Annotated in this window: 304 protein-coding genes, 1 tRNA gene, 7 pseudogenes and 1 riboswitch (1 of these 313 cut by a window edge); of the genes and pseudogenes, 120 read left to right on the top strand and 192 right to left on the bottom strand. The window is 69.0% G+C overall.

The genetic code is table 11. From position 1 onward, the window contains the following. Nucleotides 1-408, bottom strand: a pseudogene (locus QSK36_RS14280) (IS982 family transposase); the annotation flags it as partial. 410 nt (nt 409-818) lie between these two features. Next, nucleotides 819-976, top strand: a riboswitch (cyclic di-AMP (ydaO/yuaA leader). A gap of 94 nt (nt 977-1,070) precedes the next feature. On the opposite strand from QSK36_RS14280, the gene QSK36_RS14275 reads away from it, so the two are divergent. Continuing rightward, nucleotides 1,071-1,613, top strand: coding sequence for a C40 family peptidase (locus tag QSK36_RS14275; protein ID WP_221264620.1), 543 nt, complete (start codon nt 1,071-1,073; stop codon nt 1,611-1,613). Nucleotides 1,614-1,704: 91 nt separating this feature from the next. On the opposite strand, the gene QSK36_RS14270 is transcribed toward QSK36_RS14275, so the two are convergent. Further along, entirely contained in the window at nt 1,705-2,742 is a 1,038-nt protein-coding gene (locus QSK36_RS14270) for a helix-turn-helix transcriptional regulator (RefSeq protein WP_183544764.1), read from the bottom strand. Between the two features lie 94 nt (nt 2,743-2,836). Here QSK36_RS14270 and QSK36_RS14265 point away from each other — a divergent pair, with 94 nt between their 5' ends. Further along, the gene (locus QSK36_RS14265) at nt 2,837-3,235 is read left to right on the top strand and encodes a VOC family protein (RefSeq protein ID WP_183544761.1); all 399 of its coding nucleotides are present in this window, start codon (nt 2,837-2,839) and stop codon (nt 3,233-3,235) included. A gap of 173 nt (nt 3,236-3,408) precedes the next feature. Here the strand turns inward: QSK36_RS14265 and QSK36_RS14260 are convergent, their stop codons facing one another. Beyond that, nucleotides 3,409-3,669, bottom strand: a complete 261-nt coding sequence (locus tag QSK36_RS14260; protein ID WP_285782722.1) for a helix-turn-helix domain-containing protein — start codon at nt 3,667-3,669, stop codon at nt 3,409-3,411. A 781-nt stretch (nt 3,670-4,450) separates the two neighbouring features. Here QSK36_RS14260 and QSK36_RS14255 point away from each other — a divergent pair. Continuing rightward, the gene (locus tag QSK36_RS14255; RefSeq protein WP_285782721.1) at nt 4,451-5,755 is read left to right on the top strand and encodes a CE1 family esterase; all 1,305 of its coding nucleotides are present in this window, start codon (nt 4,451-4,453) and stop codon (nt 5,753-5,755) included. 212 nt (nt 5,756-5,967) lie between these two features. Continuing rightward, entirely contained in the window at nt 5,968-6,819 is an 852-nt protein-coding gene (lgt, locus tag QSK36_RS14250) for a prolipoprotein diacylglyceryl transferase (RefSeq protein ID WP_285782720.1), read from the top strand. Here lgt and QSK36_RS14245 read toward each other — a convergent pair. From QSK36_RS14245 to QSK36_RS14220, 6 genes are all read right to left on the bottom strand, one after another. Continuing rightward, a complete protein-coding gene (locus tag QSK36_RS14245) occupies nt 6,814-7,830 on the bottom strand; it encodes an alpha/beta hydrolase (protein ID WP_285782719.1) in 1,017 nt (338 codons plus the stop codon). The genes lgt and QSK36_RS14245 overlap by 6 nt on opposite strands. Then, complete coding sequence (locus QSK36_RS14240; RefSeq protein ID WP_285782718.1) at nt 7,827-8,987, bottom strand: glycoside hydrolase family 68 protein; 1,161 nt, start codon at nt 8,985-8,987, stop codon at nt 7,827-7,829. The genes QSK36_RS14245 and QSK36_RS14240 overlap by 4 nt, the downstream gene beginning before the upstream one ends. 117 nt (nt 8,988-9,104) lie before the next feature. Beyond that, nucleotides 9,105-10,064, bottom strand: a complete 960-nt coding sequence (locus QSK36_RS14235) for an ROK family protein (RefSeq protein ID WP_285782717.1) — start codon at nt 10,062-10,064, stop codon at nt 9,105-9,107. 5 nt (nt 10,065-10,069) lie between these two features. Continuing rightward, the gene (locus tag QSK36_RS14230; RefSeq protein ID WP_183544747.1) at nt 10,070-10,894 is read right to left on the bottom strand and encodes a carbohydrate ABC transporter permease; all 825 of its coding nucleotides are present in this window, start codon (nt 10,892-10,894) and stop codon (nt 10,070-10,072) included. Then, complete coding sequence (locus QSK36_RS14225) at nt 10,891-11,859, bottom strand: carbohydrate ABC transporter permease (protein WP_285782716.1); 969 nt, start codon at nt 11,857-11,859, stop codon at nt 10,891-10,893. The genes QSK36_RS14230 and QSK36_RS14225 overlap by 4 nt, the downstream gene beginning before the upstream one ends. 6 nt (nt 11,860-11,865) lie before the next feature. Next, nucleotides 11,866-13,221: an ABC transporter substrate-binding protein gene (locus QSK36_RS14220; protein ID WP_183544743.1), complete on the bottom strand. Its 1,356-nt coding sequence runs from the start codon at nt 13,219-13,221 to the stop codon at nt 11,866-11,868. A 142-nt stretch (nt 13,222-13,363) separates the two neighbouring features. On the opposite strand from QSK36_RS14220, the gene QSK36_RS14215 reads away from it, so the two are divergent. Continuing rightward, entirely contained in the window at nt 13,364-14,425 is a 1,062-nt protein-coding gene (locus QSK36_RS14215; protein WP_183544735.1) for a LacI family DNA-binding transcriptional regulator, read from the top strand. Nucleotides 14,426-14,505: 80 nt separating this feature from the next. On the opposite strand, the gene QSK36_RS14210 is transcribed toward QSK36_RS14215, so the two are convergent. Both QSK36_RS14210 and QSK36_RS14205 read right to left on the bottom strand, forming a co-directional pair. Then, on the bottom strand, nt 14,506-15,120 hold the full coding sequence (locus QSK36_RS14210; protein ID WP_183544733.1) for a histidine phosphatase family protein: 615 nt from the start codon (nt 15,118-15,120) through the stop codon (nt 14,506-14,508). A 101-nt stretch (nt 15,121-15,221) separates the two neighbouring features. After that, the gene (locus QSK36_RS14205) at nt 15,222-16,454 is read right to left on the bottom strand and encodes a PEP/pyruvate-binding domain-containing protein (RefSeq protein WP_285782715.1); all 1,233 of its coding nucleotides are present in this window, start codon (nt 16,452-16,454) and stop codon (nt 15,222-15,224) included. Between the two features lie 74 nt (nt 16,455-16,528). Here QSK36_RS14205 and QSK36_RS14200 point away from each other — a divergent pair, with 74 nt between their 5' ends. From QSK36_RS14200 to QSK36_RS14190, 3 genes are all read left to right on the top strand, one after another. Further along, nucleotides 16,529-16,924 carry a DNA-binding protein gene (locus tag QSK36_RS14200; protein ID WP_285782714.1) on the top strand — a complete coding sequence of 132 codons (396 nt, stop codon included), beginning with the start codon at nt 16,529-16,531 and terminating at the stop codon, nt 16,922-16,924. Further along, on the top strand, nt 16,921-17,556 hold the full coding sequence (locus QSK36_RS14195; protein WP_285782713.1) for a transcriptional regulator: 636 nt from the start codon (nt 16,921-16,923) through the stop codon (nt 17,554-17,556). The genes QSK36_RS14200 and QSK36_RS14195 overlap by 4 nt, the downstream gene beginning before the upstream one ends. A 65-nt stretch (nt 17,557-17,621) precedes the next feature. Beyond that, the gene (locus tag QSK36_RS14190) at nt 17,622-19,376 is read left to right on the top strand and encodes a glycoside hydrolase family 15 protein (RefSeq protein WP_285782712.1); all 1,755 of its coding nucleotides are present in this window, start codon (nt 17,622-17,624) and stop codon (nt 19,374-19,376) included. Nucleotides 19,377-19,405: 29 nt separating this feature from the next. Here QSK36_RS14190 and QSK36_RS14185 read toward each other — a convergent pair whose 3' ends face one another. Continuing rightward, entirely contained in the window at nt 19,406-19,771 is a 366-nt protein-coding gene (locus QSK36_RS14185) for an FtsX-like permease family protein (RefSeq protein ID WP_183544723.1), read from the bottom strand. 154 nt (nt 19,772-19,925) lie between these two features. Here QSK36_RS14185 and QSK36_RS14180 point away from each other — a divergent pair, with 154 nt between their 5' ends. The 3 genes from QSK36_RS14180 to QSK36_RS14170 all read left to right on the top strand — a co-directional run bounded on the left by QSK36_RS14180 (nt 19,926) and on the right by QSK36_RS14170 (nt 23,040). Then, a complete protein-coding gene (locus tag QSK36_RS14180; protein WP_285782711.1) occupies nt 19,926-20,870 on the top strand; it encodes a sensor histidine kinase in 945 nt (314 codons plus the stop codon). Next, the gene (locus tag QSK36_RS14175) at nt 20,834-21,478 is read left to right on the top strand and encodes a response regulator (RefSeq protein WP_183544719.1); all 645 of its coding nucleotides are present in this window, start codon (nt 20,834-20,836) and stop codon (nt 21,476-21,478) included. Before QSK36_RS14180 ends, QSK36_RS14175 begins: the two co-directional genes overlap by 37 nt. Before the next feature lie 212 nt (nt 21,479-21,690). Then, nucleotides 21,691-23,040 carry a dihydrolipoyl dehydrogenase family protein gene (locus QSK36_RS14170; RefSeq protein ID WP_285782710.1) on the top strand — a complete coding sequence of 450 codons (1,350 nt, stop codon included), beginning with the start codon at nt 21,691-21,693 and terminating at the stop codon, nt 23,038-23,040. Between the two features lie 144 nt (nt 23,041-23,184). Here QSK36_RS14170 and QSK36_RS14165 read toward each other — a convergent pair whose 3' ends face one another. Next, nucleotides 23,185-23,595 (bottom strand): DoxX family protein, encoded by a 411-nt coding sequence (locus tag QSK36_RS14165; protein WP_183544715.1) that lies wholly within the window; start codon nt 23,593-23,595, stop codon nt 23,185-23,187. 444 nt (nt 23,596-24,039) lie between these two features. Between QSK36_RS14165 and QSK36_RS14160 the strand changes: the two genes are divergently transcribed. Next, nucleotides 24,040-25,497 (top strand): MFS transporter, encoded by a 1,458-nt coding sequence (locus QSK36_RS14160; protein ID WP_285782709.1) that lies wholly within the window; start codon nt 24,040-24,042, stop codon nt 25,495-25,497. A gap of 515 nt (nt 25,498-26,012) precedes the next feature. Here QSK36_RS14160 and QSK36_RS14155 read toward each other — a convergent pair. From QSK36_RS14155 to QSK36_RS14145, 3 genes and pseudogenes are all read right to left on the bottom strand, one after another. Beyond that, nucleotides 26,013-26,483 carry a hypothetical protein gene (locus QSK36_RS14155; protein WP_285782708.1) on the bottom strand — a complete coding sequence of 157 codons (471 nt, stop codon included), beginning with the start codon at nt 26,481-26,483 and terminating at the stop codon, nt 26,013-26,015. 121 nt (nt 26,484-26,604) lie between these two features. Further along, nucleotides 26,605-26,700: pseudogene (locus QSK36_RS14150) on the bottom strand (peptide-methionine (S)-S-oxide reductase MsrA); the annotation flags it as partial. A 160-nt stretch (nt 26,701-26,860) separates the two neighbouring features. Next, complete coding sequence (locus QSK36_RS14145; protein ID WP_285782707.1) at nt 26,861-28,717, bottom strand: serine hydrolase domain-containing protein; 1,857 nt, start codon at nt 28,715-28,717, stop codon at nt 26,861-26,863. Nucleotides 28,718-28,884: 167 nt separating this feature from the next. Here QSK36_RS14145 and QSK36_RS14140 point away from each other — a divergent pair, with 167 nt between their 5' ends. Then, a complete protein-coding gene (locus QSK36_RS14140; protein ID WP_285782706.1) occupies nt 28,885-30,033 on the top strand; it encodes a sensor histidine kinase in 1,149 nt (382 codons plus the stop codon). Further along, nucleotides 30,011-30,664 (top strand): response regulator transcription factor, encoded by a 654-nt coding sequence (locus QSK36_RS14135; protein ID WP_285782705.1) that lies wholly within the window; start codon nt 30,011-30,013, stop codon nt 30,662-30,664. The genes QSK36_RS14140 and QSK36_RS14135 overlap by 23 nt, the downstream gene beginning before the upstream one ends. A 417-nt stretch (nt 30,665-31,081) precedes the next feature. On the opposite strand, the pseudogene QSK36_RS43705 reads toward QSK36_RS14135, so the two are convergent. The 4 genes and pseudogenes from QSK36_RS43705 to QSK36_RS14115 all read right to left on the bottom strand — a co-directional run. Beyond that, nucleotides 31,082-31,207, bottom strand: a pseudogene (locus QSK36_RS43705) (peptide-methionine (S)-S-oxide reductase MsrA); the annotation flags it as partial. 26 nt (nt 31,208-31,233) lie between these two features. Beyond that, nucleotides 31,234-31,650: a PIN domain-containing protein gene (locus QSK36_RS14130; RefSeq protein WP_183544704.1), complete on the bottom strand. Its 417-nt coding sequence runs from the start codon at nt 31,648-31,650 to the stop codon at nt 31,234-31,236. After that, entirely contained in the window at nt 31,626-31,937 is a 312-nt protein-coding gene (locus tag QSK36_RS14125) for a hypothetical protein (protein ID WP_285782704.1), read from the bottom strand. Before QSK36_RS14125 ends, QSK36_RS14130 begins: the two co-directional genes overlap by 25 nt. 277 nt (nt 31,938-32,214) lie before the next feature. Further along, complete coding sequence (locus tag QSK36_RS14115; protein WP_285782703.1) at nt 32,215-33,162, bottom strand: SDR family NAD(P)-dependent oxidoreductase; 948 nt, start codon at nt 33,160-33,162, stop codon at nt 32,215-32,217. Between the two features lie 109 nt (nt 33,163-33,271). On the opposite strand from QSK36_RS14115, the gene QSK36_RS14110 reads away from it, so the two are divergent. Beyond that, the gene (locus QSK36_RS14110) at nt 33,272-33,937 is read left to right on the top strand and encodes a TetR/AcrR family transcriptional regulator (RefSeq protein ID WP_285782702.1); all 666 of its coding nucleotides are present in this window, start codon (nt 33,272-33,274) and stop codon (nt 33,935-33,937) included. 173 nt (nt 33,938-34,110) lie between these two features. On the opposite strand, the gene QSK36_RS14105 is transcribed toward QSK36_RS14110, so the two are convergent. Together QSK36_RS14105 and QSK36_RS14100 are read right to left on the bottom strand one after the other, a co-directional pair. Continuing rightward, nucleotides 34,111-34,629, bottom strand: a complete 519-nt coding sequence (locus QSK36_RS14105) for a type II toxin-antitoxin system RelE family toxin (protein WP_079315502.1) — start codon at nt 34,627-34,629, stop codon at nt 34,111-34,113. A 3-nt stretch (nt 34,630-34,632) separates the two neighbouring features. Then, a complete protein-coding gene (locus QSK36_RS14100) occupies nt 34,633-34,941 on the bottom strand; it encodes a type II toxin-antitoxin system prevent-host-death family antitoxin (protein WP_183544696.1) in 309 nt (102 codons plus the stop codon). Nucleotides 34,942-35,117: 176 nt separating this feature from the next. Here QSK36_RS14100 and QSK36_RS14095 point away from each other — a divergent pair, with 176 nt between their 5' ends. After that, a complete protein-coding gene (locus QSK36_RS14095) occupies nt 35,118-35,729 on the top strand; it encodes a DUF4240 domain-containing protein (protein ID WP_285782701.1) in 612 nt (203 codons plus the stop codon). Nucleotides 35,730-36,007: 278 nt separating this feature from the next. Continuing rightward, entirely contained in the window at nt 36,008-37,429 is a 1,422-nt protein-coding gene (locus QSK36_RS14090; protein ID WP_285782700.1) for a recombinase family protein, read from the top strand. A 544-nt stretch (nt 37,430-37,973) separates the two neighbouring features. On the opposite strand, the gene QSK36_RS14085 is transcribed toward QSK36_RS14090, so the two are convergent. Then, the gene (locus tag QSK36_RS14085; protein WP_285782699.1) at nt 37,974-38,960 is read right to left on the bottom strand and encodes an NAD-dependent epimerase/dehydratase family protein; all 987 of its coding nucleotides are present in this window, start codon (nt 38,958-38,960) and stop codon (nt 37,974-37,976) included. A 196-nt stretch (nt 38,961-39,156) separates the two neighbouring features. On the opposite strand from QSK36_RS14085, the gene QSK36_RS14080 reads away from it, so the two are divergent. Further along, nucleotides 39,157-39,588 carry a MarR family winged helix-turn-helix transcriptional regulator gene (locus tag QSK36_RS14080; protein WP_285782698.1) on the top strand — a complete coding sequence of 144 codons (432 nt, stop codon included), beginning with the start codon at nt 39,157-39,159 and terminating at the stop codon, nt 39,586-39,588. A gap of 214 nt (nt 39,589-39,802) precedes the next feature. Here QSK36_RS14080 and QSK36_RS14075 read toward each other — a convergent pair whose 3' ends face one another. From QSK36_RS14075 to QSK36_RS14050, 7 genes and pseudogenes are all read right to left on the bottom strand, one after another. Beyond that, nucleotides 39,803-40,312: a hypothetical protein gene (locus QSK36_RS14075; protein ID WP_285782733.1), complete on the bottom strand. Its 510-nt coding sequence runs from the start codon at nt 40,310-40,312 to the stop codon at nt 39,803-39,805. An 85-nt stretch (nt 40,313-40,397) separates the two neighbouring features. Further along, a pseudogene (locus QSK36_RS14070) lies at nt 40,398-40,946 on the bottom strand (integrase core domain-containing protein); the annotation flags it as partial. Between the two features lie 209 nt (nt 40,947-41,155). After that, nucleotides 41,156-42,646 (bottom strand): ArnT family glycosyltransferase, encoded by a 1,491-nt coding sequence (locus tag QSK36_RS14065; RefSeq protein ID WP_285782697.1) that lies wholly within the window; start codon nt 42,644-42,646, stop codon nt 41,156-41,158. A gap of 54 nt (nt 42,647-42,700) precedes the next feature. Beyond that, nucleotides 42,701-43,596, bottom strand: a protein-coding gene (locus QSK36_RS14060) for an IS5 family transposase (protein WP_502883310.1) whose coding sequence is annotated in 2 segments (ribosomal slippage) — nt 42,701-43,182 and nt 43,182-43,596 — 897 coding nt in all. Because the reading frame shifts where the segments join, the coding sequence is not laid out codon by codon here. Nucleotides 43,597-43,781: 185 nt separating this feature from the next. After that, nucleotides 43,782-44,114 (bottom strand): tetratricopeptide repeat protein, encoded by a 333-nt coding sequence (locus QSK36_RS43485; protein WP_352240236.1) that lies wholly within the window; start codon nt 44,112-44,114, stop codon nt 43,782-43,784. Between the two features lie 120 nt (nt 44,115-44,234). Then, entirely contained in the window at nt 44,235-44,567 is a 333-nt protein-coding gene (locus QSK36_RS14055) for a hypothetical protein (protein ID WP_285782696.1), read from the bottom strand. After that, nucleotides 44,564-44,782 (bottom strand): hypothetical protein, encoded by a 219-nt coding sequence (locus tag QSK36_RS14050; RefSeq protein WP_285782695.1) that lies wholly within the window; start codon nt 44,780-44,782, stop codon nt 44,564-44,566. The genes QSK36_RS14055 and QSK36_RS14050 overlap by 4 nt, the downstream gene beginning before the upstream one ends. An 82-nt stretch (nt 44,783-44,864) precedes the next feature. On the opposite strand from QSK36_RS14050, the gene QSK36_RS14045 reads away from it, so the two are divergent. The 3 genes from QSK36_RS14045 to QSK36_RS14035 all read left to right on the top strand — a co-directional run bounded on the left by QSK36_RS14045 (nt 44,865) and on the right by QSK36_RS14035 (nt 45,965). Then, on the top strand, nt 44,865-45,116 hold the full coding sequence (locus tag QSK36_RS14045; protein ID WP_183544674.1) for a GntR family transcriptional regulator: 252 nt from the start codon (nt 44,865-44,867) through the stop codon (nt 45,114-45,116). Between the two features lie 238 nt (nt 45,117-45,354). Next, nucleotides 45,355-45,510 carry a hypothetical protein gene (locus QSK36_RS14040; RefSeq protein WP_285782694.1) on the top strand — a complete coding sequence of 52 codons (156 nt, stop codon included), beginning with the start codon at nt 45,355-45,357 and terminating at the stop codon, nt 45,508-45,510. 20 nt (nt 45,511-45,530) lie between these two features. Continuing rightward, nucleotides 45,531-45,965, top strand: coding sequence for a type II toxin-antitoxin system VapC family toxin (locus tag QSK36_RS14035; protein ID WP_285782693.1), 435 nt, complete (start codon nt 45,531-45,533; stop codon nt 45,963-45,965). A 20-nt stretch (nt 45,966-45,985) separates the two neighbouring features. On the opposite strand, the gene QSK36_RS14030 is transcribed toward QSK36_RS14035, so the two are convergent. Together QSK36_RS14030 and msrA are read right to left on the bottom strand one after the other, a co-directional pair. After that, nucleotides 45,986-47,422: an SMP-30/gluconolactonase/LRE family protein gene (locus tag QSK36_RS14030; RefSeq protein ID WP_285782692.1), complete on the bottom strand. Its 1,437-nt coding sequence runs from the start codon at nt 47,420-47,422 to the stop codon at nt 45,986-45,988. A 463-nt stretch (nt 47,423-47,885) separates the two neighbouring features. Further along, nucleotides 47,886-48,548 (bottom strand): peptide-methionine (S)-S-oxide reductase MsrA, encoded by a 663-nt coding sequence (msrA, locus tag QSK36_RS14025; RefSeq protein ID WP_183544934.1) that lies wholly within the window; start codon nt 48,546-48,548, stop codon nt 47,886-47,888. Between the two features lie 134 nt (nt 48,549-48,682). Here msrA and rarD point away from each other — a divergent pair, with 134 nt between their 5' ends. Both rarD and QSK36_RS14015 read left to right on the top strand, forming a co-directional pair. After that, on the top strand, nt 48,683-49,588 hold the full coding sequence (gene rarD / locus QSK36_RS14020) for an EamA family transporter RarD (protein WP_183544668.1): 906 nt from the start codon (nt 48,683-48,685) through the stop codon (nt 49,586-49,588). Between the two features lie 75 nt (nt 49,589-49,663). Beyond that, entirely contained in the window at nt 49,664-50,491 is an 828-nt protein-coding gene (locus QSK36_RS14015) for a TIGR03621 family F420-dependent LLM class oxidoreductase (RefSeq protein WP_285782691.1), read from the top strand. Nucleotides 50,492-50,493: 2 nt separating this feature from the next. On the opposite strand, the gene QSK36_RS14010 is transcribed toward QSK36_RS14015, so the two are convergent. Further along, on the bottom strand, nt 50,494-50,967 hold the full coding sequence (locus tag QSK36_RS14010) for an RrF2 family transcriptional regulator (protein WP_285782690.1): 474 nt from the start codon (nt 50,965-50,967) through the stop codon (nt 50,494-50,496). A gap of 78 nt (nt 50,968-51,045) precedes the next feature. Here QSK36_RS14010 and QSK36_RS14005 point away from each other — a divergent pair, with 78 nt between their 5' ends. Then, on the top strand, nt 51,046-51,789 hold the full coding sequence (locus QSK36_RS14005; protein WP_285782689.1) for an SDR family oxidoreductase: 744 nt from the start codon (nt 51,046-51,048) through the stop codon (nt 51,787-51,789). Nucleotides 51,790-51,800: 11 nt separating this feature from the next. Here the strand turns inward: QSK36_RS14005 and QSK36_RS14000 are convergent, their stop codons facing one another. The 19 genes from QSK36_RS14000 to QSK36_RS13910 all read right to left on the bottom strand — a co-directional run bounded on the left by QSK36_RS14000 (nt 51,801) and on the right by QSK36_RS13910 (nt 71,416). After that, complete coding sequence (locus QSK36_RS14000; protein ID WP_285782688.1) at nt 51,801-52,772, bottom strand: hypothetical protein; 972 nt, start codon at nt 52,770-52,772, stop codon at nt 51,801-51,803. 26 nt (nt 52,773-52,798) lie between these two features. Next, a complete protein-coding gene (locus QSK36_RS13995; RefSeq protein ID WP_182898150.1) occupies nt 52,799-53,794 on the bottom strand; it encodes a polyprenyl synthetase family protein in 996 nt (331 codons plus the stop codon). Nucleotides 53,795-53,805: 11 nt separating this feature from the next. Continuing rightward, a complete protein-coding gene (nuoN, locus tag QSK36_RS13990) occupies nt 53,806-55,359 on the bottom strand; it encodes an NADH-quinone oxidoreductase subunit NuoN (protein ID WP_139574094.1) in 1,554 nt (517 codons plus the stop codon). Next, the gene (locus QSK36_RS13985) at nt 55,359-56,864 is read right to left on the bottom strand and encodes an NADH-quinone oxidoreductase subunit M (protein ID WP_183544660.1); all 1,506 of its coding nucleotides are present in this window, start codon (nt 56,862-56,864) and stop codon (nt 55,359-55,361) included. The genes nuoN and QSK36_RS13985 overlap by 1 nt, the downstream gene beginning before the upstream one ends. Continuing rightward, entirely contained in the window at nt 56,864-58,705 is a 1,842-nt protein-coding gene (nuoL, locus tag QSK36_RS13980; RefSeq protein WP_183544932.1) for an NADH-quinone oxidoreductase subunit L, read from the bottom strand. Before nuoL ends, QSK36_RS13985 begins: the two co-directional genes overlap by 1 nt. A 66-nt stretch (nt 58,706-58,771) precedes the next feature. Next, a complete protein-coding gene (gene nuoK, locus QSK36_RS13975) occupies nt 58,772-59,068 on the bottom strand; it encodes an NADH-quinone oxidoreductase subunit NuoK (RefSeq protein ID WP_139574092.1) in 297 nt (98 codons plus the stop codon). Further along, nucleotides 59,065-59,979, bottom strand: a complete 915-nt coding sequence (locus QSK36_RS13970) for an NADH-quinone oxidoreductase subunit J (RefSeq protein ID WP_285782687.1) — start codon at nt 59,977-59,979, stop codon at nt 59,065-59,067. Before QSK36_RS13970 ends, nuoK begins: the two co-directional genes overlap by 4 nt. Beyond that, a complete protein-coding gene (gene nuoI, locus QSK36_RS13965) occupies nt 59,972-60,487 on the bottom strand; it encodes an NADH-quinone oxidoreductase subunit NuoI (protein WP_139574090.1) in 516 nt (171 codons plus the stop codon). The genes QSK36_RS13970 and nuoI overlap by 8 nt, the downstream gene beginning before the upstream one ends. Further along, the gene (gene nuoH / locus QSK36_RS13960; protein WP_285782686.1) at nt 60,474-61,835 is read right to left on the bottom strand and encodes an NADH-quinone oxidoreductase subunit NuoH; all 1,362 of its coding nucleotides are present in this window, start codon (nt 61,833-61,835) and stop codon (nt 60,474-60,476) included. The genes nuoI and nuoH overlap by 14 nt, the downstream gene beginning before the upstream one ends. Beyond that, on the bottom strand, nt 61,832-64,228 hold the full coding sequence (locus tag QSK36_RS13955) for an NADH-quinone oxidoreductase subunit G (protein WP_285782685.1): 2,397 nt from the start codon (nt 64,226-64,228) through the stop codon (nt 61,832-61,834). The genes nuoH and QSK36_RS13955 overlap by 4 nt, the downstream gene beginning before the upstream one ends. Then, nucleotides 64,225-65,511, bottom strand: a complete 1,287-nt coding sequence (gene nuoF, locus QSK36_RS13950) for an NADH-quinone oxidoreductase subunit NuoF (protein WP_183544652.1) — start codon at nt 65,509-65,511, stop codon at nt 64,225-64,227. The genes QSK36_RS13955 and nuoF overlap by 4 nt, the downstream gene beginning before the upstream one ends. Continuing rightward, nucleotides 65,508-66,182 (bottom strand): NADH-quinone oxidoreductase subunit NuoE, encoded by a 675-nt coding sequence (gene nuoE / locus QSK36_RS13945; RefSeq protein ID WP_285782684.1) that lies wholly within the window; start codon nt 66,180-66,182, stop codon nt 65,508-65,510. The genes nuoF and nuoE overlap by 4 nt, the downstream gene beginning before the upstream one ends. After that, nucleotides 66,179-67,495, bottom strand: a complete 1,317-nt coding sequence (locus tag QSK36_RS13940; protein WP_285782683.1) for an NADH-quinone oxidoreductase subunit D — start codon at nt 67,493-67,495, stop codon at nt 66,179-66,181. Before QSK36_RS13940 ends, nuoE begins: the two co-directional genes overlap by 4 nt. Before the next feature lie 49 nt (nt 67,496-67,544). Beyond that, nucleotides 67,545-68,210: an NADH-quinone oxidoreductase subunit C gene (locus tag QSK36_RS13935; protein ID WP_285782682.1), complete on the bottom strand. Its 666-nt coding sequence runs from the start codon at nt 68,208-68,210 to the stop codon at nt 67,545-67,547. Continuing rightward, complete coding sequence (locus QSK36_RS13930) at nt 68,207-68,758, bottom strand: NuoB/complex I 20 kDa subunit family protein (RefSeq protein WP_079315518.1); 552 nt, start codon at nt 68,756-68,758, stop codon at nt 68,207-68,209. Before QSK36_RS13930 ends, QSK36_RS13935 begins: the two co-directional genes overlap by 4 nt. A 2-nt stretch (nt 68,759-68,760) precedes the next feature. Then, nucleotides 68,761-69,120 (bottom strand): NADH-quinone oxidoreductase subunit A, encoded by a 360-nt coding sequence (locus QSK36_RS13925; protein WP_079315519.1) that lies wholly within the window; start codon nt 69,118-69,120, stop codon nt 68,761-68,763. Nucleotides 69,121-69,122: 2 nt separating this feature from the next. Continuing rightward, on the bottom strand, nt 69,123-69,281 hold the full coding sequence (locus QSK36_RS13920) for a hypothetical protein (RefSeq protein WP_161627966.1): 159 nt from the start codon (nt 69,279-69,281) through the stop codon (nt 69,123-69,125). Continuing rightward, on the bottom strand, nt 69,278-70,531 hold the full coding sequence (locus tag QSK36_RS13915) for a geranylgeranyl reductase family protein (protein ID WP_285782681.1): 1,254 nt from the start codon (nt 70,529-70,531) through the stop codon (nt 69,278-69,280). The genes QSK36_RS13920 and QSK36_RS13915 overlap by 4 nt, the downstream gene beginning before the upstream one ends. Before the next feature lie 162 nt (nt 70,532-70,693). After that, nucleotides 70,694-71,416, bottom strand: coding sequence for a demethylmenaquinone methyltransferase (locus QSK36_RS13910; RefSeq protein WP_285782680.1), 723 nt, complete (start codon nt 71,414-71,416; stop codon nt 70,694-70,696). Nucleotides 71,417-71,517: 101 nt separating this feature from the next. On the opposite strand from QSK36_RS13910, the gene QSK36_RS13905 reads away from it, so the two are divergent. Beyond that, entirely contained in the window at nt 71,518-72,765 is a 1,248-nt protein-coding gene (locus QSK36_RS13905; RefSeq protein WP_285782679.1) for a hypothetical protein, read from the top strand. Here QSK36_RS13905 and QSK36_RS13900 read toward each other — a convergent pair. Next, nucleotides 72,762-72,971, bottom strand: a complete 210-nt coding sequence (locus QSK36_RS13900) for a DUF4229 domain-containing protein (protein WP_183537532.1) — start codon at nt 72,969-72,971, stop codon at nt 72,762-72,764. The genes QSK36_RS13905 and QSK36_RS13900 overlap by 4 nt on opposite strands. Nucleotides 72,972-73,230: 259 nt before the next feature. Here QSK36_RS13900 and QSK36_RS13895 point away from each other — a divergent pair, with 259 nt between their 5' ends. Continuing rightward, nucleotides 73,231-73,452 (top strand): BldC family transcriptional regulator, encoded by a 222-nt coding sequence (locus QSK36_RS13895; protein ID WP_079315524.1) that lies wholly within the window; start codon nt 73,231-73,233, stop codon nt 73,450-73,452. Between the two features lie 112 nt (nt 73,453-73,564). Here the strand turns inward: QSK36_RS13895 and QSK36_RS13890 are convergent, their stop codons facing one another. Both QSK36_RS13890 and QSK36_RS13885 read right to left on the bottom strand, forming a co-directional pair. Then, nucleotides 73,565-73,801: a hypothetical protein gene (locus tag QSK36_RS13890; protein ID WP_030506849.1), complete on the bottom strand. Its 237-nt coding sequence runs from the start codon at nt 73,799-73,801 to the stop codon at nt 73,565-73,567. 9 nt (nt 73,802-73,810) lie between these two features. Beyond that, nucleotides 73,811-74,815, bottom strand: coding sequence for a hypothetical protein (locus tag QSK36_RS13885; protein ID WP_285782678.1), 1,005 nt, complete (start codon nt 74,813-74,815; stop codon nt 73,811-73,813). Nucleotides 74,816-74,940: 125 nt separating this feature from the next. Between QSK36_RS13885 and QSK36_RS13880 the strand changes: the two genes are divergently transcribed. After that, nucleotides 74,941-75,246: a PLD nuclease N-terminal domain-containing protein gene (locus tag QSK36_RS13880; protein WP_285782677.1), complete on the top strand. Its 306-nt coding sequence runs from the start codon at nt 74,941-74,943 to the stop codon at nt 75,244-75,246. A gap of 58 nt (nt 75,247-75,304) precedes the next feature. Here the strand turns inward: QSK36_RS13880 and ccsB are convergent, their stop codons facing one another. From ccsB to QSK36_RS13850, 6 genes are all read right to left on the bottom strand, one after another. Further along, nucleotides 75,305-76,264 (bottom strand): c-type cytochrome biogenesis protein CcsB, encoded by a 960-nt coding sequence (gene ccsB / locus QSK36_RS13875; RefSeq protein ID WP_285782676.1) that lies wholly within the window; start codon nt 76,262-76,264, stop codon nt 75,305-75,307. 3 nt (nt 76,265-76,267) lie between these two features. Next, nucleotides 76,268-78,028, bottom strand: coding sequence for a cytochrome c biogenesis protein ResB (gene resB / locus QSK36_RS13870; RefSeq protein WP_285782675.1), 1,761 nt, complete (start codon nt 78,026-78,028; stop codon nt 76,268-76,270). Further along, nucleotides 78,028-78,759, bottom strand: coding sequence for a cytochrome c biogenesis CcdA family protein (locus tag QSK36_RS13865; protein ID WP_139574076.1), 732 nt, complete (start codon nt 78,757-78,759; stop codon nt 78,028-78,030). Before QSK36_RS13865 ends, resB begins: the two co-directional genes overlap by 1 nt. Beyond that, nucleotides 78,752-79,369, bottom strand: coding sequence for a TlpA family protein disulfide reductase (locus QSK36_RS13860; RefSeq protein WP_285782674.1), 618 nt, complete (start codon nt 79,367-79,369; stop codon nt 78,752-78,754). Before QSK36_RS13860 ends, QSK36_RS13865 begins: the two co-directional genes overlap by 8 nt. Before the next feature lie 76 nt (nt 79,370-79,445). Then, nucleotides 79,446-80,186, bottom strand: coding sequence for a histidine phosphatase family protein (locus tag QSK36_RS13855; RefSeq protein WP_285782673.1), 741 nt, complete (start codon nt 80,184-80,186; stop codon nt 79,446-79,448). Nucleotides 80,187-80,198: 12 nt separating this feature from the next. Beyond that, nucleotides 80,199-81,107, bottom strand: coding sequence for a LysR family transcriptional regulator (locus tag QSK36_RS13850; protein ID WP_285782672.1), 909 nt, complete (start codon nt 81,105-81,107; stop codon nt 80,199-80,201). A 201-nt stretch (nt 81,108-81,308) separates the two neighbouring features. On the opposite strand from QSK36_RS13850, the gene QSK36_RS13845 reads away from it, so the two are divergent. After that, nucleotides 81,309-82,202 (top strand): EamA family transporter, encoded by an 894-nt coding sequence (locus QSK36_RS13845; RefSeq protein ID WP_285782671.1) that lies wholly within the window; start codon nt 81,309-81,311, stop codon nt 82,200-82,202. A gap of 83 nt (nt 82,203-82,285) precedes the next feature. Here the strand turns inward: QSK36_RS13845 and QSK36_RS13840 are convergent, their stop codons facing one another. Genes QSK36_RS13840 through QSK36_RS13815 form a run of 6 tightly spaced genes read right to left on the bottom strand, consistent with a single transcriptional unit; the run spans nt 82,286 to nt 88,827 of the window. After that, complete coding sequence (locus QSK36_RS13840) at nt 82,286-83,269, bottom strand: ABC transporter ATP-binding protein (protein ID WP_183538723.1); 984 nt, start codon at nt 83,267-83,269, stop codon at nt 82,286-82,288. Then, nucleotides 83,266-84,222, bottom strand: coding sequence for an ABC transporter ATP-binding protein (locus tag QSK36_RS13835; RefSeq protein ID WP_285782670.1), 957 nt, complete (start codon nt 84,220-84,222; stop codon nt 83,266-83,268). The genes QSK36_RS13840 and QSK36_RS13835 overlap by 4 nt, the downstream gene beginning before the upstream one ends. Further along, the gene (locus QSK36_RS13830; protein WP_285782669.1) at nt 84,215-85,183 is read right to left on the bottom strand and encodes an ABC transporter permease; all 969 of its coding nucleotides are present in this window, start codon (nt 85,181-85,183) and stop codon (nt 84,215-84,217) included. The genes QSK36_RS13835 and QSK36_RS13830 overlap by 8 nt, the downstream gene beginning before the upstream one ends. Beyond that, nucleotides 85,183-86,211, bottom strand: a complete 1,029-nt coding sequence (locus QSK36_RS13825; protein ID WP_183537543.1) for an ABC transporter permease — start codon at nt 86,209-86,211, stop codon at nt 85,183-85,185. The genes QSK36_RS13830 and QSK36_RS13825 overlap by 1 nt, the downstream gene beginning before the upstream one ends. After that, nucleotides 86,208-87,908: an ABC transporter substrate-binding protein gene (locus QSK36_RS13820; RefSeq protein ID WP_285782668.1), complete on the bottom strand. Its 1,701-nt coding sequence runs from the start codon at nt 87,906-87,908 to the stop codon at nt 86,208-86,210. The genes QSK36_RS13825 and QSK36_RS13820 overlap by 4 nt, the downstream gene beginning before the upstream one ends. Before the next feature lie 16 nt (nt 87,909-87,924). Beyond that, entirely contained in the window at nt 87,925-88,827 is a 903-nt protein-coding gene (locus tag QSK36_RS13815) for a proline iminopeptidase-family hydrolase (RefSeq protein ID WP_285782667.1), read from the bottom strand. Between the two features lie 142 nt (nt 88,828-88,969). On the opposite strand from QSK36_RS13815, the gene QSK36_RS13810 reads away from it, so the two are divergent. Beyond that, nucleotides 88,970-89,875: a FadR/GntR family transcriptional regulator gene (locus tag QSK36_RS13810; RefSeq protein WP_285782666.1), complete on the top strand. Its 906-nt coding sequence runs from the start codon at nt 88,970-88,972 to the stop codon at nt 89,873-89,875. Here the strand turns inward: QSK36_RS13810 and QSK36_RS13805 are convergent. The 8 genes from QSK36_RS13805 to QSK36_RS13770 all read right to left on the bottom strand — a co-directional run bounded on the left by QSK36_RS13805 (nt 89,853) and on the right by QSK36_RS13770 (nt 99,002). Then, a complete protein-coding gene (locus QSK36_RS13805) occupies nt 89,853-91,235 on the bottom strand; it encodes a leucyl aminopeptidase (protein ID WP_285782665.1) in 1,383 nt (460 codons plus the stop codon). The genes QSK36_RS13810 and QSK36_RS13805 overlap by 23 nt on opposite strands. 89 nt (nt 91,236-91,324) lie before the next feature. Beyond that, complete coding sequence (hemL, locus tag QSK36_RS13800; RefSeq protein WP_285782664.1) at nt 91,325-92,620, bottom strand: glutamate-1-semialdehyde 2,1-aminomutase; 1,296 nt, start codon at nt 92,618-92,620, stop codon at nt 91,325-91,327. A 45-nt stretch (nt 92,621-92,665) separates the two neighbouring features. Further along, complete coding sequence (locus QSK36_RS13795; protein ID WP_139574070.1) at nt 92,666-93,310, bottom strand: bifunctional DNA primase/polymerase; 645 nt, start codon at nt 93,308-93,310, stop codon at nt 92,666-92,668. Nucleotides 93,311-93,431: 121 nt separating this feature from the next. Further along, nucleotides 93,432-94,418 carry a porphobilinogen synthase gene (gene hemB, locus QSK36_RS13790; protein ID WP_285782663.1) on the bottom strand — a complete coding sequence of 329 codons (987 nt, stop codon included), beginning with the start codon at nt 94,416-94,418 and terminating at the stop codon, nt 93,432-93,434. Between the two features lie 67 nt (nt 94,419-94,485). Continuing rightward, nucleotides 94,486-96,075 carry a bifunctional uroporphyrinogen-III C-methyltransferase/uroporphyrinogen-III synthase gene (locus QSK36_RS13785; protein ID WP_183537550.1) on the bottom strand — a complete coding sequence of 530 codons (1,590 nt, stop codon included), beginning with the start codon at nt 96,073-96,075 and terminating at the stop codon, nt 94,486-94,488. Further along, entirely contained in the window at nt 96,072-96,944 is an 873-nt protein-coding gene (gene hemC, locus QSK36_RS13780; RefSeq protein ID WP_221263893.1) for a hydroxymethylbilane synthase, read from the bottom strand. Before hemC ends, QSK36_RS13785 begins: the two co-directional genes overlap by 4 nt. Before the next feature lie 35 nt (nt 96,945-96,979). Beyond that, complete coding sequence (locus QSK36_RS13775) at nt 96,980-98,278, bottom strand: glutamyl-tRNA reductase (RefSeq protein ID WP_285782662.1); 1,299 nt, start codon at nt 98,276-98,278, stop codon at nt 96,980-96,982. 25 nt (nt 98,279-98,303) lie between these two features. After that, nucleotides 98,304-99,002 (bottom strand): redox-sensing transcriptional repressor Rex, encoded by a 699-nt coding sequence (locus tag QSK36_RS13770; protein ID WP_139574065.1) that lies wholly within the window; start codon nt 99,000-99,002, stop codon nt 98,304-98,306. Nucleotides 99,003-99,195: 193 nt separating this feature from the next. Here QSK36_RS13770 and QSK36_RS13765 point away from each other — a divergent pair, with 193 nt between their 5' ends. After that, a complete protein-coding gene (locus QSK36_RS13765; RefSeq protein ID WP_182898128.1) occupies nt 99,196-99,444 on the top strand; it encodes a glutaredoxin family protein in 249 nt (82 codons plus the stop codon). Nucleotides 99,445-99,563: 119 nt separating this feature from the next. Then, nucleotides 99,564-100,658 (top strand): serine hydrolase domain-containing protein, encoded by a 1,095-nt coding sequence (locus QSK36_RS13760; protein WP_285782661.1) that lies wholly within the window; start codon nt 99,564-99,566, stop codon nt 100,656-100,658. 16 nt (nt 100,659-100,674) lie between these two features. On the opposite strand, the gene QSK36_RS13755 is transcribed toward QSK36_RS13760, so the two are convergent. After that, a complete protein-coding gene (locus QSK36_RS13755; protein WP_285782660.1) occupies nt 100,675-102,312 on the bottom strand; it encodes a hypothetical protein in 1,638 nt (545 codons plus the stop codon). Between the two features lie 289 nt (nt 102,313-102,601). On the opposite strand from QSK36_RS13755, the gene QSK36_RS13750 reads away from it, so the two are divergent. The 3 genes from QSK36_RS13750 to QSK36_RS13740 all read left to right on the top strand — a co-directional run bounded on the left by QSK36_RS13750 (nt 102,602) and on the right by QSK36_RS13740 (nt 104,977). Continuing rightward, nucleotides 102,602-103,141, top strand: coding sequence for a sigma-70 family RNA polymerase sigma factor (locus QSK36_RS13750; protein WP_225898202.1), 540 nt, complete (start codon nt 102,602-102,604; stop codon nt 103,139-103,141). A gap of 155 nt (nt 103,142-103,296) precedes the next feature. Continuing rightward, nucleotides 103,297-104,052 (top strand): DUF5667 domain-containing protein, encoded by a 756-nt coding sequence (locus tag QSK36_RS13745; protein ID WP_285782659.1) that lies wholly within the window; start codon nt 103,297-103,299, stop codon nt 104,050-104,052. 55 nt (nt 104,053-104,107) lie between these two features. Then, nucleotides 104,108-104,977 (top strand): HAD family hydrolase, encoded by an 870-nt coding sequence (locus QSK36_RS13740; RefSeq protein ID WP_183537557.1) that lies wholly within the window; start codon nt 104,108-104,110, stop codon nt 104,975-104,977. Between the two features lie 71 nt (nt 104,978-105,048). Here the strand turns inward: QSK36_RS13740 and QSK36_RS13735 are convergent, their stop codons facing one another. Then, entirely contained in the window at nt 105,049-106,512 is a 1,464-nt protein-coding gene (locus QSK36_RS13735; RefSeq protein ID WP_285782658.1) for an MFS transporter, read from the bottom strand. 126 nt (nt 106,513-106,638) lie between these two features. On the opposite strand from QSK36_RS13735, the gene QSK36_RS13730 reads away from it, so the two are divergent. Further along, a complete protein-coding gene (locus QSK36_RS13730) occupies nt 106,639-107,637 on the top strand; it encodes an Lrp/AsnC family transcriptional regulator (protein ID WP_183537559.1) in 999 nt (332 codons plus the stop codon). A gap of 7 nt (nt 107,638-107,644) precedes the next feature. Here QSK36_RS13730 and QSK36_RS13725 read toward each other — a convergent pair whose 3' ends face one another. The 12 genes from QSK36_RS13725 to QSK36_RS13670 all read right to left on the bottom strand — a co-directional run bounded on the left by QSK36_RS13725 (nt 107,645) and on the right by QSK36_RS13670 (nt 118,815). Beyond that, the gene (locus QSK36_RS13725) at nt 107,645-108,679 is read right to left on the bottom strand and encodes an alpha/beta fold hydrolase (RefSeq protein WP_183537560.1); all 1,035 of its coding nucleotides are present in this window, start codon (nt 108,677-108,679) and stop codon (nt 107,645-107,647) included. Nucleotides 108,680-108,772: 93 nt separating this feature from the next. Continuing rightward, the gene (locus QSK36_RS13720) at nt 108,773-109,663 is read right to left on the bottom strand and encodes a lysophospholipid acyltransferase family protein (protein WP_285782657.1); all 891 of its coding nucleotides are present in this window, start codon (nt 109,661-109,663) and stop codon (nt 108,773-108,775) included. Nucleotides 109,664-109,673: 10 nt separating this feature from the next. Further along, nucleotides 109,674-110,726: an NAD-dependent epimerase/dehydratase family protein gene (locus QSK36_RS13715; RefSeq protein ID WP_183538487.1), complete on the bottom strand. Its 1,053-nt coding sequence runs from the start codon at nt 110,724-110,726 to the stop codon at nt 109,674-109,676. 71 nt (nt 110,727-110,797) lie between these two features. Further along, complete coding sequence (locus QSK36_RS13710; RefSeq protein WP_018654693.1) at nt 110,798-110,896, bottom strand: 30S ribosomal protein bS22; 99 nt, start codon at nt 110,894-110,896, stop codon at nt 110,798-110,800. A gap of 155 nt (nt 110,897-111,051) precedes the next feature. Further along, on the bottom strand, nt 111,052-111,255 hold the full coding sequence (locus tag QSK36_RS13705; RefSeq protein ID WP_030456159.1) for a helix-turn-helix domain-containing protein: 204 nt from the start codon (nt 111,253-111,255) through the stop codon (nt 111,052-111,054). 312 nt (nt 111,256-111,567) lie between these two features. Further along, nucleotides 111,568-112,344: a phosphatase gene (locus QSK36_RS13700; RefSeq protein ID WP_139574054.1), complete on the bottom strand. Its 777-nt coding sequence runs from the start codon at nt 112,342-112,344 to the stop codon at nt 111,568-111,570. A gap of 42 nt (nt 112,345-112,386) precedes the next feature. After that, nucleotides 112,387-113,550, bottom strand: a complete 1,164-nt coding sequence (locus QSK36_RS13695; protein ID WP_183537562.1) for an acetoin utilization protein AcuC — start codon at nt 113,548-113,550, stop codon at nt 112,387-112,389. A gap of 90 nt (nt 113,551-113,640) precedes the next feature. Continuing rightward, complete coding sequence (locus QSK36_RS13690) at nt 113,641-114,825, bottom strand: ABC transporter permease (RefSeq protein ID WP_182898116.1); 1,185 nt, start codon at nt 114,823-114,825, stop codon at nt 113,641-113,643. Next, complete coding sequence (locus tag QSK36_RS13685; protein ID WP_285782732.1) at nt 114,822-115,481, bottom strand: ABC transporter ATP-binding protein; 660 nt, start codon at nt 115,479-115,481, stop codon at nt 114,822-114,824. The genes QSK36_RS13690 and QSK36_RS13685 overlap by 4 nt, the downstream gene beginning before the upstream one ends. Nucleotides 115,482-115,561: 80 nt before the next feature. Then, a complete protein-coding gene (locus QSK36_RS13680; protein ID WP_183537565.1) occupies nt 115,562-116,959 on the bottom strand; it encodes an efflux RND transporter periplasmic adaptor subunit in 1,398 nt (465 codons plus the stop codon). 127 nt (nt 116,960-117,086) lie between these two features. Then, on the bottom strand, nt 117,087-117,881 hold the full coding sequence (gene proC / locus QSK36_RS13675) for a pyrroline-5-carboxylate reductase (RefSeq protein ID WP_139574049.1): 795 nt from the start codon (nt 117,879-117,881) through the stop codon (nt 117,087-117,089). A 97-nt stretch (nt 117,882-117,978) separates the two neighbouring features. Continuing rightward, nucleotides 117,979-118,815, bottom strand: a complete 837-nt coding sequence (locus tag QSK36_RS13670) for an NAD(P)H-binding protein (protein WP_285782656.1) — start codon at nt 118,813-118,815, stop codon at nt 117,979-117,981. A gap of 80 nt (nt 118,816-118,895) precedes the next feature. Here QSK36_RS13670 and QSK36_RS13665 point away from each other — a divergent pair, with 80 nt between their 5' ends. Beyond that, a complete protein-coding gene (locus tag QSK36_RS13665) occupies nt 118,896-119,867 on the top strand; it encodes an AraC family transcriptional regulator (RefSeq protein WP_285782655.1) in 972 nt (323 codons plus the stop codon). A 40-nt stretch (nt 119,868-119,907) separates the two neighbouring features. Here the strand turns inward: QSK36_RS13665 and QSK36_RS13660 are convergent, their stop codons facing one another. Together QSK36_RS13660 and QSK36_RS13655 are read right to left on the bottom strand one after the other, a co-directional pair. Further along, entirely contained in the window at nt 119,908-120,642 is a 735-nt protein-coding gene (locus QSK36_RS13660; RefSeq protein WP_285782654.1) for an ABC transporter permease, read from the bottom strand. Continuing rightward, nucleotides 120,639-121,367: an ABC transporter ATP-binding protein gene (locus QSK36_RS13655; protein WP_285782653.1), complete on the bottom strand. Its 729-nt coding sequence runs from the start codon at nt 121,365-121,367 to the stop codon at nt 120,639-120,641. The genes QSK36_RS13660 and QSK36_RS13655 overlap by 4 nt, the downstream gene beginning before the upstream one ends. 85 nt (nt 121,368-121,452) lie before the next feature. On the opposite strand from QSK36_RS13655, the gene QSK36_RS13650 reads away from it, so the two are divergent. The 7 genes from QSK36_RS13650 to QSK36_RS13620 all read left to right on the top strand — a co-directional run bounded on the left by QSK36_RS13650 (nt 121,453) and on the right by QSK36_RS13620 (nt 130,418). Then, entirely contained in the window at nt 121,453-121,923 is a 471-nt protein-coding gene (locus tag QSK36_RS13650; protein ID WP_285782652.1) for a hypothetical protein, read from the top strand. A 189-nt stretch (nt 121,924-122,112) separates the two neighbouring features. After that, nucleotides 122,113-123,978 carry a molecular chaperone DnaK gene (dnaK, locus tag QSK36_RS13645; protein WP_139574045.1) on the top strand — a complete coding sequence of 622 codons (1,866 nt, stop codon included), beginning with the start codon at nt 122,113-122,115 and terminating at the stop codon, nt 123,976-123,978. Next, nucleotides 123,975-124,616: a nucleotide exchange factor GrpE gene (gene grpE, locus QSK36_RS13640; protein ID WP_285782651.1), complete on the top strand. Its 642-nt coding sequence runs from the start codon at nt 123,975-123,977 to the stop codon at nt 124,614-124,616. The genes dnaK and grpE overlap by 4 nt, the downstream gene beginning before the upstream one ends. Before the next feature lie 113 nt (nt 124,617-124,729). Beyond that, the gene (gene dnaJ / locus QSK36_RS13635; RefSeq protein WP_183537571.1) at nt 124,730-125,899 is read left to right on the top strand and encodes a molecular chaperone DnaJ; all 1,170 of its coding nucleotides are present in this window, start codon (nt 124,730-124,732) and stop codon (nt 125,897-125,899) included. A 4-nt stretch (nt 125,900-125,903) separates the two neighbouring features. Further along, the gene (locus QSK36_RS13630) at nt 125,904-126,251 is read left to right on the top strand and encodes a heat shock protein transcriptional repressor HspR (protein ID WP_139574042.1); all 348 of its coding nucleotides are present in this window, start codon (nt 125,904-125,906) and stop codon (nt 126,249-126,251) included. Nucleotides 126,252-126,274: 23 nt separating this feature from the next. Then, nucleotides 126,275-128,866, top strand: a complete 2,592-nt coding sequence (gene clpB / locus QSK36_RS13625) for an ATP-dependent chaperone ClpB (RefSeq protein WP_285782650.1) — start codon at nt 126,275-126,277, stop codon at nt 128,864-128,866. Between the two features lie 160 nt (nt 128,867-129,026). Then, nucleotides 129,027-130,418, top strand: a complete 1,392-nt coding sequence (locus tag QSK36_RS13620; RefSeq protein ID WP_285782649.1) for a hypothetical protein — start codon at nt 129,027-129,029, stop codon at nt 130,416-130,418. Between the two features lie 305 nt (nt 130,419-130,723). On the opposite strand, the gene QSK36_RS13615 is transcribed toward QSK36_RS13620, so the two are convergent. Next, nucleotides 130,724-131,263: a YfgM family protein gene (locus QSK36_RS13615; protein WP_285782648.1), complete on the bottom strand. Its 540-nt coding sequence runs from the start codon at nt 131,261-131,263 to the stop codon at nt 130,724-130,726. A 163-nt stretch (nt 131,264-131,426) separates the two neighbouring features. Between QSK36_RS13615 and QSK36_RS13610 the strand changes: the two genes are divergently transcribed. After that, the gene (locus QSK36_RS13610) at nt 131,427-131,825 is read left to right on the top strand and encodes a hypothetical protein (protein WP_285782647.1); all 399 of its coding nucleotides are present in this window, start codon (nt 131,427-131,429) and stop codon (nt 131,823-131,825) included. A 154-nt stretch (nt 131,826-131,979) separates the two neighbouring features. On the opposite strand, the gene QSK36_RS13605 is transcribed toward QSK36_RS13610, so the two are convergent. Both QSK36_RS13605 and QSK36_RS13600 read right to left on the bottom strand, forming a co-directional pair. Then, entirely contained in the window at nt 131,980-132,630 is a 651-nt protein-coding gene (locus tag QSK36_RS13605; RefSeq protein WP_183537575.1) for a TetR/AcrR family transcriptional regulator, read from the bottom strand. Between the two features lie 201 nt (nt 132,631-132,831). Continuing rightward, the gene (locus QSK36_RS13600; protein WP_240808871.1) at nt 132,832-133,920 is read right to left on the bottom strand and encodes a CapA family protein; all 1,089 of its coding nucleotides are present in this window, start codon (nt 133,918-133,920) and stop codon (nt 132,832-132,834) included. 118 nt (nt 133,921-134,038) lie between these two features. Between QSK36_RS13600 and QSK36_RS13595 the strand changes: the two genes are divergently transcribed. From QSK36_RS13595 to QSK36_RS13585, 3 genes are all read left to right on the top strand, one after another. Then, on the top strand, nt 134,039-134,482 hold the full coding sequence (locus QSK36_RS13595; protein WP_139574036.1) for a Fur family transcriptional regulator: 444 nt from the start codon (nt 134,039-134,041) through the stop codon (nt 134,480-134,482). 69 nt (nt 134,483-134,551) lie between these two features. Next, nucleotides 134,552-136,000, top strand: coding sequence for a catalase (locus tag QSK36_RS13590; protein WP_285782646.1), 1,449 nt, complete (start codon nt 134,552-134,554; stop codon nt 135,998-136,000). A gap of 210 nt (nt 136,001-136,210) precedes the next feature. Beyond that, nucleotides 136,211-136,912, top strand: a complete 702-nt coding sequence (locus QSK36_RS13585; RefSeq protein ID WP_285782645.1) for a DUF6082 family protein — start codon at nt 136,211-136,213, stop codon at nt 136,910-136,912. Here QSK36_RS13585 and QSK36_RS13580 read toward each other — a convergent pair. Both QSK36_RS13580 and QSK36_RS13575 read right to left on the bottom strand, forming a co-directional pair. After that, on the bottom strand, nt 136,909-137,115 hold the full coding sequence (locus tag QSK36_RS13580) for a DUF397 domain-containing protein (RefSeq protein ID WP_285782644.1): 207 nt from the start codon (nt 137,113-137,115) through the stop codon (nt 136,909-136,911). The two genes, QSK36_RS13585 and QSK36_RS13580, sit on opposite strands and share 4 nt — an antisense overlap. 63 nt (nt 137,116-137,178) lie before the next feature. Then, on the bottom strand, nt 137,179-138,036 hold the full coding sequence (locus QSK36_RS13575) for a helix-turn-helix domain-containing protein (protein ID WP_139574032.1): 858 nt from the start codon (nt 138,034-138,036) through the stop codon (nt 137,179-137,181). Between the two features lie 514 nt (nt 138,037-138,550). On the opposite strand from QSK36_RS13575, the gene QSK36_RS13570 reads away from it, so the two are divergent. The 5 genes from QSK36_RS13570 to QSK36_RS13550 all read left to right on the top strand — a co-directional run bounded on the left by QSK36_RS13570 (nt 138,551) and on the right by QSK36_RS13550 (nt 141,847). Next, nucleotides 138,551-138,757, top strand: a complete 207-nt coding sequence (locus QSK36_RS13570) for a hypothetical protein (RefSeq protein ID WP_182898102.1) — start codon at nt 138,551-138,553, stop codon at nt 138,755-138,757. Nucleotides 138,758-138,876: 119 nt separating this feature from the next. Then, the gene (locus tag QSK36_RS13565; RefSeq protein WP_285782643.1) at nt 138,877-139,383 is read left to right on the top strand and encodes a SigE family RNA polymerase sigma factor; all 507 of its coding nucleotides are present in this window, start codon (nt 138,877-138,879) and stop codon (nt 139,381-139,383) included. Next, nucleotides 139,380-140,210 carry a hypothetical protein gene (locus QSK36_RS13560; protein WP_183537580.1) on the top strand — a complete coding sequence of 277 codons (831 nt, stop codon included), beginning with the start codon at nt 139,380-139,382 and terminating at the stop codon, nt 140,208-140,210. The genes QSK36_RS13565 and QSK36_RS13560 overlap by 4 nt, the downstream gene beginning before the upstream one ends. 75 nt (nt 140,211-140,285) lie before the next feature. Continuing rightward, a complete protein-coding gene (locus tag QSK36_RS13555) occupies nt 140,286-140,837 on the top strand; it encodes an HD domain-containing protein (protein WP_285782731.1) in 552 nt (183 codons plus the stop codon). A gap of 101 nt (nt 140,838-140,938) precedes the next feature. Further along, nucleotides 140,939-141,847: a Rieske (2Fe-2S) protein gene (locus QSK36_RS13550; protein ID WP_139574030.1), complete on the top strand. Its 909-nt coding sequence runs from the start codon at nt 140,939-140,941 to the stop codon at nt 141,845-141,847. Between the two features lie 73 nt (nt 141,848-141,920). On the opposite strand, the gene QSK36_RS13545 is transcribed toward QSK36_RS13550, so the two are convergent. Genes QSK36_RS13545 through QSK36_RS13535 form a run of 3 tightly spaced genes read right to left on the bottom strand, consistent with a single transcriptional unit; the run spans nt 141,921 to nt 143,770 of the window. Further along, a complete protein-coding gene (locus QSK36_RS13545) occupies nt 141,921-142,166 on the bottom strand; it encodes a DUF8836 family protein (RefSeq protein ID WP_205830246.1) in 246 nt (81 codons plus the stop codon). 6 nt (nt 142,167-142,172) lie between these two features. Then, the gene (locus QSK36_RS13540; protein WP_182898433.1) at nt 142,173-142,922 is read right to left on the bottom strand and encodes a sulfite exporter TauE/SafE family protein; all 750 of its coding nucleotides are present in this window, start codon (nt 142,920-142,922) and stop codon (nt 142,173-142,175) included. A 59-nt stretch (nt 142,923-142,981) separates the two neighbouring features. Further along, nucleotides 142,982-143,770: an ABC transporter ATP-binding protein gene (locus tag QSK36_RS13535; protein ID WP_079316427.1), complete on the bottom strand. Its 789-nt coding sequence runs from the start codon at nt 143,768-143,770 to the stop codon at nt 142,982-142,984. 71 nt (nt 143,771-143,841) lie between these two features. On the opposite strand from QSK36_RS13535, the gene QSK36_RS13530 reads away from it, so the two are divergent. Then, nucleotides 143,842-144,567: an Rv1486c family protein gene (locus QSK36_RS13530; RefSeq protein WP_502883311.1), complete on the top strand. Its 726-nt coding sequence runs from the start codon at nt 143,842-143,844 to the stop codon at nt 144,565-144,567. Between the two features lie 18 nt (nt 144,568-144,585). On the opposite strand, the gene QSK36_RS13525 is transcribed toward QSK36_RS13530, so the two are convergent. The 4 genes from QSK36_RS13525 to QSK36_RS13510 form a co-directional block, all read right to left on the bottom strand. Continuing rightward, nucleotides 144,586-145,494, bottom strand: a complete 909-nt coding sequence (locus QSK36_RS13525; protein WP_285782641.1) for an LLM class flavin-dependent oxidoreductase — start codon at nt 145,492-145,494, stop codon at nt 144,586-144,588. A gap of 40 nt (nt 145,495-145,534) precedes the next feature. After that, the gene (locus QSK36_RS13520; protein ID WP_285782640.1) at nt 145,535-146,626 is read right to left on the bottom strand and encodes an NAD(P)/FAD-dependent oxidoreductase; all 1,092 of its coding nucleotides are present in this window, start codon (nt 146,624-146,626) and stop codon (nt 145,535-145,537) included. A gap of 85 nt (nt 146,627-146,711) precedes the next feature. Beyond that, a complete protein-coding gene (locus QSK36_RS13515; protein WP_285782639.1) occupies nt 146,712-147,176 on the bottom strand; it encodes a MarR family winged helix-turn-helix transcriptional regulator in 465 nt (154 codons plus the stop codon). A gap of 64 nt (nt 147,177-147,240) precedes the next feature. Continuing rightward, the gene (locus tag QSK36_RS13510) at nt 147,241-147,762 is read right to left on the bottom strand and encodes a MarR family winged helix-turn-helix transcriptional regulator (protein WP_221263817.1); all 522 of its coding nucleotides are present in this window, start codon (nt 147,760-147,762) and stop codon (nt 147,241-147,243) included. 124 nt (nt 147,763-147,886) lie between these two features. Between QSK36_RS13510 and QSK36_RS13505 the strand changes: the two genes are divergently transcribed. After that, on the top strand, nt 147,887-149,149 hold the full coding sequence (locus tag QSK36_RS13505) for an amidohydrolase family protein (RefSeq protein ID WP_183537585.1): 1,263 nt from the start codon (nt 147,887-147,889) through the stop codon (nt 149,147-149,149). 45 nt (nt 149,150-149,194) lie between these two features. Here QSK36_RS13505 and QSK36_RS13500 read toward each other — a convergent pair whose 3' ends face one another. Together QSK36_RS13500 and QSK36_RS13495 are read right to left on the bottom strand one after the other, a co-directional pair. Continuing rightward, nucleotides 149,195-149,818, bottom strand: coding sequence for a response regulator (locus QSK36_RS13500; protein ID WP_183537586.1), 624 nt, complete (start codon nt 149,816-149,818; stop codon nt 149,195-149,197). Continuing rightward, nucleotides 149,815-150,990, bottom strand: a complete 1,176-nt coding sequence (locus QSK36_RS13495; protein WP_285782638.1) for a GAF domain-containing sensor histidine kinase — start codon at nt 150,988-150,990, stop codon at nt 149,815-149,817. The genes QSK36_RS13500 and QSK36_RS13495 overlap by 4 nt, the downstream gene beginning before the upstream one ends. 125 nt (nt 150,991-151,115) lie before the next feature. Between QSK36_RS13495 and QSK36_RS13490 the strand changes: the two genes are divergently transcribed. Genes QSK36_RS13490 through QSK36_RS13480 form a run of 3 tightly spaced genes read left to right on the top strand, consistent with a single transcriptional unit; the run spans nt 151,116 to nt 153,540 of the window. Continuing rightward, the gene (locus tag QSK36_RS13490) at nt 151,116-151,778 is read left to right on the top strand and encodes an SDR family NAD(P)-dependent oxidoreductase (protein ID WP_285782637.1); all 663 of its coding nucleotides are present in this window, start codon (nt 151,116-151,118) and stop codon (nt 151,776-151,778) included. Continuing rightward, nucleotides 151,775-152,908, top strand: coding sequence for an S-adenosylmethionine:tRNA ribosyltransferase-isomerase (locus QSK36_RS13485; protein ID WP_285782636.1), 1,134 nt, complete (start codon nt 151,775-151,777; stop codon nt 152,906-152,908). The genes QSK36_RS13490 and QSK36_RS13485 overlap by 4 nt, the downstream gene beginning before the upstream one ends. A 41-nt stretch (nt 152,909-152,949) precedes the next feature. Continuing rightward, nucleotides 152,950-153,540: a hypothetical protein gene (locus QSK36_RS13480; RefSeq protein WP_182898093.1), complete on the top strand. Its 591-nt coding sequence runs from the start codon at nt 152,950-152,952 to the stop codon at nt 153,538-153,540. 72 nt (nt 153,541-153,612) lie between these two features. Here QSK36_RS13480 and QSK36_RS13475 read toward each other — a convergent pair whose 3' ends face one another. Both QSK36_RS13475 and QSK36_RS13470 read right to left on the bottom strand, forming a co-directional pair. Further along, nucleotides 153,613-154,581 (bottom strand): lysophospholipid acyltransferase family protein, encoded by a 969-nt coding sequence (locus tag QSK36_RS13475; RefSeq protein ID WP_285782635.1) that lies wholly within the window; start codon nt 154,579-154,581, stop codon nt 153,613-153,615. After that, entirely contained in the window at nt 154,578-155,312 is a 735-nt protein-coding gene (locus QSK36_RS13470; RefSeq protein WP_183537592.1) for a GNAT family N-acetyltransferase, read from the bottom strand. The genes QSK36_RS13475 and QSK36_RS13470 overlap by 4 nt, the downstream gene beginning before the upstream one ends. A 199-nt stretch (nt 155,313-155,511) precedes the next feature. Between QSK36_RS13470 and serB the strand changes: the two genes are divergently transcribed. Next, nucleotides 155,512-156,735 carry a phosphoserine phosphatase SerB gene (gene serB, locus QSK36_RS13465; protein ID WP_285782634.1) on the top strand — a complete coding sequence of 408 codons (1,224 nt, stop codon included), beginning with the start codon at nt 155,512-155,514 and terminating at the stop codon, nt 156,733-156,735. Between the two features lie 4 nt (nt 156,736-156,739). Here the strand turns inward: serB and QSK36_RS13460 are convergent, their stop codons facing one another. The 5 genes from QSK36_RS13460 to QSK36_RS13440 all read right to left on the bottom strand — a co-directional run bounded on the left by QSK36_RS13460 (nt 156,740) and on the right by QSK36_RS13440 (nt 163,179). Next, nucleotides 156,740-158,872: an FUSC family protein gene (locus QSK36_RS13460; RefSeq protein WP_285782633.1), complete on the bottom strand. Its 2,133-nt coding sequence runs from the start codon at nt 158,870-158,872 to the stop codon at nt 156,740-156,742. Continuing rightward, complete coding sequence (locus tag QSK36_RS13455) at nt 158,873-159,358, bottom strand: SixA phosphatase family protein (RefSeq protein WP_285782632.1); 486 nt, start codon at nt 159,356-159,358, stop codon at nt 158,873-158,875. It lies immediately after the preceding gene. 169 nt (nt 159,359-159,527) lie between these two features. After that, nucleotides 159,528-161,861 carry a sodium-translocating pyrophosphatase gene (locus tag QSK36_RS13450; RefSeq protein WP_285782631.1) on the bottom strand — a complete coding sequence of 778 codons (2,334 nt, stop codon included), beginning with the start codon at nt 161,859-161,861 and terminating at the stop codon, nt 159,528-159,530. Between the two features lie 519 nt (nt 161,862-162,380). Beyond that, the gene (locus QSK36_RS13445) at nt 162,381-162,809 is read right to left on the bottom strand and encodes an ATP-binding protein (protein ID WP_183537596.1); all 429 of its coding nucleotides are present in this window, start codon (nt 162,807-162,809) and stop codon (nt 162,381-162,383) included. A 19-nt stretch (nt 162,810-162,828) separates the two neighbouring features. Then, nucleotides 162,829-163,179: an STAS domain-containing protein gene (locus QSK36_RS13440; protein WP_030506779.1), complete on the bottom strand. Its 351-nt coding sequence runs from the start codon at nt 163,177-163,179 to the stop codon at nt 162,829-162,831. A gap of 145 nt (nt 163,180-163,324) precedes the next feature. Between QSK36_RS13440 and QSK36_RS13435 the strand changes: the two genes are divergently transcribed. Next, complete coding sequence (locus tag QSK36_RS13435) at nt 163,325-165,859, top strand: DEAD/DEAH box helicase (RefSeq protein ID WP_285782630.1); 2,535 nt, start codon at nt 163,325-163,327, stop codon at nt 165,857-165,859. Between the two features lie 158 nt (nt 165,860-166,017). On the opposite strand, the gene QSK36_RS13430 is transcribed toward QSK36_RS13435, so the two are convergent. The 9 genes from QSK36_RS13430 to QSK36_RS13390 all read right to left on the bottom strand — a co-directional run bounded on the left by QSK36_RS13430 (nt 166,018) and on the right by QSK36_RS13390 (nt 175,888). After that, entirely contained in the window at nt 166,018-167,940 is a 1,923-nt protein-coding gene (locus QSK36_RS13430) for a hypothetical protein (RefSeq protein ID WP_285782629.1), read from the bottom strand. 282 nt (nt 167,941-168,222) lie between these two features. Then, a complete protein-coding gene (locus QSK36_RS13425) occupies nt 168,223-168,612 on the bottom strand; it encodes an Rv3654c family TadE-like protein (RefSeq protein ID WP_285782628.1) in 390 nt (129 codons plus the stop codon). Continuing rightward, a complete protein-coding gene (locus QSK36_RS13420; RefSeq protein WP_352240207.1) occupies nt 168,609-169,184 on the bottom strand; it encodes a TadE family type IV pilus minor pilin in 576 nt (191 codons plus the stop codon). The genes QSK36_RS13425 and QSK36_RS13420 overlap by 4 nt, the downstream gene beginning before the upstream one ends. A 29-nt stretch (nt 169,185-169,213) precedes the next feature. Further along, the gene (locus QSK36_RS43700) at nt 169,214-169,351 is read right to left on the bottom strand and encodes a DUF4244 domain-containing protein (RefSeq protein WP_239104879.1); all 138 of its coding nucleotides are present in this window, start codon (nt 169,349-169,351) and stop codon (nt 169,214-169,216) included. A gap of 873 nt (nt 169,352-170,224) precedes the next feature. After that, a complete protein-coding gene (locus tag QSK36_RS13410) occupies nt 170,225-170,980 on the bottom strand; it encodes a type II secretion system F family protein (RefSeq protein ID WP_285782627.1) in 756 nt (251 codons plus the stop codon). 276 nt (nt 170,981-171,256) lie between these two features. Then, complete coding sequence (locus QSK36_RS13405) at nt 171,257-172,006, bottom strand: type II secretion system F family protein (RefSeq protein ID WP_285782626.1); 750 nt, start codon at nt 172,004-172,006, stop codon at nt 171,257-171,259. Then, nucleotides 171,994-173,154, bottom strand: a complete 1,161-nt coding sequence (locus QSK36_RS13400; protein WP_285782625.1) for a TadA family conjugal transfer-associated ATPase — start codon at nt 173,152-173,154, stop codon at nt 171,994-171,996. Before QSK36_RS13400 ends, QSK36_RS13405 begins: the two co-directional genes overlap by 13 nt. Before the next feature lie 14 nt (nt 173,155-173,168). Next, the gene (gene ssd / locus QSK36_RS13395; RefSeq protein ID WP_139574007.1) at nt 173,169-174,257 is read right to left on the bottom strand and encodes a septum site-determining protein Ssd; all 1,089 of its coding nucleotides are present in this window, start codon (nt 174,255-174,257) and stop codon (nt 173,169-173,171) included. A gap of 854 nt (nt 174,258-175,111) precedes the next feature. Then, the gene (locus QSK36_RS13390) at nt 175,112-175,888 is read right to left on the bottom strand and encodes a Fic family protein (protein WP_285782624.1); all 777 of its coding nucleotides are present in this window, start codon (nt 175,886-175,888) and stop codon (nt 175,112-175,114) included. A gap of 262 nt (nt 175,889-176,150) precedes the next feature. Between QSK36_RS13390 and acs the strand changes: the two genes are divergently transcribed. The 4 genes from acs to QSK36_RS13370 all read left to right on the top strand — a co-directional run bounded on the left by acs (nt 176,151) and on the right by QSK36_RS13370 (nt 180,664). Beyond that, nucleotides 176,151-178,127, top strand: coding sequence for an acetate--CoA ligase (acs, locus tag QSK36_RS13385; RefSeq protein WP_285782623.1), 1,977 nt, complete (start codon nt 176,151-176,153; stop codon nt 178,125-178,127). Between the two features lie 251 nt (nt 178,128-178,378). Beyond that, nucleotides 178,379-178,882: a phage holin family protein gene (locus QSK36_RS13380; protein ID WP_285782622.1), complete on the top strand. Its 504-nt coding sequence runs from the start codon at nt 178,379-178,381 to the stop codon at nt 178,880-178,882. Continuing rightward, on the top strand, nt 178,872-179,792 hold the full coding sequence (locus tag QSK36_RS13375; RefSeq protein WP_183537603.1) for an alpha/beta fold hydrolase: 921 nt from the start codon (nt 178,872-178,874) through the stop codon (nt 179,790-179,792). Before QSK36_RS13380 ends, QSK36_RS13375 begins: the two co-directional genes overlap by 11 nt. Nucleotides 179,793-180,277: 485 nt before the next feature. Next, on the top strand, nt 180,278-180,664 hold the full coding sequence (locus tag QSK36_RS13370) for a DUF309 domain-containing protein (protein ID WP_285782621.1): 387 nt from the start codon (nt 180,278-180,280) through the stop codon (nt 180,662-180,664). Nucleotides 180,665-180,863: 199 nt separating this feature from the next. Here the strand turns inward: QSK36_RS13370 and QSK36_RS13365 are convergent, their stop codons facing one another. From QSK36_RS13365 to nth, 6 genes are all read right to left on the bottom strand, one after another. Then, nucleotides 180,864-181,496, bottom strand: a complete 633-nt coding sequence (locus QSK36_RS13365) for a response regulator (RefSeq protein WP_285782620.1) — start codon at nt 181,494-181,496, stop codon at nt 180,864-180,866. After that, entirely contained in the window at nt 181,493-182,596 is a 1,104-nt protein-coding gene (locus QSK36_RS13360) for a sensor histidine kinase (RefSeq protein ID WP_182898076.1), read from the bottom strand. Before QSK36_RS13360 ends, QSK36_RS13365 begins: the two co-directional genes overlap by 4 nt. Before the next feature lie 3 nt (nt 182,597-182,599). Further along, on the bottom strand, nt 182,600-182,794 hold the full coding sequence (locus QSK36_RS13355) for a hypothetical protein (RefSeq protein WP_285782619.1): 195 nt from the start codon (nt 182,792-182,794) through the stop codon (nt 182,600-182,602). Nucleotides 182,795-182,879: 85 nt separating this feature from the next. Further along, a complete protein-coding gene (locus QSK36_RS13350; protein ID WP_285782618.1) occupies nt 182,880-184,070 on the bottom strand; it encodes a MarP family serine protease in 1,191 nt (396 codons plus the stop codon). Between the two features lie 88 nt (nt 184,071-184,158). Next, the gene (locus tag QSK36_RS13345; protein ID WP_183537607.1) at nt 184,159-184,833 is read right to left on the bottom strand and encodes an NUDIX hydrolase; all 675 of its coding nucleotides are present in this window, start codon (nt 184,831-184,833) and stop codon (nt 184,159-184,161) included. Nucleotides 184,834-184,911: 78 nt separating this feature from the next. Beyond that, nucleotides 184,912-185,649: an endonuclease III gene (nth, locus tag QSK36_RS13340; protein ID WP_030506762.1), complete on the bottom strand. Its 738-nt coding sequence runs from the start codon at nt 185,647-185,649 to the stop codon at nt 184,912-184,914. 342 nt (nt 185,650-185,991) lie between these two features. On the opposite strand from nth, the gene QSK36_RS13335 reads away from it, so the two are divergent. Further along, on the top strand, nt 185,992-186,672 hold the full coding sequence (locus tag QSK36_RS13335) for a Crp/Fnr family transcriptional regulator (protein ID WP_030506761.1): 681 nt from the start codon (nt 185,992-185,994) through the stop codon (nt 186,670-186,672). A gap of 7 nt (nt 186,673-186,679) precedes the next feature. On the opposite strand, the gene QSK36_RS13330 is transcribed toward QSK36_RS13335, so the two are convergent. From QSK36_RS13330 to QSK36_RS13310, 5 genes are all read right to left on the bottom strand, one after another. Next, nucleotides 186,680-187,501, bottom strand: a complete 822-nt coding sequence (locus QSK36_RS13330) for an MBL fold metallo-hydrolase (RefSeq protein ID WP_406540417.1) — start codon at nt 187,499-187,501, stop codon at nt 186,680-186,682. After that, nucleotides 187,498-188,322 carry an NUDIX hydrolase gene (locus QSK36_RS13325; protein WP_285782617.1) on the bottom strand — a complete coding sequence of 275 codons (825 nt, stop codon included), beginning with the start codon at nt 188,320-188,322 and terminating at the stop codon, nt 187,498-187,500. Before QSK36_RS13325 ends, QSK36_RS13330 begins: the two co-directional genes overlap by 4 nt. A gap of 93 nt (nt 188,323-188,415) precedes the next feature. Further along, nucleotides 188,416-188,877 carry a RidA family protein gene (locus tag QSK36_RS13320; RefSeq protein WP_183537610.1) on the bottom strand — a complete coding sequence of 154 codons (462 nt, stop codon included), beginning with the start codon at nt 188,875-188,877 and terminating at the stop codon, nt 188,416-188,418. Then, nucleotides 188,877-189,029 (bottom strand): Sp36 family protein, encoded by a 153-nt coding sequence (gene sp36 / locus QSK36_RS13315; RefSeq protein ID WP_076440089.1) that lies wholly within the window; start codon nt 189,027-189,029, stop codon nt 188,877-188,879. Before sp36 ends, QSK36_RS13320 begins: the two co-directional genes overlap by 1 nt. A 37-nt stretch (nt 189,030-189,066) precedes the next feature. Then, complete coding sequence (locus QSK36_RS13310; protein WP_285782616.1) at nt 189,067-189,990, bottom strand: slipin family protein; 924 nt, start codon at nt 189,988-189,990, stop codon at nt 189,067-189,069. A gap of 228 nt (nt 189,991-190,218) precedes the next feature. On the opposite strand from QSK36_RS13310, the gene bagA reads away from it, so the two are divergent. Together bagA and bagB are read left to right on the top strand one after the other, a co-directional pair. Further along, nucleotides 190,219-191,259, top strand: a complete 1,041-nt coding sequence (gene bagA, locus QSK36_RS13305) for an ATPase BagA (RefSeq protein ID WP_285782615.1) — start codon at nt 190,219-190,221, stop codon at nt 191,257-191,259. A gap of 70 nt (nt 191,260-191,329) precedes the next feature. Next, entirely contained in the window at nt 191,330-192,442 is a 1,113-nt protein-coding gene (gene bagB, locus QSK36_RS13300; protein ID WP_183538514.1) for an ATPase BagB, read from the top strand. Between the two features lie 48 nt (nt 192,443-192,490). Here bagB and QSK36_RS13295 read toward each other — a convergent pair whose 3' ends face one another. Further along, nucleotides 192,491-192,787 carry a WhiB family transcriptional regulator gene (locus QSK36_RS13295; RefSeq protein ID WP_139573991.1) on the bottom strand — a complete coding sequence of 99 codons (297 nt, stop codon included), beginning with the start codon at nt 192,785-192,787 and terminating at the stop codon, nt 192,491-192,493. Nucleotides 192,788-193,045: 258 nt separating this feature from the next. On the opposite strand from QSK36_RS13295, the gene QSK36_RS13290 reads away from it, so the two are divergent. Then, a complete protein-coding gene (locus QSK36_RS13290) occupies nt 193,046-195,295 on the top strand; it encodes a transglycosylase domain-containing protein (RefSeq protein ID WP_285782614.1) in 2,250 nt (749 codons plus the stop codon). A gap of 142 nt (nt 195,296-195,437) precedes the next feature. Here QSK36_RS13290 and QSK36_RS13285 read toward each other — a convergent pair whose 3' ends face one another. After that, nucleotides 195,438-195,893 carry a GatB/YqeY domain-containing protein gene (locus QSK36_RS13285; protein WP_182898069.1) on the bottom strand — a complete coding sequence of 152 codons (456 nt, stop codon included), beginning with the start codon at nt 195,891-195,893 and terminating at the stop codon, nt 195,438-195,440. A gap of 80 nt (nt 195,894-195,973) precedes the next feature. Between QSK36_RS13285 and QSK36_RS13280 the strand changes: the two genes are divergently transcribed. Then, a complete protein-coding gene (locus tag QSK36_RS13280) occupies nt 195,974-196,906 on the top strand; it encodes a metallophosphoesterase (protein WP_285782613.1) in 933 nt (310 codons plus the stop codon). 35 nt (nt 196,907-196,941) lie between these two features. Next, nucleotides 196,942-197,018: transfer RNA gene (locus tag QSK36_RS13275), tRNA-Pro, on the top strand. Between the two features lie 478 nt (nt 197,019-197,496). On the opposite strand, the gene QSK36_RS13270 is transcribed toward QSK36_RS13275, so the two are convergent. Beyond that, nucleotides 197,497-199,701, bottom strand: a complete 2,205-nt coding sequence (locus QSK36_RS13270; protein WP_285782612.1) for a hypothetical protein — start codon at nt 199,699-199,701, stop codon at nt 197,497-197,499. 110 nt (nt 199,702-199,811) lie between these two features. Further along, nucleotides 199,812-200,504: a DUF3800 domain-containing protein gene (locus tag QSK36_RS13265; RefSeq protein ID WP_285782611.1), complete on the bottom strand. Its 693-nt coding sequence runs from the start codon at nt 200,502-200,504 to the stop codon at nt 199,812-199,814. Between the two features lie 1,187 nt (nt 200,505-201,691). Here QSK36_RS13265 and QSK36_RS13260 point away from each other — a divergent pair. Continuing rightward, nucleotides 201,692-202,795: a hypothetical protein gene (locus QSK36_RS13260; protein ID WP_285782610.1), complete on the top strand. Its 1,104-nt coding sequence runs from the start codon at nt 201,692-201,694 to the stop codon at nt 202,793-202,795. Nucleotides 202,796-202,937: 142 nt separating this feature from the next. Here the strand turns inward: QSK36_RS13260 and QSK36_RS13255 are convergent, their stop codons facing one another. The 4 genes from QSK36_RS13255 to QSK36_RS13240 form a co-directional block, all read right to left on the bottom strand. Continuing rightward, the gene (locus tag QSK36_RS13255; RefSeq protein ID WP_285782609.1) at nt 202,938-203,741 is read right to left on the bottom strand and encodes a DUF5677 domain-containing protein; all 804 of its coding nucleotides are present in this window, start codon (nt 203,739-203,741) and stop codon (nt 202,938-202,940) included. Nucleotides 203,742-203,915: 174 nt separating this feature from the next. Continuing rightward, nucleotides 203,916-204,152 carry a helix-turn-helix domain-containing protein gene (locus QSK36_RS13250; protein WP_285782608.1) on the bottom strand — a complete coding sequence of 79 codons (237 nt, stop codon included), beginning with the start codon at nt 204,150-204,152 and terminating at the stop codon, nt 203,916-203,918. Continuing rightward, the gene (locus QSK36_RS13245) at nt 204,149-205,240 is read right to left on the bottom strand and encodes a DNA-methyltransferase (RefSeq protein WP_285782607.1); all 1,092 of its coding nucleotides are present in this window, start codon (nt 205,238-205,240) and stop codon (nt 204,149-204,151) included. The genes QSK36_RS13250 and QSK36_RS13245 overlap by 4 nt, the downstream gene beginning before the upstream one ends. Next, nucleotides 205,237-205,665, bottom strand: coding sequence for an XF1762 family protein (locus QSK36_RS13240; protein WP_285782606.1), 429 nt, complete (start codon nt 205,663-205,665; stop codon nt 205,237-205,239). Before QSK36_RS13240 ends, QSK36_RS13245 begins: the two co-directional genes overlap by 4 nt. 344 nt (nt 205,666-206,009) lie before the next feature. Here QSK36_RS13240 and QSK36_RS13235 point away from each other — a divergent pair, with 344 nt between their 5' ends. The 7 genes from QSK36_RS13235 to QSK36_RS13205 all read left to right on the top strand — a co-directional run bounded on the left by QSK36_RS13235 (nt 206,010) and on the right by QSK36_RS13205 (nt 215,579). Continuing rightward, nucleotides 206,010-207,293 carry a hypothetical protein gene (locus QSK36_RS13235; RefSeq protein ID WP_285782605.1) on the top strand — a complete coding sequence of 428 codons (1,284 nt, stop codon included), beginning with the start codon at nt 206,010-206,012 and terminating at the stop codon, nt 207,291-207,293. Between the two features lie 242 nt (nt 207,294-207,535). After that, nucleotides 207,536-208,996, top strand: a complete 1,461-nt coding sequence (locus tag QSK36_RS13230; RefSeq protein ID WP_285782604.1) for a conjugal transfer protein TrbL family protein — start codon at nt 207,536-207,538, stop codon at nt 208,994-208,996. Further along, entirely contained in the window at nt 208,993-209,931 is a 939-nt protein-coding gene (locus QSK36_RS13225; protein ID WP_285782603.1) for a PrgI family protein, read from the top strand. The genes QSK36_RS13230 and QSK36_RS13225 overlap by 4 nt, the downstream gene beginning before the upstream one ends. Further along, a complete protein-coding gene (locus QSK36_RS13220; protein WP_285782602.1) occupies nt 209,928-211,679 on the top strand; it encodes a VirB4 family type IV secretion system protein in 1,752 nt (583 codons plus the stop codon). The genes QSK36_RS13225 and QSK36_RS13220 overlap by 4 nt, the downstream gene beginning before the upstream one ends. A 5-nt stretch (nt 211,680-211,684) precedes the next feature. Further along, nucleotides 211,685-214,063: a type IV secretory system conjugative DNA transfer family protein gene (locus QSK36_RS13215; protein ID WP_285782730.1), complete on the top strand. Its 2,379-nt coding sequence runs from the start codon at nt 211,685-211,687 to the stop codon at nt 214,061-214,063. Continuing rightward, nucleotides 214,060-214,896, top strand: a complete 837-nt coding sequence (locus QSK36_RS13210) for a replication-relaxation family protein (RefSeq protein WP_285782601.1) — start codon at nt 214,060-214,062, stop codon at nt 214,894-214,896. The genes QSK36_RS13215 and QSK36_RS13210 overlap by 4 nt, the downstream gene beginning before the upstream one ends. A 287-nt stretch (nt 214,897-215,183) precedes the next feature. After that, nucleotides 215,184-215,579: a C40 family peptidase gene (locus tag QSK36_RS13205; protein WP_285782729.1), complete on the top strand. Its 396-nt coding sequence runs from the start codon at nt 215,184-215,186 to the stop codon at nt 215,577-215,579. A 211-nt stretch (nt 215,580-215,790) separates the two neighbouring features. Here QSK36_RS13205 and QSK36_RS13200 read toward each other — a convergent pair whose 3' ends face one another. The 14 genes from QSK36_RS13200 to fxlM (QSK36_RS13135) all read right to left on the bottom strand — a co-directional run bounded on the left by QSK36_RS13200 (nt 215,791) and on the right by fxlM (QSK36_RS13135) (nt 236,711). Beyond that, nucleotides 215,791-217,524: an IS1634 family transposase gene (locus tag QSK36_RS13200; RefSeq protein WP_285782600.1), complete on the bottom strand. Its 1,734-nt coding sequence runs from the start codon at nt 217,522-217,524 to the stop codon at nt 215,791-215,793. A 304-nt stretch (nt 217,525-217,828) separates the two neighbouring features. Then, a complete protein-coding gene (locus QSK36_RS13195) occupies nt 217,829-224,164 on the bottom strand; it encodes an ATP-binding protein (RefSeq protein WP_285782599.1) in 6,336 nt (2,111 codons plus the stop codon). 68 nt (nt 224,165-224,232) lie between these two features. Next, nucleotides 224,233-226,122, bottom strand: coding sequence for a DUF5677 domain-containing protein (locus QSK36_RS13190; protein WP_285782598.1), 1,890 nt, complete (start codon nt 226,120-226,122; stop codon nt 224,233-224,235). A gap of 170 nt (nt 226,123-226,292) precedes the next feature. Beyond that, the gene (locus tag QSK36_RS13185; RefSeq protein ID WP_285782597.1) at nt 226,293-226,778 is read right to left on the bottom strand and encodes a hypothetical protein; all 486 of its coding nucleotides are present in this window, start codon (nt 226,776-226,778) and stop codon (nt 226,293-226,295) included. Nucleotides 226,779-227,186: 408 nt separating this feature from the next. Further along, nucleotides 227,187-228,209, bottom strand: a complete 1,023-nt coding sequence (locus QSK36_RS13180; protein WP_285782596.1) for a DUF932 domain-containing protein — start codon at nt 228,207-228,209, stop codon at nt 227,187-227,189. A gap of 130 nt (nt 228,210-228,339) precedes the next feature. Then, entirely contained in the window at nt 228,340-228,900 is a 561-nt protein-coding gene (locus QSK36_RS13175) for a hypothetical protein (protein WP_285782595.1), read from the bottom strand. A 248-nt stretch (nt 228,901-229,148) separates the two neighbouring features. Continuing rightward, nucleotides 229,149-229,358, bottom strand: coding sequence for a hypothetical protein (locus QSK36_RS13170; RefSeq protein ID WP_285782594.1), 210 nt, complete (start codon nt 229,356-229,358; stop codon nt 229,149-229,151). An 88-nt stretch (nt 229,359-229,446) separates the two neighbouring features. Continuing rightward, nucleotides 229,447-230,886: an ATP-binding protein gene (locus tag QSK36_RS13165; protein WP_285782593.1), complete on the bottom strand. Its 1,440-nt coding sequence runs from the start codon at nt 230,884-230,886 to the stop codon at nt 229,447-229,449. 59 nt (nt 230,887-230,945) lie between these two features. Then, nucleotides 230,946-232,028, bottom strand: a complete 1,083-nt coding sequence (locus QSK36_RS13160; RefSeq protein ID WP_285782592.1) for a DUF4192 domain-containing protein — start codon at nt 232,026-232,028, stop codon at nt 230,946-230,948. 72 nt (nt 232,029-232,100) lie between these two features. Further along, complete coding sequence (locus QSK36_RS13155) at nt 232,101-232,406, bottom strand: hypothetical protein (protein ID WP_285782591.1); 306 nt, start codon at nt 232,404-232,406, stop codon at nt 232,101-232,103. After that, complete coding sequence (locus QSK36_RS13150) at nt 232,403-232,837, bottom strand: hypothetical protein (RefSeq protein ID WP_285782590.1); 435 nt, start codon at nt 232,835-232,837, stop codon at nt 232,403-232,405. Before QSK36_RS13150 ends, QSK36_RS13155 begins: the two co-directional genes overlap by 4 nt. Before the next feature lie 38 nt (nt 232,838-232,875). Further along, entirely contained in the window at nt 232,876-233,274 is a 399-nt protein-coding gene (locus QSK36_RS13145; RefSeq protein WP_285782589.1) for a hypothetical protein, read from the bottom strand. Nucleotides 233,275-233,940: 666 nt separating this feature from the next. Continuing rightward, nucleotides 233,941-234,684, bottom strand: coding sequence for a hypothetical protein (locus QSK36_RS13140; protein WP_285782588.1), 744 nt, complete (start codon nt 234,682-234,684; stop codon nt 233,941-233,943). A 710-nt stretch (nt 234,685-235,394) separates the two neighbouring features. Beyond that, nucleotides 235,395-236,711 carry a methyltransferase, FxLD system gene (gene fxlM / locus QSK36_RS13135; protein WP_285782587.1) on the bottom strand — a complete coding sequence of 439 codons (1,317 nt, stop codon included), beginning with the start codon at nt 236,709-236,711 and terminating at the stop codon, nt 235,395-235,397. 941 nt (nt 236,712-237,652) lie between these two features. Here fxlM (QSK36_RS13135) and QSK36_RS13130 point away from each other — a divergent pair. Next, entirely contained in the window at nt 237,653-239,410 is a 1,758-nt protein-coding gene (locus tag QSK36_RS13130; protein WP_285782586.1) for a serine/threonine-protein kinase, read from the top strand. Between the two features lie 36 nt (nt 239,411-239,446). Here the strand turns inward: QSK36_RS13130 and QSK36_RS13125 are convergent, their stop codons facing one another. The 3 genes from QSK36_RS13125 to QSK36_RS13115 all read right to left on the bottom strand — a co-directional run bounded on the left by QSK36_RS13125 (nt 239,447) and on the right by QSK36_RS13115 (nt 241,799). After that, nucleotides 239,447-239,677 carry a hypothetical protein gene (locus QSK36_RS13125; RefSeq protein ID WP_285782585.1) on the bottom strand — a complete coding sequence of 77 codons (231 nt, stop codon included), beginning with the start codon at nt 239,675-239,677 and terminating at the stop codon, nt 239,447-239,449. Nucleotides 239,678-239,784: 107 nt separating this feature from the next. Continuing rightward, complete coding sequence (locus tag QSK36_RS13120; protein WP_285782584.1) at nt 239,785-240,345, bottom strand: GNAT family N-acetyltransferase; 561 nt, start codon at nt 240,343-240,345, stop codon at nt 239,785-239,787. Between the two features lie 23 nt (nt 240,346-240,368). Beyond that, a complete protein-coding gene (locus tag QSK36_RS13115) occupies nt 240,369-241,799 on the bottom strand; it encodes a helix-turn-helix domain-containing protein (protein WP_285782583.1) in 1,431 nt (476 codons plus the stop codon). A 265-nt stretch (nt 241,800-242,064) separates the two neighbouring features. Between QSK36_RS13115 and QSK36_RS13110 the strand changes: the two genes are divergently transcribed. The 7 genes from QSK36_RS13110 (at nt 242,065) to QSK36_RS13080 (ending at nt 249,846) form a co-directional block, all read left to right on the top strand. Beyond that, a complete protein-coding gene (locus QSK36_RS13110; RefSeq protein WP_285782582.1) occupies nt 242,065-242,619 on the top strand; it encodes an ATP-binding protein in 555 nt (184 codons plus the stop codon). 217 nt (nt 242,620-242,836) lie between these two features. Beyond that, on the top strand, nt 242,837-243,091 hold the full coding sequence (locus QSK36_RS13105; protein ID WP_285782581.1) for a DUF397 domain-containing protein: 255 nt from the start codon (nt 242,837-242,839) through the stop codon (nt 243,089-243,091). A 181-nt stretch (nt 243,092-243,272) separates the two neighbouring features. Further along, entirely contained in the window at nt 243,273-243,455 is a 183-nt protein-coding gene (locus QSK36_RS13100; protein ID WP_036325216.1) for an FxLD family lanthipeptide, read from the top strand. Nucleotides 243,456-243,537: 82 nt separating this feature from the next. Continuing rightward, the gene (locus QSK36_RS13095) at nt 243,538-245,571 is read left to right on the top strand and encodes a lantibiotic dehydratase family protein (protein ID WP_285782580.1); all 2,034 of its coding nucleotides are present in this window, start codon (nt 243,538-243,540) and stop codon (nt 245,569-245,571) included. Continuing rightward, nucleotides 245,568-246,641, top strand: a complete 1,074-nt coding sequence (locus QSK36_RS13090) for a lanthionine synthetase C family protein (RefSeq protein WP_285782579.1) — start codon at nt 245,568-245,570, stop codon at nt 246,639-246,641. The genes QSK36_RS13095 and QSK36_RS13090 overlap by 4 nt, the downstream gene beginning before the upstream one ends. Nucleotides 246,642-246,692: 51 nt before the next feature. Further along, nucleotides 246,693-248,744, top strand: a complete 2,052-nt coding sequence (fxlM, locus tag QSK36_RS13085; protein WP_285782578.1) for a methyltransferase, FxLD system — start codon at nt 246,693-246,695, stop codon at nt 248,742-248,744. Between the two features lie 4 nt (nt 248,745-248,748). Then, entirely contained in the window at nt 248,749-249,846 is a 1,098-nt protein-coding gene (locus QSK36_RS13080; protein ID WP_285782577.1) for a hypothetical protein, read from the top strand. Between the two features lie 68 nt (nt 249,847-249,914). Here QSK36_RS13080 and QSK36_RS13075 read toward each other — a convergent pair whose 3' ends face one another. Both QSK36_RS13075 and QSK36_RS13070 read right to left on the bottom strand, forming a co-directional pair. Further along, complete coding sequence (locus QSK36_RS13075) at nt 249,915-250,451, bottom strand: NUDIX hydrolase (RefSeq protein WP_285782576.1); 537 nt, start codon at nt 250,449-250,451, stop codon at nt 249,915-249,917. Nucleotides 250,452-250,655: 204 nt separating this feature from the next. Next, a complete protein-coding gene (locus QSK36_RS13070) occupies nt 250,656-251,162 on the bottom strand; it encodes an AAA family ATPase (protein ID WP_285782575.1) in 507 nt (168 codons plus the stop codon). A gap of 176 nt (nt 251,163-251,338) precedes the next feature. Here QSK36_RS13070 and QSK36_RS13065 point away from each other — a divergent pair, with 176 nt between their 5' ends. The 13 genes from QSK36_RS13065 (at nt 251,339) to QSK36_RS13005 (ending at nt 262,220) form a co-directional block, all read left to right on the top strand. Beyond that, nucleotides 251,339-251,833, top strand: a complete 495-nt coding sequence (locus tag QSK36_RS13065; protein ID WP_285782574.1) for an NUDIX domain-containing protein — start codon at nt 251,339-251,341, stop codon at nt 251,831-251,833. Between the two features lie 482 nt (nt 251,834-252,315). After that, nucleotides 252,316-252,834, top strand: a complete 519-nt coding sequence (locus QSK36_RS13060; protein ID WP_285782573.1) for a hypothetical protein — start codon at nt 252,316-252,318, stop codon at nt 252,832-252,834. Between the two features lie 65 nt (nt 252,835-252,899). Continuing rightward, nucleotides 252,900-253,634, top strand: a complete 735-nt coding sequence (locus QSK36_RS13055) for a hypothetical protein (RefSeq protein ID WP_285782572.1) — start codon at nt 252,900-252,902, stop codon at nt 253,632-253,634. A gap of 19 nt (nt 253,635-253,653) precedes the next feature. Continuing rightward, the gene (locus QSK36_RS13050) at nt 253,654-254,289 is read left to right on the top strand and encodes an SAF domain-containing protein (RefSeq protein WP_285782571.1); all 636 of its coding nucleotides are present in this window, start codon (nt 253,654-253,656) and stop codon (nt 254,287-254,289) included. 6 nt (nt 254,290-254,295) lie between these two features. Next, complete coding sequence (locus QSK36_RS13045) at nt 254,296-255,039, top strand: CpaE/TadZ family protein (protein ID WP_285782570.1); 744 nt, start codon at nt 254,296-254,298, stop codon at nt 255,037-255,039. Next, entirely contained in the window at nt 255,036-256,349 is a 1,314-nt protein-coding gene (locus tag QSK36_RS13040; protein ID WP_285782569.1) for a TadA family conjugal transfer-associated ATPase, read from the top strand. The genes QSK36_RS13045 and QSK36_RS13040 overlap by 4 nt, the downstream gene beginning before the upstream one ends. A gap of 155 nt (nt 256,350-256,504) precedes the next feature. Beyond that, nucleotides 256,505-257,179 carry a type II secretion system F family protein gene (locus QSK36_RS13035; RefSeq protein ID WP_285782568.1) on the top strand — a complete coding sequence of 225 codons (675 nt, stop codon included), beginning with the start codon at nt 256,505-256,507 and terminating at the stop codon, nt 257,177-257,179. Next, on the top strand, nt 257,176-258,045 hold the full coding sequence (locus QSK36_RS13030) for a type II secretion system F family protein (RefSeq protein ID WP_285782567.1): 870 nt from the start codon (nt 257,176-257,178) through the stop codon (nt 258,043-258,045). The genes QSK36_RS13035 and QSK36_RS13030 overlap by 4 nt, the downstream gene beginning before the upstream one ends. A gap of 21 nt (nt 258,046-258,066) precedes the next feature. Continuing rightward, nucleotides 258,067-258,279, top strand: coding sequence for a hypothetical protein (locus QSK36_RS13025; RefSeq protein ID WP_161627956.1), 213 nt, complete (start codon nt 258,067-258,069; stop codon nt 258,277-258,279). Beyond that, on the top strand, nt 258,276-258,650 hold the full coding sequence (locus tag QSK36_RS13020; RefSeq protein ID WP_285782566.1) for a TadE/TadG family type IV pilus assembly protein: 375 nt from the start codon (nt 258,276-258,278) through the stop codon (nt 258,648-258,650). The genes QSK36_RS13025 and QSK36_RS13020 overlap by 4 nt, the downstream gene beginning before the upstream one ends. Beyond that, nucleotides 258,647-259,078 (top strand): TadE/TadG family type IV pilus assembly protein, encoded by a 432-nt coding sequence (locus QSK36_RS13015; RefSeq protein ID WP_285782565.1) that lies wholly within the window; start codon nt 258,647-258,649, stop codon nt 259,076-259,078. The genes QSK36_RS13020 and QSK36_RS13015 overlap by 4 nt, the downstream gene beginning before the upstream one ends. Next, nucleotides 259,075-259,494 carry a pilus assembly protein TadG-related protein gene (locus QSK36_RS13010; RefSeq protein WP_285782564.1) on the top strand — a complete coding sequence of 140 codons (420 nt, stop codon included), beginning with the start codon at nt 259,075-259,077 and terminating at the stop codon, nt 259,492-259,494. Before QSK36_RS13015 ends, QSK36_RS13010 begins: the two co-directional genes overlap by 4 nt. After that, complete coding sequence (locus QSK36_RS13005; protein ID WP_285782563.1) at nt 259,491-262,220, top strand: AfsR/SARP family transcriptional regulator; 2,730 nt, start codon at nt 259,491-259,493, stop codon at nt 262,218-262,220. Before QSK36_RS13010 ends, QSK36_RS13005 begins: the two co-directional genes overlap by 4 nt. Nucleotides 262,221-262,243: 23 nt before the next feature. Here the strand turns inward: QSK36_RS13005 and QSK36_RS13000 are convergent, their stop codons facing one another. Together QSK36_RS13000 and QSK36_RS12995 are read right to left on the bottom strand one after the other, a co-directional pair. Then, nucleotides 262,244-263,131 carry a phosphotransferase gene (locus QSK36_RS13000; protein WP_285782562.1) on the bottom strand — a complete coding sequence of 296 codons (888 nt, stop codon included), beginning with the start codon at nt 263,129-263,131 and terminating at the stop codon, nt 262,244-262,246. A 69-nt stretch (nt 263,132-263,200) separates the two neighbouring features. Then, nucleotides 263,201-264,586, bottom strand: coding sequence for an NsdA family TPR-like regulatory protein (locus tag QSK36_RS12995; RefSeq protein ID WP_285782561.1), 1,386 nt, complete (start codon nt 264,584-264,586; stop codon nt 263,201-263,203). A gap of 214 nt (nt 264,587-264,800) precedes the next feature. Between QSK36_RS12995 and QSK36_RS12990 the strand changes: the two genes are divergently transcribed. From QSK36_RS12990 to QSK36_RS43695, 7 genes and pseudogenes are all read left to right on the top strand, one after another. Then, a complete protein-coding gene (locus QSK36_RS12990) occupies nt 264,801-265,403 on the top strand; it encodes an ATP-binding protein (RefSeq protein ID WP_285782560.1) in 603 nt (200 codons plus the stop codon). A gap of 404 nt (nt 265,404-265,807) precedes the next feature. Further along, nucleotides 265,808-267,886, top strand: coding sequence for a methylation-associated defense system DNA methyltransferase MAD2 (gene mads2 / locus QSK36_RS12985; protein WP_285782559.1), 2,079 nt, complete (start codon nt 265,808-265,810; stop codon nt 267,884-267,886). Nucleotides 267,887-268,096: 210 nt separating this feature from the next. Then, on the top strand, nt 268,097-269,503 hold the full coding sequence (mads5, locus tag QSK36_RS12980) for a methylation-associated defense system restriction endonuclease subunit S MAD5 (RefSeq protein ID WP_285782558.1): 1,407 nt from the start codon (nt 268,097-268,099) through the stop codon (nt 269,501-269,503). Between the two features lie 2 nt (nt 269,504-269,505). Next, the gene (gene mads6, locus QSK36_RS12975) at nt 269,506-273,600 is read left to right on the top strand and encodes a methylation-associated defense system protein kinase MAD6 (RefSeq protein ID WP_285782557.1); all 4,095 of its coding nucleotides are present in this window, start codon (nt 269,506-269,508) and stop codon (nt 273,598-273,600) included. Continuing rightward, nucleotides 273,597-275,180 (top strand): methylation-associated defense system protein MAD7, encoded by a 1,584-nt coding sequence (gene mads7 / locus QSK36_RS12970; protein ID WP_285782556.1) that lies wholly within the window; start codon nt 273,597-273,599, stop codon nt 275,178-275,180. Before mads6 ends, mads7 begins: the two co-directional genes overlap by 4 nt. Before the next feature lie 10 nt (nt 275,181-275,190). Then, the gene (gene mads8, locus QSK36_RS12965) at nt 275,191-280,560 is read left to right on the top strand and encodes a methylation-associated defense system ATP-binding protein MAD8 (protein WP_285782555.1); all 5,370 of its coding nucleotides are present in this window, start codon (nt 275,191-275,193) and stop codon (nt 280,558-280,560) included. 159 nt (nt 280,561-280,719) lie between these two features. After that, nucleotides 280,720-280,812, top strand: a pseudogene (locus QSK36_RS43695) (transposase); the annotation flags it as partial. Nucleotides 280,813-281,154: 342 nt separating this feature from the next. Here the strand turns inward: QSK36_RS43695 and QSK36_RS12955 are convergent. The 5 genes from QSK36_RS12955 to QSK36_RS12935 form a co-directional block, all read right to left on the bottom strand. After that, complete coding sequence (locus tag QSK36_RS12955) at nt 281,155-282,384, bottom strand: restriction endonuclease subunit S domain-containing protein (RefSeq protein WP_285782554.1); 1,230 nt, start codon at nt 282,382-282,384, stop codon at nt 281,155-281,157. After that, complete coding sequence (locus QSK36_RS12950; protein WP_285782553.1) at nt 282,384-283,811, bottom strand: N-6 DNA methylase; 1,428 nt, start codon at nt 283,809-283,811, stop codon at nt 282,384-282,386. The genes QSK36_RS12955 and QSK36_RS12950 overlap by 1 nt, the downstream gene beginning before the upstream one ends. An 83-nt stretch (nt 283,812-283,894) precedes the next feature. Beyond that, nucleotides 283,895-284,080: a hypothetical protein gene (locus tag QSK36_RS12945; protein ID WP_285782552.1), complete on the bottom strand. Its 186-nt coding sequence runs from the start codon at nt 284,078-284,080 to the stop codon at nt 283,895-283,897. A gap of 475 nt (nt 284,081-284,555) precedes the next feature. Further along, nucleotides 284,556-285,239: a DUF2637 domain-containing protein gene (locus QSK36_RS12940; RefSeq protein ID WP_285782551.1), complete on the bottom strand. Its 684-nt coding sequence runs from the start codon at nt 285,237-285,239 to the stop codon at nt 284,556-284,558. A gap of 218 nt (nt 285,240-285,457) precedes the next feature. Then, nucleotides 285,458-286,810 carry a tyrosine-type recombinase/integrase gene (locus tag QSK36_RS12935; protein WP_502883305.1) on the bottom strand — a complete coding sequence of 451 codons (1,353 nt, stop codon included), beginning with the start codon at nt 286,808-286,810 and terminating at the stop codon, nt 285,458-285,460. Nucleotides 286,811-287,726: 916 nt separating this feature from the next. Between QSK36_RS12935 and QSK36_RS12930 the strand changes: the two genes are divergently transcribed. Next, nucleotides 287,727-288,869 (top strand): serine hydrolase domain-containing protein, encoded by a 1,143-nt coding sequence (locus QSK36_RS12930; RefSeq protein WP_285782550.1) that lies wholly within the window; start codon nt 287,727-287,729, stop codon nt 288,867-288,869. 282 nt (nt 288,870-289,151) lie between these two features. Here QSK36_RS12930 and QSK36_RS12925 read toward each other — a convergent pair whose 3' ends face one another. Continuing rightward, complete coding sequence (locus tag QSK36_RS12925) at nt 289,152-289,673, bottom strand: ATP-binding protein (RefSeq protein ID WP_182898067.1); 522 nt, start codon at nt 289,671-289,673, stop codon at nt 289,152-289,154. A 141-nt stretch (nt 289,674-289,814) separates the two neighbouring features. Next, nucleotides 289,815-291,278 (bottom strand): RICIN domain-containing protein, encoded by a 1,464-nt coding sequence (locus QSK36_RS12920; protein ID WP_221263832.1) that lies wholly within the window; start codon nt 291,276-291,278, stop codon nt 289,815-289,817. Between the two features lie 683 nt (nt 291,279-291,961). On the opposite strand from QSK36_RS12920, the gene QSK36_RS12915 reads away from it, so the two are divergent. The 3 genes from QSK36_RS12915 (at nt 291,962) to QSK36_RS43475 (ending at nt 293,348) form a co-directional block, all read left to right on the top strand. After that, the gene (locus tag QSK36_RS12915) at nt 291,962-292,162 is read left to right on the top strand and encodes a hypothetical protein (protein ID WP_183537684.1); all 201 of its coding nucleotides are present in this window, start codon (nt 291,962-291,964) and stop codon (nt 292,160-292,162) included. A gap of 248 nt (nt 292,163-292,410) precedes the next feature. Next, a complete protein-coding gene (locus tag QSK36_RS43480) occupies nt 292,411-292,767 on the top strand; it encodes a MerR family transcriptional regulator (RefSeq protein ID WP_352240182.1) in 357 nt (118 codons plus the stop codon). Beyond that, entirely contained in the window at nt 292,758-293,348 is a 591-nt protein-coding gene (locus tag QSK36_RS43475) for a hypothetical protein (protein WP_352240180.1), read from the top strand. The genes QSK36_RS43480 and QSK36_RS43475 overlap by 10 nt, the downstream gene beginning before the upstream one ends. Before the next feature lie 251 nt (nt 293,349-293,599). Here QSK36_RS43475 and QSK36_RS12905 read toward each other — a convergent pair whose 3' ends face one another. Then, nucleotides 293,600-294,751 carry an acyl-CoA dehydrogenase family protein gene (locus QSK36_RS12905; protein WP_285782549.1) on the bottom strand — a complete coding sequence of 384 codons (1,152 nt, stop codon included), beginning with the start codon at nt 294,749-294,751 and terminating at the stop codon, nt 293,600-293,602. A gap of 87 nt (nt 294,752-294,838) precedes the next feature. Between QSK36_RS12905 and QSK36_RS12900 the strand changes: the two genes are divergently transcribed. Further along, nucleotides 294,839-295,525, top strand: a complete 687-nt coding sequence (locus QSK36_RS12900) for a winged helix-turn-helix transcriptional regulator (protein ID WP_285782548.1) — start codon at nt 294,839-294,841, stop codon at nt 295,523-295,525. A gap of 153 nt (nt 295,526-295,678) precedes the next feature. Here the strand turns inward: QSK36_RS12900 and QSK36_RS12895 are convergent. The 6 genes and pseudogenes from QSK36_RS12895 to QSK36_RS12870 all read right to left on the bottom strand — a co-directional run. Next, a pseudogene (locus tag QSK36_RS12895) lies at nt 295,679-295,877 on the bottom strand (response regulator transcription factor); the annotation flags it as partial. Then, nucleotides 295,874-297,100 (bottom strand): sensor histidine kinase, encoded by a 1,227-nt coding sequence (locus tag QSK36_RS12890; protein ID WP_285782547.1) that lies wholly within the window; start codon nt 297,098-297,100, stop codon nt 295,874-295,876. The pseudogene QSK36_RS12895 and the gene QSK36_RS12890, both read right to left, overlap by 4 nt. Before the next feature lie 2 nt (nt 297,101-297,102). Then, on the bottom strand, nt 297,103-297,600 hold the full coding sequence (locus QSK36_RS12885; RefSeq protein WP_285782546.1) for a hypothetical protein: 498 nt from the start codon (nt 297,598-297,600) through the stop codon (nt 297,103-297,105). A gap of 115 nt (nt 297,601-297,715) precedes the next feature. After that, a complete protein-coding gene (locus tag QSK36_RS12880; protein ID WP_285782545.1) occupies nt 297,716-298,735 on the bottom strand; it encodes an ABC-2 membrane transporter-related protein in 1,020 nt (339 codons plus the stop codon). Next, nucleotides 298,732-299,634: an ABC transporter ATP-binding protein gene (locus QSK36_RS12875; protein ID WP_183537691.1), complete on the bottom strand. Its 903-nt coding sequence runs from the start codon at nt 299,632-299,634 to the stop codon at nt 298,732-298,734. The genes QSK36_RS12880 and QSK36_RS12875 overlap by 4 nt, the downstream gene beginning before the upstream one ends. Before the next feature lie 230 nt (nt 299,635-299,864). Further along, on the bottom strand, nt 299,865-300,950 hold the full coding sequence (locus tag QSK36_RS12870) for a DUF418 domain-containing protein (RefSeq protein ID WP_285782544.1): 1,086 nt from the start codon (nt 300,948-300,950) through the stop codon (nt 299,865-299,867). A gap of 242 nt (nt 300,951-301,192) precedes the next feature. Here QSK36_RS12870 and QSK36_RS12865 point away from each other — a divergent pair, with 242 nt between their 5' ends. Then, on the top strand, nt 301,193-301,687 hold the full coding sequence (locus QSK36_RS12865) for a hypothetical protein (RefSeq protein ID WP_285782543.1): 495 nt from the start codon (nt 301,193-301,195) through the stop codon (nt 301,685-301,687). 80 nt (nt 301,688-301,767) lie between these two features. Here QSK36_RS12865 and QSK36_RS12860 read toward each other — a convergent pair whose 3' ends face one another. Then, on the bottom strand, nt 301,768-302,238 hold the full coding sequence (locus QSK36_RS12860; protein WP_285782542.1) for a hypothetical protein: 471 nt from the start codon (nt 302,236-302,238) through the stop codon (nt 301,768-301,770). Between the two features lie 193 nt (nt 302,239-302,431). Beyond that, entirely contained in the window at nt 302,432-303,139 is a 708-nt protein-coding gene (locus QSK36_RS12855; protein WP_285782541.1) for a hypothetical protein, read from the bottom strand. 212 nt (nt 303,140-303,351) lie between these two features. Here QSK36_RS12855 and QSK36_RS12850 point away from each other — a divergent pair, with 212 nt between their 5' ends. After that, on the top strand, nt 303,352-304,686 hold the full coding sequence (locus QSK36_RS12850) for a hypothetical protein (RefSeq protein ID WP_285782540.1): 1,335 nt from the start codon (nt 303,352-303,354) through the stop codon (nt 304,684-304,686). Nucleotides 304,687-304,909: 223 nt separating this feature from the next. Here QSK36_RS12850 and QSK36_RS12845 read toward each other — a convergent pair whose 3' ends face one another. From QSK36_RS12845 to QSK36_RS12835, 3 genes are all read right to left on the bottom strand, one after another. Then, on the bottom strand, nt 304,910-305,776 hold the full coding sequence (locus QSK36_RS12845; protein WP_285782539.1) for a DUF6745 domain-containing protein: 867 nt from the start codon (nt 305,774-305,776) through the stop codon (nt 304,910-304,912). 692 nt (nt 305,777-306,468) lie between these two features. Further along, complete coding sequence (locus tag QSK36_RS12840; RefSeq protein ID WP_285782538.1) at nt 306,469-307,068, bottom strand: sugar O-acetyltransferase; 600 nt, start codon at nt 307,066-307,068, stop codon at nt 306,469-306,471. A gap of 247 nt (nt 307,069-307,315) precedes the next feature. Further along, nucleotides 307,316-307,921 (bottom strand): TetR/AcrR family transcriptional regulator, encoded by a 606-nt coding sequence (locus QSK36_RS12835; protein ID WP_183537698.1) that lies wholly within the window; start codon nt 307,919-307,921, stop codon nt 307,316-307,318. Nucleotides 307,922-308,059: 138 nt separating this feature from the next. Between QSK36_RS12835 and QSK36_RS12830 the strand changes: the two genes are divergently transcribed. Further along, nucleotides 308,060-309,508, top strand: a complete 1,449-nt coding sequence (locus tag QSK36_RS12830) for an MFS transporter (protein ID WP_285782537.1) — start codon at nt 308,060-308,062, stop codon at nt 309,506-309,508. Nucleotides 309,509-309,621: 113 nt separating this feature from the next. On the opposite strand, the gene QSK36_RS12825 is transcribed toward QSK36_RS12830, so the two are convergent. The 5 genes and pseudogenes from QSK36_RS12825 to QSK36_RS12810 all read right to left on the bottom strand — a co-directional run bounded on the left by QSK36_RS12825 (nt 309,622) and on the right by QSK36_RS12810 (nt 316,624). Beyond that, on the bottom strand, nt 309,622-310,482 hold the full coding sequence (locus tag QSK36_RS12825; protein ID WP_285782536.1) for a TIGR03619 family F420-dependent LLM class oxidoreductase: 861 nt from the start codon (nt 310,480-310,482) through the stop codon (nt 309,622-309,624). 33 nt (nt 310,483-310,515) lie between these two features. Continuing rightward, nucleotides 310,516-310,709: pseudogene (locus QSK36_RS43470) on the bottom strand (TOBE domain-containing protein); the annotation flags it as partial. Nucleotides 310,710-310,718: 9 nt separating this feature from the next. Beyond that, nucleotides 310,719-311,315 carry a class I SAM-dependent methyltransferase gene (locus QSK36_RS12820; protein ID WP_183537702.1) on the bottom strand — a complete coding sequence of 199 codons (597 nt, stop codon included), beginning with the start codon at nt 311,313-311,315 and terminating at the stop codon, nt 310,719-310,721. A 98-nt stretch (nt 311,316-311,413) separates the two neighbouring features. Further along, nucleotides 311,414-312,538 carry a HupE/UreJ family protein gene (locus QSK36_RS12815; RefSeq protein WP_183537703.1) on the bottom strand — a complete coding sequence of 375 codons (1,125 nt, stop codon included), beginning with the start codon at nt 312,536-312,538 and terminating at the stop codon, nt 311,414-311,416. 141 nt (nt 312,539-312,679) lie between these two features. Continuing rightward, complete coding sequence (locus QSK36_RS12810; protein ID WP_285782535.1) at nt 312,680-316,624, bottom strand: metallophosphoesterase; 3,945 nt, start codon at nt 316,622-316,624, stop codon at nt 312,680-312,682. A gap of 367 nt (nt 316,625-316,991) precedes the next feature. On the opposite strand from QSK36_RS12810, the gene ypfJ reads away from it, so the two are divergent. Next, nucleotides 316,992-317,876, top strand: coding sequence for a KPN_02809 family neutral zinc metallopeptidase (ypfJ, locus tag QSK36_RS12805; RefSeq protein ID WP_183537705.1), 885 nt, complete (start codon nt 316,992-316,994; stop codon nt 317,874-317,876). 113 nt (nt 317,877-317,989) lie between these two features. Then, a complete protein-coding gene (locus QSK36_RS12800; protein ID WP_183537706.1) occupies nt 317,990-318,652 on the top strand; it encodes a DedA family protein in 663 nt (220 codons plus the stop codon). A gap of 109 nt (nt 318,653-318,761) precedes the next feature. Here the strand turns inward: QSK36_RS12800 and QSK36_RS12795 are convergent, their stop codons facing one another. Further along, nucleotides 318,762-319,796, bottom strand: a complete 1,035-nt coding sequence (locus tag QSK36_RS12795; RefSeq protein WP_285782534.1) for a lysylphosphatidylglycerol synthase transmembrane domain-containing protein — start codon at nt 319,794-319,796, stop codon at nt 318,762-318,764. Nucleotides 319,797-320,027: 231 nt separating this feature from the next. On the opposite strand from QSK36_RS12795, the gene QSK36_RS12790 reads away from it, so the two are divergent. Both QSK36_RS12790 and QSK36_RS12785 read left to right on the top strand, forming a co-directional pair. Next, a complete protein-coding gene (locus QSK36_RS12790) occupies nt 320,028-321,017 on the top strand; it encodes a sporulation protein (protein WP_285782533.1) in 990 nt (329 codons plus the stop codon). 259 nt (nt 321,018-321,276) lie between these two features. Further along, entirely contained in the window at nt 321,277-321,600 is a 324-nt protein-coding gene (locus QSK36_RS12785) for a hypothetical protein (protein ID WP_183537709.1), read from the top strand. A 905-nt stretch (nt 321,601-322,505) separates the two neighbouring features. On the opposite strand, the gene QSK36_RS12780 is transcribed toward QSK36_RS12785, so the two are convergent. Together QSK36_RS12780 and QSK36_RS12775 are read right to left on the bottom strand one after the other, a co-directional pair. Further along, nucleotides 322,506-322,874: a hypothetical protein gene (locus tag QSK36_RS12780; RefSeq protein ID WP_183537710.1), complete on the bottom strand. Its 369-nt coding sequence runs from the start codon at nt 322,872-322,874 to the stop codon at nt 322,506-322,508. A gap of 136 nt (nt 322,875-323,010) precedes the next feature. Further along, a complete protein-coding gene (locus tag QSK36_RS12775; protein WP_182898049.1) occupies nt 323,011-323,484 on the bottom strand; it encodes a hypothetical protein in 474 nt (157 codons plus the stop codon). A 650-nt stretch (nt 323,485-324,134) separates the two neighbouring features. Between QSK36_RS12775 and QSK36_RS12770 the strand changes: the two genes are divergently transcribed. From QSK36_RS12770 to QSK36_RS12760, 3 genes are all read left to right on the top strand, one after another. Then, entirely contained in the window at nt 324,135-325,052 is a 918-nt protein-coding gene (locus QSK36_RS12770; RefSeq protein WP_285782532.1) for a hypothetical protein, read from the top strand. Nucleotides 325,053-325,459: 407 nt separating this feature from the next. After that, nucleotides 325,460-325,939, top strand: coding sequence for a hypothetical protein (locus tag QSK36_RS12765; RefSeq protein WP_285782531.1), 480 nt, complete (start codon nt 325,460-325,462; stop codon nt 325,937-325,939). A gap of 279 nt (nt 325,940-326,218) precedes the next feature. Continuing rightward, nucleotides 326,219-327,067: an arginase family protein gene (locus tag QSK36_RS12760; protein WP_285782530.1), complete on the top strand. Its 849-nt coding sequence runs from the start codon at nt 326,219-326,221 to the stop codon at nt 327,065-327,067. Between the two features lie 16 nt (nt 327,068-327,083). On the opposite strand, the gene QSK36_RS12755 is transcribed toward QSK36_RS12760, so the two are convergent. The 4 genes in view from QSK36_RS12755 to QSK36_RS12740 are tightly spaced (at most 13 nt apart) and all read right to left on the bottom strand, a layout consistent with a single transcriptional unit that may run on beyond the window. Further along, complete coding sequence (locus QSK36_RS12755) at nt 327,084-329,906, bottom strand: DUF5682 family protein (RefSeq protein WP_285782529.1); 2,823 nt, start codon at nt 329,904-329,906, stop codon at nt 327,084-327,086. Further along, nucleotides 329,903-331,018 (bottom strand): ATP-binding protein, encoded by a 1,116-nt coding sequence (locus QSK36_RS12750; RefSeq protein ID WP_285782528.1) that lies wholly within the window; start codon nt 331,016-331,018, stop codon nt 329,903-329,905. The genes QSK36_RS12755 and QSK36_RS12750 overlap by 4 nt, the downstream gene beginning before the upstream one ends. 13 nt (nt 331,019-331,031) lie before the next feature. Beyond that, a complete protein-coding gene (locus QSK36_RS12745; protein WP_285782527.1) occupies nt 331,032-332,561 on the bottom strand; it encodes a VWA domain-containing protein in 1,530 nt (509 codons plus the stop codon). Continuing rightward, on the bottom strand, nt 332,558-332,855 hold the end of the coding sequence (locus QSK36_RS12740; protein WP_285782526.1) for a hypothetical protein. Its footprint extends 1,136 nt past the window's final position; 298 of the gene's 1,434 nt are visible here — the last part of the coding sequence; its start codon lies off the right edge, out of view; the stop codon is at nt 332,558-332,560. The genes QSK36_RS12745 and QSK36_RS12740 overlap by 4 nt, the downstream gene beginning before the upstream one ends.

Genomic DNA, 332,855 nt, shown 5'->3' with positions numbered 1-332,855 from the left:
GCCGGCCAGGTCGCTGCGTTGGGTGGTCTGGCGGGAGCGGCCGCATTCGACCGGGGTGGAGTCGACCACCCACACGTCGTCGCTCCATAGTGAGGTATCGCGGCCGAGGATCCCGATCAGGTGGGTGATGAGGGTCGCTGCGGCCCGTAGCCGTTTGTTGTAGCCGGACTGGGTGGGCTGGTACGGGAACATGGCGAGCAGGTGCTCACGGGCGTAGCGCAGCCACCGGCGTTCGGAGGTGAAGCCGAGCAGCGCTGATAAGACGGCCATCGTGACCAGTTCGGCGTCGCTGAGGGCAGGCTGGATGCCGATCGGGGGACGTCCGGGAGCCAGGTCCGGGAAAGCGATCAGGTAGTCGTCGATCTTCACGTACAGTGCGGTGGCGAGGGTGTCTAGGTCTTTCGTCACAAATCGATCTTGGACACCCTCGCTTCATGTCCGCAGGCAGTTCGCGAACCTCAGCCCTTGGAATCAATCATCTAGACGACCAGCGCCTCCTCGCCGCCCGGTCGGCGCAGGTCATCCCTGCGAGCCGTTCGCGGTCTACATGCGCGCGCCCGGTGACCCGGTGACGCTTGACGAGTGTGACGAGCGCCACATCCTCCCTCCCATAACCACCGTGACCTGCGGTTTTGTGCTTTTGATCCTTTTTACGTGATCCTTACCCTTTTGGTGCCCTTTGCGGCGATGTGGGGCAACTTGGTAGTTTCCTTGCCCTACGACGGGGTCCACGTGACGCCGTCGTTACGAACCCGGCCCGGCCGTGTTCGAGACGACCATCCACTGTCACCGTCGCCACGTCCTCTCCGCCCCCCTGGGCGCCGGTGATGCCGAATCCGTGCAGCAAGGAGGCTCGGAGCCGGGGAACCAATCGACCTTCGACGAAGGTCTGGGGTGAATCGGCGCGCCAGCGCCGTAGGGCGACTTCCCTGCCCGAATCCGTCAGCTAACCCGGTAGGCGCAAGCGGAAGACCCTAGGGAGAGATCCCCTGTTTACCAACTCCACCACTCTGCTCCGCATTGCCTGCGTCACTTTCGGTAGCGCAGCGCTCGCCGCCTCCACAGGAGCATTGAGCGCACTCCCCGCGGCCGCCGCGTCGGCGACGGCCCCGCCCTCGGCTTCGACGGTCATCCCACCCGAGCCCCCCGCTACGGTGACCACCCCGTACAACGGCGAGGCTCCCACGGCGTCCACGGCGTCCACGGCGAATGACTCCGCGAACACGAAGCTCACCAAGTCGGCCCGCCAGCAGGAGAAGGCCGATCACGCCATCAAGGTGGCGAAGAAGCACCTCGGCGATCCGTACATATGGGGCGCCACGGGCCCACGGGCGTTCGACTGCTCCGGGCTGGTCCAGTTCGCCTGGCGCAAGGCCGGCGTCAAGCTCCCGCGCACGACGTGGTCGATGCTCGACGCCGTCAAGAAGAGGGTCTCCCTGGCGCATCTCAAGCCCGGCGACCTCATCTTCACCAGTGGCGGCGGCCACGTGGGCATGTACATAGGGCACAAGAAGGTGATCAGCGCTCCCCACAGCGGCGCGGTGGTCAGCGTCGACAAGCTCAACGGTTACTGGAGGAGCAGCTTCCTCGCCGCCGTACGCCCCGGCGTCTGACCCTGGGCCGCGGAGACATCCTCGCCGGAGATGCCCCGAGGCGTGCCGCCGCCCGGGGCATCTCCGCCGAGGGCCGACCAGGAGCCGGAGACTACGCGTCCTCCCAACTCACGCGCCGGCCGACTGTGCCCGGCGCGGGCGGGACCCTGCGGGCGGAGGCCGCGAGCCGGTCCGCGAGCGCGGCGACAAGGCCGCGGAGCTCGTCCGGTCGCTCGATGACGAACGGCCGGTCGAGCGACGCGAGCACCGGAGGCAACCAGTCGAGCCGCTCCGCTCGCAACTCGACGCGGAGCCAGCCCTCGGTCTCGGGATCCGCGCCTTCCTCGGACGGGGACTCCTCCACGGTCGCGACGCCGGCGGGAAGCCGGACGCGGATCTGCTCGACCGTCCCCTGGATCCGCAGGACCACTTCGTGCCGATAGCGAGCCTTGGCGAACCCTGACAGGACGTGCTGCGCCGGATCGAGCCCGGCGGGCGGCTCGAACGAACCGGGCAGGATCCTCGCGTCCGCGATGCGATCCAGCCGGAAGGTTCGATCCTCGCCGATCGCGGGATCCGCGCCCGTGACATACCACCGGCCCGAATGGGCGACGAGCCCGTACGGATGCAGCGTGCGTTCGCTGCGCCGGCCGTCGGCGGCGGCGTACCTGATCGAGATCGGCCGGCGATGGCGCACCGCATCGGCGACGGAGAGCAGGACCGCGGTGTCCGGGGCGGCGAACTCGCCGGGCGGAGCCGTGAAGGCGAGGGATTCGAGCACGGTGTCGAGCCTGTGGGCGAGCCGCTCGGGCAGGACCCGCCGGATCTTGGCCGCCGCCGTCTCACTCGCCGTGTCCGTCGTCGTCGTCAATCCTGACCGGCGGCCGGCGACCAGGCCGAGCAGCACGGCGAGCGCTTCGTCGTCGCTCAGCATGAGCGGAGGCATGCGATATCCGGGGGCGAGCCGATACCCGCCGTAGCGGCCGCGCACCGACTCGACGGGCACGTCGAGGTCGACCAGGTGGTCCACGTACCGCCGCACGGTGCGCTCGTCGACGCCGAGCCGGTCGGCGAGCTCGGCCATCGTCCGAATGCCACCCGACTGCAGCAGCTCCAACAGCGTGAGAACGCGATGAGTAGGTCGAGCCACGTCACACAACCTAGTGAAAATACTGGGCCGTTTCTGTCCGGTATCCGCCCTAGTGTGCCATCGGAGAACGACCCGACGAACCAGGGAGATCACCATGGACTTCGTATCGATCCGCATCATCACGGACGACGTGGCGCGCCTCGTGGACTTCTACGAGCGAGCCACGGGAGTGGAGGCCAGTCGGTTCGGCGAGGACTTCGCCGAGCTCAGGACGGCCTCCGCCACCCTCGCGATCGGCAGCACCCGCACCGTCACGCTCTTCGCCCCCGGCGCCGCCCGGCCGGCCGGCAACCGCAGCGTGATCATCGAGTTCCTCGTCGACGACGTGGACGGCGTGCATCAGAACCTGTCCGGCTTCGTCGAGGACTTCGTCAAAGAGCCCACCACGATGCCTTGGGGCAACCGGTCGCTCCTGTTGCGTGACCCCGACGGCAACCTCGTCAACTTCTTCACCCCTGTCAGCCCGGCGGCCATCGAGAAGTTCGCCCGCTGACGACACCGTTATCGCCCCGGCAGACGCCCGCGCTCTTTCCCCAGGCCGTCTCCACCCGGTCGCGGCGCGTGGCCGCCCCCGCGCCGCCCCGGGTCCTCCCGTAGCTCAGGTCGAACGGCTACGGGACTTCTCCGGTGCCGCACCCTTGGGTGATCCGAAGGCTCGGCATCGGGTCAGCGTTCGGGGCCGCGGACGCCTTCAAGCAGAAGCGTGACGTGCCTACGCCGGCCACCGGCACCGGTCATGTTCGCCATGGCGCCACGGGTGATGAGGACGAAGTCATCGGCGTGGAAGTCTTCACGAAGGCGACCGGCGTCGACCGCGCGCTGCACGATGCGTTGGCCGGTGATCGCCGCGAGTGGCGCTTGCTTGTCGGCGAAGTGCCGGTAGAGGGTGCCGACGCCCAAACCGGCACGCTCGGCGATCTCGTCCATCTGTCGCCACCGTCCGTCCGGGCGCAGGCGGCGAAACGGGCGGTCTCGTCGCCGGCGGTGCGAAGTCATCGACCATGTAATTTTCATCGCCGCGCCAATGGCAGCGGCGGCTTCTTCCCTGTTCAGAACCGAAGGAATGGACGGTTAGAGGCGAGGGACTCTCGATGAGATCGCAAGATCCTTGACAGATCTCATGACTTCATATTTGCTCCGCCTCACCACCACCTCCAGTCGCCCGGCAGAGAGGAGCACTTGGTCGCCCCCGTCGCTGTTAGCGCTAACATATCGTCGGCTCAATGCCAGGCGGAATTTGCTGGAATCGGCAGAGCCCGGCACAAGCCGCCTTCTGTCTGGTGTTCACCAGATCAGAAGGCGCTTGTCGAGATCCCGCCACGTTCTCCATCAGACACGTTCTCCATCAGAACCGCCGAGGAGAGAAGGCGGCCGGCGCCGTGCCAACGCTGACGGACCTCTGAACTCACCTTGCTTTTCACGGCAGGGAAAAGGGCGAGCACGCGCACGCCGACGATGGTCGGCCGCCGCGCTCCTCCGGGTCGACTGACGGTGGGCTCACTTAGCGTTCGAATCCGTCCGGGGAGGCCGCTCGGCCGGCATGACATGCCGGCCGCGGACGCCCCACCGGATAAAGGAAAAACCACTTGCTTCCCTATCGACGTATGTCGATTTTCGAACGGCAAAGGGAGTTGCGTTTAAGTTGAGACAGAGATCCATCTTTACCGCTATCGCGGCCGCCGCGCTTCTCGTCCTGACCACGGGACGCATGGCACTGAGCGACAGCCTCGGTGCAACCACGCCGTCCTCGGCCAGCGCCGTCGCAGCGGCGACCGCCGGATGCGGCAAGGCCCCGACGCTGAGAAGCGGTTCACAGACGATCACGACCAGCGGCAAGAGTCGCAGCTGGATCCTGAGGATTCCCGACAACTACGACAACAGCCACCCCTACCGGTTGATCTTCGCGTACCACTGGTTGAACGGCACCGCCCAGATCGTCGACTCGGGCGGATCGGACGGAGCCGTCTGGGCCTACTACGGGCTCAAGCAGCTCTCGAACAACAGCACGATCTTCATCGCGCCCCAGGGCATCAACAACGGCTGGGGCAACACCAACGGTGAAGACCTGACCTTCACCGACGACGTGCTGAGGCTGGTCGAGGGCGATCTCTGTGTCGACACGACGCAGCGCTTCGCCATGGGATGGAGCTACGGCGGCGCGATGAGCTTCGCGGTCGCGTGTGCCCGTCCGACGATCTTCCGTGCGGTCGCGGTCTACTCCGGCGCGCAGCTCAGCGGGTGCAACGGCGGCACTCAGCCCGTCGCGTACATGGGAATTCACGGCATCCACGACTCGGTGCTCAACATCTCCAACGGACGGTCGCTGCGTGACAGGTTCGTCACGAACAACGGCTGCACCCCCATGACCCCGCGAGAGCCCGCGCAGGGCAGCCTGACGCACATCATCACCGCCTACTCGGGGTGCCGGGCCGGATACCCGGTCGTCTGGGCCGCGTTCGACGGGGACCACACCCCCTCCCCGAACGACGGGTCCACCTCGACCAGCGGCGCCAGGACCTGGACCTCGGGAGAGGTGTGGAAGTTCTTCACACAGTTCCAGTCCGGTCCGACGACGTCTCCGTCTCCTTCTCCCTCCCCGTCGTCGTCGCCCTCCTCGTCCCCGTCGGCGTCCCCGTCGGCGTCCCCGTCGGCGTCCCCGTCGGCGTCCCCGTCGGCGTCGCCCAGCGCCGGATCGGGCGCCTGCCGCGTCAGCGCCACCGTGAACGCCTGGAACAACGGCCTGACCGAGAACTTCACCATCACCAACACCGGCTCCTCGGCCGTCAACGGCTGGTCGCTGGTCTTCACCCTCCCCAGCGGACAGACCATCACCAACGGATGGAACGCCACCTACTCCCCCACCAGCGGACAGGTCACCGCGAAGAACGTCAGCTACAACGGCTCGCTGGCCCCTGGAGCCTCCACTGATATCGGCTTCCAGGCCACCCACACCGGCAACGCCGCCAAGCCCACCGCGTTCACCCTCAACGGAAGCCCCTGCACCGTCGCCTGATCGGCAAGGATGACCGGGGGTGGCGCCCGACCGGGCGCCACCCCCGGCCCCTCTCCGGCGACAAGACCCGCAACCGAGGCAAACCGTCCCTTACCGCGGTCCAGCTTCGCCAGGCATCAGAGGAAAGAGCCGCAGGGGGCTCCGCCCCCTGCCACTTTGCGATCGGGTCACGAAGGCGGCCAAGTGGCCTCACCTTGACTAGCCTCACCGGCATGCCCCTTGCCTCGGTGCCCAGCCCTTCCCAAGGGGTCTGGTATCTCGGATTCATCCCGATCCGGGCCTACGCATTGTGCTTCATCGTCGCGATCGTCTTCGGCACCTGGCTCAGCGAGCGCCGCTGGCGCGCCCACGGCGGCGAGAAGGGCGCGATCAGCGACATCGCGGTCCCCGGGGTGATCTTCGGCCTGATCGGTGCTCGCCTCTACCACGTCATCACCGACTGGCAGACCTACTTCGGCCCGCGCGCGGTCAAGGAGCCCTACCGTGCGCTGTTCATCTGGGAAGGCGGGCTCAGCATCTGGGGCGCGGTCGCCCTGGGAGGCGTGGGCGTGTGGCTCGCCTGCCGCCGCCGGGGGCTGTCCCTGGCCGCCGTGGCCGACACGGTCGCGCCCGGCATCGCGTTCGGGCAGGCGATCGCCCGCTGGGGCAACTGGTTCAACCAGGAGCTGTACGGCAGTCCGACCACGTTGCCGTGGGGCCTGGAGATCGACCAGGCGCACGGCGGCGAGCCAGGGGTGCTCTACCACCCGACGTTCCTGTACGAGTCGCTGTGGGACGCGGCGCTCGGTTTCGGTCTGATCCTGGCCGGCAGGCGATTCACGCTGCGCCACGGCCGCCTGTTCGCCCTCTACGTCGCCGGCTACACGTTCGGGCGGTTCTGGATCGAAGGGCTGCGGATCGACCCGGTGGGCGGGGTGGACCACGCGGTGACGCTCCTGGGGCTGCGGATCAACCAGTGGACCTCGATCGTGCTGTTCATCGGCGCGCTGGTCTATCTCTGGGCGACTCGCCGCGGCGCTGCCGAGCGCCCGGCTGAACGCACTGATGCCGCTGCTCCCTCATGACCGCTCGGTCGCCGGGCCGACCGTGAGCCCTGCGGCCAGAGCGTCGAGCATGCCTTGGCGGAACGCGCGCATGGAGGGCACGGTCGCGTGGTGGTCGAAGTCGGCGCCGTGGTACATGCCGGGCTCGACGACGAGGTCGACCGGCACGCCGGCCGCTCTCAGCCGTTCGGCGTAGCGCAGGTTCTCCGAGTAGAACAGGTCGAGGTCGCCGACGCCGATCCACGCGGGCGGTAGGCCACGGAGATCCTCCCGGCGACTCGCCGCGGCATAAGGGCGGGGTTCGGCGACGCGCGGCCCGCGACCGAGATAGCAGGTCCAGGCATAGGTGTTGGAGCGCGGCGTCCATCCGATCCTGCCGCGTCCCCGATGGTCGCGCACCAGTGCCGTACGGTCGTCCAGCATGGGGTAGAGGAGCATCTGGAACGCCACCGGCAGCCCCTGGTCGTGCGCCTTCTGCACGACCGAGGCGGCCAGCCCGCCGCCGGCGCTCGCTCCGCCCACCGCGACGCGCGCACCGTCCACGCCGAGCGCGGGGGCGGCGTCGTGCAGCCAGCGCAGCGCGGCGAAGCAGTCGTCGAACCCGGCGGGGAAGGGGTGCTCCGGAGCGAGCCGATAGCGTGCGCTCACCACCACGATCCCCAGGTCGCGGGCGATGCGGCTGCACAGTTCGTGGTCGCTCTCGGGGTGGCCGAGAATCGTGCCGCCCCCGTGGACCCACAGCAGCGCCCCGCCGGGGCGCCGGGGCCCCGGCGACTCGTACACGAAGGCGTCCCGTCCGCCGGGGACGTCGTGCCGCGCGACCGCCACTCCCGCGACCGGGTCCGTCGTGCGGCGCGAGCGCCGCCGGGCGAGGGTCAGGCTCAGCTTGCCGATGATCGGGCGCGGCAGCCACAGCGCAGGTGTCCTCAGCTCCGGCGCGACGGCAGACAGTGTGTGGTGACGACGCGCCGCGGCGGCAGCGACGGCGGACGCCGCGAGCACTCCCGCCGCCGCGCCGCGCGACGTGCTCAACGCCCTGCTCCCGTGGACACGGGAACGACCACAGAGGTGGCGTCCTCGTGCAGGGTGAGTTCGAGAACGGGCGCGATCGTCCCGCCGAAGGCGGCCCTCGCCTCGGCGGGCTCGGCCGTCCACGGATCCGGCCCTCCGATGGAGCGGTAGTTGAGGAAGCTCACGACCTTCAGGTCGGGCAGGACCAGCCAGGCGTACGCCTGGTCGGGCTCCTCCGCGGGGTTGCGCAGCACGAGCCCCGAGCCGTTGAGCGGCGTGTACGGCCCGGTGAGGCTGGGGGCGACGAAGCCGTAGAGCCCTGTGGGCGCGCTTCCCGGCGGGTGGAACGAGTGACGATGCGTGCAAAAGAAGAGGTAGTACGACGACCGGTGCACCACGATGTGCGGCCGTTCGATCTCGTGGTTGACTCCGTCGGCCACGAGAAGAGGCGGCCGCAGCGACCAGCCGCCCGGTGTCCCGGCGGCGAGGGCCACCGCGCCCATGAAGGCGTGGTCCGCGTCGGCGGACGCCGCGACGGACGCGGCGACGAGCAGGTAATCGCGCCCGTCGGCGGGATCGCGGAACCAACCGGGATCGCGGAAGGCCTTGATCCGCCCGGGCCCTCCCTCGATCTCGTCGGCCGGCAGGTACGTCACGCCGTCCGAGCGGAGGACCTCCCGGTGCTCGGCGGCCTGTTCCAGCAGGACCCGGCCGTCATCGGTCACCAGCCGGGCGCGGGCCTCGACGACGGTCTGGGCGAACGTCGGCCGGGCCTCCCCTCGCCGGCCCGCGGCCGTGTAGAACACCGACACCGTCCCGTCCGGTCTGCGGACCGCCGATCCCGACCATTCGCGGCTGCCCGGCGAGGCTCCGTCGGCGAAGGCGTGGCCGAGGTCGGTCCAGCCGTCGCCGTCCCTGGCCAGCAGCCGGAGGCGGGCGCGGTCGTGACGCTCCTCGGGGTGGCCGAGGGCGGGTGCGGAAAGCGCCATCCACAACTCGCGGCCCCGCACCACGGACGTCGAGCCGTCCTCCTCCTGAATCGGCCACAGATCCCAGACGTCGTCGTGGGGCAGCACGCGCGGCGGTGCCGGAAGGCCGACGACCGGTGCCGTCGTCGCCGCACCGCCGGCCGGCGCGGCGAGGTGCCGCCGCGTCCAGCGCGCGGGCTCGCCGTTCACGCGGTCCCCCCGTCACGTCGCCGTCCGCCGGTGAGCGCCTCGTACGCGCCGGACCGGGTCTCCGGTCCGGGCGTGCCGTCTCGCCGCCCCCATGAAGCCATTCGAAGAACCTCCAACTCAGTCGCGCGGGGCGTTTCCCGGCGCGTCACAGAAAGCGTCACCAAAACGGGGTGAATTCGGCGCGGGCCGCGCCGCGCGTGCGAGTTCCACGGCTCCGACCACCCCCGAGCGGTCGCCGAGGGAGGGGCCGGTGACGTACTCCTCCATGGCCGCGGGGCCGGCGGGCACCGGCGCCCCCGGGTAGCCGGCGGCGAGGGTGAGCAGCCGCGCCCGCACGGCCGGAAGCAGCGCTGGGTGCTTGGCGACGCCCCCGCCGACGACGATCCGCTCGGGCGACAGGGCGTAGGTCAGGTTCATGACGGCGAGGGCGACGTACTCGGCCTCGAGTTCCCAGGCCGACGGATCGTCCAGGTGCTCGGCCGGACGCCCCCATCGCCGGCGCATCGCCTCACCCGACGCGAGCCCTTCGAGGCAGTCGCCGTGGAAGGGGCAGCTCCCCGCGAACGGGTCCCTGGCCGGGTCGTGGGGGATGCGGATGTGGCCGAACTCGGGATGAAGGAGTCCGTGCACGAGCCCGTCGTTCACCACCGCTCCCACGCCGACGCCGGTGCCCACGGTCATGTACGCGAACGTGCCGAGCCCCGCGCCCGCTCCCCGCCGCCATTCCCCCAGCGCCGCGGCGTTGACGTCCGTGTCCAGGCGGACGGGTACGTCCAGCGCGGCACGCAAAGGGGAGACGACGTCGACGTTCGCCCAGCCCGGCTTGGGCGTGGCCAGGATGCGGCCGTACGTCGGCGAACCCGGTCGCACATCCACCGGGCCGAAGGTGCCGATGCCGAGCGCGGCGAGCGGTCGACGGGCCTCGAAGAACCGCACCGCGGCGCGGATGGTCGTCTCCGGCGTACTAGTGGGGATCACTTCGGTCGCGAGAACGCCCCCTCCGGCGTCGGCGACCGCGCACACCCACTTCGTCCCGCCCGCTTCGATCCCCCCGTAGAACGGAGGAAATCCGTCCATGCGCGTCATCCCTTCAGGGAGCCCTGGAGCAGAGCCGTGACGAAGCGGCGCTGGAAGACGAGGAAGATCACGAGCGTGGGGGTCAGGATCAGCAGCGACCCCGCGCATAGCAGTGGCATGTCGGTTCCCCACTGCCCCTGGAAGGCGCCCAGGGCCCCGGACATCGTCCGCTTCAACGGGTCGTCGACGAGGACGATCGCCAGGAGGAACTGGTTCCAGGTCCACAGGAACAGCAGGATCGCCAGGGACGACAGCGCGGGCATGGCCAGCGGGACGTGGATGCGCCAGAAGAGCTGCCACACGTTCGCGCCGTCCATCCGCGCGCTCTCGGACAGCTCGTCGGGCATGTTGACGAAGTGCGCCCGCATCCAGAAGACCGCGAACGGCATGAACAGCCCGATGAGCGGCAGGATGATGGCCCACCGGGTGTTCAGCAGCCCCATGTCGCGCACCTGGTAGTACAGCGGCGTGATGATGCCCTCGAACGGCAGCGTCAGCCCGAGCACGAACGCGAGGAACACCAGGTTCCGTCCCGCCATCCGCAGGTGGCCGATGGCGAAACCCGCCAGCGTCCCGAGGAGCAGCGAGACGGGAACCACGCCGAGCACGATGAGCGTGCTCGATTTCACCAGCTCGATCATCCGCGCGGCCTGGAACGCCTTGACGAAGTTGCCCCACTGCGGATCGCGCGGCCACTCCAGGCCCGAGGGGTAGCTGCCGGACGGGTGCAGGGCGGTGACGAACAGGCTGACGAACGGCATGAGCGTGACCGCCATCAGCAGGACGAGCAGCAGCCTTGCGGTCCAGGTCTCCCGGCGTCCGACGATCATGAGGACCTGTCCTTGGTGAGCCACTGGATGGGAAGGGCGACGAGGATGACGAGCACCATGAGCACGACGGCCAGTGCGGACGCCATGCCCACCTGCCGCTCCGAGAAGGCCAGGTAGTAGATCTCCAGCCCGGGGACCATGGTCGCGTTCCCCGGTCCGCCCTGGGTGGAGACGTAGACGATGTCGAAGCTGGCCAGAGCCGCGATCACGGTCACCGTGATGCAGACGCCGATCTCCTGCCGCAGGCTGGGCACGGTGATCGAGACGAACTCGCGCAGCGGCCCCGCTCCGTCCATCCGGGCGGCCTCGTACAGCGCCGGGTCGATCTTGCTCATGCCGGACAGCAGAAGGATCGTGCACAGGCCGAGCAGCACCCACGCCCCGATCACGCCGACCGCGGGCAGGGCCGTGGAGAAGTCGCCCAGCCACGCGCGTGCCACGCCGTCGAGGCCGACGTACCCGAGCAGCTGGTTGACCAGTCCGGTCGACGACAGCACCCAGCTCCACGCGATGCCGGCGGCGACGAGCGGGATGACCTGCGGCAGGAACAGGACGGTCCGCGCCACCAGCGCGAGCCGGCTCGCGGCGATCCGGCGGATCGTCGAAGCGATCGCCAGACCCAGCACGACCGGGATCACGCTGAAGAAGACGATCAGCTTGATCGCGTTGAGGATGGAGGCGAACAGGTCGGGGTCGGTGAACACCCTGGCGTAGTTGCCCAGTCCGGCCCAGGTGGACGGGCCGATGCCGTCCCAGCGGTACAGCGAGTACTGGACGGTGAGGGCTATCGGCCGTAGGACGAAGACCGCGTAGACGATGAGCGCCGGAGCCACGAACAGCCAGCCGACCCAACTCGGCGTGCGGAACCCCGCCGCGCGGGCGGGGCTCCGCTTCCTCGTCACGGCTGCCGGCCCGGGGCGGGTCGCAGGGGGATCGACCGCGCTGTCGGGAGTCGGCCGTGTCATCGGTGCTCAGCTCCCCCCGACCTGGCTCGTGTAGTCGCTCTGCACCGACTTCAGCAGCTCCGCGGGGTTCTGCTGACCGGCGACCAGCTTCTGCAACTGGGGCGTCCAGCTCTTGGCGTAGATCGCGCCGGTGGCGTTGGCGATGAAGTCCATCGAGCCGTTGTCCTCGGCGATCTTCGCCCCCGCCTCCAAGGTGCTCGCCGTGACCGTGCCCTTCGCCACCTCGGGCATGGGGGCGTCCGCCGGGCCCATGGGGTGCGACCCGCCGACCTTCACGCCGATCTCACGCGCCTTCGGGTCGGTCGCCACCCAGTTGAGGAAGAACGCCGCGCAGTCGGCGTTCTTCGCCCTGGAGCTGATCCCGTAGGTGAGGGGCGCCGACATCGCGGCCTGCTTGCCGCCCTGCTGCACCGGCGGCATCAGGAAGAAGCCCACGTCACCCGGCATCTGCTTGTCGAGGTTCCCCGACTCCCAGTCGCCGTTGAACATGAACAGGCCCTCGCCCTTGATGAAGCGGCTCATCATCGTCGCGTAGTCGACGGCGTTGACGTCCTTCCAGAAGTACCCGGCCTTGATCCACTTCTCCAGGTGCTGCGTCGCCTGGAGGTTGGAGGGGGTGTCGATCGTGGCGCCCGGCTTCTGGTAGATCCAGTCGTTGATCGGCTTTGCGGGACCGTACGCGGCCATGAGGTCCTGCAGGGGGAAGGCGAGACCGCCGGTGGCCCCGCCGTTGAACTGGGCGATCGGGGTGATGCCCGCGCTCTTGGCCTTCGCGAGCGCGTCGTCGAGTTCGGCGAGGGTGGCCGGCGGGGACGACATGCCGATCTTGGCGGCGAGCTTCGTGTTGTAGAAGACGCCGGTCATGCTGAAGTTCAGCCCCATGGCGTACAGCGAGCCCTCACCGCGGGTCTTCCCGCCGGGGGCCATGCGCATCTGTTCCAGCTGGGAGGCCGGCCAGGAGTCCCAGCCGAACGCCTTCGCGTAGCCGTCGAGGTTCTTCAGCAGGTTGTTCTTCACCAGCTCCGACACCTGGGGAAGCCGCATCAGGTCCGGCGGATCGTCGGCGAGGACGCGCGGCGCGTTCTGGGTGATCACCGCGAACTGGTCTTCGCGGATGTTCCATTTCACGTTCGGGTGCTGCTTGGAGAACTCGGTGCTGAGCTCCTTCGGCAGGGGGAAGCCGGTCTCGACATAGGCGTTCAGCGTGACCGGCGCCGTGCCGCAGGTCGGCGCGGCCGCCAGGGACGCGCCGGTGGCCTCCGGCTGGGGGGCGTCGCCGCCGGGCGCCCCGCAGCCCGCCGCCAGCGTTCCCCCCATCACGACCGCGAGCGCGGCCCCGTTCCAGCGAGTTCGACGCGACATCTGCGTCTCCTTGATTGCTCGGGGACTCGCCGGCACACACCGGACGCCCCAGGACTCAGGTTTGCTAAATCGGATTAGCAGTGCGATAGTCTCATCACACGAGTCGCGGGGTGTCAACCCCCACATCGCAGGAGGTCATCCGGTGAGCCCACGACGGGTCACGCTGGCGGATGTCGCCAAGATCGCCGGCGTCTCGCCGACCACCGCGTCGCTCGCGTTGTCCGGACGCGGCCGGGAGTTGCGCATCTCTCAGGATGTCGAGCAGCGCGTCCTCAAGGCCGCGGCCGAGTTGCAGTACCGGCCGAACATCGTATCCGTAGGCCTGCGAACTGGGACAACTCGGACTATTGGCTTTGTTTCGGACACGGTCGCCACGTCGCGGCTCGCCGGCGACATGATCAAAGGAGCACTCGAGGCCGCGCGGGAGCGCGGCTTCATGCTGTTCATCGGTGAGACGGAGGGAGACGCCGAACTCGAGCGGCTCCTGCTGCAGGCCATGCACGACCGTCAGGTGGACGGGATCATCCTGGCCGCGATGTACACGAGAACCATCAGGGTGCCGAAGGGCATGGCGGTCGCCCCCGCCGTCCTGCTCAACGCGCTCCCCAAACAGCCGTCACCGCTGCCCTCGGTCATCCCCGACGAGATCGAGGCCGGACGCGTCGCCGCGAGGGCTCTGCTCGACGCCGGCCATCGCGAGGGCATCCACCTGATCGGCGCCGGCCCCGGGCGGCGCAACGTCCCGCCGGGCGGAAGTGTCGCGGCCGTCGAACGGCTCATCGGCATTCGCGAGGTGCTCGCCGAGGCGGGGGTCAAACCGGCGGGCGGCCACGTCACCCCCGACTGGCAACCGGAGTACGGCCTCGCCGCGACCCGGGCGCTGCTGCAGAAGGAGCGTCCGCGGGCGTTGATCTGCTTCAACGACCGGCTCGCCCTGGGCGCCTACCAGGCACTCGACGACTTCGGGCTCAAGGTGCCCGCCGACGTCTCCGTCGTGTCCTTCGACGACCACCCCATCGCCTCGTGGATGCGTCCCCAGCTGACGACGGTGGCCCTCCCCCACTACGAGCTCGGCCGCAAGGCCGTCGACGTGCTGTTCACGGAGATCGGCCGTGACCGTGAGGACGACGGCGGGGAGGGCGAAGTGCATCGCGTGCCGATGCCCATCCGCCTCCGGGAGTCGGTCGCGTCGCCGGGCGCCTGACCGGCTGACCACGGCCGGCCTGGGCCAGAGCGGCGTCGCCCCGGCCCAGGTATGAGTCCGTACGGGCAGCAGGAGCCGCCTCAGGGCCGGATGCCTGCGGGGAACCCGGTCCAGCGTAGGCCGGGCGGGAGGTGGCTCATGTCGTTGAACATCACGATCGTGGGCGGCAGCCCGTCGCGGTACTCGATCACCGTCAGCGCCGTGTTGGCGCTGTTCAACCCGAGCCACCGGGATGGCGGCGCGTCCAGTGCGTGCCGCACCAGCCACGCGATCGGGTAGGCGTGCGTGACCAGGACCTCGTGTGTGTCGGGCCGGGTCCCTTGCGTGGTCGGGTCGGGGACCTTCGCGAACCGGGCGATCAGGGCCTCGGCGAGCCTGTGGCCCGAGGCCGCCTCGGTGTCGTCGTAACCGTCGAAGAAGCCGGCCCAGGACGGGGGTGTCTCGGCCGGGCCGGGGACGTAAGGCACGTGGTCGACGAGTTCGGCGGCCTCGGTTACGGGCACGTTCGGTAGATGACGGGCGAGTTCGTGCGCGCTTGCTACGGCCCGTGGGAGCGGAGAGTGCCACACGGCGTCGACCGGTACGCCGGCGAGCCGTTCGCCCAGCAGGCCTGCCTGCCGGCGCCCGATGTCGGTGAGTTCCCCGAACGCGTCGGCCGCGCCGTGGCGTGCCAGGTAGAGGCGTCGAGTTGTCATGCGTCGTCAGGGGCGGTCCGTGCGGACCGTTTCCCCTCTCCTTCCGATCGGTACGTGTGGGTTCGGCGGCGGACGCTTCGCCCGGGGACGGAAGTGATCAGTCACGCGTTCGTCGCCGTGACGGTGCCGGTGGCGCCGTCGACGGTGATTACGGTGTCGTCGCGGAGCCTGCTCGTCGCGTTCGGAATGCCGAGGACGGCGGGGATGGCGTGCTCTCGAGCGACGATCGCGGCGTGCGAGAGCACGCCTCCGGTTTCGGTGACGACGCCGGCGGCGATGCGCAGCAGCGGCGTCCAAGCAGGGTCGGTGAAGGGGCAGACGAGGATGTCGCCCGGGCGCACGCGCGCGAAGTCGCCGGGACCACGGACGATCCTCGCGGTGCCGGTCACGGTCCCGTGGCTGCCCGGCGTTCCGGTGAGTGTGGCGGCTGGGATGTCGGAGGCGCCGGAATGCGACGTCGGTGGTGGGGGTGCGGCGGTGACCGGCCGCGCCTGCAGAATCCAGATGCGGCCGTCGGCGATCGCCCACTCGATGTCCTGCGGTCCACCGAGTGCGGCAGCGATCTGTTTGCCCAGCCTGGCCAGCTGTGCGGCGGTCGCGTCGTCGACCGTCGGCTGGTTCCGGGCAGCGGTGGGCACGTCGCGGATGACGAGCCGCGTGCCGCGCCGGTCAAGGCGCTTCTGCTTGTCTGCGACGGTGCGGGCGACTGACCCGTCCTCGGCGACGCGGTAGGCGTCGGGGGTGACCTTGCCCTCGACGATGCTGGGGCCGAGGCCCCAGGACGCCTCGATCCGGGTCGCGTCGTCCGGGTCCGCGGGTGTGAACATGACCCCGGACACCTCGGCGTCCAGATGGCGTTGGACGATGACGGCCATCAAGAGATCGTCGGACGGTTGGTCGTCGCGGCCGGAGGCGGCCCGGTAGGCGATGGCACGCGGGGAGAACAGCGAGGCCCAGCAGGCACGCACGGCCTCGGCGACCGCACCGACTCCGTGCACGGCGAGGAAGCTCTCGTGCTGACCGGCCGCCGACGCCTGACCGGTGTCTTCCCTCGCTGCCGATGATCTCACCGCCACGGGTGGGTCGCCGATCTCGTCGAGCGCGCGTCCCAGCGCGTCGATCACGGCCGCGCGGACCGGGCGGGCCTCGATCGTCCGCCGCACCGCGTCGACGTCGTCCGGCTCTCCGGCGAACCGCCCGAGGTCCAGGTCGCGGACAGCGGCGAGGTAGGCGGCGAACGGGACGACGAAGCCGTCAGGAACCGGCAGACCCGCACGGAGCAACGCGCCGAGTGCGCCGGCCTTGCCCCCGCAGGTATCGGCGACTGCCTCCATGAGGGGTACGATCACCCGCTCCACCCTTCAACAGAAGATTGACAACAATTTGTTGATTGTGCATCCTGAAGCGCATGGATCGCAAGCACGACATGGCTCACGGCGTGCACGCCGACCACGTCCAGGCCCAGCGTGAGCGGGACGCGCGCGAACGTCTTCTGAGCGTGGGCGCAGATGAGATCGAGGCCCGCCCGTGGCGTCCCTCACCCGCCCCGCTGTCGGCGGTCGACCTCGCGCATTTCGCCGTCTGGCGCAACGCCGAGCTGGACCCGGAGGACATCCTGAGCGCGCTCGCCCTCCTGCCCGCCGCACGAGCCGAAGTCGAAGGACTCGAATCCGCCCTGCTGTTCATCGCCCGGAGCGCAGGTCTGACCTGGGCGCAGATGGCGCACGTGATGGGGTTCAACTCCCCGCAGGCATGCCAGCAGCACTACACCCGCCTGGCGGCACGACAGGACGCCGGCTCGTGACGCGGGACTCTTCGCGCAGCCTCCTGGTCCTGCACGCCGTTCGCATCACCGGGTTCGCGGACACTCCGGTGATCGCTCGCCGGTACGGACTCGATGCGGACACGACGAAAGAGGTGCTGCGCGACGCCGAGGCACGTGGCTGGGTCGAGCACACCGCCTTCGCCGGCACCGGAGGCTGGTCGTTGACCGAACCGGGCCGGACCGAGAACGAGCGCCTGCTCGTGGCCGAGCTCACACGCGTCGGCGCCGCCGACGAGGTCCGGGACGTCTACCGCAGGTTCCTCCCACTGAACGCCCTCCTGCTGCAAGCCTGCACCGACTGGCAACTCCGGCCCACCGCCGGCGATCGGCTCGCCGTCAACGACCACTCCGATCCCGCCTGGGACGCCGGAGTGCTGCATGAGCTCGCCTGCATCGACCGGGCGCTCACCCCGCTCGCAGACCGGCTCGGCCGCGTCCTCACGCGGTTCCGCGGATATGACACAAGATTCACCACAGCCCTGGCACGCGCCCAAGCCGGGGACGGCGCCTGGGTCGACCACACCGACGTGGACTCCTGCCATCGCGTCTGGTTCGAGCTCCACGAAGACCTCATCGCCACGCTCGGCCTCGACCGGCACGCGGAACCCTGACCCCGCTGCGGGGCCCTGGCCCGCTCCCCCATAGGTGGCGACGGCCGGCGAGTAGCGTGGTCCACATGCGGATCGAGGACTACGCCCTCATCGGGGACACGCAGTCAGCCGCCCTCGTCGGTCGCGACGGATCGATCGACTGGCTCTGCCTTCCCCGGTTCGACTCCCCCGCATGCTTCGCCAAGCTCCTCGGTGACGAGTCCAACGGGTTCTGGCGGCTGGCCCCCACCGGGCATGAGATGGCCACGCGGCGCGCGTACGTCGACGACACGCTGATCCTCGAGACCATTTGGGAGACCTCCACGGGGACCGTCAAGGTCATCGACTTCATGCCTCCCCGGCACGTCAACCCCTCCCTGGTCCGGATCGTGGAGGGCGTGTCCGGGACGGTGGACATGACCACAGAGATCAGCATCCGGTTCGACTACGGCAGGATCGTCCCCTGGGCCCGCCGCTTCGACGGCCGCCTCCACGCCATCGGCGGGCCCGACTCGGTCTGGATCGCCACTCCCCTCCACCTGGAGGGCAGCGGCGACCGGCACACCGGCACCTTCACGATCGCCGCAGGGCAACGCCGGTCGTTCGTGTTCACGTGGCACCCCTCACACCAGCCGGAACCCCGCGGCATCGATCCCAGCGAGCAACTCACCGAGACCAACCTGTTCTGGGAGGAGTGGGTCTCCCGCTGCTGGCTCCCGGGCCGCCACCGCGCCGCCGTGGTCCGCTCCCTCATCACGCTCAAGGCGCTCACCTACAGCCCGACCGGCGGCATCGTGGCGGCTCCCACCACGTCGCTGCCCGAGCATCTCGGCGGGGTGCGTAACTGGGACTACAGATATTGCTGGCTGCGCGACGCCGCGATGACGCTCGACGCCCTGACCGAATCCGGATACGTCACCGAGGCCGGCGCCTGGCTTGACTGGCTGCTCCGCGCCATCGCGGGCCGTCCGGAGGACCTCCAGATCATGTATGGCGTGGCAGGCGAAAGGCGCCTGCCGGAGCAGACGCTCGACTGGCTTCCCGGGTACGAAGGCTCCCGGCCGGTGCGGATCGGCAACGGCGCCGCCGGCCAGCTTCAGCTCGACGTCTACGGCGAGGTGCTCAACTGCTTCTACCGGGCCCGGAAGCTGGGGATGCCGCCTCACGACTACGCCTGGACCATCGTCTGCCGGCTGATGGACTTCCTGGAGCACAGCTGGGCCCAGCCCGACGAGGGCCTGTGGGAGGTACGCGGCCCCCGGCGGCACTTCGTCCATTCCAAGGTCATGGCGTGGGTGGCGGCAGACCGGCAGGTACGGGCGATCGAAGAGCTCGGCCACACCGGTCCCCTCAAGCGCTGGCGGGCCATGCGGGACCGGATCCACGCCGAGGTCTGCGACAGGGGCTTCGACCGCGAGCGCGGCACGTTCACCCAGTCGTACGGCTCTCGCGAACTCGACGCGGCGCTGCTCCTCATCCCGATCGTCGGTTTCCTGCCCCCTGAGGACCCCCGGGTCACCGGCACGATCGACGCGATCGAACGTGAGCTGATGACCGACTGCTTCGTGCTGCGCTATCCGATCTCCGAAAGCAACGACATCGACGGCCTGCCCGGAGCCGAAGGTGCCTTCCTCCCCTGCAGCTTCTGGCTGGCCGAAGCGCTCAACCTTGTCGGCCGCAAGGACGAAGCCATGGTCCTGTTCGAGCGGCTGCTGGCCCTCACCAACGACGTGGGCCTGCTCTCCGAGGAGTACGACCCCGTCCAGGGGCGCCATCTGGGCAACTTCCCTCAGGCGTTCACCCACCTGCACCTGATCCATACAGCCCTGGCGCTCTGCTAGTGATGCCGGAACGTTCACTGGCTTGACGCTCACGCGAGCTCGGATCGGAGGATCTCAGCCACGGAGCGGTGGGCGCCGAGGCGGGATGGGACGGCGGTGAGCCCTGCCACCACAAGCGGGGTCCCGAGCAACACGAGGAGCAGCCACCCTGGCGGTGGGACGGTGAGAACTCCGTGTCTGAAGATGTCGCACAGGTAGATGCCCGCAGGGATGCCGACGACGGCACCCGGCAGCGCGGGGAGCAGCTGTGCCGCTGACAGTCCTGCGCTGACCTGTCCAGGGGTCGCGCCGAGAGCGCGCGACAGTGCCGATGAACGCCTGGCGTCGAGCTTCGTCGCCCAGGTAATGGCGATCATGTTGATGGTCGCGAGAACGACCAACGTGATCGTGATCATCACCATCATCTGGTTGATCCGGTCGATCCGCGGATCGTCTACATCGTGGGAGAAGTGACGGGCCAGATAGGAATCGTGGACGGCCCTGAACGCATGCGGAGGCTGCGTTCTGGTCGCCGCGCCGGCCGGGCTGGTGCTCTATGGGCTGGGGGCCATGGTCGCGCTCGGCCCAACCGGGTCGCAGGCGCCGGATCTTCCAGCGCCTGCGGCCCCTGCGGCGCCGTCCGCTCCAGGTCCCGCTCTGCCGGCCGAGACGCACTCCGAGGGCCTCATCCACTGGCTGGCCATCCCGCTTCACCCCGGCAGCCTTACCGCGTGGCTGGCCATCCCACTGGGTCTGGCGATAACCGCACTCGGGCTGTGGGCCGGCCTGCGAATGCTGCCCGCGTACGGCGTGTTCGCCCGCTCGATGCTGGGACCGACCCGCCAAGCCGAGCTGGCGCTACGGGTCCGGCACCTGGCCCGGACCCGGTCCGACGCCATCGACACCGGCGCGGCCGAGATGCGCCGGATCGAGCGGGACCTGCACGACGGCGCGCAGGCCCGGCTGGTGGCGATGGGAATGACCCTGGACGCAGCCTCGCAGCTGCTCCACACCAGCCCCGCGGCTGCCGAGGCACTCCTCGCCGAGGCGAAGGATTCCTCCGTCAAGGCGCTGGCCGAGCTGCGTGACCTGGTCCGCGGCATCCACCCGCCGATGCTGGCCGACCGCGGCCTGTCCGACGCGGTCCACGGACTGGCTCTGGACATGCCGCTGCGGGTCCATTTCGCCGGCGAGCTACCCGGCCGTCCTCCTGCACCGGTCGAATCGGCGGCCTATTTCGCGGTCAGCGAGCTGCTGGCCAACGTGTCCAAGCACGCGGGGGCCGATCAGGTGTGGATCGACATCAGCCATGCCGGCGGGATGCTGCGGATCGGCGTCACCGACGACGGCCGCGGCGGTGTCGACCCCGCCCGCGGCACCGGCCTCCGCCGCGTCGAGCGGCGCCTTGCCGCGTTCGACGGCGTTCTGGCCGTCAGCAGCCCGCCAGGCGGGCCTACCATGGCGACCATGGAGATCCCGTGCGCGTTGTCATCGCCGAAGACCTCTTCCTCCTGAGGGACGGTCTGACCCGGATGCTCGAGGCGCACGGACTGCAGGTCGCTGCCGCCGTCGACAACGGGCCGGATCTACTTGCCGCCGTGACAGCGGACAAGCCCGACGTAGTCATCGTGGATGTCCGGCTGCCCCCGACCTTCACCGACGAGGGACTGCGGGCTGCGCTGGAAGCCCGGCGCCAGATGCCCGGGCTGCCGGTGCTGGTGCTGTCGCAGTACGTCGAGCAGTTGTACGCCCGCGAATTGCTGGCCGGCGGCACCGGCGGCATCGGTTACCTACTCAAGGACCGGGTGGTCGACAGCGCCCAGTTCGTCGACGCGGTGCGCCGGGTGGCCGGCGGCGGTACCGCGATGGACCCGGAGGTGATCGCCCGCCTGCTGGCACACAACTCCGGCGATGGCGCCGTCACCGCACTCACCCCGCGCGAGCGCGAGGTGCTCGCCCTGATGGCAGAAGGCCGCTCTAACGCGGCGATCGCTGCGCAAATGGTCATCACCGAGCGGGCCGTCGCCAAGCACACCGCGTCCATTTTCCTCAGGCTCGGCCTGCAGCCCTCCGACGATGACAACCGGCGGGTCCTCGCCGTCCTCGCCTACCTCAACCGCTGACCCCGCGCGCGATCGCCGGAGCCGTGAAGACCACGTCAGACGCGGCCTACTCGAGGCATCGAGTCGAGAGGTGTGTCGAGCCCCTGGACCCGGGTAGGGCACAGCACGGTCACGGAAAGTCAGCGCGCGAGCACTTTCGCGCAGCAGCGTCGGGCGATTGGTGCCGTCAGCGAATAACACCCGATCGAACGGGATAACCAGAAGGATGGATCATGAAGAAGTCCTTTGACGTCGTCGTGATCGGAACAGGGGAAGCCGGCTCAGCGGTGGCCATGCGATGCCGGGCGGCCGGCCGGAACGTGGCGATCGTCGATTCCCGGCCCTTCGGCGGTACCTGTGGGCTGCGCGGCTGTGACCCCAAGAAGGTGTTGGTGGGAGCGGCCGAGATCATCGATCGGAAACGTCGCATGGAGGGCCGAGGCGTTGCTGGGGACCTGCGCATCGACTGGCCTGAGCTGATCCGTTTCAAGGCCACGTTCACAGACCCCTTTCCCCGGCAGCGAGAGGATGGCTTCGTCCAAGCAGGGGTGGAACCCTTCCACGGGCGTGCACGCTTTCTTGACCGGCGTTCGATCGAGGTTGGCCAGGACGTGCTCGAAGGCACTCACCTGGTCGTAGCAGTCGGCGCGTGGCCGGCCAGGCTGGGCATCCAGGGCGAGCACCATCTCACCCGCAGCGACCAGTTTCTCGACCTGCAGGAGTTGCCTCGACGGATCGCGTTTGTCGGAGGCGGTTACATCGGCTTCGAGTTCGGGCACATCGCGGCCAGGGCCGGGGCGACAGTCACGATCCTGCACGGAGGGGTTCGACCGCTCAAACACTTCGACCAAGACCTCGTGGCGCGGCTATTGGAGCGCACCCGTGACCTGGGCATCGACGTTCGGACTGGTACGAAGGTCACGGGCGTCGAGGGAGCACCGGGAAGCTTCAAGGTCACGGCCCTGACGGATTCGGGGCCTGAGGTGTTCGAGGCGGACATGGTCGTCCATTCGGCTGGTCGCGCACCCGAGGTGGACGATCTCGATCTGTCCGCCGCGGGGGTCGAGTTCGATCGCCGTGGGATCCGGGTCAACGGCCACCTGCAGAGCGTCTCGAACCCGGCGGTGTACGCGGCGGGTGATGCGGCCGACAGTGGAGCTCTGCCCGAGACGCCCCTCGCTCAGTACGAGGGCGGCCTCGTTGCCGAGAACATCATGGAGGGCAACCAGCGTACGGCGGACTACCTCGGCATGGCGAGTGTGGTCTACTCGATTCCCGCACTGAGCGCGGTGGGGATGACCGAGGAGGAAGCCCACGCCAAGGGCCTGACGTTTACCGTCAACCAGGCGGATACCTCTGGCTGGTACTCAGCGCGGCGGGTCGCCGAGCCGACGTCGATGTACAAGATCCTGATCGAGAAGGACAGCGGCAGGATTCTCGGAGCTCACCTCTTGGGCCCGGAGGCTGACGAATTCGCGAACGTCTTCGCTCTTGCCATCCGAGCGGACGTCCGCGCTGACGCGCTGAAGCACGCGCTGTTCGTCTACCCGACCCAGGCCTCCAACATGGCATGGATGCTGTAGTGCCCGATCTCGGGCGGGCGGGTACTTCCCGCGCGCTCTATGGCCAGTAGCGACGGCGGGACCTGGTGAACTTGGCCGGATCGTGGTCGTGCCATCGGCGCAGTTCGGTCGAGATCGCCACATCCCTGCTCTCGGTGGGGAGTGTCATCGCTGGGCCTCGCGACCCCGCCGCCACAGGCTGTCCGCAGCGAGGGCTCCTCCCCCGCTATAGGCGATGGCGATGGTGGCAGCCGCGAGTGCCAGAACGAACTCGTAACCGCCTTGGGATACCCAGAAGCCTTTGCTTGCGTGAACGAAGACGATCGCCAACAGCATGTCGAGCACAAGTAGCGTGCCGAACACCGGCAGCAGCAGCCCGAGCACAAGAGCCACGCCTCCGACCAGTTCGAGAGTCGCGGCCGCCAAGGTCGACACCCCAGGCAGGGGTACATGGGCCGACTTGAAGAACGCGGTCGTAGCGTCGATACTCGTGAATTTCTCCCATCCGTGCGCGATGAAGATTATGCCCACGATGACCCGAGTGATCAGCAGCGCGACCGGCTGAACCTTCTCCATCACAAAAGTATCCCTCTCGTTGAACGCTCGTAGCGGTCCAGGGGAAATGACCCACATGGCTACTTCGCAAGCGGAGGGCCCTCAACGGCAACACAACTTCACGTTATGCCCAGCTCAACAGCCGCACAACCCAGCCCGGTTAATGATCCATCCAAGGTCGTCAGCTTGCCTGCGTATGCCGCCGAGCAACCACGTGGGAATTTCGCCGATCGCCTATGGGGAGATCCACCGAGCGTCATCACGCCTTCTCGCTCGCGGGAACAGCCACGACGGTGGTGCGGGAAGCACCCTCGATGCCGGGTCGCCTAAGGATTTTGAGTTCGCAAGGAAAGGTTTGGCTCGGTGCGGTTTTATGGGGACAGCTCGATACGATTCTATGGGTGGCAGTAGTAAGCGGCACTGTACGGTGCCGTCGCGAGACGGATGTAATGGTGCGTTGCTCCGGTGCCTGACCAGATGAGTGGCGGCGCCCCTGCAGGCGGGGCGCCCGGCGAGCATGGGCAAGATCCTTCGGACCCCCGCCGATGGAAAGCCCTGGCCGTCTGCCTGATCGCCGGTTTCATCACATGGTTGGACATCAGCATCGTCAACGTGGCGCTACCCTCTATCCGCATCGCGTTACACGCCTCGCCGAGTGACCTCCAGTGGGTCGTTTCTGGATACGCGTTCGCCTTCGGGTTGCTGCTGATACCCGCCGGGCGGTTCGGCGACGCACACGGCCGGCACAACGTATTTGTCTTCGGCATGGTCCTTTTCGCGTTGGCCAGCGCCGCGGCGGGAGCAGCCTCGGGACCGGCTTGGCTGATTGTGGCCCGGGTCGCACAGGGGGCTGCTGCAGGTGTGACCGCCCCGCAGATCACCGGCCTGATCGAGCAGCTTTTCCAGGGCGCGGAACGAGGGCGGGCGTTCGGACTGCTGGGCGCCACGATGAGCTTCTCCACGGCAATCGGCCCACTGCTGGGCGGCCTGCTTATTCAATTCACCGGCCAAGCGGCGGGCTGGCGCCATGTCCTGCACGTCAGCATACCGATCAGCATCACCGCCATGATCTTGGCGTGCCGATACGTACCCAGGAAGGAGGTTTTAAAACGACATCGAGAGAGCATGGATCCTGTTGGAGTTTTAATTCTTGCCGCCGGCATATTTCTTCTGCTATTACCGCTTGTGGAAGGACGGGAGTGGCAGGGACAGACCAAGTGGCTGTTGGCGTTGGCCGCGTCCGTCGTACTGGCCGGGTTCGTACGCTGGGAGCGTTGGCACGGTCAGCGACACACTCCCACAGTTGATCTTTCTCTGTTTCGTAGAGGCTCATATGCCATGGGTGTATTGCTCGCGGCGCTGTATTTTGGCGGATTCACCGCAATCTTCTACATCGTCACTCAATACCTGCAAGAAGGCCTGCATTATTCCGCTCTGCGCGCAGGTTTGCTGAGTGCGGCGTTCGCGCTGGGATCAACATTCAGCGCCGCACTGAGCGGTCGACTCGTCAGCCGATTCGGCCGCCTGCTCGTCGCATTCGGACTGGTGCTGGTCACGGTTGGATTGGGCGCCACGGAACCCGCCATCCTGCTGGCTTCCGGCCAGAACGTGGCCTGGGTGATCGCAGCACCACTGTTTTTCGCAGGGCTGGGCAACGGCCTGATCGTCTCGCCAAACCAGACACTCACCTTGTCAGCGGTGCCGACCGCCGAGGCCGGCCTTGCCGCCGGCGTGCTTCAGACAGGACAGCGAATCGGCGCCTCCGTCGGTCTTGCGGCGGTGGGTTCGGCTCAAGGCATCTATGCGACGGCGTTCCAGCACGCCCTACTGGTTAACGTCATGTTCGTGCTGGCCGCGTTAACCGTGGCTCTTGTTGACGTATTCGTGGAGCGCCGAGCCAACCGGCGATTGGGCTACCGCTGAGTGAGGGGCCGCGTGGGAAGAGGTCGTCCAGGCCAGTCGCGCACCAGGCCGAAGGGGCACCTGCGTTGACACCGGTGCCGCCGAGGCCGCAGCAGCCGTTGGGCGCCTTGAAGAGGTGTTGCCGGTGGTAGCGATTCTCTTCAGGCAGTAAATCGGCAAGCAAACGGATCACGCATCCGTGTCTTTCGGGTGGCGAGGCGAAGCGTAGATCAACCACACGGTGCGCGTCCCGTCGTCGATGACATACCGGACGCGGCCTCCACTTGTTATTCCCACTGTTCGAGAGCCTTGCCGTTGTGGCGATGAACCGCGAGGTCGCCACGGAGACGATGCTGGCGCTCGTGATCGGCTCGCGAGCGAGGATCTGCGCGCAAGTCCTCAAGACAGCGCCGCGTGTTGGCCAGGGCGTGCCTGCATAGTTCCTCCCACCCCCTTGCCGCATCACTGGTGGCGAAGCGGAACGTCCCACTCATCGCCAGGTGGAGGAACGGTGACGCGATCCCCACGTTTGGGACTCATACAGAGACTTCAACCGGTCCGAAGTCTCCGCTCGTCGGCTTACGCGCATCGGCGAACTCCGCTGAGTCCGCCTTGATCCGAGCCGTCGCCCGCCAGCCCACGATCACTTCTTCGGCCCTGTCGTCCAAGTCCAGTTCTGCAGCGTCGGACAGAGCTTCGACCAGTTCGAACGTGAAGCTTCGCAGTTCGTCCGTGGTGAGGTGGCGGACCCAGGGGAAAACCTCAGGCATCGCGATAGCCAGTGTCCTGGCTGTCGGATCATGTTTGAGGAGCGCGAGGAACAGGCGGGACGCCGTCGCGAGCGTCCGGTCTCGCTGCTCCTCGCGGTGTGCAGCCGTTAGATAGAAGTCCGGCGCATCCCGATGAGTGACACGTACTCGCCCCAGACGCGTCGCACGCTCCGCGACCGCTCGCGGGTTCCTCGACAAGTCTGAGAACGTCACCGACTCTGCATGGCTCGCGCTCATATACTCATCATACTCAGAACGTGTTCTGATATACGTGTGCCCGGCTAGAGGCGGCTCTGCCCCTCGGTAGGCACTGGGCCAGCCGGGCGACCGAGGGCCAGGGTCAGTCAGTTACCGCAGGTCAGGCTTCGCCGGCGGTCAGGCCGACGGGGCAGCTGACGCCGGTGCCGCCGAGGCCGCAGTAGCCGTTGGGCGCCTTGAAGAGGTATTTCTGGTGGTCCGACAACGACGTCAGCGCCCACTCCGGAAGCCCCCGCCCCGCATGGCAACGACTCCTCGGCGACATCGGGGCCGGGACCGTCGACGCCATCGTGTGGCGGCACGTGGACAGGCTCGTACCAGAGCCTGCTGAGCCAGGCGGTCGAGTGATCAAGTGATCACAGGTGCCAGCCGAGCAAGTTCCAGTGCTGGCAGAACCAGAGGAGGGCGAGCAGTCCCGCCAGCACGACCACCTGGTGGCCACGGGCCAGGACGCCCGCGCGCCGCCAGGCCCTCACGGTGGTGGCGATCGCGGCGACGGTGAGTGCGAGGACCAGCAGCGGCAGCACCAGGAGGACCTGGACGTTGGTCGGCACGCCGTACAGGATGCTCGTGTCGCCGGTCAGGACCAGCGTGAACAGCACCACGAACACCAGTCCGACCGCGGCGGCGAGCCCAGTCAGGACACGCCCGGCGCGCCAGACACGCGGTACGGGACGCTTCTTGGCCCGGCGGACCACAGCGGCCACCGGCAGGCCGAGCACGGCGGTCAGGGCGGTGACGGCGAACAGCAGGACGATGACGACATTGACCGGCGGGGTATCCCACCAGGGGACGCGTTGGTAGGCGGGGCCGTCCGTGGCCACGTACGCGACACCGCTCCCGCCGGTCACCAGCGCCAGCCGCTGTGTGCCGCCGTCCTGCTGATACAGCCCGGGCCCCAGCGGGCTCCACGTCGAGCCCCTGAAGGTGAGCTTCCCGCCCTCCACCCGCAGCTGGGTGGAACTGGTCAGGGCGACCACCTTCTCGATGCTGGACTCGGCGGACCGGGTGAGCTTGTAGAAGCCTTCAACAGGCATGACGGAAGCACCGCCGTCGGGCACGGCGCGCTTTCCGGGCAGGAAGCGGTCGAAGAAGGCGGGAATGATCTTGGTAGTGGCGTCGCCCCCGCCCAGACTGTTCGTGGAGACGAACAGGCCGAGGTCGGCGTCGGGTACCAGCAGCAACGCGCTCTGGAAGCCCTCCCAGCCGCCGTCGTGCATGATCACGCGATGCCCGTTGAGCGTCTGCTCCTTGAACCCGTGGGCGTACCCGTCGATGCGCGGATCGGCCGCGAACGTCCGCCGGTGCATGAGCCGGGCCGTCGGCTCGTCGAGGATGCGCTGGTCGCCGAAGCGTCCGTCCAGCAGGTGGGCGATCATGAAGTGGGCCATGTCGTTCGCGGTGGCACTGATCGACCCGTCGGGAGCGAGGTTGTCGAAGACGAACGGCTTGCGCCGATACGCCCCGCCCTCGTAGTCGTAGCTGCGCGCCAGATCCGCGGCCAAGGGGGCGGGGACGGGCTCGGCGGCCGTGCTGTGCCGCATCGCGAGCGGGTCGAGGATGTGGTCGCGCACGTACTCGTCATACGGCTGCCCGCTCACCCGCGACACGATGTATCCGGCCAGCGCCGCCCCATAGTTCGAGTACGCCGACACCTCGCCGGGCGGGCGCACCCGCGCGGGCACGTTGTCGGCGAGATAGTCCTCCAAAGGCGGCACGTCGTCCTTGCTCCGCGACCCCACGCCGATCGTGCGGTCCTCGAACCCGGCCGTGTGGTCCATCAGGTCCTGCAGGGTGATCGGCCGGGGGTAGGTCGCGGGGATCCGGAACGCGGTGAGGTAGCGGTTCACGTCCGCCTTCAGGTCCAGCTTGCCCTGCTGAACCTGCTGCATCACCGCGGTCCAGGTGAACAGCTTGGTGATCGAGGCGATCCGGACCATCGAGGTGTCCGGGTCAAAGGGCCTGCGGTTCTCGACGTCGGCCAGTCCGTACCCCTTGCTGAAGAGCACCTTCCCACCGCCCACCACCGAGACGACCGCGCCCGGCACGTGGTTGGCCGCCAGCCCGTCCGCCATCGCGGCGTCGAAGAAGTCCGCCAGAGCACGTTCGTCCGGAACATCGGTAGCTGCCGCGGCAGGGGAGGCGACGCAGGGCGGCACGAGGATCATCAGCGCCGCGCACGCCGCGACGAGCATCGAACGGAAGACATACACGGGAGGACTCCTGACCTTGTCGAGGCCGTCCACGATGCGGCCGGCGAGGGTGCGGCCGCATCGCCATCGCGGCCATAGGCGTCTGCGACGAAAGTCGGAGACCGCCCGGCGTCCGGCACCGACGCCGGTATGAGGTGGCGCGCCGCCGCCCTGGCTACGCTGGACCGATGCTGTCGTACCGCGCGGCGCTTCGGCGGGTGGCCGCGCTCGGGCCACACGCGATCAGCGCGGCCTCCGTGGCGCTCTGCCTCTTCCTCACCGTCCTGGCAGTCAAGACGCCGTGGGCGCCGCTGCCGCGACCCGTCATCGCCGCCGCCGGGCTGGCAGGCACGGGTGCGGTGTGGTTCCGGGGCCGGTGGCCGGTCGCGGTGGCCGCCGTCGGGGCGGGCGCGTACGTGCTGTCGGGCAATCCGGGGCCGCTGCTGATCAGCCTGTTCTCCGGCGCGGGCACGCGTTTCCTGGCGCTGGCGGCGATCGGCATGGCGGGGTTCCTGGCCCAGCAATGGGTGGACGGCGGCCGGTTGGGCACCGACGCGCTGATCTCGGCGATGACCGCCGTCGGGGTCACGCTGGCGGCAGGGGCGTACGCCACCACCCGCCGCGAGCTGACCCGATCGCTGCGCGAGCGCGCCGAACGCGCCGAGACCGAGCAGCGTCTGCGCGACGAGCAGGCGAGGTCCGCTGAACGCGGCCGGATCGCCCGGGAGATGCACGACGTGCTCGCGCACAAGGTAACGCTCATCTCGCTGCACGCCGGCGGCCTGGAGGTGAACGCGAGCGCAGGGCCGGAGCGCGTCGAACGGGAGGCGGCGCTGATCAGGGTCAGCGCGCAGGAGGCGCTCGAAGAGCTGCGCAAGATCCTTGGCGTGCTGCGCGCCGGGCCCGACGATGACGACGGCTTCCCCGACCTGCGGCGGCTGGTGGACTCCTGGGTATCAGCCGGCGGGACCGTCACCCTGCACGGCGATATCGGCACGTGGCCACCGGAAACGGCCAGGGCCGCGCATCGCCTCGTCCAGGAGGGCCTGACCAACGCGCACAAGCACGCCCACGGGGCCCCGGTCACGGTCACGGCGACCGGAAGCAGGGAAGACGGCGTCACGATCGTGGTCGCCAACGGACGATCGACCCAGCCGAGTTTGGAGACCGGCGCCGGGGTCGGTCTGGTGGGCCTGGCGGAGCGTTTCCGACTGATCGGCGGAACGGTGCGCGGCAGGCCGGACGATGCGGGAGGCTGGCGTCTTGAGGGCCGGCTGCCGTGGCACGCCGCGGACGCATCCCCAAGGGAATCACATGATCAGGACACTGCTGGTTGACGACGAGCCACTGATCCGTGCGGGGCTGCGGTTCATCATCGAGTCCGCACCCGACGTGGAGGTCGTGGGCGAGGCCGAGGACGGCAACCAGGCCGTCGACGCGGTCCGCCGCCTGGGGCCCGACGTCGTCCTGATGGACGTCAGGATGCCCCGGTACGACGGCCTGGCCGCCACCGGGGCCATCCGCCGGCTCGCCCGGGCACCCGCGGTGATCATCCTTACCACGTTCGACAGCGACGAGCACATCTTCACCGCCCTGGAGGCGGGAGCCTGCGGGTTCCTGCTCAAGGACACCTCGCCGCACGACCTGATCCGGGCGATCCGTCTCGCGCACGGCGGCGACTCGATGCTGTCCCCGCAGGTCACTCGGCGGCTGATCCACCGGCTCACCACCGACCAGCCCATACGGCGCCGCCGTGACGCGCTCGCCCGGTTGGAGGCCCTGACCGTCCGCGAGCGCGAGGTGCTCACCGAGGTCGGGCTCGGCCGCTCCAACACCGAGATCGCAGCCCGCCTCAACATGAGCGAGGCCACGGTCAAGAGCCACATCTCCCACCTGTTCGACAAGCTCGCCGTCACGAACCGCGTACAGGTGGCCATCGCCGCCTACCGCGCCGGCCTGGTCGACTGACTCAGCCCAGCCCAGCCACGATCTCGCGCCCACCGGCCCCGTCTGTTCGTCCAGCTCGCGCCGCAGCTCGTTCAGAGTTTCCGCGGCTACCGTCATGCAAGCCCGGCCACGAGCTCGGCCTGGGTAAGCCGATGGCCCCTCCGCGTCGCGTACCAATCTCCCGGCCTGTCGTCCGCTCGGCTGCGCCAGATCGACCAGCCGGGGAAGCCCGCTACCAGCTCCTAAAACTCTCTTATGCACAGCAGGTTACAGAGCCGAGTTCGGCGTCGCCCGCGTCAGCATCCGTAAGGTGACCGCCGAGCTCCGCGAAGACGGCTTCATCGTCACCACCCCATGCATGGGCTCATTCGTGGCCCCGGACAAGAACGAGACCTCCGAGCATGCCTGACAGCCACCCGGAGGTCTCAGCAATCCCGGCTACTCCTCCGAAGAGGTCGTCAGCCCAGTCGGGCACCAGGCCGAAGGGCCACCTGCGTTGACACCGGTGCCGCCGAGGCCGCAGTAGCCGTTCGGCACCTCGAAGAGGTATTGCTGGTGGTAGTCGAATCGCTGGCACAATAAATCAGCGCTTACACGCGTACGAGGCGAACCGCCTTACCACAGAGCTTGCTCATGTCGTCCTCGTCCGAGGTGAGGATGATGACGGGCCGGGTGGAGCGAAGAGCCGTGGCGGCCACGACGGCATCGATCGCGTACTTGTGGCCGTGAAAACCGCTCTCACGGAGCAGGTCCAGCGCGTGAACGGAGACCTCCTCAGTCACCGGCTCGACACGCAACCGGGACAGGTGCCAGCGCAACCGATCGTTTGTCACCCGGCCGTCGAAGGCCTCGATAGGCGTCAGGGCACTGATGGCAACGCGGAAGTCGTTGTTCTGCGCCTCTCGGACAATCGCCGTGACTCGCTGGTCGGCCGCACACCACTTCGAGAGCCCCTCGGAGCCAAGGATCACCGTCCCCGCACTCAGCTTGCTTCGTGCGCGTGCCATCCACGCTCCTCCTGTAGCTCCGGAGCGGACTTCACGCTACGGAACAGTTGCTCAGCCTCGTCCCGCAGATGCTGTGGGATGGGACCGCACTCGTTCTCGTTCGCCTGCAGGGCCTCCTCCAGCAGGTCCCGCTCAATCTGCCGCTCCACAGCGGCATCAACATAGGCCGAGAACCCGCGTGCGCCGACACGCTCCTTGATCGCGCGGATGTTGCCGGCCCGCAAGGAGACGCTCACCTTGGCCGCGGGCCCTTCCCTTGGCGGGAAGGCTTGCTCAGGCGTACTCATAGCGACAGTTTACTACTTCAAGTAGCAAATCGCTGGCATCAGAAACCTGAAACCTCCGAGTAGCGCCACGCCGCTCGGAGGTCTCACGATCCCGCTACTCCCCGCTGGAGGTCGCCAGGCCGACGGGGCAGCTCAGATCGGTGCCGCCGAGGCCGCGGTAGCCGTTTGGCCCCTTGAAGAGGTATTGCTGGTGGTAGCGGTTCTCCTCGGGCGATAATTCGCGGCCGAGCTCCACCCGCTTGCGCCGCGACGAGCCGGCGCCTCCTACCGGCGCGGGCTACATCGTGATGGCCGATCCGGAGGGAAACGAGTTCTGCTTGGACTGAACGACGGGGAACTTCACCCCGGTGAGGTCTTCGGAGACGGCCCACAGCCGCTGCTGGACGGCTACCTCGTACGACTGCGGGCTGGAGGTGACCAGCCGGGGGTGGCCCATGACCTCGAAGCGTCCGCCGGGACCGTAGTACTGGCCGCCGAGCACGGCGGGGTCGGTGGCGGCGCGCAGGGTCGGCAACGCGCCCATCGCCGGCGTCTGGGTGATCAGCGGCGCGAGCCAGGTGAGCGGAAGCCGGAGGGCGGCGGGGGTGTTGCGGGCGAGCTCGGTGCTGGACATGCCGGGGTGCGCGGCCACCGCGACGGTGGTGCCGTGCGTGGCGAGCCGGCGCTGCAGCTCGTACGTGAACATCAGGTTGGCCAGCTTGGACTGACCATAGGCGGCGACCCGGCTGTACGACCGCTCCCACTGCAGGTCGTCGAAGTGGATCGCGGCCCGGATGCGGTGGCCGGTGCTGCTGACCGTCACCACGCGCGAACCGGGCACCGGCAGCATCAGGTCCAGCAGCAGCCCGGTGAGCGCGAAGTGGCCGAGGTGGTTGGTGCCGAACTGCATCTCGAAGCCGTCCCGGGTGGTCTGCTTCGGCATGTACATCACGCCGGCGTTATTGATCAGCAGGTCAATCCGGTCGAGCCGGGACCGCAGCGCCGCCGCCGCGGTCCGGACGGAGTCGAGCGAGGTCAGGTCCAGCGCCTGCACGGTCACGTCGCCGGTCATGCGGGCCGCGGCCTGCTCGCCCTTCTCGACGTTGCGCACGGCGAGCACCACGGACGCCCCGCGCTCGGCGAGCGCCCTGGCGGTCTCGTACCCCAGTCCGGTGTTGGCCCCGGTCACCACGGCCACCCGCCCGCGCTGGTCCGGAATGTTCGCCGTCGTCCACTTCTCGCCCATGTCAGACTCCCAACTAACTAACGTACCGAGGGTATCTTGCACCGGCGACACTAAGGTACCTCCGGTACGTTGTCAACGTACCGGAGGTACCTTAGCTAGGCTGGCAATCGTGACTTTCCAGCGGGCGCGAACCGAAGAGCAGCGGGAGATCCGCCGACGGGCGATCCTCGACACGGCGTCGGCGATGCTCAACGAGATGCCCGTGGCCGCGGTCACCCTGAACGAGCTCAGCCGCCGGGTAGGCCTGGCGAAGCCGAACGTGCTGCGCTACTTCGAGTCTCGCGAGGCGGTGCTGCTGGAACTGCTGGACCACTTCCTGCAGGAGTGGCTGACGGAACTGGCGGGCGAGTTGGCCGTCGGCATTGACGAAAATCTACCCATGGCCGAGCGAGCGGCAGCGGTGGCCGAGATCCTCAGCCGCTCGCTCTCCGGCCGAGTGGTGCTGTGCGACCTCTTCGGCGCGCAGGGCAGCGTCCTGGAACACAACGTCTCCGTCGAGGTCGTAGCACGCTACAAGCGCGCCTCCCTGGACCGCCTGACAACCATGACCGCCCTGATCCAGAACTACCTGCCGGAGCTGGGCGAGAACGCAACACTGTTCAGCCTGCAAACCATGGTCATGGCCGGCGCGCTGTCGGCGTACAGCACACCCCCACCCAGCCTGCAGGCGGCCTACCAGGCCGAGCCCGACCTGGCCCGCTTCCACTTGGAGCTGAAGGACTCCTTGAAGCTGGCCCTGACCACAACCCTCCTGGGCGTGCTACCCCGCCGCTGACCTGCCTTGCACTGGACAGATCCTGGAGCCCGACCTCGGTCGGGACCAGGCCCATCGGGCAGGCGGCCCACCCGGATGGGTCACCTAGCTTGACGCTGGTGCCGCAGTAGCCGTTGGGCACCTTAAAGAGGTATTGCTGGTGGTAGCGGTTCTCTTCGGGCAATAAGTCGCCGCTAGCGTGGCTTGGACCGGAAGTCAGCCCAAAGGTCGACCGCCTGCTGCAAGTCGAGAGCGGCGACGTCTTCGCGAGACATACCGACGGTGTAGATCAAACGATCCGCGAGCCAATCCGGCACCGGCTCCCTGGGAGGCGGTTGCTCGACGCGAACGTGATCGGCCAGCGCGCCCAGGCGTTCGATGATCTGACCAAGCTGCACTACCTCGGGACGGCCCTTTCCAGCGGCACGGACCCTGGCTGTCGCCTCGGCGTACACCTCGGCGTCGGCTCTTTCCCCGACAGCCCATACTTCGCAGATCTCGATCGACTTGTCCTCGGTGATGCGGTAGACGACCCGCCAGGTGTTACGCCCGACCACGAGCTTGCGAAAGCCGGTCAGCTCCCCGCCCAGTGGATAGCCGGCCTCCGGATTGTCCAGCAGCAAAAGGATCTTCTTGAGCACCTTCGGCACGGCATCCGGACCGATTCGCCGCAGGTCATCAACCGCCGGGGCCGTGAAGACGACGTCCGACACGGGCTACTCGTCGTCCGGCAGCGCGGCCAGCGACTCCCGCGTGTGCCCGAAAGCGGAGAGCACGTCGTCGAGTGGGACACGCTCTCCGGTGTCGGTGACCGAGCGTGCGAGCACGAGCGCCAGATCTCGGAGGTCGGCGGCGGCCTCCTCCAACTCTTCCAGGCGACGAATGCTGACGACCGCGGCCACCGGCTGATGCCGACGGGTGACCACCAGATCGGTCCCACGCTCAGCGTCGGCGACCAGACGGGCCACCCCACGCTGAGCCGCTTCTGTGACACTCAACTCGGCAGCTTCGTGCAGCACGGTCATGCAACTACTGTACAGCAACCTGTACAGAACAGGCAGGAGATGCCCCGTCGTTCGGCGATGGCGATCACGGACGCCGGACCGCATATGGGCGGCTTGCGCACCTCCCGGATGTGCACTGCTCACGGTGACTGCTTCCGCTGAACTATGGCGTGAACGCCGTGCCATTATCGCTTCTCGTGGACGAGGACCGATTCTGGGAACTGATTGAGCGTTCCGACAGAGAAACACGCAGCAGGAAGGAGCGCCTGGTCTGGCTGAACACCCGGCTCTGCCAACTCTCCGCCGACGAGATCATTGATTACCACATGTGGTGGGAACTCAATGCGAACCGCGGCTGCACATGTGATATGTACGCGCTGAGCTGTTACCTGTTACGACGCGAATCGACTGACGGCTTCGAATATTTCGTCTATTGGCTCATGAGCTTGGGCCGAGAGGCGTACGACCAAGTCGCCGATTGCCCGGATCGCGTCATGGAACTGCCGCAGGTCGTACACCTCCTCGACCTGAAGCGACGCTGGTTTGCCGAACGACGTCGCGGCTTCCCGTGGTCCGACGAGGAGTACCCGGCCTTCGAACTCCTTGCCTATGTAGCGCATGACGCCTATGAGCAGGTCACCGGCAAGGCTGTGGACGATCTCTATGCCGCCGCCGAAGCCAGAGGAGTCCAACGTGGCTTTCCGCTCCTGGCGGCCGAATTCAGCGAGGCAGACTGGGATATCGCCGATGATGCGGAGGTCGCCCGCAGGCTTCCCAGGCTGGCCCGCTACCTGACCGGCCCTAACTGACCTCATGGGTTCCGCAACTACTGATTACAGACGCGCTCGCTGAAGCACGGGCGCGGGCGATGCAGGCGCGGTTAGGGCTGCCCCTCTCCGCACCCACCGATACCGCGGAACCTCCGACCGATGCGCGTCAGCTTGAATTCGATCCCGTCGTTGCCCCTCGTCATCTTCCCGAGGGGCAACGACTGACAATCCTGCCGGCCGACTGATCAGGCTTCGTCGGCGGTCAGGCCGACGGGGCAGGAGACGCTGGTGTCTACGAGCGTGTATCTATGTGACCCATGCGGAGAGCTGCGATCTACTGCCGAATCAGCCAGGACCGTGCAGGCGCCGGACTCGGCGTCACCCGCCAGGAAGCCGACTGCCGGACACTGATCGAACGCCGAGGCTGGCAGGTCGCCGACGTCTACTCCGACAACGACGTCAGCGCGTACTCCGGCAGCCCCCGCCCCGCGTGGCGACGACTGCTTGAGGACATCGAAGCCGGCACCGTCGACGCCATCGTCTGCTGGCACGTCGACAGACTGACACGATCCCCACGCGAACTCGAAGACGTCATCGACCTCGCCGACCGTCGCGGCATCGAACTCGCCACCGTGACCGGTGAGATCGACCTGGCCACCCCGACCGGCCGCCTGATCGCCCGCATGCTCGGGGCCGCCGCCCGCCACGAGGCCGAGCACAAGGCCGAAAGACAAAAGCGCCAGCGACGACAGAGCGCCGAGGCCGGCAAGGTGTCCGGTGGCGGGATGCGCCCATACGGCTACGCCGAGGACCGGGTAACCATCATCGATGAAGAGGCCCAGGTGATCCGCGAGGCCGCCCGCCGGGTGTTGGCCGGCGAATCACTGGCCAGCGTGTGCAAGGACTTTGAGCAGCGGGATGTGAAGACCCCTTCCGGGCGTCACTGGATCCCCACCACGTTGCGCCGTCTGCTGGCGTCAGCCCGAATCAGTGGGCGAAGGGAGCGCACGCCTCGCAGCACCTACCAGACCACCCGCCCTCTGCTGGGCGAGATCGTCGCCGACGCCGTCTGGCCCTCGATCATCAGCACCGTCGACTCCGACCGGCTCCGTGCACTGCTCAGCGATCCCGCCCGCGACTACCGCCGCCAGTCCGCCACCGGACGCTCCTACCTTCTGTCCGGCATCCTGCGCTGCGGCCGATGCGGACACCGAATGAACGGCCGCCCACGGCAAGGCGTCCCCCGGTACGTCTGCCCGAACGTGCCCGGCAGCGGCTCATGCGGCGGGATCGCCACCAACACCGCCCGCACCGACGACCACATCCGCGACATGCTACTGACCGCCCTCGACTCCCCCGCCCTCGCCGAACGCATCCGCCACCAAGGCGGCGACGATGACGACCTCGCCGAGGCCGTACGTGCCGACGAGGAGCTACTGGAAGAACTCGCTCAAGCCTGGGCCAGCCGGGAGATCAGCCGCAGGGAATGGATGGCCGCCCGCGCCCCGATCGAACTACGCCTGGACAAAAGCAGGGCACAACTGGCCGGCCTCTCCCGAACCTCACCCCTGATCCCCTTCATCGGCACCGCCCAGGACATGCTCACCAGGTGGCAGGCCATGAACATCTCCCAGCGACGCGCCATCGTCACCGCGGTCATCCGCACCATCACCGTCGCCACCGCCAACCCACGCAAGAAGTGGGACCCCGACCGATTCACCATCGAATGGATCGCCTAAGCCGCCACCGGGCGGCGCTCCGACTGCTGTTCCCCCACCAGCCGGAACACCGACGCCACCCGCTCCAACACCGCCAGATCCTCAACCACCGGCGCAAGCCCCTGCGCCGCCCGAGACGCCGCCACCCGCGCCCGCATCTCGTTCACCCACACCCGCCACCAGGCGCCCACCCCACACGACGCCACCCCTACGGCACCGCGCTCCCAGATCCTCCCTCCGCCGCAAGCTCGCCTCCCCTCTCGCTCCTTTCAATCGATGATGGGACCAAGAATGCGACCAGCACCCAGAACGAGGACACCACCCAGCCGGACACCACCAAGACGTCCAAGAGATCCCTCGCGGGGCAGCACGTCCCCAGCGTCCCCACCTGAAGCGCCTCAGCCGAGGGCGTTCACGCAGATAAAAGGCAGCGGGTTGCCGGGTGGGGCCAAATCACGTTCGCAGAACCTACGCGCAAGATCGCAAACTGGGGCCAGATCAGACGTGAAACTGGGGCCGTATCCATGGCGAGGGCGGTGAGACAGCGGCGCGCGAGGTCGTCACCTCACGAGAAGCTCATCTCCGCCAGACCTTTCTCCACCGTCACGTCAGGCGAGTAGCCCAGTTCCCTCCGCGCGGCGGTGATGTCGTAGGAACGGTCACGGCCGGTGAAGCTCACCAGCCAGTTCGTCAGCGGGGGCGCCGTCTTGCGGCGAAGCAGGCGTGTTGTGCGGTCCATCATCGCGGCCATGGGCGCCGCCATCGCCAGAGGGACGCTGCGGCTCTTGGACAGATCCACGCCGCGGGTCGCCAGCAAGGGGATGAGGAAGTCTCGAATGGGCATCGGCGTGCCGTCCGTCACGTAGAACACCCCGCGGTGGCGGCCCCGTGTGAGCGCGAGGATCGCGGCACCGGCCAGGTTTTCGACGTGCACGAAGTCGACGATGTGCTTACCGTGATCGATCCAGGCGAACCGTCCCGCCTCGGCGACCATGACCATTTCGTTGATCGTCTTCATTCCGCGACCCCAGATGAACGGCGGGCGGAGCACGATCAGCTCGGTCTTCTCGCTGTGGGCTTTCAACAGTGCGCGCTCGGTGGCCAGCTTGACCCGGCTGTAGGCGATGTTCGGCCGGCCTTCCGGCGTCGACTCGTCGACGACGGGACGACGTTGACTGCCCGTGGAGACGGACGCGGCGCTGATGAGCACGAAGCGTCGCACCCCGGCCGCGACGCTCGCGGCGTGCAGGGCGACGGTCGGCATGTGATTGGCCTGTTCGAAGAGCGAGTCGGGCCCCCAGAACTCCATGTGAGCCGCGACGTGCACGACCGCGTCGGCCTCGCGCAGCTTGGCGAGCCAGATCGGCGCCGGGGAACCGGCCCGGCCGAGCTCGGCGAGATCGCCAGGAACGGCATCGGCTCCGGCCGCACGTACCCGCTGAATGCTCGAGCCCGATCTGGCAAGCGCCATGACTTCATGTCCTTCGGCGACGAGGCGATGGACGAGAGCGCCGCCGACGAAACCGCTGCCGCCAGTCACAAAGACCTTCATGCTTGCACTCCTTGTGATTGAGTACGCACTTCTCGTGCGCATCCGGTTGTCCGTGCCGCTCGGCACGCGATCCTGACCGCCCCTTCCAGATGCATAGCCATCTAATAGTTTGGTATCAATGCATCTACGTCTATGCAACCTCCCGTACGATGGATGTGTCAAGTGGAGGTGGGCGATGCCGCACGCGAGGAAGAGCGTGACCGCAGCACAGGTCGCCGACGAGTTCAGTCGTACGGCGAAGGTGCTCGTACGTCACTTCAACGAGCGTCTGGGCGAGCATGGGGTGTCGACACCGAGGTCGCGCCTGGTGGTGGAGGTGGCACGTTCGCAGCCGCTTCGGCTCACCGAGCTCGCTCTCGCGGTCGGTATCGCCCAGGGGACCGCATCCACCCTGGTCGACGCGCTCGTCCGTGACGGACTGCTCGAACGCCAGACCAGCACGGACGACCGCCGGTCCGTACTCCTTCGAGTGACGGCGCAAGGGGCCGCACTGGCCCAGGACTGGACGGCCGGCTATGAACTGGCGGCGGAAGAGCTGTTCAGGCCACTCACCCCCGAGCAGCTGTCGACGCTGGTCGACTTATTGCGGACCCTCAGCGCCGACGAGGCGTCGCCCGCCGGCGGCTGAAGAAGACATCCGCGCAGGAGTCCCCCGCTATGTGTGTCCCAACGTTCCCGGCAGCGGCTCATGCGGCGGTGTCGCCACCAACACCGCCCGCACCGACGACTACGTCCGCGACATACTGCTGACCGCGCTCGACTCTCCCGCCCTCGCCGAACGCATCCACCACGACGGCGGCGATGACGACAACCTCGCCGACGCCGTACGCGCCGACGAGGAACTACTGGAAGAACTCGCCCACGCCTGGGCCAGCCGTGAAATCAGCCGCAGAGAATGGATGGCCGCCCGTGCCCCGATCGAACTGCGACTGGACAAGACCCGCGCCCAGTTGGCGAGCCTGTCGCGCACCTCGCCCCTGATCCAGCGTGCCGTCAACGATGACCTGCATCAGCGATGCATCGATGCGGAGGGTGGCGCGTTTGCCGGCCAGTGGCAGGCCGACGCCGATCAGCTTGCCTGCGACGTTGACGCATCCGGAGCCGGTGACCTGCCGGTCGATCTCCACGACGGCGTCGGCGGGCAACGGGCCCAGCGGCAGGGCGGTGGCAGGCGACGGTCGGCCGGGGCGCCCGCCCTGGGTCATCAGCCGGGCCAGATCGCCCTCGGTGAGGAGTACCGGATGGGTCTTGAGAAGCTCCTGTCCGGAGAAGACGTGCATGGTGGTGGCCGAGACCCAGACGGTCACCTGTTGCCCGGCCCGCGGGCGTCCCAGCCAGATCTGCCGGAACACCACCCGCAGGGACGGCCGCGGGTGCGGGTGTGGTGTTCACGTCCTCGGCATCGGCTTGGTGACCCGTCCCCGTGAATGGGACGGGCAGGGCTGCGAGGTCGGCGGGCAACCGCAGCGGCACATCCGCGTCGGCGGGAGCCGGTGCCGATCCGCTTGTGAAGCGGCTGGCCGGGGTGGCCATGTCCAGGGCCTGGTGCGGGCGGACGGTGTTATAGCTGCTCACCCAGGCGTCCAGTGCGGTCTGCGCGTGCTGGAGGCTGGCGAAGGCGCCGTGGGCGGACAGGAACTCCGTCCGCACGGTCTTGTGCCAGCGCTCGATCTTCCCGGTCGTCGTCGGGGAACGGGGCTTGGTGTTGCGGACGGTGATGCCGTTCTCCCGGCAGACCCGCTCGAACAGCACCTCCGTCGGGCGCGGCTTGGTGAACCGGCCGGTGAACTGCTTGCCATTGTCCGTCAAGACCTCCTCCGGCACACCGAAGGTGCGCATCGCCTGCGCGAAGGCCCGGCAGACCGCCCGCCCGGACGCGCGGACCACCAGGCGCGCGATGACGATGAACCGGGAATGGTCGTCGATCCCGCTGATGAGCTTCAGCTCCCGCCCGTCGGCCAGGAACACCCCGCCCATGACGTCCAGCGTCGCGCGGGGTCGGCCAGCCGGCCGGGCTGCGGCTCTTCGGCCGGTCCCGGCCGGCGCCGCCCGCGCGCTCCCAGCCATCCGAGACGGAACGCCAGACGATGGAAGACAACATCGGCCAGGACGACGACTAGAGCCTGTATCAAAGCCTCTCGCGACCGGGAGATGCCGGGGCAGGATTGTTCTCGGACGAAAGGCCGGGCGATTCGTCAGCTGATGGTTCGGAGTCCGGGCCACATCGCGGTCCACGACGACTTCAGGCCGGTGCAGACCGAGACGGCCTTGCCCTGCTCACCGTTCGGAACGCCCAGTCCGTTGTCGATCCGGGCCACGTCCTGGCAGCCGACGAAGAACCTGCTCCAGCCGGCGGGCCGCCAGTCGCCGACGTGGACGACGACGGTGCGTTGAGCCGGTGGCGGACCCCATGACCAGTACGAGTTGTGACCGGAGTAGATGGGGGGCAGTTCCGATCCGAGCAGGTCGAGTGCGCTCGCCTCGCTGTAGTCGTTGGTCAGGATCACCGCACGGGCGCGCTCGTCGGCGGGCAGGGCTGCCACCGCGCCCTTGACCGTGGAGACGAACGCCGGCCAGCCGATCTGGTTCGCGGTGTCCTGCACCGTGGCCGGAAGGGTGCTGGCGGCATAGGTGGCAAGGGGCAGGACCGGCAGGGTCAGGTACGCGAGGAGCAGACCCGAGACCAAGGCGGCGGCGGTGAAGATTGTCCCCTTGATGCTGGCGTGGCCGCGTACGAGCCAGCGGTCGACGACGATCGAGCCCGCGGCCATGTACGCGGCCGCGGTGCCGATCGCGTAGTAGGGCTTGCCTCCGGTCGCGACGACGAGGACGAGCGCGATGGGGCCCGCGATGCCGATCGCCCGCCACGGGACCGCGTTCCTCGAACGCAGGAGCCAGACCGCTCCGGCGAGGCTCACGGTGAACAGGATCGGACCGGTGAAGAGCCAGAGCAGCGGCACGATCTGGGCGCGGTTGTCCGCCGCGTACCCGGCGATGCGCGAGGCCATGGTGAGCTGGGGCCAGCCGTTCATCGCCTGCCAGACGATGTTCGGCGCCCAGAACAGAAGAGCGATCCCGATGGCCGCCCACGGCCACGGTGAACGGACGACGTCCCAGCGCCGGGCGGCGAGAAGGCCCAGCGCCAGCCCCGCGGCCAGGAACAGCAGGGTGTCCTTGTTCTGCAGCCCTATCCCGGCGGTCAGGCCCACCGCCAGCCACAGGCGCCGGTCGGCACCGGCGAGAAGCCGGACCGCCAGCCACAGGATGAGCGCCCAGGCAAGCAGGTCGAGACCTGTCGTGGTGTCCATGTGGCCAGCGGCGAGATAGCCGGAAACGGTGGCCGTGACGGCCGCCAGGAACTGCGCCCGCCGAGACCCGCCGAGGTCGCGTGAGATGAGCGCCACGAGGACGACGACGAGCGCCGCCTCCACGGCCGGCAGCACCCGGACCGCGGTCGGCGAGACGCCCAGCAGGCCCACCGAGGCGGCGGATAGCAACGGGGTCAGCGGCGGCTGGTCGACGTAGCCGAAGGCGGGATGCCGGCCCGCCACGACGAAGTACATCTCGTCGCCCAGGAAGCCGTAGGCGCCCGAGAACGCCAGCAGTAGAGCGACTACCAGACCAGCCATCAGGACCACCGGCCAGGGGACGACGAAGGACCGGGTGCGCTGGGTGATGTCCGGCATTGTCACAGTGTGATCGCGCTACCGCCACGGCGCTAGAGCCTGTATCGAAGTCGGTCAGAGCCATTCGTTGATCGCAGCGATGATGATCGTGGCTTCGTAGCGGACGGCGAGTTTGTCGTACCTGGTGGCGACAGCGCGGTGGCGTTTGAGGCGGTTGATGCCGCACTCCACCGCGTGGCGCCGCTTGTACATCTCGGGGTCGAAGGCGGGAGGCCGCCCGCCCTTGGAGCCTTTGGCGCGGCGGTTGGCGTCCTGGTCGGCCTTGCTGGGGATGGTGGCCTTGATCCCACGCTGCCGCAGGTAGACGCGGTTGGCCGCGGAGGTGTAGGCCTTGTCGGCCAGGACACGGTCGGGGCGGGTGCGGGGTCGCCCCACGCCCAGGCGGGGCACCCGGATACCGCCGAGGACCGCGGTGAACTGCGGGCTGTCACCGCGCTGCCCGGCGGTCAGCACGATAGACAGCAGCTTCTGCCCCTGCTCGCAGGCCAGATGCAGCTTGGTGGTCAGCCCGCCACGAGAACACCCCAGCCCGTGATCGGCCGGCTCGGTGCCGCCCCTGCCGCCGGGCGGCTCAGCTTGAAGATCCCCCTTTTCCGCGCCCCGGCGGCGTGCTGCTGCGCCCGGGCGATCGTGGAATCGACGCTGACGTTCCAGGTGATGCGCCCGGCCGCGTCCGCCAGCGCCTGCAACGTGGTCGGGATCTGCTGCCAGATGCCGTCTCGCTGATAGCGCCGAAACAGCGCATACACCGCTGACCAGGATCCGTAGCAGGCGGGCACATCCCGCCAGGGCGCGCCGGTCCGTACCCGCCAGCGGATCCCGTCGATCAACTGCCGCTTACTGAACAGCGACGGCCGCCCCGACCGTGTGGGCGCCGGCAGCAACGGCTCTAGTACCGCCCACTGGGCATCGGTGAGGTCGAACCGCCTCGTCACCGCTAAGGTGGCCAACGAGGTCTCCGGTTTCAGGTTTGTCTTGGTCGATCAACCAATTACCGGAGACCTCTTACGTTGTCGATCTACGACCTCTCCGACTCCCCGACGACACACCTCAAACCGACCCACACCCCACCGCGGACTTCGATACAGGCGCTAGAACGACACGGTCCGACTCGCCTAGATTGCCGCCGTAATGACTACTTCAATCGGGAACGGATACGCTCAAGTTTAGTGCGCACACTGCGAATAAGAGCATGGTCAGGCTCGAAAAGCCGTTCGCATTTGACTAGCGTCGCTTCATACAGCCGAATCGCCTCATCCAAGCGTCCCGCTGCTTCATAGGCGGCCGCGAGATTGTGCCCGCTGGTCAAAGCATCGGAGTGTTCGGCACCCATGGTCCGTTCCCACGTCCTCAGTGTCGCCTCATGTAGTCGGATCGCTTCGTCTATGCGTCCCCCCGCCTGGTAAGCGACCGCGAGGCTGTTGCGGGTGCCCGGGTCCACTTGGCACCGGACTACCCGGGGCGCCATCGGACGAGGTTGCTGTACAGCAATAACGCCTCACGCGGTGGCACCTCACCGGCGCCGCCCGAGCAGCTTCCCTCGTCGCCTACGAGGCTCTTGCCTTTCCCTTGAGGCAGAAGTCCGGGATCAACGGGCTGAGCCCATCAGGATCCGCATCCACCAATAGCGGGCTTCGTAGCCTCTCCAGCCGCCGGTGTATGTGTGCTCGGGCGCGTCAGACTGGATGACCTTGTGGACCTGGTAGATGCCGCCGACACAGATCAGCTCGTAGACAACTGCCTGACAGCAGCAGGTGTGGTCGACGACTCGGTAAGGGCCGCGCGGCTGGTCCTGCCACTCCAGCCGTTTCCGGCTCCGTAGCGCGATGCCTGGATGGACCGCGATGCCCGGGCAGTCCCACTCTGGAAACTCCACCAGATCGCGGGCCAGCCGACGCGGCCCTCCCTGCACCGCCGTCATCGCGCCGCCGGCCGGACCATCTGTTCGTCCAGCTCGCGCCGCAGCTCGTCCAGAGTCTCAGCGGCTACCGTCATGCAAGCGCCGGCCACGAGCTCAGCCTGGGTAAGCCGATGGCCCCGCCGCGTCGCGTACCAGTCTCCCGGCCTGCCATCCGCTCGGCTACGCCAGATCGACCAGTCGGGGAAGTCCGCTATCAGTTCCTCACGCTCCGTCATGTCCCGCAGGCTAGCCTAAATATAGCTGTCTATAGCTATGAGCTTCTATGCCTCTCCTGGAGCTACTACCTACAGTTGCCGAGTGATCGACTACGACCCGACGCGACCCAAGTGGGTGCAGATCTACGAGGTCGTACGCGCACGCATCGAATCGGGCGAGTACCCGCCCCGCTACCTCATCTCCGAGGTCCAGATGGAGGGCGAGTTCGGCGTCGCCCGCGTGACCATCCGTAAGGTGACCGCAAAGCTCCGCGAAGACGGCCTCATCGTCACCACTCCGGGCATGGGCTCCTTCGTGGCGCAGGACAAGAACGAGACCTCCGAGCAGGTCTGAACTGCCACCCGGAGGTCTCAGCAATCCCGGCTACTCCTCCGAAGCGGTCGTCAGCCCAGTCAGGCACCAGGCCGAAGGGTCACCTGCGTTGACACCGGTGCCGCCGAGGCCGCAGTAGCCGTTGGGCACCTTAAAGAGGTTGCTGGTGGTAGCGATTCACCTCAGGCAATAAGTTCTCCTCACCGCGCTCTGTGGCATCTCACTGGCTGCGGGCAGGTCGGCGCCTACACTTGGCAGCATGGACTCGGACAACGAGGGCTGGGCCGACATCGAGGAGCCCCTCGACGCGCCCGCGCTTCCACGGCATCTCGCCGCGCTCGGCGGCGCGCTACAAGGGCCGGCAGACCTCGGCGTCCATCATGACCGGTACCTCACCTATCCTCAGCAGGAGTAGTCCGACGGAGCGATCACCGCGTGATCCTCTGCGACACGGGACCCCTCGTCGCGGCATTCAACAGGGCGGACAAGGATCACGCCCGCTGTGTCCGGTTTCTGGCGCAGAATTGGGCCAGACTCGTTGTGCCGTCGCTCGCGGTGACAGAGATCTGTCGTCTACTCTCCGATCCGGTCCGTCGCGGCAGCCCCGCTCTCGCGGCCGAGTTCTGCGCTGCCATCGCCGACGACGAACTCCGCGTGATCGAGGTGACGCCTCACGACTATCGGCGAATGTCCGAGCTGCTCGCGGCCTACGCCTCGCTCCGCCTACAGGCTGTGGACGCCTGCGTGATAGCTCTTGCCGAGCGCTTCGACCTTCGCCAGGTCGCCACGCTGGATCAGCGCGACTATCTCGTCGTTGCCCCTCGTCATCTTCCCAAGGGGCAACGACTCACGATCCTGCCTGGCGACTGATCAGCTCTCAGGGGAAAAGGTCAGTACGGCCAGCCGGGGACGTTCAGCCGGACGCGGTAGAGGCCGAAGTTGCCGGTGTTCCCGCCGCGGGATGGTGTGCCCGAGGTGATGTACAGCGTCCGGCCGTCCGGGCCGCCGAAGGCGACGTTGGTGGTGTTCAGTCCGGCGGCGATGGTGCCGAGCTGTACGCCGGACGGCGCGTACACGTGGACCTTGCCATCGTTGAAAGAGGCCTGGTAAAGATTGCCGGCACAGTCGACGGTCGCGCCGTCCGAGCCGGTCAGGGACGCGAAGTCGGCGCGGGGGCCGACGCTGCCGTCGGGGTTGACGGGCCACTTGTAGATTCGGCCCGTGCCGTTGCCGCCGACGTAGAGCGTCTTGCCGTCGGGGGAGAGCACGATGCCATTCGGCTGCCGGATGGTGTCGTCGATCAGCGAGACGACGCCGTTTTTGACCCGGAACACGCCGGTGCGGCCGGACATCTGGTCGGGCCGGTTGGCGCGCTGGAAGTCGGGGTCGGTGAAGTAGACGGTGCCGTCGGCGCCGACGGTGAGGTCATTGGGTGAGTTGAAGGCACGGCCTTGGTAGGAGGAGGCGACCACGCCGCGCGTCAGGTCGGGCAGGCTGAAGGAGGAAATGCTGCGCTGGTCGTGGGTCGCGGCCAGCAGGGTGCCGCCGTCCCGGCTGAGGGCCAGGCCGTTGCTGCCGGCGTCGGGGATGAGGGTCTGGAAGGTGTTCGGCTCGGTGTACCGCAGAACGTCCGATGGCTGGACGCCTTCTGGCCCGGTGCCGTCGCGCATGAGCGACAGCAGCAGGGTCTGGGTGGTGGCGTCCCAGACCGGGCCTTCCAGGAAGTTGAACCCGTCCCGGATCTTGGTGGCGGTCACCGACGATGCCGGCAGCGGGTTGGGGTAGGTCGTGCCTGGCGTGCACGGTCCGACCCCGGGGCGCGGCATGCCCGGCGTGGTGGTGACGGTCGGCGTCGGCGTCGGCGTCGGAGTGGCTGTGACCGTGGGGGTGGGGGTGGGGGTGAGGGTCACGGGGCCGCTGCATATGGCACCGTTGAGCCAGAAGGTGGTGGGTACGGGGTTGGCGCCGGTGAGATTCGCGGTGAATGCCATGCCACTGGCCGTGGCGTTGGTGGCGATGAAGCCGTTGTAGGACATGCTGGTAGCGGTCACGTGCGCGCCGGACTGCGTCCAGGTGGCGTTCCAGCCGGACTCGATTCTCTGGCCGGAGTCGGGGAAGTCGAATTCCAGCTTCCAGCTGCTGATCGGGTCGCCGAGGTTGGTGATGGCCACGTCGCCTTGGAAGCCGCCGCTCCATTGGTTGACGATTTTGTAGGTCACCTTGCATGCGGCGGCGGCCGCAGCCGGCGTCGTCACCGTTGCGACTCCACCGGCGGCGACCAGCGCGGCCAGTCCGGTGGCCGCGACGGTGGCGAGACTTCGTCTCATCAGGAAGTCCTTTCGCGAACGACGACGGGCGACTGCCGCCCGTGTCAGGGTGCCGACCGGGGCCGGGAGGCCACCGGCACGCACGCGGCGCACCGCTGGCCCCGCGTCCCGAAATTAAGCGACTAAGTGGGCGGTCGCGATCGGTCGCCCGGTGCGGCGTTCGCCATGCGAGACGCGGTGTGCTCACCTTTGTTGCGGTGGCCGGTCGTGCACCACGCCGGTGGCCGCCTCGGCCTGGGTGAACGCGACCGGCCGCTCATCCGGCGAGCCGATCGGCGGCCGAAAGGAGCCCAGGCCACGGCGCTGAAACGTTCAGTCCGCGTAGAACGCGCCGCGCGTGCATCGGGGGAACATGCAGCGGTCCGGCCTTGTAGTGGAGGTTCTCGCCGAAAACAGCTCTGGCCCTCAGTCGGCATCGGGCTAGCCGGGCGACCAAGGGCCAGGATCAGTCAGTTACCGCAGGTCAGGCCTCTCCAGAGGTCAGGCCGATCGGACACGCGACGCCTGTGCCTCCGATCCCGCAGTAGCCGTTTGGCACCTTAAAAAGGTATTGCTGGTGATAATCCTCGGCGAAGTAGAACTCGCCCGCGGGAGCGATCTCAGTGGTGATCTCGCCGTACCCGGCCTTGGTGAGCACCTCCTGGTACGCGTCCCGGGACGTCACGGCCGCCTTGGCCTGCTCGGGGCCATGGGTATAGATGGCCGACCGGTACTGCGTGCCGACGTCGTTGCCCTGGCGCATGCCCTGTGTGGGGTCGTGGGCCTCCCAGAACACCTTGAGCAGTTCCTCGTACGACACCTCGGCCGGGTCGAAGACCACCCGGACGACCTCGGTGTGCCCGGTCAGGCCGGTGCAGACCTCCTCGTACGTCGGGTTCGGCGTGTGGCCGCCCGCGTAGCCCGCGGCGGTCGAGACGACCCCGGGGGTCTGCCAGAACTTGCGCTCGGCGCCCCAGAAGCAGCCCAGCCCGAACTCGGCGATCTCCGTACCCTCGGGGTACGGCGGCGCCAGCGGCCCGCCGAGCACCTGGTGGCGGGTGGCCACCGGCATGACCTCGGCACGGCCCGGCAGGGCATCCGCGGGGTCCACCATCGTCGTCTTGTCTGTGCCGAACAGCCAGCCCATCACGAACCTTCCTTCCGCTCTGCCATCACCAACCAGACACCCCGCGGCCTTGTTCCTGACATAAGCGCCTCTAAACCTCAGGCGTAGAGACCCTTATTTGTGCTGAATCTAGGTAAGCAGCGAAGATGGGCTTCATGCCTGATACGCGCCGCGGTGTCCTATATGGCGTCGCCGCCTACACCATGTGGGGTCTGTTCCCTCTCTACTGGCCTCTGCTCAAGCCGTCCGGCGCCGTGGAGATCCTCGCCCACCGGATGGTCTGGTCACTGGTCGTGGTGGTCACGGTCCTCGCCGCACGCCGCCACTGGTCGTGGATCCGCACGATGACGCGCCGCCAGCTGATCCTCCTGGCCCTCGCGGCCGTCACGGTCTCGGTCAACTGGGGCGTCTACATCTACGCCGTCAACACCGGCCACGTGGTGGAAAGCGCGCTCGGCTACTTCATCAATCCCCTGGTCAGCGTGCTGTTCGGAGTGCTGATCTTCCGGGAGCGGCTGCGCCGATGGCAGTGGATCGCCGTCGGGCTGGGCGCGCTCGCGGTCCTCATCCTGACGCTCGACTACGGGCGCCTCCCCTGGATCGCCCTTGTGCTCGCCGTCAGCTTCGGCACGTACGGCCTGATCAAGAAGGCGGCGGGGGTGGGCAGCGCGGAGAGCCTGACCGTCGAGACGCTCGTGCTGCTGGTGCCGGCCCTCGGCTACCTGATCGTCCTGCAGGCGAACGGCACCGGGACCTTCGGCAACCACGGTCTCGGCCACGCACTGCTGCTAGTGGCGGCCGGCCTCATCACCGCGGTGCCGCTGATGCTCTTCACGGCCGCCGCGCTGCGGGTTCCGCTCACGGTCATCGGCCTGCTCCAGTACATCGCGCCGGTGCTGCAGTTCCTGTGCGGTGTGCTGATCGCCCACGAGACGATGCCCGCCAGCCGTTGGGCCGGGTTCGTGGTCGTCTGGCTCGCGTTGAGCGTCTTCACCTGGGACAGCGCCCGCTCCGCCCGTACGTCTCGGCAGGAGCGTGCGGCCGCACTCGAGACCGTCTGATACGCCCCCCGGAGTAGGGCGTCCACCTCCGGCGGGAGGACGACGAGACCGGCAGGAACGGCGAGGATCGGCGGCATGAGCAAGGAATTCCGTTTCGGGATCGTCGCCGGCCTGGCCCCCGACGCCGCCGCGTGGACGGCGATCGCCCGCCGGGCCGAGGACCTCGGCTACTCGACCCTGCTCGTCCCCGACACGCTGGGGACGCTGCCGCCGCTGCTCGCGATGACCGCGGCGGCCACCGTCACGACGACGCTGCGCGTGGGCACGTTCGTGCTGGCCGCGCCTTACCGCAATCCCCCGCAGCTCGCGCACGAGCTCGCCGGGCTCGACTTCCTGTCCGGCGGACGGCTGGAGGTCGGCGTGGGGGCCGGCCGCGCCGCCGCCGAGGAGGATGCCCGGGCGCTCGGCATGCCGTACGGCACGGCGGGCGAGCGCGTCGCGCTGGTCCGTTCGGTCATCGGCGAGGTGCGGGCGGCCTTCGCCGGAAGCAGGACCACCGTGCAACGCCAGGGGCCGCCCATCCTCGTGGCGGGGGCCGGTCCCCGCATGCTGGCGCTGGCCGCGGAGGAGGCGGACATCGTCGCGCTCGCCGTACCGGCCGACACTCCGGAGGAGGGCCTGCGCGGGCCCGCCGGCACGCTGCGGGAGATGGCCGGAGCGAGGTTCGACGACATCGAGCTGAGCATGAACCTGCTCCAGATCGGCGACGAGCCGCCCCCGTGGGTGCCCGAGGGGCTCAGGACCACGTCGGCGGACGCCGCCGCCGTGCTGCGCGGCTCCCCGCGCGAGATGGCCGACACGCTGCTGCGCCGCCGCGACGAGCTGGGCCTCTCCTACATCACCGTCAACGGCTTCTTCGCCGACGCCCTCGCGCCCGTCGTCGAACTCCTCGCAGGCCGCTGACGTCAGCGTGTGGTCGACAGGCGTGACCGGGTGCGGGCAGGCGCCCATGCGGGCAGCTCGGCGAGGATGTCGGCGAGGGTGACCCCTGTGAGGCTGCTCCGCCACGCGCGGTGCGCCTCCGCCATCTTCTCGGCGATGACGCAGATGCGCCGGCAGTCCTCGGGGGGCAGCGCCCCCCGTCCCTGCTGGCGGATCTCGCGGCACTCGTACGGCGAGGAGGCGCCGTCGACCGCCTCGACGATCTGCAGCATTGTGATGTCGGAAGCCGCCCGCGCGAGCCGGAATCCGCCTCGCGGGCCCGTCATCGCGGTCAGTACACCGGCTCTGACGAGCGCCTGCAACTGCTTGGCCAGGTAGGGCGCCGGAACGTCGTAGAACTCCGCGAGCTGTGCCGCCGACGCGGTGGCTCCCGGTTCGAGCTGCGCCAGCGTGGCGGCGCAGTGCAACACCCACTCGGTGCTCGCAGGCAGCTTCATGCCCTCCAGTGTATTGGAGACATTGCGGATCTATTTTGTCCGAGATAGCATGCGAGGCGTCTAGCGAAGGAGAAAACCATGCGCATCGCAGTCGCCGGCGCCACCGGGAACATCGGGAAGCGCACCGTCGCCGCCCTCGAACGGGACGGGCACGACGTCGTACGCGTCAGCCGGTCCCTCGGTGTGGACCTGATGACGGGCGAGGGGCTCGACAAGGCCCTGGACGGTGTCGAGGCGGTCGTGGACGCGATCAGCTCGAACGCGATCGACCGGGACGAGTCGGTGGCGTACTTCGGCACGACCACCAGGAACCTGCTGGCCGCCGAGGAGCGGGCGGGCGTCCGCCACCACGTGCTGCTCTCGATCATCGGCATCCACCGGGTGGAGGGCAACGCCCACTACGCCGGCAAGCGGGAGCAGGAGCGCCTGGTGTCCGCCGGTTCGGTGCCGTGGACGATCGTTCCGGTCGCGCAGTTCCACGACTTCGCCGAGACGGTGGCGGGGTGGACCGAGCAGGACGGCGTCGCCACGATCGCACCGCTGCTGATCCAGCCGATCGCGCCCGCGGACGTCGCCGACGTGCTCGCCGAGATCGCGACCGGTGAGCCGCGGGGCCGCTACACCGACGTGGCCGGTCCCGAGCCGCAGGACCTCGTCGACATGGCCCGGCGCACCCTTGCGGCACGCGGCCGGACGGTCAAGCTCGTGCCGACCTGGTCAGGGCTCTTCGGCACGGCGATGGCCGGCGACGTGCTGCTGCCCGGCGAAGGCGTCCGCCTCGCGCCGACCACCTTCGACGAGTGGCTCGCGGCCCAGCGATAGAGCCGTGCGTGCTACCCCAGGGCCGCCTCGGCCCTGGCGTACGCGGCCGCGGCGATGCGCGGCAGCAGTACGGCGGGGTCGGTGCGCGGCTCAGGGAACTGGTTCGGAATTCGCACCTCTAGCACGTAACGCGGTGTCTGCACCACCTCGACCCACTGCCAGACGGCGACCTTTCGACTGCCGGTGATGCGGAAGGCGAAGGACCTGGTGCCCAGCGGCGGCACGGGGAACGGCTCCACCGCTCCGGTGCCCGCCCGACCCCCCGTCAGCTTCCGGCAGGATTTCACACCGCTGGTGTCCGCCAGGTGTTCCAGCATGGCGGCAGGCCCGGTGACGACGGACTCGCCGAACACGAGTGGGTCGGTGCGCCGGCGCGACTCCAACTGTGTCGCGGCGATCCGCACGCCCCGCTGGTCGAAGTCCCGCAGCACGGTGTTCCACGTTCCCGAAGTCCACTTCTCGCATGAGGAGGGCCCCTCCAGGGGGCTGCCCATCATCCGGAGTCCAATGAACAGCGACGCGTCGTCGACGGGGGCCGGAAGGCCGACCACCGCCCCCGGAGCCGCGTCCGATTCGTGCGCCGAGCCGAAATCCGTGAGCAGCGCCGACAGCAGGCGCGGATTCGCACCTCCCGTGCCCGGATTGGGCACCGGGATCGCTTCGCCCTTCTTCACGACCCAGGAGAGGAACGTCTGCGACACCGATGGGATGGGGGCCGGTCGTTCCTCTGCCGGCGCAGGCGAACCCGGCTCAGGCGAACCCGGCACGGGCGAAGCCGCCGCGGCGACGGCGTCGCACAGGGCTTGCGCCGAGCCCTCTCCCTCGCCCTCCCCACACGTGAGGACCTGGTCCTTGTCCACGATGACGGCGTCGGCGGGCGTCGAATGCGCCGGCGTCGGGATGGCGGATGTACCCGCGTCCGGCGTGCCGCCGCAGGCCGTCGCCGCCAGGAGGCACAGGGCCGCCAGCCGGGTGATCTTCACCCGGCCAATGATCCCCTACGGAGCGGTCAGCCGGTGCGCTCGACGACGTAGTCGCACAGGGCGATGAGGGCCGTACGGGCTGGGATGTCGGGCAGGCCGGCGAGGGCCTCCTTGGCCCGGTCGATCCAGCGGATGAGCTCCTCACGGGCCTGCTCCATGGCCCGGTTGGCCCGCAGCAGCGTGAGGGCCTCCTCGACGTCCTCCTCGGCCACGGGCCCCGACAGCAGGGTGCGCAGCCGGGCGTCGGCGGGGTCGTCGGAGGCCAGGGCGTACAGCACGGGGAGTGTGTGGACACCCTCGCGCAGGTCGGTGCCGGGGGTCTTGCCCGAGTCGGCCGTCGGCGCGGCCACGTCGATGAGGTCGTCGCCGAGCTGCCAGGCCACGCCGATCGCCTCGCAGGCGTCGGTCACGCGCTCGACCACATCGGCGGGAGCGCCGGCGAGCATGGCCCCGAAGCGGCCCGAGGTGGCGATGAGGGAGCCGGTCTTGTCGGCCAGCACGCTGATGTAGTGGGCGATCGCGTCGCGGCCCTCGGCGGGACCGATCGTCTCGCGGATCTGGCCGCGCACCAGGCGGGAGAACGTACGCGCCTGGATCCGGATGAGCTCGCTGCCGAGGTCGGCGAGGATCTCCGACGCCTGGGCGAACAGGTAGTCGCCGGTGAGGATGGCCACGGTGTTGTCCCACCGGGCGTTGGCGGACGGGGAGCCCCGGCGCACCGGGGCCTCGTCCATCACGTCGTCGTGGTAGAGCGTGGCCAGGTGGGTCAGCTCGATGACGACGGCCCCGGGCACGACGCCCGGGGCGTCCGGGTTGCCGAACTGGGCGGCCAGCAGCACGAGCATCGCCCGGAAACGCTTGCCGCCCGCCTCGATGAGGTGCCTGGACGTCTGGGTGACGAAGGCGTCCTCACTCTCGACCGACGAGCGCAGCAGCTTCTCCACCGCCGCGAGCCCGCCTGCGAGGTCGTCGGCCAGCCGCTCGTCGACGAGAGGAATGTCCACAACGGGCGGCGCGGCCATACGGAGATCTCCTATCGGACGAACAGGGACTGTGCAGCCGTGTGCGCGAGGTCCAGCACGGGCTGGGGGTACACCCCGAGAACTACCGTAGCCAATGCCGCGATACCGACCACAGCCGCAGTCCCCCGTGAGGGCAGCACGACGGACGGACCGTCGGCGGCCGGGTCGCTGAAGAACATGAGCACGATCACACGGACGTAGAAGAACGCGGCGATCGCCGAGGCCACCACACCGATGATGACCAGCGGCGTGGCGCCGTTGGCGACGGCCGCCTGGAAGACCGCGTACTTCCCGAAGAACCCGCTGGTGAGCGGGATGCCGGCGAAGGCCAGCAGGAAGAACGCGAACGTCCCGGCCAGCAGCGGCGAGCGCTTGCCGAGCCCGGCCCAGCGGGACAGGTGCCACGCCTCACCGCCCGCGTCGCGCACCATCGTGACGATGGCGAACGCGCCGACCGTGGTGAAACCATACGCCACCAGGTAGAACAGCAGACCGGACAGCGCCGAGGTGTTCTGCGCCCGGGTGGTGCCGGTGGCGATGACGCCGATGAGCAGGAAGCCGCCGTGCGCGATGGACGAGTAGGCGAGCATCCGCTTGATGTCGGTCTGCGTGATCGCGAGGATCGCGCCGACCACCATCGTGAGAATCGCCACACCGTAGAGCACCGGGCGCCAGTCCCAGTCGAGACCGCCGAGGCCGACCCAGAACACCCGCAGCAGCGCGCCGAAGGCGGCGACCAGGGTGCCGGAGGCCATCAGCGCGGTGATGGGTGTGGGCGAGCCCTGGTAGACGTCCGGCTTCCACGCCTGGAACGGCGCGGCACCGATCTTGAACAGCAGGCCGACGCCGAGCATGGCCGCGCCGATGTAGAGCAGCGTGTCCTGGCCGCCGACCGAACCCAGCGCCTGGTTGATCTTCGCGAGGTCGACCGACCCGGCGTAGCCGTACAGCAGGGCCGTGCCGTACAGGAAGAAGGCCGAGGAGAACGCGCCGAGCAGGAAGTACTTGACCGCGGCCTCCTGCGACAGCAGGCGGCGGCGCCGGGCCAGGCCGCACAGCAGGTACAGCGGCAGCGACATGACCTCGAGGGCGACGAACGCCACGAGCAGGTCGTTGGCCGCGGGGAACAGCAGCATGCCGCCGACCGCGAACAGCAGCAGCGGGTAGACCTCGGTGTGCGCGGCCCGCTCGACGAGCGACTGCTCCTCCTCGGCCGAGCCGGGCACGGCCGCCGCGGAGCCGACGAAGTGCTCCTCGTCCTTGATGAGCAGCACGCTCACGAAGGCGAGGATGAGGATCGTGCCCCAGATGAACAGGGCCGGGCCGTCCACGGCCACCGCGCCCATCGCGGCGGGCTTGGTGGGCACGCCCTTGACCGCCTGCCAGACGGCCAGCGCGAACGCGCCGGCCAGCGACAGCAGCGTGAGCGGCAGGTGGATCGCCGAGCGCAGGTAGCGCGGGGCGAATGCCTCCACCAGCACGCCGACGATCGCCGCGCCGAAGACGACGAGTATCGGCGCCAGCAGGGCGTACTCGATACTCGGCGCCTGAATGGTGCCGTTCACTACTGGCCCTCCTGAGCAACGGGTACGGCCGGCTTCGGGTCCGTGACGGAGACGCTCGACAGCGTGTCCTTCACGGCGGGATTGATCACGTCGAGCAGCGGCTTGGGATAGAAGCCGAACACCAGCAGCAGCGCGACGAGCGGCGCCACCACCCACTTCTCCCTGGCGTTGAGGTCGGGCAGCGACTTGACCGACTCGGCCGTCGGGCCGTTCATCGTCCGCTGGTACATCCACAGGATGTAGATCGCGGCGAGGATGACGCCGACCGTGGCGATCACGGCCGGGACGACGTAGCGCTGGTAGGTGCCGGTCAGCACCATGAACTCGCTGACGAACGTGCTGAGACCGGGCAGCGAGAGGCTGGACAGACCGGCCACCAGGAACGTCCCGGCGAGGATCGGGGCCACCTTCTGCACGCCGCCGTAGTCGGCGATGAAGTGCGAGCCCCTGCGGTAGATGAGGAAGCCCGCGATCAGGAACAGCGCGCCGGTCGAGAAGCCGTGGTTGACCATGTAGAGCGTGGCGCCCGAGCCCGCGCTGGTGGTCATCGCGAACACGCCCATCGCGATGAAGCCGAAGTGCGACACCGAGGTGTACGCGATGAGCCGCTTCATGTCGGTCTGCCCGATGGCCACGATCGCGCCGTACACGATGCCGATCACCGACAGCGTGATGACCAGCGGCGTGAAGAACTTCGCGGCGTCGGGGAAGAGCTCGAGGCAGAAGCGCAGCATGCCGTACGTGCCGACCTTGTCCAGCACGCCGACGAGCAGGACGGCCGCGCCGGCCGGGGCCTGGGCGGCGGCGTCAGGCAGCCACGTGTGGAACGGCCACAGCGGCGCCTTGATCGCGAAGGCGATGAAGAAGCCGAGGAACAGCCACTTCTGCGTCGTCACGTCCTGGATGGTCCCGACCAGGTCGGAGAACATGAACGTGCCCTTGCCGGCGATCGAGTAGAGCGCGATCACCGCCACCAGCATCAGGAGCCCGCCGAACAGCGAGTACAGCAGGAACTTGACGGCCGCGTACGACCGCTGCGCCCCGCCGTACGACCCGATCATGAAGTACATCGGGATCAGCATGGCTTCGAAGAAGACGTAGAAGAGGAAGACGTCGGTCGCCGCGAAGACGCCGATCATCATGGCCTCGAGCACCAGCAGCAGCGAGAAGTACGTCCGGACCGAGCGCTTGCCGGCCTCGGCGTCGTGCCAGGAGGCGAGCACCACGATCGGCACGAGGATCACCGACAGCAGGATCAGCACCAGGGCGATGCCGTCCACGGCGACGCCGTAGTGGACGCCGAACGCGGGGATCCAGTCGTACGTCTCGGCGAACTGGAACTTGTCGCCGTTCGGGCTGAACTGGACCGCCATGGCGACGGTCAGCGCCAGCACGATCAGCGACACCACGAGGGTGAACTGCTTGGCGAGCTTGTCGTTGCGGACAAGGGTCACGCCCAGCGCGCCGAGTACGGACACGCCCATCAGGGTTGAAAGCCAGGGCATCACAGGTTCCCTACGACGAGCCAGGCACCGGCCAGGATGGCGGCGCCCAGGAATATCGACAGCGCGTACGAGCGGACGAACCCGGTCTGGACCCTGCGCAGGCGCCCGGACGTGCCGCCGATGCCCGCGGCCAGGCCGTTCACCAGGCCGTCGACGCCGCGGTTGTCGAAGAACACGGCCAGGCGGGTCAGCCACTGGCCGGGGCGCATGAACAGCGCCTCGTTCAGGGCGTCGCCGTACAGGTCACGACGGGCGAAGGCGGTGAGGAACGAGCCGCGCGGGGCGACGGCGGGCACCTCGGCCCTGCCGTACTTGACCCAGGCGAAGGCCGCGCCGACCGCGACGAGCGCGAGCGTGACCAGACCGGTGAGGCTGAACGGGTGGAACGACGGCATCTCCTCCGGCGCGCCGACGGCCGGCGAGAGGAAGGTCATGAACCGGTTGCCCAGCACCAGGAACGCGCCCAGTCCGATCGCGCCGACCGACAGGATGATCAGCGGCCAGGTCATGACGGCGGGCGACTCGTGCGGGTGGGCCGTGGGCTCCCAGCGCTTGGTGCCGAAGAACGTCATGAACACCAGGCGCGACATGTAGAAGCCGGTGATGCCCGCGCCGAGCACGGCCAGCCAGCCGAGGACGGCGTTGTGCTCCATCGCGGTCTCGATGATGCCGTCCTTGGTGAAGTAGCCGGACAGCAGCGGGAACCCGATGATCGCCAGGTAGCCGATGAGGAACGTCACGAACGTGACCGGCATGACCTTGCGCAATGCGCCGTACTTGCGCATGTCGACCTCGTCGTTCATGGCGTGCATGACCGAGCCCGCGCCGAGGAACATGTCGGCCTTGAAGAAGCCGTGCGTGATCAGGTGGGCGATCGCGAAGGCGTAGCCCGCCGGGCCGACGCCCGCGGCGAGCACCATGTAGCCGATCTGCGACATCGTCGAACCGGCCAGCGCCTTCTTGATGTCGTCCTTGGCGGTACCGATGATCGCACCGGCGAGCAGCGTCGCGACGCCGACGATCGTCACCACGAGCTGCGCGGTCTCGGCGCCCTGGAAGATCGGGCCGGACCGGACGATCAGGTAGACGCCGGCGGTGACCATGGTCGCGGCGTGGATGAGGGCCGAGACCGGGGTCGGGCCCTCCATCGCGTCGAGGAGCCAGGACTGCAGCGGGAGCTGCGCCGACTTGCCGCAGGCGCCGACCAGCAGCAGCAGGCCGATCGCGGTGAGCGTGCCTGAGGACGCCTTCGAGGCGTTCGCGAGGACGTCGTTGAAGGCCAGCGTGTGGAACGTCGCGAAGATCGTGAAGATGCCGATCAGCAGGCCGAAGTCGCCGACGCGGTTGACGATGAACGCCTTCTTGGCCGCGGTCGCCGCCGAGGGCTTGTGCTGCCAGAACCCGATCAGCAGGTACGACGCGAGGCCGACGCCCTCCCAGCCGACGAACAGGGCCACGTAGTTGTCGGCCAGCACCAGCAGGAGCATCGCCGCGACGAACAGGTTGAGGTAGGCGAAGAACCGCCGCCTGTTCGGGTCGTGCGCCATGTAGCCGATCGAGTAGATGTGGATCAGCGAGCCCACGAACGTGATCAGCAGGCAGAACGAGATCGACAGCGGGTCGACCAGCAGGCCCACCTTCGCGAGGCCCGGGATGAAGTCGTACAGCTCGATCCCGCGGCGGCGCTCGCCTGGGGCGAAGCCGAGCAGCTGCGCGAACGACAGCGCCGCCACCACGAAGGACGCGACGGCCATGAGCACGCCCAGCAGGTGGCCGAACTTGTCGGTCCTCCGGCCGCCAAGCAGGAGGACCGCCGCTCCCACCAGGGGCAGAGCGATCATGAGCCAGGCTGCTCCGATCGCTCCGCCGGAGTGCTGGATGATCTCAGCGGGTTCCACGGCCACCTCTTAGTACTTCAGCAGGCTGGCGTCGTCCACCGACGCGGACCTGCGGGTTCGGAAGATCGTCACGATGATGGCCAGGCCGATGACCACCTCGGCGGCGGCCACGATCATCACGAAGAACGCGATGAGCTGGCCGTCGAGGTTGCCGTTCTGCCGGGCGAAGGTGACGAACGCCAGGTTGCAGGCGTTGAGCATGAGCTCGACGCACATGAACACCACGATGGCGTTGCGCCGTACGAGCACGCCGACGCCGCCGATGGCGAACAGCAGCGCGGAGAGCACCAGGTAGTGCGTGGTCACTTGCCGTCCTCCTCGCTCAGGGGCTCCCTCACGGACTCACCGCGCGGGCGGACGACCGGGACCGCCACGACAGCGTCCTCATCCATCGGCTCGGTGTCGGGGCCGCCGTCCCTGGCCTCCTCGGCCACGGTGGGCGTGCTGTGCCCGTTCGCGCGCAGCGCGGCCTCCTCCTGCTCCAGCACCTGGGCGACCTCAGGAGACAGGATGCCCTGGGACTCCTCGTACCGGGCGATGTACCGGTTGACCGACAGCGGCGAGACGGACCCGTCGGGCAGCAGCGCCGGCATGTCGATGGCGTTGTGCCGGGCGTAGGTGCCGGGGCCGGGCAGCGGCGCCGGGTTCTTGCCCGTCCTGCCGAAGGTGACGAAGCGCTGCCGGGACAGGTCCTTCTGGGTCGGCTTGGCCTCGGTGCGCTCCCGGTGCGCGAGCACCATCGCGCCGAGCGCCGCGGTGATCAGCAGCGCCGAGGTGACCTCGAAGGCGAACACGTGGCGCGTGAAGATCAGCTCGGCCAGGGAGGGCACGTTGCCCGCCTGCGTGGCTGCGGCCAGGCCTTTGGGCGAGCCGACGACCGCGTTGCCGATGCCGAGGCCGAGCAGGACGGCGAAGCCGACCCCGCCCACGATCGCCCAGAACCGCTGTCCCCTGATCGTCTCCACGAGGGAGTCGGACGAGTCCACGCCCACGAGCATGAGCACGAACAGGAACAGCATCATGACCGCGCCGGTGTAGACGATGATCTGCACCGCCGCCAGGAACGGAGCGTCCTGGACCGCGTACAGCACCGCCAGCGAGAGCATGACCACGCCGAGCATGAGGGCCGAGTAGACGGCCCTGCGGCTGAAGACGAGTCCGAGCGCGGCGATCACCGAGACGATCGCCAGCACCCAGAACGTGATGGACTCACCCATTGCTTCGACCCAACCGGTAGTAGTCCTCTTCGGTCTCGCCGAGGCGCATCGGGTGGGGCGGCTGCTCCATGCCCGGTCCGAGCGGCGCGAGGAGCATCTCCTTGGTGTAGATCAACGACTCGCGGCTGGAGTCGGCGAGCTCGTACTCGTTGGTCATCGTGAGCGCCCGGGTGGGACACGCCTCGATGCACAGCCCGCAGAGGATGCAGCGCAGGTAGTTGATCTGGTAGACGCGGCCGTACCGCTCACCCGGCGAGAAACGCTCCTCGTCGGTGTTGTCGCCGCCCTCGACGTAGATGGCGTCAGCCGGGCAGGCCCAGGCGCACAGCTCGCAGCCGACGCACTTCTCCAGCCCGTCGGGCCACCGGTTCAGCTGGTGCCTCCCGTGGAAACGCGGCGCGGTGGGCCGCTTCTCCTCCGGATAGTTGACGGTCACCGGCTTTTTGAACATGTGGTGGAAGGTGACGCCGAATCCCTTGATCGGGTTCAGCCAATCAGTTGCTCCCACTGGTCACCTCCTTGGCGGCGTCGGAATTGAGACGCGCGGCGGGCACGACTCCGTGGTAATGCGGGGCGTCGAGCGGCGGCACCGGGAACCCGCCCGCGGCGGGCTCCTCGCGCAGCTGCTCGAACTCCTCCTCGATCGCGGCCGCCTTGGCCTCCCTGCGACGCTGGTTGACCGTGTCGAACCGCAGCCAGATCGCGAAGGCGCCGATGATGACGACCGCGCCGATGGTCAGGATGATCGCCCGGTCGGCCTCGGGCATGCGCAGCGCCTTGAACGTGGCGGCCAGCAGGATCCAGGCCAGGTTGACCGGGATCAGTACCTTCCAGCCGAAGGCCATCAGCTGGTCGTACCGGACACGCGGCAGCGAGGCGCGGACCCAGACGAAGAAGCCGAACGCGATGACCAGCTTGATGAAGAACCACAGCATCGGCCACCAGCCGGAGTTCGCGCCGTCCCACAGGGAGATCGGCCACGGGGCCCGCCAGCCGCCGAAGAACAGCGTGATCGCCATCGCCGAGACCGTGAAGACGTTCACGTACTCGGCGAGCATGAACATCGCGAACTTCAGCGAGGAGGAGTACTCGGTGTGGAAGCCGCCGACCAGCTCGCCCTCGCCCTCGGGGAGGTCGAAGGGCACGCGGTTCGTCTCGCCCAGCATCGTGATCGCGTAGATCAGGAAGGACGGGATCAGCGAGACCACGTACCAGGACGGCGCCGGGATGGACAGCCCGAGGATGTCCCAGGTGCCGCCGCTCGCCTGCTTCGCCACGATCTCCGAGGTGGACAGCGTGCCCGCCTGAAGGAACACCGCGACGAACGACAGACCCATCGCGATCTCGTACGACACGACCTGGGCGGCCGAGCGCAGGCCGCCCAGCACGGCGTACGGCGAGCGGGAGCCCCACCCGGCGAGCACGACGCCGTAGACGCCGATCGAGGCGGTGGCCAGGACCAGCAGGACCGCGACCGGCAGGTCGGTGAGCTGCAGCGGCGTCTTGTGGCCGAACATCCACACCATCGGCCCGAACGGCACGACGGAGAAGGCCAGGAAGGCCGGGACGGCGATGATGACCGGGGCCAGGAAGTAGATCACCTTGTCCACGGTGCGGGGCATGAGGTCTTCCTTGAGGCCCATCTTCAGGCCGTCGGCCACCGACTGCAGCAGGCCGAACTTGCCCGCCCGGTTGGGGCCGTAGCGGTGCTGCATGCGCGAGATGAGCTTGCGCTCGGTCCACACGCCCAACAGCACGCCCAGCATCAGGAACACGAAGATCGCGACGGCCTTGATGATGCTGATCCACAGGGGATCGTGGCCGAAGTCGCTCAGCGTGGGTCCGGGGTTGTTCACGAGACGCTCCCGATCGTTACGACGTCTCCGGCGACCGCGCGCAGGTCGCGCGTGACCGACAGGCCGGCGGAGTTGGACGGCACCCACACGACCCGGTCGGGCAGGTCCGCGACGCGCACCGGCACGACCACGTCGTCGCCGATGGTGATCTTTCCGCCGTCGACCGCGCCGATCTCCGCGGCGGTGGCCTCCGACAGCAGCGCCGCCGCCGTGCGGGCGGTCCCCGCCAGGTAGGGCTCGCCGTCCTGCAGCCGGCCGTCGTCGAGCAGCAGGTGCCAGGTCGCCAGCACGGCCTCGCCCGCCTGCGGCTCCCTCACCGGGCGGCCGGTGACCGCGGGCGCGGCCGGGCGGGTGCCCTTCCAGGCGCCGAGCGCGGCCATCTCGCGCCGGGCGGCGGCGGGCTCGGGCAGGCCGAGGTGGACGTCCATCTGATCGGCGATGGAGGCGATGGCGCGCAGGTCGCTCATCAGGCCGGGGACGGCCGTGGCCACGCCGAACGAGCGGCCCCTGCCCTCCCAGTCGACGAACGTCCCGGACTTCTCGGCCACCGCGGCGACCGGCAGGACCACGTCGGCCCGGTCGGTGACCGCGCTGGCGCGGATCTCCAGGCTGACGATGAACGGCGTGTTCTCCAGCGCCGCCAGGGCCCTTGCGGGGTCGGGCAGGTCGTAGGGGTCCACGCCCGCCACGACCAGCGCGTCGACCTCGTCGTTCAGCGCGGCCTCGATGATGCCGGCCGTGTCGCGGCCGGGCGCCTCGGGCAGCGAGGCGACGCCCCACACCCTGGCGACCTCCGCGCGGGCCGTCTCGTCGTCGGCCGGGCGGCCGATCGGCAGCAGGCCCGGCAGGGCGCCCGCCTCCAGCGCGCCGCGCTCACCGGCCCGGCGCGGCACCCAGGCGAGCCGGGCGCCCGTGGCCTGCGTGAGCCGTACGAGCGCGGACAGGGCGCCGGGGGCGGTGGCGAGCCGCTCGCCGGCGAGGATGATCGCGCCCGCGGGCAGCAGGTCGCCGCCGATGAGGTCGCCGAGCGCCTCGGCCTCGGCGCCGGGCAGCGTGCGGATCAGCGTGCCCTTCATCTTGGCCAGGCCCGGCGTGGCGAACGGCGCGAGCGAGTAGACCTTCAGGCCCCGCTTGCGCGCCGCCTTGCGCAGGCGCAGGAAGACGATCGGCGACTCCTCCTCGGGCTCGAACCCGGCCAGGAGCACGGCCGGGGCCGTCTCCAGGTCGGCGTAGGAGACCTCGATGCCCTTGCCGGCCACGGCGTGGACGAGGAACCGCGTCTCCTCCTCGGAGTGCGGGCGGGCCCGGAAGTCGATGTCGTTGGTGCCGAGGGCGATCCTGGCGAACTTGCTGTAGGCGTAGGCGTCCTCGACCGTGAGCCGCCCGCCGACCAGCACGCCGGCCTTGCCCCGGGCCTGCAGCAGGCCCTCGGCGGCGACGGCCAGCGCGTCCGGCCAGGAGGTCGGGACGAGCTTGCCGCTCTCGTCACGGACCAGCGGCGACCGCAGGCGGTCGGGCGCGGTGGCGTAGGTGAAGGCCCAGCGGCCCTTGTCGCAGTTCCACTCCTCGTTGACCTGCGGGTCGTCCCCGGCCAGGCGGCGGGTGACCTTGCCGCGGCGGTGGTCGGTGCGCAGCGAGCAGCCCGACGCGCAGTGCTCGCACGCGCTCGGCGTGGAGACCAGGTCGAACGGGCGGGAGCGGAACCGGTAGGCCGCGCCGGTCAGCGCGCCCACCGGGCAGATCTGGATGGTGTTGCCCGAGAAGTAGGACTGGAACGGCTCGCCGTCGGCGACGCCCACCTGCTCCTTGGCCCCGCGATCGAAGAAGTCGATGAGCGGGTCACCGGCGATCTGCTCGGAGAAGCGGATGCAGCGCGCGCACTGGATGCAGCGCTCGCGGTCGAGCAGCACCTCGCTCGACAGCGGGACGGGCTTTTCGAACGTGCGCTTCTGCTCGACGAACCGGCTCTCGCCCTGGCCGTTCGACATGGCCTGGTTCTGCAGGGGGCACTCGCCGCCCTTGTCGCAGACCGGGCAGTCGAGCGGGTGGTTCAGCAGCAGCATCTCCATCACGCCGCGCTGGGCCTTCTCGGCCACCGGCGAGGTGAGCTGCGTCTTGACCACCATGCCCTCGGCGACCTCGATCGCGCAGGACGGCTGTGGCTTCGGGAAGCCGCGGCCGTTGCCCGCGTCGGGGATGTCGACCAGGCACTGGCGGCAGTTGGCCGCCGGTGAGAGCAGCGGGTGGTCGCAGAACCGGGGGATCTGGATCCCCAGCAGTTCCGCGGCCCGGATGATCAGCGTCCCCTTGGGGACGCTGATCTGGAAGCCGTCGATGGTCAGGGTGACCATGTCCACGACCGGCTGCTCCGGCTGCGTCGTCTGAACTGTCACTTGGACCCCCACACCGTGGAAGCGGCGGGATCGAACGGGCAGCCGCCGATCTCGAAGTGCTTGAGGTATTCGTCGCGGAAGAGCTTCACCGACGAGTGGATCGGGCTCGTCGCGCCGTCACCGAGGGCGCAGAACGCGCGCCCGAGGATGTTGTCGGCGATGTCGGTGATCGTGGCCAGGTCCTCCTCGGCTCCCTGGCCCTTCTCCAGCCGCTTGAGCACCTGCTTGAGCCAGTAGGTGCCCTCACGGCAGGGCGTGCACTTGCCGCAGGACTCGTGCGCGTAGAACTCGGTCCAGCGCAGGACGGCCCGCACCACGCAGGTCGTCTCGTCGAAGATCTGCAGGGCGCGGGTGCCCAGCATCGAGCCCTTGGCCCCGACCGACTCGAAGTCGAGCGGCACGTCGAGGTGCTCGGCCGTGAAGATCGGCGTCGAGGAGCCTCCCGGCGTCCAGAACTTCAGCTCGTGGCCCTCGCGGATGCCGCCCGCCATGTCGAGCAGCTCACGCAGCGTGATGCCCAGCGGGGCCTCGTACTGGCCCGGCCGGGTCACGTGGCCCGACAGGGAGAAGATGCCGAAGCCCTTGGACTTCTCGGTGCCCATCCCGGCGAACCAGTCGGCGCCGTTGGCGATGATGCTCGGCACGCTCGCGATCGACTCGACGTTGTTGACCACCGTCGGGGAGGCGTACAGACCGGCGACCGCAGGGAACGGCGGCTTGAGCCGGGGCTGGCCGCGGTAGCCCTCCAGCGAGTCGAGCAGCGCGGTCTCCTCGCCGCAGATGTACGCCCCGGCGCCGCTGTGCACGACGAGTTCCAGGTCGTAGCCCGAGCCGAAGATGTCCGTCCCGAGGTAGCCCTTCTCGTACGCCTCCCGGACCGCGGCCTGCACCCGGCGGATGACGTGGAGCACCTCGCCGCGGATGTAGATGAACGCGTGGTTGGCCCGGATGGCGTAGGACGCGATGATCACGCCCTCGACCAGCGCGTGCGGGTTGGCCATCATGAGCGGGATGTCCTTGCAGGTCCCCGGCTCCGACTCGTCGGCGTTGACCACGAGGTAGTGGGCCTTGCCGTCGCCCTGCGGGATGAAGCCCCACTTCATGCCGGTCGGGAAGCCCGCACCGCCACGGCCGCGCAGGCCGGAGTCCTTCACCGCCTGGATGACGGCGTCGGGGTCCATGCCCAGCGCCTTCTTCGCGGCCGCGTACTCGCCGTACCCGTCCAGGGTGAACGAGTCGGCCCGGTCCCAGTTCCTGGTGAGAACAGGCGTAAGGGTAGTCACTTCTGCTCGCTCCCCTCGGCCTTGGGGGCCTCCCAGCCGTTGGCCTTGGCGACCTTCAGGCCCTCCAGCGACGGGCCGGCGGCCGACGGGCCGTCACCGGCCTGGCCGTCGGGCAGCCCGGCGAGGACCCGGGACGCCTCCTTGAACGTGCACAGCCGGCGCGGGCCGCGGGTGGGCGAGACCTCCGTGCCGGCGCGCAGGTCGTTGACGAGCTGCTTGGCCGACTCCGGGGTCTGGTTGTCGAAGAACTCCCAGTTGACCATCATGACCGGCGCGAAGTCGCAGGCGGCGTTGCACTCCAGCCGCTCAAGCGTGATCTTGCCGTCCGCGGTGGTCTCGTCGTGGCCGACGCCCACGTGCTCGCTGAGCTCTTCCCAGATCTGGTCGCCGCCCATTACCGCGCACAGCGTGTTGATGCAGACGCCGACGTTGTACTCGCCGGCCGGCTTGCGCTTGTACATGGTGTAGAAGGTCGCCACGCCGACGACCTCGGCCTTGGACAGGCCCAGCATCTCGGCGCAGAACTCCTGGCCGTCGTCGGAGACGTAGCCGTCCTCCGACTGCACCAGGTGCAGCAGCGGCAGCAGCGCCGAACGCGGCCGGGGGTAGCGGCCGATGATCTCCTTGGCGTCCGTCTCCAGACGCTCGCGGACCTCGGGCGCGTAACTCATCGGTCCACACCTCCCATGACCGGGTCGATCGAGGCGACCGCGGAGATGACGTCGGCGACCATGCCGCCCTCGCACGTCGCGGGCACCGCCTGCAGGTTCGTGAACGACGGGTCGCGGAAGTGGACCCGGTAGGGCCGGGTGCCGCCGTCGCTGACCACGTGCGCGCCGAGCTCGCCGCGCGGCGACTCGACCGAGGCGTACGCCTGGCCGGCCGGCACCCGGAAGCCCTCGGTCACCAGCTTGAAGTGGTGGATCAGGGCCTCCATGGAGCTGCCCATGATGTGGGCGATGTGGTCGGGCGAGTTGCCGAGACCGTCGGGGCCGAGCGCGAGCTGCGACGGCCAGCCGATCTTCTTGTCCTCGATCATCACCGGGCCGCTCTTGAGCGGGCCGGACAGCCGGTCGAGCGCCTGCTCGATGATCTTGAGGGACTCCTCCATCTCGGCCATGCGGACGAGGTAACGGCCGTACACGTCGCAGGTGTTCTGCGTCGGCACCTCGAACTCGTACGTCTCGTAGCCGCAGTAGGGCTGCGACTTGCGCAGGTCCCACGGCAGGCCGGCGGCGCGGAGCATGGGCCCGGTGACGCCCAGTGCCATGCAGCCGGTCAGGTCGAGGTAGGCCACGTCCTTGGTGCGCCGCGTGTAGACCGGGTTCGCGTCGAGGAGCTTGCGCATCTCCTTGATCCGCCCCGGCATGACCTTGAGGAACTCACCGATCTTGTCGACCGCGCCGGCCGGCAGGTCGACGCTGACGCCGCCCGGCCGGACGTACGCCATGTTCATCCGCAGGCCGGTGATGTACTCCATCAGGTCGAGCACCATCTCGCGCTCGCGGAAGCCGAACAGCATCGGCGTGGTCGCGCCCAGCTCCAGGCCGAACGTCGCGATCGCGACCAGGTGCGAGGAGATCCGGGTGAGCTCCATCGTCAGGACCCGGATGGCCTGCGCCCGGTCCGGGATCCTGTCGGTGATCCCGAGGAGCTTCTCGACGCCCATGCAGTAGGCGGTCTCGTTGAAGATCGGCGCGAGGTAGTCCATGCGGGTGACGAACGTGACCCCCTGGGTCCACGTCCGGAACTCCATGTTCTTCTCGATGCCGGTGTGCAGGTAGCCGATCACCGTGCGGGCCTCGGTCACGGTCTCGCCGTCGAGGGTCAGCACGAGCCGGAGCACGCCGTGGGTCGACGGGTGCTGCGGGCCCATGTTGACGACCAGGCGCTCGTCGGCCGACTCGCTGACGGTCTTGACCAGCTCGTCCCAGTCCTGACCGGCGACGTCGTAGATCCGGCCCTCGGTCTCGGTGGTGCTCACGACGCTCTCCTCGCTGCCCTCGTCCACTCGTGCAGGTCGCCGCGGATGCTCACGAGTACGACCTCCTCCGGTCCGGCGCGGGGACCTCGGCGCCGCGGTACTCGACCGGGATTCCGCCGAGCGGGTAGTCCTTGCGCTGCGGGTGCCCCTCCCAGTCGTCCGGCATCTCGATCCGGGTCAGCGCCGGGTGGCCGTCGAAGACGATTCCGAAGAAGTCGTACGTCTCGCGCTCATGCCAGTCGTGCGTGGGGTAGACCTGAACCGTGGAGGGGATGTGCGGGTCGGCGTCGGGGGCGGAGACCTCCACCCGGACGCGCCGGTTGTGCGTGATGGAGCACAGGTGGTAGACGGCGTGCAGCTCAGCGCCGGTCTCCTCGGGGTAGTGGACACCCGAGACCCCGAGCGACAGCTCGAACCGCAGCGCGGCGTCGTCGCGCAGGTGCCGCATCACCTCGGGCAGCCGCTCGCGCCGCACGTGGAAGGTGATCTCCCCGCGGTCGACGACCACGCGCTCGATGGCGTCGGCGAACGCCGGCTCCAGCGCGTCGGCCACCTCGTCGAAGTACGACCCGTACGGCCGGCTGCTGGACAGCTTCGGCGGGCGGCGGACGACCAGGCGGTTGTAGCCGGAGGTGTCGCCGCTGTCCTTGACGCCGAACATGCCCTTGCGGGCGACGGGCTCCTCGGGCAGCCCGGGCAGGTTCTCGGTGGTCACTTCCCGGCCCCCTGGTCGATCAGCGGCAGCGTGCGCAGCGCCTGGAGCTCCAGCTCTTCGATCTGCTTCTCGCGGTGCGCGCCGAACTTCATGTTCTGAATCTTGTCGTGCAGCTTCACGATGGCGTCGATCAGCATCTCCGGGCGCGGCGGGCAGCCGGGCAGGTAGATGTCGACCGGCACCACGTGGTCCACGCCCTGCACGATGGCGTAGTTGTTGAACATGCCGCCGCTGGAGGCGCACACGCCCATCGCGATGACCCACTTGGGCTCGGCCATCTGGTCGTAGATCTGGCGGAGGACGGGCGCCATCTTCTGCGACAGCCGGCCGGCCACGATCATCAGGTCGGCCTGCCGCGGGGACGCGGAGGCGCGCTCCATGCCGAAGCGGGCCAGGTCGTGCTTCGGGCCGCCGGTGGCCATCAGCTCGATGGCGCAGCAGGCGAGACCGAAGGTCGCAGGCCAGACGGAGTTCTTCCGGGCCCAGCCGGCCACCTGCTCGACGGTGGTGAGGACGAACCCGCTCGGGAGTTTCTCTTCAAGACCCATGGCTAATCCCAATCGAGGCCGCGACGCCGCCAGACATAGGCGTACGCCACGAGAACGGTGACGATGAACAGCACCATCTCGACGAGCCCGAACACGCCGAGTTTGTCGAAGGCCACCGCCCACGGATAGAGGAAGATGATCTCAATGTCGAACACGATGAACAGCATCGCGGTGATCATGTACTTCAGCGGGAAGCGGCCGCCGCCGACCGGCTGCGGAGTGGGCTCGATGCCGCACTCGTAGGCGTCCAGTTTCGCGCGGTTCCAGCGCTTCGGCCCGGTGAAGGGCGCGATGCTCACGGAGAACACGGCGAATCCCGCCGCGAGGACCGCGAGCACCACGATCGGCACATACAGCTCCATGGCTACATGTCCTCGCTTACTCGGTGAATTTGGGCGATCACGAGAATGCCGGAGAGCGCGGCCGGCCGGGCGGCCGTCTTCGGGGCCGGCGGCGATGTGCGCGTCGTCTCGGTCATGCGGGCTTCGGTCATGCGGGTTCGCGTCATGCTGGCTTCGGTCATGATGGCGGAGCCACCTTCGACAGGGCGTTGATTATGCGGTCGGGGACGTCGCCCCGCCGGTCTGTGAGATTAGCGAGCAGCTTGAAGGCGAATCTCATCAGGGTGGGATGGGGCATCCCGTGCCGGGTGGCGAAGCTCATCACTCCCGGCCTCCCGATCGCCTCGACGAACAGGCGGCCGAGGGTGAAGTATCCCCCATAGGCGTCTTTGAGGATACGCGGGTAGGCGAGTAACACGCGCTCACGCTGGGCGGGCGTCGGCCGGGACAGCGCCTGGACGATCACTTCGGCCGCGGTCCTGCCGGTCTCCATGGCGTACGCGATGCCCTCGCCGTTGAACGGGTTGATCGATCCGCCCGCGTCGCCCACGAGAACCAGCCCGCGGGTGTAGTGCGGCTGCCGGTTGAAGCCCATCGGCAGCGCGGCGCCCCTGATCGGGCCCGTCATGTTCTCTTCGGTGAAGCCCCACTCCGTCGGTGTGTTCTTCATCCAGCGCCGCAGCAGGTCGCGGTAGTCGATGTTCTTGAACGCCTCGCTGGTGTTCAGCAGGCCGAGACCGACGTTGGAGGTGCCGTCGCCGACGGGGAAGATCCAGCCGTAGCCGGGGAGCAGGCGGTCGCCGTCCCACAGCTCGAGCCACGTCTCCAGGTAGTCGTCGTCGTGCCGGGGGCTCTTGTAGTAGGTGCGCACCGCCACGCCCATCGGGCGGTCCTCGCGCTTGTGCAGGCCCATCGCGAGCGACAGCCGGGTCGAGTTGCCGTCGGCCGCCACCACGAGCCGCGAGCGGTAGGACACCTCCTCGCCGTCCGCCTTGGCCGTCACGCCCACGACGTGGCCGCTGCGCTCGTCGAGCACCGGCCCTGTAACGTTCACGCCCTCGCGCAGCCGGACGCCCGCGCGCTCGGCGTGCCTGGCGAGGATCTGGTCGAAGTCGGCGCGAGTGCGCACGAGACCGAAGTCGGGGTAGCTCGACAGCTCGGGCCAGTCGAGTTCGAGGCGCACGCCGCCGCCGTAGACGCGCAGACCCTTGTTCCTGACCCAGCCGGGCGCGTCGATGTCGACGCCCATGGCGACGAGTTCCTTCACCGCACGCGGGGTCAGCCCGTCTCCGCAGACCTTCTCGCGTGGGAAGCGCGTCTTCTCCAGCAGCAGCACGTCGAGACCGGCGCGGGCGAGGTGGAAGGCCGTCGTCGCACCCGCGGGACCCGCACCGACGACGATGACGTCGGCGTCGACCTCTCTCCGCGTCACGCGGGCTTGCTCGCTCACGGGGGACCTGTCCGTTCCAGGGAAGGAAGGCCTCGAATTGGTTTAGACCTTCGTGCCTTTGTGAACAACTTCACAAACTGTCGCGCCGCAGTCTAACCCCTATCCGGCGCGCAGTGTCAGAGGGGTATGGCCAAGCACGTCTCATCACGCTTTGACCGCCCGGTGCAGGGCCACGATGCCGAGCGTGAGGTTGCGCCAGGCCACCTTCCGCCAGCCGGCCTCCTGGATGATCCCCGCCAGCGCCTCCTGGTCGGGCCAGGCCCGGATCGACTCGGCGAGGTACTCGTAGGAGTCGGGGTTCGAGCTGACCATCCGGGCCACCGGCGGCAGCAGCTTCATCAGGTACTGCGAGTAGACGAGGTCGAACGACTTCGGCGTCGGCCGGGAGAACTCGCAGATCACCAGCCTCCCGCCCGGACGGGTCACCCGCAGCAACTCGCGCAGCGCCTGCCCGGTGTCGGCCACGTTGCGCAGGCCGAAGGAGATCGTCACCGCGTCGAACGTGTCGTCGCGGAACGGCAGGCACAGCGCGTCGCCCGCGACGAACGTCACCCCGCGCACGCCCCCGCCGTACAGGCCGGAGCCGCCGCGCCGCTCGACGCCGGTGCGGAGCATGCCGAGCGAGAAGTCGCACGCGATCGCCCGCGCCCCGAGCGCGGTGAACGCGTCGGTCGAGGTGCCGGTGCCCGCGGCGAGGTCGAGGACCAGTTCGCCGGGCCCCGCGTCGATCGCCGCCGCGGTCGCCTTCCGCCACAGGCGGTCCTGGCCGAGCGAGAGGACGTCGTTGACCAGGTCGTAGCGCCGGGCCGTGCGATCGAACATCGCGGCGACCTCGTGCGGCTGCTTGTCCAGCGATGCGCGCGTCATGCACGCAAGCCTAGGCCGCGACGGGCGTGCCCCCTCATCGCCGCCACCGGATGAGCGGAACGTAGTTCATCGATTACGCTGCGTCTGCTAGAAATTGGGGAATGCGCGTCACCACCGCACTGCTCCCAGTCGCATCGCTCGTCACATGCGCCGCCGTCATCCCCGCCGTCCCGGCGTCCGCCGGGACGCCGCAGCCCCGCGTGGTCTCGGAGAACCCGGTGAACACCACTCCGCACGTGCTGGACGGCATCGTCACCGCGTTCGCGCTGGTCGGCCGCACCGTCGTCGTGGGCGGCGAGTTCAGCGCGGTCCGCGAGGCCCGGGGCGGGGAGGACCTGCCGCGGGCCAACGTCTTCGCCTTCGACCTCTACACCGGACGCGTCCTGCGCGACTTCGCGCCGGACCTCGACGGGCCGGTGGCCGCGCTGGCCGCCGGTCCCGGCGACACGGTCTATGTGGGCGGCGCGTTCGGCGCTCCCTATCGGGGCCTGGCCCGCCTCCGCGTGTCCGACGGCGCTCCCGTCGAAGATTTCTCCGCCCCCGTCTACGGCGGGGAGGTCACCAGCCTGGTCCGGCTGGGCGGCGCGCTCTACGTCGGCGGCGACTTCAGCAGGATCGGCCGCAGCCCGCGCACCGCACTGGCCCGCGTGGACGCCGAGACCGGCGCGGTGGACCCCCGGTTCACCGTCACGCCCGGCGACGGGCGGCGCGGCGATCCCCGGATCTACGCGATGGCGGCCGTCCGCGACCGCTTAGTCGTGGACGGCTCGTTCACCACGCTCGACGGCCTGCGCCGCCCGCAGCTCGGCGTGATCGACCTGACGACCGGGCGGGTGGCCAACTGGCGCACCGAGGCGTACGCCCCGGCGTGCAAGCCGGACTTCCCGTCGTACGTGCGGGGGCTCGACCTGTCTCCCGACGGTCGTTACTTCGTGGTCGTCACGACCGGCGGGCCGGCGCCGCGCACGTCCAAGCTGTGCGACTCCGCCGCCAGGTTCGAGACGTACGCGAAGGGCGAGGCGGTCCGTCCGACCTGGGTGAACCTGACCGGAGGGGACTCCCTGTACGCGGTCGCGGTCACGGGGTCCGCCGTTTACGTGGGCGGACACCAGCGCTGGCTGGACAACCCGCGGGGCGCCGACACGGCCGGTCCCGGAGCGGCCCGCCGGCCCGGCATCGGGGCGATCGACCCGGTCACGGGCAGGGCTCTGCGCTGGAACCCGACGCGGGAAAGGGGAATCGGGGTAAAGGCCTTCCTGACCGTAAAGACAGGTCTTTTGGTGGGAAGCGACACGACGGAGCTCGGGCATGAGTACCATGCCCGCGTCGGCATGTTCCCGACGACCTAGTTCTTCCCCGCCTCACGCCGTTTCTCGGCGATGCGCTCGCTCACCGCGTCGCGCTGTTTGGTCAGCAGCACGTAGCTGGCCAGACCGCTGACCAGGACCGCGAGCAGGAGCAGCGGGAACGACCGCAGGCCGACGAGATACAGGACGCCGAGGGCCACGGCGAACAGGCCGAGGCGCGAAAGGGTGTAAACGACAACCGGATGCACAGCGTCGAGGTTACGTCACTCTCCCGACGCGCCGGTCTCTCTTCGCATCTGCTGCGGGCACTGCTAGTGTTCACAACAAGGCGCTTTTGTAAAGAAACACCCATGAGCGCCCCAAAGAGGCTCTATCATATAACAATCGGGCACTGAGCCGGTAACAACCCGTGATCTTCTGCGAAAACCACGGATAAATCAGGCTTCGCTCGGCACACTGGTTACCTGTCCGCCCGCTGCAGGACGCGGGACGCGAGGGGGAGAGATTGTGGAGAGTAGCAGCGAGCGACTGCTGACTCCTGGAGAGGTTGCCGCTCTCTTCAGGGTCGACCCGAAGACCGTGACCCGTTGGGCCGCGGCCGGGCGTATCAGCAGCATCCGTACCCCCGGGGGGCACAGGCGATTCCGTGAATCGGAAGTGCACGCCCTCCTTCGCGGTGAGGACGTCCTCACGGCCGAACGGCCGAACGGCGACTCCCCGCGAGTCTGACGCAGTACCAGCACCAGGTGATCCTGCGCGCTACCCGGACGCCGCAGGGTCACCGGAGTCAGCCCCACGTCGAGTCTGCGTCCCGGCCTGTCCTGCTCCCTTGCCGGGTACGTCAGTCCTGCTCCGCCTTGAAGGCCAGGAACGCCTGCTCCAGCGCGTCGTCGCCCTCACGCCAGCGGCGCCGCCGCTCGGCGTCCTCCTCTTCGGTGATCGACTCGGCCAGCCAGCGTTCGTAGTCGGGCTCGCCAGGAGCGACCTCCACGTACGCGTTGCCGATGAGGCGCCCGTCGTCGGTGGTGAGTGACCTGGGCACGCGCAGCGTGCCGTCGCCGAGCCGGATCACGTACATCCGAATCACCTAGATTCCGTAACGCCGGTTGAAGAAGAGCATGACGTTGAGGGCGGCCCGCGTGTCGCCGCCCAGCATGTCGACCAGGGCCGGACGCTGCCGGGACGCGATCGCCGCGAACGCGTCGGCGAAGAACTCCTTGCACCCCAGGCCGCCGGGCTGCCGGTGGAACGACGAGGCGAACAGCGGCAGGCACTCCTCGTAGAGCGCCGCGAACTCGGGAGAGTCCGAGACCCACTCTCCCGGACCGGCGTCCACGTCGTCCAGCGCGTGTCCGACTTCGTGCATCATCACGTCGGGCGTGGGCGACGGCCGGTCCCCCACCACGATCTTGCGGTCGCCGTACGCGCCGGCGCAGATGTCCCAGGTGGCCCGCCCCGACGGCAGCGGCGCACCGCGCAGGTAGCCCATGTCGTCCAGGTCGGGCACCCCGCCGCGCCCGACGTAGATGCCTTCGAGCCCGATGGCGAGCTTGGTCTTGAGCTGCTCGGGCAGGCTCGCCAGGCTGTCCACGGCCCGTACGGCGTCGGCGGAGGGCGGCCCTTCGGCGGCGTCCCACTCGCGGTACAGGATCCGCTCCAGCGGCCCGCAGTGCCGTCTGCCGTCCCGCAGGTCGGGCGCGTCGGGAGAGTGGGGCGCGGCCCGCGTCGGGAGGTCGTCGAGCTCGAAGTCCCGCCAGGTGTAGTGCGGCCGGTCGTCCGCCACGGGCGCCGTCACGGTGTGGACCCGATCCACCGGCTGCTCCGGCTGCTCCGGCGGCCATCCGGTCCAGTCGGCGCCCCACTGTGCACCCCACTGCGCATCCCACTGTGCGCGACGGCCCTGCGGCCGTTCCGCGGACCGTTCTGTGGGCCGGTCCTGGGTCCGCTCCGCCGTACGGTCGGCGGCCCGGTCGGAAACACGATCGGGAGGGCGTTCGGGGAGGTCAGTACGGCGGTGGGAGGACCAGTAGGGCCCTCGCTGCCACCACCGCGACCCCCGCCGGTGGCGGCCCCTGTCGCCCGGCTCCGCCATCGCACCCCTCTGTCAGGCTCCACGTTCCCGGCATGCCGTGTACCGGTCCACCGTACGATGCCGGGCTGCCCCCGTCACCCCGAAGGCCGACACGATCAGTCACCGGTATGGCTTACCGTGTGGGCATGCCTAGCGTGATTATCGGCCTGGCGCTGCTTGCCCTCTGGCTTTACTGCCTGTTCGACGTGATCACGACCCCCGAGGAGGATGTGCGCAATCTCCCCAAGTTCATGTGGGTCCTTATCGTGATCTTCTTGGCGGACGTGGGCGCGCTGACCTGGCTCCTCGTGGGTCGCCCCCGTGCCCGGCACGCCATGTACGCGGCGGGTGGCGGCGGCCGGTGGACCCAGAGCGCCGACGTGCCCCGCGGCCCCGACGACGACCCCGAGTTCCTGCGCAGCCTGGAGCGGCGCCTGCGCGACGAGGACTAATCCTCCCCCGGACGCCGCCCGTCCCCAGGCGCCCCTCTCCCCCGGGCGCCGCCCGTCTTTACTTGGGCACGTCGGCGTAGGAGTGCAGTCCCGAGAAGAAGATGTTGACGCCGACGAGGTTGAACAGCAGGCAGGCGAAGGCGACCAGCGAAACGATCATCGCGGCCTTGCCGCGCCACCCGGCCGTCGCCCGGGCGTGGAGATAGGCGGCGTAGACCACCCACGTGACGAACGCCCACACCTCCTTGGGGTCCCAGCCCCAGTAGCGGCCCCAGGCCCGGTCTGCCCACAGAGCGCCGGCGATGACGGCGAAGGTCCAGATCGGGAAGGAGATGACGATCGCGCGGTGCGCGACGCGCTCCAAGCCCTCCCTGCTCGGCAGCACCGACGGCCGCCCGTCCTTGCGGATCAGGTAGAGGATCGCGCAGACGCCCGCCAGGATGAACAGCCCGCTGGCCACGATCGCCGCCGTGACGTGGATCGCGATCCAGTAGGAGTGCAGCGCGGGCATCACCGGGCCCGCCTGGACGTGCAGGAACAGCACGGCGAAGCCCAGCCCGAGCGCCGCGGTCACGGTCACGAACGCGCCGAGGAAGCGGATCGGCTGGCGGATCAGCAGCGCGAGGAACGCGGTGACGGCGGCGAAGCAGATGGCCACCACGAACTCGTACATGTTGGCCCACGGCCACCGGTCGACGGCAATGCCGCGGGTGAGGATGCCGCCGAGGTTGCCGGCCCACGCGATCCAGGTGAGGACCACGCCGATCGTTCCCGCCCGGACCGCCCACGCGGCCGGCTGCGGGCCTGAATCCTCCGCCGTGTCCCCGGTCGTGTCCTCCGGCAGCGCGGGACCGCCCGCGCCGACCAGCTGCCGCCGGCGTACGGCCACGACCGTGCGGGCCCGGCCGAATGCGAGATCCAGCGCGTAGCAGATCATCGCGGCGAGATACAGCAGGACGGTGGCCAGGATGAGCTGGTCGCTCAGCGTGGCGAGACTCTCATTGACCTCGGCGGGCATCACTCACTCCTCGTCCGGGCGGGCGCCCGGCGCAGCGTTTCCGGTGGGCGCGTCCGGCGCGACGTGCCCGGTGCTCCCGGGCTCGTCCGGCTCGCCGCCCCGATCGCCGCCCTGGTCACCCGCGGGCGGGTCGCCGCCGTCCGGTTCGCCGACGGACGGGTCGCCGGCGGACGGGTCGTCGGCGAGCGGGTCGCCGCGCAGGGCGGTGACAATCTGGGTGAACTCCTCGGCGAAGGCCGCGCCACCGCCTTCGGTGCGGGTCAATCCTCCCACCGTGACCGTCCCGTCCTTCACCCGCACCCAGACGCGGCGGCGGCGGATCGTGAGAGACAGCACGAGCCCGATCACCGCGGCGGCCGCCGCCAGCAGGGCGGGCTCCCGGCCCGGGTCGTAGGTGATCTGGAGGCTGATCCACTCCTTGACGCCGGTGAACTGGATCTTCCCCGCGCCGTCGGCGAGTTCCTTGGTCTCGCCCACGGTGAGCGGGGCCGGTTGGGCCGACATCTTGCCGAGCGGCTTCAGGTTGGTGGTGTCGAGCTGGTACACCGACTGCGGCTGCCCCGACTTCAGGCCGAGGTCGCCGCCGAACGGGAAGACCTGCACGGTCGGGTTCGCGGCTCCCGGGAAGATCGACACCCAGGCGTCGCCGTTCGGCACGGTCGTGGGCAGGAAGCGCGCCAGGAACCCGAGCTGGGTCGGCTGGGCGTCCGGCACCTTGATCACGCACTCGGACGTGTACGTGGCCTGGTCGTCGGCCAGGCACGGCACCGGGCCGTCGTAGGCCACCTGACCATTGCCGTCGGTCACCCGGAACGTGGGGGCGTAGCCGTGCCCGATCAGGTAAGTCAGCGTGCCGTTCACGTCCAGCGGATCGTTGACCTTGAGGTCCACCTCGCGCGGCGCGGCCGTCGGCGAGTCCTGCACGGTCAGCTTGGCAAGGTAGTCGAGCGGCTGGCCCTGCTTCTCCCCCGCGGCGACGTAGCTGGCCTGGAAGTCCTTCAGGGTGAAGGAGAACGGCTCAAGCGACTCGGCGGTGACCCGGCTGCCGGGCATGAAGCGGTCGTATGCGGCCACGGCGTTGGAGAAGCCGTCGCCCTCCACCACCAGCACGTTGCCGCGGTAGCCGAACAGGCCTCCGGCGCCGACGGCGAACAGCAGCACGAGCAGCGCGACGTGGAACAGGAGGTTGCCCGTCTCGCGGAGGTAGCCCTTCTCGGCCGACACCCAGCCGTCGCCGGTGACCACCCGGAACCGCCTGCGCCTGAGCGCGGCGGCGGCCTCCTCCAGCGTGAGCCCGCCCTCGAACGCCTCGCTGTGCGGCAGGCGCAGGAGGTTGCGCGGCGCGGCGGGCGGGCGGCGCCGGATCTCCTTGATGTGCGTCAGCGCGCGCGGGAACACGCACCCGGCCAGCGAGATGAACAGCAGCAGGTAGATCGCGGCGAACCAGGGCGAACTGAAGACGTCGAACAGCCAGAACCGGTCGAGCCACTTCGCCTGGGTCGGGTTGTTCTTGAAATACTGCGCGACCCGGCCCGGATCGACGCTCCGCTGCGGGTAGATGGACCCGGGGACCGAGCCGAGCGCGAACAGGAACAGCAGGATCAGGGCCGTGCGCATCGAGGTGAGCGTGCGCCAGGTCCAGCGCATCCAGCCGACAGGGCCCAGGCCGACGGGCTTCGTCCGCTCCTGTGCCTGCTGCTCGGCCCGCTCCTGTGCCGTGGGCTCGTCCCGTACGGCGGAGGCGAGATCGTCGGGGGCGCTCATCAGATCACCGGCCTGAAGCCGCCGACCCACACCTGGAGGTGGACGATGATCTCCGACCACTGCCCGGTCACGAGCAGCACGCCGACGGCCACGAGCATCGCGCCGCCGACCTTGGTGATCAGCGGGGTGTGGCGGCGCACCGCCTTGAACGTGTGGAGCGCCTTCCGGTAGGCCAGCCCCGCCAGCACGAACGGCAGGCCGAGGCCCAGCGCGTACGCGAAGGCGAGGGCGGCGCCGCGCAGCGCGCTGCCCTGGTTCACCGAGAGCGTCATCACCACCGCCAGCGTCGGGCCGATGCACGGCGTCCAGCCGAGGCCGAAGACGACCCCGAGCAGCGGTGCCGTAGCGATCCCTGCCGCGGGAAGCCGATGGATGCGCACGTCACGCTGGAGGCCGGGGACGATCCCCACGAAGGCCAGCCCGAGCACGATCGTCACCACGCCGAGAACCCTGGTGATCACGTCGGCGTTGCCGTGCAGCGCCGCGCCGAGGCCGCCGAACAGCGCGCCCCCCAGCACGAACACGACCGCGAACCCGAGCACGAAGAGCGCGCTGCCGAGCACCATCCGGCCCCGCTTCTGGTCGCCACTCATGCCCGTGACGTACGACAGGTAGCCGGGGACCAGCGGCAGCACGCACGGCGAGACGAACGACACGAGCCCGGCGACCGCCGCGATCGGCGCGGCCAGCAGCAGCGACCCGGTCGCGACGGTGCTGCCGAGGTCACTCATCGGTCACCTTGGTGACGGCCGACAGCAGGTCGTCGTACTTGACCGCGCCGAGCGCGCGGGCGGCGATGCGGCCCTGGGCGTCGATGATCAGCGTGGAGGGGATCGCGGCGGGCGGCACCGTGCCCTGGAACTGCAGCAGCACCTTGCCGCTCTGGTCGTAGATGCTCGGGTAGCCGGGCTTGACCGCCCGGTCGTACGCCTGCGCGGACGCCTCGAGGTCCTTGAAGTTGACGCCGAGGAACTCCACGCCCTTGGACTTGGTGGTCGCCGCGATGTCCTTGAGCGTGGGCGCCTCCGCCCGGCAGGGCGCGCACCAGGAGGCCCAGAAGTTCAGCACGTGGACCTTGCCCGCGGTCAGCGAGGCCGTGCCGCCGTCGAGGGTCTGCCCCTCGATCACGGGCGCCTTGTGACGCTGCGCGGCGGCGAAGAACTCGACACGGCCGTCCCCCGCGACGAAGCGCGTGTCGCCGGAGCGGGGCTGGGCCGCCTGGCCGCCCGCACAGCCGGCGAGGGCCGTCGCGGCCACGGCCGCGGCGGCGAGCGCGGTCAGACGCTTGGCGGTGGCGCGGTTGGCGGTCACGCGGTTGGCGGACAGGCGCTTGGCGGACACGGGAGGAGGATCTCCTTGTACTACAACCGGTAGAGCTGTAAGCCTACCGACCGGTGCGGGTGCCCCGTTCGCCGGGTCACACGCCGGGGACGGATCGCGGTCCGGGCGTCTCCTCGTCCTCCGAGCCCGCCCGAAGGGCCTCCGGGAGCGCCTCGTCGGCCTTGTCGAACAGCGCGGCCTCACCCTGCGGCGGCGCACCGGCCCTGAGCAGCGCCCCCGCGGGCTCGCTGTAGCCGACGCTGATGAGCCGATCGCCCTCGAAGGTCAGGCTGGTGAGGCTGGCGAGCGCGCACTGGCGGCGGCGTGGGTCATGCCACAGCCGCCTGCCCTCGGCCGCCAGCCGGATGATCCAGATGGGCAGCTGGTGGCTGACGAGCAGTGCCTCGTGGCCGCGCGCCGCCGCCCGCGCGTCGTCCACGGCCGCCTTCATGCGCGCCACGACCTCGGTGTACGCCTCGCCCCATGACGGACGGAACGGGTTCCTGAAGTGGCGGTAGGAGCGGGGGTCGCGGAAGACGTTGTCGCTCCCGGTCATCCGCAGGCCCTCGAAGACGTTGCCCGCCTCGATCAGCCGCTCGTCGGTCGCCACTTCCAGACCCAAGGCCAGGGCGGCCGGCGCCGCGGTCTCCTGGGCGCGCTCCATGGGCGAGCTCCACACCGCGACGATGTCCCTGCCCTCGACGGCCTTGGCGACGACCTCGGCCATCCGGCGGCCGGTCTCGGACAGGTGGTAGCCCGGCAGCCTGCCGTAGAGGACCCCACGGGGATTGTGAACCTCACCGTGCCGGAGCAGGTGAACGATGGTCATCTCTGTCATGACCTGGACAGCCTACCCGCCGAGCAGCTCTGAGCACGCGGAGCGGAGCGCGTCGGCGGCGGCGCGGATCGCGGGACGCCGGGCGGCGTCGGTGCGCCAGACCGCGTAGATGCGCCGCACCGGCGGCGGCTGGACGGCCAGCACGGCGACGCCCTCGGGCAGCGGTCCCCGGCCCAGCCGGGGGATGAGCGCGCAGCCGTGGCCCTCGGCGACCAGCGCGAGCTGGGTGGGGTACTCGTCGGCCATGCAGACGATCCGCGGCTCCCGCTCCTCGGAACGCAGCAGGAACACCAGGAAGTCGTGACACACCGTGCCGGGGGTCGAGCTGATCCAGTTGTCGCCGGCGAGGTCGCTCAGCCGCACCCGGTCGGCGTTCACCAGGGGGTGGTCGGCCGGCACGACGACGTCGGCGACGTCGTCGAGCAGCGCCGTGCGCGACAGGCCCTCGGGCAGCGCCATCGGCCGGTTGAGCCAGTCCTGCAGGACGGCGAGGTCGAGGTCGCCGCGCGCCAGTTCGCGGATCTGCCGCTCCGGCTCCCTCTCGTAGACGAGCAGGTCGAGATCGGGATGCTGCCTCTTGAGTGTGGTCAGGGCGCGCGGCACGATGCCCCGGGCCGCGGTGGGGAAGGCGGCCATGGTCAGCCTGCCGACCACCGCCCCGCGCAGCGCCTCGAAGTCGGCCTCCGCCGTCTCCACGAGCGCGAGGATGCGCTCGGCGTGCTCGGCGAGCAGCCCGGCGGCGTCGGTCAGCTTGACGCCGCGCCCGTTGCGCTCGATCAGGACGGCGCCGGTCTCCCGTTCGAGCTTCGCGAGCTGCTGGGAGATCGCCGAAGGGGTGACCATCAGCGCCTCGGCCGCCGCGCCCACGGAGCCGTAGACCGACACGGCGTGCAGGGCCTTCAACCGGTTCAGGTCCAACATGTAGACAGTCTAAACCGTGCTGCTTAGAAAAACTTGTTTGCGCTCAACTGTTTAGCGATGCGACGATATAGACATGCGAATCTTCAACAAGCTCTTCACGAAGCCCGCCCGTTCCGAGCAGACCTCCTATCTGGAGACCCTGGCGAGGCAGGCCAGGCAGACCCGCGAGCGCCGTCCCTCGCGCTGATCTCCCGCTGATTCATGCGCCCCCGCCACCTGGCCCTCGCCGTCGCGCTCGCGGCCGTCTGGGGCGTCAACTTCGTCGTGATGCAGACGGGCCTGAAGCACTACCCGCCGCTGACATACGCCGCACTCCGGTTCCTGCTGGCCGCCTTCCCCGCCGTACTGGTCGCCGGAGGGCCGCGCGTGCCCTGGCGGTGGGTGCTGGCCACCGGCGCGTCGCTGGGCGTCGCCCAGTACGGCCTGCTCCTGCTCGGAATGCGCGCCGGGATGCCCGCGGGGCTGACCTCCTTGGTCATCCAGGTGCAGGCGGTGTTCACCGCGCTGTTCGCGACCGCTCTGCTGGGCGAACGGCTCGGCCCTCGGCGGATCGCCGGGATGGCGGTGGCCTTCGGCGGCCTCGGCCTGATCGCGGCCGGTGTCGCCGCGAGGTCGGGGGCGATCCCCTTCGGGGCGTTCCTGCTGTGCGTCGGCGCGGCGGCCGGGTGGGGCCTCGGCAACGTCGCCACCCGCAAGGCCGCGCCGCCCGACTCCCTGCGGTTCATGGTCTGGGTCAGCGCGGTCTCGGCGCCGCCCCTCCTGATGCTTTCCCTGGTGACCGAGGGACCGTCCTCGCTGACGTCGTTCACGGCGGAGGGCGTGGGGGCCGTGCTCTACACCGCGTTCCTGTCCACCCTCGGCGGCTTCGCGGTGTGGGGGTGGCTGCTGGCGCGCTACGACGCCTCGGTGGTCGCGCCGTACAGTCTGCTCGTGCCGGTCTTCGGCATCGCCTCCGCCGCGCTGTTCACCGGAGAGCCGATCTCCCCTCTCACGGTCGCCGCGGGCGCCCTCATCCTCGCCGGGCTCCTGTTCGCCAACTCACGCCCCCGTACGGCTCCCGCCTCCGAAAGGCACCCCCTCCCCGCCTCCCGCTGACCCGACCGGGATCCACCACGGGCACCTGGCGGTGCACGTGCCCTTCCCTTTCGAGGTGGATCTCGATCAGCTGGTGAAGTGAGTCAGACCCCGGCGGCCTGGGCGGCTCCGGGGACATCCGGGAAGTGACAGGCCACCTGACGGCCCGCGACCGGGCGCAGGGCCGGGCGTTCAGTACGGCACCGCGCCTGCGCCACGGGACACCTCGGGTGAAAGGAACAACCGGCCGGCCGGTCGATGGGACTCGGGACGTCCCCGGTGAGCACGACGCGCTCGCGGCGGGACGCTCCCGTGCCGTCGTCGATCTCCGGCACGGCCGACAGCAGGGCGTCGGTGTAGGGATGCGCGGGCGCGGCGTAGAGCTCCTCCGCCTCGGCCACCTCCACGACCTCGCCCAGGTACATCACCGCGATCCGGTCGGACACGTGCCGCACCACGCCGAGGTCGTGGGCGATGAAGACGTACGTGAGGCCCAGCTCCTCCTGCAGGTCGGAGAAGAGGTTGAGCACCTGGGCCTGCACCGAGACGTCCAGCGCCGAGACCGGCTCGTCGGCCACGACCAGCGCCGGGTTCAGCGCGATCGCCCGCGCGATGCCGATGCGCTGGCGCTGCCCTCCCGAGAACTCGTGGGGATAGCGGTCGAGGTGCGCCCTGGTCAAGCCCACCAGGTCGAACAGCTCGGCGACCCGCTTCCTGATCGCCGCCGCGTCGCCGTACTCGTGGATGCGCAGCGGCTCGGCGACGGCGTCGCCCGCCGTGCGGCGCGGGTTCAGCGAGGCGTACGGGTCCTGGAAGACCAGTTGCATGGCGGGACGCAGCGGGCGGAGCGCGCGGCGCGACAGCGTGGTGATGTCCCGGCCCTGGAACTCCACGGTGCCCGACGTCAGGTCGGTGAGCCTGACCAGGCAGCGGCCGAGCGTGGACTTGCCGCACCCCGACTCGCCCACCACGCCGAGCGTCTCGCCGCTCCGGACCTCCAGCGAGACCCCGTTCACGGCCTGTACGGCACGGCCCCGGCCGCCGCGGAAGTGCTTGACCACGTCCGTGGCCTTCAGCAGGGTGCTCAACGCGTCTTCTCCTCTTCCGGCAGCCAGCAGGCGTCCAGATGACCGGCGGTCCCGCTCAGCGGCGGCGCCTCGGCGCACGCGGCGAAGCGGTGGGCGCAGCGGTCGGCGAACGGGCATCCCTGCCCGGCCGCACCCGGCGTGCCGGGAATGGTGGGCAGGCGGCGCACCCGGGGGCCGCTCACGCGCGGCACCGAGTCGAGCAGCCCCCACGTGTACGGGTGGCGGGGGGCGTGGAAGACCTCGGTGCGGCTGCCGCGTTCGACGGCCCGCCCGCCGTACATGACCAGGACCTCGTCGGCGATCTCCGACACCACGCCCATGTCATGAGTGATCATGACGACGGCCGAGCCGTGGTCGGCGCGCAGGCGGCGCAGGAGGTCGAGGATCTGCGCCTGCGTGGTGACGTCGAGCGCGGTGGTCGGCTCGTCGGCGATGAGCAGCGCGGGATTGCAGGACAGCGCCATCGCGATGACGGCGCGCTGGCGCATGCCGCCGGAGAACTCGTGCGGGTAGGCGTCCACACGCTGTTCCGGGGCGGGAATGCCGACCTCGTCCAGGAGCTTGATCGCGCGGTCGCGGGCGGCCCGCCTGGACACCTTCTCGTGTGCGCGGACCTGTTCGGCGATCTGCCAGCCGATCGTGTAGACCGGGGTGAGCGCGGTCATCGGGTCCTGGAAGATCATGGCGATCTCGCGTCCCCGGATGGCCCGCATCTCGGGGTTCTTCAGCGCGAGCAGGTCACGCCCACGGAAGACGACTTTCCCGGAGATCGCGACCCCCGGAGTGCGAATCAGGCCGAGCACGCCGAGCATCGACACGCTCTTGCCCGAGCCTGACTCTCCCACGACGCCCAGTACCTCGCCGGGCCGCACGGAGAACGACAGCCCGTCCACGGCCGTGAAGCCGCCGAAGCGGATACTCAGGTCACTGACCTCGAGCAGTGGTTCAGGCACGGCGCACCCTCGGGTCGAGCCGGGCGTACAGGACGTCCACCACGGCGTTGGCCAGCACGACGAAGAAGGCGGCGTACAGGACCGTGCCCATGATCACGGGCAGGTCGAGGTTCTGCAGCGCCTGGTAGGTGAGCTTGCCGACCCCGGGCAGGCCGAAGACCACCTCGGTCAGCAGCGCCGCACCGCCGACGAGCGCCCCGAAGTCCAGGCCGAACAGCGACACGATCGGGATCAGGGAGCAGCGCAGCGCGTGCCTGATGAGGATCCGCCGCTCCGACAGGCCCTTGGCCCGGGCCGTGCGGACGTAGTCCTCGTTCAGCGCGTTGATCAGTTCGCCGCGCAGCAGCCTGGCGTAGATCCCGGCGTACAGCAGGGCCAGCGTGAGCCAGGGGAGGAGCAGGTGCAGCGCCCATTGGCCGACGCCCTGCGAGAGCGGCGCGTACCCCAGTGGCGGCACCCACGAGAACACCGAGCCGTGCAACTGCTTCTGGGTCACCAGGTTGACGACCTCGCCCAGCCAGTAGACCGGCAGCGAGACACCGAAGACACCCAGCAGCATGACCAGCGGGTCGACCAGGGTGCCGCGCATGGCGCCGGCGAGGGTGCCCATGCCCACCCCGAGGACCATCCAGATCACCGCCGCGCCCACGACGAGCGAGAGCGTGACCGGCACGGCGTCGATGATCTGCGGGATCACCAGCGTGCCCCGGTTCACGAACGAGGTCAGGTCGTGCGAGACGAACAGGTGCTTCATCATCAGCGCGTACTGCACGGGCAGCGGCCGGTCGAACCCGAACGACGCCCGCACCTGGGCCAGCGTGGCCGGGTCGGCGTTCTTGCCCGCGATGCGGGCGGCGGGGTCCACGCCCGGAGTGGCGAAGAAGATCAGGAAGACCAGCACGCTGATCGCGAACAGCACGAGGACGGCGGCGCCGAACCTGCGCAGGATGTAGCCGATCATCAGGCGCCTCCCCGCAGCCGGGCGTTCGGGTCGAGCGCGTCGCGCACGCCGTCGCCGAGCACGTTGAGCGCGACGGCGGTCAGCCCGACGCACAGGCCGGCCCCGATCGTGATCGCCGGCCGGGTGTAGAGCAGGGCGAGGCCGTCGTTGATGATCGTCCCCCAGCTCGCGTCGGGCGACTGCACGCCCACCGACAGGAACGACAGGGCCGACTCCGTCAGCATGTTGAGCGCGGTCATCAGCGGCAGGAACACCACGACCGTGGGCAGCACGTTCGGCAGCACCTCGCGCCGCATGATCCGCAGGTCGGACGCGCCCAGGCCGACGGCCGCGTGCAGGAACTCCTTGTTCCGCAGCGCGATCACCTGGCCGCGCAACGGCCGGGCGACGTACGGCACGTAGATGAGCGCGATGATGACGACGGGGAGGGCGAGGCTGCCCGCGTCGATGTGGATCGGCCCCATGTGGAGTCCGCTGGTGAGCAGCACCACCGACAGGCAGATCGCCAGCAGGTACACGGGGAAGGCCCAGATCACGTCGAAGAAGCGGGAGAGCACGGCGTCGATCCATCCGCCGAAATAACCGGCGAGCACGCCGAGCACGGTGGCGAGCACGCAGCACAGTGCGGCCGAGGACAGTCCGATCATGAGGCTGTTGCGGCCGCCGTACAGGAGCCTGGCCATCACGTCGCGCCCCTGGTTGTCCGCCCCGAGGAAGAAACTGCCCGGATTCCAGGTCGGGCCGATCGGGGTGACGCCGAGGCCGAGGCCCTCGGTGCTCTGGGCGAGGACCGGCACCCGCGCGCCGTTCACGACGGCGGTGCCGGAGGCGTTGGACGTGAAGGGGTCGGTGTGGGCGATCGAGCCGGCGTACACAGGAGCGAGGGCGCAGGCCAGCACGATGAGCACCAGCCCGGCCGCCGCGATCACCGCGGAGCGGTTGCGCGCCAGCCGGCGCAGCGCCTGCCGCCACGGCCCGGCGGACGGCCTCGCCGCCCGCGGGGCCACGGTCTCGACGGCGGCGGTCACTTGACCCACAGCTGGTCGAGCAGCGCGTGGAACTGCGCGTGGAACTGGTAGTCGCCGACGTTCTTGGACACGAAGTCGATCTGCTTGGGGTTGAACAGCGGGATGATCGGGCCCTTCTGCATGAGCTCCCTGTCGATCTCGCCCCAGAGCTTGCCCGACGCCGCGGGGTCGGTCTGGTCCAGCTTCATGGCCTGGGCGATCTTGGCGTCGGCGTCCTTGTCGCAGAAGCCGGAGATGTTGATGCTGGAGTCGCTGCCCGGGTGGTACGACGCGCAGGAGAGCAGGACGTTCAGGAAGTTGGAGGCCGCCGGGTAGTCCGCGTACCACTGCGAGACGCTGAGCTGCACCTTGTTCTTGCTGTTCTGGATGTAGGTGAACTGGATGTTGGTCGAGATGACCTTCACCTTGGCCTGGTAGCCGATCTGCTCTAGGACGCTCCTGGCGTACTCGCCGATCTGCTTGCTCACGTCGTCGTCGGCGACCACGATGGACACCTCCTGGCCGACCGTGCCCGACTGCTGCACGAGCTGCTTGGCCTTGGCCAGGTCCTGCTGCGGGAAGTCGCAGAAGTCGGCATGGCCGGGGAAGGACGGCGGCAGGATGGTGCAGGCCGGCTGCGCCAGATTCGCCCCGCCGAACATCTTGACCAGCGCGTTCTTGTCGAACGCCCACTGGAGCGCCTGCCTGGCCTCCAGCTTGTCGAACGGCGCGAGGTTGACGTTGACCGGGATGTACCAGAAGGCGGCGAGCGGGCTGACGTGCGCCTGCTGCTCGTACGACGTGCCGATCTCGGTGAGCCGGTCGGCGGGCAGCGGGTCGAAGATCCAGTCGGCCTGTCCGTTCTCGACCGCGGTGACCGCCGCTTCGGAGGTGAGGCCGTAGCTGTAGTCGATCTCGTCGGGATATCCCTGCGGCTGCGCGTCCCGCGACCACTCCGTGAAGTTCGGGTTGCGCACCAGCTTCATCAGCTGGTTCGGGTTGTACGACTCCACCTTGTACGGCCCGGTGCCGGGGATCGGGGTGGTGCCCTGGTCCTTGGCCGGGGTGCCCTTGGGCAGCACGAAGGCGTGCGGGAGGGCGAGCTTCTGCAGGAACTCCGAGTCGGGCGCGACCAGGTTGATCGTCACGGTGTTCGCCGCCGCGTCGGCGACCACGCCCTTGCCGAGGGTGCAGCCCGCGGGCTTCTTCACGCATTCGGCGGCACCGACGATGCCGGAGTAGAAGGTGCCGGACGTGGGCCCGGAGACCCGGAAGATCCGCTGGAACGACGCCACGACGTCGTCGACCGTGACCGGGTCGCCGTTGCTGAACTTGACGCCCGTGCGCAGCTTGAAGGTGTAGGTCTTGCCGTCCGCGCCGACCTGCGGCATCTCCTCGGCGAGGTCGGGGACGATGTCGTACGCCGCCTTGCCGCCGACCTTGCGGAAGGACACCAGGCCGTCGTAGAGGGCCTGGAAGATCTGCCACTGACCGTTGCTGTAGTTGATGTGCGGATCGAGGGTGCCGTCGCCCGCCTTGGCCAGCAGGCGGAGCGTGCCTCCCTTGTGCTGCTCCTGGAACCCGGCCGCGGCCTGGGTGGTCTGCCCGGTCGTGCCGGCCCCCGAGGCGGTGGCGGCGCCGTCGTCGCCGCCTCCCGAGCAGGCGGCGACGCCCGCGGCCAGCAGTGCGGCGCCGGCGATGGCGGTGATGCGCTTCATCTGGAGTCCCTCACGATCAGTCGGTGAAGTCGAGGAAGTCGCCGACGATCTGGAGGTAGCGTTCTTCCTCCTCGATGTGCGGCATGTGACTGGAGTGCTCGAACAGCTCCCAGCGGACGTCGGGGATCCGGTCCGCGAAGGGCTGGACGGTGCGAGGGGTCGCCTCGTCGTGCCGACCGGAGACGAGCAGGGTGGGTGCGGCGATCCGGTCGAGCCTGTCGACGACGGACCAGTCCTTCAGCGTGCCGACGACATGGAACTCGCTCGGCCCGTTCATGGTGTGGTACACCGTCGGGTCCGCGGCGGTCTTGGCGTCGCTGGCGAGCACCTCCGGCGGGTTGGGCACGATCGTGCAGACGTGCCGCGCGTTGAACACCTTCTCGGCCGCCCGGTACTCGTCGCTGTCCGTGGTGCCCGCCGCCTCGTGCTCGCGGAGGGTGCGCTCCACGTCCGGCGGCAGCGCCGACCGCAGCCGGTCACACTCCTCGCGCCACAGCCGCATCGAGGCGGGTGAGTCGGCGACGACCAGGCCGCGCAGCCCGGACGGCGCGCGCACGGCGTGCTCGGCGGCGAGCATCCCGCCCCAGGACTGCCCGAGCACGTGGTAGCGGCCGGCGATGCCCAGGTGGGCGAGCAGGTTGTCCAACTCGTCGAGGAAGAGCCCGACGGTCCAGAAGCCGGCGCCCTTCTCGGGCAGATGGGTGGAGAGCCCGACGCCGATCTGGTCGTAGTGCACGACGGCCCGTCCGCGCTCGGCGAGGCGGGCGATCCGCAGGGTGTAGTCGTGGGCCGCTCCCGGCCCTCCGTGCAGCACGACGAGGGGTGCCTTGGGCGCCGCCAGGTCGCCGGTCACGCGATACCAGGTATGCCACTCACCGAAGGGCGCGAGGCCCTGCGCGGTCGGTTCGGGGATGGCCAACGCACAGCTCCGAGGGAGACGGGGTGGAAGAGATGTCGCCAGATGGGACAGATGTCCGTTGTGTGGACAGCATATGGATAAATGGCCTGGACACAAGACCTTTTTTGGAATCCGCTGGTTGGGTAAGGTGCGGATCACCGCTGTGCCCGCGAGAAAGGACCTTTCCCTGACTTCCCGGACCCCCGCCGAGGACCCGTCGCCCGCGCATCGCGAGCCCCCACGGCGCATCCCCCCACAGGAGCCCGGCGCCGACTCCCCCACAGACGACCTGTCCCGCGTACTCGGCCAGGTGCTCGACGGCGGCCGGTCGTCCGATGTGCTCGGCCCGGTCCGCGTGCCCTCGGTGGCGACCGAGGTGGCCGACCGCCTCATGACCGCCGTCGCGATCGGCGACTACCTGCCCGGCCAGCGCCTGCCCGGCGAGCGCGAACTGGCGGCCCTGCTCGATGTCAGCCGGGCCACGATCCGCGAGGCCATCGGACGCCTGCAGGCCGTCGGACTGATCGAGATCAGGCGCGGCCGCACCGGCGGGGCCTACGTCCGCACCGGCTGGACCGAGGCGACCGCCGCCGCCGTCAGGCGTACGCTCGTGCCGCGCTGGCCCGAGCTTGAGCAGCTCTTCGACCTCCGGGGACTGGTCGAGGGCATGGCGGCCAGGACCGCCGCGCGGCGCCGTACGGACGAGGACCTGGCGGCGATGCGGGCCGCGCTCGACGCGTACGCCGGGGCGGCCACCCTACGCGAGGAGCAGGAGGCCGACGCGGCGTTCCACGCGGCCGTGGTGACGGCCGCGGGCAACCCCCAGATCAACGCGCTCAGCCGCGACCTGCTCATGAGGGTCAGCCTCGGCTTCCCCACGGAACCGTACGGCGACGACGACCCGGAGGCCTACCAGCAGGCCCTGAGCGAGCACCGCGCGCTGTACGAGGCGATCTCCGCGAGGGACGCCGAAGGCGCGGGGTCCATCGCGGAGCGCCACTTCACCATGACCGCGGACGTGATCCGGACGATGTTCGAACGCGGACTCAACGACTCTCGAGATAGCTGATCAGGGTCCTGACCATCGCGCCGGTGGCCCCCACGGGGCCCAGGTCGGTGGCCCTGTCCAGGTAGGCCGTGGCCGCGAAGTCCAGGTGCGCCCACGGGACGCCGCCGGCGAAGTTCTCCAGGAACAGCGCGGCCAGGATCACGTCGGCGTGCTCGCCGCCGTCGTTCTTGAAGTCGGCCACGTCGGACCTGATCCGCTCCAGGTACGGCCGCCACAACGGCATCTCCCACAGCGGCTCGCCCTGCGCCTCGCCCGCCGCCGTGAGCGCGCCGAGCAGCGCGCGGTCGTTGCCGAGCACGCCGGTGATGTCCTCGCCGAGCGCGTGCATGACCGAGTAGGTGAGGGTGGCCACGTCGATGATCGCGTCCGGCCGCCGCTCGGCGAGGTAGGCCAGGGCGTCGGCCAGCACCAGCCGCCCCTCGGCGTCGGTGTCGGCGACCTCGGTGGTGACGCCGTTGCGGTGCCGCAGGACGTCGCCTGGGCGCGTCGCCGAGCCGCTGACCATGTTCTCCGCCGCCGGGACCACCGCGACCACGCCGGTCGGCAGGCCGAGCCTGGCCGCCGCCCGGACCACCGCGAGCATCGTGGCGCCGCCCGCCATGTCGCTCTTCATCGTCGACATGGCCTTCAGGCTCTTGATCCCGAGGCCGCCCGCGTCGAAGGTGATGCCCTTGCCCGCCAGGCCGACGACACCGCTCTTCCCGTCGCCGGGGTAGCTCACCTCGATCAGGCACGGCGGGTTGGCGCTGGCCGCGCCGACGCCGAGGATGCCGCCGAAGCCGCCCTCGCGCAGTTCGTCGGCCGCGAGGACGCGGGCGTCCAGCCCCGCCTCCTCGGCCATCTCCACCGCCCGGCGGGCCAGGGTCATCGGGACCAGGTCGCCGGCCGGGGTGTTGACCAGGTCGCGGGTGAACGTCACCGCCTCGGCCACCACCTCGGCCCGCGCGACCGCCTCGGCGTCCTCGGGACCCAGCAGGAGCAGCCGCTCGACGGCCCGGCTCTCCGGGGCGCTCTTGTAGCGGTCGAAGCGGTAGCCGCCCAGGCGCACGCCCTCGACCACCGCCCCCGGGTGCGGCAGGGCGACCGCGACCGTGGCGAAGTCCGCCATCCTGGGCGCCGCGTGCCCCACCGCCCGCCGTACGGCGCGTTCGTCGGCGTCCGGTTCGAGTCCGACGAGCAGCACGGCGCCCGCATGGAACGGGTCTCCGGCACGCCGCGGCAGCAGGAGCTCCTCGCCCGGCCGTCCGGCGAACCCGGCGAGCTGGATCTCGATACCGAGACCGGGGGCGGCGGACGCGGGCAGGACGAGGAGGTCGGCACCAACCTCTGCGGGCGCGTGCGGGGAGAAGGACACCTCCACGAGGCACTCCTAACGGGGGAAGTTCAAAATGGTCCGTTGAGTGAACCATAAAAACTTCCCCGTTGGCCACAGTGGATGTGCGCCGTGACTCAGACCCCGGCGGCCTGGGCGGCGGCCTTGGCGGCCAGGGGCAGGGCCTCGGCCACCCGGGTGAGCGCGTCGTCGTCGTGGGCGGCCGACAGGAACCACGCCTCGTACGCCGACGGCGGCAGGTAGACGCCCTGGTCGAGCATGCTGTGGAAGAACGCGCGGTACGCGTCGGTGTTCTGCGTCCGGGCCGAGTCGAAGTCGGTGACCGGGGTGTCGGTGAAGAAGATCGAGAAGAGGTTCCCGGCCCGCTGGAGGCGGTGCGGGACCCCGGCGGCGGCCAGCGCGTCGGAGGCGGCCCTGCCGATGACCAGCGCGGACGCGTCGATCCTGTCGTACACGTCGTCGTCGCAGGCGTCCAGCGTGGCCAGCCCGGCCGCGCAGGCGAGCGGGTTGCCCGACAGCGTGCCGGCCTGGTAGACGGGCCCCTCGGGGGCGAGGGCGGCCATGACCTCCGCCCGCCCGCCGAACGCGGCGGCCGGCAGACCGCCGCCCATGACCTTGCCGAACGTCATGAGGTCGGCCTCGACGGGGTCGAGGCCGTACCAGCCGGAGGCGGACACGCGGAACCCGGTCAGCACCTCGTCGATGATCAGCAACGCGCCGTGCTCGGTGCACAGCTCGCGCAGGCGCCGGTTGAAGCCGTCGGCGGGCGGCACGACGCCCATGTTCGCCGGGCACGCCTCGGTGATCACGCAGGCGACCTCGAACGTGCGGAACGCCTCCTCGACCGCCTCGACCGAGTTGTACGGCAGGACGATCGTGTCGGCCGCCGAGGCGCCGGTGACGCCGGGGGTGTCGGGCAGGCCGAAGGTGACGACCCCGGACCCGGCCGAGGCCAGCAGCGCGTCCACGTGCCCGTGGTAGCAGCCGGCGAACTTCACGACCTTCGCCCGCCCGGTGAAGCCGCGGGCCAGCCGTACGGCGGACATGGTGGCCTCGGTGCCGGAGCTGACCAGGCGGACCTTCTCGACGGGGGCGACCCGGGAGACGATCTCCTCGGCGAGCAGGACCTCGCCCTCGGTCGCGGTGCCGAACGAGAAGCCGCGCGAAAGGGCCTCCTCCAGGGCCTCCACGACGGCGGGGTGGCGGTGGCCGAGAATCATCGGGCCCCAGGAGCACACCAGGTCGACGTAGCGGTTGCCGTCCACGTCGGTGATGTACGGCCCCTCGCCGGAGGCCATGAAGCGGGGCGTGCCGCCCACGGCGCCGAAGGCGCGCACCGGCGAGTTGACGCCGCCGGGAACGATCCGGCGGGCGCGGTCGAACAGGTCCTCGGAGGTCTGCGTGCGAGTCACGCCCTCCAGATTACGGGCCCACCCGCGCGGAGCCCCTACCGGGAACTACTCGCAGAAGTCGGCGAGCAGGTCGAGCACGCGCAGCGGGTCGGGCAGCGGACGCCCGTCGGGCGGCCTGATCCAGCTCACGACCCCGCCCGAGGGCGTGGTGGACGGCGGCGCGAGCACGTAGCTGTCCCGGCAGTGCCAGCGCAGCCCCGGCGTGCTGTCGATCGTCTCGGGTCCCGCGTCCAGGCTGCAGGACCACCACTCGTCCTCGTCCTCGGGCGCCCCACGCGTGGCCACGAAAAAAAGCACCCGGTCGCCGTTCTCGGCGACCGGGCCCGTGTCGAAGCCTGCGGCGTCCATGGCGGCCAGGGCGGGACGGCCCGCCGAGGCCGGTACGTCGAACACGTCGAACACCCTGCCGGTGGGCAGGATCACGTTCGCGTCCGGATCCTGTTTCCACCACCGCGTGAGCAGCGCCGTGTCCGTCGTGGCCTGCATCTGCCACGCGGGCGACAGCGGGTGCATGCCGGGGTCGGGACAGCCGACCCGGTCGCAGGAGCACGCCCTGCCTCCCTCGCTCAGCGGGTGGGCGCCCATACAGCTCGCCCAGCCCAACTGCGCGTACTCGAGCACCGACGTCATCTTGCGCGGCGCGTGATGCGCACGCCGTTTCGCACGTCGGGCCAGCGGTACCCCCACCATGGCGCTCCTCCCCACAAGCGTCACACCCGCTGCCCTCCTGCGATACGCAAGATGCTCGCGGTACGTACCTGATAATGCCTTCTGCCCGATTGCGGCTTGGCAGGACCCCCCTGATGAGGTGTCAGGATAGTCCGCGGGCGACCTCGGTGGCCCAGTAAGTGAGGATCATGTCGGCACCGGCGCGGCGGATCGCGATCAGCGACTCCATGATCACCCGCTCCCGGTCGATCCAGCCGTTGGCCGCCGCCGCCTCGACCATCGCGTACTCGCCGCTGACCTGGTAGGCCGCGACCGGCACCTCGACGGTGTCGCGCACCTGCCGCAGGATGTCGAGGTAGGCGAGGGCGGGCTTGACCATGACGGCGTCCGCGCCCTCGGCCAGGTCGAGGCGCACCTCGCGCAGCGCCTCGCCGATCGGACCGGCCGGGTCCTGCTGGTAGGCGCTCCGGTCGCCGAACTGCGGCGCGCACTCCGCGGCGTCGCGGAACGGCCCGTAGAACCCGGAGGCGTACTTGGCGGCGTACGCCAGGATCGGGATCTCGGCGAAGCCGGCGGCGTCGAGGGCCGCCCGGATGGCGCCCACCTGGCCGTCCATCATGCCGCTGGGCGCGATCATCTTGGAGCCGGCCGCCGCCTGCGCGACCGCCGCCGACGCGTAGCGCTCCAGCGTCGCGTCGTTGTCCACCTCGCCGTCGGCCGTCAGCAGGCCGCAATGGCCGTGGTCGGTGTACTCGTCCAGGCAGGTGTCGGTCATCAGCACCAGCGCGTCGCCCAGGTCGGAGGCGAGGTCGCGCAGCGCCACCTGGACGATGCCGTCCGGGTCGTCGGCGCCCGAGCCCCGGGCGTCCTTGTGCGCGGGAATCCCGAACAGCATGATCCCGCCCACGCCGGCCTCGGCCGCCTCGTGGGCCGCCTTACGCAGCGACTCGCGGGTGTGCTGGACGACCCCGGGCATGGAGCCGACCGGCTGCGGCTCGGCGATGCCCTCCTTGACGAACATCGGCAGGATGAACTCGGCCGGGTGCAGCCGCGTCCCCGCGACCATCCGGCGCATCGCGGCGGTACGGCGCAGCCGCCGGGGCCGCGCCACCGGGTATTGGGCGTTCACAATGGTCTCCCCGCTCCGGATCGCGCAGGCCCGCCGGATGTCCCCGGCGGGCCGCATGCGAATCAGTTCATTTCACGCGTCGCCGCGCGCCCCTGCGCATCTGGGACGGACGACGGGGCACCTCGCCCGCCGAGACGGCGGCGTGCCGCATCTTGGCACCATAGTCCGCCAGCGCGGCGGCGAGAGCCGAAGCGGACGGCTTGTCGGCCATCACGTCGACCCGCAGGCCGAACTCCTCGGCCGTCTTCGCCGTCTGCGGACCGATGACCGCGATCACCGTGACGTTGTGCGGCTTTCCCGCGATGCCGACGAGGTTCCGCACGGTCGAGGACGAGGTGAACAGCACGGCGTCGAATCCGCCGCCCTTGATCGCCTCGCGGATCGGGGCGGGCGGCGGCGCGGCGCGCACGGTCCGGTAGGCCGTCACGTCGTCGCACTCCCAGCCGAGCTGGGTCAGCCCCGCCACCAGCGTCTCGGTCGCGATGTCGGCCCGCGGCAGCAGCACCCGGTTGATCGGGTCGAGCATCGAGTCGTACGGCGGCCACTCGGCCAGCAGGCCCTCGGACGACTGCTCGCCCGTCGGCATGAGGTCGGGCTTCACGCCGAACTCCACCAGCGCCCGCGAGGTGGCCTCGCCCACGGCGGCGACCTTGAGCCCGGCGAACGCCCGGGCGTCCAGGCCGTACTCCTCGAACTTCTCACGCACCGCCTTGACCGCGTTGGCGCTGGTGAAGGCGACCCACTCGTAGCGGCCGGTCACCAGGCCCTTGATGGCGCGGTCCATCTGCTGCGGCGTGCGCGGCGGCTCGACGGAGATCGTCGGCACCTCCTCGGGCACCGCGCCGTACGAGCGCAGCTGCTCCGACAGCCCCTTGGACTGCTCCTTGGTGCGCGGCACGAGCACCCGCCAGCCGAACAGCGACTTGGTCTCGAACCAGGACAGGCGGTCGCGCATGCCGACGGCGTCGCCCACCACGACCAGCGCGGGCTCGGTCATCCCGGCGTGCTTGAGGTCGGGACCGAGCCGCCCGAGCGTGGAGACCACCGTGTACTGCTCGGTGGTCGTGCCGTCGCTGGTCACCGCCACCGGCGTCGAGTCGGGCTTGCCGCCCGCGATCAGCGCCTTGCTGATCGGGACCGCGTCCGCGACGCCGTTGTAGATCACCAGCGTGCCCTCGCACGCGGCGTGCTTGGCCCAGTCGTCCACCTGCGCGGCGTCCACGATGCGGAACTCCGGCACCGACGCCGCCGGCGGGATGCCGGCGTACGTCAGCACGGCCGTGGCCGGCGGCACGCCGGGCACGATCTCGAAGTCCACGTCCGCCTTGGCACAGGCGGCCACCTCGTCGGTGACGGAGGAGAAGAAGGACGGGTCGCCCGAGCACAGCCGCACGACCGTGCGGCCCGCCTTGGCGGTCTGGATGGTCTTCAGCGACACCGAGTTCTCCGCCGCGTCGGCGGAGATGTCCACGACCTCGGCGTCCTCACGGCAGTGGCGCAGCAGCGCGCCGTACGCCTGCCGGTCGAGCACGACGACGTCCGCCCTGCCCAGCAGGTCGGCGCCGCGCAACGTGAGCAGGTTCTCGTCACCGGGGCCGGCGCCGACGAAGGCGACGAACCCGGACCGGGTCTGCGTGCTGTGATTCGCGGGGCTCAACGGGCCTGCTCCCCCATCAACGTGTCGGCCCCCTCGGCGATCATGGCTGCCGCGAGTTCGCGGCCCATCTCCACGGCCGTCGTAGAGGGTCCGGAGGCGGACTTGCGCACCGACCGTGCGCCGTCGACGGCGACGACGGTGGCGGTCAGATTGAGAATGTGCCCGTCACCGGAGGCGAAAGCACCTACCGGGGCCGCGCAACCGGCCTCGAGGGCGGCGAGCACCGAGCGCTCGGCGTCCACCGCGGCCCGCGTCGGCGGGTCGTCGACGGCGCGCAGCAGCTCGATGAGATCGTCACGGTCGGCCAGGCACTCGACGGCGAGGGCGCCCTGCCCGGGAGCGGGCAGCATCTCGTCGACCTCGAACACCTGGGCGATCTCCCCGTCCCGGCGGATCCTGACCAGCCCTGCGGCGGCCAGCACGATGGCGTCGAGCTCGCCCGACGTCACCTTGCCGATGCGGGTGTCCGCGTTTCCCCTGATGGGGACGTAGTCGAGATCCGGCCGGAGCAGGCGCAGCTGGGCCACCCGGCGCGGTGAGCCGGTGCCGACGCGGGCGCCGGCTGGCAGGTCGTGCAGCTTGACCGGGCCGACGAGCGCGTCGCGCGGGTCGTCCCGCAGGGTGATCGCGGCCATCGCGATCCGCTCGTCCGGCTTGGTCGGCAGGTCCTTCAGCGAGTGGACCGCGAAGTCGACCTCGCCGGCGAGCAGCCGGCCGCGCAGGTCGTTGACGAACACGCCGGTGCCGCCGAGCTGGGTCAGGTGGGCCCGGGACACGTCGCCGAACGTGGTGACGCCGACGAGCTCCACCTCCCGGCCGGTCAGGGCGGTCAGCCGGTCGGCGACGATCTGCGACTGCGTGGTCGCCATCAGGCTCTTGCGGGTGCCGAGCCGCAGGGGGACGGTCACTGTTCCACCTCCAGGCTCGCGACGGCTTCGGGCTTCTTCGGGTCGAGGCCGAACAGCTCGCGCAGCGCCTCCGCGTACTGGTCGCCGCCCGGGGATGCGGCCAGTCGCTTGACCCGTACGGTCGGCTCGTGGAGCAGCTTGTCCACGACCCGCCGCACAGTCTGGGTGATCTCGTCGCGCATCCGCCCGTCGAGGTCCGGCAGGCGGGACAGCAGCCGGCCCATCTCCGTCTCGACCACCCCGGCGGCCTTGCTGCGCAGGGCCACGACCGTGGGGGTGACGAGCGCGGCGCGCGCCGCGTCGAGGTAGGCGGCGACCTCCTCGGCCACGATGCGCCTGACCTCGCAGATCGCCTCGGCCCTGCCGCCGTCGGAGACGTCGTCGCCCACGCCGTCCTGCTGCATCGACTTCAGGTCGACCAGCGTCACGCCGGGCAGGTCCCGTACGCCGGGGTCCACGTCGTGGGGCAGCGCGAGGTCGAGGATGAACAGCGGCCTGTCGCGGTCCCCGATCGTCTCCGGAGTGATGGTGCGGGTTCCGGCGCCGACGCAGGAGATGACCAGGTCGGCCTCCGCCAGCTCGGCGGGGACATCGGCCAGGTCCGCGGCCCGCCCGCCGACCGTCTCCGCGAGCCGTTGCGCCCGCTCGCGGGTGCGGTTGGCGATGACGATGTCGGTCACGCCCGCGCGGGACAGCGTCGCGGCGGACAGCGAGCTCATCGAGCCGGCGCCCACGACCAGGGCCCGCCTGCCGGTGATCGGGCCGAGCACCCGCTCGGCGAGCGTCAGCCCCACCCCGACCAGCGACGCGCCGGCCCGGTCGATGCCCGTGTCGGCGTGCGCGCGCTTGCCCACGCGCAGCGCGTGCTGGGCCAGCTCGTTGAGCGTGGTCCCGGCCGTGCCCTCCTCCTGCGCCAGGCGCAGCGCGGTCCGGATCTGGCCGAGGATCTGCCCCTCGCCGATCACCATGGAGTCGAGCCCGCAGGCGACGGTGAACAGGTGCTGGACCGCCCGGTCCTCGTAGTGCACGTACAGGTGCCGCGCGAGCATCTCCTGCGGCAGGCCCGAGTGCGCGGCGAGCATGTTCGTCACCGCGGTGACGCCGCCGTGGAACCGGTCGACCACGGCGTAGACCTCGACGCGGTTGCACGTCGAGACGACCAGCGCCTCGGACACGTTCTCGTCGGACTGCACGTCGTGCAGCAGCTTGACGAGCGCGTCCCCGCTGACCGTGACACGTTCGAGCAGCGCGACCGGCGTGGTCCGGTGGCTCAGGCCGACGACGAGGACACTCATGAGCTCGCTCCGATCGATGGCTCACTCACATGACCACCCCGTCCGGCCACTCCTCGGCCATGATGGGCCCTCCATTAGCCTTGCGCTGCTCGTGGAACGCAAGTATCTGCAGTTCGATGGATAAATCGACTTTACGGACATCCACGCCGTCAGGCACAGCCAAGACGACGGGGGCGAAGTTCAAAATACTGGTGACACCGGCCGCGATGACACGGTCGCAGACCTGCTGCGCCGCCGTGGCGGGGGTGGCGAGCACCACGATCGAGACTCCGCGCTTCTTGATCACCGACTCCAGCTCGTCGGCGTGCTCGACGACCAGACCCGCGATGCGATCGCCCACGACGTGCGGATCCGCGTCCAGCAGGCCCGCGATCCGGAACCCGCGCGAGGCGAACCCGCCGTAGTTGGCCAGCGCCCGGCCGAGGTTTCCCACGCCGACGATGGCCACGGCCCAGTCCTGAGTGAGACCAAGCTCACGCGATATTTGGTAGATGAGGTACTGCACGTCGTAGCCCACGCCCCGGGTGCCGTACGACCCGAGGTGGGACAGGTCCTTGCGGAGCTTGGCGGAGTTCACCCCGGCGGCGAGCGCGAGATCCTCCGAGCTCACCGTCGCCGTGCCCCGTTCGGCCATCCCGTTGAGTGCGCGCAGATAGAGCGGCAACCTCGCCACCGTGGCGTCGGGGATGCCGCGGTCGCGGGCCTGCGGGATACGGCGGATCACTTGCCGGGGCTCCAGGGGGACGGACGGCCGGTTGCGCCCCCGGCCGCATAGCGGATGCGACGGATGAGTACCAGGCTAGTGCCTTTGTGAAGCTATGCACAAAGTCGATCGTGCGGCTTCCCTCGCACTCAAGGGTCCCAGGAGGGGGCGGCGGTCTCCATTCCGGGCCGGAGGGATCGCGATAATCGAGAGCATGGCCCCTCGAGACCACCGGATCACGCTGCTCGGCAAGCCCGGCTGCCATCTGTGCGACGACGCCCGAGCGGTGATCGAGCGCGTGGCCGCAGAGCTGGGCGTCCCCTGGGAGGAACGCGACATCACCGCCTCGCCGGAGGACCAGGCCGAGTACTGGGAGATGATCCCTGTCGTGCTGATCGACGGCGTGCAGCACGACTACTGGCGGGTCAACGAGAACCGCCTCCGCGAGGCCCTGCAGCGCTGAGGCCGGAGTCGTCGCGGCCACCCTGATCCGGCTCAGGGTCGTCTCGTCCGGACGGATGAGCCCGACCTTGGTCAGTGGGGACGATGCCGGGCTCGTGAACCGCTGCGAACCTCCTGCTTATGTCCTTACGAGCACTGAGCGCGGCGATCGCGGGATCCATCGCGATCTCTCTTCTGCCCCTGCCGGCGGCGGCAGCCGAGAACCATCCAGCGTTACGCCAGGCCCTCCGGCAACTGACCACCGGCGACGACGTGCCGGGAGCGCTGGCGGAGATACACGACCGGCACGGAGACGTGACGATCACCAGTGGGGTGCGGGACACGGTCACCGGACGACCGGTGCCGGCGAACAGCAGGTTCAGGATCGGCAGCAAGACCAAGACGTTCGTCGCCACTGTGGCGCTCCAGCTCGTCGCCGAGGGCAAGATCGAGCTGGACGCGCCCGTCGACCGTTACCTGCCCGGCCTGCTGGCGCCCGGCATCACCGTACGCCACCTGCTCCAGCACACGAGCGGCGTGCCCGACTATCTGGCGCTGCTGAACCCCGCCGACATCGTGGCCCACCGCTACGACCACTGGAACCCGATGGACCTGGTCGAACTCGCTCTGCGGCACCCCTCGGAGTTCCCCGCGGGCACCGACTGGAGCTACTCCAACACCAACTACCTCATCGTCGCCCTGATCATCGAGAAGGAGACCGGCAACACCTACGGCGCGGAGATCCGCAGGCGCATCCTGCGCCCGCTGCACCTGAACGCCACCTCCGTCCCCGAAGACGCGCTCGGCATTCCCGGCCCCCACCCCAGCGGATACCTCAAGACCGGCGAGGGCCTGCTCGACATCACCCGCCTCAACCCCACGGTCGCCGGAGCCTCAGGCGGGATGATCTCCAGCGCGTCGGACCTCAACCGCTTCTACGGCGCCCTGCTTGGCGGCCGCCTGCTGCGTCCCGCCGAGCTGAAACAGATGATGACAACCCGTCCGACAGGCCCCGACGGCAGCGGCTACGGCCTGGGGCTGATGAGCACACCGCTGCCCTGCGGTGGAGTGCTCTGGGGCCACAGCGGCGACATGCTCGGCTTCAGGACCAGCGGCGGGGCGACCCTCGACGGCAGGCAGATAACGGTGATGACCAACCTGTACCGCATCGACGGCGTCCACAACGCCGACCTCGACTCAGTGGTCACCGCCGCCCTGTGCGAGACCCCCTCATGATCGAGGGGGCCTGGGTTTAGAGGATCTGGCGGGTGGGGAGGGGGACCACCTTGGCGGCGTTGACGCTGAGCTCGATCACGTTGGCCGCCAGCACGTACCTCACCCGCTCGGTCGCGAACCGCTCCATGTGCGGCTGCCGCTGGTGCTCGCCGTAGCCGACCTCGTCCCGGTAGAGCTCGTAGACGATGCGCTGGAGCGGGGCCGACTTGACCGCGTGGCAGACGAACAGCAGCGTGTCGGGCTCGTTGCGCTGGACGGCCTCCACCGTCTCCTCCGCCAGCTTGTCGAACGCCTCGCCAGAACCGTCGAGCAGCGTGAAGACGGTCAGCAGGCCATAGATGCCGGGGGCCGGCTTCACCGAGCCCCCCTGACCGGCGGGCCGGCCCGCCTGCTGCGGCCCCTGCCCGCCGCTCTGGCTGCTCATGGCCGGGCGGGACCTGCCGCCGAACCCCACGCCGAAGCTCGCGGCGAGGTCGGCCGGGTCGGGGACCTCCGCCCCGGGATAGAGGGCCCCCGTGGCGGGCATCGCCCGGTCGGGCTCGGCCGGAGACGCCGCGGGCATGCCGTACTCGGGCCGGCGGGGCTGGCCGTACTGGTCCGCGGCGAGAAGCTGGCCGGTCGCGGGCCCGCCGAACTCGTCGGCGGGCGAGGGACCGTCCGAGGGCCGCATGCGGGCGGCGTAGTCGACCTCGCCCTGCTCTCCCGCCCGGTATTCGGCCACCAGGTCGCCGAGCCCGGAACGGCGCGGCGCCCCCGGACCCCCGGCCCCCGGACCTCCAACTCCCGGAACCCCCGCCGCTCCCGGCATCCCGGGGGGAACCGCGCCCGGTCCGGCGGGGCGGCCGCCCTGGGCTCCGCGCGGCGGCGCGGGCGGCCCGGAGGGCGCGGAGGGCACGCGGGTCTCGGCCCGCAGGGCGCTGTCGGCCCGGCCGCGCCGCCCCTGCCACTCCTCCTCCGGGGCCTCGTCGTCCTCGCCCTCGTCGTCGTACGGCGCGAGCGGCCGGGCCACGGCGTACCAGACGCCTCCGGCGGAGGCGGCCAGCGCCGCGACGACGACCAGTCCCGGGAGCCCGAACTCGAGCACACCCGAGACCGCCATTCCCGCCGGGGCGAGCACGACGGTCGCGTTCATGTTGTCGACGTCGTACTCGTCACCGTCCCGCCAGGCCATCACCGCCATGGCGAGGCAGAGCAGGAGCATGAAGACCACCAGGCCGTGGACGCCCCGCAGCAGCCACTCCGGCCAGAGGTCCCAATGGGTCGGCCCGTCGGGCAGCGACTTGCCGAAGCCCGCGGTGACGACGGGGTCGAGCACCATGATCACCGTGCCCACGACCGTCAGCGCGGCGCCGAGGAGCCAGCCGGCGAAACGGGCGCCGCCCTTCTCCGCGAGGAGCTGGATGACGCCGATCGCCAGCCAGATCGGCGCCAGCAGCGAGCCGGTGATCTGGTAGACCCGGAACGTCACGGGCCCGAACCCGGTGAGATGGCCGACGGCGATGGCGCCGAGCGACAGCGCGAGCGCGCCCGTGGCGATGCTCCACGCGATCAGCCAACCGGCCGGCTCGTCACGGAGACGCCCGACGAGGACGCCGGTGGTGATGCCGGCGAGCAGTGCGCCGGCGAACGCGAGGAGAGCGACGAGGACTTCCATGGTGGCTCCCATGCTGCCGGACATCGGCTTCCCACCGGTAGCCGGTCACCCTGTCCGGGAATATCACCACCCGCGTCTCCACTCCTGAAGTCGATTCCTCCACCCGAACGGATTGTGTAATCTCCCGTTGATTTCTAGAGTGTTCGAGCACGCCGACTCCCCTTCCCCCATGGGATAACGGATGCCGAACACGTGGCCGTTGGCCGGGCTTTCCCCTCCGGTCGCAGCAGGAGCAGCGCAACCCGCGCGTTCCGCCGATCTCTCCGATCGCGAGCACGAGCACGACGAGATGCGAAGCCTCGTGCTGCGCGCCAAGACCGGCGACAGCGAGGCGTTCGGCATGCTCTACGACCACTACCTGGAGCTGGTCTACCGGTACGTCTACTTCCGGGTCGGCAGCCACGCGCTGGCCGAGGACCTGACGAGCGAGACGTTCCTGCGGGCGCTGCGGGGCATCGCCGAGTTCACCTGGCAGGGCCGCGACTTCGGCGCCTGGCTCGTCACGATCGCCCGCAACCTCGTCACCGACCACTACAAGTCGGGCCGCAACCGCCTCGAGGTGACCACCGCCGAGATACTCGACACGCCCCTGGACGGCCCGCACATCCCCGAGAACGCGGTCGTCACGAACATGGTCAACGAGCGCGTGATGCAGGCGATCAAGCAACTCGGCGCGGAGCAGCAGGAATGCGTGATCCTGCGCTTCCTGCACGGGATGTCGCTCGCGGAGACGGCGGTGATCATGGGCAAGAAGTCCGGGGCGATCAAGGCGCTGCAGTTCCGGGCGATCAGGGCGCTCGCCCGGGCGCTCCCCGACGATCTCGGCTGAGACCCCCGTAACCATTACCCATACCCCATCGTTGGGCATGTGGCAGGTCGGATCTTCAGGAGGATCTCGCGGGCCGGCCGGGAGGTGACGAACGCTTCCCAGGCCCCCGCGAGCAGATCTCCGCTGGCGTCAAGCGGGGGATGGCGGGAGCGGTGATGGGCTGGTGGCGACCCTCGCGCCGTGCGGGCGGCCGGTCGTCGGCCCGCACCCGCAAGGACGCCGGTCGCCGCTTCCCGCTGCGCGGCCGGCCGTCGGCCCGCACCCGCGGGGTCGCCGCACGTGTGGCCGGCCTCCGCTCCCTGCTGGGCGGCGGCCCGAGGCCGGAGTTCCGCGAGAGGCTGCGGGCCGATCTGATGCGGGCACACGCCGCCGAGCGCGCCGCGGGCAGGCACGCGGTGGGAAAGCACGCGGCGCCCCCCGCCACACCCCCGCGGCCCCGCCGGTCCCTGCTCGTACGGCTGCGCCCCCTGCTGGTGTTCTGCGTGCTGCTTGCGGGGATGTTCGGCACCGGTGTGCGCACCTACCACGCCGTCCCCGGCGAGGTGCTGTATCCGCTGAAGAGGATGGCGGAGTCGACGGTGCTCGACCTCGCGTACGACGAGGAGGAGCTGGCGCAGCGGCAGATGGTCGCGGCGCGGCAGCGGGCGGCCGAGACCGCCTCACTGGTGGACACGTCGACCCCGGAGCGCCGCCGGCTCATCGGGCAGACGCTCGACGACATGGAGACGACCACCAGGGCCGTGCTGAGCCGCGTCGCCCGTCAGGGGCGCGCCGACGGCGAGGCGCGCGAGTTCGCCCGTGAGCAGCGCCATCTCGTGGAGCCGCTGCTGCCGAAGCTCGACCGGGAAAATCGCGACAAGGCCAACCAATACCTGAGTTATATCGATTCGTTCACCGGTTCCGGACGTTGACACGTCATGTCCCGCTCCCGTTCCGTACACTCTCCGACGGTTAAGCTGATGAGTCATGAGGCGGCTATTGCGACGGCGGGAAGAGGCGGAGATCGCCGGCGAGGTGGCGGCCGCCGCGGCGGTGTCCGTCCCCGAGGTCGTCCCCGACCTCACGGCGGCGGCGTTCTTCGACGTCGACAACACCATGATGCGCGGTGCCTCGATCTACCACTTCGCCCGGGGGCTGGCGGCGCGCGGCCTGTTCACCAGCCGTGACCTCATGAAGTTCGCGCTCGGGCAGGCGTGGTTTCGCGTGCGGGGCAACGAGAACCCCGAGCACATCGCCAAGGCCAAGGAGATGGCCCTCGCCTTCGTCGCCGGGCTGAAGGTGGACGAGGTCGTCCGGCTGGGCGAGGAGATCTACGACGACGTGATGGCCGACCGCGTGTGGCAGGGCACCCGCGCGCTGGCCCAGGCACACCTGGACGCCGGGCAGCGGGTGTGGCTGGTCACCGCCACGCCGGTGGAGCTCGCCCGGGTCATCGCGCAGCGGCTCGGGCTCACCGGCGCGCTCGGCACGGTCGCCGAGACCGCCGACGGCGCCTACACCGGAAGGCTCGTCGGCGACCTGCTGCACGGCCCGGCCAAGGCCGAGGCCATCCGGGCGCTGGCGCGCCGCGAGGGCCTCGACCTGGCCCGTTGCTCGGCCTACAGCGACTCGGCCAACGACCTGCCGATGCTCTCCCTCGTCGGGCGCCCACACGCCATCAACCCCGACAGCGAACTGCGCGAGCACGCCAGGGAGAACGGCTGGGAGGTCCGCGACTTCCGCACGGGCAGGAAGGCGACGATGATCGGCCTGCCGATCGCCGCGACCGCGGGGGCCATCGCGGGCGGCGTCGCCGCCGGGATCGCCCTGCGCCGCCACTACCGCTCCGTTCTCTGACGCCGTCGCTTCGCTCACTTACACCGTCGCTTCGCTCTCTGACGCTGTCGCCTCGCTCTCTGACCACCCGGTCAGTGGCCCGCGGACTCCGCGGAGGACTCGCGTACACCCATCAGCACGGCCGTGACGGCCGTGACGACGACGAGCGCCACGGCGATCCACAACGTGAGCTGGATCGCCCCCAGGGCCGCGCTGCCCGCGTCCACGTGCGACCGGACGTCCGCGGTGAACCTGTGGAGGAACGCGGTGCCGAGAACGGCGACACCGAGGGTGCCGCCGAACTGCTGGACCGCGTTGAGCAGGCCGGCGGCGGAACCGGTCTCGTGCGCCCGCACCCGTGACAGGGCCGTGGTGAAGAACGGGACGGTGAACAGGCCGTTTCCTGCTCCGCTGAGCGACAACGCCGCGAGCAGGGGCCAGGGGTAGCCGTCGGCGGGTGCGGCCCGGTAGACGGCGACGGCGCAGACCAGCCCGGCGAGCAGAGCGGCGAGCCCGACCAACATGATCTTCGCTCCGTGGCGGGGCACCAGACGGGCGCCGGCCCACCAGGAGGCGACGGCCAAGGCGGCCGACCACGGGAGCAGGGTGAGCCCGGCGGTCAGGACGTCGCTGCCCAGCCCCAGCTGCACCTGCAGGACGATCGCCACCATCAGCCCGTTCATCACCGAGAAGAACAGCGTGGAGGTCGCCAGCGCGGCCGGGAAGGCCCGGTCGCGGAACAGGCTCGGTTCGATCAGCGGGCTGCGGCCCCGCCGGGCGCGGTGACGCTGGTGCCACCCCAGGACCGCGAGGACGACGACGCCCGCGGCGAGAGCGATCCAGACCCAGGCGGGCCAGCCGGCGGCGTCGCCCTGGATGAGGGGATACACGATCAGGCCGGTGCCGAGCACGGCCAGCCCCGTGCCGGGCAGGTCGATGCGGGGAGGGTGCGGCGACCTGCTCTCCCGCAGGGCCGGCGCGATGGCCAGGACGACGGCGGCGAGGGGGACGTTGACGAGGAACGCCGCCCGCCACGACAGGCCGAACAGGTCGACGCGGGTGAGAACGGCGCCGAGCACGGGCCCGCAGACGGCGGCCAGGCCCATCACCGGCCCGATGGACCCCATGGCCTTGGCCAGTTCGTCCCCCTCGAACATGGTCCGGATCAGTCCGATGGTCTGCGGAATGATGAGCGCGGCCGCCGCTCCCTGGACCGCACGTGTGGTGATGAGCGTTCCCGGACCGGTCGCACAGGCGCAGATCGCCGACGCCAGCGCGAAGAGGGCGACCCCGGCCGCGAACACCCGCTTCCGGCCGACGAGATCTCCCAGGCGGCCGCCGGGCACCAGCAGCACGGCGAAGGGCAGGGTGTAGGCGGCGCTGAACCACTGGATGTCGGACTCGGCGCCGCCGAAATCGCCGTGGATCACCGGCGCGACCACCGTCGTGATCGTGGCGTCCAGCAGGTTCATCGCTTCGGCGACCAGCAGCGCGAGCAGGGCCGCCCACCGCCGTCGATATGCCGTCGTGACGACGGTGTCCTCCAATACGGGCATGACTTGTCCTTCCGGGTCGCGTCGTGGGCACGCAGCAGCCTGAGGCGTACGAATGGGACGTTCCAGCCAGAGAGCCGAATTTGCGGATTTCTTCCATCAGCGGCGCAACGGCGAGAGAATCCGACGATGCTGGATGAACTTGACCGGGGTCTCGTCCATGCCCTGCACGTCGACGGGCGAGCACCGTTCAGCCGGATCGCCGAGGTCCTCGGCGTGTCCACCCAGACCGTGACGCGGCGTTACCGGCGGCTGCGCGCCGAGGCCGGGCTGCGCGTCGTCGGCCTGCCGGAGCAGGACCGCACCGGCCAGGCGCAGTGGGTGGTGAGGCTCACCACGACCCCCACGGCGGCTCAGGCCCTGGGGCACGCGCTGGCCCGGCGTCCCGACACCTCCTGGGTCAAGCTGGCCTCCGGAGGCACCGAGATCTTCGCGATCGTCCACGCGGCGGACGACAGCCGCCTGTCACGGTCGCTGCTGCTGCACGACATCCCCCGCACGTCCGGGATCACGGCCGTCTCGGCGCACCTGCTGCTCCACACCTATCTGGGCGGTCCGACCGCCTGGCGTGGACGGCTGCGGACCCTCAGCGACGAGCAGCAACAGACACTCGTGAGACCCCCCGCGACCGGTCACCTCGACCAGGTGAGCCTGACGGACGGCGACCGCGCCCTCATCGACGCCCTGCGCCACGACGGCCGCGCCGGCTATGCCGGACTCGCCGCGGCCACCGGCTGGTCCCCGGCCACCGTGGCGCGCCGCCTGGCCGAGCTTCGCGCCTGCGGAGCCGTCTTCTTCGACGTGGAGATCGACGTCGCCGGCTACGGCGTCACCGCCCAGGCCCTGCTGTGGATGGCCGTCGCGCCTGCGCATCTGGATCAGGTCGCGGCCACCCTGGCCACCCACGACGAGCTCGCCGTCGTCGCGGCCACCACCGGCGCCACCAACCTGCTCGCCCACGCGCTCTGCGCCGGCCCCGCCGACCTGCACCGCTACCTGACCCGCAAGCTCGGCACGCTCGACCAGATCCGCACCCTGGAGACGGCCCCCGTCCTGCACACGCTCAAGGCGGCCGGACATCTCACCCCCGTGGCCGCGCGGCCGGGGTTCCGCCCGGCACGCACCTGAACGGCGGTCAGGCCGCGGACCGGCCCGGCGGGAGGCTCGGTGCGGCCCGCTCGATCAGACCGGCCAGCTCCCGGTTCACCAGCTCGGGGCGTTCGAAGCCGATCATGTGCCCGGCGCCGGGGATCCGGACGAACCGGGCGCCGGGCAGCGCCTCGGCGATCCGGCGGCTGTGGGCTAGCGGGGTGAGCCGGTCTCGCTCTCCCACCATGACCAGCGTCTGCGTCCGCTGGAGCGCCTTCAGCGCGGCGAACTTGTCGTGCACGCGGAAGTCGCGGAAGAACCCGACCATGACCTCCGTCGGCGTCGCCGCGGCCATCGCGTTCACCAGCCGGATGTGCCGGCGGCTCGCCCCCTTGCCGAAGGCCACGTACCGGGTCACCGGCAGGTTCGTCCAGTCCTTCACGCGGGGCCGCGCGTCGATGACCGCGGCGCGGGCCAGCATGTTCTCGAACAGCAAGGGCGTGACGCGGGGAGCCAGCCGCCCGAGCGGCCCGGGGAGGCCGAAGGTGGTGGCGTCGAGCCCGCCGGAGGAGGTGCTGAGCAGCGCCGCGCCGGCCACCCGCGACTCGACCAGGGCGGGGTGCCGGTCCGCGAGCGCCATGATCGTCATGCCGCCCATCGAGTGGCCGACGAGGACGACGGGCAGCCCCTCCGGCACGGCGGCCTCGATGACGGCGGCCAGGTCGTCGCCCAGCCGGTCGATCGTGCACGCCTCCAGCGCCCCGGCCGAGGAGTCGCCGTGCCCGCGCTGGTCGTAGAAGACGAGCGTGCCCAGGCCCGCCAGGGCCTCGCGCTGGAGCTGCCAGCACTGCCGGTTCATCAGCCAGCCGTGCGCGAAGACGACGGCGCGGCGGGGATCGGGGTGGTCGTCGATCTCCACGGCCAGGCGGACCCCGTCGTCGGTCGTGACCGTCGTCCGGCGCCCGGACGCGCCGTCCGGAGTCGCCGCGGCCTTCGCCCGTCGGGTCCGGATGCGTCGCGCGGTGCCGATCGCCAGGCCGAGGGCGAGCCCGGCGAGGGCGGCGTTCCGCCCCTTGCTCATGGTGCTCCTCCGGGGGTGAGAGTGAGCACACCATACCGACCAGTAGGTCTCTTTGTTAGATCCAGCACCCAATAAGTTGCGGGCAGCGTGGTGTCACAGCACGATCGGGGGAAACGCCGGGCCCCGGCGCAGCCGCAGCGCGTCGAGCTGCCGTTGCACGGTCTCCCGGACGTGGTCGGTCAGGTCGAAGACCAGCATGGGGTCGTCGGCCTCCTCCGGGGCGTACTCGTCGGTCCGGATCGGCTCGCCGAACTCGATCAGCCACTTGGACGGCAGCGGAAGCAGGCCGAGCGGCCCGAGCCAGGGGAACAGCGGCGTGATCGGCAGGTAGGGCAGGCCGAGCAGCCGGGCGAGCGCGGGAAGGTCGCCGATCTTGGGGTAGATCTCCTCCGCCCCCACGATGGCGCACGGGACGATCGGCACGCCGGCCCTGATCGCCGACGCGACGAACCCGCCCCGGCCGAACCGCTGGAGCCGGTAACGCTCGGAGAACGGCTTGCCGATGCCCTTGAAGCCCTCGGGGAAGACGCCGACGGCCTCGCCCTTGCGCAGCAGCCGGTCGGCGTCCTCAGGGCAGGCGAGCGTGTGCCCGGACTTGCGGGCCAGGTGCCCGAGCACGGGAAGCTGATAGACCAGGTGCGCCCCGAGCAGGCGCAGCGGCCTGCCCAGCTCGTCGTGCACCGCGACCTGCAGCATGAGCGCGTCCAGGGGCAGCGTGCCGGAGTGGTTGGCCACGATCAGCGCGCCCCTGTCGGCCGGCACATTGCCGAGCCCAAGGGTCTCGGCCCTGAACCAGTGCCGGTAGAGCGGGCGCAACGCCTCCAGCAGCACCTTCTCGTTGAGCTCGGGGTCGAAGCCGAACTCGTCGATCTCGTACTCGCCGGTGACCCTGCGCCGCAGGAACGCGAAAAGCTCGGCGAGCCGCCCGTCGGCCGTGCTCCCCTCCGTGCTTTCGTCCGTACGCCGGCCCTGGAAGTCGTCCATCAACGTCCTGTCACGAAGAAGTCGGCCGGACGAAATCGGCCAGCCAGTCCACCAGGGCGCGCGGCAGGTCGCCGGGACCGCCGCGCGACCTGATGAAGTCGTCGAACGCCGCCGCCGTGCTGTACTTCGGCCGCCAGCCGAGCTCGGCGGCGAGCCTGGTGGTGTCCACCGCCCGGCCGTGGCTCATGAGCGCGAGCTGCTCGGGCGAGAAGTCCACCAGCCGCGCGCCCCGGGCGAGCCCGCTGACGAAGCGGAAGGCGGGGGACGGCATCGGGATCACCGGCCGGCCCGTACGCCGCGCGCACTGCGACAGCAGCAGGACGCCGTCGCCCGCGACGTTGAACACGCCCGGGTGGTCGGCCCGCGCCGTACGGCACAGCACCTCGACGGCGTCGTCCTCGTGGACGAACTGCAGCCGGGGATCGAAGCCGAGCACGGTGGGCAGCACCGGCTGTGAGAAATAACTCGTCAGCGGTGAGTCGACGCGCGGCCCCATGAGAGTGGCGAACCGCAGCGTCGTCGTCGTCACGTCGGGCCGGCGCCGGGCGAAGCCCCGCACGTACGTCTCGACCTCGGTGGCGTCCCTGGCGTACCCGGAGTGCGACACCTCGACGGGCTCGGTGTCCTCCGTGAACACGGCGGGAGCGTGCGGCGAGGAGCCGTACACGGCCGTGGTGGACCGCACGACCACCCGGCGCACCGTGGCGGAGCGCTGACACGCCGCGAGCAGCTGCATCGTCCCGATGACGTTGTGCTCCTTCATGGCCGGCCGACCGCCGCCGGTGCCACTCACCCGGCCGCCGCCGGGGCCGCTGACCAGGCTGAGGTGCACGACGGTGTCGACGTCGGCGTCCCTGATGACCTTGATCAGGTCGGGACTGCGCAACGCGACCCGGACGAACTCGGTGCGGCCGAGCACCGCGCCGTCCTCCCCGGCAGGGGATGGCGGCGGCGCCGTGTCCACGCCGATGACCCGGTCGATCTCCGGGTCGGCCGCGAGCGCGATCGCCACACGAGCGCCGATGTGACCGGAGACACCGGTGACCAGCACAGTACGAGTCATCGACGCCTCGCCGGGGGTGTGCGTGTTCACGGTCGCCCGGTCCCTGAGGACCGGTGCGCGCTCCGTCTCGGCTACTTCTTGTTGCGCCGCTGGATGCGGGTCTTCTTCAGCAGCTTGCGGTGCTTCTTCTTGGCCATGCGCTTGCGGCGCTTCTTGATCACAGAGCCCACGGGACCCCCAGGTGAAGGTGTGACTGTCAGACCGGCGCGCGAGCGCACACCGGCTCAACAGACTACCGGCGATCCGTGGTAGATCGCTCCCCCGGGGGACCCCGCGTCGGCCGGGAGTCGGCCACGCCGCCGTCAAGCGTGGTCGCCTGCGTGGTTCACCCTGCTTCGATGAACGCGTCCCGCAAGTAGTCGTGGACCGCCTGCTCGGGCACTCTGAAGGACCGGCCGACACGGATGGCCGGTAACTCCCCGGAGTGCACGAGCCGGTACACGGTCATCTTGGACACCCGCATGACGGTCGCCACCTCGGCCACCGTCAAGAACTTCACCTCGCTGAGAGGTCTTTCGCCTGCACCCATCGGACGCCTCTTCCGCACGTGTTTCCGGGTTATCCCCACTGGTGCCATTGCTCACGCACGTGTACTGCCGTCAGCGTAAGTCCGGACTCCGAGTAGGCAAACCCCCCATTCCATCAATCAACGGAGCCGTGAGCCGTCAAAATCGGGAAAGTCGCTGGCAGCAGCCGGGCCGTGCCCCTCGCCTCAATCTTGGAACGGACCAACTTCTCTCACATTAGAGTCGCCCAGGCACACAAAAAAGTTGGCAAACGGTCGACACAGAGGCGCAAAAACGGGCGCGAAATGCCCGGTTTGGGAGGTCCGGAAGGGGAGTCAGAGGCTGCGCGCGACCCGGGCGAGCAGGTACGCCGTCAACGGAGCGTAGAAGCGGGGAAGCACATTGTCATCCAGGGGGACGGTGACGGCGATCTTCCCCTCGGCCTCGCCCACGAACAGCGCGGGGTCGTTGCTGTCGGCGAAGCCCACGGTCTCGACCCCGGCCTCGCCCGCGGCCCCCGCCCAGCCGTGGTCGGCGATCACGAAGTCGGGCCGCTCCTCGGCGAGCATCGCCTCCATCGGCGCCGCCTCGTGGGTGTGCACGAACGTGCCCCGGTCCTCCAGCATCGCCACGCCGTCGAGGTAGCGGATCCGCCTGCGGCGGCCGAGACCGCCGACGTACGTCCACCCCTCGGCCGGGAAGAGCAGGGTCGCTCCGTTCTTCGCGAGGAACCGCGCCAGCGCGAGGTGGACGGTGAGCAGGCCGGTGGGGTGACCGGTGGCCAGCACGATCCGGGGCGCGCTGCGCCGCAGCACCTTGGCGATCCGCTCGCCCATCTCCTCGACGGCGTCGATGGTCCGCTCGGGGTCGATGGTGTCGGGGCCCTCGCGGTGGCCGGGATCGGCCGTCACCCCCGCCTTGTCGGCCATGAGCGCCAGCACCTCGCGGTAGGACCACTCCCCCTCGAAGGTGAGCCCGAAGAGGTAGTGCGGGTCGCGCAGCGCGAGCGACCGGTAGTGGTCGAGGTTGTTCTCGCGGCTGGTCGCCACGTCACCCGCGATGGCGGTCCTGACGAGGTGTTCGCGCAACTCGGCTCGGGTGGGAGGGGTCACGACAGGTACAGCGCTCCTCGGCTCGGCGTGATTCCGTACTTCTCAGGGCATGGGGTCCAGGCCGTGGAAGGGGAACACCGCCTTCCTGGTCGCGATGACGGCCCGGTCGACGGCGTCGGCTGGATCGTACCCTTCCGAAATGTCCCGCCATTGCGGGTGCCGCCCGTCGGTCATGGTCAGGGGTGGTATCTCTCCGGTGCGCTTCTCCACGTACGTCCGCCAGGTCGCCGGTGTGGCGGTCGACGGCTCGACGGGGCGCCCCAGCGTCTCGGCGATCAGATGCGTCCACGCCCGCGGCACGACCTGCACCAGTTCGTATCCCCCGCCGCCCACCGCGATCCACCGGCCGCCGGCGGTCTCGTGGGCCAGCCGGTGCAGCGCGGCGTACGCCGTGCGCTGCCCGTCCAGGCTCAGCATGAGATGGGCCAGCGGGTCGAGGGCGTGGCTGTCGCAGCCCTGCTGGGTGACCAGGATCTGCGGCGCGAAGGCGCGCAGCAGCGGCGGGACCACCGCGTGGAAGGCGCGCAGCCACCCGGTGTCGCCGCATCCGGCCGGCAGCGCCACGTTGACCGCGGTGCCCTCCGCGCCCGTCTCCTGCGGGAAACCGGTGCCGGGGAACAGGGTGCGCGGGCTCTCGTGCAGGCTGATCGTGAGCACCCTCGGATCGTCGTAGAACGCCGCCTGCACGCCGTCGCCGTGGTGCACGTCCACGTCCACGTACGCGATCCTCGTCGCGCCCTGCGACAGCAGCCACGCGATGGCGACCGCCGGGTCGTTGTAGACGCAGAAGCCGCTGGCGGCGCCGGGCATGGCGTGGTGCAGCCCGCCCGCGACGTTGACCGCGTGCTCGGCCTCGCCCGTCCACACCGCCCTGGCGGCGGCCAGTGACGCGCCGGTGACCAGGGCGGACGCCTCGTGCACGCCCACGAAGGCGGGGTTGTCCTCGGTGCCGAGCCCGTAGCGCAGGTCAGGGCGGCCGTCCTTGGAGACGTTCTTGACCGCCTCGATGTAGTCCCGGTTGTGCACCAGCGCGATCTCGTCCTCGGTGGCGGGGACGCAGCCGGTCATCTCGGCGCCGTCGAGCACGCCCAGGTCGCGGGCGAGCGCCATGGTGAGCTCCACGCGTACGGGCGCGAGCGGATGGCCGGGCCCGAAGTCGTACGAAACCAGAGCGTCGTCCCAGACGACCCGCACCGCCTGACTCATGCCGCGACGGTACCGCACGGGTCGTCACCGGCGTTCATCCGGGCGTCACACGCCCGATCAGTCCGTACCCCGTTCAGTCCCATACCCCGTTCAGTCCGTACGCAGCGCGACGACCGGGTCGAGCCTGGCCGCCCGCCGGGCGGGGGCGACGCCGAAGAAGACGCCGACGGCCGCGGAGACCCCGAAGGCGAGCACGATCGACCACCAGGTGATCGACGCGGGCACCGGCGAGACCGCCTGGATCAGCAGCGCCCCGCCGACTCCGGTCAGGATGCCGATCACGCCGCCGATCGTGGTCAGCAGCACGGCCTCGATGAGGAACTGGCCGAGGATGTCACGGCCCCGGGCGCCGAGTGCCTTGCGCAGGCCGATCTCCTTGGTGCGCTCCCTGACGCTGACCAGCATGATGTTGGAGACCCCGACGCCGCCGACCAGCAGGGAGATCCCCGCGATGGCGGCCAGCACGCCGGTCAGCATGCCGAGGACCGTGCCGATCGTGCCGAGGAGCTGGGTCTGCGTGACGGCCGAGAACGTCTCGCCCGGGTAGCGGGCGTCCAGCGCGGCCACGACCCGCCGCCGCAGCGGTTCGATCTCGTCCGGGCCGGAGGCGCCGACGGCGATGCCGTTGATCCTCGGCAGCCCGATCAGCCGCTGGGCGGTGGTGACCGGCAGGTGCACCTCCTGGTCCCGCGCCACCCCGAACGTGGATCCGACGGTCTCGTAGACGCCGATCACCCGGAACCGCACCCCCGCGATCGTGACCTGGCGGCCGATCGGATCGACGTCCCCGAACAGCTTGGCCGCGACCTCCGAGCCGAGGATCACCACGCGCCGCCGCGTGTCCACGTCGGTCTCGGTGAGATAGCGGCCCCGGCGCAGCGGCCGGTCGAAGACGTGGGGCATGTTCTCGTCGGTCCCGGTGAGCGTGGCGAACACCTCCACGCGGCCCACCCGGACCGGCTCGCCGGAGTTCACCGCGACCGTCACCTTCGACGGGTCGCCGACCACGCGCCGCACGTACGCGACGTCCGACAGGTCGAGGCGGCTCTGCGTGGGGGCCGCGCCGAGCCCCACCTGGCCGGGGACCACGAGGATGATGTTGCTGCCGAGCCCCGCGATCTCCTTTTCCACGGCGTTCTTGGCCCCGGTGCCGATGGCGACGAGGATCACGACCGAGAGCACGCCGATGATCACGCCGAGCATGGTCAGCATGCTGCGCAGCCGGTTGACCCGCAGCGCCTCCACCGCCATCCGCAGCGCCTCGGCGGTCCTCATGTGTCGCGCTCGATCCGGCCGTCGCGTACGTGGATCTGGCGGCGGGCCCGGGCGGCGACCTCGGCGTCGTGGGTGACGAGGACGACGGCGACGCCGCCCTCGTTGAGCCGTTCGAGCAGGCCCATCACCTCCTCGCCGTTGCGGGTGTCGAGGTTGCCGGTGGGCTCGTCGGCCAGCAGCACCCGGGGATCGCCCACCAGCGCCCGGGCGATCGCCACCCGCTGCTGCTCGCCGCCGGACATCTGGGACGGCCGGTGCGTGAGCCGGTGGCCGAGCCCGACCGCCTCCAGCGCCGCCCTGGCCCGCTCCCTGCGCTCGGCGCGGGACACGCCCCGGTAGACCAGCGGCAGCGCCACGTTGTCGAGCGCGGACGTGCGGGCCAGCAGATGGAAGGACTGGAACACGAAGCCGATCGTGCGGTTGCGCAGATCGGCCAGTCCGGCGTCGTCGAGCGCCGCCACGTCCACGCCGTTCACCCGCAGCGTGCCGGAGGTCGGCCGGTCGAGGCAGCCGAGCAGGTGCATCAGCGTGGACTTGCCCGAGCCGGACGGGCCCACGATCGCCGCGAACTCCTCTTGCCCTATGCGCAGGCTCACCCCGCGCAGCGCGTCGACCAGCACCCCGCCGTCCAGGCGGTAGGAGCGGGTGAGGCCGATCGCCTCGAACGCCGGGACGGGTGCGCCGGCCGCCCCCGGTGTCGCCGCCGTGGCGGGCCCGCCGGCACGCTTGTCGCGGCTCACGACAGCGACTGGCCGGGGCGTACGGCGTCGGCGCCCTTGACGACCACCCGCTCACCGGGGGACACCCCGCTGAGGATCTCCACGACCGCGTCGCCCTGCGCGCCCAGCCGGACGACCCGCCGCTCGGCCCTGCCGCCGCGCACCGCCCACACGATCGTCTCCCGGCCGCTCGTCACGATCGCCGACGCGGGCACAGCGGTGGCGTTCTCCGACCGGCGTACGGCCAGCCGCACCACGGCGCTCATCCCCGGCTTGGGCGCGGGGGCCGCGCTGCCGTCGTCGTAGGCGCCCCGGCCCAGGCGCAGCCGTACGGGATAGCTGACCCCGCCGGTCGCGCCCTCCTTGGGGGTGACCCCCACGCCCGTCACGCTGCCGGTGTACGTCGCGCCGGTCACCGCGTCGAACTCGACCTCGGCCGATGTGCCCCTGCGCACCAGCAGCACATCGGTCTCGTCCACGTCGGCGGACAACGTGAGCACCGACACGTCGGTCACCGTGACGATCGGATCCCCTGCGGCCACCGGGACCCCGGTGGCGATCGTCCCGCCGGAACGGCCCGCGGGAGCGGCCGCCGCGGCTCCCGCCTGACTCGCCAGCCCCGCCGGCAGCTGCGAGACCAGCGCGCCGAGGCCGGCCGCGCCCGCCGCCGGGGACGCGCCGCCGAGCGTGACCACGCCGCCGAACGGCGCCCTGACGACCAGGGCGTCCACGGTCTGCTCGGCCGCGTGCACGGCCGCCCTGGTCTGCGACCTCGACGCGGCCCGCAGGGACGCCATGGACGCGCTCAGCCCGCTCATCCCCGCGCTCACCTGGCCGCTCACCTGCGACAGCGTCTGGTCGAGCGAGCGGGTCAGCCCGTCGAGCACCTCGCCGAGCGCCCGCCGCTGGGCCCGCTGACGCTTGTCCGCGGCGTCGATGGCGGCCAGCAGCCGTGCCCTGGTCGCACGGTCGCCGATCGACCTGGCCGCCTTCCTGGCCTGGGCGAACGACCGGGCGACGTGCGCGTCGAGCGAGCTCGGCAGCCGCGGGCGCGGCAGCCGTACGCTGACCGGAGCGCCGCCCGCGCCGCCGAAGGAGACCGGACGGGCGGCCTGCCTGTCGGCCTTCCGCGCGGCGGAAAGTTGCTGCCTGGCCTGCGGAGAGCTGATCCTGGCGAGGATCTGGCCCTTCTTCACCGTGTCGCCGTCCTGGACGTACAGGCGGGCGACCGTGCCGGAGGCGGGGGCGGTCAGGGTCGCCGTCGCACGCGCGCCCACCGTCGCCGGGGCCTCGACGACCTCGCTGACGGTGGTTCTGGTGACCACCGCCACCGGGGCTTTCTGTGGTTCTGAGGACGTGCACCCGGCGGCGAGCAGGACGGCGAGAAGCGGGACGACCCCGCGACGAGACGTCACCCGCCAATCGTAAAGCGATGGTCATCCGCCGTCCCGGGAATGCGGTCGGCACAGGGAATACCGGTCAGCACAGGGCATCAGCGCGGCAGCCGGGGCACTGTCCGCGAACCGGGATGAGCGTCTTGTGTCAGCCGGCGGCGAGACGGCGGCTGCGCTCGCAAGCCGCCTCGATGGCGTCGAGGAACGCGGCCCGCACCTTGTGGCGCTCCAGCTCGGCGATGGCGGAGATCGTGGTGCCTCCCGGCGAGGTCACGGCCTCGCGCAGGATCACCGGGTGCTCCCCGGAGTCGCGCAGCATGATCGCGGCGCCGACGATCGACTGGGTGACCATGTCGAGGGCGGCGGCGCGCGGCATGCCCAGCAGGATCCCGGCGTCGACCATGGCCTCGACCAGGTAGAAGAAGTACGCCGGGCCGCTGCCGGACAGGGCGGTGGCGGCGTCCTGCTGCGACTCGGGGATGCGCAGCACCTTGCCCACCGGGTTGAGCAGTTCCTCGGTGCGCTTGAGGTGCTCCTCGGAGGCGTGCGCCCCGGCCGAGATGACGCTCATGGCCTCGTCCACCAGGACGGGCGTGTTGGACATGACGCGGACGACCGCCACGCCGTCCCCGAGCCTCGCCTCCACGAACGCGGTCGTGATGCCGGCGGCCACCGAGATCACCAGCCGGTCGGCGGCCACATGCGGGGAGATCTCGGTCAGCAGCGCGCCCATGTCCTGCGGCTTGACCGCGAGGATCAGAGTGTCGGCCAGCTTGGCGGCCTCGGCGTTGCTCGCGACCCGCACGCCGTACCGCTCGCGCAGCGCCTCGGCCCGCTCGGGCCTGCGGGCCGTCGCCACGATCTCGTCCGGCCGCAGACCGGCGCGTACCAGCCCGGAGAGCAGGGCCTCGCCCATCTTTCCGGTCCCGAGAATCGCGATCATTCCTGCACCTCTTCTGGGCTTCGCCGGGATCTCCCCGCAGCTTACCGACCCCGCCGGACGGAGCCGAATGCGCTGCCCCACGCGCTGGCGGAAAGGGTCAGTTCCAGTGTCCTGCGGCGGCGGTCTCGGCGACGTAGTCCTCGAACCGCCTGGGCGGCCGGCCGAGGGCGTGTTCCACGCCGTCGGAGGGCGCGGCGCCCCGCCCGTCGCGGATGTTCGCGAGGAGGCCGGTGAGCAGCCGCGCGACGTCGGGCGGAACGCCGTTCGCGACCTGGCGCTCCACGAAGACCTCGGGATCGACGTCGACGTGCCGGATCGTACGCCCCGTGGCCCTGCCGATGAGATCGGCCGCCTCTCCGAAGGCGACGGCCCGCGGGCCGGTCAGATAGTAGATCCGGCCGCTGTGGCGCTCGTCCGTCAGTGCCGCCGCCGCGACCTCGGCGATGTCCTCGGCGTCGACGAACGGGGTGCGACCGTCGCCGGTGGGCAGGGCCAGGGTTCCGGCGAGGATCCCCTGCCGCCAGAAGGCCTCGCTGAAGTTCTGCGAGAACCAGTCGGGCCGCAGGAGGGTCCAGCCGACGCCCGACTCGCGCACGGCCTGCTCCGCGGACTTCAGAGGGTGATCGTCACCGGCCTCGCCCACGCCGTGGGCGGACAGCAGCACCAGCCGCCGCGCGCCCGCGGCCACCGCCTCGGCCACGAGAGCGGGGACGCGCGCCCGGCGGTCCAGGCCCGGCCGCAGGTCGGGCTCGACGATGTAGACGGCGGCGGCCCCGTCGAGCGCGCGAGCCCAGGTCTCAGGTCTGCCCAGATCGAAGGCGACGTCCCCGCCGGTGCGGGACGCCGCGCTCACCCGAATACCGGCGGCCTTCAGGTGCCGGACGACGCGGCGACCCGTTTTGCCGGTGCCGCCGAGAACGAGAATCTTCTCCATGCCTCCAGGAAACCGGGGGAAGCGCAGACGATCCATGGGAGAACGTCGTCCATCCATTTGTGATCGTCTACCGTGACGGCATGGACGTGCTGAGCGACCTGCTCCACCGGGCTCACGCCAGGAACGCTCTGGTCAGGCAGTTGATCCAGCGGCCGCCGTGGGCGCTGGCCTTCACCGGTGCCCCTCCTCTCACCGTCGTGGCCGCGCTCGGCGGCCACGCGTCGGTCCGGCTCGACGACGCCGGCGTCGCCCCGGTGCGCCTGGCTCCCGGTGACATCGCCCTCATCGGCGGCGCACACGCGCACACGATCGCCGACAGTCCGGCCACCCCGCCGCAGGCCGTGATCCACGGGGAAAGGAAACACGTCGTCGGCGGAGGCGAGGGGGCGGCCGGGGTGGGGGCGGCCGGGGTGGGGGCGGGCGTGCAGCGGAGTCTGGGCCCGCGCACCTACGGCGACGGCCTGCCCGGGGCCACGATCATGCTCAGGGGCGCCTGCGAACTGCGCGGCGAGGCCGGCGCCCGGCTGCTGCGCATGCTGCCGCCGCTGGCGGTCGTGCCGGCCGGGCCGCGCACCCGGGCCGCCCTGGATCTGCTCGCCACCGAGGTCGCCCGCGACGAACCGGGCCAGGACGCCGTCCTCCACCGGCTGCTCGACCTCGTGCTCGTGCTGGCGTTGCGGGCCTGGTGCGCCGGGCCGGAGGCTCCGCTCCCCTCCTGGCACCGGGCGCTGGCCGATCCCGCCGTCGGCGAGGCGCTGCGCCTGCTGCACGACCGTCCCGCTCATCGGTGGACGGTCGCCGAGCTGGCCGCCGGGGTCGGCATGTCCCGCGCCGCCTTCGCCGCGCGCTTCAGGAGCATGGTGGGCGAGCCCCCGCTCACCTACCTCACCGGCTGGCGGATGACCCTGGGAGCCGATCTGCTCGGCGACACCGATGCCACCGTCGCCGCCGTGGCCCGCGAGGTCGGCTACGAGGACGCGTTCGCCTTCAGCGTGGCGTTCAAGCGCGCCCACGGGGTCAGTCCCTCGGCCTGGCGCCGCCGAACGCGCTGAGCCCATGCCCAAGGCGTACGGCGGCACGCAGAGGGTTCGCTCAGGAGGTTCGGCGCCGCAGCGTGGCGGCGCCGAGCAGAAGGGCCAGCACGGCCGACCCCGCCACCACGACGACGTCGCGCCAGAACTCGCCGCCCGGGTCGGCGTCCGCGACCGCGTGCGCCATCGCCTCGATCGCGTACGACATGGGCAGCACGTCCGAGATCCATTCCAGCGCGGTCGCCATCTGCTCACGCGGCACGAGGATCCCGCCGAGCAGGATCTGGGGGATCATCACGAGCGGCATGAACTGCACGGCCTGGAACTCCGTACGGGCGAACGCGCTGCACAGCAGGCCGAGCGCGGTGCCGAGCAGGGCGTTGAGCAGGGCGACGAGCACCAGCGGCCACAGCGGGCCCGGCAGGTCCAGGCCCAGCCAGGTGAGGGAGACGGCCAGCGCCAGCGCCACCTGGGCACACGCCGCCAGACCGAACGCGAGGCCATACCCGAGGAGGAGGTCGAGCCGGCCGAGCGGCATCGCCATGAGCCGCTCCAGCGTGCCCGACGTGCGCTCGCGCAGGGTCGCGATCGAGGTGATGAGGAACATCACCAGGAAGGGGAAGACGCACAGCAGGATCGGCGCCCAGCGGCCGAACGACCGCTCGTCGTCCATCACGTAATAGAGCAGGATCATCACCAGCGTCGGCACCAGGACCATCAGCGCGACCGTCCGCCGGTCGTGGCGGAGCTGGGTCATGATCCGCCTCGCGGTGGCGAGGGTGATCGCGAAACTCATGCCGCCGCCCTCTCCTCGATCAGGCGCAGGAACGCCTCCTCCAGGTCGGTCGTGCCCGTGTGCGCGCGCAGGGCGCGGGGGGTGTCGTCGGTGAGGATCTCCCCCTGGCGCAGCACGATCAGCCGCTCGCACCGCGCGGCCTCGTCCATGACGTGGCTGGAGACCAGGATCGTGGTGCCGCCCTCGGCCAGGCGGTGGAAGAGCGTCCACAGCTCCTGCCGCAGCACGGGGTCGAGCCCGACCGTCGGCTCGTCCAGCACGAGCAGTTCCGGACGGCCGAGCAGGGCCACGGCGAGCCCGGCGCGGCCCAACTGGCCGCCGGAGAGCGTGGACCCGAGCTGGTGGGCGGCGCCGGCGAGCCCCACCTCCGCCAGCACCCGCTCGGGGTCGTCCTTCGGCGCGCCGAGCACGGCGGCGAAGTAGCGCAGGTTCTCCAGCACGGTCAGGTCCCGGTAGACCGCCGGGCTCTGTGTCGAGTAGCCGATCCTGCGGCGCAGGCCCGCACTCCCGGCCGGCTCGCCGAGCACCCTCACCTCGCCGCCGGACACGATCTGGACGCCCACGATCGCCCGCATGAGCGTCGTCTTGCCGCAGCCGCTCGGCCCGAGCAGGCCGGTGACCTGCCCTCGCGGCACCTCGAAGGTGAGGCCGTGCAGGACCTCCGCCCCGCCCCTGGCCACCCGCAGATCCCGTACGGCGATCGCGGGATCCGATAAATTCATCATGCGTTGAAATTAGCCCCCTGACGGGGGTGCGTCAACGCGCAGCCGGCCGGTCGAACCGGGGGCTCTTTACAGCCGTGTAAGGGGCATGAGAAAGCTCTGGCTCGTGGCCCTCCTCTTCCTGGCGGTCGCCTGCGGAGGGACCTCCTCCACCTCGGCATCACCCGAGCAGCCCGAGGGCTCCCCCTCCGGCGCCGGGGCCGATCACAGCTCACCCGCACCGGCCTCGCCGGCCGGCACGGCACCGTCCGGCGCGCCATCTCCCGTGACCCCGGCCGGCCCCACCCTGAACCCGCGAAAGGTGCCGTGGGAGAGCGCCACCCCCACGGAGGACGGCAGGTCCCTCGACGTCGTGTGGTGGTCCGGAGTGGAGCCCTGCAACGTGCTCGACCGCGTCGACGTGACCGAGACCGCGCGCGAGGTCACCGTCACCCTGTACGAGGGGCAGGACCGGCGCTCGCCCGACGCCGTCTGCATCGCGATCGCGATCATGAAGACCACGAAGGTGCAGCTCAAGGCCCCCCTCGACGGGCGGAAGGTCGTGGACGGCGCGAAGTAGACGATGCCCTCGTCCGGAGGCCCCGGCCCCGGACGAGGCAGACAGGACAGTTCACACAAGTTCGCGATGACGGAATGAAATCCGCGCGCTCCAGGGTTGAGCCCCATAGACTCAAGCTGTTTGACAGACCCCTCGGCGGGGCTAGTATTTGAGTCTGACCGACTCAACTTTGACTACAAGGACGTACTCATGGCACGTGCGGTAGGTATCGACCTGGGGACGACCAACTCCGTCGTCTCGATCCTCGAGGGCGGCGAGCCCACGGTCATCGCGAACGCCCAGGGCTCGCGGACCACGCCGTCCGTGGTCGCGTTCGCGAAGAACGGCGAGGTTCTCGTCGGCGAGGTCGCCAAGCGGCAGGCGGTGACCAACGTCGACAGGACCATCCGCTCGGTCAAGCGCCACATGGGCACGAACTGGTCGATCGAGATCGACGGCAAGAAGTTCACGCCCCAGCAGATCAGCGCGTTCGTCCTGCAGAAGCTCAAGCAGGACGCGGAGGCATACCTGGGCGAGAAGATCACCGATGCGGTGATCACCGTCCCGGCGTACTTCAACGACGCCCAGCGGCAGGCCACCAAGGAGGCCGGCCAGATCGCGGGCCTCAACGTGCTGCGCATCATCAACGAGCCCACCTCCGCGGCCCTGGCCTACGGCCTCGACAAGGAGAAGGACCAGACCATCCTGGTCTTCGACCTCGGCGGCGGCACCTTCGACGTGTCCCTGCTCGACGTCGGCCAGGAGGACGGGCACGGGTTCGTCGAGGTCAAGGCCACCAGCGGTGACAACCACCTCGGCGGCGACGACTGGGACCAGCGGGTCGTCGACGAGCTGGTGACGCGCTTCAAGAACGCGCACGGCGTGGACCTGTCCAAGGACAAGATGGCCCTCCAGCGCCTGCGCGAGGCGGCCGAGAAGGCCAAGATCGAGCTGTCGGCCCAGACCGAGACCACGATCAACCTGCCCTACATCACCGCCTCCTCCGAGGGCCCGCTGCACCTGGAGGAGAAGCTGACCCGGGCGGAGTTCCAGCGGATCACCGCCGACCTGCTCGAGCGCTGCAAGGGCCCCTTCCACCAGGTCATCAAGGACGCGGGGATCAAGATCTCCGACATCGCCCACGTGGTCATGGTCGGCGGCTCCACCCGTATGCCGGCCGTGTCCGACCTCGTGAAGGAGCTGACCGGCGGCAAGGAGCCCAACAAGGGCGTGAACCCGGACGAGGTCGTCGCCATCGGCGCCGCGCTCCAGGCCGGTGTCCTCAAGGGCGAGGTCAAGGACGTCCTGCTGCTCGACGTCACCCCGCTCAGCCTGGGCATCGAGACCAAGGGCGGGATCTTCACCAAGATCATCGAGCGCAACACGACGATCCCGACCAAGCGCTCTGAGGTCTTCACCACGGCCGAGGACAACCAGCCGTCGGTGCAGATCCAGGTCTACCAGGGCGAGCGCGAGATCGCGGCGTACAACAAGAAGCTGGCCACCTTCGAGCTGACCGGCATCGCCCCGGCCCCGCGCGGCATCCCGCAGATCGAGGTCACCTTCGACATCGACGCCAACGGCATCGTGAACGTCTCGGCGAAGGACCTCGGCACGGGCAAGGAGCAGTCGATGACCATCACCGGCGGCTCGGCCCTGGGCAAGGAGGACATCGAGCGCATGATGCGCGAGGCGGAGTCCTACGCCGAGGACGACAAGCGGCGCCGCGAGGAGGCCGAGGTCCGCAACAACGCGGACGCGCTGGCCTACCAGACGGAGAAGTTCCTCCGCGAGAACGACGAGAAGGTCCCGGCCGACGTGAAGACCGAGGTCAACGACTCGCTCGCCGAGCTGAAGAAGGCGCTGGAGGGCACCGACATCCCCGCCATCCGCACCGCCGCCGAAACGCTCGCCACGGTCAGCCAGAAGATGGGCTCGGCCATCTACGCCCAGTCGCAGGCCGGCGCCGAGGGCGCCGCACCCGGCGCGGACGCGGAAGGCGCCCAGGCGAAGGCCGACGAGGACGTGGTCGAGGCTGAGATCGTCGACGACGAGCGGGAGGGCGGCCGCAAGTGAGCCCGCGTGAGAACGGCTCCGAGGAGGAGCCGGTGATCCGCGACAACCGCAAGATCGACCCGGAGACCGGCAAGGTCCGCGAGTCCGCCGAGGACGCGCCCGAGGGCGCCCTCGGAGACCAGGGCACGCAGACGGCGGCGGCGCCCGCCGAGGGGTCCGCGACGGACCTGCTCGCCGAGCGCACCGCCGATCTGCAGCGGCTCCAAGCGGAGTTCAGCAACTACCGCAAGCGGGTCGAGCGCGACCGGATCGCCGTCAGGGAGCAGGCCGTCGCGAGCGTGCTCACCGAGCTGCTGCCCGTGCTCGACGACATCGGCCGCGCCCGCGACCACGGCGAGCTCACCGGCGGCTTCGCGAAGGTGAGCGAGTCGCTGGAGGCGGCCGTCGGCAAGCTGGGCCTGACCGCGTACGGCACGAAGGGCGACCTCTTCGACCCGACCGTGCACGAGGCCCTGCTGCACAGCTACTCGGCGGAGGTGACCGAGCCGACGTGCGTCGAGATCCTCCAGCCGGGTTACCGGATCAACGAGCGGATCCTGCGCGCCGCCCGCGTGGCCGTCGCCGAGCCGAGCGAGGAGGCGGCGGCCGAGGAGACGGCGGCCGGCTCCGGCGAGTCCGGCGGACCGGACGAGAACTGAAACCGCGGAGGTCTCTCCCGATCGGCGAAGATCGGGAGAGACCCGCGAGGGCACCCGCGACGACAGCCGCGGGAACACTGAATCACTCCCCTTTCGTGCGAAGGAAGCAATAGATGAGCACCAAGGACTACTTGGAAAAGGACTACTACGCCGTCCTTGGTGTGCCCAAGACCGCGAGCGCCGAGGAGATCAAGAAGGCGTACCGCAAGCTCGCCCGCCAGTACCACCCCGACGCCAACCCGGGGAACAAGGAGACCGAGGAGAAGTTCAAGGAGGTCTCCGAGGCGTACGACGTGCTCTCGGACGTCAAGCGGCGCAAGGAGTACGACGAGGCGCGCACGCTCTTCGGGTCGGGGCTCGGCGGCTACGCGGGCGCGGGCGGGCCCCGGGCCGGCGGCGGCTTCAACTTCGATCTCGGCGACCTGTTCGGCGGCTCGGGGTCGGGCGAGCGGATAGGGGATCTGTTCGGGGGATTGTTCAACCGGGGCGGAGCGGGCACGCGCACGACCACTGCCCGGCCACGGCGCGGCCAGGACGTCGAGTCGGAGGTGACGCTCGCCTTCGGCGAGGCGGTCGACGGCACCACCGTGTCCCTCCGGCTCACCAGTTCGGCCGCCTGCACCGCCTGCGGCGGCACGGGGGCGAAGGCGGGCACCACCCCACGGGTCTGCCCGACCTGCGAGGGAACCGGGGCGGCCAGCCGCAACCTCGGCAACTTCGCCTTTTCCGAGCCGTGCCGCGACTGCCGCGGCCGGGGCCTGGTGGTCGACGACCCCTGCCCCGTCTGCGAGGGCAGCGGGCGCGGCAAGAGCACCCGTACGATCCAGGCCCGCATCCCGGCCGGGGTCGGCGACGGCCAGCGCATCAGGATCAAGGGCAAGGGCGCGCCCGGTGAGAACGGCGGCCCGGCCGGCGACCTCTACGTGCTGGTCCACGTCAAGCCGCACCCCGTGTTCGGGCGCAGCGGGGAGAACCTGACCGTCACGGTCCCCGTCACCTTCCCCGAGGCCGCGCTCGGCGCCGAGATCAAGGTGCCGACGCTCCGGGGGATGCCGGTGACCCTGCGCATCCCGGAGGGAACGCCCAACGGGCGGACGTTCCGGGTGCGCGGCCGGGGGGCCTCCCGCAAGGACGGCACGAAGGGCGACCTGCTGGTCACCGTCCAGGTCACGGTGCCCCAGAACCTCGACGACAAGGCCCGCGCGGCCCTCGAGGAGTTCAGGAACGCCACCGAGGGCCAGGACCTTCGCGAAGAGCTGATCAAGCAGGCCAGAAGCGAGTGAGCCGATGGATGCCAGTTTTTTCGACATCTCCGACGACACCCCCGTCTATGTGATCTCCGTAGCCGCCCAGCTGTCCGGGCTGCACCCGCAGACGCTCCGCCAGTACGACCGGCTCGGGCTCGTCAGCCCCGGCCGTACGGCGGGGCGGGGGCGGCTGTACTCGACCAGGGACATCGTGCTTCTGCGCGAGGTCCAGCGGCTCTCCCAGGAGCACGGCATCAACCTCGCCGGCATCAAGCGCATCCTCGAACTCGAAACCGAGAACATGCGCATGCGCGAGGAGGTCACCCGGCTCAGGGGTGAGCTCACGATGTTGCGGGCACTGGTCCGCTACGAACTGCCACCTGCCTGATCGGCGAAACGAGGCATTCATATATGGACTACAAGTTCACCCAGAAGAGCCAGGAGGCCCTGTCCGCGGCCGTCCGGCGCGCCGCGGCCGACGGCAACCCCGAGGTCGCGCCCGCGCACCTGCTGACGACCCTGCTGGGGCAGAACGGCGGCATCGCCGGGTCGCTGCTGCAGGCCGTCGGCGCGGACCCCCGGCAGCTGCGCGCCCAGGCCGAGGAACTGCTCGACCGGCTGCCGAAGGCGCAGGGCTCCACCGTGAGCGCGCCGTCCAGCTCGCGCCAGCTGCTGACCGTGCTCAACACCGCGGCGCAGCGGGCCAAGCAGCTCGAGGACGAGTACGTCTCGACCGAGCACCTGCTGGTCGGGCTCGCGACCGACGGAGGACAGGTCGCCGACCTGCTGAAGGCCGTGGGCGCCACCCCCGACGCGCTGCTGGAGGCGTTCGAGAAGGTCCGCGGGCACGCGCGGGTAACCAGCGAGACGCCCGAGGACACCTACCAGGCGCTGGAGAAGTACGGCGTCGACCTCACCGAGGCGGCGAGGGCGGGCAAGCTCGACCCGGTGATCGGTCGCGACGGCGAGATCCGCCGGGTCGTCCAGGTGCTGTCGCGCCGCACCAAGAACAACCCCGTGCTGATCGGCGAGCCCGGCGTCGGCAAGACCGCCGTGGTGGAGGGCCTCGCCCAGCGGATCGTCGCGGGCGACGTGCCCGAGAGCCTGCGCAACAAGCGTCTCGTAGCGCTCGACCTCGGCGCGATGGTCGCGGGCGCGAAGTACCGCGGCGAGTTCGAGGAACGCCTCAAGGCCGTGCTCACCGAGATCAAGGAGAGCAACGGCCAGATCGTGACGTTCATCGACGAGCTGCACACGATGGTCGGCGCGGGCGCGGCCGAGGGCGCGATGGACGCGGGCAACATGCTCAAGCCCATGCTGGCCCGCGGCGAGCTGCGCATGATCGGCGCCACCACACTCGACGAGTACCGCGAGCGCATCGAGAAGGACCCGGCCCTGGAGCGGCGGTTCCAGCAGGTCTACGTCGGCGAGCCCACCGTCGAGGACACGATCGCGATCCTGCGCGGGCTCAAGGGCCGATACGAGGCCCACCACCAGGTGCAGATCTCCGACAGCGCCCTGGTCGCCGCCGCGACGCTCTCCGACCGCTACATCACGGCGCGCTTCCTTCCTGACAAGGCGATCGACCTGGTGGACGAGTCGATGTCGCGGCTGCGCATGGAGATCGACTCGCGGCCGGTGGAGATCGACCAGCTCCAGCGGAGCGTGGACCGCCTGAAGATGGAGGAGCTCGCGCTCGCCAAGGAGACCGACGAGGCCAGCCGGCAGCGCCTGGAGAAGCTCCGCGAGGAGCTGGCCAACCGCCAGGAGGACCTCAACGCCCTGGTCAGCCGGTGGGAGCGGGAGAAGGCCGGCCTCAACAAGGTCGGTGAGCTGAAGAAGCAGCTCGACGAGGCGCGCGGCGCGGCCGAGCGGGCCCAGCGCGACGGCGACTTCGAGGCCGCGTCGCGGCTCATGTACGGCGACGTCCCCCGCCTGGAGAAGGAGCTCGCCGAGGCCACCAAGGCCGCCGAGACCGCGGAGGCCGAGGCCGAGCCGATGGTGAAGGAGGAGGTCGGCCCGGACGACATCGCCGAGGTCATCTCCTCGTGGACCGGCATCCCCGCCGGGCGGCTGCTGGAGGGCGAGACCGCCAAGCTGCTGCGGATGGAGGACGAGCTGGGCGAGCGCCTGATCGGCCAGCGCCAGGCCGTCCAGGCCGTCTCCGACGCCGTACGGCGTGCCCGGGCCGGCATCGCCGACCCCGACCGGCCGACCGGCTCGTTCCTCTTCCTCGGCCCGACCGGTGTCGGCAAGACCGAGCTGGCCAAGGCGCTCGCCGAGTTCCTGTTCGACGACGAGCGGGCCATGACCCGCATCGACATGAGCGAGTACAGCGAGAAGCACAGCGTGGCCCGTCTGGTCGGCGCGCCGCCCGGCTACGTCGGCTACGAGGAGGGCGGCCAGCTCACCGAGGCCGTGCGGCGCAGGCCGTACACCGTGGTGCTGCTCGACGAGATCGAGAAGGCCCATCCCGAGGTCTTCGACATCCTGCTGCAGGTGCTCGACGACGGCCGGCTCACCGACGGGCAGGGCCGCACGGTCGACTTCCGCAACACGATCCTGATCCTCACCTCGAACATCGGCTCGCAGTTCCTCGTGGACCCCACGATGGAGAACGGGGCCAAGCGCGAGGCCGTGATGAACGCGGTGCGGGCGTCGTTCAAGCCCGAGTTCCTCAACCGGCTCGACGACATCATCGTGTTCGACGCGCTGGGCACCGAGGAGCTGTCGCAGATCGTGGACCTGCAGGTGGCCCGGCTCGCGCGGCGCCTGTCGGACCGGCGGCTGAGGCTGACCGTCACGCCCGCCGCCCGCGACTGGCTCGCGCTGACCGGCTACGACCCGCTGTACGGCGCGCGCCCGCTGCGCCGCCTGATCCAGTCGGCCATCGGCGACAAGCTCGCCAAGGAGCTGCTGTCGGGGGCCATCAGGGACGGCGACGAGGTAATCGTGGACTTTGACGAGGCAGGTGACACGCTGACGATCCAGCCCGCTCGGTAAGGTCTTCCCCACCATTGGGGCAAGCGCGCCCCGCTCTTTCCCCTCGCTGCTACGTTCGGCGTTCGTCGGACTACCGTACGCGATCAGGGGGACGTGGATGTCCAGGACATCACGAAGTATTCGAGGGCGGTGCGTTGCGCTTGCGGCGGTCACTGCCGGAGTGAGCTGGCTGACCGGGGGCCCGGCGATGGCGAAGGACGGCGCGCTCGCCGACGCCTGCCGGGCCCAGAGCAACGACATCACCGGCCGCGACGTCACCGGCCATGACGTCACCGGCCGCGACCTCACGGGAGGACTGACCACCCTTCCGGCGGCGGGCGTGCTGAGCATCGCCGACATGGCCGGAGCGGCCGCCGGTCAGGGGCGCAACTCGCTTCCCAGCGGCCCTGCCACGGTCGCCCGGACCGTCCCGGGGCCCGCGGCGCTGCCGGCCGTGCCAGGCCCACGTACGCTGCCGGGCACGATGCCCAGCGCGGCAACCGGCGCGGCGACCGGTGCGGCACCCGGCGTGGCCAAGGCCGCCCCCGCCGCCCCCGCCGTTCCCGGCGGCACGACGGCACTGCCCGCACCGGCGGGCGCGAAGACGCTTCCCGCCGACGCCACGACCCTCTCGGCGCCCGCGAAGGCGGTCTCCGCCCCGGTGCACAACGCCGTGGCGGGCGCCACGGCCGTCTCCGAACCGCGCCGCGCGCCCGCCGTTCCCGCGGCGGACGCCAAGACCCTGTTCCCGGCCAGGAGCACCGTGCCCCTCCTCGCCGCCGCACCCGCCAAGCCCAGCGCCGCGAACGCCTGCGCGCCCCAGGCGCTGCGGACCGCGCCGGCCGCCCAGGAGCGGGAGCACCCCGTCGCGCAGGGGCATCAGAAGAAGAGCCACCGGCATCCCAAGCCGCAGGACGAGCAGGCGGGCTCGGCGTCCCGGGGCGACTCCGCCCAGGGTTCCGTGCCGCAGAAGCCGGGCGCACAGAAGCCGGGAGCGCAGAACTCGGGAGCGCAGAAGCCGGGCGCGCAGAAGCCGGAGGCGCGGAACCAGGGCACACAGGGTGCTTTCGCACCCCAGGGCGAGTTCCACAGCACCAGTTCGCAGAGCGGTGCGTCGGGCCAGAAGCAGAGCACGCAGACCTTCCTGGTGAAGGACCGCCGCCACCGCAAGGCGCACCACCCCCACAAGCAGCCCGGGGTCGTGGCGCCCGCCCAGGCCGCCGACCGGAGTGCCAAGCAGAGTGCCGGCCAGGCGGCCCCGCAGGCGGGTCAGGCCGGCCGGCCCATGACCGGCACGCGCAACGCCTCCCTGCCGGAGGGTGAGCGCAAGAAGGGGGCCAAGGACAAGCGTCAGCGGAACGACGACGCGCGCGGGCGGGGGACCGCCGCGGCCGTGCAGCCCGACGCCGCGGACGGCCGGCACGTGCCGCGACTGCTGCCGCGCGAGTACCCCAAGGCGGCCTCGCGCCAGCAGAACGGTGACATCACCGCCCCGGCCGCCCTCACCAAGGCGACGGGCACGCGCGCGGTGACCGATTTCGCCACCGCGACCGGCAAGAAACTCCTGCCGTAACCCCCCATCCGCCGCACGACGCGCAAGGACGGCGGCCTTGCGGCCGACGGCCCGGGTTCGGCGACCGGGCCGCACGAGGAGCGAGTCCGCCGGGCGGGGAGAGAGGCGAGCACCGGCCGGCCGGGGTGATCGGCGTCGCCCCGGCTCCCCCGCGGCTCCCATCCGGCCTCGTCCGCCGGAATACCGAAGACAGCGAAACCGAAGACAACGTGACCAAGGGGCCGTGATCCACGGCCCCTTTTCCCATGCCCTCACACCACCTGACCGGGTGGGACCCTCAGCCGTATCCGGGGTGCTGAGAGGACTCAGCGGGAGACGTCGAGGAGGGCGTCGAGGTCGTCCTCCGGCAGGCCGAGATCGACCCGGATGCGGTAGCGAGTGCGCAGCAGCGAGTCGCGGATGCCCGACCCCGTCGCGCCGCAGGCGCGGATGCCGTCGGTGGCCCACTCGTGTGCCGCGTCGAGGTCGCCGTACGCCACGAGCGTCTCGGCGACGGTCAGCGCGGTGGCCGGGTTCCAGTCCCCTGACCTGACCGCGGCGATCAACGCCCTGGCCTCCTCGGGCCGGTCGAGTTCGAACAGCGTGTCGGCGATGCCCGCACGCGGGTCCACCGGCACCTCCCCGCCGTCCTCCAGAGCGCTCTGGTAACGGTCGAGGGCGGTCGCGGGCTGACCGGCCTGGCGCCACTCCTCCGCGGCGAGCACGAGGATCGCCGCCCTGGACATCTCTCCCGACTCGTACCCCTGGGCCAGCGCGTCGAGGCGGCGGGCGAGGGCACCGTGGTCATCGAGCAGCAGGGCCTGTTCGAGCAGTCGGTCCACCTGCTCATTTGTCACATGTGCCACAGAGCCGAGGCTACCGATCCCGGCCTGTTTTCGCAGGGCAACACCAGGCATTGCCGAAGCAACAGTTAGTACACGTTTGGCTACTATGCGCTTTTCTCGGCAGATAGTCGGGCATATCGCAGCATGCCTGTGCCAATCGAAGCTCGGCGAGGAGCGTTACAGCATGTCCAAGCGGGTGATATTGACTCTCGCCTCCACAACGGTGCTCGCCGCCGTGGTTCCGGGTTTCGCCGGCTTCGTCACGGCCCAGTACGAGGCGCTCGACCAGGCCCGCGCCGAACTGGCCCGGCTGCAGGCCAAGCTGCAGATGATGGAGCTTAGGGTCGAGCCGGCGGCGACTCTGCGATGCCGCGCCGGCGCGACCGGGAAGAGACAGCCGAGCCTGACGGACGAGGACGACACGCGGGAGCTGACGATACCGCCGCGCACCCGCACCAGGTCCTGGGAGAACACCGCCTACGTCCAGGGCACCGCCACACCGGGGCTGTGGCCCTCGATCGGCGTCCCCCGCGCCGTACCCGGCCCGCAGGCGCCGGGCGATCCCCGCCGCCCGCACGAGTGAGCCGCCTCCTGAGTGAGCCGCCCCGCGGATAAGCCCGCACGGACAAGCCCGCACGAGCACCGCCACCCGCCGCGAGCCGCTCCGCCCGCCTCCGGCGGGGGGTGGATGCCCCGCCCGCCTGCGGCAACACCCCGCGCCACGAGGGCGCGCGTCGTCACCCGCGTCGCGAGACGGCGGAGGCGAGCTGGCGGGACAGATATCCGCGGACGAGCTGTTTGGCTTCGGCCACGATTCCGGGGTCGCCGTTCGGGTCGTGCCGGAAGGCGAGCTTCAGCACCGCGTCCCCGGCCTCGACGGCGACGAGAATGGCACGATCCAAATCCTCACTGTCCGCCAGCCCGAATTCGGCGAACAGCAACGCGCGCAGCCGTCCGGCGATCACGGTGTTGTTGTCGGCCACGGAGTCGAGGAGGTCGAGATCGAAGACCTCGCCGAAGTGCAGCGAGCGGAACCCGGGCACACTACGGTGCATCTCGACGTACTCGTCGATGATGGCGTCGACGGCGTCCCACCAGCCGGCGTAATCCTCGACCATGAAGCGACGCCCGACCCGCGCGACGAACAACTCGACGTTGCGCCGCGTCAGGGCCTGGCTGAGCGCCCGCTTGTCCGGGAAGAACTGGTAGACCGAGCCGATCGCCACCCCGGCCCGCTCGGCCACCCGGGTGGTCGTCAGCGCGTCGTACCCTCCCTCGTCGAGCAACTCGGCGCAGGCGTCGAGCATCCGCTCCACTCTGCGGGCGCTGCGACGCTGCGAAGGACGCCGCCGCAGCGGCTCATCGGGATGCGACGAGCGCGGCGACATTCCCTCACCACCCCCACGGGCCCATTTCTCGGCGGCGGCACAGGTCTCTACGGCAGCACAGTGCTCGACGGCGACAGCGGGGCCGCCTGCTTCCCTCACGTACCGGCTGGACACCCACTCATCTTGCCTGTTTCACGCGCCGTGGTCAGCGCTTATCGACCAGTCGTCTGATTTGCGGCAAGAATCCCCTCGCACCCGCCGTCAGGAGTCGGCGGGTGCGGCCGACAGGCCGGTGCAGCCGCGCAGCGCACGGTACGCGCCGAGCGCCTGCTGCTTGGCGCCGCCCGTCACGGGAATCGGCACGCCGCCGTTGATCCGGGCGGGGGTCCACTGGTCCTTGAGCACCTTCCTGCCGTTGATCGTCAGGGTGAGCACACCGGTCGTCCCGGTGTCCGGGCCCCAGTTGTAGAAGGCGAAGTTGCCCAGGCCGTACTGCACGTACGCCTGGCCGGAGTAACCGCCGCCCAGCAGGATGTGCGCGTGGCTGCCCACGATCACATCGGCCCCCGCGGCCGCGAGCTTGTCCGCCAGGCTCCGCTGCACCGGCGTCGGGCACTTGACCAGCTCGGTGCCCCAGTGCAGGAACACGATGACGGTGTCGGAGTTCTTGCGGGCCTGCCGTACGGCACGCAGGAGCCGGGGCTCGTTCTTCGCCGAGGCGAGCCCGCCCTTGTCGCCGGAGGCGGTCCACGCCTGGATGAACTGCTCGTCGAGCACCTGGGTCGCGCCGATGATCGACACCCGGTTGCCGTTGACCGTCCTGCGATAGGGCCGGTATGCCTCGGTCTCGTTCGCGCCGATGCCGATGACGGGGAACTTCGAGGACCTGATCGCGGCGAGCGTGTCCCGCAGGCCGCTCTCCATGTAGTCCATGCCGTGGTTGTTGGCCATCGTGACCACGTCCACCCCGGCGGCCTTGAGCGCGGCGAACGCCGTGGCCGGGGCGCGGAAGGTGAACTGCTTGCCCGGCGCGGGCGTACCGGCGGTGGTGATGGCCGTCTCGAGGTTGAGCGCGGTGAGGTTGGATTTACGCAGCACGGCGGCGATCGGGCCGAGCGCCGTACGGGGGTCGGCGTTGAGCCGGTTGCGCAGGACGCCCTCGAAGTGCACGTCGCCCGCGAAGGAGATCGTGAAGGGCCGCCGCTGCGGCTTGGGAGACGGCGTCGCGGTCTTGACCTCCGGTTGCGACGCACCGGGGACGGGCTCGCTCTCCGCCGGGCTGCACCCCGCGACGAGAAGGGGAGCCGCGAGGAGGGCGAACAGGGACAGGGCGAGGGGCTGACGTCTCACGGCACCCGAGCATGCCATCTTCCGCCGGCATCCGGGGAGCCCGTGGGAGATCCTGGGGCAAATAACTGGGAGAGTTCCTTTACTTGAATCGTTCAAGTTTGCTGCTAACGTGGGGGCTGTGGACGACGCCGGGCGCCTTCGCCAGGCCGGACTGAGGGTGACCGCGGCCCGGCTGGCGATCATGCAGACCGTGAGCGGAGGCGACCACCTCGACGTGGAAGCCATCCATCGCGGTGTGTGCGAACGCGTCGGCCAGGTGTCCCTGCAAGCCGTCTACGACTCGCTGAACGCGTTGCAGCGCGGCGGACTGCTCCGCCGCATCGAGCCCGCGGGCAGCCCGACGCGGTACGAGACGCGGGTGGGCGACAATCACCACCACCTCGTCTGCCGCAGTTGCGGAAGAGTCACGGACGTCGACTGCGCGGTGGGGCACGCGCCCTGCCTGGAGCCGGCGTCGGACGCCGGCTACCTGGTGGACGAGGCGGACGTCATCTACTGGGGCCTGTGCCCCCCGTGCCGGGCCGAGGCCGGCAGCGCCCAGCCCGACTCCGCCCACGTCTGAGTCTCGCGTCCCTGCTTTCCGTTGCTTTCCGCACGCAGGTTCCGTGAAGTGACCCCGGAGGACAGCCCCATGACCGACAGGCCCATCACCACCACTGACACCGGGATTCCCGCTCCCAGCGACGAGTTCTCCCTGTCCGTCGGCCCCAACGGCCCGCTGCTGCTGCAGGACCACTACCTGATCCAGAAGATGGCCCACTTCAACCGGGAGCGGGTCCCCGAGCGCGTGGTGCACGCCAAGGGCGGCGGCGCGTACGGCGTGCTGCGGATCACCGAGGACGTCAGCCAGTACACCAGGGCCAAGCTGTTCCAGAAGGGCGAGGAGACCGGGCTCTTCCTGCGGTTCTCGACCGTCGCCGGCGAGCTGGGCAGCGCCGACACCGTACGCGACCCCCGCGGCTTCGCGATCAAGTTCTACACGGAGGACGGCAACTACGACATCGTCGGCAACAACACGCCGATCTTCTTCATCCGCGACCCGTCGAAGTTCTCCGACTTCATCCACTCGCAGAAGCGCCGCGCCGACACCCACACACACGACCACAACATGCAGTGGGACTTCTGGACGCTGTCGCCCGAGTCGGCCCACCAGGTGTCGTTCCTCATGACCGACCGCGGCACGCCGCGCTCCTGGCGGCACATGCACGGCTTCGGGTCGCACACCTTCCTCTGGTACAACGCGGCGGGCGAGAGGTTCTGGGTCAAGTACCACTTCAAGACCGAGCAGGGCATCGAGAACTTCACCGACGCCGAGGCCAGGGCGCTGGTGGCGGAGGACCCGGACTTTCACATCCGCGACCTGCACACCGCCATCAGGAACGGCGACCACCCGGCGTGGAAGGTCAACGTCCAGATCATGCCGTTCGAGGACGCGGCGGACTACCGGTTCAACCCGTTCGACCTCACCAAGGTCTGGCCGCACTCCGACTACCCGGAGATCACCATCGGCCGGTTCGTGCTGAACCGCAACCCGGAGAACTACTTCGCCGAGGTCGAGCAGGCGGGCTTCGAGCCGGCGAACCTGGTGCCGGGTGTCGGACCCTCTCCCGACAAGATGCTCCAGGGCCGCCTGTTCTCCTACCCGGACGCACACCGCTACCGCATCGGGCCGAACTACCTGCAGCTTCCGGTCAACGCGCCGAAGGTGCCGGTGCACAGCTACAACCGCGACGGCCAGATGCGCTACCGCAACCCGGGCGACCCGGTCTACGCGCCGAACAGCGTCAACGGCCCCGCAGCCGACCCGTCGCTCTACGAGGGCGAGAACTACCAGGTCACCGGCGAGATCATCCGGAGCGCCCACGCCAGGCACCGCGAGGACGACGACTACGTCCAGCCGCGCGCGCTGTGGGAAAGCGTGCTCTCGGACGTCGACCGCGACCACATGGTGAGCAACATCGTCGGCCACGCCTCGGCTCCCGAGGTCACCGCCGACATGAAGAAGCGCGTGGCCGACTACTGGACCAACATCCACAAGGACCTCGGCCAGCGCGTCGCGCAGGGGCTCGGCGTCGCCTGACCCCCTTCCCCTCACGTACGGCTCGCGCCCCTTTCCGGGCGCGGGCCGTACGCGCTTGTTCGTTTCTCCTGGACCGCGGCACTTACTTCCAAGTGCCTGTCCGATGAGGAATTGTCATGGCATTATTGCGAGGTGTCACGACTCCGTCGTCGCAGCACTCACGCGCCGGTCCACCTGCTCTCAATAACGGTGACGGTGCTTACCGTGCTAGTGGGAGCAGCGCTGACCATCGCCTCCCCCGTCGCCATGAGCAAGATCGCTGCCTCCACGGATGTGGACTGGGAGCAGCTCAGCTATATCGGACAGACGTACGGGGCCGCTTCAGCGATTTTTTCGGCCCTCGCCCTCACAGGAGTCGCAGTCTCCCTGATACTGCAGGCCAGGCAGGCCCGCGCGGCAAGAAAAGAAATTGAACGGAACCACCATTTCCAGTTGATGGAAATGGCCATCAACGATCCCGAGCTTCTCACCTGCTGGGGCGCCACCAGCTCAGAACGTGGGGCGCGAACATTACGGCAGCGACTCTACTTGAATTTGATAATCTCTTACTGGGAGATGATGTATGAGGTCGGGGAAACCTCTACTCGGATGCTTCGGTCGCACGCACGAACCGTGCTCTTTTCCCAGCGATTGGGATACGACTTCTGGACGGACACACGTATGGCTCGCCTCGAAGTCGCAAACAACGCACGTCAGCGCCGGTTCTGGAAGATCCTAGACGAGGAATACAGAACTATCCGATTTCCGCGTGTCATTCCTTCGGAGACAATCCAGCCTCGTCGCAACAGGCCGTCACCCTCAGCCCTTGCGTCAATAGCCGTTGTAGCAGCCACCGTCATCTGCTGGACGATAGGGATGTCCAGGAAGAAGAAGGGCCTGGCCGCCGGACAGGTCGGCCAGGCCAAGGACTAGAGGTCGAACTCGCCGTCCTTCACGCCGCCGATGAACGCGTCCCATTCCGCGGAGGTGAAGACGAGAGCGGGACCGTCCTGGTTCTTGCTGTCGCGCACACCTACGTGGCCGTCGGGCAGTACGGCCACTTCCACACAGGCGCAGTTGTTGGCGCTCCGGCTGCTCTTCCACCAGACGGCGCCGGACAGCTCACTCGAGTTCATGGACAATGTTTTTCTCCCCCCGGAAATCATGTCGCGCGGGTTTCCGAGGCGGTCTAGAGCTGGCTAACGCCAGTGACGGACAGTTTTCTCCAAGAACCGGCGGGAGTCGTCCACGTCGAGGGCCTTCGTCTCCAGGTAGTCGAATGCCACCTCGTACCGGTAGACGATCGCCTCGTCCTCGACCAGACGCCCGCCCAGGAGTGCCTCCAGGTACACGACGTCGTGGAACTCGGGCACCTTGAGGTGGCAGAACGCCCCGGTGTTGATCGGATGGTCCGCGTCGAGCGGCAGGATCCGCAACTCGACGTTCGGCAGCTCTGACACCTCGATCAATCGCCTGAGCTGTTCCCGCATCACCTCGTGGTCGCCGAACCGGCGCAGCAGGACCGACTCCTCCAGAACGGCCGAGATGGCCAGCGGGCTCTCCGCCCTGAGAACCGCCTGCTGGCGCGCCATCCGAACCTCGATCCGGCTGCGGACGCCGCCCGGCGCCTCAAGGGTGCTCCGTTGTCCGCTCTCCATCATGGCTCGGACGTACGCCTCTGTCTGGAACAGACCCGGCACCACCTGGGGTTCCCAGTCGCGTGCCGCCGTGGCCTCGGCCTCCAGGCCAAGGAACGTCGTGTATTCCTTGGGCAGGGAGTCGCGGTAATCCTCCCACCAGCCCTTCCGGGTCGCGTCCCGGTGCAGGGCGAGCAGCTCTTGGCGTTGGCGGGAATCTACCATGTAGATCACCAAAAGTGCCTCAACATCGCTCGTGCGAGGCGAGGTGCGCGCCGTCTCGATTCTGCTGATCTTCGCTGCCGACCAGCCGAGCCGGGCGGCGACCTGGTCGCCCGTCAGATCGGCACGCTCGCGTAACCGGCGCAGTTCCTGCCCCAGCCGACGGCGGCGGACGGTGGGACTGCCGTGCTCGGGCACCCCTGCCGACCTCCTTCATCCGGTGAATCCGGTGGTTGCGGTGGACGCACGGATGGTGGGCGCGCCCTGACGGATCGGGCGCGCGGATGAGGGGCGCCCTGTTCGAAGATTACCGCGCCCGCTCGTGCAACTTGCACCGTAATTTGCAGCGTATCCGCACAAGATTCTTGCGGATTTCTTTTCGTCAAGTATTGCAGGGCATTGCGTCCTGAGTCACGATCGATGCGGGAAGGGTCTTCCGGAGTGTGGGGGCGCCGGCGGTCGCCGGCGAAATACTCCGAGACCCGCTTCCCCATCCGGGGCACGCGCCCGGCGAGGGGCGCCGGCCGCTTCGGGTGCACGTGAAAACGGGAGGCATCCGGGCCAGCGGGATTTCGACATTCGGCGGGCGTCGCGGCGCTCGCATGGCACAGCGAACACCGAATAGGCCGTTCCGGGGATGGGACGCGCCTCCGTATGACGAATTCAGGACGACAAGATCTCCGCTTGGCACCCCTCCGAAAGGAGTCTCCTGGTGAATCCCCCCGGTGCCGCCTGGTTATCACTGATCAAAATCCGGATGACGATGGCCGACCTGGCGCTGTGCGCCGACCAGGACAGGTGGGCGCGCGAACTGAAATGGACCGTGAGCCGCACCGGCTTCGGCGCCCGCCACTACCGCGACCCCCGCTTCGACCTCGTACGCGAACTGGAGGAGGTCGGCCGCCTCTTCACCGTCTGACGCCCAGTCCACCGTCCGACACCCTCTTCACCTTCTGACGCTCCGCGAGAACCTCACAGGTTCGCCATAGGTCCCGGGGTGGGTTCGCATCTAAGGGTGCGACACCCCGAGGAGACCTTGTGAACGACGAGCAGCGACGCGACTTCGCCGAGTTCGTGGCGGCACGGTCGGACAGTCTGATCAGGCTCGCCTACGTCCTGACCGGCGACCAGCACGCCGCCGAGGACCTGTTGCAGGCGGCGCTGACCAAGACCGTGAGCCACTGGCCGAGGATCCGCGACAGCCCCGAGGCGTACGTGCGCCGCGTGATGTACCACGAACAGGTCGGCCGATGGCGAAGTCCCCGTTGGGGCCGGGAACGGACCACGGACACGCCCCCAGACCAGGCGGTCGGCGACCGGACGGCCGACGCGGACACCCGGCTCACCCTGCAGCGGGCCCTGCGCGCCCTTCCGCCGCGCAAGCGCGCGGTGCTGGTCCTGCGCTACTACGAGGACCTCCCCGAGTCGGAGGTCGCCAAAATCATGAATTGCTCGGTCGGAACCGTACGCAGCCAGACCCATCACGCCATCGCGCGGCTGCGTGAACTGATCGGAGAGCCCGTCACCCTGGAGGCCTGGAGATGAACGTCGACGAGCAGACGATCGGCGCGGAGCTGCGCGCGATGGCGGAGGCTGCCGGGCCGGTGAACCCCCAGGCGCTGACCGCGCGTGCCGTACGCGGGTCGGGGCGGCGCCGTCTCACCTGGTCGCTGGCGGGCGCCGTTGTCGCCGCCGCCTGCGTCGGGGGCCCGCTGGTCGTGCTCACGGGAGGGCCGGGAACGACCGTGGCGACGCCGGTCGACTGGCTGCCGGCCAACACCCCGGCACAGATGCGACTGGTGCGGGAGTGCATGCCCGCCGGCGGCCCGGTGCACAGCATGGACAGCCATCTCCGCGTGCCCGGGCAGGGCGACGTACGGGACTTCCGGGTGCTGGTGGAGTACCGCGACGCGGTCGGTGAGACCGCGCTCGCCGGCAGCCTCAAGGGCTTCGTGCTGTGCACCCCGCAGAAGTACCCGCAGTTCGCCGACCGGGCGGTGTTCCACTACTGGGGCAAGACCCAGCCCGGTCCCCTGACCGTGTACATGTACGAGACGCAGACCGACTCGCACACGCTCAAGGACGACCACTTCGACGACGACACGTTCCGGGTGGTCGCCGGCCGGGTCGGGCCCGGGGTGGCCCGCGTCGAGATCGACTGGGCGGACGGCCGGCGCGGCGACGCGGCGGTCGCCAACGGTTATTTCATCGGCAGGGTGCTGGGGCGGGGGCGAACCGAGGACGACAGCGTGCTGGACAGCCCTCCGGTCACCGTGACCGCATACGACAAGGCGGGACGCGTCGTCGGCCGGGAGAAGGGCGTGCGTTTCATGGACCTGACGGCGCCCGGCCGAGCATCCGCTACGAGCTGATCGTGACCGGTTAGGCTTGCGCGCGTGACGACCGCGCTCATCCACGAACGGCTCCAGTCCCAGCTCGCCTTCCACATGGAGATCGACAAGCTGAAGCGCGTCATCCGCCGGAACACGCTGCTGGACGGATCGCGCCGTGAAAACGACGCCGAGCATTCCTGGCATCTGGCCATGATGGCGATGACGCTGGCCGAGCACGCGCCCCCGGGAACCGACATGTCCAGGGTGGTCGCGATGCTGCTCGTCCACGACATCGTGGAGGTCGACGCCGGCGACACCTTCGTCTACGACCCGGTCGCGGTCGAGGGGCAGGCCGCCCTCGAACGTGCGGCGGCCGACCGGATCTTCGGGCTGCTCCCGGAGGACCAGGGGGCGCGGCTGCGCGGCCTGTGGGACGAGTTCGAGGAGCGGCGCACACCGGAGGCGAGGTTCGCCAGGGCGCTCGACCGGCTCGCGCCGATCATCGCCAACCACCACAACGAGGGCGGCACCTGGTCGCTCTACAAGGTGACGGCCGGCCAGGTCATGGAGAAGGTGCGGCTCGTCGAGGAGGGGTCTCCCACGCTCGGTCAGTACGCCGCGGAGCTGGTCGCCGGCTCGGTCGCCCGGGGTCATCTGGCGCCGTGATCGGGAGCCTGCCGGCCCGAAACTCGCATATACCGTCTCATGCCTGTCCATGTTCACACCTGTGACGCGGGGGTACGTGATCCCCTGTTAGGGGGCGAGACATGGAAGAGACGACCAGGCCGCGTGCGGGCCGTACGGCACGGAGGGTCCCTTCGGCAGAGCTCCTCGACGGGCTCGAGCGGGCCACCGTGCTCGACCGGCCGATCACCGTCATATCCAAGAAGGTGCGCCGCAGACTCGGCCCGGGCAAGCTGCGAGACGTCCTGCACGGCGTGCCCATGGGACACCCGCTGCACCCGGCGCTCGCCGTGACGACCTTCGGCTGCTGGCTGTCGGCGAGCGTGGTGGACATGACCAACACGGGCTCACGCGCGGCGCGGACGCTAATCCTGGCGGGACTGGGCACCGCCGTTCCCACAGTGGCGGCCGGCCTCACCGACTGGTCCACCCTGCACCGCGAACAGCAGCGCGTGGGCCTGGTGCACGCCATGACGAACGCCGCCGCGGCGCTCTGCTACACGGGCTCTCTCTTCTTACGGGTGACGGGACGCGAACGCGCCGGGCGCATGCTGGCGTACGCGGGACTCGCGGCGGCCTCCGCGGGTGCGCACCTCGGCAGCCACATGTCCTATCGCCAGGCCGCCGGGGCCAACCACGCGGAGTCGGTCAGCCACCTCATGCCGCTCGGCTGGCACGACCTGTGCGCGCTCAAGGACCTGCCCAACGGGCGGCCGGTCCGGCGGCGGCTCGGCTACATCGACCTTTTCGTCCTGCGCCTCGGCGACGACGTGAGCGTGCTCGCGGACAACTGCTCCCACCTCGCCGGCCCTCTCCACCAAGGGCGGGTCGCCATGGAGGAAGGCCAGGCCTGCATCGTCTGCCCGTGGCACGGCAGCGCCTTCCGAATCTCCGACGGCCGGGTCATGCACGGTCCCGCGACGTCGCGCCAGCCGGCCTTCCAGACCCGGCTGCGGCAGGACGGCGTCATCCAGGTCCGTCCCGCGGAGTAATCCCACAGTGACTCACCACAGTGACTCACCACAGTGACTCACCACGGCGGCGCGTTCCGCGCCCGGGCCCGGGTCAGCCGGTGTCCGGGCCGCGGTCGTCGGCGGGATGTTCGACCAGCGCGAGGACACGGTTGGACATGAACCTCGCGGTGCGGACGGGAGTGCCCGCCCGCGTGACCTCGGTGACCTCGACCACTCCGCGGCCCGTCGTGATCTCGATCCGGCGGCCCGCCCTGGTCGCGACCACCTCGTAGGTGCGCGGGGTGCCCCCCGCATCGATGACGATCTCCACCCGGTCGCCCTTCACAAGGGCAGACATACCCTTTCAGGACACCAGCTTCACTATCGCCACGATTCCCACGACAACAATGAATCCCCGCAGCAAGGGTGCGGGCAGCCGGCGGCCCAGGCGGGCGCCGAGGAAGCCGCCGACGGCAGAGCCGAGCGCGACCATCAGCACGGCGGCCCAGTCCACCGGCGCGATGAACGCGAACAGCACCGCGGCCGTGGCGTTGACCAGCAGCGACAGCAGGTTCTTCGCCGCGTTCACCCGTTGCAGGTCCTCGTCGAGGAAGCTGCCGAGCAGGCCGATCAGCACGATTCCCTGGGCGGCGCCGAAGTAGCCGCCGTACATGCCCGCGCCCAGGACGCCCAGCCACAGCCACGGCCCGCCGTGAGGGTGCGGCCTGCGCCGTACGGCCAGCCACTCGTTGATCCTCGGCTGGAACACCACGAGGAGGCAGGCGACCGCGATGAGCACCGGGACGATGACCTTGAACGCCTCGGCGGGCAGGCGCAGGAGCAGCACCCCGCCGGCGAGCGAGCCGATCACGGACGCGACGCCGAGCCGGAGCAGCCGCTCGCGCTGCCCCTTCAGCTCGGCACGGTAGCCGAGCACTCCAGTCACGCCGCCGGGCACGAGGCCGACGTTGTTGGACACGTTCGCGACGATCGGCGGGAAGCCGACGGCCAGCATCGTCGGGAACGTGATGAGCGAACCCGATCCCACGACGGCGTTGATGGCCCCGGCCCCGACACCGGCCGCGAAGACCGCGGCCGCCTCCCACGGCGTCACTCGCACCTCTCCCTCGTACGGCTATCCGCCAAGGGTAGGCGCCGGGCTCCGCGTGGAGGTCAGAGGGGACGGGCGTACCAGCGGCCCTCCTGGCCGCGGTCGAGGTGCAGCGGCACGCCGAAGGTCGCGGACAGGTTCTCCGGCGTCATCACCGAGTCGATCGGCCCCTGGTCGACCACCGAGCCGTGCCGCAGCAGCAGCACGTGCGTGAACCCGGCCGGGATCTCCTCGACGTGGTGGGTGACCAGCACCATCGTGGGTGACTTCGGATCCCGGGCCAGCGCGCCGAGGCGGCGTACGAGGTCCTCGCGGCCCGCGACGTCGAGCCCGGCGGCGGGCTCGTCGAGCAGCAGCAGCTCGGGGTCCGGCATGAGCGCCCGGGCGATCTGCACCCGCTTGCGCTCGCCCTCCGACAGCGTGCCGAAGCGCCGCCGGATCAGGTGGGCGCAGCCGAGCTGGTCGATGAGCTCGACCGCCCGGGTGACGTCGTGGGAGTCGTACTCCTCCGTCCACCGGCCCAGGATCGCGTACGACGCGGTGAGCACGAGGTCGATGACCTTCTCGTCCGGCGGGATGCGCTCCGACAGGGCCGCGCTGGCCAGGCCGATCCGGGGCCGCAGGTCGAACACGTCCGTCTGGCCGAGCCGCTCGCCGAGGATCTCCACCGAGCCCTCGGACGGGAACAGCAGCGATGCGGCCACCTGGAGCAGCGTCGTCTTCCCCGCGCCGTTGGGCCCGATCACCACCCAGCGCTCGTCTTCCCGGACGCTCCAGTCGATGCCGCGCAGCAGGGCGGCGCCGTCCCTGCGGACGGCCACGTCCTGAAGCTGAAGCACCTGACCGCCCATGTGGGCCCCCTCCCGTGGTTCGCTGAGATAAAACTATGGCAGTCCGACCACATATCGTGGATCGGGTGCGCATCGATTCACCGATCTCCGCCACGCTCGTCGCCTGGGGCAATGCCTGGCTCGGGGGACACGTGAGTCTGGAGCACGCCCTCGACCGCGTCGAGCGCGAGGCCGGGCCCCAGGTGGTGGCGGCGGATGACGTCGAGACCCCCTTGCTCGCCTACCTCGTCGATCGGCGGATCGAAGGCCTCGGCGCGTTCCGGCTGGCCCTGCCGGTGCCCGGCGACCCGCTCGGGCTCACCGGCCCGCCCGCCTTCAACGGCGCCGCGATCGACGCGGGCCAGGCCGTCGTGGCCGTGCTGTCCGGCCGGTGCCTCGGTCTCGTGCCGTCCGCCGACAGGCGCGGCTCGTCGTACTCCGGAATCCGCTGGACCGTGGCCGAGGCGTCGGCCGTCCCGCCCGACGTGCCGTCGCTGGCCGAGGCGGAGCAGGCGCTGCGGACCGCCATGATGGCCGCCACCGAGGCGCTGCTGGGCGTGGGCGGCCCGGCGCAGGGCTTCCCGGCGCCGGACACGCTCGACCGCGCGGGCGAGGCCCTCGCCCCTGGCTATCCCGGCAGGGCGCACCGGGTCGGCGCCCTCGCCGCCCGGCTGTCGGCCGCGCTCCGCCTCGCCGACGAGCGGGGGCTCACCTCCGGGCAGGTCGCCGCACGCGGGCAGGCCCTGCGCGACCTCGACCGCGCCGTACGGCGGGCCAGGGTGGCCGCGCACAACGCGATCGTGGAGTCCCAGGTCTGACGTGCGCCCGGACCGGGTTCACCGCTTGGCGATCGCCTCGCGGACGGCGGGCACGACGTCCTGGGCCCAGCGGGCCAGGAGGGTGAGGTCGGGGGCGCCGTGGTCGGCGAAGAAGAGCGTGAAGCCCGACGCGCCGTGCTCCAGCACGGCGCCGGTCAGCTCCTCGACCCACTGGCCGGCGGAGCCGCCGATCCAGCGGCCCTCCGAGTCACGGGTGGCGGGCAGCGGCCGGTCGGTGATGCGGCCGGGGAAGTTGAAGACCGTGCGGATCTCGCGCGGATCGCGGCCGACGGACGCCGCCGCCTCGTCGATGACCGGCCGCGACGTGCGGTAGCGCTCGCTCAGCCAATCGGCCGCGTGGCCGGGGATCCAGCCGTCCGCCACCCGGCCGGTGGCGGCCAGGGATTTGCGGCCGACCGATCCGGTCCACACGGGCGGCGCGGGTACGGGGGCCGGCTCGATCTGGTTCACCTGGTAGTGCTTGCCCTGGTAGGTGACCGGAGGGCCGCCGCCGGACAGCAGCTTGACCAGGACGATCGCCTCCTCGAAGGCGTCCACGGCGTCGCCGGGCGTCAGCCGCGGCACCCCCATGTCGGCGATGCGATCCCACAGCCCGCCCGCGCCCATGCCGAGCACGACCCGGCCGCCCGACAGCGCCGACAACGACGTCACCATCCTGGCCAGCATGGGAGCGGGCCGGGTCGGCAGGTTGGTGACGTTGGCGAAGCCGGCGATGTGCTGCGTACGCCCGAGGATGAAGCCGAGCGCGGCGTAGGCGTCCACACGTCCGCCGAGGTAGGGATGGTCCGACAACGTGAAGATGTCGAGTCCGTCCCGGTCGGCCTGCTGGACCATGCGCAACAGCTCGGGTATGTCCTCGATGCCGGAATGCGCGCCAAACCCGAAGACGACGTCATGTGCTGACAACGTTCTGCCTTTCTGTATGCGGACAGGCGTTTCGTCCATGTCAGGCGGCACCGAACTGCTCGGTGAAGCGGCCGGTGAACAGGTCGGCCCCCTTGTACGCCGAGACGGTCTCGGCCGGGACGACGACCGGTCCGTCGGGGCTGGGCAACTGGCCGACACCGCCACGCGGGCCAAGCGGGAGCAGGATCATGGGGTAGGGCAGCGGCCGGTAGGTGGCCTCCGGCTGCTCGCCGCGCAGCTGGGCGACGATGTTGCGGGCCACCACCTCGGCGTGCTGCATCGCGTACCCGGCCATCTTGGCCTCGGGGACGTCGGTGATGTCGCCGATGGCGTAGACGTGCTCGTAACCGTGGACATTGAGGGTCTCGGTGACGGGAACCCGTCCCTGCGGCGTACGCGTCGTCAATCGGCCGTCGGCGAGGTAGTCGCTGTTGACCCGCACGCCATGGGCGCGGAACCAGATGTCGGCGGTGATCTCCTCCCCACCGGTCGTTGTGACGGTGAAGGTCTCCGCCTGGCCGGGTTCGGTCACCGGAGGTGCGGTCAGGCCGGCGCCCAGCCGCAGGTGGATGTCCAGGCCATCGAGCTGGCGGTGCAGTTCCTGGCGCATCTCCTCGGGGAAGGCGGCCAGCAGTCGCTCGGCGGGGTCGACGATGGTCACGTGCTTGTGCGGCCAGACTTCCTTGATCTCGCCGGCCAGTTCGAGACCGACCGGCCCGGCGCCGAGGATCAGCACCCGTTCGGCGCCGGCCAGTTCCTTGTGGGTCCGGCGCAGGTCGTCCAGGACGTCGTCCATTGAGTCGGAGGCGGGTTTGGCCGGGTAGGTGTAGCTCGAACCGGTGGCCAGGACCAGGTAGTCGGTCTCGACCCGCCGGCCCGAGGCCAGGGTGACGCCGCCGGGGTCCACCGAGACCGCGCGCTCGCGCACCACCGTGCCGCGCCTGAGCCACTGGTCGTAGGGGAAGAACATGGTGCCCGCCCAGTCCGGCTGGGTCAGCGCCCGCAGGGAGCCTGCCGTGTTGACGAACGCGTCCCGGGGGTCGATGAGGACGACGTCGGCCTCGGCGTCCAGCGCCTTCGCGAGCGCGGAACCCCCGTAGCCTCCGCCGACGACCGCGACTGTACGACTCATCTTTCACGCTCCAACGCAAGAAATGGATGCAGTTCGTACTACGAACCATATTAGTTCGCAGTACGAACTGCAACCTTTCTCGTGTTCAGTGCGTGGAGTCCGGCTCCATGAAGACGCTGGGGACCTTGTTGTCCGTCACGACACGGCCGAGCAGGGCGGCGAGCGCGTCGCGCTCCGCCGGCGCCAACCCCGAGACCAGTTCCTCGATGCGGCGGCAGGTCTCGGTGTAGAACTCGTCGGCCAGCTCGGCGCCCTCCCCGGTGAGCGCCACCCGCACCGCCCGGGAGTCCTGGGGGTCGGGAGTCCGCTGGACCAGTCCGTTGCGCTCGCTGCGGTCCACCAGACCGGTCAGGCTCGACTTCGCCAGGCCGAGCATCGCGCCCAGTTCGCTCATGCCGTAGGGCTGCGCCATCAGGACGCACAACAACTGGCCCTGCTGCTGGGTGAGGCCGTACTCGCGGGCGGAATTCGCGTACACGGCGTTCACCAGGAATGTGGATCGCACCAGTGCGGCCACCGTCCCGATCTGGACGCCGACATCCTTACTCACCGGTCCAGAGTAACCAATTCGCGAGACGAACTACCGCTTCCGCCGAAGCATGCGGAGGGGACGGCTATCGGGACGACTGGATCGGGGCGGCGGCCCGGTCCACGTTGTCGGCCACGCGCCGGAGCAGCCGGATCAGTTGCTCCGCCTCCTCGTCGGTGAGACCGGACAGCGCGTCCCGCTCCCCCTGCACCAGCGCGTCGCGCACCAGGTCGAGCCGGTCCCGCGCCAGGTCGGTGACGGAGAAAAGGCTGCCCCGCCGGTCACGGGGATTGGGCTGCCGGCGCACCAGACCGTCACGCTCCATCCGCGACAGCATCTCGGCCATCGTCGGCTGTTCGACCCGCGCCAACCGGGTCAGGTCCTTCTGCGACAGCGGGCCGCCTTCTGCCAGTGTCAGGAGCACCGCGGCGTTGGCCATGCTCAGCCCGAGAGGGCGCAGCCGCAGCTCATGAAGGCGGATCACCTTCCTCGACGAGCTGTTGATCCAGAAGGCGACATAGCGCTCCGGAACCCACCGCTCCTCCTCGCCCTCCATCGGCGCCTCTCTCCCGATCGACCTGGCGTCCGGCATGGGCACGTGACGCATGTCCCGCGGGCACCCGTCCGCCGCCCGGCAAAAGGCTACCGACACCGTACGCCCTCGTTGCATAGGGCCCTATGTATCTGTTTACATAGGGCCCTATACATCAGCTCGGCAGACTGGACGAACCATGAAGACAGCCATCGTCAACGCCCGGGTGTTCGACGGCGAGAGGCCGATCGGCCCCGCCGGGGTGCTCGTCGGCGACGGGCGAATCCTCGCCGTGGGAGGGGACATGCCCTCCGACGCCGAGGTCGTCGACGCCGCCGGGGCGACCCTCCTCCCCGGCCTGATCGACGCCCACGTCCACACCAGCGAGGACTCCCTCGCGCTCGCCCTGACGTTCGGTGTGACGACGGAACTCGAGATGCAGGGCGGGCACACCCGGCACAGCCGCGCCCACATCGAGGACGACGACACGCTCGCCGACGTCCGCTCCGCCGGCTTCGGTCTCACGGCGCCGGGCGGGCATCCCAGCGAACTGGTCCCCGAGGACTTCGACATCCGTCCCTTCATCGGGCGCGGCGGCCGGGCGTCCGGCGGGGACGGCGCGCCGGATGACCGGTGGCAGGCCGGCCCTCCCCCGGAACCGCACGTCACCACCCCCGAGGAAGCGGTGGCGTGGATTCCTCGCCTCGTGGCTTCGGGCTCGGACTACATCAAGTTCATGGTCGACGACGGGACCGTCGAGGGGCACCCGGGCCTTCCCATGCTCGACCAGGCGACACTGGACGCCGGCGTCGCCGAGGCCCACCGGCACGGGATGCTCGCCATCGCCCACGCGCTCACCGTCGACGCCACCCGCATGGCGATCGAGGCGGGCGTGGACGGCCTCGCCCACCTGTTCATGGACCGCCCGCACACCCCCGAGATCATCCGGATGATCGCCGGCTCCGGCGCCTTCGTCGTCGCGTGCGTCTGCCTGAACGCCTCGCTGATGGGGATGACCGGCGAGGCGCTGGCCGACGACCCGCGGGTGAGCAGGCGTCTCGACGACCGCTGGGACAAGACCCTGCGCGGCAGCTTCAACAGCTACCCCCAGGGCAGGCTCGACGACGTGCTGGCGTCCGTGGCGGCCCTGCACGAGGCCGGTGTGGACGTCCTCGTCGGCACCGACACCTCCATCCCCGTGCCGTTCCTCGGCGGGCTGGCCCACGGCGCGAGCGTGCACCACGAACTGGGATTCCTCGTCCGCGCCGGTCTCACCCCGTCCGCGGCGCTCCACGCGGCGACCGCCGCCACCGCCCGGCGGTTCCGGCTGGACGACCGCGGGCGCATCGCCCCGGGGCTGCGCGCCGACCTCCTCCTGGTCGACGGCGACCCCACCACGGCCATCGGCGACACCCTGAACATCCGGGCCGTCTGGCGGCGCGGCGCCCGGCTGGCGGGGTGAGCGGGCGGCTGGCGGGGTGAGCGGGCGGAGTGAGCCGGCGGACGCTCAGGCCAGGCCGTGGCGCACCGCGTAAAGCGCGGCCTGGGTGCGGTCCTGCACGCCGAGCTTCATGAGCACGTTGGAGACGTGGGTCTTCACGGTCTTCTCCGCCACCACGAGCTCGCGGGCGATCTCCCGGTTCGAACGGCCGGCGGCGAGCAGTCGCAGCACCTCGCGTTCCCGGTCGGTCAGCGCGGACCCCGCCCCGTCCTGCTCGCGGTCCGCCGGGCCGGCCAGCATCGCCTCGGCCGCCTCCGGTGCGAGCAGGACCTGCCCGCCGTACACGGCCCGGATCGCCTGCACGAGGGCGCCGGGGTCCACGTCCTTGTAGAGGAAGCCCGCCGCGCCCGCCCGCATCGCCGGAGCCACGTCGCCGCGGTCGCTGACCGAGGTGAGGACGATCACCCGCACGTCCCGGCCGGACAGCTCCGCGAGCGCGCCGAGGCCGTCGAGCACCGGCATCTTCAGGTCGAGCAGCAGCACGTCGGGGGCGAGCGCGCCGGTCATCTCGACCGCCTCGGCGCCGTCGGCCGCCTCCCCCACGACGCTGATGTCCTCCTGGATCTCCAGGAACGTACGCAGGCCCTGCCGTACGACGGGGTGGTCGTCGGCGATGAGCACGCGGATCACGCGGGCACCTCCAGTCGTACGGTCGTGCCGCGGCCGGGCGCCGAGGAGACCGTCAGTGTGCCGCCGACGGCCTGGGCCCGGTCGCCCATCGACGGCAGCCCCAAGCCGTGCACGCCCGCCTCATCGAAACCGGCGCCGTCGTCGGACACCTCCAGCACCAGCGCGTCCTCCCGATGCGCGAGCCGTACGTCGATGCGGGCGGCCCTGGCGTGCCGTACGGCGTTGTGCAGCGCCTCCTGGGCGACCCGGAGCACGGCGACCTCGATCTCGGGCGCCAGGTCGAGGCCGCGGTCGCCCGGCGGCTCGCCCTCGGTCGTGAAGGCGACCGTCATGGGGTGCAGGCGGTCGAGGAGGGCCGCCTGCTTGCGCAGGCTCTCCACCAGGCCGTGCCGGTCCAGCTCGGCCGGGCGCAGCTCCACGATCACCGCGCGCAGCTCGGTCAGCGCCTCTCCCGCCATCCGCTCGACCCGCTCGATCGCCTCGGCCGCCCGCTCGGGGTCCGTACGCGTAAGCGCGGCGGCGGCCCGCGCGGTCAGCCGTAGCGAGAACAGCTTCTGGCTGACGGCGTCGTGCAGCTCGCGGGCCATCCGGGTGCGTTCCTCGACGACCGTGAGCTCGCGCCCCCGCTCGTACAGCCGGGCGTTGGTGATCGCGATGGCGGCGTGCGCCGCGAACAACGTCAGCAGTTCCTCGTCGGCCTCGTCGAACCCGCCGGGCGTCCGCTTGTTGGACAGGAAGATGATCCCGAGGACCGTGTCGCCGTCCGTGATCGGCACACCGAGGAAGTCCTTGAGGATGGGGTGGGCCTTCGGCCACCACTCGAACCGGGGATCCCTGCGGATGTCGGGCAGCCGCACCGGCGTCCCCTCGCGGAGCATCGCGCCCAGCATGCCGTGCTGGCGCGGGGTGGGCCCGATGGCCTCCCACTGCTCGTCGGAGATGCCCTCGGCCACGAACTCGGCGAACGCGCCGTCGTCGTCCGGCACGCCGAGCGCGGCGTACTTCGCGTCGAGCAGCCGCGCCGCGGACCGCACGATCACCTGGAGGACCTCGCGGACCGACAGGTGGCGGGTGACGGCGAGCACGGCCGAGCTGACCGCGTGCAACACCGCGTCGCGGTCCCGCACGGAGGCGGCGGCGGGGTCGGCGGCGGGGTCGGCAGGCTCGGGCACGGGACACAGACTAGGACCACCGACGAAGGGCCCGCGTCGGCCGCAGGACCTAGACCCAACTGCCGAGCGACGGCCGGACCTCGGTCCGATGTGCACCTGACGTGCTGATTTCTAGCGTGAAGCGCATGAAGCACGCACTCATCACCGGAGCGTCGCGAGGGCTGGGACTCGCTCTCGCCAAGGCGCTCGCCGCCGACGGCTGGTCACTCCTCCTCACCGCGCGCGGCGAGGAGGACCTGATGTCGGCGGCCTTCGACCTCGGCGCCCGGGCCATCCCCGGAGACGTCGCCGACCCGGCGCACGTGGCCAGGCTCGCCGAGTCCGTGCCCGAGCTGGACCTCCTGGTCAACAACGCGAGCGGGCTCGGCCCCGCCCCGATGCCCAGGCTCGCCGACTATCCGCTGGACGCGCTGCGCGCGCTGTTCGAGACGAACGTGATCGCGCCGCTCGCGCTGGTGCAGGCGACGCTGCCCGCGCTGCGCAAGCGGCGGGGCGCGATTCTCAACATCTCCTCCGACGCCGCCGTCGAGGCGTACGAGGGCTGGGGCGGCTACGGCGCGACCAAGGCCGCCCTCGACCAGGTGTCGAACGTCCTCGCCGCCGAGGAGCCCGACGTGGCGGTCTGGTGGGTGGACCCGGGCGAGATGCGCACCCGCATGCTGGCCGACGCCGTGGGCCCGGAGGAGGCCGGGGCAGCGCCGCCGCCCGAGAGCGTGGTCCCGGCCCTGCTGCGCCTCGTGGGCACCCGCCCCGCCCCCGGCCGCTTCACCCGGGGAGAGCTGGAATGACCGCCAGGGACCCCCACACCGCCGTCCCGACCCGGACCGAGCCCCCCGCGAAGACCGCCCCCGGCCCGGCGAACGGCCCGGACGCGACGCCGGCCGGGGTCAGGCCGTACGGCGCGGGGGGATCGTTCGAGTTCGCGCTGGCGGCGCCGCTGGAGGCGCACGAACCGCCGGAGGCGCGCGGGCTGCGCCGCGACGAGGTCAGGTTGCTGGTGTCCCGCCGTGACACCGGCGAGGTCACCCACCACGTCTTCGCCGACCTGCCGTCGCTGCTGTCCCCCGGCGACCTGCTGGTGGTCAACAACTCCACCACCCTGCCCGCGGCGGTGCGGCTCGACCGCCTGGCCGTCCACTTCTCCGGCCGCCTCGCGTCCGGTGAGTGGCTGGTCGAGCTGCGCCGCCGTACGGCGACGGCGACGGCGCCCTACTCCGGCGCCGCGCCCGGCGAGTGGCTGCCGCTCCCGGGAGGTGCCACGCTGCGCCTGCTGGCGCAGGAGACGCCGCGCCTGTGGCGTGCCCACCTGGACCGCGACGTGCTCTCCTACCTCGCCGCGCACGGCGTGCCCATCCGGTACGGCTACGTGGGGCGCGACTGGCCGCTCGCCGACTACCAGACGGTCTTCGGGGTCGAGCCGGGCAGCGCGGAGATGCCCAGCGCCGCCCGGCCGTTCACCCCGGAGCTCGTCACCGACCTGGTCAGCCGGGGGATCGGCGTCGCGCCGATCACACTGCACACCGGGGTCGCGTCACCGGAGAAGGACGAACCGCCCTATCCCGAGTGGTTCTCGGTCTCCCCGTGGACGGCACGGCTGGTGAACATCACCCGCAAGCACGGGGGCCGGGTGATCGCCGTCGGCACGACCGTCGTACGGGCTCTGGAGACCGCCGCACTCGACGCCCACGCCCCGGGCCCGGTGCGGGCGGCGTCGGGCTGGACCTCGCACGTCGTCACGCCGGCGGGAGGCGTGCGAGCGGTGGACGGCCTCGTCACGGGCCTGCACGAGCCCCGCTCCAGCCACCTGATGATGCTGTCGGCGATCACCGGGACCGGCGTGCTGGCCCGCTCGTACGAGGCGGCGCTGGAGGAGGGCTACCTCTGGCACGAGTTCGGCGACAGCCATCTCATCCTCTGATACGTGATCAAACCGTGATCTCGATCGTCAAGGCTGACCGCATGCGTACCCTCATCGGCAAGCCGACCGCGCTGCTGGCCGTGCCACTGGCCGCGGGCGCGCTGGTCGCGTCCGGCGCGCCCGCCTCCGCCGCGTCGTCGGCCGCGTCCACCGCGTCCACCTCGTCCACGGCGGTCGCAGCGTCCGCGGCGTCTGCGGCGACCACGGCTGCCTCGGCGCCCGTCCGCATCCAGATCAGCTATCCCTACAGCGTCCGTGCCGGGCGCGTGGTGTCGTTCAAGGTCAGGCTCATCAACAAGCTCAGGACCAAGACCGACGAGATCTTCCTCGCGGTCAAGTTCCCCAAGAACGTCACCAAGACCCGGATCTACGTCCCGCACGGCTCCAACTACCACGAGCACTGCACGCGGGAGCGGACCCGCGCGCTGTGCGTGCTGCCCGGTCTCAAGAAGGGCAACAGCTACACGTTCTGGGCGAAGGCCCAGGTGAGCGGGTCCGCCCGCGGCAAGCTCTACGGCTACTTCGGCGGCGCGGTCGTCGACACGTCGACGAACACCGACCCCAGGGAGCTGCTCAGCGAGTTCGGCGACAGCATCGGCTGGGTGAAGTCGAAGAGCTCGATCTACCGCTGAAATCCGTCCAATCCACCACGGCGCCCGCCCGGCCTCGCCGGGCGGGCGCCGTCGATCGTGGGACGGCCCCCGTCAGGCCGCCACGGCCTGCTCCTCGGGCTCCATGAGCCCCGTCCTGACCTGAGCCTCGGCGATCCGCGCCAGCGCCGCCCGCGCCTCCCTCCGGTGAACCGGCCCGCCGTACGCGGCCGGACGGTCCGGCCGAACGGCCGGAAAGACCGTCACCTCCGCGACGAGGTCCCTGGTGGAGACGATCCGCAGGACGGACGCGAGCAGCGTGTCGTCCCCGACATACGACGGCCGAGTGGAAAGGGCGGCCCGCTCCCGCTCCCCCGTACCTCCATGAACCGCAGTGCCTCGGTCGGCCGCAGTGCCCTCCAGGAAACGCAGCGCCAGCGGCCGCACGGGCACCCCCGCGTCGAGCGCCGCCTGGAACACCGCGGGCCGGAAGCGCCCCATCTCACGCCCGCACCACGTCGTGCCCTCGGGGAACGCGGCCACGCTCTCGCCGCGCCGCAGCGCGGCGGTCATGTCCGCGACGACCCCGGGCAGGGCGGACAGCCTGTCCCTGTCGATGAACAGCGCGCCGCCCCCGGCGGCGAGCGTGCCGACGATCGGCCACCTGCCCACCTCCGCCTTGGCGAGCGGGCGGCAGGCGAAGGTCGCCGTGATGACCAGGGGGTCGAGCCAGGAGACGTGGTTGCCGACGAGCAGGGCGGGCCCGTCCTCCTCCGGCACGGCTCGCGCCCGCGCCGAACCCCCGATGCAGGAGAACCCGCGGCGCGTCACGATCCTGATGCCGAGGGCCCGCAGCAGCAGACGCGACCACCGCGTCGTGACCGCCCCGCGCCGCGCCGTACGGCCCAGCGCGAGCGCGATCGGCAGACCGGCGAGCAGCACGGCGGCCGCGCCCGCCAGCCGGGCGGCCCGCCGCAGGGGGCCGGCCGTACGCGCCTGCGCGCGCAGGCACACGTCGGGCGCGCAGGGAGACACCGGCAGCCAGGCGGAGGAGGCCGCCGGCAGGTGCGCGACGGCGCTCACCGCGTCTGTCCCAGGAAGTGCCGCAGGTAGCGGGGGTCGGCGTCGGCCACGGAGAGCAGCACGAAGAAGTCCGCGGTGCCGAAGTCCGGATCGTGGGCGGGAGCGCCGCAGATCCACGCGCCGAGCCGCAGGTAACCGCGCAGCAGCGGCGGCAGCACGAACCGGTCGGGGCGGGGCACCCCGGCGTCGCGCCAGGGCGTGTGCGGCGTGACGCGATACTCCTCGGGCCCCAGCTGGACCCGGTCGACGACTCCGGCGGCGACCGCGCCGCCGTCGTCCAGGGGCACCGAGCAGCAGCCCGCAAGCCAGGCGTGGCCGCGACTGGTCATGTAGTGCGCGATTCCGGCCCACATCAGGGCGACGACCGTGCCGCCGCGGTGGTCGGGGTGCACGCACGTGCGCCCGGCCTCGACCAGGTCGCCGCGCAGGCCCTTCAGCGCGCCGAGGTCGAACTCGGAGTCGGAGTAGAGCCGGTCGGAGCGGCGGGGCGGCAGCAGGCGGTAGGTGCCGACCACCGTGTCACCCTCGCGGACGAGGAGGTGGTCGCAGTACGCGTCGAGCGGTTCGGCGTCGAGCCCGCTCAAGGGGGAGTCGAGCCGGGCGCCCATCTCCCCGGCGAACACTTCGTAGCGCAGGCGCTGGGCGGCACGCAGGTCCGCGGCGCTCTCGGCGAACCCGACGGTGTAGCGGCCGGAGCCCAGGGAGTGTTGAGACTGCAGAGAGATCGTCATGCGCGTCGCGTCCTTCCTCGGGGGGTGTCGGCCACGATGAGGCGGACGGCGCAGGGCGTCCCGGACTGGCCTGCTTCGCGGCCCACCACCATGACGACATGCGGAAATGACAGCGGAGCCTCAGGGCGGGGGCATGAAGGCGTCCGCATCGTGAACCTCGTGCGCGCTCATGACAAGCGGCGCAGTAACCTCAAACAACGTGAACCAGCGCACGCTCCTGATCACGCTGACCGGTCCGGATCGCCCGGGCGTCACCTCGCGGCTGTTTTCCGTACTGGCCGGGTTCCCGGTCGTCGTGGCCGACGTGGAGCAGGTCGTCATCCGAGGCCGCCTCACCCTGGGCGTACTCGTCGCCTACGCCGGGGGGCCACCCACCGGCACCGGAGGCACGATCGGCGGCCTGTGGACGGCCGTCGAACAGGTCGCCGCCGACCTCGACATGGACCTGGAGATCGCGACCGGCACGATCTCCAAGGAGAAGCGACGACGCGGACGACTGCACGTCACCGTCCTGGGCGCGCCGCTGCTGCCCGCCGCCATGGCCGGGATCTCCGGCCGGATCGCGGCGAGCGGCGCGAACATCGACAGGATCGAGCGGCTGTCGAGCTATCCGGTGACGTGCATCGAGCTCGCCGTGTCCGGCGCCGACCCCCAGGCGATGCGCGCGGAACTGGCCGCGGAGGCGGCGGCGCAGCAGGTGGACGTGGCCGTGCAGCGCAGCGGCCTGCACCGCCGCGCCAAGCGTCTCATCGTGATGGACGTCGACTCGACGCTGATCCAGAACGAGGTCATCGAGCTGCTGGCCCGGCACGCCGGATGCCTGGACGAGGTCGCCCGGGTCACCGACGAGGCCATGCGCGGCGAGCTCGACTTCGCCGAGTCGCTGGTCAGGCGGGTCGCGCTGCTCGAAGGGCTGTCGGAGGAGGTCTTCGAGAAGGTCGTCAAGGAGGTCGTCCTCACCCCCGGCGCGCGCACGCTGGTGCGGACCCTCAAGCGGCTCGACTACCGCTTCGCCATCGTGAGCGGCGGCTTCACCCAGATCACCGACTCCCTGGTGGCCGACCTCGGCATCGACTACTCGGCCGCCAACACCCTTGAGGTCGTCGACGGCCGGCTCACCGGCCGGGTCGTCGGCGAGATCGTGGACCGGCCGGGCAAGGCCCGCGCGCTGGAGCGCTTCGCCGCCGAGTCGGGCATCCCGCTGAGTCAGACCGTCGCGATCGGCGACGGCGCCAACGACCTCGACATGTTCGCCGTCGCCGGGCTCGGCATCGCGTTCAACGCCAAGCCCATCGTGCGGCAGGCCGCCGACACCGCGGTCAACGTGCCCTACCTCGACTCGATCCTCTACCTGCTCGGCATCTCCCGTGAGGAGGTCGAGGCGGCCGACGCCGAGGACGGCATGCCGCCCGCCATGGCCTGAGACCTCAGGGCCTGTTCGCGAAGGCGCCGGCCGCCGCCGCGCACAGCCGTACGGCGTCGGCGTCCAGCGAGCGCAGCGCTTGGTCGACGGCGGCGGTGCGCAGCAGTGCCAACCCCGAGCCCGGCTCGGTGGCGTTCGCCTCCAGCTCGCTGAGGCGGCGCTCGGCCTGGGCGCCGACCCACACGGCGTCGTCCGCGAGCCCCCGGCTCACCTCCGCCGCCGGCTCGTACGGCTCCCGCCCCCGCACGGCCTGCGCGGCGGCCCGCAGATGGTCGGCAACGGCGTCCAGGACGTCGGGGACAGGCCCGGCGCCGGTGGGCTCGTCGCGCAGCACCGAGATCAGCGTCAGCAGGTCGTCGCGGACCCGCTGGGCGGCCTCCAGGGCCTCGTCGACGGCCTCGGGGGCCGTGCCGCCGGGTTCCTTGGCGATGTAGCGGAGCGCCCCCGTGACCATCTCGGCGTCCACCGCGGCCTTCCTGATCCGCTCCTCGGCCCGCTCGGCGCCCGCCTTCCCCCTGGCCAGCTGCGCCAGCGTCCGGGCGACCGCCGCGTGCGAGTCGAGCATCCGGCCGACCCGCTCGGCCAGCCGTTCCGTCTCCCCCCGCGGCCACAGCAGCCGCGCGCACGCGATGGCGATGACGCCGCCGACGACGGTCAGCACGACCCGCGACTCGGCGATCCGCGCGGTCTGCGGCACCTGGAAGTCGAGCAGCAGCAGCACGCACATCGTCATGAACGTCGCCCAGTAGGCCTGGTGCGTCGGGGCCAGGCCGAACGCCAGCGCGGCCGACACCCCGATCAGCGCGACGAGCGTCCAGTGACCCGGCGCGATGTGCAGGATCGCGGCCGAGACCAGACCGCCGGCCGTGCTGCCGCCCACCCGCGCCCACACCTTGGCCCGCGTCTCCCCGTACGTCGGCTGGATGGTGACCAGCACCGCGATCACCAGCCAGTGCGGGAACGCGGGTTTGAAAAGCACGATGACGATCGAGGCGAAGGCGGTGCCGAGCACGACCCGCAGGGCGTGCCGCACGCGCGGGTCGTCGAAGGCGAGCGACGGGGGAACCGCCAGCGTGGCCAGATCGAGGCCGGGCGCGCACAGGCGGTGGGCCGCCTCGGTGGAGCCGTCGAGCGCCTCCTGGATCCGCCCGGCGCTGTGCGCGATCTGCCGGAGGAGGACGAGCACGACCATCTCGCGCTCGCCGCCGGCGGCCCGGTCGCGCAGCCGGTCCACCCGATCGCCGAAGTCCACGGCGGGCACGTGCTCGGGCGGGCACTCGGCCAGGTAGGCCCGCAGCGACGCGGACAGCGAGCCCAGGAGGTCGCCGAGCCCCGCGTCGTCCGCCGCGCCGGGCGCACGCCGGGCCAGCGTGTCGCACAGCCCCCGCAACGCGATGATCTCGTGGAACACCCGGCGCAACGCGAGCGCGACGTCCTCGGCCGCCCTCGACCGCTCCCACCGGACGCGGCGGGCCCGGGCCATGCGGACCTCGGCGATCGCGTCGGCGGCCTTCCTCCGGCGCTCGTCCCACTCCTCCTGGCCCACCGCGGGGTCGGCCACGGCCTCGACCAGCCCGGCCAGGATGTCGGCCGTCTCCCCCAGCATCGTGACGACCGGGCGCGTGCGCCGCCACGGCCAGGGCAGGGTGAGCAGGACGGCCGCCAGCAGACCGCCGAGCAGTTGCAGGCCCGCGTGCGGCACGGGGTCGAGCGGCAGCGGGTTGGCGGCGGTCAGCAGCAGCGTGAGCGCCGGGGTGACGCCGATCGGGCGCACCAGGCCGCCCAGCCCGGCCAGGGCCGAGGCGACCAGGACCATGAGCCAGCTGCTGCCCGACAGCAGGATCCCCAGCGACGTCCCCACGCCGACCGACAGCACGACGCCGAGCAGGTAGGGCGTGCGCATGCCCGCGGGGTTCGCGATGGTCCGCGCCGCGACCAGCCACGCGCCGAGGCCGACCGTCGCACCGCCCGCGGGGTGCCCGATGAGCAGGCCCGTGAGCAGCGGGATCACCAGGCAGGCGGCCCCGGTCAGGCCGAAACCGAGCGCGAGGCGTGGATCCTCCAGCCTCGGCGCCCTGGCGAGCACGACGTTCCTGAGCGGCAGGCGCTTCTTACTACCCGCCTTGCCGGGCCGCAATCAGGTGCGGCTCACATGGATCAGCCGTCCGGTGCCGGGGGCGACGTCCTCCCACGGCACGTCCAGCTCGATCACCGCGTACGCGCCGGGCGGGAAGCCGTCGAGCCTGGCGTCGGTCAGGGCGGCGACGAGCTCGTGCACGCCCGGGTTGTGGCCGACGAGCACGACCGACGCGATCTCGCCGTCCGTACGGCGCAGCACGCCGAGCAGGTCGTCGGGGTACGCCTCGTAGATGTCGCGTTCGATCTCGACGGGGGCGTCGAGGCCGAGCAGCTCGGCGGTCCTGCGGGTGCGGACCGACGGCGAGCACAGGACGAGTCCCGGGGTGAGCCCTGAGGTGAGCCCGGGGACCAGTCGCCGGATCTCCTCCCCGGCCGCCCGGGCGTCCCGTTCACCGCCGGGGGTGAGCGGACGTTCGCTGTCCGGGAGGCCGGGCGCGTGGCCGGCCTTGGCGTGCCTGACCACGACGAGCGTCCGGACGCTCATGGCATGGCCCAGACAGCGAGGCCCACGATCACGGCGATCATCACCGCCATGGTCAGCAGGATCAGCGCCAGCGTCCTGCCCCCGTTCGGCTTGTCCATAAGTGCTCAGTGTATGGAGAAGGTCCCCCGCTCCATGAGCGAGGGACCTTCGGGCCGTGTTGCGAGCCGCGTCAGTGGGCGACGGGCTCCGTGGCGCGGGAGGCCTCGTCGGCCTCGCCGGACGGGGCGATGCCCGTGGCGCGGCGCTTGGAGACGACCACGGCGCCGACCACGATCGTCACCGCGACGACCGTCGCGGTGACGCGGACCGCGACGTTGTCGGCGTACGCGACGACGGCCGGGGCGATCAGCAGCGCAACCAGGTTCATCACCTTGATCAGCGGGTTGATGGCCGGGCCCGCGGTGTCCTTGAACGGGTCGCCCACGGTGTCGCCGATCACGGTGGCGGCGTGCGCCTCCGAGCCCTTGCCGCCGTGGTGGCCGTCCTCGACCAGCTTCTTGGCGTTGTCCCAGGCGCCGCCGGAGTTGGCGAGGAACACCGCCATCAGCGTTCCTGCCGCGATGGCACCGGCCAGGTAGGCGCCGAGCGGCGCGTATCCGAGCGCGAAGCCGACCGCGATCGGGGTCAGCACGGCGAGCAGGCCGGGGGTCGCGAGCTCGCGCAGCGAGTCGCGGGTGCAGATGTCCACCACGCGTCCGTAGTCCGGCAGCTCGCTGCCGTCCATGATCCCCGGCTTGGTGCGGAACTGCTCGCGCACCTCGTACACGACCCGGCCGGCGGCGCGGCCGACGGCGCTGATCGCGAGGCCGGAGAACAGGAACACCACGGCCGCGCCGACGATGAGGCCGACCAGGACGTTCGGGGCGTCCACCGACAGGCTGAAGTTGGCGAACGAGCCCAGGGCGTTCTTCACGCCCTGCGACGCCTTGGCCAGCTCGCCCTCGACCGCGGTGCGGAACGAGCCGAACAACGCGGTCGCCGCGAGCACGGCGGTCGCGATCGCGATGCCCTTGGTGATGGCCTTGGTGGTGTTGCCGACCGCGTCCAGGGAGGTGAGCACGCGGGCGCCCTCGCCCTCGACGTCGCCCGACATCTCGGCGATGCCCTGGGCGTTGTCGGAGACCGGGCCGAAGGTGTCCATCGACACGATCACGCCGACCGTGGTCAGCAGGCCGGTGCCCGCGAGGGCCACGGCGAACAGCGCCACGGTCACGTTGCCGAAGCCGAGCAGGAAAGCGCCGTAGACCGCGCCGCCGATCAGCAACGCCGAGTAGACCGCGGACTCCAGGCCGACCGAGATGCCGGACAGGATGACGGTGGCGGGACCGGTGAGCGAGCTCTCGCCGATCTCCCGCACCGGACGCCGGTTGGTCTCGGTGAAGTAGCCGGTGAGGATCTGGATGGCGCTGGCCAGGACCAGGCCCACGAGCACCGCGCCGATGGCGATCAGGCGCGGGTCGGCGGTGAGCGCGGCGACGTCCGCGGAGGCGCCGGACAGTTCGGCGAAGCTCGACGGGAGGTACGCGAACGCCGCGACGGCCACCAGCACGGCCGAGATGGCGGCGGAGATGAAGAAGCCGCGGTTGATGGCGGCCATGCCGGAACGGTCGTTGGAGCGGGGAGCCGTGGTGAAGATGCCGATGACGGCCGTGATCACGCCGATCATCGGGACGATCAGCGGGAAGACCAGGCCCTCGGTGCCGAACGCGGCCTTGCCCAGGATCAGGCTCGCCACCAGGGTGACGGCGTACGACTCGAACAGGTCGGCGGCCATGCCGGCGCAGTCGCCGACGTTGTCACCCACGTTGTCGGCGATGGTGGCGGCGTTGCGCGGGTCGTCCTCCGGGATGCCCTGCTCGACCTTGCCGACCAGGTCGGCGCCGACGTCGGCGGCCTTGGTGAAGATGCCGCCGCCGACACGCATGAACATCGCGAGCAGCGCGGCGCCGAAGCCGAACCCCTCGAGGACGTTCGGCGCGTCGCCCTTGTAGACCAGCACGACGATCGCGGCGCCCAGCAGGCCCAGGCCGACCGTGAACATGCCGGCGACGCCGCCCGTGCGGAACGCGATGCGCATCGCGGTCCTCTCACCCGACTCGCGGGCGGCGGACGCGACGCGGACGTTTCCGCGTACGGCGAGCCACATGCCGATGAAACCGGTCAGCGCGGAGAACACCGCACCGACGACGAAGAAGACGGACCGGCCGATGCGCTCCCCGGTCGAGCCCGCCGGGAGCAGCAGAAGCAGGAACGGAATGATGACGACGAATATCGCAAGCGTCCGGAACTGCCGCGTGAGGTATGCGGCGGCGCCCTGCTGCACGGCACGCGCGATGTTCTGCATTCGCTCGGTGCCCTGCCCGGCGGCGAGCACCTCGCGCACCAGGCCGCCCGCGACGGCCAGAGCGAGCAGAGCCACGACGGCGACGACTATGACAAGGGTGAGATGGGAACCGTTCAACGCTACCGCTGCGCTCTCGCCAGCGGCGTGATAGGCAGACATCCGTCCTCCTCGGCCAGACGGGTTTCGGTCCTGCCCGGACGGCGCCGACGATCCGACTGGCCGTGCGGCGCACTTCCGGGCGGTTGGCAAGTGCCGCTTCCGGTTGCATCCGCAATACCTTGGCCGGTGCCGGGAGTCTACGCAGCGACGCCACGGATATGAAGGCCCTCGTGCCCCGTAATCGAGGCGGCGTCCAGTAATGGACGAACATTTGCACCGCTATGAACGTGCTTTGACCAGCGGAGTCAGGGGCGTGGCGGCGATGGTCGCCCTGGTTACGGTACTCCCTTGTCCCTTGTTTCGGGCCGTCCGAAATTAGGCCGGGTATAGCAAAAGATCGAGTGTCACGCCGGGGGCGACACTCGATCTGCTCGAAGGTCTCGCCTCGAAGACCTCACCCCGAAGGGTCGTCGAAGGTCGTCGAGGTCCTTGAAGGTCCTCCTCGGATGTCCCCGGAAGCCCTCGGCTCTCTTCTGAGGCTCTGGGATCTCTTTCGGAGGTTCTCTGAGGCTTCGCAGGTCAGAGGGCGGCGATGCCTTTGGGCGACGCGGGCCAGCTCATGCGGATGCGCATGCCCTTCGGCCCGGGAAGCACCTCGACGTCGTCGGCCAGCCCCGCGATGACCGCGATGCCCAGATTGTCGATCTCGGGCATGAGGTTGTCGTTCGCCTCCAGCACCTGGGGCGTCACGTCCTCGCCCGGGGCGGCGTCGGTGACCGTCACCTCGAAACGCCCCGCGTCATCGCGTAACTCGATGCGTACCGGCTCCCCCGGGCAGTGGAGGCGGTGCGCCTCCACAGCCCGCGAGCACGCCTCTCCGACGGCGAGCCGCACCTCGTCCAGGATCGCCTCAGCCACTCCCGTGCGCCGGGCGATGGCCGTGGCGACCAGCCGGGCCGTACGCACGTGGGCGGGCAGAGCGCTGAACGTCAGCTCGACGGTGGCCATGTTGCTGAGTCCTCGGCCGTCACTTGTCCCGGCCGTGGGCTTCCTTGGCCTCCTCGACCGAGGCGTAGATCCCGAAGACCTTCGTCAAGCCCGTGATGCGGAAGATCTTCAGGATGCGCTCCTGCGTGCAGACGAGCTCCAGGGAACCGTCGTGTGCCCGCACCCGCTTGAGGCCGCCGACCAGCACGCCAAGGCCTGTCGAGTCGAGGAAGTCCACCTTCTCCATGTTCACGAGCAGGTGGAAGTTGCCCTTGTTGACCAGGTCGATCAGCAGCTCACGCAGTCTGGGCGCGGTGTAGACGTCGATCTCACCCTCGACATCGACGATGGTGAGATTGTCCTCGGAATGGTGGTCCAACTTCAGATCCACAGATCCTCCAGCGCCTTACTTGCGTAGGTCTCGATACAGGTCATGCATCCTGGTAGTCCAGAGGCACGACCCGATGCGCGGCATTCAACCACGCTACGACTCCGTGTCTATACGAAATCACGACTCCGGGCGACTCTCCCCGCAGATGCCAAACTGGAAACCAGTGACTCCGACTTCTTCGTCCTCTGCCCGAACAGGCGACCTTCTCACCCGTCTGCTCGCGGTTCCCGCACGCCGGGGGCGCGTGACTCATGTGGAGCATGTTCCAGCACGTCAGGCAGGTGAGGCAAGGTGGCCGGAATGGGCCCCTGACCTGCTGGTCTCGCGACTGCGTCTGCAGGGGGTCTCCGGCCTGTGGGAACACCAGTTTATGGCCGCCGAGCTGGTTAAACGTGGCCAAAACGTGATCATTGCCACAGGGACCGCGTCCGGGAAGTCCCTGGCCTACCTGGTGCCGGCCATCACGGAGATCTTCTCCGGTGGCACCGTGCTGTATCTCACCCCGACCAAGGCGCTCGCCGCCGACCAGCTCAGGGCCCTGCGCAAGCTGCGGCTGACGCAGGTGCGCGCCGCGACGTACGACGGCGACACCCCGCCCGAGGAACGCCGGTGGGTCCGCCAGAACGCCAACTACGTGCTGACCAACCCGGACATGCTGCACAGGTCGATTCTGCCCCGGCACTCGTCCTGGTCGTCATTCTGGCGGCGGCTACGGCTGGTGGTCGTGGACGAGTGCCACGGCTACCGGGGCGTCTTCGGCTCCCACGTCGCCCAGATCCTGCGCCGGCTGCGCCGGGTCGCCGCCAGATACGGCTCCTCCCCGGTGTTCCTGCTGGCGTCGGCCACCGCGAGCGACCCCGCCGCCGCAGGAGTGCGTCTGACCGGCCTTGAAATGGCCGAGGTGACCACGGACGCCTCCCCCAGGGGTTCGACCACCTTCGCCCTGTGGGAGCCGCCTCTGACCGATTTACGCGGGGAGAGCGGGGCCCCGGTCCGCCGTACGGCCACGGCCGAGGCGGCCGACCTCCTGGCGGACCTCGTGATCGAGGACGTGCGCACTCTCGCGTTCGTCCGCTCCCGCCGCGCCGCGGAGGCCGTGGCCCTCACCGCCCGCCGCACGCTGGAGGAGGTCGAGGCCCTCCTCGACGCCGGGCCCGCGCCGTACGGGGAGTACGCCGAGGGCGTGCAGGAAGAGGTGAGCCGCCCGAACGACGGCGGAGCTTTCGACGGCGCTTCTGGCGAGGCCTTCGACGGGATCGGCGGGCGGGGACGGTCCTCCGCGGCGGCCACCGAGAGCGGAGAGCCGGCTGAGATCGACGCGGGGCTCCGGACAGATCGTGGAGGAGGGCGGCTGGCCGACCGGGTGGCGGCCTACCGGGCGGGCTACCTCGCCGACGACCGGCGGGTGCTCGAAAAGGCCCTGCGCTCGGGCGAACTGACCGGCCTGGCCACCACCAACGCGCTCGAACTCGGCGTCGACGTCTCAGGGCTCGACGCGGTCCTCATCGCCGGATGGCCCGGCACCCGCGCCTCGTTGTGGCAGCAGGCGGGCCGGGCCGGCCGCGCGGGCCAGGACGCGCTGGCCGTGCTGATCGCGCGTGACGACCCGCTGGACACCTACATCGTCCATCATCCGGAGGCGGTGTTCGGACGGCCGGTTGAGGCCATCGTCCTCGACCCCGACAATCCGTACGTGCTGGCGCCCCACCTGTGCGCGGCCGCCGCGGAGATCCCGCTGACCGAGGACGACCTGGAGATCTTCGGCCCGGCGGCGCGGGGCGTGCTCGACGACCTCGTGAGCCAGGGACTGCTGCGCAGGCGCCCCACGGGGTGGTTCTGGACGAGCCGGGACCACGCGGCCGACCTGGCGGACATCCGCGGCTCTGGCGGTGCGCCGGTGCAGGTCGTGGAGGCGTCCACCGGTCGCCTGCTGGGCACGGTCGACGAGCCGTCGGCGCACACCATGGTCCATCACGGAGCCGTCTACCTGCACCAGAGCGAGACGTTCGTGGTCGACGTGCTCGATCTGGACGCGGGGGTCGCCCTGGTCACCGCCGCCGAACCGGACTACGCGACCTTCGCGCGGGACGTCACCGACATCCGGGTGATGGAGTCGCTGCGTTCGCGGCCCTTCGGGCCCGGCACTCTGCACTTCGGCTCGGTGGAGGTCACCCGCCAGGTCGTCTCGTACCTCAAACGGCGCACCCAGACCGGGGAGGTCCTCGGCGAGGAGCCGCTCGACCTGCCGCCGCGCACGCTCTGCACACGCGCGGTCTGGTGGACCCTGCCCACGCCCGCACTCGCCGACCTCGTCGAGCCCGGACACGCTGTGGATCTCGGCGGGGCCGCGCACGCGGCCGAGCACGCCTCGATCGGCCTGCTGCCCCTGTTCGCGACCTGCGACCGCTGGGATATCGGCGGCGTGTCCACCGAACTCCACCCCGACACCGGCCTGCTCACGGTCTTCGTCTACGACGGCCACGACGGAGGCGCGGGCTTCGCCGAGCGCGGGTACGCCCGGGCGTCCGACTGGCTGACGGCGACGCGGGAGGCGATCGCCTCATGCGAATGCGAACGCGGCTGCCCGTCCTGCATCCAGTCCCCCAAGTGCGGCAACGGCAACGAGCCGCTCGACAAGGCCGGAGCGATCCGCCTCCTCGACATCCTCCTGGGCGCCTGACCCGGCGCGCGGAACACGTCAGGCTGCGGACGGACCCTCCCAGCGGGCGGGCGGGCATGCACTCGCATCACGCCCGCCCCACGAGGCGAACAGAGGCAGCCGGAGCCGGCAGGCACCGAAGGCACGCGTCCCAGTAGGCGCCGGGGAACACGCGACCGTCAGAGGTCGCGGCGGCGGCCGGGGTAGGGGCTGTCGTCGTCCTCCGTCCAGACGTCCGGCTCGGGCTGGCGGAGGGGCCGTTCCGGTATCTGGCCGTTGACCGCCGCACCCGCGGGCACCGCCGGCACAGGGACCACCGGCACTGGGACCACCGGCACAGGGACCACCGGCATCTGCCCGGGCAGCGCCACCGGAGACAGCGATACGTGCGCGGGGGCCGTCCGGCCGCCGTCGACCCCCCGTGCCGTCAACGGCGGAAGCGACGCCAGCCGGTCCAGCGCAGCCTGCACAGGCGGCTCGCCTTCGGCAGGGACGGCCGAGGTCGAAAGGTCACCGGACGACGATCCGGGGAAAGCCGCGCCGGCGACGGCGGAGTCCGCGGAGGCGCCGTTCCACGGATCGGTTTCGGAAGCAGAGTCGGTGGAAGCGCCGTCCTCGGCTGTGGGGGCAGCGAAGATCGCCTCAGCCGCGGATGTCTCGCCAGGGCTGGTCTCGGCGGTAGGGCTGATTTCAGTGGCAGGGACGGTCTCAGCGGTAGCCGGCGGCTCCTGCCGGTCCGGCCGGTCGAGAGAGGCGGTCAGCTCCTGATCGGACAACGAGGTCTCCGTGTCCGTGCCCGTGGTCGCGCCGGCGCCTGGGATGGTGCCCGTACCCTCGGTCATCGAGGAGACGGCGCCCAGGCGAATTTCGGTGTCGGCCTCCGTCTCCGGGAGATTCTCGCGGGCCTTCGGCCTGGCCAGGATTACGGAGGGACGTCGTACAGGCGCGTTCCCCCGGGCCTTCGCCGTGGCGGCGCCGCTGAACGCGGCCGCGCCACTCGCCACCGTGGCGGCCTCAGGCGGGGCACCCGTTTTTCCAGGCACCGGCCGCGGCTGCGAGCCTCCGGACCGTCCTTCGCCCGCGCTGTCACTTGTCAGGCCCTTGCGGCGCAGCCAGGCGCCCAGGTTCGCGCCCGTGAGCAGCAGGACGACGGCGAGCGCGACATAGACGCCGAAGCTCAGCCCGCCGAGCGGCAGGAAGGAGGACTGAGCCGTCATCTTCGGATCGTCGGTCTTCTCCGGGACGACCACCGGCTCGGTCTGGTCACTGCCACCGTTCGCCTCCGGCAGCGTGAGCTCGGTGTCCTTCGGCGGCTCGGTGTCCTTGGGCGTGGTGTTCTGCGGCAGTGCCGGTTCCGGGTTCGGCACGGCGGTGGACTGATGCGTCTTCGGAGTCTTGGCGGCGGGCGACTTGACCGTCGACTGGCCCGGCTTCCTCGACGGCGACGGGGAGGGGCTCGGGGACGCCTTCGGCGCGGGAACGGTCACGTACGCGGCCGCGGAGCGCTGAGATGCCACGGTGCCGCCGGTGCCGTCCGAGCGGAACGCGCGGACGGAGACGTCGACCTTCTGTCCGCCCATGCCGGCCGGAAGCGCGAGGCTCGTCTGACAGGTGGAACCGGAGCAGGCGGAGTCGACGGAGACGGAACCGGACCTGCCGGCCTTGACCGAGGTGATCTCGTACGACTGGAGATCGGGCTCTGCGCCCTTCGCCCAGCTGACCAGGATTGTCGAGGGGTTCTTGAGCCGTGCCTCGACCCCTGAGGGAGCCTCCGGCGGACGGCTGAGCACGAAGGTGGAGGTGGCGTAGGTCTTGTGTGTGACCTCACCGAACAAACTGACCGTGAACGTGCCGTTGGGGGCGTCACCGGGGTCGAAGGATCCGCTGATCGTCTGGTTCGCGCCGCCGGAAGCGATCTTCTGCCGGGATACGGAGGGGCCCTCGACGTACAGGGCCATGCTGACCTGGTACCAGTCCGTCTGCGCGGACACGGCCACGGCACCCGATGATTTGACGACCGCCCCGTCCGCGGGGGACAGGATCTCGGCGTCGGCCGCGTTCGCCGGTGCGGCGCCGATCATCGGCGTGGACGCCAGAGCCATCAAAACGATCATCGCCGTTGTGCCCAGCCTACGAACCCTGGTCACGACGCATCCCTTCGTGGAGAACCGTCCGCCCCGGCTACCTCGGCCGAATACGCACGGCGACTGAGAGTACGCGGCACTTTACGCCAGCCGTCCGCTCTTAGACCGAATGTCTAAGAAGTCGTGATTCTATTGCGACACAAGTGGTCTCACTTTACGGAAGATCAGAAATGCGCCATATGCCCGATCGCGCTAGTAGCGGCTGGTAACGCCTCATCGCGGCTCGACGGGTGTCAGCGGTTATGCGGCGGCGCCGACCGGACCGGCCGATGCGGAGGCGGTGGCCGTCGCGGGGCCGAGGAGTGGGACCACGAACCGCACGGTTACCGCGACCTCGGCCACACCGTCCGACAGCGAGCACGACCGCAGAGACGCGCCGTTGGCGACCGCGATCGCCTGCGCACGGTCACACGCCTCATCCGGGACCGCCAGCGCCACGCGAGCGGCCCCGAGCGCGCCGAGGTCGGCGGCGCTCTGTGCCCGGTGCCGCGCGACGCGAGCGACGCCCACCTGGACGACGACCATCGCCACCGCCCACACGGCGGTCATGAGGGCGATCGTCCAGATGGTCGCCGAGCCGCGCTCCCGCCTGGAGCGCGTTCCGCCCTCGCATGCCTGAAATCTCCTCATTCGCGTGCCCCCGCTCCCGCGATCCGCGCTCCTCCGATTCCTTCGAGTTCAGGGCGACTGCGTTCAGGGCGACTGCCGGCCGCGTTCATATGGCTTCGGAACCGCTCGTCATTCGCGTCCGCCTGGTCTCGGAGCGACGAGGTCCTCCCGAGGCCCGCAGACCGGGTCGCCTCCGCAGCCGCCGACAGCGACGGAAGGACGCCGGGTTCGGTGGCGGAGACGGCGGCGGCCCGGAGGCGAGCCGGCGGGAGCGGCGACCTGAAGGGCGGCCGGACGGTCGCGATGACCTCGACCCGGGTGGTGTCCGCTCCCACTCGGATGGACACCATGGCACCCTCCGGAGCCAGTCGCAGGACTGCCGCGCTCACCTCCTCGGCCGCCTCGCCCCGTGCGGCGGCGCGTGCACCGGCCCGGGCCGCGTCGACGCATCGCAGTTGCGCGCCCACGATCGTCACCGCCCACAGTGAGGCGGTCAGCACCACCACGAGGGCCGGAAGTGCGACAGCGGTCTCCGCGGTCACCGAGCCTCGCTCCCGCCGGGGCGGCACGTCCACCACACGCCGTCGCGGCATCCAGGCACAGCGGTGCACCACCGGGAGCCTCAGGCGGCCAGCTTCAGCGCCTTCTGGATGAGCGCGGCGAGCATCGACCTCACTTCGGCGCTGGTGACCACCTTCCAGAGCAGTGCGGCGAACCCGCAGGCGGCTATCGTGCCGACGGCGTACTCCGCGGTGGACATACCCGCGTCGGCCCTCGTTTCGGCCTGCACCGCCCACCGAACGCTCAGCTCTCGAGCTCGGTACGAGGCCCGGGCGACCGATCGCCGCAGCGCGGCGGACGACCTCCGCAGGGCGTCGCCCATCGCCAGCGCGGCGTTCCAGAGCCGAGCACCCCGACGCCCGGCACCTTGACGCCCGGCACCCTGACGCCCGGCACCTTGGGCCCCCGGCCGTCCCGCCCTTGAGAGGACGGTCAGGACGCTGACAGCGAGGACGTTTCCCACCGCGGTCACGCCGGATCGGCGGCGGCCACCTTCCGTCCGCAGGCCGCCTTCCGTCCGCAACCCGCCTCCCGCCCTGTGGCCGGCAAGCGCCCACCCGCCGTCGACCGCGCGCTGTCCCAGACGGCCGGACTTCGGCCCCCGCCCGGACCGCGTCGACGACCCGGCGGCTTCGGAAGCGCCGAATCCTGCCCACCGGCCGAAGCGGGTGAACACGGACGTGCGCCCGGAGCGGCCGAGCAGCGCCCTACGTGCCGAGCGCACGAGCCTCGCCCATCGTGCCGGCCGCGCCCTGTGACGGCCCACAGCGTCACCGTCTCGCCGCCGGAGGATCGCGCTCGTCTGATTCCTCCGGCCGGTCGCGGCGTGCTTGCTCATCGGTCCTCCTGACCCGCTCGGGGCGGCCCCTCCGCCCGTGCTGGGACCAGGCTGCGGGATCACGGACGGAGGAATTCGGGCCGAGCACGGTTCTGTGGACAAGAGCCCTGCCGCCGCAGTTGTCCACAACCACAGCGCCCTCATCTGTGGATCGACGACCAGCGATTGTGGAGCTTCTGAACCCTTTGCCCCGCCTGCTGTCCACAGGTGTGGATGAGACTGTCCACAGGTTGTTCATGGCAGGAGGATCTGGCCCGCCAGACCCGCGACCATGGGGATGATCCCCAGGAAGACGAAGGCCGGCAGGAAACAGAGCCCGAGCGGTGCGACAGCGTGGACACCTACCCTGCGCGCCGCGGCCGAGGCCGTCGCCTGAGCCGTACGCCGGGCGTCGTCGGCGAGCCGGGTGAGGACGTCGGCGACCGGCGCACCGCTCTGGGCAGCCCGGATCATCGTTCTGGCCAGGGCGGCGAGCGCCGGTTCATCGGACAGAGCGGCCCACGCCTCCTCGGGAGGAGCGCCCAGGCGCATCTGAGCACCGGCCCACGAGAGCCGCTCGCCCACCGGGCCCGCGATCGCGACGGCGGTCGTCTCGACGGCCCCGCTCATCGGTTGTCCTGCCCGGAGACAGGCGACGATCAGATCGACGGCGAACGGAAGGTCGGCCCCCATACGCTGCCGGCGGCGCCTGACCTCGGCCGGTTCCCTCCTGCGAACGGCGACGAACAGGCCGATGGCCGTCACCGTCCCCGCGCACGCCCCCACGAGACCACCGAGAAGCAGGAACAGCGCGAATCCCACGGGTGCCGCGACGGCCACCCCTCGACGTGACGCGCTCGCGCCCATCGGCGCGGCGCCTGGTGATCCCCGTGCCGGCGCCTCCGACGCCGCCGACGACGCGATGGCGTTCAGCCGCAAGGCCGGCGAACGAGCAGCCGGCCACGTCAGCATCGCCAGCGTGGTCAGGAGCCCGGCCAGTACGGCGATCATGTCTCGCCCCCTTTCCAGCGTGACAACCGTCTCCAGCAGGACAACCGGCGCCGCTACCTGCGACGACGGGCGTCCTCTCCACCACAGGCGACACCCGCCGCCCCCGCCACGTGACGCCCACACCTCGCGACAGCCGCCGGCACCACTCGCGGCTTCGACCCGCGACGTCCCCGGCACGCGTCCGATCAGGGCCGTCCGGCCCCCCCGCGTGTCCGATCGGGACCGTCCGGCCCCGGCACCGGCTCGCCACCGCACGTCGGCGACGGCGCCGTCCGATCACGGCACCGTCAGCTCCTCCGCTCGGGTGACGAGCCTGCGGGTCCACCAGACGCCGGCGGCGTCGAGGACGAGCCCGACGACCAGGCAGACGAACCCCGCCGGGCTGCCGAACAGGAACGCCAGCGGATCCATGCCGAGCCCTGCGGCCATCAGCAGGCCGAGCACGGGCAGGCCCGCCAGCATCCGGGCGGTCGCCCGAGGTCCGGAGAGCTGGGCGGCCACCTCCTCTCGATGGGCCTGCGCCTCCCGCAGAGACGCGCACGCCCGTTCCACCAGTGCGGTCAGGCCGCCGCCCACGGCCACGCTCACCCGCCAGCACGCGGCCAGCCGGACCAGTCCCTCGCCCCCGCGCGCGGGCGCGGCGTTCAGCAGGGCCGCGGCGACGTCGCCGCCATCCCGGGCGGCGGCGACCACCGGGGCGAGCGCGGCCGGATCGGGTGGGCTGACCGAGGAGACCGCCCGAGCGAGGGCGTCGCCGGGGGTCCTGCCCGCCGACAGCTCGGCTGCCAGGCTCTGGCACAGCTCGATGGACGCCGTACGCCAGGCCGCCGCCGTCGCCCCTGGCCGTGGACGGCGGGTGAGTACGACCCAGAACCTGCGCATGTCCCTTGACCGCCGACTCCGCGTGAGCGACGCCAGCCGTGTCGTCCCGGCATCCGGCCCGGCCCACACCCAGGCGGCGAGGGCGGCGGCGAGCATCGCGACCAGCCCCGTGACCAGCCCGCCCGGCGGCGTCACGACGGCCACGAGGCCGGGCAGCGTGCTCGTAGCGCCTCGAAGGACGGGCCCCGGCACGCCCGGCCGTCCGGATCGAAGGTCAGGGCCGGAGCCGCCGTCACCAGGCCGGACGAGCCGCGCTCGAGCACGCAGATCTCCGAAACGCGGCGGCGGCCTCCGCTGACCTCCCGCACGAGGTGGATGACGATCTCGAGCGCGGCGGCGATCTGGCTGTGCACCGCCTCCCGCGACAGCCCCGCCGCACAGGCCAGAGCCTCCAGCCGCGCGGGCACGTCGGCGGCGTTGTTGGCGTGCAGCGTGCCGCAGCCGCCCTCGTGACCGGTGTTGAGCGCCGCCAGCAGATCGACGACTTCCGCTCCTCGCACCTCGCCCACCACGAGGCGGTCGGGCCGCATCCGGAGGGCCTGCCGTACGAGATCGCGCAGCCCGACCCCGCCCGCGCCTTCCAGGTTCGGCGGCCGGGCCTCCAGCCGTACGACGTGAGGGTGCAGAGGCTGCAACTCGGCTGAGTCCTCGACCAGCAGCAGACGCTCCGCGGGACCCGCGAGGGAGAGCATGGCGCTCAACATGGTCGTCTTGCCGGTGCCGGTTCCTCCGGTGACCAGGAACGCCAGCCGGGCCGCCATGATCGCGCGGAGCACGGCGGCTCCGCCCTCCGCGGCGAGCTCCTCCACCGTGAACGCCCGTCGTGACGGCAACCGCAGCGACAGGCAGGTCCCCTCCGCCGCGATCGGCGGGAGGACCGCGTGCAGGCGCACGCCGCCGGCGAGCCGGGCGTCCACGTAGGGGCAGGCGTCGTCGAGGCGACGCCCGGCCGCCGCGGCCAGGCGCTGGGCAAGCCTGCGGACCTCGTCGTCTCCCGGAAACGTCACGCCCGTCCTGCGCAGGCCGTCCCCGTCGTCCACCCACACCTCGCGCGGCCCGTTGACCAGGACGTCCGTGACACCCGGCTCGGCCAGCAGGGCTTCGAGCGGGCCCGCGCCGATGAGATGGGCGCGCAGCGTTCGAGCGACGGCCAGGATCTCGGCGTCGCCGAGCACGGCCCGCTCGGCGCGCAGGGCCGCCGCCACCTGGGCCTCGCTGGGGGCGGCACCGGTCTGCGACAGCCGTACGCGCACCGCCTCGACCAGATCCGCCCCGACCCCGGTAACGGTCACCGGTCCTTGGCGGGTCACGGGCCACCCGCCCCGGCGGACGGCCGGCCGGTCCTGCCGCCCTGGGAGAGCCCGCCCAGGAGGGACTCGAGCAGCTCACCGCAGAAGCGGCCCAACGGGGAGCGGCGCAGCGGCGGCGGGTCTCCCCGATCCAGTGTCTCCACGAGTCCGCGCGTCTCCGGGAGCACACCCGCGCACGGGACCGACAGAGAGGCCGCGACGACCTCCGGATCGAGCGTCCCGGCGCGCATCACCAGGCGCAGGTCGCCGGTTCCCGGTCGGAGCAGCGTCACCGTCTGGGCCGCCGCGAGCGCTCCTCGCAGGTCCGCGGGAACGACGACGATCGTCGCGGCGGCCCTGGCGAGCGCCTCAGCCTCGCCTTCGCCGACGTGCCGGGGCAGGTCGACCACGACCAGGTCGCAGCCGCGCTGCGCGGCGTCGAGCACGACACGCATCGCCTCACGGGGGATGCGCACCGGCTCGCCGCGATGCGCCGACAACACCGTGAGCTCCCCGAAGGTGGGCAGCGCCTCCTGGAGGGCGGCGAAGCTCACCCTGCCTTCCCTCCCGACGACGTCGGGCCAGCGGGCGCCCAGCGCCTCCTCCTGACCGAGCAGCACGTCGATGCCCCCGCCGAGCGGGTCGGCGTCGACGAGGAGCGTGCGCAGCCCGCCGCGGGACGCCGTCAGCGCCAGGGACGCCGCGAGGACGGTGGCACCGGCGCCGCCCTTCCCTCCCGCGACGCACAGGACCGTGCCGGCCCTGGTGGCGGGCTCGGCGGCGTCGCCGAACTCCTCCACGAGAAGCCGCTCGGCCTCGGGCAGTTCCAGCACGGTGTGCGCCCCGACCGCGACGCACCTGCGCCACATGTCGGGGTCGTCGGCGGTCCGCGTCACGACGACCACGTTCTGCCGGGGCGGCGGACCCGTGGCGGCCAGATCGTCGGCCAGGTCACTGCCGACCACGACCAGCGGAGCCCGAATCCAGTACGGCCGGGCGTGGGCCGCCGCGTGGGCCACGTCGAGTTCGACGCCCGCGGCGGCGGCGATGCGGAGCAGATCGTCGAGGAGTTCCTGATCGTCGGTTATGGCCAGTGGGCGTGGCATCGGTGTCTCCCTGTCGTCCCGGACGACTCGGCATTTGGGAGGACCACCATGCGAGAGGCCGCGACCGGCGCGGGCGAGCGAACCGCGTTCTGTGGACGAAGCGCGGCCTGTGGACAAGACCGGGCGGTTCGGGTCGTCCCCTATTGGCCACAGGCGGGTTGATCGAAGAAAAAGGGCGACCCCCGCCGGGGGGGAGAGCGGGGGTCGCCTAGCGGTCCGGCTCTGGGGGGGTAGAGCCGGTCCCGTATTACAAGAAAGCTTTAAACAAGGGACCACGACATGGCAAGGGTTCCAACGCCATCAAGCCAGGCACGTCGTTCCGTATGGAGAGACACACCGTATGCTGCCTGATCACGAGAGGTACGTCGAGAACCCTCTCCAATCTGAGTAAAATTTTTTCCCAGAGTCAGTGTGGCATGTCGACAGGCGCGGTCGCAACGGGTACGGGCGACGGCCACGAGGAGTCACCCCTCCCCGCTCTTCATGCCGACATACGGCACCAATGGGGACAGAAGTGCAGGAATGACCCAAGTGACTCGGTAAAGCTCTTGGACGTAGGGGTTTCCATCTCGGGGAAACGGACGTAAAAAGGGATTACGGACCTGCGGGTCCGTGTACGGCATCGGGTACCCACGCGCGACCAGCCGCGGGAGGCGTGTCGAGACGGGCTTGACCCGCTCCGACAAATTCAGGTGCACGCTTGGTAACCCGGTGACACGTACCGGCGACGGCGTTCCACACCAGGGACGCCGTCTGCTTTGTCCGCACCGGCGCCGCGCCTGGCGGCCCGGCACGGCCCCGGCGGACCGCACCCGCCTGCACCGGCGCCGCGTACGGCGGCACGCAAGGGCGGATCAGCGGGACATGGCCTCGCAGATCGCCGTCGTCTCGCGGACGCCGTGGACGACCGCCGACGCGCAGTGCCTCACCCAGGTCCCGACACCCTCACTCGTGCCCTTGAGATACGCCCTGAGGCCCTCGGCGTACGCGTCGCCGAGGTCGGCGTGGCCCACCTCGACGGCGGCGAGCGACTTCGGATCGAGGCCGAGGTCGACCAGCGTGAGCCGCTCCGCGGCGCGGGCGACCAGGCCGTCGGCCACGCCGAACGGACGCAGCACCGCCAGCTCCGCGTGCACGATCGCGGCGAGCACGAGGGCGGGCGCCCCGGTGGAACCCGTGACCAGCCCGGCGAGGGCCGACATGCGGGCCGCGGTCTCCTCCGGTCCGGGCGCAGGGCCGAGCCCCAGCGGATCGGCGGTCGTGGGCGCGGTCCGGGGCCTGCCGGGGTCGGCGGTCATCCCGGCGGCCGCCAGCGCGTGCAGCCGGGCGAGGACCTGCCGCGGCGCCGAGCGCCACGTCGAGGCCAGCCGTCCGAGTTCGGCCGAGGCGCGCAGCGCGCCCTGCACGACGGGATCGGTCACCTCGCCCATGCGCAGCGGCTCGAGCGGCACGTCGGCGCCCTCGATCGCGGCGGAGGCGCGCGCGCCACGCAGGGCCGACTCGGCCGACACCTCGGGACTGCGCCGGCGCAGCACCCGGTGCCGGTAAAGCCGGTCGACGGCCTCTCGGGCCTCCTGTACGGCCTCGGGCACGCCGGGCAGCCCGGCGATCACAGCCAGGGGATCGCTCACAGCCCCCGACCATACCCGCCGGTAGAAGGTCGTTCGCCGAGGAGGTACGGCCGTTCAGCGCACAAAGGCGACACCGGTCTCGGCGACTTCCTCACCTATCGCTAAGTTGGCAGGTTATAGGGCGGTAACCGGACAAAACGCCCCCACCCCGATTACTTGTACTTGACACCGCTCGCCTGGTGAAGTGGGACACGACATACCCCAGCTTGGCCGAGGCGGCCGAACGAGAGACAACCTTTTAGACGCTGTGAAGGAGTACGGAGTGGCCACCGAGACCCCCGGTCAGGAAACCCAGGAGACGCTGTCGAACCTGCTGAGCGAGACGCGCCGGTTCGAGCCCCCGGCGGACCTGGCCTCGGCCGCGAACGTCACGGCGGACGCCTACGAGGAGGCCGCACAGGACCGGCTCGCCTTCTGGGAGCGCGCCGCGGAGCGGCTGACGTGGGCGGAGCGCTGGGACACCACGCTTGAGTGGGAGCCGCCCTTCGCCAAGTGGTTCGTCGGCGGCAAGCTGAACGTCGCCTACAACTGCGTCGACCGCCACGTCGAGGCCGGCCGGGGCGACAAGGTCGCCTACTACTGGGAGGGCGAGCCGGACGGCGACAGCCGTACGATCACCTACGCCGACCTGCAGAAGGAGGTCGCGAAGGCGGCCAACGCGCTGCAGGAGCTGGGAGTGCGCAAGGGCGACCGGGTCGCGGTCTACATGCCGATGATCCCCGAGCTGCCCATCACCCTGCTGGCCTGCGCCCGGATCGGCGCGATCCACTCGGTGGTCTTCGGCGGCTTCTCCGCCTCCGCCCTGAAGAGCCGCATCCACGACGCGGACGCGAAGGTCGTCGTCACCGCCGACGGCGGCTTCCGCCGCGGCGCGCCCAGCGCGCTGAAGCCGACGGTCGACGAGGCGGTCGCCGAGTGCCCCGGCGTCGAGCACGTCGTCGTCGTACGCAGGACCGGCCAGGACGTCGCAACCACCGAGCGGGACGTCTGGTGGCACGACCTCGTGGACCGCCAGCCCGCCGAGCACGAGCCGGTGCCGCACGACGCCGAGGACCCCCTGTACATCCTCTACACCAGCGGCACGACGGGGAAGCCGAAGGGCATCCTGCACACCACCGGCGGCTACCTCACCCAGGTCGCCTGGACCCACCACGCGGTCTTCGACCTCAAGCCCGACAGCGACATCTACTGGTGCACAGCCGACATCGGCTGGGTCACCGGGCACTCCTACATCGTGTACGGCCCGCTCGCCAACGGCGCGACCAGCGTGATCTACGAGGGCACCCCGGACACCCCGCACCGCGGCCGTTTCTGGGAGATCGTGCAGAAGTACAAGATCACGATCCTCTACACCGCCCCCACCGCGATCCGTACGTTCATGAAGTGGGGCGACGACATCCCCGCGAAGTACGACATGTCGTCCCTGCGGGTGCTCGGCTCGGTCGGCGAGCCCATCAACCCCGAGGCGTACGTCTGGTATCGCGAGCACATCGGCGCCAACCGCTGCCCGGTGGTGGACACGTGGTGGCAGACGGAGACCGGCGGCATCATGATCAGCCCGCTTCCCGGCGTCACGGCCGCCAAGCCCGGCGCCGCCATGCAGCCGCTGCCGGGAATCTCCGCCGACGTGGTCGACGACCAGGGCAACTCGGTGCCGAACGGCGGCGGCGGCTTCCTCGTGGTCCGCGAGCCGTGGCCGTCCATGCTCCGGACCATCTGGGGCGACGACAAGCGCTACGTCGACACCTACTGGTCGCGGTTCGAGGGGATGTACTTCCCCGGCGACGGCGCCAAGCGCGACGAGGACGGCGACCTGTGGCTGCTCGGCCGGGTGGACGACGTCATGCTCGTCTCTGGGCACAACATCTCCACGACCGAGGTCGAGAGCGCGCTGGTCAGCCACCCGAAGGTGGCCGAGGCGGCCGTCGTTGGCGCCACCGACCCGCTGACCGGCCAGGCCATCGTGGCCTTCGTGATCCTGCGCGGCAGTGCGGAGGAGAGCGACGACATCGCCGCCGTGCTGCGCGCCCACGTGGCCAAGACGCTCGGCCCGATCGCCAAGCCGCGGCAGATCCTGGTCGTGCCCGAGCTGCCGAAGACCCGCTCCGGCAAGATCATGCGCCGGCTGCTGCGCGACGTGGCGGAGAACCGGTCGCTCGGCGACGTCACCACGCTGACCGACAGCTCGGTCATGAACCTGATCGCGGAGAAGCTGCCCAGCGCCAAGAGCGACGACTGATCACGAGCCGCCTGATCTCGTGAGGAAGGCGTGGACGAACGGCGTCCACGCCTTCCGCGTCTCCGCACGGGCCACGGTCCGGCGCGACGAGGAGCGTACGGATCGCCTGAGCCGTCATATTCGGACCGTCCGCGGGCAGGTCTCCGCGTGTCGCGTCCTTCGAATCGGGTTATCCACAGGCAAGGGGCTTCAGTGCAGGTGCGCGGGCGGGCACGAGATGATGTTTGATAGTCGCAGATAGGAGATCGCTCATGCCCGAGGACGAATCGCTCGGTGCGCTGGTCGCCCAGGCGAGCCATCACATCTCGACCCTCGTACGGTCGGAGATCGAGCTGGCGAAGGCCGAGCTCAAGTTCGACGCGAAGCGGGTCGGCATGGCCGCCGGGCTCTTCGGCGCCGCGGCCTTCATCGGGCACCTGTGCCTGATCCTGGCCTCGTTCGCGATCGCGTACGCCCTCGTGGCCGTGGGGCTGGCCACCTGGCTCGCGTTCACGATCGTCACGGTGTTCTACCTCCTGATGGCCGGGTTGCTGGTCCTCGTCGGCTACCGCCGGCTCAAGGGGCTGACCGGCATGAAGCGCACCAGGCGGAGCCTGCGCGGCCTGGCGGGCCCGGAGGAGGCGGAGGAGGAGCTGCCGGAGAGGATCCCGGCCCCCACCACGCCGCGGTCCGAGGCCCCGGCGCCGCCGCCGTACACGGGCCCGACCGCCGGGCAGGTGGGCGCCCACCGGGAGTCCGTGAGCGATGCCGGTTGACGAGACGCTGATCGAGCTCGACGGCCCCTGGACACACCGGGTGGTGCACGCGGGCGGTGTGCGGTTCCACGTGGCTGAGGCCGGGGACGGGCCGCTCGTTCTGCTGCTGCACGGGTTCCCCCAGTTCTGGTGGACCTGGCGACACCAGCTTCCGGCGCTGGCGGAGGCCGGTTACCGGGCCGTCGCCGTCGACCTGCGCGGTTACGGCACCAGCGACAAGCCGCCGCGCGGCTATGACCTGCCCACGCTGGCCGTCGACGCGGCGGGCCTGGTGCGCGCGCTCGGCGAAACGAGCGCGATCGTGGTGGGCCATGACTGGGGCGGCCTGCTGGGCTGGACGATGAGCGTCCTCGATCCGAAGGTGGTGCGGCGGCTGGTGCCGGTGTCGGCGCCGCATCCGCTGCGCATGCGCTCCGCGCTTTTCACCGACCCACTCGGGCAGCTCAAGGCCAGCCGCTACGCCCTGGGATACCAGCTCCCCTTCCTGCCGGAGCGGAAGCTGACCCGCAAGGGCGGCGCCGCGGTCGGCAGGCTGGTCGAGAGGTGGGCCGGGCCGCAGTGGCCCGGCGACGGCGTGACGCGGGTGTATCGGGAGGCGATGCGGCTCCCGACCGTGGCGCACTGCGCGCTGGAGTACTACCGCTGGTTCGCCCGGTCCCAGCTCCGCCCTGACGGCTTCCGCTATGCCCGCCAGATGCGCGCGGAGATCGAGGCGCCGACGTTGCAACTGCACGGCGCGCTCGACCCGTGCGTCCTGCCGCGGACCGCCCAGGGCTCCAGCAGGTTCGTGGCCGCGCCGTACCGGTGGCGGCTGATCGAGGGCGCCGGGCATTTCCCGCACGAGGAGCGCCCCGAGCAGTTCAATGCCGAGCTCATCGCCTGGCTCTCCGACCCCGAACCCGACCGCTGAACCCAGCCACTGAACCCGGCCACTGAATTCGACCGCTGAACCCGGCCACTCGACCCGGCCACTCGACCCGGTCGCTGAACCCGCCCGCTCGACCTGACCGCTCGACCTGACCGCTCGACCTGACCGCCGAATCCGACCCCGAGCCCGCGGCTGAACCCGGCCGCTGACGTGCCGTCCGGCGCCGGATGCGACCCGCCGTCGCCGGTCTCACACACCCTGATCGCCCCCAGTGCGGCCGCCCGGCTGCCGGATCGGTACCCGTGATCTTGTAGAAGATAGTAGAAATGTGCCCTGAAGTGGCTCAACTTCCTGGTTGATCTCCGGGTGATCCGGGAGTCGCCGGGGTGCTTCGGCCGCTCAGAACCGCCCACGCGCCCTGCGGAGAGACCATGCGTGACCGTGACGAAGCGGGTCGCCCCCGTAATGCACGCCCCCGCGACGAGTACGGCAGGCCGCTCCCCAGAGGCACAGAGGGAGTGCCCCGGGTGCCGGACGACTACGCCCCCGCCGCCGAGGAGGCGCTGGAGGAGGCCAGGAAGCTGCTTGCGGCGGGCCGGCCGTTCCACGCCCACGAGGTGCTTGAGGCCCGCTGGAAGACCGGCCCGGCCGAGGAGCGCGAGTTGTGGCAGGGGCTCGCCCAGATATGCGTCGGCCTGACGCACATCCAGCGCGGCAACCTCTCCGGTGCCGCCGCCCTGCTGACCCGCGGGTCCGCCAGGCTCGGCGCGTACGGCTCCACCCGGCCCTACAGGCTGGACCTGCGGGCCCTGGCCATCGAGGCCGACGCGGTCACGACCGCCATCGACGAGGGGAACGCCGACGCCGGCTCCGCCATCGCCGCCATCCTCGCCCGCCTGGCCCCCGCGAAGTAGCGAGGCCGCCCGTCAGCGGTAGCGGTGACGCCGGGGTGCGGAGGCGTGGTGCGGCGGGCAGGGCTGCTGACCATATGGCTGCTGCGGCGGTCAGGGCTGCTGACCAATAAGGCTGCGGCGGCGGTCAGGGCTGCTGGCCGATAAGGCTGCTGCGGACTGTGGAACCGGGCACCGGCTGCGCGATGCGCGGGAGACGCACCTAGAGCAGCCTGTCGCGCGCGTAGGCGGCGGCCGCCGTACGGTTGCGGACGCCGATCTTGGCGAAGGCGTTGTTGATGTGCGTCTTCACGGTCGTCTCCGCGATGAAGAGGGCCGAGCCGATCTCCGCGTTGCTCAGCCCCCCGGCGACGAGCCGCAGCACCTCGACCTCCCGCACGGTCAGCCCGTCGGGACAGGCCACGACCGGCGGCGGCGCGGAGCGGGACAGCGCGTCGACCAGCCGCCGGGACACCGCGGCCGAGAACGTCGACTGCCCGGCGGCGGCGGAGCGGAGGGCGGCGGCGATCTCGGCGCGCCCGGCGTCCTTGGTGAGGTAGCCGCAGGCCCCGGCCAGCAGGGCGGAGTCCACGGACCGGTCGTCGTCGTAGGTCGTCAGCACCACGACGGCCACCTCCGGGTACGCACGGCTGATCCGCCGCGTGGCCTCGACGCCGTCCATCACGGGCATGCGCAGGTCCATGAGCACGACGTCGGGACGCAGCTCGGCCACCAGGCTCAGGGCCTCTTCTCCGTTCCCGGCGTCGCCCACCACCTCCACGTGGTCGACCAGGTCCAGCAGCGCCACCAGGCCCTCACGCATGAGCTGCTGGTCGTCCACGACCAGGACCCTCATTCCGGCACCTCCGCCCGCACCTCCCACAGGCCGCCCGCCGGTCCGGCGCTCAACGTCCCGCCCGCGAGCGCCAGCCGCTCACGCATGCCCTGCAGGCCGTGCCCGGATGACACCGCGCGTGCGGCCTCACACGGGTTGCGCACCACCAGCCGGACGGCGCCCTCACCGTAGCCGAGCTCGACCGTTACGGGCTCGCCCGGAGCATGCCTGGCGGCGTTGGTCAGCGCCTCGCGCGCCGTACGCAGCAGGCAGACCTCCGCCGCCGGGGTGATCGGCCGCCGTGTGCCCGCCGTACACAGTTCGGCGGGCACGTCGTGGTCCCTGCGGTGCTCGGCGACCAGCAGGCTCAGCGCGTCGGGCAGCGGCGGCACGTCCTCCCGAAGGGCCGCCACCGCCGAGCGCGCCTCGGTCAGCCCCTCCCTGGCCAGAGCCCGCGACCTGCGGATGCGCGCCACCGCTCCCTCCACGTCGCCTCGCTCGGTGAGCAAGGCCTCGGCGACCTCCAGTTGCACCCCCAGGGCGCCGAGGGAGTGCGCGAGCACGTCGTGGAGCTCCCTGGCGATGCGGGCCCGCTCGTCGAGCGCCATGGCCCTGGCCCGGTCCTGCTGGGCCCGGCGGTACTGGCGCCGGTGCAACGCGAAGAGCACGGTGCACAGCACGACCGCGGCACGGACCACGATCGCCGATCGCGGCTGTTCCCACCACAGCATGCTGCCGGCCATGAGCGCCAGGTCGGTCACGGTGACCGCGACGATCGCTCCCATGCTCGGCGTCACGTGCGCCGCGAACAGCAGCAGCATCGCGAACACGAATACCGTGGGCGCTGCCTCGGCCGATCCCGACACCGACGCGGCGATCGCCGAACCGGCCGCGAGGAGGGCCACGGCGACTCGCGAGAAGTATCGGTCGAGCAGGACGAAGGCCAGCCAGCACGCCATCGACGCGCAGAGCGCGGACCAGAACAGCGCGGGGGCGCGGTCGGGCGACGCGGTCGCGAGCGACCAGGCGAGGACCAGGCTCATCAGCAGCCTGACCATGTGGCCGGTCTCGGGGTCGTCGGCCGCCAGCAGCCGCACGACCCGCCCCCACACCTCCCGCATCGCCTAGCGCGAATCCGTCAACGTGAGAATCATGTTCAACACGATAAGCCGGAAGGCCACGAAGCCGGCGATCACCAGCAGGGCCACGATCACGATCGCGAGCAGGACCTTGCCGTTCATCTTCCCCCCGTTGGCGTCCAGGAGCCGGTGCAGCAGGTCGAGCCAGATGCGGCCCGACCCTCCAGTGCGTTTGTCCATGCCGAGGACGGTAGGGACGGGGTGGGGTGGAGCGGCACCTCCGAAGGATGGAGAACGGGGTGGAGCGTCAGGAACCGGATACTCCCTAGTCGCAGTCCTGGGTGCCCACGCGGACGACGGCGCCGCTGCCGTCGTTGGCGTCGGGCATGACCTCCTCCGCGGTGAGGGCGTAGCCCGTCTCGGCCTGGTCCGTTGCGGCGGCGAAGATCACTCCGAACACCCGGCCGTCCGGGCTCAGCAGCGGCCCGCCCGAGTTGCCCGGCTGGACCTTGCCCCGGATGGCGTAGACCTCGCGCTCCACCCTGCGCTGGTTGTAGATGTCGTACGACTCGGCGCGCTGCTTGATCCTGACGCGCGCGGCGAGCGGCGTGAAGGGGTGCCCCTTCGGGTAACCGGCGATGATCGCGCTGTCGCCCTTGTCGGCGTTCATGTCGAAGCGCAGCGCGTTGATCGGGAGGCCAGGGACGAACAGGACCGCGATGTCGCGCTCGGGGTTGTACAGGACGACCCGGGCGTCGTACTGATTGCCCTCGTAGTCGGTCACCCGCAGACCCTCGGTCACCCCGGCGACGACGTGCGCGTTGGTCATGATCCGCTGCCGCGCGTAGACGAACCCGGTTCCCTCGATGCGCTTGCGGCAGCTTGGGGCCGTGCCCTGCACCTTGACGATCGCCCTGCGGGCCCGGACGAGGGCGGGGCTGCTGTTGATCAGGCTCTGGTCCGGCGGGGGCACGTTCTGGCCGCCGATGGAGGTGATGACCTGCGGCCACTCCGACGTGCTGACGAAGTCCCTGAACGGTTTCTGCATGTCCCGCACGCCGTCCGGGATGGCCCCGTCGACCGTCTGCCACACGACGGATCCGTTGATCTGGTCCTTGATCAGCGGCTGGCCGAAGCTCATCGACACCATCAGGGAGCCGAGCACCCAGGCGATGCCCAGAACCGACAGGCCGCTGGCCACCGAGCCGCCGAAGGCGTCGACCGCCTTGGCCGGCTCCCATGTGAGGTGGCTGCGGGCCACCGCGCCGATGGTCGAGGACGCGAACTGCCCGATCGTCGCCGCCAGGAAGACGATGACGATGGCTAACAGCGCCCTCTCGATGTCACCGCTGACGATCGCTCCGGCCAGGGGCGGCGCGATGAACAACCCCAGGAAGGCGCCGCCGATGAATCCGATGAAGCTGAAGGCCCCGATGATGAAGCCCTGCCGGTAACCGGATACCGCGAAGGCCACCACCAGGCCGATCAGGATGAGATCCAGAAGATCGCCGCGCACAGTTTCCACGGTATAGCCACGCCACTCGTCGTGTGCGGGCGTCTGCCGGGTCTCGTCGCCATACGCGGCGTACGAGCACCCCGGCGGCTCAGCCCCGCGCGGCCAGGTCGAGGACCTCGGGGGGAAGATCCTCGACCCGTGAGCGGTCCCAGGGACGCTCGAAGCCGGCCGCGGTCAGCACGCCGTCGAGCACGCCGGCGGTGAACCCCCACACGAGCAGCCCGCGTACGCGGAACGCCACGGAGGGGACGATGCCGCGCGGATGGCGCAGCCGCAGCCGGTTGGCCGGGTCCACCAGCTCCGCGACCGGGACCCGTTCGACGGTCTCGACCTCGTCGGGAGACGCGGCGTGCACGGCGCAGGGCGTGTGCCACCAGGCCAGCACGGGCGTCACCCGGTTGTCGCTGCGCCAGACGTAGAGCTCGGGCATGGTCCCGACGACCTCGACGCCCGAGGGGTCGAGCCCGGTCTCCTCCTGGGCCTCGCGCAGGGCCGCGCCGATCGGGCCGTCGTCGCCGGGATCGACGCCGCCACCGGGGAACGCGGGCTGGCCGGCGTGCACCCGGCCCTTCGAACTGCGCTGGATGAGCAGGATGTCGGGCCCTTCCGGCCCCTCGCCGAACAGCAACAACACCGCCGCCGAGCGGCCGGCGCCGTTCGCGGGCGGCCGCAACGCGGTGGGAACAGGGCTGTGCGCGGCCTTCGCGGCCAGCTCCGTCAACCAAGGGGGAGCCACGACCACCTCCACATCGTCACACCGCATCATCACACCGGGCACGCGGGGGCCCAGGCGTGCCGTACAACCACGGGAGGACGCCCGAGCTTCCCGATCACTGCATACTCACGAGAACGGCCCCGGCCGCACCAGCTTGCGCGCCTCGTCCGCGTCCGTGGGGCCGGTGCCGTACGACGGGCAGAGCGCGGCGAGCGGGCACACGCCGCAGGCGGGCTTCCTGGCGTGGCAGATGCGCCGGCCGTGCCAGATCAGCCGATGCGACAGCATCGTCCACTCGGACTTGGGGATCAGCTCGCCGACCTCGTGCTCGATCTTCACGGGATCGGTCTCGGTCGTCCAGCCGAAGCGCCTCGTCAGCCGCTGGAAGTGCGTGTCGACGGTGATGCCGGGAACGTCGAAGGCGTTGCCGAGCACGACGTTCGCGGTCTTGCGGCCCACGCCCGGGAGCTTGACCAGGTCGGCCAGCTTGCCCGGAACCTCACCCTTGTGGTGTTCGCACAGGGCCTGCGCCATCCCGATGATGCTGTTGGCCTTCGCCCGGAAGAACCCGGTCGACTTGATGATCTCCTCGAGTTCGGCACGGTCGGCTCCGGCGTAGTCGGCCGCGGTGCGGTACTTCGCGAAGAGCACCGGAGTGACCATGTTGACCCTCTTGTCGGTGCACTGCGCCGACAGGATCGTGGCGACCAGCAGCTCCAGGGGGTTGCCGAAGTCGAGTTCGCAATGGGCGTCGGGGTAGGTCTCGGCCAGGATCCGGTTGATTCGCCGCGCCCGCCGCACGAGTCCCAGGCGGGTCTCGGCCTGGCGCTGACGCCGTCGGGGAGCGGCCGTGTTCGTCGCCATGCCGCAAGCGTAGGGCCTCGCGTCCTCGGCCCGCTCCCAGGTCATGGCTTGCCACACATGCCACATATCCAGCCTGTTTTTGCCAATTTGTCCCTACGCAGCGCAATACACTGTGCCCGTAGGGGGACGACCGGCTGCCCGAGCCGGTCGAGCGCGCAATGGGCGTAAGGATAGGTTTCCGCCAAGATTGTGTTGTTTCGCCAGGCACCACGCACACGAGTGCGAGCCGGGAGCTACGCCCATGCGACGTAACGGGACACCCTGTAATGCGTCGCGGAAGGCGTGGGTCACAATGGCTAGCACGGAGCCGGCGACCGAGCGCGCCCGCAGCAAGGAGGCACCGTGAGCACCGAAGAAGTACTGAGCAAGGCGCCGCTGTTCTCCGCGCTCGACCGCGAGAGCGCCGCGGCTCTGCGTACGAGCATCACCGAGGTGGAGCTGCCCAAGGGCCGCACCCTCTTCAGTGAGAACGAGACGGGCGACCGGCTCTACGTGGTGCTCGAAGGCAAGATCAAGCTGGCGCGCACCGCTCCCGACGGCCGGGAGAACCTGCTGAGCGTGCTCGGCCCCGGCGAGATGTTCGGCGAGCTGTCGTTGTTCGACCCTCGCCCGCGTACGGCCTCGGCCATCGCGCTGACCGACGTACGGCTCGCCGGCCTGGGGCACGACGACCTGCGTCCGTGGCTGACCGGCCGGCCTGAAGTGGCGCTGCACCTGCTGCGCGCCCTGGCCCAGCGGCTGCGCCGCACCAACGACGTGCTCGCGGACCTCGTCTTCACCGACGTGCCCGGCCGCGTCGCCAAGCAGCTCCTCGACCTGGCCGACCGCTTCGGGCAGAAGACCGACGACGGCATCCGGGTGCACCACGACCTCACCCAGGAGGAGCTCGCCCAGCTCGTGGGCGCCTCGCGGGAGACGGTCAACAAGGCCCTGGCCGACTTCGCCCAGCGCGGCTGGCTGCGCATCGAGGCCAAGGCCGTGGTGATCATGGACAGGGAGCGGCTCTTCAACCGCTCCCGCTGAAGCGACGCTAGAGCGTCTTGAGGTAGTTGAGCTGGGCCGCCACCGACATCTCGGCGGCCGGCCACAGTGACCGGTCCACGTCGGCGTACACCATCTCGACGATCTCGCGCGCGTCCCTGGCGCCCCTGCGGATCGCCTCGCGGATCTGGTCCAGCCGCTCGCGCCGGTGGGCGATGTACGCGTCGAGCACCCCGGAGGGATCGGGCAGGACGGGCCCGTGACCGGGCAGCAGCACCATGGCCTCCAGCATCTCGGCGCCCTGCCTGAGCCTGTCCAGGCTGCGCAGGTAGTCACCGAGGTCCCCGTCGGGGGCGATGACGGTCGTCCCCCGGCCGAGGATCGTGTCACCGGTCAGGATCGCCCGGTCGCCGGGCAGCCAGAAGCACAGCGAGTCGAACGAGTGCCCGGGCGTGCCGACGACCCGCACCTCAACGTCGCCCGCCGTCACCACGTCGCCGTCGGCCAGGCCCTCCTCGCCCAGGCGGAGGCGTGGGTCGAGCGCCCGCACCGGCGCGCCGAGCATCCGCGCGATCGTCGTCGCGCCCTCGCTGTGGTCGGGGTGGCCGTGCGTGAGCAGGACGGCGGTCACCCGGCGGCCGTCCACCCGCTCGGCGACCCGCCGCAGGTGCGCCTCGTCGTCCGGGCCGGGATCCACCACCAGTACGGCGTCCGCCCCGCCGACGATCCAGGTGTTGGTGCCGTCGAGGGTCATCGGCGACGGGTTGGGCGCCAGCACGTTCACGGCGCTCGCCGTGCCCGCGCCGTCAAGGCCGCCGGAGCCGTCAAGACCGTCGGCGCCGTCCGGTCCGGGGATGCGCAGGCCGCTCACTCTGCCGCCTTTCCTGTCTCGGGGATCATCAGGACCATCCGCCCGTCCACCTCGGCGGCCTCCGGCAGGACGGTCGTGATCGACCGGGGGCAGGCGAGCACGTCGCCGGCCGACTCGAACGCCGCCATCTCGGCCAGCGTCCGGAAGGTGGGCGGCAGCATGTGCGCCGTTCCGGCCCTCGCGGCGGCCAGCGCGTCACGCGGCCGCATCCAGGCCACCCCCGACGCCTCCCCGCCCACGTCCCGCGTACGCTGCCCGGGGGGCAGAGCCGCCACGAAGAAGCGGGTGTCGAAGCGCCGGGGCTCCACGACCGGGGTGATCCAGTGCGCCCACGCCTTGAGCAGGTCGGACCTGAGCACGAGACCGCGCCGGTCGAGGAACTCGGCGAACGACAGCGTGCGCGCGATCAGCGCGAGGCGGTCGGCCTCCCAGTCCGGGCCCGTCGTGTCCGTCACCACCGTGTCCGCGCCCGGCCCGGCCAGGAGCACGCCCGACTCCTCGAACGTCTCGCGTACGGCGGCGCAGACGAGGCCCCGGGCCGTGCTCTCGTCGGCCCGGAAGACCTCGCCCCACGCGGCGGGCGGAGGGCCCGCCCAGGCCACGGTGTGGTCGGCGTCCCGCGGGTCGACCGATCCGCCGGGGAACACGTAGGCGCCGGCGGCGAAGGCCATCGTGGCCTTGCGCCTGAGGAGGTACACCTCCAGGGGGTCGTCACGCAGCAGCACCACCGTGGCCGCGTCCCTGGCGGGGACGGGAGCCAGGCGGCCGGCGAGGATCTCCCGCGCCCGCTCGCCGACCTCGCCGGGCAGCGGAAACCCCATGAGGCCCTCCAGAACAAGGATCGGGTCAACCGGCCCCCATGCTCCCCCACGCGTTCGCGGAACCGCAAACCCCGGTTCCGGCCAGCCGGACGGTCAGCGGACCTCCGCGATGACCTCCACCTCGACCGGGGCGTCGAGCGGGAGGACCGCCACGCCGACCGCGCTCCTCGCGTGCTTGCCCGCCTCGCCGAACACCTCGCCGAGCAGCTCGCTGGCGCCGTTGACGACCTGCGGCTGCCCCGTGAAGCCGGGAGCGCTCGCGACGAACCCGACCACCTTCACGATCCGCACGACCTGCGACAGGTCGCCCACCAGCGCCTTGATGGCCGCCAGGGCGTTGACCGCGCAGATGCGCGCCTGTTCCTTGGCCTCCTCGGCCGACACCTCCGCGCCGACCTTGCCGGTGACGGCCAGCTCGCCCTTCACGAGCGGAAGCTGGCCGGAGGTGTAGACGTGGTCGCCCGTCCGTACGGCGGGCACGTACGCGGCCAGCGGGGGCACGACCTCGGGCAGCGTGAGCCCGAGCTCGGCGAGCCGCTCCTCCGGGGTGGCCATCACTTCGGCCGCTTCATGTAGGCGACCAGCTGCTCGGGGTTGGGCCCCGGGATGACCGAGACGAGCTCCCACCCGTCTTCGCCCCAGTTGTCCAGAATCTGCTTCGTGGCGTGCGTGAGCAACGGCACGGTGACGTATTCCCACTTGGTCATGGGCAAAGGCTATCGAGGCACGGCAGACCGAGGATGCTCAGGAACGCGGTTCCGGCCGGGGCGCGCGGTCGGGCACGTCGAACGGCGTGCCGGGCAGGTCGGCCGGGGCGTCGATGGCGGGCAACTCCTCCAGCTCCTCCTCCACCGGCACGGGCTCCTCCACCTCTGCCTTCTGCCCGGCGGCGGGCGCCTCGGCCGCGGGGGCCATCTTGTCGAAGAAACGCAGCAGCTCGACCGGCAGCGGCATGACCAGCGTGCTGTTCTTCTCCGCCGCGACCTCCACCACGGTCTGCAGCATGCGCAGTTGCAGGGCCGCCGGGTCGGAGGACATCTGCCGCGCGGCGGCGGCCAGCCGCTTGGACGCCTGGAACTCGCCATCGGCCGTGATGATCCGCGCGCGCCGCTCCCGCTCGGCCTCCGCCTGCCGGGACATCGACCTCTTCATGCCCTCGGGCAGCGCCACGTCCTTGATCTCGACCCGCTCGATCCGGATGCCCCACGGCCCCTCGGTCGGCTCGTCGATGACGGCTTTGAGCTGGGCGTTCAGCGCGTCCCTGTCCGACAGCAACTGGTCCAGCTCCGACTGGCCGATCACCGACCGCAGCGACGTCTGCGCCACCTGGGAGACCGCGAAGAGGTAGTTCTGGACGTTCACGACGGCCTTGATCGGGTCGATCACCCGGAAGTAGACCACCGCGTCGACGCGGACGGACACGTTGTCCCTGGTGATGCCCTCCTGCGCGGGCACTCCCATCGTGACGATCTGCATGTTCACTTTTTGCATGCGGTCGACGATCGGGACGATCAGGTGCAGTCCGGGGCCCCGCACCTCCTGCTGGATGCGGCCGAGCCGGAACACGATCCCGGTCTCGTACTGCTGGACGATCCGCACGCCCCGGGCCACCGCGACGAGCAAGGCAAAGCCCAGGACCACGACCAGCGTCAACAGCACCGACTCCACGGCCGGCACCTCCTTCGTCGACCGGATTGGGCAAGCGCCCATTGGGGAACCCTTACCCAATCGACGCGCAAGCCGTACCTCGGGTTCCGACTCTGGACGACCCCCGCGAATCGGCAGGTAACCCTTGGGTAGCCTTCCTCACGTGGGCGAGTGGAGCAGGCACGCCGACGGGAACCACCGCGCGACGACCCGCGCACGCGATCTCGCCGGCCGTCCGGAGGAGGCACGGTGAGTCAGCCGACCAGCAGCCGCGGCGGGAGCAACGGGGAGGCCCGTGACACCGACTGGGACGGCGTGCGCCTGCACATAGTGAGCGGCAAGGGCGGCACCGGGAAGACGACGGTCGCCGCCGCGCTCGCGCTGGCCCTGGCGGCGGGCGGGCGCAAGGTGCTGCTCGTCGAGGTCGAGGGACGGCAGGGCATCGCCCAGGCGTTCGACCTGCCGCCGCTGCCGTACGAGGAGCGCAAGATCGCCGTGGCGCCCGGCGGCGGGGACGTGTACGCGCTGGCCGTCGACCCCGAAGAGGCGATGCTCGAATATCTCGAGATGTTCTACGGCTTCAAGCGCGTGGGCAAGGCGCTGACCCGCATTGGCGTGGTCGACTTCGCCACGACCATCGCCCCCGGCCTGCGGGACGTCCTGGTCACCGGCAAGACCAGCGAGGCCGTACGGCGCCGCGACAAGCTGGGCCGGAGGGTGTACGACGCGATCGTGATGGACGCGCCCCCGACCGGCAGGATCGCCCGCTTCCTGAACGTGACGCAGGAGGTCGCCGGGCTGGCCCGGGTCGGGCCCATCAAGAACCACGCCGACCTGGTGCGGGGCGTCCTCGCCTCCCCGGAGACGGCGGTCCACTTCGTGACGCTGCTCGAGGAGATGCCCGTCCAGGAGACGCTGGACGGCATCGAGGAGCTGCGCACGACCGGGCTGCCGGTGGGCGGCGTGTTCGTCAACATGGTGCGCCCCGCCGGGCTGCCCGAGGGCGTGCTCGAAGCGGCCAGCCGGGGGCGGTTCGACTCCGCCGAGCTCGCGCTCGGCCTCAAGGCGGCCGGGCTGACGGACGCGACGGCCAACGCCTCCGCGGTCGCCGAGGCGCTCGCCCGTGAGGTTACCGAGCACGCCCTGCGGACCGAGCTGGAAAAGCGCGAGCGCGTCGCGCTGGAGGAGGCCGGCGTGCCGCGGTACGACCTGCCGCTGCTGCCCGACGGCGCCGACCTGGCCGGGCTCTACGAGCTGGCCGACGCGCTGCGGGCCCAGTGTGTCGCGTGAACTGTGCGCTGCGTGACCTTCTGATCGAGTGAAAGGCTGAATTGTGACGAGGACGGCGCCCGCGCTGGACATGGACGCGATCTTGGATGATCCGGACACCCGGATCATCGTGTGCTGCGGCTCGGGCGGTGTCGGCAAGACCACGACGGCCGCGGCTCTCGGGCTGCGCGCCGCCGAGCGGGGCCGCTCGGTGGTCGTCCTGACTGTGGACCCCGCCAGGCGGCTGGCCCAGGCCATGGGCCTGACCGAGCTGGACAACACCCCCAGGCGCGTACACGGTGTGGACGGCGCCGGAGAGGCCGGCGGCGAGCTGCACGCGATGATGCTCGACATGAAGCGGACCTTCGACGAGATCATCGAGGCCCACGCCGACCCCGAGCGCGCCCAGCAGATCCTGACGAACCCCTTCTATCAGTCGTTGTCGTCCAGCTTCTCCGGCACGCAGGAGTACATGGCCATGGAGAAGCTGGGCCAGTTGCGCCGCTCGAACGAGTGGGACCTGATCGTGGTGGACACCCCGCCGTCACGGTCGGCGCTCGACTTCCTCGACGCCCCCGAGCGCCTCGGCCGGTTCCTCGACGGCAGGCTGATCCGCATCCTCACGGCCCCGGCCAAGGCCGGCGGGCGCAGCGCGTTCAAGCTGCTCAACGCCGGCTTCGGGATGGTCGCGGGCATCCTGACCAAGGTGATCGGGGCCCAGGTGCTCCGGGACATCCAGCTGTTCGTCACCGCGCTCGACGCGGTTTTCGGCGGTTTCCGCCAGCGCGCCGAGCAGACGTACCGGCTGCTGCAGGCCCCCGGCACGGCGTTCGTCGTCGTCGCCGCGCCGGAGCGCGACGCGATGCGCGAGGCGTCCTACTTCGTGGAGCGGCTGGCCGACGAGCGCATGCCGCTGGCCGGGCTCGTCGTCAACCGCGTGCACCGGCCGCTGGCGCCGTCGTTGTCGGCGGCGCGCAGCTCCGCCGCCGCCGAGGACCTGGACGCCAGGGGTGAGCACGAGCTCACCGCGGCCGTGCTGCGGTTGCACGCCGGAAGGATGCAGCTCGCCTCCCGGGAGCAGCGCCAGCAGGAGCACTTCACCTCGGCCCATCCGACGGTGCCCATCGCGCAGGTGCCCGCGATGCCCGAGGACGTGCACGATCTGGCGGGACTGCGCCAGATCGGGCAACTCCTCGCGTCCTGAAGACGTGACGTCCGGCGTCCCGCTTCGCCGCGGGACGCCGCGCCGGGCTCAGCCGGCGATCAGCTCGTTGGTCCGCTCGTACTCTTCCTTGGCGCACTCCAGCAGGTCGCGCCAGGACTCCACATCCGGCCTGCGCCTGAGCAGCGCGCGCCGTTCCCTCTCCGTCATCCCGCCCCACACCCCGAACTCGATGCGGTTGTCGAGCGCATCGGCGAGGCATTCGGTACGGACGGGGCATCCACGGCAGATGAGCTTGGCCCGATTCTGGGCGGCGCCTTGCACGAAGAGTGCGTCAGGATCCGCACCTCGGCAGGCGGCACGGGAGGTCCAATCCGTGATCCACATGTTCGACCCCACTCCCCTTAGGTGGTCAGTCGTCGTTTCGGCCGACGGGCGCGGGCGTCGGGCCTCCTGGTTGCAGTAGCCGCAGAGGAGAAAGTACGCAACGAAACGATCGAACCGACATACCCCGGGGGGACCAAATTCGTGCATGGTCATGTCAGGCCATGTGGCCGGGAATGACTAGTCCCCCCCGCCGGGGGGTAATGCGGACCTGTGAGGTCGATGCCGGGAGAGTCACCAAACGGACGTACCCTTGGATCCGTGCAAGCACACGGCAAAACTCTGGCATCCCGGACAGGTGCGGGCCTGCGCCTCATCGGCGCCGCGGGCGTCGCGGGAGTGCTTGCGGCGGCCATTGCACTACCCGCCGTGGGCGGGGCCGGCGTGACGGTCAAGTCGAGCATCGACACCCTGAGCCTCAAGCCGGCGAAGCTCGACGAACCGCCGCTGCCCGAGAAGACGGTCCTGCTCGACGCGGACGGCAAGCAGATCGCCCAGTTCTACTTCGAGAACCGGGAATCGGTCCCGATGGACCGCATCGCGCCGATCATGCGCAAGGCGATCGTGGCGATCGAGGACTTCCGCTTCTACGAGCACGGCCCGCTCGACGTCGAGGGCACCACCCGCGCCCTGGTCAGGAACATCACCACGGGCGGGGTGACGCAGGGCGGCTCGTCCATCACCCAGCAGTACGTGAAGCAGGTCCTGTACAACAAGGCGGAGACCGACGAGGAGAAGGCCGCCGCCGTCGCGCCGACCGTGGGGCGCAAGCTCAACGAGATCCGCTACGCGATGGGGATCGAGCAGAAGTACAGCAAGGACGAGATCCTCAACCGTTATCTGAACATCGCCTACTTCGGCGCCAGCGCGTACGGCATCGAGGCGGCGTCCAAGCGGTTCTTCGGCAAGCACGCCTCGGAGCTGAGCCTGAGCGAGGCCGCCACGCTGGCGGGAGCCGTCCAGGACCCGAACGCCACCGACCCCAACCGGGGCAAGGAGTTCCGTGACCGGCTGCTGTCCCGGCGCAACGTCGTGCTCGACCGCATGGCCGAGCTGAAGATCATCACCGAGGCCGATCGCGACGCGGCCAAGAAGAAGAAGCTGGGGTGGAAGGACAAGGAGATCCCCGGCGGCTGCGAGGAGAGCGACTACCCGTACTTCTGTCTGTACGTGCGCAACGAGATCCTCAACGACACGCAGTTCGGCAAGACGCAGAAGGCCCGGCAGGACTTCCTGGCCCGCGGCGGCCTGACGATCAGGACCACGCTGAGCCGGAAGATGCAGAAGTCCGCGGAGAAGGCCATCAAGAAGTACGTCTTCCCGAGCGACAAGCCGGTCGCCTCCGAGGCACTCGTCGAGCCGGGCACGGGAGCCATCAAGGCGATGGCCTCCAGCCGGAAGTTCGGCACCAGCAAGAAGAAGAACGAGATGTCGATCAACGTCGTCGCGGACGGCCTGCACGGCGGCGGCACGGGCTTCCAGGCCGGATCGACCTTCAAGATGTTCACGCTGGTGACGGCGCTGAAGGAAGGCTACAAGTTCAACGACGGCTTCAACGTCGGCAGCACCTACACGTCGCCCAGCTACTCCGCGTTCAAGGACTGCAAGGGCAACTCCGTGGGCGACATCAAGACCCCGCTGCACAACGCGGAGGGCCACGGAGGGTTCCTGACCCTGCAGACCGGCACCTGGGGCTCGGTGAACACCTTCTTCCTCACCCTTGAGCAGAAGGTCGGCCTCTGCGACGTCGTGAAGACCGCCAAGGACTTCGGCATCAAGCGCGCCGACGGCGGCAAACTCCAGGAGTTCGAGCCGTTCACGCTCGGCTTCAACGAGATGGACCCGGTCACCGTCGCCACGGCGTACGCGACGCTGGGCGCCCGCGGCAAGTACTGCGCGCCGATGGCCATCACCGAGATCACCGACCGCTTCAACAAGGTGACCTCGTTCAAGCCCAAGTGCAAGCAGGCAGTCGAGGCCGAGGTCGCCGACGCGGCCACGAGCATCCTGTCGGGCGTGTTCACCAAGGGCACCATGTCCGGTGTCGGCGGCATCGGCAGGGACGCGGCCGGCAAGACCGGTACGGGCGACGTCTCCCGGACCGTCTGGTTCGCCGGTTTCACCCCCGACCTGGCGGGTGCGGTCAGCCTCGGCGACCCGCGCGGCCCGGTCCGCTACCCGCTGAGCAACCGCGTCATCGGCGGCCGGTCGTACGGTTCGGTCTTCGGCGCCAGCATCCCGGGCCCGATCTGGAAGGCGACCTTCCTGTCGGCGCTCAAGGGCGTCGACGCCTCGTCGTTCGTCAAGCCGGACATGTCGAGGTTCGGCGGCTGCGCCCACCAGTGCGCTCCCCCGCCGAAGCCGAAGTCCGACCGGGGCGGCGGCGACGGTCCGGGTGGCGACGGTCGCGGCAACGGCCATGGCGGCGGTCCCGGCAACGGCCGTGGCGGTGGCGGTGGCAACGGCGGTGGCCCCGGTGGCGGCGACTCGCCCTTCGACCCGTTCGGGTGATCCTTCTCCCGTTGGGCCGCTCCTCTCGCCGAGGAGCGGCCCATCGGCGTTTCCGGCCTCGGCCGGAAACTCGCCCGTTCCCGGGCCGGCCGCCCGCGGCCGTGAGGCGGAGTTTCCGGTTTCGGCCGGGCGCCCGCGGCCGTCAGGCGGACAGGCGGGCGCGTACGGCCTGGGCGACCCGGCCGCCCTCGGCGCGGCCCGCGACCTTCGGGTTCAGGATCTTCATGACCTGGCCCATGGCCTTGGGGCCCTGCGCGCCGCTCTCGGAGATCGCCTCGTCGACGAGCGCGTTCAGCTCGTCGTCGCTCAGCTGGGCGGGGAGGTACTCCTCCAGGACCGCCTGCTCGTCCAGCTCCGCCTGGGCCTGCTCGGCCCGCCCGGCGCCCGCGAACGCCTCGGAGGCCTCCCGGCGCTTCTTGGCCTCGCGGGTCAGCACCTTGATCACCTCGTCGTCGGAGAGCTCGCGGGCCTCCTTGCCGGCGACCTCCTCGACGTTGACGGCGGCCAGAGCCATCCGGATGGTCCGGAGCCGTACCTCGTCACGAGCCTTCATCGAGGCCGCGAGGTCGGCCTTCAGCTTGTCCTTCAACGCACTCATGCGTCCATCTTGCCGTGCCCGGGCTCCCGTCTTCGCCAGGTTATGCGGGAGGCGGGCCGTACGTCGGGCATCATGGCTGTGTGAGGAAAGCAGCCGCGATTCCCCTGTCCATCCTCGGCCTCGGCGTGGCCGGTGTCGGCTACGCCTCGGTGATCGAGCGAAACTGGTTCCGGCTGCGCCGGTTCGACGTCCCCGTCCTGGCTCCTGGCCAGCGGCCGGTCCGGATCCTGCAGATCTCCGACCTGCACCTCACGCCCCGGCGTCACCGGCTGATCAATTGGGTGCGCTCGCTGGCCTCCCTCGACCCCGACCTCGTCGTGAACACCGGCGACACGCTGGCGCACCCCGACGCGGTCGAGTCGTACATGTACGCCGTGGAACCGCTGCTCGACCGGCCGGGTCTGTTCGTCTACGGCTCCAACGACCTCTACGCCCCCCGGCCGAAGAACCCCGCCCGCTATTTGTGGCGTACGTCCAAGGGAGACTCCCGGCAGCACGTGCCGACGCTGCCGTGGGCCGAGCTGGGCGCCGCGATGCGGGAGGCAGGCTGGCTGGACATGAACAACGCGACGGCCCGCCTCAAGGTGGCCGACCTCGACGTCCACGTGGGCGGCATCCACGACTCCCACATCGACCGGGACCGATACGACGAGATCGAAGGCCAGACTCCCATGGACGCCGACCTACGGCTCGGCGTCATGCACTCGCCCGAGCCGCGCAACATGTCGCGGTTCGCCCAGGACGGGTATCAATTGCTGCTGGCCGGGCACACCCACGGCGGACAGCTGTGCATTCCGTTCTACGGTGCCCTGGTGACCAACTGCGGCATCGACCGCGCCCGCGTCAAGGGGCTGAGCAGGCACGAGAGCTCCTGGCTGCACGTCTCCGCCGGACTCGGCACCTCACCGTACGCACCCGCGCGCTTCGCCTGCCCGCCCGAGGCGACCCTGCTGACGCTCGTCCCCCGCCGCCCCGTCGTGCCGGATGACACAAGCAGCCGCAAAGTCCGCTAGACTTGCCGAGGCGCAGGACGAAAAGTCCAAGCGACCGGGGTGTAGCGCAGCTTGGCAGCGCGCTTCGTTCGGGACGAAGAGGCCGTGGGTTCAAATCCCGCCACCCCGACCATGTAGTTGCAGGTCAAGGGCCTGATCGCTGGAGACAGCGATCAGGCCCTTGATCGTTTGACCGTCATTTGACCGTCGGTCTGAACGCCGCCAGGGGGCACTGACGGGTTCAAACGAGTTCTCCTGGGCACCTTGATCACGACAGCCTGGGCCCCGAGCCTTGATGGTCGTTCAAACTGACGGCGCAGTAACCGAATCGAAGAGACAGCCACGGCGCCCTTCGACATGCCTCATCGTCAGAACGGCCGGCGAATCCCGCCCGCAGCCAAGCACTTCCAGGACTTGCTCGAGCAGCTGGGCTGCGGGTAATACCAGTGCCCGCGCATCAGTCAGGTCTGGCCCCGACCGGCCCTGGGCCCACCCCATCCGCACCCAGCGCATCGAGCGCGGATTCTGGAAGTGCGTAAGACGCCTCGGCGGGACATCACCGCCTGCTGCGCCGACCAATCCCTGAGGTGGGCGGCTATCGAGGAGTACGGCTAATCCTGCTCCTCCTCCTCGTCCTCCGGCCCACCGGACCTATTACGCTGAACGAACTCGAGCACGTCGAAGGCGCTCTGCTGGAGGTCGAGCCACTCCTCTGGAGAGCCAAGAAGAGGCGGGAACGAAACCCTACTGCCCAACTCTTCAAGAGTCTCCAACGAACGCTTCGCGTAGCTCAGCCAGTCGTGCAGGCGCTTGCGCTCCTCAACGATGAGCTGTCCCGTGGACATCTCCGTTGGGACGAAGACCGTCGTGGAATCTGTGGGGCTGTCGGCGGCTTCATCATCGGTGCCGCTGCTGGCAGAAGGGCGGCTCTCCTGCGGTGGCTCGGCCCGTGCGGTCATCCTTCGAGCGCGTTCAGGGTCGGAGGCGAAGACAACATCCCATGTCGTAAGCGCGACCTCTCTTTCGTCCTCCCGAAGGATCCGGTCAGGCGCCTCGAGGTCGACGGCCACGTGCACATAGGCATCATCCCCAGTGGCAGCGTCACGCAGGCCCATCTGGCGCGCACTGCTTGCGTTGCGGGGGAGCAGATCATGACGAAAGCGCTGTGCCGCGTGCGCCAGTATCCACAGGCCTAGTTCGTTGTCCTTGCGAGCCAGCCCACCGATGACGGTCGACACATCCGCGCGGAATGGGACCTTTCCAGGAGCAGGCGTGACAGCCACAGCGGACCCGACGTTCCGGGTGAGTAACTTGTCAGCTATCAGTGCGACGCCCCCTGCCACCGCCAGTGTGCAGCGCGCATTCACGTCACCAGCGAGTGCTGGCTCGACCAGACTGAGGAAGTCCGCTGTTGGTACAGGCACCCAGCCGTCAGCTAGGACGTCTTCACATAGCACTCCGCCATTGCTCCAAGCATTACGAGCAGGCTTCATCGCCGAGCTCTTAGCCGCCCTCCAGGGTAGGTCGATGACAGGGCCAAGCAGGCCGGCGTACCCCTTGGTGGACATACGGCGCTCGTTCTTGATCTCCTTTGCTCTGGCTTTCAGCTGCTCATGGAACTCGGGACGAGTTAAGGTGTGGAGCAGGCAAGTCGCCCGCCATAGCGGTGTACCCGGGATCCTCTCATCACCATAGACCCGCGGTGTGGCAGCCTCATTTGTACGCCCGATGGCGAGGGAATATATGTCCCTAAGTTGCTCCTGGTCTCCCAGGGCAGAACGACGGCTCTGCGCGAAGAGCTTCAGTGCACGGGTGACGACTTCGAGGTTTTGAGCCGAGTCGTCCCACGGCTTGAACTCAACGTGAACTGAAGCGAGGATCGAACGCACTGCGTCGTCAAACACGTCTTCGGGAGCGAGCGCTCCGCTCGTGTGAGCTTCTACTCCTATAGTGAGATGGACGGGCATCAGATACGTCTGGGCGATCTGAGCCATCCTGAGGGAGAGGCCCCCACCTTTGGACTCTCTATGGTGCTCCTGCCTGAGCCGCTCACGATAGGCGGCCCTGCTGCGGTTCATCCGGTCCGAACGTGACGTCCCTAAGGATGTGCCCGACTCACCGAAAAGGACCTCCACGGCGAGATCGGCCGCATCAGTTGGTGTTGCAGACGGACCCGCGAGAACCTTCCAAGCGCTGGCGAGCCTGGTGATCCCATCCCGTGTAGCGATCACGTGGAGAGATTCCGAACCGTCCTCGAATTCGATCAACACGGGATGCGCTATAAGCGCTCGGGTGACGCGACGCGAGAGAATCGATTCCTCGTAGGAGTTAAGGTGCAGCGTGACAGAGATCGTCTGCCACACGTGCTGCTGAAAATGTGCGAGATCGCGGTAGCGGTACCTGATGACCGCCTGCGGCTTGCCATCCTTCGCTACCCCGAAGACCTGCGGGTCGGGAACATCAAGAGCTTCCTGACCCGTCCTCGGCTGAATACCTGGGAAGAGCTCGGTCATCCACATACGTGAATGCACCGACCGGAGCGTCGCGCCGTCGACATGTTCCTCTAACAGCAGCCCCGCGCCTTGGGCCTGCTCCAGCTGGAGGGCGACGACATCCGGGCGCACACAGGCACGTGCTACGGCTTCCCAAGACTGCTCGGAGACCGAGACAAGTCCATGTCCGACCGCAGCCTGCATCATCCGCGCGTGGGCCTCGAGGCTGGGCGCCGGAGGCAGTTCCCCTAAGAGGGAGGAGATGACAAGTTTCTCGCGCCCCCAAGTGATCTCTGCTGACTTGCCGGCATCGGCCGTCGCCATAATCTCCACCTTTCGCCAGGGATATGGAAGACTGAAGCTGCGGTCCTGGGTCGGTTTCGGTCCAGGTCCTGCCCGGTTGGGCCCGGCCGCAAGGTCGGGCCCAACCCCTCTCAGAGGGCTGTAGGTCCTTGCGCTTGCGGAAACGACTGCTTGAACCAGTCCCACATAAATGACCGGTTTGGACTGACTGCGAGGCTCTGGTGGGCCGTGTAGGCGACGAGGTCTGCGGCCTGTAACAGGCCGCATTGCGCCGCCGGAAGGAAGATGGGATCTTCCTCGATTCTGCAGTTCACTGCCGACAGGTACTGGTGCGCTCTCCGGAACGACGGGTCGGTCCCGTCCCCATCGATGATGACCTCTGCCTTTTGGTCACTCTCGGCAAGATCACGATTCAATTCCGTAATCATGGCCAGATAGAGCTCGGGCCTGCCCGTTTTGCGGAGCAAAGTACGTCTATAAGCGACACGGATACGGATACCAGGCATATCGGCAACGACTTGGAGACCCCGCCAAACTAAGTTCCGGATGTACTGCCGATGTCTTTCTCGACTAAGACCCCACCGGCCGTAGGAGTGAAAGTGTGAACCGCGTCCGCCGATCATCTTGACAGCATGTAGAGGAATATGCATTGGAAGGAGCCCTTCGCCAGCAAGTTCCTCTCGAAAGCGAGCCCAACGTATGTGCGCCTCGGATACAAAGCGATTTTCGAAATCCAACGCAGCAAAGATCATTAAGGCTCGACCGTCCCCGGAGTCGTCGACGTAGAGTGTCCGGTCGCACGCGTTGCGATCATGTTTGCTCATCGAACACTCCGGTTGCGCAGCCTCTGCCGATTCCTGGAACGCCGTAGATGAGGCTGCCGACCAAGGTAAGACCGAGGCCTGGCCCCCATTGGCCTCGTTAGCCAAAACAAGGGACGCCACACATTTACCGCGAGGAGGTCAAGCTAGCAGCTCCCGAGTGTCGATGTGTTGATTTTTAGGCTTCTGCGACCGAAGGAAGTTGAGGTAGGTGCCTGGCAGCCGTACGACTCACCCTCGTCAAAGTTGTCGCGCATCCCGATAGAAAGGATAAAGGGTGTCACTAAAAAGGAATTTTAGTCGGGCCGAAATGCTCGAATCTAGGCACTCTTGCCACTCCTGGCAGACCGAAGCGGTCGACGCTAATTCTTCAATGCCAACTTTTAGTCGCTCGCCCGCCGACAGGCTCTGTCAGCGACGGACAATGCTTATGCCTCCCATAGCACTTACTGACGGCCATAAACGCCTTTATCGGCCAGCCGCTTCGGGCAGGGGCATCGCCCCTATCGTGGCGATCCCGACTCACCCTCAAGCAATCGACCGCTTGGTAGCTGAGATCCACCTGCGCCCTGATCGCTGCAGCGGATCGACGGACAGCCATACGGACCGTCGCAGGCAGCGCACGGCCGACCAGTACGCGGCTGGCGTCGACCGCATCGGCTGGTTAGCGTCCACGAAGACCAAGATACGTTGCAGTGTCACAAACAGGCATGGCTGCGACATTTGGCGCTGCCTCCCAATGACGGTATAGAGATAACGGTCCGCACTTGCTACGTTGCTAAGGGTTGCATTCGGTTCAGGACCCGGTGTGAGCTGACGTCATGCACCGTTGGGACCCCGTCAATCCCCGCCAACTCGCCCTCCTCAAGCGGATCTCAGCCGGCGAGGACCTCAGTGGACCTGATGACGTGCCCGAACGGCATTCGGCACATGCGCTTCACAACCGAGGGCTCGTCGAAGTCTCGAAGCGACGTGGCACATGGAAGGCTGTGATCACTGACGCTGGCCGCTTCTATCTGGAGCACGGCTACCATCCCGATCACCCAGACCGAAAGCCGGAGACGACCGAAACAGGAAAGCGTAAGGCGTCCGAAGCGAGGCCGCGCGGACGATCTGGTACCCCTGAGAACGCACAATCGCCAGTGGCAACGGCGCCAGCCAAACGATCAGCTCCGCACACCACCGTCACCATGGCCGCCAAGAGACGCGAGGCCGCGATGCGGCTCATGGAGCGTCTGGCCACCGAGCGTACGGTGGTGATCAGTAAGCCGAGCGAGGACGAAATCGGCGAATGGCGACGCGTGGTGGACTTCGCGAAGCGGCATGGAATGGTCCCGGACGGCCATTACCTCGAAAGGCAGAAGCAGTGGACCGGCGACCTCCGTATCCAGCTCATGCCCGGTACGCACAGCAATTCGAGGCCGCGGATTGAGGAACTCCCCGCCGTCCCTGTGCCGAATCAACTGCGGTCGCCTCACCCGGTGGTGGCCAGCCTGCGAGACGACGAGCGCTGGCTCCGGATGCCCAAGGATTTGCGTCGCCGTTCGCTCCTGATTCTTCAGGCCCTCGTGGCCGAGGCGGTCCGGAGAGGACATACGGTTCGCGAGCGTCCCATCTCCCAGGAGGCGAACAGCGGGTACTACTACCAGGGGCGTTACCACGAGAGGCACTACTCGCGTCGTGATGGCGAGATTCAGATCAGCATCGGGGGCTACTCCTACGTGGTCACCATCCGGGAGGAGTCCCCTCAGTCAACCAATGACGAGCGATACGGGCGTCTGGCCATTGAGTTGACCTACCACTTCCAGGGACGGCAACGGCGTTGGGCCGACCGCAAGCGGTGGAAGCTGGAAGACGTCCTCGGCACTGTCCTGCAGGAACTTGAGACCCGCGCCCGCGACGACGAGCAGCGCAAGATCGACGAAGAGATCGCCAAGGCCCAGCGCAAGGCGCGCTGGGAGGAAGCCATGGCCGTGGCACGGGCCGCGGCTACCGAGGCCTACTACGCCACGTACCTGACTGAGCAGGCTGCGACCTGGAGGAGGGTGCGGGAGCTTCAGGAGTACTGCGAAGAGTTGGAGCAACGGATCAACCAGGTGAGGCCGAACGGCAGCGGAGTCTCCGACGCGGAGCAGTGGTTGACATGGGCTCAACAGCACATCGAGCGAGTCAACCCCTTCAAGGAGTTGCCTACCATGCCCACACCGCCCGAGCTCACCCCTAAAGATCTCGAGCCACACCTGGAGGGCTGGAGCCCATACGGCCCCGAGGAGTACCGCTCCAGATGGGGTTGATCGACTTCGTCTGCCTTGCGATCTCTCTGCCCACAGCGAGCACGCTCGCGCTCTACCTGCTCATCAACAAGGGGACTGATGGGAGCGTCTTCACCGATAGGCAGGACGGCAGGAATCGACGGAAGTCAGCCGGCACCCGAAGTCACGAGCTCGGGGGGATGAGGCCACTGGTTGGCACCCCGTAGTCGCGGGCGGCCCTGGTGACGACGGGGCGGAACGGGTCGCCCTTCAGCTTGGAGGAGACGACCGAGCCGGCCTGCATCAGCAGGATCGGAAGCCACAGGACATCGGGCTTCCCGCCGCCGCGGGGCTTGGGGTTCAGCCGGATGCTGAAGGTGCCATCCCCGTTATCCTCCGTGTAGGAGTCGGCCGTCCAGGCCGTGGGGTGGGTGTAGTCACACAGGTGCCGGTAGACGGTGTACATGCTGGGTTCGCCGAACCGAGCAGTGATCTTGTTGAAATTCTCGAACTCGAGCCACAGACGGTACAGGTGGCCCTGGATCGGATCGTCCTTGACAGGCTTGAGCGTGCGGATGTCGACGTCAGGTACAGGCCCGACCTCGACGCCGTCGGGAATCGGCCAGTGCCCCTGCTTCACCATCTCCTCAATCATTTTGCGGCGTCCGTTCCAAGTGACGAAGTCGATGACGGTCAAGCCGTCGTCCCCGGTCTGCGCGAGCCAGATCATCTTGTAGACATGTTCGACGATCGACCGGTAACTGGGCGTGGTCTGGATCGTGCTGCCGGCCTCGATACGGTTCACGAAGTCGGCCGCCAAGCCATTGACATGCACCCACCACCCGCCCAAGACGCGGACCAGCGCGACGTCTTCGACGGGCACGTCCAGGCCTCGAGTCACCAGGGCCTCAGCCTCCGCTATGAGCTTCTTCGCGATGGGGAGTGCCCGCTTACGGGTCCCCGCGTTGTTACCGAACTCGTAGGTCACCGGCCGCAGAGTACGGGGGCCGCTGCGCGCTTGGCACCCGATTTACGGGGGTTAGCGGCACTGGTCTCACCGCGCCAACGCCACTGGCCCTGCCGAGTCCGACATCGAGATCTACCTCGACCATGGAGAGCCCCCCTCCGATTCGGAGCGAAAGGGCTCTCCATGGTCTCCACTTCAAGCGCTCGAGCCGAAGGCGCCCCGTACGTTCTCTTTGTCGGCTCCGATCAAGACAAGCAACTCGATCGTCGGCACGCGGTAGGTGTCGCCCGCCCTGATGACACGACAGGGGAACTGGCCCCGTTGAACCAGGCGGTAGGCGGTGTTCCTACTCAGGCCCAGAGCTCGGGCCGCTAGAAGAAGCGGCACCACCGCAGGCAGGGCCTGCACCTCCGCAAGAGTCAGCGGTTTCATGGGGTGTCTCCCTGATCTCCGCTGTCGAGAATCGGGCACCCATCCAATTGACCACTCGTCGGGCCGCGATCCACCGACCCTGGCGATCTCTCCGAGCGCGGTTCCCTCGATAGAAGCCGGGTTCGGGCGAGTTCGCAGTAGCCGGCGTTGAGCTCGATGCCGGCGAACTTCCGGCCGAGTTGCCGCGCGGCAATGCCTGTGGTGCCGCTGCCGGTGAACGGGTCCAGGACGGTGCCGCCGGGGCGGCAGCCGGCAGCAATGGCCCTGAGCGGGATGTCGATCGGGAACGCCGCGAAGTGCGCCGCCCGCAGCGGCCGTGTGGGGATCGACCAGACGTCCCCGGGGTTCCTGCCGTTGGGGTGCGCGGCGGCATGCCGCGCACCCGTGGGCCGCATCGCCGCGCCGTGCCGTGGGCCGAGCGAGTCCTCCCCGTACTTGCCGCTCGGAGGCCAGGCCGTCGTGATGCTGTTCGGCTTGTTGCCCCCGGCTCGTGCCCGCCTGGAAATCGGGCGGTCGCCGGTGTAGGGCTGGCGGACCGGGTCGAGATCGAACCAGTACCGCTGCTGTTTGACGAACAGGAAGATCAGCTCGTACCGGTTGGACATCCGGTCCCGGACCGACTGCGGCATCGCGTTCGGCTTGCTCCACACGATGGCATTGCGGAGGATCCAGCCGTCCTCTTGGAGGGCGAAGGCGACCCGCCACGGCATGCCGAGCAGGTTCTTCGGCGGCACGGCCAGCCGCGCCTTGGGCCGCACCTCAGGCTGGCGCGCGTTGTAGTGCTTGCCGCGGGCCCAGCCGTCCGAGTTGGCCGCGTAGCAGTCCCCGAGGTTCAGCCAGCAGGTGCCGTCGTCGGCGAGCACCCTTCGGGCCTCAGCGAAGGTGACCCGAAGGTTCTCCACGTACGCCTCCGGCGTGGCCTCCTGCCCGTACTGGCCCTCGCAGTAGTTCCGAAGCCCCCAGTACGGCGGACTGGTGACGATGCAGTCCACCGAGCCCTCGTCCATCTCGGTCAGCACCTCGCGCGCGTCCCCGTGGTAGATCGCCGCGTGCTCGTCGCGCCAGTACGGCGCGCGCAGTTTCCTCATGCGCGACCTCCGGCGACCCGGATCTCCCAAAGAACGCGGGCGACCTCGCCGGTACGGCTGGTGTCCCATCCGAGTGTGCTGGGGACCAGCCGGAAGCCGGCCGCGCACAGGCTGGTGCCGGGCTCGTCGACACGGGTGTAGGCGAGCAGGCGCCGGTAGCCCTCAGCCCGCGCGGCCCGCCAGGCGGCGCCGAGCAGGGCCGAGCAGGCATTGGGCGTGCCGTCGGTGGACAGGCAGACGACCTCGGCCGTGCTGCCGTCGTCGAAGGCCCAGAAGGCGGGCCTGCCGACGAAGACGACGCCGACCAGGGTTGTGTCGCTGGTCCGGACACCGATGACGAACTCCGCCGCGGCCGGTGGGGCGAGGTAGCGGTGCGTCCAGGCGGTGAACGCCCTCGCGGTTTGTACCGCGACCGGCGAAATCACCAGACGTGGCTTTTCCGTTGTGGCTAGGCCGCCGCTGCCGGCGTTCTTCTGGATGTCATTCCTTTTCTCCATTGATTTGTCGGGACACGTTTTCCGGATGCGGGCCGCCGAGGCCGTGAACACGGCTCCAGTGGCATGCAACCAGGCAAGCAGCGTCCTCAGAGTCCACTCAGAGGCCGGGCGGCTGAGCTCAGAAGGTCGCACTCAGAAGCCGCCGAGCTACTCAGAATGCCGAGGCTCTGAGAAATTCCTGAGCGACTACCCAGCTTTTCTCTGAGCCGTTTCTGAGGCGGTGCGTACACCGGTTTCGAGACCACGAACTCCTTCTCGACCCGGAGCACGACATGAGCGCGCATCGCCTCACCGAATCACCCCTGGACACCGCGGAGACGTCATTCCGGTTGCTGACGACCGGTCCCGGGGCCCTGTCCCTGGACTGCACGGCACTCGCCCCCGGCCTGCCCCGGGGAGCGGTCTGCCTTCGGGAGTTGCGCGTGCTGCTCACCAGCCGGACCGTCACCGACGAGGCGCGGGACGCCGTCTGGCGGAAGCTGGTCGCACGCGCCCAACAGGCCAGCTCGACCTGGACGGTCGCGGCCATCGGCATGGCCATGCCGGCCCTGCGCACGATCGCGATAGCGCTGACCCGCGACCTGGTCCGCGGAGACCCCGTGGACGTCGATATCGCGATCATGGCGGGCTTCCTGCGAGCCCTGCATCGTGTGGACACCGCCCTGCCCCACATCCGCGCTCGGCTGTGCGAGGCAGCCCGCTTCGCGGGTGAGCGCACCCGCCGTCACATCGAGGCCACGGCCGAGCGCCGTTGTGCGGCCAGCGAGCCGATGCCTCCCCCGCGTCCCTGGTACCACCCCGATCTGGTGCTGATCGACGCGGTGGCCCAAGGCGTACTCAGCGGGCTCGACGCCGAGTTGATCAGCCTGACGCGGCTTGAGGACGTGCCGCTGCGGGACCGTGGCCCGGTCAGCGGGCAGCAGAACCGCCGGGAGCTGCCACTGATCAACGTCCTGCGGCGGGAGGAATCCGAACCCGCCACCTTTCCCCTGACCGCTTCTCCGATCCCGGGAGAAGCGCACTCGGCTTCCGCGCGGAGCCAGGGAACTCCGGATGCGCAAACAGCAACCGACCCGAAGGGAGGCAGGGACACAACCCCTGGCTCCGCGCGGTGGTCTCCCAACCACCCCTCAGTCGTGGCCCGCTGTCACCGGGCCGCCCGGCAGCGGCACCCGGTATGGCACACCAGCGGCAGCCGTCCCTGCCGCAGGAGACCATCCTCGCGGGGGATCGCCGCCTGGGGCCTGGCCACTGCGGCAATCGCCATCCTCGTTATTGCCGCAGTGGCAACCGCCGCCTTCGCGGCTTCCCCGGTGGCCGCCGCTCCGTCGGATCTCAATGCGGTCTTCACGAACCTACGCAACTGGCTGATCGGCCTGCTGGCGACGCTGGCCACGCTGATGCTGACCATCGGCGGGCTTCGCTACCTCGTCGCCGGCGGTGATCCCGGCGAGGTCCAGAAGGCCAAAGCGGCGTTGAAGGCGGCAGCCTTCGGCTACGCGCTGGCCGTGCTGGCTCCGCTCTTCGTGAGCATCCTCAAGCGCGTCGTGGGGTGAGAGCGATGGCTTCCTCGTCCCGACCCAGGGTCACCGGCTCAGCCAACGTCAGTCGGCCCGACGCCTCGTTCCGCGCTGCCGCGATTCCCCGGCCCACTGCCGCGGCGGCAGTCGTTCGCCGCATATTTCTACGTACGACCGTGCTACTGATCATCACGGCGGCCGTCGTCACGGTGTCGATTGCCGCCATGACGGCAACCGCGAGCGCCATGCCAGTGCCGTCTCCTTCGCCCTCACCGTCGATGCCCGGACCAGTCGACATCCCGGTCGACAGTCCCGGGTTCGGATTCGGTATCGGCGACTGGATCAACGGCCAGATCAATTCCTGGTTCGCCAATCTGGTCGCGCTCGCGATCAAACCGCTGCTGGACGTGCTGGCCGCGACCCTGCTGGCGACCCCGGACGTGTCCGGCAACGGCAGGGTCTTCGACCTATGGAAGGCAACGGCGGCCATCGCGAACACCGGATTCGTCCTGCTGGCCACGATCGGTGCGATCACCGCGATGGGACATGAGACGGTCCAGACCCGATACGCGGTCAAAGAGGTCCTGCCGCGCCTGTTCGTCGCGGTCCTGGCCGTCAACGTCAGCTTCGGCATCTGCGGCAAGGCCATCGAACTCGCCAACGCCCTGTCACACGCGCTGCTCGGCCAGGACTTCGATGAGAGGCGCGCGGCGGCGACCCTGCGCCTCCTGGTTGTCGTCCCCGGCCAACAGGAGATCTTCTACATCCTGCTGGCGCTGGTCGCGGTCATCTTGCTGATCCTGTTGCTGATCGCGTTCGTCATGCGGGCCGCGCTGATAGTGCTGCTGGTGGTCGCCGCGCCGCTCGCCCTAGCCTGCCTGGCGCTGCCGTACACCGACGGGCTGGCCCGGTTCTGGTGGCGAGCCTTCACCGGGCTGTTGATCGTGCAGGTCGCTCAGTCGCTCACGCTGGTGATGGCGGTGCGGATCTTCTTCAATCAGGACGGCCGTCTCCTGCTCGGGCTCATGCCGACCGGGCAGCTCGTGAATCTGGTCCTCGTCCTGTGCCTGTTGATCATCTTGGTGCGCATCCCGGGCTGGCTTTCCCGGCGCGTGTTCGCCCAGACCGCCGGCCGTGGCTCAACGGTCACACGGATCGTCAAGTACGCCTTGGCCTACAAGCTCACCTCTCCGGTCATGAACGCTCTGCACCTCGGCAGAGGTGCACGCGGCGGCAGGGGTTCAGGCAGGGCCAGGGGCGCGACCTTCGCCATGGCGAGCAGGGCACTGCCCGCGCTCGCCGCAGGTCCCGCCGGTACGGCTGCCGCCACCACAGCGACCGCTGCCTCCGCGGCCAGGGGCGGCACCGGCCAGGCCCACCACGCGCCCGGGGCAGCTCGCCGTCCCGGCAATCCTGGCAACTTGCAGCCCGGCCCGGTCAAGCATGCCCCGTCCGGTCCGCCGGCTCAGGGCAAGTACCGGACGCCGCTGCGGCCGTCGGCGCCGATTCCCCCCACCACTCCGGTGTACGGCTACCCGCGCGACACCTACTACGCCAACGGCCCGGCAGGGCTGGTGCAGATGTACTGGCTCCGCGCCCAATCCACTCCAGCGACGTCCGGACGGCCAGTCCAGGCACCCGGTGCGCCGGCTCCCGGCGGCATAGACCGGCCTCAGAACCCTGGCCGTCGTGGGCCGCAGCGGCATGGCCGCCCGTCCGGTAGTGGTGACAACCGATGAGCTGGGTGCAGCCGGTACGCATCCCTGCCGATGTGGACCAGGAGGACCGGATCGTCGGCGGCTTCACCGTCCGTCAGGTGGCCATCCTCGGCGGCACCGCGGGCCTGCTGTACGCCGCCTACATGCTCCTCGGAGAGCACGTGCCGCTGGTGGCGTACGCCGTCGGAGCCCTGCCGATCGCGCTGGTCGGCATCCTGCTGGCGATCGGACGGCGTGACGGTGTGAGTCTCGACCGATACGTGCTGGCCGCGCTCCGCCACCAGCGTTCCGCGAAGGCTTTGGTCTCCGAATCAGGGAGCATTCCTCCGGCTCCCGCTTGGATAGCCGCCAGGTCCGTTCCCCGGCCGGCGCCGCTGCGCCTTCCCGCGCGAGGAGTGGCCGATGACGGGCTCATCAATCTCGGGCCTGACGGGGCCGCCGCCCTGGCGGAGGTGTCCACGGTCAGCTTCGCCCTTCGGACACCGGACGAGCAGGACGCCCTCGTCTCAGGTTTCGGCCGCTGGCTCAACTCACTGTCCGGCCCGGTTCAGATCCTCATCCGTGCCGCGCCGATGGACCTCAGCGAGACGATCAACAGCTTGGTGAACAACGCTCGTGCGCTCCCTCACCCCGCGCTGACGGCCACCGCGCACGAGCACGCGGCCTTCCTCACCGGCCTTTCGGCCAGGCACGACCTGCTGCGCCGCCAAGTCCTGCTGATCGTAAGGGAGCCCTGCACCGAGGCGGGCGGCCGGGACGCGGCATCGGCCCGGGCGCTGCGCCGCCTTGAGGAGGCCGCCCGATTGCTGGCGGGCTGCGGACTCACTGTCCGCCCGCTGGACGCCCCGGCCACACGGGCGCTGCTCGCCTCCTGCTTCGACCCCGCCGGCCCGCCACCACCCACCGACCAACTCGCGACCCCGGACGAGGTCATCACGACAGGAGAACACCGGTGAAGCTCTTCCCACGCAAGCGCACGGCCCTCGCCACCGGGTTCGGCCCGGACGCGATCCAGGTCCGGCCGCGGGACCTTCGAGTCAGCGGCGGTCTGTGCGCCACCCTGGCCATCAGCGGATACCCGCGCGAGGTCACACCCGGGTGGCTGGAGCCGTTGCTGATCTATCCCGGTCGCCTGGACGTGTCGCTTCATGTCGATCCGGTCCCGTCCCAGGTCGCCGCCGATCGGCTGCGCAAGCAGCTCGCGCGTCTCGAATCCGGGCTGCGCAGCGACCAGCAGCACGGCCGGCTTCTGGATCCCCGAGTGGAGGTCGCGGCAGAAGACGCCCAGGATCTCGCCTCCCGCATCGCGCGTGGTCAGGCCAAGTTGTTCCGCGTCTCGACCTATCTCACGGTCCACGCGGCCGCCCAGGATGAGTTGGACGAGGCGTGCGCGCAGGTACGAGCGCTGGCCGCGTCGCTGTTGCTGGATGCCCGGCAGGTCGCCTTCCGACAGCTTCAGGGCTGGGTGTCCTCGCTGCCGCTGGCCTTCGACAACCTGACCGTCAGCCGTACGTTCGACACCCCGGCGCTCGCAGCGGCGTTTCCGTTCACCAGCCCGGATCTGACGACCGAACTGGGACCGACCGCCGTTCTGTACGGCGCCAACGCCGCCAGCCCGTCCCTGGTTGCCTGGGACCGATTCGCCCAGCCCAACCACAACTCGGCCATCATCGCCAGCAGCGGAGCGGGGAAGTCCTATCTGGCCAAGCTGGAAGCGCTGCGATCCCTCTACGCCGGGGTCGAGGTCGCGGTCATCGACCCCGAAGACGAATACGCCCGCCTGTGTACGGCCGTCGGTGGTGCCTACCTCCACTTGGGCGCGCCGAACGTCCGGCTCAACCCCTTCGACCTGCCCCTTGAGGGGCGGCGGGACGGGGACCCGCTGACCCGGCGGTCGCTTTTCCTGCACACGCTGGTCGCGGTCATGCTCGGCGGGCCGCTGGACCACGCCGGTAAGGCGGCACTCGATCGGGCGATCCTCGCCACCTACAAGCAGGCCGGGATCACCTTCGACCAGCGCACATGGAAGAAGCGCCCTCCCCTCATGAGCGATCTGGCAAACGCGCTTACCAGAGACGACGACCCCAAGGCCGCCGGGATAGCGGCAGGCCTCGCGCCGTACGTGACCGGCAGCCACCGCCAGCTCTTCGACGGACACACCACCACCCAGCCCGACTCCCACCTGGTCGTCTTCTCCCTCCGGGACCTGCCCGAGGAACTTAAGGCCGTCGGCACCCTGCTCACCTTGGACGCCGTTTGGCGAAGGGTCTCCGACCCGCGCAACCGTCGCCCGCGCCTCGTCGTGGTCGACGAGGCATGGCTGCTCATGAAGGACCCCGAGGGCGCCAAGTTCCTGCTTCGGATGGCGAAGGCGGCCCGCAAACACTGGGCCGGGCTGTCGGTGGTCACCCAGGACGCTGCCGACCTGCTCGGCTCCGACATCGGACAGGCGATCATCGCCAACTCCGCCACCCAGATTCTGCTTCGGCAGGCTCCCCAGGCCATCGACGCGGTCAGCGACGCCTTCGGCCTGTCCGACGGCGAACGCCACCTCCTGCTCTCCGCCGAGCGCGGCTTCGGCCTGCTGGCCGCGAACTCCGGTGCGTCCCGGGTGGCCTTCCAAGTCCTGGCCAGCGAGCAGGAACACCGCCTGGTCACCTCCTCCCCTCAGGAACTCGCCGAGTACGCGGAGGACGACCTGTGAAGACGATGATTCAGGGTCCGCTGTACGATCCCGATGCCTTCATCGACTGGCTGCTGGCCTGGGTAAACGGCCGCGTCTGGCAGCTCGCTCTCGCGCTCTCGGTCGCCGCGATCACCCTCGAACTGTCCCACGTCCTGGTCGTACGGCTCCGCCACCGCGCCGCGACGAACGGCGCACGATGCGTGGAGATCTTCGCCCCGCCCACGGCGGACATGGCGGGTGCCGAGGCACTGTGGGGCAACCTACTCGGACTGCTGCGCCCGGTCTGGAAGCGCATCCTGTTCGGCCAGCCGCATCTGGCATTCGAGTACGTCTTCGGCACCGGCGGAGTCCAGATCCGGATGTGGGTCCCCGGCACAGTCCCTCAGCACCTGGTGGATCACGCGATCGAAGCCGCCTGGCCGTCCGCCCGCACCACCGTCGTGGAGGCCGCTCCGCCGATGCCGCTCAGCGGGCAGGCCACAGGCGGACACCTGGTGATCGCACGCAGTGAGCGGCTGCCGCTCCGGCACGACCATGACCACGACCCTCTTCGCGCCCTCCTCGGAGCCGCGGTGGGCATGCCTGGCTGGCAGCACGCCGCCGTACAGATCCTCGCCAGGCCCGCCACCGGTCGCCGTCTTTCCGGCGGTGCCGGCGGCATTCCCGTCTTCCTACTGCGAGCCGGACTCGACCTCTTCGCGCCGGGCCCGGCTCGCGCTCACCACCAGCCGAACCACGGGTTGCAGGATCACGCTGCCCGTCTGGAGCAGTACGCCGAGGCCCGCGCCATGAGGGACAAGGCCCTACAACCCCGATACGAGGTCGCCGTCCGCTACGCCGTCCAAGGCGACGAAGGCAAGGACCGGGCAGCGCGCAAGGCACGCCGGAAGATCATCCGAGGTCGCGCGCATGCGATCGCTTCGGCATTCGCTCTGTTCTCCGGGCACAATCATCTGGAGCGGCGCCGCCTGCCGCTCCCCGCTCGCCACCTCGCCTCCCGCCGATTCGGGCGCGGCTACCTCCTGTCGGTCTCTGAGTTGGCCGCACTCGCGCATCTGCCGATGGACCCCGCCGTACCTGGGCTGCAACGAGCCGGAGCGAACACGGTGGCGCCTTCGCCGCAGGTCGCCCAGAACGGGAAGGTGCTCGGCCTGGCCGACGCCGGGCACGTGCGGCCGGTCGCGCTGCGTGTGATCGATTCCTGCCATCACGTGCACGTCCTCGGCCCGAACGGCACCGGCAAGAGCACGCTGTTGGCCCAGATGATCCTTTCCGACATCCAGGCCGGGCGTGGCGTCGCCGTCGTCGACGCAAAGGGAGACCTCGTCGCCGACCTCCTCGGTCTGATCCCCGAAGAAGCAGGCGAGCGCATCGCTCTGATCGACCCGGACGACCGCCAACCCCGGCCGGCACTCAACGTGCTGAGCGGCCCGGACCTGGAAACCCTCGTAGACAACCTCGTCGGCATCTTCCACAAGATCTACGCCGACTCCTGGGGCCCGCGCAGCGACGACATCCTGCGTGGCTGCGCCCTCACGCTCTCCCGCAACGGCGGAACTCTCGCTGACATACCCGCGCTGCTCACCGACCCCCACTACCGCAAGCAGCTCACCGACCGCCTCAACGATCCCTTCCTGTTGGGGTTCTGGAACTGGTACGAGCGCTTGTCCGAGCAGGCCCAGGCGCACGTCACCGCGCCCATCATGAACAAGCTGCGGGCGTTCCTGCTCCGTCCTTTCGTCCGGGACATCCTCGGCTCGGCCCAGTCCACCTTCGACGTCGGCGACGTCCTGGACGGCAAGATCCTGCTCGCCCGGCTGCCCAAAGGCGTTCTCGGCGACGACACCGCCCGCCTGCTCGGCTCGCTTCTGCTGGCCCAGGTCTGGCAGGCCGCCTCCCACCGCGCCCGGCTCGGCCGCAGCCGCGCGCCCTCAGCCCTGTACGTGGACGAGACGCAGAACTTCCTGAACCTCCCGCACGCCCTGTCGGACATGCTCGCCGAGGCTCGCGCCTACCGGCTGTCCATGGTGCTCGCCCACCAACACCTGGCGCAGCTTCCCCGCGACCTGTGCCAGGCGGTCAGTTCCGACGCGCGCAACAAGATTTACTTCTCGCTCTCGCCAGAGGACGCCCGCGAGGTCGAGCACCACTTCAGCCCGTACCTGACCCGGCATGACCTCGCCAATCTCGGCGCCTTCCAGGCCGCCGCCCGGCTGGTCGTCCGCTCTGCCGAGACCCCGCCTTTCACCTTGCGCACCCGGCCACTGCCCGCCCCCGACTCCGACCTGGCGCGACGCGTCCGCGCCGCCGCCGCCAAAGCCCACGGCCGGACCCCCGCCCAGCCCGAAGTCCTACCGCACGACGACCCACGACAGCAGCCCAGAATCGGAGAGAACACATGAACGAGCACTACACGCCCGGCGTCCTGGCCTCGCTCGCCACCCAGCTGACCAGCCGCGACCGCCACCTGCTGCGCCTGGTCTGGACCCACAAGGTCCTGACCGGCCACCAGATCACGCGCATCGCTTTCAACAACCCGATCACCGCACGGCACCGCTTGGTCAGGCTGCATCGCATCGGCGTCCTGGACCGCTTCCGGCCCAAGCCACCCGTCGGTTCAGCGCCCTGGCACTACGTGCTCGGCGAACCCGGCGCCGCCGTACTGGCCACTGAGGACGGCGTCGACCTGAGCGAGTTCGGCTACCGCCGCGACCGCGCCCTTACCGTGGCCTACAGCCAGCGCCTCGCCCACACTGTCGGCGTCAACGACGTCTTCGCCCGCTTGTATGGCACCGCCCGTCAGGCGAACGGGTGCCGCCTGGAGATTTGGTGGCCAGAGGCGCGCTGTGCCGCCCAGTGGGGCAAGCACGTCCGCCCCGACGCCTACGGCAGGTGGACCGAGAACGGCCACACAGTCGATTTCTTCCTCGAGTACGACACCGGCACCGAGCCCCTCGACCGGGTGCTGGCAAAGCTGCACGGCTACGCCGCATTGACGGCGGCCACCGGAATCACCACCCCCGTCCTGTTCCTGACCGCCTCCAGGCGAAGGGAGACCAGCCTTCACGGCCGACTCCAGCTCCGTGCGGCTCAAACCGGGGTGCCGTGCGCGACAGCCGTGGCGGGGCCTGACCCGCAGGGCCCAATCTGGCTGCCCCATGACCGCCGAGAAGCACGCCTGCGCCTGGCCGAACTCGCCGAACACTGGCCTCAGCCCGCCGCGGAGTGCCATTGATCATAGAAACCGCGCTGGCGAAGATCCTCGCCGCAGGCGCCGGCCTCGTGGCAGGAGTTGTCCTCCTCATAGGACTGGCAGGAGGCGCGCGGTACGCGGCCATCTCGGCCAGTGCGGTCTGTGATTACCCCAGCCCCTCGGTGTCCGAGCGGGGAGCGACGCAGCCCCGGAAAACACCGCCCACGGCCGCCGCCAGACTGTGCGGGGAACTACCGCCAGGAGAGATCCCGGTAGAGGCGCTGGCTGGAGCGGAGCGCGGGATAATCGCCGTTCAGGCGGCGTTGCGCATGCGCGGCACCCCGTACTCGTGGGGAGGCGGCGGGCCGGCCGGACCGAGCTTCGGCATTGGTCGCGGTGCCGGAACGCGAGGGTTCGACTGCTCCGGCCTGGCCGAATACGCCTGGTCCAGAGCCGGGGCCCGGATCGGCGGCGACACCTCCGCGCAGTGGCGTGCGGGGATTCACGTACCCAGAAGTCAAATCAGACCAGGAGATCTGATCTTCTTCGCCTCCAACCCGGCCAGTCCAGCGACGATCCACCATGTCGGCATCGCGATCGATGCCACTCGCATGGTCCACGCCCCGTTCACCGGGAGCATGGTACGCATCGACACCTGGGCAGGCGTACCGAGCCGGGAGCGAGAGTTCATCGGAGCCGTCAGACCCGCGTTACGTGAGTTTTAAGAAGTATGACCATTTCTCACAACCTAAGCAGTGCGCTGGTTCGCAACCAGCAGGCAGGCGGACAGTTGCATGAGCGGAGCCAGCCGTGCGACCCGGGTTCCGCAGTTGGTAGGCATACGCGCGGCGAAATTCGCGTGTTGAGCTGGGGAAACGCGTGTAGGGCCGGAAGGTGGCGTGTGCCTACGCCCTCCTGGCCCTGATCGCCTGGTGATCAGGCGGGGTCGAACGCGGAGACCCTCGGTGGTGGGGTGATGGAAAGCGCCTGGTAGATGGCCTTCTGGGCAGGTCGCAGCGGGGTGGTCTGAATGATCGTGCCGGCCTCGCCGGCCAGGGTCACCTGCTTGAGACGGCTAGTTTCACGGTTGATCTGCCGCCAGCTTTGTCCCGTCGAGCGTTCGGCGACGCGGGTCAGCAACAGCGCCAGCCAGCAGATCAGCACGTGTGCGCGGATGCGGTGTTCGAGCCGGTGGAAGACCGGGCGCAGCAGCAGTTCGGACTTCATGTCGCGGAACCCGCGCTCGGCTTCCAGCAGGTTCTTGTAGCCCAGGGCGGCGTCTTCGGTGCTGATATGAGGGTCGGAGGTGGCCAGCAGGTACTTGCCGTCGAGGTTGGCCTCGGCCTTGACCTTGGCCCGGTCGATGACCAGCCGCCCGCCCGCCTGCTGGCGCAGCCACCGGCCCAGCGTGGGGTGATCGCGCAGCGCGCACTCGGCCCGCACGTGCGCCTGCCCGGCCTTCTCACGCGCCCGCCGGCTCAACTCGCGCGTGCGGTCCCGCTCGCGCTGAACCTTGATCCGCTGCAACTCGGCCTCGATCCGCGTGATGGCCTGCTCACGGGCGAGCCGGTCGCGTTCGGCCTGGCCGGGGTTGTGGCAGATGATGAACCGCTGATCGCCGGCGCCGTCCAGGCGGACCTCCTTGACCCGCAGGTTGTCACGCACGGTCTGGTAGCGGCCCTGCCGTGACAACGCCTGCTCGACCAGCGGGTTGCCGTCCCGCATCCGCATCCCGGCGATGTAGTGACCGCCCGCGCGGCGCAGGTAGGCCAGGTTGCCGGCGGAGGAGAAGCCGCGGTCGACCACGGTGATCACCCGGCCGAGCTTCCAGTCCCGCAGGTCGTCTTTGACTTCGGCCAGCACGGTCTGGTCGCTGGTGTTGCCGGGCCAGCACCACACCCGCACTGGGATGCCCTCACGCGTGACGGCCAGCCCGATCACGATCTGCGGCAGGTCATCACGGTGGTCCTTGGACTTGCCCCGCACCCGGAACCCTGTGCTGCCGTCCCCGCCGTCCCCGCCGTCCTCGTCGTCGGTCTCGAAGTAGGTGGAAGTGGTATCGAAGAACAGCAGGTCGACTTCCAGATTGAGCAGGTGCGCGACGGCGAAGAACACCGCTTCTTGCACCTGGCCGGTGGTGTCGGCCCCGACCAGCAAGTCCATCGCCCGGTACGCCTGATCGTCATCCATGCTGGGCAGGCCAGGGATGATCACGTCTTCACGGACCCACTCAGCGGCCGACAGCTTGCTCATCGGCTCGATCGCCCGGTTGGCCACCAGCGCGAACAGCACCCGCTCGACCGCGGTGGTGAACCTCTGCCCGTCGGCGATCTTCTTGATCGACGCGCCGACCTGCAGTTTGGCCCACAGGCCGTCCAGCAGCCAGGCGGCGCCGATCGGGCGGGCATCGATGACCTCCATCGGGGCCGCACCAGCGGCCAGGGCGGCCTCAGTGCTGTCGCTGAGCTCTCCGCCGTCGCCCTCGCCGAAGTGCTTGCGGATCGAGGCGGCCAGGCGGAGCAGGCCGTCGATGTCGAGGCGGTCGACGCGGCCGAGGTTCAGCAGCACGTCGGGCTTGATCTTGCCGTCGACCCGGTGGTTGTGGGCCAGGGCGACGTACCGGGTGGCGGTGCCGTCCTTGTTGGTCCGCTGCGTGAACCGCAGATACATGTCTACAGCGAACCATATAAGTCCAGCCAGTAGGAGGCCCAATTCTCCAAACGTGTTACTACACTTCCGAGGTCGCTGACACCGGAGCGGTAGTACGCGAGCCGCTGGCCTGCACCATCGTCTCAGCGATCACCCGCGTGTGGCTACGAACTGCGGAACCCGGGTGCGAGGGTCGGAACCCATCAATTCTTAGGCGTTCTTCAGAACGAAGCTGAGAGCTCTGGGGATGTCTAGGCGGGCCATAGGAGGCCCGCCTCACCGAGGAGGCCAGGAATACAAATGGTTGGGATATTGGGACCTCACACTACATAGAGGCTGCGGGGTCGGCGAGCGATGGATCTCCGTGGATTACCTCTCGAATTACCAAACAGCCCTCTCCCCAAGCGATGAGTTTCTCAAAGGCTTTTGGACTTACCGCCAGTATCGTGCCCCATGTGCGCGGCCAAGGCAGATAGTAGTCGCTAGTCTGGTAGTGACTGCGCCAGGTAATCATGGCCAACGCAGGCCCGGTATCATCGTGAAGTACGAATGGCTCCTCGGCTGGCTGAAGGCCAAGTACCAGCTTCAGCCGAAGAGTCGGGACGAGAAGCGGGCTATGCACGCCGAAGCCGTTCGGAGTGTCGGCCAGGTAGTCACCGTCAAGGTCCATGCCAATCAATGGAAGGCTCGTCTTGGGTGCAATGCTGTTAAGCAGCGGGGGCGTGGGGACGAGCCAGTTTGCTGTGGTATCGCTAGCGAAGGGGCGGCTATTGAGTCCTGCCGCATCGTTGGGCTGCCGCAGTTCTAGCGCGTGATCACGGCCCGACTGTCTCAGGAGGTCGGTCTTCTCTGGCCAAACCGGCAACACCGTGCGCTCCTCGACCGAGGCAATTATCCGCCAGTGGCGGAAGCGGCCGGCATCAACGGTGCCGCAGAAGCCTTCGAGGGCTGGTGACGCCACCGTTATGAGTAGGTCAGCGTCGGCGGATCGTCGCTGTTGTCCTGCGCCTAAGGCGATATCGCGCGCTTGGAGCCAGATCGGGTCTCTTGCTCCCGGCGGCGCAATGATGTTCGGGCGGGGTTGGCGGGTGCGTTCGATCGCGAGAGGCAACGAGGGATCGTTAAGCAGGACGTGGGCCAGCGTGTGCTCCCATGAAGCAGGGTCGGCGGGAGGTCTTCCGGCGGCAAGGAGGGCTGAGCGACCACCGGCTGCGGCCCGTTGCAGGGCGTCCTCCACCAGCGCGTGGCGGCCTGTAAACGCATCAGCCCAACGCTTGTGGTTGGTGTCAGCTAGGTCCTGTGCTTCACGATCGATCTTGTTCATGAGGTCCGTGTCCACGATCGCCGCTTCAACGCGTGCGATGACGGCGCGGCTGATGTAGGGCAGCAAATCCTCGGCTGCCGTTAGCCTGTAGCCGGCCGCGGCACCTACCAATCTGGCCGCTTCCTCGCTGCCTGGCTCGTCTCCGGCAGGCCGCCACAACATTCCGGTGGCGAGAAGAGCTGCGTCGGGGGCTGTCACGGGCGGTGGGGCGGCCCGGTCTCCTAGGAGCCGTGATGCCAATGCGCGCACGGTCAGGTATGGGCCGTTTGCGTGGCGTTGGAGAACGTCGTGGCACAGGTCTGCGACTGCTGGCTGCGCCGCGTCGACGCCCGCGACCACCTTGAGCAGCCACGACAGCAACGCGGGCTCGTCCAGGGCAGGCAGGGTGGCCGCCAATGCTTTGGCCATGGCCTCCGGGCGATGTGTAAGGAGGATCTCCAAAGCTAGGAGGGCACGCCGGCGGTTCTCTTGGCCAGGATGTGCCAGGGCACCAATGACGGCTTCGCTGAACACGACGTTGATCTCGCCGGTTGGGTTGGCGGTCAGGCTCTGTGGAGGCGGCGTGTAGGGCTCGTCCGGATCGTCCTCGTCGGCCATCCTCGGCGTTCGGAGGGCGATCACTGCGTGCGCCTCGTCCCAGGCGGCGAATGCTGCGTCGTGTGGCTCTTTCTGGGTCCTGAGGCCGCTCACGAGGCTGGCGTGGATCAACGCTTGGCTGACGCCGTAAGAGCCGTGGTGACTGCCTGCGACTACTCGAGTGACCTCGGAGGCGACAGTCGCCCAGGCGGTGTCTGCATCGAGCCGCGTGGCGTGGCGGAGCGAGTCAAGCTCGGTTTCACCGCCGAAGTTCATCCAGCCGCCGTTCCCGCGCGTTCGGGTCCACGCCAAGGCAAGGGCCGCAGCGGCGAGGCGAGATTGGCCATGGCGTTCGAGGCCCTTGCCAAGAGAGATGAGCAGGCCACTGCGGTCGAACGTTTCTAGGGCGCCGGCAAGGGTGTGCAACGCGGCTTCTGCCTGCTGTACGGCCCCGGCCTCCGCGAGTTCGACCAGGCGGTAACCGATGATGTTGGCAAATCGTTCGGGTGCCCAGTCCGGGCTGGCCGACTCATAGGGGCGGCGCCGCCAGGTGCGGATGGCGCGGGCCACGCCGACAGCACCGCTGGGGAACCCTCCGGCAGCACTCTGTTGCATGTCCGCGGGTGGTGCCGGCCGTGCGCTGGGAGTTGGGCTCTCGGCTGGCTTCTCATCGACGGCGTGTGTGAGGCAGATCTGCGGAGCGTTCACCTGTGCCGCCACCAAGTTGATCGCCTCTACTCGCGTGTTGTCCTCGCCGATCAAATCATCACTGTTGCTGTACGGATAGCGGAGCGGACGTTCGTCGGCGCGCGCCAGAAGAAGAGTGAGCAGCCGCCCGGGAAGGTCCGCGCCAGAACCGTCGGCGATGTCGGCGAGCTGTTCCGCCATGGCAGGGTCCGCGTCGTCTAGCGGCATCGGCAGCGCCAGTCTCAGTGCGCCTGCGACGACCGGGTCAGCGAGGCGATGCCAGGATCGCCACAGGTCTTCCAGCGCGCCGTTGTAGAGGTCGTATACATGGCCGCACCGTTTCAGCAGCGCCGGTACGGCCAGCTGAGTGAGTGCGGCAGGGTCGGCCTTGGCAAGGAAGGTCCACCATTGAGTCCAGGCGCTACGGGTGCTTTTCCCATCGGTGTGGAGCACCACCCGCTCGCAGGTCGGCTGCACCTGCGCGAGCCGGATCCGGGCACGCGCCGGATCTACGGCGATGAGGTTCGGAAGCGGATCGAGGACCTCGTAGATCGTGATGTCCTTGTGAAAACCGTATGCGGTCATCAGGCGACAGGCTTCACTCCAATATGCCTGCGCCTGGCTCGTGTCCCCGCAAATGATCGAGAAGCGTGCCGCCATGAGCCTGTACTCGGCCAAAGTCGAGTAGTAGCGGTCTCCTCCACCATAGGTGAGTGCGTTGTCGAGCAGGGCCTGGGTGGCCGGGCGGCGGGCTGGTGTGGTCGTCGCGTCAATCGCTAGCGTCAGCAAGGAATCTGGAGTGAGAGGACCGGCATCCAGGCCACGCAAAGACACCCCCACCCCCTCCGTAACTTGCTGGAGGATGGCCAAGGCCGCCGCCCAGGCGCCGTCGTCAAGTAGAGCGACGGCACGGCGAAGCGTATCTGCGATCTGCGCCTGAATCGGGTAAAGGTCGCAAGCTCGCGGATCACCTGTGAACGGGTTCAGCTCGCCGGTGAGGAGACGGAGAGCGTCCAGTGCGAGCCGTGCTCTGTCGCTTTCCGCAGCTTCCGCCTGTACCAGCGCCACCACGAATCGCAGCCAGCACCGGTACCACCCTTCGCCGCCAAGCAAGCCTTCAACGATCGGAAGGATGGTCGGATCACGGCGAGCAGCAATCGCACACTGATCGAGCCAGATCGGCACCCGATCCTCCGCGCGGAGGGCGTTCTGGCTCGTGACCTTCTGAGTGAGCGCCATCAGTGAGGTTCGCATCTCGCTGATGGACGCATTGTCGATCTCCTCGAGTGCGGCGCCGAGCTCGATCAGGCGGTGAGCGCTACCCGGCGCGTACTGTTGTGTCGCGAGAGGCACCAGCCGGGCGAGCAAACCCTCATCGCCTGGGTCGGTCGAGTGACGAGCGATTTCGGCGAGGGCGAGCGCCGCGGCCGCGGGGCTTGCCAGGTGATCGACGAGCTCCGCTGCGGGCTGGATGCCTAACACATCGGCGACGATAGGGATGACTTCGTCGGACGGAAGCTCGGTGTCATTGAGGAAGCGGGCAATGCGAGCGTGTTGCGACTGCACGCGGGTGTCTCCGGTTGACGTCTGCCGCAGCTGCCCACGTACCCAGGCCAGGGCAACCGCTCGGCTGGACTCAGGCCCGTAGGACGTTCTGTCGCTTTCCTGCCACTTCGCGAAGGCGCGCAAGTAGTCCCGCCAGGGAGCCACCGCTCCCGCAGCATCGATGGCCGCGCACAGTTGGAGCCCAGCTCGCGCAGGTACGGCGGTCTTACCCTCGAACATCAGCCTGCTTGCGAACTCTTCGCCCCCAAGCAGTGCCATCGGCACGTCGATGTAGTCCACCATGGCGGAGTCCAAGCGCTCGTCCTCGAAGGACTGAGCTGCGCGAGCCAGCTCGATGCAACGGGTCAACGCGGGCAGTTCGCCCAGACGTCCGGCGCAACTGGTCGCGACCGCGAGGTTGGCCGCAATCGCCGACGCCGGATGTCCGCCAGCCACCGCATTGGCAGCGAAGTCGACATCGACCAGGTCAATTACCTCTCGGTCACGCCCGGCCGCGGCTAGCGTCGGCAGCAGGAAGCGGAACGCCCGCTCGTCGCTATAGAAGCCACGAGCCGCGAGCCAGTCGACTACGAATCGAAGATTGGCCGCCAGCGCACCCGGATTACTCTCGATGCGTCGCCGCAGAAAGCGCGAGAAGGACTCGTGGTAAACGCGGAGTCCGCCCTGAGCGGCCCGTTCGGCCAAGACGGGCGCCAGCGTCGCAAGCGCCTCGTCCAGCCGATGAGAGAGGTCCGGCCTCATCTCTGCCAGCTCGGCCCGGTTGACCGGGAAATCGAGCAGGCCGATGACGTCCGCCACGCCCGAACCTGGTCCGAGCGTGACGGTCAGGTGGGTGTAGTAATTCTCCAATGTGCCATCGAACGGTGGAAGCGCGCGGAGGGCGGCCTTCGGATCAGCCTCAGCGTCGGGGCGCGCCAGCACTTCCCGGCAAAGGTAGGTGGCGTACAGAGCGTTACCGCGGGACCGTTCCGCGAGTACCGCGAGGAAGGTATCGGTCTGCTGCTCCTCGACGATCGGGTCCATGGTCTCTGGACCCACAACCAGGCCGAAGTTCGCCGCCAGCGCACCAAGCTCCGCTTCGGTCAGACGAGGGATCTCAAAATTGCGGGCACCTGCGTTCTGCAGGGGCGCAAGGTGGTCACCGGGCTGGCTAAGCACGATCAGGACGCTGCCGGCCGGAACATCAAGTGCAGCCAGCGCTGACGCCACAGCCGCGGAAGGATCGGCACCTGGCCGAGACGACACGATCCGCGCGACATGATCAAGGCCATCGACAATCAGAGCTACCCGACGGTCGGGCTGAGCCCGTACAGCACGGGTAACAGCGTTGGCCAGCGCCACATCGTCCGCGGCATACCGCGGCCGCTGGGCATCCACCAAGCTCGGATCGGCCTCCGCCAGCCGCCACAGCAAACTGCCGAAGACGGTCTCGACCTGCACACGCTCATCGCGCTCGTCGAGCGTGTCATTGAGAAAGCAATAGTGCTCAGCGACCAGCCAACCGGCCGAGATCAGGTCCCGGACAAGCTGATCACAGACCCAGGATTTGCCCTGGCCTGGCGGCCCGGTGAGCACCAGCGGAACAGCCTGCGACGCCGCTCGCTCCGCCGCTTTGTGAACGTCCGCCACAGTCGTCGGGCGAGCCACTTCGACCAACCGGTCAACAGGGTGAGCCCGGGATACGGCCCCAAAGTCTCGCCTGAGCTGTGCACGTTGGAGCATGGCTTCCGCCGTCGGCGTGCTCACTCCCTGACGCGCTTGTCGCGCAAAGGTTGCGAACGCTTCCGCCACATCCTCCGCTGACCGGCCTGCGTTGGGATAGGACTCCGCGCCGACCTCGGTACGGACCCTCGTCAGGAGAATCCGTTCCGCCGGTCCCGGCTCGAGCATGATTCCGCTCGACCTAGGTGCTTCGACCTCGACGACCAGACGCTCACATAGCCACGCCAAGTCAACCCGGTCAACGGCCTTGGGTCCGGAGCGGAGAAACGCAAACCTAGAGTGTCCTGATCTAATCCCCGCCGCAGCTTCGGCCGAAGCTAGCGGCCAGAGCTGGTCAACGTCAAACCGCAGCCGCCGCGTTTGCATACCCGCGACGAAAGGGCCTGGATCAGGGTTGGCCGGCACCAGAACAGCAGTCAATGCCTCATCCACGGGATAGGTATCCCGAAGTACGACACGAAACGCAAGATCGGCAGCACTGTTGCCCGGACCGTCCCGATCAGCGACGGCTGCCGCCACAAGGCGATCGAGCCGCAGATCGCGTCCGTCCGTCGTAAAAGTCTCCGCCGCCAACGGCTTGTCGTCGTTGTCGGTGTGCTTGAACTGTGTTCGTTCGCGCCGACCATCGATCGTGATGACCGTGAGATCGTCGAATCGGTCGTCGCCCACTTGCTTGACGTCGACGTGTGCAGCGGAAAGTGTCCCCAGCACGAGATCGACCAGGCGGCTCGCAGAGAGCAAGTCCTGGTACTCGTATCCCCGATGGGCTGCCTGGAGGCTAGGCACCGACCTAGATTAGGCGATCGGCGTACACCCGAGACGGCACATCTGCGGCAGATCGAGGGCCCTCGCGGTCAAGCAGGGCCGGTGGTGCCCACTCCTCCCTCGTCTGCGGGTCCGCCCCCGGTCGCTTCCTCGTCCGCCTCCGCGCCGAGCCAGGCAAATGCGGCTTCTACTGCGTTCTCGTCGGTCCCGAGGATCTGTAGGCTGATTCGGATCAGCGTGTAGAGCTGATTCACCCATGATGTCGCGAGGTCGACATTCCCCCCCGAATTGAGAGAAAGACTTGGGATGAGGTGCCCTCCGTGAAGCACGTTCAGGCAGCGCTCCATCGCATGAGCCTCAATTGACCACCATTCGGAGTGTGCGACCCCGCTCGCCATGGAGTACGCCTGGCGGTAGAGATCTAGAAGGCCGCATTCTTCAGCCATGGCCCGTATAGACTTTCCCTCCGCGAAGGAGTCGCGGGTATCGACAACTCGGTGATCGATAACCTCGTCGTTGTGACTTAACGTCTCCAATTCCTTGATGGCCTCCTCGAAATCAGGCCGTCTCGCTTCCTCAGGCAGTTCGTCCATGATTCGTGCGTACAGCTTCGCCTTACCAGCTCCATACTCCTGGAAGGCGCGATAAATCGATGGGTCCTGCCGCGCCATCCACTGGATGTAGATGCGGATCTCCACCAGCACCCGGATGATGTGGGCCCCGTGCTCCATACACCACAAGTCCGGTGCGCCGAGCGCTGTGATCACATCGCGTCCGGCGCGTGCGACAAGCCCCGCCTGAACCTCCTGCTGTTCCCGGTCGTGAAGGCGCGCAGGCGACGTCTCGAGCGCCTCCACATAACTGGAGAGCAGATCCATCGCCAGCTGGCGAAGATGAGCACCCTCGGCCGGCACCCCGGCAGGGGCAGGTTCCTCGCCATTGAAGGCTGTGCCCGTCCGTAGATTCACGGTGCTCTCCTGGATGCCGGACTCGTCCGCATCGAATTCGCGGCGCCGCATGCAACGTGAGGTCATAGAGTTCGCACCCCAGAAGACCTTGGCCCACCTGACGGCGTTCGCGAAGTGGCTCTTGTCTTTGTGGACCAGCAACCCCTTGTGCGCCCCCCACATCGACCGCACAGCCGAGTCCGCCTTGCCGCGTGTCTCGAAGTCATTCGGATAGGCTTGCAGCAATTCGATCGTCTCGGCGCTCGCACTAAAGGTACCTGCCTGGACGGCGCTCCAAATGTAAAGGCACTTGATAACGGCTTCGCGGTGCTCATCCTTGAGTACCCCGAGCACAGCCCGAGCAAGCAGATCGATCTCTTCCGGGCCGGGAGGTGTCATTGCACAATCCACAAGCCACTCAGCCGGGCGGAGCGGGTAGGAAGCCAACGCGCTCACGACGGATTCCGGGAGCAATCCATATTCCTCAGCCCGGGCCTTGACCACCGCCTTCGCGTTCGGAACTTGCGCAGCGAGCCGGTCGAGGCTGGTAAGTCGGCCATCAAGGCACTCGGCGATGAAGCGTGGCTCGACCTCTCCCGAGAGGTCTTCCTGAACGGCCTTCTGCCAGCGGACGAATCGGACGGCTTCTGCGGTCCCGAGCTCGGACAGCGTGAGCACCGGCCACAACAAATCTGGCAAATCATCCCGCACCCAATCTCCGATCTGCAGGACGCCTGTCGCAGCGAGCGGGGACCGATAGGTGCGGCCCTTCCTGACGTGGCCAGCGAGCGGACCTGACCTCTGGTTGGGGCGTGGAACCGACACGTGACCACTGTAGGACTTGACGCCGACACTTCCGCGGCTCTCGACCCAGTGGAGCCGCACCGATGATTGAGCAGCGCCCCGTCCGAGCCAGCTTGCTGCCTGGTTGAGCTCCAGTCGGCCCATTTCACAGGGGAACACGCGCACATCGGAAAGCGCGGGCATGACGCAGGCGAACCTGCAACAGGGCCATCGGATCGCCACCGTCATGTAGCGTCAGCGTGCCGCTCGTCGAATGATCCCACGGTGCCTGGTGGGCGCAACAAGCCAATCCCAGTGACGACTCGCAGTAGGCCGTAGGATCGCGATGACCGATCTCAATCTGCCTTTGATCACAGAGTTGAAGTTGGTCGGAGGGCCGGTTCTTCGCGAGCCGGCCCTCACTCCTCTCCCAAACATCGCTGCAACAGCAGGAAGCCAGGCATCTCGTTCCTTGGTCGGATCCCGACCTCGAAGATTTCTGGCTCCTCGAAGACGGGCTCTCCGCTGGGGCGACGCGCGTACGCGACTCGCCCGTAGTCGACGCCGTCACCCCGGTCGAAGCTCATCCACGTGATGGCTTCTTGCTCACCTTCCCGCAGAGGGTGATTGGAGACGGCTCGCACTGCGATCGTGCTCGGCGGCTTGAAAACCCACACCTGCGGAACCGCAAGCACCCATCGAGCCGCGTCGATCTCAGCCGCCTTCTCAGCTGCCCTGGCCTCGAACGCCGCCGCAGTCGAGCTATCGCGCAGGTAGTCGTAATCGCTCAGAATCAGCTTCCGCCCGCCCTCGAGCGCGATGATCGCCGGGCACTCGCGAGCCACGATGTTCTTCTCCAGACGCTCCACCACGTCGAACAGTAGATGTGCGGTCGCCTCGTTCATGTCGCCTCTGGCCCCCTCGCTCGCGGCGTTTACAGTGCACCAGGGTTTCAGAAACGGTCGTACGAGGGGGAGATCCCGGAGAAGCTCTATCGTCGCGGTGGCGCCTCAGACGGCTGGTGGCCACCAGCGCGTCGAAGACACGGGCGCCAATCTGGCCAGACGTGATGGGAGATTTGCGAGACGGCTCGAACCACGTGCCCTGCGGGCGCGAAGTGCTCGCTGGTCCGTCTCCCGAAGCCGTTTCTCATGCGAGCGTGGATTGCGGCGCCCGCTTCGGCCGACGCTCCGACGATCTTTGCTGGGTGCTGGCAGCCCTTGCATGCGGGAGCGCTTAGGGAACACGCAACCTCCTTCCGTTGACTACGACTCCTCGCCCCTTGCGGGACGGGGAGCCGTGTGAGTGTGATGTCAGAGAGCCATGGCGAGCGGCTGATCCAGCACGGCGGCCAGTGTGCACAGGGTGCCGCGGTCGAGCTCGTCGATGCCGCCCGTCACCGCGCGGAGCATGTTTCGCTCAGCTCGCTCGGCGCCGCGTACGTTCTGCTCGTGGTGCGTGAAAGTGTTCACCGCCTGGACCACGCCCCAGGCCGTACCACGCCACGGAGCCACTCGGAGGTCGTGGTTCCAGAGCTTGGCCAGGGCGTCTCGCTTACTTTCCGCCATGGTGCGGCTGCGGCCTCGCTCTCGCGGCATCGGTGCGTGGGCGTCCAGGAATGCCTGCCACTGCCGCTCGGTGACCTCAACGCGGCACAGTTCGCGTACCGCCGTTGAGAATTCGTCGGCCAGTGCATACACGATGTGCAGCGCCTCGCGGGCCTCGGCGAGCCGGAACTTTGAATGCCGGGAATGCTTGATCTTCACCTGCTGCCCGCGCTCGGCAAGGCCGGCGGCCATCGTGTTGTCACAGACGATGTTGGTCACCGCTCGTTTGAACGTCGTGGCCAGCGAGCCGTCAAAGGACGTCGCCCCGAACAGGTGGGGCCGGAACTCGACGCCTTCCGGCGTGATGACGTTCTCGGGCACCTCGACCGATACCCAGGCGACCGCTCCGCCCTTGAGCAGCCCGGCGGAGCCGATCGACAGGTCGGCGTCGAGGAGCCGGGAAATGGTGTTGATGAGCCACTCCACGTAGGGGTGCGGTTCGTAGCCGTCGGAGAAGATGCCCATCACGTGGCCGTTGTCGCTGCGCAGGATGGCCTGCCTTCCGGGCACCTGGGCAAGCCCGCCTCGCGGGTCCTCCACGTAGATCGGGCTGCTCAGCGCCTCCCAGCCGAACAGCCGCCGCTTGACGTCGTCCACAGGGATCGGGCCGGGATAGTGGTTCGGCTCCTCGCCCTGCATGCTCGCCCGGTAGTGCCAGGCCGTACCACGCTTCTCGGTGAAGCCGATCAAGGTGTTGGCGTTCAACCACTCCAGAGACTCCTTGGACATGTTCCTTCTCCCCCTCGATGGAAATGAGAAAGGCACCGGCCGTAGCCGGTGCCCCTCGATGCTGTCGATGCTTTTGGTAAGTCAGCTTTCCGGATTCGCCCGCCTCTCCAGCGTGAGCGCCGAAGCGAGGTCACGTGGAGCGGTGCTGTACGGCGTAGGCCATGCGTTCGGTCAGTTCACGATCAGCCGCGCGAATTTCAATCGCGCTCGTGGTGTCGCCGTACACGGTGAACGAGCCGGAAGCACCGTCCAGGCGCCACCGGACGACGGTCTCTCGCTCGTTCTCGGTGAGCGAGGCTTCCGGCAGCAGCTCTACCAGGGTTTCGGCGATCTCGGCCCGCGTGCCGTTCTCGGCCGCCCTCTTTGCCAGCCGCTCACGGCAGGCCAGCAGGTCTCGCCGGTAGTCGGGCAGTAGGCGGCGCTCGATCCTCTTCGCGACGAACTTCGCCCCTCGCGCCGCCGTCACCGTGATCTCATGCCGCCTCAGGTGAGGAAGCGTTCCTCTGCTGCCGTCGGGGTAGACGCCGAGCACTCTGATCCGCCCCCGCTGATTCCAGATCGGATGCACGACGAGCCGGGCGCCGGCCGGTCCCGTCAGGTAGGCCGGATGACCGGGCCGTACCAGAGGGCTGAAGCCGTCCAGATGCTCGGCGACCTCGATCACCAGTTCCTCGATCTCCCATTCGTTCACTCACGGACTCCTTTCGCATTATTGATTGACGGGTTCAAAGCAGGCCCGCCCAGAGCGCAGACTGAGCCAATCGAGCGGCATCACTTCGACCGAATAGACGCTCATTGCTGGCATATAAATACGGGGGCCGTTGCGGCCCGAACGTCCGCCCCTAAGGCCCTGACGCGCTGCAACCTGATTCGGTGCAGGCGTAAGAGGTTTAGCGGATTTCCCGAATCGGGACAGTGCCCGCCGATCGGCAAGCGGCTTTATGGCTGCTCTTCGTTGCGCATGCGTTCTTGGTCGGCACGGAATCGGTAGATGTCCCGGCCGGGCTTGGCACACTCCTGGCAGCGGCAGCCGTATCTGTGGATGTCGCTGATGTGGAAGAGCTGGATGCGGTCCTGCCACGGTGTGGGATAGAGCGACTCGTCCAGTTCCACGTGGGCGCGTTCGCGCTGCTTGTTGACCTTGGTCACTTTGCCCGGGTAGTAAAACGGAGACTGATAAGACTCCGTCCACCACGGCCGCACCGGGATGTGGAAAAAGGGGCGGACCAGGACACGGTCACCGGGCTCCATCGCTGTCGGCCCCCTTCCACAGCTCAAGGGCGCCCACCGCATCGTCGAACTGCGGGCGGTCGACGCCGCGCAGGTCGGCCAGCGTCCAGGCCACGCGCAGCAGCCGGGCAAGCCCGTCAGCCGTCACGAGCCCGGTGTTGACCGCCGATCGGAGCAGCTCGGCGGCCTCCGGTGCGGCGGGAAAGCGTGTCCGCAGGTCTGACGCTGGTACCTCGGCGTTGGTCCGCCACGGTGTGTCGGCCAGCCGGTGAGCCGCCCGCACTCTCGCTGCGAGCACCCGCGCGGCCACCGCCGCACTCGGCTCACCCGCCCGCGTCCCGCGATTGCTCTGCTCAATAGGCGCGCGTACGGCGACACGCGGCAGGAGCAGGGCCAGGCGCGCCCGGTAGCGACGCCTGACCTCCGGTGTGCAGGCACACTCCCGCCGTTCGAGACATGGGCAGGGGCGGGCGTCGACAACCAGGGTGAACCGCGCCGGGTAGCGGACGGTCCGGCCCAGGCCCGCGAGATGGACCTGTCCGCTGTCCAGCGGCTGGCACAGGCCGTCGAGGACCGGGCGGGTGAACTCCGGCGCGTCGGCCAGATGCAGTACGCCACGGTGGGCGAGTGAGACCGCGCCGGGGCGATTGGCCGCCACACTGCCGAGGATCGCCGCAGGAGTCTCCGAGTGATGCGGCGCGGACAGCGGCGGCGTGACCCCAGGCGCCCTGTCAGATTGTCCGGCCAGCGAGTAGATCTCGGCGACCTGGCGGGCGGCCTCGTCGGTCAGCGGCGGCAGGATGCCCGGAAGGCGTTCGGCGAGCATCGTGGCCGGGCCGTCGCCGGACAGGAACAGGTGGTGCCCGCCCGCCGCGCAGACCTCGAGCGCGTGGCGGGCAGCCTGGTTGCCGGGCACATCGGCCAGGTCCCCGGCGAATGACGATGACGGCGCAGACTCCGGCTCCTGGTCGTGATGATCGCGGAGAATCCCGTGGCGGAGCTGATCGACCACGTCGGCCAGCCGGGTGACGGGCATCACCACGGCGCCGGGCACCTGCGCCGCCTCCCGAGCGCATTCGGCGGGGACGACCACTCTGCTGATTCCAGCCCGGACAGCCGCAGCCACCATCGGCAGGACGCCTCTGACCGGGCGGATCCCGCCGTCCAGGGCCAGTTCGCCGAGGAACACCCGCCCCGTGACCCGTTCGGGCGGGATGACACCGGCGGCGGAAAGCAGCGCCACGGCCAGCGCGAGATCGGCCGCCGCGTCGTAGACCGGCGGGATCATCGGTGACACGCTCACCGTGATTGTCGTGTCCGGCCACGGCGTTCCGCTGTTGAGGATCGCGGCCCGGATCCGCGCACGGGCAGGCCAGACCGATAGCTCCGGCAGGCCGACCAGATACAACTCCGCGTCGCCGGGAACGGCGTCGGCTTCAATGTCCACAAGCTGTGGATGCAGACCGACCAGCGCCATTGATCGGGTGGAGGCGTGGCCCATCCCGTTCACCACCCCACCGGTAGCACCGGTCGCGCAAGGTCCGGGCACTGCGCAGCCTTGTCGGCGATCTCGTCGGCCATGCCCGCGAAGTCCATGCCGCAGACGGTCTCCGGCGGTAGCCCGCAGTCCAGGGCAGTACGGATCAAGCCCGCAAGGCTGTAGCGGGGATCGACCGACAGCGCCCGTTCCACGGCGACGCGCGCCAAGGGTCCGTCTCCGGTGCGCAGTGCGAGGAACGCCAGCAGCGCGGCGGGAGGGGCGGCGAAATCCGGTTCCACCCTGCGGGTGAGTTGGGTCCACAGCCTGATGTGGGTGTCGTCGTCGTATCGGCCGATCAAGGTCATCGCCGCGTCACGGACGAAGATCGCACTGAGCCTCACACCGAGCCAAGCGACCTCATCGGCGGACAGCTCCTGCCCAGCCTGGGTACGGTCCAGCGCGGCGGCGACCTGAGCAAGGCCCTCGTGATACCAGTCGTGATCACTCCTAGCAGCGAGCAGGCTCCGCGCCTGAGCGCAGGCCTCCCGTGTGGCGGCCTGCACCTGTTCCCGGTCCTGTCCGCCGGCCGGGGTGAGCATGGCTTCGAGTGCCGCGCGGTCGGGCCGGGCGACGTACCCGGCGAACACCGCCGCCGCGGCGGCCGGGTTGCTCCCCGGGTCGTACGGGACTCCGTCTGGTGAGCAGCAGTCGGGATCGGGGCACGTGTACGACCAGTAGCGGCCCTCCTCGACCCGTAGCGCGTCGATCGTGTCGATCCCCGCATCCGACAGTGAGCCGCGTATGGCGTCCATCACGGGTGTGACGTGCCAGCCGGGCCCATACCCGATGAGGATCGCCCGCTCGGTTCCGTTGCGGGTGAGCAGTTCGGCGAAGCGCCGGGCCAGGTCGGGCGTGTCCTCGGAGTTGTCCGGTAGGTCGAAACGCATGCTGAACCGCAGCCCTCGGGCGGTGCTGTCAGGGTCGGCGGTGGGTTCGAACGCCATCGCGACGATGCTTCGCTGGGGATGGAAGCCCAGCATGTAGGGCACGATCGCGATGAAGTCCGCCGGACGGCTCAGCCGTACCGTGTGATCCAGACCAGAGGTCATGAGCATCCTCCTGAAATGAAGAAACCCCCGGCGCGGTCAGCCGAGGACATCCGGAATGAGAAAGGGGCGCAGTCAGCAGCGCTCGATGCGTACGCCGCCGCGCGGTCCAAGGAAGATCCGCCGATCGGGGTAGTCGAGCCCGTCAGCGGAGCCGTACAGCGTGATCTCGCAGTCGTCCCCCACGCATGGGGTGAGGACGTCGGCGGCCTCACGGCGGGTGAAGGCGAAGTGCGAGCGCTGCCAGTAGCCGTACCGGTGCCGATCGGCCAGCGTGTGCTGGGCATCGGCCAGTGAAGAGAACTCCTCCAGGTCATCCGGCTGCGGCGGGCCGTACCCGTTGCCGCCGTGCCAGAACCCGTACCAACGCGCCACGCTCATCCCCCGCAGCGGGACGGACAGCCGGGCGAGGCGTGGTCGCCGCCGCAGTAGCCGCACCACTCGTCCATCGCGTAGATCGACAGTTCCTCGGCGTACCGGTCGCGCCACTCCACCTGAGCCCTGGTGTAGGAGTCGAAATAGTCGGCGTCGGTGTCGCCCGGTCGAAGCGTGAGGTAGTGCAGGACCGTCCGGGCCGCGCTGATCAGCTCACCGGGAGTCAGAACCGCGCCGACACCCGAGCAGATGTCGGACGCGGCGAAAATCGTGCGGCGGCGCCGAGACAGCCGGTATCGCCAGCGGATCCGGCCCTCATCGGTCCGCCCGGCGGCCTCCACCTCCAACAGGTGATCGGCGTCGATCTGCCACGCGGGCACCAGCCGAGAGCTGATGATCCACCCGGGTGGCAGGGTCAGGGCATGCGTCATCGCCATGGCGACTCCAAAGGTTCAGAAAGGTGGAAAGGCGGCCGTCAGTACCGGCGACGGCGGCTCAGGTGGTGCGGTCGTACGGTCGTGCTGACCGCGTGGATCTCGCAGTCCCGGAAATCCAGGGCATCGATGTAGCAGCGTGAGCAGCGGATCAGCCGCACGCGCGCCCCGGAAGTCCGGTTGGTGTGCGTGGCGTCGACCCACAAATGGGTCTTGGCCAGGCAGCCAAGACAGGTGACCACCTCGGCGGCCTTGGGCATCGGCGTGAGCGCCACCGTCACCACGTACTCACGCGCACCGCCGGGATCGGCGGCGGGCACCAGAGTCGCGGTGTCCGGGCGAACCTCACCCAACGCGGCCACGCGCATCACGCGGCCCCCGCCACAGACCGTCAGGTCTCCCACGACCCAGCCCGGCGGGCCGGCAGACCTCACCTCCATACGATTGCCTCCCTTTTCGCGGCACCTGTCCGGCGGCCTTTCGTACAGCCCGGCAGATGCGGGAATCAGGACGCGCTCTCACGTATGGCAGATTCCGCCGTGTCCGGCGCTCTCGCGGCGCGAATTGCGCTCACTTAAATACGGTGGCCGGAACGGCCCGACCGTCCGCGCGCGGCAACATTTCCGCAGCATTTCCGCGTGCGCCGCACCGACGGCCGACCGTTCCGGCCTCCTTGCCGTCCTGTGACACGGCTACGTGAGCTACAGAACGACATCGCGAGAACGAACATCGCACTGAACGCGTCAAACGCACACCGACGAATTTCACTCTCACCTAAATACGGTGACCGGAACCGTCCGACCGTCCGCGCCCGGCGACGTTTTACCAACATCACCGCGCACTCTGCGGACGGTCAGGGACTCCACCTGTTGCCGTCCTACGGCGCAGCAACCAAGCCGTAGAACAGCACCATAAGAGCGAAAACCACTCCGAGGGCGGCAGACGCGCACCGGCGGATTCTGCTCTCACTTGAATACGGGAGTTGCCACAGCCCAAGCGTCCGCGCCCTGCCTCGCTAATTCAACGTCACTGACCCGGATAGGTGCATCTGTGGGCATGAGAAAGGGCCTCAGAACGCTCTCTGAGGCCCTTCTCAGCGGGTTTCGTCAGTCCTCTACACTGTTGGTTCCTCCGTGAACCATCGTGCTCCTGACGTCGTCAAGACGCTCCGACAGTTCCTGCCACTCCGCGCGTGCGGCATCACGCACCCGGATCACGTTCCGGCGAGAGCCATACGCGCCGCCGTAACGCTTCTGAGCCACCTTGCTCAGGATCCCCGCACGGCCCAGATCATCGGCCTGACCCGCTACCCCCATAACATCCGTCAGGGTTGGGAAGTCCTGCCCATCTCCAAACGCCTGGCGGAAAATAACGGCGCTGTTCTGAGCCGTGCAGAACGCTACGGCCGCCCGTGTGATGTTCTCAGCGTGCGGCAATCCACGCATGACCTGAGCGCCGGGCGTGGCGTCAACCTCGTTCGGAGGAACATCGATGCGGTAGCCATTGCGGGCGGCGGCATCGCGAACCGCCCACCGCTGCAGAGTCGTCCGCGTGATCGTCATCTCTCCGCCATCGCGCCGGACGTAGACCCACGCGGGGAACTCTGCCGTGCTTTCAGGAGCCGTACGGCAGGACGCGATTATGTCTCGGATCCGCTGGGCAAAGAGAAGGACTGCATCCTGTGTGACGTCATCCGACACGTCATCGGTGCCGTACGGTGCGTGTCCCTGCTTAACTATGGTGGCACTCCCATCCATGCGCTTACGGGATCGCGTCGCGTCGACCGTACGGCAATAGCCGCGTGCCAGCCGCCGAATCTCCGCCCAGTCTTCCGGTGTCACCCTTGCCATATCTTCCGGCGTAAGCGTCTCCCCGGGGACGTTGGCAGGAACGCACTTTCCGGGAGCCCCGTTGGACATCTTCCGTCTCCGATCTCTTCGTGAGGAGCACGCTTTTCGCGCTCCTACTGCCTTTGATCGCTTCAATTCAACCCTAGAACGGCACTCAACTCAACGACATTCGGCGTTTCTTTACCAATGACGGACCAACCGGACGAAGAATGTCCAGTCGGCAAGGAGTTTCCGTTCCGGAGGAGAAGTCCGGGAATCGGCGATAGAACCGGCGCAGATAAGATTCTAGCCAGATCAAGGCGGGATTAGATTGAGTTCCGAGAGCAGAAGAAACCGAAGAATGCACACCTCGGCGATCCTGAAATCCAACAGGAAAATATAATTCATCTATCGACTCGCCGGCCCTCTGATAGCTGACGGTTGCCAGTCAGTCGGGTCGCCGAATGGCTAGGGATTTGCCTCCCTGACCTGGGCTTTCGTCACCCTGCCGTCAGCCACTCTCAATCGGCTGCCCATTGGCCTGTCATCGGTCATCCGAACGGCCACGACTTGAGTCGGCGCAGAGCGCTGTCGGTTCAGAATGGCAGATGCCTCACGAAAAGCATCGGCCCTGACCTCGCGAGGAGTAGGAAACGGATACATGAGCCACGCCACATCCGCATCCGTCATAGCCGACGCGCAGCCCCTGTGGGGCGTACAGGCCGCAGACCTCAGGTCCAGGCCATGACCAGTTGGGTGTGCCGCTTGGGGAAGATTCGGCCTACGTCCGGTTTCGGCACTGCGGTCTCGGCAGGATAGAGGCTGAAGGTCGGCTCGTGGTGGTGGCGCCACTCGCGATCCCAGACCTTGATTTGGTCACGGAGCTGCTGGGCGAGTTCGGCGCCGCGGCAGCCATGTCCGTATACCCCAAGCTCATAGCCCGCGGCCACGGTCTCATCGGGGCGATGAACGTTGCGAATGGTGAGGTAGGCGAAGCTGTCGCGAGTAATGAGAGCTGGGCAGTACCAGCGTACGGCGGTCTGGACGAGATCGCGGTCACGTTCTGGGTCCTGCCAGATCATGCCGAACCTGTCCTCCACCGTGGCCAGCCACAAGTTGAGGGTGTCGAACGGCTCCCCTCTGCCGACCTCGACGCCGGTCCACAACTCGGTGCGAGGTTCGACCAGCGCCCAGCCGAGCGCGTCGACGTCGAGGCCGGGGCCGCCTTCGATCGTCAGCTTGACGGCTCCATCGGCGAGGACGGCTTCTTGGTCCTTGTACGCCCCGGCCCCTTGCATGGGGATGAACCCGCACACGGTGGGGTCCAGGCCGCGGAGCCGGTCGCCGTCGCGGACGAAGGTGATGGACCTTGTGATGGTGGCGAAGCGTAGGGGGACCACCATCCGGCCCTCCGGGGCAAGGAGCCGCCCCCAGGGGCAGTCCCAGGCCCCGGCGGTCACAAGGATGGCGTCAAACGGCCCGTACTCGTCGGCGGCGTGCTCGGCGTCCCCGAGAACAACCTTGACCTGTGGATATCCCGCGTCGGCGAGGAAGCGGGCCGCACGCTCGGTGACCCAGGGATCGATGTCCACAGTGACCACGAAGCCGTTTGGGCCAACAATTTCGGCGATGAGCGCGGCGTTGTAGCCGCCGGAGCCGATCTCCAGGACTCGCGCGCCGCGGGTCAGCCGGGCTGCCTCCAGCATCTCGGCTTGCAGCCAGGGCGCGCTGATGGAACTGGTCGCCTTGCCGTCAGGGTCGCGTTTGGTGACGACGACGTCCCAGATGGAGTAGGCGGCGTCGAGCGACGCTTCTGGCGCGAACCTTTCCCGCGGGACCTTCGCGAAGGCCGCGGCGACCTCGAGGGAGCGGATCGAACCGTGCTCCCTGAGTGCGGTGACCAGGTCGGCACGCAGGCGATCGGCGGACTCGGGTGAACGAGCGTCGGCGAGCACTCGCCCGACGTTAGCGAAAGACCCCTGTATCCAGCGTGGTTTCGGCTGAACGCCACCAGCCTGGGCCGGGTCAGGACGACGGAAGCCCGTCATGACGAGGCCCCTCGTTCGTCCCCCACGAGATGGCACGGCTCCCAACACGCCTCGAGGCCCGCACCCGTTCGGGAGACACGATGACAGCCCCAGAACCACCCTCGACATGAACGATCGGCCCGATGCGTTCCGGAGGGCGATGGCGCACACGTCGGCGGGCCCCTGCGCCGCTGGGTCCCGCCTACACGTCGACGGCGCCGTCCGTCCCGGCACCGTCACCGTCATGGCCGAAGGTATGGTCCTCGTCTGCCAGGCTGGCTACGAGTGGGCTGGCGGCTGGCCCGGCCACTTCTTCCTCTTCCACGAAGGCATCGATCTGAGCTGGAGATTGTCGGACTTCGGGTGCACAGGTTGGTACGCCCCGTCGTCGTCCGCCATCCGGCAACCGGCCCCGCCCGGCACGCCCCCTTCAACCACCTCGTCGCCCGCACCGCTTCGGGCTCGCCAACCGGCGCCTGCCCGCCCTGCTGCTCCCCATCTATCTGGCGGTCTGGACGCTGGTGAGCACCGCCCGGATCCGAGCCCGTACGAACCTCGGCGTCTGGTTCGCCGGTCTGTGTGAGGTATGAAGGGCGGGCATGGTCAGCGCCGGCCGATGTCCTGGGTTACCCGTGCTGCGGCTGACCTTCGCTTGCCGCCCCCTCAATGGTGTGAGCCCGTTCGCATTGTCCTCCGGGCTGCAGAATTGGGGCCCTAAAGACTGCCTGCGGGTTCGCGGCGAGGTTCCGCGACAGACAGCGCCAGTGCTCTCGGGGCTAGCTTGACCAGACATACAGAGCGCGCCTGTGGCACCGATTGACGCAGAGCGCCCGAACGATTGTGCGGCTTGCCGTCCTGTCCTACGCAGTCGGCCGTCTCGCAAATCTGATCTTCCACACTGTCGGGTTGAGATATATGCTCTCTCACCTAGTAGATCGTTCCAAGAGTGAGAGTGCGCGCCTGTGGCCGGTAGCGAGTTGACGTCAAGTGACCCAAAGCGCATCGGACGTTACCGGCTGCTCGCCCAACTGGGTACTGGGGGCATGGGGAGGGTCTATCTAGGACGGGCTAAGAACGGGCAGCCTGTAGCCATCAAGGTCGTGCGCCCAGAACTAGCCAACGACGACAGCTTCCTGGTGCGTTTCCGGCGCGAGGCAACAACGCTTCTCCTTGTGGGAGGCAGCTTCACAAGCCGCGTCATCGAGATGAACCTAGAGGCCAACCCTCCTTACCTCGTCACCGAGTACGTCGATGGCCCGTCTCTTTCTGATTACGTAGCTCAAGAAGGGCCTTTAGAGGCTGAGGCCGCCCGCAAGGTCGCGATTGGACTCGCTGATGCACTCCGGTCGATTCATGCAGCGGGGGTAGTGCATCGCGACCTCAAACCCAGCAATATTTTGCTTTCCGCCGCTGGCCCCAAAGTCATTGACTTCGGGATCGCTCAGGCACTCGATGCCACATCGATCACACGCACCGGGGTCGTTGTGGGGTCCGCCGGATACATGGCCCCAGAACAGTTCGAAGGGCGGGGAGGTCCACCCGCGGACATCTTCGCGTGGGCCTGTACGGTGGTGTTCGCCGGGACAGGTAATCCACCGTTCGGCTCCGGTCCACTGGAGGCTGTGGTCTTCCGTCTCCGTAATGAAATGCCGGCCCTTGATGGCCTGCCCGAAGATCTCCAGTCGATTGTCGCTACTGCTCTGAAGAAGGAGCCGGCTGAGCGTCCAACGGCGGATGAACTGCTTAGGCTACTTATTCCGGACTCGGAGACGACCACGGATCGAACCGCCAAGTTGACCTTGAATCTTCAGGTGAAGTCCTGGACCGAATCACCGCCTCAATTGGGCGGCAAGCAAGGGAAGCGACGTAAACGAATCTGGCTGTCCTGCGGGATTACAGCTGTTATCGCAGTTGGTGTTGGAGTTCCGGTACTACTTTATGAAACTTCGCAGTTCGATGGCGTTAAACCAGATTTCAAGACTCGGCAAGCTCCGAGCGTTTCTCCAACAGCACAGCCGATAGTAGCCGCAGCGTCCGCTGCGCCCAGTAAATCGTCCACATCTAATACAAAGCCAGCAACTCCCCTAGAAGTCGCCCGCGCTTCTCTCGCTGTGGCCGAGGCTATGGGAACGGCAAGGTTCAGCTTGAAGTCGTCAGGGTGGGACGAGATGGCGTTCGATGCTGATGGGGAGCTCGCGTTCCACCCGCCTGCCGCCACCCGCTACCGGATGGATCTCAGCTACTTCGGGGACGACGAGAATAAGTCGTCGGTGGCGAATGTAACGCTTATCGGCAATCGTGGTTTCGATACCGCGTCTGATAATCCGACGGACGCTGATATTGGAGCAGGCGTCGCCGACCAGGATCTCCCCGAGCCATTCATGACAGCCCGCCGAGTTCGTTGGGCGAGTTCACCGTTCACCATTCAAGATCTTGTCACTGCATCTTCTAACGTTAAGAAGAGCGTGATTGGAGGGCAGATTTTCCTCAAAGGAAGCGCCCCGATGTCGAAGATGGCAAAGTCCACCACTGTGGGGCCGCTGTATGGGTTCCTATCCACCCTCTCGAAGAATCGTAGTGTGAAATTCACCATCGTTATGGATCAGAACCTTGCCCCCACCCGGGTAATTCAGTCCATCCCGGTTTTCGAGTCTTCGGACATACCGATAACGACCACATACAGCGACTGGGGAATGCCGTCAGAGCCGGAAAACCCATGACGTCGCAGGGCCCTGAGCGAGGGTGCGAAGAGTCTCTCATCGAGCAGAGCGCGTCAGCATGTTCCTGCGGCGGCCCAGCGTCGGCGCGTCCGGCGCCGACTGCACCATCCCGACGACCCGCCAGGCCCCGCTGCTCATACTGCGCGTGCGCCGCTGCCAGCGGATGCGACAGTAGGAGCCGTGCCCACGGTAGGCCGGGCGCAGCATCAGCTCGATCACCACGACCTTCGGCGCCGCCTTCACCTCGGTTGGCGGCTGGCTTCGCACCTGCCCACCGGTGGCCTGTCTCCGCGCCCGGGCCGCTCGAGCGCGATCACGCCGAGCCGCCACCCCACCGTGTGACCTGCTCGCGACTCCGGCGAGCGGCGTCGAGGTCACCGTGCCAGGGGCAGCGGAAGAATCAGCACGTCCATGAGCGGTGCGTCGGGCCAGCCGGGGCGCAGATGGGCGACAGGCCGCCAGCCCCATCGGACGTAGGCGGCGTAGGCCGCGCTGTTGTCGGGGCGCACCAGTAGCGTGGCGCGTCGTTCGCCGCGGCCGGCCAGGAGCTCGTTGTGCAGGGCATGCGCGATGCCCTGTCCGGTCCACGCCCGCCGCACCATGATCTCCGAGAGGGCGAAGGTACGGCTGCCATCCTCAACGATGAAGCCCGGCTCGGGTTCGGCCTCCAGCCCGTTCCACCACCGCGTGTCAGGAGGCAGAGGCCATCCCCAGGCCTGGCCCACCGGCTCGTCGCCGACGTACGCCATGACCAGGTCGAAGCCGTCCCGGCTGGTGTAGGCGTCGAAGCGCGTCATGAAGGCCTGGTCACTGGCGAATGCGTCACCGGTGGCGATCCGCTCGGCGTAGGCGTCGCGGTGGATCAGCGACACGATCTCGCGCTGCTCGCGGGCTCCGGCGGCGTCGAACCGCTTGAAGATCACAGGTTCGGTCATGCTGTTCCTCCGGGTTCTCAGGATCAGGCGGGGGCCAGCGCACGGGCGGCCTGGTCGAAGCGTTCGCAGAACTCCTCGTCGAAACCCTCCGCCTCGTGCCGGACGGGCCGCAGTTCGTTGAGCACCCGGACGGAGGTCAGCCGTTCTCCCAGGTCCGGGAGGAGCTGCGTTCCCTCCTCGATGGCTGTGCGGTGGTCCCCGGCTGCGGAGGTGGCCGCGGCGAGCCGGGCGCGGTAGTAAGCGAGGTCACGGGGCGAGCGGGCCGGGTCGCTGAGAACCGACCGATACAGGCGGGCGGCGCGCTCGGGGTCGCCGAGGGCGATCCTGCCCATCGCCTCGTAGCCAGTGATCTCGGACTGGGTGACGAAGGTGCTCCAGGGGTGGTCGGTGTCGTAGGTGCCGCGGTCGAGCTCGTTGCGGGCCCGGCAGATTGCGGCGCGGAAGGCGATCTCGTCGTCGAGCTGGGCGTGGGCGAGTGCCTGGCGAAGGGCGATCAGCGCGTGCAGGGTGGCGGAACGGGCGTGCCGGGCGGCGTCGGCGGCGCGGTCGGCGAACCGCAGCGCCTCGCGCGCGGTGCCCCGACGGCCGGTGATCCTGGCCAGATGGGTCGCCTGCTGGGCCATGTTCACATACACGTGCACGATCAGTTCGGTGTCGCCTGAGCTGCCAGCGAGCAGCGCGGCCTGGCCGTACAAGGTGCGGGCGAGGGGCTGGTTGCCGGAGTCGTAGGCGAGCCAGGCGGTGACGATGCCGAGGTCGGCGGTGGTGACCAGCAGTTGCCTGCCGACCTGATCGGTGTAGTCGGACTCGTCCAGCATCGCCCGTGCCCGGGTAAAGGTCTTCATGGCCTGACGCAGCAGGCCGGCGCCGCCGATGGTGCGGTCCTGGTTGCGCAGCCGCGACAGGACGGCCTGCAGATAGCGGACGTGCGCGCGATCGACCCGCTCGGGAGGGGGCAGCAGCGCGGCCACGACTAATCCCGAGGTCACGGCACCGAACTCCCGGCGGTCGAGGTCCACGTCGGCTCCCCAAAAACCGGCCTCATCGTCGCTTTCCAGACTGGCATCCTCCCGCCCCAGGATGAGCGGCAGCAATGCCGTTCGAGGCATCCCGAGTTCGTCGCAGACGCGGAGAATCTCCCGTACGTCATGGAAGGTGTACCGCTGGCGTCGTTCTACTTTGGTCACCATGGATTGGGACCAGCCGAGCAGGTTGCCGAAGTCGAGCTGGCTCAGCCTTGACGCTCCCCGCAGGATCGCCAGCGCGGCCCCCATGTCGAGCCGGGCGAGCGCCTGCCGCAGAGGCAGGGAGTCCCAGACCCAGGTGGGGGTGACCCCGGTCGACTCCCGGGCCGAGGTGAGGCAGGGGCCACAGAGCGGGTCCGGGTTGTACCGGCTGAGCTTGGCGAAGCGGCATGCCGGGCAGACGCGGTCGCCGTTCGCACTCGGGTCCATTGGGGCCCTCCGCCAGCCAGGGTATGCGTCGTCTTGATGGTGTCCGCGTCGCCGTTGGATCGGGCAGAGCGTATCTCCAGCTCACCTTTCTCGTAGGCCAATCTGGCCTAACCCGCGACGGCCTGGCTGGGACACAACGGCGTTGGCTCTCTCAGCGGCAGAGGGCACGCTCGCAGGAGCAATCCCATGAGAGACCCTCTCGTCGCTCACGGTCACCACGACGGGGCGGCGTTCTCCCGGAAGACGCCTGCTCAGGAGACCTTGTATGGATGTGCTCCTTGCCCCGACCCAGACGCCACCACCAACACCCGAACAACCAGTGCAGATCCCCGCTGAGAACTGCCTGATCCGGGTCACTGCCTGGCGGTTGAGCCGCGAAGGCGGCCCACAGCAGGCTCGGCGTCTGCTGCGTTCGCATGTCGCCGAGCACGTGGACGGCCCCGCGCTTGATGAGGCGGACGTCGTGGTCAGTGAGCTGGCGACCAACGCGTTCGTGCACACCGGAGGTCCGTGTGAGCTGCGACTGGTTCAGTACGCGGGGTTCCCCATCGTCTGTGAGATCGCTGACGTCGGCGCCCAGGAGGACATCGTCGCCAAACGGCTCGCCGAGGCCCTGACGCCCGCGGCCGTGGCGGACGACTCCGATATCGCCCACCTTGACGAAGGCGGTTTCGGCCTGAGCATCGTCGCCGCCCTCGCAAAAGGCCACTGTGGCGTGCGCCCGGCCCGGCTGTATCACAGCGGACAGGTGGGCAAGGGTGTCTGGTTCGCCGTTCCGGCGCTGGGACGCCGTTCGTGCGACTCCGCGACACCCGGATGAATCCACCGGCCCTCGGTCACCTCGGGAAAGGGTGCCCTGGGTCGCGATGCCGTTGACCCGCTCGGCCGTGTAGTTGAGTGCCCCTGTCCGGGCTGGCAGGGCACGCCCCTGTCTCCTGCATCGGCGAGCACTCCGCCTGGCCCGGGCACACCACTGCGCGGAATGCCCGGGCCGAAATCTGTCCCATCCCCACAGACACGAAGATCGGAGACAGTCCATGCCGCAACCCTGCTTCGCGCTGTCCGGCGTTTCCTGGCGGAAGAGCAGCCGGAGCGCCAACAACTGCGCCTGCGTTGAGGTGGCCGTCTCGCCGAGCGGCGAAGTCGGCGTGCGCGACAGCAAGAACCAGGACGGCCCCGTCCTGGTGTTCACCCCTGCCGAATGGGACGCATTCATCAACGGGGTGAAGGCCGGTGAATTCGACCCGGAGCAGTTGGCCACGAACGCTCAGGCTCCGTCCCTACCGCTGTAGCTGCGGCAAGGGGCGGTGGTGGCGGAGTTGTCTTCCAGGACGCCGGCCACGAGCACGACCCCGGACCGGTGCGGTTCGGGGAGTCCACCGGGGAGGACGCGATCGCACGGGGTCCGGCTGCCCAGAGCCGGGCCATCGGGCGGTCACCGAGGGTCCCTCCACCAAGGATCAGGAGCAAAGGATGAGCACGCAGACCATCGCGCGGAGCGCCGAACCGCGCCAGCACGTCGGCGACGACGCCGACGACCCGTTCCAGCTCGACATCACCTTCATCGAGAACACGCCGGCGACCGAGACGGTGCTGTTGTGCAGCACCGGCGACAACTGCGGGAGCTCCTGCCCGAGCGCCTGCACCACCTCGTAGCCCAGGTCCAGCCCCGACGGCGCGGGCCGGACGGATGACTCCTCCGGCCCGCTCCCTTCCTGTCAAGAACGGAGTGTGGGTGATGACGCGCTTACGACACAGCCTGTACCGGGTTGCCGGTGAGGGGATGCTGCGCGCCGCGGTGCACCTCACCGGGCCGGACCTGCCGCCCTGGCCGGGCCCCACGGCGCCCCTCGAGTGCTGGCGTTCGTGGCTGGCTGCAGTGTGGGCCGATGACGCCTTTCGGCAGACAGCGTCCTGCGCCAGCCCGGATCTGGACCGCCAGATCCAGGCGATCCTCGGCGGGCTCTCGGTGAAGGTACGCCGGGCACGCCGGGCCGCACTGGCTACCGCCCGATACGCGATCAGGTACACGCGCCGCTCGACACCGTTCGGCCTGTTCGCGGGCGTCGCCCTGGTCGAGTTCGGCGACGTGGCCGAGGTCCGTTTCGGGGAGTCGCACCAGGCCGGTGCCCGGCCGGAGCCGGTGCCTCTGGACGCGGCGATCAGCGACTGGGAGGCGGATAGCGATCGGATGGCTGACGTCGACGTGTGCGTCAACAATCTGGCACGTCAGCGGGGCGGGCGCGTCTACGTTCCGTCCGAGGGCGCCTCAGAGTTCTCCCTCGCGCTGACGCCCGCAGTCGAGCTGGTACTGGATGCGGCCCAGGTGCCGATCCGGTACTCGACCCTCACGGACAAGCTCGCCGCCGAGTTCCCGGGTACGGACGAACGTCACCGAACCGGGCTGCTCGCGGAGCTCCTGCGGGTGCGGCTGCTGCGGTCGTCGCTGCGTGCACCCGCCACCGTCGTCGACCCGGCCGATGCCCTGCCGGCCGCCCTGCGGGACACCCGGAACCGGACGGCGGCGCTGGATCTGCGGCTGGACGCGACGGTGCGGCTGCCGACGACGGTCGTGACGGAGGCGGAGACCGCCGCGACGGTCCTGACCCGGCTCGCCATGTATCCGACGGGGACTCCGGCATGGCGCCGTTACGCCGAACGGTTCGCCGACCGGTACGGCGAGGGCGTCGAGGCGCCGCTGGAGCTGGTGACGGATCCCGAGAGGGGCTTGGGCTTCCCCGAGGGATTCGGCCAGGTGTCCGAGCCACCCCGCCCGATGACCCGCCGGGACCGGCTGCTTCTGGAACTGGCTGGCACCGCGGCCGTCACAGGCAGTCGAGCGGTGGTCCTGTCCGGCGCGGTGATCGAGCGGTTGGAGGGCGCCGCGGGCAAGCGTACGGTCACTCCGCCCCACGTCGAACTGTGTGTGCAGCTGCAGGCGGCCTCGACGCAGGCTCTCGACGCCGGGCACTTTCGTCTTCGGGTGTCCACCGTCTCTCGGGCGGCCGGTTCGATGACGGGTCGGTTCTGGCATCTGTTCCCGCAGACCGGAGCAATGTATGCCGGTCTGCCCACGGTTGAGCCTGGTGCTGAGCTGGTCCAGCTGTCCTTCCACGCCGGCCGCGTGTCGGCCGATCTGCTCACCCGTGCCCCGCAGGTGCTGCCCCGGCTGGTCAGCGTCGGGGAGTTTCGGCACCGCGGGAAGGGTGTGCTGTTCCCGTCCGATCTGGCTGTCGGTCTCCGCGACGGCCGCCTCTATCTGACCGAGGCCGCCACCGGGACGCACGTGGAGGTGCTCGCACCGACCGCGATCAACTTCCTGTGGAACAACTACACCCCTCCCATGGCTCGGTTCCTGGCCGAGATCAGCCGGGCCACCACTCCCCAGGTGACGTGGTTCGACTGGGGCGCGGCCTGGACCCTGCCATTCACCCCGGCGTTGCACTACCGGCGTTCGATCCTGGTGCCCGCACGATGGAAGCTGCCGACTCACGAGTTGCCCGGTCGCACCGCGACGCTGAATGAGTGGGCCGGGCACCTACACGACTGGATGGGCCGGTTCGGCCTGCCGGACCGCGTGCTCCTGGCCGAGGACGACCAGCACCTTCCGCTTGATCTGCGCCAGGACATGCACCTGGACCTGCTGCGCACTCACCTCGCCTCCAGTCCGACCGGTGTCGCGGTCCTGTACGAGGCGCCGCCGCCGGATGCCGACGGCTGGATCGGCGGGCGGGCCCACAGCCTCGTTGTCCCACTCAGGGCACGTTCATGACCGCGATGGCGGCTCTTCCCCGGACGCAGGACCTGTCCGAGGGCGCGCTCGGGGTGGCGCTGCTGCACATCGAGCGCGGTGACCTCGCATCCGCTCGGAAGAGCTTGGCGCAGGCGGTTGCAGGCGGTGTCAGTGCCGGAGGCAACGCGTCGTTGTTCCACGGCGCCCCGGCACTGGAGTTCGTGCTCAGCCGTGCCGGCCGCGCCGACCGTCACGTCCGGGGTGTTGTCGACCGCGTTGTGGCCGCCCGACTGGCCGCAGCACGGCGGCGGCAGGCCCTCGGGGCGCTGCCGCATCTCGCGGAATTCGACCTCATCCGGGGCTTGACCGGGCTGGGCGCGCTGCTGCTGACCCGCGACAGCACCTCGCCACTGCTGGAAGAGGTGCTGGACTACCTGGTTTCCCTGTGCCGGCCGGTCCGCATCCAGGGCCGGGAGCTGCCGGGCTGGTGGTCGGATGTCGGGCCCGCCGATGAGGAGATGCCCGGCGGACACGGCAACAACGGTGTCGCACACGGCATCGCCGGCCCCCTGGCGGTGCTGTCCCTCGCCGCCCGGCGCGGCGTCCAGGTGCCGGGACAGCACGATGCCATCGAGGTGTTCGCGCGCTGGCTGGACAGGTACGGCTGCTGCTACTGGATCACCCGGGACCAGTTGTCCGATTCTGAGTGGCCGAAACGGCAGGTCGCGCGCCCGTCGTGGTGCTACGGAGAAATCGGCATCGCCCGCACCCAGCAGCTGGCTGCGATCGCCCTGAACGACCCGGCCCGCCGGCTCGCGGCAGAGGACACCGTCGCGTCCGTCCTCGCCGGCCCGGCCTGCGTCAGCCGGATTACCGATGCCTCGCTGTGCCACGGCTGGGCCGGCCTGCTGACTGTCGTCCGTGCCGTCGCCGACGACAGCTCCGCCCCAAGCCGGTACACGCCGCTGATCGAGGACCTGACAAATTGCCTGGCCGCTGACCTCGACCGGCTGTCCAAGCCCGGATTCATGGAAGGCCGTGCCGGCGCGCAACTGGCCCTGGACGGCACGAACACCACCGGCTGGACCAGTGCCCTGCTGATCACCTGATCCTGCCCGTCATTCGACCCGAGCCCCCGCAGAGAAGGAGCGCCCACGACCATGGACGTCGACGATGAGGACCTGCCGATCATGCTCGAACAGGGCTGGTGGCATGCCAGTGTGTCGTTCCCAGGCGGTTCCGTGAGCTTGGAGGCTGCCCAGGCGCTGGCGTCCGCGCTGCACGACCAGCGGTTCCACTTCCTGCGCAAGGACGGAGGGCTACGGCTGCGCACCGAGCGCTCGGCTGCGGACCTGCTGGACCGGCTCGTCGCCGACCAACTGGCCGGCGGCTGGGTCGGCGGCGTCTACGAGCCGGAGACCGAAGCGTTCGGCGGCCCCGAAGGCATGGATGTCGCCCATGAGGTGTTCTGCGCGGACAGCCGCGCAGCCCTGGCCGAGACGGGCAGGGCGGGTGCCCGGGAACGCAGCATCCTGCTGATCTCGGCCATGAACCGGGCGGCCGGCCTGGACCCTTTCGAGATCGGCGACGTCTGGGCGAAGCTCGGCTCCCTGCGCCCACCCGTCACCCCGCCTACCGGCGCCTCGCATGACCGCGCAGTCGCGGCTATGCGGCGCCTCATGAACGCCGACGCCGCCCGGCGGCCGGACGCCGAGCCCGGCTGGGCCGAGCGCGTCGTCGCGTTCGAGGAGGCCGGACACCGGCTGAGGCGGCTGGCCGCGGATGGGCGGCTGACGCGGGGTCTGCGCGCGATACTCGCCCATCACGCGATCTTCGCCTTCAACCGCGCCGGAGTGTCCGCCGAAGAGCAGGCCGCAACCGCATGGCTGGGCCGACACGTCGCCTTCGCCGACGAGGAGGCAGCCGACGTGTCTTCCCGCACGTCCACCTCACCGGACTCTAACCTCACCCGAATGGAGACCACCGTGACGCCTGTAACCGACCCCGCCGAGCTGCGCAAAGCGCTCGTGACCCGCCTCATCGACAGCGGCCACCTGCGCACTCCTGACGTCATCGCCGCCTTCCGGAACACCGAACGGCACCTGTTCCTCCCTGGCGTCGACCTTCAGGCCGCGTACGTCGACGACGCCGTGCCCGTCAAGCACGACGAGACCGGCGAGATGATCTCCTGCATCTCCGCACCATCGATCGTCGCCACCCAGTTGGAGCAGCTGGGCGCCAAGCCCGGCCACAAGATCCTGGAAGCGGGGGCCGCCACCGGCTACAACGCACACCTGCTCGGCCAGCTCGTGGCCCCCGGTGGTCACGTGTGGACCGTGGACGTCGACCAGGACCTCGTGGACGGCGCCCAGAAGAACCTCGCGCAGGCCGGGGCCCCGAACGTGACCGTCGTGCTGGCCGACGGCGCCGCCGGCCTTCCCGAACACGCCCCCTTCGACCGCATCCAGTTCACCGTCGGCGCCGGCGACGTCCCCCTGAGGATCCTCGACCAGCTTGCCCCCGGCGGACGCCTGGTCATCCCGGTGCGGATCCGCGGCAGCGTCTCGCGATCCTTCGCCTTCGAACGCGACGGTCAGACCTGGAAGGCCGTCTCGTGCGAGATGGCGACGTTCGTGCCCCTGCGCAAGGGCGTCTGCGACGACATCTACACCCTCGTGCATATGGCCGGTGACGGGAACGTACGCCTGGAGACCTTCAGCGAGCAGGACGTGGACCGCGAGGCGATGCGCACCGTCCTGGACCAGCCGCAGGCCAAGGTCTATTCCGGTGTGAAGTTCCGCCAGGGCGACCCCTGGCAGTGGCTGTATCTGTACCTGGCGTGCGTGCTGCCCAACGGCCTGTCGCGCATGCCCGGGTCCCGCCCCGGCTTCACCCCGCACTTCGGCTGGGGCTCCATGGCCGCGCTCGACGGCGACACCCTGGCCTACCTGACCGTGCGCGAAGGCGAGGACGAGCAGGGCAGGTTCTGGGAGATCGGGGTCATCGGCCACGGCTCGCGCGCCGCCGAGCTCGCCGACCAGGTCGCCACCGAGATCGGCGAATGGGACCGCGGCTGGGGCAACAACGCCCCGGAACCCGGCTTCCGCATGGCCGTAGGTGATGCCCGCGACCAGCTGACGGCCGCCGTAGGGCGCTTCGTCATCGACAAGACCTACAGCCGTCTCGTCGTCGACTGGCCGCGTAGGAGCTGAGCCGATGATCCCCTCGATAGCCAGTCGGATCCCGCTGGTCCGCCGGCCCAAGGCGGCCGGGTTACCCCTGGCCGAACGCATCAGCCACCTCACCGAGCTGACCGTCGAGCCTGCCAATGCGAGCCATCGTGATCTGGTGGCCCGCGCCAGCGGAGTCCTCAACTACGCCGCGCTGATCGCCTCCGACGTCGGGATGCCGGACCTGGCCGCGCAGCTGTGCTGGAGGCAGCACCAGGTCTTCGCCAAAGCGGGCAACCTCACCGGGGACATTGCCGTGATGGCACTCATGCCACTGGTGAACATCGCCCGGCTGCTGATCCGCGAAGGTGACGGCGAAGGCGCCTACGACCTGCTCACGCGGCTGTACCGCGCTGCTCAGCGGCGCGGCACAGCCGAGATCCGCAACCACATCGTGGATCTGTCGGTGCTGATCGACACAGAGGCGGACCACCGAAAGGTCTGCGAGGAGCTGTGGGTCACCGTGCTCATCGACGGCGCCAGGGCCTTGGCGCGGATCGGCCGCTGGACCGAGGCCGCCGAAGCCATGGCCGCGCATCGCGGCGTCGGCAATCGCCTCCTCGACGGCCGTCAAATAATGATCATGTCACTGATGGAACGCGGCCTCGACGAGCAGGCTCGCGCCACGATCGAATCCACCGTCCCCGCGGAACCGTGGGAGAACGCCATCGCGGCCCTCCTGCGCATCTGCTGCCGCCCAGCGACGTCACCAGCGCCGCAGCCGGAGTTGGAGCATGCCCTGCAGGAGGCACTCGCTCTGATCGCCCCGCCCGACCCCGCGATCGCGGCGTTCCAGGCGCGAGTCGGACTGACCGCACTCGACCTGGCTCCCGACCGGACCAGCCCCTGCCTCGCCCTTCTGCGGGACGCCGTCGTGGACGTGGCCATCCTCGACGCCTACGCCGCCCGCGACGTCCTGAACCACCACCCGGTCTGCTCCCACCTGGCCAGTGAGCAAAGACAGAAACTCCACGACGTACTGACCGCGTCAGGGCTCGGTGCCGGGAAGCTCTCACCTGCCCACATGCACGCTCTCACCACAGCCGTGGACACGGCCGAAGTGACACTCCGCGGGCTTCTGTGACTCGCTCACGGTCTTCGTAGTAACTGCAAAGGCGTGACGTGAGCGGCCTCCAGCCAGAGCCGCTCTGGTCAGCGGCCCGTACCTTCTCGGGTACGGGCCAGATGCCTGACGTACTCGCGGATCCGTGGTCTGTCCTCGGGAAAGGCGCCCTCCCAGTCGTGGTGCAACGGGACCCAGGCGGCCGGCTGGTGACTCTCACCGCTCAACGGGAGCGACCCGTTGAGCACCGCGGCATACGCAAGGCCGAGCGTGGGCGCCCAATCAGAACGATAGGACCGCACGAAAACCGCCGCGGGGACGTCCCACAGGTCGCCGACGATGCCGGTTTCCTCATGCAGCTCACGACGGGCGGCGTCCCGTGGGGCTTCTCCCTGCTCGACCTTCCCGCCAGGCGCCACCCAGCCTCTCCAGCGGTGCTTGACGAGCAGAACACGCTCAAGGGCCTCGTCGAACGCCCAGACCTCAGCCGCGATCGGCTCGATAGCGCTGCAGCTGCCCAGCAGCTCTTCCAGCCAGGCCCGCGCGTCGTCGAACTCCGCCTCGGCGCGGTACGTGTCAGTCAGAGCCGCGCGCAGTGTGTGCTGGTCAGGGTCAGCCAGAATCACCGGCATAGGCTACTGACCGAAGAGCACCTCCGGGAGGAACACAAGGAACGCGGGGAACGGAGCGACGACGAAGGAAGCGCCTACAGGCGTCCGATGACGACGTACTCGTCCGCGCTGTCCTCGATACGTTCAACAACGACCATCTCACTGACCGCGATCGTGGGGATCACCGCGGATCGAGGCGGCCGTCATGGTGCGGCCTTGTCACTGGTTGGTCTGTGCTGGAGTCAGGCGCGCCTGGCGCAGCACCTGCCGCACCGACGCTTCCAGCGGACTGTCCTCGCCGATGACAGTCTCGCACCCGTCCGGCAGCAGGTCGCGCTCCTGATACCACTCCCGCATCTGGTCTGGGGTGAACTCCGACCGCTGGGGGCGGCTGTCATGCCGCCGGAGCGTCTCCGGAAGGGACACGTCCAGGTAGAAGAAGGCGCTGGTTCCGGCGTGGTCACGGCGTAGGGACTGCAGCATCGCCCCGTACCGGCTGGCGGTGAGGATGCCTTCGAGCAGGACGTGATACCCGTGATCGAGCGAGTACCGGACGATCGTGTCGATGAGGCCGATGTTCACACCGCCATGTACGTCCCGCTCCCGCAGCAGCTCCCGCCGTACTACGTCCTGACCGACCAGCGCCAGGCCACGGCCATAGGCGGCCCGCACGGCCCGGGCGACGCTGGTCTTCCCAGAGCCGGAGTTCCCGCGGAGAACGATCAAACGGGTATCAAGAGAGCCGGTACGCACCGGCTCAGGGTACGAACAGCCCGTGGGCGACACGCCGTCTTTCCCTGCGGCCCGTGACGTCCCGCCCAGCGGTGTACGAGCTGCCTGCGCGTGAGGTTTGGAGATACACCGGCGCCAGGCCGTGCGCGGCTCGTAGTGTCGGAGCCGTCATGAGCGACTCCGCGTCATACCTGGCCTTCGTCGCCTCCGTACCACGCCTTCGGGCCGCGGCAGGCGCACTGCTCCGAGACAACCAGGGGCGGGTGCTTGTCGTGCACCCGGTCTACAAGGACGACTGGGACATCCCCGGCGGGATCGTCGAGGCAGGGGAGTCTCCCGTCAGTGCTCTGCTCCGTGAACTGCAGGAGGAGCTGGGCACCGCGCCGCCGGTGGGTCAGCTCGCATGTGTCGACTGGGTGCCCCCGGCGCCGCCGTGGGACGCCGGGCTGATGTTCGTCTTCAACGCAGGCGTGCTCACTGACTCCCAAATCGCGGCGCTCCGCCTGCAGCCCGAGGAACTCGACGAATACGCATTCGCTCCTCCCGGGGACCTCGACAAGCTCTTGCCGCCAGGCCTGGCGCGGAGGATGAACGCGGCCATCTTGGCGGCAGACGCCGGCCAGACCGCTTACCTGGAGGACGGCCTCATCCGCCTGCTCCCGTAGCCGGATCCACGCGCGGGCTCGTAGGTTAGCGCCGCCGTCGCGGTCGGCAAGCGCCACAGCCAGTACGTCGTGGGCCAGCGGGCGCAGTAAGTAGCCGCTGCGGACAGCGATGGCCGGACTGTTGGCAAGTCGGTAGCCGCACTCATGGCGGTTTATGCCTTGCCGCTCTCAAGGCTGCAGTTCGAGACGTTCGCGGAACTCCTGATCCCATTTAGGGGGCTATACAGAACAAGCACCCATTAGGCGGGAATTACTTAGTTTTCGACGATTTGGGCTCAACTCTCGCACCGCAAGAAGGTAACCGCCATAAGGGTTTAGCCGTCTTGATAAATCGCTGGTAATGATTGAATGACCAGACCGTTAGGCGCCGCACTTTGGCCACTACTCTAATCTGGCGACTGCTTGTAGTGGACCAATTTCTACGGTGAAGGTGCTGGCCGGTGAGGGTTGTTTCGCGATGCCCAAAACGAGCCTTGCCCTTGGTGGCGATGTTCGTCGTCACGGCAAGCGCCCTGGCCGCCTGCCAGTCCGGCGGCACCGCTCCAGAACCAACCCGTACCACCACGCCGCCCACGCCCACGCCCTCGGCCACCACGGGCGAGGATGCCGTTCTTGCCGTATACCGCGACCTCTACCCCGCCGGCCAACGCGCCGAGCGGGCTTACCCAGCAGAGCGCAAGGCGATCCTTGAACGTGTGGCCACCCAGCCTCTTCTGAGCCGGATGTTGCGAGGAATCGCCGCGCTCCGCGCCACTCACCGGGTGACATGGGGAAATCCTGAACATCACCCGTTCGCCGTACGGATCGAGAGAGATCGCGCCACCCTCCACGACTGCCAAGACGCCCGGAAAGGCGGTCAGGCAGACGATCGGACAGGCAAACGCCTCACGCATGGAACGAGTCGCATTCATCTTGTCGCCACCCTCGCGAAGGGGACGGATGGCGCCTGGCGAGTGTCGAAGGTAGAGCAGGTGAAAGAGCCTTGTTCGCCTACGGCATGACTTATGTCCTTGTCGCCGGACTTGCCATTGTCCCACTCGGAGACGGGGACGGAGATGGCGTCGGCGTGTCGAGCGACTACACGGGCTACATCATTTCGGCCAAGCGCCTGCCCCGTCCCGGGTCAGCGACTCCGACTGGCAAGGGATCGAAGGTCAGATGTACTTACCAGCCGTGGTTCGCTGACGGGCGGGAGAACGGTGGACTGGAGTTCGTCGATCCCGGCAGCAACCTGAGCAGCGAGCCGACCGGCAAGGGCGCCTACTACCTGGTCGAGTGCTCCGATGGCTACCGAGACGTCGTCTGGCTGAAGAAGCGGCGCGATGAGGTCACCCCGGAGCAGCTCGCTCGTCGAGCGTACAAACTGATCCCGATCGCGCCGCCGACGGTGCTCACGGCTCCGCCACGTGGCAAGGACGGGCTGGTCGGGCTCCCGCAGTGGTTCTTCCTAGCCGACGGGCAGTGGGCGCCGAAGTCCAAGAGGCTGCACATCGGCACGGTTTGGGCCGCGGCCACTGCCACTCCCGAGCGGATGACCATTAGTACCGGCGACGGCCAGACGCTCACCTGCGACGGGCCCGGAACCGCGTACGACACCACTCGGCCTGCCGACCAGCAGAGCTCCACCTGTTCGCACGCCTACCAGCACCCGGCAAGCGCCTACCGGGTGACCGTGTCAGTGACCTGGAGCGGCACCTGGCGCGGCTCGGGTGGCACAGGCGGCACGCTGCCGCCCATCACGAAGTCGGTCACCTTCCCGATCCGCGTCATCGAAGCCCAGGCGCTCGTCACGAAGGGATAGCCCTATGCTCCAGCGCTCCATGCCGAGCAGAGAAGCGGGCCGGGCCACACAGGTGCGCCCGCTACCGAGCAGGCGCAGCCCGGTGATGCTCGTGGTGAGCATCGCGCTGACCGCTCTCGGTGCGTTGATCGCCTGGCAGGTGTACGGCATCGCCGGGCACCGAACGCCGGTTCTCGTCATGGCGCGCGACGTTCCCATCGGCCAGCAGTTGCAAGCACAGGACCTTCGGACGGTCGCGCTCGGCCTGGACTCAGGAGTACGGGCCGTGGAGGCCACGGACAAGAGCGCGGTCATCGGCAGACGCGCCGCTGTGGACCTGAAGGCCGGCAGCCTGCTGGCACCCGCGCACCTGACCGGGACACTCGTTCCGGCATCGGGACAGGTCGTCGTGCCGGTGGCGCTCAAGCCCAGCCAACTGCCTGCCAGGGGAATCCAGCCCGGTGATCGCGTCGTAGCCGCCGCCGTGGCGCCCGCCATCTCGAACGGGCAGGGCGCCCCGGCCGACCACCAGGCTCGGGTCGACCGCGTCGGCGAGCCCGACGCTGACGGGCTCATCGTGGTCGACCTCGTCGTCCCGGCCGGCGAGGGCAGTGCGCTGGCGCGTCAGGCCGCGGACGGGAAGATCGCGCTCATCCTCCAGTCGCGGGCGAGGTGAACATAGATGCTGACCGTCTTGTGCTCGAGCGGCCACAGTCCGGGCGTCACGACGACCGGACTCGCTCTCACGCTGGCCTGGCCGCGTGAGGTTCTGTTCGCCGAGTGCGATCCTGCCGGTGGCAGCGTCCTGTCCGGATACCTCGTCGGCCAGCCACAGGAACGCGGCCTGGGCGAGTGGGCGGTCCAACTCCGCCGCGGCGCCGACCCCGCCACCACTCTTCACGAGCAGATCCTGCATCTGGCTGGTGCCGAGTCCCGCCAAATCCTGCCAGGCCTCGCCGACCCTGCTCAGGTGGCCTCGGTCCGGCAGCTCTGGGTGGACATCACCAAGACCTTTACCACGACGCCCCGGGATGTGATCGCCGACGTCGGACGCGTCGGCGGCTCGGACACGCCTACTCCGCTGCTCGCCGACGCGGACCAGGTGCTCGTGGTCGCACGTCCCACGCTCGTGGACCTGTCCGCACTGGCTCCCCGCCTCACTGAGATCAAAGCCCTGCGCGGTCGTCGGTCCGGTCCGCGGGTTCTGCTCGCCGGGACCGGGCCGTACGGCCGCAAGGAGGTGGCGAAGACGCTCCGCGTGGAGGTGGTCGACCACCTTCCCCACGATCCGCGGGCCGCCACGGTGTTGTCGCATGGCATCGGCAACGAGCGGTACCTCCCCCGTTCTCCACTGATTCGGGCCGCTCGTTCGCTGGCCGATCACCTCTGCGAGGAACCGGCACGTACCGAGGTGACAGTCTCGTGAGCTTCGACGTCCAGCAGGCGGTGCGCGAGGTCCTGCCCACGGTCACGCAAGCGCTTGATGCCGCAGCGGTCACCGGGGACGAGGCCGTACGCGAGTACGCGAGAGCGGTCATCACCGACCTGGTCCGCGAGCATGTGGACAGCAGGGCGCTGGCTGGCAGGGATACTCCGTCGCTGCAGGAGGAGCGCCGGCTCGCGGAAGCGGTCTACAACGAGATCTTCGCGCTGGGACGTCTGCAGCCGTTCGTCGACGACCCCGAGGTGGAGAACATCGACGTCAACGGCTGTGACCAGGTGTGGATCACCTACCGGGACGGTCGCAAGGCGCTCGGACCACCGATCGCCGACAGTGATGAGGAGCTGGTGGGCAACGTCCGCCGGTGGGCCGCCTACCAGGGACAGACCGCCCGGGATTTCTCGATCGCCCGGCCGCGTCTTCACCTGTCCGTCGGCCACCGGACCCGCATCGCCGCGCTGATGGGAGTCACGCCACGGCCGTGCCTGTCCATCCGCAGACACGGCCTGCTCGAGGCCGACCTGGACGACCTGATGGTGAACGGCACCGTGGACAAGGGGCTTCGCGCGTTCCTCGCCGCCGCCGTACGCGCCCACAAGGACATCGTGATCACGGGTGGGATGGGCGACGGCAAGACCACCTTCGCCCGGGCACTGGCCGCCGAGATCGACGCGTATGAGCGGATCGCCACCGTGGAGAAGGAGTACGAGCTCTTCCTTCACCTGCAGACCGACCGGCACCGAGACGTGCTCGCGATGGAGGCCCGGGAGGGCAACACCGAAGGACTAGGCGCGATCACGATGCGCCAGCTCATCGAGGACGCGCTTCGGTTCAACGCGCGCCGGATCATCGTCGGCGAGGTCCGTGGCGACGAGCTGGTGCCGATGCTGGAGGCGATGAACACCGGCGGCTCCGGCTCCATCTGCACCATGCACGCGGACTCGGCCGACCAGGTGTTCGCCCGGATGCTGATCCTCGCCGGCTCCGGCGGCCTTTCCATCGCGCCGGACACGCTGTTCCGCACGATCGGCATGGCCGTGGACTTCGTCGTACACCTGCGGCACGAACTCCGCCACGACATCGACGGCTTGGTCAACCGCCGCTACGTCGCCGAGGTGAACGAGGTGCTGCCGCCAGGAGACGGACTGGAACCGGCGGTCAACCACGTCTATGTCCCGGGGCCGGACGGGCGCGCCGTACCGAACACGATCCCGCAGTGCATGGAGGAACTGGTGGCGGCGGGGTTCGACCCGGACCTGTTCGCGCCTCGTGCCTGGGATCGAGGGTACGGATGACCGGCTGGCTCGCCGCGCTGGCCGGCGCGGCGCTCGTCGCGGGACCTCTGCTCGCCATCGTGGGAGTGCGCCGAGCCCCGGTACGGCCTCCACGCCCGGCACGGCGGCTGCCACGGATACCGGCGCTTCCCGCGACCGTGGCTGCGGGAGTTCTCGTGCTGACGTGGTGGCTGACGGGCTGGCCGATCGCCGCCCTCGGGGCTGCCGCGGGCGCTGTGACGCTGCCGCGGATGCTCAGCGCTCGCGACAGCGGGCGGCGGATCGAGCGCCTGGAGGCGCTTCAGACGTGGACGCGCCATCTGGCCGACGTCCTGGGCGGCAGTGCGGGCATTGAGGAGGCGTTGCAGTCCAGCGCGGACAACCCGCCGTCGGCGATCGCAGCCGAAGTGCGGGCGCTCGCGCGGCGGCTCGCCTATCGCACCCCGACCGAGCAGGCCTTGCGAGCGTTCGCCGATGACCTGAACGACCCCACCGGGGATATGATCGCCGCAGCGCTGATCCTGGCCTGCCGCGCCCGCGGCAAGGGACTGCGAGAGGTACTCCAGGGGCTTGCCCGTACGGTGGCCAAGAACGTGGCCGCACGGCGGGAAATCGACGCCGAGCGCGCCACCCATCGCACGACCGCCCGATGGGTCATCGGCGCGCTGCTCGGATACACCACCTTCGCGCTGGTCAACCGGGCCTATGTCGCCCCGTTCGGAACGGTGGGCGGCCAGCTTGTTCTCGGCATCGTGATCGCGCTGTACGCGGGTGCCTTCATGTGGCTGCACCGCCTGACCAGGGCGCCGAAGGGACATCGCTTCCTCAACCCCGCAGGTGATCCATCGTGATAGCGCTGGTTCTGACCTGCGGGGCATTGATCGGCCTCGGCGGAGCCCTCGCCATCCTGGCGGTCTTCCCCGCTCCGCCCGCGCTCGCACCGGCGATGGAACGGCTCAGGCCGGGTGGGAGCCGCAGCGAGCCGGATGGGGACTGGCGGTCGCGCATGGCGCGGAAACTGTCCGGAACAGTAATCGGCGCGCGCATCCCGCAGGCGGATTTGGCGGTGCTCGGCAGGACGGCCGATGACTACCTCACTCAGAAGAGCGTGATGATCGGGCTCGGGGCGGCTGGTCCAGTCGTCTTCTGGGCGTGGTGCGCACTGCTCGGCGTCGCCCTTCCCTGGCCGGTCTCATGGGGAGCATGCCTGGCCTTCGCTGTCGCCGCGTTCTTCGCCCCCGACGCCTCGATACGCAGCCAGGCCGCCGAGGCGCGGGCGGCATTCCGGCAGGCCATCGTGGCCTACCTGGATCTGGTGGCGCTTGCTCGCGCGGCAGGATCGGGGCCGGCTGAGGCGCTGGAGTCGGCCGCCAAGGTCGGCGGAGGGTGGACCTTCCAGCGGTTGTGTCTCGCGCTGGACCCCGCACGGCGGGCCACCGCGAGCGCATGGGACGAGCTCACCCGGCTGTCCGAGGAGATCCGCGTTCCCGAGCTCGCCGACCTGGCCGCCATCGCCCGGCTCGCCGGAACTCACGGCGCCGGCATCCTCGACACTCTCATGGCCAAGGCCCAATCCCTGCGCGAGGTCGAACTGTCGGCCGAGGTGTCCAAGGCCAAATCCCGTACCGAGACCATGACCGTCCCGATGGCCCTGTCGGTCCTCGGGTTCCTGCTGCTGCTCGGCTATCCCGCCTTCGCGCGGATGACCGGCGGCTGACCCTTTCGGAGGTACCCACCGATGATCTACAGAGCCATGCTCGCGCTGGCCGTACAGCTGGAGCGGATGTCGCTGGTTATCAATCGGTACGCGCAGCGGCGCGGCGCGAACCCTGAACGCGGTGGTTCGACGGTCGAATGGGTGATCATCGCAGCCGTGGTGTTTCTGCTGGCCATCGCCGTGGGCGCGAAAATCACGTCCGTCGTCAACGAACAGCTCGCCAAGATCAAATGAACGGGCGTGAGCGAGGCTCGGCGACGCTGGAGGCCGCGTTGGTCTATCCCGCGCTCCTCCTGCTGGTCCTGCTCGCAATCAACGCCGCGTTGTGGTTTCACGCCCGGAACCTCGCCTTGGCGGCGGCTCAGGAAGGACTGCGAGCCGGGCGCGCGTACGGCTCCAGTCTTTCCGCTGGGCAAGCGACAGCCGAACGCTTCATACAGCAGGTCGGCGGGTCGTTCCTCACCTCCGCGAAGGTCAGCGTCGAGCGCACCGCGGACAGCCTCAGCGTGGCGGTCAGCGGCCAGGCGATCAGCCTGATTCCGCTGTTGCCCCTCGATGTCGAGCAGGTCGCCCGGGCCCCGGTGGAGAAGTGGACATCCGAATGACGGACCTGCGTGAGCGCGGCTCGATGGCCTTGGAGACGGCGATCATCGCGCCCGCTCTGGTTGCTGTGCTGCTGATGGTGGTCGGACTGGGCCGCGTCACGCTCGCCCATGGTGCCATCGACGCCGCGGCGCGGGACGCGGCCCGGCAGGCTTCCATCGCCCGCGATCCAGCCGCGGCACGATCGGCCGCCCTGTCCAGTGCGCGGGCGGCGCTCGACCGTGAAGGACTGGCGTGCTCGCCGTCGGTGACCGTCGACACGACAGGGTTCTCCACTCTGCTGGGGAGGCCTGCCGTCGTGGTCGCTCGTGTCACTTGTGACGTGGACTTGGCCGACCTCGCTGTGCCCGGAGTTCCCGGATCCAAGCGCCTGACCAGCAGCTTCAGCAGCCCGATCGACCCGCACCGCGCAAGGAGCGGACAGCCGTGACCCGGACCGAGGAGCGAGGCTCCGTCACCGCGTTCACCGCGGTGCTCGGCCTGGCGCTGCTGATCTGCGCCGGACTCGTCGTGGACGGCGGAGCCAAGATCCAGGCATACCGCGAGGCGTACGCCGTGGCCGAGGAGGCCGCCCGCGCCGGAGCCGGGCAGGTGGACATCGACCACGCCTACGCCGGCGGCCGATTCGAGATCGACACCTCCAAGGCGTTGGCCGCCGCCCGGGCCTACCTGTCCTCCAGCGGGCACTCGGGCAACGCCTCCCTATCCGGCAACCGCACGGTCCAGGTGACCGTCACGGTCTCCCGGCCGACCGTGCTGATCTCCCTGATCGGCATCGGCAGCGTGACCGCCACAGCCAGCGCCTCAGCGCGCATGTTCCAGGGCATCGAGCAAGGAAGATCATGACGATGTACGGGCTGCGTCACCCCATCCTCGCCAAGGCGGCGGCGGTCGCGGTGCTCACTGGACTGCTCGCCGGAATCCCCTCCATCCTGCTGACTTTCTTCTGGCCGGTGGACCTTCCAACTCTCGACGACCTGGCCACACCCGCCGAACCCGTCGTGATCAAGACGCTCCTGCTCGCGACCGTATGGACATGCTGGGTCTTGTTCGCCGGTGCAGTGATCGCCGAGTTGGTGGCAACGGCCCGCGCCAGGCGCGGAAGGGTGCGCATGCCGTTCCAGCGGCTGGCGGCCTACCTGATCACCACGATCACCGTGGCGACCACAGCTCCGGTTGCCGCATCCCGCGGAACCATCCCGGCGGCAGCGGTGGCAGTCACACCAGTGGCCTTGCCCTCGCACCACCTGACGTCGGCCGAGCCGAAGACGTCTGAGCAGGCCAAGCCGTACGCGACCTATGTGGTCCAGCCGAGAGACACCCTCTGGACGATCGCCGACAAGCAGCTCGGAGACCCGATGCGCTACCGGGAGATCGTCACGCTGAACCAGGGACGCACCATGGACGACGGGCAGACCTTCACCCGAGGGGACTGGCTGAGACCCGGATGGACCCTACGTCTACCCGGCGACGCCGCCAGGAAGGAACCCCGCTCATCCCAACGCACCCATACCGTCAGGCCGGGCGAGAGTCTGTGGGAGATCGCCGAACAGCACCTCGGCGACGGCAAGCGATACAAAGAGATCTTCAGGCTGAACAGAGATCGCCCGCAGCCGGACGGCGCCCGGCTGACCGATCCTGACGTGCTGGAATCCGGTTGGCACCTCGTCCTACCCGAACGCGAGCAGGACACCAGGAAGGCCGATCCGACCCGCCACCGAGCCCCTTCGCCTCTTCCCACGACTTCATCGGCAACGCGGCAACCCACTCACCACGATGACACCTCACCTCGTCCCACGGCGGACTTCTCGCCGCAGCCAAGGAGATCGGCCGTCTGCTCCAGCGTGGTTGTGCTGCCCGAAGGCGGGATTATGGCGATCTCCTTCGCCGCCGGCGTGGCCGTCGCGCTCGCCTCCGCCCGGCTTCGGTATCGGCGACGCCTCCGGGTTCCTACCGTCGACGAGCCGCTCAGTGTGCCTGCTCCCGAACCGCAGGCGCCCGCCGTACGAGCGCTAGAGCAGTCACACCGCCGCAGCTTCGCCGAATCGGAAGATGGTCCGCCGGAGGACTTCGAACTGGTTACCTTCGCGTTCTCCATTGACCCACCGCTCATGCTCAAAGCCGGGATCCGCGGCGAGGAGCCCGTCTCCCTTGATCTGTCCGGGCTGAACCTGGCGTTGACTGGTCCGGGAGCCGAAGACTGCGTACGAGCGATCGTGCTCGACCTCCTCGCCCAGGCCGACCAGCACCGCGCCGAGATCGTCATCCCCTCTCAGGACGCCGTACGGTGGTTCGGCGAGACCATCACCACGCTGACCGGCCACCTGCCGGGCCTCCGGCTGGTCGCCACTCTGGACGAGGCCATCGACCACCTGGAGGAACAGTTCGTCGCCCGCCGCCGCATACTCCGCGACCACGACACCGACGACATCCCTCAGCTCCGCGAGGCCGAGCCCGGCGAGCCGCTGCCCGCGCTGCTGTTGACCGCCTGCGCTGCGGACGGCCACGCGTACCTGGACACCCTCATGAGCTTGGGGTCCACCTTCGGCGTCGGGTCCGTCCTGATAGGGCGATCGTCGTCCGGAACCACCTGCGAGATCGACCAGGACTACCGAGTAGCCGAGGCGACCGGCACTCTGGCGAAGGAACTCCGCGACGTCACGCTGTTCCACATGCCGGCCAATGCGGCGGAGACAGTGCTTCACACACTCGCCGCCGGGAACGGCATGCCGGCCGAGCCAACCGAGAAGCCGACAGAACTCGAGGTCCCGCCGCCCAGCACCGCAGCCCAACCGGTCCGGTTCGCCATCCTTGGCGCACCGGTCATCGAGGTGAACGGCACGCCGGTGGATATCTCCGGCCGCGCCAAAGCTCTGGAGCTGTTCGTCCTCCTGGCCGTCCACCCAAAGGGTCTGGATCGCGAGGAGATCTGCGAGCATCTCTGGCCGGATCTGGAGGAAACGCTGGCCGGGTACCGGTTCCATGCCGCCCTCAAGGACCTGCGCGCCGCGCTGCGCGGAGCCTCCGGCCTGGGCGAGAAGGAAGCCAGTTTCGTCGAACGAAGCGGCAAGACGTACCGCATCGAGGCGCAGCGCGTCGACGTGGACCTGTGGGCCTTCCACCGCGCGCTCGCGGACACGCGTACCGCCGCGGACGACGAGGCCAAGACAGCCGCGCTGGAAGCGGTAGCGAGCCTGTGCCGGGGACGCCTGTGCCAGGGCCTCAAGTACGACTGGCTCGATCAGGACCACCGCTGGCCGCTGACCGTGGCCAGTGTGAAGGCCCTCCTTCAGCTCGGAGTGCTCCACGAACGCGCAGGGCGGAACGAGCGCGCGTTGGAGGTTTACGACCAGGCGTGCGCTCTCGACCCGGACATGGAGAGCGCAGCCAGGTCGGCCATCCGGCTCCTGATCGACCTCGGCCGCGCTGACGAAGCCCGCATGCGCGCTCGCCATCTGAAGGCCCGCCTCGATGCCCTCGGGGTGGCGTGCTCCTCCGAAACCCAAGCCCTTCTGGACCGGATGAATACCGCTCCGAAGCCGCCGGTCAGGCTTCAGACCCCACGGGCTTAGGGTTCGCTGTCGGTCGCGCAGGATCAGAGGGCCTTCCACCTGCGCGTGCTGTCTCCTGTCATGAGGGAGGACAGTCGGTTGAAGAGTTCAGCGCGGGCGGCGGGGTTGTGTTCGGCGCCGCGGATGAAGGCGCTCAGGCTACGAACCTCGCGAATCTGTGCCAGCAGGTTCAGGTCGCCGTCCTCCACTGGTTCGGTTCCGTAGGCCGTACAGAAGTCGTGCCATAAGGAGTGCGGGTAGCCGAAGCGGCGGGGGCGCAGGTAGATGGGCATGAAGTCGTATGCGGGCGGGCCGACGCCGACGGAGTCCCAGTCGATGAGCACCCAGCCGCCTTCGTGATGAGGGAGCAGGTTGTTTGTATGGGCATCGCCGTGCACGACTCCCCATGGCAGCGTGGCCGCGAGCCGCGCGAAGCCCTCCTCCAACTCCACGCAACGCGCGACCAGCCAGTCCCGCTCGCTCTCAGACAGGACGGTGGACGCCCTCGCCTCGGCTGCGGTGCTCCCCACAGGGCGAATAGAGGGAAGCGGCAACGGAGGCAGCGGATGACGGTGCAGCACGCGCAGGAGGCCGGCGAGGTGTGTGACGTCGGCCGGCCGTCTGTCGAGGGGCGGCAGGTACTCCCAGAAGGTCGCCAAGTGGGCGCCGACGATCACGGGCTGGGTCACGTCGAGCGGCCTTAGCGTGGGAAAGCCCTCCTCGGCGAGCCAGGCGGCGGTTTGGACGGCGATGCGCATGCGTTCTAGCGCCGAGGCGTTGCGGACGCGCGCGACGGCGTTCTCCCGGGGCAAGTGGTAGATCGCGTTGGCGTGAACGCGCAGCAGCCGAGCACCGTCACAGTCAAGCCCGGCCTGTCGACAAGCGCCTATCAGGGCTGTCCTGTAGGGGGCGTCGACCGGCTGCGTACTCATCGTGAGAGTTGGCGCTCCCCGTGTTGCCCGGCTCACCAGACGGCACTTTGTCGTCTGATCCCCGGAGCTCTACGCAACTCCGGCCAATTCATCATGCACGCGTTCATTGAACGCGACAACGCGAGGCTCCTTGGCCGGTAGCGATCGGCGGAAGCTCCGAAACCGGCTTCGGACCCGGGTGGAGGCAATGGTTCCGGCAGTGGGGAGAGCCTGCTCCGCGACGGCCAAGGCGGCGTCGAGGTCGCCGGTCTTGAGATGGGCTGCAGCCAGGTTGAGCTGGCAGAACAGCCTGTCGCGGGCGCGGTCGGTGCTCTTGCCGGTGAGTGCTGCATCGAGGTGGGGCAGCGCGGCGGTGATTTCGCCGATCACGACCAGCGAGTGTGCTACTTCCGCCGCGAGTTCGGGCGGGTCGAAGTAGCCGATCCAGGCAGGCTCACCGTCGAGATCGCCGGCGTCGAGTTCACGTTCGGCGGCGAGGAGGGCCTGACGGCAGGCCATGGCCGCGTGGGCGTCGCCTTTCTCGTACAGCCGAGCGCACGCCCGAGCCTCTGCGGCGTAGGCGAGTGCGCGTATGGCCGGCGTCGTGGCGGACAGGGCGATGTCGTCGTGGGCGGCACGAGCGAGGTAGAGGGCCTCGTCGGCGTGGTCGCGGTTGAGTGCCTGCTGGCTGAGTCGTACCAGCACGAAGGCGTCGAAGCCGCGAGACTCGGTGCCGGAGGCCTTCGCCAGACGCAATGCCTGGATGTAGTAGCGCTGGGCCAGGCCGTGCCGTTCGAGGTCGTAGGCCATCCATCCCGCAAGCTGGAGCATCTCGGCCGATACAGCGAACAGGCAGCGGCCCACGGCATCGGTGTAGCTGCCGCGCAGCAGAGGAGCCACGTGATCGTGCAGGTAGGTTGTCACCGCGCTGCGCACCAGTCCGCCGCCTCGGGCGTGGTCGAGCCCGGAGAACCATGCGCACGTCTCTCGGATCTGGGCGACCTGGCGGTGCGTCACATCCCGGCTTTCCGTCTGCCTGCCGGTTACCGAGTCGACCAGACCGTACCGCCAGCCGGTGATGGTCTCGGCAACAGCGGGTGGGGCGAAGTCCAACGCGGCCAAGGCCCGAGCACGTGCATGGTCCACCTCGCACGCCAGCAGCTCGGCGACGCATTCGACGGTGATGGGCAGGGATCGCTCGTACCGCAAAGCGAGATCGGAGACCGCCGGGGCGAAGGTCACCGGCCACACGTCGTTCAGCGTGAGCGGCCGGCCCAAGCGAGCGGCGAGCACGGCCACGATGACGCGGGCCACCGCCAGGTCCGGCACGGTCGTCGCGGACAGGTAGCGCCCGATGCTCACCCGGCTCACGCTCACCCCGGACTCCCGGGCGAGCGGATGTGAGTTAACCGCCGCGGCGAAGCTCTCGTGCTTGCCGAAGCCGGCCTCTACGTACAGGCGCGCAAGTCCAATCATTTCGTCCTTCCCTTCCTGATGAGGAGGACAACGGGGCCCGCAGGATAACAGGCTGCAATCACCCAATCACTGCCATGTTCACCGATGAACACGGCGAACTTTCTGAACCTGCAGCGGACGCGAAATGCCTGGTCAGGGCGCCGCAGATGAGATTTCCTTGGGCCTCGGCAACCGAGCGGGACTGCGGTTGGCCCTTCATTCCGAGGAGACAGCAATGACCCCTGGCTGGTGCCAGCGCGCCTTTCGCGGCGAGGCGCGCCAACTCCAGGAGGTACGCCGGTATGTCGGCGGCCTGGTGGCAGACTGCCCCGATCGCGACGCCGTCATCACCTGTGTGGCCGAACTGGCCTCGAACGCCATCATGCACACCCGTTCCGGAAACGGCGGCACCTTCGTTGTCCACGTGCAGCGCAGCACCAACGCACTGCGCATCGCCGTCGCGGACGCAGGAGCCGCGACGCAGCCGGCCATCCGCATTGCCGAAACCGAGAACCTCCTTGAGGGCGGTCGTGGCCTCGCGATCGTGGCGGCTCTCAGCGAGCAGATGGGTGTCGACGGGGACGCGCGAGGCCGGACCGTGTGGGCCGAGTTCCGCTGGCCAGAGCAGCAGTCCGTCGCTCGGTTGTCGCCGGAGGTCGAGCCCGCTCGCGCCCTCGTTGAGCTGGGCACCAAGTTCGACGCCTGGGTCTGCTGGTTCGGCAACCAGACGCGTCAGTGGTGGGCCATGCCCCGGATGCCCAAGCCACTTCTGATTTCCGCCTCGTCTGCGCACGACCTCGCACACCGAATCGCCGCTCTGGAGCAGAGCGGCGCATAGACCGCCGCGTGGCCGGAGAATCGTCCACCCCCGGGACGCACCCCCGACTCCGGCCACGCGGCCAAGATGAGCCCTGGCTGACCACTGGAACGGATGAGTACGCCTGCTAACTGCGGCAACGCTGCGAGCAAGAACTTCACCAACGCTGGCGGACAGTACCCACGACCACACTCTGAGGGCGCTGTCAGCCGGTCGACTCGTACCCGAGAACGCACGCCTGCGCTGGCGGCCATAGTCCGCGCCGATCTGCAACCTCCCCGCGTGTCCCAGATCGCGAAGCGCCCACGCCAGAAGAACCATAGGATGCGTGCCTGTGGAACTGCGGTCGCCTCTGTAAGCACGGCGCCGCGAGCAATAAGGGTGAGGGCGGCAGCGAGTTGCAGCAGGTCGGATTTGACTTTGAAGTGCACGACCAGACGTCGGCCACAGTTGAGGAACCCGAGGCCGGCTCGACCGTCGACTCGTTGGCTGACGATGAGACGATCGACTACATCACTGGCAACCGCATCAAGCTGAAAGGTAGCGAGCCGGTTCGGCAGCGCATCGCTCGCGCGCTCTTCCACGAATACGGCATTTCTGTAGACGACATGGCCCGGGACTTCCCGATCCAGATTAGCGTCGAAGGCCGGCGGAAGGTCACCAAGAAGGCAGACATTGCCATCTTCGCTCCGGGTAGCGAGCACACGCTGGCGAACTTGCGGCGTATCGTCATCTGCAAGCCGGAACCGAAGGTCGGCCGGACCGTCACTAAGATTCGCACTTTTGCACAGGCGAAGAAGGACATCGAGGAGCTGCAAACGCTCCTCGGTACCGAGAGCACTCCCCAGCTGCAGTACGGCATGTGGACCAACGGACTGGACATCTTCTACCTGTATAAGGAACCAAACAGGTTCGGTGCACGTTTCGACGAACTCGCCTACTGGCCCAAGGCTGACGAGGAGATCGGGAGCGCCACCGTCGCCTCGGTCGCCAGACTCCGCCGGGGCGAGGCGGAGATGCTTCGGCTCGCCTTTCGCCGCTGCCACAACTATATCCATGGCAACGAAGGTATGCCCAAGGACGCCGCCTTCTGGCAGTTTCTATATCTACTGTTCGCCAAGATGCACGACGAACGGGTCAGCAGGAAGAATCACGTTCCGCCCCGCTTCTATCTGTTGCCTTCCGAAGCATCCACAGAGAGAGGGCGTGAGGCAATTGAGAAACGAATTACTGAGCTCTTCAACGAGGTGAAGCGGGAATATCCCATCTTCACCGTCAGTGACGTGATCGAGCTGTCGCCCCGCGCCCTCGCTTTCATCGTGGCCGAACTCGCCCCATACGACCTCTCCGGTACGGACATGGACGTCAAGGGCGTTGCCTATCAGGAGCTGGTTGGCACAAATCTCCGCGGCGACCGAGGGCAGTACTTCACACCCAGCGGGGCGGTCGAGCTCGTCGTGAAGATCCTTGACCCCAAGCCCGGAGAGAAGGTCCTGGACCCCGCCTGCGGAACCGGCGGATTCCTCCGGGAGACGCTCCGGCACATCCTTAACAAGTGGCGGGCCGAGGAGCACACCGAGGGACTGCCGGATACTGAAGACCAGCTCATCGAGCATCAGACTCGCCTCGCAAACTATGCCGCCGAGTGCCTGTTTGGGGCGGACTTCGACCGCTCACTCGTCCGCGCTACAACCATGAGCATCATGACCTTCACTGGCGCTGAGGGGAACGTCTACCACATGGACTCGCTCGCCTTCCCGGACGGGCACTTCCCGGACGTCGCGGAGGCGAGGAAGACTATCCCCGTGCCGAACAGCATCGACGTGCTGATGACCAACCCACCGTTCGGCACGGACATCAAGATCGAGGAAGAGCACATCCTTGATAAGTACCGAGACGGTGTAGCCCAGTCCTGGACAAGGGATAGGGGGACCGGCGAACTCCAGCCCGGGACGACCAAACTCACCGGCGTCTCGCCTGAGCAACTGTTCGTACAGAGGGCAGTGCAGTGGGTGAAGCCCGGCGGTCGCATCGGGATCGTTCTGCCAAATGGAATCCTGTCCAATCCCGGCCCAGCCGACGAGGCAATCCGCCGATGGATTCTCGATCACTGCTGGGTACTGGCTAGTGTGGAACTGCCGGTAGAGACCTTCGTCGTCGAGGCGAATGTCAACATCCTCACCACGCTGCTTTTCCTGAAAAAGAAGACCGACAAGGAACGGATGGCCTCCGACCGCGGCGCAGCTCAGGACTACCCGGTCTTCATGGCGGTTGCCGAAAAGGTCGGCTTCGACCGACGCGGCAACAAGGTCTACAAGCGACACCCGAATGGTAAGGCCGTGGTGGAGGAGCACACCGAACGCGAGCGCGTCCGGATCGGCGGCAAGGACGTCGTCCGCACCTTCGTCCGCAAGCGGGAGGTCGTCGACAACGATCTCCCTTTGATCGCTGAGGCATATCATCGGTTCCGCGAGGAGCATCCCGAGCCGGGGATCGCCAGGTGATGTGCAGAACCCAGGCGTACGACCACCGCCACTTAGGCGCAGTAAGCACTGGTACCGACTCCCATCGCCTGCTAGCTGCAGTCAATGAAAGCCAAGCGTCTCCCGCACTGGGTTCCGTTACCTCAAATAGCGAATCGCGATACGACGTTCAGAGGGTCTGACCTTCAATTTTGTTCCTCATACGCTCCGCGCCTGGTTTTCGGAGAATTAGTGAAACTCGTCGACATTGACAACCCCGTTCGCGCCAGTTGGTTCGCTGAGCAGGGCCACCGCCTCGACCCGAGTCCGTACATCTCGGAAACGTTCGCAGCCAAAAGATTCCTCGAAAGGATTGCCCGAACTGATCTCTTGGGCGACATCACCGAAGATATATTTCATGCTGGGCGAGCAGCGCGTAGCTACACGACCAGTCGTGAACATGGCATCCCCTTCTTAGGTAGCGCCGACATCTTCGAATCGGACCTTTCTTTTGCACCTCTAATAGCAAAGGGGTCCGCCTATGATTCCCCGCGGGCGAAATTGCAACCGGGGTGGACACTCATTACGTGCTCGGGCATGAATGCGGGGCGTGTAACATACTCGCGAATCGAGATGAGTGGATATTCGTGCAGTCAAGATGTGATGCGGGTTGTTCCTAATCGAAGCAAAATTCCGGCCGGGTACCTCTACACGTTCTTAGCGAGCCCTTTCGGTATACCCCTCATCAGAGGCGGAATTTATGGGACTAGCGTTAAGCACATCGAGCCCTCTCACATCATCGACCTTCCTATCCCCAGGGTTGGGCCCGAGACCGAGCGGCGGATCGACGTGCTGATCCAGGAGGCAATGGAGCTCCGGTACCGGTTCCAGATCAAGGTCGCCGACGCCACCCGTGACCTCTTCGAGAGCGCCGGCCTCCCGGAACTCCTCGACATCTGCTGGCACGGCCAGCCCCGCGACCTCGACTTCAGCGTCACAAGGCTTACACCTACCAGCCTCCGCGCTCTCAACTATATGCCTCGCGCGCGCCGTATTCTCGATGAGGTGCGAGCCGTTCCCCATCGCACTCTAGGCGATATCTGTGCGGGCGGCCGGTTTAGTCGAGGCTTGCGTTTCAAGCGCATTGATAGCAATTCGAAGCATGGTATCAAACTGGTCGGACAGCGGCAGGGGTTCTGGCTCAAGCCCTCCGGCAGGTGGATATCGCAAGCTGAAGACATCGCAGATGTTACCGTTCCGGATGAGACGGTACTAATAGCGGCTAGAGGCACTCTCGGCGAATCCGAAGTTTACTGCCGAGCTACCTTTGTGACTCACAGATGGACTCGCTTTGCCTATACCGATGATTTCATTCGGATTAGATCGGGAATGGAAGAGTTTCCCAACGCTTATTTATTCGCCTTCTTGCGATCCGATGCGGCATTCCGTATGCTTCGCTCCACTAGTTCTGGCAGTAAGCAACAAGACATTAACGAAGAGCTTCGTCGTCAAATCCCAGTTCCCGAGTGCAATCGGGCCGATCGGGAGCGGATCGCGGAGACCGTTCGATCGGCGTATCGGTTGCGAGAGGAAGCTGATCTGAAGGAAGATCAGGCTCTAGCTCTCCTTGACCAAGCGGTAAGAGAGGCGGCCGGATAGCGATGGCGCAGATCCTCGGAGGCGGTCCTCCCGTCAACGAATCCGAGATCGCCGTCATCCGCCATCTCAGGGATCATGCCCCGGATGACTGGTTGGTGCTGCACAACATCGAGATTCCGGTGCGTCGTGGCCGCCAGGAGTTCGACAAGTTCGAGGTCGATCTAGTCGTTGTCACCGATCACTCGGTCTGCTTGATCGACGTCAAGGGCACACGCGGCCGTATCCAGGTCGCGGGCCGGCGATGGTTCCCCGAACGACGAGAGCCGTTCGGCTCGCCGGTGGCGAAGTTGCGCGGCCACGCGCGGGCGTTAAAGGGGCAACTGACACAGGGCGGCCGTACCAGCCTCTCCAGCGTCTATGTGGACGCGCTGGTAGTGCTGACGGCCGCCGATGCCGTGCTGTTGGACCAGAACAGTCGACCTGACGCCGACGCCCATGATGTGACGACCCTTCCGCTTCTGATCCAGACACTCGGCGACCTCGCCCGGGTCCGCCAGGGAATGGCTCGTGACATCACCCCGTATCGGCAGGCCATTCTGGAGGCGCTGAACGCCACGGTACGCAGACCAACCGGGCCACTGCAGTTTGGTAACTGGCAGGTTCAGGAGAGGCTCGGCGGTACCGACGAGGTCGTGGAGTATCGCGCCGTGAACGCAACCGCGCCGACGACGGGGACGGTGCTGCTCCGGGTCTACCACGCAGACCCGTTCGCGCAGGAGGACTTGCGCGCAGCAGAGCGGATCGCGATCGCCAACGCTTACGAGATGCTGGCGAAGATGCCTCCCCACGAATGCATTGTGGGGCGGCGGGACTTCTTCGCCACTGAGGACGAGAGTCGTTTCGTGCTGGTGCTGGACGACACACCCGGGCGGTCGCTCCGGGTTTGTTTGCACGATCAGCGTGAACCGCTCGCGGTCGACGTGAAGCTCCAGGTTATCCGCGACATGCTGCGCGGCCTGGCGCACGCGCACGCTCATCGGGTACTGCACCGAGCACTTTCCCCGAGTACGGTGATGGTCACGGGGGCCGGCCGGGGATTGCTCACTGGATTCGACTACGCGCGCCCAGAGGATCCACGGTCGCACACAGTGCTGGACCGTCTGGCGGCGGTGCTTGACCCTGCTTACGTAGCGCCGGAGTGCCAGTCGCGGGCGCAGGCGATGAGCCGTGCATCGGATGTGTACGCGGCCGGAGTGATTGCCTTTCGGCTGCTCACCGGGGAAGTGCCGTTCGCCACCAGCGTTGACCAATTCAGCCGGAGCAGCGTACTGCCAGTCCAGGCTATGGCCGACGCCGGGGTGCCGCCGGAGTTGGCGGAGCTGCTGCAGCGGCTCTGCGCCTTGGCTCCGTCGGAGCGGCCGACCGCGGTCGAGGCACTGCGGCAGCTCCAGCGGGCTGTCGGCGCAGGCGGTAGTGGAGGTCGCGGAACAGACCCACCTGGACGAACAGACGGTGAGGAGTCGCCTGACTACAAGAACCTAGCCGTCGGATACCAGCTCACCCAGAAGTACACAATCCGCAGGAAGCTCGGCTCAGGCTCATTCAGCGTCGTCTATCAGGTGTACGACAATCTTGCCGCGGCTGACAGGGTACTGAAGATCGTGTTGCGAGACCGGGAATCGGTGATTGACCGGCTTCGACACGAGTACCAGATCCTGCTCGGTCTAGGCCCGCACCCGAACGTGGTCGCCGCCCGCGAGGCCGACTACCTGAGTGGCGGGGAAATCGCCTACCTCGTCTTCGACTACGTTGAAGGCCAAGACGTCAGTGAGTTGATCAAAGACCGTCTGCTCGGCCCAGCAGACACGGTCCGGCTCGGCATCGACGTTGCCACGGGCTTGTCTTACCTGCACCAGCACGGCGTCTTCCACTGCGACATCAAGCCTAGCAACTTGCTGCGGACCGATCAGGGCTGCAAGATCATTGATTTCAACGTGTCGGCGCCGGTGGATTCCAGCATGTCGCGTGTGGGCGGGACCGCACGTTACGCTCCGCCGGACACCGCTCCCAGGCCACCAAGCCCAGCCGACCTAGCGGATCGGGATGTGTACGGTCTAGGGCTGACGCTGTATCAGCTCCTGTTCGGTCAATGGCCATTTGCCTCGGCGCAACCGACTCTCGGCGAGGTACCAGCCGATCCGAGCACACTGCCAGGGTTCAGTGAGCTGTCCGACTCTCTGGTGGCAACGGTCCTCCGGGCTATCTCTCCGTTACGCGGAGACCGGTACGGTAGCGCGGCCGAGTTCCTGGCGGCGCTGCACGCCATCGGCCCCGTGCACCGGCCTAAGCCTGCCCCGTCGGTCGACCTCGTCCCGATACCGAGTCACACTCGGGGGATCAACCCATTCGTGGCGCACCTGCAGACGCTCTACAGCCAGAGCACGAGCAGCAATGCCGGTACCCGTGGCCACGATCCGTTCAAGCTGTACGTCCGCACGGCACTGGACAAGCGGCTTATCCGCGATGTGCAGGAAGGCGCCTACCAGCTTGTGGTGATCAGCGGAAACGCAGGTGACGGCAAGACGGCCTTCCTGGAGGAGCTAATCGCCGATGCAAGGAAGCATGGCGCCGAGCCGGGACCGGCACGGGAGAACGGCGCTGATGTCCGGCTGCTCAATGGGCGCTGGCTACACACCAACTACGACGGCAGCCAGGACGAGGGTGAGCGGGGCAATGACCAAGTGCTCCTCGACTTCTTCGCCCCCTTCGCCGGGGCCGATGCCGTCCCCGATAGTGGCTCGACCCGGCTGATCGCGGTCAACGAGGGCCGCTTAGTGGACTTCCTCAGCACTCATGAGGAACAGTTTCGCTGGCTGGCGTCAACCCTCCGCGACGGGCTGCGCGGTGTGAAGTCCGATGACGGCGTCCTCGTGATCAATCTCAATCGGCGCAGCGTCGTCGCCGACGAGGACGATCAGAACGGATCGATCTTCGACCGGGTGCTCCTGCGAATGGCCGATCCGATGTTCTGGGAGGCATGTGCTTCCTGTGAGCTCGCCAGCACCTGCTACGCCAGGCACAACGCGGGCACGATTGGCCACCCTGATGCCGGACTAAAGGTGGCGCGTAGGCTCAAGGAGCTGTACACGTTGACCCATCTGCGCGGTCGGCAGCACATCACGCTCCGTGATCTGCGATCCGCACTGGCCTTCATGCTGACATCCGGCCGCTCCTGTGAACAGATCCACGATCTCTACCGGGGTAACAATGCCGAGGAGATCTTGGCGAGCTTCTACTTCAACAGCTGGGCAGGGACGCCGGACACTCAAGACCGGCTCCTGCGGCTGCTACGCGAAGTAGACGTCGCCATCGTGCCGGAGCCGGCACTGGACCGGCAGATTGACTACGTCGGCCCGGACGCTGGACAGGCGGTGATGACCGTTGACGGCCGGGGTGACTACGACGTCCAGCTCCTGACGAGGCTCTTTGGCCGGCTGCCCCGGACCACCGCCCCTACCTCAGAACAGGTGGCGAGCCATCGGCGCTATCTCGCAGCCGCTCGGCGGCGGTTCTTCTTTGAGTGCGTGGACGAGAAGCGGGCCAGGAGACTGTTGCCCTACCAGACTGGTGCGTCCTTCATTGAGCTGCTGAACCGGCCGGAACAAGCAGCGGGACACCTAACTCAGGTGATCGAGGCGATCAACAGGGGGGAGGGGCTGCCCGACCCTGCCCGGCTAGGCGATGTGCTTGCGCTGCTGGTACGGCAGGTGCCTGGCGGAACCATCCGCAGCTACCGGCTCTTCCCAGTCGAGACGCTCACGCTCTCGGTGAGCGCGGCCGAGCCGTCGCCCTACCTAGAGGAGCAGCCAGACGGGCTGATCCTTGCGTACCACGGGGATGGCGGACATGTGGCGCGGCTGCACATCCGGCTTGACTTGTTCGAACTGCTGCACCGGTTACGGGCTGGATACCTGCCCGGCGTCGCTGAACTGCAGGGCCTCTACCTGGGCTTGACGATTTTCAAGAACGAGCTGTCGGCGGCGCCGTACCAGGAGGTGCTGCTGACGACCGGTGGACGTGACCTCCACGGGATTCGGAGGGAGGACGACGGGCGCTTGGTAATGCGGGTCCTTACGGACGGGGGTGACGGACAGTGACGCTCAACCGGAGCGACAAGGAGTTCCGGCATCCAGGGGTGAGCTACCTGGACTACAAGCAGGTGGAAATGGATCGGGTGCTGACCGGGTTCCTGCCCCGGTTGTGGTGGGGCGGCTCACCGAGCGTACTTGCCCGGTCGGCGGATCTCACTGTGGACGACTTCGTCGAGACCTTCCTGGAGCATCCGAAGCTGTTCTCCGGCTTTGATGAGGACACGACGCGCCGGTGGGCCGAGACGCATCTGCTGGACGTCGTCAACCGCGGCAAGGCCGGACAGGCGGTTGCCGGGCTCCGCCCGCTACACGGCTTCACCTACCGGTTTCGCAATGCGCGCAGGTCCCGGCCTTACGGTGCGGATGAGCAGCTCTACGCGATGATCTATCACGCCGCCGGCGGGCTCGGTCGCAACACCCTGACCTATCTGAAAGACTTCTTCTTCGCGGGAGTCGACCCGAGCACCGAGACGCGACTGCACGGTCGGCAGATCGACGTGGAGACGCAGGCACTGATCAACCTGTCCGACGTGGTCCGCAGAGATGTCGCGGATCGCCGTGCCTGGGAGCGGGATCGGCGGTTCCACCCGCCGCTCTACCCGGAGGCATCCAACCTGCTCGCTGAGGACATAGTCGACCTGCTGTTCCACAAGGACCTCATTCCTCGCTCGGCCCTCGTCGACTACCTGAAGATCTTGTTCGCATTCCATCTGGCGCTCTACCACCTGAGGATCACCAAGCTGCTACCGGCGCTGGTGCGTGGAGAGAACCCGCAGCCAGACGGCGCTTTCTTCCTCGACGTGGCCGGGATCCCGGGAACCGCCGCCGCAAACCTGGCTGAGCGGAGCGCGGCGGTTTGGTTCGGACGCATACCCGACTTCGTGCGGGCGACCTTCGTCATCAAGAAGCTCGACGAGTTCGCGGTATACCTCACCAAGCTGAATCGGCTCCGTAAGCCTGCTGACGGCATTGTCACTGTCACTGATCTGTTGGCGTTGCTAGATGAGCCGTACAAGGAAGACAGAGAGCAGTTCGGCGCCGGTCGGCTACGGGGCATCGTTGACCGGTCGCGGACCGCCGATGAGGACCTAGATACGGTGATCTCTCAGATCGTCGACCTCGGCCTGGATCCGTTCACAACCTATATCGAGGTCATCACGGCTTTCCGGGTCCGCTTCCACCGCAAATACTTCACTGAGTGCCTCGACACGCTGCTGCTCAAGAACCGACCCGGCGCGATGATCGCGCAGCCTCGTCGCGGGGAGCGGCGGTTCGTGCTGGACGCCCGGTTGCTCGAAGTGCTGCTGCAGATCGCGCTACTGCGCCAGGGCGGCGACGCTGGATTGCGTACCACGGCGATGCGTGTGGACGAGTTCCTGGCCATTCTCAGAGGCCGATACGGCCTGTACATCGACCGATTGCCGTCTGCCGACGGGTTTGACCGGCCGAGCATCACCGACCATATGGCGCTCCGGGAGAACACCAAAGCTTTCACGGCGCGGCTGCGGGAGATTGGCTTCTATTCCGATCTGTCCGACGCCTATCTGACACAGACCATAACCCCGCGTTACGTCGTCAAGGACTGACGGGATCACGATGAGCACAGGACTTCGCGAACTCCTCGACTCAGAGCTGGAGGAGGCTCTGGAGAGAGTGCTCGCTCCCCGGCTGTCGGCACTACTACAGGCCCGCCGGCCCGGACACTGTGCGCGTATCACCGAGATCGGCGTGCCGCTCGCGGTACGGCTGTGCCGTCGCGTTCGTGTGGCAGTGAACAACGGCGCTCAGGTCCACGTGCTGGGACAGCCGCCGCAGGTGCCCGCCGAGATCGCGGTGAGCAGTACCAAGCTGATCGAGCTGCGCAACCCGGCCGGGGAAGAACAGCGGCCGCCGCTGCTGGTCTTCGTGCCACCGGGCACACGGGCAAGCGCCGAGGACTCCTTTGACGTGGCCACGTTCGAGGAGGTGCCACTGGGTGACGTCTACGGCGACCTGGCCGATCGCCTGCTGGCCGAGGTTCCAGAGGAACTGCGCCGTGGCGTGGCGGATCTGCTGGGATTCCTGTCCGACGAAGCCTGGCCGTACGCTGACACGCTGGCGAAGGCCCGGTTCCTGCTGACCATCCAGCTCAACGACTTCGATCCGATGGCCGCTGGAGCCGCGGTGTTCGAGCTGGGTCTGGTGCCCGACTTCGACCTGTTCGCTGACCCGGCCCAGATCCGGACCCGTGCTGCCCGTAACCACCAACAGATGCAGATTCTGATCCGTGCCGATCGGCCGGAGCGTCAGCGAGTGATCGAACTGGGCCTGACCGAACCCGCTTTCCGGGCCAAGTTGGCAGGACTGCTAGCACAGACCGGGGTGGACAGCCCGCGTTCCTGGACCCGCCGCATCGTGGTTGACCGGGCCAACTGGGGCCTGGCGTTCCAACGCTGGCCGCTCCGGGACGAGGCGCCCGCGGAGAAGCTTCAGATCAGTGTTGGCACGCTGGACCTGCCTCGAGTCGGCGACCAGCAAAGCGGTGAACTCGGGAACTACGTGGGGCAGATGTACCTGCAAGCGGGCAGCGGCGCGCCCTCTGTCCTTAACGTCCCCTTCACCGTCGATCCAGACCCGCGACGGGTGGCAGGCCTCGCCAAGTTCGTCGTTCAACTTGTTTCGGAGGAGTCAGGACCGACTGGAGTCACCGCTACGGTACGGCCGAGTCGTACAGCGAAGACCAGCTACACCGCGAAGCTGCGAAAGCTGCGCAGCGCTGACCTCGATCCCGGTTGGCACTACATTCGGGTGCTTCCGCAAGACGACGAGGGCATCCCACTGCCTCTGGAACAGTCCCGCGACGAAGGGCATTACCTCAACGAGAGCGATCGCTTCTACGTTGTCACAAACGATGAGGTTGACGAGCCGCGGGAGCGCCCACGTGTCGTCAAGGACATCGGCCTCACTCATGCGCTGCGCCGAATGGAGTTCAAGGCGCTGGAAGAGCGTAGGGACTGGCGGGACGTACGTTGCCGCGAGGCCGGGTGGAAGAGCCGGCACGGGGTGGGGGAGCACGTGGTGCAAGCGTCCTTCGCCGGCCACGGCCTGGTCGAGATTCCGCTGTCGGCAACCCTGGCGCGGCTGGAGCAGCAAATCCTGGCCGAGCCAGGGCACGCCTGCATATGGCGGTTGCCAATTAAAGTCAATCAGGTCGAGGAGCCAATCCGCAAGGAAGGCTCCTGGCCGGAAGGCGGCGGGGAGAAACTCAACCAGTTTCTTAAGGCACGCGCCGCCGTATTTGAAACGATCAGCGGCGATGACCGCCTGGTTGTAGAGGGATGCGATCTGCTTCGGCTCCGCGAACACACACAGGCGTACGCCGAGTCCTACGCGGAGCTGCTGAACTGGCTGCTCTACCGTGCCGAGCGGGCGGAGGAGGGACAGGTCCCCGGCATCCTCCGGGAACTTGCGCTGCTGCTGCGCCTTGACTGTGCGGCCGTCGACTATATCGACCTCCGCGGTGACCGAAGCGAGCTGACACTGGTGGCCCCCACCCATCCTTTGCGGCTCTTGTGGCTCGTTACCTGGGCCGAATTGGGCCATAAATGGCTGTGGGACGCTGCAGAAAGCCATCCGAACGCGATCGCCGCCGCAGGCCGCGCCCTGACAGAGATGTCTCCGCTAGGATTCCCACTCGTCGTGCCGCGCCTTGGCGGCGCACTAACACTGGCTGCGGCGGATCTCAATCCCTATTGGGGCCTGTGCCTGCCTGCGGAGATCGATGATCCGCAAGGAGCAGTCGGCGGAGTGGCCGCCGCTCTGCGTCTCCCCGAACGGTGGACCGGGGATGCCTCCGCCACACGGCTCGCCGACAGAATCGAGCGATACCTTCGGCTCCATCCCTACGTCAGCACCCTCGTGATCAGCGTCGTCAATCCGGGCCGAGCTGAACACCTGGCGGACATGCTGATTGAACTGCAACGCCGCAAGGGCCTCAAAAAGATCACCTACGATTTTCGTCTGTTCACCGCCGACCCCGAGCGGCCGGACGCCGGCGAGGCTCTAGCACGGCTCTTGCGTGGAGAGTGGAGCTCCCTGGCGGACGCCGAGGTCTTCCATACACGGGCCCGCTCAGGTGGAGTGCCCAAGCTAGCGGTAGCCGTACGGCCTCTTGCCGAGTTCCGCTCCGCGAGTGGCGAGCACTCGGCGCACATAACGATGCTGTTCGACGCTTTTAGCGGCGAACGCTTCGACGCCGTGCCTGCCGTACGCGAGGGTCTCGTGCCGGTCCATGGGCTGCAGCAGGATGTGACTGTCATCTACGACCGGGAGGAGGACCCAGTCGCCTGGCGCAAGCTACCTAGGCACGGCCGGGTGCACGCGATTCCCGGTGCCGCAGAGCTCTCCGACCTGCTCGCCTCTCTACCCGAGATCATTTCCGCTGCGGCGTCCGCCGTGGCAACCGGGCAAGCCGGTACCCGCTCGGTGCCGAGAGTCACCCTCACCCTCGACGTGGCCGACAGCACGCTGCTGCACCAGGCCCACCGTTCCAGCGATTGGGTCATCACTGTGGACCGCACGCTGGGTGTGGAGTACTTCGACAACCCAGGTAGCGCCCGCCGTCCCGACTATCTCATCGACGCAGAGACGGACGGGAGTGAAGGCCTGGGCCACCACGTGGTCATCAGCTCTCGCTCTGTGGATGAGCTCCGTACGCTGCTCGAACCGGTGCTTGCCCAGCACGGATTCCAGGTAGAAGCACACCACACAGCGAGTTTTTTCGATCAGCTAAGGCTGCTGTCCGGGCGACTGGCGTTCAAGCTCGCCTCGGCGGCGGCCACCCAGCGCACCGAGGTCCTCGGGCTGGTCCTGGCGCGGCTGTATCTCGACTACCAGGGAGTGCTGACCAATCAAATCCTTGTCCCGCTCGACGCTCATCTCGAGTTGCTCCGCGAGGCCAGGAGGCGAGCAGATGAGGTTGGCGAGGCGGTGGGCCTGCAGCGGACTGATCTCGCGCTGTTCAGCCTTGATGCGAGGAAGCGGTTGATCACATGTCGCCTGGTTGAGGTCAAGTGCTACAGCTCGCTCAGCGCCTACGAGCCGCTCAAAGACAAGATCGCCACTCAACTACGCCGCAGCGAGCAACGGCTCGCTGAGCATTTTGACCCACACCGGACCCAGCCCGACCGGCCGGACCGGGTGCTGCGCAACGCCGAACTTGTCGCGCTGCTCCGACCCTACCTGAGCCGGGCCGAACGGTATCGGACCATGCGGCCGGACGCTGCGGCAGAGGCGCGGTGGTTGCTGAATTGCCTGGACCGCGGCTACCGGCTGGAGTTCACCAGAACCGGTATCGTCTTTGACCTGGGCGGCAGCGGCTCCGGGTTGGAGTCGGAAGGCGGTGTCGAATATCACCGGATCGGACGCGATCTCGCAGAAGAGCTCATTGGCGCTATCCCCACGGAAGCGCCGTCTCTTGCGGATATGACCGTGGGAACCCTCAGCGACCTCAGCCTCACGCTGCCCCGGCTCAGCGAGGCGGCGTTCCGCTCTCCCGACCGCGCCCACGAAGTTCCGGAAGAAGGGCTGCCTCCGGAACCGGAGGACGTCGAGGATTCCGAGGTCCCGGAGGACGCCAGCGGGCTGGAACCTGTCGTACCTGATTCGCCGGCTCAGGCGCCGGTTCTTGCCGACGTGCCTGCACCTGCCTTGGTAGAGCCTGATGCTCCGGTCGTCGAGGACATGCCCGCGGCCGAGGAGCCAGTGCATATAACTACAGGGACAGGCAGTGCTCCTCCTGACGTGTACCTTGGAGCGGCGAAGCCCTCTCCTCAGTATGGGGTCCTAGGGGAAGCCGGAGGGCGCCGAATAGGTCTTGATCTCAACCAGACTCACACCATCAGCCTCTTCGGCGTGCAAGGCGGTGGGAAGAGCTACACCCTCGGTTCGATCATCGAGGCGGCCTCACTTCCTGCACCACCGGTCAACGAGCTGCCGTCCCCGCTGGCCACCATCGTCTTCCACTACAGCCCCACCCTGGACTATGCGCCCGAGTTCACCAGCATGGCCTTTCCGAACGACGACGCCGAGCAGACACGTCTGCTCAGGGAGCGCTACGGGGTAGAGCCAGCGGCCCTCACCGATGTGGTCATGCTGGTTCCAGAAGATCAGCTGGAGCAGCGCCGTTCCGAGTACCCCCGCATCCAGGTGCTCCCGCTGAAGTTCAGCTCAGGAGAGCTTCGAGCGGAGCACTGGCGGTTCCTCATGGGCGCCATCGGCAACCAGTCCACCTATATACGGCAGCTTCAGCGGATCATGAAGGCGCATCGTCGTGATCTACGCTTGGACGTCATCCGGCAGGCCGTAGAAGACTCCACTCTCTCCGACAACCTCAAACAGCTCGCTCAGCAGCGCCTCGACCTAGCCTCCGACTACATTGACGACAGCGTCCAGGTGAAACCACTGGTGCAACCGGGTCGGATGATCATTGTTGACTTGCGGGACGAGTTCATCGAGAAGGACGACGCGTTGGGGCTCTTCGTCGTGTTGATGCAGTTGTTCGCCGAGGCACAGAACAACGGCAAACGATTCAACAAACTAGTCGTCTTCGACGAGGCACACAAATACATTGAGAGCCCCGATCTGGTGGACGGACTCGTTGAAAGTGTCCGGGAGATGCGACACAAGGGCATGAGCGTGCTCGTCGCCAGCCAGGACCCGCCCTCGGTGCCGATCTCACTCATCGAACTTTCCAACCACGTCATCTTGCATAAGTTCACGTCTCCGGCATGGCTGAAGCATCTACAGAAGGCTAAAACTGCTCTAGCAGAGCTCAGTTCGACGAAACTTGCCGCGCTCACACCGGGGGAGGCTTACATATGGTCCGGCACAGCTACCGAGGCCGCCTTTAGCCAAGGCGCTGTCAAGGTGCGGCTCCGGCCTCGGATTACCCGTCACGGCGGTGGAACTCGAACCGCTGTTCAGTAGCTAAGCCAGCCCGACGTCAGCAAGAGCGTTGCCTTTCAGCAAGGGTTCAGGCGTCTGCGGCTCGAAGCCCCCAATCACCAGCGCGGCAGCGGGGTCTTGGAAGCCTGCAAGCCTGAGCGATGCTACTCACCTGTGTTCGCCAGGTGCCACCAACCGGCGTCGAACACGGGCTCCGAGGGCACCAACCGCGCCATCAAGACCGTCGCCCGCGACGCGTACGGCTTTCGCAATCCACAAAACCAACGCCTACGCCCCGTTGCGCCGCCATCCGACGAAGCCACGGATGCCTCAACCCCGCTTAACTCGAAAGAGCCGTCATATCCGAGGTGTTGCCAGGCCAGACCCACTCCCGGACAGGGATGCCCTCGCGGGTGACCGACAGTCGTGTGCCCAGACGTTTTCGCGTCCCGCGAGTCCCCGTGGCCCATTGGCCAGCTGCTACATCCCGCGATCAGACCCCATGTGCCCGCGAACTTCGAAACTCGGGGCAAACCAGGGTGCCCGAGGCGCCTGCTCATCTGAGGCTTCTAGTGATGAACTGGTAAGGACGTCCTGCTGGGTAGACAGCCGGTCGGCGGGTACGCTTGACGTCGCTTAGTCCAGGGGGCGCTGAGTCTGCTTCAAGGCGATAGTGCCGTTCAGAAAACCATCAAGGACCCGAGATCGCAGGTCACGGAGGGTCTCGTTTTCGGCCTGTGCAATTCGTACCCGTGCATGAAGGCGATCAGCAAGCCGCGCGAACCGCTTACGCACTTCCTCCGGAGGCCACCGGACCTTGGTGGATGAAAATGCGCGCCGGCTGAGTTCACGTCCGGCGGAGCCCTGCGCACTGGCCGCTAGTTCAGTGCTTCGAGAGCGGATTTCGTGTAGCAGCCAGTAGGAGTCAGCAGCCGACTCCGGCCTCAGCACCAGAACTCCACGACCGGCAGCAACGAGCACCTCGCTTCGCACGACTCGAACTCCGTCCTCCCTGGAAGCGACCAAAAGCGAGCCGGGGTCACATAGAGCGACGTCATCTCCCGCGGCGAGCGACCGCTCGGTTCGGTATAGGTGGGGTAGGTCACTCTGCAGGACGTCCGCGGGCGCCGCGAAGGGGATGACATCCTCGGTCCTCGTTCCGTCCTTGTCTGGTCGCAGGCGCGGCGCGGCCCCGGCTTGCAGCTCAACTAGCGTACCAATGGGCCGTTCTGGCCATCCTTTGCTTTCCTGCGTTTCGATAGCGAATCGCGCATCACTCAGCGCTGTCGCACAATCGGCGATGTGTACATTTGTCACATTTTTCGCCTCTAGGATTTGAATCACTCGCAGGAGCGCACCTCTCGGGCCAACGGGCGGCAACGGCACAGGCAGATCACGGAGCGCCGCCAGGCTGAGTGTGCGGTGCAGTGTTGAACCGGTGGCCCACCGCTCACACCATTGCCGTACCTCAGGCGACCCCAACCACAGACTGAGCCACGCTCTTTCCTCCGGGTCTGCCGTGCGGATGATCCCGACGGTTCTGGAGGTGTTCCAGTGGTGGAATTCGTCAGTGACGATCGCAGCATCGCCCACTCTGCCCACCAGAATCACGACGATATCGCCGGCCTGCACCTGGCTGCGAAGGTTAGCCTCGTGTACCTGATGGGTGATCCGCCTCGGATGACCACTGTTTAGGCGCCCGTTTTGAATATCGGTAGCACGGATCATGCCTACTCCATTTTCGGCATGATCTCCAGGGCGTGTGATGCCGTAGCCGATGATATGTACCGATTGGAGTTCGCCCAGCCGCTTCACGATCCAGCCCTCAGGGAGCCGTTGCAGCCGCTCCTGCAGACCGTCCAGCATTACAGTTGCCCCAGTAGATCGCGCAACTCACCTTCGAGGCGGCGGGCTTTGTCGAAAAGTTTGTACAACTCATCGGTCAAATGGGCTACTTGCTCTTCCCTATCGCCTTGCGTCGCCTCGGCTGCGGTCCCACCTATATGGTGAGACGGCAGCACATCGTACCCCTGATCAGCAATGTCTTCACTGGAGACCGACCGACACCAGCCGGGTACGTCCTCGTAAGGAACTGCTCCTTGCGCGCCCCGCCATGCTGCAAAAGTTTCGGTGATACGTCCTCGCGCCTCGTCTGGTATAGTCCGGCGGCCTCGCCCCAAAGGCAGGGCGGTTTCACGTGCGTCGATCAGCAAATACTGTCTCGACCGATCGTTGCTGCCCCAGTTGCCGTGCGGCTTCTTGCTTCTGCTGAAGAGCCATAGACTCACAGGGTTGCGCACATGGGGGATGAGCCCAGCTGGCAACTCAACCACACAGCTCAGAACATCGTCTTTTACCAGTCCAGCACGTATGTGACGTTCGACTGATTTCGCTCCAAAGGCAGCACCTGTTGGCAGCAGAAGTCCTGCGCGCCCCCTAGGAGAGATCTTACTGATCACATGCTGGACCCAGGCGAAGTTGGCGTTGCCGGCGGGCGGCACACCATAGACCCAACGGTGGTCGTAACGGGTTTGCCCATCTTCGTCCCATCTGGACAGATTGAATGGAGGGTTGGCAACGACCACATCGAAGATCTCGTTCGGAAAGAGATCTCGCGTCAGACTCGACGCTGGCCCTTTCAAATCTGCTGCTAGGTCGTGAACGGAAAAGTTCATCGCGGCGGTCTGCAACGCCATTTGGTTGACATCCTGCCCGTGCAACGCCAGCGAGCCGGTCTTTCCTTCGGGCGATTTGACGTACTCGCTAGCTCGCAGGAGAAGCCCGCCAGAACCACAGACAGGATCATAAACAGTTTCACCTGCCCGGGGCTCCATCAGACCGATCAACAGACGGGCGATCTCCGCCGGTGTGTAGTATTCGCCGCCTCTCCCTATCGCTAGCGCCTGCTCCGCCAAACAGCGATCGAACAGGGCTGCAGGGTCTGACGCTGCGGCCACGCATTCGATCAGGGGAGCGAGCTGAGGGGCACGCATGTCTGCAAGGTTCGGCAGTCCGCTCAGCTTCCCGTGGTTCGATTCCCAATCGCCCAGACCATTTCGGATGACATCTGCCAGCTCGCGCCCGCCGCGCCTCCAGAAGTCCTGCGTGGTGAGCGTCTGCCAAGCATCGAGGGCAGTACGCCGGTCACTCTGCTTGTCGGCGCGTTCCGCGTCCGCCTCGTGACGCAGAAGAATCAGCGCCATAGCGAAGAGGAGAGCGTCCTCGAGTGTCAGCGCCCCGCGCAGGGCATCCAGCGCGCGTTCCAGCGGCAACTCCTTCGACGCTCTATCCACCCTCACTCCTGCCGATCCTTCTCCTCATCCATCCCTTGTGGACCCTACCGGCCCTCGGTCTGCTCCATCATGTCCGGCCGCCCTCAGCCGGGCTGCAGGAAAGCGATGATCGCGATGCCCAGCGTCGCCATGCCGACGAAGACGGCCGCGCCGGCCTTCACCGCCTGATCCACCCCTTTCCCGCGCACCAGGCACCAGCTGAAGGCGAGCAGCGCACAGATCACCGCCACCGCTAAAACAAGCAGAACCGCCACGATGCGTAACCCCATCAACCCCAGCCTCTCTCCGCGACGTATGCCGAAGCAGCGCGGAGGACGAGCCACCGGTCGACCCCGCGCCACGAGACGACGTTAGCAGCAGACGGTTTGGGAGACAAGTAGCAGTCCGTTTGGGAGCGTACCTTGACTCTCCGAGTGGTATAAATATGCGGACTGGCCACTGACAGGTCATCGGTGATCTGGAGCCGGTCACGCCGACTAGAAGCGGGATGTGAGATCGGGCCGACCACATCGCCCGAGTCAGTCAGTCACAAACTCCGAATCCGTGATCTTGCTCGCGGTGCTGGCCAAGCCCATCCAGCAATCCCCAAGACCTTGATACAGGGCAGGGTCAGGACGGGTATCACCACAGCCCGGGGCGTCAAAATGCGCAACGTCCGTTGCCCGCGTGCTCAGCCGGCCCATCGAATCCAAGCGCCTGGACATCCACGGAGACCCGCTCAGATCTCCGGGCTCGTTCCCAACGTCATCTCAACTCGCCGGCGGTTCCGGCCTTCTCGACCAGACGGCCCCAACGAGGGCTACGAGCGAAGGCCCGGGCGATGGCAACACCGCTGGGCAATTCTCCATCCGCCTGGCGGTTCCTCTGCGCCCACCGCCAGGCCTCTCGCTGCAGGGCTCGGCCAATCCCGTTACGCTCATCAAGCAGTTCGGCGTCTCCCCGATTATCTTGCCGCTCCACAAGGGCTGGACCCGTATCCGCGGCAGGATCAGAGGTCCAGGCCAGCAGGTCTTGAGTTTGTACCCGCCCCTCTGCGGACCTACGAATCTGAGACATCAGGAGCTCGTAGCTGCCGATAAGGGCCAGGGACGGCCCCGCGGCGATGATTCGGCCGATCAGGCTGGGCTCGGCGACGGCGACGTTTGCGCCGAGACTGGCGAGACTGCCGACCACGAGCAGGCTCCACGCCAGGATGCCGCCGCGCGAGCCGTACCGGTTAGCCAGCAGAATGGACATCGAAGCGACGACGATCAGGCCGTCGACGGCGAGCGGAATGAGAACCGCCGCCAAGCGATCCTCACCATGGCGCAGGCAGAGTTCATGCATGTGCCGAAACGAGACCACCGCCGCGATCAGCGCTAGTAGCGCGACACCTGCGATCGTCGTACGTCGGATGCGGCGAACAGCATGACTACTCGGCTTCCCCACCGCTTAGGCCTCGTCGTCTAGGGAGAGGTCAGCGGCAGCGATTCGCGCATAGTGATTTGGTTCCAAACCCCCCACGGTCATGAACCCCCATGGACGCCGGGACGCGAAGATGCGTCCTCTGGTCCGGATTTCGCCTGCTGTTCTCCCTCTGATCAGGACTCTCCCTTCAATGGATCGAGATCGGATAGGCCCAACGCGCCGTGCTGACGCAGACCTGCTTACCGCGCGGATCGGTTCCGGATCTTCGAGAACGCGTCCAGAGCCGTCTCGTCGGCGTCATCGAGTGTGTGCAGATACTTCTCCGTGGTGGCGATGGAGGCGTGGCCGAGTCGTTCCTTCACGACCTGGAGGTCCGCGCCGCCAGCCAGTAGCCATGAGGCGTGTGCATGCCGCATGTCGTGGATCCGCACGTGGATCCCCAAGTCAGCTTCCTTCAGCGCGGGCTTCCAGACCTGCCGTCGGAACCAGTCGGCCGGGATATGGCCGTCGGTCTCCCGCTGTCGCGGCTCGCGGGGGCTGTCCTTACCAGAGGACCGACGTCCGGCGCGGTAGATGGCGAACGCGGCGCGGCAGTGCTCGCAACGGCACTTGCCCGCGGTGTAGGCACTGAGCGTCCCGTGCCGGTAACTCCGCCCCTTCTCGTTCGGCTCGGTGAGGCCCAGTTCGACAGGATCGGGAGCGAGGCGGAGCTTCGGCTTGCCCTTGGGTTCGTGGCGCCAGACGAAGAAGAGGTCGTTCGACCCGAGCTTCTCCGCCTCGATGTGCGCCTCGATCTTCGCCGCGATCTGCGCCGTGAGCTTGAAGCGCCGGAACTCCCTGTCCTTCGGATAGTCCTTCACGATGAATCGCTCACCGTCGGGATGGAACTTCGGGTTCACCTCGACGACCGCACGGGAAACGGTCAGGATCCGCGACCTCGGCGTCAGATCCTTGACCCGCAGCTCGGTCAGCTCTCCCCACCTCAGTCCGGTCTCGATCGCCGTCTCCACGAGCAGCTGCGAATCGGCATCGGGAAGCGCCTGATAGAGCACGTCGAACTGCTCCGGTGTGATGATCGTGCGCGGCTTCCTCGGAACGGTGGGCGTCTTCACCCCGCGGCAGGGATGCAGATACGTCACCTGGTCGTTAAGGGCCGTGGTGAAAATCGCGCTCAGCAGGACCTTGGCGTACTTGATGGTCGCCGGGCTGACACCGTTCTTCTTCATGCTCGCGACCCAGGCGCGGACATGCTCGGGAAGGATGTCGATCATCCGCATCGCGCCGAACTCGGGGATCAGATGCCGGTGGATTGTGTAGGTGTAGCTCTGCCGTGTGGTGGCCTCGATCTCGTGGTTCGGCAGCCAGGTGTCCAGCACGTACCGCTCGAATGTCTGCCGCCCCCGCCGTGGGTCGCCCACTCGCCCCTGCGCGACCAGGCTCTCGGCGTCCCGCCACGCCCTGTCGGCCTCTTTCTTGCTGGAGAACGTACCGGCGGACTTCTCCATCCCTTTGAGGTCCATGTAGTAGGCCGTGTACCGGGGCTTGCCGTCCCTGCCGACCCGCTTCCGGGAGTATCCCAACCTGTCGATCACCTCCTTGATCGTTTGACCGTCGTTTGACCGTGACACCCTCCGTCATACGTGGGCACTCGTGGTCACCACTGGGTACTGCAAAAGTGGCTTCTACCTGGGATTTTACGCGCCAGAAGCGATCTGACCAGGGGCTCGAATGAACGTGTCGTCCCCGTTCGGGACGAAGAGGCCGTGGGTTCAAATCCCGCCACCCCGACCATGTAGTACCAGCTGAGAGGCCGGTTCCGAAGATCGGAACCGGCCTTCTGCGTTCCTGAGTGAGTAACTGAGTGACTAGCCTGCGAGGAGATCTCTCCCCATGGGGAGGCGCTACAGGCTCGGGTGCCCCACGGTGCCAGCCCGCTTGGCCTGGGATCTTCAGCTAACTTCTTACGCAGAACCGTTACAACGGCATTGAGGGACTCCATTACCGCTTGACGCAGGAGACTCTCTTCTGTCTCCCGGCGTAAGCTATCGACGTTGGACTGGATCGCCAGGCGAGTAGCTGCTGTGGCCGACGAGGCGGGAGATCTCCTCCAGGGCGAGGCCGTTGTCTGAGAGCAGCGAGACGAAGCTGTGCCGGAGCTCACGCCACGGGGTGCCCACTCGGCCGGGTTACCCCCTCGGCGTCCTTGATGGCATTGCGGAAGTCGCGCCGTTACGTCCGGGGGATCGAGTGGGGTCCCGACCTTGGATGCGAACACGAGGTTGTTCTCCTGCCACTTCTTCCCCGCGGCTTCCCGCTCCCTTTTCTGCTGTTCCCTCTGCCGCTGTAACGCGTCCAAGCAGCGCTTGGACAGGGCGAGAGTCCGGCGCGACTTACGTGTCTTGGTGTCGCCCCCACCCCTCAGGCGTTGTTACTTATGCCTATGTAGCAGCTCCCTGGCTAGGACTGGAGCTTCACATCGGAGCTTCGGCTTGCCAGGAGGAGTGCTTCATGGTTTCGCGTCATTCGGCAGGCGCACGCGTCGTCTCGGCGGCGTGCGCGGCGTTGGCTCTGAGCGTGTCCGCGCCCGCCATCGCGTCGACGGACAACGCCCCGGTCAAGGTAGGGGACGTGCAGAAGGCGATGGAGGCCTTGGTGAAGTCAGGCCACGTGGTGGGCGCCATCGGCGAGGTGTATGTGAACGGTAAGCGGGTCGGGAAGGGATCGGCCGGCTCCCGGCTGCTCGACGGCGGGGGCGGCGTGATCCCCTCCACCGCCCGCTACCGGATCGGTTCGCAGACTAAGAACATGACCGCCACCGTGGCCCTGCAACTCGTCGAGAGCGGCAAGCTGAAACTGGACGACAAGCTCAGCGAGGTGCTTCCCGAGGTGGCGGAGAAGGATCTAGTGGAACGGGCCGACGAGATCACGGTACGCAACCTGATCCAGCTCTCCTCGGGCATCCCCGACTTCCTCACCCCCGAGATCGACCCGCTCGGCTCCACGATCACGTATCGCCCCGTCGACTTGCTGGCCGCCTCGCGCAAGCAACAACGGCCATCGGAGATCGGGACCTTCAACTACTCCAACACCAACTACATCCTGCTCGGCATGATCATCGAGAAGGTGACCGGGCATTCGCTGGCGAGCGAGCTCAAGCAGAGGATCTTCACCCCGCTCGGCATGCGGGCCACCTACCTGCCGATCAAGGCCGCCGAGGGAATCAAGGGCCCGCATGGGCACGGCTATAGGAAGGATGAAACGGGCAAGCTGCTCGACGCCGACAAGCTCAACGCCACCACCATGCTGGGCGCCGGCGGCGTGATCTCCACCGCGCATGACATCAGCGCCTTCCAACGCGCGTTCATCCAAGGCAAGCTGCTGCCGGACTCCCTGCGCAAAGTGATCAACGATCCGGTGCCCGGCCAGCCGTCGCCGCCGCAGGGCGGTCCGTGTATGGGCAAGCCGGCCTTCCAGCCACGTGGCGGCAGCGCCCCTGGCTTCGTCGCCGCGACCTACACCTCCCCGGACGGGCGGCTGCAGTTCGCGGTTTCCGTGACGGTGGCCATGGATGACGCCGAGCGCGGTGCTGTGGCGCAGCGTATCGACCAAGCCCTCGCGTCGGTGTTCTGCCCTGCGACTGCCGCTGGCTAGACCTGTTCTCCGCTAGATCGTTTCTCTGGATCGCGTTATGAAGAGTGGGTTGGCCCGTCTGACTGGGTCTGAGTGGTCCTTCGGGCCAACCTCGTCATTAGTCTCGCCGGGGACGGGTGGAGATCCTGGTTGAATGCATCCGCCACGGCGACTCTGGGTGCTGCCGATGCTCGCAGTCACCCATCGCTGCTTGAAGGATCTTGATCCACAGGTACTGACAATTACTCGTGCTGTGACGGAAAACGTTCACCGGGGTGCACAGTTTTCGCGCGGGGGCGAACCTCAACTTTTGACGGCCTCTGCGATCTGCAGTGCGACCTGGGCCGGTGTTAGGTGCGTGGTGTCGACGACCTCGGCCTCGCCGTGTAGCCACGCGCGGGCCGCCTCGGCGTAGGGCTCAAGGTATCTGAGACGGAAGGGGGAGGGGCCAAGAAGAGTGTCCCCCTCGATGCGCCTGCGGAGGGTGTCTTGGTCAGCGTGGAGGACGAAGTGTCGTACCGGAATGGCATGTTGGGTGAGGCCCATGCTGATTTCGCGCCAGTACTGCTCGACCAGGACGGTCATGGGCATCACCAGAGTGCCGCCGGTGTAGTCGAGTACGAGGCGGGCGGTCTCGACTACGAGTGGCCGCCACGGCGGCCAGTGTTGGAAGTTGTCGGTCGCCGGCAGCCCCGGCGTGATGTCCATGAGTGTCTCGCCTACCTTCTCGGCGTCGAACACCCGTGAATTCGGGATCAGTTGCTGCACGAGTGGAGCGGTCGTCGTCTTGCCTGCGCCGTGGGTGCCGTTAAGCCATACGATCACAGAGCCCGATGCTAGTGCTGTGCGGGCCGTGGGAACGGACCACACAACGCCGCAATCCGGATCCCCGGCACCGAGCGCACAGCACGAGATCGGCACCGGGGAGGGATGTACCGCGGATCCGCGGTTACGTCGAGACGACCGTCAGACGGCCGTGCGCGACCACTGCTGGTTGGTGCCGGTGTTGCACGGATACTGCTTGAGGATCACGCCATCCGCGGTCGACGCGGACGGTACGTCCACGCATTTGCCGCTGTGTCGTGCCCGGAGCTGAAAGTAGCCACCGTTGGCGACCATCTGGAACTGCTGATTGGCGCCGGTGCCACAGGTGTACTGGATGAGCTCGGCGCCGTCGGCGGTTGAAGCGCCCACCACATCAAGACACTTGCCGCTGTGGCGGCTGACGAGGCGCCAGTAGCCGCTGCCGGCGTCCTGGAACTGCCACTGCTGCCATGGGTTGCCGCCGTAGGTGTACTGGTCGACGCGCGCACCGTTGCTGGTGCTCGCCTGTAGGACGTCCATGGCCTTGCCGCTGTGGCGCGCGTCGATCCTGTAGAACGTTTCCGGCTGCGGCGAAGGGGTGGAGTCGCGGACGGTGTCGCCCCAGCCGTAGCGGACCCGGTCGGCGCCGGATTGATTGCGGATGGCCAAGGTGAGGTTGGTGCCGCTGCCGCCGAGGGCGTACATCGAGTAGTGGTCGTAGCCGAGGTTGTCGGTCGGCTTGCCGCCGAGGGCGGGCCAGTAGGTGCCGCCCATCTGGTTGTCACGCATGACCTGGGCCACGGCGCGGAGGTAGCGCACGAAGTTGTCGGTGCTGTTCGCGTCGCCGTAGTTGCGGCCGTCGTTCATCGGCGCACCGAACTCGGTCATGACCGCGCGCGAGGCGCAGTTGCCCAGACGCGTCTGAATGTGGCTTCGGAAGGCGTCGTAGGTCATCGCGCTGTAGAAGAAGGCGTAGTAGTGGAAGGACAGCAGCGTCGAGTTGAAGCGGCTGTCGTTGCAGATGTCCCGGAGGTCCTGGCTGAAGCCGGTACCGCCGATGAGTACCCGGCCAGGCACCGCCGAGGTGTGAGTGCTGAGCCAGTTCGCCGCTACGTCGCGCCATTCCGCCGATGAGTAGCCGTGCGGCTCGTTCATCGGCTCGAAGTAGACGTTGCTGTTCGAGCCGTATGTGTTGGTCACGGTGGACCACATCGAGTTCCATGCGGCGAGGTTCGTGATCCTGCCGCCGGAGGCTGCGCCGTCCTCCCAATAGGCCAGGATGACCTTGAATCCACGGTCGGTGGCGGCGTCGATGGCGCCTCGGTAGGAGTTCCACCAGCTCGTGTTGGCCACAGTGTGGGTGTTGATAGGCAACCGGACGGTGTTGACCCCCATGATGTATTCCATGTAGTCGTAGAGCGCGTTGGCCTTGGCCCGTACTGTCGCGTTGCTGTCGGACTGGCTCAGGCCCTGCACGACGAGCGTGCCGGTGCTGAAGTTGTCACCCAGCACGGCCCAGTTCATGCCTCGGAATTGGCTGGTGGCGGCATTGGCCGATGGCGCGGGGACGAGGGCTGCCACTGCGGTGAGCGCGGTCAGCACAAGGGCGATCAGCAACTGGCGCAACGACCGAATGCTCCGCGATGGTCCTGATGAGTAACCATCAGACGCCATGCTCAGTGCCATGAAATGTCCCATCACTAGATCTGAATTGCTGGGTCGAACTTTCACTTGAGCACATTGTTAGCGATAACAAAAAATAAATGCCAATTACCCATGGAGGCCTCACGCTAGAGAGGAGGCGGGAGTGCGTCAACAGAAAGGGAGACGACTTGCTCGAACCGCTGGTCCGTGACTGACACCGCTGTAAATTTCAGGCAGACTTCCTGGTCACGCCAACGCCCCGATAGTGCCAATGCAACTCCACCGCGCCTCGGCCACACGTTCCGCTCTCCGATCGCGGCCCGGTCGGTGCAGGGTACGAACAGGATCGCCTGCCGCCCGGGGGCAGTGCGGCCTACCAGGCCGAGGGCCGTCCCTGCTGGACACCCGGAGGGACGCTGATCCTGGAGGAGGAGATCGGGCCGATCGGCGTGGAGGCCGACGGCGCGTTCAGCCGCGTCGCCACCGCCACACCGTTCGAGGCTCCCGATTTCGAACCGTGACCCGAGGAACATGGCCACGGCGGGCCAGTGGCGATGGCTCTGTCACTGCCGAAGGAGGACATCGTCGACTGCTGGTACGGCGGCCCTTGACTGAGGAGGTTTCGCTGTGTGCGGGACCGGACGCGTGCCGTCCGAAATGGAGCGGTGGACTGGGATCACACGTCGGCAAACGGACTGGACCTGCGCGACACGCACGACGGGAACCCTCTATCGACGGACCTCGGACTCGTGATGCGTGTGCAGCGGGCAGGCGACATTGTCATCAGCCGGCCACTCTTCCTCATCCGCGAGTGGGCAATGGAAGTCTGGGACAATATCCCCTTATCCGAGTGGATGACATTCTGACCCCCCTCTCAAGGGTTTGCCGCCAGGCCCGTGGCCTCGGGCGTTCCAGCCGACAACATCGCACCTTAAGCGCAACCGCCCGACTGAGTGACAACGGCTGCGGACAACCCCGGACAGCGGCGGATCTTGGTGGGCTGAAATCGCAGGCCCGTGTGGACGGGATGCGGCTTGCCGATCCGCTGGAGTGGAACAGCGGCCGGGAAGAGGAGCTTGAGTCTCCAGCAGGGGGAGGCGCGAGGGTACGGAGTATGGACGGCGACACGCTCTACTCGATCGGCGATCTGGCTCGGCGGACCGGGCTGACGGTCAAGACCATACGGTTCTACTCCGACTCGGGAATCGTGCCGCCGACTGACCGCAGCCCGGCCGGCTACCGGCTCTACGACATCGATGCCCTCGCGCGTCTGGACCTCGTGCGGACGCTGCGCGACCTGGGACTCGACCTTGCCGCCGTCCGGCAGGTCCTGGACCGGGAGATCTCGCTGCCCGAGGTCGCCGCAGCACATGCCGAAGCACTGGAGGTGCAGATCCGTACCCTGCGACTGCGGCGTGCGGTGCTGCGAGCGGTAGCCAAGCGTGGCTCCACCCTGAGGAGATGGACCTGATGCACAAGCTCGCCAAGCTCTCCGATGACGAACGCCGACGTCATATCAGCAACTTCATCGACGACACCTTCGGTGGTCTCGACGCCAACCCCGATCTGGTGGCCATGATGCGCTCGGCTATGCCCGACCTGCCCGACGACCCCACGCCGGAGCAGGTCGAGGCCTGGGTCGAACTCGCCGAGCTCTCCCAGGACCCGGACTTCCGCGCCTCCGTGCGCCGGATGGCCGAGTACCAGGCGGCCGAACGCGCTCAAGGCGACACCACGGGCCTGCACCATGACCTCACCGACGCCGTCCGCGACCGGGTCGGCCAGGCACTGGCAGCCGGTGTCGCCCCGGCCTCGCCCCAGGCCGCCCCTGTGATCACAGCGCTCATGGCCCGCTACGCGCACGTCTTCGGCCGCCCCGACGACGCCAACCTGCAGCGTTGGCTGCTGACGCGCTTGGAAACCGCCAACGATCCCCGCGTGGAGCGGTACTGGCAGCTGCTGGCCGTGATCAACGGCTGGCCGGTCCCCGAGAGCCTGGCCCCAGTGTTCGATTGGTTCATCCAGGCTCTGCGTGCCCACATGGAGCGGTAGCGCGAGGCCGAACAGGACGCAAGAGACAGCGGTCAGGCCCTTGATCGTTTGACCGTCATCCGGCGGCGACCATGGCGAGGTTCCGGGTCATTGTCGTGGTGCCGTCGGCGTTCCCGGTCACGGTTCTCCGGGCGGGACACCGTGAGCCGGGCAGGAACGTCGAAGGTATCGGGGCGGGTACGGCCGCATGCGACTTCAACTGCCGAGACCTGCTGCCGGTCGGCGGCAGGTCTCAGTGAGAAGGACACCGGTCATGGTGTGCGCTCCGCACTGGCCAGTGCGGCGGTGCCGACCAGAGCCAAGGTCGCCTCGGGGGTGAGGGGGTGGAACGGGCCGCCCCGAACGTCCCGATATGCCCGTTCCAATAGGGAGGTCCGGAAGAAGGCGGCACCTCCCACGACGTCGAGGGCGAGGTCGACGATGGCCTTGGCCTCACACACGGCGTGCCGCTTGGCCACCATCAACGTGATCAAGGTCGGCTCGTCCGCGGGCGGGTCGTCGCCGACCTCTTCGACGGCGGCGAGCAGCGCCCACCAGGCCACCCGCAGGCGGGCGGCCATCTCCCCCAGCTGCCGAACCGCCGCCGGAGCCGGGTCCCCGGCACGCGCGCCGAGGACTCGGAGCGCCTCGTCGTACGCCCCCCGTGCGATGCCCAGATACACCGCGCTCACGACGGGCGCGAAGTGAATGGCGGCGACCAGCAGCGGGCCCGAGAGCTTCCCGTACGGCCGGCGACCGAGGATCTTGTCGGCCGGGACGAACACGTCCTCGAATACCAGGTCATGGCTGGCGGTGCCACGCATGCCGAGGGTGTCCCAGGTCTCGACCAGCGACACGCCGGGGCTGGACAGCGGTACTCCCGCGTGCAGCACCTCGGCGTCGGGTCCGGGTTCTCCGAGCACTGCCGAGGTGGAGATGACGGTAGCGACCGGCGCCTGCGAGCAGAAGGTCTTCCGTCCGGTGAACCGGAACCCGCCGTCGACCTCGACGGCCGTCGTCGTCGGGCACACCCAGTCCGATCCACCGCTGGTAGCCATGATCAGCCCGTCCCCGGCGATTCGGCGCAGCGCGCCTTCGGCGTCCGGCGCGCCTCGACGGTGCCGCCAGCACTGGACCAGGGTCATATAGAGGTGCATGGCGGCGGCCAGCGCGGCCGATCCGGCATGGCGGGCGAGCTCGCCCTCGGCCAGCACCACCTGACGCAGCGCGGCTCCCAGGCCACCGAACTCCGTGGGTACGGCCAGCCTCAGGTAGCCGTGATCCTGCATCGCCTGGTAGCCCTCGGCGACGAAGGTCGCGTCCAGGTCGTGCCGCGCCTCGGTAGGGGCGCATTTCCGTCCTACTTCGGCGGCCAGTGCGACGACGTCGGCATCGTGCAGGGGTTGGTTCATCGTCAGAGTCATGGCTCGACGCTAGAAAGGCCGGGAGGCCGTCTCTAGTACGAGATGTGTACCACCTGGTGGTTTCGTCTCGGGGTTACGCTGAGCGGCGTGGGTTCCTCGTACGGACAATTCTGTCCCGTCGCGAAGGCGATGGAGCTGCTCGACGAGCGTTGGACACTGCTCATCATCCGGGAGCTGGTCACCGGAAGCCGGTACTTCAACGAGCTGCGCCGCGGGGTGCCGAGGATGTCCCCCTCTCTGCTGTCCAGGCGGCTCAACCGGTTGGAGCGGGCCGGAGTCCTGGAGCGCCGCCCAGACGGCAACCGGGTGCGGTACCTGCTCACCCCGGCCGGGCAGGAGCTGCGGCCGGTGGTCGAAGCACTGGGCGCCTGGGGCATCCGCTGGATCCCGGAGCTTGGCGACGAGGACCTCGATCCGCAGTTGCTGCTGTGGGACATGCACCGCAACGTCGACCACGATGTCATCCCTGAACAGCGCACGGTGGTGCAGTTCAGCTTCACGGATGTGGCAGCGCACACCCGCGACTGGTGGCTGGTCATCACCCCCGGCGACGTCGACGTATGCGACGACGATCCCGGCTATCCCCTGACGGTGAAGGTGATCGTGGGCCTGCGGCGGATGACCGAGATCTGGCGTGGCGATCTCACCTGGTCCGACGCCCTCCGCTCCGGCGTTGTCGAGGTGCACGGCCCGGAAGCGGCGCGCCGCGCCCTGCCCCGGTGGTTCAGGCTGTCCACATTCGCCCAGGTCCCCCGCCCGCACCGGGTGAGCTGACCCCAATCGCGGTATTCATTTCGGGGGACGTGGCATTCGCCGGACAAGAAGCCGTGCGATCACATGATGCGCTCCGTTCCCTTGAGGAAGCAGGACGAGCGGCAAGGGGGACATGATGAGCGAGAGCCAGCCAGATCACCCGATCTTCCCGCTGGTCACCTCGATGCCGTCGAGCCGAGGCATCCTGATGTCCACCAGGCACACGTCGGGGCGCAGCCGCCAGGCCATGGCGACCCTCGGCCCCATCGGGCGCCTCCCCGACGACCGTGATGTCGGGCTGGTCCTCCAGAATCAGCCGCAGCCCTCGGCGGATCATCGACTGGTCGTCGGCGAGCAGGACCGAGATGGTCATCGTGACTTCCTGGCGGGGGCGGGCAGGGTCGCCCGCACCGACCAGCCGGCGCCGGGCCGTGGTCCGGCGCGCAGCGAGCCGCCGAGTGTCTCGACGCGTTCGCGCATGCCGATCAGACCGTAGCCGCCGCGATGACCGTGCCGGGCCGGGGCCGCCGGGGCGTCGTCGGTGACCTCGACGGTGACGTCCTGCGGGTTCTGCTCGACGGTGACCGTGACGGAGCGGGCCTTGGGCGCGTGCCGCAGCACGTTGGTCAGCGCCTCCTGGACGATGCGGTAGACGGTGCTGGTCACCTCCGGCGGCCACGTGGCATCCCCGCCCGGCAGGCTCAGACGCACCGCCGGGCCCTTCCTGCCGAAACGCTCGACCAGCGCGCCGAGCCGCTCCGGCCCGGGGGACGACGGTGCGGCGTCGTCGGCGTCGCGCAGCAGCCCGACGACGCGGCGCATCGCGGCCAGGGCCTCGGTGCCGGCGGTCTCCATCTCGCTGAGGTATTCGGTCACCTGCTCGGGATTCCGCCGCGCGACCACCTGGACGCCCTGTGCCTGGACGACCATGCCTGTGACGTGGTGGGCCACGACGTCGTGCAGTTCCCGGGCCAGCTCCAGTCGCTCGGCCCGGCGCACCCGCTCGGCGGCGGCCGACGCCCGCGCGTCCAACGTCCGCAGCGTCAGCCCGGCCCCGGCGCCGGCCAGCCAGACCAAGCCGTCCAGTGCCGTCACCGCCGGGAGGCCGGCGGACGGCGGCCCGGCGGCGAGCTGACCGACGATGATCACCACAGGCCCGGCGGCCGCGATGGCACCGGCCGGTACCGGCGCAAGGGCCCGGAGCGCGGAACCGGTCAGCACCGCCAACCCCAGGGTCATGGCCGGGCTGGGTTCGGCGGGAAGGTCAGGGCCGGCCACACGGGTGGCCACGATGGCCGCGACCGCGACGCCGAGCCCCGCGACCGCCGGCCAGAGCGGCCGGCGCGGCGCCAGCAACGCCGGCAGGCACACCGCCGCCGCGCAGACGCTGCCTGGCACCCAGTACCAGGAGCCCCAGCTCTGTGCGATGGCGGCGGCCTGCACCGCGATCGCCGCCAGCAGAACGGCGCCGAGCCCGGCCACGGAGGCGACCCGGCCCCATCCCTCCGCAAGGGTCATGCCGGTCAGCCTATCGATGCGCCGTCCGGCGGCGCTGTCCGGCAGGATGATGCCCGGCACGTCCCGGTTGCGTTCCATTTCTACTGCTCAGGCCGGCCGAGCGGCGGCGACGACGGAGCGCCGGACCGCCGGACAAGGGCGAACGCGCGCAGCAACGGCCCGGCGATCAGCCCGCCGACCACCAGCAGGGTCGCCGTGGTCGTCACGCCGGTGGGCCCGCAGACCCATACGAACGCGGTCACCGCGACGCCGCCTGCGGCGATGGCGGCGGCCGGCAGTACCGGCAGCGTTCTGATGGAGGAACCGACGAGCACGGCAAGGGCCAGAGCCGCCGTGGGGGACGGCTCCTGCGGCAGGTCGCCGACCAGGGACACCCCGACGGCGACGGCAGTGATGACGACGCCCGCCGCCGCCGTCCACGGCCTTCCTCGCTCGCGCAGCAGCGCCAGCCCGCACATCACCACCGCGACGGCGGTGGTGTGGACCCAGTAGGCGCCGCCCCAGCTACCGATGAGCATGTACGCGGTGAAGACGATGCCCAGGACGAACACCACGCCCAACCCGATGTTGACCAGCACAGCCGGTTCCGCTGGAGACGGACCGGCATCTTTTCCATGACTGTCGGCAAGCGGCATGAGGAACCTAGTTTTCGGAATAGGCGGCCGGGACGGAGAATCAGTGCGCCTCATGGCGTCAGGCGCGCCTGACGCGCCGCACAGCGATGGCGGTGAGAAACGCGCCCGCCACCAGATAGAGCCCGGTTTCGGCCAGTTGGAACAGCCAGTACCGGCTGCTGGGCTGATACTCGATGTCAACGTGCAGGTCGAGTTCGGACAGGCACACCGCGGCGTCACCGAACGTGCCGCCGGTGCCGGTCTTGGGCGGGGCGTCGAGGCATTCGTTGAACGTGCTCTCGCTCACCGTTCGCCCGTCGGCGGTGCGCAGCGGGCTGGTCTGGCTGATCCACGCGTCGGGGGCGCCGGGCACCTGCAGGCCGCCGATGACCGGGGCACCGGTGATGCTGCCCAGGTTCCTGGCTTTATTGATGGCCTGCGCGGTCATCGGCAGGGACGCCTTCTCCGGCGCCATGAGATGCGGCCGCACCAGGTTCGGCACGACGAACTGGACGACGAGGAAGACCACGCCCGTGATGGCCATCGCCGGCAGAGTCCGGCGCACCAGCAGGCCGACGATGGTGCCGAGGGTGAAGGCGAGGAAGGCGTAGCCGATCGGAGCGATGTTGCGGGCACCGAACTCCACCGTGCCGAACCGGTCGGATGCGACCCGGTCGTACGGGGAGGCCGCCCAGGTGAGCAGCAGGGTGACCAGGCCCGTCAGGGCCATCGCGGCCACGCCGACGAACGCCATCCTGCCGATGAGCCAGCGGCGGCGGGTCACGCTCTGGTTCCACACCAGCCGATGGGTGCCGAGTTCCAGTTCCCGCGCGATCAGCGGCGCCCCCCAGAACATCCCGATGATGACGGGGATCAACCCGAGCCCGCCGGCCAGGAACAGCAGCGTGTTCTTGTAGGCGCTTTGGAACTGGCTGCTGGCCTGCGCGCAGCCGGCGGGGTCGGTGCACCGGGACCGGTAGGCGTCGTAGGCGTCCCGGATGTCCATGCCCAGGTGCAGCAGGTACACGGCGACCAGGGCGAGTCCCAAGGCGCCGACGAGCGCCTGGAGGCGAAACTGCCGCCAGTTCAGCCAGATCATCGCACTCCCTCCCCGGCCACGGCGACGGGCGCGGTCGCCCGCGACATGTAAGCGAGCACCAGCTCTTCGAGCGTGACAGGCTCAGCCCGGAACGGGATCTCCGACGGCGGGAGGTCGGAGCGCACCACGGCGCTGCTGGACTGGGCGTGGTGCTCGGTCCGAATGACCTCGACCCCTGCGGGCAGCCGGTCGAGCTCGCCGCGGAGCGCGACCAGCCGGTGGTGGGCGGCCAGCAGGTCCCGGACCTCGCCGGCGACCTGAATCCGCGAGTCGCACAGCACGATGAGGTGGTCGCATGCCTGCTCGATGTCACCGAGCAGATGCGATGACAGCACAGCGCTGGCACCGAGTTCGGCGACGAACTCCAGCAGGCTCACCAGGAACCCCTGGCGCGCCAGCGGGTCCAGCGCGGCGGCCGGCTCATCGAAGATCAACAGCTCGGGGCGCTTGGCGGCGGCGATCGTCAGCGCCAGCTGCGCGCGCTGACCGCCCGACAGCCGTCCCGCCTTCTGGCCCGGGTCGAGCCCGACCTGCGTGAGGCGCCGCTCGGCCAGGCCCTGGTCCCACGACGGGTTCAGGCGCGCGCCCAGACGAAGGTGGTCGGCCACGCTGAACGACGGATACACCGGGGTGTTCTGCGCCACGAACCCCACTCGGGCCAGGTGCGCGGCACTCGCCGCCGGACGGGACCCCAGAACGCGCAACGAGCCCGACGTCGGCTCCTGCAGCCCGCAGGCCAGATTCAGCAGGGTCGATTTGCCGGCCCCGTTCGGGCCGACCAGACCGACGACGCGACCGGCCGGAACGTTCAGATCGACCCCGCTCAACGCCTCCCGGCGGCCGTACCTTTTCGTCAATCCCTCGGCTCGCAGCACAGGGACGGATTCCTCTTCCGACATGGGTCCATCGTCGAGAGCGGCGCCGCCCCGGGTCACCGGCCGAAGGCACGATTCGCACCGTCGGCGATCGTACTTACGGCTGGTTCGATGCCCTGCGTCGGACTGCCGTCTTACTGATCGTTCCAGAATGAGGGAGTCGTCCCAGCAGATGAAGCCGCCGGCGCCCGGCCCGGGACCTGGCCGGTAGCCAGCCATCACGCACCCTCTGTGGCCTGCACGGACAACCGAGTTCATGAGGTCCTGCCCCGGTTGAGGGGCGGGCGGTGGGCCCAGGTGGCCCAGCGCCAGAGCCACTCGACGGGGCCCTGGCGGTAGCGGCGAAGCCAAAGGGTGGACAACAGCCACTGGGCCGTGAGAATGATTCCCGCGGCCTGGAACGCCGCCGACAACGATTGGCCGATCGGCAGGCCGAGGAGGTGACTGGCCGCCAGAACGAGGAGCGTGGCGGTCAGATAATTGGTCAGTGCCATCCGGCCCAGCGGCGCGAAGACGAACTGCAGCGCCGGTCGCAGCGGCGTTCTGAGCAGGATCAACACGACGCACACATACACACCGGCGAGTAGCAGATCAGCCAGGGTAGACGTGAAAGGCAGCTGCGTCGTGGCCCCTACGGCCCGCATGCTCGCCTGTACCCATAGGGCAGAGGCAAGTCCCGCCGTGAAGACCAGGCCCAGCAGGACCGGTCCTCGGGTGGACTGCTCGATCAGATCGATCACCCCGTATCGGACCAATGCCGAGCCCAGCAGGAACAGTCCGGCAATCAGCAGGGGCCCACCCCCGCCGATCATCGCCACCGTCACGAGCGCGGCGGAGAGGCCGGCCACGGCCCACCGCGGCAGCCAGCTCGAGGGCAGCAACACCAGCATGCCGACGATGGCGTACTTGGTCAGGACTTCACCCGGCCACAGCAGCATATGCACCAGGCCGATCGCGAGCAGCGCCAGAAGCCGGCGCAGCAGGACCAGCCGTGGGCGGAGGACGCGGTTCGCAGCGGAGTCCAGCAACAGCGAGAACCCGATACCGAACAACAGGGAAAAGATCGGGAGCCCGAGCCAGGGGTCCCAGTTCCCCATGGGCTGCGCGGCAACGGCGGTGCCGCCGTTGGCTATCAGCTGGATGTTGGCGAGCAGGATCTCGCACAGCGTGAACCCGCGCAGTACGTCGAGCGCGATGATCCGGGGCCGACCCGAGGAGAGCGCAACGGCCTGGGCCCGATCGGCGGAGGCGGCGGCGGGCCCTTCAGACGGGAGACGGTGGGCGGGATGGCTGGCCGGGTCCTTGGGAGGCGAATCCTGCGGGAGTTCTTCGCGTGGCATGGGGCCTCATCCTGCAAGGGCCCCAGGGGGACGGCATCGGTCGAAAGCAGGGTCCGCGGCGCCCGAGATCGTACTTCCGGCCGATAGATCGGCGAGGGCGGGTGTCTGGCCTTAGGCGATCACGAGGCTCCATTCTGGTAGCCCCTGCCGAGATCACTTCCGTTGGGCCTTTGTCGTCTAGCATGACGAGCGTCGAGGGTAGATTTCGGTCCGACCTACAGGGCTTCGACTCTCATGAGAGCATGACTCGCATCACTCTGCCGGCTCTGGTGTCCGCATTGATCATCAACCTTATTTCTGGTTGCCATTCAGAGTTTTTCCCTGGTACGTCTCGGGCGCCTACCGGAGTCGTCGTCGATATGCGCTCGACAGGAAAGCTGGTGGCTCAAACCACAGCCGAATGGTACTGGGACGGCCTGACCGAGATCATGGATGTTCTGGTGATCGACACCGGAGCCACGGACACCACCGACGCCCTTGCCTCTGCTACGCATAGCCTCAAAAAGCGCGGCTGGAGACTCAGTGATGCCTTCCCATCGCCATCAGTATTGATGAAGTCAGACAAGTGGAGAGAGGTGGAGGTTTCGGTTGACCCGCTCTCATCCTACGATCCGCCCAGCTCTGATGGGCTCAACGAGGAACTCGATAAACGTAATGAACAACTGTTTCGAGCCTTGAACATGGCGGCCGGGGCAGAAAACCTCGTGGTTCTTCAGTCGTCAGCGCAAGGGTCTTGATGTAGCTCACAGCCGGACGGCCGAATCGCCTTGCAGTGTAGCCATGGAGGTACTGACCGGCGAGGGCTACGGAGAGGCCATCAGGTGTCGTAGGAGCCATCCCAGGGCTCGTAGAACCCGATCTGGTTGGGGTAGTACTCGACATAGCCGTCGCCGTCTTCGGCTCTGTCCGTCTCGTCTATGAGACCGAACACGCAGTCGTGGGCGTCCACACGGAAGAGACGAACGGCGATGTCCCCATACTCGACGTCCTGCAAGCAGGCCAGCATCCGTTGCAACGCCTGATCTGCCTCGGCGCCGTCCGCAAAGGGACCGATCTCAGAGCTGAGGTGCCGACCATCGTGGTCGAACAGATGAAGGATCGCGAACCATGGCCCCGGCATCGGCTCATCATGCTCATCACGCCAGGGCCACTCCCCTACCTCTTCATACGCCGCGACCGGCCATCCCCTGCACACCCCTCCGAAGAACAAGCCTCCAGCATGGGTGCCGATGGTGTCGGTGTGGTAATCGGGCTCGCAGGAAATGGGGATCAGGTCAGGTATCCGCATGGCAGCGACAGTAACCCCAGCCGATGACATTTCTTGGCAAGAGCCGTGCACCAACTCACTACTTGCTGACGGCGACGGACGGCAACCGGCGACGGCATCGCCGCCAGACGCGACCGGACACGGCTGGAGTCCCCTGAACACATACCCCCGATTCAGAGGCCATGTGCCCAGGGCGTCGATCGGCTGTAATCCGTCAATGCGGGGTTCGAGTCTCAAGCGCTCCAGCGGAGGCATCTCCGGGCGGAAGTACTGAGCTGGAGGCAGAACGGCGAAGGAGTCGCCAGATGCCCACGGCGATCACGGGTATGGCTATCGCCCAGCAGTAGAGGGCTGCGATGATTCCCTCGTTCACGTGCTGCCCGTTGCCCTGCACCTCAGGGACGACGCTTGACGCGATCTCCGGAAGGAGTAGCAGCGCCACCCCTGCCAGGGCGAGCATCGAGTTAGTCACGACGGACAGCCTTGCCGGGTACGGTTCCCGGATAAGGCGGCCGACGAACATGACAAGGCTGACGGCACAAACGACAGCCGGCACCATGATCTTGCCGGACCAATGGATGAGCATGGTGGACCAGTACCAGCGCTCATCCGGCATCGGCGGCATGAAGTAGACCATAGGTGCAGGTGGGCCGTTGAAGTCTTCGACAGTGCCCAGAATCGAGCCGCCGACGAGGGCGCCGACGAAGGCGATGGACTTCGGAGTGCGCCGCGCCCACCTTGTCAGCCCTGTGGCGGCACCGAGTCCGGCGAGCAGACCGAGGAAGACACCTTTGCCGGCTCCGTAGGCGATCGGGACCCAGGCGTTCCAGGGGTAGTTGCCGACCGTAGCGGCTGTCCACGCACCAACCGCACCCCAGACGAGAATGCCGTCGGCGATCCCTGCCGCCAGAAGGTCCCTCACACACCTGCCCGTTGTCACAAAGGCAATATGCCCTCCACCGCCGGGCAAGGCCGGGAAAACCCGGGTGCGTGTCCACCCCGACTCGAGAATCAACGGCCTGATCACTGGAGACAGTGATCAGACCATTGACCGTTTGACCGTTGATCGAATTCATGATCAGGAAGCGCTAGGGTGAGCGGCCCGCCCTCTGCTCGATCTCCTGGACGTGACGCGTGCGCCGTTATCGGTCGGTCCTTCCCGCCGTGCTCGTGACCGGTGGCTATGTGGCGGCGCTCATGGTCGCCGCCGTGCTCGCGCGGACCGGTGGCGACGTCGGCTTCCTGTGGCGGCTGTCACTGTTCGTCGAAGCGGACGAGGACGCCACGGCCACGTGGCCGAACGTGCTCACCCTCGTCCTGGCGGGCGGACTGTGGGCCTGGGCGCTGTGGCAGAGCCTGCGGGACCTGCCGTACGGGAAGACCCTCTCGGCCGACCCCGAGACGCGCCCGCTGCGAAGGGCTCTGTATGCGGCAGTGGCATTCTGGGTGTTCTACGCGGTCATGCCGGTCTGGCCGTGGTGGGCGGTGGTGCTCGACACGCTGGTGATGGCGGCGCTCGTCGTGCTGTTCCACCCGGTGCTGCGCCGCAACATACGTCACGCCGACCTCGCCCTGGGCGCCGGCCTGCTGGCCCAGGTGAGCGTGGCGGCGGCCGAGGTGTTCGACGTGCTCGACTGGCACGCGGCGGAGCGGGCGGCGGCGCTCGGCGGGTTCGCCGGCGTCGGGACCTCGGTGTGGTCCGTGCTGGTGCTCGTGGCGCAGTGGCGGGACGGCCGCTGGGGGCGGACGACCGTGTGGTACGGCATCGCCTCCGTGCTGGTGCCGGTCGCGCTCCTGATCGGGGGCATACCGCTGAGCGGGGCCGGTGATTTCCACGACGTCTACGACGAGGCCACGTCGGCCGCCGACGCTCTGTTCGTGATCTGGCTGGCCCGGTCCGCCCACGAACTCGCCGGCACGCCCAGCGGGCTCGCGCCGTACGTCCCGCCGACCGATCGTAGAGCGGCGCTCACGGTGGCGGCCCGGTTCGCCGCGTGCCTGGTCCTGCTCCTTCCGCCGCTGGCCAACCGCCATCCGGCGTGGATCAGTCCGCACGTGTCGATCGAGCGACTGCCTCCTGTCGTGGGTGACGTGGTGGGCGCCGTCTCCCCGGCGTTCTGGCACGCTTTGGAGCTGTTCGTGGGCATCGGCGGCCTGGCCGCACTGGTGCTCGTCGCCCTCCAGCGGCGGGCCGTGTTCTGGGTGGCGATGAGCGGCCTGTTCCTCACCGCGCTCGGCGGGCTCGCCGCCGTGACCCTGACCGACCGGGGCGGCCCCGGGCTCCTCTACGGCTCGGATGCCTTCGATCCGTATGCCATGATCACCACCTTCTCGAGGCCGACGACCGTCTCTCCGTTGTGGTTCACCGCCGCCTGCCTGATCTCGGCCGCCCTGCTCTGGCGTGAGCGGCACCGGCGCCTCGCAACGCCTGCAGTCGGATCCAACTCGACTCCAAGCCCGCGACTGTGAACTGTGCCCCGGTTCCGGAGTCCGGCTTGCGCCGCCGCGACCAGGTGGTACCAGCCGGAAGGCCGGTTCCGATCCCCGGAACCGGCTCCCCTGCCCTCCGGGAGACCAGGCCCCGCTCACAAGCGCGCAGACGACCGGGAAGGTCGTGACGAGCGGCAGCGGGCGGGTTGTCCTCGGGCGGGCCGGGACGAGACGATCTGCCTCGTCCCGGCCGACCCGTGGGTCATGCCGGCAGCGGGTGCCAGCCGTCGCGGTAGCGGACACCGTCGCGCCGGAGCCGGACCTCGTCGTGCAAGGTTCCGGGAACTGGTTCGGTGCGGACCAGCTCGGGCCGATCGACCACGATGCACACATCCTCGCCGGGCCACCACCAGCCGCAGGAGCGAACCAGTGCGGCCCAGTGGCCGAGGTGCTCGAGTTCGTCCGGCCCGTAGGAGGCCAGTCCGAGCCGGTGCAGGGCGTCGTAGTAAGCGACCCACGCCGCGTCCTGCTGCCCGTACCAACACGCCGGTACGGTCCCGCTGCCGGCCAGCGCGTTACGAATCGGCATGCGGTATCCGTGCGCGAGGCTCCGGTGCAGTGCGGTGCGGATGCCTTGGTGCAGCACCACACCCAGTGGAACGCCGGCGTCGAGTGCCTTCAGCGGTGGCAGTTCGGGCCAAGGCTCGCCCCGTTTACCCCTCCGCGTCGGGGACAGCTCAGGGTCGGCGTGGGAGACACCCGCGCTGAGTGCGCCGCGCAACTGGGACTCGAGCATGGCCAGATCACTGGCCAGTGGCGGTGTCCCGTGCGGACGAGGATCCCGGATCCACCCGTAGAGCTGGTCGAGAGTGGGCAGACCGGTGACAAGCGGGATCGCCTTGTCCGGTGAGTCCACCCATTCGAACCAGGGCTTCGGGCGAGAGATCCTCGCGTAGATCATGGTCAGGCTGTGTTCGACGGTCCGCCGGTCGGCCGGCTGCGTGGACAGACCGTGGTCCAGCCACTCCTGTCGGATCTTGACAGCTTCCTGCCACCGGTCGTGAGCGCTCTTGCTCCTGACGTCGGCAACAGGTTCAGCGGCGACATAGCGCCGCGTGGGCGCGGTCAACGCGCGTGGGCGTCGCCGCCCTTTCGGTTGGAGATCATGCCTCGATGATGGCCTGCGCTCCACGGTGTGCGCAACCACCCGGCCGATCCCCGCCCCAACCGCCGCTGCTGTTGCCGTTTGCTCCGCAGCAGCCGGGCCGGTTGCGGCGAGGCAGGGAATGGGCCGGTGTCTCTTGGGCGCAGCCGGATGCGAACCGGCAGGCGAATCGGCTGCGATCGCTGCACCCACAGTCGGCGGAGCAATTTGCGCCTGGAGAGAGCGGCGCCGAAATCCGACCGCCCGGTCGACAGCGATCGAGTGCATTCCCAGGATCCATTGCACGGCTCCGGCCAGTCGGCAGAAAGCCGCCCGAAGGAGCCTCCGAACCAGGAGCGCATGACCCAATGGAGGAGCCTCGATCGGGACAACACAGCATGGCTCGGCCGGTGCTCGGCATTCGAGAATTCCCGCTGTCGTCCCAGGCCAGATGGGATATGACGCTCGCGGCGCGGCTACTCGCCCAGTATGCCGACGCCTCGCCTGAGACGCAGCGCGAATTCCATACGGCGCTTTCAGATGCCGTTCCCCGGAAGAAGATGAAACCCGCCCGCCTCGCATACCTTGCGAATCGAATGCGAGTGAATTCCAGCCGTCCCCAGCTATATGGAACTCAATTCTTCAATGACGGCAACGGAGATCCGCGTCGGGCGCGCCTACAGGGCGTCGGGGCGCCAGCCGGTGGCATCCCGCTCGGTGATCTCGCGCAGGACCCGGGCGGGGTTACCGGCGGCGACGACGCGTGCGGGGACGTCTCGGGTCACGACGGCCCCGGAGCCGACGATCGCGCCGTCGCCGATGGTCACGCCGGGGTTGATGGTGACCCCGCCCCCGATCCACACGCTGTCGCCGATGGTCACGGGCCTGGCATAGCAGGCCCCGGCGACGCGCTCGTCAGGATCGATGGCGTGGTTGGAGGTGTAGATGCTCACGCGCGGCCCGAGCAGAACGTTGTCGCCGATCGTGATTCGTCCGCCGTCGAGCATGACGGCGTCGAAGTTGGCGTAGAAGCCGGCGCCGACGCTGATGTTGTAGCCGAACTCGCACCGGAAGGTGGGCTCGAAGTGCGCACCGGGGCCGACGTGGTCGAGCAGGTCACGTAGGAGGGCCTCACGCTGGGCCTGGGGAGTGCCGAAGCTGTCGTTGTAGGCGTTGGTGAGCAGCACGGCGCGCTGTCGGGCGGCGACCAGTTCGTCGGTCAGGTCGTTGTACATCTGCCCGGTGAGGATGTGGGCGCGCTGTGCCTCGAGGCTCACGGTTGTCTCCTGCGGCGTTCGGTCTTCGTCGGCTGCGCGACCGATCTCGAGCCTGGGCCGCGCAGACGCCGAATTGGTACTCGTCGAGGACCAAGTGTCGCGGAACCCGCGACCGACGCCGACGGGACCTCTCCTGTGGAGAGCATGATCTGCGGCAGCCTCGGCCGGGAAGCCGGGGCCGGGCGAGCCGGGGGCAGTCGGCGTCGCACAGCGCCGACGGCGGGCTGTCGCCTCTCGCTGGCAGGCGTCAGGTGAGGGCACCGGCGCGGGCCGCCGCCAGCGCCGCCGCCGCGGCCCGATCCGCCGCGGTCTCGTCCAGAGGTTCCCCGGTGTTGAGCAATGCGTAGTACAGGGGTGCGGAGACGGCGGCGATCACCCGGCGCGGGTCGGTGCCGGAGGGCAGTTCGCCTCGTTCGATCGCGTCGGTGACGCAGCCGGCCCATTCGTCGATGCGTACGGCGTAGAAGCGGCGCAACGCCTGCGCGGCCTGGTCGTTGCAGAGTGAGGCCGCGATCAGCGCCTTGAACAGCCGCCCCTGGCGGGGATCGGTGAGGGTTTTGAGGACCAGGCGGGCGTTGTCGCGCAGATCCTGGTCGACGTCGCCGTTGCGCGACCGGGGCAGGGATCGTTCGGCCATGTCGTGGAGAAGGTCGGCGGCGAGCGCGCCGGGCGTGCCCCAGCGGCGATAGAGGGTGGTCTTCCCAACTCCCGCGATACGCGCGATCTCGCCGAGGTCGAGCCCGTCGAAGCCCCTTTCGGCCAGCGTGTCGGCGGCGGCTTCAAGGACGGCCTCGCGGACGCGAGCGGTGCGTCCACCTGGGCGGACGGCACCGGGCGGTGGAGTGGCTGCCATGACGGCTCCTTCCCACAAGGCCACTATCGGGACCAGGGTTCCCTTAAGACGGCATGGAGTGCTAGTGTCCTCGTCAGTTTAACGGGACGAGAGAACCGTTAATACCGCTGCCTCCATGCCCGAAGGGACGTCCCTGTCATGTCCACCACGAAATCCCTGCCGGTGGCCGCGGCCGCCACTCACGATGCGCCACCGCGGCGCCTGACCGGCCGCCTGAAGGTCATCCTCGCGGTGCTGCTGGTCGCCCAGTTCATGCTGGCCGTCGACTTCTCGATCCTGAACGTGGCACTGCCCGCGATCGGCGACGACCTCGGGTTTCCCCTGGCCGATCTGCAGTGGATCGCCACCGCCTTCGCTCTGTGCGCGGCCGGCTTCACTCTCTTCTTCGGCCGCATCGGCGACTTGATCGGCCGCAGGCGCATCTTCCTCGGCAGCCTCGCGCTCCTGGGCGCGGCCTCGCTCGCGGGCGGGCTCGCCCCGAGCCCCGCGGTCCTCATCATCGCCCGCATCGCCCAAGGGCTCGCCACCGCCGCCGCCACCCCGGCCGGGCTCGCCCTGCTCACCACGTCCTTCCCCGAAGGCCCCATGCGCCAGAAGGCCCTGGGCCTCAACGGTGCGCTCATGTCCGCCGGGTTCACCGCCGGCGCGGTCCTCGGCGGCGTGCTCACCGACCTGCTGTCCTGGCGCTGGGCCTTCCTCATCAACGTCCCCGTCGCCCTGGCCGTGCTCCTCGTCGCCCCCGCCGTCATCGCCGAGTCGCGCCCCGCCGCCCGTCCCAAGGTCGATCTGCCCGGCGCGCTGTCGGTCACCCTCGGGCTGCTCGGCGTCGTTTACGGCCTGACGCGCGCCGGCGAACACGGCTGGAGCGAGCCCCTCGCCCTGACGGGCCTGCTGGCAGGGGCGGTCCTGCTGGTCGTCTTCTATCTCGTCGAGCGCAGGGCCGCCCAGCCCCTGGTCCCGGTGCGCGTACTGCGCAAGCGCACCGTGGCCTGGGGCAACGTGCTCGGGCTGCTCGCCTTCGTCACCGAGACGTCCCTGGTGTACCTGCTCACCCTGTACATGCAGAAGACCCTCGGCTTCTCGGCCCTCGCCGCCGGGCTCTCCTTCGGCGTCCTGGGAGCCGGGACCGTGACCGGCGGCATGCTCGCTCCGAAGGCGATCGCCCGCACCTCCACAGCGGCCGTCCTGATCGGCGGCGGGCTGCTCCAGGCCGTCTTCACCGCCATCCTGATCTTCCTGGGCGACACGCCGGCCTCGATGGGACTGCTGCTGCCCGCCACCTTCCTGGGCGGCGTGGGCAACATGCTCGTCATCGTCGGCTTCATGGTGACCGCCACCACCGGCCTCCCCGACCACGAGCAGGGCCTGGCCACCGGCCTGGCTTCGATGTCCCAGCAGGTCGGCATCACCATGGGGACCCCGATCATGTCCGCGATCGCCACCGCCACGGCCGGGGGTGTGGCGTCCGCCGGGGCGATCCTGCACGGTGTCACCGCCGCCATCGCCGTCAACGCCGTCCTCGTCCTGCTCGGCGTCCTCCTCGCCGCGGCCTTCCTGCGCACACGACGCGACCCCGTGCACGCCTGACCGGCCCGCACGCGGCGGTCCCGATGACCAGGGCCGCGTTACCGTTCCTCACGCATGTAGCCGCGAGCGCCGCGTCACGCGCGAGTGCTGCCGGACATCGCACGAGCCACGCGTCAGCCGATACGGGGGAGGGCGAACCGCTCGGCGAACGCGGACATCTCGTCCCGCTGCCGCTCCGGTTCCGTGGACGAGGGACTGACCACGATGCGGGTCACGCCCTGCGCGGCGTACGTCTCGACGCGTTCGGGGGACATGTCGATCGACCCCCAGCGCGTGTACTCCAGCGCATCGGGATCGCGACCGACCTCGGCGGCCGCGGTGCGGGCCAGTTCCCACTGGACGGCGCGTTCCTCCGGAGTGAGCGCGCCACCCGGGAAGTAGCCGTCGCCGCGCCGTCCGGCCCGGCGCGCGGCGGCCCGGCTCGACCCGCCCACGTGGATCGGCAGGTGGGTGACGCCACAGGGCTTGGGATAGCTGCACGCGTCATCGAAGCCGAAGAACTCGCCGGTGAAGCTGACGCCTTTCTCGTCCCCCTCCCACAGCAGCCGCAGCACGTCGATGGCCTCGTCGGCACGGCGTCCACGGGTGCCGAAGTCGACCCCCGCCGCTTCGGCCTCGCCGGGCAGGGTGCCGAGCCCCACGGTCAGCAGCCGCATCCGCCCTTTGGACAGCACGTCGATGGTCGCGAGGCGCTTGGCCAGGACCACCGGGTGGTGGTACGGCAGCAGCAGCACGGCCGTGCCGAGCAGGAGGCGTCGCGTGGCCGCCGCGACGAAGCCCAGGCAGTCGAGCGGATCGGGGTAGGGCAGCGCCGGCGGGATCTCGAAGGGACCGATCGCGGCGCCGGGATACAGCACGATGTGCTCCGGAAGATAAAGCCCCTCGAAGCCGCAATCCTCGGCATGGCGGGCATAGGCCACCAGCCTGTCGGGGTCGAGCCCGTCGGCGGTGGAGTAGGCGATCGCGAATTTCATCGGGGGCTCCTCGGGCCGGTGTTCGCGATCACGCTAGAACCTTGTCGCAGGCGTCAAGGCAAGGATGGATCCGCCACAGGCCGGGTAGGCGTGCGTCTCGGTGGCCTGGACGGCGGCCACAGCCATCACCCCAGGCTCCAGACCGAGCTCGTCGGCCGACCGGCGGCTCATCAGCGAGACCACGCGGAACGGCCGGTGGCGATCTCCACCTGGGCCGTCACCGCGTCATCGGTCTCTCATCTGCGGGCCAGCGCCAGATAGCGCTCCTCGGTGTCGTCGTAGTCGAGCAGGGTCCAGCCGGCGGCGTCCAGCAGGGGACGGAGGTTGTGCTCGGCCCGTATGTCGCCGGGGGTCAGGGTGCGGCCACGCCGTGCCGCGAGCACCGCACGGCCCACGGGGTGGAACAGCGCCAGCCTCCCGCCGGGGCGGGTCACCCGGGCCAGCTCGGACAGCACGGCCACCGGCTGGAGAACGTGGGAGATCAGCCCGGAGGCCAGCACGCCGTCGGCCACGCCATCGCGGAGCGGAAGCCGCCCGACGTCGGCGATCAGCAGCCGGCCGGACTCACCCCGTCCCCGTTCGCGGGCCGACCGGATCATCTCCGGGGTGACGTCCACGCCCACCACGTGCCCGGCGGCCCCGACCGCGTCCCGCAGCAGGGGGAACGCACGGCCGGTTCCACATCCGGCGTCGAGGACCAGACCCCCGGCCGGCAGGGCCATCTCGGCGATCGCGGCGGCGAAGGCCGGGCCGTCGTCGGGATACTTCTCCTCCCAGGTGGCCGCCCTCGCGGCGAAGAACTCCCTGGTCTCCTCAAGGGATCGATCGTTCATGGTCTTCGTCTCCTCAGCGGAAGGAGGTGGAGGAACGATTCGACCACAGCGCCGGCCCCGTCACGAAGCCGAGCGGCCGTTCGCCGCCCGGCCGGACGTCAAAGTGGCGACGTGATCCGATCGACGCACCAGTAGAGGCTGACCGCCACGATGGGGACCGACATGGCGGCGGTCACCCAGCGCACCGCGGACGTACGGCGCAGCAGCACCAGCAGCGGGAAGAGCACCGCGATGATCAGCAGCTGGGTCGCCTCGATGCCGACGTTGAAGCTCAGCAGCGACAGGAGCAGCTCCCACGACCCCTTCTCGTCGATGTCCAGCGCGCTCGCGAAGCCGAGCCCGTGCACCAGGCCGAAGGCGAAGACGATCGGCAGCCGCCACCTGCCCAGTTTGTCCTCGTCGCGGCCCAGGAGGTTGGCGACGGCCACGACGATGATCGACACCGCGATGACCGGCTCGACGATCCCCGCAGGAACGTCCACGATCCCCAGCGCCGCCAGGAGGAACGTGATGCTGTGGGCGGCCGTGAACGCGGAGGCCGTGACGACGACGTCCCGCAGGCGGCGGGCGCCGACGAGCAGGGCGAGCAGGAAGAAGATGTGGTCGAGTCCGGACAGCAGGTGCTCGGCGCCGAGCAGGAAGAACTCCCCGATCTGGTGCGAGGCCCGGTGCTCGCCGACCCGCACCGTCGGGTTTCCGGCGGTCAGGACCGCGGAACCCGTCGTGCCGTCGAGCGTGTAGCCGACGATCGTCTCCGTGCTGTGCACGAAGCTCTCGGCGTCGGGGAAGAGCGCGCTTGAGATCGCGTGTCCTCCCCCGCCGTCGCCCCTGCAGTGGTAGTCGAGGGTCAGCACCGCGTAGGCCACGTTGTCGCGGTCGCGCACGCCCGCGTCGCCCACCGGCGTGGGCGTGCAGGGCGTGTCGCCGTACGCCACGGCGAAGCGGCGCGTGACGTAGTCGACGACGGCGGCGTGGTTCTTCTCGAGCTGGCGGAGCTGCTCGGCCCGCTCCTTCGCGTCGTACGCCTCGGCGTACAGCCAGGCCGACTTCATGAGGAGGTCGTACTCCAGGTCGAGCACGACTCTGACGTCCGCGCCCGTTCCGGTCACCGTGGCGTGCGCCTTGGTGGTCGCGTTGTGCGCCGCCGCCGGAGCGGAGAACGCCGTCAGCCCGCCGAGGGCGAAGGCGAGAGCGAGGACGGCGGCGGACAGCCTGCGAGACATGTCTCGTTCTCCAGGTTTGAGGAGGTCCGGGTTTCGGAGGTCCGGGATTCGAGGGGGTCCGAGTTCGAGGTTCCGAGTTCGAGGGGAAAGGCCGCCCCGGACGCTCCGCGTCGACGCGGAGCTCCGGGGCGGCGATGACGGTTACCTGCGCTGGAACCAGCGGTAGAGGGGCGAGTCCGGTCCCCACTTACCGGGGCGGCCGTGCTCGTCCTTCGTGACGAAGACGCTCGGCTCGGAGGCGGTCACGCCGCCGCCGGTGGAGCGTGCGGTGACGAACCAGGCGTAGGCCGTGTCGCCCTTGAGACGCTTCCAGGTCACCGAGGCCACCTGACCCGACGGCACCGTGCTCGTGCCGATGACCCGGGTGGGCTCGTAGATCGCGAGCGAGTCGGTCGTGAAGCTCGTCGTACGGGTGGTGAGATCGACCGGCAGCACCATGTTGTCCTCGCGGCCGTCGTAACGGCGCAACGGGTCGAACTCGCCCGCGCCGAAGTCGTTCAGCAGCGGGGAGTAGGTGTCCACGGTCAGCTCGGCCCGCTTGACGTTGAACTGCAGCAGCCGGAAGAAGCTCGCGCCGAACTGAAGCTGGTCGTCCGGGTTGTATCCGCCCACCTGGGTGAGCCCGAGGCGGTCGGCCGAGACCGTGTAGAACTGGTAGTCCGCCAGCAGTTCGACGACGCCCTTGCCGACCTGACCGACCTTCGGCTTCACGTTGGTGGCCACGCCGTGCTCGTGCCCGGCGAGGATGAGGAAGACGTTCGGGTTCTTCTCGACCACCGTCTTGTAGAGCATCGAGCCGTCCGGCGCCGAGAATCCCGCGCCGCGCCCGTCCGGGTTGGTGCTCGGCACGAGGTAGTCGTGCGAGAGCAGGATGCCGTTGCGGTCGGGGAACCGCTTGAAGACGGAGTCGGCCCACTCGGCCTCCTCCCGCGTGACGCCGTACGACAGGCCGACCACGACGAAGTCCAGCCCGCCGGCCGAGAACAGGTCGTAGTGGTTCTGGTTGTCGCCGTCCTTCCACGGCCCGCCGTACTCGGCGTGCTGCCAGCCCTGCGCCGCCGACTGGTAGCGGCCGGGGCCGTAGTACTTGTTGTAGATCGCCCCCGGCCCGTCCTCGGTGCCCGACTGGTTGTCGTGGTTGCCCGCGATCACGCCGTTCGGGATCTTCGCCTCGTCCAGGACGCTCTGCTGCCTGGACGACACCTCGAACTCGCCGACGACCTGTCGCTGTGCGGCCTCGTCCGCGGGCTTGCGGATGTTGTTCTCGATGAGGTCGCCGGTGTGCGCGACGTAAGAGATCTTGCGCGGGTCCTTGTTGTCCTTGATCCAGTTGACGATCCCGGCGTACGCGGACTCCCACACCGCGCGCTCTTCGGCGGTCTCCTGCTCCACCGCGCCCTCCGACAGATACTGCGTGTCGGTGAAGTGGACGATCGAGAAGTCGTACGTGGAGGGGTCGGCGAAGCCGTTCGGGTCACCGGGGTCGATGTCGTCGGCGAACGGGTCCTCGCCCGTCACCATCACGTGGACCTGCTGCCCGTCGACGTACCGGTCGCCGACGACGGCGGTGAGCGCGGTCTGGCCCTCGGCGGCGCCGCGGGAGCTCGTCAGCAGATCCCACGCCCGGGTCTTGGTGTTCCACGCCCGCAGCGAGACCAGGCGCTCGGGGTCGACGACGCCCTCCCAGCGCAGGACCGGGGCGTCCACGTGGCCCTTCACCTGGATGTCGTACCGCTGGTAGGTGACGTCCCGGCCGGCGGGCGCGTCAAGTGTCGCGCCGTCGGCGGGCTCCAGCCCGGTGGCCTTGACCTTCTTCTCTCCGGGCACCTCCAGGGTCGTGGGGACGGTCTCGGCCACACCCTGGAACGCCTGGTTCGGGGTCAGGATGTCGGCTTCGGAGAACGTCGCCTTGACCTGGCCTCCGCCGGGCTCGGCGACCTTCGCCGAGAGCGTGACGGAGCCCGACACGTCGACGGCTCCGGACGCCGGGGTGAGCTCGGCGGGGGCGTCCGGGATGCCGGCGGACTCGAACGAGACCTCCCGGGTGGCGGTGTTGCCGAGCGAGTCCGCGGCGGTCACGGCGAGGGTGTGCGAACCGGGCCGCAGTCCGGGGCCCACCTGGGCGCCCAGCGCGATCGCCTGCCCGTCGAGCGTGACGTCCGGCCCGGACACGACGCCGGAGGCGTCCTCCAGCTTGACGTCCAGCACGACGGAGGCGGTGATCTTCTCGCCCGCGGCGGGGACGCTCGTGGCGACCTTGGGGGCCGAGTTGTCGGTGATCAGCGTACGGGTGGCGGTCTCGCCCGTGGTCGAGGTCGCGGCGACGGTGTGCTTGCCGTCCTTGATCGCGGTGGTGTCGAGATCCGCGCTCAGCCCGGCGGCGGGGGCGTCCACGAGGAACTCGAGGTCGATCTCGGTCAGCAGGTTCACGTTGTCGCCGCAGTTGCCGTCGCCCATGCTGTAGGAGCTCTTGAGCGTCTGACCGGCCGCCGTGCCCCGCACCGGGGTGAGGGCGATGTTCGAGATCGCGAAGTCGTCGCGGTTGTTGCCACACGACGTGGGATAGGTGCCGGTCACGAAGTCGATCGTGTTCCAGCCGGGCACGAGGTACTCGTTCGGGAAGGTGAAGTCGACCCGCCGGCTCACGAAGTCGCCGTCGAGCACGACCTTCCGCCCGTTCACGAGCAGGTAGTTCTGGTAGCGCGCCTCGATCGAGTTGGTGCCCACGGTGAAGCTGAGGGTCGCGTCACCCGAGCCGAGCGTCCGGACGACGTGCACCGCCGGGGCGTCGATCGTGTAGCGCAGTTCGACCTCGCGGAGGGCGGTCTGGCTGCTGCCGCAGTTGCCGTCGCCCAGGTCGTAGGACGGCTTGACGTCATGACCCGTCACGGTGGCGCCGTCGAGGGCGAGGTCGAGGTTCGCGATGGTGAAGTCGTCGCGGTCGGCGCCGCAGGACGCCTTCCAGTCGCCGGTCACGACCTTGACGGTGTTGTCGCCGGGCACCAGGAACCGGGCGGGAACGGCGACGGTGACGCGCCGGCCCGCCCAGGTGCCGCCCAGGTCGATGCGCTTGCCGTTGACGAGCAGGAAGTCGTCGTACTTGTCGTCGATCGAGTCCGTGCCCACGTCGAAGCTGAACATCGCCGCGCCGTTGCCCAGGGTGGCCTTCGTGGCGGGTTCCGCGCCGTCGACGGTGAGGGACGAGACGCCGCCCCCACCGGCGGCGGGCACGTTCGCGTAGATCTGCGTGGTGCGCGCCACCAGCGTGCCGTCCGTGGGCAGCAGCCGGGGCGCCCCGGCCGGGGCGTTGTTCACGGTCACGGTGTGCTTGACCATGGCCCCGGACGCGGCCTTGGCGGTGATGGCGTGCTCGCCGTTGGCCAGCGTCGTGGTGTCCAGGTCCGTGGCGAGACCCGTGGTGCCCTGCGGGTCGCCCTTGACGAAGAACTTCAGCGTGGCCTGCTTGAGCAGCGCGGTGTTCGAGCCGCAGTTGCCGTCGCCGAAGGACAGGGTGTAGGGGTTGTCCTCCCCGTCCGCGACCTCACCGAGCAGTTCGAGGCCCACATCGGACAGGACGAAGTCGTCGTAGTTGGTGCCGCACGAACTCTGGATCGTCCCGGCGAAGATCTCGACGGTGTTCTCGCCCTTGACGAGGTGTTCGTTCGGGATCTCGATGGTCGCCCGCTCGTTCACGAGGTCGCCGATGTCGCTTCGGTAGACGCCGTTGACGAGCACGTAGTTGTGGTAGCGCGCCTCCGTCGAGTTCGAGCCGACGTCGAAACGGAGCCTCGACACGCCCACCGTACGGGTGGCGTTCAGAGCGGTGCCGTCGACGGCGAGCTCGGTGACGCTGTCACCGGCCGCGGCCGGAACCGCCGTGACCTTGACGGTGCCCTCGATGTACGAGCCGCCGGCGGGGCTGAGGGCGGGCGGGGTGGGGGAACCGGTCGGCGTCGGGCTTGGGCGTCCATGACCCGCTGCTGCCGGGTCCGGGTCGGCGTGTGCCGCCGTCACGACGCCGCTGACGAGCAGCGTCGCGACCAGGGCGATCACGGCGGCCACGGCGAGACGACCTCGCCTGTTCAAGCCTCCCAGCAGCTTTCTGGCTGCCACTGGCTGCATCAGGTGCAGTCCCTTCCATCACAGTGCATAAAGCGCCGATAAAGCGGCGCGGTCTCGAGCGGTCACAGTGGATCTCGCGAGTGAACGACGTGCGTGAAGAGACTGAAGCAAAGACGAACTATCGCCTCATTCTGGTCATCCGTTACGAATCAGGAACGACTAGGTCACAACGCCCGCAATTCCGCAAAGCACAACACAGTGGCGAACTTCGTGCGCATTCATCCCTTAATGTCCAGAAAGGGCACTTCTGCCGGCGGAGCACCGGATGAGCGAGCGGCGGCCGTCGGGGATCATAGGGCGTGGCAGGTCCCGGGACAGGAAGGCGGGCTTGATGGACTTCCGCGACGACGTGGATCTCGACGCGTCACAGGTGGAGGAGGGCGGAGGAGGGTTCCCGGGCGGCGGGCTCGCGATCGGCGGGGGCGTCGTCGGTGTCGTCGCCCTGGTCGTCGCCCTGGTCCTGGGCGTCAACCCGGCCGATCTCCTCAGCGGTGGAAGCTCCTCGTCCGGCGGGTCCACGGGCGCGCGCCCGGCCTCGGATCTGACGTCCCGATGCAAGAAGGGCAGCGACGCGGACCAGTCGGAGAAGTGCCGGGTGGTGGGTGTGGTCAACAGCGTCCAGAAATACTGGCGGGACGCCTTCGCCGAGCGGGGCAAGCAGCCGTACCGCAACGCGCGAACCGTCCTGTTCACCGACGCCGTGAGCACGGGCTGCGGCCAGGCGAGCTCGGCCGTCGGCCCCTTCTACTGCCCGGCCGACAGCCGGGTCTACCTCGACCTCGGCTTCTTCAACGAGCTGGAGAGCAAATTCGGCGCCAAGGGCGGGCCCTTCGCCCAGGCGTACGTGATCGGTCACGAGTACGGCCACCACGTGCAGAACCTCCTCGGCACCACCCGGCGGGTCGGCGGCGACAGCCAGGGGGCGGACAGCGCCTCCGTACGGCTTGAGCTTCAGGCGGACTGCTACGCGGGGGTGTGGGCGAAGAACGCGGTGGACACGGGGTTCTACGAGAGCCCGTTCACCGCGGCGGACATCCAGGAGGCCCTGGACGCGGCGGCGGCGGTGGGCGACGACAGGATCCAGGAGCGCACCCAGGGCAGGGTGGACCCCGAGGGATGGACGCACGGGAGCTCCCGGCAGCGGGTGAAGTGGTTCACCACGGGATACAAGACGGGCTCTCCCGCCCGGTGTGACACGTTCTCCGGCGCTGTCTGACGTTTTCCCTGTGGGCTGGACGCTTACTGAGGTTTTTCCGCCGCGAGCTACTGGCGTTCCCCTTGTGACGTGCATTGTGGGGAGACAGTCATCGCGACGGCGGGGGGCATCCGATGACGCAGGGGCTGCACCAGTTCATAGCGATGGCGGGCCCGTGGGCCTACCTGGTGGTCGGGCTGATGGCCTGCGCGGAGACGGCGGCGCTCGTCGGGCTCGTGGTGCCGGGTGAGCTCACCCTGCTGATGGCCGGTTTCCTCGCCTACACGGGGCATGTGAGCCTGCCCCTCATGATGGTCGTGGCCGGTGTGGGCGCGGTCGCCGGGGATTCGATCAGCTACCGGATCGGCAGGCGGCTGGGGCCTCGCGTGCGCGACAGCCGGCTGGGCCGCCGGGTGAGCGCGGAGCGATGGGACCGCACCGAGGACTTCCTGCGGCGGCGCGGCGGATGGGCCGTCCTCTTCGGCCGCTGGGTCGGTCTGCTGCGCGCCCTGGTCCCCATGCTGGCCGGCATGGGACGCCTGCCGTACACGAGATTCCTCGCCTACGAGGTGCCCGGCGGGCTGGCCTGGGGGGCGGGCACCGTGGGGCTCGGGTACGCCGCGGGGAGTTCGTACGAGCTGGTGGAGCAGGTCTCCGGGCGGGTCGGTCTCCTGGCCGCGGCCGGCCTGGTCGCGCTGGCCGCCGCCGGCCTGGGCGTCCACCGGCTGACCCGGCCGCGAACGCCGGTCGCGGAGTACGCCAGGGCCACGCCCTCCGGCCGCCCGGTGAAGAGGTAGGCCGCCGCGCCGGACGCCGTGGGAAGCCGTTGACCCGCGACTTGAACAGTGTGCAAAACCTCGTCCTGCTCGCGACCGACCACGTGTGGCGTCCCGCGGGCCGTCGCGCTCACGGCCGCGCGCGTGCGGTCAGCGACCAGATGCTCCAGGCGAACCAGCCCACCGGGATCTCGATCAGGTGGGCGAAGAACCAGAACAGCAGCACCGCCGCCGTGGCCGCCCCGGGTGCGACGCCGAAGCCGATCAGCGCGAGCGCGGTCGCCGACTCGCTGATCCCCGATCCGCCGGGCGTGATGACGGCGGTGGTCAGCACCCGGTTGATCGCGAAGGCCGCGACCGCCTCGGGGACGGCGACCTCGGCACCGGTCACGCGCAGGCATCCGACGAACAGAACGCACTGCAGCGCCATGTAGGCGACCATGCCGAGCGTGAGCCGGGGCCACCGCGTACGAGTGATCTCGATGGTGGAGTGACGCAGGTCGAGCAGGAAGTCGCGCAGGCACGGCTTACGCCTGAGCGGCAGGAATCGGACCACCCGATCCAGGCCCCGCCCCAGCAGGTCGGCCACCGCCTCCCGATGAAGAGCTGCCGACATGGCGACGACGACGCCGACGAGCAACGCGCCGCCGACCCCTGCGGCCGCCGCGAGCCGGCGATCCGGCATGTACCCCGCGCCGAGCAGGCAGACGAGTCCCACGGCGGGGAGCAGGAAGCGGGACAGCAGGTTCCACACGCCCGTCACGACCGTCGAGGCCACCACCGGCCGCCGCCCGAAGCCCCACCTGGTCATCATGGTGAAGGTCATGGCCACACCCACGGCCCCGCCGAAGGGCAGCACGTTGCTGGCGCCGCTGCCGACGCAGTTGACCAGCAACGCCCGGCGCCTGCTCAACCCGGGCAGGGAGTCGCTCAGCACGTTCGAGTACACCCACAGCCCGGCCAGCCACACCCCTGTAAGCACCGCCATCGCGCCCCAGCCGACCCGCACCAGGCGCTCGTCGAGTTGCCCCCAGGTGACTCCGGTGATGTGCGGAAGGAACGAGATGAGCACGGCCGCCAGCGCCAGGGAGACCAGCGACATGACGACCCTGCTCCGGGGCGCGCGGCCCGTCGCCACCTCTGCCTCCGCCGAAATGGTCTCCACGCCGATTCGCCGCCTCCGCACTGTCCGCTTCATTCCGCTTTCGCACGCCAAATGGATAACAATCCTTAATATGCCTATTTGAGCAAAACCGACGGCAAGCTTGCGGAAATCCCGGTGCCGCGACCGCGCATTGATCACGGATCTTCACCCGCGGCCGGAACCCGGCCGCGGCACTTGATCGTTCAGGTGGGCGGCTGACACACCTCATCGACCGTCGACAGGGAGAAACACGTGGTCTTCAAGCGGATGCTGGGTGCTCTCGGGGTGGGCGCCCCCTCGGTGGACACCGTACTGACCACCCCACGAGTCCGGCCGGGCGGCGTGCTCACCGGCGAGGTGAGGCTGTCCGGCGGCGACTTCGACGCCGAGATCGAGGACATCACTCTCGGCCTGGTCGCCGGGGTGGAGATCGAGCACGGCGACGGTGAGAGCGCGGGGCTCGGCGAGTTCTCCCGTGCCCGGGTGTCCGGTCCGTTCACCCTGCGCCAGGGCGAGAACCGGAGTATCCCCTTCCAGATCCCGGTGCCGTGGGAGACCCCGATCAGTGAGATCGACGGGCAGCGCCTGACCGGCATGGCGCTCGGCGTACGCACCGAGGTGGCCATCGCGAAGGCCGTCGACAAGGGCGACCTCGACCCGATCGCCGTTGAGCCGCTCCCTTCGCAGTTCCGCGTCCTGGAGGCGTTCCTCCAGCTCGGATTCGCCTTCAGGTCGGCCGATCTGGAGGCCGGCCACCTGTACGGCGTACGCCAGGAGCTGCCGTTCTACCAGGAGATCGAGTTCTACCCGCCCCCGCGGCACGCCAGTGTGGTGGGAGAGGTCGAGCTCACCTTCGTGGCCGACCCCTCGGGCCTGGAGGTGATCCTGGAGGCCGACAAGCGGGCCGGTCGTCACTCCGGCGACGCCGTCGGCCGCTTCCGCGTCGGTCACGAGGACGCGGCGCGCATGGACTGGCCCGGGGAGATCGACCGCTGGCTGACCGGGCTCGCCCTGCACGGTGCCCATCACGGCGCACCGTACGGTGACCACCACGGTGGCTACGAGCACGGTTACGGGCCCGGTTACGGGCACGGCGGCCACCACGAGGACCGCGGCGGCCCCGGCTGGGGCGCGGTGGCCGCGGCCGGCGCCGCCGGGGTCGTCGGCGGCCTGGTAGCCGGCGAGATCGTCGAAGAGATCTTCGAGGACGACGAGGACGAGGGCGGGGACGGCGACTGGTGACCCCCGCCCGACGCCCCCGGGACGGCGCCGCCGGACACGTCTCAGGTGAGAGGTGAGGTCTCGTTCAGGATCGGACGCCGGCTGCGGTCTCCCGGACAGAGGTGAACCGGAGACCGGGCCGGCGCTCGGCGGACCGGTGCGGCAGCACCGCCCGCGACATTGCCATCGCTTGAAGTGTCGCCGTCCACAAGCGCGATCAGCTGGGTTGTAGCGTGACAGCGGTCACATTCAGTGACGTCACGCAAACAGGAGGTTACGCATGATCCGTCGACTAGTCCTGGCCGGCGCGGCCTGCGCCGCCGGGATCGTCGTCATGGCACCGATCGCCGCCTCGGCGGAGACGGCAGCCCCGCGACAGCCGGCCACTACCGCACAGGCCGGCCTTCCGGTTCACGCCGACGGGTGGGGACACGGCGGGTGGGGTCACCCCTCGAGCCGCCCCTGGCACAGTGGCTACTGGGGCCGTCCGCTCGGCTACTGGAGCCGCCCGCTGGGCTACTGGAGCACCCCGGTGGTGCTCGTGGACGGCCTCTACGGCGACGACTGCGGGGCCGACTACTACGTCACCCCCTCCTGCGACTGAGGCACGCGATAGGGGACCTCATGAGAGATCCCGCCTGAGGATCGCAAGCACGACCCTCGATCGAGCACGCGCTCGACGGGGGATTTAAAAACCCCAGGTTGTCAGCAGATTTTGCTGACAACCTGGGGCCAAAGCCGGCCGTGATTTCCAGATCTTCGGATACCGTTCGTAGCCATTCCGTCTCTCTTCGTGCATGGCACGACTTCCTTCGATCCGGAGCGCGCGATGAACGGCCACGACAGACCTCGCTCTCCCCGGCGCCCCGGGCGAGCGCCCTACGGCCCCGGCCGCACGGCCCGGCCCAAGCCGCCGCCGTACGCGTCGTCCCCCGGGCGGCGTGACAGCACCGGCGGCGAACCTCTCGACCGGCATGAGCCGGAACCGGAGCCCTCCCCGATACCGCAGGCCGGGCGCCATCGCTCCCTGCCGCGGCCCAAGCTGATCCGTTCACTGATCGTGACCGGGGCCGCGGTCCTGACCGCCGTGAGCGTCTGGGCGAGCACCAACACCGCAGGTCCGGTGCCGGGCTCGCCCCCGCCTGCCGGCACCGTGGCCACGACGGCCCCCGATACGGCCCGATCCGGCACCGCTCCGTCGACGCCCGCGCAACCGCCGCCCGGCCACCGCCTCCGCTCCCGGCACGGCGGGAAGGCACTGCGGGGGCGAACCCGGCGGCACCACGTCCCGGCTCATCCAGCGAGGCACACGCGGCCTCCCATCGCGCGCCCTCGCCCGCATGAATCCTGATTTCTGCCCTCTCCTCCCGCCTCACCATCGGCCGGCGCCCTGGGCCGCGCCGTCTCCCTGACGCCGCTTTCGGCCTCCTCGCATGAGGCGATGAAATGACGGCAGCCGCCCCATCGGCTCCGGCATGCCCGCCTGGCACGTTCCAGACGCGCCGGGGCTCACGTCGTCCGCCGGACGAAGGCACGGGTGACCGCGGTGCCGGCGTCGCCCAGGAAGGCGGCCAGTTCCTCGGTGATGAGGGTCTTCTCGACGGCGACCGTGATCTCCTCTGTCGCGAACTCGGCCACGGCGAGCTCACGGCCGAGATCTCCGCTTCTTCTGACGCGGACGCGGAGCGCCGGCATCGGGCGTGCGTCCTCGACGGGCTGAAGCAGTTCCAGCGTCGCCGTGCCGATCTCGTCCATGGGGATCGTCAACTCGGGGGCGAACTGCCTCTCGTCGACATAGGCGATGATCCGGTTGGCCTGGAGTGTGTGATGGATTACTGCAGGGCAGCTATGCAGCAACTGGGCGCGACGGAATTCCACTGATGGTTGCGACGGTGATGACACGAATCATCCACCAAATCCTTTCTGTGCAATCACGTCCCCGATCGTTTCGCCGCTCGATGCCAGGAAAGTTTGACGCATCAGCACCGGCGAAGGCGACCGTGCATCCGGAAAATCACCTTTCCTCCCTTTCCGGCTCGGCCGCGCTATTGATCACCTGCATGAGTTCATCGGCGAGGCGCGCGCACTGTTCAGTTGTATAACCCGTGGGGACGCGGAAGATCAGGCGTTCTCCGGGGCCGGTCCGAACGTCGGCGATGTCCCACCCGATCCACTGGCTGATAGCCAGCGCCTTGACGCTGTCCGGATCCATCTCCAGCCCGGCCGCGAGAGCCTCCAGTCGCCACAGATCAGGCATCCGCGACACCCGGCCGCTCAGCACGTCGGTTATCCACTGGGCGGTGAGGCTTTGACCTGTGCTCCCGCTCACGGACCTCAGCGCGAGCGTCCGGATGCTCATCCCCTTGTCCGCCACATAGTCGCGGATGCAGTCGCTCAGGGGGGTGGGGGGCTGGTCGGGTGTCACGCGCTGCGACGGCATTCGGTTGTCAGCTCCTCGACTCTTTCTGGCCGCGATCGCCACCATCATGCCCGCTAGATCCTGACGACAGGGAGCAAACCCCGACGAAGCCGGGGATCAGTTGTGTCAACAAGATGCGTCATAAAACGCCGTGCTTCACAAGATTTATTCGCGGAAACCTTCCGTTTTCACGTGCGGCCGTGCGCTCGGTCGGATTAGAGTGCGACCTGCAGTCGGGACGTCAGCAGAATCTGATGATGAAGTTTCCATCGGAGAGGTTCGCTATGGCGGGAAAGCCGCAGATGCACCTTCGGAGCGTGGCGCTCTTGCGCGCCTTGATGGTCGGCCACAGTCACAGCGTGGCCGATTTCGCTCGCCGGGCAGCCCTTACCAGGCAGTGCATCGATGGTCTGCTCAAACGAGGCACATGCCGCCGCACCACGGCGGACGCCATCGCGGCGGCAGCGGGGGTGCGGACTCTCGACCTGTTCCGGCCCTTCGTGTCGTCAAAATCTGCTGACACACACGAGGACTCGTGATCGCATTACGCGTTTCCGATCCGGGTCACCCCTGATCCTCGGCGGAGGATCTCACGGGGAGTCCGGCTCGAATCGCCTCGACTGCGGTCCTGCGCATCCCGCTTCGCCGTCGCCACACCGCCGGCTTCCGGGATGTGCGTTCGATCCGAAAGCAGCACACCTCAGGAAAGGAATCGTCTCTTGACGATGAAGAAAGCCCTCCTCACGGGGGCACTCGCCACCGCTGCCCTGATCACCCCCGTGGTGCTGGCCGCCGAAGCCGCGAGCGCGGCGAGCACGGCGTCGCAGGCCACGAGCAGCGTCTCCCGCCCGGTCGACGCCTCCAGGCGCGGGCCGGATCCGCGCGCGGACATCCGCGTCCACCAGTTCGTCCTGAAGGGCAAGACGTACATCCTCCCCAGCTGCCAGTACGTCGTCAACGGCGGCGTCTACGTCTCGCCGACCTGCGGGGCGGGCCTGACCCGGCCGGTGTACCTCCTGGCCGGTCGCACCTACACCCTGCCGGGCGACTGGTGCGACCAGGCCGTCAGCGGCCTGCCCGGCCGCTGGTACGGCCTCCCCGGCTACCAGCTCGGCACCGGAATCCACGAGTACGTCGTGAGCGGGCGCACCTACGTGCTCCCCAGCTGCCAGTACGTCGTCAACGGCGGGGTCTACGTCTCGCCGTCCTGCGGGGCCGGACTGACCACGCCGGTCTACATCGTCGGCGGCCGCCGATACCCCCTGCCCGGCAGCTGGGGCTGTGACTCGTCCCTCGGCCTGCCCGGCCGCTGGTACGGCCTGCCCGGCCGCGGGTACTGGAACCCGGGCCACAACTGGGGCGGCGACCACTGGGGCGGCCACTGGGGCAACGGCTCCTGGGGCGGCCACGGCGGCCCCGGTGGTGCGGGCGGCGGCTGGGGCGGCCACGGCGGTCCGGGCGGTCCCGGTCACGGCGGTCCAGGTGGCGGCCCCTGGGGCGGCCCCGGTCACGGCGGCCCTGGCCAGGGCGGTCCCGGCGGTCCCGGCAACGGCGGCCCCGGTGGCCCCGGTGGCCCCGGTCACGGCGGTCCCGGCAACGGCGGTCCCGGCGGTTCCGGCGGCTGGGGCCACCGCTAACCGGTCACCTCAGATCAGCCGGCGCGGTGAACGGGAACGCCGCGGCGCCGGCGACGACAGCACCGAAATGCTCTCGGCGAGTGCGCGCCACCGCCGAGAACGGCGAGGGACGTGGGGGTAACTAGTGGACGTCCCTCGTCCGGTCCGCGGCGGAGTTGCCTTCCGGGACACCGGATGATCGTTTCCATTCGCGCCCCGCTACCTGGAGCAGGAGCGCGAATGGAGACGCGCCGCGAGAGAGCGGCTGCGACCGGCATCGTCGCAGCCGCTCTCCTTGTCTCGTCTCACCTGTGGACCGTACCCGCGTCCCGATTCCCTCACCCGCGAGGCGGCCGGCGTGACGGCCCGCTGTCGGGCTTCGCCCGGGACGAATCCGGTACGGCCTCCGACGAAGGGAACCCCCTCCGATGACTCTGGACTGGTGCATCGAGGTGGCGCTGCTGGGCCTGCTCACGCTCTCGGCCTGGCCGCCCCCACATCGAACCGGCCCGATCCGGCGGCAGCCGCGCCTGCTCGGCGACGTGGCCGAAGCCGAGTTCGACCAGCACACGCGCCTGTACGTGCTGACGCACGTCCGCGCCGAAGGAGCCACCACCACGCCGCTCGTCGCCGATTGGGACCAGATCACGACGTACGCCGCACAGTGCTCCGACGAGATCGACACGCTCTATGTATGCGTGCTGCACGGCGTGCAGAAGTGGTACTGGCAGTGGGGCCTCATGACCGACGCCCCGGCCGATGCGACCGCAGGCAGACGGGGCGGGCGCCCGCGGCACGCGCAGCCGTACGGGTGCCGGCAGCGGCTCGACGCGGCGCTGGAGGAACTGGCGAAGCGGCGCACGCCTCCGGTCTGCCGGTTTCGCCGGCGTCCCGGAACCATCGGGTGATGAACGCCCGCAGGGTCGCCTGCTCCCCGGGGTGGTGCCCCTCACCGGACGAGCAGGCCGGGCAGCGGCCCGGCGGAGGGCGCGGCAGGGTCGCCGAGAGCACATGCGGGGGCCTCGGCGACCCATCGACCGGACCGTCCGCGCGGTCTCGCCGCCCCGTCGCGCGCGGCGTCGCTCGGGCAGGCGGGGCGCGCGGCGTCGCTCGGGCGGGCGGGGCGCGCGGCGTCGCTGCCGGCGCCGCCCCTGCCCGGGTGGGCATCGGCATGGAATGATCGGACCGTGCTTCCGACCGCAGTCGTTCAGGTGCCGCAATGGCAGGGGTCGAGCGTCGGCGACGCCCGGCTCCTCTCCCTCGGCGCCGAACGGCTGACCTCCCTGGTGACGTCCACCGAACCGTCCATGAGGGCCGTACGGGTGCCCGTTCCGGACAGCTCGGGCGCCGAGGGGGACGGCGTCCGGGCCCTGGACGTCCTCACCGCCGTCGCCACCCGCACCCGCGCCGCGCTCGGCGAGTGCGGCGCGGCCACGGTCGTCACCGTAGGCGGCGACTGCGGGGTGGAGGTGGAGCCGGTGTCGGCCGCCCTGGCGCGGCACGGCGACGGGCTCGTCGTCGTCTGGTTCGACGCCCACGGCGATCTCAACACGCCCGGTTCCTCACCCTCGCATGCCTTCCACGGCATGGTCCTGCGCACCCTGCTGGGCGACGGGCACCCCGATCTGGTCCCGCCGCGGGCTCTGCGGCCCAGGCAGGTGATCCTCGCCGGAGTCCGCGCGCTGGATCCGGCGGAGCTGGCCTACGCCACCGACGCGGGCCTCGCCTGGCACACCGTGCCCGAGCTGACGGCCGACCCCGGCGTCCTGGTCCCGGCCGTCGCCGCCGCCGGGGGCACCGCCGTCTACATCCACATCGACCTCGACGTTCTCGACCCGGAGGAGTTCGGGTCGCTCAGCTACCCCGAGGCCGGCGGTCTGTCCGTCGCGGCACTGCGGGACGCCGTACGCGCGCTGACGGCCCGTTTTGCCCTGGCCGGCCTGGGGATCACCGAGTACGCCCCCCGCCGTGAGGAGGACCAGGCCGTCCTCGCCTCACTCGTCCCCGCCCTGCTCGCCGGCGCCGCCACCGGGTGAAGGCGCGGGCACAGGCTCACGCGCCGAGCAGCGCGGCGACCGCGCCGGTCGTCGCCGGGTGCCGGGCGAGCAGAGCCGCCACCTCGGCGTTCTCCTGCCGTCCGCTCCCCCACTCCGCCGTGCAGCCGAGCAACGCGGCCATGGCGTCGCACGCCTGCGGATGCCGGGTCAGCAGCGCGGACACCGGCCCGCTCGGCGCGGCTGCCGCCCGGGTCCTGCGCGCCGGTGCGGCCGGCCGTTCCCAGGGCGGGGTCCAGGCGTCCAGCTCGGCCAGAGCGCCGGGGAAGGTCCGGCCGGCCTCGCGGACGAGCACGGGGACCAGCTCCGGCGCGTGCCGGCGCAACGTGGTGATCAACGTCGGCAGCCACGGCAGCAGGACGGGGTCGGGCAGCCGCGCGAAGGCCTTCGACAGCGCCTCGACCACGAACGGCGCGAGGCCGGGGACGGGTTCGAGCGCCTGGACGAACCCGCTCACATAGAGCGGATAGGCCGGGACGACGAGCGGGTTGGCCAGCAGCTCGTCACAGCGGGCGCGCAGCTCCTCCCTGGTCAGCAGGCTCAGCTGCGTCTGCGCCGCCCACAGCAGCGCGACCTTGGCCGGGGCCCGCGGGTGCGACTGCCGTACGGCCAGTTCGAGCTGGGCCCGTTCGCACCCCAGCGACAGCGCGAGGCTCTCCAGCGTGAACAGGAAGCCGAGCATCGCGCCGACCTGACGCACGCCGGTGTCGTCGTCGGCGAAGGCGGTGGGCAGCAGCGTGCAGTAGTGGGCGTATCCGGCCGTGACGAAGTCCTCGCACCAGGCGGGCAGCTCCGGTTCGCTCGCCCGGTAGTAGGTCAGCAGCCGCCTGATCCGGCGCAGCACCTCGGGAGCGTCGTCCACCGTGCGCTCGGCGGCCAGCAGCTCGACGGCGCGGGCGCCGAGCTCGCCGGCGAGGCGGCGGCCGCCCAGGTAGAGGATGGCGTCCTCGACGGCCGCGAGCGCCACCCCGGTCGTGGCCTGGGGGTCCCACGCCGTGCGGCGCAGCCGCTGCTCCAGCACCTGTTCGACCGTGACGCCCTCGTAGCCCAGCTCGACGATCTCCCGCTGGTGCCGGCCGAGCGCCACGTCCCAGCTCTCCTGGATCGGCCGCTCGCCGAGGCGGCGCGCCCCCATGATCGGCCGGAGCGCACCGTCGGGCAGCAGGTAGCGCAGCGTCCACAGCAGATCGGAGCACGGCTCCAGCTCTGGGTCCGCCTTGAGGTCGAGCAGCACCCGCTGCTGTGTGCGCCTGGTCAGGTCCAGCCCGAGGGGCTCCAGCCGGTCGTACACGTCACGGGCCAGCGGGGGCAACGCCTCGTAGCCGACCATCCCGATCTTGTCGCCGCCCAGGAGGATCTCGCACAGGCGGCGGACGTCCCGGCGGCCCGGCACGGCGTCCTTCTCGATGCAGGTGACGGCCGCGTCGGCGAAGTCGTACGGCGTGGGCCTGGCCCGCCCGCGCAACCCGGCCAGCAGGATCGACGTCTCGAACACGGCGATGGCGTCGGCGGTGCTGGCCAGATAGCCGTTGCGGCGGGCCAGCCGCACGATGTCGACGCACCATCCGCGCAGTTCGTCCTCGTCCAGGCCGTCGAGCACGGGCGGGCCGGCGAGGAATCCCGTCAGCCGGTCGGCCGCCGGCTCGGCGGCGACGGGCGGTGCGGCCTTGGCGGCCTTGGTGGCTTTGGCGGCCCGCTTCCCGGGTCCGCCCTGCTGCCCCTCCAGCCGGTGGGGCGTGAGGCCCCCACGCTTGACCGCCTTGGCCCAGGTGGCGGCGGCGATGGACACCGAGCCCTGGGCCAGGCCGAACTGCGCCTCGATCGCGGAGTGGCTGGAGGGGATCAGCCCGTAGAGCCAGCGGGTGCCCGTGCGCGGGCTGATCTCGTACGGCGGCGCCTCGGACCGCAGGCCGAACTCGGCGATCGTGCTGACCGCGTGGAAGGCCCCGCACACGTACAGGCAGTCGGCGGGGTCGGCGCTCGACGCGGCGAGGTGCTCGCGGATTCGCGTCCACATATAGCGCTCGCGTTCCTCGTCGACGGCCAGGCGGCCGTCGCCGTCGGGGCGCAGCCGCCGGAACAGGCTGCCGACCAGCGCCATCGCCTGGCGGTAGGTGCCGTAGTCGGCCCCGGTCAGCGGCTGTTCGACGTACTGGTCCCACCACTCCGACCAGTGCCGCACCTTGCCGTGGTGCAGCAGATGCTTTTCCAACTCGGCGAAGCGCGGCCGCAGGTCGCCGATCTCGACGCCCACGGCGTCCCCGTGCAGCGCCGCCTCGTCACCGTGCCCGTCTTCGACCGAGCCGGCCTCCTCCGGAGCCGAACCGGCCGAACCCGCCGAATCGGCCGTTTCCTGGGGCAGCCATTGGAAGACGTGGTCCACCGAGCGGTCGACCAGCACGATCTCGACGCCGGGGGTGTCGAGCGCGTACGCGATGGCCTGATACTCCGCCGACGCCTCCGTGACCGGCGCGATCACGCTGAGCGGTCCGGAGCCGGCCGGGAACCCGTCGAGCTGGGTGGCGAACGCCTGCAGCGCCACCGGCAGCCGGCAGTTGCGCAGCTCGTCGAGGAGCGGGCGCATGTCCTCGCACAGCTCCAGGTAGACGACCTTGGGCCGCTTGTCGCGCAGCCGCCGGGTCATGGCCAGGGCGGAGGCCGGCGAGTGGTGGCAGACCGGGAAGATCTCCAGCTCCTCGCGAAGCATGCGGTCGACATCGTCGACCATGCCGGACAGGATGCCGGCCAGGGCGTCGCCGCCGCCCGAGAAGGCCGCGGCGGCGTCGAGAAGCTGCCCGCGCAGGGCGTCGAAGGTGCTCATGACAGCGTCGAGATCGCCTGGCGGCCGCCGTCGAGGAACCGCGTCCACTCGCCTCCGTCGTTCCTGCTGCGTGGTTCGACCACCCCGTGCCAGTACTTGTTGAGGATGGCCAGGTCCTCCGGGGCGCGCCTGGCCAGCGAGCCCACCAGCGAGCCGCCCAGGGTCTCGGCGCGCAGCGTGCGATCGCCGAAGAAGTGGCTGTGCAGGATGGCGTCCTCCAGCACGCCGATCTGCTCGGCGGTGGACAGGGCCGACTCCAGCTTCTCGTCCTCGCTCGTGGCCGACGCCGCCGCGGCGCGCAGGTCGGCGAAGCTCTGCAGCAGGATGTCGAGGAGCGCGGGCGGGACGTCCAGCTCGATGCGGTGCCGGCGCAGCAGCTCGGTGGTGCGGAAGCGGACGATCTCCGCCTCGCTGGCCTTGCTCGTCACCACCGGGATGCGGACGAAGTTGAACCGCCGTTTCAGCGCCGAGGACAGGTCGTTGACGCCCCGGTCGCGGCTGTTGGCGGTGGCGATGATCGAGAACCCGGGCCTGGCGAACACCGTGTTGTCGGTGTCCAGCTCGGGAATGGAGACGTATTTCTCCGACAGGATCGAGATCAGGGCGTCCTGCACGTCGCTGGTGGAGCGGGTCAGCTCCTCGAAACGGCCGATCATGCCCTGCTCCATCGCCGTCATGATCGGGGACGGGATCATCGACTCGCGGGACTGGCCCTTGGCGATCACCATCGAGACGTTCCACGAATACTTGATGTGGTCTTCGGTGGTGCCCGCCGTTCCCTGCACGACCAGGGTGGAGTCGCGGCAGATGGCGGCGGACAGCAGTTCGGCCAGCCAGCTCTTGCCGGTGCCCGGATCGCCGATCAGCAGCAGGCCGCGGTCGGAGGCGAGCGTCACGATGCTGCGCTCGACGAAGCTCCGGTCGCCGAACCATTTCTGCGGGATCTCCCGGTCCAGGCCGTCGGACCGCTCACTGCCGAGCACGAACAGCCGGACCATCCGGGGGCTGAGCCGCCAGGAGAACGGCTTGGGGCCGTCGTCGATCGACTCCAGCCAGTCGAGCTCCTCGGCGTACTTCACCTCGGCGGGCGCGCGGAGCATCTCGTTGGTCATGTGAGGGGGTCTCCTAGGCGAGGAAGTTCTTGAGTTCGAACACGAGCTTGCGGATGTGGCCCGAGATGACGGGCGTGCCGAGGTCCTTGAGCTTCTGCCGGAACCACGGGTTGACGCTCTGCTGGCCGCCGCTGCTCACCGAGCCGACCGGGATGAGCCGTACGCCGGACCGGTGCAGCGCCTCCATCCCGGCGTAGACGGCGGGGCAGTTCCATTCGTAGAAGTCCGAGATCCACACGACCACCGTGTTGCGGGGGTCGGCGACCTTCGGCTGGGCGAGGGCCAGGGCGGCGGTGCCGTCGGTGCCGCCGCCGAGCTGGGTGCGCAGCAGCACCTCGAACGGATCGTGCACCCACGGGGTGAGGTCGAGCGCACGGGTGTCGTACGCGACCAGATGGACGTCGACCTTGGGCAGCCCGGCGAAGATGGACGCCAGGATGGTGCAGTTGACCATCGCGTCGACCATGGAACCGGACTGGTCGACGACCACGATCATCCTGGCCGGCGTCGTGCGCCTCGCGGTGCGCCGGTAGTAGAGCCGGTCGACGTAGAGCCGCTGGTCCTCGGGGCTGTAGTTGGTGAGGTTCTTCCAGATCGTCCGGTCGAGATCCAGGTTGCGGAACACCCGCTTGGGCGGCACCGACCGGTCGATCACGCCCGCGCTGGCCTTTTCGACCTGGGTGCGCAGCACCTCGGCGACCTCGTCGACGAACCTGCGGATCAGCGCCTTGGCGTTGGCCAGCGCCACCCCCGAGAGGTTGGCCTTGTCGCGCAGCAGCTGCTCGACCAGCGACATGCTGGGCGTGAGCTGCCGCGCCAGGGCCGGGTCGGCCAGCACCTCGCGCAGGCGCATGCGGCTGACCAGCCCGGCCTCGATGTCGGCCAGCGCCTTGGCCAGGTCGTCGTCGCCGATCCGGACGCCGTTGCCAGGCCCATGGCCGGCCGTGGGGCCCGGCCCCACACCCGTCCCGGGCCCGCCGCCGGGTCCTCCCGGTTCGGCGCCGGCCCCGGGCCCCGCTGCCGTGCCCGTTCCCGATCCGGGCGCCGGCCCCGCGCACAGGGCCCGCTTGAGCCAGGCGGCGTCCTGCTGCCAGGTCGCGAGCTGGGTGGCGCTGACGTCACCCGCACCGGTGGCGAAGACGTTGAGCAGCAGCTTCGAGACGAGAGCCGCCCTGCGCACCTCGCCGCCGGACACGTGCTCGTCCGGCGTGAGCAGGGTCTCGAATTCGGCGGCCAGGTCGGGGAAGCGCTGCACCAGCGAGTCGACCGACACGGAAGGGTCGAGCAGCCCGGCGGGCAGGCCCAGGTCGCCGACGACCGCGACGCTCGCGGTCTCCAGCGCCGGCTGCTCCTCGTGGTCGAACAGCCGGGCCAGCAGCCGCCAGTAGAGCAACTGACGCCGGTTCCGGTCGGCGTTCGTCGGTCCGTCGTCCCCGGTTGTGGAAACGGGCGGGAGAACGGGCGGGAGAACGGGCGGGAGAACGGGCGCGGTGGCGTCCCCGCCCGTGGGCGCGTGGGCACTCGTGGAGATGTCGTCGCTCATCGTCGCAGCAACCGTCCGGCTCGTTCCCGCAGGACGGTGACCGCGTCGGCGGCTTTGGCCTCGGCCTTGGCCGCCTTCGGGTCGGTGGGGCCGAGCGCCCAGTCGCCGGTGGCGACCACCACCGCCTCCCGCTTGACCTTCGCCTGCACGGCCAGCGGCTGCAGCGTCCATCGGCCGCCGTCCCACCGGACCAGTCCCACGCACGCCGACGAGGCGGCCACCAGCTTGGACGTGAGCGGGCCGCAGTCGGGCAGCCGCTCCGCGTCCACGGCGAGGACGGCGCCGTCCAGGTCG

Origin of the sequence: Microbispora sp. NBRC 16548 (assembly GCF_030268985.1) — a bacterium.
GTDB lineage: Bacteria > Actinomycetota > Actinomycetes > Streptosporangiales > Streptosporangiaceae > Microbispora > Microbispora catharanthi.
This window is presented reverse-complemented; position numbering and strand designations above follow the sequence as displayed.

Bases quoted from the DNA above. Each gene is read 5' to 3' on its own strand.
- QSK36_RS14265 (WP_183544761.1), top strand. From the start codon at position 2,837: ATGGACTTCGTATCGATCCGCATCATCACGGACGACGTGGCGCGCCTC.
- QSK36_RS14260 (WP_285782722.1), bottom strand. From the start codon at position 3,669: ATGGACGAGATCGCCGAGCGTGCCGGTTTGGGCGTCGGCACCCTCTAC.
- QSK36_RS14255 (WP_285782721.1), top strand. From the start codon at position 4,451: ATGGCACTGAGCGACAGCCTCGGTGCAACCACGCCGTCCTCGGCCAGC.
- lgt (WP_285782720.1), top strand. From the start codon at position 5,968: ATGCCCCTTGCCTCGGTGCCCAGCCCTTCCCAAGGGGTCTGGTATCTC.
- QSK36_RS14235 (WP_285782717.1), bottom strand. From the start codon at position 10,064: ATGGACGGATTTCCTCCGTTCTACGGGGGGATCGAAGCGGGCGGGACG.
- QSK36_RS14230 (WP_183544747.1), bottom strand. From the start codon at position 10,894: ATGATCGTCGGACGCCGGGAGACCTGGACCGCAAGGCTGCTGCTCGTC.
- QSK36_RS14225 (WP_285782716.1), bottom strand. From the start codon at position 11,859: ATGACACGGCCGACTCCCGACAGCGCGGTCGATCCCCCTGCGACCCGC.
- QSK36_RS14220 (WP_183544743.1), bottom strand. From the start codon at position 13,221: ATGTCGCGTCGAACTCGCTGGAACGGGGCCGCGCTCGCGGTCGTGATG.
- QSK36_RS14210 (WP_183544733.1), bottom strand. From the start codon at position 15,120: ATGACAACTCGACGCCTCTACCTGGCACGCCACGGCGCGGCCGACGCG.
- QSK36_RS14205 (WP_285782715.1), bottom strand. From the start codon at position 16,454: ATGGAGGCAGTCGCCGATACCTGCGGGGGCAAGGCCGGCGCACTCGGC.
- QSK36_RS14200 (WP_285782714.1), top strand. From the start codon at position 16,529: ATGGATCGCAAGCACGACATGGCTCACGGCGTGCACGCCGACCACGTC.
- QSK36_RS14190 (WP_285782712.1), top strand. From the start codon at position 17,622: ATGCGGATCGAGGACTACGCCCTCATCGGGGACACGCAGTCAGCCGCC.
- QSK36_RS14185 (WP_183544723.1), bottom strand. From the start codon at position 19,771: ATGATCACGATCACGTTGGTCGTTCTCGCGACCATCAACATGATCGCC.
- QSK36_RS14180 (WP_285782711.1), top strand. From the start codon at position 19,926: ATGGTCGCGCTCGGCCCAACCGGGTCGCAGGCGCCGGATCTTCCAGCG.
- QSK36_RS14170 (WP_285782710.1), top strand. From the start codon at position 21,691: ATGAAGAAGTCCTTTGACGTCGTCGTGATCGGAACAGGGGAAGCCGGC.
- QSK36_RS14165 (WP_183544715.1), bottom strand. From the start codon at position 23,595: ATGGAGAAGGTTCAGCCGGTCGCGCTGCTGATCACTCGGGTCATCGTG.
- QSK36_RS14155 (WP_285782708.1), bottom strand. From the start codon at position 26,483: ATGAGCGCGAGCCATGCAGAGTCGGTGACGTTCTCAGACTTGTCGAGG.
- QSK36_RS14140 (WP_285782706.1), top strand. From the start codon at position 28,885: ATGCTGTCGTACCGCGCGGCGCTTCGGCGGGTGGCCGCGCTCGGGCCA.
- QSK36_RS14135 (WP_285782705.1), top strand. From the start codon at position 30,011: ATGATCAGGACACTGCTGGTTGACGACGAGCCACTGATCCGTGCGGGG.
- QSK36_RS14130 (WP_183544704.1), bottom strand. From the start codon at position 31,650: ATGGCACGCGCACGAAGCAAGCTGAGTGCGGGGACGGTGATCCTTGGC.
- QSK36_RS14125 (WP_285782704.1), bottom strand. From the start codon at position 31,937: ATGAGTACGCCTGAGCAAGCCTTCCCGCCAAGGGAAGGGCCCGCGGCC.
- QSK36_RS14115 (WP_285782703.1), bottom strand. From the start codon at position 33,162: ATGGGCGAGAAGTGGACGACGGCGAACATTCCGGACCAGCGCGGGCGG.
- QSK36_RS14100 (WP_183544696.1), bottom strand. From the start codon at position 34,941: ATGACCGTGCTGCACGAAGCTGCCGAGTTGAGTGTCACAGAAGCGGCT.
- QSK36_RS14090 (WP_285782700.1), top strand. From the start codon at position 36,008: ATGCGGAGAGCTGCGATCTACTGCCGAATCAGCCAGGACCGTGCAGGC.
- QSK36_RS14085 (WP_285782699.1), bottom strand. From the start codon at position 38,960: ATGAAGGTCTTTGTGACTGGCGGCAGCGGTTTCGTCGGCGGCGCTCTC.
- QSK36_RS14065 (WP_285782697.1), bottom strand. From the start codon at position 42,646: ATGCCGGACATCACCCAGCGCACCCGGTCCTTCGTCGTCCCCTGGCCG.
- QSK36_RS43485 (WP_352240236.1), bottom strand. From the start codon at position 44,114: ATGGCGCCCCGGGTAGTCCGGTGCCAAGTGGACCCGGGCACCCGCAAC.
- QSK36_RS14055 (WP_285782696.1), bottom strand. From the start codon at position 44,567: ATGACGGCGGTGCAGGGAGGGCCGCGTCGGCTGGCCCGCGATCTGGTG.
- QSK36_RS14050 (WP_285782695.1), bottom strand. From the start codon at position 44,782: ATGACGGAGCGTGAGGAACTGATAGCGGACTTCCCCGACTGGTCGATC.
- QSK36_RS14040 (WP_285782694.1), top strand. From the start codon at position 45,355: ATGGACTCGGACAACGAGGGCTGGGCCGACATCGAGGAGCCCCTCGAC.
- QSK36_RS14030 (WP_285782692.1), bottom strand. From the start codon at position 47,422: ATGAGACGAAGTCTCGCCACCGTCGCGGCCACCGGACTGGCCGCGCTG.
- msrA (WP_183544934.1), bottom strand. From the start codon at position 48,548: ATGGGCTGGCTGTTCGGCACAGACAAGACGACGATGGTGGACCCCGCG.
- rarD (WP_183544668.1), top strand. From the start codon at position 48,683: ATGCCTGATACGCGCCGCGGTGTCCTATATGGCGTCGCCGCCTACACC.
- QSK36_RS14015 (WP_285782691.1), top strand. From the start codon at position 49,664: ATGAGCAAGGAATTCCGTTTCGGGATCGTCGCCGGCCTGGCCCCCGAC.
- QSK36_RS14010 (WP_285782690.1), bottom strand. From the start codon at position 50,967: ATGAAGCTGCCTGCGAGCACCGAGTGGGTGTTGCACTGCGCCGCCACG.
- QSK36_RS14005 (WP_285782689.1), top strand. From the start codon at position 51,046: ATGCGCATCGCAGTCGCCGGCGCCACCGGGAACATCGGGAAGCGCACC.
- QSK36_RS13995 (WP_182898150.1), bottom strand. From the start codon at position 53,794: ATGGCCGCGCCGCCCGTTGTGGACATTCCTCTCGTCGACGAGCGGCTG.
- QSK36_RS13985 (WP_183544660.1), bottom strand. From the start codon at position 56,864: ATGCCCTGGCTTTCAACCCTGATGGGCGTGTCCGTACTCGGCGCGCTG.
- nuoL (WP_183544932.1), bottom strand. From the start codon at position 58,705: ATGATCGCTCTGCCCCTGGTGGGAGCGGCGGTCCTCCTGCTTGGCGGC.
- QSK36_RS13970 (WP_285782687.1), bottom strand. From the start codon at position 59,979: ATGGGTGAGTCCATCACGTTCTGGGTGCTGGCGATCGTCTCGGTGATC.
- nuoE (WP_285782684.1), bottom strand. From the start codon at position 66,182: ATGAGTTACGCGCCCGAGGTCCGCGAGCGTCTGGAGACGGACGCCAAG.
- QSK36_RS13930 (WP_079315518.1), bottom strand. From the start codon at position 68,758: ATGGGTCTTGAAGAGAAACTCCCGAGCGGGTTCGTCCTCACCACCGTC.
- QSK36_RS13925 (WP_079315519.1), bottom strand. From the start codon at position 69,120: ATGGAGCTGTATGTGCCGATCGTGGTGCTCGCGGTCCTCGCGGCGGGA.
- QSK36_RS13920 (WP_161627966.1), bottom strand. From the start codon at position 69,281: ATGACCGAAGCCAGCATGACGCGAACCCGCATGACCGAAGCCCGCATG.
- QSK36_RS13910 (WP_285782680.1), bottom strand. From the start codon at position 71,416: ATGACGCGCGCATCGCTGGACAAGCAGCCGCACGAGGTCGCCGCGATG.
- QSK36_RS13905 (WP_285782679.1), top strand. From the start codon at position 71,518: ATGCGCGTCACCACCGCACTGCTCCCAGTCGCATCGCTCGTCACATGC.
- QSK36_RS13890 (WP_030506849.1), bottom strand. From the start codon at position 73,801: ATGTACGTGATCCGGCTCGGCGACGGCACGCTGCGCGTGCCCAGGTCA.
- QSK36_RS13885 (WP_285782678.1), bottom strand. From the start codon at position 74,815: ATGGCGGAGCCGGGCGACAGGGGCCGCCACCGGCGGGGGTCGCGGTGG.
- QSK36_RS13880 (WP_285782677.1), top strand. From the start codon at position 74,941: ATGCCTAGCGTGATTATCGGCCTGGCGCTGCTTGCCCTCTGGCTTTAC.
- ccsB (WP_285782676.1), bottom strand. From the start codon at position 76,264: ATGCCCGCCGAGGTCAATGAGAGTCTCGCCACGCTGAGCGACCAGCTC.
- resB (WP_285782675.1), bottom strand. From the start codon at position 78,028: ATGAGCGCCCCCGACGATCTCGCCTCCGCCGTACGGGACGAGCCCACG.
- QSK36_RS13865 (WP_139574076.1), bottom strand. From the start codon at position 78,759: ATGAGTGACCTCGGCAGCACCGTCGCGACCGGGTCGCTGCTGCTGGCC.
- QSK36_RS13855 (WP_285782673.1), bottom strand. From the start codon at position 80,186: ATGACAGAGATGACCATCGTTCACCTGCTCCGGCACGGTGAGGTTCAC.
- QSK36_RS13850 (WP_285782672.1), bottom strand. From the start codon at position 81,107: ATGTTGGACCTGAACCGGTTGAAGGCCCTGCACGCCGTGTCGGTCTAC.
- QSK36_RS13845 (WP_285782671.1), top strand. From the start codon at position 81,309: ATGCGCCCCCGCCACCTGGCCCTCGCCGTCGCGCTCGCGGCCGTCTGG.
- QSK36_RS13830 (WP_285782669.1), bottom strand. From the start codon at position 85,183: ATGATCGGCTACATCCTGCGCAGGTTCGGCGCCGCCGTCCTCGTGCTG.
- QSK36_RS13820 (WP_285782668.1), bottom strand. From the start codon at position 87,908: ATGAAGCGCATCACCGCCATCGCCGGCGCCGCACTGCTGGCCGCGGGC.
- QSK36_RS13795 (WP_139574070.1), bottom strand. From the start codon at position 93,310: ATGGTGGGGGTACCGCTGGCCCGACGTGCGAAACGGCGTGCGCATCAC.
- hemC (WP_221263893.1), bottom strand. From the start codon at position 96,944: ATGGCGACCACGCAGTCGCAGATCGTCGCCGACCGGCTGACCGCCCTG.
- QSK36_RS13775 (WP_285782662.1), bottom strand. From the start codon at position 98,278: ATGAGTGTCCTCGTCGTCGGCCTGAGCCACCGGACCACGCCGGTCGCG.
- QSK36_RS13765 (WP_182898128.1), top strand. From the start codon at position 99,196: ATGGCCCCTCGAGACCACCGGATCACGCTGCTCGGCAAGCCCGGCTGC.
- QSK36_RS13760 (WP_285782661.1), top strand. From the start codon at position 99,564: ATGTCCTTACGAGCACTGAGCGCGGCGATCGCGGGATCCATCGCGATC.
- QSK36_RS13755 (WP_285782660.1), bottom strand. From the start codon at position 102,312: ATGGAAGTCCTCGTCGCTCTCCTCGCGTTCGCCGGCGCACTGCTCGCC.
- QSK36_RS13750 (WP_225898202.1), top strand. From the start codon at position 102,602: ATGCGAAGCCTCGTGCTGCGCGCCAAGACCGGCGACAGCGAGGCGTTC.
- QSK36_RS13745 (WP_285782659.1), top strand. From the start codon at position 103,297: ATGGGCTGGTGGCGACCCTCGCGCCGTGCGGGCGGCCGGTCGTCGGCC.
- QSK36_RS13740 (WP_183537557.1), top strand. From the start codon at position 104,108: ATGAGGCGGCTATTGCGACGGCGGGAAGAGGCGGAGATCGCCGGCGAG.
- QSK36_RS13735 (WP_285782658.1), bottom strand. From the start codon at position 106,512: ATGCCCGTATTGGAGGACACCGTCGTCACGACGGCATATCGACGGCGG.
- QSK36_RS13730 (WP_183537559.1), top strand. From the start codon at position 106,639: ATGCTGGATGAACTTGACCGGGGTCTCGTCCATGCCCTGCACGTCGAC.
- QSK36_RS13725 (WP_183537560.1), bottom strand. From the start codon at position 108,679: ATGAGCAAGGGGCGGAACGCCGCCCTCGCCGGGCTCGCCCTCGGCCTG.
- QSK36_RS13720 (WP_285782657.1), bottom strand. From the start codon at position 109,663: ATGGACGACTTCCAGGGCCGGCGTACGGACGAAAGCACGGAGGGGAGC.
- QSK36_RS13715 (WP_183538487.1), bottom strand. From the start codon at position 110,726: ATGACTCGTACTGTGCTGGTCACCGGTGTCTCCGGTCACATCGGCGCT.
- QSK36_RS13705 (WP_030456159.1), bottom strand. From the start codon at position 111,255: ATGGGTGCAGGCGAAAGACCTCTCAGCGAGGTGAAGTTCTTGACGGTG.
- QSK36_RS13695 (WP_183537562.1), bottom strand. From the start codon at position 113,550: ATGAGTCAGGCGGTGCGGGTCGTCTGGGACGACGCTCTGGTTTCGTAC.
- QSK36_RS13690 (WP_182898116.1), bottom strand. From the start codon at position 114,825: ATGAGGACCGCCGAGGCGCTGCGGATGGCGGTGGAGGCGCTGCGGGTC.
- proC (WP_139574049.1), bottom strand. From the start codon at position 117,881: ATGATCGCGATTCTCGGGACCGGAAAGATGGGCGAGGCCCTGCTCTCC.
- QSK36_RS13670 (WP_285782656.1), bottom strand. From the start codon at position 118,815: ATGGAGAAGATTCTCGTTCTCGGCGGCACCGGCAAAACGGGTCGCCGC.
- QSK36_RS13665 (WP_285782655.1), top strand. From the start codon at position 118,896: ATGGACGTGCTGAGCGACCTGCTCCACCGGGCTCACGCCAGGAACGCT.
- QSK36_RS13660 (WP_285782654.1), bottom strand. From the start codon at position 120,642: ATGAGTTTCGCGATCACCCTCGCCACCGCGAGGCGGATCATGACCCAG.
- QSK36_RS13655 (WP_285782653.1), bottom strand. From the start codon at position 121,367: ATGATGAATTTATCGGATCCCGCGATCGCCGTACGGGATCTGCGGGTG.
- QSK36_RS13650 (WP_285782652.1), top strand. From the start codon at position 121,453: ATGAGAAAGCTCTGGCTCGTGGCCCTCCTCTTCCTGGCGGTCGCCTGC.
- dnaK (WP_139574045.1), top strand. From the start codon at position 122,113: ATGGCACGTGCGGTAGGTATCGACCTGGGGACGACCAACTCCGTCGTC.
- dnaJ (WP_183537571.1), top strand. From the start codon at position 124,730: ATGAGCACCAAGGACTACTTGGAAAAGGACTACTACGCCGTCCTTGGT.
- QSK36_RS13630 (WP_139574042.1), top strand. From the start codon at position 125,904: ATGGATGCCAGTTTTTTCGACATCTCCGACGACACCCCCGTCTATGTG.
- clpB (WP_285782650.1), top strand. From the start codon at position 126,275: ATGGACTACAAGTTCACCCAGAAGAGCCAGGAGGCCCTGTCCGCGGCC.
- QSK36_RS13610 (WP_285782647.1), top strand. From the start codon at position 131,427: ATGTCCAAGCGGGTGATATTGACTCTCGCCTCCACAACGGTGCTCGCC.
- QSK36_RS13605 (WP_183537575.1), bottom strand. From the start codon at position 132,630: ATGTCGCCGCGCTCGTCGCATCCCGATGAGCCGCTGCGGCGGCGTCCT.
- QSK36_RS13590 (WP_285782646.1), top strand. From the start codon at position 134,552: ATGACCGACAGGCCCATCACCACCACTGACACCGGGATTCCCGCTCCC.
- QSK36_RS13580 (WP_285782644.1), bottom strand. From the start codon at position 137,115: ATGAACTCGAGTGAGCTGTCCGGCGCCGTCTGGTGGAAGAGCAGCCGG.
- QSK36_RS13560 (WP_183537580.1), top strand. From the start codon at position 139,380: ATGAACGTCGACGAGCAGACGATCGGCGCGGAGCTGCGCGCGATGGCG.
- QSK36_RS13555 (WP_285782731.1), top strand. From the start codon at position 140,286: ATGGAGATCGACAAGCTGAAGCGCGTCATCCGCCGGAACACGCTGCTG.
- QSK36_RS13550 (WP_139574030.1), top strand. From the start codon at position 140,939: ATGGAAGAGACGACCAGGCCGCGTGCGGGCCGTACGGCACGGAGGGTC.
- QSK36_RS13545 (WP_205830246.1), bottom strand. From the start codon at position 142,166: ATGTCTGCCCTTGTGAAGGGCGACCGGGTGGAGATCGTCATCGATGCG.
- QSK36_RS13535 (WP_079316427.1), bottom strand. From the start codon at position 143,770: ATGGGCGGTCAGGTGCTTCAGCTTCAGGACGTGGCCGTCCGCAGGGAC.
- QSK36_RS13520 (WP_285782640.1), bottom strand. From the start codon at position 146,626: ATGAGTCGTACAGTCGCGGTCGTCGGCGGAGGCTACGGGGGTTCCGCG.
- QSK36_RS13510 (WP_221263817.1), bottom strand. From the start codon at position 147,762: ATGCGTCACGTGCCCATGCCGGACGCCAGGTCGATCGGGAGAGAGGCG.
- QSK36_RS13505 (WP_183537585.1), top strand. From the start codon at position 147,887: ATGAAGACAGCCATCGTCAACGCCCGGGTGTTCGACGGCGAGAGGCCG.
- QSK36_RS13490 (WP_285782637.1), top strand. From the start codon at position 151,116: ATGAAGCACGCACTCATCACCGGAGCGTCGCGAGGGCTGGGACTCGCT.
- QSK36_RS13485 (WP_285782636.1), top strand. From the start codon at position 151,775: ATGACCGCCAGGGACCCCCACACCGCCGTCCCGACCCGGACCGAGCCC.
- QSK36_RS13480 (WP_182898093.1), top strand. From the start codon at position 152,950: ATGCGTACCCTCATCGGCAAGCCGACCGCGCTGCTGGCCGTGCCACTG.
- QSK36_RS13470 (WP_183537592.1), bottom strand. From the start codon at position 155,312: ATGACGATCTCTCTGCAGTCTCAACACTCCCTGGGCTCCGGCCGCTAC.
- QSK36_RS13455 (WP_285782632.1), bottom strand. From the start codon at position 159,358: ATGAGCGTCCGGACGCTCGTCGTGGTCAGGCACGCCAAGGCCGGCCAC.
- QSK36_RS13450 (WP_285782631.1), bottom strand. From the start codon at position 161,861: ATGTCTGCCTATCACGCCGCTGGCGAGAGCGCAGCGGTAGCGTTGAAC.
- QSK36_RS13445 (WP_183537596.1), bottom strand. From the start codon at position 162,809: ATGGCCACCGTCGAGCTGACGTTCAGCGCTCTGCCCGCCCACGTGCGT.
- QSK36_RS13435 (WP_285782630.1), top strand. From the start codon at position 163,325: ATGCCAAACTGGAAACCAGTGACTCCGACTTCTTCGTCCTCTGCCCGA.
- QSK36_RS13430 (WP_285782629.1), bottom strand. From the start codon at position 167,940: ATGGCTCTGGCGTCCACGCCGATGATCGGCGCCGCACCGGCGAACGCG.
- QSK36_RS13425 (WP_285782628.1), bottom strand. From the start codon at position 168,612: ATGAGGAGATTTCAGGCATGCGAGGGCGGAACGCGCTCCAGGCGGGAG.
- QSK36_RS13420 (WP_352240207.1), bottom strand. From the start codon at position 169,184: ATGCCGCGACGGCGTGTGGTGGACGTGCCGCCCCGGCGGGAGCGAGGC.
- QSK36_RS43700 (WP_239104879.1), bottom strand. From the start codon at position 169,351: ATGTCCACCGCGGAGTACGCCGTCGGCACGATAGCCGCCTGCGGGTTC.
- QSK36_RS13410 (WP_285782627.1), bottom strand. From the start codon at position 170,980: ATGATCGCCGTACTGGCCGGGCTCCTGACCACGCTGGCGATGCTGACG.
- ssd (WP_139574007.1), bottom strand. From the start codon at position 174,257: ATGCCACGCCCACTGGCCATAACCGACGATCAGGAACTCCTCGACGAT.
- QSK36_RS13380 (WP_285782622.1), top strand. From the start codon at position 178,379: ATGCCCGAGGACGAATCGCTCGGTGCGCTGGTCGCCCAGGCGAGCCAT.
- QSK36_RS13375 (WP_183537603.1), top strand. From the start codon at position 178,872: ATGCCGGTTGACGAGACGCTGATCGAGCTCGACGGCCCCTGGACACAC.
- QSK36_RS13365 (WP_285782620.1), bottom strand. From the start codon at position 181,496: ATGAGGGTCCTGGTCGTGGACGACCAGCAGCTCATGCGTGAGGGCCTG.
- QSK36_RS13360 (WP_182898076.1), bottom strand. From the start codon at position 182,596: ATGCGGGAGGTGTGGGGGCGGGTCGTGCGGCTGCTGGCGGCCGACGAC.
- QSK36_RS13355 (WP_285782619.1), bottom strand. From the start codon at position 182,794: ATGGACAAACGCACTGGAGGGTCGGGCCGCATCTGGCTCGACCTGCTG.
- QSK36_RS13345 (WP_183537607.1), bottom strand. From the start codon at position 184,833: ATGCGGTGTGACGATGTGGAGGTGGTCGTGGCTCCCCCTTGGTTGACG.
- nth (WP_030506762.1), bottom strand. From the start codon at position 185,649: ATGGCGACGAACACGGCCGCTCCCCGACGGCGTCAGCGCCAGGCCGAG.
- QSK36_RS13325 (WP_285782617.1), bottom strand. From the start codon at position 188,322: ATGGGGTTTCCGCTGCCCGGCGAGGTCGGCGAGCGGGCGCGGGAGATC.
- QSK36_RS13320 (WP_183537610.1), bottom strand. From the start codon at position 188,877: ATGGCCACCCCGGAGGAGCGGCTCGCCGAGCTCGGGCTCACGCTGCCC.
- sp36 (WP_076440089.1), bottom strand. From the start codon at position 189,029: ATGACCAAGTGGGAATACGTCACCGTGCCGTTGCTCACGCACGCCACG.
- bagB (WP_183538514.1), top strand. From the start codon at position 191,330: ATGGACGCGATCTTGGATGATCCGGACACCCGGATCATCGTGTGCTGC.
- QSK36_RS13295 (WP_139573991.1), bottom strand. From the start codon at position 192,787: ATGTGGATCACGGATTGGACCTCCCGTGCCGCCTGCCGAGGTGCGGAT.
- QSK36_RS13285 (WP_182898069.1), bottom strand. From the start codon at position 195,893: ATGAGTGCGTTGAAGGACAAGCTGAAGGCCGACCTCGCGGCCTCGATG.
- QSK36_RS13270 (WP_285782612.1), bottom strand. From the start codon at position 199,701: ATGGCGACGGCCGATGCCGGCAAGTCAGCAGAGATCACTTGGGGGCGC.
- QSK36_RS13265 (WP_285782611.1), bottom strand. From the start codon at position 200,504: ATGAGCAAACATGATCGCAACGCGTGCGACCGGACACTCTACGTCGAC.
- QSK36_RS13260 (WP_285782610.1), top strand. From the start codon at position 201,692: ATGGCCGCCAAGAGACGCGAGGCCGCGATGCGGCTCATGGAGCGTCTG.
- QSK36_RS13250 (WP_285782608.1), bottom strand. From the start codon at position 204,152: ATGAAACCGCTGACTCTTGCGGAGGTGCAGGCCCTGCCTGCGGTGGTG.
- QSK36_RS13245 (WP_285782607.1), bottom strand. From the start codon at position 205,240: ATGAGGAAACTGCGCGCGCCGTACTGGCGCGACGAGCACGCGGCGATC.
- QSK36_RS13235 (WP_285782605.1), top strand. From the start codon at position 206,010: ATGAGCGCGCATCGCCTCACCGAATCACCCCTGGACACCGCGGAGACG.
- QSK36_RS13230 (WP_285782604.1), top strand. From the start codon at position 207,536: ATGCCCGGACCAGTCGACATCCCGGTCGACAGTCCCGGGTTCGGATTC.
- QSK36_RS13225 (WP_285782603.1), top strand. From the start codon at position 208,993: ATGAGCTGGGTGCAGCCGGTACGCATCCCTGCCGATGTGGACCAGGAG.
- QSK36_RS13215 (WP_285782730.1), top strand. From the start codon at position 211,685: ATGATTCAGGGTCCGCTGTACGATCCCGATGCCTTCATCGACTGGCTG.
- QSK36_RS13210 (WP_285782601.1), top strand. From the start codon at position 214,060: ATGAACGAGCACTACACGCCCGGCGTCCTGGCCTCGCTCGCCACCCAG.
- QSK36_RS13205 (WP_285782729.1), top strand. From the start codon at position 215,184: ATGCGCGGCACCCCGTACTCGTGGGGAGGCGGCGGGCCGGCCGGACCG.
- QSK36_RS13200 (WP_285782600.1), bottom strand. From the start codon at position 217,524: ATGTATCTGCGGTTCACGCAGCGGACCAACAAGGACGGCACCGCCACC.
- QSK36_RS13190 (WP_285782598.1), bottom strand. From the start codon at position 226,122: ATGACGGTGGCGATCCGATGGCCCTGTTGCAGGTTCGCCTGCGTCATG.
- QSK36_RS13185 (WP_285782597.1), bottom strand. From the start codon at position 226,778: ATGAACGAGGCGACCGCACATCTACTGTTCGACGTGGTGGAGCGTCTG.
- QSK36_RS13180 (WP_285782596.1), bottom strand. From the start codon at position 228,209: ATGTCCAAGGAGTCTCTGGAGTGGTTGAACGCCAACACCTTGATCGGC.
- QSK36_RS13160 (WP_285782592.1), bottom strand. From the start codon at position 232,028: ATGACCTCTGGTCTGGATCACACGGTACGGCTGAGCCGTCCGGCGGAC.
- QSK36_RS13155 (WP_285782591.1), bottom strand. From the start codon at position 232,406: ATGAGCGTGGCGCGTTGGTACGGGTTCTGGCACGGCGGCAACGGGTAC.
- QSK36_RS13150 (WP_285782590.1), bottom strand. From the start codon at position 232,837: ATGGCGATGACGCATGCCCTGACCCTGCCACCCGGGTGGATCATCAGC.
- QSK36_RS13145 (WP_285782589.1), bottom strand. From the start codon at position 233,274: ATGGAGGTGAGGTCTGCCGGCCCGCCGGGCTGGGTCGTGGGAGACCTG.
- QSK36_RS13140 (WP_285782588.1), bottom strand. From the start codon at position 234,684: ATGGCAAGGGTGACACCGGAAGACTGGGCGGAGATTCGGCGGCTGGCA.
- fxlM (WP_285782587.1), bottom strand. From the start codon at position 236,711: ATGACGGGCTTCCGTCGTCCTGACCCGGCCCAGGCTGGTGGCGTTCAG.
- QSK36_RS13120 (WP_285782584.1), bottom strand. From the start codon at position 240,345: ATGACCGAACCTGTGATCTTCAAGCGGTTCGACGCCGCCGGAGCCCGC.
- QSK36_RS13115 (WP_285782583.1), bottom strand. From the start codon at position 241,799: ATGGACCCGAGTGCGAACGGCGACCGCGTCTGCCCGGCATGCCGCTTC.
- QSK36_RS13110 (WP_285782582.1), top strand. From the start codon at position 242,065: ATGGATGTGCTCCTTGCCCCGACCCAGACGCCACCACCAACACCCGAA.
- QSK36_RS13105 (WP_285782581.1), top strand. From the start codon at position 242,837: ATGCCGCAACCCTGCTTCGCGCTGTCCGGCGTTTCCTGGCGGAAGAGC.
- QSK36_RS13100 (WP_036325216.1), top strand. From the start codon at position 243,273: ATGAGCACGCAGACCATCGCGCGGAGCGCCGAACCGCGCCAGCACGTC.
- QSK36_RS13095 (WP_285782580.1), top strand. From the start codon at position 243,538: ATGACGCGCTTACGACACAGCCTGTACCGGGTTGCCGGTGAGGGGATG.
- QSK36_RS13090 (WP_285782579.1), top strand. From the start codon at position 245,568: ATGACCGCGATGGCGGCTCTTCCCCGGACGCAGGACCTGTCCGAGGGC.
- fxlM (WP_285782578.1), top strand. From the start codon at position 246,693: ATGGACGTCGACGATGAGGACCTGCCGATCATGCTCGAACAGGGCTGG.
- QSK36_RS13080 (WP_285782577.1), top strand. From the start codon at position 248,749: ATGATCCCCTCGATAGCCAGTCGGATCCCGCTGGTCCGCCGGCCCAAG.
- QSK36_RS13065 (WP_285782574.1), top strand. From the start codon at position 251,339: ATGAGCGACTCCGCGTCATACCTGGCCTTCGTCGCCTCCGTACCACGC.
- QSK36_RS13050 (WP_285782571.1), top strand. From the start codon at position 253,654: ATGCCGAGCAGAGAAGCGGGCCGGGCCACACAGGTGCGCCCGCTACCG.
- QSK36_RS13045 (WP_285782570.1), top strand. From the start codon at position 254,296: ATGCTGACCGTCTTGTGCTCGAGCGGCCACAGTCCGGGCGTCACGACG.
- QSK36_RS13025 (WP_161627956.1), top strand. From the start codon at position 258,067: ATGATCTACAGAGCCATGCTCGCGCTGGCCGTACAGCTGGAGCGGATG.
- QSK36_RS13020 (WP_285782566.1), top strand. From the start codon at position 258,276: ATGAACGGGCGTGAGCGAGGCTCGGCGACGCTGGAGGCCGCGTTGGTC.
- QSK36_RS13015 (WP_285782565.1), top strand. From the start codon at position 258,647: ATGACGGACCTGCGTGAGCGCGGCTCGATGGCCTTGGAGACGGCGATC.
- QSK36_RS13005 (WP_285782563.1), top strand. From the start codon at position 259,491: ATGACGATGTACGGGCTGCGTCACCCCATCCTCGCCAAGGCGGCGGCG.
- QSK36_RS13000 (WP_285782562.1), bottom strand. From the start codon at position 263,131: ATGAGTACGCAGCCGGTCGACGCCCCCTACAGGACAGCCCTGATAGGC.
- QSK36_RS12995 (WP_285782561.1), bottom strand. From the start codon at position 264,586: ATGATTGGACTTGCGCGCCTGTACGTAGAGGCCGGCTTCGGCAAGCAC.
- QSK36_RS12990 (WP_285782560.1), top strand. From the start codon at position 264,801: ATGACCCCTGGCTGGTGCCAGCGCGCCTTTCGCGGCGAGGCGCGCCAA.
- mads6 (WP_285782557.1), top strand. From the start codon at position 269,506: ATGGCGCAGATCCTCGGAGGCGGTCCTCCCGTCAACGAATCCGAGATC.
- mads8 (WP_285782555.1), top strand. From the start codon at position 275,191: ATGAGCACAGGACTTCGCGAACTCCTCGACTCAGAGCTGGAGGAGGCT.
- QSK36_RS12955 (WP_285782554.1), bottom strand. From the start codon at position 282,384: ATGCTGGACGGTCTGCAGGAGCGGCTGCAACGGCTCCCTGAGGGCTGG.
- QSK36_RS12945 (WP_285782552.1), bottom strand. From the start codon at position 284,080: ATGGGGTTACGCATCGTGGCGGTTCTGCTTGTTTTAGCGGTGGCGGTG.
- QSK36_RS12930 (WP_285782550.1), top strand. From the start codon at position 287,727: ATGGTTTCGCGTCATTCGGCAGGCGCACGCGTCGTCTCGGCGGCGTGC.
- QSK36_RS43480 (WP_352240182.1), top strand. From the start codon at position 292,411: ATGGACGGCGACACGCTCTACTCGATCGGCGATCTGGCTCGGCGGACC.
- QSK36_RS43475 (WP_352240180.1), top strand. From the start codon at position 292,758: ATGGACCTGATGCACAAGCTCGCCAAGCTCTCCGATGACGAACGCCGA.
- QSK36_RS12905 (WP_285782549.1), bottom strand. From the start codon at position 294,751: ATGACTCTGACGATGAACCAACCCCTGCACGATGCCGACGTCGTCGCA.
- QSK36_RS12890 (WP_285782547.1), bottom strand. From the start codon at position 297,100: ATGGAACGCAACCGGGACGTGCCGGGCATCATCCTGCCGGACAGCGCC.
- QSK36_RS12880 (WP_285782545.1), bottom strand. From the start codon at position 298,735: ATGATCTGGCTGAACTGGCGGCAGTTTCGCCTCCAGGCGCTCGTCGGC.
- QSK36_RS12875 (WP_183537691.1), bottom strand. From the start codon at position 299,634: ATGTCGGAAGAGGAATCCGTCCCTGTGCTGCGAGCCGAGGGATTGACG.
- QSK36_RS12870 (WP_285782544.1), bottom strand. From the start codon at position 300,950: ATGCCACGCGAAGAACTCCCGCAGGATTCGCCTCCCAAGGACCCGGCC.
- QSK36_RS12865 (WP_285782543.1), top strand. From the start codon at position 301,193: ATGACTCGCATCACTCTGCCGGCTCTGGTGTCCGCATTGATCATCAAC.
- QSK36_RS12860 (WP_285782542.1), bottom strand. From the start codon at position 302,238: ATGCGGATACCTGACCTGATCCCCATTTCCTGCGAGCCCGATTACCAC.
- QSK36_RS12835 (WP_183537698.1), bottom strand. From the start codon at position 307,921: ATGGCAGCCACTCCACCGCCCGGTGCCGTCCGCCCAGGTGGACGCACC.
- QSK36_RS12830 (WP_285782537.1), top strand. From the start codon at position 308,060: ATGTCCACCACGAAATCCCTGCCGGTGGCCGCGGCCGCCACTCACGAT.
- QSK36_RS12825 (WP_285782536.1), bottom strand. From the start codon at position 310,482: ATGAAATTCGCGATCGCCTACTCCACCGCCGACGGGCTCGACCCCGAC.
- QSK36_RS12820 (WP_183537702.1), bottom strand. From the start codon at position 311,315: ATGAACGATCGATCCCTTGAGGAGACCAGGGAGTTCTTCGCCGCGAGG.
- QSK36_RS12815 (WP_183537703.1), bottom strand. From the start codon at position 312,538: ATGTCTCGCAGGCTGTCCGCCGCCGTCCTCGCTCTCGCCTTCGCCCTC.
- ypfJ (WP_183537705.1), top strand. From the start codon at position 316,992: ATGGACTTCCGCGACGACGTGGATCTCGACGCGTCACAGGTGGAGGAG.
- QSK36_RS12800 (WP_183537706.1), top strand. From the start codon at position 317,990: ATGACGCAGGGGCTGCACCAGTTCATAGCGATGGCGGGCCCGTGGGCC.
- QSK36_RS12785 (WP_183537709.1), top strand. From the start codon at position 321,277: ATGATCCGTCGACTAGTCCTGGCCGGCGCGGCCTGCGCCGCCGGGATC.
- QSK36_RS12775 (WP_182898049.1), bottom strand. From the start codon at position 323,484: ATGATGGTGGCGATCGCGGCCAGAAAGAGTCGAGGAGCTGACAACCGA.
- QSK36_RS12765 (WP_285782531.1), top strand. From the start codon at position 325,460: ATGACTCTGGACTGGTGCATCGAGGTGGCGCTGCTGGGCCTGCTCACG.
- QSK36_RS12755 (WP_285782529.1), bottom strand. From the start codon at position 329,906: ATGAGCACCTTCGACGCCCTGCGCGGGCAGCTTCTCGACGCCGCCGCG.
- QSK36_RS12750 (WP_285782528.1), bottom strand. From the start codon at position 331,018: ATGACCAACGAGATGCTCCGCGCGCCCGCCGAGGTGAAGTACGCCGAG.
- QSK36_RS12745 (WP_285782527.1), bottom strand. From the start codon at position 332,561: ATGAGCGACGACATCTCCACGAGTGCCCACGCGCCCACGGGCGGGGAC.